Origin of the sequence: Nonomuraea coxensis DSM 45129 (assembly GCF_019397265.1) — a bacterium.
GTDB lineage: Bacteria > Actinomycetota > Actinomycetes > Streptosporangiales > Streptosporangiaceae > Nonomuraea > Nonomuraea coxensis.
In genome coordinates this window covers 7,745,001-8,197,309 of the sequence record NZ_CP068985.1, presented here as the reverse complement: position 1 = coordinate 8,197,309, position 452,309 = coordinate 7,745,001, and the positions used below count along the sequence as shown (strand labels likewise).

General features: G+C 71.5%; 435 protein-coding genes, 6 tRNA genes and 5 pseudogenes (2 of these 446 cut by a window edge). 247 read left to right on the top strand and 199 right to left on the bottom strand.

Annotation, left to right across the window (positions count from 1 at the left end; genetic code table 11):
* Window positions 1-798: the 3' portion of a Gfo/Idh/MocA family protein gene (locus Nocox_RS38450; protein ID WP_020544911.1), read on the top strand. 288 nt of this gene lie to the left of the window's left edge; only the last 798 of its 1,086 coding nucleotides appear in the window; the start codon falls outside the window, past its left edge; its stop codon occupies window positions 796-798.
* 48 nt (window positions 799-846) lie between these two features.
* Here Nocox_RS38450 and Nocox_RS38445 read toward each other — a convergent pair whose 3' ends face one another.
* The 3 genes from Nocox_RS38445 to Nocox_RS38435 form a co-directional block, all read right to left on the bottom strand.
* Window positions 847-1,203, bottom strand: coding sequence for a hypothetical protein (locus tag Nocox_RS38445; RefSeq protein ID WP_020544912.1), 357 nt, complete (start codon window positions 1,201-1,203; stop codon window positions 847-849).
* 18 nt (window positions 1,204-1,221) lie between these two features.
* Window positions 1,222-1,659: an anthrone oxygenase family protein gene (locus Nocox_RS38440; protein WP_020544913.1), complete on the bottom strand. Its 438-nt coding sequence runs from the start codon at window positions 1,657-1,659 to the stop codon at window positions 1,222-1,224.
* Between the two features lie 68 nt (window positions 1,660-1,727).
* Window positions 1,728-3,401 (bottom strand): HAL/PAL/TAL family ammonia-lyase, encoded by a 1,674-nt coding sequence (locus tag Nocox_RS38435; RefSeq protein WP_020544914.1) that lies wholly within the window; start codon window positions 3,399-3,401, stop codon window positions 1,728-1,730.
* A 157-nt stretch (window positions 3,402-3,558) separates the two neighbouring features.
* On the opposite strand from Nocox_RS38435, the gene Nocox_RS38430 reads away from it, so the two are divergent.
* Window positions 3,559-6,120 carry a polysaccharide lyase family 8 super-sandwich domain-containing protein gene (locus tag Nocox_RS38430; RefSeq protein WP_020544915.1) on the top strand — a complete coding sequence of 854 codons (2,562 nt, stop codon included), beginning with the start codon at window positions 3,559-3,561 and terminating at the stop codon, window positions 6,118-6,120.
* 13 nt (window positions 6,121-6,133) lie between these two features.
* On the opposite strand, the gene Nocox_RS38425 is transcribed toward Nocox_RS38430, so the two are convergent.
* Window positions 6,134-6,352, bottom strand: coding sequence for a hypothetical protein (locus Nocox_RS38425; RefSeq protein ID WP_020544916.1), 219 nt, complete (start codon window positions 6,350-6,352; stop codon window positions 6,134-6,136).
* Window positions 6,353-6,636: 284 nt separating this feature from the next.
* Here Nocox_RS38425 and Nocox_RS38420 point away from each other — a divergent pair, with 284 nt between their 5' ends.
* The 5 genes from Nocox_RS38420 to Nocox_RS38400 all read left to right on the top strand — a co-directional run bounded on the left by Nocox_RS38420 (window position 6,637) and on the right by Nocox_RS38400 (window position 14,523).
* The gene (locus Nocox_RS38420) at window positions 6,637-7,956 is read left to right on the top strand and encodes a cellulose binding domain-containing protein (protein ID WP_020544917.1); all 1,320 of its coding nucleotides are present in this window, start codon (window positions 6,637-6,639) and stop codon (window positions 7,954-7,956) included.
* 368 nt (window positions 7,957-8,324) lie between these two features.
* On the top strand, window positions 8,325-9,338 hold the full coding sequence (locus Nocox_RS38415; protein ID WP_246649679.1) for a ketoacyl-ACP synthase III family protein: 1,014 nt from the start codon (window positions 8,325-8,327) through the stop codon (window positions 9,336-9,338).
* Entirely contained in the window at window positions 9,335-9,601 is a 267-nt protein-coding gene (locus tag Nocox_RS38410; protein WP_020544919.1) for a phosphopantetheine-binding protein, read from the top strand. The genes Nocox_RS38415 and Nocox_RS38410 overlap by 4 nt, the downstream gene beginning before the upstream one ends.
* A gap of 27 nt (window positions 9,602-9,628) precedes the next feature.
* On the top strand, window positions 9,629-10,672 hold the full coding sequence (locus tag Nocox_RS38405; RefSeq protein WP_020544920.1) for a ketoacyl-ACP synthase III family protein: 1,044 nt from the start codon (window positions 9,629-9,631) through the stop codon (window positions 10,670-10,672).
* Between the two features lie 29 nt (window positions 10,673-10,701).
* Complete coding sequence (locus tag Nocox_RS38400; RefSeq protein ID WP_020544921.1) at window positions 10,702-14,523, top strand: type I polyketide synthase; 3,822 nt, start codon at window positions 10,702-10,704, stop codon at window positions 14,521-14,523.
* 31 nt (window positions 14,524-14,554) lie between these two features.
* Here Nocox_RS38400 and Nocox_RS38395 read toward each other — a convergent pair whose 3' ends face one another.
* The 5 genes from Nocox_RS38395 to Nocox_RS38375 all read right to left on the bottom strand — a co-directional run bounded on the left by Nocox_RS38395 (window position 14,555) and on the right by Nocox_RS38375 (window position 18,488).
* Window positions 14,555-15,406 (bottom strand): SDR family NAD(P)-dependent oxidoreductase, encoded by an 852-nt coding sequence (locus tag Nocox_RS38395; protein WP_020544922.1) that lies wholly within the window; start codon window positions 15,404-15,406, stop codon window positions 14,555-14,557.
* 4 nt (window positions 15,407-15,410) lie between these two features.
* A complete protein-coding gene (locus Nocox_RS38390; RefSeq protein WP_020544923.1) occupies window positions 15,411-16,196 on the bottom strand; it encodes a 2OG-Fe(II) oxygenase in 786 nt (261 codons plus the stop codon).
* Window positions 16,189-16,926 (bottom strand): HpcH/HpaI aldolase family protein, encoded by a 738-nt coding sequence (locus Nocox_RS38385; RefSeq protein WP_020544924.1) that lies wholly within the window; start codon window positions 16,924-16,926, stop codon window positions 16,189-16,191. Before Nocox_RS38385 ends, Nocox_RS38390 begins: the two co-directional genes overlap by 8 nt.
* A gap of 13 nt (window positions 16,927-16,939) precedes the next feature.
* A complete protein-coding gene (locus tag Nocox_RS38380; protein ID WP_020544925.1) occupies window positions 16,940-17,770 on the bottom strand; it encodes a hypothetical protein in 831 nt (276 codons plus the stop codon).
* Window positions 17,771-18,074: 304 nt separating this feature from the next.
* Window positions 18,075-18,488 carry an RNA-binding S4 domain-containing protein gene (locus Nocox_RS38375; protein ID WP_026214701.1) on the bottom strand — a complete coding sequence of 138 codons (414 nt, stop codon included), beginning with the start codon at window positions 18,486-18,488 and terminating at the stop codon, window positions 18,075-18,077.
* Between the two features lie 108 nt (window positions 18,489-18,596).
* On the opposite strand from Nocox_RS38375, the gene Nocox_RS38370 reads away from it, so the two are divergent.
* From Nocox_RS38370 to Nocox_RS38330, 9 genes are all read left to right on the top strand, one after another.
* Entirely contained in the window at window positions 18,597-19,412 is an 816-nt protein-coding gene (locus Nocox_RS38370; protein ID WP_020544927.1) for a S1C family serine protease, read from the top strand.
* A gap of 30 nt (window positions 19,413-19,442) precedes the next feature.
* Window positions 19,443-20,432 (top strand): AAA family ATPase, encoded by a 990-nt coding sequence (locus tag Nocox_RS38365; RefSeq protein ID WP_026214702.1) that lies wholly within the window; start codon window positions 19,443-19,445, stop codon window positions 20,430-20,432.
* Window positions 20,433-20,436: 4 nt separating this feature from the next.
* The gene (locus Nocox_RS38360; protein WP_020544929.1) at window positions 20,437-21,324 is read left to right on the top strand and encodes a DUF58 domain-containing protein; all 888 of its coding nucleotides are present in this window, start codon (window positions 20,437-20,439) and stop codon (window positions 21,322-21,324) included.
* Window positions 21,321-22,271, top strand: coding sequence for a VWA domain-containing protein (locus Nocox_RS38355; protein WP_020544930.1), 951 nt, complete (start codon window positions 21,321-21,323; stop codon window positions 22,269-22,271). The genes Nocox_RS38360 and Nocox_RS38355 overlap by 4 nt, the downstream gene beginning before the upstream one ends.
* Entirely contained in the window at window positions 22,272-23,342 is a 1,071-nt protein-coding gene (locus Nocox_RS38350; protein ID WP_020544931.1) for a VWA domain-containing protein, read from the top strand.
* Between the two features lie 19 nt (window positions 23,343-23,361).
* Complete coding sequence (locus tag Nocox_RS38345; RefSeq protein WP_020544932.1) at window positions 23,362-23,565, top strand: hypothetical protein; 204 nt, start codon at window positions 23,362-23,364, stop codon at window positions 23,563-23,565.
* Window positions 23,566-23,735: 170 nt separating this feature from the next.
* Window positions 23,736-26,039, top strand: a complete 2,304-nt coding sequence (locus Nocox_RS38340; protein WP_033410021.1) for a xanthine dehydrogenase family protein molybdopterin-binding subunit — start codon at window positions 23,736-23,738, stop codon at window positions 26,037-26,039.
* Window positions 26,029-26,496 carry a (2Fe-2S)-binding protein gene (locus tag Nocox_RS38335; protein ID WP_026214704.1) on the top strand — a complete coding sequence of 156 codons (468 nt, stop codon included), beginning with the start codon at window positions 26,029-26,031 and terminating at the stop codon, window positions 26,494-26,496. The genes Nocox_RS38340 and Nocox_RS38335 overlap by 11 nt, the downstream gene beginning before the upstream one ends.
* Window positions 26,493-27,314, top strand: coding sequence for an FAD binding domain-containing protein (locus Nocox_RS38330; protein ID WP_020544935.1), 822 nt, complete (start codon window positions 26,493-26,495; stop codon window positions 27,312-27,314). The genes Nocox_RS38335 and Nocox_RS38330 overlap by 4 nt, the downstream gene beginning before the upstream one ends.
* Window positions 27,315-27,408: 94 nt before the next feature.
* On the opposite strand, the gene Nocox_RS38325 is transcribed toward Nocox_RS38330, so the two are convergent.
* The 3 genes from Nocox_RS38325 to Nocox_RS38315 are packed head-to-tail and all read right to left on the bottom strand — an operon-like array spanning window position 27,409 to window position 29,499.
* Complete coding sequence (locus tag Nocox_RS38325) at window positions 27,409-27,879, bottom strand: Lrp/AsnC family transcriptional regulator (protein WP_020544936.1); 471 nt, start codon at window positions 27,877-27,879, stop codon at window positions 27,409-27,411.
* 7 nt (window positions 27,880-27,886) lie between these two features.
* Window positions 27,887-28,276, bottom strand: a complete 390-nt coding sequence (locus Nocox_RS38320) for a nuclear transport factor 2 family protein (protein ID WP_020544937.1) — start codon at window positions 28,274-28,276, stop codon at window positions 27,887-27,889.
* The gene (locus Nocox_RS38315) at window positions 28,273-29,499 is read right to left on the bottom strand and encodes a cytochrome P450 (RefSeq protein WP_020544938.1); all 1,227 of its coding nucleotides are present in this window, start codon (window positions 29,497-29,499) and stop codon (window positions 28,273-28,275) included. Before Nocox_RS38315 ends, Nocox_RS38320 begins: the two co-directional genes overlap by 4 nt.
* Before the next feature lie 205 nt (window positions 29,500-29,704).
* Between Nocox_RS38315 and Nocox_RS38310 the strand changes: the two genes are divergently transcribed.
* From Nocox_RS38310 to Nocox_RS38295, 4 genes are all read left to right on the top strand, one after another.
* On the top strand, window positions 29,705-30,928 hold the full coding sequence (locus Nocox_RS38310) for a cytochrome P450 (RefSeq protein ID WP_020544939.1): 1,224 nt from the start codon (window positions 29,705-29,707) through the stop codon (window positions 30,926-30,928).
* Window positions 30,925-31,143, top strand: coding sequence for a ferredoxin (locus Nocox_RS38305; protein ID WP_020544940.1), 219 nt, complete (start codon window positions 30,925-30,927; stop codon window positions 31,141-31,143). The genes Nocox_RS38310 and Nocox_RS38305 overlap by 4 nt, the downstream gene beginning before the upstream one ends.
* A 39-nt stretch (window positions 31,144-31,182) precedes the next feature.
* On the top strand, window positions 31,183-31,923 hold the full coding sequence (locus Nocox_RS38300; protein ID WP_020544941.1) for an SDR family oxidoreductase: 741 nt from the start codon (window positions 31,183-31,185) through the stop codon (window positions 31,921-31,923).
* Window positions 31,924-31,988: 65 nt separating this feature from the next.
* Window positions 31,989-32,768, top strand: coding sequence for an SDR family NAD(P)-dependent oxidoreductase (locus Nocox_RS38295; RefSeq protein ID WP_026214705.1), 780 nt, complete (start codon window positions 31,989-31,991; stop codon window positions 32,766-32,768).
* Window positions 32,769-32,814: 46 nt separating this feature from the next.
* On the opposite strand, the gene Nocox_RS38290 is transcribed toward Nocox_RS38295, so the two are convergent.
* From Nocox_RS38290 to Nocox_RS38280, 3 genes are read right to left on the bottom strand one after another with little or no spacing between them, the layout of a single operon-like run.
* Window positions 32,815-33,507, bottom strand: a complete 693-nt coding sequence (locus tag Nocox_RS38290; RefSeq protein WP_020544943.1) for a ThuA domain-containing protein — start codon at window positions 33,505-33,507, stop codon at window positions 32,815-32,817.
* A 31-nt stretch (window positions 33,508-33,538) separates the two neighbouring features.
* Window positions 33,539-34,537 (bottom strand): amidohydrolase family protein, encoded by a 999-nt coding sequence (locus Nocox_RS38285; RefSeq protein ID WP_020544944.1) that lies wholly within the window; start codon window positions 34,535-34,537, stop codon window positions 33,539-33,541.
* Window positions 34,530-35,891: a metal-dependent hydrolase family protein gene (locus Nocox_RS38280; protein WP_020544945.1), complete on the bottom strand. Its 1,362-nt coding sequence runs from the start codon at window positions 35,889-35,891 to the stop codon at window positions 34,530-34,532. The genes Nocox_RS38285 and Nocox_RS38280 overlap by 8 nt, the downstream gene beginning before the upstream one ends.
* Before the next feature lie 182 nt (window positions 35,892-36,073).
* Here Nocox_RS38280 and Nocox_RS38275 point away from each other — a divergent pair, with 182 nt between their 5' ends.
* The 6 genes from Nocox_RS38275 to Nocox_RS38250 all read left to right on the top strand — a co-directional run bounded on the left by Nocox_RS38275 (window position 36,074) and on the right by Nocox_RS38250 (window position 41,608).
* On the top strand, window positions 36,074-36,901 hold the full coding sequence (locus Nocox_RS38275; RefSeq protein WP_020544946.1) for a TrmB family transcriptional regulator: 828 nt from the start codon (window positions 36,074-36,076) through the stop codon (window positions 36,899-36,901).
* Between the two features lie 162 nt (window positions 36,902-37,063).
* On the top strand, window positions 37,064-37,924 hold the full coding sequence (locus Nocox_RS38270) for a branched-chain amino acid ABC transporter permease (protein ID WP_020544947.1): 861 nt from the start codon (window positions 37,064-37,066) through the stop codon (window positions 37,922-37,924).
* Window positions 37,924-38,904, top strand: a complete 981-nt coding sequence (locus Nocox_RS38265; protein WP_020544948.1) for a branched-chain amino acid ABC transporter permease — start codon at window positions 37,924-37,926, stop codon at window positions 38,902-38,904. The genes Nocox_RS38270 and Nocox_RS38265 overlap by 1 nt, the downstream gene beginning before the upstream one ends.
* The gene (locus tag Nocox_RS38260) at window positions 38,901-39,665 is read left to right on the top strand and encodes an ABC transporter ATP-binding protein (RefSeq protein ID WP_026214707.1); all 765 of its coding nucleotides are present in this window, start codon (window positions 38,901-38,903) and stop codon (window positions 39,663-39,665) included. The genes Nocox_RS38265 and Nocox_RS38260 overlap by 4 nt, the downstream gene beginning before the upstream one ends.
* Window positions 39,646-40,353: an ABC transporter ATP-binding protein gene (locus Nocox_RS38255; RefSeq protein WP_020544950.1), complete on the top strand. Its 708-nt coding sequence runs from the start codon at window positions 39,646-39,648 to the stop codon at window positions 40,351-40,353. Before Nocox_RS38260 ends, Nocox_RS38255 begins: the two co-directional genes overlap by 20 nt.
* Window positions 40,354-40,384: 31 nt before the next feature.
* A complete protein-coding gene (locus Nocox_RS38250) occupies window positions 40,385-41,608 on the top strand; it encodes an ABC transporter substrate-binding protein (protein WP_020544951.1) in 1,224 nt (407 codons plus the stop codon).
* Between the two features lie 12 nt (window positions 41,609-41,620).
* On the opposite strand, the gene Nocox_RS38245 is transcribed toward Nocox_RS38250, so the two are convergent.
* Window positions 41,621-42,385, bottom strand: coding sequence for an SDR family NAD(P)-dependent oxidoreductase (locus Nocox_RS38245; protein ID WP_211212736.1), 765 nt, complete (start codon window positions 42,383-42,385; stop codon window positions 41,621-41,623).
* Between the two features lie 198 nt (window positions 42,386-42,583).
* Between Nocox_RS38245 and Nocox_RS38240 the strand changes: the two genes are divergently transcribed.
* The 5 genes and pseudogenes from Nocox_RS38240 to Nocox_RS38225 all read left to right on the top strand — a co-directional run bounded on the left by Nocox_RS38240 (window position 42,584) and on the right by Nocox_RS38225 (window position 49,612).
* Window positions 42,584-46,051, top strand: coding sequence for an indolepyruvate ferredoxin oxidoreductase family protein (locus tag Nocox_RS38240; protein WP_020544953.1), 3,468 nt, complete (start codon window positions 42,584-42,586; stop codon window positions 46,049-46,051).
* Window positions 46,048-47,889, top strand: coding sequence for a 2-oxoacid:acceptor oxidoreductase subunit alpha (locus Nocox_RS38235; protein WP_219495542.1), 1,842 nt, complete (start codon window positions 46,048-46,050; stop codon window positions 47,887-47,889). Before Nocox_RS38240 ends, Nocox_RS38235 begins: the two co-directional genes overlap by 4 nt.
* Complete coding sequence (locus tag Nocox_RS38230; protein ID WP_219495540.1) at window positions 47,882-48,928, top strand: 2-oxoacid:ferredoxin oxidoreductase subunit beta; 1,047 nt, start codon at window positions 47,882-47,884, stop codon at window positions 48,926-48,928. The genes Nocox_RS38235 and Nocox_RS38230 overlap by 8 nt, the downstream gene beginning before the upstream one ends.
* Window positions 48,929-48,959: 31 nt before the next feature.
* A pseudogene (locus Nocox_RS44045) lies at window positions 48,960-49,058 on the top strand (phosphorothioated DNA-binding restriction endonuclease family protein); the annotation flags it as partial.
* A gap of 104 nt (window positions 49,059-49,162) precedes the next feature.
* Window positions 49,163-49,612, top strand: coding sequence for a group II truncated hemoglobin (locus Nocox_RS38225; protein ID WP_020547742.1), 450 nt, complete (start codon window positions 49,163-49,165; stop codon window positions 49,610-49,612).
* 6 nt (window positions 49,613-49,618) lie between these two features.
* On the opposite strand, the gene prfH is transcribed toward Nocox_RS38225, so the two are convergent.
* The 4 genes from prfH to Nocox_RS38205 all read right to left on the bottom strand — a co-directional run bounded on the left by prfH (window position 49,619) and on the right by Nocox_RS38205 (window position 53,399).
* On the bottom strand, window positions 49,619-50,239 hold the full coding sequence (gene prfH, locus Nocox_RS38220; RefSeq protein WP_020547741.1) for a peptide chain release factor H: 621 nt from the start codon (window positions 50,237-50,239) through the stop codon (window positions 49,619-49,621).
* Entirely contained in the window at window positions 50,236-51,375 is a 1,140-nt protein-coding gene (locus tag Nocox_RS38215; protein ID WP_026215277.1) for an RNA ligase RtcB family protein, read from the bottom strand. The genes prfH and Nocox_RS38215 overlap by 4 nt, the downstream gene beginning before the upstream one ends.
* 118 nt (window positions 51,376-51,493) lie before the next feature.
* On the bottom strand, window positions 51,494-52,756 hold the full coding sequence (locus tag Nocox_RS38210; RefSeq protein ID WP_157383525.1) for a glycoside hydrolase family protein: 1,263 nt from the start codon (window positions 52,754-52,756) through the stop codon (window positions 51,494-51,496).
* A gap of 100 nt (window positions 52,757-52,856) precedes the next feature.
* A complete protein-coding gene (locus Nocox_RS38205; RefSeq protein WP_219495538.1) occupies window positions 52,857-53,399 on the bottom strand; it encodes a helix-turn-helix domain-containing protein in 543 nt (180 codons plus the stop codon).
* Window positions 53,400-53,508: 109 nt separating this feature from the next.
* Between Nocox_RS38205 and Nocox_RS38200 the strand changes: the two genes are divergently transcribed.
* The 5 genes from Nocox_RS38200 (at window position 53,509) to Nocox_RS38180 (ending at window position 61,402) form a co-directional block, all read left to right on the top strand.
* Window positions 53,509-54,723 carry a benzoate/H(+) symporter BenE family transporter gene (locus Nocox_RS38200; protein WP_246649678.1) on the top strand — a complete coding sequence of 405 codons (1,215 nt, stop codon included), beginning with the start codon at window positions 53,509-53,511 and terminating at the stop codon, window positions 54,721-54,723.
* 85 nt (window positions 54,724-54,808) lie between these two features.
* Window positions 54,809-56,803, top strand: a complete 1,995-nt coding sequence (locus Nocox_RS38195) for a hypothetical protein (protein WP_020547050.1) — start codon at window positions 54,809-54,811, stop codon at window positions 56,801-56,803.
* Between the two features lie 141 nt (window positions 56,804-56,944).
* Window positions 56,945-58,264 (top strand): acyltransferase family protein, encoded by a 1,320-nt coding sequence (locus tag Nocox_RS38190; RefSeq protein WP_157383450.1) that lies wholly within the window; start codon window positions 56,945-56,947, stop codon window positions 58,262-58,264.
* A 118-nt stretch (window positions 58,265-58,382) separates the two neighbouring features.
* Complete coding sequence (locus tag Nocox_RS38185) at window positions 58,383-60,173, top strand: AMP-dependent synthetase/ligase (protein WP_026215139.1); 1,791 nt, start codon at window positions 58,383-58,385, stop codon at window positions 60,171-60,173.
* A 149-nt stretch (window positions 60,174-60,322) separates the two neighbouring features.
* Window positions 60,323-61,402 (top strand): acyltransferase family protein, encoded by a 1,080-nt coding sequence (locus Nocox_RS38180; protein WP_020547047.1) that lies wholly within the window; start codon window positions 60,323-60,325, stop codon window positions 61,400-61,402.
* Between the two features lie 16 nt (window positions 61,403-61,418).
* Here the strand turns inward: Nocox_RS38180 and Nocox_RS38175 are convergent, their stop codons facing one another.
* Complete coding sequence (locus tag Nocox_RS38175; RefSeq protein ID WP_020547046.1) at window positions 61,419-61,940, bottom strand: hypothetical protein; 522 nt, start codon at window positions 61,938-61,940, stop codon at window positions 61,419-61,421.
* Between Nocox_RS38175 and Nocox_RS38170 the strand changes: the two genes are divergently transcribed.
* Window positions 61,933-62,595 (top strand): hypothetical protein, encoded by a 663-nt coding sequence (locus tag Nocox_RS38170; protein WP_051112767.1) that lies wholly within the window; start codon window positions 61,933-61,935, stop codon window positions 62,593-62,595. The genes Nocox_RS38175 and Nocox_RS38170 overlap by 8 nt on opposite strands.
* A gap of 526 nt (window positions 62,596-63,121) precedes the next feature.
* Window positions 63,122-63,286 (top strand): hypothetical protein, encoded by a 165-nt coding sequence (locus Nocox_RS38165; protein WP_020547044.1) that lies wholly within the window; start codon window positions 63,122-63,124, stop codon window positions 63,284-63,286.
* A 148-nt stretch (window positions 63,287-63,434) separates the two neighbouring features.
* Here Nocox_RS38165 and Nocox_RS38160 read toward each other — a convergent pair whose 3' ends face one another.
* Complete coding sequence (locus Nocox_RS38160; protein ID WP_020547043.1) at window positions 63,435-63,839, bottom strand: hypothetical protein; 405 nt, start codon at window positions 63,837-63,839, stop codon at window positions 63,435-63,437.
* 233 nt (window positions 63,840-64,072) lie between these two features.
* On the opposite strand from Nocox_RS38160, the gene Nocox_RS38155 reads away from it, so the two are divergent.
* The gene (locus tag Nocox_RS38155; RefSeq protein WP_020547042.1) at window positions 64,073-64,630 is read left to right on the top strand and encodes a hypothetical protein; all 558 of its coding nucleotides are present in this window, start codon (window positions 64,073-64,075) and stop codon (window positions 64,628-64,630) included.
* A gap of 10 nt (window positions 64,631-64,640) precedes the next feature.
* Here Nocox_RS38155 and Nocox_RS38150 read toward each other — a convergent pair whose 3' ends face one another.
* The 6 genes from Nocox_RS38150 to Nocox_RS38125 all read right to left on the bottom strand — a co-directional run bounded on the left by Nocox_RS38150 (window position 64,641) and on the right by Nocox_RS38125 (window position 69,876).
* A complete protein-coding gene (locus Nocox_RS38150; RefSeq protein WP_020547041.1) occupies window positions 64,641-65,606 on the bottom strand; it encodes a GlxA family transcriptional regulator in 966 nt (321 codons plus the stop codon).
* Between the two features lie 257 nt (window positions 65,607-65,863).
* Window positions 65,864-66,697 (bottom strand): 2-keto-4-pentenoate hydratase, encoded by an 834-nt coding sequence (locus Nocox_RS38145; protein WP_020547039.1) that lies wholly within the window; start codon window positions 66,695-66,697, stop codon window positions 65,864-65,866.
* Window positions 66,694-67,701, bottom strand: coding sequence for a 4-hydroxy-2-oxovalerate aldolase (dmpG, locus tag Nocox_RS38140; RefSeq protein WP_020547038.1), 1,008 nt, complete (start codon window positions 67,699-67,701; stop codon window positions 66,694-66,696). The genes Nocox_RS38145 and dmpG overlap by 4 nt, the downstream gene beginning before the upstream one ends.
* Window positions 67,698-68,573: an acetaldehyde dehydrogenase (acetylating) gene (locus Nocox_RS38135; RefSeq protein ID WP_033411180.1), complete on the bottom strand. Its 876-nt coding sequence runs from the start codon at window positions 68,571-68,573 to the stop codon at window positions 67,698-67,700. The genes dmpG and Nocox_RS38135 overlap by 4 nt, the downstream gene beginning before the upstream one ends.
* Window positions 68,574-68,647: 74 nt before the next feature.
* Window positions 68,648-69,157 carry a RidA family protein gene (locus Nocox_RS38130; protein ID WP_051112766.1) on the bottom strand — a complete coding sequence of 170 codons (510 nt, stop codon included), beginning with the start codon at window positions 69,155-69,157 and terminating at the stop codon, window positions 68,648-68,650.
* Complete coding sequence (locus Nocox_RS38125; RefSeq protein ID WP_026215137.1) at window positions 69,154-69,876, bottom strand: aspartate/glutamate racemase family protein; 723 nt, start codon at window positions 69,874-69,876, stop codon at window positions 69,154-69,156. The genes Nocox_RS38130 and Nocox_RS38125 overlap by 4 nt, the downstream gene beginning before the upstream one ends.
* A gap of 110 nt (window positions 69,877-69,986) precedes the next feature.
* On the opposite strand from Nocox_RS38125, the gene Nocox_RS38120 reads away from it, so the two are divergent.
* Window positions 69,987-70,913, top strand: coding sequence for a LysR family transcriptional regulator (locus tag Nocox_RS38120; RefSeq protein ID WP_020547034.1), 927 nt, complete (start codon window positions 69,987-69,989; stop codon window positions 70,911-70,913).
* Window positions 70,914-71,129: 216 nt separating this feature from the next.
* Here the strand turns inward: Nocox_RS38120 and Nocox_RS38115 are convergent, their stop codons facing one another.
* Complete coding sequence (locus Nocox_RS38115; protein ID WP_020547033.1) at window positions 71,130-71,810, bottom strand: TetR/AcrR family transcriptional regulator; 681 nt, start codon at window positions 71,808-71,810, stop codon at window positions 71,130-71,132.
* Window positions 71,811-72,047: 237 nt separating this feature from the next.
* On the opposite strand from Nocox_RS38115, the gene Nocox_RS38110 reads away from it, so the two are divergent.
* Entirely contained in the window at window positions 72,048-73,271 is a 1,224-nt protein-coding gene (locus Nocox_RS38110; RefSeq protein WP_026215135.1) for an oxygenase MpaB family protein, read from the top strand.
* A 600-nt stretch (window positions 73,272-73,871) separates the two neighbouring features.
* Here Nocox_RS38110 and Nocox_RS38105 read toward each other — a convergent pair.
* Together Nocox_RS38105 and Nocox_RS38100 are read right to left on the bottom strand one after the other, a co-directional pair.
* Window positions 73,872-74,189 carry a transposase gene (locus Nocox_RS38105; protein ID WP_246649677.1) on the bottom strand — a complete coding sequence of 106 codons (318 nt, stop codon included), beginning with the start codon at window positions 74,187-74,189 and terminating at the stop codon, window positions 73,872-73,874.
* A 718-nt stretch (window positions 74,190-74,907) separates the two neighbouring features.
* A complete protein-coding gene (locus Nocox_RS38100; RefSeq protein WP_051112765.1) occupies window positions 74,908-75,753 on the bottom strand; it encodes a helix-turn-helix domain-containing protein in 846 nt (281 codons plus the stop codon).
* 109 nt (window positions 75,754-75,862) lie between these two features.
* On the opposite strand from Nocox_RS38100, the gene Nocox_RS38095 reads away from it, so the two are divergent.
* Window positions 75,863-76,663, top strand: coding sequence for a hypothetical protein (locus Nocox_RS38095; protein ID WP_157383448.1), 801 nt, complete (start codon window positions 75,863-75,865; stop codon window positions 76,661-76,663).
* Window positions 76,664-77,007: 344 nt separating this feature from the next.
* Here Nocox_RS38095 and Nocox_RS38090 read toward each other — a convergent pair whose 3' ends face one another.
* Entirely contained in the window at window positions 77,008-78,342 is a 1,335-nt protein-coding gene (locus tag Nocox_RS38090; RefSeq protein ID WP_020547993.1) for an ISL3 family transposase, read from the bottom strand.
* Window positions 78,343-79,281: 939 nt separating this feature from the next.
* Between Nocox_RS38090 and Nocox_RS38085 the strand changes: the two genes are divergently transcribed.
* Both Nocox_RS38085 and Nocox_RS38080 read left to right on the top strand, forming a co-directional pair.
* Window positions 79,282-80,508 carry an IS110 family RNA-guided transposase gene (locus Nocox_RS38085; protein ID WP_020547754.1) on the top strand — a complete coding sequence of 409 codons (1,227 nt, stop codon included), beginning with the start codon at window positions 79,282-79,284 and terminating at the stop codon, window positions 80,506-80,508.
* A gap of 375 nt (window positions 80,509-80,883) precedes the next feature.
* A complete protein-coding gene (locus tag Nocox_RS38080) occupies window positions 80,884-81,240 on the top strand; it encodes a hypothetical protein (protein ID WP_211212866.1) in 357 nt (118 codons plus the stop codon).
* 4 nt (window positions 81,241-81,244) lie between these two features.
* Here the strand turns inward: Nocox_RS38080 and Nocox_RS38075 are convergent, their stop codons facing one another.
* A complete protein-coding gene (locus Nocox_RS38075; protein ID WP_219495536.1) occupies window positions 81,245-82,252 on the bottom strand; it encodes an IS3 family transposase in 1,008 nt (335 codons plus the stop codon).
* A 29-nt stretch (window positions 82,253-82,281) separates the two neighbouring features.
* Window positions 82,282-82,740 carry a hypothetical protein gene (locus tag Nocox_RS38070; protein ID WP_219495483.1) on the bottom strand — a complete coding sequence of 153 codons (459 nt, stop codon included), beginning with the start codon at window positions 82,738-82,740 and terminating at the stop codon, window positions 82,282-82,284.
* An 82-nt stretch (window positions 82,741-82,822) separates the two neighbouring features.
* Between Nocox_RS38070 and Nocox_RS38065 the strand changes: the two genes are divergently transcribed.
* Window positions 82,823-83,995, top strand: coding sequence for a DNRLRE domain-containing protein (locus tag Nocox_RS38065; protein WP_020547995.1), 1,173 nt, complete (start codon window positions 82,823-82,825; stop codon window positions 83,993-83,995).
* On the opposite strand, the gene Nocox_RS38060 is transcribed toward Nocox_RS38065, so the two are convergent.
* Complete coding sequence (locus tag Nocox_RS38060; RefSeq protein ID WP_219495485.1) at window positions 83,974-84,981, bottom strand: IS3 family transposase; 1,008 nt, start codon at window positions 84,979-84,981, stop codon at window positions 83,974-83,976. The two genes, Nocox_RS38065 and Nocox_RS38060, sit on opposite strands and share 22 nt — an antisense overlap.
* A gap of 29 nt (window positions 84,982-85,010) precedes the next feature.
* A complete protein-coding gene (locus tag Nocox_RS38055) occupies window positions 85,011-85,469 on the bottom strand; it encodes a hypothetical protein (protein ID WP_219495483.1) in 459 nt (152 codons plus the stop codon).
* Between the two features lie 109 nt (window positions 85,470-85,578).
* Between Nocox_RS38055 and Nocox_RS38050 the strand changes: the two genes are divergently transcribed.
* Entirely contained in the window at window positions 85,579-88,800 is a 3,222-nt protein-coding gene (locus tag Nocox_RS38050; protein WP_084685790.1) for a LamG-like jellyroll fold domain-containing protein, read from the top strand.
* 112 nt (window positions 88,801-88,912) lie between these two features.
* The gene (locus tag Nocox_RS38045) at window positions 88,913-89,503 is read left to right on the top strand and encodes a hypothetical protein (protein ID WP_026214794.1); all 591 of its coding nucleotides are present in this window, start codon (window positions 88,913-88,915) and stop codon (window positions 89,501-89,503) included.
* Window positions 89,504-90,025: 522 nt separating this feature from the next.
* On the opposite strand, the gene Nocox_RS38040 is transcribed toward Nocox_RS38045, so the two are convergent.
* A tRNA-Arg gene (locus tag Nocox_RS38040) sits at window positions 90,026-90,098 on the bottom strand.
* Window positions 90,099-90,988: 890 nt separating this feature from the next.
* On the opposite strand from Nocox_RS38040, the gene Nocox_RS38035 reads away from it, so the two are divergent.
* On the top strand, window positions 90,989-92,104 hold the full coding sequence (locus Nocox_RS38035; RefSeq protein ID WP_033410077.1) for a M15 family metallopeptidase: 1,116 nt from the start codon (window positions 90,989-90,991) through the stop codon (window positions 92,102-92,104).
* Window positions 92,105-92,117: 13 nt separating this feature from the next.
* On the opposite strand, the gene mscL is transcribed toward Nocox_RS38035, so the two are convergent.
* The 3 genes from mscL to Nocox_RS38020 are packed head-to-tail and all read right to left on the bottom strand — an operon-like array spanning window position 92,118 to window position 93,975.
* A complete protein-coding gene (gene mscL, locus Nocox_RS38030; protein WP_026214793.1) occupies window positions 92,118-92,519 on the bottom strand; it encodes a large conductance mechanosensitive channel protein MscL in 402 nt (133 codons plus the stop codon).
* A gap of 32 nt (window positions 92,520-92,551) precedes the next feature.
* The gene (locus Nocox_RS38025; protein WP_020545289.1) at window positions 92,552-93,172 is read right to left on the bottom strand and encodes an RcpC/CpaB family pilus assembly protein; all 621 of its coding nucleotides are present in this window, start codon (window positions 93,170-93,172) and stop codon (window positions 92,552-92,554) included.
* On the bottom strand, window positions 93,169-93,975 hold the full coding sequence (locus Nocox_RS38020; RefSeq protein ID WP_020545288.1) for an S-methyl-5'-thioadenosine phosphorylase: 807 nt from the start codon (window positions 93,973-93,975) through the stop codon (window positions 93,169-93,171). The genes Nocox_RS38025 and Nocox_RS38020 overlap by 4 nt, the downstream gene beginning before the upstream one ends.
* 115 nt (window positions 93,976-94,090) lie before the next feature.
* Here Nocox_RS38020 and Nocox_RS38015 point away from each other — a divergent pair, with 115 nt between their 5' ends.
* Window positions 94,091-95,791 (top strand): MDR family MFS transporter, encoded by a 1,701-nt coding sequence (locus tag Nocox_RS38015; RefSeq protein WP_020545287.1) that lies wholly within the window; start codon window positions 94,091-94,093, stop codon window positions 95,789-95,791.
* Between the two features lie 1,574 nt (window positions 95,792-97,365).
* Window positions 97,366-97,644 (top strand): hypothetical protein, encoded by a 279-nt coding sequence (locus Nocox_RS44315; RefSeq protein WP_020545285.1) that lies wholly within the window; start codon window positions 97,366-97,368, stop codon window positions 97,642-97,644.
* Window positions 97,645-97,706: 62 nt separating this feature from the next.
* On the opposite strand, the pseudogene Nocox_RS44310 reads toward Nocox_RS44315, so the two are convergent.
* From Nocox_RS44310 to Nocox_RS38000, 3 genes and pseudogenes are all read right to left on the bottom strand, one after another.
* A pseudogene (locus tag Nocox_RS44310) lies at window positions 97,707-97,799 on the bottom strand (FmdB family zinc ribbon protein); the annotation flags it as partial.
* 69 nt (window positions 97,800-97,868) lie between these two features.
* A complete protein-coding gene (locus Nocox_RS38005) occupies window positions 97,869-99,374 on the bottom strand; it encodes a potassium/proton antiporter (protein WP_026214792.1) in 1,506 nt (501 codons plus the stop codon).
* Between the two features lie 25 nt (window positions 99,375-99,399).
* Entirely contained in the window at window positions 99,400-99,960 is a 561-nt protein-coding gene (locus Nocox_RS38000; RefSeq protein ID WP_246649924.1) for a 5-formyltetrahydrofolate cyclo-ligase, read from the bottom strand.
* 33 nt (window positions 99,961-99,993) lie between these two features.
* Between Nocox_RS38000 and galU the strand changes: the two genes are divergently transcribed.
* The 7 genes from galU (at window position 99,994) to Nocox_RS37965 (ending at window position 104,658) form a co-directional block, all read left to right on the top strand.
* A complete protein-coding gene (gene galU / locus Nocox_RS37995) occupies window positions 99,994-100,896 on the top strand; it encodes a UTP--glucose-1-phosphate uridylyltransferase GalU (RefSeq protein ID WP_026214791.1) in 903 nt (300 codons plus the stop codon).
* On the top strand, window positions 100,883-102,124 hold the full coding sequence (gene glp / locus Nocox_RS37990; RefSeq protein WP_020545281.1) for a molybdotransferase-like divisome protein Glp: 1,242 nt from the start codon (window positions 100,883-100,885) through the stop codon (window positions 102,122-102,124). Before galU ends, glp begins: the two co-directional genes overlap by 14 nt.
* A gap of 53 nt (window positions 102,125-102,177) precedes the next feature.
* The gene (gene moaC / locus Nocox_RS37985) at window positions 102,178-102,612 is read left to right on the top strand and encodes a cyclic pyranopterin monophosphate synthase MoaC (RefSeq protein ID WP_169577068.1); all 435 of its coding nucleotides are present in this window, start codon (window positions 102,178-102,180) and stop codon (window positions 102,610-102,612) included.
* A 2-nt stretch (window positions 102,613-102,614) separates the two neighbouring features.
* Entirely contained in the window at window positions 102,615-103,094 is a 480-nt protein-coding gene (locus Nocox_RS37980) for a MogA/MoaB family molybdenum cofactor biosynthesis protein (RefSeq protein WP_084685798.1), read from the top strand.
* A 48-nt stretch (window positions 103,095-103,142) separates the two neighbouring features.
* Entirely contained in the window at window positions 103,143-103,796 is a 654-nt protein-coding gene (locus tag Nocox_RS37975; RefSeq protein WP_026214788.1) for a GNAT family N-acetyltransferase, read from the top strand.
* A 124-nt stretch (window positions 103,797-103,920) separates the two neighbouring features.
* Complete coding sequence (sepX, locus tag Nocox_RS37970; protein WP_026214787.1) at window positions 103,921-104,535, top strand: divisome protein SepX/GlpR; 615 nt, start codon at window positions 103,921-103,923, stop codon at window positions 104,533-104,535.
* Window positions 104,536-104,584: 49 nt separating this feature from the next.
* Window positions 104,585-104,658 (top strand) — tRNA-Ala (locus Nocox_RS37965).
* Between the two features lie 340 nt (window positions 104,659-104,998).
* Here Nocox_RS37965 and Nocox_RS37960 read toward each other — a convergent pair.
* The 3 genes from Nocox_RS37960 to Nocox_RS37950 all read right to left on the bottom strand — a co-directional run bounded on the left by Nocox_RS37960 (window position 104,999) and on the right by Nocox_RS37950 (window position 108,299).
* Window positions 104,999-106,144, bottom strand: a complete 1,146-nt coding sequence (locus Nocox_RS37960; protein WP_246649676.1) for a winged helix DNA-binding domain-containing protein — start codon at window positions 106,142-106,144, stop codon at window positions 104,999-105,001.
* Between the two features lie 58 nt (window positions 106,145-106,202).
* Entirely contained in the window at window positions 106,203-107,045 is an 843-nt protein-coding gene (locus Nocox_RS37955) for an NAD(P)H-binding protein (RefSeq protein ID WP_020545275.1), read from the bottom strand.
* A gap of 63 nt (window positions 107,046-107,108) precedes the next feature.
* Window positions 107,109-108,299, bottom strand: a complete 1,191-nt coding sequence (locus Nocox_RS37950; protein WP_020545274.1) for an epoxide hydrolase family protein — start codon at window positions 108,297-108,299, stop codon at window positions 107,109-107,111.
* Between the two features lie 56 nt (window positions 108,300-108,355).
* Between Nocox_RS37950 and Nocox_RS37945 the strand changes: the two genes are divergently transcribed.
* Both Nocox_RS37945 and Nocox_RS44305 read left to right on the top strand, forming a co-directional pair.
* A complete protein-coding gene (locus Nocox_RS37945; RefSeq protein WP_020545273.1) occupies window positions 108,356-109,330 on the top strand; it encodes a helix-turn-helix transcriptional regulator in 975 nt (324 codons plus the stop codon).
* Between the two features lie 281 nt (window positions 109,331-109,611).
* Window positions 109,612-109,803, top strand: coding sequence for a dihydrofolate reductase family protein (locus Nocox_RS44305; protein WP_211212745.1), 192 nt, complete (start codon window positions 109,612-109,614; stop codon window positions 109,801-109,803).
* Window positions 109,804-109,868: 65 nt separating this feature from the next.
* On the opposite strand, the gene Nocox_RS37935 is transcribed toward Nocox_RS44305, so the two are convergent.
* Entirely contained in the window at window positions 109,869-110,000 is a 132-nt protein-coding gene (locus Nocox_RS37935) for a LuxR C-terminal-related transcriptional regulator (protein ID WP_020545272.1), read from the bottom strand.
* A gap of 526 nt (window positions 110,001-110,526) precedes the next feature.
* Between Nocox_RS37935 and Nocox_RS37930 the strand changes: the two genes are divergently transcribed.
* Window positions 110,527-111,033 (top strand): TetR/AcrR family transcriptional regulator, encoded by a 507-nt coding sequence (locus Nocox_RS37930; protein ID WP_020545270.1) that lies wholly within the window; start codon window positions 110,527-110,529, stop codon window positions 111,031-111,033.
* Between the two features lie 82 nt (window positions 111,034-111,115).
* Window positions 111,116-111,934 (top strand): FAD-dependent monooxygenase, encoded by an 819-nt coding sequence (locus Nocox_RS37925; protein WP_051112666.1) that lies wholly within the window; start codon window positions 111,116-111,118, stop codon window positions 111,932-111,934.
* Window positions 111,935-112,156: 222 nt separating this feature from the next.
* Here the strand turns inward: Nocox_RS37925 and Nocox_RS37920 are convergent, their stop codons facing one another.
* The 3 genes and pseudogenes from Nocox_RS37920 to Nocox_RS37915 all read right to left on the bottom strand — a co-directional run bounded on the left by Nocox_RS37920 (window position 112,157) and on the right by Nocox_RS37915 (window position 113,508).
* Window positions 112,157-112,435: a hypothetical protein gene (locus Nocox_RS37920; protein WP_020545269.1), complete on the bottom strand. Its 279-nt coding sequence runs from the start codon at window positions 112,433-112,435 to the stop codon at window positions 112,157-112,159.
* Window positions 112,432-112,686 (bottom strand): annotated as a pseudogene (locus tag Nocox_RS44300) (hypothetical protein); the annotation flags it as partial. The pseudogene Nocox_RS44300 and the gene Nocox_RS37920, both read right to left, overlap by 4 nt.
* Before the next feature lie 279 nt (window positions 112,687-112,965).
* Window positions 112,966-113,508 carry a hypothetical protein gene (locus Nocox_RS37915; RefSeq protein ID WP_157383252.1) on the bottom strand — a complete coding sequence of 181 codons (543 nt, stop codon included), beginning with the start codon at window positions 113,506-113,508 and terminating at the stop codon, window positions 112,966-112,968.
* Window positions 113,509-113,644: 136 nt separating this feature from the next.
* On the opposite strand from Nocox_RS37915, the gene Nocox_RS37910 reads away from it, so the two are divergent.
* The 3 genes from Nocox_RS37910 (at window position 113,645) to Nocox_RS37900 (ending at window position 116,093) form a co-directional block, all read left to right on the top strand.
* Window positions 113,645-114,136, top strand: coding sequence for a hypothetical protein (locus Nocox_RS37910; protein ID WP_020545267.1), 492 nt, complete (start codon window positions 113,645-113,647; stop codon window positions 114,134-114,136).
* 233 nt (window positions 114,137-114,369) lie between these two features.
* Window positions 114,370-114,891: a hypothetical protein gene (locus tag Nocox_RS37905; RefSeq protein ID WP_169577065.1), complete on the top strand. Its 522-nt coding sequence runs from the start codon at window positions 114,370-114,372 to the stop codon at window positions 114,889-114,891.
* Between the two features lie 24 nt (window positions 114,892-114,915).
* A protein-coding gene (locus Nocox_RS37900; RefSeq protein ID WP_085996038.1) for an IS3 family transposase occupies window positions 114,916-116,093 on the top strand; the annotation gives its coding sequence in 2 pieces (ribosomal slippage) (window positions 114,916-115,180 and window positions 115,180-116,093; 1,179 coding nt in all).
* Window positions 116,094-116,270: 177 nt separating this feature from the next.
* On the opposite strand, the gene Nocox_RS37895 is transcribed toward Nocox_RS37900, so the two are convergent.
* Complete coding sequence (locus tag Nocox_RS37895; RefSeq protein ID WP_020545263.1) at window positions 116,271-116,909, bottom strand: hypothetical protein; 639 nt, start codon at window positions 116,907-116,909, stop codon at window positions 116,271-116,273.
* A 168-nt stretch (window positions 116,910-117,077) separates the two neighbouring features.
* On the opposite strand from Nocox_RS37895, the gene Nocox_RS37890 reads away from it, so the two are divergent.
* From Nocox_RS37890 to Nocox_RS37880, 3 genes are all read left to right on the top strand, one after another.
* On the top strand, window positions 117,078-117,245 hold the full coding sequence (locus Nocox_RS37890) for a hypothetical protein (RefSeq protein WP_020545261.1): 168 nt from the start codon (window positions 117,078-117,080) through the stop codon (window positions 117,243-117,245).
* A 78-nt stretch (window positions 117,246-117,323) separates the two neighbouring features.
* The gene (locus Nocox_RS37885) at window positions 117,324-117,821 is read left to right on the top strand and encodes a hypothetical protein (RefSeq protein WP_020545260.1); all 498 of its coding nucleotides are present in this window, start codon (window positions 117,324-117,326) and stop codon (window positions 117,819-117,821) included.
* Window positions 117,821-118,138, top strand: coding sequence for a winged helix-turn-helix domain-containing protein (locus Nocox_RS37880; protein ID WP_020545259.1), 318 nt, complete (start codon window positions 117,821-117,823; stop codon window positions 118,136-118,138). Before Nocox_RS37885 ends, Nocox_RS37880 begins: the two co-directional genes overlap by 1 nt.
* A gap of 227 nt (window positions 118,139-118,365) precedes the next feature.
* On the opposite strand, the gene Nocox_RS37875 is transcribed toward Nocox_RS37880, so the two are convergent.
* The gene (locus tag Nocox_RS37875; protein WP_157383249.1) at window positions 118,366-119,004 is read right to left on the bottom strand and encodes a hypothetical protein; all 639 of its coding nucleotides are present in this window, start codon (window positions 119,002-119,004) and stop codon (window positions 118,366-118,368) included.
* A gap of 60 nt (window positions 119,005-119,064) precedes the next feature.
* The gene (locus Nocox_RS37870; protein WP_020545257.1) at window positions 119,065-119,460 is read right to left on the bottom strand and encodes a RidA family protein; all 396 of its coding nucleotides are present in this window, start codon (window positions 119,458-119,460) and stop codon (window positions 119,065-119,067) included.
* Between the two features lie 116 nt (window positions 119,461-119,576).
* Between Nocox_RS37870 and Nocox_RS37865 the strand changes: the two genes are divergently transcribed.
* A complete protein-coding gene (locus Nocox_RS37865; RefSeq protein ID WP_020545256.1) occupies window positions 119,577-120,560 on the top strand; it encodes a helix-turn-helix transcriptional regulator in 984 nt (327 codons plus the stop codon).
* A 16-nt stretch (window positions 120,561-120,576) separates the two neighbouring features.
* On the opposite strand, the gene Nocox_RS37860 is transcribed toward Nocox_RS37865, so the two are convergent.
* On the bottom strand, window positions 120,577-121,149 hold the full coding sequence (locus tag Nocox_RS37860) for a dihydrofolate reductase family protein (RefSeq protein ID WP_020545255.1): 573 nt from the start codon (window positions 121,147-121,149) through the stop codon (window positions 120,577-120,579).
* A gap of 72 nt (window positions 121,150-121,221) precedes the next feature.
* On the opposite strand from Nocox_RS37860, the gene Nocox_RS37855 reads away from it, so the two are divergent.
* On the top strand, window positions 121,222-121,794 hold the full coding sequence (locus tag Nocox_RS37855) for a TetR/AcrR family transcriptional regulator (RefSeq protein WP_026214783.1): 573 nt from the start codon (window positions 121,222-121,224) through the stop codon (window positions 121,792-121,794).
* Here the strand turns inward: Nocox_RS37855 and Nocox_RS37850 are convergent.
* The 7 genes from Nocox_RS37850 to Nocox_RS37820 all read right to left on the bottom strand — a co-directional run bounded on the left by Nocox_RS37850 (window position 121,784) and on the right by Nocox_RS37820 (window position 125,897).
* The gene (locus Nocox_RS37850; protein WP_020545253.1) at window positions 121,784-122,020 is read right to left on the bottom strand and encodes a hypothetical protein; all 237 of its coding nucleotides are present in this window, start codon (window positions 122,018-122,020) and stop codon (window positions 121,784-121,786) included. The two genes, Nocox_RS37855 and Nocox_RS37850, sit on opposite strands and share 11 nt — an antisense overlap.
* Window positions 122,002-122,319, bottom strand: coding sequence for a hypothetical protein (locus Nocox_RS37845; protein ID WP_157383248.1), 318 nt, complete (start codon window positions 122,317-122,319; stop codon window positions 122,002-122,004). The genes Nocox_RS37850 and Nocox_RS37845 overlap by 19 nt, the downstream gene beginning before the upstream one ends.
* A gap of 5 nt (window positions 122,320-122,324) precedes the next feature.
* Complete coding sequence (locus Nocox_RS37840; protein WP_020545252.1) at window positions 122,325-122,735, bottom strand: VOC family protein; 411 nt, start codon at window positions 122,733-122,735, stop codon at window positions 122,325-122,327.
* Between the two features lie 17 nt (window positions 122,736-122,752).
* Complete coding sequence (gene glsA / locus Nocox_RS37835; RefSeq protein ID WP_020545251.1) at window positions 122,753-123,658, bottom strand: glutaminase A; 906 nt, start codon at window positions 123,656-123,658, stop codon at window positions 122,753-122,755.
* Window positions 123,655-124,557: a polysaccharide deacetylase family protein gene (locus Nocox_RS37830; protein ID WP_020545250.1), complete on the bottom strand. Its 903-nt coding sequence runs from the start codon at window positions 124,555-124,557 to the stop codon at window positions 123,655-123,657. The genes glsA and Nocox_RS37830 overlap by 4 nt, the downstream gene beginning before the upstream one ends.
* A gap of 154 nt (window positions 124,558-124,711) precedes the next feature.
* Window positions 124,712-125,512: a polyprenol monophosphomannose synthase gene (locus Nocox_RS37825; protein ID WP_020545249.1), complete on the bottom strand. Its 801-nt coding sequence runs from the start codon at window positions 125,510-125,512 to the stop codon at window positions 124,712-124,714.
* Window positions 125,513-125,609: 97 nt separating this feature from the next.
* Window positions 125,610-125,897: a DUF4287 domain-containing protein gene (locus Nocox_RS37820; protein WP_020545248.1), complete on the bottom strand. Its 288-nt coding sequence runs from the start codon at window positions 125,895-125,897 to the stop codon at window positions 125,610-125,612.
* Between the two features lie 99 nt (window positions 125,898-125,996).
* On the opposite strand from Nocox_RS37820, the gene Nocox_RS37815 reads away from it, so the two are divergent.
* The gene (locus Nocox_RS37815; RefSeq protein ID WP_026214781.1) at window positions 125,997-126,644 is read left to right on the top strand and encodes a winged helix-turn-helix transcriptional regulator; all 648 of its coding nucleotides are present in this window, start codon (window positions 125,997-125,999) and stop codon (window positions 126,642-126,644) included.
* 1 nt (window position 126,645) lies between these two features.
* Here Nocox_RS37815 and Nocox_RS37810 read toward each other — a convergent pair whose 3' ends face one another.
* From Nocox_RS37810 to Nocox_RS37795, 4 genes are all read right to left on the bottom strand, one after another.
* Window positions 126,646-127,656 carry a polysaccharide deacetylase family protein gene (locus Nocox_RS37810; protein ID WP_020545246.1) on the bottom strand — a complete coding sequence of 337 codons (1,011 nt, stop codon included), beginning with the start codon at window positions 127,654-127,656 and terminating at the stop codon, window positions 126,646-126,648.
* Between the two features lie 161 nt (window positions 127,657-127,817).
* Window positions 127,818-128,189, bottom strand: a complete 372-nt coding sequence (locus tag Nocox_RS37805) for a bleomycin resistance protein (RefSeq protein WP_020545245.1) — start codon at window positions 128,187-128,189, stop codon at window positions 127,818-127,820.
* 34 nt (window positions 128,190-128,223) lie between these two features.
* Window positions 128,224-128,880, bottom strand: a complete 657-nt coding sequence (locus Nocox_RS37800; RefSeq protein ID WP_084685787.1) for a hypothetical protein — start codon at window positions 128,878-128,880, stop codon at window positions 128,224-128,226.
* A gap of 159 nt (window positions 128,881-129,039) precedes the next feature.
* Complete coding sequence (locus Nocox_RS37795) at window positions 129,040-129,780, bottom strand: hypothetical protein (protein ID WP_026214779.1); 741 nt, start codon at window positions 129,778-129,780, stop codon at window positions 129,040-129,042.
* A gap of 182 nt (window positions 129,781-129,962) precedes the next feature.
* On the opposite strand from Nocox_RS37795, the gene pip reads away from it, so the two are divergent.
* The gene (pip, locus tag Nocox_RS37790; protein ID WP_020545243.1) at window positions 129,963-130,925 is read left to right on the top strand and encodes a prolyl aminopeptidase; all 963 of its coding nucleotides are present in this window, start codon (window positions 129,963-129,965) and stop codon (window positions 130,923-130,925) included.
* A 42-nt stretch (window positions 130,926-130,967) separates the two neighbouring features.
* Here pip and Nocox_RS37785 read toward each other — a convergent pair whose 3' ends face one another.
* Window positions 130,968-131,753 carry an alpha/beta fold hydrolase gene (locus tag Nocox_RS37785; protein WP_020545242.1) on the bottom strand — a complete coding sequence of 262 codons (786 nt, stop codon included), beginning with the start codon at window positions 131,751-131,753 and terminating at the stop codon, window positions 130,968-130,970.
* A 76-nt stretch (window positions 131,754-131,829) separates the two neighbouring features.
* On the opposite strand from Nocox_RS37785, the gene Nocox_RS37780 reads away from it, so the two are divergent.
* Window positions 131,830-132,477 carry a TetR family transcriptional regulator gene (locus Nocox_RS37780; protein ID WP_246649675.1) on the top strand — a complete coding sequence of 216 codons (648 nt, stop codon included), beginning with the start codon at window positions 131,830-131,832 and terminating at the stop codon, window positions 132,475-132,477.
* Between the two features lie 231 nt (window positions 132,478-132,708).
* Here Nocox_RS37780 and Nocox_RS37775 read toward each other — a convergent pair whose 3' ends face one another.
* Together Nocox_RS37775 and Nocox_RS37770 are read right to left on the bottom strand one after the other, a co-directional pair.
* Window positions 132,709-133,917, bottom strand: coding sequence for a hypothetical protein (locus Nocox_RS37775; RefSeq protein ID WP_026214778.1), 1,209 nt, complete (start codon window positions 133,915-133,917; stop codon window positions 132,709-132,711).
* A 113-nt stretch (window positions 133,918-134,030) separates the two neighbouring features.
* Window positions 134,031-135,665, bottom strand: coding sequence for a dolichyl-phosphate-mannose--protein mannosyltransferase (locus tag Nocox_RS37770; RefSeq protein WP_020545239.1), 1,635 nt, complete (start codon window positions 135,663-135,665; stop codon window positions 134,031-134,033).
* 77 nt (window positions 135,666-135,742) lie between these two features.
* Between Nocox_RS37770 and rsmI the strand changes: the two genes are divergently transcribed.
* Window positions 135,743-136,582, top strand: coding sequence for a 16S rRNA (cytidine(1402)-2'-O)-methyltransferase (gene rsmI, locus Nocox_RS37765; RefSeq protein WP_246649674.1), 840 nt, complete (start codon window positions 135,743-135,745; stop codon window positions 136,580-136,582).
* 50 nt (window positions 136,583-136,632) lie between these two features.
* Window positions 136,633-138,177 (top strand): dolichyl-phosphate-mannose--protein mannosyltransferase, encoded by a 1,545-nt coding sequence (locus Nocox_RS37760; protein WP_020545237.1) that lies wholly within the window; start codon window positions 136,633-136,635, stop codon window positions 138,175-138,177.
* Here the strand turns inward: Nocox_RS37760 and Nocox_RS37755 are convergent.
* Window positions 138,113-139,660 carry a hypothetical protein gene (locus Nocox_RS37755; RefSeq protein WP_026214777.1) on the bottom strand — a complete coding sequence of 516 codons (1,548 nt, stop codon included), beginning with the start codon at window positions 139,658-139,660 and terminating at the stop codon, window positions 138,113-138,115. The genes Nocox_RS37760 and Nocox_RS37755 overlap by 65 nt on opposite strands.
* Window positions 139,661-139,760: 100 nt before the next feature.
* Here Nocox_RS37755 and Nocox_RS37750 point away from each other — a divergent pair, with 100 nt between their 5' ends.
* The 4 genes from Nocox_RS37750 (at window position 139,761) to Nocox_RS37735 (ending at window position 144,766) form a co-directional block, all read left to right on the top strand.
* Window positions 139,761-140,981: a glycosyltransferase family 2 protein gene (locus Nocox_RS37750; RefSeq protein WP_020545235.1), complete on the top strand. Its 1,221-nt coding sequence runs from the start codon at window positions 139,761-139,763 to the stop codon at window positions 140,979-140,981.
* Between the two features lie 104 nt (window positions 140,982-141,085).
* A complete protein-coding gene (gene metG / locus Nocox_RS37745) occupies window positions 141,086-142,867 on the top strand; it encodes a methionine--tRNA ligase (protein WP_020545234.1) in 1,782 nt (593 codons plus the stop codon).
* A 28-nt stretch (window positions 142,868-142,895) separates the two neighbouring features.
* Window positions 142,896-143,750 (top strand): TatD family hydrolase, encoded by an 855-nt coding sequence (locus Nocox_RS37740; protein ID WP_020545233.1) that lies wholly within the window; start codon window positions 142,896-142,898, stop codon window positions 143,748-143,750.
* A gap of 101 nt (window positions 143,751-143,851) precedes the next feature.
* On the top strand, window positions 143,852-144,766 hold the full coding sequence (locus tag Nocox_RS37735) for a resuscitation-promoting factor (RefSeq protein WP_157383246.1): 915 nt from the start codon (window positions 143,852-143,854) through the stop codon (window positions 144,764-144,766).
* Between the two features lie 51 nt (window positions 144,767-144,817).
* On the opposite strand, the gene Nocox_RS37730 is transcribed toward Nocox_RS37735, so the two are convergent.
* Window positions 144,818-146,038, bottom strand: a complete 1,221-nt coding sequence (locus tag Nocox_RS37730; RefSeq protein WP_020545231.1) for an FG-GAP repeat protein — start codon at window positions 146,036-146,038, stop codon at window positions 144,818-144,820.
* On the bottom strand, window positions 146,035-148,458 hold the full coding sequence (locus tag Nocox_RS43460; RefSeq protein WP_246649673.1) for a serine/threonine-protein kinase: 2,424 nt from the start codon (window positions 148,456-148,458) through the stop codon (window positions 146,035-146,037). Before Nocox_RS43460 ends, Nocox_RS37730 begins: the two co-directional genes overlap by 4 nt.
* A gap of 67 nt (window positions 148,459-148,525) precedes the next feature.
* Between Nocox_RS43460 and rsmA the strand changes: the two genes are divergently transcribed.
* Both rsmA and Nocox_RS37715 read left to right on the top strand, forming a co-directional pair.
* On the top strand, window positions 148,526-149,365 hold the full coding sequence (gene rsmA, locus Nocox_RS37720) for a 16S rRNA (adenine(1518)-N(6)/adenine(1519)-N(6))-dimethyltransferase RsmA (protein ID WP_425517810.1): 840 nt from the start codon (window positions 148,526-148,528) through the stop codon (window positions 149,363-149,365).
* A gap of 429 nt (window positions 149,366-149,794) precedes the next feature.
* Complete coding sequence (locus Nocox_RS37715; protein ID WP_157383245.1) at window positions 149,795-150,487, top strand: NlpC/P60 family protein; 693 nt, start codon at window positions 149,795-149,797, stop codon at window positions 150,485-150,487.
* Here Nocox_RS37715 and Nocox_RS37710 read toward each other — a convergent pair.
* Window positions 150,460-151,350, bottom strand: coding sequence for an arginase family protein (locus Nocox_RS37710; RefSeq protein ID WP_157383244.1), 891 nt, complete (start codon window positions 151,348-151,350; stop codon window positions 150,460-150,462). The two genes, Nocox_RS37715 and Nocox_RS37710, sit on opposite strands and share 28 nt — an antisense overlap.
* A gap of 216 nt (window positions 151,351-151,566) precedes the next feature.
* Between Nocox_RS37710 and Nocox_RS37705 the strand changes: the two genes are divergently transcribed.
* The gene (locus tag Nocox_RS37705) at window positions 151,567-152,469 is read left to right on the top strand and encodes a 4-(cytidine 5'-diphospho)-2-C-methyl-D-erythritol kinase (protein ID WP_033410069.1); all 903 of its coding nucleotides are present in this window, start codon (window positions 151,567-151,569) and stop codon (window positions 152,467-152,469) included.
* A gap of 201 nt (window positions 152,470-152,670) precedes the next feature.
* Here Nocox_RS37705 and Nocox_RS37700 read toward each other — a convergent pair whose 3' ends face one another.
* The 3 genes and pseudogenes from Nocox_RS37700 to Nocox_RS44290 all read right to left on the bottom strand — a co-directional run.
* Window positions 152,671-153,417, bottom strand: coding sequence for a phosphotransferase family protein (locus tag Nocox_RS37700; protein ID WP_020545225.1), 747 nt, complete (start codon window positions 153,415-153,417; stop codon window positions 152,671-152,673).
* Window positions 153,348-153,554, bottom strand: a complete 207-nt coding sequence (locus Nocox_RS44295) for a hypothetical protein (RefSeq protein WP_425517809.1) — start codon at window positions 153,552-153,554, stop codon at window positions 153,348-153,350. Before Nocox_RS44295 ends, Nocox_RS37700 begins: the two co-directional genes overlap by 70 nt.
* Window positions 153,555-153,718: 164 nt before the next feature.
* Window positions 153,719-153,778: pseudogene (locus Nocox_RS44290) on the bottom strand (hypothetical protein); the annotation flags it as partial.
* Window positions 153,779-154,087: 309 nt separating this feature from the next.
* On the opposite strand from Nocox_RS44290, the gene Nocox_RS37685 reads away from it, so the two are divergent.
* The gene (locus Nocox_RS37685; RefSeq protein WP_020545224.1) at window positions 154,088-155,917 is read left to right on the top strand and encodes an ABC-F family ATP-binding cassette domain-containing protein; all 1,830 of its coding nucleotides are present in this window, start codon (window positions 154,088-154,090) and stop codon (window positions 155,915-155,917) included.
* A gap of 78 nt (window positions 155,918-155,995) precedes the next feature.
* Here the strand turns inward: Nocox_RS37685 and Nocox_RS37680 are convergent, their stop codons facing one another.
* A complete protein-coding gene (locus Nocox_RS37680; protein ID WP_020545223.1) occupies window positions 155,996-156,502 on the bottom strand; it encodes a MarR family winged helix-turn-helix transcriptional regulator in 507 nt (168 codons plus the stop codon).
* Window positions 156,503-156,583: 81 nt separating this feature from the next.
* Between Nocox_RS37680 and Nocox_RS37675 the strand changes: the two genes are divergently transcribed.
* Both Nocox_RS37675 and Nocox_RS37670 read left to right on the top strand, forming a co-directional pair.
* On the top strand, window positions 156,584-157,330 hold the full coding sequence (locus tag Nocox_RS37675) for a trans-aconitate 2-methyltransferase (protein ID WP_246649672.1): 747 nt from the start codon (window positions 156,584-156,586) through the stop codon (window positions 157,328-157,330).
* A gap of 105 nt (window positions 157,331-157,435) precedes the next feature.
* Window positions 157,436-158,917 (top strand): CYTH and CHAD domain-containing protein, encoded by a 1,482-nt coding sequence (locus Nocox_RS37670; RefSeq protein ID WP_020545221.1) that lies wholly within the window; start codon window positions 157,436-157,438, stop codon window positions 158,915-158,917.
* Here the strand turns inward: Nocox_RS37670 and Nocox_RS37665 are convergent.
* The 4 genes from Nocox_RS37665 to Nocox_RS37650 form a co-directional block, all read right to left on the bottom strand.
* A complete protein-coding gene (locus tag Nocox_RS37665) occupies window positions 158,892-159,746 on the bottom strand; it encodes an NUDIX hydrolase (protein ID WP_026214775.1) in 855 nt (284 codons plus the stop codon). The genes Nocox_RS37670 and Nocox_RS37665 overlap by 26 nt on opposite strands.
* Complete coding sequence (locus Nocox_RS37660; RefSeq protein ID WP_020545219.1) at window positions 159,736-161,796, bottom strand: RNA degradosome polyphosphate kinase; 2,061 nt, start codon at window positions 161,794-161,796, stop codon at window positions 159,736-159,738. Before Nocox_RS37660 ends, Nocox_RS37665 begins: the two co-directional genes overlap by 11 nt.
* A 119-nt stretch (window positions 161,797-161,915) precedes the next feature.
* Entirely contained in the window at window positions 161,916-162,788 is an 873-nt protein-coding gene (locus Nocox_RS37655; RefSeq protein WP_020545218.1) for a TetR/AcrR family transcriptional regulator, read from the bottom strand.
* 79 nt (window positions 162,789-162,867) lie between these two features.
* Window positions 162,868-163,806: an acyl-CoA desaturase gene (locus Nocox_RS37650; RefSeq protein ID WP_020545217.1), complete on the bottom strand. Its 939-nt coding sequence runs from the start codon at window positions 163,804-163,806 to the stop codon at window positions 162,868-162,870.
* Window positions 163,807-164,073: 267 nt separating this feature from the next.
* On the opposite strand from Nocox_RS37650, the gene Nocox_RS37645 reads away from it, so the two are divergent.
* The 12 genes from Nocox_RS37645 to Nocox_RS37590 all read left to right on the top strand — a co-directional run bounded on the left by Nocox_RS37645 (window position 164,074) and on the right by Nocox_RS37590 (window position 175,318).
* Window positions 164,074-164,145, top strand: a tRNA-Gln gene (locus tag Nocox_RS37645).
* Between the two features lie 135 nt (window positions 164,146-164,280).
* Window positions 164,281-165,732, top strand: coding sequence for a bifunctional UDP-N-acetylglucosamine diphosphorylase/glucosamine-1-phosphate N-acetyltransferase GlmU (gene glmU, locus Nocox_RS37640; RefSeq protein WP_026214774.1), 1,452 nt, complete (start codon window positions 164,281-164,283; stop codon window positions 165,730-165,732).
* 32 nt (window positions 165,733-165,764) lie between these two features.
* Entirely contained in the window at window positions 165,765-166,706 is a 942-nt protein-coding gene (locus Nocox_RS37635; RefSeq protein WP_246649922.1) for a ribose-phosphate diphosphokinase, read from the top strand.
* A gap of 105 nt (window positions 166,707-166,811) precedes the next feature.
* The gene (locus tag Nocox_RS37630) at window positions 166,812-167,444 is read left to right on the top strand and encodes a 50S ribosomal protein L25/general stress protein Ctc (RefSeq protein WP_020545214.1); all 633 of its coding nucleotides are present in this window, start codon (window positions 166,812-166,814) and stop codon (window positions 167,442-167,444) included.
* Window positions 167,445-167,509: 65 nt separating this feature from the next.
* Window positions 167,510-168,094 carry an aminoacyl-tRNA hydrolase gene (gene pth, locus Nocox_RS37625; protein ID WP_020545213.1) on the top strand — a complete coding sequence of 195 codons (585 nt, stop codon included), beginning with the start codon at window positions 167,510-167,512 and terminating at the stop codon, window positions 168,092-168,094.
* A gap of 117 nt (window positions 168,095-168,211) precedes the next feature.
* Complete coding sequence (locus tag Nocox_RS37620; protein WP_020545212.1) at window positions 168,212-169,648, top strand: sugar transferase; 1,437 nt, start codon at window positions 168,212-168,214, stop codon at window positions 169,646-169,648.
* The gene (locus Nocox_RS37615) at window positions 169,648-170,412 is read left to right on the top strand and encodes a 3'(2'),5'-bisphosphate nucleotidase CysQ (RefSeq protein ID WP_020545211.1); all 765 of its coding nucleotides are present in this window, start codon (window positions 169,648-169,650) and stop codon (window positions 170,410-170,412) included. The genes Nocox_RS37620 and Nocox_RS37615 overlap by 1 nt, the downstream gene beginning before the upstream one ends.
* Before the next feature lie 19 nt (window positions 170,413-170,431).
* Complete coding sequence (gene cysD / locus Nocox_RS37610) at window positions 170,432-171,346, top strand: sulfate adenylyltransferase subunit CysD (protein ID WP_020545210.1); 915 nt, start codon at window positions 170,432-170,434, stop codon at window positions 171,344-171,346.
* A complete protein-coding gene (cysN, locus tag Nocox_RS37605) occupies window positions 171,347-172,609 on the top strand; it encodes a sulfate adenylyltransferase subunit CysN (RefSeq protein WP_020545209.1) in 1,263 nt (420 codons plus the stop codon).
* A gap of 113 nt (window positions 172,610-172,722) precedes the next feature.
* A complete protein-coding gene (locus tag Nocox_RS37600; RefSeq protein WP_020545208.1) occupies window positions 172,723-173,625 on the top strand; it encodes a sulfotransferase in 903 nt (300 codons plus the stop codon).
* Window positions 173,622-174,530 (top strand): glycosyltransferase family 2 protein, encoded by a 909-nt coding sequence (locus Nocox_RS37595; protein WP_020545207.1) that lies wholly within the window; start codon window positions 173,622-173,624, stop codon window positions 174,528-174,530. The genes Nocox_RS37600 and Nocox_RS37595 overlap by 4 nt, the downstream gene beginning before the upstream one ends.
* The gene (locus tag Nocox_RS37590; RefSeq protein WP_020545206.1) at window positions 174,527-175,318 is read left to right on the top strand and encodes a WecB/TagA/CpsF family glycosyltransferase; all 792 of its coding nucleotides are present in this window, start codon (window positions 174,527-174,529) and stop codon (window positions 175,316-175,318) included. The genes Nocox_RS37595 and Nocox_RS37590 overlap by 4 nt, the downstream gene beginning before the upstream one ends.
* Here Nocox_RS37590 and Nocox_RS37585 read toward each other — a convergent pair.
* The 6 genes from Nocox_RS37585 to Nocox_RS37560 are packed head-to-tail and all read right to left on the bottom strand — an operon-like array spanning window position 175,308 to window position 181,937.
* Window positions 175,308-176,192, bottom strand: coding sequence for a sulfotransferase (locus Nocox_RS37585; RefSeq protein ID WP_020545205.1), 885 nt, complete (start codon window positions 176,190-176,192; stop codon window positions 175,308-175,310). The genes Nocox_RS37590 and Nocox_RS37585 overlap by 11 nt on opposite strands.
* Window positions 176,193-176,199: 7 nt before the next feature.
* Window positions 176,200-177,546, bottom strand: coding sequence for a lipopolysaccharide biosynthesis protein (locus Nocox_RS37580; protein ID WP_020545204.1), 1,347 nt, complete (start codon window positions 177,544-177,546; stop codon window positions 176,200-176,202).
* Window positions 177,534-178,388 (bottom strand): sulfotransferase domain-containing protein, encoded by an 855-nt coding sequence (locus Nocox_RS37575; RefSeq protein ID WP_020545203.1) that lies wholly within the window; start codon window positions 178,386-178,388, stop codon window positions 177,534-177,536. Before Nocox_RS37575 ends, Nocox_RS37580 begins: the two co-directional genes overlap by 13 nt.
* Entirely contained in the window at window positions 178,385-179,287 is a 903-nt protein-coding gene (locus tag Nocox_RS37570) for a hypothetical protein (protein ID WP_020545202.1), read from the bottom strand. The genes Nocox_RS37575 and Nocox_RS37570 overlap by 4 nt, the downstream gene beginning before the upstream one ends.
* Window positions 179,284-180,564: a hypothetical protein gene (locus Nocox_RS37565; protein ID WP_020545201.1), complete on the bottom strand. Its 1,281-nt coding sequence runs from the start codon at window positions 180,562-180,564 to the stop codon at window positions 179,284-179,286. Before Nocox_RS37565 ends, Nocox_RS37570 begins: the two co-directional genes overlap by 4 nt.
* Window positions 180,561-181,937, bottom strand: coding sequence for a GumC domain-containing protein (locus Nocox_RS37560; RefSeq protein ID WP_051112665.1), 1,377 nt, complete (start codon window positions 181,935-181,937; stop codon window positions 180,561-180,563). The genes Nocox_RS37565 and Nocox_RS37560 overlap by 4 nt, the downstream gene beginning before the upstream one ends.
* Before the next feature lie 347 nt (window positions 181,938-182,284).
* On the opposite strand from Nocox_RS37560, the gene Nocox_RS37555 reads away from it, so the two are divergent.
* Window positions 182,285-183,385: a glycoside hydrolase family 26 protein gene (locus Nocox_RS37555; RefSeq protein WP_020545200.1), complete on the top strand. Its 1,101-nt coding sequence runs from the start codon at window positions 182,285-182,287 to the stop codon at window positions 183,383-183,385.
* Here Nocox_RS37555 and Nocox_RS37550 read toward each other — a convergent pair.
* From Nocox_RS37550 to Nocox_RS37540, 3 genes are all read right to left on the bottom strand, one after another.
* Entirely contained in the window at window positions 183,382-184,266 is an 885-nt protein-coding gene (locus tag Nocox_RS37550) for a sulfite exporter TauE/SafE family protein (RefSeq protein WP_020545199.1), read from the bottom strand. The two genes, Nocox_RS37555 and Nocox_RS37550, sit on opposite strands and share 4 nt — an antisense overlap.
* Complete coding sequence (cysC, locus tag Nocox_RS37545; protein WP_020545198.1) at window positions 184,263-185,477, bottom strand: adenylyl-sulfate kinase; 1,215 nt, start codon at window positions 185,475-185,477, stop codon at window positions 184,263-184,265. The genes Nocox_RS37550 and cysC overlap by 4 nt, the downstream gene beginning before the upstream one ends.
* 70 nt (window positions 185,478-185,547) lie before the next feature.
* Window positions 185,548-186,267 carry a class I SAM-dependent methyltransferase gene (locus Nocox_RS37540; protein ID WP_020545197.1) on the bottom strand — a complete coding sequence of 240 codons (720 nt, stop codon included), beginning with the start codon at window positions 186,265-186,267 and terminating at the stop codon, window positions 185,548-185,550.
* A gap of 208 nt (window positions 186,268-186,475) precedes the next feature.
* On the opposite strand from Nocox_RS37540, the gene mfd reads away from it, so the two are divergent.
* The 18 genes from mfd to Nocox_RS37450 all read left to right on the top strand — a co-directional run bounded on the left by mfd (window position 186,476) and on the right by Nocox_RS37450 (window position 202,694).
* On the top strand, window positions 186,476-189,964 hold the full coding sequence (gene mfd, locus Nocox_RS37535; RefSeq protein WP_026214771.1) for a transcription-repair coupling factor: 3,489 nt from the start codon (window positions 186,476-186,478) through the stop codon (window positions 189,962-189,964).
* 30 nt (window positions 189,965-189,994) lie between these two features.
* The gene (locus Nocox_RS37530; protein ID WP_157383242.1) at window positions 189,995-190,594 is read left to right on the top strand and encodes a SurA N-terminal domain-containing protein; all 600 of its coding nucleotides are present in this window, start codon (window positions 189,995-189,997) and stop codon (window positions 190,592-190,594) included.
* Between the two features lie 3 nt (window positions 190,595-190,597).
* Window positions 190,598-191,539: a nucleoside triphosphate pyrophosphohydrolase gene (locus tag Nocox_RS37525; RefSeq protein ID WP_020545194.1), complete on the top strand. Its 942-nt coding sequence runs from the start codon at window positions 190,598-190,600 to the stop codon at window positions 191,537-191,539.
* 93 nt (window positions 191,540-191,632) lie between these two features.
* Complete coding sequence (eno, locus tag Nocox_RS37520; RefSeq protein WP_020545193.1) at window positions 191,633-192,910, top strand: phosphopyruvate hydratase; 1,278 nt, start codon at window positions 191,633-191,635, stop codon at window positions 192,908-192,910.
* A 48-nt stretch (window positions 192,911-192,958) separates the two neighbouring features.
* The gene (locus tag Nocox_RS37515; RefSeq protein WP_020545192.1) at window positions 192,959-193,456 is read left to right on the top strand and encodes an FtsB family cell division protein; all 498 of its coding nucleotides are present in this window, start codon (window positions 192,959-192,961) and stop codon (window positions 193,454-193,456) included.
* Window positions 193,422-193,934 carry a DUF501 domain-containing protein gene (locus Nocox_RS37510; protein WP_033410157.1) on the top strand — a complete coding sequence of 171 codons (513 nt, stop codon included), beginning with the start codon at window positions 193,422-193,424 and terminating at the stop codon, window positions 193,932-193,934. Before Nocox_RS37515 ends, Nocox_RS37510 begins: the two co-directional genes overlap by 35 nt.
* Window positions 193,925-194,872 carry a Ppx/GppA phosphatase family protein gene (locus Nocox_RS37505; protein WP_020545190.1) on the top strand — a complete coding sequence of 316 codons (948 nt, stop codon included), beginning with the start codon at window positions 193,925-193,927 and terminating at the stop codon, window positions 194,870-194,872. Before Nocox_RS37510 ends, Nocox_RS37505 begins: the two co-directional genes overlap by 10 nt.
* 177 nt (window positions 194,873-195,049) lie before the next feature.
* Window positions 195,050-196,195 (top strand): hypothetical protein, encoded by a 1,146-nt coding sequence (locus tag Nocox_RS37500; protein ID WP_020545189.1) that lies wholly within the window; start codon window positions 195,050-195,052, stop codon window positions 196,193-196,195.
* Window positions 196,196-196,294: 99 nt separating this feature from the next.
* On the top strand, window positions 196,295-196,621 hold the full coding sequence (locus tag Nocox_RS37495) for a PadR family transcriptional regulator (protein WP_020545188.1): 327 nt from the start codon (window positions 196,295-196,297) through the stop codon (window positions 196,619-196,621).
* The gene (locus Nocox_RS37490) at window positions 196,618-197,529 is read left to right on the top strand and encodes a hypothetical protein (RefSeq protein ID WP_020545187.1); all 912 of its coding nucleotides are present in this window, start codon (window positions 196,618-196,620) and stop codon (window positions 197,527-197,529) included. The genes Nocox_RS37495 and Nocox_RS37490 overlap by 4 nt, the downstream gene beginning before the upstream one ends.
* Window positions 197,530-197,547: 18 nt before the next feature.
* On the top strand, window positions 197,548-198,342 hold the full coding sequence (locus Nocox_RS37485; RefSeq protein WP_020545186.1) for a uracil-DNA glycosylase: 795 nt from the start codon (window positions 197,548-197,550) through the stop codon (window positions 198,340-198,342).
* Window positions 198,343-198,435: 93 nt separating this feature from the next.
* Window positions 198,436-199,752, top strand: a complete 1,317-nt coding sequence (locus Nocox_RS37480; RefSeq protein WP_020545185.1) for an NAD(P)/FAD-dependent oxidoreductase — start codon at window positions 198,436-198,438, stop codon at window positions 199,750-199,752.
* Window positions 199,753-199,832: 80 nt separating this feature from the next.
* Complete coding sequence (locus Nocox_RS37475; protein WP_020545184.1) at window positions 199,833-200,345, top strand: glycine cleavage system transcriptional repressor; 513 nt, start codon at window positions 199,833-199,835, stop codon at window positions 200,343-200,345.
* A gap of 235 nt (window positions 200,346-200,580) precedes the next feature.
* Window positions 200,581-200,736, top strand: a complete 156-nt coding sequence (locus Nocox_RS44285; protein WP_084685783.1) for a peptide deformylase — start codon at window positions 200,581-200,583, stop codon at window positions 200,734-200,736.
* Between the two features lie 49 nt (window positions 200,737-200,785).
* Window positions 200,786-200,858 (top strand) — tRNA-Leu (locus tag Nocox_RS37465).
* Window positions 200,859-201,029: 171 nt separating this feature from the next.
* Entirely contained in the window at window positions 201,030-201,821 is a 792-nt protein-coding gene (locus Nocox_RS37460) for a Bax inhibitor-1/YccA family protein (protein WP_026214769.1), read from the top strand.
* Window positions 201,822-201,988: 167 nt separating this feature from the next.
* Window positions 201,989-202,222, top strand: coding sequence for a DUF4287 domain-containing protein (locus tag Nocox_RS37455; RefSeq protein ID WP_020545182.1), 234 nt, complete (start codon window positions 201,989-201,991; stop codon window positions 202,220-202,222).
* Window positions 202,223-202,286: 64 nt separating this feature from the next.
* Entirely contained in the window at window positions 202,287-202,694 is a 408-nt protein-coding gene (locus tag Nocox_RS37450) for a PPOX class F420-dependent oxidoreductase (RefSeq protein WP_020545181.1), read from the top strand.
* A 62-nt stretch (window positions 202,695-202,756) separates the two neighbouring features.
* On the opposite strand, the gene Nocox_RS37445 is transcribed toward Nocox_RS37450, so the two are convergent.
* The 3 genes from Nocox_RS37445 to Nocox_RS37435 all read right to left on the bottom strand — a co-directional run bounded on the left by Nocox_RS37445 (window position 202,757) and on the right by Nocox_RS37435 (window position 206,529).
* The gene (locus Nocox_RS37445; RefSeq protein ID WP_020545180.1) at window positions 202,757-203,974 is read right to left on the bottom strand and encodes an acetyl-CoA C-acetyltransferase; all 1,218 of its coding nucleotides are present in this window, start codon (window positions 203,972-203,974) and stop codon (window positions 202,757-202,759) included.
* Between the two features lie 79 nt (window positions 203,975-204,053).
* Window positions 204,054-205,403 (bottom strand): outer membrane protein assembly factor BamB family protein, encoded by a 1,350-nt coding sequence (locus tag Nocox_RS37440; RefSeq protein WP_020545179.1) that lies wholly within the window; start codon window positions 205,401-205,403, stop codon window positions 204,054-204,056.
* A gap of 142 nt (window positions 205,404-205,545) precedes the next feature.
* On the bottom strand, window positions 205,546-206,529 hold the full coding sequence (locus Nocox_RS37435) for an SGNH/GDSL hydrolase family protein (RefSeq protein ID WP_246649671.1): 984 nt from the start codon (window positions 206,527-206,529) through the stop codon (window positions 205,546-205,548).
* Between the two features lie 127 nt (window positions 206,530-206,656).
* On the opposite strand from Nocox_RS37435, the gene Nocox_RS37430 reads away from it, so the two are divergent.
* Window positions 206,657-208,027, top strand: coding sequence for a cystathionine beta-synthase (locus tag Nocox_RS37430; RefSeq protein ID WP_026214768.1), 1,371 nt, complete (start codon window positions 206,657-206,659; stop codon window positions 208,025-208,027).
* Window positions 208,028-208,054: 27 nt separating this feature from the next.
* Here the strand turns inward: Nocox_RS37430 and Nocox_RS37425 are convergent, their stop codons facing one another.
* The 6 genes from Nocox_RS37425 to Nocox_RS37400 form a co-directional block, all read right to left on the bottom strand.
* Window positions 208,055-209,110, bottom strand: a complete 1,056-nt coding sequence (locus Nocox_RS37425; RefSeq protein WP_020545176.1) for a protein-L-isoaspartate O-methyltransferase family protein — start codon at window positions 209,108-209,110, stop codon at window positions 208,055-208,057.
* A gap of 23 nt (window positions 209,111-209,133) precedes the next feature.
* A complete protein-coding gene (locus Nocox_RS37420) occupies window positions 209,134-209,550 on the bottom strand; it encodes a lasso peptide biosynthesis B2 protein (RefSeq protein ID WP_020545175.1) in 417 nt (138 codons plus the stop codon).
* Window positions 209,547-209,828, bottom strand: coding sequence for a PqqD family protein (locus Nocox_RS37415; protein ID WP_020545174.1), 282 nt, complete (start codon window positions 209,826-209,828; stop codon window positions 209,547-209,549). Before Nocox_RS37415 ends, Nocox_RS37420 begins: the two co-directional genes overlap by 4 nt.
* Complete coding sequence (locus tag Nocox_RS37410; RefSeq protein ID WP_084685795.1) at window positions 209,806-210,252, bottom strand: asparagine synthase-related protein; 447 nt, start codon at window positions 210,250-210,252, stop codon at window positions 209,806-209,808. The genes Nocox_RS37415 and Nocox_RS37410 overlap by 23 nt, the downstream gene beginning before the upstream one ends.
* Window positions 210,150-211,541, bottom strand: coding sequence for an asparagine synthase-related protein (locus Nocox_RS37405; RefSeq protein WP_026214766.1), 1,392 nt, complete (start codon window positions 211,539-211,541; stop codon window positions 210,150-210,152). Before Nocox_RS37405 ends, Nocox_RS37410 begins: the two co-directional genes overlap by 103 nt.
* A 214-nt stretch (window positions 211,542-211,755) precedes the next feature.
* Window positions 211,756-211,896: a lasso RiPP family leader peptide-containing protein gene (locus Nocox_RS37400; protein WP_020545172.1), complete on the bottom strand. Its 141-nt coding sequence runs from the start codon at window positions 211,894-211,896 to the stop codon at window positions 211,756-211,758.
* A 201-nt stretch (window positions 211,897-212,097) separates the two neighbouring features.
* Here Nocox_RS37400 and Nocox_RS37395 point away from each other — a divergent pair, with 201 nt between their 5' ends.
* Complete coding sequence (locus tag Nocox_RS37395; RefSeq protein WP_246649921.1) at window positions 212,098-213,480, top strand: helix-turn-helix domain-containing protein; 1,383 nt, start codon at window positions 212,098-212,100, stop codon at window positions 213,478-213,480.
* Between the two features lie 9 nt (window positions 213,481-213,489).
* Here Nocox_RS37395 and Nocox_RS37390 read toward each other — a convergent pair whose 3' ends face one another.
* Window positions 213,490-214,632 carry a sensor histidine kinase gene (locus Nocox_RS37390; RefSeq protein WP_020545170.1) on the bottom strand — a complete coding sequence of 381 codons (1,143 nt, stop codon included), beginning with the start codon at window positions 214,630-214,632 and terminating at the stop codon, window positions 213,490-213,492.
* A gap of 277 nt (window positions 214,633-214,909) precedes the next feature.
* Between Nocox_RS37390 and Nocox_RS37385 the strand changes: the two genes are divergently transcribed.
* Window positions 214,910-216,052 carry a cystathionine gamma-synthase gene (locus Nocox_RS37385; protein WP_026214765.1) on the top strand — a complete coding sequence of 381 codons (1,143 nt, stop codon included), beginning with the start codon at window positions 214,910-214,912 and terminating at the stop codon, window positions 216,050-216,052.
* Window positions 216,053-216,077: 25 nt separating this feature from the next.
* Here the strand turns inward: Nocox_RS37385 and Nocox_RS37380 are convergent, their stop codons facing one another.
* Together Nocox_RS37380 and Nocox_RS43835 are read right to left on the bottom strand one after the other, a co-directional pair.
* A complete protein-coding gene (locus Nocox_RS37380; protein WP_020545167.1) occupies window positions 216,078-216,509 on the bottom strand; it encodes a hypothetical protein in 432 nt (143 codons plus the stop codon).
* A gap of 10 nt (window positions 216,510-216,519) precedes the next feature.
* On the bottom strand, window positions 216,520-216,648 hold the full coding sequence (locus Nocox_RS43835; RefSeq protein WP_020545166.1) for a hypothetical protein: 129 nt from the start codon (window positions 216,646-216,648) through the stop codon (window positions 216,520-216,522).
* Between the two features lie 139 nt (window positions 216,649-216,787).
* Between Nocox_RS43835 and Nocox_RS37375 the strand changes: the two genes are divergently transcribed.
* Window positions 216,788-217,210: a DUF6292 family protein gene (locus Nocox_RS37375; RefSeq protein ID WP_157383241.1), complete on the top strand. Its 423-nt coding sequence runs from the start codon at window positions 216,788-216,790 to the stop codon at window positions 217,208-217,210.
* Between the two features lies 1 nt (window position 217,211).
* On the opposite strand, the gene Nocox_RS37370 is transcribed toward Nocox_RS37375, so the two are convergent.
* From Nocox_RS37370 to Nocox_RS37350, 5 genes are all read right to left on the bottom strand, one after another.
* Window positions 217,212-218,366, bottom strand: a complete 1,155-nt coding sequence (locus Nocox_RS37370) for an epoxide hydrolase family protein (RefSeq protein ID WP_020545164.1) — start codon at window positions 218,364-218,366, stop codon at window positions 217,212-217,214.
* A gap of 135 nt (window positions 218,367-218,501) precedes the next feature.
* Window positions 218,502-218,981, bottom strand: a complete 480-nt coding sequence (locus Nocox_RS37365; RefSeq protein ID WP_246649670.1) for a GNAT family N-acetyltransferase — start codon at window positions 218,979-218,981, stop codon at window positions 218,502-218,504.
* Between the two features lie 10 nt (window positions 218,982-218,991).
* Entirely contained in the window at window positions 218,992-220,956 is a 1,965-nt protein-coding gene (locus Nocox_RS37360; RefSeq protein ID WP_020545162.1) for a vWA domain-containing protein, read from the bottom strand.
* A gap of 55 nt (window positions 220,957-221,011) precedes the next feature.
* A complete protein-coding gene (locus tag Nocox_RS37355) occupies window positions 221,012-221,773 on the bottom strand; it encodes a hypothetical protein (protein ID WP_020545161.1) in 762 nt (253 codons plus the stop codon).
* Between the two features lie 85 nt (window positions 221,774-221,858).
* Window positions 221,859-223,256, bottom strand: a complete 1,398-nt coding sequence (locus Nocox_RS37350) for a sigma 54-interacting transcriptional regulator (protein ID WP_026214764.1) — start codon at window positions 223,254-223,256, stop codon at window positions 221,859-221,861.
* Between the two features lie 172 nt (window positions 223,257-223,428).
* Here Nocox_RS37350 and Nocox_RS37345 point away from each other — a divergent pair, with 172 nt between their 5' ends.
* Entirely contained in the window at window positions 223,429-224,604 is a 1,176-nt protein-coding gene (locus Nocox_RS37345; RefSeq protein WP_020545159.1) for an FIST signal transduction protein, read from the top strand.
* A gap of 25 nt (window positions 224,605-224,629) precedes the next feature.
* Window positions 224,630-225,787, top strand: coding sequence for an ROK family protein (locus tag Nocox_RS37340; protein ID WP_020545158.1), 1,158 nt, complete (start codon window positions 224,630-224,632; stop codon window positions 225,785-225,787).
* 117 nt (window positions 225,788-225,904) lie between these two features.
* On the opposite strand, the gene Nocox_RS37335 is transcribed toward Nocox_RS37340, so the two are convergent.
* The 4 genes from Nocox_RS37335 to hppD form a co-directional block, all read right to left on the bottom strand.
* Window positions 225,905-226,594: a hypothetical protein gene (locus tag Nocox_RS37335; RefSeq protein ID WP_020545157.1), complete on the bottom strand. Its 690-nt coding sequence runs from the start codon at window positions 226,592-226,594 to the stop codon at window positions 225,905-225,907.
* The gene (locus tag Nocox_RS37330; RefSeq protein WP_020545156.1) at window positions 226,591-227,136 is read right to left on the bottom strand and encodes an RNA polymerase sigma factor; all 546 of its coding nucleotides are present in this window, start codon (window positions 227,134-227,136) and stop codon (window positions 226,591-226,593) included. The genes Nocox_RS37335 and Nocox_RS37330 overlap by 4 nt, the downstream gene beginning before the upstream one ends.
* A 76-nt stretch (window positions 227,137-227,212) precedes the next feature.
* Window positions 227,213-228,631: a M1 family metallopeptidase gene (locus Nocox_RS37325; RefSeq protein ID WP_026214762.1), complete on the bottom strand. Its 1,419-nt coding sequence runs from the start codon at window positions 228,629-228,631 to the stop codon at window positions 227,213-227,215.
* 209 nt (window positions 228,632-228,840) lie between these two features.
* Window positions 228,841-229,950 carry a 4-hydroxyphenylpyruvate dioxygenase gene (gene hppD / locus Nocox_RS37320; protein WP_051112664.1) on the bottom strand — a complete coding sequence of 370 codons (1,110 nt, stop codon included), beginning with the start codon at window positions 229,948-229,950 and terminating at the stop codon, window positions 228,841-228,843.
* A gap of 103 nt (window positions 229,951-230,053) precedes the next feature.
* Between hppD and Nocox_RS37315 the strand changes: the two genes are divergently transcribed.
* A complete protein-coding gene (locus Nocox_RS37315) occupies window positions 230,054-230,542 on the top strand; it encodes an Lrp/AsnC family transcriptional regulator (protein WP_020545153.1) in 489 nt (162 codons plus the stop codon).
* Between the two features lie 198 nt (window positions 230,543-230,740).
* On the top strand, window positions 230,741-232,807 hold the full coding sequence (locus Nocox_RS37310) for a transglycosylase domain-containing protein (protein WP_246649669.1): 2,067 nt from the start codon (window positions 230,741-230,743) through the stop codon (window positions 232,805-232,807).
* 23 nt (window positions 232,808-232,830) lie between these two features.
* Here the strand turns inward: Nocox_RS37310 and Nocox_RS37305 are convergent, their stop codons facing one another.
* Window positions 232,831-234,831, bottom strand: a complete 2,001-nt coding sequence (locus tag Nocox_RS37305) for a thioredoxin domain-containing protein (RefSeq protein WP_020545151.1) — start codon at window positions 234,829-234,831, stop codon at window positions 232,831-232,833.
* Between the two features lie 89 nt (window positions 234,832-234,920).
* Here Nocox_RS37305 and Nocox_RS37300 point away from each other — a divergent pair, with 89 nt between their 5' ends.
* Window positions 234,921-236,078, top strand: a complete 1,158-nt coding sequence (locus Nocox_RS37300; protein ID WP_157383240.1) for a hypothetical protein — start codon at window positions 234,921-234,923, stop codon at window positions 236,076-236,078.
* A gap of 13 nt (window positions 236,079-236,091) precedes the next feature.
* Here the strand turns inward: Nocox_RS37300 and Nocox_RS37295 are convergent, their stop codons facing one another.
* The 3 genes from Nocox_RS37295 to mca all read right to left on the bottom strand — a co-directional run bounded on the left by Nocox_RS37295 (window position 236,092) and on the right by mca (window position 237,484).
* Entirely contained in the window at window positions 236,092-236,379 is a 288-nt protein-coding gene (locus tag Nocox_RS37295; RefSeq protein ID WP_020545149.1) for a GNAT family N-acetyltransferase, read from the bottom strand.
* Entirely contained in the window at window positions 236,380-236,529 is a 150-nt protein-coding gene (locus Nocox_RS37290) for a hypothetical protein (protein WP_020545148.1), read from the bottom strand.
* Window positions 236,530-236,599: 70 nt separating this feature from the next.
* On the bottom strand, window positions 236,600-237,484 hold the full coding sequence (gene mca / locus Nocox_RS37285; RefSeq protein ID WP_026214759.1) for a mycothiol conjugate amidase Mca: 885 nt from the start codon (window positions 237,482-237,484) through the stop codon (window positions 236,600-236,602).
* 135 nt (window positions 237,485-237,619) lie between these two features.
* On the opposite strand from mca, the gene Nocox_RS37280 reads away from it, so the two are divergent.
* From Nocox_RS37280 to phoH2, 12 genes are all read left to right on the top strand, one after another.
* A complete protein-coding gene (locus Nocox_RS37280; RefSeq protein WP_020545146.1) occupies window positions 237,620-238,039 on the top strand; it encodes a DUF4307 domain-containing protein in 420 nt (139 codons plus the stop codon).
* A 108-nt stretch (window positions 238,040-238,147) separates the two neighbouring features.
* Window positions 238,148-238,648: a transcription elongation factor GreA gene (gene greA / locus Nocox_RS37275; RefSeq protein WP_020545145.1), complete on the top strand. Its 501-nt coding sequence runs from the start codon at window positions 238,148-238,150 to the stop codon at window positions 238,646-238,648.
* Window positions 238,649-238,740: 92 nt separating this feature from the next.
* On the top strand, window positions 238,741-239,997 hold the full coding sequence (locus Nocox_RS37270) for a C40 family peptidase (RefSeq protein WP_051112663.1): 1,257 nt from the start codon (window positions 238,741-238,743) through the stop codon (window positions 239,995-239,997).
* 72 nt (window positions 239,998-240,069) lie between these two features.
* Complete coding sequence (locus Nocox_RS37265) at window positions 240,070-240,591, top strand: hypothetical protein (RefSeq protein WP_026214758.1); 522 nt, start codon at window positions 240,070-240,072, stop codon at window positions 240,589-240,591.
* A 247-nt stretch (window positions 240,592-240,838) separates the two neighbouring features.
* Window positions 240,839-242,632 (top strand): phosphoenolpyruvate carboxykinase (GTP), encoded by a 1,794-nt coding sequence (locus tag Nocox_RS37260; protein WP_026214757.1) that lies wholly within the window; start codon window positions 240,839-240,841, stop codon window positions 242,630-242,632.
* Window positions 242,633-242,703: 71 nt separating this feature from the next.
* Complete coding sequence (locus Nocox_RS37255) at window positions 242,704-243,669, top strand: TIGR04222 domain-containing membrane protein (RefSeq protein WP_020545142.1); 966 nt, start codon at window positions 242,704-242,706, stop codon at window positions 243,667-243,669.
* A gap of 28 nt (window positions 243,670-243,697) precedes the next feature.
* Window positions 243,698-244,555: an MbnB/TglH/ChrH family RiPP precursor modification enzyme gene (locus tag Nocox_RS37250; protein ID WP_211212742.1), complete on the top strand. Its 858-nt coding sequence runs from the start codon at window positions 243,698-243,700 to the stop codon at window positions 244,553-244,555.
* On the top strand, window positions 244,539-244,967 hold the full coding sequence (locus Nocox_RS37245) for an SCO6045 C-terminal-like domain-containing protein (RefSeq protein WP_211212741.1): 429 nt from the start codon (window positions 244,539-244,541) through the stop codon (window positions 244,965-244,967). The genes Nocox_RS37250 and Nocox_RS37245 overlap by 17 nt, the downstream gene beginning before the upstream one ends.
* A 19-nt stretch (window positions 244,968-244,986) precedes the next feature.
* Window positions 244,987-245,865, top strand: a complete 879-nt coding sequence (locus Nocox_RS37240) for a DUF7064 domain-containing protein (RefSeq protein WP_020545139.1) — start codon at window positions 244,987-244,989, stop codon at window positions 245,863-245,865.
* A 77-nt stretch (window positions 245,866-245,942) separates the two neighbouring features.
* Entirely contained in the window at window positions 245,943-246,434 is a 492-nt protein-coding gene (locus tag Nocox_RS37235) for a hypothetical protein (protein ID WP_157383239.1), read from the top strand.
* A gap of 51 nt (window positions 246,435-246,485) precedes the next feature.
* A complete protein-coding gene (locus Nocox_RS37230; RefSeq protein WP_020545137.1) occupies window positions 246,486-247,247 on the top strand; it encodes an isoprenyl transferase in 762 nt (253 codons plus the stop codon).
* Between the two features lie 207 nt (window positions 247,248-247,454).
* Window positions 247,455-248,780: an RNA 5'-3' helicase PhoH2 gene (gene phoH2, locus Nocox_RS37225; protein WP_026214756.1), complete on the top strand. Its 1,326-nt coding sequence runs from the start codon at window positions 247,455-247,457 to the stop codon at window positions 248,778-248,780.
* On the opposite strand, the gene Nocox_RS37220 is transcribed toward phoH2, so the two are convergent.
* From Nocox_RS37220 to Nocox_RS37210, 3 genes are read right to left on the bottom strand one after another with little or no spacing between them, the layout of a single operon-like run.
* Window positions 248,770-249,285, bottom strand: coding sequence for a hypothetical protein (locus Nocox_RS37220; RefSeq protein ID WP_020545135.1), 516 nt, complete (start codon window positions 249,283-249,285; stop codon window positions 248,770-248,772). The two genes, phoH2 and Nocox_RS37220, sit on opposite strands and share 11 nt — an antisense overlap.
* Complete coding sequence (locus Nocox_RS37215; protein ID WP_020545134.1) at window positions 249,282-250,694, bottom strand: sensor histidine kinase; 1,413 nt, start codon at window positions 250,692-250,694, stop codon at window positions 249,282-249,284. Before Nocox_RS37215 ends, Nocox_RS37220 begins: the two co-directional genes overlap by 4 nt.
* Window positions 250,695-250,707: 13 nt before the next feature.
* Window positions 250,708-251,382, bottom strand: a complete 675-nt coding sequence (locus Nocox_RS37210; protein ID WP_026214755.1) for a response regulator transcription factor — start codon at window positions 251,380-251,382, stop codon at window positions 250,708-250,710.
* Between the two features lie 283 nt (window positions 251,383-251,665).
* Between Nocox_RS37210 and Nocox_RS37205 the strand changes: the two genes are divergently transcribed.
* Window positions 251,666-252,370, top strand: coding sequence for an aggregation-promoting factor C-terminal-like domain-containing protein (locus Nocox_RS37205; protein WP_246649668.1), 705 nt, complete (start codon window positions 251,666-251,668; stop codon window positions 252,368-252,370).
* 93 nt (window positions 252,371-252,463) lie between these two features.
* Window positions 252,464-254,458: a glycosyltransferase family 2 protein gene (locus Nocox_RS43455; protein ID WP_084685778.1), complete on the top strand. Its 1,995-nt coding sequence runs from the start codon at window positions 252,464-252,466 to the stop codon at window positions 254,456-254,458.
* Here the strand turns inward: Nocox_RS43455 and Nocox_RS37195 are convergent.
* Genes Nocox_RS37195 through Nocox_RS37175 form a run of 5 tightly spaced genes read right to left on the bottom strand, consistent with a single transcriptional unit; the run spans window position 254,451 to window position 260,526 of the window.
* Window positions 254,451-255,605: an alpha/beta hydrolase family protein gene (locus Nocox_RS37195; protein WP_020545131.1), complete on the bottom strand. Its 1,155-nt coding sequence runs from the start codon at window positions 255,603-255,605 to the stop codon at window positions 254,451-254,453. The genes Nocox_RS43455 and Nocox_RS37195 overlap by 8 nt on opposite strands.
* Window positions 255,605-256,603, bottom strand: a complete 999-nt coding sequence (locus Nocox_RS37190; RefSeq protein WP_020545130.1) for an alpha/beta fold hydrolase — start codon at window positions 256,601-256,603, stop codon at window positions 255,605-255,607. The genes Nocox_RS37195 and Nocox_RS37190 overlap by 1 nt, the downstream gene beginning before the upstream one ends.
* Window positions 256,600-257,874: an MFS transporter gene (locus Nocox_RS37185; RefSeq protein WP_020545129.1), complete on the bottom strand. Its 1,275-nt coding sequence runs from the start codon at window positions 257,872-257,874 to the stop codon at window positions 256,600-256,602. The genes Nocox_RS37190 and Nocox_RS37185 overlap by 4 nt, the downstream gene beginning before the upstream one ends.
* Before the next feature lie 31 nt (window positions 257,875-257,905).
* Window positions 257,906-259,789 (bottom strand): helix-turn-helix domain-containing protein, encoded by a 1,884-nt coding sequence (locus Nocox_RS37180; protein ID WP_020545128.1) that lies wholly within the window; start codon window positions 259,787-259,789, stop codon window positions 257,906-257,908.
* A complete protein-coding gene (locus Nocox_RS37175; protein ID WP_020545127.1) occupies window positions 259,774-260,526 on the bottom strand; it encodes a 3-hydroxybutyrate dehydrogenase in 753 nt (250 codons plus the stop codon). The genes Nocox_RS37180 and Nocox_RS37175 overlap by 16 nt, the downstream gene beginning before the upstream one ends.
* Before the next feature lie 238 nt (window positions 260,527-260,764).
* On the opposite strand from Nocox_RS37175, the gene trpD reads away from it, so the two are divergent.
* Window positions 260,765-261,844: an anthranilate phosphoribosyltransferase gene (gene trpD / locus Nocox_RS37170; protein WP_020545125.1), complete on the top strand. Its 1,080-nt coding sequence runs from the start codon at window positions 260,765-260,767 to the stop codon at window positions 261,842-261,844.
* Here trpD and Nocox_RS37165 read toward each other — a convergent pair.
* The 3 genes from Nocox_RS37165 to Nocox_RS37155 are packed head-to-tail and all read right to left on the bottom strand — an operon-like array spanning window position 261,841 to window position 266,027.
* Window positions 261,841-263,229 (bottom strand): class II fumarate hydratase, encoded by a 1,389-nt coding sequence (locus Nocox_RS37165; protein ID WP_026214752.1) that lies wholly within the window; start codon window positions 263,227-263,229, stop codon window positions 261,841-261,843. The genes trpD and Nocox_RS37165 overlap by 4 nt on opposite strands.
* 30 nt (window positions 263,230-263,259) lie before the next feature.
* Window positions 263,260-264,870, bottom strand: coding sequence for a serine/threonine-protein kinase (locus Nocox_RS37160; protein WP_051112662.1), 1,611 nt, complete (start codon window positions 264,868-264,870; stop codon window positions 263,260-263,262).
* A 35-nt stretch (window positions 264,871-264,905) separates the two neighbouring features.
* Complete coding sequence (locus Nocox_RS37155) at window positions 264,906-266,027, bottom strand: serine/threonine-protein kinase (RefSeq protein WP_026214751.1); 1,122 nt, start codon at window positions 266,025-266,027, stop codon at window positions 264,906-264,908.
* Between the two features lie 561 nt (window positions 266,028-266,588).
* Here Nocox_RS37155 and Nocox_RS37150 point away from each other — a divergent pair.
* On the top strand, window positions 266,589-266,783 hold the full coding sequence (locus tag Nocox_RS37150; RefSeq protein ID WP_020545123.1) for a DUF5999 family protein: 195 nt from the start codon (window positions 266,589-266,591) through the stop codon (window positions 266,781-266,783).
* A gap of 63 nt (window positions 266,784-266,846) precedes the next feature.
* Here the strand turns inward: Nocox_RS37150 and Nocox_RS37145 are convergent, their stop codons facing one another.
* Window positions 266,847-268,499, bottom strand: coding sequence for a fumarate hydratase (locus tag Nocox_RS37145; RefSeq protein ID WP_020545122.1), 1,653 nt, complete (start codon window positions 268,497-268,499; stop codon window positions 266,847-266,849).
* A gap of 26 nt (window positions 268,500-268,525) precedes the next feature.
* Window positions 268,526-269,404: a DMT family transporter gene (locus tag Nocox_RS37140; protein ID WP_020545121.1), complete on the bottom strand. Its 879-nt coding sequence runs from the start codon at window positions 269,402-269,404 to the stop codon at window positions 268,526-268,528.
* 134 nt (window positions 269,405-269,538) lie between these two features.
* On the opposite strand from Nocox_RS37140, the gene pdxR reads away from it, so the two are divergent.
* Both pdxR and Nocox_RS37130 read left to right on the top strand, forming a co-directional pair.
* The gene (gene pdxR, locus Nocox_RS37135) at window positions 269,539-270,888 is read left to right on the top strand and encodes a MocR-like pyridoxine biosynthesis transcription factor PdxR (protein WP_020545120.1); all 1,350 of its coding nucleotides are present in this window, start codon (window positions 269,539-269,541) and stop codon (window positions 270,886-270,888) included.
* Window positions 270,889-270,931: 43 nt separating this feature from the next.
* Window positions 270,932-271,879: a Gfo/Idh/MocA family protein gene (locus tag Nocox_RS37130; protein ID WP_026214750.1), complete on the top strand. Its 948-nt coding sequence runs from the start codon at window positions 270,932-270,934 to the stop codon at window positions 271,877-271,879.
* Window positions 271,880-271,905: 26 nt separating this feature from the next.
* Here the strand turns inward: Nocox_RS37130 and Nocox_RS37125 are convergent, their stop codons facing one another.
* On the bottom strand, window positions 271,906-273,072 hold the full coding sequence (locus Nocox_RS37125) for an MFS transporter (RefSeq protein WP_020545118.1): 1,167 nt from the start codon (window positions 273,070-273,072) through the stop codon (window positions 271,906-271,908).
* Window positions 273,073-273,172: 100 nt separating this feature from the next.
* On the bottom strand, window positions 273,173-273,856 hold the full coding sequence (locus tag Nocox_RS37120; RefSeq protein ID WP_063711671.1) for a DUF998 domain-containing protein: 684 nt from the start codon (window positions 273,854-273,856) through the stop codon (window positions 273,173-273,175).
* A 121-nt stretch (window positions 273,857-273,977) separates the two neighbouring features.
* On the opposite strand from Nocox_RS37120, the gene Nocox_RS37115 reads away from it, so the two are divergent.
* Window positions 273,978-274,628 carry a DUF1707 SHOCT-like domain-containing protein gene (locus Nocox_RS37115; RefSeq protein ID WP_211212740.1) on the top strand — a complete coding sequence of 217 codons (651 nt, stop codon included), beginning with the start codon at window positions 273,978-273,980 and terminating at the stop codon, window positions 274,626-274,628.
* 32 nt (window positions 274,629-274,660) lie between these two features.
* Here Nocox_RS37115 and glpX read toward each other — a convergent pair whose 3' ends face one another.
* Complete coding sequence (gene glpX / locus Nocox_RS37110) at window positions 274,661-275,689, bottom strand: class II fructose-bisphosphatase (RefSeq protein WP_026214748.1); 1,029 nt, start codon at window positions 275,687-275,689, stop codon at window positions 274,661-274,663.
* Window positions 275,690-275,908: 219 nt separating this feature from the next.
* Here glpX and Nocox_RS37105 point away from each other — a divergent pair, with 219 nt between their 5' ends.
* The 3 genes from Nocox_RS37105 to Nocox_RS37095 are packed head-to-tail and all read left to right on the top strand — an operon-like array spanning window position 275,909 to window position 277,354.
* Entirely contained in the window at window positions 275,909-276,532 is a 624-nt protein-coding gene (locus Nocox_RS37105) for a TetR/AcrR family transcriptional regulator (RefSeq protein WP_020545114.1), read from the top strand.
* Between the two features lie 11 nt (window positions 276,533-276,543).
* Complete coding sequence (locus tag Nocox_RS37100; protein ID WP_020545113.1) at window positions 276,544-277,077, top strand: DUF4245 domain-containing protein; 534 nt, start codon at window positions 276,544-276,546, stop codon at window positions 277,075-277,077.
* A 40-nt stretch (window positions 277,078-277,117) separates the two neighbouring features.
* Window positions 277,118-277,354, top strand: a complete 237-nt coding sequence (locus tag Nocox_RS37095) for an exodeoxyribonuclease VII small subunit (protein ID WP_020545112.1) — start codon at window positions 277,118-277,120, stop codon at window positions 277,352-277,354.
* On the opposite strand, the gene Nocox_RS37090 is transcribed toward Nocox_RS37095, so the two are convergent.
* A complete protein-coding gene (locus Nocox_RS37090; RefSeq protein ID WP_020545111.1) occupies window positions 277,351-277,764 on the bottom strand; it encodes a nitroreductase family deazaflavin-dependent oxidoreductase in 414 nt (137 codons plus the stop codon). The two genes, Nocox_RS37095 and Nocox_RS37090, sit on opposite strands and share 4 nt — an antisense overlap.
* An 86-nt stretch (window positions 277,765-277,850) precedes the next feature.
* Here Nocox_RS37090 and Nocox_RS37085 point away from each other — a divergent pair, with 86 nt between their 5' ends.
* Window positions 277,851-278,450, top strand: coding sequence for a TetR/AcrR family transcriptional regulator (locus Nocox_RS37085; protein ID WP_020545110.1), 600 nt, complete (start codon window positions 277,851-277,853; stop codon window positions 278,448-278,450).
* Window positions 278,451-278,454: 4 nt separating this feature from the next.
* Here the strand turns inward: Nocox_RS37085 and xseA are convergent, their stop codons facing one another.
* A complete protein-coding gene (gene xseA / locus Nocox_RS37080) occupies window positions 278,455-279,657 on the bottom strand; it encodes an exodeoxyribonuclease VII large subunit (RefSeq protein ID WP_020545109.1) in 1,203 nt (400 codons plus the stop codon).
* Between the two features lie 27 nt (window positions 279,658-279,684).
* Complete coding sequence (locus Nocox_RS37075) at window positions 279,685-280,665, bottom strand: DUF8129 domain-containing protein (RefSeq protein WP_026214746.1); 981 nt, start codon at window positions 280,663-280,665, stop codon at window positions 279,685-279,687.
* Between the two features lie 100 nt (window positions 280,666-280,765).
* Between Nocox_RS37075 and Nocox_RS37070 the strand changes: the two genes are divergently transcribed.
* Entirely contained in the window at window positions 280,766-281,734 is a 969-nt protein-coding gene (locus tag Nocox_RS37070; RefSeq protein WP_026214745.1) for a 4-hydroxy-3-methylbut-2-enyl diphosphate reductase, read from the top strand.
* A gap of 28 nt (window positions 281,735-281,762) precedes the next feature.
* On the opposite strand, the gene Nocox_RS37065 is transcribed toward Nocox_RS37070, so the two are convergent.
* Window positions 281,763-282,272 carry a DUF6542 domain-containing protein gene (locus tag Nocox_RS37065; RefSeq protein WP_020545107.1) on the bottom strand — a complete coding sequence of 170 codons (510 nt, stop codon included), beginning with the start codon at window positions 282,270-282,272 and terminating at the stop codon, window positions 281,763-281,765.
* Between the two features lie 20 nt (window positions 282,273-282,292).
* On the bottom strand, window positions 282,293-283,546 hold the full coding sequence (locus Nocox_RS37060) for a DNA recombination protein RmuC (protein ID WP_020545106.1): 1,254 nt from the start codon (window positions 283,544-283,546) through the stop codon (window positions 282,293-282,295).
* Between the two features lie 91 nt (window positions 283,547-283,637).
* Between Nocox_RS37060 and ychF the strand changes: the two genes are divergently transcribed.
* Complete coding sequence (ychF, locus tag Nocox_RS37055) at window positions 283,638-284,714, top strand: redox-regulated ATPase YchF (protein ID WP_020545105.1); 1,077 nt, start codon at window positions 283,638-283,640, stop codon at window positions 284,712-284,714.
* Between the two features lie 13 nt (window positions 284,715-284,727).
* Here ychF and Nocox_RS37050 read toward each other — a convergent pair whose 3' ends face one another.
* Window positions 284,728-285,864 carry a tyrosine-type recombinase/integrase gene (locus Nocox_RS37050; protein WP_020545104.1) on the bottom strand — a complete coding sequence of 379 codons (1,137 nt, stop codon included), beginning with the start codon at window positions 285,862-285,864 and terminating at the stop codon, window positions 284,728-284,730.
* Window positions 285,864-286,406: a hypothetical protein gene (locus Nocox_RS37045; protein WP_020545103.1), complete on the bottom strand. Its 543-nt coding sequence runs from the start codon at window positions 286,404-286,406 to the stop codon at window positions 285,864-285,866. The genes Nocox_RS37050 and Nocox_RS37045 overlap by 1 nt, the downstream gene beginning before the upstream one ends.
* A gap of 144 nt (window positions 286,407-286,550) precedes the next feature.
* Here Nocox_RS37045 and Nocox_RS37040 point away from each other — a divergent pair, with 144 nt between their 5' ends.
* The 12 genes from Nocox_RS37040 to Nocox_RS36985 all read left to right on the top strand — a co-directional run bounded on the left by Nocox_RS37040 (window position 286,551) and on the right by Nocox_RS36985 (window position 295,789).
* Entirely contained in the window at window positions 286,551-286,745 is a 195-nt protein-coding gene (locus Nocox_RS37040) for a helix-turn-helix transcriptional regulator (RefSeq protein WP_020545102.1), read from the top strand.
* Entirely contained in the window at window positions 286,745-287,092 is a 348-nt protein-coding gene (locus Nocox_RS37035; RefSeq protein ID WP_020545101.1) for a hypothetical protein, read from the top strand. The genes Nocox_RS37040 and Nocox_RS37035 overlap by 1 nt, the downstream gene beginning before the upstream one ends.
* Window positions 287,093-287,115: 23 nt before the next feature.
* On the top strand, window positions 287,116-289,053 hold the full coding sequence (locus Nocox_RS37030) for an ATP-binding protein (RefSeq protein WP_211212739.1): 1,938 nt from the start codon (window positions 287,116-287,118) through the stop codon (window positions 289,051-289,053).
* A complete protein-coding gene (locus Nocox_RS37025; protein WP_020545100.1) occupies window positions 289,047-289,469 on the top strand; it encodes a hypothetical protein in 423 nt (140 codons plus the stop codon). The genes Nocox_RS37030 and Nocox_RS37025 overlap by 7 nt, the downstream gene beginning before the upstream one ends.
* 540 nt (window positions 289,470-290,009) lie before the next feature.
* Window positions 290,010-290,267, top strand: a complete 258-nt coding sequence (locus Nocox_RS37020) for a hypothetical protein (protein WP_020545099.1) — start codon at window positions 290,010-290,012, stop codon at window positions 290,265-290,267.
* On the top strand, window positions 290,264-290,965 hold the full coding sequence (locus Nocox_RS37015) for a hypothetical protein (protein ID WP_020545098.1): 702 nt from the start codon (window positions 290,264-290,266) through the stop codon (window positions 290,963-290,965). Before Nocox_RS37020 ends, Nocox_RS37015 begins: the two co-directional genes overlap by 4 nt.
* Complete coding sequence (locus Nocox_RS37010) at window positions 290,962-291,330, top strand: HK97-gp10 family putative phage morphogenesis protein (protein WP_020545097.1); 369 nt, start codon at window positions 290,962-290,964, stop codon at window positions 291,328-291,330. The genes Nocox_RS37015 and Nocox_RS37010 overlap by 4 nt, the downstream gene beginning before the upstream one ends.
* A 226-nt stretch (window positions 291,331-291,556) precedes the next feature.
* Window positions 291,557-291,820, top strand: a complete 264-nt coding sequence (locus tag Nocox_RS37005) for a hypothetical protein (RefSeq protein WP_020545096.1) — start codon at window positions 291,557-291,559, stop codon at window positions 291,818-291,820.
* Window positions 291,813-292,289: a hypothetical protein gene (locus tag Nocox_RS37000; protein ID WP_157383237.1), complete on the top strand. Its 477-nt coding sequence runs from the start codon at window positions 291,813-291,815 to the stop codon at window positions 292,287-292,289. Before Nocox_RS37005 ends, Nocox_RS37000 begins: the two co-directional genes overlap by 8 nt.
* Window positions 292,286-292,678: a DUF6093 family protein gene (locus Nocox_RS36995; RefSeq protein ID WP_157383236.1), complete on the top strand. Its 393-nt coding sequence runs from the start codon at window positions 292,286-292,288 to the stop codon at window positions 292,676-292,678. The genes Nocox_RS37000 and Nocox_RS36995 overlap by 4 nt, the downstream gene beginning before the upstream one ends.
* Window positions 292,678-292,923: a hypothetical protein gene (locus tag Nocox_RS36990; RefSeq protein ID WP_020545093.1), complete on the top strand. Its 246-nt coding sequence runs from the start codon at window positions 292,678-292,680 to the stop codon at window positions 292,921-292,923. The genes Nocox_RS36995 and Nocox_RS36990 overlap by 1 nt, the downstream gene beginning before the upstream one ends.
* On the top strand, window positions 292,916-295,789 hold the full coding sequence (locus Nocox_RS36985) for a hypothetical protein (RefSeq protein ID WP_157383235.1): 2,874 nt from the start codon (window positions 292,916-292,918) through the stop codon (window positions 295,787-295,789). The genes Nocox_RS36990 and Nocox_RS36985 overlap by 8 nt, the downstream gene beginning before the upstream one ends.
* A gap of 95 nt (window positions 295,790-295,884) precedes the next feature.
* Here the strand turns inward: Nocox_RS36985 and Nocox_RS36980 are convergent, their stop codons facing one another.
* Window positions 295,885-296,094 carry a hypothetical protein gene (locus Nocox_RS36980; protein WP_020545091.1) on the bottom strand — a complete coding sequence of 70 codons (210 nt, stop codon included), beginning with the start codon at window positions 296,092-296,094 and terminating at the stop codon, window positions 295,885-295,887.
* A complete protein-coding gene (locus Nocox_RS36975) occupies window positions 296,091-296,264 on the bottom strand; it encodes a hypothetical protein (protein ID WP_020545090.1) in 174 nt (57 codons plus the stop codon). Before Nocox_RS36975 ends, Nocox_RS36980 begins: the two co-directional genes overlap by 4 nt.
* Window positions 296,265-296,356: 92 nt before the next feature.
* Here Nocox_RS36975 and Nocox_RS36970 point away from each other — a divergent pair, with 92 nt between their 5' ends.
* Window positions 296,357-296,626 carry a winged helix-turn-helix domain-containing protein gene (locus Nocox_RS36970; RefSeq protein WP_033410050.1) on the top strand — a complete coding sequence of 90 codons (270 nt, stop codon included), beginning with the start codon at window positions 296,357-296,359 and terminating at the stop codon, window positions 296,624-296,626.
* Window positions 296,627-298,337: 1,711 nt separating this feature from the next.
* Here Nocox_RS36970 and Nocox_RS36965 read toward each other — a convergent pair.
* The 5 genes from Nocox_RS36965 to Nocox_RS36945 form a co-directional block, all read right to left on the bottom strand.
* Entirely contained in the window at window positions 298,338-298,649 is a 312-nt protein-coding gene (locus tag Nocox_RS36965; RefSeq protein WP_020545087.1) for a hypothetical protein, read from the bottom strand.
* Window positions 298,646-298,921 (bottom strand): hypothetical protein, encoded by a 276-nt coding sequence (locus tag Nocox_RS36960; protein ID WP_020545086.1) that lies wholly within the window; start codon window positions 298,919-298,921, stop codon window positions 298,646-298,648. Before Nocox_RS36960 ends, Nocox_RS36965 begins: the two co-directional genes overlap by 4 nt.
* A complete protein-coding gene (locus Nocox_RS36955; protein ID WP_020545085.1) occupies window positions 298,918-299,085 on the bottom strand; it encodes a hypothetical protein in 168 nt (55 codons plus the stop codon). Before Nocox_RS36955 ends, Nocox_RS36960 begins: the two co-directional genes overlap by 4 nt.
* Complete coding sequence (locus Nocox_RS36950; RefSeq protein WP_020545084.1) at window positions 299,085-299,576, bottom strand: hypothetical protein; 492 nt, start codon at window positions 299,574-299,576, stop codon at window positions 299,085-299,087. The genes Nocox_RS36955 and Nocox_RS36950 overlap by 1 nt, the downstream gene beginning before the upstream one ends.
* An 82-nt stretch (window positions 299,577-299,658) precedes the next feature.
* Window positions 299,659-299,802, bottom strand: coding sequence for a hypothetical protein (locus tag Nocox_RS36945; protein WP_020545083.1), 144 nt, complete (start codon window positions 299,800-299,802; stop codon window positions 299,659-299,661).
* Between the two features lie 166 nt (window positions 299,803-299,968).
* Here Nocox_RS36945 and Nocox_RS36940 point away from each other — a divergent pair, with 166 nt between their 5' ends.
* The 10 genes from Nocox_RS36940 (at window position 299,969) to Nocox_RS36895 (ending at window position 313,300) form a co-directional block, all read left to right on the top strand.
* Window positions 299,969-300,163 carry a hypothetical protein gene (locus Nocox_RS36940; protein ID WP_157383234.1) on the top strand — a complete coding sequence of 65 codons (195 nt, stop codon included), beginning with the start codon at window positions 299,969-299,971 and terminating at the stop codon, window positions 300,161-300,163.
* Between the two features lie 248 nt (window positions 300,164-300,411).
* A complete protein-coding gene (locus tag Nocox_RS36935) occupies window positions 300,412-300,798 on the top strand; it encodes a hypothetical protein (protein ID WP_020545082.1) in 387 nt (128 codons plus the stop codon).
* 597 nt (window positions 300,799-301,395) lie between these two features.
* Entirely contained in the window at window positions 301,396-302,148 is a 753-nt protein-coding gene (locus Nocox_RS36930; RefSeq protein ID WP_246649667.1) for a conjugal transfer protein, read from the top strand.
* Window positions 302,149-302,211: 63 nt separating this feature from the next.
* Entirely contained in the window at window positions 302,212-302,475 is a 264-nt protein-coding gene (locus Nocox_RS36925) for a hypothetical protein (protein ID WP_020545080.1), read from the top strand.
* Window positions 302,476-302,534: 59 nt separating this feature from the next.
* Window positions 302,535-306,275, top strand: coding sequence for a TcpE family conjugal transfer membrane protein (locus tag Nocox_RS36920; RefSeq protein ID WP_169577062.1), 3,741 nt, complete (start codon window positions 302,535-302,537; stop codon window positions 306,273-306,275).
* A 47-nt stretch (window positions 306,276-306,322) separates the two neighbouring features.
* Complete coding sequence (locus tag Nocox_RS36915) at window positions 306,323-308,800, top strand: ATP-binding protein (RefSeq protein ID WP_020545079.1); 2,478 nt, start codon at window positions 306,323-306,325, stop codon at window positions 308,798-308,800.
* A complete protein-coding gene (locus Nocox_RS36910) occupies window positions 308,797-311,166 on the top strand; it encodes a type IV secretion system protein (protein WP_026214741.1) in 2,370 nt (789 codons plus the stop codon). The genes Nocox_RS36915 and Nocox_RS36910 overlap by 4 nt, the downstream gene beginning before the upstream one ends.
* 13 nt (window positions 311,167-311,179) lie before the next feature.
* On the top strand, window positions 311,180-311,800 hold the full coding sequence (locus tag Nocox_RS36905; protein ID WP_020545078.1) for a hypothetical protein: 621 nt from the start codon (window positions 311,180-311,182) through the stop codon (window positions 311,798-311,800).
* On the top strand, window positions 311,797-312,891 hold the full coding sequence (locus Nocox_RS36900) for a C40 family peptidase (RefSeq protein ID WP_020545077.1): 1,095 nt from the start codon (window positions 311,797-311,799) through the stop codon (window positions 312,889-312,891). The genes Nocox_RS36905 and Nocox_RS36900 overlap by 4 nt, the downstream gene beginning before the upstream one ends.
* 13 nt (window positions 312,892-312,904) lie before the next feature.
* On the top strand, window positions 312,905-313,300 hold the full coding sequence (locus Nocox_RS36895; protein WP_020545076.1) for a (deoxy)nucleoside triphosphate pyrophosphohydrolase: 396 nt from the start codon (window positions 312,905-312,907) through the stop codon (window positions 313,298-313,300).
* Between the two features lie 38 nt (window positions 313,301-313,338).
* Here the strand turns inward: Nocox_RS36895 and Nocox_RS36890 are convergent, their stop codons facing one another.
* Window positions 313,339-313,743 carry a hypothetical protein gene (locus Nocox_RS36890; protein ID WP_157383233.1) on the bottom strand — a complete coding sequence of 135 codons (405 nt, stop codon included), beginning with the start codon at window positions 313,741-313,743 and terminating at the stop codon, window positions 313,339-313,341.
* 1,527 nt (window positions 313,744-315,270) lie between these two features.
* Between Nocox_RS36890 and Nocox_RS36885 the strand changes: the two genes are divergently transcribed.
* A complete protein-coding gene (locus Nocox_RS36885; RefSeq protein WP_026214739.1) occupies window positions 315,271-316,590 on the top strand; it encodes a hypothetical protein in 1,320 nt (439 codons plus the stop codon).
* A 58-nt stretch (window positions 316,591-316,648) separates the two neighbouring features.
* Here Nocox_RS36885 and Nocox_RS36880 read toward each other — a convergent pair whose 3' ends face one another.
* From Nocox_RS36880 to Nocox_RS36850, 7 genes are all read right to left on the bottom strand, one after another.
* Window positions 316,649-317,404 (bottom strand): succinate dehydrogenase/fumarate reductase iron-sulfur subunit, encoded by a 756-nt coding sequence (locus Nocox_RS36880; protein WP_020545075.1) that lies wholly within the window; start codon window positions 317,402-317,404, stop codon window positions 316,649-316,651.
* Entirely contained in the window at window positions 317,401-319,293 is a 1,893-nt protein-coding gene (locus Nocox_RS36875; protein WP_020545074.1) for a fumarate reductase/succinate dehydrogenase flavoprotein subunit, read from the bottom strand. The genes Nocox_RS36880 and Nocox_RS36875 overlap by 4 nt, the downstream gene beginning before the upstream one ends.
* A 12-nt stretch (window positions 319,294-319,305) precedes the next feature.
* Window positions 319,306-320,091, bottom strand: a complete 786-nt coding sequence (locus tag Nocox_RS36870; RefSeq protein ID WP_026214738.1) for a hypothetical protein — start codon at window positions 320,089-320,091, stop codon at window positions 319,306-319,308.
* A gap of 203 nt (window positions 320,092-320,294) precedes the next feature.
* Window positions 320,295-320,735, bottom strand: coding sequence for a response regulator (locus Nocox_RS36865; RefSeq protein ID WP_020545072.1), 441 nt, complete (start codon window positions 320,733-320,735; stop codon window positions 320,295-320,297).
* Window positions 320,728-321,873, bottom strand: a complete 1,146-nt coding sequence (locus tag Nocox_RS36860; protein ID WP_051112658.1) for a sensor histidine kinase — start codon at window positions 321,871-321,873, stop codon at window positions 320,728-320,730. The genes Nocox_RS36865 and Nocox_RS36860 overlap by 8 nt, the downstream gene beginning before the upstream one ends.
* Before the next feature lie 13 nt (window positions 321,874-321,886).
* A complete protein-coding gene (locus tag Nocox_RS36855; RefSeq protein WP_020545071.1) occupies window positions 321,887-323,020 on the bottom strand; it encodes a PP2C family protein-serine/threonine phosphatase in 1,134 nt (377 codons plus the stop codon).
* 36 nt (window positions 323,021-323,056) lie between these two features.
* On the bottom strand, window positions 323,057-323,986 hold the full coding sequence (locus Nocox_RS36850) for a LysR family transcriptional regulator (RefSeq protein ID WP_020545070.1): 930 nt from the start codon (window positions 323,984-323,986) through the stop codon (window positions 323,057-323,059).
* Window positions 323,987-324,119: 133 nt separating this feature from the next.
* Between Nocox_RS36850 and Nocox_RS36845 the strand changes: the two genes are divergently transcribed.
* From Nocox_RS36845 to Nocox_RS36815, 7 genes are all read left to right on the top strand, one after another.
* Window positions 324,120-324,869, top strand: a complete 750-nt coding sequence (locus Nocox_RS36845) for a succinate dehydrogenase cytochrome b subunit (RefSeq protein ID WP_084685776.1) — start codon at window positions 324,120-324,122, stop codon at window positions 324,867-324,869.
* The gene (locus Nocox_RS36840; RefSeq protein ID WP_020545068.1) at window positions 324,866-326,788 is read left to right on the top strand and encodes a fumarate reductase/succinate dehydrogenase flavoprotein subunit; all 1,923 of its coding nucleotides are present in this window, start codon (window positions 324,866-324,868) and stop codon (window positions 326,786-326,788) included. The genes Nocox_RS36845 and Nocox_RS36840 overlap by 4 nt, the downstream gene beginning before the upstream one ends.
* Window positions 326,785-327,525 (top strand): succinate dehydrogenase/fumarate reductase iron-sulfur subunit, encoded by a 741-nt coding sequence (locus Nocox_RS36835; RefSeq protein ID WP_020545067.1) that lies wholly within the window; start codon window positions 326,785-326,787, stop codon window positions 327,523-327,525. Before Nocox_RS36840 ends, Nocox_RS36835 begins: the two co-directional genes overlap by 4 nt.
* A gap of 73 nt (window positions 327,526-327,598) precedes the next feature.
* Window positions 327,599-329,068 (top strand): AAA family ATPase, encoded by a 1,470-nt coding sequence (locus tag Nocox_RS36830; RefSeq protein WP_020545066.1) that lies wholly within the window; start codon window positions 327,599-327,601, stop codon window positions 329,066-329,068.
* Between the two features lie 47 nt (window positions 329,069-329,115).
* Window positions 329,116-330,639 carry an ATP-binding protein gene (locus Nocox_RS36825; protein WP_033410046.1) on the top strand — a complete coding sequence of 508 codons (1,524 nt, stop codon included), beginning with the start codon at window positions 329,116-329,118 and terminating at the stop codon, window positions 330,637-330,639.
* A gap of 64 nt (window positions 330,640-330,703) precedes the next feature.
* The gene (locus tag Nocox_RS36820; RefSeq protein ID WP_033410045.1) at window positions 330,704-331,240 is read left to right on the top strand and encodes an RNA polymerase sigma factor; all 537 of its coding nucleotides are present in this window, start codon (window positions 330,704-330,706) and stop codon (window positions 331,238-331,240) included.
* The gene (locus Nocox_RS36815) at window positions 331,237-332,388 is read left to right on the top strand and encodes a CU044_5270 family protein (protein WP_020545063.1); all 1,152 of its coding nucleotides are present in this window, start codon (window positions 331,237-331,239) and stop codon (window positions 332,386-332,388) included. The genes Nocox_RS36820 and Nocox_RS36815 overlap by 4 nt, the downstream gene beginning before the upstream one ends.
* Window positions 332,389-332,391: 3 nt before the next feature.
* Here Nocox_RS36815 and Nocox_RS36810 read toward each other — a convergent pair whose 3' ends face one another.
* On the bottom strand, window positions 332,392-333,009 hold the full coding sequence (locus tag Nocox_RS36810; RefSeq protein WP_020545062.1) for a TetR/AcrR family transcriptional regulator: 618 nt from the start codon (window positions 333,007-333,009) through the stop codon (window positions 332,392-332,394).
* Window positions 333,010-333,088: 79 nt separating this feature from the next.
* On the opposite strand from Nocox_RS36810, the gene Nocox_RS36805 reads away from it, so the two are divergent.
* Window positions 333,089-334,501, top strand: a complete 1,413-nt coding sequence (locus Nocox_RS36805; RefSeq protein WP_020545061.1) for a DHA2 family efflux MFS transporter permease subunit — start codon at window positions 333,089-333,091, stop codon at window positions 334,499-334,501.
* On the opposite strand, the gene Nocox_RS36800 is transcribed toward Nocox_RS36805, so the two are convergent.
* Window positions 334,489-334,998 (bottom strand): peptidase inhibitor family I36 protein, encoded by a 510-nt coding sequence (locus Nocox_RS36800; RefSeq protein ID WP_020545060.1) that lies wholly within the window; start codon window positions 334,996-334,998, stop codon window positions 334,489-334,491. The genes Nocox_RS36805 and Nocox_RS36800 overlap by 13 nt on opposite strands.
* Window positions 334,999-335,161: 163 nt before the next feature.
* Between Nocox_RS36800 and Nocox_RS36795 the strand changes: the two genes are divergently transcribed.
* Complete coding sequence (locus Nocox_RS36795; RefSeq protein ID WP_020545059.1) at window positions 335,162-336,349, top strand: RtcB family protein; 1,188 nt, start codon at window positions 335,162-335,164, stop codon at window positions 336,347-336,349.
* A gap of 183 nt (window positions 336,350-336,532) precedes the next feature.
* On the opposite strand, the gene Nocox_RS36790 is transcribed toward Nocox_RS36795, so the two are convergent.
* From Nocox_RS36790 to Nocox_RS36770, 5 genes are read right to left on the bottom strand one after another with little or no spacing between them, the layout of a single operon-like run.
* Complete coding sequence (locus Nocox_RS36790; protein ID WP_020545058.1) at window positions 336,533-337,153, bottom strand: phosphotransferase; 621 nt, start codon at window positions 337,151-337,153, stop codon at window positions 336,533-336,535.
* A 48-nt stretch (window positions 337,154-337,201) separates the two neighbouring features.
* A complete protein-coding gene (narI, locus tag Nocox_RS36785) occupies window positions 337,202-337,882 on the bottom strand; it encodes a respiratory nitrate reductase subunit gamma (protein WP_020545057.1) in 681 nt (226 codons plus the stop codon).
* A complete protein-coding gene (gene narJ, locus Nocox_RS36780) occupies window positions 337,879-338,427 on the bottom strand; it encodes a nitrate reductase molybdenum cofactor assembly chaperone (RefSeq protein WP_020545056.1) in 549 nt (182 codons plus the stop codon). The genes narI and narJ overlap by 4 nt, the downstream gene beginning before the upstream one ends.
* Window positions 338,424-340,040, bottom strand: a complete 1,617-nt coding sequence (gene narH, locus Nocox_RS36775) for a nitrate reductase subunit beta (protein WP_020545055.1) — start codon at window positions 340,038-340,040, stop codon at window positions 338,424-338,426. Before narH ends, narJ begins: the two co-directional genes overlap by 4 nt.
* On the bottom strand, window positions 340,040-343,540 hold the full coding sequence (locus Nocox_RS36770) for a nitrate reductase subunit alpha (protein ID WP_020545054.1): 3,501 nt from the start codon (window positions 343,538-343,540) through the stop codon (window positions 340,040-340,042). Before Nocox_RS36770 ends, narH begins: the two co-directional genes overlap by 1 nt.
* A 45-nt stretch (window positions 343,541-343,585) precedes the next feature.
* Here Nocox_RS36770 and Nocox_RS36765 point away from each other — a divergent pair, with 45 nt between their 5' ends.
* From Nocox_RS36765 to Nocox_RS36755, 3 genes are read left to right on the top strand one after another with little or no spacing between them, the layout of a single operon-like run.
* Window positions 343,586-344,815 carry an MFS transporter gene (locus Nocox_RS36765; protein WP_020545053.1) on the top strand — a complete coding sequence of 410 codons (1,230 nt, stop codon included), beginning with the start codon at window positions 343,586-343,588 and terminating at the stop codon, window positions 344,813-344,815.
* A gap of 55 nt (window positions 344,816-344,870) precedes the next feature.
* The gene (locus Nocox_RS36760; RefSeq protein ID WP_026214735.1) at window positions 344,871-346,559 is read left to right on the top strand and encodes an ABC transporter transmembrane domain-containing protein; all 1,689 of its coding nucleotides are present in this window, start codon (window positions 344,871-344,873) and stop codon (window positions 346,557-346,559) included.
* Between the two features lie 3 nt (window positions 346,560-346,562).
* Window positions 346,563-348,314, top strand: coding sequence for an ABC transporter ATP-binding protein (locus Nocox_RS36755; protein ID WP_020545051.1), 1,752 nt, complete (start codon window positions 346,563-346,565; stop codon window positions 348,312-348,314).
* A gap of 16 nt (window positions 348,315-348,330) precedes the next feature.
* Here Nocox_RS36755 and Nocox_RS36750 read toward each other — a convergent pair whose 3' ends face one another.
* Complete coding sequence (locus Nocox_RS36750; protein WP_020545050.1) at window positions 348,331-350,406, bottom strand: S9 family peptidase; 2,076 nt, start codon at window positions 350,404-350,406, stop codon at window positions 348,331-348,333.
* 43 nt (window positions 350,407-350,449) lie between these two features.
* Between Nocox_RS36750 and mshB the strand changes: the two genes are divergently transcribed.
* The 5 genes from mshB to Nocox_RS36725 all read left to right on the top strand — a co-directional run bounded on the left by mshB (window position 350,450) and on the right by Nocox_RS36725 (window position 353,432).
* Window positions 350,450-351,355, top strand: a complete 906-nt coding sequence (mshB, locus tag Nocox_RS36745; protein ID WP_020545049.1) for an N-acetyl-1-D-myo-inositol-2-amino-2-deoxy-alpha-D-glucopyranoside deacetylase — start codon at window positions 350,450-350,452, stop codon at window positions 351,353-351,355.
* Window positions 351,356-351,366: 11 nt separating this feature from the next.
* The gene (locus Nocox_RS36740) at window positions 351,367-351,783 is read left to right on the top strand and encodes a DUF6113 family protein (protein ID WP_020545048.1); all 417 of its coding nucleotides are present in this window, start codon (window positions 351,367-351,369) and stop codon (window positions 351,781-351,783) included.
* A gap of 17 nt (window positions 351,784-351,800) precedes the next feature.
* Window positions 351,801-352,304: a flavin reductase family protein gene (locus tag Nocox_RS36735; protein ID WP_157383232.1), complete on the top strand. Its 504-nt coding sequence runs from the start codon at window positions 351,801-351,803 to the stop codon at window positions 352,302-352,304.
* Between the two features lie 79 nt (window positions 352,305-352,383).
* Complete coding sequence (locus tag Nocox_RS36730; protein WP_020545046.1) at window positions 352,384-352,947, top strand: dihydrofolate reductase family protein; 564 nt, start codon at window positions 352,384-352,386, stop codon at window positions 352,945-352,947.
* Window positions 352,948-353,006: 59 nt separating this feature from the next.
* The gene (locus tag Nocox_RS36725) at window positions 353,007-353,432 is read left to right on the top strand and encodes a hypothetical protein (RefSeq protein WP_020545045.1); all 426 of its coding nucleotides are present in this window, start codon (window positions 353,007-353,009) and stop codon (window positions 353,430-353,432) included.
* 4 nt (window positions 353,433-353,436) lie between these two features.
* On the opposite strand, the gene Nocox_RS36720 is transcribed toward Nocox_RS36725, so the two are convergent.
* The 8 genes from Nocox_RS36720 to Nocox_RS44280 form a co-directional block, all read right to left on the bottom strand.
* Window positions 353,437-355,899 carry a penicillin acylase family protein gene (locus Nocox_RS36720; protein ID WP_246649665.1) on the bottom strand — a complete coding sequence of 821 codons (2,463 nt, stop codon included), beginning with the start codon at window positions 355,897-355,899 and terminating at the stop codon, window positions 353,437-353,439.
* Between the two features lie 156 nt (window positions 355,900-356,055).
* Window positions 356,056-357,201, bottom strand: coding sequence for a cysteine--tRNA ligase (locus tag Nocox_RS36715; protein WP_020545043.1), 1,146 nt, complete (start codon window positions 357,199-357,201; stop codon window positions 356,056-356,058).
* A 21-nt stretch (window positions 357,202-357,222) separates the two neighbouring features.
* Entirely contained in the window at window positions 357,223-359,067 is a 1,845-nt protein-coding gene (locus Nocox_RS36710; RefSeq protein ID WP_026214733.1) for a sigma factor-like helix-turn-helix DNA-binding protein, read from the bottom strand.
* A 47-nt stretch (window positions 359,068-359,114) separates the two neighbouring features.
* On the bottom strand, window positions 359,115-360,932 hold the full coding sequence (locus tag Nocox_RS36705; protein WP_020545041.1) for a UvrD-helicase domain-containing protein: 1,818 nt from the start codon (window positions 360,930-360,932) through the stop codon (window positions 359,115-359,117).
* Between the two features lie 3 nt (window positions 360,933-360,935).
* Entirely contained in the window at window positions 360,936-363,212 is a 2,277-nt protein-coding gene (locus tag Nocox_RS36700) for a hypothetical protein (protein WP_157383231.1), read from the bottom strand.
* 174 nt (window positions 363,213-363,386) lie between these two features.
* On the bottom strand, window positions 363,387-364,163 hold the full coding sequence (locus Nocox_RS36695; protein ID WP_051112657.1) for a class I SAM-dependent methyltransferase: 777 nt from the start codon (window positions 364,161-364,163) through the stop codon (window positions 363,387-363,389).
* 102 nt (window positions 364,164-364,265) lie between these two features.
* Window positions 364,266-365,231, bottom strand: coding sequence for an ABC transporter substrate-binding protein (locus Nocox_RS36690; protein ID WP_020545038.1), 966 nt, complete (start codon window positions 365,229-365,231; stop codon window positions 364,266-364,268).
* A gap of 116 nt (window positions 365,232-365,347) precedes the next feature.
* Window positions 365,348-365,485, bottom strand: a complete 138-nt coding sequence (locus Nocox_RS44280; protein WP_425517808.1) for a hypothetical protein — start codon at window positions 365,483-365,485, stop codon at window positions 365,348-365,350.
* A 198-nt stretch (window positions 365,486-365,683) separates the two neighbouring features.
* Between Nocox_RS44280 and fdxA the strand changes: the two genes are divergently transcribed.
* From fdxA to Nocox_RS36675, 3 genes are all read left to right on the top strand, one after another.
* Window positions 365,684-366,010 carry a ferredoxin gene (gene fdxA / locus Nocox_RS36685; protein WP_020545037.1) on the top strand — a complete coding sequence of 109 codons (327 nt, stop codon included), beginning with the start codon at window positions 365,684-365,686 and terminating at the stop codon, window positions 366,008-366,010.
* Between the two features lie 104 nt (window positions 366,011-366,114).
* Complete coding sequence (dapC, locus tag Nocox_RS36680) at window positions 366,115-367,185, top strand: succinyldiaminopimelate transaminase (RefSeq protein WP_020545036.1); 1,071 nt, start codon at window positions 366,115-366,117, stop codon at window positions 367,183-367,185.
* A gap of 91 nt (window positions 367,186-367,276) precedes the next feature.
* A complete protein-coding gene (locus Nocox_RS36675; protein WP_063711663.1) occupies window positions 367,277-367,984 on the top strand; it encodes a DUF4178 domain-containing protein in 708 nt (235 codons plus the stop codon).
* A 145-nt stretch (window positions 367,985-368,129) separates the two neighbouring features.
* Here the strand turns inward: Nocox_RS36675 and Nocox_RS36670 are convergent, their stop codons facing one another.
* Window positions 368,130-368,942 (bottom strand): hypothetical protein, encoded by an 813-nt coding sequence (locus tag Nocox_RS36670; protein WP_020545033.1) that lies wholly within the window; start codon window positions 368,940-368,942, stop codon window positions 368,130-368,132.
* A gap of 43 nt (window positions 368,943-368,985) precedes the next feature.
* Here Nocox_RS36670 and Nocox_RS36665 point away from each other — a divergent pair, with 43 nt between their 5' ends.
* From Nocox_RS36665 to Nocox_RS36640, 6 genes are all read left to right on the top strand, one after another.
* Window positions 368,986-369,819: a 2,3,4,5-tetrahydropyridine-2,6-dicarboxylate N-succinyltransferase gene (locus Nocox_RS36665; protein ID WP_020545032.1), complete on the top strand. Its 834-nt coding sequence runs from the start codon at window positions 368,986-368,988 to the stop codon at window positions 369,817-369,819.
* The gene (gene dapE / locus Nocox_RS36660; RefSeq protein ID WP_020545031.1) at window positions 369,819-370,874 is read left to right on the top strand and encodes a succinyl-diaminopimelate desuccinylase; all 1,056 of its coding nucleotides are present in this window, start codon (window positions 369,819-369,821) and stop codon (window positions 370,872-370,874) included. The genes Nocox_RS36665 and dapE overlap by 1 nt, the downstream gene beginning before the upstream one ends.
* Before the next feature lie 216 nt (window positions 370,875-371,090).
* Window positions 371,091-371,888: an LOG family protein gene (locus Nocox_RS36655; protein WP_020545030.1), complete on the top strand. Its 798-nt coding sequence runs from the start codon at window positions 371,091-371,093 to the stop codon at window positions 371,886-371,888.
* A gap of 11 nt (window positions 371,889-371,899) precedes the next feature.
* Complete coding sequence (locus Nocox_RS36650) at window positions 371,900-372,484, top strand: LOG family protein (protein ID WP_020545029.1); 585 nt, start codon at window positions 371,900-371,902, stop codon at window positions 372,482-372,484.
* Between the two features lie 99 nt (window positions 372,485-372,583).
* The gene (locus Nocox_RS36645) at window positions 372,584-373,315 is read left to right on the top strand and encodes a hypothetical protein (protein ID WP_020545028.1); all 732 of its coding nucleotides are present in this window, start codon (window positions 372,584-372,586) and stop codon (window positions 373,313-373,315) included.
* Window positions 373,316-373,344: 29 nt separating this feature from the next.
* On the top strand, window positions 373,345-373,863 hold the full coding sequence (locus Nocox_RS36640; protein WP_051112669.1) for a DNA-3-methyladenine glycosylase I: 519 nt from the start codon (window positions 373,345-373,347) through the stop codon (window positions 373,861-373,863).
* Between the two features lie 11 nt (window positions 373,864-373,874).
* On the opposite strand, the gene Nocox_RS36635 is transcribed toward Nocox_RS36640, so the two are convergent.
* Entirely contained in the window at window positions 373,875-374,591 is a 717-nt protein-coding gene (locus Nocox_RS36635) for an enoyl-CoA hydratase-related protein (protein ID WP_157383258.1), read from the bottom strand.
* A 56-nt stretch (window positions 374,592-374,647) separates the two neighbouring features.
* A complete protein-coding gene (locus Nocox_RS36630; RefSeq protein ID WP_026214729.1) occupies window positions 374,648-375,424 on the bottom strand; it encodes a PaaX family transcriptional regulator in 777 nt (258 codons plus the stop codon).
* A 181-nt stretch (window positions 375,425-375,605) separates the two neighbouring features.
* On the opposite strand from Nocox_RS36630, the gene Nocox_RS36625 reads away from it, so the two are divergent.
* On the top strand, window positions 375,606-375,773 hold the full coding sequence (locus tag Nocox_RS36625) for a DUF3117 domain-containing protein (protein WP_020545024.1): 168 nt from the start codon (window positions 375,606-375,608) through the stop codon (window positions 375,771-375,773).
* 88 nt (window positions 375,774-375,861) lie between these two features.
* Window positions 375,862-377,271 (top strand): leucyl aminopeptidase, encoded by a 1,410-nt coding sequence (locus tag Nocox_RS36620; protein WP_157383230.1) that lies wholly within the window; start codon window positions 375,862-375,864, stop codon window positions 377,269-377,271.
* A 12-nt stretch (window positions 377,272-377,283) separates the two neighbouring features.
* Here the strand turns inward: Nocox_RS36620 and Nocox_RS36615 are convergent, their stop codons facing one another.
* The gene (locus Nocox_RS36615; RefSeq protein ID WP_020545022.1) at window positions 377,284-377,922 is read right to left on the bottom strand and encodes an O-methyltransferase; all 639 of its coding nucleotides are present in this window, start codon (window positions 377,920-377,922) and stop codon (window positions 377,284-377,286) included.
* Between the two features lie 173 nt (window positions 377,923-378,095).
* On the opposite strand from Nocox_RS36615, the gene sigE reads away from it, so the two are divergent.
* From sigE to Nocox_RS36590, 5 genes are all read left to right on the top strand, one after another.
* On the top strand, window positions 378,096-378,728 hold the full coding sequence (gene sigE / locus Nocox_RS36610) for an RNA polymerase sigma factor SigE (protein ID WP_033410039.1): 633 nt from the start codon (window positions 378,096-378,098) through the stop codon (window positions 378,726-378,728).
* A gap of 1 nt (window position 378,729) precedes the next feature.
* Complete coding sequence (locus tag Nocox_RS36605) at window positions 378,730-379,251, top strand: anti-sigma factor family protein (protein ID WP_020545020.1); 522 nt, start codon at window positions 378,730-378,732, stop codon at window positions 379,249-379,251.
* Between the two features lie 141 nt (window positions 379,252-379,392).
* Window positions 379,393-381,372: a trypsin-like peptidase domain-containing protein gene (locus Nocox_RS43830; protein WP_051112656.1), complete on the top strand. Its 1,980-nt coding sequence runs from the start codon at window positions 379,393-379,395 to the stop codon at window positions 381,370-381,372.
* Between the two features lie 123 nt (window positions 381,373-381,495).
* Window positions 381,496-381,858, top strand: coding sequence for a sec-independent translocase (locus Nocox_RS36595; protein ID WP_020545019.1), 363 nt, complete (start codon window positions 381,496-381,498; stop codon window positions 381,856-381,858).
* Entirely contained in the window at window positions 381,858-382,238 is a 381-nt protein-coding gene (locus Nocox_RS36590; protein WP_020545018.1) for a hypothetical protein, read from the top strand. The genes Nocox_RS36595 and Nocox_RS36590 overlap by 1 nt, the downstream gene beginning before the upstream one ends.
* On the opposite strand, the gene Nocox_RS36585 is transcribed toward Nocox_RS36590, so the two are convergent.
* Complete coding sequence (locus tag Nocox_RS36585) at window positions 382,222-383,199, bottom strand: EamA family transporter (protein WP_020545017.1); 978 nt, start codon at window positions 383,197-383,199, stop codon at window positions 382,222-382,224. The two genes, Nocox_RS36590 and Nocox_RS36585, sit on opposite strands and share 17 nt — an antisense overlap.
* A 97-nt stretch (window positions 383,200-383,296) precedes the next feature.
* On the opposite strand from Nocox_RS36585, the gene Nocox_RS36580 reads away from it, so the two are divergent.
* Window positions 383,297-384,499, top strand: coding sequence for a magnesium transporter MgtE N-terminal domain-containing protein (locus Nocox_RS36580; RefSeq protein WP_157383229.1), 1,203 nt, complete (start codon window positions 383,297-383,299; stop codon window positions 384,497-384,499).
* Window positions 384,496-384,990: a DUF1003 domain-containing protein gene (locus tag Nocox_RS36575; protein WP_020545015.1), complete on the top strand. Its 495-nt coding sequence runs from the start codon at window positions 384,496-384,498 to the stop codon at window positions 384,988-384,990. The genes Nocox_RS36580 and Nocox_RS36575 overlap by 4 nt, the downstream gene beginning before the upstream one ends.
* Here Nocox_RS36575 and Nocox_RS36570 read toward each other — a convergent pair.
* Window positions 384,962-385,438, bottom strand: a complete 477-nt coding sequence (locus tag Nocox_RS36570; protein WP_020545014.1) for a MarR family winged helix-turn-helix transcriptional regulator — start codon at window positions 385,436-385,438, stop codon at window positions 384,962-384,964. The two genes, Nocox_RS36575 and Nocox_RS36570, sit on opposite strands and share 29 nt — an antisense overlap.
* A 160-nt stretch (window positions 385,439-385,598) precedes the next feature.
* Between Nocox_RS36570 and Nocox_RS36565 the strand changes: the two genes are divergently transcribed.
* Window positions 385,599-386,735 carry an Mrp/NBP35 family ATP-binding protein gene (locus Nocox_RS36565; protein WP_026214727.1) on the top strand — a complete coding sequence of 379 codons (1,137 nt, stop codon included), beginning with the start codon at window positions 385,599-385,601 and terminating at the stop codon, window positions 386,733-386,735.
* Between the two features lie 61 nt (window positions 386,736-386,796).
* Window positions 386,797-387,729, top strand: coding sequence for an HpcH/HpaI aldolase/citrate lyase family protein (locus Nocox_RS36560; RefSeq protein WP_026214726.1), 933 nt, complete (start codon window positions 386,797-386,799; stop codon window positions 387,727-387,729).
* On the opposite strand, the gene Nocox_RS36555 is transcribed toward Nocox_RS36560, so the two are convergent.
* The gene (locus tag Nocox_RS36555; RefSeq protein ID WP_020545011.1) at window positions 387,719-388,264 is read right to left on the bottom strand and encodes a DUF6529 family protein; all 546 of its coding nucleotides are present in this window, start codon (window positions 388,262-388,264) and stop codon (window positions 387,719-387,721) included. The genes Nocox_RS36560 and Nocox_RS36555 overlap by 11 nt on opposite strands.
* Window positions 388,261-388,989, bottom strand: a complete 729-nt coding sequence (locus Nocox_RS36550; protein ID WP_063711661.1) for a hypothetical protein — start codon at window positions 388,987-388,989, stop codon at window positions 388,261-388,263. The genes Nocox_RS36555 and Nocox_RS36550 overlap by 4 nt, the downstream gene beginning before the upstream one ends.
* A 99-nt stretch (window positions 388,990-389,088) precedes the next feature.
* Here Nocox_RS36550 and Nocox_RS36545 point away from each other — a divergent pair, with 99 nt between their 5' ends.
* Complete coding sequence (locus Nocox_RS36545) at window positions 389,089-390,090, top strand: CPBP family intramembrane glutamic endopeptidase (protein WP_020545009.1); 1,002 nt, start codon at window positions 389,089-389,091, stop codon at window positions 390,088-390,090.
* Between the two features lie 260 nt (window positions 390,091-390,350).
* Window positions 390,351-393,518 carry a hypothetical protein gene (locus Nocox_RS36540; protein ID WP_157383228.1) on the top strand — a complete coding sequence of 1,056 codons (3,168 nt, stop codon included), beginning with the start codon at window positions 390,351-390,353 and terminating at the stop codon, window positions 393,516-393,518.
* Here the strand turns inward: Nocox_RS36540 and Nocox_RS36535 are convergent.
* Complete coding sequence (locus Nocox_RS36535) at window positions 393,507-393,902, bottom strand: NUDIX hydrolase (protein ID WP_026214724.1); 396 nt, start codon at window positions 393,900-393,902, stop codon at window positions 393,507-393,509. The genes Nocox_RS36540 and Nocox_RS36535 overlap by 12 nt on opposite strands.
* A 17-nt stretch (window positions 393,903-393,919) precedes the next feature.
* On the opposite strand from Nocox_RS36535, the gene Nocox_RS36530 reads away from it, so the two are divergent.
* Genes Nocox_RS36530 through Nocox_RS36520 form a run of 3 tightly spaced genes read left to right on the top strand, consistent with a single transcriptional unit; the run spans window position 393,920 to window position 396,329 of the window.
* Entirely contained in the window at window positions 393,920-394,603 is a 684-nt protein-coding gene (locus Nocox_RS36530; RefSeq protein WP_343224336.1) for a DUF6758 family protein, read from the top strand.
* Window positions 394,604-394,655: 52 nt separating this feature from the next.
* A complete protein-coding gene (locus Nocox_RS36525; RefSeq protein ID WP_026214722.1) occupies window positions 394,656-395,375 on the top strand; it encodes an MBL fold metallo-hydrolase in 720 nt (239 codons plus the stop codon).
* Between the two features lie 9 nt (window positions 395,376-395,384).
* The gene (locus tag Nocox_RS36520) at window positions 395,385-396,329 is read left to right on the top strand and encodes a RecB family exonuclease (RefSeq protein WP_020545004.1); all 945 of its coding nucleotides are present in this window, start codon (window positions 395,385-395,387) and stop codon (window positions 396,327-396,329) included.
* A 25-nt stretch (window positions 396,330-396,354) separates the two neighbouring features.
* Here the strand turns inward: Nocox_RS36520 and Nocox_RS36515 are convergent, their stop codons facing one another.
* The 3 genes from Nocox_RS36515 to Nocox_RS36505 form a co-directional block, all read right to left on the bottom strand.
* On the bottom strand, window positions 396,355-397,266 hold the full coding sequence (locus tag Nocox_RS36515) for an oxygenase MpaB family protein (RefSeq protein ID WP_020545003.1): 912 nt from the start codon (window positions 397,264-397,266) through the stop codon (window positions 396,355-396,357).
* Window positions 397,267-397,279: 13 nt separating this feature from the next.
* On the bottom strand, window positions 397,280-398,170 hold the full coding sequence (locus Nocox_RS36510) for an alpha/beta fold hydrolase (RefSeq protein WP_026214721.1): 891 nt from the start codon (window positions 398,168-398,170) through the stop codon (window positions 397,280-397,282).
* Window positions 398,171-398,507: 337 nt separating this feature from the next.
* Window positions 398,508-400,493 carry a DEAD/DEAH box helicase gene (locus Nocox_RS36505; protein ID WP_211212737.1) on the bottom strand — a complete coding sequence of 662 codons (1,986 nt, stop codon included), beginning with the start codon at window positions 400,491-400,493 and terminating at the stop codon, window positions 398,508-398,510.
* A gap of 349 nt (window positions 400,494-400,842) precedes the next feature.
* Here Nocox_RS36505 and Nocox_RS36500 point away from each other — a divergent pair, with 349 nt between their 5' ends.
* A complete protein-coding gene (locus Nocox_RS36500; RefSeq protein WP_051112655.1) occupies window positions 400,843-401,484 on the top strand; it encodes a ferritin-like fold-containing protein in 642 nt (213 codons plus the stop codon).
* A 405-nt stretch (window positions 401,485-401,889) separates the two neighbouring features.
* Here the strand turns inward: Nocox_RS36500 and Nocox_RS36495 are convergent, their stop codons facing one another.
* The 4 genes from Nocox_RS36495 to ligD form a co-directional block, all read right to left on the bottom strand.
* Window positions 401,890-402,120, bottom strand: a complete 231-nt coding sequence (locus Nocox_RS36495; RefSeq protein ID WP_020545000.1) for a DUF3107 domain-containing protein — start codon at window positions 402,118-402,120, stop codon at window positions 401,890-401,892.
* A gap of 87 nt (window positions 402,121-402,207) precedes the next feature.
* On the bottom strand, window positions 402,208-402,828 hold the full coding sequence (locus Nocox_RS36490) for a TetR/AcrR family transcriptional regulator (protein WP_026214719.1): 621 nt from the start codon (window positions 402,826-402,828) through the stop codon (window positions 402,208-402,210).
* A 133-nt stretch (window positions 402,829-402,961) separates the two neighbouring features.
* Window positions 402,962-403,171 (bottom strand): hypothetical protein, encoded by a 210-nt coding sequence (locus Nocox_RS36485; RefSeq protein ID WP_020544998.1) that lies wholly within the window; start codon window positions 403,169-403,171, stop codon window positions 402,962-402,964.
* 44 nt (window positions 403,172-403,215) lie between these two features.
* A complete protein-coding gene (gene ligD / locus Nocox_RS36480; protein ID WP_020544997.1) occupies window positions 403,216-404,094 on the bottom strand; it encodes a non-homologous end-joining DNA ligase in 879 nt (292 codons plus the stop codon).
* 129 nt (window positions 404,095-404,223) lie between these two features.
* Between ligD and ku the strand changes: the two genes are divergently transcribed.
* The gene (gene ku / locus Nocox_RS36475) at window positions 404,224-405,129 is read left to right on the top strand and encodes a non-homologous end joining protein Ku (RefSeq protein WP_020544996.1); all 906 of its coding nucleotides are present in this window, start codon (window positions 404,224-404,226) and stop codon (window positions 405,127-405,129) included.
* 18 nt (window positions 405,130-405,147) lie between these two features.
* On the opposite strand, the gene Nocox_RS36470 is transcribed toward ku, so the two are convergent.
* Window positions 405,148-406,032 carry a hypothetical protein gene (locus Nocox_RS36470; protein ID WP_020544995.1) on the bottom strand — a complete coding sequence of 295 codons (885 nt, stop codon included), beginning with the start codon at window positions 406,030-406,032 and terminating at the stop codon, window positions 405,148-405,150.
* A 1-nt stretch (window position 406,033) separates the two neighbouring features.
* Complete coding sequence (locus Nocox_RS36465) at window positions 406,034-406,534, bottom strand: SigE family RNA polymerase sigma factor (RefSeq protein ID WP_020544994.1); 501 nt, start codon at window positions 406,532-406,534, stop codon at window positions 406,034-406,036.
* A gap of 312 nt (window positions 406,535-406,846) precedes the next feature.
* On the opposite strand from Nocox_RS36465, the gene Nocox_RS36460 reads away from it, so the two are divergent.
* Window positions 406,847-407,233, top strand: coding sequence for a hypothetical protein (locus Nocox_RS36460; protein ID WP_157383226.1), 387 nt, complete (start codon window positions 406,847-406,849; stop codon window positions 407,231-407,233).
* Between the two features lie 872 nt (window positions 407,234-408,105).
* On the opposite strand, the gene Nocox_RS36455 is transcribed toward Nocox_RS36460, so the two are convergent.
* From Nocox_RS36455 to Nocox_RS36445, 3 genes are all read right to left on the bottom strand, one after another.
* The gene (locus Nocox_RS36455) at window positions 408,106-408,435 is read right to left on the bottom strand and encodes a hypothetical protein (RefSeq protein WP_157383225.1); all 330 of its coding nucleotides are present in this window, start codon (window positions 408,433-408,435) and stop codon (window positions 408,106-408,108) included.
* Between the two features lie 420 nt (window positions 408,436-408,855).
* The gene (locus Nocox_RS36450) at window positions 408,856-409,236 is read right to left on the bottom strand and encodes a hypothetical protein (protein WP_157383224.1); all 381 of its coding nucleotides are present in this window, start codon (window positions 409,234-409,236) and stop codon (window positions 408,856-408,858) included.
* A 565-nt stretch (window positions 409,237-409,801) separates the two neighbouring features.
* On the bottom strand, window positions 409,802-410,119 hold the full coding sequence (locus Nocox_RS36445) for a hypothetical protein (protein WP_020544991.1): 318 nt from the start codon (window positions 410,117-410,119) through the stop codon (window positions 409,802-409,804).
* Window positions 410,120-410,271: 152 nt separating this feature from the next.
* On the opposite strand from Nocox_RS36445, the gene Nocox_RS36440 reads away from it, so the two are divergent.
* The 11 genes from Nocox_RS36440 (at window position 410,272) to Nocox_RS36390 (ending at window position 426,794) form a co-directional block, all read left to right on the top strand.
* The gene (locus Nocox_RS36440; protein WP_020544990.1) at window positions 410,272-411,171 is read left to right on the top strand and encodes an alpha/beta fold hydrolase; all 900 of its coding nucleotides are present in this window, start codon (window positions 410,272-410,274) and stop codon (window positions 411,169-411,171) included.
* A gap of 42 nt (window positions 411,172-411,213) precedes the next feature.
* Window positions 411,214-412,395: an adenylyltransferase/sulfurtransferase MoeZ gene (gene moeZ / locus Nocox_RS36435; protein WP_026214717.1), complete on the top strand. Its 1,182-nt coding sequence runs from the start codon at window positions 411,214-411,216 to the stop codon at window positions 412,393-412,395.
* Between the two features lie 57 nt (window positions 412,396-412,452).
* Window positions 412,453-413,169, top strand: a complete 717-nt coding sequence (locus Nocox_RS36430) for a hypothetical protein (protein ID WP_157383223.1) — start codon at window positions 412,453-412,455, stop codon at window positions 413,167-413,169.
* A complete protein-coding gene (locus tag Nocox_RS36425; RefSeq protein ID WP_051112654.1) occupies window positions 413,157-414,413 on the top strand; it encodes a S8 family serine peptidase in 1,257 nt (418 codons plus the stop codon). The genes Nocox_RS36430 and Nocox_RS36425 overlap by 13 nt, the downstream gene beginning before the upstream one ends.
* Window positions 414,414-414,469: 56 nt before the next feature.
* Complete coding sequence (locus Nocox_RS36420; RefSeq protein ID WP_246649664.1) at window positions 414,470-415,375, top strand: hypothetical protein; 906 nt, start codon at window positions 414,470-414,472, stop codon at window positions 415,373-415,375.
* Window positions 415,369-416,535 carry a S8 family serine peptidase gene (locus Nocox_RS36415; RefSeq protein ID WP_020544986.1) on the top strand — a complete coding sequence of 389 codons (1,167 nt, stop codon included), beginning with the start codon at window positions 415,369-415,371 and terminating at the stop codon, window positions 416,533-416,535. Before Nocox_RS36420 ends, Nocox_RS36415 begins: the two co-directional genes overlap by 7 nt.
* 23 nt (window positions 416,536-416,558) lie before the next feature.
* Window positions 416,559-416,918, top strand: a complete 360-nt coding sequence (locus tag Nocox_RS36410) for a hypothetical protein (protein ID WP_020544985.1) — start codon at window positions 416,559-416,561, stop codon at window positions 416,916-416,918.
* A complete protein-coding gene (locus tag Nocox_RS36405) occupies window positions 416,906-417,232 on the top strand; it encodes an MGMT family protein (protein WP_020544984.1) in 327 nt (108 codons plus the stop codon). Before Nocox_RS36410 ends, Nocox_RS36405 begins: the two co-directional genes overlap by 13 nt.
* Window positions 417,233-417,439: 207 nt before the next feature.
* Window positions 417,440-420,187, top strand: a complete 2,748-nt coding sequence (locus tag Nocox_RS36400; protein WP_020544983.1) for a CDP-glycerol glycerophosphotransferase family protein — start codon at window positions 417,440-417,442, stop codon at window positions 420,185-420,187.
* A 218-nt stretch (window positions 420,188-420,405) separates the two neighbouring features.
* Complete coding sequence (locus Nocox_RS36395) at window positions 420,406-423,510, top strand: ATP-dependent helicase (protein WP_020544982.1); 3,105 nt, start codon at window positions 420,406-420,408, stop codon at window positions 423,508-423,510.
* Window positions 423,504-426,794, top strand: a complete 3,291-nt coding sequence (locus tag Nocox_RS36390) for an ATP-dependent helicase (protein ID WP_020544981.1) — start codon at window positions 423,504-423,506, stop codon at window positions 426,792-426,794. Before Nocox_RS36395 ends, Nocox_RS36390 begins: the two co-directional genes overlap by 7 nt.
* On the opposite strand, the gene Nocox_RS43825 is transcribed toward Nocox_RS36390, so the two are convergent.
* Complete coding sequence (locus Nocox_RS43825) at window positions 426,677-427,702, bottom strand: IucA/IucC family C-terminal-domain containing protein (RefSeq protein WP_026214715.1); 1,026 nt, start codon at window positions 427,700-427,702, stop codon at window positions 426,677-426,679. The two genes, Nocox_RS36390 and Nocox_RS43825, sit on opposite strands and share 118 nt — an antisense overlap.
* Window positions 427,703-427,898: 196 nt before the next feature.
* Window positions 427,899-428,264, bottom strand: a pseudogene (locus tag Nocox_RS36380) (IucA/IucC family protein); the annotation flags it as partial.
* Window positions 428,265-428,498: 234 nt separating this feature from the next.
* Between Nocox_RS36380 and nudC the strand changes: the two are divergent.
* Window positions 428,499-429,470: an NAD(+) diphosphatase gene (gene nudC, locus Nocox_RS36375; protein WP_020544978.1), complete on the top strand. Its 972-nt coding sequence runs from the start codon at window positions 428,499-428,501 to the stop codon at window positions 429,468-429,470.
* 10 nt (window positions 429,471-429,480) lie between these two features.
* Here nudC and Nocox_RS36370 read toward each other — a convergent pair whose 3' ends face one another.
* The gene (locus Nocox_RS36370; RefSeq protein ID WP_020544977.1) at window positions 429,481-429,729 is read right to left on the bottom strand and encodes a mycoredoxin; all 249 of its coding nucleotides are present in this window, start codon (window positions 429,727-429,729) and stop codon (window positions 429,481-429,483) included.
* An 84-nt stretch (window positions 429,730-429,813) separates the two neighbouring features.
* On the bottom strand, window positions 429,814-430,722 hold the full coding sequence (locus tag Nocox_RS36365) for an alpha/beta hydrolase (RefSeq protein WP_020544976.1): 909 nt from the start codon (window positions 430,720-430,722) through the stop codon (window positions 429,814-429,816).
* 171 nt (window positions 430,723-430,893) lie between these two features.
* On the opposite strand from Nocox_RS36365, the gene Nocox_RS36360 reads away from it, so the two are divergent.
* From Nocox_RS36360 to Nocox_RS36335, 6 genes are all read left to right on the top strand, one after another.
* The gene (locus Nocox_RS36360; protein ID WP_020544975.1) at window positions 430,894-432,933 is read left to right on the top strand and encodes an ATP-dependent DNA helicase UvrD2; all 2,040 of its coding nucleotides are present in this window, start codon (window positions 430,894-430,896) and stop codon (window positions 432,931-432,933) included.
* 200 nt (window positions 432,934-433,133) lie between these two features.
* Window positions 433,134-434,003, top strand: a complete 870-nt coding sequence (locus Nocox_RS36355) for an acyl-CoA thioesterase (RefSeq protein WP_020544974.1) — start codon at window positions 433,134-433,136, stop codon at window positions 434,001-434,003.
* 504 nt (window positions 434,004-434,507) lie between these two features.
* Window positions 434,508-434,777, top strand: coding sequence for a WhiB family transcriptional regulator (locus tag Nocox_RS36350; protein ID WP_020544973.1), 270 nt, complete (start codon window positions 434,508-434,510; stop codon window positions 434,775-434,777).
* Window positions 434,778-434,850: 73 nt separating this feature from the next.
* On the top strand, window positions 434,851-435,015 hold the full coding sequence (locus Nocox_RS36345; protein WP_020544972.1) for a hypothetical protein: 165 nt from the start codon (window positions 434,851-434,853) through the stop codon (window positions 435,013-435,015).
* A 145-nt stretch (window positions 435,016-435,160) separates the two neighbouring features.
* Window positions 435,161-435,754, top strand: a complete 594-nt coding sequence (locus Nocox_RS36340) for an RNA polymerase sigma factor (protein WP_033410033.1) — start codon at window positions 435,161-435,163, stop codon at window positions 435,752-435,754.
* Complete coding sequence (locus tag Nocox_RS36335) at window positions 435,751-436,359, top strand: hypothetical protein (protein ID WP_020544970.1); 609 nt, start codon at window positions 435,751-435,753, stop codon at window positions 436,357-436,359. Before Nocox_RS36340 ends, Nocox_RS36335 begins: the two co-directional genes overlap by 4 nt.
* Before the next feature lie 554 nt (window positions 436,360-436,913).
* Here Nocox_RS36335 and Nocox_RS36330 read toward each other — a convergent pair.
* Together Nocox_RS36330 and Nocox_RS43450 are read right to left on the bottom strand one after the other, a co-directional pair.
* Entirely contained in the window at window positions 436,914-438,260 is a 1,347-nt protein-coding gene (locus tag Nocox_RS36330) for an ABC1 kinase family protein (protein WP_020544969.1), read from the bottom strand.
* A gap of 62 nt (window positions 438,261-438,322) precedes the next feature.
* Window positions 438,323-439,810, bottom strand: coding sequence for a ThiF family adenylyltransferase (locus Nocox_RS43450; RefSeq protein ID WP_246649920.1), 1,488 nt, complete (start codon window positions 439,808-439,810; stop codon window positions 438,323-438,325).
* Between Nocox_RS43450 and Nocox_RS43445 the strand changes: the two genes are divergently transcribed.
* The 4 genes from Nocox_RS43445 (at window position 439,724) to Nocox_RS36305 (ending at window position 442,416) form a co-directional block, all read left to right on the top strand.
* Window positions 439,724-440,473, top strand: coding sequence for a hypothetical protein (locus tag Nocox_RS43445; protein WP_169577061.1), 750 nt, complete (start codon window positions 439,724-439,726; stop codon window positions 440,471-440,473). The two genes, Nocox_RS43450 and Nocox_RS43445, sit on opposite strands and share 87 nt — an antisense overlap.
* On the top strand, window positions 440,470-441,252 hold the full coding sequence (locus Nocox_RS36315; protein WP_026214713.1) for an enoyl-CoA hydratase/isomerase family protein: 783 nt from the start codon (window positions 440,470-440,472) through the stop codon (window positions 441,250-441,252). The genes Nocox_RS43445 and Nocox_RS36315 overlap by 4 nt, the downstream gene beginning before the upstream one ends.
* A gap of 205 nt (window positions 441,253-441,457) precedes the next feature.
* Window positions 441,458-441,835, top strand: a complete 378-nt coding sequence (locus Nocox_RS36310) for a M48 metallopeptidase family protein (RefSeq protein WP_343224335.1) — start codon at window positions 441,458-441,460, stop codon at window positions 441,833-441,835.
* 32 nt (window positions 441,836-441,867) lie between these two features.
* Window positions 441,868-442,416 carry a DUF2064 domain-containing protein gene (locus Nocox_RS36305; protein ID WP_033410080.1) on the top strand — a complete coding sequence of 183 codons (549 nt, stop codon included), beginning with the start codon at window positions 441,868-441,870 and terminating at the stop codon, window positions 442,414-442,416.
* Here the strand turns inward: Nocox_RS36305 and Nocox_RS36300 are convergent.
* The 3 genes from Nocox_RS36300 to Nocox_RS36290 are packed head-to-tail and all read right to left on the bottom strand — an operon-like array spanning window position 442,403 to window position 445,213.
* Window positions 442,403-443,398, bottom strand: a complete 996-nt coding sequence (locus Nocox_RS36300; RefSeq protein ID WP_246649663.1) for an endonuclease/exonuclease/phosphatase family protein — start codon at window positions 443,396-443,398, stop codon at window positions 442,403-442,405. The two genes, Nocox_RS36305 and Nocox_RS36300, sit on opposite strands and share 14 nt — an antisense overlap.
* A gap of 31 nt (window positions 443,399-443,429) precedes the next feature.
* The gene (locus tag Nocox_RS36295) at window positions 443,430-443,990 is read right to left on the bottom strand and encodes an NUDIX hydrolase (RefSeq protein WP_020544962.1); all 561 of its coding nucleotides are present in this window, start codon (window positions 443,988-443,990) and stop codon (window positions 443,430-443,432) included.
* Complete coding sequence (locus Nocox_RS36290) at window positions 443,987-445,213, bottom strand: zinc-dependent metalloprotease (RefSeq protein ID WP_020544961.1); 1,227 nt, start codon at window positions 445,211-445,213, stop codon at window positions 443,987-443,989. Before Nocox_RS36290 ends, Nocox_RS36295 begins: the two co-directional genes overlap by 4 nt.
* A 130-nt stretch (window positions 445,214-445,343) precedes the next feature.
* On the opposite strand from Nocox_RS36290, the gene Nocox_RS36285 reads away from it, so the two are divergent.
* From Nocox_RS36285 to Nocox_RS36255, 7 genes are all read left to right on the top strand, one after another.
* Window positions 445,344-446,417, top strand: a complete 1,074-nt coding sequence (locus Nocox_RS36285) for an NAD-dependent epimerase/dehydratase family protein (RefSeq protein ID WP_026214710.1) — start codon at window positions 445,344-445,346, stop codon at window positions 446,415-446,417.
* A gap of 29 nt (window positions 446,418-446,446) precedes the next feature.
* Entirely contained in the window at window positions 446,447-446,872 is a 426-nt protein-coding gene (locus Nocox_RS36280) for a molybdenum cofactor biosynthesis protein MoaE (protein WP_020544959.1), read from the top strand.
* 10 nt (window positions 446,873-446,882) lie between these two features.
* A complete protein-coding gene (locus Nocox_RS36275) occupies window positions 446,883-447,926 on the top strand; it encodes a YlbL family protein (protein ID WP_020544958.1) in 1,044 nt (347 codons plus the stop codon).
* 164 nt (window positions 447,927-448,090) lie between these two features.
* Window positions 448,091-451,039, top strand: coding sequence for a UPF0182 family membrane protein (locus Nocox_RS36270; protein WP_026214709.1), 2,949 nt, complete (start codon window positions 448,091-448,093; stop codon window positions 451,037-451,039).
* 57 nt (window positions 451,040-451,096) lie between these two features.
* Window positions 451,097-451,173, top strand: a tRNA-Met gene (locus tag Nocox_RS36265).
* Window positions 451,174-451,288: 115 nt separating this feature from the next.
* Window positions 451,289-451,362 (top strand) — tRNA-Met (locus Nocox_RS36260).
* Window positions 451,363-451,461: 99 nt separating this feature from the next.
* The gene (locus tag Nocox_RS36255) at window positions 451,462-452,277 is read left to right on the top strand and encodes a hypothetical protein (protein WP_020544956.1); all 816 of its coding nucleotides are present in this window, start codon (window positions 451,462-451,464) and stop codon (window positions 452,275-452,277) included.
* A 21-nt stretch (window positions 452,278-452,298) separates the two neighbouring features.
* On the opposite strand, the gene Nocox_RS36250 is transcribed toward Nocox_RS36255, so the two are convergent.
* On the bottom strand, window positions 452,299-452,309 hold the final stretch of the coding sequence (locus Nocox_RS36250) for a hypothetical protein (RefSeq protein ID WP_020544955.1). The gene runs 178 nt beyond the window's last position; only the last 11 of its 189 coding nucleotides appear in the window; its start codon lies beyond the right edge, outside the window; its stop codon occupies window positions 452,299-452,301.

Here is a 452,309-nt window from a genome sequence, read left to right as displayed (position 1 = left end):
CCCCTGGCTGCGAACTCGGCCGACGCGGCGCGGGTGCTGCGGGCCGCCGAGGCGGCCGGCGTACGGGTCGGCTGCGCGCCCGACACCGTGCTCGGCACCGGCACGCAGACCGCGCGCAAGGCCGTGGACGACGGCCTCGTCGGCCGTCCGGTCGCCGCCACCGCCACGATGGTCACCCCCGGCCACGAACGCTGGCACCCCAACCCCGACTTCTACTACGTCCCCGGCGGCGGGCCTCTTCTCGACATGGGGCCGTACTACGTCACCAGCCTGGTGACGCTCCTCGGCCCGGTGACGTCCGTGATCGGCGCGGCCTCCCGGCTGCGCGGCAAGCGCACGATCGGCTCGGGACCCCGGCGCGGCGAGGAGATCCCCGTGTCCGTGGACACGCACGTCACCGGCGTCCTGGTGCACGAATCGGGCGCGCTGTCCACGCTGGTGATGAGCTTCGACGCGGCGGCCACCAAGGCGCCGAACATCGAGGTGCACGGCGAGCGCGGCTCGCTGGTCGTCCCGGACCCGAACCACTTCGACGGCGTCGTCCGGCTCTCCGGCGTGGGCGACGAGGGCTGGCGTGACCTGCCGGAATCGGCCGGTTACGTGGCCGCGGGCCGCGGCGTCGGCCTGGCCGACCTCGCCACCACCCCGGCCGGTCAGGAGCCGCGCGCGGGCGGGACGCTGGCCTTCCACGTCCTCGACGTCATGGAGTCGCTGCTGGCCTCGGCCGCTTCGGGAGCGGCGGTCACGGTCGCCAGCACCTGCGAGCGTCCGCCGGCGGTGCCCCTGCTGACCCTCTGAGCGCATGGGTCATGGGCGCGGGGAGGTACGCGTCCATGACCCGGCAGGTCACCTCGAGCCGGGGAATCCGGCGTAGTAGCCGCCGATCTCGTCGTGGTAGCGGGTGTCCCGGTAGGTGTCCTCGTCGAACTCCGGGGCCTTCTTGATCTCCTCCTTCGTCCGCCCGACGTGGATCGTGCGGGCGGCCTCGTCGATGTGCTCCACCGCCCCGGCCGGGATGAGCACCTTCTTGCCGAAGATCCACGGGCCGGTGTCCACGATCAGGTAGCTGTCGCCGACGGCGTGGTTCGCCTCGTCCACCGAGCCGACCTTGCCGTCGGTGGCGTCCACCTCGAAGCCGGTGAGGTCGAGCGACTCGCGCAGCCCGAGCTCCGGCCGGTAATGCCACAGATTCTCGATAGCCATGCCTCGGCCCCTACCCCCTCACAGCGCGCCAATCGCCACCCCGACCAGCGCCAGGCTCACCACGGATGCGGCCGCGCGCAGCGTGTTCCACGCCGTCCACCTGCGCGAATAGTCCTTCCACGGCATCGTGCCGGCGTCGAGCGCGTTGTTCATCGGCACGTTGACCGCCACGGTGACGAGGAACGAGCCGGCGAAACCGACGCCGGCCGCGGCGAGGAACCACACCGCCGCCGCGCCGTCCGCGAGGAGCCCGGCCACGAGCGCCGCCACCGGCGAGCCCAGGAACACGAGGAACAGCCACGGGTTGAGGATCTTGCGGTTGACGCTGCGCATCGCCGCCTCGGCCCGCTCGGGCTCGACGGCGTTGAGGCCGGGCATGACGGACATCGAGAAGGCGTAGAAGAGGCCGGCGAGCAGCCCGTGCAGGACGAGCGTGAGCAGGGCGAGAATCAGCATGTCCCCATCGTGGAGCCGGGCGGGTGAGACGGTCCATGCACAGGACGCTCACCCGCATAAGCGACGCTCTACGACCCCGAAGGGACCAGCCCGCCCGCCCGCACCAGCGCGACGGCCCGCTCCAGGTCGGGCGTCTGGTAGCGGTCGTCCCCGAGCGCCGCGACGGAGCGGCGCAGCTCGGCGTGCAGCGCCCGCGTCCCCGCGCCGAGCGGCAGCCCGGCCATGCGCGCCGCGACGAGGTCCACGCCCTGCGCCGCCATCAGGTACTGGACCGCCAGCACGACCTCCAGCCGGTCGAGGTTCTCGTGCAGGTGCCGGAGCGAGGCCATCGCCATCGTGTTGTGGTCCTCCTGGCCGTCCTTCACCGGGCGCGACAGGGTGCCCGCCGGATGGGCCCTGACCTGCATCTCCGGCACCAGGGCGGCGGCCACGGTCTGCACCTGCACCAGCCCCGAGTTCAGCCCGGGGGTCCCGCCGGCCAGGTTCGCGGGCAGGCCGTAGCTCCAGCGCGGCGACAGCAGCCGTCCCGACAGCTCCTGCGACAGCACGCCGACGTCGGCGATCTCGGCGTTCAGGCTGTCGGCCGCATGACCCATGATCGAGGCGTCCCAGTTGCCGCCCATCACGAACTCGTACCCGTCGCCGCGCCGGAACACCAGGGGGTTCGAGGTCGAGGAGTTCGCCTCCCTGCGGAGCGCCCGGCGGGCGTCGCCGAGCTCGTGCCACAGACCGGCCAGGATGTGCGGGGCCGCGCGCACCGACACCGCGTCCTGCACCCGGGGCTCGTAGTTCGCCGGGTCGAGCCGCCGCCGCCCCTCCTCCGTCATCCAGCCCGACCCCGCGACCAGCGCCCGCAGCCGCGCCGCGACCGCGTTCTCCTCGGGGATGTGCCGCTCCGCGTGCGTACGCGCGTCCAGCGCTCCCTGCTCGGCCCTGGTCGCCTCCATGAACAGCGCGAACGCGCCCTCGGCCTGACCGGCGAGCACCCTCGCCCGGCGTACGGCGTCCAGGAACGAGGCGGCGACCACGGTGCTGCCGCTGACGATCGGCAGCGCCTCCCCGGCCTGGAGCGTGAACGTCGCCGCCAGCCCGGCCCGTGGCAGCAGCGTCGAGGCCGGCCCGACCGCGCCCCCGTATCTGACCGGCGCGTCCTCGCCGATCAGCGCCAGCCCGGCCGCCGCCTGCGGCTGGAGGTCGCCGGTGCCGAGCGAGCCGATCTGCGGCATGAGCGGCACCACCCCGGCGTTGACCAGGTCGAGCAGCCGCTGCGCCACCTCGGGGCGGACCCCGTAGTGGCCGCGGGCCATCTGGTTGGCCTTGATCACCATCGCCAGGCGCGCCACCCGGTCGGGGAACGGCTCCCCGACCCCGGCGGCGTGGGAGCGGAGCACGTTCCGCTGGAACGTCTCGGCCTGCGCCGGGTCCAGCGGGCGGTCCTTGAGCGGCCCGAGCGCCTGGTTCCACCCGTACACCCGCAGGCTGCCGTCCGCCAGCGCCGCGAGCGCGCCGGCGCGGGAGGCCCGCATGCGCTCGGCCGCGGAGGGAGCGATCCGGACGGTGACGGGCCGTCCTTCCAGGATCGCGAAGGCGTCCTGGACCGAGAAAGACCCGCCGTCGAGCACCAGCGCCGCCGGCCGCGGGACCGGGGCCGGCGGTTCGGCCACCGCCTGCCCCGGCACCACGCACAGCCCCGCCACCAGCCCCGCACCCGCGGCCAGCCGCCGCAGAGGAGTGAGATCCATACGGCTCCGTTGTAGCCGGGTCCGGCCGGTCGCCGCCGCGCGCCCCGGCGCCCCCGGCCGGACCCTGACCCGCTCTCGACCGGCCCCTTACGGGCAGGGGGCTCCCGTCGCACCTTGGTCAACTCGGTCCTGTGCGGGCTGAAAGAGATCATGTAAGGTGAGCGCGGCCCGTCCCCCCAACGGCCTGGAGCCCGCCGTGCCGCAGCCTTCCCGCCGCCAGGTTCTCTCCCTGCTTCCCGCCGCCGGTCTGCTGGCCGTGGCCGGCCCGCTGCGGGCCGCCGCCGCGGCGGGCGGGTTCGACCACGCGCGGCTGATCGCCAACACCGTCGCCATGCTCGCCGGCACCCCCGAGGTCAACGCCCGGCCGGAGGTCGCCGCGAAGCTGGCCGCCGTGCTCGCCACCGCCAGGCAGCGGCTCGCCGCGATGGACCGGGCGGGCGACGGCGAGCTGTTCGCCGGCCTCGCGCTCGGCTCCGACGACGTCAACCTGCGGCTCGCCTTCCAGTACCTGTACGAGATCGCGCTCGCCACCCGCGTCCCCGGCGGGCAGCTCGCGGACGACGCCGCCGCCCAGCGCCGGGTCGCCGACGGCCTGATGTGGCTGCACGAGCGCTACTACGGCGACCAGGCGAAGGGCTACTACGGCAACTGGCACACGTGGGAGATCGGCATCCCCACCCACGTCACCAGGACGCTCGCGCTGCTGGCCGACCGGCTGCGCGCGGAGCGGCCCGAGCTCACCGCCGCCTACGTGGCCGGCATGGACGCCTACCTCCGCAACGGCAGGAACGGCGACGTCGACCTCGACTCGCGCTTCCACACCGGCGCGAACCTGGCCGACATCACCGCCAACCGCATCCTCCAGGGCGCGGTGACCGGTGACGACGCCCGCGTCGCCAAGGCGGTCGCCGACCAGGCCACGGTCTTCGCGACCGTGGACCCGTACGCGCTCCAGCACGGCGTCACCGACGGCTACTACCGCGACGGCTCCTTCATCCAGCACGGCTCGGTGGCCTACACCGGCTCCTACGGCCGCGCCCTGCTGACGCGCGTCGTCCAGACGCTGAAGACGCTGGACGGCGCGACGGCGGCGGCCGGCTCGGCCGACCTGCCGGGCGTCGTCTACCGCTGGGTCGCCGACGGCTTCGCCCCGCTCATCTTCGAGGGCTGGATGATGGAGATCGTCAAGGGGCGGGCGGTGTCGCGCACCGGCACCGGCTACGCCGACGTCAACGTGGTCGTGGAGGCGGTCGCCGACCTCGCCGACCACGTGCCCGCCGAGCAGGCCCTCGCGCTGAAGAAGTACGTCAAGCACCTGCCGGCCGCCGACACCGCCGCCTTCGTCTCGCCGGTCAGCATCGCCCGCTACGCCGCCATCCGCGCGGACGCCTCGATCCCGGCCGCCGACCTCAACCCGCCGGAGCGCAGCGTCGCCTTCAACGCCATGGACCGCACCGTCCACCGCCGCCCCGGCTACGCCTTCGCCCTCGCGCGCAGCTCCGAGCGGATCAGCAAGTACGAGTACATGAGCGGCGAGAACCTCATGCCATGGTTCCAGGGCGACGGCGCCCACTACCTCTACCTGGCGGGGGAGGACCAGCGGGCGGTGTTCGGCGTCGACTACTTCACGACGGTCTCGCCGTACCGGCTGGCCGGGGTGACCGCGCCGGTGGAGGAGCGCCGCACGGTACCCGAGCTGTACGGCGGCCGCCTCTGGTACGACAACCCGGACCATCCGCTGAACTTCACCGCGTCGTCGGAGTCCCAGAACGCCTACGTGTACTTCCCGGTGGCGCGGAACGCCTTCTCGGGTGGCGCGACGCTCGGCGCGTACGGCGTGGCCGGCATGGTCCAGTCGGACGACGCCGCCTGGGCCGCCAAACAGGCGGGCCTCCTGCCGGACGACTTCGTCGCCTACCGCAACGCCCGCGCCGTCAAGTCGTGGTTCCTGCTCGACGACGAGATCGTGGTGCTGGCCGCGGACGTCTCCGGCCAGTCGGGGCGGGCCGCCGTGACCACGGTGGACAGCCGCATCGCCGCGCCCGCCGACGTGGTGGCGCTCACCGGCGAGACCTGGACCGGCTCGCCGTGGCAGCCGGGGCCGGCGGGCGTGCCGCGCTGGCTCCGTTACGCCAACGCCACCCGGGGCACCGCCGTCGGCTACGTCTTCCTCACCCGCCAGCCGGTCAGCGCCGGCCTGGAGACGGTGACCCGCAGCCGCCGCGTCGTCCGCACGTCCAATCCCGACACCCCGGTCACGAAGAACGTCTTCACCGCCTCGGTCACGCATCCCGCGTCGGGCGAGCTGCCGGCCCTCGCCTACGCCCTCGTCCCGAACGCCACCGAGGCCCGCCTGCGCGGCTACGCCGGGGGGCCGCTGACCGTGCTGGCCAACGACCGGCACGTGCAGGCGATCGAGCACAAGGGGCTGGGCCTGCTCGCCGCGAACGTCTTCACCGACGGGCCCCGCCACGCCGGCCGCCTGCTCGTGGACGGCCCGGCCTCGGTCGTCGTGCGCTCGTCCGGCTCGCGGGTGAGCGTCGCCGTCGCGGACCCGACGACCCGGCGCGACCGGGTCACTGTCGTGCTGCGCGGCCCGTCGCTCCGGCTCGACCGGGCCGACGAGGGGGTGACGGTCCGCCGCGTGCCCGGCGGCACGCTCGTCGAGGCCGTGACCCGCCACGCCTACGGGCGTACGCTCGCCGCCACCCTGCGGTGACCGGGAGCGGGGGTCAGGAGTAGAGGAAGTAGTAGGAGTAGGCGGCCTTCCACTCGCAGCGCCAGTCGTCCCACCAGCCCTGGCTCTCGCCGTAGGCGCCGACTCGCTGGCATTCCGCGTACGACCGGTAGACACCGGTGATTCTTTCCGCGTTCGCCGGCGCGGCGCCGAGCGACAACGACAATCCCACGGCCAGAACGACCGGGAAGAGAACCGCACGAACCTTTCGCATGAATCCTCCTGCGACGGGGCGGATCAACGGAGCGGATCATTACATTGGCAGTCATCGCGGCTGAGATCAACAGCAGCGGGACCGAAACTTTCCTCTCCGCTTTTCATGAGGGCGGCGCATGTTTCGCCGGTGATTCCCGGGCGTTTCCTGGACGGCTTTGACCACCGTCACATCCCTGGCATATCGTCGCCTCGCCCTGATCGACTGCGAGGGCGAATCCGTACGGGGGCGTGCGTTCTCACCTGCGCGACAGTGGCGATCATCCGAAACACCGGAGGCGCACCATGCACGTTCGTTCCCGCACGGCCGCGATCGCCGGCATGGTCATGACCATGCTGGCCGCTCTCGCGGTGCCGCTCGTCCTTCCGCCGCCGGCCCAGGCCGACCAGGTGATCAGCAACCTCGCGTACGCGCCCGCGCAACCGGCCGGCTCCAAAGGACACCTGCTCGACCTCTACCTGCCGGCCGGCGGCACCACGCCCCGGCCGCTGATCATCTGGCACAGCGGCTCGGCCTGGTCCAGCGACGACGGCAAGACCGGCGCGGCGGCCATCGCCGCCGTGTTCAACCCCAGAGGGTTCGCGGTGGCCGGCGTCAGCGTCAGGTCCAGCGCCCAGGCGGTCTTCCCCGCCCAGGTGCACGACGTCAAGGCCGCCATCCGGTGGCTGCGCGCCAACGCCGCCACCTACCAGCTCGACCCCGGCCGCTTCGCCATGATGGGTGACTCCTCCGGCGGCTGGCTGACCGAGATGGCCACGCTGACCGGCGGCGTCGCGTCGCTGGAGGGCACCGTCGGCACGACCGGCGTCTCCAGCGCGGTGCAGACGGGGCTCGCCTTCTTCAGCCCGACCGACTTCCTGCAGATGAACGCCCAGAACCTGCCCACCGGCGGGCTGGACCACGACTCCCCGGCCTCGCCGGAGTCGATGCTGATCGGCTGCCCCATCCAGACCTGCCCCGCCCAGGTGGCCCTCGCCAACCCGATCAACTACGTCGACGCCAACGACCCGCCGCTGCTGTTCCTGCACGGCCAAGCGGACTTCCTGGTGCCGCACGGGCAGAGCGTCCTGCTCTACAACAAGATCAAGGCGAGCTGCGGCCAGGGCCGGTTCATCTCCATCCCGGGCGCGGACCACGGCCTCGACTTCGTCATGGACCCCACCCGCTTCGGCACCCAGACCACCTACACCACGGCCAACTGCTCGGGGACCACCACGGCCGGCTCCCCCAACCCCACCTGGGACACCTTCGCCGACCACATCCGCGGCGGGCTCAAGATGGGCACCTCCTGCACGGTCGCGTACGTGCCCACCACCTGGGACGGCGCCTTCTCGGCCACCGTCACCATCACCAACACCGGCACGACGCCCGTGGACCGCTGGGCCGTGACCTGGGCGTGGCCGGGCAACCAGCAGGTCACGGACTCCTGGAACGCCACCCTGACGCAGTCGGGCGCCCAGGTGACCGCCCGCGACGCCGGCCACAACGCCTACATCGGGCCGGGCTCCGCCCAGAGTTTCGGTCTTTCGGCCACCTACAGCGGGACGAACGCCAGACCGTCCGAGTTCAGGCTGAACGGCGTGGTCTGCACCCCGGCGGCCTGAGCGCCGATCATTTCGGAAACGCGCTCTGGAACCGTCCAAAAGGATAAACCGCAGCTCGCCGGGGAAATGGGCATTTCCCAAATCCGCCACGTTCCGGCGGGTCCCGATCACGGAATGAAATCGTCCAGATCGCGGACAGTTATATTGATTTTCCCGGCGGGCTGCCCCTATCCTTTCGCTCTCGTGACGGCCGATCAAAGAGCGCCCCGAAATGTTTCGACGGCCGGCGGCCCGTCCCGCGTTATCGCCTGACCCGTTTACGGAAAGCTTCGCCGGCGTCCCTTGACGCCGTTCTTCGTGGTGCCCGCCGATCAGTTAGGGGACGTGTGCGTACATCTGACATGTTCGTCCGGAGCCTCGGTGTCTTCGTGCCGGACGTCGTGAGCGTCGAGCAGGCGGTGGAGGAGGGACTGTACCCGCCCGAGGAGGCCGAGCGCTTCCAGCAGCTCGGCGCGGCGGTCGCCGGCGACCTGCCCGCCCCCGAGATGGCGCGGCGCGCGGTCCTCGACGCCTACGAGCGCTGGGGCGAGTCGTCCCCGAAGGAGCTCGACCTGCTGCTCTACCCGTCGGTCTGGCACCAGGGCCCGAACGGCTGGCAGCCCCAGCACTACCTGCAGATGCACCTCCTCGGCGGCGCCGTCCCCGCGTACGAGATCCGCAGCGGCTGCGTCGGCATGATCAGCTCGCTGGAGCTGGCGGCGAGCTACCTGCGGGCCGACGCCGGCAGGGAGACCGCGCTGGTCGTCTCGGCCGACAACCACGGCACGCCGCTGGTGGACCGCTGGCGGATGACGCCCGGCGCGCTCATCGGCGACGCCGCGTGCGCGCTCGTCCTCGGCAAGGACTACGGCATGGCCGAACTCCTCGCGGTGAACGCGACCACCATCCCCGAGGCCGACGCGGTCAACGACGGCGCCTACCCGCTGTTCCCGCCGGACGCCACCGTCGGGCGCGGGCTGAGCTTCGGCGACCGGCACGAGGAGTTCCGCCAGCGCCTGCTCAAGGAGCGGGGCACCGGGATCCACCTGACGATCCAGAAGACGATGATGCAGCAGGTCGAGCAGACCCTTGACGAGGCCGGCATCGAGCTGTCCGACATCACCAGGGTCGCCTTCCCGCACGGCCGCCGCGAGGACCTGGACGGGCAGATGTCCTGGCTCGGCATCGAGCTGGACCAGACGACCTGGGACTACGGCCGGCGCGTCGGCCACTGCGGCGCGGTCGACCAGTTCATCGCCTTCGAGCACCTGCTGGCCACCGGCGGGCTCGTGCCCGGCGACCACCTGCTCATGGTCGGGTTCGGCTCGGGGACGTCCGTGGCCGCGGCCGCGTTCCGGGTGCTCGCCCCCTCTCCCGTGACGAGGGAAGGGGCGCGCGCGTGACCGCCGACGAGCTCAGCCGCCGGCTGGTGGCCTTCGTCCAGGAGAGCCTGGTCCCTGACGACGTCGAGCTGCAGGTCGACGAGACGACCCCGCTCCTGCTGTCGGGGCTGCTCGACTCCCTGCGCACGGCGCGGCTGCTGAACTTCATCCGGCGGGAGCTCGGCGTCCCCGTCCCGGCCGCCAAGCTCGACCCCGACAACTTCAAGGACGTCGCGACCATCGTCGCGCTGATCACGGAACTCGAAGCGGCATCGACCCGCTAGCCGTCCGGAGCGAACGAGGGCAGAGTCATGCAGTGGACGGACACCTACATCAGCGGAGTGGGCGCCTTCGTCCCCCGCACGGTCGTCAGCGTCGAGAAGGCCGTCCAGAAGGGCTGGTACCCGGCCGAGGAGGCCGAGCTGCACAACCTGGCCGGGGCGGCGGTCGCCGGTGACCTGCCGGCTCCCGAGATGGCCCTGCACGCGGCGCGCAGCGCGCTGAAGCGCAGCGGCCGGTCACCGGCCGACCTCGACCTCCTGCTGTACGCCTCCACCTGGCACCAGGGCCCGGACGGCTGGCCACCGCACGCCTACCTGCAACGCCACCTGGTCGGCGGCGACGTGCTCGCCACCGAGATCCGGCAGGGCTGCAACGGCATGTTCCTCGCCCTGGACCTCGCCGCGAGCCACCTCGCCGCCGCGCCCGCCCGGCAGGCCGCCCTGCTGGTGGCCGCCGACAACTACGGCACCCCGCTCATGGACCGGTGGCGGATGGGCCCCGGCTACATCGGCGGCGACGCCGCCGGCGCGCTCGTCCTCACCAAGGAGCCGGGGTTCGCCCGCCTCGCCTCGGTCTGCACGGTGACCGTGCCCGAGGCCGAGGAACTGCACCGGGGCAGCGAGCCGCTGTTCCCGCCCGGCGTCACCGTCGGCCGCCGGATGAGCTTCGCGGCGCGCAACGAGCAGTTCCGGCAGCAGGTCATGCCGAAGGGCGAGAGCTCGGCGGCGCTGTTCAAGATCCAGCGGGCGCTGATGGAGGTCGTCGAGCGCACGCTGGCCGAGAGCGGCGTCGAGGCCCGCGACCTCACGAGGGTGGCCTTCATGAACTACTCCGAGGAGATCGTCGAGCAGCGCTGCATGGCCGTGCTGGACCTGCCGATGTCCCGCTCGACCTGGGACTACGGCCGCACCATCGGCCACTGCGGCGCCAGCGACCAGGTCCTCGCCCTCGACCGGCTGCTCCTGACCGGGGAGCTGGGCCCCGGCGACCACCTGCTGATGCTCGGCACCGGTCCTGGCGTCACCGTCTCCAGCGCCGTAATCCAGATCCTCGGCAAGCCCTCATGGTCCTGATCCGCAGTCAGCGAAGGGAAACGAACGCGATGGCCGACAGTCCGAGCGGAGTCCAGGTCGAACCGGTGGCGGTCATCGGGATCGGCTGCCGCTTCCCCGGCGACGCCGACTCACCGGACGAGTTCTGGGACCTGCTGTCCGCCGGCCGCAACACCACCGGGCCGCTGCCCGCCGGGCGCTGGCGCCCGTACGAGGACCGCGGGCCCGAGCACGCCGCCGCGCTGCGGGACGCCGTACGGCACGGCAGTTTCCTGCGCGACGTCGAGGGCTTCGACGCGGAGTTCTTCGGCCTGTCGCCGCGCGAGGCCGAGCTGATGGACCCGCAGCAGCGCCTCCTCATGGAGACCGCCTGGGAGGCCCTGGAGCACGCGGGACTGCCGCCGCACCGCCTGGCCGGCACCGACGCCGGGGTGTTCGTCGGGGTCTGCACCGCCGACTACGGCAGCATGCTGCTCGAGGACGTGCCGCGGATCGAGGCGTGGACCGGGATCGGCGCCGCGACCTGCGCCGTCGCCAACCGCGTCTCCTACTCCCTCGACCTGCGCGGGCCCAGCATGGCGGTGGACACCGCGTGCTCGGCGTCGCTGGTCGCGCTCCACCTGGCCGCGCAGAGCCTGCGGCTCGGCGAGAGCGACGTCGCCCTCGCCGGCGGCGTCAACCTGCTGGTGACGCCGGGGCAGACCGTGACGCTCGGCGCGGCCGGAGCGCTGGCGCCCGACGGGCGGTCCAAGTCGTTCGACGCCACGGCCGACGGCTACGGGCGCGGCGAGGGCTGCGGCGTGATCGTGCTCAAGAGGCTCTCCGACGCGCGGCGGGCCGGCGACCGGATCCTCGCGCTGGTCATCGGCAGCGCCGTGAACCAGGACGGGCACACCAACGGCATCATGGCGCCGTGCGGGGAGGCACAGGAGCACGTCATGCGCCGCGCCTGCCGGCAGGCGGGCGTCGCGCCGGCCACGCTCGACTACATCGAGGCGCACGGCACCGGCACCCGGCTGGGCGACCCGCTGGAGGCGGCGGCGCTGAGCGCCGTCTACGGCGCGGGGCGGCCCGCCGACGATCCGTGCCTCATCGGCTCGGTCAAGTCCAACATCGGCCATCTCGAAGGGGCCGCGGGCATCGCCGGCGTCATCAAGGCGGTGCTCGCCCTCGACCGGCGGGAGATCCCCCCGAGCGTGCTGGCCACCCCGAACCCGGCCATCCCGTGGGAGACCTCGGGGCTCCAGGTGGTGACGAAACGGTCGGCCTGGCCCGATCGCGGCCACCCCAGCCGGGCGGGCGTCTCCAGCTTCGGCTACGGAGGCACGGTCGCGCACATCGTGCTCGAACAGGCGCCGCCCGCCCCCGAGACGCCCCGGAGCGAGGGGTCGGGGCTGCGCGGGTTCCCGCTGTCGGCCGCGTCGGGGGCCGCCCTGCGGCAGTACGCGGGCGCGCTCGCCGACCGGCTCGACGGCGACCCGCTCAACGGCGACGGGCTGGACCTCGCCTCGGCGGGGCACACGCTGGCGCTGCGCCGTACCCATCTGGGCCGCCGGGCCGTGGTGCTCGCGGCCGACCGGCACGAACTGGCGGACGGGCTGCGCAGGCTCGCCGGGGACCTGCCGGCCGAGGCCGTGCTGACCGGGGACGTGCTGCCCGAGCCCGGCCCTGGCCCGGTGTGGGTGTTCGCCGGGCAGGGCTGCCAGTGGCGCGGCATGGGACGGGAGCTGCTGGCGACCGAGCCGGAGTTCGCGGCCCTGGTGGACGAGGTCGAGCCGATCTTCGCCGAGGAGATCGGCTTCTCCCCCCGGAAGGTGCTGGCCGAGGGCGAGCTGGACGGCATCGACCGCGTCCAGACCATGATCTTCGTGATGCAGCTCGGCCTCGCCAGGCTGTGGAACGCGCACGGGGTGACCCCGGCCGCGGTCATCGGCCACTCCGTCGGCGAGATCGCGGCGGCGGTGACCGCCGGCGCGATGAGCGTCGCCGACGGCGCGCGGCTCATCTGCCGCCGCTCCCTGCTGCTGCGCCAGGCCGAGGGCAAGGGGGCCATGGCCATGGTGGGGCTGTCGTTCGAGGAGGCGGAGGATCGGCTCGCCGGGCGGAGCGACCTGGTGGCCGCGATCGCCTCCGCGCCCGGCTCCACCGTGCTGTCCGGCGACGTCGCCGCCGTCGAGGAGGTGCTGCAGGAGTGGCCGGCCGAGGGCATCATGGTCCGCCGGGTCGCCTCGGACGTCGCCTTCCACAGCCCGCAGATGGAGCCGCTGGCCGTCGAGCTGGCCGCGGCCACCGCCGGCCTGCCCTTCGGCGCGCCCCGGGTCCCGATGTACACGACCGCGCTGGCCGATCCCCGGTCCACGCCCGTGCTCGACTCCGCGTACTGGGCGGCGAACCTCCGCGACCCCGTGCGGCTCGCCGCCGCGGTCACGGCCGCCGCCGGGGACGGCCACCGCGCGTTCCTGGAGATCTCCCCGCACCCCGTGGTCGCGCACTCCCTGACGGAGACGCTCGCGGAGCACGGGTACGAGGACGTGTTCGCCGGCATCTCGCTGCGCAGGAACCAGCCGGAACGCGCGGCCTTCCTCGCCGCGCTGGGCAGCGCGCACTGCCACGGCGTCGAGGTGGACTGGAGCCGGCTGCAGCCGGACGGCGGCCTGGCCCCGCTGCCGCCGTACGCCTGGCAGCGCCGCCGCCACTGGCGGGACGCCGCCGCCGGGTCCGACGAGAACCGCGGCCACGACGCGCGCTCCCACGCCCTGCTCGGCGCCGGGACGAGCCTCGCGGGCAGCGAGGCCCGGATGTGGCGGACCACGCTGGAGGACGCCAACCGGCCCTACCCCGGCAGCCACGCCGTCGGCGGGGTCGAGATCGTGCCCGCCGCCGTGCTGGTCAACACGTTCATGAACGCGGCCGGCGACCTTCCCGTCCTCACCGACGTGGAGATGACGCACCCGCTGATGACCTCGGGGCGGCGGCAGGTCCAGGTCGTGCACGAGCCGCCCGCGATCAGGCTCGCCTCGCGCACGCCCGCAGGGCCCGGCGAGCCGGAGCCGAACTGGCTGGTCCACGTGACGGCGACCGTCGGCGCCCCCGCCGAGGCGCCCTCCGGCGCGCTGCCGGACGCGGCCGGTCTCGCCCCGATCGACCCCGGGTACGTCCACCGGCGGCTGGCCGCCGTCGGCGTCCCCTCCACGGGCTTCGACTGGACGATCGAGACGTTGCTGGGCGGGGACGGGGTGCTGCGGGCGACCGTACGGACGGTGGGTGAGGAAACCTGGGCGGCGGCGATGGACGCCGTGATGTCCGTCGCCCCGTGCGTGTTCCCCGGCGACCCGGTGCTGCGCATGGTCGTGCACATCGACGAGGTGGTCCTGAGCGGCCCGCCGCCGGAGACGGTGGTCATCGAGGCCGCCGTCGATCCGGCGGGCGAGGACACGGTAGGGGCGGTGATCGCCGACGCCGGCGGCCGGGTCGTGGGCCGCCTGTCCGGGCTCCGCTACCCGGTGATCGACGCGCCCACGGCGGCCGAGGACGAGCTGGGGGAGGCCGCCGAGTCGTTCGCCGGCCTGACCGCCGAGGACCTGCGCGAGCGCGTCCAGACCGAGGTCCGCGCGGAGATCGCGGCCGTGATGCGGCTCGGCCAGGAGGACCTGGCGGTCCGCCGGCCGCTCGTGGAGCAGGGGCTCGACTCGGTGATGACGGTCATGGTCCGGCGGCGCCTGGAGAAGCGGTTCGGCCGCCGCCTGCCCGCGACCCTCCTGTGGCAGCAGCCCACGATCGCGGCCATCGCCGGCCACCTGGCGGAACTCCTCGCCACCCCGGCCCCGGCCGCGGCGGCCACGCCGGAGCCCGTGCCCGTGATCGGCGGCTGAGCCGCTTCACCAAGTGCCGAGGGGTAGCTGGTCACGCTTTCCATGGGCTTCCCGCCAGGAGGCCCCCGTCAACCAGAACGCTGCTGCCGGAGATGAACGAACCGGCAGCGGATGCCAGCAATAGGCATGCCCCGATCAGTTCCGAAGGGACACCGGGCCGTCGCATGGGACAGCGGTCGAGGATCCATCGTGCCCGGTCGTCGTCCAGCCAGAGCGGTCGAGACAACGAGGTCATCAGGAATCCTGGAGCGATGCAGTTGACTCGTATGTTGTATTTCGCCCACTCGACGCACATCGTCTTGGTGACCTGCGCCAGGGCCGCTTTGTGCGCACCGTAGACCGAGACGTCCTCAAGCCCGATCTCGGAGTTGACGGAAGTGATGTTGATGATCGATCCGCCGCCGTTCGCGCGCATGGCGAGCATGGCTTCCCTCGCCAGGAAGTAGGCGGCGCGTAGATTGATGCTTGCTATCTCCGACCAGCTGTCGGGTTCGACGGTGGCGATGGGGCGTCGTTCGTTGACGGCGGCGACGTTGACCATCACATCCAGCCGCCCGAAATGTTCGACGGTGCCTCCGACTATCTCCGCGGGAGCTGACACGGTGCGCAGGTCGGCGGGGACGACGATGAAATCCGTGCCGGCCGAGCTGAGGAAGTCGCCGAGCTGCGCGCATTTCTGCCGGTCGATGTCGGAGAGCACCAGCTTGGCTCCTGCCGCGGCCAAGCCGACCGCCAGCCAGCTCCCCACACCGCCGCCCGCGCCGGTGACGGTCGCCACCTTTCCCTCCAGGGAGAACAAGCGGTTCGGCGTCACGGGCTCCACGTCCCAGCGGTTGTCGGGGCGGAGGTGATTCTCGTCGCTGTGAGCGTTTATCGTGCTCATGCGCTCAGCTCCACAATCTCGCCTCAGAAGCGTCGGTAGTGAGTCCGATGAAACCCGAGATGGTGACGCGCTCGCCGGCCGATGTCCGGGCGACGGAGTGTAAACGAGTGCTTCTTACGATGACGAGATCACCAGCGTTGGGCTTGAGCACGACGTCGGGAGGTGGAAGGGCGTGCGGAGGATATCCATAGGTTCCGTCGGAGCCGGTCAGGCCGGCGATGGAGAGATCATGCAACGTCACGTCCCAGACCAGCAGCTCGCCGCCGCTCCGAGGGGTGTGAAGATGGATGTTGATGCCGAACTGCTCACCGAACTGTAGGTGGGTGCCGAGGTCGGGATGCGCTTGCTGGATGATGTCGAAGTGCGGAAGCGCCTCCATCGAGGCGTCCCAGCTCCGCATCATCCCGAACACTGCCGGTTTGTCCCTGAGACGCAGCAACTGGGCTCCGCGCGGGGTCAGCTCATCGATCTCGGAGCGGAGCATGTCCGCCGGGTTCGCGTAGGGCAGGAAGGCATCGCGCAATTGTCTGAGGATGCCGTGCGCATGGTCGAAATAGTCGGTGACGTCGTTCTGGCCCCTGCGGAAGACATCGGTCAGGGCGGGCACCTGGCTCCGGTATATCTTCTTGCTCGACTTCTTCAGCACCTGAGGAATCACGTGTAGCCGGGCATGTTCGCACAGGTGGCTCGGCAGATAGCTGGGCACCTGCGCGGCGATCAGCTGGGGGTTCTGGAGCAAGGCCATGTAGGCGCTCGCCAGAGAACGATCGCGCAGCAGGACCTCACTCACTCGCTCTCACTCCTTCGAGCAAGGCGTTCGCGCCGGCCGCCGCGTAGCTCGCGTCGGACCCTATGGCGAGCAGGACGCCACCGTGCTCCATCTCTGCCCTGGCCGCGGTGCTGTTAGGACAGAATATCCCGAAAGGAACGCCCTTCTTCTGGCAGATCGTGCGAACCTTGTCGACGTTTCTCCGCAGGTCGGGATGGGTCAGCTCGCCCAGTATTCCCATGCTGCCGGAAAGGTCGTACGGGCCGATGAAAATCGCGTCTATGCCGTCCACCGAGAGGATCTGCTCGATGTTCTCGACGCCCTCGTGCTCTTCGATCTGAGCGATGATCGCGATGCTGTCGTTCGCGCTCCTCAGGTATTCCTGGAAGGAGGAGCCATAGCCGTGCGCTCGTGCGATCCCTACGCTTCTGCGGCCGACAGGAGGGTACTTCGCGTAGGTGACGGCCCGCTTCGCATCCTCGGCGGTGGCCACGTGCGGGATGATGATGCCGTCGCAGCCGGTGTCGAGCGCGTGTTTGATCCACGTCTCTGACGAGTCCGGAAGTCGCATGATGGCGTAGCTCTCCGGCTGCAGCACTTCGACGATGCGTTGCGCGCTCTTCAGATCCAGGACAGCCGAGTGCTCGAGATCGAGGAAGAACCACTCGAAACCGGCTTTCTGCAGCACGAGAGCCAACTCGGGGGAGTCGAGCGTGATCAACGTGCCGATCAGGGCGTTGGAACTGCTCATCCTACGTCGGAAGTCATTCATTCGTGAGGCCTCGGCGCAAGCTCTGGTAGTGGAAGTTGCTCTCGATGTCCGGGTACAAATGCAGCAGCCGGTCGAGACCAGGCCGCCGGACGTTTTTCCCCTCATTTATCTTGAGGGCATCGTGCCATAGCAGATCGAAGTAGCCAAGCATCACGCGCGCCAACGCGGCGTCGGAAATAAGGATGGAACTCATCGATCCCGTGAGGTTCACCGGGGGGAAGATGAAGACGTTCAGATTATCGTTTTTGGCCGTTATGTGTATGCTCAGCGGATGGAGGAGGGGCCGGAGCTCCTGCTGGTCGAAGACGGCGAACGAGACCCGCCCGGTGGACAGGAGCTCGGCGCTGCGCTGGACGAGCCACAGCGACTTCTGCGGAGTGTCCACGCTGGCGATGCTCCGGAAACTCTTCAGGGTCGCCTTCTTGCTCTTTATGTAGTTGTGAACCTCAGTGAAGTATCGGTCGAGCTCCGGATGCTCGCCTCGTGCGGGCGACAGGTTCAGGGTGCTGACCGACGTTGCTCCAACCGTTATGTCGATCAACTTCTGCAGGAACTCGTCGCTGCTGTGGAAGACCTCCACCCCTCGAGCCGGCTGGTGCAGGAGCCTCTCCTGCTGGCTCATCAGTTTCTCGGTGCGGTCGAACACATAGGTGATGAACGCTGCCAGTGTCCCCAACAGGTAGCCGAACGAAAGTTCGGCGGAAAGTTGTATCGGAGGTTCGACGAAAAGGTTGATCACTCCCATGATCAGCGCCGCGGCTGTGAACAGACTGGCAAGCCAGATCGCCAGTCTGCCGGCAAGGCGGGTGCTTCCGTGATCCACGTGCCCAATCCAAAGCCGTGCTGTCACGTGCAGTGAGTGCAGAGTACGACGATTCAAAGATCAACGGTACCCTTTGGTGTGCGTCTCTCATGGAGCCTGGAGGGGCATCGAGAAATATTTCGGGCATATCGTGCCGGTGAATAATGTCGGCCGAAGCGGGCGGACATACCTGTGTTCGGAAGGATCAACCACGCTATTGGCGCCGCGTTGTCCGCACCCATAGGTCCGTGAACACGTCAATAGTCGATAATCGAACCTGTGCTGCTTCAGAGGTGAGGTTTTCTCGCCTGTGACGGACGCTCGCTCATTCAGGGCGGGGCCGGCGGTCCCGCCCTTCGGTCGTTGGGCGGCCGAGCAGCTTCTCGATGCTGCGGCGTTCGCGCTTGGTGGGGCGGCCCGCGCCCCGGGCGCGGACGGCCACCGGCCCGGCCTGCTCGCGGGGCGGGGGCGGCGGGCTCTTGTCGACGTAGCACTCGGCGGCCACGGGGGCGCCGACGCGCTTGGTGATGATCTTCGAGACGACCACGACGCGCTCGCGCCCGTCGTGCCGCAGCCGGACCTCGTCGCCGGCCCGGACGACGTGCGCGGGCTTGACGCGCACCCCGTTGACCCGGACATGACCGCCCCGGCAGGCGTCGGACGCGACCGACCGGGTTCTGGTCAGGCGTACGGACCAGATCCAGCTGTCCACCCGAGCGCCGGCTTGCTCCCCTGCCACCCCGCCACTCTACTGAGGCCGCTGGTGGGGCGGGGGCGGCGGCGGTTCTCATGGAGTTCTCAGGTGAAGTTTGTGGCACTTTGAGCGGACTTTTATGACGATGGAGCGATGGAGCACGTGCCGCAGGAGGCCGGCGCGGCCGAGGCTCGGGGAGCCGGGGCCGGGAGAGCTCGGCGGTCCGCCGCCCTGGGCGGCCTGCTCGTCGTCGTGGCCGCGCTGGCGTACTGGCTGGGCGGCGGCGGGGGGAACGGCGAGCGGGCCGCGCCCCGGCCGAGCCCGACGCCGACGCCGAGCGCGACGCTCACGGTGCCCGACGTCTTCGAGCGCGTCGGGCCTTCCGTGGTGGTCGTCCGGTCAGGGAAGTCGCTCGGCACCGGCGTGATCGCCACCGAGGACGGCACGATCCTCACCGCGTACCACGTCGTCAAGGGCTCGGCGGGCGACGGCGCCGCCGACGTCAGCGTGACGTTCGCCGACGGCACCAAGGCGAAGGCCGCCATCGCGTCCTCGAACCCCAAGAGGGACGTCGCCACCCTCAAACCCACCGAACTGCCCGAGATCGTCGTCCCCGCCACGCTCGGCGGCGGCGTGGAGGTGGGCGCGCCCGTCGTGGCCATCGGCAACCCGCTCGGCCTCACCTACAGCGTCTCCACCGGCGTCGTGTCCGGCCTCGACCGCGCCACCGGCGGCACCGGCCAGGGCGGCGGGCTGAAGGGGCTCATCCAGTTCGACGCCTCCGTCAACCCGGGCAGCTCCGGCGGCCCCCTGCTGGACGCCCGCGGCCTGGTCATCGGCGTCGTCGTGTCCATCGCCGACCCGGGAGGCGACGAGGCGTTCGCCGGGATCGCGTTCGCGGTGCCGATCGGCGCGGCCCTGGGCGGCGGCGACGGCGACGGGGACGGCGACGGGCTGGGTGCCATCTGACCTGTGCAGCTCGACGAGAAGGAACACCGCATGACGAAACCCCCAGGACCGGGCCAGGGACATCCGCTCGAACAGGTGCTGTACGAGGTCAAACGCACGATCGTCGGACAGGACCTGCTCCTGGAGCGCATGGCGGTCGCGCTCATCGCCGACGGCCACCTGCTGGTCGAGGGCGTGCCCGGCCTGGCCAAGACGCTCGCGGTCCGGTCGCTGGCCGCCGCGATCGCCGGCAAGTTCCAGCGCGTGCAGTTCACCCCCGACCTGGTGCCCGCCGACCTCGTCGGCACGCGGGTCTACCACCAGCACTCGGGCGAGTTCAGGACGGAGCTCGGCCCGGTGTTCGCGAACCTGCTGCTCGCCGACGAGATCAACCGCGCCCCGGCCAAGGTGCAGAGCGCGCTGCTGGAGGTGATGCAGGAGCACCAGGTGACGATCGGGCGGGAGACGTTCCGGGTGCCGGAGCCGTTCCTCGTCATGGCGACGGAGAACCCGATCGAGTCCGAGGGGACGTACCCGCTGCCCGAGGCCCAGGTCGACCGGTTCATGATGAAGGTCGTCGTCGACTACCCGACGCAGCCCGAGGAGCAGGCGATCGTCCATCGGGCGCTGCGCCCGCCGGAGCCGCCGCAGCCGATGGTGACCACCGAGGACCTGATGGCGATGCGCGAGCGGGCCCGGCAGGTCTACGTCGATCCGGCCGTCGTCGACTACGCCGTCCGGCTGGTCACCGCGACCCGCTCCCCGGCCATGGCCGGGCTCGGCGAGCTGGAGCGCTACGTCACCCACGGGGCGAGCCCCCGGGCCTCGATCGCGCTCGTCACCGGCGCGCGGGCGCTGGCGTTCCTGCGCGGGCGCGACTACGCGCTGCCGCACGACCTGGCGGAGCTCGCGCTGGACGTGCTGCGCCACCGCCTCGTGCTGTCGTACGAGGCCCTGGCGGACGACGTGGACGCCGACACGATCATCACCAGGGTGCTCGGGGCCGTCCGCGCGCCCGACGTCGTCCTGCAGAACCGCTGACGTCATGGCCACCGCCCCCGAGAGACTCCTGCTCCGCCTGGAGTGGAAGGTCGTCCGCAGGCTGGACGGCCGGCTCCAGGGCGCCCACCGCACCGCGCACCGCGGCTCCGGCATCGACTTCACGGGGCTGCGGGCGTACACGGAGGGCGACGACGCCCGGCACATCGACTGGAACGTCACCGCGCGGCTGGACGAGCCGCACCTGCGGGTGTTCACCGAGGACCGCGAGCTGACGGTGTGGCTCGTGCTCGACCGGTCGGCGTCCATGGCGGCCGGCCGGCCGGGGCGCGGCAAGCACGACGTGCTCGCCGAGCTCGCGCTCGTCCTCGCCCGGCTGTTCGGCCGGGGCGGCAACCGGGTCGGCGCGCTGCTGTACGACACCGGGACGGTGCGCGTCGTGCCGCCCGGCACGTCCCGGCGGCACGCGCTGCGGATCGCCGCCGAGCTGGAGCGGACCGCCGCGGCGACCGGCGGGGGCGCGACCACGGACCTGGCCGCGATGCTGGACGCGGCCGGGCGGCTCGCCCGCCGCCGCGCGCTCGTCGTCGTGCTGTCGGACTTCATCGGCGAGGGCGACTGGGAACGTTCGCTCCAGCGCCTCGCCCGCCGGCACGAGGTGGTCGCCCTGCGGATCACGGACGCCGCCGACGACGTGCTGCCCGAGGCCGGGCTGATCGTGGTCGAGGACGCCGAGACCGGCGAGCAGCTCGTCGTCGACTCCGCCGACCCGCTGCTGCGGGCGCGCCTCGCGGCGGCCGTCGAGGCCCGCGAGGCCGGGCTCGCGGCGGGCATGCGCCGGGCCGGGGTGCCCGTCCACCGTGTCGGCACCGACCGCGACCTCGGCGAGGCCCTGGTCGAGGTCGTCGCCAGGACCGGAGGCCGCAGACCATGACGCTCTCCTCGCCCCTTCTGCTGGTCGCCGGGCTGATCGTCACGGCGGCGCTGGTCTGGGCGGCCGTCGTCCTGGGCCGCCGCAGGACGGCGGCGCTCGCCGCGGCCGGCGTCGCCCTGCCGGGCGGGCGGCGGGCGTCGCTCGGGACCGGGCTGACGATCGCCGGCGTCGGCGTGCTCGCGGTCGCCGCCGCCGGTCCCGTGGCCATGCTGCCGGTCCCGCGCACCGCGGGCACCGTCATCCTCGCCATGGACGTCTCCAGCAGCATGGGAGCCGACGACGTCGCGCCCAACCGGCTGGCCGCGGCGCAGCGGGCCGCCCGCGCCTTCATCGAAGCCCAGCCGGACAGCGTCGACATCGGCGTGGTCGCCTTCGAGCAGGGCGCGCGCACCACCGCCCGCCCCGACGCCGACCACACCGCCGCGCTCAAGGCCGTCGACCGGCTGAGGATCACCGGCGGCACCTCGCTCGCGAGCGGCATCATGTCCTCGCTCGCGGCGATCACCGGCAAGCCGGCGCCCCCCGACGCCGGCGGCGACGTACCCGACCTCGGCTACTGGCCGTCGGCGACGATCGTCATGTTCACCGACGGCCAGAACCGGCGCGGCGACATCGAACGCGCCGCCGAGACGGCCCAGAAGGCGGGTGTCCACATCCACACCGTCGGGGTCGGCACCACGGCCGGGGCGACGGTGAAGGTGGACGGCCTCCGCCTGCACACCGCGCTGGAGGAGGACGTTCTGACCGGGATCGCGGAGACGACGGGCGGGGCCTACCACCCCGTCTCCGACGCCGCGCGGCTCGGCGGGATCGCCGACACGATCGACCTGCGGGTCACCGTCTCGGACGAGCCGCTGCCGCTCGCCGGCGGGCTCATCGGGCTCGCCCTCGCGCTGCTCACGGCAGGAGCGGTGTTCACCGTGCTCAGGTCGGGGCGGGTGATCTGAGTGACGTTCTCGTGGCCGTGGGCGCTGCTGTCGGTCCTGGTGGTGCCGCTGATCCTCGCGATCCGCTGGTGGGCGCTGCGCCGCCGGCGGCGGGCCGCGGTGCGGGTCACCTCGATCGCGCTCGTACGGGCCGCGCTGCCCGGACGTACGCGCTGGACGCGGCGGATCCCGCCGGTGCTGTTCGTGGCCGGGCTCGTGCTGCTCGCGGTCGGGGCGGCGCGCCCGCAGGCGTCGGTCGCGGTGCCGATGAGGTCGGCGACGATCCTGCTCGCCCTGGACACCTCCGGCTCCATGTGCGCCACGGACGTCGACCCCAACCGGCTCACCGCCGCGCGGAAGGCCGCGGCGGACTTCATCGAGTCGCAGCGCGGCGGGCCGCGGATCGGCCTGGTCACCTTCGCCGGCTCGGCGGGCCTGCTCGTGCCGCCCACGGACGACACCGACGAGCTGATCGAGGCGCTGGACGGCCTCACCGTGGGCCGCGGCACCGCGATCGGCCAGGCCATGCTCGCCTCGATCGACGCGATCGCCGAGGTGGACCCGTCGGTCCCGCCCACGGGCGCGAACGCCGCCGCCGGCGGAGGGGAGAAGCAGGGCTACGCCGGCGCCGCGATCGTCGTGCTCACCGACGGCGCCAACACCCAGGGCGTCGACCCGGAGACCGCCGCCGAGGAGGCGGCGCTGCGCCGGGTGCGCGTCTTCACCATCGGCTTCGGCACCACGAACCCCGTCCCGCTGGTGTGCGAGAACTCCCAGTTCGACGGCCGCGGCTTCGGCGGCTGGGGCGGCGGCTTCGGCGGCCGGGGCGGTTTCGACCGGGGAGGCCGCAACATCCGCTCGATCGACGAGCCGACGCTCAAGGAGATCGCCAGGACGACCGGCGGCTCCTACCACCGCGCCGAGAACGCCGGCCAGCTCCAGGACGCCCTCGACTCGCTGCCGGGCTCCTTCCAGGTGATCCGCGAGCGGCTGGACACGGCCGCGTTCTTCGCGGGCGGCGGCGCCCTTCTCGTCGTCACCGCACTGTCCCTCTCCCTGTGGTGGAACCGCCCTCGTGCGCACATCCGTTGATGCCGGGAACAGGAGGGTCATGAAGTCCGAATTGGTGGAGGTATGCGACTTCGACCCCCGTCACCACACGGGAGGGGCGCGGGCGGTGCAGGGGAAATGCTCGTGGCACGGGAGCACGTGTGACAAGGAAGTGGTGGCCAGCGCGCTGGTCCGCGACGGAGGCGGGGAGACCTGGCACGCCGTGTGCCGGCGGGCGCTCCGGGCGCTCGAGGCGACGCGCTGACTGGACGCTTCACCCGTCGTAAGAGACCTGGCGACTAGCTCGGGCTGGTCAGGCGCAGTTTCACCTCGCCTCACATGGGTCTTGCCGCGCCTGTGGGCACACGCCAAGATAGGTAGCTATACGTCTAACGACGCTTGCCCCCCAAGCCTCGACGGAGGTGGCCTGTGACGATGATCGGCTCGGCTGTACCGCGCAAGGAGGACGCCGCGCTGCTGACCGGGCGCGGCACGTTCGTGGACGACATCCAACGCCCAGGGTTGCTGCACATGGTCTACGTGCAGAGCACCGAGGCCCACGCGCTCATCACCGGCATCGACACCTCGGCGGCCACCGCGCTGCCGGGCGTCGTCGGGGTGTGGACGGCGGAGGACTTCGCGGAGCTGCCGGCGAGACCGTCCGTCCCCGGGCTGGAGCGCCACTACCTGGCCGGGGAGAAGGTCCACTACGTCGGCGAGCCGGTGGCCGTGGTGGTCGCCGCCGACCGCTACACCGCCGCCGACGCGGCCCGAGCCGTGGAGGTGACGTACGAGCCGCTGCCCGTGATGGCGACGCTGGAGGCGGCGCTCGCGCCCGACGCCGTGCCGATCTTCGCGCCGCTGCCCGGCAACCTCGCGCTGGAGCAGCCCGTGACGCCGGACGACGTGGCGGCCGAGCTGGACGCCGCCCCGCGCCGGCTGCGCGCCCGGCTGGTCAACCAGCGCGTCGCCGGAGCTCCGATGGAGCCGTACGGCGTGCTCGCCGACTGGGTCGGGAACGGCGTCACCGTGTGGGCGACCGTGCAGGCGCCGCACCGGGTGCGGGCCGAGATCGCCCAGGTGTTCGGGCTGGCCAGGCACCTGATCCGGGTCGTCGCCCCCGACGTCGGCGGCGCGTTCGGCGTGAAGTCGTCGTTCATGCCGGAGCTGTTCCTCGCGCCCGAGCTGTCGCGCAGGCTCGGCCGGCCGGTCAAGTTCGTCGAGACCCGCCGCGAGCACATGACGCACACCTACCACGGCCGCGACCAGGTGCAGGAGGTCGAGGTCGGGTTCGACGAGAACGGCGCCATCCTCGCCCTCGACGTCACGATCACGGTCAACATCGGCGGCGTGCCCGACCCGGTGGGCATCGGGCTGCCCACGCTGACGTCGTACATGCTGGGCGGCTGCTACCGGATCCCGAAGATCGCCGCCCGCTACCGCAGCGTGCTCACCAACACCACGCCCACGGCGTCGTACCGGGGGGCGGGGCGGCCCGAGGCGAGCTTCCTCATCGAGCGGGTCGTCGATCTCGTCGCCCTTGAGCTGGGCAAGGATCCTGCCGAGGTCAGGAAGGTCAACCTGATCGGGCCGGAGCAGATGCCGTACCAGACGCCGTTCGAGGGCATCGTCTACGACGAGGCCGACTATCCGGCGGCGCTGGAGCTGCTGCTCGGCGAGCTGGACTACGACGCGCTGCGCGCGGAGCAGGAGCGGCGGCGCGCGGACCCCGGCGCGCGGCTGCTCGGGGTCGGGCTGTCGACGTTCGTGGAGATGGCCGGGTTCGGGCCGACGCCGCTGTTCGAGCAGTTCGGCTACCTCGGCGGCTGGGAGTCGGCGAACCTGCGGCTCCAGCCGGACGGCTCGGTGATCGTGCTGGTCGGCACCGCCCCGCACGGCCAGGGCCACCAGACCGCGATGGCGCAGATCGTCGCCGACGAGCTCGGCGTGCCGTTCGAGGCCGTCAGCGTGTTCTACGGCGACACGGCCGTGGTGCAGGAGGGCATCGGCACGATGGGCAGCCGCGGCATGCCGGTCGCCGGCAACGCCGTGCGCCAGGCCGCCGTCGAGGTCGCCGACCAGGCCCGCCGCATCGCCGCCCACCTGCTGGAGGCCGACCCCGACGACCTGGTGCGGGTCGGCGACGGCTTCCAGGTCAAGGGCGTGCCCGACGCCGCGGTGCCCCTGGCCGCCGTCGTCGAGCGCTCCTTCAAGCCGCACCTGCTGCCCGAGGGCACCCGGCTCGGCCTGGAGTCCACGGCCTACTACGAGCCGAAGAACCTCAGCTACCCGAGCGGCGCGCACGGCTGCGTGGTGGAGATCGAGCGGGACACCGGGCGGGTGCACGTCGTGCGCTACGTCTGCGTGGACGACTGCGGCACCGTCATCAACCCGATGAACGCCCGCGGCCAGGTGCACGGCGGGGTCGCGCAGGGCATCGCGCAGGCGCTGTTCGAGAAGGTGTCCTTCGACGCCGAGGGCCGGCCGCTCGCCGCCTCGCTGGAGGAGTACATGCTGCCCGGCATGCTCGACCTGCCCCGCTACGAGACCCACCACATCGAGACGAGGTCCAGCTTCAACCCCCTCGGCGTGAAGGGCATCGGCGAGGCCGGCGCCACCGCCGCGCCGCAGGCGGTGGTCAACGCGGTGGTGGACGCGCTCGCCCATCTCGGGGTGCGTGACGTCGAGATGCCCTGCACCCCCGAACGAGTCTGGAAGGCCATGCACCATGCGAGTTGAGATCACCGTGAACGGCCGGCCGCACGAGAGGGAGGTCGAGCCGCGGCTCCTCCTCGTGCACTTCCTGCGCGACCTGCTGTCCCTCACCGGTACCCACGTCGGCTGCGACACCACGAGCTGCGGCGCCTGCACGGTCCTGCTCGACGGCGTCGCGGTGAAGTCGTGCACCGTCCTCGCCGCGCAGGCCGACGGGTGCGAGGTGACCACGGTCGAGGGGCTGGGCGGTCCTGACGGGCTCTCGCCCGTGCAGGAGGGGTTCCGCCAGTGCCACGGACTGCAGTGCGGCTACTGCACGCCCGGCATGGTCATGGCCGCGACGGCGCTGCTCGCCGAGCGTCCCGACCCGTCGGAGCAGGAGATCCGCGACGGGCTGAAGGGCAACATGTGCCGGTGCACCGGCTACCAGATGATCGTCGAGTCGGTCCAGTGGGCGGCGGCCAACGGAGGTGCCCGATGATCCCCGCGGGCTTCACGTACGTGCGGGCCGGCTCGGTCGAGCAGGCGCTCGCCGAGCTCGCCTGGCACGGCAGGGACGTCCGGCTGCTGGCCGGCGGCCACTCGCTGCTGCCGGCGATGAAGCTGCGCCGGGTCGAGCCCGGCGTCCTGGTCGACATCGGCCGGCTGCGCGAGCTGGCGTACGTCAGGCTGGACGGCGAGCAGGTCGTGGTCGGCCCGCTCACCACCCACCGCACGCTGGAGCGGGACCCGCTGGTCGCCGAGCACGTGCCCCTGCTGGCCGCGGCCGCGCGCCGGATCGGCGACCCCCAGGTACGCAACCGGGGCACGATCGGCGGCTCGCTGGCACACGCCGATCCGGCCGCCGACCTGGCCGCCGCGGTGCTCGCCCTGGACGGCGTCCTGGTGGCGCGCGGCCCGTCGGGCGTCCGCGACATCCCGGCGGCCGAGTTCTTCACCGGGGTGCGGACGAGCGCGCTGGCCGCCGACGAGCTGCTGGTGGAGATCCGGCTGCGGGCCGCCACGGGCCTCGGGTACGCCTTCGAGAAGTTCAGCCGCCGCGCCCTGGACTGGGCGGTCGTCGGGGTGGCCGCCCAGGCGCGTCCCGAGGGGCGTACGGCGGTCGCGCTGATCGGCATGGGCCAGACCCCGTTGCGGGCGGGCGAGGTGGAGGAGGCGCTGGCGGCCGGCGTGCCGGCGGCCGAGGCGAGCGCGCTGGCCGCCCGCGGTTGCGCGCCCGCCGACAACGCGGTGGCGAGCGCCGCCTACCGTTCGCACCTCGCCGAGGTCCTGGTCGGCCGCGCCCTCGCGGCTCTGTGAGCGGGGGCGGCGGGGCCCGGTGTGCGCCCCGCCGCCCTCGACGCGGGGGGCAGGCGCCGGCGTTCGCCGTCGGCACGGAGGCTCCCGCCCGCCGTCAGCGCTCGCCGCGTACCTGCTGGAGGAGCGGCAGCACCCGGTAGGGGACCCGGCCGCGCAGCGCGATCTCGGTGCGGGTGCGCACCACGCCGGGCAGCGCCAGCAGCGTCTGGACGATCTGCTCCAGATGCGCGTTGCCGCGCGCGGCGATCCGGCACAGCACGTCGCCCTCGCCGGTCGTGGAGTGCGCCTCCAGCACCTCGGGGACGTGGGCGAGGCGGTTCGTCACGTCGTCGAGCATGCCCTGGGCGAGGTGCAGGTGCACGAACGCCTGGACGGTGTAGCCCAGGGCCTCGGGCGAGACCTGCGCGGCGTAGCCGGTGATCGCGCCGCGCCGCTCCAGCCGGGCGATGCGGGACTGCACGGTGCCGCGCGCCACGCCGAGCACCCGCGCGTACTCGCGGTGGCCGGCGCGCGGCTCCTCCAGCAGCAGCCTCAGGAGGGCGAGGTCCAGGTCGTCGAGGTCCACGGGACGCTCACCCCGCGAGCACGCCGGCGATCCGCGCCCGCCAGGGGGCGAGGTCCACGTAGTCGCGGAACGCGGTGATCAGCTCGCGGGCCGGGTCGACCTCGGCGACGCCGTTGCAGGCGACGTGGTGCTCGCGGCCGTCGATCCAGAACCGGTCGACGCGCTCCAGCCAGGCGCGCTCCTCGGTGTAGCTCGCGGTCACGACGTCCCAGCGCACCCGTTCCGAGCGGCGCAGGATCGGGCCGAGCAGCCCTTCGATCGCGGCGCGGCCGACGGCGGGCGGGTGGGGCACGTTGGCGTACGAGGCGTCCTCGGTGAAGCAGGCCGCCGCCGCGCGGGCGTCCCTGGCGCCCACCGCCGCCAGGAACCGGTCGGTCGCCCGGCGCGCGGCCGTCATCCGAACACCACGGGGTAGGAGGCGAAGTGGTCGCGGGAGGAGTGCGGGTCGCGCCGGGGCGGCAGCTCGGGGTCGGGGCGCGCGCCGGCGGCGAGCAGCGCGGACAGCATGAGCGTGACGGTGCCGAGCACCTGCTCGTGGGCCTCGTCGCCGGCCTTCTCGCCCGTCTTGTCGCTCGTCTTGTCGCTCGCGGGGACGCCGCCCGCCAGCTCCGTGCCGATGCAGGCGTGCATGCCGCCGCCGAAGGCGTGCCCCCACCGGGGCACGTCGGACGGCACCTCGCGCAGCGGGTCGAACACGTCGGGCCGGTCGAACACCCGCGGGTCCCGGTTGGCCGCCGCGATGTCCAGCACGACGAGCGCGCCCTCGGGGATCTCGGTGCCGCTGCGCAGCACGACGGGCGCGAGCGCGCGGCGCTGCGCGACGGGGCTCGCCGGATGCAGGCGCAGGGTCTCGTGCACGCACCGCTGGAGCAGGGCCGGGTCGTGGCGGGCGCGCTCGGCGGCCTCGGGGTCGCGGCGGACCCAGGCGAAGAACTCGTCGGCCGAGTGCGTGAAGGCGTCGGCGGTGCTGTGGGAGCCGGCCTGGAGGTAGAAGGCGCACTCGCGGAGCAGGACGTCCTCGTCGATGCCGAGCTCGTCCCAGTGACGCAGCAGGCCGGTGAGCACGTCGCGGGGCAGGTCCGCCTCGCCCAGCTCACCGGCCGCCTGGCGGGCCAGCAGGTCCCTGCGTCGGGCGAGCGACGGCTGCAGGAACCCGGCGTCGAACTCCTCCAGCGCGGCGGCCACCTCTGCCCGGACCACGTCCGGGTCGCGGGTGGTGTGCACCAGCGTCGCGCCTTCCGAGAACGTCTTGGCGTAGCGATAGAGCGCGTCGGCCTCGGCCGCGTCGCCGGTGGGCCGGTCGATGCCGGCGACCAGCGCGGTCAGGCTCATGATCGTGCGGTAGCCGAGCTCGACCAGGTCGGCGCGGCCGGCGGCGGCGAACGGCGCGAGCGTGTCGCGGACGACGTCGTGCAGGAACTCGCGCTCCCAGTGCCGGAACGTGCCGCGCCGGAACAGCCGGTTCTCCACCCTGCGCCGCACCCGGTGGTCGTCACCGTGCAGCACGAGCAGGCAGTCGGCCATCACCACGCCGCCCTCGTCGTACAGCGCCTGCTTCAGGTCGCGCTGCCGGAAGGCGTCACGGACGTCGGCATGGCCGTCAAGGGTGATCGTCGTCATCGTCACACTCCTTGGAGGGGCGCGGTGTTAGAACACTAACGACGCTAGCAGCGCACGCCTTTTCAGGGAAGATCCCGCACGGGTTCCGTGGAGCTTCTCGCTTGCGTCGTTAGGGTCTTGACGCCGCTCGGTGCGACGCGAGACGCTGAGCCGGAGAATCCCGGCAACCCCCCGATCCGGTGCGTCAACGGAGGAGCAAGTCCAGATGACAGCCGTCGCCGCCGAAGAGACAACCATCGTCCTCACCACGTTCGCCGACGCCAAGGACGCCTACCGCAGCAAGGACCTGCGCCAGTCGCTCTACGACGAGGGCGAGGTCGTGATGGCCGACGTCCTGGTGAACCTGCACGGTGAGGAGCACCGCTCCCGGCGTCGCGTGGAGAACCGGATGTTCCGCCGCGAGGTGTTCGAGCGCTACGAACGCGAGCTGTTCCCGCGGGTGATCGAGCGGACGCTGGCGCCGTACCAGGCCGAGGGCCGGGTCGACCTGGTGCGGCTCGGGCACGAGCTGATGCTCAACCTCGCCGCGCTCACCGCCGGCGTGGACCGGCCCGAGGGCACGGCCGAGGAGACCGGGCGGCTCTACGCCTACATGATGAAGTTCGTGGAGGGCGCCACGCTCGCGCACTCCACCAAGGACAAGGCCGAGCAGCGGAAGGTGATCGCCCAGGCGCTGGAGGACTGGGACGCGGAGTTCCTCGCCCCGTCGATCGCCCGCCGCCGCGACCTGCTGGCCCGCGAGGCCGCCGGCGAGGACGTCGAGGTGCCCAGCGACGTGCTGGCCACCCTGCTGCGCCACGCCGGCGAGCTGGAGCTGCCGCCCGAGGTGGTGCGCAGGGAGGTCGCGTTCTTCCTGCTGGCCGGCGCCCACACGAGCGCCACGGCGTTCGTCCGCGCGGTCGACCACATCCTCGGCTGGATCGAGGAGCACCCCGAGGACGCCGGGCTCGCCGCCACGGACCCGCTGTTCGTGCAGCGCTGCGTGCACGAGACCGTCCGGCTCAACCCGTCGAGCCCGATCGGCCGGCGGCGCGCGCTCGCCCCGGTCACCCTGCGCTCCGGCATCCAGATCCCGGAGGGCGCGATCGTGGTGATCGACCTGCAGTCGGTCAACCGCGACGCCGAGGTCTTCGGCGCCGACGCCGCCGCGTTCGACCCGCACCGCACGCTGCCGCCGAACGTGGCCCCGTTCGGGCTGAGCTTCGCCGCGGGCATGCACGTGTGCATCGGCCAGGACCTCGCCGCCGGCGTGGTGCCGAGGAGCGGGACGGACCTGGACGACCACCTGTTCGGCCTGGTCACCGCCGTGGTGCGGCGGATGTTCGCGGCCCGGGTGCGGCGCGACCCCGACGACCCGCCGCAGCGCGACGCCAACACCCAGCGGCCCTACTGGGGCTCCTACCCGGTGCTGTTCGGCGGTGAGGCGTGACCTACCGGATCGAGCTCAACCGGGACGTCTGCATCAGCTCGGGCAAGTGCGTCGCCGAGCGGCCAGACGTGTTCCGGTTCGACCAGGACGAGATCGTCGAGCGGGTGCCCGGCGGGCCCGCGCTCGGCGACGACGAGATCTTCGACCTGGCCCGCGACTGCCCCTCGGGCGCCATCAGGGTCTTCGAGGGCGACGAGGAGATCGATGTCTTCTGAGCAGTGCCCGGGACGCGCCGCCCGGCACCCCGACTAGCCGTGGACCTGGGGATCAAGGGCCGCCGTGCCGCCGTGGCGGCGGCCAGCGCCGGGCTGGGGTACGCGAGCGCGGCCGCGCTGGCCGCCGAGGGCGCGCTGGTCACCATCTGCGGCTCCGACAGCGGGCGGGCCGCCGCCGCGGCCGACCGGCTCGGGCCGGACGCGCGGTGGCTGCGCGCCGACGTCGCCGACCCGGACGGCGCGGCCGAGTTCGTGGAGAAGGCGGCGGCGCTGATGGGCGGGCTCGACATCCTCGTGGTGAACGGCCCGGGGCCGCCGCCCGGCACCGTCGCGCAGACGCCGCCCGAGGCGTACCAGGGGGCGATCGAGCGGAGCCTGCTCGCCGTCGTGCGGATGTCGCTGGCCGCGCTGCCGGCCATGCGGGAGGGCGGGTGGGGGCGGATCGTCGCGATCACCTCGCTCGGCGCGCGGCAGCCGTACCCGAACCTCGCCCTGTCCAACACCGCCCGCGCGGGCGCCACGGGCTTCCTGCGCACGCTCGCCCGCGAGGTGGCCGCCGACGGGATCACGGTGAACTCCGTGCAGCCCGGCCTGCACAGGACCGAACGCGTCACGCAGGTGTACGGCGAGCGCCCGCCGCTGGGCGACGTGCCGGCGGGGCGGCTCGGCGAGCCGGCCGAGCTCGGCGCGGTCGTCGCGTTCCTGTGCTCGGCCCACGCGGGCTACCTCACGGGCGCGGCGGTGCCGGTCGACGGCGGCGCCTACCAGGCGCTGCTGTAGTGAAGACGACGCCTGGAGCCGGGCGTTCGAGACCGCCCGGCCAGGCAGACCAGGGGAGAGACACAATGACAGAATGGGCCGTGGTCACGGGGGCGGCACAGGGCATCGGGGCCGTGATCGCCGAGTTCGCGGTGACGGCGGGCTACCGGGTGGCCGCGTGGGACATCGACGGCCCGGCCGTCGAGCGGACGGCGGCGGAGATCGGCGACGGGTGCGTGGCCTCGGCCGTGGACGTCGCCGACGAGGAGTCCGTCCGCGCCGCGGCGGCGCTGCTGCCTGAGCCGCCGCGACTGGTGGTGAACAACGCCGGGATCGTCCGGTTCGGGCCGCTGCTGGACCTGCCGCTCGCCGAATGGGAGAGCGCACTGCGGGTCAACCTGACCGGCACGTTCATCGTGGGGCGGACGCTGGCCGGGCCGATGGGCAAGGCCGGAGGGGGCGCGATCGTCAACCTCGCCTCCGTCAACGGGCTCGCCGCCGCGCCCCACGCGGGGGCGTACTCCGCCAGCAAGGCGGGCATCGTCCGGCTGACCGAACACATGGCGATGGAGTGGGCGAAACTCGGCATCCGGGTCAACTGCGTCGCCCCCGGCCTGATCCACGCGGGCATGTCGGACGCCATCTACGCCGACGCCGAGGTGCGGCGGGTCCGCGAGGGCGCGGTGCCGCTCGCCCGCCTGGGCTCCGCCGAGGACATCGCGGCCGCGGTGCTCTTCCTCGGCTCGGAGAAGGCCGGGTACGTCACCGGCCAGACCCTCGCGGTGGACGGCGGGCTGATCAAGAGCACCCTGGCCGCCCTGCCGCGCCCCCAGTCGGTGGACTCGGTCGGCCCCGGCGGAAGCTGACGACCGCAGGAGGGCGGGCGCGGGGGACTCCCGCGCCCGCCCCGGGTCAGCCGGTGGTGGTCCAGCGGATCGCCCGCCGGACGATCTCCCGGTGCTCCGGCACCTCGTACGACGCCGGATGGTGCCCCAGCGCGTCGTAGACCACCCGCCCGCCGCCGTGCTCACGGGCCCACAGCAGGGGATGCTCGGCGTCCGGACCGCCCGGCTGCCGCGCCGTCAGCAGGGGGACGAGCCCCGGCACGCGCTCCAGGTCGCCGTAGACCTCGTCCACGACGGTGAACGGCGCGATGCCCGCCACCAGTTCGTGCGCCGCCGACGCCGGCCGCACGCCGACGGCCGGGCCGAGCGGCGGGTGGTGCGAGCGGCCCCACACCCAGGAGCCGCCGAGCGTACGCCCCCACTCTGGCCAGTCGTCGAAGCAGATGGCCGCCGTGTGCATGCCGAGCACGCCGCCGCCCGCCGCGAGGTGGGCGGCCAGCGCCTCCCGCGCGTCCGGGGACGGGCTAGCCCCCTCGGCCCCGGCGAGCCGCCGGTAGCGGTCGGGGGTGCCGGGCCCGGTCATCGTCCAGCGCAGGGCGTTGACCACCAGCAGCGCCGCGCCGGGCAGGGCGCGCAGCGCCGCGTCCACGTCGGTGTGCACCTCGGCGGCGAGCCGCCGCTCGGCGAGCAGCTCCACCAGGCAGGCGGTGGTGGCGGGGAAGTCGTGGGTGAGCCCACCGGAGAGGACGACGGCACGCATGGTCGTCCTCACGCCGTCCGCGCGGATGCGGTCATGGGAGCCATTCCTTCCTGCGCAGCAGGCGGGCGGCGTTCGCGGCGAGCAGCGCGGGGTCGAGGTCAGGGGTCTCGTGCGCGCCGGAGTCCCAGCCGGCGAAGTTGGTGCCGAACACCAGCCGCCCGATGCCGGCCCGCGAGACGAGCAGGGCGAGGGCGTCAGCGTCGTGCACGTGGGTGTCGAACCACAGGCGGCGGTAGTAGTGCTCGAACCCGTTCTCCCGCAGCCGGTCGCCCGCCCAGGCGCGCTTGCCGACCGCGCGGGCGAAGCGCCCGGCCACGAACGGGGCGGCCCCGCCGCCGTGCGAGACGCACACGTCCAGCCCGGGGTGGCGGTCGAGTACGCCGCCGAAGACCAGCGCGGCCACCGCCAGCGTCTCGTCGCGGGCGAAGCCGAGCAGCAGGTCGAGGTCGAAGCGCCGCAGCCGGGGGTCCTCGGGCGGGCCGTCGGGGCCGAGCGGCGACGGGTGCACGAACAGCGGGACGTCCAGCTCGACCAGCGCCTCGTAGAGCGGGTCGAGGTCCGGGTCGTCCAGGGTGCGGCCGGCGGGGTCGGTGTCGAGGTAGACGGCGACCATGCCGAGCTCGCGGACGGCGCGGCGGGCTTCGGCGACCGACGCCGCGACGTCCTGGGCGGGGAGCTGGGCGGCGGCGAGCAGCCGGGCCGGATACCGGGCCGCCAGCGCGGCGAGCGCGTCGTTGTGCGCCCGCGCGTACGCCGCCGCCGCGCCCGGCTCCAGCCGGCCGAAGTAGGTGAGCGGGTTGGGCGAGAGCAGCTGCACGTCGATGCCCGCCTCGTCCATGGCCGCGACGCGCAGGTCCACGTCCATGAACGGGGTGCCCGCGTAGCGCACCCCGTGGAGCACGTAGTCGCCGACGCGGTAGTACGGCGTGCCGTCGGGCGACGTGCCCAGCTCCGCCCCGTGCCCGACCTCCAGGACGGCGTGGGCGTGCACGTCGATCACCGGCGGGCGGCCGGTGGGGCGGTCAGACACGGGCCAGCTTCTCCAGTTGCTCCTCCGTCAGCGCGAGGCCGCGGGTGAGCGGGCAGGAGGCGAGGAAGCGGACCTGGTCGGTGGAGCGCATGCGCCGCTCCGGGATCGGGGTGACGAGGTCGACGCGCCGCCCGCCCTTGATCACCTCGGCCAGGCGGGAGCGGTCCTGGAGGATCGTGACGTCCTGGAGCGGGTCGCCGTCCACGACGAGGATGTCGGCCAGCCGGCCCGTCTCCAGGGTGCCGACCTGGCCCTCCATCCGCAGGGCGAACGCGCCGTTGCGGGTGGCGGCGACGATCGCGTCCATGGGGCTCATCCCCATGTACTGGACGAACATCTCCAGCTCGCGCGCGTGCCACTCGCCGACGGGGGTGACCGCGAACCCGGTCTCGGAGCCGGCGAGGAACGGCACCCCGGCCGCGTGCGCCTTGGCCATCTGCGCGGCCGTGATCTCGATCTCGGCGCGGAAGACGTCGAGCAGCTCGGGTGCGCTGCCCACCTTCGCGCCGTAGTCGGCGAGGTTGCCGAGCAGTGTGAACGTCGGGCACAGCGCGCTGCCCGACTCGACGACCGCCTCCAGGGCCTCGTCGTCCATGTACGAGGCGTGGTAGATCAGGTCCACGCCGGCGCGGGCGGCGTCGCGGGTGCTCTCGGAGTTGCGGCAGTGCGCGACGACCTTGGTGTTCAGCTCGTGGGCGGTGTCGCACACGGCCCGCAGCTCGTCGAGGTTCCAGACCTTGACCTCGGGGCCCTTCATGGTCGGGATCTGGCCGGTGACCATGATTTTGATCCAGTCGACGCCGTGCTTGATCTGGCGGCGTACCTCTCTGACCATCATGTCGCGGTTGTGCACGACGGTCGCGTAGCCGGTGGTGCCGTCGTCGGCGATCATCCGGCCGGCCGTGCCGCCGAGCATCGTCATCAGCGCCTGGCCGCCCGCGCGCATGCGCGGGCCCTCCACGATGCCGGTCTCGATGGCGTCGCGCAGCTCGACGCCGATGGACCAGAGGCAGTCGGCGTCGAGCACGCCGGTGACGCCCGCGCGCAGCACCTTGCGGGCGTGGTACGCCGACAGCATGGAGCTGTAGCCCTGGGTCCGGTGGTGGAAGAGCTCGTCGTTGCCGGTCGGCTCGCCGAAGCTGAGATGGGTGTGGGCGTCGATCAGCCCGGGCATGACCGTGCGGCCGGTGGCGTCGACGCGCTCGTCCACGCCGTCCGACTCGGCCTGCGCGAGGGCGTCGGCGCCGAGGGCGGCGATGCGGTCGCCGCGCACCAGCACCGCCTCGTCCGCCCGTGGTGGCGCGCCGGTCCCGTCGAGGACGGCGCCTCCGGTGATCAGGATGCTGTCGGCCATGGGTACCCCCTTGAACCTCGGTATGCGTTGGAAGGTTAACGACTATCGGCGGCCTTGACTAGACTGGCGGTGCTGGCCCGCTCGCGGGGAGACGGTCCTCGCGATTCGTCCTGAGGCCGGGGGAGTGCGACGATGGCGAAGTGTCCCAGCAGAGAGTGATCGAAGAGCTTCAGCGTCTCGGCATGTCCGGCTACGAAGCCAAGGCCTACGTCGCGCTCGTGGCCGCCGGCACGCCGCTCAACGGCTACGAGGTGGCCAAGCGCTCGGGCGTGCCGCGCAGCACGGTCTACGAGACGCTGGGCAAGCTCGTCAGCAGGGGCGCCGCCTACGAGGTGCGGCTCGGCGAGGCGGGCGTCGGCTACATCTCGCTGCCGCCGATGTCGCTGCTCGACCGCATGCGCCGCGAGTTCGACCAGTCGATCACCACCCTGAGCGAGACGCTGCCCGAGGTGGCCGCGCCCGCCGAGGTGCGGCTGATCCACAACCTCGCCGACCGGTCCTCCCTGCTCACCAGGGCCGAGGACGTCGTCGCCGCCGCGCGCCGCGACCTGTTCCTGTCCGGCTGGCCGGCGGAGCTGGAGCCGCTCAAGCCGCTCGCCCGCCGCGCCCAGGCCGAGGGCGTCGACGTGTCGACCGTCGTCTTCGGCGAGGACCCCGACCCCGTCGGCCACACCACCAGGCACCGCTTCTCCAGCCCGCAGGTGGCGCTGGAGAACCTCGGCTGCCGGCTCCTCGTCGTCGTCGCCGACCGGCGGCAGGCGGTCATCGGCGGCGTGGTCAACGAGGACGCCTGGGGTGTCTACACCGACGATCCCGCCGTGGTGCTGGTGGCGGTCGAGTACGTCCGCCACGACATCGCGATGCACCTGATCGTGGAGCGGTTCGCGGCCGACGACTTCGAGTCCTTCTGGAAGTCGGACCCGGCGCTGCTGCGGCTGCGCGCCGACCACGGCGCGGCGGCCACGCTGCTCAGGAAGGCGGGCGCGCCGGGCGGGCGCGGCCAGAGCTGACGCCAGAGCTGACGGCGGCGGACGGCGGGCATCCCTCGGCGGGTGCCCGCCGTTCGCGTGTCCGGGGCCGCGCCGCGCCTGCCCTCATCGTCGGCAAATAGGGTCTGTTACCTCTCCGCTTTCGGCGTTAGCATCCTCACGACTAACGCTGGAGGCGCAACCGTGTGGCAACAGATCATCAGCGGGCTGCAGGCGGGCAGTTGGTACTCCCTCATGGCGCTCGCCATCGTCCTCGTGCTGAAGGCGACCGACGTGCCGAACTTCGCGATGGCGGAGCTGGGGCTGTTACCCGCGTTCTGCACCTGGGCGCTCATCGACGGGGCCGGCCTGTCCTGGTGGGCGGCGGTGCCCGCCGGGCTGCTCATCGGCGTCGTGCTCGCCGTCGTGGTGGAGCGCACCGCCATCCGCCCGATCCTGGCGGAGAACCACTTCGCCACGGTCCTGATGACGATCGCGGTGTTCGTGGTGATCAACGCGGTCGTCCAGCTCGTGTGGGGCTCCGAGCCCCGCAAGATCGACTCGCCGTTCGCGGGCTCGTTCACCGTCGCCGGCCAGATCGTGGCCTACGAGCAACTGCTCAGCATCGGCGCCGGGCTGGCCGTGACGGTCGCGCTCGTGCTGTTCTTCCGCACCCCGCTCGGCGTGCGGATGCAGGCCATCGCCGAGGACCGGGTGACGCCGCGGCTGCTCGGCGTCTCGGTCACCACGGTGTTCCGCACCTCGTGGGCGCTCGCGGGCGCGATCGCCACGATCGCGCTGCTGCTCCAGGGCCAGGCGTCGCTGCTCACCGACCAGAACGGGTCCGGGCTGCTCATCAAGGGCTTCGTCGCCGCGACGCTCGGCGGGTTCTCCAGCGTGATCGGCGCCTTCGTCGGCGGGCTCGCGCTCGGCGTCGCCGAGAACCTGGCCGGCGCGTACGTCTCGACGTCCAGCAAGACGGCGATCGCGCTGCTCGCCATCGTCGTCGTGCTCGCGGTCAAGCCGCAGGGCCTGTTCGGCCGCCATCAGGCGAGGGAGGTCTGATGCCGCCCACGTTCCCCGGCTCGCCGCGGCGGGCCGCCGGCTGGGCCGCCGCGCTGGCGGGCGGGCTCGTCCTGCTCGCGCTGCCCGGCCTGGTGAATCCGTACCTGCTCTTCCAGGCGTGCCTGGTCATGGTGACGGCGACCGCCGGGCTGGGGCTCGTCCTCATCATGGGCTGGTCGGGGCAGATCGCGCTGGCGCAGGCCGGGTTCCTCGGCGTCGGGGCGTACACGACGACGTACCTGGTCGCGCAGGGCTGGCCGTGGCCGCTCGCCACGGTCACCGCGGGCCTGGTCGCCGCCCTCGCCGGAGTGCTGATCGGCCTGCCCGCGACCCGGCTGCGCGGGTTCTACCTGGCCATCGCCACGCTCGCGTTCGCCGAGCTGATGATCCGGGTGTTCGTCGAGGCCGTCCCGGTCACCGGCGGCATCGCCGGCGTCGCCGTCGAGGCGGTCGTCCTGCCCGGCATCGACGTGGACGGCAGCCGCTGGTACCTGTGCCTCGCCGTCGCCGCCGTCACGACCGTCGCCGTCGTACGCGCCGGGCGGGCCGGGCTCGGCCGCCGCCTCCGGGTGGTGCGCGACGCCGAGATCGCCGCCCCGTCGCTCGGGATCAGCCCGATGCGCACCAAGCTGCTGGCGTTCGCCCTGTCCGCCTTCATCGGCGGCGTCGCCGGCGCGCTCTACGCGCAGTGCCTGTCGTACCTGACGCCGGAGATCTTCGACATGGGGCTGCTCATCGAGTTCCTGGTCCTCGCCTTCCTCGGCGGCGTCGGCTACGTCGTCGGCCCGTTCCTCGGCGCGATCGTCGTGGTCGTGCTCCGCGACCTGCTCCAGGACCTGGGGAGCTGGCAGCGCCTGGTCTACGGCCTCATCCTCGCCCTCGCGATCGCCTTCCTGCCGCGCGGGCTCGCGTCCCTGCCCGCCCGGCTGCGCGACCGGCGCCGGGCCCCCGAGCGGCCCGTCACGGCGGCGGCCTCATGAGCGGCGTGCTGGAGCTGTCCGGGATCGCGGTGCGTTTCGGCGGCAACGAGGTGCTGAAGGGCGTGGACCTCTCCGTCGGCCCCGGGTTCACCGGGCTCATCGGCCCCAACGGCGCGGGCAAGACGACGGTCTTCAACGTGGTCACCGGCTACGTCCGGCCCACCGGCGGGACCGTCACGATCGGCGGGGAGCGGATCCCGGCCGGCCGCCCCGCCGCCGTGGCCCGCAAGGGCGTGCGCCGCACGTTCCAGACGCCGCGGCTGGTCGCCGAGCTGTCCGTCGAGGCGAACGTCCTCGTCGGCCTGGACGCCGGGGCGTCCACGCTCGCCGACTACCTCGGGCTCTCCCGCGCCGCCCGCGAGGCCCGCGCGCGGGTGCGCGAGCTGCTGGAGGCGTTCGGCCTGGCCGAGCGGGCCGCCGAGCCCGTCGGCAACCTGCCGCTCGGCAGCCAGAAGATCGTCGAGGTGGCCCGCGCGCTCGCCCCGAGGCCGCGCGTGGTGCTGCTCGACGAGCCCGCCGCGGGCCTGTCGGCCGCCGACGTCACCAGGATGGTCGAGCCGCTGTCCAGGATCGGCGAGCGCGAGGAGCTGTCCATCCTCATCATCGAGCACGACCTGGAGCTGGTCGCGCGGCTCTGCCCGCGGATCGCCGCGCTGCACTTCGGACGCATCCTCGCCGAGGGGACCCCGGCCGAGGTCGTCGCCCACCCCGATGTCGTCGAGGCCTACCTGGGAGCCGGCGTTGCTGCTGTCGACACGTGACCTGACCTCCGGCTACGGCCGGGTGCCCGTGCTGCGCGGGGTCGACCTCGACGTGGCGGAGGGCGAGATCGTCGCGCTGCTCGGCGTCAACGGCGCCGGCAAGACCACCACGCTGCGGACCGTGTCCGGGGTGTTGCCCACCTGGTCGGGCACGGTGACCTTCGACGGCGTCACCCTGGGCGCGCGCACCCCGGAGGCGCGGGCCAGGCTCGGGCTCGGGCACGTCCCCGAGGGCCGCGGCATCCTGTCCTCGCTCACCGTGCGGCAGAACCTCCGCCTCGGCGCCACCGCCCGCGGGCGCGGCGCCCGCGACGTCGCCCAGGACGAGGAGCGGCTGCTCGACGTCTTCGGCGCGCTGCGCGACAAGCTCGCCGCCCCGGCCGGCTCGCTGTCCGGCGGCCAGCAGCAGATGCTCGCCGTCGCGCGGGCGCTGCTCGGCCGGCCCCGCCTGGTCATGGTCGACGAGATGTCCTTCGGGCTCGCGCCGATCCTCGTCACCCAGCTGCTCGGGCTGGTCGCGCGGCTGCGCGAGGAGTCCGGCACCGCGTTCCTGCTGGTCGAGCAGAACTCCGCCGTGCTCGACATCGCCGACCGCGCCTACGTGCTCGCGGGCGGCGCCGTGCACACGTCCGGCCCCGCCCGCGAGCTCGCGGGCTCGGAGAACCTCGTCCGCGCCTACCTCGGCTGAGAACCACGCACCACATCTGGAGGCACCCCCCATGAGCCGGCGACGATTTTCGCGTACCGCACTGCCCGCCCTGCTGACCGCTCTCGCCGTCGCCGGCTGCTCGTCCCAGGCGGCCGCCCCGCCCGGCGCGGGCGCGGCGGCGGTGCAGGGCGTCACCGACGACAGCATCGTCATCGGCACCACCCTGCCGCTCTCGGGCGGCGCCTCCACCTCGGGCAAGGGCTTCGAGGGCGGGCTGAACGCGGCGGTCAAGGAGATCAACGACAAGGGCGGCGTCAACGGCCGCAAGGTACGGCTCGTCGTCCTCGACGACGGCTTCGAGGCCGCGCGCAGCGTCGCCAACATCCGCAGGCTCGGCGACCAGGAGAAGGTGTACGCCGTGGTCTCCCCGGCCGGCTCGGCCAACATCCCGGGCAGCTACCCGTACCTGAAGCAGAAGGGCCTGCCGCTGTTCGCCCCGGTGCTGCCGCCCGACCCGAAGCAGGACTCCGTGTTCCTGCTCGGCACCAGCCAGCACGACCAGGCCCGGGTGATCGTGGACTTCCTCGCCGGCAAGGGCGTCAAGAAGCTCGCCGTCATCGGCCAGGACAACGAGCTCGGGCACGCCATCCGCGACGGCGTCAAGGCGGAGGCGGCGGCCACCGGGCTGGAGGTCGTCGCGAACGAGACCACCGAGCCCAACTCCACCGAGGTCAGCTCGGCGGTGCTCAAGGTGCGCGACGCGGGACCCGAGGCCATCGTGCTCGGCACCGACAACACCCAGTCGGCGCTGGTCATGAAGGCGGTCCGCGAGCTGGGCTGGCAGCCGCGGATCATGGGCACGTCCTCGACGGTGACCACCGGCAGCGCCGGGACGGTCGGCCCGGCGGGCGAGGCGGCGAAGGGCATCCACGGCACGCTCATCTCCGAGCTGCCGGTCTCCGACGCGCCCGAGGCTGCCGCCTGGCGCACCGCCCAGCAGGCCGCCGCGCCGTCCGAGGTGGGGAGCGCGTACGCGCTGCAGGCGTACGCCAACACCAAGATCTTCTTCGAGATCGTCTCCCGCATGGGCGACGACCTGAGCTGGGCGAACTTCACGAAGACCGCCGAGTCCCTCAAGGACCACAAGTCAGGGATCTACCCGCCGATCACGTTCGGTCCGGCGGCCGGCGGCGGGCACGTCGGCACCACCGGCGCGAAGGTGGCCGAGTGGGACGGCTCGGCCTGGAAGCTCGTCACCGACGACTGGGTGCTTCCCGGCCGGCCCGTCTCCTGACCCTCCCGGGCGTCACGCGTTCGTGACGCCCAGGCCGAGGCCGCCGTCGATGGTGAGGACGCTGCCGGTCGCCCACTCGGCGGCCAGCAGGTACTCGACCGCCTCGGCGACCTCGTCGGCGGTGCCCGACCGGCCCAGGGCGTGGGCGGGGCCGAGCGAGCGCATGCGTTCGGCGGCGGTGGCGTCGTCCATCAGCCCCGCCCGCTGGTTGATCTCGGTGAGCACCCCGCCCGGCCGTACGCAGCTCACCCGCACGCCCTGCGGGCCGAGCTCGGCGGCCAGCACCCCGGTCAGCGTCTCCAGCGCGCCCTTAGTGGCGGCGTAAGGGGACGCGCCCGGGAAGGCCCGCTGCGTGTGCACCGAGCCGAAGAACACCACGGCCCCTGAACGCTCCCGCAGGTACGGCACGGCGAGCGCGGTCAGCATCAGCGGGCCGATCGTGTTGGAGGCGAACACGTCGTGCAGCGCCTTCTCGTCGAGGTCCGTGACCGCGCTCCGGTACATGTTGCCCGCCGAGTGCACGACCGCCTCCAGCCCGCCGCCGTGCTCCACGGCGGCGGCCACCATGCGCTCGCGGTCCTCGGCGCGGGTGACGTCGCCGACGACGGCGCGCGCGCCGGGGCCGGCCTTCCTCGCGACCGCCTCGACGCGGTCCGCCCGCCGGCCGGAGAGCGTCACCTTCGCGCCCGCCTCGACCAGCCGGTGGACCACCGCCTCGCCGATGCCCGATCCCCCTCCGGTGACCAGCACCGGCATCCCTTCGATCGCACGTCCCATCGCCGCCTCCTGACCTTGACGCTGTCGGAACGCGATCGTAGAGCGAAGCGTCGTGAAAGAGCTAGCCACTAGTCATCCGGCCAGCGGTCGCGGCGGGGACGCGGCCGCTACTAGACCACTGGCCCACACCCCCTTGAGCGCCCCGGCCGCGCTCTGGCTCAATCTGGCCAGCGGCGGGCCCCTGGAAGGAACAGCGCGATGACGGAGATCTCGGAGCGGGTGACCCCGAAGGACCGCTACGCGGCCACGACCGGCCTGGTCCAGCTCACCGGCGTCCAGGCCCTGGCCCGGCTGCCGATCGAGCAGCACCGCAGGGACCTCGCCCGCGGCCGGCGGGTCGCCACGTTCGTCTCCGGCTACGAGGGCTCCCCGCTCGGCGGCTACGACCTGGAGCTCCACCGGCAGCGCCGGCTCCTCGAAGCCAGCGACGTCGTCTTCAGCCCCGGCCTGAACGAGGAGAGCGCCGCCACGGCCGTCCAGGGCAGCCAGCTCGCGGGCACCTTCGACGACGCCCGCTACGACGGCGTCCTCGGCATCTGGTACGGCAAGGCCCCCGGCCTCGACCGCGCCACCGACGCGCTCCGCCACGGCAACCTCATGGGCGCGCACCCGAACGGCGGCGCCCTCGTGCTCGTCGGCGACGACCCGGCCGCCAAGTCCTCCAGCGTGCCCTCCTCGTCGGAGCCCGCGCTGGCCGACCTGGCCATGCCGATCCTCTACCCGGCCGACTCCCAGGAGGTGCTCGACCTCGGCAGGCACGCCGTCGAGCTGTCCAGGGCCAGCGGCCTCTGGGTCGCGCTGAAGATCGTCACCGCCGTGGCCGACGGCTCCTCCACCGTGACGCTCGGCGACGACCGGCCCGAGCCGCTGCTGCCGCCCGGCGCGGGCCGCCACCGGCCCACCGCCCGCCTGCTCCAGCCCACGCTCGGGCCGCTCGAACGCGACCTCGTCACCGTACGGCTGCGGCTGGCCCGCGAGTACTCCCGGCTCAACCGGCTCAACCGCGTCGTGGGGGCCGGGGACCGGGACCGCGTCGGCGTGGTCGCGGCCGGGCGGACGTACCTCGACGTGGTCGAGGCGCTGCGCCGGCTCGGCATCGACGAGCAGGGGCTGGCCGACGGCCCGGTCCGGCTGCTGCGGGTCGGCATGCCCTTCCCGCTGGAGGCGGAGACCGTCCGCGAGTTCGCCGACGGGCTGGACGAGATCGTGGTCGTCGAGGAGAAGCGGTCGTTCCTGGAGTCGGCGGTCCGCGACCTCCTCTACGGCGGCCCGGCCGCGCCCCGCGTCACCGGCAAGCACGACGCCGACGGGAGCGAGCTGATCCCGGCCCACGGCGAGCTGGACGCCGACACCGTCCTTCCCCGGCTGCGCCGCAGGCTGGCGGCCAACGGCGTCCCGGTCACCCCCGAGGCCGCCGCGCCCGTACCGGCCGGCCGCCGGCTCCCGCTGCTGCGGCGGGCCCCGTACTTCTGCTCCGGCTGCCCGCACAACACCTCCACCAAGCCGGGCGGCGCGAGCCTGGTCGGCGGCGGCATCGGCTGCCACGCGATGGTCGTGCTCATGGACGAGAGCCAGGTGGGCGACGTCACCGGCCTCACCCAGATGGGCGGCGAAGGGCTGCAGTGGCTCGGCATGGCGCCGTTCGTGGAGCGCGGCCACTACGTGCAGAACCTCGGCGACGGCACCTTCGACCACTCCGGCTCCCTGGCGATCAGGGCGGCGGTCGCGGCGGGGGCGCACATCACGTACAAGCTGCTTTACAACGCGGCGGTCGCGATGACCGGCGGGCAGCGGCCGGTCGGCGGGATGAGCGTCGCCAGGATCGTGGACGTGCTGCTGGCCGAGGGCGTCTCCAGGATCATCGTCACCACCGAGGACCTCCGCAGGTACCGCCGGGTCCGGCTGCCGCGCGGCGTCGCCGTGTGGGACCGGTCGAGGATCGCCGAGGCCCAGCGGGTGCTCGCCGGGACGCCGGGCGTCACCGTCCTGCTGCACGACCAGGAGTGCGCGACCGAGATCCGGCGCAAACGCAGGCGGGGCCTGCTCGCCGAGCCCGCGACGCGGGTGCTGATCAACGAGCGCGTCTGCGAGGGCTGCGGCGACTGCGGCGCCAAGTCGAACTGCCTGTCCGTGCAGCCGGTCCCCACCGAGTACGGCCGCAAGACCCGCATCCACCAGACCTCCTGCAACGTGGACCGGAGCTGCCTGGACGGCGACTGCCCCGCCTTCATGACCGTCACGCCCGGTCGTCCCGTCACCCGGTCGGCGGCGACCCTGGAGGCGTCCGCCCTGCCCGAGCCCGAGCCCGTGGCGCACGGCGAGGTCTTCGGGATCCGGCTGCTCGGCATCGGCGGGACCGGCGTCGTCACCGTGTCGCAGGTCCTCGCCACCGCCGGGCTGCTCGCCGGATGGCACGTCCGTTCACTCGACCAGACCGGGCTCGCCCAGAAGGGCGGCGCGGTCGTGTCGGACGTGAAGCTCTCCCGCCGGCCGCTGCTCACCACCAACCGGCTCGGCGAGGGGGAGTGCGACCTCTACCTCGGCTGCGACCTGCTCGTCGCCGCCGACGCGGGGAACCTCGCCGTCGCCTCGCCCGAACGGACCGTCGCCGTGCTGTCCACGTCCGAGGTGCCCACCGGGCGGATGGTCGCCGACCACACGGTCACGTTCCCGTCGCCGGACGAGGTGACCGCACCCGTGCTCGACCGGGTACGCCCCGGCCACGCCCGGCTGCTCGACGCCCGCGCCGTGTCGGCCGCGCTGTTCGGGGACGACCAGTTCGCGAACGTGCTGCTGGTGGGGGTCGCCTACCAGCAGGGCGCGATCCCGCTGCCCGCCGAGGCGATCGAGGAGGCGATCCGGCTCAACGGCGTCGCCGTGGAGACCAACCTCCAGGCGTTCCGCCGCGGGCGGCAGCTCGTCAGCGACCCGGCCGCCGTGCCGGCCTCGTCCGGCCCGGAGCCGCGCGAGGCGGACCCGCCGGGCGGCGACGTGACCGGGACCGTGCGCGCCGAGCCGGGGTCCGAGCTGGCGCGGCTGGTGGCGCTCCGCTCGGCCGAGCTGGTCGCCTACCAGGACCTCGCCTACGCCCGCCGCTACACGGCCGTCGTCGAGCGGGTCCGCGAGCGGGAGGCGGCGACGGTGCCGGGATCGAGCGCGCTGGCCGAGGCGGTGGCCCGCCAGCTGTTCAAGCTGATGGCGTACAAGGACGAGTACGAGGTGGCCAGGCTCAGCCTCCTCCCCGAGGTGGGCCGGGCCGTGGAGGAGCAGTTCGGGGAGGGGGCCAGGGCGTCGTGGCGGCTCCACCCGCCGCTGCTGCGCGCCGCCGGGCTGCGCGGGAAGCTCACCCTCGGCCCGTGGTTCCGGCCGGCGCTCGCGCTGCTGCGCGCCGGCCGGCGGCTGCGCGGCACCCCGATCGACCCGTTCGGCAGGACCGAGGTCCGCAGGCTCGAACGCGAGCTGGCCCGCGAGTACGCCGGCCTGGCCGAGCACCTGGCCGACCGGCTCGGCCCGGACAACCTCGACCTGGCGGTCCGGATCGCCGGCCTGCCGGACATGGTGCGCGGCTACGAGGACGTCAAGCTGCGCAACGTCGCGAGATACCGCGAGGAGCTGGCCGCGCTGCGCGCCCGCTTCGACGCGCCCGACCAGGAGAGACCACGGTGAAACAGGTACAGCGACTCGACCGCGTGATCATCCGCTTCGCCGGCGACTCCGGCGACGGCATGCAGCTCACCGGCGACCGATTCACGGCGGGCACGGCGGAGTTCGGCAACGACCTGTCGACCCTGCCCAACTTCCCGGCCGAGATCCGCGCGCCCCAGGGGACGCTGCCCGGCGTGTCGAGCTTCCAGCTCCACTTCGCCGACCACGACATCCTGACCCCGGGCGACGCGCCGAACGTGCTGGTGGCCATGAACCCGGCGGCGCTGAAGGCCAACCTCGGCGACCTGCCGCGCGGGGCGGACATCATCGCCAACACCGACGAGTTCACCAAGCGCAACCTCCAGAAGGTCGGCTACGCCACCAACCCGCTGGAGGACGACTCGCTGGCCGAGTGGCGGGTGCACGCGGTCCCGCTGACCTCGCTCACGGTCAAGGCCCTCGAAGGCTTCGACCTGTCCAAGAAGGACGCCGAGCGCTCCAAGAACATGTTCGCCCTCGGCCTGCTGAGCTGGCTCTACCACCGGCCGACCGAGCACACGATCACGTTCCTCGAGAACAAGTTCGCCAAGAAGCCCGAGATCGCCAAGGCCAACATCGCGGCCTTCCAGGCGGGCTGGAACTACGGCGAGACCACCGAGTCGTTCTCGGTCTCCTACGAGGTCAAGCCGGCCCGCCTCGCGCCCGGCGTCTACCGCAACATCTCCGGCAACCAGGCCCTCGCCTACGGCCTGATCGCCGCGAGCGTGCAGGCGAAGCTGCCGCTGTTCCTGGGCTCCTACCCGATCACGCCGGCCTCCGACATCCTGCACGAGCTGTCCAAGCACAAGCGGTTCGGCATCCGCACCTTCCAGGCGGAGGACGAGATCGCCGGCGTCGGCGCGGCGCTCGGGGCCGCGTTCGGCGGCGCGCTCGGCGTCACCACCACCTCCGGCCCCGGCGTGGCACTGAAGGCCGAGACCGTCGGCCTGGCGGTCACCACCGAACTGCCGCTGATCATCGTGGACGTGCAGCGCGCCGGGCCGAGCACCGGCATGCCGACCAAGACCGAGCAGACCGACCTGCTGATGGCCATGTTCGGCCGCAACGGCGAGTCGCCGGTGCCGATCGTGGCGCCGATGTCGCCGAGCGACTGCTTCGACGCCGCCATCGAGGCGGCCAGGATCGCCGTCAAGTACCGCACGCCGGTCATGCTGCTCTCCGACGGCTATCTCGCCAACGGCTCCGAGCCGTGGCGGCTGCCGGAGGTGTCCGACCTGCCGGACATCTCCCAGGAGTTCACCACCGCCCCCAACGGCGAGAACGGCGCGTTCCTGCCGTTCAAGCGGGACACCGAGACCCTGGCCCGGCCGTGGGCGATCCCCGGCACCGCCGGGCTGGAGCACCGGATCGGCGGCATCGAGAAGGCCGACGGCACCGGCAACATCTCCTACGACCCCGACAACCACGACCTGATGGTCCGCACCCGCGCCGCCAAGATCGCCGGCATCGACGTCCCCGACCTGGTCGTGGACGACCCCGACGGCGACGCCAAGGTGCTGGTCGTCGGGTGGGGCTCGACCTACGGGCCGATCGCCGCGGCCGCGCGCCGCATCAGGGCGGGCGGCGGCAAGGTCGCCCAGGCCCATCTGCGCCACCTCAACCCCCTGCCGGCCAACACCGGTGAGGTGCTCAAGCGTTACGACAAGGTGCTGCTGCCCGAGATCAACCTGGGCCAGCTCGCGCTGCTGCTGCGCGCCCGCTACCTCGTCGACGTCATCAGCTACAACCGTGTGCGCGGGCTCCCGTTCAAGGCCGAGGAGCTGGCCGGAGTCATCCAGGACGTGATCGACAGTGACTGAGCTCGTCAACGGCCAGGGCCTCAGCCTGGTCCCCAAGACCGACGCCAAGCAGAGCCTGAAGGACTTCAAGTCCGACCAGGAAGTGCGCTGGTGCCCCGGCTGCGGCGACTACGCCATCCTCGCCGCCGTCCAGTCCTTCCTGCCCGAACTCGGCCTCAAGCGCGAGAACATCGTCTTCGTCTCCGGCATCGGCTGCTCCTCCCGCTTCCCCTACTACCTCAACACCTACGGCTTCCACTCCATCCACGGCCGCGCCCCCGCCATCGCCACCGGCCTGGCCGCCTCCCGCCCCGACCTCAGCGTCTGGGTCGTCACCGGCGACGGCGACGCCCTGTCCATCGGCGGCAACCACCTCATCCACGCCCTGCGCCGCAACGTCAACCTCAACATCCTGCTGTTCAACAACCGCATCTACGGGCTGACCAAGGGCCAGTACTCCCCCACCAGCGAAGTCGGCAAGATCACCAAATCGACGCCGATGGGCTCGCTGGACAAGCCGTTCAACCCGATCTCGCTGGCCATCGGCGCCGAAGCCTCCTTCGTCGCCCGCACCATCGACTCCGACCGCAAGCACCTGCAAGCCGTGCTGCGCGAGGCCACCGCCCACCGCGGCACCTCCCTGGTCGAGATCTACCAGAACTGCAACATCTTCAACGACAACGCCTTCGAACCGCTCAAGGACCCCGGCCTGCGTGAGGACATCACGCTGCGCCTGGAGCACGGGCAGCCGATCGCCAGCGCCACCAAGGCCGTCGTCCGCGCCGCCGGCGGCGGCATCGAGGTCGTGGCCCGCACCAGCGTGACCGAGGAGCAGATCCTCCTCCACGACGCGCACCACCCCGACCCCAGCCTCGCCTTCGCCCTGTCCCGCCTCGACGAGCCCGCCTTCGAGCACGTCCCGATCGGCATCTTCCGCAGCGTCGACCGGCCCTCCTACGAGACGCTGATGACCCAGCAGCTCGACCAGGCCATCGCCGCGGAAGGCCCCGGCGACCTGAACGCCCTGCTCACGGCAGGCGACACCTGGCGCATCCCCTGACAGGCGGGAAACCGCTCTACACTGGCCGACCGTGGACTGGATCGAGCGGATCGCCGAGATCCGGCGCTGGACCAGGGGCGGCGAGCGCGCCCCGCACAAGCCGCTCCTCCTGCTGTACGCCCTGGGCCGCCCGGGATCGCCAAGCCCACAGCCACCAGGTCTTCCGCCCGCCCGCTCGCACCTGACCGCGGCGCGGGGCGCGAATTGTCGGTGGGCCCTGGCATCCTCGGGGGCATGGAGACCGTGTACACGGCCGTGGGCGGCAGCGAGGGCCTGCTCCGCCTCGCCGAGGCGTGGCACGCCCGCGTGATGGTGGACGAGGTGGTGGGCCACGCCTTCAGCCGCGGCTTCCACCCTCGGCACAGCGAGCGGCTGGCCGCCTACTGGGCCGAGGCGCTCGGCGGGCCGGCCGCCTACTCGAAGGAGTGCGGCGACGAGACGTTCGTCGTGCGCCTGCACAGCGGCAACGGCAAGCACGAGGAGATGGACCGCCGCGCGATCGCCTGCTTCGACCAGGCTCTCGGCGACGTGGGGCTGGCCGAGGGGGAGCCGCTGCGTCAGGTGCTTCACGACTACTTCGCCTGGGCCACCACCACGAGCATGGCCCGCTACCCGGAGTCGGCGGCCGACGTGCCGGAGGGGTTGAGCATCCCCCGGTGGTCGTGGGACGGCCCGCAACGCTGAGTCGCCTCACGACGGGGTCTCGGGGCGTTCGACGCGGACGGGGTCGCCGCGTACGAGCTCGTCGTGGACGCGCCGGCGGGCGGCGGTGACGGCGCGCTCCGCCGCCTCGTCGCCGCGTTCGACGCGCTCGCGCAGCAGCCGCAGGGCGATGCGGCGGTTGAGGCTGAACTGCCGCTCGGTGTCGACCACGACGACGATCCCGGTGGGCCGGTGGGTGGCCCGCACCGCCGTGCTGGCCTTGTTGCGGTGCTGGCCGCCGGGGCCTCCGGTGCGGCAGGCGACGATGTCGACGTCCGCCTCCGCGAACGTCGTGCGCGGGACGTCGACCTGGCACGGCCGGGCGATGACATACCAGTTCTTGCGGCCGGCGCTGGGACGGTACGGGCTGGGGGCCTGCCAGCACAGCGTCCCGGTCCACGAGGCGGCGAACTCCTCGGCGCCCGCTCCGGCGATCCTGACGAGGACCGACCGGTAGGTGCCGGGCCGGTCGCCGGGGACGGTGTCGGCCCGGCGGGTCTCCAGGCCGTGCCGGGCGGCGTCGGTCTCCAGGCGGCGCAGCAGCCGGGCGAGGGCCCAGGCGCACTCCTGCGGGCCGCGCCCGGCCGACAGGAGCAGGTGCACGCTCACGGACGCCCCCGCTTGCGGCGTGTGGGCCCGAGCTCCGGCGTCTTGTACGTGACCAGCGGGACCGTGGTGGCCACGGGCGTGGCGAGGCCATGGGCGACGAGGTCGGCGATCACCTGCTCGATGCGCTTGTACGCCGTCGGCGCCTCTTCGAACAGCAACTGCCGGTCCCCGCACACCACCACCGACCCCACGGGGGTGCGGCGCAGCTCCTCGACCGTGTGCTTGGCCCGCCCACGGCGCAGCGCGTCCGCGCGCGACATCTTGCGGCCCGCGCCGTGCGCCACGGAATGGCCGGCGTCCGCACCGGCGTGCCCGGCCACGAGGTAGGACGGGGTGCCGCGCGTGCCGGCGATGAGCACGTCGCGGCCGTCGCCCGGCGCGGCGCCTTTGCGGTGCAGGTAGAGCCCGTCGCGGACCTCGACCAGGTTGTGGCACTGGTCGACGATCGGCTCGGTGGGGTCGGCCCCCAGGGCGTGGGCCACCCGGGCGGCCAGCAGCCGCCGGTTGAGCGACCCCCACCGTACGGCCTCGTCGTGGAGCGCCAGGTAGGAGCCGGGATCGGGGGCGGGGCCCGCGCCGTGCGCGTCGGTGTGCGCCCGCAGGATCCGCTCGCCCAGCCCCCGGGAGCCGCTGTGGACGACGAGCACCAGGTCACCGGCGTCGAGCCCGAGCCGGCTCGCGTGCTCGGGCTCGAAGACGGTGCCGATCCTGGCCAGCTCGACGAAGTGGTTGCCCCGTCCGACCGTGCCGAGACCCTCGACGTGACCGGCGGGAATGTCGCCCTTCAGCACGTCCCAGGCGGGGTCGTCGGCGTCCCGCTCGGGGTCGAGCGCCCGGTCGAGATCGGGGAACCGCGCGGCCAGCTTCTCGGGCACGACGCGCCTGAGCTCGATGGGGAACACGGCGATGCCGCAGCCGATGTCGGACCCCACCAGGAACGGGTAGAGCACGGCCGACGTCATGGCGGCCCCGATGGGGGCGCCCTTGCCGGGGTGCAGGTCGGGCATGGCGGCGACGTGCCTCATGCCGTCGAGCGCGGCCACCTGATGACACTGCGCGACGGCGTCGGACTCGATCCAGCTCGTGGGGGAGGCGAACACGGTGACCGTGGCCATGGCGGAGTGCTGCTCAGACAAGGACGCTCTCTTCGCTGAACGAAAGGGGGAGTGGGCCGGCCGGCATCACGGCGGCGGGTGCGCCTCCACGTTCCCCGACCCCCGCCGCACGGGGCAAACGATTTTCCGCCCTGGCCGGTCACAGGGGAGAGGCGCTGTGGAACATGCGGTACCTGAAGTAACCGTCCCAGGGCGGCGTGGTGCCGGCGGCCGGTCCTGGTTCGGTGGCGAAGTACACGTCGACGCCCGAGTAGTCCTGCGGGCGCTGATAGGCCAGACCACCGTAGGGGCCCCGGACCAGGCCGGAGTTGTGGTTCCACCGGTAGCCCGTCTGGGCGCTGGTGATCTGGCCGACGACGGTCCAGACGCCGCCGCCCGTCCAGATGCTCGATCCCGCTATCCGGTCGACCTCGACATTCGCCTGCACCTCGTTGCCGTCGAGCGCCCCGGTGTCCCGGGAGACGACGAACGACTTCCGCTCCGGGTCGTACGCCCAGGACGCGTTGTGCAGGAACCGCCCGGAGTTCGGCAGGAACGGCTCCGGCGTGAGACCGGCCGTGGTGACGAACGACCTCTCGCCGAGCACGGGCGCGTCGGCGTCGCTCAGGTCCAGCGTGCGCACGGCGGTGCCGCGGCTGGTGCCGTCGCAGGACGGGTCCGGCGCGTCCAGCGCGGCGCAGTCCAGCCCGCTGTAGAACAGCAGCAGCTTCCCCTGCTGGTCGACGCTGGTCGCGCTCGGCTGGCCGACGCCGTACCCGGCCGCGTTGTAGTCGGGCTCGGTGATGTCGATGACCGGGGACGCGACGATCGTCCACGGGCCGAGGGGTGAGGTCGCGAGGGCGACGCCGACCACGTTGAACCGCCCGTCCGCGCCGTGGTCGTTGTTGTCGGCGGCGGTGAAGAACATCGCCCACGTGTAGACCTGCTCCCCGGTCTGGGGCGTCGTGTAGGCGAACCGGCCCTTGACGACGTCCGGGTCGCAGATGTGGTACGCCGCCCAGCTCGGCACGCCCGGCTGGTGGTGCGGGTCCCCCGGCTGCAGGCGGGGCCGCAGCGCCACCTGGGTGGCGCCCCACGTGTACGACCCGTTCTGCTGCCGCGTGCCGACGTTGAACAGGACGTGATCGTGCGTGGCCGCGAGCGCGTTGCCGCTGCCCGGCACGTACTCGACCGTGTTGGCGCAGTAGTAGATGATCCGCTGGGTGGCGGACGTCTGCACGATGGACGGCGCGTACTGGTAGTACCCGGCACTGCTGTAACGGGACGAGCCCGGATATATCCCCCCAGGTAACGGCACACCCGAGGACTCGACAGACGGCGCCCAGGCATGTGCCGGCACCAGGCTGATCAGAGACGCGACGAGGGCGAGCACGGCGACGAGCGAAACGCGGCGAATGAGCATCGGACAGTCCTTCGCGGTGAGCCGGACGGCGACCGCCGACTCTACAGATCCCGGCCGCCGGTGTTGAGGGGGCGCGGAACCCGGCGGCGCCTGCGGCGGCTCAGGTCTGCCGGGGGGAGCGGATCAGCAGAGTGGCCAGCGCCTCGTCCGGGCCGATGGTGCCGTAGACGTGGGGGACGTCGGCCTGCCAGGAGATGTGCTCGCCCGGCGCGGCCACCAGAGGGGCGTCGGCAGGGCCGGCGCGCAGCACGCCCGCGTACACCGTGACGTGTTCGGTCACGCCGGGGGCGTGGGGCGGCGAGTGTTGCACGACGCCGGGCCGGACGCGCATGCGCAGCAGCTCGAACGTCGCGGTCGGCTCCTCGAAGACCTCCAGCAGCGTCGCCGTCACGGCGGACCCCGGCACGCGGACGGCCTCCGCGGCCGGTGCGCCGGCCTCCAGGACGAGGGCCGTCAACGGCACGCCCAAGGCTCCCGCCACCGCGTAGAGCGTCTCCAGCGTCGGATTGCGGGTGCCCAGCTCCAGGCCGGACAGGGTGGCCTTGCCGATGCCGGCGCTGCGGGCCAGCGCTGACAGGGAGATGCCGCGGGCCTCCCGCAGCCGCCGCAGCCGGCTCCCGATATCCGTCTCACGGCCGTCCACCCGGCAATCCTCGCATTCCGCCGCCGGACTTGTCCCACGGTGGCCACCTCGTTAGGGTTCGTTCCGTAAACGGAACGGTCATGGAAAGCCTGGCGAATCGAGGGTGGGCATGCGGGTGCAGGCCGTCATGGCGGGGCTGGTCAGCGCGATAGTCGGCTACGCCAGTTCGTTCACCGTCGTGCTCGCCGGGCTGCGCGCCGTCGGGGCGACGCCCGGGCAGGCCGCGTCCGGGCTGCTCGCCCTCTGCTGCGGCGTCGGCGCGGCGGCGCTCTTCCTCGGGCTGCGCCACCGCATGCCGATCAGCATCGCCTGGTCGACGCCCGGCGCGGCGCTGCTGGTGGCGACCGGTCCCGTGCCCGGCGGTTTCCCCGCCGCGGTCGGCGCGTTCATCGTCTGCGCCGGGCTCATCGTCCTGGCCGGCCTTTCGCCGTGGCCGGCCAGGGCGGTCGCCGCCATCCCGCGTCCGATCGCCGGCGCCATGCTGGCGGGCGTCATCCTCAGCCTGTGCACCGCACCGGTACGTGCCGTCGTCGACATCCCGCTGCTGGCCGTCCCCGTCGTCCTGACCTGGGCGGTGTTACAGCGGTACGTGCGGCAGTGGTCCGTTCCCGGCGCGCTCGTCGTGGCGGTCGTCGCCATCGCGGTCCAAGGGCCGGGCGACGGCCTGTCCGGCGCGGCGCTGGGGCCCGCGGTCGAACTGACCACCCCGACGCTGAACCCGTCCGTGGTGGTGAGCATCGCCATCCCGCTGTTCCTCGTCACCATGGCCGCGCAGAACGTCCCCGGCATGGCCGTCATGGCGACGTACGGGTACACGCCGCCCCTGCGCCCGGTCCTCGTCACGACCGGCCTGGCGAGCGCGGCGGCGGCGCCGTTCGGCGGCCACGCCGTCAACCTGGCCGCGATCACCGCGGCGCTGACCGCCGGCCCGGACACCCACCCCGACCCCGGCCGCCGATGGATCGCGACCGTGGCCCTCGGCGCCGGACAGCTGACGCTCGGCCTCGGCGCCGGCCTGGCCATGGCGTTGGTGCTGCTGTCCCCGCCCGTGCTGGTCACGGCGGTGGCCGGCCTCGCGCTGCTGTCGGCGCTCGGCTCGTCACTGGCCCAGGCGGTGACCGAACCGGAGGGGCGGGAGGCCGCGGTGGTCACGTTCGTGGTCACCGCGTCGGGGATGACGATCATGGGCATCGGCGCGGCGTTCTGGGGCCTGGTCGCGGGCGGCCTGACCGCGCTCCTGCTGCACCGGCGACGACCGCCGTCCACCGCACGAAGCGGGACGGAACGTCCCGAGAGCAGGGTGCCGGCCGACCAGCCGTCGTAGTGGACGTGGACGCTCCCCTCACCGACGCGTCCTCGACGGGAAGAACCACGCGACGGTGACCCCGGATCGGTGGGAGGCTGGGACCGTGCGTACCTGGTTCGAGCCCGAAGAGGCCGAGGAGTTCGAGTCCGCCAAGGACCTGCTGATCCGGCGATGCGTCACCTGGGCGCAGGAGCACGGGCATCCCGTCGATGACCTGCTGCTCTCCGCCGCCGTCGACGCCCGGCACGAGAGCCGTGACGGCCGGCTGGCGTATTGGGACGGTGCACGCATCAGGTTCTTCCTGCTGCGGTACATACCGTACAAGGTGACGGCCTCGCGGGAGGAGCTCGACCTCGCTCCGGAGGTGCTGCGCACGTACCTGCGCTATCTCGACGTCACCGGCCTTCGCGACCCGCGCGGCGCCACGCTCGAAGAGGCGGAGGAGATCATCGCCGGGGCGAAGGCGGAGTACGCGGCCGCGCTCGACGATCCCGCCCTGCGGGGGCTGGCGACGTTCTGGGCGCACACGGCTCTCGGCCAGGGATACGACCTCACCGTCCCGGGGGCGTTCGAACGGTTCAAGCGCGATCTCGACGCGGGTCGCGTCCCGTACGACGCGCAGGTGCTTGACAAGATCATGCAGCACCGCCTCGTGCACGGCGGCATCGACGAGGAACGCGCCTTCCCCCAACCGCCTGTCTCCCTGCCCCCCGCGTCCGAGCTGACGGAGGCCGCCGGGCGCAGCCGGACCGTCCAGCGTCTCATCACCCTGGCCGACTGGCTGGGCAAGGACGGCCGCGCCCTCACCGACGCGGGCAACCTCCGCGTCGCCGACGCCCTCGAGGTGTCGGCGCTGCTGGGCACCGGCGAGGACCAGTTGCGCGTCCGCAGCGCCGCCGATCTGCCGCAGCTCAACCTGCTGCTCGCCTGGGCCAGGAAGCTGCGGCTGACCCGCACCAGCAAGGGGCGGCTGCTCCGTGTGGCCAAGGCCGCGCCCCTGCTGCGCGACCCGGAGACGCTGTGGGGCCGCGCGTTCGAGGTCCTGCCGGAGCTGGGGCGTGCGGTCACCGTGCCTGTCGCGACATGGCGGCCCGAGCCCATCCTGGCCGAGATCTTCGACGAGATTCTCCCGGACGTGCTCAACTCCATGTACGGGCTGGACGAGATGCCTGTGGTCCGGCTCGAAGAGACGGTCTGGCTGGCCTGCCAGGAGTACTTCGTTCTCGACGAGGAGGAGCGCCGGCTCGGTCTCTTGCGCCGCGAGGTCGCCCGGGACCTGGGACGCATGTTCGACGTCCTGTCCGACCTCGGGGCCGTGGAGCTCACCCGCGGCCCCGCCGACCCCCTCTACGCGAGCGACCTCGACCACGACGACCAGCCCCTGCCGCCGGACGCGGTCGAACGCCTGCGCACCGCCCTCGCCGAACCCGACCTGGCGCTGGTCCGCCTCACCCCGCTCGGCGTGCGCGGCGTCCGCGCCCGCCTCCTCGCCGAGGGCCGCGACGCTCCCCTCGTCGGCGAACTCGCCACCGCCCCGCCGGCCGAACTGCTCGGAGTGCTCGCCCAGCACTATCCGCCGGAGGACGCCGTCGCGGAGCTCCAGGGGTGGCTGGCCCGGCCTGGGCAGGACGTCGAGACGTTGGTGCAGGCAGTACGGGACTGCCCGTTCCGTACGCGGGTGGCGGCGCTGCTGCGCGTGCTGGCCGACGCCCTTCCAGAAAGACGGCTGCTGCGGGACCTCCGGCACGACCCGATCCTCGGGCCCGCCGTGTGGACGCAGCTCATCGATGCGGGGGAGATGAAGCCCGGGTCGTTGAGTGAGCGGGAGAACCTGCTGATGGGGGCGGAGAACCTCCTGTCGGTGCTGGAACTCGCGGGACCTGAGGGGCTTGTCGAACAGCTCAGGAGAATGGGCGGCGGGGACGCGTACGACTTCCTGGAGGCGGTCCTGGCGTCGGGGCACCCCGATGCCGTCGGACTGCGGGAGCTGCGCGAGCTGGTGGCCGGCCCGCTCCGCAGGACCGCCCGCCACCCCCTCCGCCTCGTCCCCACCCGGCCGCCGGGAGCCCGAGGCCGCAGGAAGAAGCGCAAACACTGATCTTGACGGCCTTTCCGGCGAGCTGCGGCACGGATGCCTGCCGGGATTAGGAACCGCGGGTCAGGGGGACGGGGTCACCATTGCCTCCGCTTCGGTGGCGAAGTGTCGCGCGGTGATCCATGGTGAGCGGGGGTCGCAGTCATGCGGGGGTTGGCGGCGATGGTGCGCGACCTGGCGGCGCGTACGCCGGAAAGCCGTGAGCGCAGCGTCGACCTGTGGCGCGCGCTGGCCATCTGCCTGGTGGTGTTCGGGCACTGGTTCGTCGTCGCCGTGACCTACCGGGACGGCCGGCTGTCCGGGTACAACGCGCTGGACGTCCTGAGCTGGCTGGACCCGGTCACCTGGCTGTTCCAGGTGATGCCGATCTTCTTCCTGGTCGGCGGCTACGCCGGCAGCGCCTCAATGGCATCGCACCGCGCCTCCGGAGGCGACGGCATCGGCTGGGTGCTGAGGCGGACCGACCGGCTGCTGCGGCCGACGACGGCGCTGTTCGTGGTGCTGCCGCTGGCATCGGTGGCGGCAACGCCGGCCGGGGTGGGCAGCGAGCTGCTCGGCCACGCGGCGTGGCTTGCCTCCATCCCGCTGTGGTTCCTGCTGGCCTACTTCGTCCTGGTGGTGCTCACGCCGTGGCTGCACGCGCTGCACCGCCGCGCGGGGCTCGCCGCCCCGGTGGCGCTGGTGGTCGTCGTCGCCGTCGCCGACCTGCTGCGGAGGGGCCTGCACGTGCCGGTCGTCGGTCAGAGCACCTACCTGTTCGCCTGGATGGCGGTCTACCAGCTCGGCTTCTGCTGGCGGGACGGGCTCCTGCGGCTGAGCCGCGGCAAGGCGCTCGCGCTCGCGGCCGGCGGCCTGGCCGCCCTGATCGGACTGACCGTGGTGGGCCCGTACCCGGTCGCCATGGTCGGGTACAACACGGCTCCACCGACCCTGGCGCTGATGGCGCTCGCCGCCACGCAGGCCGGGCTGGTCCTGGCCCTCGCGCCCGCGGCCAACCGATGGCTTCGCCGGACCGGCCCGTGGAGTGTGGTGATCGCGGTCAACGCGGTCATCCTGACCGTGTTCCTCTGGCACATGACGGCGGCGGCGGTCGCGGCCGCTCTGCTGTTCCCGACCGGTGTGCTGCCGCAGCCCCCGCCGCACTCCACGGCGTGGCTGCTGTGGCGGGGGCCGTGGATCGCGGCCTGTGCCCTCGTCCTCGTCGTCCTGGTCGCCCTCTTCGCGCGGATCGAACTGCGTCGGCCGGCGCCGCGTTCCGGCGAGCGACGCGGTCCGTGGCGCGATGGCGCGACGGTGCTCGGCCTGGCCGCCGTGCTGGCCGGGCTGATCTTCGTCGCCTTCTCCGGCCCCGGCTACCACGGGCCGACCGGGCTCCCCTGGGCCGGGGTGCTCTCGTACCTGTGCGGCGCCGCTGTGCTGCGCGTGGCACGAACCCGGCCCGTCCCGCCGGGCTCCGATCGCTGATCGCCGCGGAGCACCCCGGCCGGCCGGGTGTGCGCTTGATGACCTGGGGAAACAGGGTGAAGGGCGGCTCGGCGCCCGGTGCCGACCGGTCGACCTTTTCTGCACAGGGAGATGGACGATGCGTGTATCTGCGATCCCCGCTCCGACAACCGTGGCCCCGGACACCCAGCTCGCCGACGTGGTGTTCGCCGACGACCGGGTCAACGGCGACCTGGTCCTGTTCAGGCGCCGGTCGGACGGCGGTTGGCGTCCGGTGACGGCCGGGCGGTTCGCGGCCGACGTCCGCGGTCTCGCGGCCGGCTTCATCGCCGCCGGGATCCAGCCCGGTGACCGGGTCGCACTGCTGGCCGCCACCAGCTACGAGTGGACGCTGGCGGACTACGCCCTGTGGACGGTGGCGGCGGTGCCGGTCCCGATCTACGAGACCTCCTCGGCCGAGCAGATCCGCTGGGTGCTGGAGGACGCCGGCCCGGTCGCGGTGGTGGTCGAGCACGAGACGCATCGCCGCCTGGTCGAGGACGCGAGCGAGGGCCTGCCCAGGCCGCCGCGGGTGTGGCAGATCGACGGCGGCGGCCTGGACCGTCTCCGCGAGGCAGGGCGGGGCGTGGACGACGTCCGGCTGCGTGAGCGCCGCCGGACGGTGTCGGCCGACGACCTGGCGACGATCGTCTACACCTCGGGCACCACCGGCCGCCCGAAGGGATGCATGCTGAGTCACGGCAATCTGCTGTACGAGGCGCGCGCGGCGATCGACAGCCTTGAGCACATCTTCGGCCGGGACGCCTCGACCCTGCTGTTCCTCCCGCTGGCACACGTGTTCGCGCGGGTGATCCAGGTGGCCTGCCTGGAGCGGGGCGTCTGCCTGGCGCACAGCGCCGACCGGGCCAGGCTGGCCGAGGACCTGGCCGCCCTGCGACCGTCGTTCCTGCTGGCGGCGCCCAGGGTGTTCGAGCGGGTCTACGACGACGCTCAGCGGCGGGCCCGCGCCCAGGGCAAGGGGAGGATCTTCGACTGGGCCGACCGGACCGCCGTGGCGTACAGCCAGGCGCTGGACGACGGGCGGCCAGGCCGGCGCCTGCGCCTGGCACACCGCCTGTCCGACCGGCTGGTGTACCGGCGGCTGCGGGCCGCGCTCGGCGGCCGGGTCGGCTACGCCATCTCCGGCGGGGCGCCGCTGGGCGTACGGCTGGGCCACTTCTTCCGCGGCATCGGCATCACCGTGCTGGAAGGCTACGGTCTGACCGAGACCAGTGCCGCCGCGACCGTGAACCTGCCCCACGCGCAGAAGGTCGGCTCGGTGGGGCCGCCCCTGCCCGGGGTCGAGATCCGGATCGCCGACGACGGCGAGATCCTGATCAAGGGCCCGATCCTGTTCCAGGGCTACTGGCGCGACGAGCAGAAGACCAGGGAGACCCTGACCGCGGACGGCTGGCTGCTCACCGGCGACCTTGGCGCCCTCGACGAGGACGGGTTCCTGACGATCTCGGGCCGCAAGAAGGAGATCATCGTGACCGCCGGCGGCAAGAACCTCGCCCCGGAACCGCTGGAGGACCGCCTGCGCACCCATCCGCTCATCAGCCAGGCGGTGGTCGTCGGCGATCGGCGGCCGTACACCGCCGCGCTGATCATCCTGGACACCGAGGCGCTGGCGTCATGGAAGCGGGCCGCCGGCAGGCCCGAGCGGGCCGGCCCGGCCGAACTCCGTGACGATCCGGAACTGCTGGCCAGCCTGCAGACGGCCGTGGACGAGGCCAACACGATGGTGAGCCGGGCCGAGTCGATCCGCAGGTTCCGGATCCTTCCCGCCGACCTGACCGAGCAGAACGGATATCTGACCCCGACCCTGAAGGTCAAGCGCGCCTTGGTTCACCAGGACTTCGCGGCCGACATCGAGGAGCTGTACCGCTGAGCGGAGGACGTCAAGACCGGCAGCCCCGGAGCGCCACGGACCGACGACCGACGCTGGACCGACGATCGACGCTGGACCGACGACCGACGCTGGACCGACGATCGGCGCTGGACCGGCTGGTCGAGGCCACGCCGGCGTCCCGCGACCGGGTGGTCGACGCCGCCCGCGCGCTGTGCATCGTGGTCGTCACCCTCTGGCACTGGACGTTGTCGGTCACCCACCGCACCGCCGCCGGCAACCTGACCATGCCGAACCCGATCCACGCCGTGCCCGGCGGCTGGCTCGCCACCTGGGTGCTGCAGATCATGCCGGTGTTCTTCCTGGTCGGCGGGTACGCCAACCTGGTCGGCCGGCAACGGGCCCAGGCACGTGGGACGACCGCCGGCCGGTTCGTCCGAACCCGGCTGCGCCGGCTGCTCCGGCCGACCGCCGCCTGGGCCCTGGTCTGGCTCGCCGGCGAGCTGATCGCGGCTGCCCTGCCGGGCTCCCACCGATGGATGTGGGAGTGGTTCCCCGGTTACCTGACGCCGCTGTGGTTCCTGGCCGTGTACGGCCTGCTGATCGCCACGGTGCCGATCACCGCGAGCCTGAACGACCGCTACGGAGCCAGGGTCCTGGCAGCGCTCGTCCTGCTGATCGCCCTCGGCAGCGTGGCGCACCGCGGCGCCGGCCTGACCTGGGCGGGCTGGGCGACCGCCGCCCTGGTGTGGCTGTTCTGCCACCAGCTCGGCTACGCCTGGCGCAGCTGGGAGCTGGGACGGCGGCCGCTGGCGCAACGGCTCGCGGTCGCCGGAACCGGACTGGCCGGTCTGGTCGGGCTGACAGCGGTAGCGGGCTACCCCGCCTCGATGGTGTCCACCGCCGGCGTCGCATCCAACATCTTCCCGACCAACGCCGCCATCGCCGCCCTGGCCGTCTTCCAGCTCGGGCTGCTGGTCCTGATCACGCCGGCCGCCGAACGCCTGCTGCGCCGCCCGGCCGTCTGGAAGCCGGTGGTGGCGCTCAACGTGGGCGCGCTGACCGTCTTCCTCTGGCACATGACCGCGTACCTGGTGGTGCTGTGGGTCTATGAGGGGCTGGGCGGCACCCTGCCGGCGGAGCCGACCGCCCGCTGGTGGGCCCAGCGCTGGCTGTGGCTCGTGGCCCCGTCGGTCGTGATGGCTGTGCTGGTGGTGCTGTTCCTCCGCGTCGAACTTGCCGCCCGCCGGCCCTCGTCTCCGAGGTCGTGAGCGCGCCGGACCAGGACTACGGAGTGGTGCTTCCCGGCGTGGTGTCGTCGTCCTCGCCGGCCGGGTGTTCGCCGGGCCGCCCGCGTACGGGGTCGTCCTCGGCAGGGGCGGGGCCGCCCGGCGGGGAGGCGGCTGCGGGGTCGGTGCCTGGATCGCGTCGCTGCGAGTTGAAGAACGACTCCAGGGGGCCAGGCGGGATGTAGGGCTCGACGGGCGGGGTCCAGGGGGCGGTCGCCTCAGGGTCCGCTCCGGAGCCGTGCGCGGGCGAATCGGTCCCGGGACGCTCCGGGTCGTGCGGCGCGCTTGGCCGGGCAGTGTCCCGTTCGTCGAGGGCGGTGACGTTCTCGATGGCTTCGAGGAGTTGCCGCGTCCACGGGTAGTCCTCGATGGGCTTGGCGAAGCCGTGCTGGGGGACCGGAGCCGCCTGTACGGGCTCGACGTGTCCGGCGGGGGCCGGTCGGGTCCTGCGGGACCTGGCCACGAGCACCGCGAGCACGGCCAGCAGGGCGACCACGAGCACCACGGCCGAGGTGACCATCGTCGTGGTGGAGGAGCTCGCCTGGTCGGTGGACACCGCGGCGTTGAGGTGCGGGGGGACGGTGGCGGAAGCCGTGGCGCTGGGGGGCGGCGGTGTGGCACCGGAGCCCCCGTCGGCCACGGTCTCGGGCGTGGAGGCGGGCGAGGTCGAAGGTGCCGTCGCCGCCGCAGAAGTGGAGGCGGCGGCGGCCGGTTCGGCTGCGCTGGCGGCCGAGGCGGACGGTGACTCCGAGGTCGTGGGGGTGTCCGACGGGGACTCGGAGGCGGAGGGCGTGGCCGACGGGGACTCGGAGGCGGAGGGCGTGGGGGAGGACGAATCCGACGCCGTGGGGGTGGGGGAGGACGAATCCGACGTCGTGGGAGTCGGGGTCGATGACGGGGTCCCGGTGGAGGTCGGCGTGTCCGGAGTGGGCTGCGGGATCACCGTGGGGGCAGGACCGCCTGACGTCGAGGTAGGCGTTGCCGTTGGTGTGCCGGACGGCGGTGCGCTCGTGTGCGGCGGCGTGCTCTCGTGCGGCAGTGTGCTCTCGTGCGGCGGCGTGTCGTCGGAGGCGTGGGTCGGCTCTGCCGCGGGACGGGTCGCCACGGATGACGAGCCGGCCCCCTCATGGTCGGAGCCGCCCTGCTGGGATCCGTCCTGGTCCAGGCCGTTCTGACTCGTGCTGTCCAGGCCGGGGCCCGAGGGGGTGTCCGGCCTCTCCGGAGAGTCGTGGCCCACCTCTGGGGAGTCCGGGCCCTTCCCGTGCGAGCTCTGGTGCTCCGCTTGGGTGTCCTGGCGGCCGTCCGCCGGTGGTCCCGCGTGGTCATCGAGCGTCTGGGCCGCGTCAATGAGCTGCTGGATATCTGACGTCATGGAAGTTGGGGACCTCCCGGACGAGACCGGATTTACCCCATACAGATCGCTGACAAAAATGATGACAAGTGACTGATGGGGACGAACCGGAAGCCTGTGGGTAGCGCGAGCGTACCGGATGTTCCCGCAGGTCAGGCGCTCCAGGAAGTGTGATCGACAGCTCTGACCGGAGGTGAAGCCCAGGCATAAGAGGCGCCGGCGGCATTTCGTTCGACCCGGAAAGGCAAAAAGATCTACCAAAGTCCGCCTTGGAAGCAGGAGTCTGCCACCCCGACCACATTTCCGGGCCGGCCGCCGTCCGCCCTTTCCATGAACAGGCCACAGTTGCCATGTGCACGGCCGTCGCCACCGCGATCGGCTACGCGGCGGCCGCGCTGCCGGCCATCGTGACCGCCTCCGGCGCGGCCGGGCGCGTCGTCCGGTTTGGTGGCAAGCATCGCCAACCGGCCAAGATCCCGGCCCTGCCCGAGCGCCGCATCGCCGGCGGCCGATGATCGAGAGCCCCCGCGGATCGCGGTTCAGTGAAACATCCCCAGGAGGTCCGGGCCGAAGGCTTCACGCAGGGCTTCCGGCCCGTCGCCGTGTCACGAGGTCCGGCGAGGACCCCGTGACGTGCCGGGGTGTTGGAGGATCGGGGCGTCATCAAGCGGCGTCGAGAGCTTCGGTGATCTTGCGGGCCATCTCGGTCATGGTGGGGCTGGGGGTGCCGTGCTGGGGGCGGGTGGTTGCTTCGACGGCGACGTTGACCGTACGGCGGAAGCTGTCGGCCTCGGCCGGGTCGTGCTGCTTGAGCAGGGTCATGGACGCCGTCAGAGCGGGGAGCACCTGGTCGGCCAGGGCGGCCACGGTCTTGCCGTACTTCACGCCCTTGGGGGCCTTGGCGAGGACGTGTCCGATGGAGCCGGTCGCGCTGGTCAGGGCGATGGAGCCTTCGGTGGCGGCCTTGTGGGCCGAGCCGGCGGCGCCGGCGGCGGACATCAGGAAGACGGCGCCCCAGGCGGCGGTGCGGAGGGTGAGCTGGTCCTGCTCGGCGAAGGTGATCGACATGGTGGTGTGCTCCTTTGAACTGTCAGGGGGTTCAGCCGTATGGGCAGGTGCTGAACCGTTCATGGATGAACCATCGCCGGTCGCGCTGACAGCGGGCCGTCGCCGCACTGACGCGGCTGCTGACACGCTGGATCGCGCCTGACAATGCGTACGACTCCACGCTTCCGGACATGAATTCCACGTCTCTGGTAATTCTGTTCACTGTCGCATCGCGCTCTCGTACTCTCCCCGTCATGAGCGCCACTTCGCCGACGGCCGGCCGCCGGCACTTCGTCCTGCATCGCTGGCCCACCGCACTGGGACTGGCGGTCGCCATCCTCTCCCTGGTGACCGGCAGCAACCAGGAGTCCCTGGCCATCACCCTGTCCGTCGCCGCCGTGTGCTATCTCGCCGCAGCGGCGCTGGGCGAACCCTGGACCGTGTGGCCGGCCGCCCTTGGCGCCAGCCTGGTCGTCGTCGTCAGCGAGCTGATCGGGATGTCTTGGTGGGCCGGCCTCGGCGGCACGGCCGTTGTCCTCGTCGTCGTCGGCCTTGCCCTGCGGGTGTCACGGTCCGCGCTCCTCGCCCAGACACTCGCCGTGGCCGGGTTCGGCGGTGCCGCCCTGATCGCGGTGTTCAGCACACCTCAGGTAGGCGTGGTCGTGGCCGGCCTCGCGCTCGCGAGCCACGCGATCTGGGACGTGATCCACCTCCGGCGCAAGCTGGTCGTGGCGCCGTCGCTGGCCGAGGCATGCATCTTCCTCGACGTGCCTCTGGGCCTCGGGCTCATCGTTCTCGCGTTCGTCAGCTGACCGCCGGTCGTCATGGTGCGGTTCTCTGCTTGGCGAGGCGGAAGCGGTGCCGGTAGGCCGACGGCGGGACGCCGAGCACGCGCAGGAACGCCCGCCGCATCGTCTCGCCCGAGCCGAAGCCGCAGGCGCGGGCGACGTCCGGGACCGCATCCTCGCCGGACTCCAGGAGGGCCTGCGCGGCTTCGACCCGGAGGCGTTCGACGAACTGGCCGCACGTCATCGCGAGTTCGCGGCGGAACAGGCGGCTCAGGTGGCGCTCGCTGACCGCGAGCGCGTCGGCCATCGTGGTGAGGCGATGGTCGCCGGACGGGTCGGCGGCCACGAGGTCCAGCGCCCGGCGCAGGGTCGCGGTGCGCGGACCGGCCACGGCGTCGCGGGCACGGAACTGCGACTGGCCGCCAGGACGTTGCAGGAACACGACCAGGTACTTCGCGACCGCACGGGCCCGTTCCTCGCCCCGGTCCTCGCCGACGAGCGCGAGGGCGACGTCGATCCCGGCGGTCACCCCCGCCGAGGTGATGATCGAACCGTCCCGCACATAGAGGGCGTCAGGTTCTACTCGCACCTCGGGAAATGTCTCCGCCAACGCTGCACAGGCCTCCCAGTGCGTCGTGGCCCGCCGACCGTCGAGCAGCCCCGCCCGCGCCAGGATGAACGCGCCCGTGCACACCGAGACCACCCGCCGGGCGCCGGCCGCCACCCGCCGCACGGCGTCCACCAGCTCCGGGGCAACGCCGGCGTACTCGTCCCGCGGGTATCCCGGCACCACCAAGGTGTCCACGTCGCCGTCCAACTCCGACAGCGCGAGGTCGACGCTCAGCGAGATGCCGACGTCGGTGCGAACGGGTCGCCCGTCCAACGAGGCCAGCCGGACCCGGTATCCACCGGCGCTGTCGAACACCTGAACAGGTCCGGCCACATCGAGCAGCAGAACACCGTCGAACACGGCGAAGACGACATCACCGGTCGCGCTCATCGCCTTCTCCCGGGCATCGAGGCGGTCCGGGCATGAGTGACCAGGAGCTGGGACAGCCTTGGCGAACGGAGCAGCAGTGCTTGGCAGCCCGCTCTCCCGACCAGCTCCATGCCACCGGCAAGGGCTTGATCCACAGGCCGGGCCACCAGTTCCCGGTCCGTCGAGTCCTCCGGCCTCTTGCGCGCCACCGCGGCGTCCTCCAGGTCGATCTCCGTCGATGCCTGGATCACAGTACTCGTCCGGTGTGTCCTAGATAATCAGGAGTTGCACCGTTGTTGTTCCTGCACTCCCGGCAAGGACGGGTCCTTCCCGGCCAGCATCGTCGTCACCTTCCCGATCCCGGGAAAGTCCGCCGTGATGCTGTCGCCCGGTGCGATCGCGATGGCCCTGGTGAAGGAGCCGGACAGCACGACATCGCCCGGCTCCAGCGACACCCCCAGCGCACCGACGGCGTTCGCCAGCCAGGCCAGCGCGTTGACCGGGGACCCCAGAACCGCGGCTCCCGTGCCGGTTTCGCTGACCGCGCCGTTCCTGAGCAAGGCGCAGTGCGCCGATCTCAGGTCGACGTCGGCCGGATCGATCGGTGAGCTTCCGAGGATCGCCACCCCGGAGGACGCGTTGTCGGCGATCGTGTCGACGATCGATATCCGCCAGTCCCGGATCCGGGAGTCGACGATCTCCAGTGCCGGCAGCAGGTGGCGCACCGCCCTACCGGCTTCGTCGGCCGTCACGCCGGGGCCTCGGAGCGGGGCGCCGAGCACGAAGGCGATCTCGGGCTCGATGCGAGGTTGCAGGAAGGCATCAGCGCGGATGGGCCGATGCTCCGTCCGGAACATGCTTGCGGTCAGGTGGCCGTAGTCCGGCTCATGGACGTCCATCTGCCGCTGGATCGCGGCCGAGACCAAGCCGATCTTGTGACCGCGGATCTGGTCTCCGGCCGCCGTCCAGGCACGTACCTGCTCCTGCTGAATGCGATAGGCGTCGGCGATCGTCGCACCGGGATAGGTCGTGCTCAAAGGAGGAATCGGCGTGCCCGACCGGTAGGCGCCGAGCAGTGCGGCAGCCGCCTCCCGGACCTCGGAGGTCCTCATCCACGCCCTCCGCCCCGGCGCGAAAGCTCGGCGGCGACGTCGATGATCATGTCCTCCTGGCCACCGATGACCTCCCGCCGTCCCAGTTCCAGGAGGAGCTCGCGAACGGCCACGCCGTACTTCCCCGCGGCACGCTTGGCCGGATGAAAGAAGGTGGAGTAGAGACCGGCGTAGCCGAGCAGGAGCGCTGTCTCGTCGATGATCTGTGGCTCGGCCATCAACGGTGCGATGACGTGTTCGGCCACCTCGATCAGTGCGAAGACGTCGACTCCCGGGTCGTGACCGGCTCGTTCCATCGCGGCCGCGAGAACCTCTGTCTGGGCGTTGCCCGCGCTGGCCCCCAAACCTCGCAGCGACCCGTCGATGTAGGTCGCCCCGTTCTCGACCGCGGCAAGCGCGTTGCCGATGCCCACACCCAGGTTGTTGTGGGCGTGGAACCCGATGTCGGCGCTGACCGCGTCGCGTAGCGCGGCGACGCGCGCGCCGGCGGAACCGGGCACGAGCGCGCCGGCGGAGTCGACCACGTAGATCACCTGTGCGCCGTAGGAATCCAGTTTGGCGGCCTGCTCGGCGAGTGCCGCCGGTTCCAGCTTGTGGCTCATCATCAGGAAACTCATCACCCGCATACCGTGATCGCGGGCGTGGCGGATCGGCTGTTCGGCGCAGTCCGCTTCGGTGCAGTGCGTGGCTACGCGTACCGTGTTCGCCCCCGCGTCGCGGACGGCGTCCAGGGCCGTGAGCGTGGAGATCCCCGGTACGTACAACACGGCGATGTCCGCCCTGTCCACGGCGGTGACAGCCGCCTCCACGTACTCGACATCCGTCGCGGCGGCGACTCCGTACTGGATCGAAGAGGCGCCGATGCCGATGCCGTGGGCGACCTCGATGACCCGGACGCCCGCCCGGTCGAGGCCTGCTGCCACCGCGGCGACCTGCTGCGGGGTGAACTGGTGAAAGACGCTGCTCATGCCGTCGCGCAGGCTTGTGTCCACAAGGGTGATCATCGGGCTGCTCCAAGGTTCTTCTCGGCGATCCGATCGGCGACGGCGACCGCGGCGGCGGTGATGATGTCGAGATTGCCGGCGTACGTGGGCAAGAAGTCGCCGGCGCCTTGCACCTGCACCATGACGGTGACCAGGTCGCCGTCGACTTCCACGAGTCGCAGCCGGTATCCGGGCACATAGCGTCGGACTTTCGTCACCATCTCCCGCACGGCGTGCTCGATCCGGCCGGCGTCCCGGCGGCGGACCCTCGCGTACACGGTGTCGCGCATGACCATGGGTGGCTCGGCCGGATTGATCAGTGAGAACGCCTTGGCATCGTCCACCCCGGCAACCGCGGCCAGGGCCTTTGCGGTCTTCTCGCTGAACTCGCTGAGATTCGACCGGGTGCCAGGACCGGCGCCGGCGCTCGCGATGGTGGCGACGATCTCGCCGTAGGAGACGTCGGCCACCTGGTTGATGGCGTAGAGCAAGGGGATGGTGGCCTGCCCCGCGCAACTGACCATGTTGAGGTTCGGCGCCTGAAGGTGGTCGTCGAGGTTGACGGCGGGGACGACCCAGGGGCCGACCGAGGCGGGGGTCAGGTCGATCGCGGTGATTCCCGCGGCCGCGTAGCGTGGCGCGGCCGCGGCGTGGACCTTCGCAGAAGTCGCCTCGAAAACCAGCGGGGGCGGATCTGACCGGCTGAGCAGCCAGTCGACGCCCTCGGCGGACACCTCGACGCCGAGTCCTTCCGCTCGCCGCAGGCCCTCGCTGCCAGGGTCGATGCCGATCATGAACCTGGGATCCACGAACTCGGACCGGCGGAGCTTGTAGAGCAGATCCGTTCCGATGTTGCCTGAACCGACGATCGCCGCCGGGACTTTCACAGGCATGCGCGCTCTCCTCACGACCAAGGTGGTGCCGGCCCCGCGGCCGGCGGCCCGGGGGTGATGGGATTTCGGGGGGCTCAGCCGCGTGTCTGCCGGCGAACCTCGACCAGGAGTTCCAGTTCGACGGGGGAGTTCAGCGGGAGCGCCGCCACCCCGACCGCCGAGCGGGCATGTCGTCCGGCGTCGCCGAACAACTCGCGGAGCAGGTCGGAGGCCCCGTCGCCGACCTGTGGGTGGCGGGTGAAATCGGCCGTCGACGCGACGAACACCAGAGCCTTGACCACCCGGCTCACCGCCGCCAGATCGCCTGTCTCCGCCTTCAGCGCCGCCAGTGCGTTCATCGCGCACTGGCGCGCGCACGCGTATCCCGCTTCCACGCTGACCGTGTCACCGAGCCCGCCGGTGGCCACCAGCCGCCCCTCCCGCCACGGCACCTGGCCCGACACGTGAACGTGGTCGCCGCTGCGGACAGCCGGCACGTAGGCCGCGACCGGAGGTACGACCTCGGGCAACGTCAGTCCCAGTTCACCGAGGCGTCGTTCGGGGTGTGACGTCGTGCGTCGCGAGTCGTGGATGCCGGAGTTCATCGAGGACCGCCGCGCCAGTCGGGCATCGGCCGCTCACCCACAGCGACCTCGTAGGCCGCGCGGGCCAGCAGACGGGTCGAATCCAACGTCGGCAGGGGAGAGACGTCGGACGTGATCAGCAAGGGGATCTCGGTGCAGACCAGGGCGACCGCGTCACAGCCCCGGTCGGCCAGGTGTTCGATGACGCGGAGGTATTCCCGGCGTGACTCGTCGCTGATCACCCCGTTCACCAGTTCCTTGAAGATGACCTCGTTGACGAGTTCGCGGTCATCGGCGTCCGGCAGTTCCGCGGCGATCCCGCGGGCGGCGAGAGCTCGCGGGTACAGCGGGCTGTCCATCGTGTACCTGGTGCCGAGTACGCCCACCCTGGTGCGCCCCTCGGCGACGGCCTGTTCCGCGACGACCTCGGCGATGTGCAGGCCCGGCAGCGGGAGATCCGGGCCGGGCACCTCCAAAGCCAGGTGCGCGGTGTTGTCAGGACAGGCGAAGAAGTCGGCGCCGGCCCGGGCGAGGCGCTGCGCGCTGGTGGTCAGCGTGGCCCGGACCGTCACATGATCTCCCGCGTCCCAGGCGGGCATGCTGTATCCGAAGGCGATGTAGTCCAGGGTGACGTCGGGATGTTCGTTCCTGCCCGTCCGATGGAAACCTTCCTCACAGAAGGCGAGGAAGCAGAGGGCTGCTCCTCCCGTGCTGTGGGCGAGAACTCCAAGGTGTTTCACGACGGCTCCGGCGTTCGGTGGGAAGCAGGTGCCTTCATTCTTTACGGGAGAGACCCATACCCCTAGTCTGAGGCATCGATTGATATGGAGCCCATGCTCTGGAGGTATGGATGGAGCTCCGGTTGCTGGGCTATGTAGTGGCGATCGCAGAAGAAGGTTCCATCAGCGGAGCCGCTCGCCGGCTGCAGCTGACTCAGCCGACTTTGAGCCGGCAACTGGGCGAGTTGGAACGACGCCTGGGGGTTGAGCTCTTCGCCCGCGCCGGCCGCGGACTCGTGCCGACCGCCGCCGGACAGGCACTGCTCCGGCGGGCCGTGCGCATGCTGGCCGACGCCGAAGCCGCTCTGGACGACGTACGGCTGGCCGCCGCGGGCAAGATCGGCCGTTTGACCGTGGGGTTCGCCGGATCAGGCATCAACGGCGTCCTGGGGGACGCCCTCGGTCGGCTGCGGGTGGACCTTCCCGACGTCGACCTCCGCTTGGTGGAGTTGTTCGACGACGCCGAGATGTCGGGCGGCATCCTGGACGGAACCCTCGATGTGGCGGTGCAGCGACTGCCGGCCCGTGATGCCCGTCTCGCCACCCGCGTCTGGGCCCGCGAGCCGCTGGCCCTTTTCCTCCCTGCCGGCCACCCTCTCGCCAGGAGCCGCGAGCCTGCGCCGGTGTCCGTGCTCGGGGAGATTCCCCTGGTGCTGTGGCCGCGTGAATCCGCGCCTCATGCACACGACGAGATCACCTCGTTGTGCCACCATGCCGGGATCGTGCCGCGCATCGGCGCACGAGGGCGGACTGTCCAGACGATCCTCGCGCTGGTCGCCGCCGGTTTCGGCGGGGCCGTGATGGCCTCCTCCTATCGCGTGCTGCACAGAGAGGGCGTGGTGCCTCGACGCCTCACGGGCACCGCCACCACCTTGCACCTGGTCTGGCGAGCGGGGGACGCGTCACCGCTCCTCGCCCGTTTCATCGCCGCAGTGAACAGCGTGAAGGCTCGGCACCGCGATGAACGTCCCAGCACTCCAGAGGGAGCATCGGCTTGACACGCGGGAGCGCCTCCGGCACGCGCTGGACGCGCCGGGGAGCGAAGGCTGGTAAGAACGCCTAGAGAATGATCTCTGTTGTGCTTTGATCTCTCGCTGTGGCCGAGCGAGAGGGGCGCGGGTGACGGGTACGACCGGCGTCGTCATCGACTGCGACAGGCCCCTGCTCGGTTGCGGACCATACCGCCTCCACCCTGATGGAACCGTACCTGGAGGTCAGGGTTCGAGCATGGGCACGAGGAAGCGTCTGGCCACCGTGACCAGTTGCTCGTCGTCGTCGAGGTCGATGACGGCGCTGGGGATCGCCAGGAACGAGGTGGAGACGCGCACCATCATCTCGGCCACGAGGTCGGCGTCGAGGTCGGCCGACACGTTGCCCGTGCGTTGCTCGCGGCGGAGCTGGCCGGCCACGAACTCCCGTACGGTGGCGAGGGTCTGACCCCCGTCGGTCATCATGGACGGGACGAGCAGGTCGGGCTCGGAGACGAGGAGGCCGCCGATCAGCGGGTTGCCGCGAATGGCGCGCAACGAGCTGACGAAGCCGAGGACCACCCTGTCGGCGGCGGTGCCGGCCTGCTCGATGTCGACGAGGAACCGGTCGAAGTAGCGGCGGAACTCCCGGCGCACCACGTGCTCGACCAGTGTGTCCTTGCTCTCGAAGCGCCGGTAGACGGTGATGCGCGACACCTTGGCCCGCCGGGCGACGTCCTCCATGGTGGAGCGCCTGATGCCCATCCTGCAGAACTGCTCGTACGCCGCGTCGAGGATGCGAGCCCGTAGCTCGTCGTTGTCGTCGACGCGTTCGACGGCGTCCACGTAGGCGCGCTCCAGCAACGACCCTGAGCCTGACGGCGCCATGAAGCCGGACAGCACGGATTCCACGCTCACCTTCTGCATCGAGTCTGTCTCAAGAACGGGTCTTGTGGCGTCCGTAACGACGTGTTCTCATGATGATACACAGACTCAAATTCTGTTGCTTAGTATCACCCACTTCTCGCCATCGTACGAGAAGGAGGAAACGGCGTGGGAGAACCCGGCAGGCGCGGCGACGGCGCGTTCCCTGCTGGATGGATCTCCGGCGAGCCGGTCAAGACTGCCCTGAGCGAGACCCCCCACCTCGAAGGAGTGCAGGCCATGGCAGAGTTGAGCAGGCGCGACATACTGATCTCAGGCACCGCGCTGGGAGCGCTCGGCGCATTGGGCATCGCCTCACCGGCCCAGGCGAACACCCTGGCGGACGGCTGGACCTGGCCGGCCAGCGGCTCGGTCGCGGGCTCCGGCAGCGGCGCCGACCCCCGGTGGGTGTGGGACGAGGCCGCCGATCCACTTCTCGCCTCGCTGTTCGACCGTGGCGTCATCCCCGAGGTCAACCGGCTCCTGTACGACTGGAACCACAATGACCAGCCCCTGCCCGCCGGGCTTCCTGAAGACCTCCGGGCCTTCATCGAGCAGGCACGCCAGCTCCCGCCGTGGGCCGACCAGGCCAAGCTCGAGGCCGCGGCCCGCTTCCACGTCCTCAAGGGGAACTACATCGTCGTCCTCACCATCGTCGGCGCCGGCATGCTGGCCACCGCCATTCCCAAGGAGGCCCGCGCGGTCTACTACTCGGCCGGTGGCGCCGACCTGAAGGACCGGGTCGCGAAGACGAACGTCCTGGCGTACGCGGTCCGGCCGCAGAACGCCTGGGGTCCCGGCGGCACGGCCGTCGTCGAGGCCGTCAAGACCCGGCTGGTGCACGCGGCCGTCCGGCACCTGCTCAAGTCGTCGCCCCACTGGTCCGGCCCCATCCCGATCAGCCAGGAGGACATGCTCGTCACCTGGCACACCCTGGCGACCTTCTCCATGCGCGGCATGCGCGCGTGGAAGGTGCGCATCTCCTCCGGCGAGTCCACGGCGTACCTGCACTCGTTGCAACTGCTCGCGCACATGCTCGGCATCAGGGACGAGTTCATCCCCGCCACCTGGGACACCTCCTACGCCCAGTCGGACATCGTCCTGCCCAGGAACATGGGGCCGACGGCGGAGGGCGTGGAGCTCAACAACATCCTGCGGAACATGCTCGCGGAGCTGACCAGCCCGGGCGGCATCGACAAGCCGCTCGTCAACGCGTTCTCCCGCTACCTCACCGGCGACCAGGTCGCCGAGTGGAACGGCATCCCGCGCGAGCCGCTGTGGGACCCGGTCATCAAGACCGCCTGGCCGCTGCTGGTCCAGTTCAGGGAGGGGGTGATCGGGCTGCCGCTGGTGCCGTCCGCCGCCTGGCTCCTCGACGAGATGATCAAGAAGTGGACCACGTACTACCTCACCAAGGGGGCGCAGACCAAGATCGTCATCCCGACCGGCAACCGGCCCGGCTGATCGCGTCCACGCAATGTCGGTGCGGTCGTATTGGTTGCCGGCGGCCGGGATCGCCGTAATCGGGGCCTGATCTGGGGAAACGCTATCAAGATCATCCCGCGTATCCCCTGATCATGGTCTCTCGGCTACACGCGGGCACTGTCGGTTGCCTGTCAAAGTTCGCGAAGCAAAGACCTGCGGCTGTGAAACCGCAGGTCAGGGGCTCCCCGCTCTTCAGATGCGGGTGCCTTCACGGGAGTACGTGCCGGTCACGATGAGATGTTCTTCGGGAACGTCTCCGACAGCGACAACTTCTTCGGGCCGGTCAATGGCGGCGAGGCGCATCACGGGGCTTCAGCCCACGGCGGTCGTGGAATGCTCCGCGTGTGATCGTTCCGCCGACCAGGAGGTTCGTCGTGTTCCGAGAGATCGTGCGAGCCCTCACCCGGACTGCCGCAGAATGCGGCAGGCAGCTGAGGACGATGCGTGCGCTTATGGAACACAGTTGCTCAGCCTCGATGACTCAGGCGCTGATCGGCCTCGCTGAGGCTTCGATCTCGACAGCATCGACGGGGCGGCTTCGGCTCCTTCCCGAAGGTTCGCAGGGATGAAATCGGCTGGTCAGGTAGGCGTCGGGAGAGCGCACAGGCGCTGCCAGCAGGTCAGGAATGCGGTCTTCCACGGCCAGGTGTTGCTGATCTTCAGGATCCGCCGGCGGGCGTGGGTGACCAGCTTGCCGGGCAGGTGCCGCAGGCAGTAGCGGAGGGTCTGGGGTTCGGCGCGAGCCAGCTCGGGGTCGTCGTGCAGGCCGAGCAGGCGGGTCCAGGCGTCCAAGTCGGCGGCGAGATCGGCCGCGAGGACCCAGCCGAGGTTGACATTCCACGTCTTGCTCGGCAGGTTGCGCAGACCCATCGCCTTGTCGCAGCGCACCCCCGGCATCCTCCGAAGGTGAGGGCATCCCGGGCCACGGGTGACCGCGGCCCACGAGGTGAACGCGTCGCGCCCTTTGCAGGGCACCCGCACATGGCATCCGCACCGGCGTGGATGTCGCTCTCATCGGCTGCCGGCCGATCCCGTGGGCCGGCTGGTGCTTACCGTCGCGGCGCTGGCCCAGCTCGCTCGGGCTCGCCGAGAGCCGCCGCGGTGCACGTCCGGCTCCTGCGCCGCCATCCCGAGCCGATGGCTCTCCTGCTCCTTAAGCAGCAGCAGGAGGTCGGGACGATCGGTGACGGTCAGGAGCCGTCGGGCTGCCGGCCGGCCCGTCGCGAGCTGGTGCATGACCCGGGTCAGGCACCTGATACTGGAGCCGTGGCTGTAGAGGTCGGGCAGGACCGCCGGCGTACCCGTGCTCGCCGAACAGCTCCGCCACCTCCAGCATGTCCGGGTTCGACGTGCACGACCACGACGCCGGGCCATACTGACGCGGGCGCGGCTCCTTCCGGCCAGCACCACCGCCGCCGCCAGCGAACCGCCGTACGCCAGCGGGATGCGCAGTTCCGCTTCATGACCGCTCCGTACGACCCTGGACAGCGAGCTGCTCGGCGCTGTGCAGCAGCCGCTCCCGCGCCTGCTGCAACGCCGTGACCCTAGCAGGAAGCGGGCGATCAGCTCCTTCTGGAACTGCTGCGAGAAGGACGTGACGGCGCTCATCGGCGGTTCAGGGCGTGGTGTCGATCTGTTGGCTCTGCGTTCCTGTGGCGCCGCGGCGCCACAGCGGCGGTTCGCTCTGGCGCGGGCCGAGCTCCACCGCGACCGCGGTGGTGTAGCGTCCGGGCGGCACTTCGTGTGAGAACGGTCCGCATGCGCGCGCCTGGCCTGCTGCCAGCGCACCGAGCTCGCACGTACGGAGGGTTTTCGCCAGCGGCGCGCGGGATTTGGCGTTGTGCAACCAGACATAGGCGACCGCGCCGTCGACCGCGCGGACCGCGCGCAGGTCGAGGGATGCGACCACGGCGCCGTCGGTCACCGCGACACACGGTTGCATCGATATCGGCACGCGCGCCGTCGCGAGCGGCGAGCGGCATCGCATGGGTACGTCCGGCACGGCGTCGCCCGAGGTCCAGATGAACGCCGCGTTGGCCGCGAGGAGTGCCAGCGCCGTACCGGCGACCGCCGCGACCTTCCAGAGAACGCGTGGCCGGCGCTCCTGGCCAAGGGCTTCGTCCGCTTCGTCCGCTTCGTCCGCCGCGTCCGGCTCGGTGCGCGCGGGTTCGCCGGCGGCCAGGGCATGCTGTTTGACCTGGTCGTTGATCTCGTGCCAGCGCCGCTCCCACTCGGCGGTGTCCGTCACGCCGCAGGCGCGTACGTAATCGAGGGTCGCCGACAGGCTGGGCAGCCGGAGCCCCTTCGCGGCTTCTGAGAGCCTGCTCGGCGAGCAGCCGACCCGCGAGCCCATGATTCGGTACGTCGGTTGTCCCGCCGCGACGCGCAACTGGCGTAAGTCGTGCGCGAAGCGTTCGATCAACCCGCCCTCGGGATCGAGTTTCCGTTCTGGCCTGCCCATTCGCCCTGCCTCGTTGATCAGACAGCTGATCGGTGGTGATCAATCAAAGCGTGACAAGGATGAGCCTTGCTGAACAAGTCGGCCAGCTGAGGAGGCATGAGTGAAGACGATGTTCGCGGCGGCGGTCGCGGTCGCCATGGGATGGTGCGGCGTCGCGGCGCCGGCGCACGCTGCGACGGGGGTGGCCTTCCGCGCGTACTCCGGCGCGAGCCAGAGCGCGCACCAGGCCCATTTCGAGAGCCTGCGCGGCCAGGGTTACCGGCCGATCACGGTGAGCGTCTCGGAAGGGCCGAGGTATGCGGCTGTCTGGGTCAAGGGCGGGGGTAGAGCCTGGATCTCTCGGAGCGGGTTGTCAGAAGCGGGGTTCAAGGCGCGGTTCGACGAGTACCTCGCGCAGGGATATCAGCCGATATCGGTGTCCGCGACGGGTCCGGCCGGCCGTGCGACGTTCGCCGCGCTGTGGGAGAAGCGCTCCGAACGGTTCTTCTCCCGCATGGGGCTCACCGGGGCCGAGTTCGCCGCTCACAACCGGAAGGCCCACGCGGACGGGTACGTACCGGTCTCGATTGATGTGTACGGTACGCCGTCGAATCCCCGGTACGTCGCGGTCTGGCGGCAGAGCCAGGGAGCCGGGTGGTACTACTCGTATGGAAAGTCGGCCGCCGGGCACAAAAGGTTCTTCAACGAGCGCACCGCCGAGGGATACCGCCCGACGGCGGTCGCGGTGGGCCCGGGAGGGACGCGGTTCGCCGCGGTGTACCGCAAGGACGGTGTCCGGCCCTGGTACCACTACATCGACACCTCCGCCTCCGCCTACCAGCGCAGGTTCGACAGCCTGGTGGCGCGCGGCCTGCGCCCGGTGCAGGTGAACGTCGAGGACGGCGTGTACGTCTCGGTCTGGATCAGCTGACCACCGGGGGGCGGGAGCCCGGCTGACGCCGGGACAGGAGAGGGCCCGCGGGAGCGCAGCGGAAGGACGGCGGTCCGGTCGCCGGGGCCTGAGCCCTGGCGACCGGCCGGTCCGGCCGACCGGCGGCCGGATCCAGTCCGTCGGCGCTCGGCTGAGTTGTCCGGGTTGCGCTGCCGCAGGCGCCGAGCTGACTTCACCGCCCGGAGCCACGGCCGGCACCCGGGCCCCGAAGCCCCGCGCCTGGTTCCGGATGACATGCCAGACATTGGGGAAGATGCTCCAGACCCTCACCGAGTCCGCAGATCGCATCGTCGTCAACACCTTGGTATCGCGGCTCTCGGAAGTTAAGCGGGAATGGCGCGGTTTCGACTCTCTCGTGTGGTTGCGCAGCGTGACCGGAGGCGTTGGTTGGCCGGGTTGCGGAAGCCGTATGCGCAGCGGGCTTCGAGCTTGATGACTCGGTTGGTGCCCTCGCTCTTGGCGTTGGTGATCCCGGTGAGCAGGAACGCCTCGATCTCCTTCCACCAGGAGGCGACGGTCTCGGCGAGGGTGACGAGTTCGGGCAGGTAGGGATGGTCGGCGCACCAGATGTAGAAGGCGTGCAGGCGGTGGGCGATCGTCGAGCGGGCAGGGTTGGTGCGGGCCAGTGCGAGCAGGTATCGCAGTTTCTCCTTGGCGTGCCAGCCGGCCAGGATGTGTCGGCCGTAGGTTCCGATCCTGGTCAGGTCGCGTTCCAGGATGGCGATCTGCTCGTCGGTGAGGTCTTCGCGGTTGGAGCGCAGCAGCCGCCGGTGGTCGTATTCGGGATCTCCCGTTCGGCCGCGACGGTCACGCATCTTCCAGGTCAGGCGGCGGCGCAGGTCGGCGAGCTTGCCGTTGGCCAGTTGCACGAGGTGGAAGTGGTCGACCACGATGATCGCGTGGGGCAGGGCGGCGCGGACCGCGCAGCGGAAGGTCTGGCACATGTCGATCGCCACGTGGGTGAGCGCCGTTCGCCATGCCTTTGGGCGGGCGTTCAACCAGGCCGCCACTGATGTGGAGAGGCGGCCTTCGACCTGGCCGAGCAGTCCCTGGCCGGTGGCCAGGTCGGTGAAGCCGACGTGCCAGCGGTCTGCGATCAGCCGGTATTTCCCGGTGTCGGGGTCTTGCTCCCAGCGGGGGCGGCCTCGGCGGATCTCGTCGATGCCGATCACGGGGGTGGGTTCGGGCTGGTCGGGCAGTACCTCGGTGGCGTAGGCGCGTAGTTCGCGCATCGCGATGGGCCAGGAGAGACGGTGGTCGCGGGCGGCTTGGGTGACGGTGCGGCCGCCGTCGGCGATCGCGCGTCCGCAGGCGCGGCGTAGCCGGGCGGTCGTCCGCATTCCGGCGCTGACCTGCGGGATCTGCTCGGTGAACGAGCCTCGAGGGCACAGCGGCTCGCGACAGCTCCACCGGAGTTTGTGCCACAGCAGGGTGTACGGGGAGTCGCCCGCGCGCAGGTCCCGTGGCCGGGTGGCCACCCGTTCCTTGACGGTGACGGAGAAGACGCCGCAGGCCGGGCAGGCACGGGCGGATTCGTCGGCGGTGACGACGTGGACGATCCGATGGCCGTCGTGGTCGCGCTCGACCTTGACCACGTGCAGGCCCTCCAGATCAAGCAGCAGTGTCGCCTCGGTGGAGGTCTCGATAGGATTGTGCACGCCCGTGGTTCCTTGGGGGTTGACTGCGTAGAGAACAGTCATGATCCACAAGAGCCACGGGTTTCGCATGTCCGGGTCCGACGCCCCCATCAACCGTCACGTACGGTGACCTTCGAGCGCGAGTCGGCCGGCCATTTCCCGATCAAGATCGGAGACCCGGTATCGCACTCCAACACCATGCGCGGCCCGTGTCTTGGGCAGGCGAGCGTGCGCCACAAGCCGGAGGCTACGCACATATTTGGCACGCTCAACGGCTGTATTTGTGCGGAGCTCGGGCGGTCGTGGCGGGTGGTCGGACGCGGGAATAGCGCAGAATCGCGGTTTCACCTGGGGAAACGACCTAAAGATCATCCCCCGCATGTCCCCTGATCATGGTCCTACGGCTGCGGGCGGGCACCGTCGGCTGCCTATCTAGGTCTACAAAGCAAAAGACCTGCGGCTGTGAAACCGCAGGTCAGGGGCCGAAAATGGCGATCTAGGTGAGTGCCCCCGGCAGGATTCGAACCTAATGACTGCGTACGACCCCGAGTTCGCTGACTCGGGTACTCGCCCTGAAGCCTAGATTCGAATCGGAGCTTGACTCCTGACCGCAGGCCGTGCGAACGGGGCGAGGGGCTGGCGGGTGGCGGTTGACGGGGACCGAGTGAATGCCTGAGTCGATATCGGACCTGGAGTTCTCTGCTAAGGCCGTGCACCTTGGTCCCTCTTGACCGCCATCCGTCAGTCGCTTCTTTTCGTCAAGATCGTGGCGTGAGCCAGCCGCAGGAGACACCGCTCGTATCTACCCGGGCGCTCGAGCCCTTGCGCAGAACGCGGACCTGCGGCCGGCTGGGGCCACGAACCGCTGATCGGATGTCGAGCCATCGAGCTCTCTCATTAGGGCGTGGCGTGCCCCTGCGCGGCTCACCTGGGCCCAAGGATCGAACCAAGGAGGCGCTGGTGACGGTGACATGCGGAATCGACTGGAGCGAAAGGCACCACGACGTCGCCCTGGTCGATGAAGGTGGCAAGCTGGTGGCCAAGCGGCGTATCAGCGACGATGCCCACGGCTGGCGGGCTCTGGTCGAGTTGCTGGCCGAGCACGGCGACCGTCCCGACAACCCGATCCCCGTCGCGATCGAGACCGGACGTGGCCTGCTGGTGTCCTGCCTGCGCGCCACCGGCCGCAAGGTCTATGCGATCAACCCGCTGGCCGTGGCCCGCTACCGTGAACGTCACACCGTCGCCCGCTCCAAGTCCGACCACGCCGACGCCATGACCTTGGCCAACATCCTGCGCGTCGACGCCGACCTCCACCGGCCGCTCCCGGAGGACTCCGAGCTGGTCCAGGCGATCGCCGTGCTGGCCCGTGCCCAGCAAGACGCGGTCTGGAACCGTCAGCAGCTGGCCAACCAGCTGCGGTCCCTCCTACGGGAGTACTTCCCCGCGGCGCTGACGGCCTTCCACGTCAAGAACATCGGCCTGACCTCCCGCGAAGCCCGCACCATCCTGCAGGCGGCGCCCACGCCCACCGCGGCCGCCAAGCTCACCGCCCGCCGATTGCACGCCCTGCTGCGCGCCTCGGGCCGGCAGCGCAACATCGCCACCTGGGCCGACCGGCTGCAGGCACTCTTCGGTGAAGAACACCTTCGCCAGCTCCCACTGGTCGAAGAAGCGCTCGGACGTCAGGCCCAAGCATTGCTGTTACAGCTGGATGCAGCATGCCGAGCCGCCGACGATCTTGCCGACGCCACCAACGAGGCCTTCCACCAGCACCCGGACGCTGCCGTCATCACCAGCTTCCCGGGTCTGGCCGACGTCACCGGCGCCCGCGTGCTCGCCGAACTCGGCGACGACCGCACCCGCTTCGCAGACGCACGCGCGCTGAAGGCCTATGCCGGCGCAGCTCCAATCACCCGAGCCTCGGGCAAAAGCCTGGTCGTCCACCACCGCAAAGTGAAGGATCAGCGCCTGGCCGCTGCCGGATACGTCTGGGCCTTCGCATCCCTACGAGCGCCGGGCCCCAGAGCCCACTACGACCGGCGACGCGCCGAAGGCGAGCGACACTCCAGCGCGCTACGCAACACCTTCAACCGCCTGCTCGGCTGCCTCCACCACTGCCTGCAAAAGGGCGTGACCTACAACGAAGATGTCGCCTTCCAGCCACCATCGAAGGCCATGGCTTGACAACTTACGCAGATCGGATGTCTGCGGCACCCGCTTTAGGAGAGCTCCAGCAACTACGAGCCCAGTTTGGCTACTTATGTGGGGATATGTGGGTGCTGCTCGACAAGTATTGGGCTCTTCGGTGTAGGCCTCCTACGGCTCGCTGCACGACAGGCGTTCGAGCTGGTCAGGGCCATATTGTAGCTGGCAGACCGTAAGACACTCCCGCTCTTCACATGTGGGTGCTGTCATGTCCGGCGATTGGACCGAGGCTGACATCACTGCAGTCGTTCAGCCGTATTGATTCGGCAGGCGGATCCACGTATCGGGCGGGCCGGTGACGGCTCGTGCGTCGGGAGGTCGTAGTCCTGTCGCGGCGTAGCAGTAGGCCGCGGCGTGGCCCTGGTAGAGGTATTCGGCGAGGATCTCTTCGGATGTCAGGTGGCCGCCGGCGTCGCCGCCGCCGAAGGTGGTGCCGGAGTCTTCGATGGCTCCATCCCGGGCGATGATGCCTCGGGTGCCGCTCTTGGGGTTGGCTGCCATGGCGTAGCAGACGCTTCCCGCATCCGTGACGTCACCTACCGCGAAGACGCCTCCCGGGTGCGGACCGGCACCGCACCCTGCATCATGGCCAGCCTCCGCAACCTGGCCATCGGCCTGGCCCACCTGATCGGCTGGACCAACATCGCCGCGGCCACCGACCACTACCGCAGCCACCCCGCCGACGGACTCGGTGCCTGTCAAACCGAATGAGACATCAGGCTACTTGTGTGGTTTGAGGTGAAGCGTCGCTCTGGAGGGTCGTAGGTGGCCTGTTGATCCACACTCTGGCCGGCAGCGACGGCGGGTTGGGGCGCCGGCCGCGGAACCGCTCGGGGCGGGCCAGGAAGGCCGCGTTCAGCGTGGCGACCCGCTGGGCGTGGATCTTGACGGCGGTGCCGTCGTGCACGGACGCGGGAGTGTGCATCGCGATACCCGAATGACGATGCTCGTTGTTGTAATAATCAAAGAACTGCTCACAGAAGATACGGGCGTCTTCGATCGAGCCGAACCTCCCGGGAAACGCCGGGCAATATTTGAGTGTCTTGAACTGCGCCTCCGAGTAGGGGTTGTCGTTGGACACGCGCGGCCGTGAATGCGACTGATCGATCCCGAGCTGCGCGAGCAGGCCAGTGACGGTGTTCGACGTCATCGACGTGCCGCGATCGGCGTGGATCGCGTCAGGTGCGATCCCGCCGTTGCGCTCGATGGCGCGCTCGATGAACTCCTTGGCCAGAGTGCCGTTCTCGGTCGGCCAGATCTCCCACCAGATGACCTTGCGGGAGAAAATGTCGAGGATGACGTAGAGAAGGTAGTGGACGCCGCGCGCCGGGCCTTTCAGTTTCGTGATATCCCAGCTCCATACTTGATTCGGTCCGTCGGCCTCCAGTTCGGGCTTCTTCTTCGCCGGATGGGTGGCCTGCGCGCGCCGCTCGCCGGACTGGCCGCGCTCGCGCAGCAACCGGTACATGGTGGCCTGCGAGCACAGGTAGGTGCCCTCATCCAGCAGGATCGCCCATACCTGGCCCGCCGACTTGTCGGCGAACCGGGACGAGTCCAGCACCGCCAGCACCTGCGCCCGTTCCTCCTCGGACAACTCCGCCGGGTGATGAAACGGCCGGCGCGGACCTTGCCTGCGCGGCTTCGGATTTCGCTGCCGGTACAGGCTGGCGCGGGCCTTGCCGAGTACCTCGCACGCCTTGGTCGTGCCGACGGCCGTCTCCATGCCCGGGAAATGCTCGTCGATGATGCGGTTCAGGTCTCGTCGGAGTCCGCGCTGCGTGAGATGTCGTCCAGCAGCGCGAATGCTTTTCCCGCGATATTCAGCGCGGTCTTCGTCTTCCCCAGTTCGCTGGTGAGCTTTTCGTTCTTGGCCTCAAGCTTGGCCGCGTCGGCTTTGAGCTTCTTGTTCTCGGCCCGCAGCCGGGCCAGTTCCTCAGATTCCGTGTCCTTCTTCGGTTTACCTGTCGAGGAGGCCAGCGTCCCGTTCTCCTGCTGCTTTCGCCAGTGTTCGATGTGCGAGTGATACAGCCTTTCCCGGCGCATCAGGGCGCCACGCTCGGAGCTGCCCTCGGGCAGAGCGTCGAAGGCCGCCAGGATCCGTGCCTTGTAGGCCGCGGTGAACGTCCGGCGCGTCGGCCGGCTCACCTGCTTGTCGGTCGCCTGACCGTTCTGCCCGCTCATGGCGGCCTGGTCGGCGAGGGTCATCGTCACTGTCTCGATCGTCCTGTCTCGCCCTGCTTCGTATCAAAAGGACTCGTTCATCCCATGTCTCACAGCAGTCTGACAGAGAGGGGTGCGCCCGGACGGAGCCGTCAACGCCACGCTGCAATGGCTGCTGGCCGGCCGCTCGCACAGCGGCGAGCAGACCCACCGCACCTACATCCGCTTCAACATCCACGACACGCCGCTGATGGGCGGCACGGTCAGGAACGCCGACCTGCGGCTGCACAACTACAACTCCCACACCTGCAGCGACACCGACAGCCCCGGCATCGTTGCCCACCGCATCACCACCCCGTGGACCGTGAATACGCTCACCTGGAGCAACCAGCCGTCGGTCACCACCAGCGGGCAGGTCGGCAACAAGGGCGCCTACAGCGCGACCATCCCCTGCCCCGAAGGCGAGGACGAGCTCTACTACTCCATCGAGCAAATGGTCCAGGCGTGGATGAACGGCGAACCCGACGAGGGCGTCCGGCTCACCTCACCCACCGAGACCGTTGCGCAGAACTGGCGCTACTACCGCTCCGACGAGTACGGCGGCTACGACACCTATCCCTTCACCCCTCGCGGCCCTGTCCTCTTCATCGAGTACGAGCCCGTTCCCACTGTGGAAGTAGGCACGTTTCAGTATGGCGATTGGGGGGTCACGCCAGAAGACCTGGCAGACCAGCGGACCCGGCAAACACAAGACGACATCCCACCTGGCGTCGCCCCGAGCGATGAAGAAGTGCGCCAAGCGGCTCTGAACTCCACCGAGTACATCCCCGTCAACCCCAATGATCTGCCGCAACCGGAGGGCTTGACCGAGGAGGAACTGGAGGAGTTCGCCCGGGAGGAAGGCGGCGGCGTCGATGCCCCGGATGATCCTCCCACCCCGGACACGCTGGCACCCGAGGTGATGACGAACCCAGCCGATGGTGACACCGACGTCGCCCTCGACGCAGAGATCCGCGTCGCGTTCACGGAATCGGTGACGGGCCAGACGTTCGCCTTAAAGGATGCGGCAGGAACCGGCATCGCCTTCAGCGTCACGCCCATCGGAGATGATCCCGATACAGAGGAAGTCGAACCGAGCGATCAGGGATGGGTGCTCAAGCCCGAGCAATCCCTGAAAGAAGGCCAGCGTTACCGCATTGAGGTCAAGGCAGCCAGGGACGCCGCCGGAAATGTAATGACCGACTACTCCGCAACGTTTCGGTGCCTGTCAAACCGAATGAGACATCAGGCTACTTGTGTGGTTTGAGGTGAAGCGTCGCTCTGGAGGGTCGTAGGTGGCCTGTTGATCCACACTCTGGCCGGCAGCGACGGCGGGTAGGGGCGCCGGCCGCGGAACCGCTCGGGGCGGGCCAGGAAGGCCGCGTTCAGCGTGGCGACCCGCTGGGCGTGGATCTTGACGGCGGTGCCGTCGTGCACGGACGCGGGAGTGTGCATCGCGATACCCGAATGACGATGCTCGTTGTTGTAATAATCAAAGAACTGCTCACAGAAGATACGGGCGTCTTCGATCGAGCCGAACCTCCCGGGAAACGCCGGGCAATATTTGAGTGTCTTGAACTGCGCCTCCGAGTAGGGGTTGTCGTTGGACACGCGCGGCCGTGAATGCGACTGATCGATCCCGAGCTGCGCGAGCAGGCCAGTGACGGTGTTCGACGTCATCGACGTGCCGCGATCGGCGTGGATCGCGTCAGGTGCGATCCCGCCGTTGCGCTCGATGGCGCGCTCGATGAACTCCTTGGCCAGAGTGCCGTTCTCGGTCGGCCAGATCTCCCACCAGATGACCTTGCGGGAGAAAATGTCGAGGATGACGTAGAGAAGGTAGTGGACGCCGCGCGCCGGGCCTTTCAGTTTCGTGATATCCCAGCTCCATACTTGATTCGGTCCGTCGGCCTCCAGTTCGGGCTTCTTCTTCGCCGGATGGGTGGCCTGCGCGCGCCGCTCGCCGGACTGGCCGCGCTCGCGCAGCAACCGGTACATGGTGGCCTGCGAGCACAGGTAGGTGCCCTCATCCAGCAGGATCGCCCATACCTGGCCCGCCGACTTGTCGGCGAACCGGGACGAGTCCAGCACCGCCAGCACCTGCGCCCGTTCCTCCTCGGACAACTCCGCCGGGTGATGAAACGGCCGGCGCGGACCTTGCCTGCGCGGCTTCGGATTTCGCTGCCGGTACAGGCTGGCGCGGGCCTTGCCGAGTACCTCGCACGCCTTGGTCGTGCCGACGGCCGTCTCCATGCCCGGGAAATGCTCGTCGATGATGCGGTTCAGGTCTCGTCGGAGTCCGCGCTGCGTGAGATGTCGTCCAGCAGCGCGAATGCTTTTCCCGCGATATTCAGCGCGGTCTTCGTCTTCCCCAGTTCGCTGGTGAGCTTTTCGTTCTTGGCCTCAAGCTTGGCCGCGTCGGCTTTGAGCTTCTTGTTCTCGGCCCGCAGCCGGGCCAGTTCCTCAGATTCCGTGTCCTTCTTCGGTTTACCTGTCGAGGAGGCCAGCGTCCCGTTCTCCTGCTGCTTTCGCCAGTGTTCGATGTGCGAGTGATACAGCCTTTCCCGGCGCATCAGGGCGCCACGCTCGGAGCTGCCCTCGGGCAGAGCGTCGAAGGCCGCCAGGATCCGTGCCTTGTAGGCCGCGGTGAACGTCCGGCGCGTCGGCCGGCTCACCTGCTTGTCGGTCGCCTGACCGTTCTGCCCGCTCATGGCGGCCTGGTCGGCGAGGGTCATCGTCACTGTCTCGATCGTCCTGTCTCGCCCTGCTTCGTATCAAAAGGACTCGTTCATCCCATGTCTCACAGCAGTCTGACAGAGAGGGTTTACGGCGGCGGGCGGAACCTCCCATGTGCCGGGCCTGGTAGCGGCCTACGGCATGAATGATGGCTCAGGCACCAACGTGGCCGACTCCTCCGGCCAGAACAACACCGGAGCAGGCACCGGCACTACCAGCTGGGTGAACGGCAAGTACGGCAAGGCGCTGTCGTTCAACGGTTCCTCCAGCATGGTCACGGTCGCGCACGCCGCGTCGCTGCGCCTGACGACCGGGATGACGCTGTCTGCCTGGGTCAATCCGACCACGGTGACCGGCACCCCGTGGAAGAGTGTGGTGACCAAGGAACTGAGTGCCGACGGGGCCTCCTACGCCCTGTACGCCGCCAACGGCAGTACGCTGCCGTCCGGCTGGGTGCAGACCGCTCCTGAGACCTCGACGACGGCGGAGGGGCTCTCACCGTTGCCGGTGAACACCTGGAGCCACCTGGCGCTCACCTACGACGGCGCCGCGCTGCGGTTGTTCGTCAACGGCCAGCAGATCGACCAGACCGCGCTGAGCGGCAGCCTCTACGACGACGGCAACCCGCTGCGGATCGGCGGCAACGTCGTCTGGAACGAGTACTTCAGCGGCCTGATCGACGAGGTGCGCATCTACAACCGCGCCCAGACCGCCGCCGAGATCCAGACCGACATGACCACTCCGATCGGCCAGGCGGCGCCGCCGGACACGCAGGCGCCGACCGCGCCCGGCTCGCTCGCCGCGACCGGCGGTCCCGGTAGCGCCCAGCTCACCTGGACGGCCTCGACGGACAACGTCGGCGTGACCGGCTACCGTGTCCACCGCTCCACGACGCCGGGGTTCACTCCGTCGGCTGCCAACCAGGTCGGCTCGGTCACCGCCACCACCACCTTCGCCGACGGAGGCCTCGCGGCGGGCACGTACTACTACCGGGTGCGTGCCGCCGACGCGGCGGGCAACCTCAGCGCGTCCTCGAACGAGGTCTCGGCCGCCGTCACGGCTCCGCCGGCGACCCCGGGTCTGGTGGCCGCGTACGGCATGAATGAGGGCTCGGGCACCACCGTCGGCGACTCCTCCGGGCAGCACAACACCGGAGTGGCCACCGACACCACCTGGAGCACCACCGGCAAGTACGGCAAGGCCCTGTCCTTCAACGGCACCTCCAGCTGGGTCACCATCCCGCACGCCCCGTCGTTGCGCATGACCGACACACTGACGGTGTCGGCCTGGGTGCGGCCTACCGCAGCGGGCGGCTACCGCACCGTGCTGATGAAGGAGAACTACTTCGACGGCTCCTACACCCTGTACTCCTCCTCCGAGAGTTCCCTCCCCATAGGCGCGTTGGAACTCGCCGATGGAGGGCGTGCGGTGGTGGGCGACGATCCGCTACCGCTGAACCAGTGGAGTCACCTGGCGCTCACTTACGACGGCAGCATCGCCATCCTGTATGTCAACGGTGCCCCGGTCGGCCAATACCCGTTTGTCGGTGACCTTGTTGACGACGGCGGTGTGCTGCGCCTGGGCGGCAACGAGGCGTGGGGCGGCGAGTTTTACAGCGGCCTCATCGACGAGGTGCGCGTCTACAACCGCGTCCGGACCGCCGCCGAGATTCAGACCGACATGAACACCCCCGTTGGTGCCGCCCCATCCGGGGTGGCGGCTCAACAGCGGCGCGTGGACGCCGCCACGGAGGCTGCTCCCGCCATCGAGAAGCTGACAGTCGAAGGCGCCCGCAACGTGGACGGCATCTCTGTCGCCTCCACCCTCACCCCCCGCCTGACCAGCTGGTTGTCCACTGGGCGCGACGACGAGGCGAAGGTGGAAGTGGAGATCGCCGACAAGCCCACAAAGTCCATCAAAACGGACAAGGTGTCCACGGACAAGCGGCTGATCTGGTCGGGCAACGTCACCGCCAAGCCAGACGACAGCCAGGTATCTCTGCAGGTCCCCAAGGGCAAATTGCGGGACGACGCAAACGTGAGATGGCGGGCCCGCGTCACCGGCTCCGAGAACCCAGGCACCTGGACCAACTGGCAGTCGCTCACCATCAAGCGACCGGAGACGGAGACCACGGCACCAACAACATCTGCGGCACGCATTCTGGCTGACGATGACCCGCGTGTCCAAGAGTGCCGGAGGAATTCGTCGAAGGCGAGCCAGCGCCCCGGCTATACAATCAATCGTCAGGCCTGGTGCGCCATCCACAGTGTTGCAGCGGGTGATGTCCAATATGGCACTCGTACAGTTATCAACGGTCTCACGGCTTCCGCGACGATCATCGGATACACCTATAACAACGGAAAAAACGCGCCCACGAAACAACGCAAGACCAATTACCGAGTATCCCTGGAAAATGTCACCCCAATCGGGCAAGCCTGGAGGCTGTGGGCCTACATAGGCATCGGCGCGAAAATGGCTAGGAACAGTGAACACTGCACGGTCGATGGAAGCTACGTCGAGGGCAGCTGGGAGCAGTGGAGCGCCGGCAAGGTCGCCGAGTTCACCGTCGTGTCCGATGAGAAGAACGGCGACGGCGGGGACCTGATTGATAACTGCGCCCCTCAATTCGTCCTCAAGACCTGGTTCCCGGAAGTACCATCGGAGAAAGTGAGACGCTTCTGGTCGCAAGCCATCCCCATCTCCCGATGCGACTCCGCACCGTACATCGTGCGGTATTACGGCAGCGGCTGCGTCTTTCCCTGGGCGCAACTGGTCTACGAGGCCACCGAGACTCGTCCCGGGGTTCCGTATGCGCACATGGGGGACCCGGACAACGTCAACATGGCCTACCGCAGCGTCCCGGCCCACATATGGACAGCGCAAAACAAGCCCGAACTGACCACCCCGGCGCTTCTCGGCAAAAGCATCCCCGGAACCAATACCACCGGACATCTCACTCGGAATGTCAACGATACCTGGAAGGACAATAATAACGGGAAGTCCGCCCGGCTCTGTCGTGCTCTATTCCCAGACTATGATCGCAAGGATGCGGTGCTGGGAGACAAGAAAAATCACAAGGTATATAACTGTGACGAGTTTCCGTTCCAGTCGACCATGCAAGGGTCATGGACGGGGGCCAACAATGGCAAGATGAAGGACTTCAAGAGGTTCTCGATCAGGCCTGTCTGGCACGTGCACAACAACGAGGACGGCAACAACCTCGCGAAGTTTTACAGCACACAACGCATCCTCGGTGAAGACGGAGACCTCCGCAATGAGACATACGACCGCTTCCTGGTGAGAGCAATCGTCCCAGGCTATCCTAACGCCTGGTAGGTAGACGCAAATCTGACTGCCGTCTACAGCAGTCCTAAATTGTTGACTGCCCCCGGGGTGAACAGCGTTTAGTTCACCCCGGGGGCAGGACAATTGAAGTCAGGAGATGAACATGCTAGATCAATTGATCGAAAAATATGAAGAGATACTTCCAGCCCTGGCCCTCGACACGTACGCTTATACGGTGACCATCCCCGACTCCGACCAAATGACGCCGGCCGCAGCCATTCACCGCATGGCCTTGGACCCAGCAATGCTCCGCAGCCCCGGTTTGGCTCAACCCGAAGACCTCGATGTCATCGCAGTCGACAACGGTATCGTCACACTTGACGGCGTCAACCCCTGCCCGGAGCGCAAGAAAGTGACCGATCGACTGGCCGGTTCAGGGTTCAAGCATTGGTACCTAGCCATCGATATCGAAGGCAATAAAACTCTGTATGCCCGCTACGGAGAGACTGAAGGGGAAGTGCATTTTCCGGAACCTCTCGCCATCCCTTTCACGCCTTGGACAGAGTTCCTCGGCCCTCTGGCGCCCTACGAGACACTCCTTGCGCCACTCTATGACGACATTCAGCCGGAAAGAAGCGTCAGCGCCATATTCTTGGCCATCATTGAAAACGAGAGCGGCATTCATTTCAACGGAACGCTACTCGAAAGACCGCGTCTAAGCATACCCATCCACTATGACCGCCCTTCCGCCTAGCGACCGAGCCCCTCGTTAACGCCGGATTCCATTCCAGATCTCTCTGACCCCCGAGCCGCGTGGACGGGCGGCGGGCGGACGGTTGTGTCCACGGGAGTGGGGTGCGAGCCCGTCCTGCCGGCGGCATCGCCGGGTTGGCTGAGCCCCAGCCCTCCAGCGGGAAGGGTCTGGCGTGCTGGCTGCCTGATCGCAATGGTCTGCGGCCGGGGCGTAGCCCAGGGAGCGACAACGCCCTCACTGGCGATGGCCGGTCGCCGTTCCGGTTGTACGCACGTATTGGGCACGATCGACGGCTGCGTCGCCCGCGGGTGGAGGCGGTCGTAGCGGGTTGTCGCTGCGTGGATGACGCGGAATCAGGGGTTGACCTGGGGAAACGTCTTCAAGATCATCCCCTGTATGTCCCCTGATCATGGTCGTACGGCTGCGTACGGGCACTGTCCGCTGCCTATCGAGGGTGGCGAAACAAAAGACCTACGGCTGTGAAACCGCAGGTCAGGGGCCTGAAAGGCCAATCTATGTGAGTGCCCCCGGCAGGATTCGAACCTGCGGCACCCGCTTTAGGAGAGCGGTGCTCTATCCCCTGAGCTACGGAGGCGGACTCTCGTAAGCCTAGCGAAAGTATGGCAGTGCGTGGGACATGGAGCCGGGAGTAGTTCGGCGGGGTTGGTTATGGGTGGTCTGAGCTGCGGTAAAGGCCTGACAAGTGGTCGGGGGGCGGCTCGTTCGGCGTGGCTAGCTTCTGCGGGTGACCATGAGGCGGTGTAGGCAGGCGCGGCGGCGGCCTGTGGTGTTGTTCGGGGCGTTGTTGGCGCCGGGGATCCTGGCTGGTGGGCTGCTGGCGGGGCAGGCGCGGGGGTTCGGGGAGCGTTCGGATGGGGGCGGAGCGGTCGGGGGCGGGGGAGCGGTCGCGGTGATGGCGTTCGAGCCGAGGTTCGTGTCTGCGCCGGATCGGCCGCAGTGGATGTACGGGGGGTTCGTGCCTGGGGTGCGGCGTGCCGTGGTGCGGGCGGAGGCCGTGGTGGTCGGTGGCGGGGAGAAGGACCTGGTGGCCGGAGGGCGTGACGCGAGCGGTGCTGGGCGGGGGCGGGCTGGGGCTGAGGGTGGGAAGGCTTCGGATTCGGCGGGGCGCGGGGGAGGCGGCGAGCGTTCGCGGGCGGAGGTGGAGGAGCCCTATACGCCGGTGCCGGTTCGGCCCGGTGAGGGGTGTCCGGGGGAGTGGGAGGAGACGTGGTTGTGGGAGGTGTGCCGGGCTGGGGAGCGGCAGGACGTGCAGGGGTTCGCTGATGGGCTGTTGCCTCGGATCTGAGTGGGTGCGCCTGTGCCTCGTCGGGGGGCGGGGCTTCGGGGCTGGTGGGGGAGGGTGGATGAGCAAAGTGGGCTTTATGTCTCATAACAGCTCTCTGGAGTTCGGTCCGGACACTCGGAGGGCTGTAGTAACGTGCGTGCCTGACCCGGGTAACGAGTTTGCATACGGAGGAGTCGAACGTGCCAGCCCCTCGATCAGCGGGTCTGATCGCGGTTGTCGCGGCGATGGTGGCTTCTCTGACGGTGTCGTCGGCGCAGGTGGCGGCGGCTTCGGCGCAGACTGATCGGCGGGGGCAGGCGCGGCCGGTTCGGGTGCTGGAGCGGCAGGATCCGGGCAATCTGACCGAGCTGAGGAAAGAGGCGGAGCGGTCGGCCAAGGAGCTGGAAGAGGCCACCAAGGCGCTGGAGAAGCGGCGCAGTACGATCGCCGCCTCCGAGAAGCAGCTCAAGGGCAAGCTCACGACGTTGCAGGAGCTGGAACGGCGGCTCATCGTGATGCGGCAGCCCGTTTCGCAGATGGCTGAGTTGTTGTACGTGCAGCCGCTCAACGGCGGCGGAGTGCTGCCCTTCCTGGCCGGGGGCGCTGACGAGACCACCCTGCGGGCACTCAGCGACGCCAACCAGATCGTGGCGACGAGGCAGCAGGCCGTACAGCAGACGAGTGCGCTGTACGCGCAGGCCGAGCAGCTGGCGAGCGAGGCGCAGGAGTTGCGGGCGGGCAACCTGCTGGCGGAGGCGCAGCTCGCGGCCGAGATCGACACGTTGCGGCAGCGGTCGGAGAAGATCGTGAAGTCGTTGACCGCGGCGCTGGTGAAGCTGGGCATCAAGATCGACAAGGTGGGACGGGCGGCGCTCGGTTGCGACCCGTTGCGGGCCGCCACCGCCGGCGAGTATCCCAACGGGCTCATCCCCAAGGGCATGCTCTGCCCGTTGCAGCAGAAGGGGTTCAGCCTGCGGGCGGACGCCACGATCGCGTTCGTCAGTCTGAACGAGGCTTTCAAGCAGCGGTTCGGCAAGCAGATGTGTGTGACCGACGCCTATCGGAGCCTGGCCGAGCAGCAGGCCGTCTACTATCGGCGGCCTGGGTTCGCGGCGGTGCCGGGGCGGAGCAACCATGGCCTCGGGCTGGCCGTGGACCTGTGCGGCGGCGTGGAACGGTCAGGGTCCGTGGAGTTCGTGTGGATGGAGAGGAACTCCAAGAAGTACGGGTGGTTCCATCCTTCGTGGGCCTACAGCAGCCCGTTCGAGCCGTGGCACTGGGAGTACGACCCCCAGTTGGGGTCGCTGCTCGATTAGGCGCCGGCCGGGCTCAGGCCGCCGCCGTCAGCTCGCTGGTGCAGAAGGCGCAGCGGGAGGCGTTCTTCGGGATCTCCGACAGGCACTCCGGGCAGTCGCGGGTGGTCGACTCGATCTTGGCCGCGGCGCGTTCCTTGACGTGGGTGTAGGGCTTCACGACGAAGAAGTAGACGACCGCGGCGATCATCAGGAACGAGTTGATCGCGTTGATGAAGTTGCCGTACATGAAGTTCGAGCGGCCGACGGTGACCTTGAGGGTGGAGAAGTCGGGGAGGCCGCCGAACGCCGATATCAGCGGGGTCAGCAGATCGGCCACGAAGGACTGCACGATCGAGTTGAAGGCCGCGCCGATGACGACCGCGACGGCCAGGTCGATGACGTTGCCCTGCATGAGGAACTTCTTGAAACCACTCATGGAGCAGATCGTAGTCAGACGATTACTCTTCGCTAGATGGCGGGTGGGGGCATGGTGATCGACAGGTGGGCGGTCGCCTGGGCCGCTGCCAGCTCTGCCGCCTGGGTGGTGGTCGTCGCCAGTAGGAGGAGGGTGCCGCGTGGCGTGGTCGACGTGAGGTCCCGCTCCTTGCGTGGCGGGGGGATCGTGATGACGGTCACGGCTTCGGCGATGGCGCGGGCCGGGGTGTGGGCGGTGGCCTGCGGCCAGGTGGCCAGGACGTTGACGGTCGAGCCTGGGGACAGCAGGGCCGCGGCGTCGGGGTCGTTGACGCGCACGGGGGTGGCGACCATGCCCGGTGGGAGGCGGGTGTAGGCCGTTTTCAGGAGGCGGGCGTCGGTCAAGGGCTCGCCGCGGCGCATGGGAGACGTCAGATGGTGGGTGGTCCCGGGGGTGAGGTGCCGGATCACACCGGTCGGCGGGTGGTTGAGGGGGACGGAGGTCAGGTCGGCGGCCGTCAAGGGGCCTGCGGGGAGGTCGTGGGCGGCCACCAGGACTGTTGCGGGCGGGGTGGGACGGGTCGCCGCGTAGGCGGACAGGACGGCAAGGGCGGCGAGCGCCGCCGCGACGAGGCGGCGGCGACGGCCGTAGCGGAGGAGCCAGCCCTTGGTCATGGCAGGTCGAACGGGAGCTTGAGGCCGTCGAGCGCGCTGCCGCACGGGCAGGTGCGCTCCTCGGGAAGGGCCTGGACGGTGGCGGAGACCAGGGAGCGCATGCGGGTGACGTTCTGGGCGAAGAACTCGAGGACCTCGTCGTGGGTCACGCCCTGCCCCGCCTCGACGCCCGCGTCGAGATCGGTGACCAGGCAGAGGGACGTGTAGCAGAGGGCCAGCTCGCGGGCCAGGATCGCCTCGGGGAAGCCGGTCATGCCGACGATGGACCAGCCGTTGGCGGCGAACCACTGGGACTCGGCGCGGGTCGAGAACCGGGGCCCCTCGATGACGACGAGGGTGCCGGCGTCGGCGGTGTGCCAGTCGGTGGCGAGGGCGGTGTCCACAGCCGTCAAACGGCCGGACGGGCAGTAGGGGTCGGCGAAGGAGACGTGGACGGCGCCGCCGGTGTCGTAATACGTCTGGACGCGCCCTGAGGTGCGATCGATGAGCTGGTCGGGGATGACCATGGTGCCGGGGCCGTAATCGGCCCGTAGGGACCCTACGGCGCTCGGCGCGAGCACTTGGCGGACGCCGAGGGAGCGCAGTGCCCAGAGGTTGGCGCGGTAGGGGATGCGGTGGGGTGGGAACCGGTGATCGCGGCCGTGCCGGGGGATGAACGCCACCGAACGGGAGCCGATGCGCCCGACGGTGACGACGTCGCTCGGAGGGCCGTAGGGGGTGGCGAGCTCGATCTCCTCCGCGTCGTCGAGGAGGGAGTAGAAGCCGGAGCCGCCGATGACGCCGATGTCTGCGCGAGTGACCATGGCGCAGAGAGTAGCCGGATCGGTGCGGGGCCCGGTTCGGCCGAGCGGCGTTCTGTGGATAACCTGGCGTCGTCGCGGTGCGTAAGAACATCAGTACGAAGAGTAGTATCGCCGCATGCGGCAACAGGGTCTCGGTCTCATCATCGTCGCGCTCATGCTCGGCATGTTGCTGGCGGCGCTCGACCAGACGATCGTGTCCACGGCCCTGCCGACGATCGTGAGCGACCTGGGCGGGCTGGAGCAACTGTCCTGGGTGGTGACGGGATACATGCTCGCCTCCACCGTCTCCACGCCGCTCTGGGGCAAACTCGGCGACCAGTACGGGCGTAAGCGCCTGTTCATCGCGGCCGTCGTCATCTTCCTGGTGGGGTCGGTGCTCTGCGGGCTCAGCCGGGACATGGGGGAGCTCATCGCGTTCCGGGCGGTCCAGGGGCTCGGGGGCGGCGGGCTCATGGTGCTCGCCCAGGCGATCGTGGGCGACGTGGTGTCGGTCCGCGAACGGGGGCGTTACCAGGGGTTCTTCGGGGCGGTGTTCGCCGTTGCGAGCATCGTGGGGCCGCTGCTTGGCGGGGTGTTCGTGGACCGGCTCTCCTGGCACTGGGTCTTCTACGTGAACCTGCCGCTGGGCGCGGTCGCGCTGTTCGTGATCGCGACGGTGCTGCCCAGGGACGGCGCTCGGGCCAGGCACACGATCGACTACGCGGGCGTCGTGCTGCTCGGCGCGGCCACGTCGTGCCTGGTGCTGGTCACCACGTGGGGCGGGACGACGTACGCCTGGACGTCGCCCGTGGTGGTGGGGCTGGGCGCGGCGGCGGTCGCGTTACTGGTCTTGTGGGTGTTCGCGGAGCGGCGGGCGGCCGAGCCGGTGCTGCCGCTCGGGATGTTCGGGCTGCGGGCGTTCTCCATGGCGTCGGCCGTGGGGTTCGTGGTGGGGTTCGGGATGTTCGGGGCGCTCACGTACCTGCCGCTCTACCTCCAGGTGGTGCACGGGGCCAGCCCCACGCTGTCGGGGGTCTACCTGCTGCCGATGATGGCCGGGATGCTGACCATGTCCATCGTGAGCGGGCAGATCATCTCCCGGACGGGGAAATACCGGTTCCTGCCCATCGCGGGCACGTTCCTCGCGTCGGCCGGGCTGGTCCTGCTGTCGACGATGACGGAGCACAGCAGCCTGCTGACGATGGGGGGCTACCTGCTGGTCCTCGGGGTCGGGCTCGGGATGACCATGCAGGTGCTGGTGATCGTGGTGCAGAACGCGGTCGACTTCGAGGATCTGGGGGTGGCGACGTCCGGGGCTACGTTCTTCCGGTCGATCGGGGGGTCGTTCGGGGTGGCGGCGCTGGGGGCGGTGTTCGCGGCGACGCTGAACAGCGACCTGCGGGAGGTGCTGCAGGGGGCACGGCTGCCGGCGGGGTTCGAGGCGCGCCGGGTGCAGGAGGATCCGACCGTCATCCAGCGGCTGCCTCGAGAGCTTGCCGCGGACTTCCTGCACGTGTACGCGGACGCGATCGCGGCGGTGTTCCGGACGGCGGCGCCGGTCGTGTTCGGGGCGTTCGTGCTGAGCTGGTTCATTCCGCAGACGCGGCTGCGGGAGACGACCAAGGCGGCGGACCTGGGGGAGGGGCTGGGGGCGACGTCGGCGGAGCGGTCGTCGCTGGCGGAGGTGGAGCGAGGGCTGATGCGGCTGGCGGACACCGAGTTGCGGCGGGGATATTACGAGCGGCTCGGGGCGGCGGCGGGACTCGACGCGATCTCGCCGCAGGGGGTGTGGGTGCTGGCGCGGCTGGCGGGGGGGAGGGTGGGTGCGGAGGGGTGAACTGGCGGAACGCGCTCAGAAGAGCAAGGAGTGGGAGCGTCCCTACGTCGATCAGCTCGTCGCGGTGGGGTTGGTGATGAGGTCGGAGGATGAGGAGGCGCTGCGGCTGACGGAGGAGGGGCAGCGGGCGGTGACGCGGTTGGTGCGGTGTTCGAGGGAGGGGCTGCGGCGGCTTGTCGAGGATTGGGGGGGAGGATCCGCAGCTTGAGCGGATGGTGGATCGGGTGGCGCCGGAGTTGTTGGGGGCGCGGGGTGATCGGCCCGATCCTTGAGGAGTCCGATGCTTGAGGAGTCCGATGCTTGAGGAGTCCGATGCTTGAGGAGTCCGATGCTTGAGGAACCCGATGCTTGAGGAACCCGATGCTTGAGGAACCCCGATCTCTGAGGAGGGAGGCGTGGGGTCTGGCCTGGTGTACGGAGGCATGCCTGTGGAGTACGGGGTAGGCCGGCGCGGTGGGTGCGGGGTGGGTGCGAGTAGGCGGCGCAGGACGGGCTGGCGCGGGTTGGGGCAAGTGCGGGCTGGCGATGGTCGGGGACGCCGAGCGCCAAGTGGTGGACGCCGAGCGCGGGCGGCGGGGGCCGGGCGTCGAGCGGCGGCGGGGGCCGAGTGTCGAGCGGCGGCGGGGGCGGGTGTGTGGCGAGACATGGTGACGGCCATCGCGTGGCCCTTCAAGGCGCAAACCAAATCGAAGGTGGGCACGTGATGGCCGCGTCAACAGTGTGATGGACGGGGGGTGGCCGGCAAAGCGGATCCCGGATTGGTGACCCCGACTTTGTTCGCGAGCCAAAGGGGGTCGCCCGAGCGGCGTGTGGTTATGGGACGGATTGCCCTGTCGTGTGGGAGGCCTAGGGCGAGCGTCCTCCAAGGCTGGGTGGTCGCGGCGACGGTCGGTCTGGGGCATGCCTCCGGTGGTGGTGCGACCGGTGGTGGTGCGACCGGTGGTGGTGCGACCGGTGGTGGTGCGACCAGTGGTGGTGCGACCGGTGGTGGTGCGACCGTGGGGGCTGGGCTGTGGTTGACGGTCAGGCTGGGGACGCGACTGGTGTGGAGGTGAGCGTTGGAAGGCAGCTGCGGAGATGCTCAACTTCGTGGACGGCCGGGGTGGCAGCCAAGTGGTAGGTGGCTGCGGTGATAGCGAAGCATGGCGACGGCCAGGTTGCCGATTGGCCGTGTGGATGCGGCGCGGGTGGAGCTACCCAGCCGCTGTGACCATGGCTAGACCTGAGGTGGGAGCTGAGCAGCGGCTGTGGTGATGGCGTGGTGTGGGAGCTGGCGAGCGGCGGAGGTGATGGCAAAGCGCGAGTGGCACCGAAGCTGAGATGGAAGCTGCTCGGCGGCTGTGGTGATGGCGTGGTGGCGGAACTGCCGAGCGGCGGCGGTGATGGCAAGGCCGGGAGTGGCATCAAAGCTGCCGAGCGACTGTGGCGATCACTACGGTGCCGGAGGCGGTGTAGGAACCAGCGCCTGCCGGTATGCGGTCATGCGGCTGCCGGGCCGCTTGTCCGTGCGTGGCTGATGCCGTCGCCCGTTCGTACGTGGCCAGGGACGGGGTGCGGCAGGTGGCCCGCTTCGGGTGGCCGGGGATGTCGGAGGCCGGTACGTACGCCGGGGGCGGCCGGCCGGTACGGCCAGGGGCCGTCCGGCGGGCGCGCGTCAGTTGGAGGCGGCGGCCGGGGCCGGGGCGGAGGAGGACGACGAGCTGGAGGAGCCCGAGGAGGACTTGCTCTCCGAGGACTTCGACGCCCCGTCCGAGGACGACCCGTTGGAAGACCCGCCGGACGACCCGTTGGACGATCCGTTCGACGAGGAGGTCGACGAAGACGAGGACGACGTGCGGTTGTCGGTCCGGTAGAAGCCGGAGCCCTTGAACACGATGCCCACCGCGGAGAAAACCTTCCGCAGGTTGCCTTCGCACTCCGGGCACACCGTCAACGCGTCGTCCGTGAACTTCTGGACGACCTCGAGCTGCTCACCGCAGTCGTTACAGGCGTACTGGTAAGTCGGCACGCGGCTCCTCCTACAGACTCTGGCACTCGAGCGTTGCGACTGCTAATGGTAACCGATTCGGTCAAACGGCTATTCCAAACCTCGTTCCCCGTACCAGCCGGCCAGCTTGCCGCTGCGGCTGACGGCGCGCAGGCGGCGTTCGACCTGGTCACGGCAGGCGGCCGTGGTGACGATGAGGAGCTGGTCGTCGGATCTGAGGCGGGTGGAGCTGCCGGGCACGAACGATTTGCCCTCCCGTACGATCAGGGTCACCTGGGCGTCGGAGGGCAGGCGCAGCTCGAAGATCTCCACGCCGTGCAGGCGGGAGCCGGTTGGCACCTTGACCTGCAGCAGGTCGGCCTTGAGCTCCTCCAGCGGCGCGGACTCCACCGACAGGTCCTGCGCCTCCCCGGGGGCGGTCACCCTGAGCAGGCGGGCGGCGAAGGGCAGCGTCGGCCCCTGGACCAGCGTGAACACGATGACGATCACGAAGACCTGGTTGAAGATCTCCTTGGAGCCCGTGACGCCGGCCGCCCAGGGGATCGTGGCGAGCACGATGGGGATCGCGCCCCGCAGCCCCGCCCAGGACAGGAACGCCTGGTCGCGCCAGTTCACCCAGCCGAGCCGTAGCGCCCACGCGAACGCCGAGCTGACCAGCACGGACAGCGGCCGGGCGAGGAGCACGAGGACGGTCCCGGTGATCAGTCCGGGGACGACCGCGGACGGCATCTCCTCGTGGCTGGCCATCATGCCGAGCATGACGAACAGCCCGATCTGCGCCAGCCAGGCCGCGCCCTCCGCGAACCCGCGGGTGGCCGCGCGGTGCGGCAGGCGCGAGTTGCCGAGGATCAGCGCCGTCAGGTAGACGGCCAGGAAGCCCGAGCCGTGCAGCAGCACGGCTCCGCCGTACGAGATGAAGGTGAGCGCGAGCACCGCGAGCGGGTAGAGGCCGGAGGCGGGGAGGGCGACGCGGCGGAGGGCGTAGGCGCCGGCGGGTCCCACGGCGAGGCCGATGGCGGCGCCGATGACGAGTTCGAGCCCGGTCTCGAGGAGGAACGTGCCGACGTCCGGGGACTCGCGGGCGGCGCTGCTGAGCAGGGTCACGGCGATGACGGTCGGGGCGTCGTTGAACCCGGACTCGGCCTCCAGGATGCCGGCCAGCCGTGGCGGCAGCGGCAGGCGGCGCAGGACGGAGAAGACCGCGGCCGCGTCCGTGGAGGCCAGGACCGCGCCGAGGAGCAGCGCGGTGTTGACGTCGAGGCCGAGGATGCCCTGCACGGCGAACGCGACCACGACGATGCTGACCGTCACGCCGACCAGCGCCATGATCAACGCCATGGGCACGGACCGGCGTACGTGTGACCAGGTCGTGGTCAGGCCGCCCTCGGCCAGGATCAGCGCGAGGGCGGTGAGCCCGATCTGCTGGGCGAGCATCGGGTACTCGAACGACAGCCCGAGCCCGAAGTCGCCCAGCACGAGGCCGAACCCGAGGAAGATGAGGAGGCTGGGCAGACCGCTGAAGTGCGCCACCCGTACGGAGACGATGGCCGCGATGACGATGGCGGCGCCGGCCAGCAGCCACACATCATGCGTCATCCGGCCCCCTTCCCGCCCCCAGCCGTCACATAAGACTAGTGAGTCCCTCCGGTGTCATCGCGAAGCGGACCTGCTGGTCATGGGGCTCGGCGGGCACGTCGTCTATCAGCTCGCCGGTGTGCAGCAGGGCCACGGTGGGGACGTTCGGGCCGACGCGGGCGAGGGCGCGGTCGTAGGACCCGCCGCCGCGGCCGAGACGTACGCCGGTCTTGCGGTCGACGGCGAGCGCGGGCACGATCACCAGCGCCGCGGTGCGGATGGCGTCGACGCCGCGGCGGGTGTCGACCGGCTCCATGATTCCGTGGCGGCCGGGCGCGAGGGTGTCGGGCCCGTCGTAGACCGCCCAGTCGAGATCGTTGTCGTCGCGCAGCACCGGCAGCATGACGGTGGCTCCATGTTTCCAGAGAGCGAACACGAGCCCGTGCGTCTCCGGCTCCACCCCCGCTGACCAGTAGCAGGCCACCAATCCGGCCATTTGGACCCACGGCTGGTCGAGCAGCGTTTCGCGGGTCTTGATGGCGTTTGCGCGTAGTTGGTCCGGGGAGAGAGAGGCGCGCGCCGCGTTCAGCTGACGACGGAGGTTCATCTTGTCCACAGGTCCCTCCATTAGGGTCTACTCATGGCTGACTTCGACCCTGTGACGAAAGCCGTCGTGCCCGCCGCGGGTCTGGGCACCCGGTTCCTTCCGGCGACCAAGGCGACACCCAAGGAGATGTTGCCCATCGTCGACAAGCCCGCGATCCAGTATGTCGTTGAGGAGGCCGCCTCCGCCGGTCTCCTCGACCTTCTGATGGTCACCGGCAAGAACAAGCGATCGATCGAGGACCACTTCGACCGCGCGTTCGAGCTGGAGGAGGTCCTTGAGGCCAAGGGCGACGAGCACCGGCTGTCCCAGGTTCGCGAGCCCGCGTCCCTTGCCACGCTGCACTACGTGCGGCAGGGCGAGCCCAAGGGACTCGGCCACGCCGTGCTCTGTGCCAAGCAGCACGTGGGCGACCATCCGTTCGCCTGCCTGCTCGGTGACGACCTCATCGACCGCCGTGACGCGCTGCTCAAGCGCATGATCGAGGTGCGCGACACCTACGGCGGCAGTGTGATCGCCCTGATGGAGGTGCCCAAGGAGCAGGTCTCGCTGTACGGCGTGGCGACGATCGAGGCCACGGCCGAGGACGACGTGGTCAAGGTGACCGACCTCGTGGAGAAGCCGCCGGCCGACGAGGCGCCGTCCAACTGGGCCATCATCGGGCGCTACGTGATCGACCCGGCCGTGTTCGAGGTGCTGGAGAACACCCCGCCAGGGCGTGGCGGCGAGATCCAGCTCACCGACGCGCTGCGCACGCTGGCCGGGCGCGGTTCCGAGGAGGGCGGCCCCGTGCACGGGGTGCTGTTCCGCGGGCGGCGCTACGACACCGGCGACAAACTCGACTATCTGCGCACGGTGGTGAAGTTCGCGGCGGATCGGGAGGATCTGGCGGGCGAGTTCGTGCCGTGGCTGCGGGAGTTCCTCGATGAGGTCGGCTGACCAGGCCGGACCGGCCGGATCGGCCGGATCGGAGAGCTTGCTGAAGCCGGTCGAGGCGCACCTGTCCGACATCCTGGCCACCGTGCGCCCGCTCGCGCCCATCGAGCTCGACCTGGAGCAGTCGCTGGGCGCGACGCTGGCAGAAGAGGTGTCCGCGCCGGTGCCGCTGCCGCCGTTCGACAACTCGGCCATGGACGGCTATGCCGTACGCGCCGACGACATATCCGAGGTGCCGGTGACCCTGCCGGTGATCGACGACGTCGCGGCCGGCTCCGACGAGCTGCGCGCCGTCGGGCCCGGCCATGCCGTCCGCATCATGACCGGCGCGCCGCTGCCGGCCGGGGCCGACACCGTGGTGCCGGTGGAGTGGACGGACGGTGGGACGGTCTCCGTACGCATCAACCGCTCCGCCGAGCCGGGCAACGCGATCCGCCGGGCCGGCGAGGACGTCCAGGCCGGTGAGGTCGTGCTCAAACCGGGCACCCTGATCGGGGCCGCGCAGCTCGGCATCATGGCCGGGGTGGGGCGGCGGCGGGTGCTCGCGCGGCCGCGGCCCCGGGTCGTCGTCATCGCCACGGGCGCCGAGCTCGTGGAGCCGGGCGGGCAGCTCGGTCCCGGCCAGATCTGGGACTCCAACAGCTTCACGCTGACGGCCGCGGTGCGGGAGGCGGGCGGGGAGGCGTTCCGGGCCGGGGCGGTGGGGGACGATCCGGCCGTGCTGCTCGACCGGCTCGACACCGACCTCGTACGCGCCGACGCCATCATCACCAGCGGCGGCGTGTCGATGGGCGCGTACGAGCCGGTCAAGGAGGCTCTGTCCCCGCTCGGGACCGTGCGCTTCGAGAAGGTGGCCATGCAGCCCGGGATGCCGCAGGGGTTCGGCGTGCTGGGGGACGACCAGGTGCCGATCTTCGCGCTGCCCGGCAATCCGGTGTCGTCGTTCGTGTCGTTCGTGCTGTTCGTCCGGCCGGCGCTGGACAAGATGCGCGGGCTGCCGGCCGGCATGCCGGAGTCCGTCACCGCCTGCGTCACCGGGTCGTTGCGCTCGCCCGCGGGGCGGCGGTCCTACCTGCGGGGCGTGCTCGCCGCCGACGGCACGGTGTCGCCGGTGCACGGGCAGGGCTCCCACCAGCTCGCCGCGCTGGCCTCGGCGAACGCGCTGATCATGGTTCCCGAGGACGTGACCGAGGTCCCGGCCGGGGCGGAGGTGGAGGTGATCCGGCTGTGACCGGACCTGAGACGGGCGGGCTCACGCATCTCGACGAGACCGGAGCCGCCCGGATGGTGGACGTCTCCGCCAAGGACGTCTCGGCGCGCAGCGCCGTCGCCACCGGGCGGGTGCTGCTGTCGGCGGAGACCGTCGCGCTGCTGCGTACGGGCGAGGTGCCCAAGGGCGACGCGCTGGGGGTGGCGCGGATCGCCGGCATCATGGGTGCGAAACGTACGCCGGACCTGATCCCGCTCTGCCATCCGATCGCGTTGCACGGCGTCAAGGTGACGCTGGACGTCGAGGACTGGGGCGTGGCGATCACCTGCCGGGTGAAGACGGCCGATCGCACCGGCGTGGAGATGGAGGCGCTGACGGCGGTGTCGGTGGCGGCGCTCGCGCTCATCGACATGGTCAAGGCGGTCGATCCTGGCGCGGTGATCACGGACGTGCGCGTCGAGGAGAAGCTGGGCGGCAAGACCGGACGCTGGACGCGGGAGTCGTCATGATCATGCGGGCACTGGTGATCACGGTGTCGAACCGGGCGTCAGCCGGGATTTATGAGGATAAATCCGGGCCGTTGCTCGTACGGCTGCTCCGCGACGAGGCCGGCTGCGAGGTCGTCGACGGCCCCGTGGTCGTCCCCGACGGCGAGGCGGTGGAGCTGGCGCTGCGCGACGGCGTCCTCGGCGGCTACGAGCTCGTCGTCACCACCGGGGGCACCGGGCTGACGCCGATGGACCTCACGCCGGAGATGACCGCCCGCGTGATCTCCCGGGAGATCCCGGGCATCGCGGAGGCGATCCGGCAGGCCAATCGCGAGAAGGTCCCGACGTCCATCCTGTCCCGGGGGCTCGCGGGGCAGGCCGGCGACACTCTGATCGTCAATCTGCCCGGTTCGTCCGGCGGCGTACGCGACGGCGTCGCCGTGCTCGCCCCCATCCTGCGGCACGCCGTCGAACAGATCCGCGGCGGCGATCACCCCCGCTGAGCACTACTTCGACCCGCGCGTGGCGACATCGTGCCCGTTCGGGGGATGATGAGATCTGTGGATCGACTTCGCGGCTGGCCGGTGAGCCTCAACGAAGGGCCGGTCGGCCTCCGGCCGCTGCGGTTGGGCGACGTACGCGTGTGGCGCGAGACCCGGCTGCGCAATGCCGACTGGCTGCGCCCCTGGGAGCCGAGCAACCCCGAGACGCCCCTGTTCAGGACCGGGCTCGGCCCCTACGTGTCCATGGTCGGCACCCTGCGGCGGGAGGCCAGGCAGGGGCTCGCGCTGCCGTGGGTGGTCACGTACGAGGGGCGCTTCGCCGGACAGCTCACCGTCGGCGCCATCGTGTGGGGATCCGCCCGTTCCGCCCAGGTCGGCTACTGGATCGACGGCAAACTGGCCGGCCGCGGCATCACCCCCACCGCCCTCGCCATGGCCGTCGACCACTGCTTCTTCACCACCGGTTTGCATCGTCTGGAGGCGAACATCCGCCCCGAGAACTCCGCCAGTCGTAGGGTGGTTGAGAAGCTCGGATTCAGGGAAGAAGGCATTCGGCGTCGCCAACTCCACATCGACGGAGCCTGGCGCGACCACATCTGCTACGCGCTGACCGTCGAGGACGTCCCCGGCGGGCTGCTCGTGCAGTGGCGTCGCGCCCGCGAGTCAGCGGCTCGCGGGGGGTCTTCTGTCGAAGAGGTTTGACGATCTCGCGACACACCGCACCGAATGCTCGTCAATCAGTGACACGCGGTCTTACGGTGCGTGACGTGAGCAGATTGAAGACGCGACGAACCGACCCGCGTCTTCATGCTGCCCGGAGGTGGTCGTGAGCAGCGTCCTCCTCTACCTCGCCATCGTCGTGATGTGGCTGTGCGTCCTCATCCCGATGTGGCTGCGCAAGGACAAGACCAACCTCGCCGAGCTGGCCGAGCTCGAGGAGTACTACACCGGCGAGCACCAGCTCCCCGACCTCGACAACCTGGCCGCCGCCGCGGCGGCCGAGGGCTACGAGGACGACGGCATCGGGCTGCTCACCGGACCGCCCACCGGCGAGTTCGAGAAGGTCGACGTCCGGCAGTTCCGGCTGCGGCGCCGGGCGATCATCGTGGCCCGGCGGCGCCGGCTGCTGTTCTTCTGCGCGCTGCTGGTGGTGGCGTCCGTGGTCACGGCGGCGGTCGAGATGATCCCGTGGTGGGGCGTGGCGCCGTCCGTGCTGGTCACGGTGGGATACCTGTGCTTCCTGCGGGTCGCCGTCCACGTGGACAAGGAACGCCGCGAACGCGCCCACCAGGCCCGCGCCGAACGCCGCCGCCGCGCCCGCCAGCGCCGCCAGGCCCTCGCCGAGGAGCAGGCGGCCGAGGTGATCGAGCTGACGGCAGTGCACGAGGACGTGCTGTTCGACCAGTACGCGGAGCCGCCCAGACGCGCGGTGGGGGACTGAAAGGGTGGCGCGAGAACCCTCGGGGGGATGCTAACCTAAACGAGTCCTTGGGGATGTAGCGCAGTCCGGTAGCGCACTTCGTTCGCATCGAAGGGGTCAGGGGTTCGAATCCCCTCATCTCCACCCAGGGCCGTTCTTGAAACGGCTGAACTGAGGTTGACGGGATCCCGTCTGATCATTGCGATCAGGCGGGATCTCGGCGTTTCAGGGGTTTCCGAATCGGGTTCGTCCTGTTTTGGGGGCCGCGGAGCAGGTGTCCGGGAAGGCCCGGGTGGTGTCAGGGCGCTGGTGGAGGTCGGAGTTCGCGTCGCTGGGCATGCCGATGCCTGCTCCGGGCTGGGTGCTGCGACAAGGTGATCTGAAGTGCGCGTTATGGGATGGGTGGTGGCCGGCTCCCGGTATCGCCGAGCTGCGAGCCTGCCACGCCCCGGGCTGCGGCTGTACTTCCTCAAGCGGGGCTTGATCACTGCCGATCGGTTTCCTCGCCGGTCACCGCATCCTCGCGGCCGATGAACGTGGCCCTGCCGCTGCGGACGTCGTGGTCGGTGCCGGGCGCGGCGAACTCCAGCAGCCGGGCGCCCTCGGCCTCGACCTCGGCGCGCTCGGTGGTGGCCAGCGGCCGGAACGGGTCGATCTCCAGAGTCGCTGATGCCTTGCCCAGATGGAGCTTCCAGGCGCCCGTCACCTGCCCGTCCACCAGGAAGGTGGCGCGCATCCCGTTGCGCGTCATGACCCGTTTGCGGTCCTGCTCCGAGATCACGCGGGTGCGGTCGGCGTGGGAGGCCAGCAGGTTGTCGTATTCGGGCAAAAAGCGAACCGGTGCGTGGGCGTCGGCGCCGGGGCGTGGCGCATCCGGCAGGTCGAACAGCTCGATCCCGCGCTCGTCGTGGAAGACCGCCAGCTGCGGCCGCAGCCTCTCCAGGACGGGACGCAGCCGGGTTCGGCCGGCCCATGTCTGCACGTCGGTGACCGAGGCCGGGCCGAACGCGGCAAGGTAGCGCAGCACGATGTGTTCGGAGTCGGCGGCGGGGGCGGGCTCGGCTCCGGTCCAGTCGGCCGCCGTCGCGTACCGGGTGGTGCCACCGACGCCCCAGACGGCGCGTGGTGGCACCTGCACCAGCGGTACCAGGTTGCGCACGACGGTGGCGAGCGCACGGGGCTCGCGATCGGGCCACCGCTCGTGCAGCGCCGCCCTGAGCTCCTTGGGGGTGAGGTGCCGTGCGCCGAGCAGCGCCCGGCCCGACTCCGCCACGGCCGCACGGTCCAGACCGGTCAGGATCGTCTTGAACGCGGTGTCCAGCTCACGGTCGAGCGCAGGCTGCGCCCATGGCCGCAACGAGCGGTAGTCCGCCGTGGTGACCAGGTGGATGGTGCTGCGCATCAGCGCGACCCGCACCAGGCGGCGCTCGGTCAGCGCGTCCGCCAGGTCGGCGGTGCCGAACTTCCGTAACCTGCTCCAGAGCCCGAAGTAGGGCGCGTACGGCGCCTGCGCCTGCATGCCGACCAGCCGGGTGACCGTCTCCTCGGCGGTCGCCTCGGCCCGTTCCAGCAGCCACTGTCGGGCCAGCAGAGCTCGTCCCAACTCCCGTCGCCTCAGCACCTGTGCCACCGTGCCGTCCTTTCCGTCCATCCGGCAGGGGCGGCGGATGCCGCCCCTGCCTCGTTGATCATCCGCCGAAGTCGGCCCGGTGATCCGCGGCCCACCGGGTGTAGGCGCGCGCGGGGTGCCCTGTGATCTGCTCGATGACGTCGTTGACCGGCGCGGGCTTGCCGACCGCCTGCGCCATGAGACCGAACAGCGCCGCCAGAAACTCAGGGTCCATGAACCGGCTCATCTGCTCCAGCACCGCCTCCGGGTCGAGGTCCTCGACGGTGAGCGGGCGCCCCAGCATCTCGCCGAGGATGCCGACCTGCTGTGCCTGGGTCAGCGACTCGGGGCCGGTCAGGTCGTAGGCCCGCCCCGCGTGCCCGCCGCCGATCAACGTCCGCGCGACCACCTCGGCGACGTCCCTCTCGTGCACGGCGCTGAAGGCCGCTTCGGCGTACGGCGCGCGAATGACGTCACCGCCCTGGAGCTGCATCGCGAACGTCAACGAGTTGATGGCGGGGAACAGGAGCCGCAGGAACGTCCACTCGATCCCGGACGCCTCGATGGCCCGCTCGACATCGCGGTGGTACTGGGCGATCACGTCGGGCTGCTGCTCGGCGCCTGGGACGACCGCCCCGGAGGACAGGAACACCAGCCGCCGTACCCCGGCCTGGCCCGCGGCCGCCAGCAGCGGAGCGACATCCATCCCGTACTGCAGAACCAGGAAGGCGGCCTCGACGCCGGCCAGCGCCGCCGGCAGCGTCTCGGGCTTGGTCAGATCGCCCCGGACGACGTCGACTTCCTCCGGAAGCTCCGCCCGCTCCGGAGTACGGGTCAGCGCCCGCACCGGCGCACCCGCGGCGACCAGCTCCTCTACCGCCTGACGTCCGAAGTGAGCCGTGGCACCGATGACGAGATACATGAGTGTTTCCTTTCGCGCGAAGACATGGGGGCTGAGGGGGGTCCGCCGAAAAACCGGCGGCGGTCAGCGAACCTTGCGGAAGAACTGCCGGATGTCGTGGACGAGCAGATCGGGGGCGTCGTGAGCGGCGAAGTGGCTGCCCCGGTCATGAACGTTCCAGGAGAAGATATTTTTGTGGTCGCGGTCGGCGAACGTCCGGATCGACTGAAAGTCCCAGGCGAAATTGGCCAGGCCGAGGGGCACGGTGGTCGGCTCGGGCACGGAGGTGCCCCGGCCGTTCGACTTCTGCTGTACAGGGGCCGCCGCCGCGTCCTCGTAGTAGAACCGGGCGGCTGAAGCGGCCGTGTTGGTCAGCCAGTAGATCATCACGTTCGTGAGCACGAAATCCGGGTCGAGCGAAGCGCCGAGCAGCTGCGCGTGCCAGCCCAGCAGGCCGGCCGGTGAGTCGGCCAGTGCGTGCGCCAGATTCTGCGGCTCGGTGGACTGGAGCTTGTCATACGCGCCCCGGTTCTGGGTGAACCACTCGGCGAACGCGAGCTTTCCGCGCTCCTCCTCAGACAGACCGGCCGACTCGGCGGGGTCGCCCGACGGGAACGAGAAGACCTGCGTCACGTGCACTCCACAGACGTGCCCAGGGTCAACCCGGCCCACCTCGGGCGAGATCAGCGATCCGCCGTCGTTGCCAGCCGCGCCGTACCGGTCGTACCCGAGCCGGCGCATCAGCTCGGCCCAGGCCCGGGCCACCCGGTACCGATTCCAGCCGCGCTCCCGGGTCGGCCCGGAGAAGCCGAAGCCCGGCACCGACGGAATGACCAGATGGAACGCGTCCGCCGGGTCGCCGCCGTGCGCACGCGGGTCGGTGAGCGGGCCGATCACGTCCAGCCACTCGACCACCGAGGTCGGCCAGCCGTGGGTCAGGATCAGCGGCGTCGCGTCCGGCTCCGGCGACAGCACGTGCAGGAAGTGGATGTTCTGGCCGTCGATCTCAGTGGTGAACTGCGGGTACGCGTTCAGCTTCGCCTCCCAGGCCCGCCAGTCGTACCCCGTGCGCCACCGCTCGACCAGTTGCTTGACGTAGCCCACCGGGACGCCGTACTCCCAACCCGGCGGCACCGGGCCGACCGGCGCCGACTCGCTCGCGGGCAGCTCCTCCGCCCACCGAGTCCGGGCCAGCCTCTGCTGTAGATCGTCGAGCTCGGCCTGAGGGATGTCGATCCGGAACGGGGCGATCGTGCTGTCGTTCGTCATGGTCATCAGCGTAGGAACCAATTAGGTAAGAACCGTTCCTAATGAACGGGCAGACTCGAAGAATGTTGGAAACCTCGGCGCGGCTGCTGCGCCTGCTCTCGCTGCTCCAGACGCCCCGCGAGTGGACCGGCGCCGAACTGGCCGAACGGCTGTCGGTCAGCACCCGCACCATCCGCAACGACGTGGAACGCCTGCGAAACCTCGGCTATCCGGTGCACGGCAACCGAGGCGCGGTGGGCGGCTACCGGCTCGGTGCCGGGGCCGCGCTGCCGCCGCTGCTGCTCGACGATGAAGAGGCGGTCGCGGTGGCGATCGGACTGCGCACCGCCGCCGGGGGCACGATCACCGGAGTCGAGGAGACCTCGCTGCGCGCGCTGGCCAAACTGGAGCAGGTGCTACCGACCCGGCTCCGGCGCCGTGTCAACGCCCTCCAGCGGTACGCCGTCGCGGTACCCCGGGACGACCTGGGCCCACGGGTGGACGCGGACACGCTGAGCGCCCTCGCCGCCGCCTGCCGGGATCACGAGCGCCTGCGATTCGGCTACCGAAGCCACGACGGCTCCGAGAGCCGGCGCGAGGTGGAACCATACCGACTGGTCAACTGGGGACGACGGTGGTACCTCGTCGGGTTCGACGTCGAGCGGGTCGGCTGGCGGACGTTCCGGGTGGACCGGCTCCACCCACGCACCCCGACGGGTCCCCGATTCACCCCCCGCGATCTCCCCGAGGAGGCCATCGACCAGGTACGCCGGGGCGTGTCGTCGGCTGCCTGGCGATACCGGGCCCAGGTCGTCGTGCACGTACCAGCCGAACAGCTCGCCGAACGAATCAACGCCGCCATCGGCACGATCACGCCGGTCGACGACACCCGCTGCCTGCTGGACACCGGCGCGGACAGCATCGAGGCGCTCGCCGTTCACCTCGGCCTGCTCGGCGTCGATTTCACCGTGACGGAGCCCGCGGAACTCGTCGAACTCGTGCGTGCACTCGCCGACCGCTATCACCGCGCCACCGAGCCACAGCCGCAGCACACCTGATATGGCGGGCGTCCTTGTCAAGTGGGCCTGCGGTTATCTGGGGTAGTCAAGCGAACTGGCTGGTCAGCCGCCTGAGGGTCGTTCAGACACGTAAGGCAAGTAGGTTGCTCGCGTTCGGCGCGTAGATGGATGGTCGAGAGGTCTATCAGCCGCGTGAAAGGACCCCCACCGGGCGCTCGAGGACGTGCCCGAGGGCGGCGTCCACACCTTTGTGACGGACGGGATCGAAAGCGCCCTGCGGCAAGGCCAGGGAGGTCGCCGGCGGCAAGAACGTCGCCGTGATGGGCGGCGCGGACCTCGGGCGGCAGTTCATGAGGGCGGGGCTGGTCGACCAGATCGGGATCCATCTGGTGCCTGTGCTGTTCGGCGGGGGCCAGCGGCTCTTCGACCACCTGGGGGCGACCACATCCAGCTTGAGGTGGTCAACGTGGTCGACACCCCGCTGGCCACCCATCTGCTCTACCGCATCGTGAAATGACCCGTCATCGCTGAGCGGGCCTGTCCGGAATCGCCTTGGCCGGGGCATGGAGCTGGACGCTCATCTCTCGGTCGTCGCGGAGCCGCCGAGCCCGGCCTGGCGGGCTTTGACGATGGCTTCGGCACGATCGGTGGTGTGGAGCTTGGCGAAGATGTTGGAGATGTTGTTGCGAATGGTCTTCTCGCTGAGCACAAGTCGTTCGGCGATGGCGGTGTTGGACTTCCCGCGGGGCCATGAGGTCGAGGATGTCGCGCTCCCGGGACCTGGCCGACAACCCGCAGGCCTGGCCCCACGCGAACCTCGCCGGCCATCCCGCCGCCGCGGCGGCAATGCCGTAGGACTGGACCCCATGGCTCCGTCATGCCAGCGGACAGTCGGCCTGTTTCCCTGCCGATCAGATTGCCGCGGTAGGCGCGCGGAGTGTGCCCGGAGGCACCGGCGTGGACCAGATCGGTGAGGAAGTCATCGAGGTGCCGGGCGAGCGAGTGCGCGCGGCCGAGTCGCTCGACTTGGCGGCGGCGAGGAGGAGGCGTCGAGCAAAGGCCACCGCATACATGCGAGCCACGCATATTTGCGTGACTCGCATCTTTGCGTGGTTCGCAACTTTGGGTAGAGTGTTGGCATAGGGCTGAGAGAGCGCAAGAAGGAAGAAACCCGGATCGCGCTGAGCTGGGCGGCGATCAAGCTGACCGTCGAGCGTGGCTTCGACAACGTCAAGGTGGAGGACATCGCCGCCGAGGCGGGTGTCTCGCACCGCACGTTCAACAACTACTTCTCCAGCAAGGGCGAGGCGATCGCGGCCAGGCACTTCGACCGAGCGGTCCAGATCGCTGAGGAGCTGCGGTCGAGGCCGGACGGCGAGCCCCTGTGGGAGGCCATCACCAACGCCGTGTTCGCCCGGTTCGCGCTTGGCATGCAAGAGGCCGAGCGCCCGGCCGACGAGCGCTGGATTGCCGGGGTCAAGCTGATGACCCAGCATCCGGAGCACCGGGGCGAGTTCCTCAAAGCCCACACGGCCGCGCTGGATGCGCTGGCCGCGGCGGTCGCCGAGCGCACCGGCACCGATGCCGATCGTGATCTGTATCCGCACCTGGTCGCCGGCGCGGTCGGCGCCGCCATACTCGCGGCCATCCATCTGTGGCTCCACGGCGATGCGCCGGCACCGTTCGAGGAGCTGCTGCGCGACGCCCTCGGCCAGGTCGCCGCCGGCCTGCCCACGCCCTGACCTTTCCCAGACCTTCCCCGTCTTCCCTATCGAGGATCAGCCGGCCTGTCGCCGGTCGATCCGTCATGCCCGAAGGAGCGCCATGATCGCCGATGTCGTCATAGCCGGAGCCGGGCCCAACGGCCTGATGCTGGCCTGTGAGCTCAGCCTGGCCGGAGTCCGCTCCCTGGTCCTGGAGCGTCTGCCGGAGCGCACCGAGGAGAACCGCGCCAATGGCCTGGTCGGCCAGGTGGTACGGACGCTCGACCGGCGAGGCCTGTACAAGCGGCTCACTGGAAACCCGGACCCACCCCGGCCCGCTCCCGGATTCGTCTTCGGCGCGTTGCCGATCGACCTGAGTGTGCTGGACGACAACCCGCTCTATACCCTCCTGGTCCCGCAGCGCAGGATCGAGCAGATGCTGGAGGAACGGGCTGTCGAGCTCCATCTCGAGATCCGGCGCGGTCACGAGCTCACCGGATTCACCCAGGACGCGGATGGCGTGACCCTCCAGGTCAGCGGGCCGGCCGGGCCGTACACGATCGAAACGCGCTACCTGATCGGCGCCGACGGCGGGCACAGCATCGTACGCAAGCTGGCCGGGATCGCCTTCCCCGGCGTGACGACCGACGAGACGATCGCGCGCACCGCGCACGCCGTCGTGCCGGCCGAGCTCGTCGATCCGGTCACCGGCCGGCTCGACATTCCCGGGTACGGACCCATCCCGCCGTTCCTGCACCACCGGACCGAGCGCGGGTTGTTCGTGTACGCGGCCCTCCCGGGCGCCCCCGCACCGTTGATGTATTTGCTCGGAAAGGTGGCCGGAATGCGGCGAAACCCACATGCAGGACCCGCCGATGACGCCCGGCCGTACCCGACAGCCCGGGAAACGATCAACTCCTGTCCGGGAAGTGATCTCTGACGACGCCACTGCTCCGCAGGTCAGCTGTACTCGTGAACACCCCACCCAGGGCCGTTCTTGAGACGGCCGGACTGAAGTTGACGGGATCCCGTCTGATCTTCGAGATCAGACGGGATCTTGTCGTTTCAGGGGTTTCCGAATCGGGTTCGTCCTGGTTTGGGGGCCGGGGAGCGGGTATCCGGGAAGGCCCGGGTGGTGCGACAAGGTGATCTGAATTGCCGGTTATGGGATAGGTGGTGGCCGGCCTCGGCCCGTGAGTGGCGAGCGGTCGAGGTGCTCTGCTGGGATCTCGAAGGTCTCGGCGGATGCGTCGGGCTCGTCTGGGGGTTGGTGGGTGTGGCGCCAGGCGTCGAGGAAGTGGTCGTTGGCGACGGTGACGAGCAAGGCGACCAGGATGGTCTGGGCGACGCGGCCGTGGGCGAGCCGACTCTTCGGGTCACTCAGGTCGAGGTCGTGGCCCTTGAGACGGCCGTTCAGTCCCTCCGTCATCAGCCAGGTCATGGCGGAACTTGTCGAGGTGGCCGAGGTCGTCGGGGTGCAGGGTGATGGTCTGCTGGTGGCAGATCTTCGGCAGATCGCGGGTTTTGTGGTCGGGTGCCGGGGGCAGCACGCGGGGTTTGGCTGCGACGTGGGCGGCTCTCTGCCGGGCGTCGGTCAGGTCGACCGCGGTGGCGCGGATAGGCCCGCGCTCGTGGAGGCGGTCGAAGCTTGGGGGTGCTCCACTCGACGCCGAAGTCGTTGATGTAGAGCTTGGCAGAGGGGTCGGCGGCCCTGGTCCACCGGAAGGCGGCACGGCGAAGGCATTCGCGGGCGCGACTTCACCGTACCGGCTGCCACCCGCGGGAAGTCCGGTACCCCTTCGAGATCGCGGAGCACCAGGATCGCGCGGCGCTCGGGGGAGTGGCGCTCCGGCACATCCGCGCGCTCCACGTCCTGGCGCGACGGCAGTTCGTGCTGATCACCACTGCCGCCACGGCCGTTCTCGCACCTGCTCTGTTTCGCCGTGGTCGCGAGCATCGTGATCGGCGGGCTCAGCTCCAGGTCGCCCGCCTGAGAATCGCACCGAGCCGGCTGTCGCTCCACTGGTCGAAGATGAGGATCTTCGACTTGGGCAGGTGCCAGATCCGCTCCTGATAGGAGACGCCGGTCCGCTTACCCGACTGCGTCGAGCAGCCGACGCGCCAGACGCGGTAGGTGGCCTTGTGTCCCGCGCCGACCGGGCGGAGACCACGGTCGACGAGCTTGCCGGGGAAGTCCTCCACGTAGCGCTTGTCGGGTGCGCAGGCCGCGAGCCCGTTGCCCGGGTGGTACGGCTTCTCGGGGTCGTAAGGGTTGCCGTGGCGGGCCAGGGAGATGCCCTCCGGCCCGACGAGGTAGAACCCGCGGCACTCGACGGCGAGCCGGTCGCAGCCGCCGGTCTTGACGTGGATGCCCCACATGTCTTCTTTCCCGACTTTCCAGGTCTTGGGGATCTGGAGCGTCATGCCGCGGAAAGACAGCGGCTTGGTCGCCACGCTCTGCGCGGGTGCGCCGGTGAACAGGAGGGAGGCGGTCACAACCAGGGTCGTCAACATGATCTCGAGGCTAGGGAAGCCCGCTTGTGGTTCGGCTGCAACGCTCTTGTAGCGCGCTCGAACGGCCACGCTGGGCTCCCAGCACCGTTCCGGGCCCTCCGGTCATTCGCCGGAGGTGAGCGCGTTTCGAGGAGCCTTGAAGAGCCTGCGCATCGAGCTGACCGGCCCCGACCTGTTCGCCGTCCTCGGCTCGCTGCCCGACTGGCTGGTGCCGCCCGGGCTGCCGAGCGAGCTCTCGGTGGACGACCAGCCCGGCGAGATGCGTGAGCGGTGGCCGGCGGACATGCGCCGCTGCGACCTGTCGGCCATGGCTCGCCGACCAGGCTCTGCGCACCACCAGGACGGGTCGTTCCTGTCGCTGGACAAGGGCGAGCCGGTCCGTCTCGACTCCGTCCACGAGCTCGGCCCCGTGGACATGCTGCGGTCGCTCGCCGGCACACGCTTCAGGCCGGCGTCCTTCGCCGGCGTGCACCGCGAGTGGGGGGTATCGCGCGGAGCCCTACCGGGCGCGCTCCTTCGGCGGCGGGCACTACCCGCACGGCTGGGCGTGCGCCTTCCGTCCGAAGGGGCACCTGACGCTGGTGTCGAGGCGCTGGCTGGAGCACGGGCCGTGGCGGTTACCGCATAGCTGCAACTCCACACTGTAGGTGGCAATGACATTGCTGACCCCAAAGACTGCAAGATCCATTCAATGCCTCCGCCGCGACGTTGGCGATCAACCAGACCCGCGCCGTCTCTGAGAGGATCTCGGAGATCCGTTCCGGCGAGCGAAGGAGCGATGGTGCCTTCGGCAGCGCTCGCCCTTGATTGCCGGGCGTGCTGACCGGCAGCATGGTCGATTGGTTGCGGAGGTGCAGTGGCATGACATTGTCGTACGGACGTAATCGCCTGAAGAGCGTCGTGGTACCGCTGGTGGCTTCGTTCGCTGTTTTGCTCGTGGTGATGGGCCTGGTGGGCGCCGCGCTGTACTTCTTCTTCGGCCCCCGTATATCGCGCATAGACCCGGCCATGCTCTCGCAGTTACGGGCCATCGGCCGGGTTGTCGGCGAAGAGAGCATCGTGGGGCACCAGTGGGAGAACAACTACGTCGAAATAGACGACCTCGTGATCTATCTCGATGGAAACGCGAAGGAGGACGTGGTCACCGAGGCCGGACATCGGCTGAAGCAGCATGGCTGGCACGTATCGGACAGGCAGCCGCCCGAGATCTGGCTGGAATCGGCCAGATGGCCGTCCGCTCTCGTTACGGTTGAGCGGCTCGAAGAGACACACCTGAGCAGCGAACTGCGCAGGCAGGTTATGAGCACAGGACTGTCCATGAGCAACATGGCGTACATAAGTGAGGTGCCTAGAAGTTTCCGGACAGCCAGCTACATAAGCTGACAGCAGTCTGGAAGAGGTAGGTACGTGACGAGGCGTCGCAGGCAGTTCTCGCCGGAGTTCAAGGAAGAAGCCGTCCGCATGGTACTGGAGGGCGAGCGGACGGTCGCGTCGGTGGCGCGGGAGTTCGACATCAACGCCAGCACTCTGGGCAGCTGGGTGAACCGGCATCGGATCGTGAGCGCGCAGGAGGAGCAGCTGCGGCCGGTCTCCGGGCCGGACCGGGCCCGGATTCGGGAGCTGGAGCGGGAGAACGCCGAGCTGCGGGAGAAGTTGATCTTCCTGAAAAAAGCGGCCGCCTTCTTCGCCTCCGAGACTCGATGACCCTCGCCAAGTACGAGCTCATCGACGCGGAGAAGGCCCGTCACTCCATCGTGAAAATGTGCGCCTGGCTGAGCGTGTCCCGCTCGGGCTACTACGAGTGGCGCGAGCGGCCGGCCTCGGCCACCGCGCAACGCCGGACCATGCTGGCCGCGCTGGTCGTCGAGGTCTTCGCCGGCTCGCACGAGACCTACGGCTACCGGCGCGTGCACGCCGCCCTGGCCCGTCGTGGCGAGCGCTGTTCCCCTGAACTGGTGCGTGCTCTGATGCGCGAGCAGGGCCTCGTCCCGGCCCAGGTGAGGGCATTCCGGCCGGCCACCACCGTCCAGGGCGACTACCGTGGCATCCCCGACCTGGTGGGCCGCGACTTCACCGCCGCCCGTCCGGGCGTCAAGCTGGTCGGCGACATCACCTACATCCGCACGTGGGAGGGCTTCCTCTACCTGGCCACGGTGATCGACTGTCACAGCAAGGCGGTGCTGGGCTGGGCGATGGCCGATCACTACCGCACCGAGCTGATCAAGGACGCGATCCGGATGGCCACCGGCACCGGCCTGCTCCAGCCCAATGCGGTGTTCCACGCCGACCGCGGCTCGAACTACACCTCGGACGAGTTCGGCCGCTTCCTGACCGGCCTGGGCATCCGCCGATCGGTTGGCCGCACCGGGGTCTGCTGGGACAACGCCATGGCCGAATCGTTCTTCTCCGCGCTCAAGAACGAATGGCTGCACCGCTTCGTCTTCACCACCCGAGCCAAGGCAAGACGGCAGGTCATCCGCTACATCGAAGGGTTCTACAACCACCGGCGCCTGCATTCGGCGCTCGGCTACCGGCCTCCCTTGGAGGTCCTCAACGAGTCCCTCTCAGCGCAAACGGCCGCATAGGCTACGCCCATAAGACGGCTGTCCGGAATCACCGTGGCCCCTCAGTTGGGCGAGCTACGGCTTCGGCGTACAGCCCGGATCGGGTGCCGGATCCCGTGGAGGGCGACTATGAGCACCTCAAGGGCCCCTGGTACATCTGGTTCGAAGGAGTCTGAACGATATTCGGGCAGATGGGGGTCACGGGTCCACTCCGGGGATCAGCACAACGGCCGGGATCAGGAAATGGGCGACAGGTGCGAGTGCGAGAGATACCAGGATGAGCAAGGCTTTGTTGACTGGTCTCGCCTGAGCGACGGCGGACCCGAGGGCGGCGACGATCAGGAGCGTCGCGAAGACGGCGGCCATGGCGGCCGGGATGCTGCCATGGTGCTGGAGGCCGGGGTCGACGATCAGTCTGCCGTCGTTGTCCGTCAGGGCGGGTGAGGCTGCGAGGTCGCGTAGGCGAGGAGCGGCCGTCCACGATGCCGCCGCCAGGTCTGCCAGGCCCAGTCCGGCGCCGGCGAGGACCGCCGCGGCGAGGCCCGTCCGTCGAGTGTTATCCCTGGCCCAGTGGGCGGCGAGCAGGCCGGCCACCAGGGCGCACACGTGGCCGACCGCGCTGCCGGAGGTGTAGGCCAGGGCGGCGGCGGTACGCCACTTCGCCATCACTTGGTCATCAGGTTGCGCGTCGGGCCACATGCTCTGCCCCACATCGAGGTTGAGCGCCACGAGCAGGACGGCGGCGCTGCCGGTCACCGCGACCAAGGTCACGTACGCGGCGACGTACCGGAGCTTGTCCCACGGGCTGGTCGGCGACGTCCAGGGCACGTCGCCCATCGTGCCCGATCACGGGGTGTTTCTCCGCGTTTTCGGCGAAAGCGGCGGCGGGCGCGGCGGGTGGTCGTGTCTTCCTTGCTCGGCTCGGCCGACCTGGCGTGTGCCTTGACGAAGAATCAGGACGGATCAATCAACCTCAAGGTCTACGACTTCCGGGACGTCGAGTAGTTGGGGAAGGAACTGGTCGACTGGGGTGCCGGCGGAGTCAAGGCGGGTCGGATCCTGATGATCGAGGTCATGGAGAATCCGGTCGCGCCGACGGTGGAGCGTCCCGGGGTCGCGTGGCGGTTCGGCGTCGTGGCGGATCCCTCGGCCCACGACATCGGCGGCGGATGACGTGCGCGAGGGGTAGGGGCTCCATGACGACTTTCCTCTGAGGAAAGCACGTGCTACTTTCCTTATGGGAAAGTAGTCATGCCGACCATGGAGGTGGCCTTCTTGAACCCGCGCGACGCCCAGTCGTCACTCGACGACATCCGCCGGCTCCAGGAAACGACCAGGAACGAGATCGTCCGGCGCAGCTTCGCGATGCCTCGTGTGATCATCGTCGCGTTCGGTCTGTTCATCAGCTTCGCCGCGATCGACCTGGGGGCGCCGTGGCAGTACATCGGCGGCGCGCTCGGATTCGCCCTGTTCGTGGCCGTGGGCGTCGTCTACGAATATCGGTCCGCGGTCCGGAGGCAGCCCACCGTCCAGGAGGCGCTGTACCACAGCGTGGTGCTCATCGGGGTCTGCATGGTCTTCGCTGTGGGGCGCATCCTCGCGTTCGCGCTCCTTGGCGCGCCCGCGCACGGCCTGATGTCGCAGGCCATGGCCGGCGCCGTCCTGGGGGCTCTCGCGTACGTCGCGGCCGTGCCACTCAACCGCCTGGTCATGAGGTCGCTCGTCCAGCAGGGCCGCGGGCGGCGCTGATGGATCCGCAGTTCGACGAGTTCCTGCACGTACCGGCCAGGCTGTCGATCGTGGCGGTGCTGGCGCCGGCCGACTGGGTGGACTTCGGCTTCCTCCGGGACTCGATCGGCACCAGCGACTCGGCCCTGTCCAAGCAGGTCTCCGCGCTGGCCGGCGCCGGATACGTCGTCGTGCGCAAGAGCCAGGACAAGCGTGCGCGGCGTACGTACGTGCAGCTCACCCCCCAGGGCCGGGAGGCCTTCGTGCGGCACGCGGCGGCGCTGGAGCGGATCGTGGCGCTCGCCCGGACGTCCGGCGAGCGGCCCGCCGCCGAGTAGCGGCGCTCGTCGTCCAGGGTGAGGGGGGTCTCGGACGCTACGTACGCCGGCTTGTCGGGGTTGCGGGCGTAGGAGATGCCGGTGACGCGGGCGTCCTCGGTCCGGATCGCCAGGATGCCGTCGACCTTTCGCCGACGTCACGGCCCGTCCGGCCGCGTCGATCCCGGTTACGGTGTTTCGGATGCGCTCGACGAAGCTCGGACGCCGCCTTCATGAGGGTTGTGACATCACGGGCACACGCCGGGAAGGCCGCACACCTTCTTCGCCATTTTTCCGGCCTGGGCGGTGATCTCCTTCTTCGCTCCTCGGCCCCTGGCGTTGGCGGTGTAGAGGAACAGGGCGGCGCCCCGGCGCGCGACCACCGCCAGGTCGTCGGACGGGGACAGACGCCTGCCGGTCGGGCCGTACTCGTGACCCGCCACCGAGAGAGCCTCGTCGCCGACGCGCAACGGCTTGGTCACGTAGCCGAACCGGTCGCGTTTCACCACTGCCGGCTTCGAGCACCTGGCCAGGTCCGCCCGGAGCTTACGGAAGGCTGCCTGGGCGGATCTGGCGTTCGCGTACAGGACGAGCTGTTCGCTGGAGCCCGACGGTGCGCTGGAGAGGTAGGTGATGGTGCGCATGGCCACCCGGCCGTCGCGGGGTTTCCCCTTCGCCTTCGAGCGGCAGGGGTTGAACTCGAGCGGGCGGGACAGGCTGTCGCTGATCTTCCACCACTCCTCGCCCTCGACGACCGCTCCCGCGGCGGCCGCGCGCTCGGTCAGCAGGAAGTACTTCGGAATCCTGGTGGCGGTGGCGTGGGCGGCGCTCGTTCCTGCCAGGACCGTGCCGATCGCCAACGCCACGGTCACCGTCTTTTTGATCATGAATTATGAGATGCGCGGCCATGACCGGAAGTTCGCAGGATTGTCGCGCCGCCCCGCGGGTCACGCGACGGCGGTGCCCTCAAGCTCGACCATCAGGCCGGGGATCGCCAGCCGGGTCACGCCGAGCATCGTGGTGGCCGGGGCCACCCCGGCGGCGCCCAGCCGGGACGCCAGCGCGCCGTAATGCTCGAAGAGCCGGTCGACGTCGGTCGTGTAGACGTTGAGCCGGACGAGGTTCGCCAGGGTCATGCCGGCCTCGGCGAGCACGGCCTCCAGGTTGTCGAGGCTCAGCGTCAGCTGCGCCGCCATGTCATCGGCGTGCTGGGGCTTGCCGTCGCCGCTCATCGCGGTCTGCCCGGAGCAGTACAGGGTCCGGGTGTCGCCGGAGACGACCTCGCCCTGGTTGTAGCCCAGCTCCAGGGACCACGGCCACGGGTTGATCGCCGTTCGTTCCATCGCCACATCAGCTCCATACGGTTCGTCGACATCGCGCCGTCACCTTTCGGGCGCGTCGAAGAGCCTGGCAAACAAAGCACGACATCCTGTGTCGTGTATTTCGCTAATGTTCTTGGATGCGTGCCGACCGGTTGGTCTCGCTGGTGCTGCTGCTGCGGCAGCACGGCCGGCTGTCCGCGACCGCGCTCGCCCGCGAGCTGGAGGTGTCCACCCGTACGGTGCTGCGCGACATCGAGGCGCTGTCCGCGGCCGGCGTCCCGGTCTACGCCGAACGCGGACGGCACGGCGGGTTCGCGTTGCTGCCCGGTTTCCGTACCGAGCTGACCGGGTTGAACCACGACGAGGCTCTCGCCCTGCTGGTCGCCGGGTCGCGGCGCGGCGCGCAGGCGTTCGGGCTCGGCTCGGCGCTCGCCTCGGCGATGCTCAAGGTGGTCGACGCCCTGCCCGAGAGTTATCGGGACACCGCGGCAGGGGCGGCCGGGCGCCTGCTCATCGAGCCGGAGATCGACCTCCTCTCGCGCCGGCTCGCCGAGGAGGAGGTGCCGGGCGCCGTGGCGGCCGAGGTCCTGCGGGCGGTGTTCGCCGGGCACAAGCTGGACATTCACTACGCGGCCGAGGGCCAGGACCCGCAGTGGCGCACGGTGGACCCGGTCGGCCTGGTCACCGTACGGGACCGGGGTTACCTGCTGGCCACGCGGTCGGGCGAGGACCGTACCTACCGGCTGTCCCGGATCCTGGCCGCCAGGGAGCTCGCCGAACCCGCCCAGCGGGCCGACCGGGTCGATCTCGGCCGGGCCTGGCAGGAGCGCAGCACCCGGTTCAGGACCGGCGGCGACCAGGTCACCGTCCTGGTACGGGTGGACCAGGCGCGGCGGGAGGGCCTGGTCGGCACCGCGCTGGCCGTCCTCGCCGAAGAGGTCGAAGAGGCCGAAGAGGCCGACGCGGACGGCCGGCTGCGGATGGAGGTGTCCTTCCAGGACCACCGGCACGCCCGATGGGCGTTGTGGCAGCTCGCGACGTACGCGGAGGTCCTGGCTCCGCAGTGGTTGCGTGACTACCTGCACGACCGCGCCGTCAGGATGGCCGGCCGCTACGAGTGACGTGGCGGTGCGGGGGTCAGGTCCTGGTGAGCCAGGTGACCTGGGCGCCGTTGTCGAAGGACTCGCGCCGGGTGGGGGTGAACAGGGTGGGGCGGAACGTCCCGGAGAACATGGGGATGCCGGCGCCGGCCACCACGGGGTAGCTCTTGAGGATGATCTCGTCGATCTCCGGGAGCAGGGCGGCGGCCAGCCTGCCGCCGCCGCAGAGGTAGATGTCCATGCCGGTGTCCTCGGCCTTCAGTCGCCGGACGAGCTCGACCGGGTCGCCCTTCTCGACCCGCACGGCGGGGTCGTCGATCGTCAGGGTGGTGGAGACGACGTACTGGCGCAGGTGGGCGTACGGGCTGGTGATGGCGGCGTGCAGGGCGGGCTCGTAGGTGCCGCGGCCCATCACCAGGGTGTCGAAGACCTTGTTCGGCACGTCGCCGAGGCCGGCGGGCCCGCGGACATGGGTGGGGACGGTCTCGGGGTAACGCTCGTTGATCCAGGCGGCCATCTGGTCGGACACGGGGTAGAAGTCGAACTCGGCGCCGGGGCCGGCGATGTAGCCGTCGAGCGAGACGCCGATGTAGTAGACAAGCTTGCGCATACTCAGCAACTCCCGATGTAGTACTCTGTCTGTAGTGGTCAGAACGTAGTACTACAGACGGAGTGGTGTCAAGTGCGGAGGAATCCCGAGCGGCGGCAGGCGTTGATCGACGCGGCCATCGAGGTGCTGGCCAAGGAGGGAGCGCGAGGGCTGACCTTCCGCGCCGTCGACGCGGAGGCGGCCGTGCCCCCGGGGACGGCCTCCAACTACTTCGCCAACCGCGACGACCTGTTCACGCAGGTCGGCGGGCGGATCTATGAGCGGTTGCTACCCGACGAGGCCACGATGTCCCGCGGCAGGGAGGGCGTGCAGGACGAGACCCGCTACGCCGAGCTCATGCACGAGCTGGTGGACCGCATCTCCGCCTTCAACTCCGGCTACCTGGCCCTGCTGGAGCTCCGGCTGGAGTCCACCCGGCGTCCCGAACTGCGGGCGGTGCTGACCAAGCGCATCCGCGAGGACATCGACGCCAACATCGCCTACCACGCCGCTTCGGGCCTGCCGGGCGACTCGACCTCTGTGCTGCTGCTGTACCTGGCGCTCAACTGGCTCATCGTGGAGCGGCTGACGCTGCCGGACATCTTCACCGAGCAGGAGGTGCGCGAGTTGGTGGAGACAGCCGTGCGAAGGGCCCTCAACGCCTGACCCGGACGCAGGGGGCGGTGAACGCCGTGCAGTGGGTGATGGTGGCGTCGTCCGAGGGGACGCCGCCGGACGCCTCGGCCTGGCGGACACGGTCGATGACGCCGGCCGGGCCGGTGGACGCCAGGGCGGACATGACCTCGGGCCAGCCGGCGAGCCTGAAGCGCTCGACCACGCGGGCCGCCCCGTTGCTGAGCAGGGCGGCGGCGGTCAGCCCGGCGATCGGCACGCTGCCGGTGACGGCCTCGTCCGCCGCCCGCGGGTCGTCCTTGGCCAGCCAGAAGCCGCCGGGCGCGTTGCGGTGGGCGCGCAGGTCGCGCAGGATCCGCCCGTACGCGGCGGCGTCCCGGCGGCGGCCTCCAGCGCGGGCTCGTACGAGCCGCTGATGACCACCTCCCGTGGATCGGTGACGACGAGCGGGGCGTCGGCCCGGTCAAGGTCGAGGACGGCGGCGCCCGGCACGGCGCCCGTGAAGTCCTCGTTCGGGCGGCCGGGATGTCCGGCTGAGCTGACCGCGGTCACCCGCATGGCGGTCAGCGCAGCTCCTGGACGCGCACCAGGTTGCCTGAGGGGTCGCGGAAGGCGCAGTCGCGGGTCCCGTACGGCTGCTCGACCGGCTCCTGGACGACCTCCGCGCCGGCCGCCCGCACCTTGGCGAAGGTGTCGTCGAGGTCGGGAGTGGCGAGCAGGATCCAGCCGTAGGTGCCCTTGGCCATCATCTCGGCGATGGTCCGGCGCTCGTCGTCGGTGATGCCGGGGTCGGCGTCGGGCGGCGCCAGCAGGATGGACGTCTCGGGCCGGCCGGCGGGGCCGACCGTGATCCAGCGCATCCTGCCCTGCCCGACGTCGTTGCGCACCTCGAAGCCGAGGACGTCGCGCCAGAAGGCCAGGGAGGCGTCCGGGTCGTCGTGCGGGAGGACGGTCGTGTGAATGGTGAGGTCCATACGGCCACGGTAGTCAATCAGGGGACGTCGAGCAGGTGGAGGCCGAGCCGCTGAGTCAGGTACGCGCAGGCGGCCATCGCCCGCACGCTGTTGCCGTGCTCGTCCACCGGCGGGCTGTAGGCGGCGATGCCGATCCGCCCCGGGAGCGCGGCGACCAGGCAGCCGGACACGCCGCTCTTCGCCGGCAGCCCGGCGTGCACCAGCCAGCTCCCCGACGCCTGGTACATCCCGCAGGTCGTCATCACGGCCAGCACGGTACGGACCACCCGCGCCTCGATCAGCCGCTCCCCGGTGCCCGGCAGGGTCCCCCCGCCGGCCAGCGTCGCGGCCATCCGGGCCAGGTCCGTCACCGTCACGCGGGTGGCGCACTGCGTGAAGTAGCGGTCCACGGCCTCGGCAGGGTCGCCGACCAGGGAGCTGTGTCCGTGCGCCAGGTAGGCGAGGGCCTTGTTGCGGTCACCGGCGCGGCGCTGGCTGTCGAGCACGGCGGCGTCCACCTCCAGGGAACGCCCGGCGCAGCGGCTCAGGAACTCCAGCACCCCGCCCCGCACGAGCGAGGTCGTGACGATGGCGCCGATGTTGGTCATCGCGTTGAACGGGGTGCCCGACCCGCTCCGCACCACCGTCGCGTCGAACGGGGCTCCGCTGGGCTCGGTCCCCACGTGCTCGTGCACCTTCGCGAAGCCGTGCTCGGCCAGCGCGAGCGCGTACACGAACGGCTTGGCCGCCGACATCAGCGGGAAGACGGCCTCCCGGTCGCCTGCGGCGCCGGCCTCGCCGTCCGGGGCGACCATCGCCACGGCCAGCAGGCGAGGGTCGGCGCCGGCCAGCGCGGGGATGTACGTGACGACCCGCCCGCCCCGCACCGTGGCCGCCTCGGCGAGCGCGCCGTCGAGCAGCGGCCGCCAGCGCTCGGAGGTCACCGCACGTCCGCGGGCCGGGCCTCGCCGTCGAAGGGGTAGCGGGCGCGGAAGTCGTCCTCGGCCTCGGCCAGCGACATGAACCGCACGCCTTCGTGGCCCCGGATGTGGCCGATCAGCCGTTCCAGCATCAGCAGCACCTGGGGCCGGCCGCTGACGTCGGGGTGCAGCGTGATGGGGAAGACCGCGTAGTCGAGCTCGCGGTGGACCCAGTCGAACTGGTCGCGCCACTGCTGTTCGAGGTCGCGCGGGTTGACGAAGCCGTGGCTGTTCGGCGAGGCCTTGATGAACATCATCGGCGGCAGGTCGTCGAGATACCAGCTCGCCGAGAACTCCACCAGGTTCACCTCCTGGCCGTGGACGAGCGGCCGCATCCACGTCGAGGCGTCCCGCTCGTAGTCGATGCGGGTCCACTGCTCGCCCTTGCGCGCGTAGAAGGGCAGGAAGTCGTGGTACGACTGCGAATGGTCGTAGCTGAAGCCGTAGCGCAGCAGCAGGTCGATCGTCCGCTCCGACATCTCCCACCAGGGCGCGACGTAGCCGCGGGGCCGTACGCCGAGCACCCGGTCGAGCACCTCCAGGCTGCGGGCCAGCACGTCCTCCTCCTGCTGTGCCGACATCGCCACCGGGTTCTCGTGCATGTAGCCGTGCGCGCCGACGTCGTGCCCGGCCTCGACGATCCTGCTCATCTGCTCGGGGAACGACTCCGCCGAGTGGCCAGGCACGAACCAGCTCGTCGTGATGCCCTCCCGCTCGAACAGCCGCAGCAGGCGCGGGGTGCCCACCTCGGCGGCGAACACGCCGCGCTGGATGTCGTTCGGGGACTCCTGGCCGCCGTACGAGCCGATCCAGCCGGCGACGGCGTCCACGTCGACGCCGAAGCAGACGTTGATGGTCTTCATGCCTCAGGACGTACCCGCGGGCCCTCCACAGGCGGGTATAGCGCGTGTCACCATACGGAGATGATCACCAAGCGCGTCGTTTTAGCCTGCGGGGTCGGGATCATCCTGCCTCTCGCCCTGGCCAGCGGGCTGATCGCGTACCCGGTCGCGGTGCTCATCGTCGGCCGGCTCGGCCGAAGCGCAGGGCGAGCGGGGTGAGCATGGACTCCAGCTGCACGGCGAAGCTGATCTTGCTGGAGCCGGCGGCGCGTTCCTCGAAGTGGATGGGCAGCTCGACGATCGCGTGGCCGAGCTGCTTGCAGCGGTAGTTCATCTCGACCTGGAAGCTGTACCCGTCGCTGCGGATCGCGTCGAGGCCGATGCCTTCGAGCACGTCGCGGCGCCAGATCTTGAAGCCGCCGGTCGGGTCGCGCACGGACAGGTGGAGTATGGCGTTGACGTAGCGGCCGGCGAAGCGGCTCAGCAGGCGCCGGTGGCGGCCCCAGTGCGTGGACAGGGAGCCGCCGACGACGTACCTGCTGCCGATCACCAGGCCCGCCCGGGTGGCGAGGATGGTGCCGAGCAGGTGGGGGATGTACTCGGGGCGGTGGCTGAGGTCGCCGTCCATCTGCACGACGTACTCGTCGCCGCGGGCGAGGGCCTCCTTCATGCCGGCGATGTGGGCCCGGCCGATGCCCTCCTTGACCGTGCGGTGCAGCACCACCATGCGGTCGCGGCCGTCCTCGTTCGCGTGCTTGGCGAGGTCGTCGGCGAGCAGGCCGGTGCCGTCGGGGGAGTCGTCGTCGGCGATGACGAGGCGCAGGTTGGGCAGGCCGAGGGCGAGGACGCGCGCCGTGAGGTCGCCGATGTTGCCGGCCTCGTTGTACGTCGGCACCACGACGGCGACGCGCGCGTCCCGCCACGGCGACGGCAGCGCCCACGGGACGTCAGCGTCCGTTTCGGTCACGTCGTCCAAATTGCTCTCCTTATACCCGTTTCGGCAACTGTCGATTATGGCGATGCGGGCGGAGTGAGCAAGATCGACGCGACTGATCAGGGGTGATCGTCCTGTTTTAGGGGCGTTTGTCCTTGCCATCCAGCCAGAGGGTGTCGCTCTCGTCACGGTGCGAACCCGAGCTGCCGACGTGCTTGGCGTCGATCTTCGGGCCCTTCTTGATGACGTGCACGAGCGCCATCGCGTGGCCGCGGCCGAGGCCGTGGTCCTGCTTCAGCCACTCGACGATCACGCCGGCCTTGGTGGACGGGTCGTCGAAGCCGCGCTCCTTCGCCAGGGCGATGAACGCGCGCGGGGTCAGGCCGGTCTTCTCCTCGATGTTGTCGAGGTACGCCTGGAACGACATGGGAGCCTCCGTTCTGCCGGAACGGACCGCCCCGGCGAGCAGAAGCTTGTTATTTGCAAGCACGGTTTGTCAACTGCATCATGGGCTACGATCTGCACCGTGACTTCTCGTGAGTACGGTCAGTTCTGCGGCCTGGCCCGCGCCATGGAGATCGTCGGCGAACGGTGGACCGTGCTGATCGTCCGCAACCTGCTGGCCGGACCCCAGCGCTTCACCGACCTGCGCAACGGCCTGCCCGCCATCCCGACCAACATCCTGTCGGCCCGGCTCAAGCAGCTTGAGCAGGAGGGCGTGGCCACCCGGCGGGCGCTGGCGCATCCCGAGCGGGCGGTCGTCTACGAGCTGACCGAGCACGGCCGCGACCTCGAACCGGCGCTGGTCGCCCTGGGCCGCTGGGGCGCTCGGACGATGGGCGGGCCGCGCCCCGGCGAGCTGGTCACGGCCGAGGGGGTTGCGATGTCCTTCCGCACGGCGTTCCGGCCGGAGGCGGCGTCGGGGGTCAGCGTGGGCTACGAGGTTCGCCTGGCGGACTTCACCCTCCACGCGCAGGTCGACGACGGCCGGCTGACGGTCGGCCGCGGGCCGCACCCGGCGCCCGATCTGGTGATCGAGCGCCTGGCGGGCCGGCCGGTCCGCGACCTGATGAGCGGCGCGAGGACCGTGGACGACGTGCTGCGCGACGGGAGCGTACGGGTGGAGGGCGATCGGGCGCTGTTCGAGAGGTTCGCCGAGATGTTCCGCTTCTGAGTCAGCTCGTCCGGCAGGAGACCGACGGCCAGGTCCAGTTGCCGTTGTGCTGGATCGTGAAGCCGAAGGTGTTGCCGCTGCCGTTCGGGCGCATCGTCATCACGTTCCCGCTGGAGTCCCAGGACGGGGTGCCGTTCCAGGTGTTGATGACCTTCTGGGGCGGCGTCACGGTGACCGTGACGATCCAGGAGGTCGAGCCGGAGACGGTGACCGACAGGTTGAAGCGGTCGCTCCACTGCTGGCCCTGCTGGATGGTGGCGGTGCAGGTGCCGCCGGGCGGCGGGGTGGTCGGCCCGCCCGTGGGGCCCGCGCCGTCGGGGGCGACCGCCCGGCCGGTGGTGGGGGAGATCATGCCGGCGCACAGGTTGCGGCTGCGCAGGTTCGCGGCGATCTGGGGGATGGCGGCCACGGTCGCGGCGTACTGGTCGTGCATGAGGATGACCTGGCCGTTCTGCAGGCGGCCGGCGGCCTGGACGATCTGCGCGGTGCTTGCGCCGTTCCAGTCCTGGGAGTCGACGTCCCAGAGGACCTCGGTGAGGCCGAGCTGCTGCTCGACGGACCTCAGAGTGGCGTTGGTCTCCCCGTACGGCGGCCGGAACAGGCGGGGCGCGGTGCCCGTGGCCCCCTGGATGGCCTGCTGGGTGCGCTGCAGCTCGGAGAGGATCTGGGCGCTGCCGAGCTGGGTGAGGTGCGGGTGGGTGTAGCTGTGGTTGCCGATCCACATGCCGGCGTCGCGCTGCGCGCGGACCAGGGCCTGGTTGTTCTGGGCGTTCTGGCCGGTGTTGAACATCGTGGCGCGCAGGCCGTTCGCGCGCAGTGTGTTGAGCAGGTTCGTGGTGTTGGCGGGGTTGGGGCCGTCGTCGTAGGTCAGGCCGACGTAGCCCGCGCCGCAGTCGGCGGCGAGGCGGCGGGCGGCGGCCAGCGCGGTGGTGGCGGTGGCGGCCAGGCAGACGGCGAGGGCCGCGCCCAGGAGCGCGGCCAGGAGGGTGGGGCGGCGTTTCCGGTCGATCATGTCGTGTCCTTGATCGTTGGGGGGGCGGACTCACCTCCGGTCATTGTGGGGACGGGTCAGAAATGTGTCAACGAGAGCAAGAAATATTTCGGTCGGATAGCGACTACTTGTCGGCTATCCGCTGGTAGTGAGAGTGAAATGTTTCGGCGGCCGGGAAGCTTTCATGCGGTGAGGCGAGAGCCGGCGCGGTGCAGGGTGCCGTCGGGATCGACGTAGGCGAACTCGCGGAGCCCGTAGTCGGTGTCCTGCGGCGGGTGGAAGCGCCCCGGGAGGCCGGTCGCCGTCCACTCGGCGTGCAGGGCGTCGGCGTCCGAGACGTACAGGTAGACCGCCCCGCCGGTGCGCGCCGGGTCGTGCTCGTCCCACTCGGTCAGGTGCAGCGAGACCTCGCCGCGGTCGGCGTACCCGTAGCGGGCGGGACCGGCGTAGGCGCGGACGGCGAACCCGAGCCGGCGGTACCGGTCGAGCGCCGCGTCCAGGTCACGCACCGGCAGTACGGGCGCGACTCCCTCGAACCTCACCTCGTCGGACATGGGACCTCCTCCTGGGGCGTCGGAGGGTCCAGTGTCACTCGTCGGCCTCGAAGGCGAAAGCGGCGGGCGGGCGGAAGGACGGGTCCGGCGTCCCGTACACCAGGGCGATCTGCTGATGGGGCCGCAGCACGATGGCGGCGGGGTCGCCGGTGACCGGCCTGCCGTCGACCTCGGCGGTCAGCGTCCTGCCGCCGCCCGCGCCGAGCGCGCCGATCCGGCTCGCGGACAGGGCCACGCCCCACTGCGTGAAGATCTGGCCGAGGGTGAAGACGTCCCCCTTGGTGTGCGACTCGATGTGGATGACGCCGCGGTCGTCGTGGGTGTGCACCGGGGACATCTCGTCGCCGGCGATGCCGATGTCGGCGGGCACCTCCACCTCCTCGCCGTCCACGAAGACGTCGAGGTGGGCGTGGTAGTGCTCGGCGTGACCCATGGGGCCGGGGGCGAGACCGGCGGCCCGGATGCCGGGCAGCGGATCGGCGGGGACCGGCCAGGGCGGGGTGCCGCCGTCCGCGGGACGGGGGGCGTGCGCGCGGGCGTACTGGAAGGCGGTGAGGCCGGCGGCGGCGACCGCGACGGCGGTGAGGCCGGCGACCAGCGCCCGGCGGCGACGGCCGCCGCGGCGCTCCCGCGGGTCCTCGGCGGTGGGCTCGACGGGTTCCGTGTTCTGGTGAATCACCTCTTGGGACATGCCGTCATGATGAGCGAGGAACCCGGCCGTGAGGCGGGGCCGCCACAGGCAGGATGTGGCCGTGTTTACCGGTCACCGGCCGCCCGCCGGGCGGCCCGCTCCGCTTTGGGGTCCGATGCCGTCATGGCGGTCATTGTGCCAACCCTCGGCAGGGCGCGCTCAGTCGCGCAGGATGCGGTCGAGCGCGTCCCTGAGCCCGAGCCGGTCCATGAGCGAGGGCTGGTCCGTCGCCTCCGGCACCTCCGGGACCTCCGGCACGGCGGGCGCGTCGAGGAGGAGGGCGGGCATCGTGCCGGGGGCGCAGGCGACCGGCCCCGCGAGTACGGCGTCCACGAGCTCCCGCAGGCCGATCGCGTCGAGCAGCGACGCCGGAGCGGCCGCGGGGTCCTCGGCCGCGGGCTGCGCCTGCGTGGCCGGCCGGCAGGCCAGCGGCCCCGAGACCAGGGCTTCGAGCGTCGTCACGACGTCGGGCGTGCCGAGCGTACCGGGCGCCGGGGTCGGTGTGCCGTCGCCGGCCGCGACGGCGGCGTCCTGCGGGGCGTTCAGGCAGGCGCGCATTCTGTCCAGCAGGATCTGGTAGATCGACCTGCCGGGCGAGACCTGCCCCTCGGCCGGGGCGGGAGCGGGGGCGGGCGTGGGAACGGGGACCGGGATCGTGGGCGGCGGGAACGGCGGCACGCGCGGCGCCCGGTTCCCCGCCGACATCGCCTCCAGCAGCTCACGGAGCTCCGTGACGGTCACGTCGCCCGCCGGCGGCGGAGGCGGGGACACGTTGATCTTGATCAGGTCCTGGTCGCTGCAGGACGGGGCCTCGACGGGCCGGCTCCCGGCTGAGGCCGGTCCGGCGGGCGCGAGGAGGCCCAAGGCGGCGGCGAGTGCCACGATGACGTGCTTGCGCATGATGCTCCCTGCGAGTGCTGGTCTGGCCCTCCACCCTGATCGTTACCCTTGGTGATGTTTGAATTACTTCATGGTTGGATCTAACGCTCTTTACCCCTGGTGGCGAAAACGGCTGGAGGGTGAAGTCGCAGGCTGATAGACAAACGCGGTCATATTTCGTGAATGATCGGAAGGAGCGGGTCTTGTATCCCCCGATAGAGCCGTACGACCACGGCATGCTGGACGTCGGTGACGGCAACCTCGTCTACTGGGAGGTCTGCGGAAACCCCGACGGCAAACCCGCTCTCGTGGTCCACGGCGGCCCCGGCTCCGGCTGCTCGGTCGGCGCGCGGCGCACCTTCGACCCGGAGCGTTACCGGATCATCCTGTTCGACCAGCGCAACTGCGGTCGCAGCCGCCCGCACGCCGCCGACCCGGCGACCGACCTGAGCACCAACACCACCCACCACCTGATCGCCGACATGGAGCGGCTGCGCGAGCACCTGGGCGTGGACAAGTGGCTGCTGTACGGCGGCTCGTGGGGCTCGACGCTGATGCTGGCCTACGCCGAGGCGTACCCGGAGCGGGTGTCGGAGATGATCATCATCGCGGTGACCACCACCCGCCGCTACGAGATCGACTGGCTCTACCGGGGCGCCGGCCGGTTCTTCCCCGAGGCGCTGGAGCGCTTCCGCGAGGGCGTCCCGGAGAGCGAGCGCGGCGGCGACACCTTCGACCTGCTGGCGGCGTACGCGCGGCTGACCTCCGACCCCGACCCCGAGGTGCGGGCGAAGGCCACCCTCGACTGGTGCGCCTGGGAGGACGCGGTCATCTCCGCCGAGCCCAACGGCAAGCGCAACGCCTACAGCGACCGCCCCGACGACGCCAGGCTGGCGCTCGTGCGCATCTGCTCCCACTACTTCTCCAACGCGGCCTGGCTGGAGGAGGGCGTGCTGCTGCGCGAGGCGCACCGGCTGGCCGGCATCCCCGCCGTGCTCATCCACGGTCGGCTCGACCTCGGTGGCCCGCCCGACACCGCCTGGGAGCTGGCCAAGGCGTGGCCCGACGCCCGCCTCGTCGTGGTAGAGGACTCCGGCCACACCGGCAGCGAGACGCTGCGCAAGGAACTGTTCGCCGCCCAGGACGCGTTCGCCTCCCGCCGCTGAGCGGGCCGGAGCCCGCCGGGCGGCTGCCGCTCCTGCGCTGAGTCACAGCGGCCCGGCGGCCAGGAACTCCAGCACCATCGGGCTCGCGACCTCGCGGAACTCCTCGAAGTAGGCGTGCCTGGCCCCCTCGATCAGCCGCAGCCCGGCGCCCGGGATGCGCCCGGCCAGCAGCGGCGCGTTGGCCGCCGGGTTGAACACGTCGTCGGTGCCGTGCACGACGAGCGTGGGCGCGCCGATCGCGGGCAGCGCGTCCCAGGCGTCGTGCCCGGCGCTCGCGGCCAGGTGGCGGCGGCGGGCGTACGCGGGCATGCCGGGGTCGCCGGTCGTGCGGTGGGGGCCGGGATGCGCCGCCAGCCAGGCCGGGGTGTACATGAGGTCGAGCAGGGCCCGCTCCGCCGCCGCGCGGTCCCGCTGGGCGAGCGACCTGCGGACGTCGTCGCTCCGCTCGAAGCCGTGCGCGCCGCCGGGCGAGCTGCAGCCGAGCACCAGCGCGCCCACCCGTCCGGGATGGTCGGCCGCCAGCCACTGGGCCACCCGCCCGCCCATCGACGTGCCGTACACGTGGGCCCGGTCCACCCCGAGCGCGTCCAGCACGGCCACGACGTCGGCGGCGAAACCGCGCGTGGTGTACGGCTCGTCGGGCTTGTCGCTGTCGCCGGTGCCCCGCCAGTCGAAGGTGATCGTGAGGTGGGCGGAGGCGAAGTCGTCGCGGACCGGGTCCCACCACCGGTGGTCGTTCGCCTGGCCCTGGAGCAGCACGAGCGCCGGTCCGTCGCCTCTGACCTGGTAGGACAGCTTCACTCCGCCGTCGGTCGTCGCGTATGGCACGCCTTCGATGGTAGCTGTGGAGTGAGCACTCATTCCCTCTTGACGGAGTGAGTGCTCACTCCGTACTGTCGTAGGCATGATGAACCAGACGGGTCGGCGGCGAGCGCCGGCGATGACCCCCGAACAGCGCCGCGAGATGATCGTCCGCGCGGCCCTCCCCCTCGTCGTGGAGTACGGCACCTCCGTCACCACCGCGCAGGTCGCCCGCGCGGCCGGCATCGGCGAGGGCACCGTCTTCCGCGCCTTCGGCGACAAGGACGCGCTGCTCGACGCCTGCATGGCCGAGGCGCTGCGCCCCGACGACACCCTCGCCCACATCGCGTCCGTCTCGATGGAGCTGCCGCTCGCCGAGCGCCTGATCGAGGCGGCCGAGGCCATGCGCGGCTACCTGTCCAGGATGGGCGCGGTCGCCGGGGCGCTGGCCGCCTCCGGCGGGCTCCGGCGCCGCGACCCGAGCGCCCCCGAGGGCCGGGAGGACGAGAGCCCGGAGGAGCGCCTGCGCCGGGGCGGCGACGCCCGGCGGGCCTCGATGGCCGCGCACCAGGAGGTGCTGGCCGGCCTGTTCGAGCCGGAGCGCGACGCGCTCAAGCTGCCCCCGGACCGGCTCGCGCAGGCGTTCCAGATGCTGGTCATGTCGGCCGGCCGCCACCCCGGCACGCTCACCTCCGCCGAGCTGGTGGACCTGTTCCTGCACGGCGCGCTCACGACCGGCGAGCCCGGCTGAGTCCTGGAGAAAAATGGGGGCGCCGGTGGGGAATGGACAGGGGGCAGGTGTGGTTACATAGATCGTGGCCGGTGTGTCCAGTGTCCCCGGGCCTCACCTATCGCCTTCACGGAATACCGTTCGGCTGGAGCCGTGTTGTGCCTTTCGCCGAGAGGCGACCTGCACACCGGTACACAATCGCGTCGAGCGCCCGCCCTCACCGAGGGCGGGCGTTCGCGCGTTCACGGGCGCTCAGCCGGGGCGGCCGGAGCTGACGTACTTGCGCGGGCGCAGGGCGTGGGCCCGCAGCGCGGCCAGGGCCGCGAGCTGGCCGGGCCGGTCCATGCGCACGACCAGTTCGTCGCTGTAGGCCAGGCCCAGCGCGGTGAGCTGGGCGACCAGGTCGCTCACCGGGCCGGCGACGTTGTCCACGCCCGCGGCCGGATGCCACCCCTCGCCGCCGACCACCTCGGCGACCCGCTCGTGCAGCTTGGCGGGCGACATCAGGGTGCCGTCGGCCAGCAGCATGAGCGCCGCCTCCCTGGCCGACACCTCGAACTCGTGCTCGCCCTTCGCCAGCAGCAGCCGGGTCACCGCCGTCCACATGCTCTCGGGCGAGGCCAGCAGCCGCCGGCCGTGGTCGGTGATCGCCAGGCGCGCGCCGTCGCGCCGGATCGCGCCCAGCTCGCGCTCGGCCAGCTCCCGCAGGCGCAGCGCCGCCGGCGACGGGGCGAGCCGCAGCGGCAGCGTGCCCTCCCTGGCGGCCAGCGAGAGCAGCTTGTGCAGCGCGGGCAGCGGCTGCGGCGACACGGGCGCGTGCAGCCGCACCTCGAACGGCTGGGCCAGCTCCCGCCGGGCCGGGCCGCGCCCGAGCACCCACCGGTTGAGCCGCTCGCCGTGCACCCGGTTGAGCCAGCTGTCACCGCCGAGGTCGGCCCGCGCCTGGGTGAGCCAGCGGCGGGTGAGCGCGACCCGGTCGACCTGCTCGCCGGCCACGATGGCCAGCTCCAGCGCGGCGGAGCAGGCGAGGTGCGCGCCCAGCTCCTCCGGCCCCATGATCATGCTCCACTGCAGCTCCGGCACGTCGGGCGGGAGCACGCCCGTGGCTTCGAGCGCCTTCTGGTAGGCGCTGGTGCCGGCGTCCTCGCCGTCCCGCGCGTACGTGCGCAGGATCTGGGCCGTCGTCGGCGACACGCACAGTGCCGCGTATCGTTCCAGGCCGCCGAGCTGGAGCAGCCGGCCGAGGGAGCGGGCCAGCCGCTCGTGGTCGCCGTCGGCGCGCAGCGGCCCCACCTTGAGCGGCAACGTGTACCAGAGGAACTCGCAGACGTCGAGCTGGGTCACGCTCTCCAGCGGCTCGCCGCCGGTCAGCCATTCGACGGCGGTCCTGGCCTCTTCGGCGATCTCCGGCTCAGAGCGCTCCAACTCGGCGAGCAGGGCGGTGACATCCGGTGCACTCATGCCTCGAAGTTTGCCGTATCGACCCCTGGCCTGACGATGACCGAATCCGGTGCGTATTGGGTCTTGCACAGTGACTACCCTAAGAAAGCGCTATTGACCGGACTGTGATCGGATCAGATCCATCGCTTCTCGAACAACATACGGGCCTTCCACTCGGTGTACGGGACCAGCTCGGCGGACAGAATCGGATGCAGCCACCAGAAGTTGATCAACGCTAGCAGGGCGAAGGCCCCCACGACGGCGGCCCCCACGGTCCGGCGCACCGGCGTCGAGCCGGTGGCGGTCGGCCGGGCGGGGCCGATGAGCAGCCCGGCGCACAGCGTGATCGCCAGCACCATGAACGGCACCATCGGGATCGCGTAGAACAGGAACATCGTGCGGTTGTCGGTGATGGCGAAGTAGAACCACGGCAGCCAGCCCATCGCGTAGGCCAGCAGCACCGCCCCGGCCCGCCAGTCGCGGCTGGAGACGTAGTAGGCGATGAGCGCCACCAGCGCCGCCAGCGCGCCGAACCAGATCACCGGCGTGCCGACGCCGAGCACCGCCTCCGAGCAGTCCTTGACGCCGCAGGTGTTCTGCCGTCCCTCGTAGTAGAAGGCGACCGGGCGCAGCAGCAGCGGCCACGACCACGGCTCCGACATGTAGGGGTGCGTGCTCTCCAGCCCGCTGTGGAAGGTGAACACCTGCCACTGGTACTTGATCCACGACCGCATCGAGTCGAACAGGAAGAACAGCGGATTGCCCGCCGAGGTGGCCTGCGCCCAGTTGCGCCCGTAGCCGTTGGCCGAGGCGAACCACCCGGTCCAGGTCAGCATGTAGGCCACGAACGGCACCACCGCGAAGGACAGGAACCCCTGCGGCACGTCCTTGTTGAACGCCCCCACGTAGGGGTGCCGCAGCCCCACCGCCCGCCGCGCCCCGAAGTCCCACAGCAGCGACAGCACCGCGAACGCGGCCAGGAAGAAGATCCCCGACCACTTGACCGACATCGCGAAGGCCAGGCACAGCCCGGCCGCGAGCCGCCACGGCCGCGCCCCGAGCCGCGGCCCGTACGGGGACACCGGCGAGCTCTCGTACCAGGCGACCAGCCGCTCCCGCGCCCGGTCGCGGTCGACCACCAGGCAGGCGAACGCGGCGAGCACCCAGAACATGAGGAAGATGTCGAGCAGCGCCGTGCGCGACAGCACGTAGTGCAGGCCGTCCAGCGCCAGCAGCAGCCCGGCGAAGCAGCCGAGCAGCGTGGATCGGGTCATCCGGCGCGCGACCCGGGCCAGCACCAGGATCGACAGCGTGCCGACGACCGCGGCGCTGAAGCGCCAGCCGAACGGCGTGAGCCCGAACAGCCACTCGCCGACGCCGATCATCCACTTGCCGAGCGGCGGGTGCACGACGTAGGAGGCGCACTTGTCGAGCGCGTCGGCGGCGCAGCTCTCCCAGATGTCGGTCTTGCCGGCCAGGATGGCCTTGTCGGCGTCCTTGACGGCGACCCGCTCGACTCCCCAGGTGATGAGCGAGAAGGAGTCCTTCATGTAGTAGGTCTCGTCGAAGACCACGGCCTTGGGATGCGCGAGGTTCCAGAACCGCAGGATCCCGCCGAAGAGAGTGATCAGCAGCGGGCCGACCCATCCCCACATGACGCTGCCGCGCATGGGAGGGATCATCCGATCGCGCACGGACCGCGTCCGGGGAAGGCTCTCGCCGGCCTCCCGCTCGTCGAAGGCCTGATACGGGGAATCGGTCACCGCCATTCGGACATCGTACGGGGCTCAAGCCGGTAGGTACGTAGAAACACGGTCTAATGCGGATGCCCTGCCACAATGGTCGAGTGACTGAAGAGGGCAGGCTGGTGCTGGCGGGCGCTCCCATCGGCCGGGCGGGTGACGTGTCGCCCCGGCTGCGCGACCTGCTCGGCGAGGCCGACGTCGTGGCGGCCGAGGACACCCGGCGGCTGCGCCGGCTGGCGGCCGAGCTGGAGGTGGAGATCACCGGCCGGGTGGTCTCCTACTACGACCAGAACGAGGCCGGCCGCGCCCAGGAGCTGCTGGAGAGCCTGAAGGAGGGCCGCACGGTCGTCGTCATCACCGATGCCGGCATGCCGGGCGTCTCCGATCCCGGCTACCGCCTGACGAGCCTCGCCGTCGAGGCCGGCATCACGGTCACCGCGCTGCCTGGGCCGAGCGCCGTCACGACCGCCCTGGCCGTGTCCGGGCTGCCCAGCGACCGGTTCTGCTTCGAGGGCTTCCCGCCGCGCAAGACGGGCGAGCGCTCCCGCCGGCTCGGCGCGCTGGCCCGCGAGGAGCGCACGATGGTCTTCTTCGAGGCGCCGCACCGGCTGGCGGAGTCGCTGGGGGCGATGGCGGAGGCGTTCGGCGCCGACCGGCCGGCCGCCGTGTGCCGTGAGCTGACCAAGACCTACGAGGAGGTCCGCCGGGGCGGGCTCGGCGAGCTGGCCGCGTGGGCGGCGGGCGGCGTCAAGGGCGAGATCACCGTCGTGGTGGCCGGGCACGTGCCCGGCGCGGTCGAGCCCGACCCTGACGAGCTGGTCGCCGAGGTGGAGCGCAGGGTCGCCGGGGGCGCGCAGCGCAAGCTCGCCGTCGCCGAGGTCGCCAAGGAGGCGGGCGTCCAGAAGCGCGAGCTGTATGACCTGGTTCACAAACGCCTATAGTGCGCTTCGTGGGCAATTGGGGTGTCTCGCGGCAACGTCTGGTCCCGCCGATGCAGGGCTCCCCGCTGGCAGGATGGCTCGGCCCGCTCCTCGTCGCCGTCTTCGGCGGCGTCCTGCGGTTCTGGAACCTCGCGCATCCCAAGGCCGTCGTCTTCGACGAGACCTACTACGCCAAGGACGCCTACTCGCTGCTCAGGTTCGGGGTCGAGCGGGCCACGCTGGGTGACGCCAAGGACCCCGTCGCCGACCGCAAGCTGATCGCGGGCGACCTCGACATCTTCCGCCAGTGCGGCGAGCCGGCCGACTGTGCCTCGTTCGTCGCCCACCCGCCGCTCGGCAAGTGGATGATCGCCGCCGGCGAGTGGCTGTTCGGGATGAACCCCTTCGGCTGGCGGTTCGCCGCGGCGCTGACCGGCACGCTGACGATCCTGGTGCTCGCCAGGGCCGCGCGCCGGATGACCCGCTCCACCCTGCTCGGCTGCCTCGCCGGGCTGCTGCTCGCGCTCGACGGCCTGCACCTGGTCTTCTCCCGTACGGCGCTGCTCGACGTCTTCCTCACCTTCTGGGTGCTCGCCGGGTTCGCCTGCCTGGTCGTGGACCGCGACCGCACGCGGGGGCTGCTGGCCGGCCACGCCGGGCGCGGGCCGCTCGGCGAGCTCGGCCCCCGGCTCGGCGCGCGCCCGTGGCGGCTCGCGGCCGGGGCCTGCCTGGGCGCGGCGTGCGCGGTCAAGTGGTCGGGGATCTTCTTCCTCATCGCGTTCGCGGTGCTGTCGCTCGTGTGGGACGCCGGGGCCAGGCGGGCGACGGGGGCGCGGCGGGCGTACCGGGGGACGCTGGCGCACGACCTGCCGGGCGGGCTGGCCGCGATGGGGCTGCTGCCCGCCGCGGTGTTCCTGGCGAGCTGGACCGGCTGGTTCGCCTCCCCGCTCGGCTGGGGGCGCGACTGGGAGGGGGCCACCTCGTCGGGGGCGGTCCACTTCGTCGTCGCGTCGTTACGGTCCTGGTTCGGCTACCAGAGCCAGGTGCTCGGCTTCCACAGCGGGCTGGACGACTACCACCCGTACATGTCGGAGCCGTGGTCGTGGCCGCTGCTGCTGCGCCCGGTCTCGTTCCACTACCTGCCAGGGCTGCCGCCGTCGGCCTGCGGCGCGAGCGCCTGCTCGCAGGCCGTGCTCGGCGTCGGCACCCCCGCCCTCTGGTACGGCGCGATCCTCGCGGTCCTCGCCCTGGTCGTCCGCTACGCCGCCGTCCGCGACTGGCGGGCCGGGGCGGTGCTGCTCGCCGTGGCGGCCGGCTGGCTGCCGTGGTTCTACTACGCCGTCGCCGACAACCGCACGATGTACCTGTTCTACCTGCTGCCCGTGGTGCCGTTCATGGTGCTGGCGGCCACGCTCGCCGCGGGGCTCGTGATCGGCAGGGAGAGCGACCCGCCCGCGCGCCGGGCCGTCGGGGCCGCCGTCGCCGGGGCGTTCGCGCTCGTCGTGCTCATCAACCTCTGGTGGCTCCACCCCGTGCTGACCGCCGAGACGATCACACACGCAGAGTGGTGGGCTCGGATGCTGATGCGCTCCTGGGCGACCTCCGCCCCCAGGTGACGCCCTTGCGCAGCGTGATCGCCGCCGCCACGCAGGCCAGCGGGACGGCCGGCAGCACGTAGCGGTAGTCGAACTCGGCCGTCGCCGCCGGGGCCAGCAGCAGGCCGACCGCGCCCAGCCACGGCAGCACCACCGGGCCGCCGAACGTGCGCCAGCGCACCACGACGCCGTACAGGCCGACCAGCAGGACGCCGCCGAGCACGATGCCGGGCAGGTAGAACACCTTCTGGTAGCCGGCCATGATGTCGGCCCACGGGTGCGTGATCCTGGTCTCCGGCGGGCCCTGCTCGTAGCTGAAGGCGTCGGTGTCGGTGCGCCCGCCCGCGTACGACGACCACTTCGGCAGCCGCTTCGGCTGGCCGTTCTCGTCGAGCTCGACGTACGGCTTGAACTCGTACATGTTGTAGGTCGACTCGTCGGGGAAGCGCGGGCGCGACCAGTGGAAGGAGCGGAAGAAGTCGCGCGTCACGACCTTGAGGTAGTCGCCGGGCTGCGACAGGATCGCCCGGGTGGCGAACGCGCTGGCCGCGTCGTTGGTGATCTCGCTCCACTTCTTGCTGACGCCCCAGCGGTGCAGCACCTCGCCGGTGCCCTGGCCGTCGCCGTTGCCCTGGCCCCAGAGGTACCACTGGGCGTAGTCCTTGCGCTGGTCGACCGGGTCGTTGATGCACAGCAGCAGGAGCTGGACCTCTTTGTACTTGTCGAAGGTCATCTTCTCGCAGTCGGCGAAGATCGCCGTGCGCATGTAGAGGATGAGGCCGTCGCTGTTGGTCATCGCGAACTTGCCGTACGCCGAGGCGAACCACCCCATGTACGCCAGCACCGGGATCGCGCACGCGGTGACCAGCGCCGTGATCGGCCGCCAGCCCGTCCGCTTGACCAGCAGGTAGAGCACGACCAGCGCCAGGATCGGCAGCCCGATCGAGCGCGTCAGCCAGGTCAGCGCGAGCAGGAACCCGATCACCGCACCGGTCCGCCACGTCAGCCGCCGCTTCCACAGCACCAGCGTGATGACGCCCACCACGAGCAGCGTGAACTGCGTGTCGGACATCACGAGCTGTTCGAGCTGGATCTGGTAGGCGTCGAACAGCACGGGCGCGGCGGCCAGCGTCGCCCCCCACTTCGGCAGCCGGAACTTGATCCGCAGCAGGGCGTAGATCAGGCAGGCGGTGGCCAGCCCCATCAGGTGCTGCGCGAACGTCACCAGCGTGAAGCTGTGGAACGGCTTGAGCAGCATCAGCCAGAAGCTGTAGCCGTCGGGCCTGATCGGGTGCGGGCGCGGGTGCAGCGCCACCGAGACGTACTCGTAGGAGTCGTTGAACCACATGGCCGGCCCGTAGCCGAGCATGGTGATGAGCCGCAGCACGGCACCGACGCCGAAGGCCGCGGCGAACACCCGATGCCGGCGCACGAAGGACAGCAGGCGCGCTGCCCTGCCAGGAGCGGAGTGGTCCACAGGGGTAATCTCCGCGACGCTCACCATGCTGTAAAGAATGCCAGTCGTTTCTCGGTCTTGACCCGAGCATGCTCGGGCAGAGTGCATGATGGTGCACTGGAAAAGCCTTATCTTGAAGGGTAGACACGTGGAACTGACGGTGGTCATGCCCTGCCTCAACGAGGCGGAGACCGTGGAAGTCTGTGTGCGCAAAGCCCTGGCGTGCATGGAGCAGCACGGCATCGAGGGCGAGGTGCTGATCGCCGACAACGGCAGCACGGACGGCTCGCAGCAGCTTGCCCGCGATGCCGGCGCGAGGGTGGTGCACGTCGACGCCAAGGGTTATGGCAACGCCCTCATGGGCGGCATCAGGGCAGCCCGCGGCAAATTCGTCATCATGGGTGACGCCGACGACTCCTACGACTTCACGGCCCTTCTGCCGTTCGTGGAGCAGCTTCGCGACGGCGCCGATCTGGTCATGGGCAACCGGTTCAAGGGCGGCATCGCCCCCGGGGCCATGCCTCCGCTCCACCGCTACCTGGGCAACCCGGTGCTGTCGTTCATCGGGCGGCTGTTCTTCCCGTCCGCCATCGGCGACTTCCACTGCGGGCTGCGCGGCTTCCGCCGCGACTCGATCCTGAAGCTGCACCTGCAGACGGGCGGCATGGAGTTCGCCTCCGAGATGGTGGTGCGCTCCACGCTGTCGGGGCTCGACGTGCGCGAGGTGCCGACGACGCTCTCGCCCGACGGCCGCTCCCGCCCGCCGCACCTGCGCTCCTGGCGCGACGGCTGGCGTCACCTGCGCTTCCTGCTGCTCTACAGCCCCAAGTGGCTGTTCTTCTACCCCGGCGTCGCGATGATGATCATCGGCCTGGTGGCGGGCACGCTGCTGACCTTCGGGCCGGTCGAGATCGGCGAGCTGGCCTTCGACGTCGACACCCTCGTCGGATCGTCGGCGCTGGTGGTCATCGGCTTCCAGGCGGCGCTGTTCGCGCTGTTCACCAAGGTCTACGCGGCCGAGGAGGGCTTCCTGCCCGAGTCGCCACGCATCCGGAAGATCATCGACATCGTGACCCTGGAGAAGGGCCTCGTGGTCGGCGGCCTGCTGGCGCTCGCCGGTGTGGTCGGCCTCGTCATGTCGCTGGTCCACTGGCAGGTGCGCAGCTTCGGCGAGCTCGACCCGCGCGAGTCGCTGCGCCTGGTGGTGCCGTCCGCCACCGCGCTGATCATGAGCTTCCAGACGATCTTCGCGGCGCTGTTCGTCAGCATCCTCGGCATCCGCCGCACCCGCGAGACGCCGGTCGACCACGTCGCCGCCGTCGCAGAGGAGGCTGCCCAAGCCGTCACCCGCGAGGAAAGCCCGGCCTAGTTTTTCTTTGCCGTACGACGCGCCGGGGCAGGCCGCCCCGGCGCGTCGCGCTGTAAGGGGGGAACGGGTCCGAGCCGGACAGGGATCGCCGTAGGCTTAGGAACATGTCCCAGCACATCTTGACCGCCGTCGCGTGGCCCTACGCGAACGGCCCCCGCCACATCGGGCACGTCTCCGGGTTCGGCGTGCCGTCCGACGTCTTCAGCCGCTACCAGCGGATGGCGGGCAACAAGGTGCTGATGGTGTCAGGCACCGACGAGCACGGCACGCCCATCCAGGTGCAGGCCGACAAGGAAGGCGTGACCGCCAGGGAGCTGGCCGACCGCTACAACCGCGTCATCGCCGAGGACCTGACCGGCCTCGGCCTGTCCTACGACCTGTTCACCAGGACCACCACGAACAACCACTACGCGATCACGCAGGAGATCTTCAAGGGCCTGCACGCCAACGGCTACATCTTCCCGAAGACCACGATGGGCGCCATCTCGCCCTCGACCGGCCGCACCCTGCCCGACCGCTACATCGAGGGCACCTGCCCCATCTGCGGCTACGACGGGGCGCGCGGCGACCAGTGCGACAACTGCGGCAACCAGCTCGACCCGATCCAGCTCGTCAACCCCAAGAGCCGCATCAACGGCGAGACGCCGGCCTTCGTCGAGACCGAGCACTTCATGCTCGACCTGCCCGCCTTCGCCGACGTGCTCGGCACCTACCTGCAGTCCAAGCAGGGCGAGTGGCGGCCCAACGTGCTGAAGTTCGCCCTCAACCTGCTCGGCGACCTGCAGCCGCGGGCGATCAGCCGCGACCTCGACTGGGGCGTGCCCATCCCGCTCGACGGCTGGCGCGACCAGCCCAACAAGCGCCTCTACGTGTGGTTCGACGCGGTGATCGGCTACCTGTCGGCCTCCATCGAGTGGGCCCGCCGCTCCGGCGACCCCGACGCCTGGCGCCAGTGGTGGCAGAACCCCGACGCCCGCGGCTACTACTTCATGGGCAAGGACAACATCGTCTTCCACGCCGAGATCTGGCCGGCGATGCTGTTCGGCTACAACGGCCAGGGCGCCCGCGACGGCAAGCCCGGCTCGCTGGGCGCGCTCGACGTGCCGTCCGAGGTGGTCTCCAGCGAGTTCCTGACGATGGAGGGCCGCAAGTTCTCCTCCTCCCGGCAGGTCGTCATCTACGTGCGCGACTTCCTGGCCCGCTACGACGCCGACGCGCTGCGCTACTACATCGCCGTGGCCGGCCCGGAGAACCAGGACACCGACTTCACCTGGCAGGAGTTCGTCAACCGCAACAACGGCGAGCTGGTCGCGGCCTGGGGCAACCTGGTCAACCGGTCCATCTCGATGGCGGCTAAAAACTTCGGCGCCGTCCCCGAGCCCGGCGAGCTGACCGACGCCGACCGGGCGCTGCTGGAGCGCTCGCGCGCCGCGTTCGGTCCCGTGGGCCAGGAGCTCGGCAGGTCCCGCTTCAAGAACGCCATCACCGAGGCGTTCGACGTCGTCCGCGAGGCCAACCGCTACCTCGCCGACCAGGAGCCGTGGAAGCTCAAGGACGACCCGGAGCGGCAGAAGTCGATCCTGCACGTCGCCCTCCAGGTCGTCGACGACGCCAAGACCATGCTCACGCCGTTCCTGCCCACCTCCTCCAACAAGGTCCACGCCATGCTGGGCGGCGAGGGCGTCTGGTCCGGCATGCCGGAGATCCACGAGGTCGACGAGGACGGCGGCCGGCCCTACCCGGTCATCACCGGCGACTACACCGGCGCGGCCCGCTGGGAGCACCGCCCGATCAAGCCGGGCACGCCGCTCACCGCGCCGGTGCCGCTGTTCAAGAAGCTCGACCCGAAGGTCGTGGACGAGGAGCTGGCCCGGCTGGAGGGCTGACCTCGCGGGGCGCACTAGTTTAGGAGGCGTGAGCAAGCTTCCCGCCCCGCCCGAGCCGCTGCCGGAGCCCGTCTTCGACAGCCACTGCCATCTCGACGTCATGGTGGGCACCCGGCAGGCGTCCTCAGGAGATCCCGTCGCCCAGGCCGCTCAGGCGGCCTCGGCGAGCGTGCGGAGCATCCTGGAGGACGCCCGGTCGGTCGGCGTCACCGGGCTCGTCACGATCGGCTACGACCTCGCCTCCTCCCGCTGGTGCGCCCGGACGGCCGCCGAGCACGATCGCGTGCTCGCCGGCGTGGCCATCCACCCCAACGAGGCGCACGCCGCGACGCCCGAGGCGCTGGCCGAGATCGAGGCGCTGGCCGGGCGGCCCGAGGTGCGGGCCGTGGGGGAGACCGGGCTCGACTACTTCCGCGACTGGGCGAGCAAGGACGACCAGCACGCGAGCTTCCGCGCGCACATCGAGATCGCCAAGCGCACCGGCAAGGCCCTGGTGATCCACGACCGCGACGCGCACGACGACGTGCTCACGGTGCTGGCGGACGAGGGCGCGCCGGACAAGGTGGTCTTCCACAGCTACTCCGGTGACGCCGAGATGGCGAAGAAGTGCGCCGAGGCCGGATATTTCATGTCGTTCTCCGGGCCGGTGACGTACAAGAACGCCGGTCACCTGCGCGCGGCCGCCGCCGTCGCGCCGCTGGAGCTGCTGCTCGTCGAGACCGACGCGCCCTACCTGCCGCCGGTGCCGCACCGCGGCAAGCCCAACGCCCCCTACCTCATCCCGCTCACCCTCCGCTGCCTGGCCGAGGTCAAGGGAATCCAGGCCGCCGACCTCTGCGCGGCGATCAGCGCCAACGGAGTCAAGGTCTTCGGAGACTGGTGACCATTTTTCGGTGAAGCGGTGGAGACCGGCGCGGCGCCGCCGTTAGCGTTCGGGCGGTCACTCTCCGTCAGACGGAGGTGGCGCGTGACCGGAGGTGGTACGTGCGTGGCAGGAGACGCAAGCCGCGCCCGCCGATCCCGTGGCGCTCCCCCTGGACGTCAGTGGTGTGCCTGGCGGGCGGCGCGGCGGTGGCGGCGATCGTCGTCGCCTCGGCCATGGCCAAGGACGTGGTCGTGGTCGTGGACGGCAAGCGGACCGAGGTGCGGAGCTTCGCCGCGTCCGTACGTGACGCGCTCGGCGACGCCGGCGTGGCCCTCGGCTACGGCGACGTGGTGCGCCCGCCCGCCCACCAGCCGCTCGCCGACGGGGCCACGATCGAGGTGCGCCGCGCCCGCCCCATCACGCTGACGCTCGACGGCCGCACCAGCGAACACCTCGTCACCAGCACCGACGTCGCCGGCGCCCTCGCCGAGCTGGCCATCCCCGCCGCCGCCGGCCAGGTCTCCGCGCCACCCGACGAGGCCGTGCCGCTGTCCGGGATGGCGCTGACCGTCTACACCCGGCGCAAGGTGTACGTCGTCGCCGGAGCCACCCGCCTGGCCGCCCGCACCACCGCCAGGACCGTGCGCGAGGTGCTGCGGCAGGAGCGCGTCGGCGTCGGCCGCGGCTACCTGGTGGAGCCGCCGCTCTCCAGCTTCCCCAAGGACGGAACCGTCATCACGGTCACGCCGCCGCGTACCGATCCGGTCGAGCCGGAGGTCGCCGCGCTCAACTGGCGGGCGCTGGCGGCGTGCGTGTCGAAGGGCGATCCGCGGGCGTACAACGCGGAAGGGCCCTACTACGGGATGTACCAGTTCAGCGTGCCGATGTGGAAGGTCGTCGGCGGGCCGGGGCTGCCGTCGGACTGGCCGGAGGAGGAGCAGACGTACCGGGCGCAACTGCTCTACCAGCATGTGGCGGGGCGCTGGCAGGGCCAGTGGCCGACCTGCGGCGCCCGCCTGTTCACCCGCCCCTGAGCCCCGCCTGCTGCACCCGCCTGCATCCCCCGCCCCCGATTTGGCGCGGTCTCAGCCGGAGACGGACACTCCGAACTGGGCGCCCTTCGGGGGTCTCACCGTCTCCAGGCTCTCGGCGTTGCGCCCGGCCACGGCCACCTGCCCGCCCGGCCGCGCGTCCGGCCGCCCCACGAACAGCTTGTTGCCGCTGAAGGCCACCGACCAGCCGAACAGCCCCTCGGCGTCCGCCAGCCTGCGGTCCTCTGCGGCGTCCCGCCACGACACGACGCGCACGCCGCCCCCGTACGGGGCGCCGATCGCCAGCCTGCCGTCGGCCGAGGCCGCCAGCGCGAAGCCGAACCCGTCCCCGCCGCCCTGCTTGACCGTCCTGATGACCTTCCTGGCCGGGTTGAGCAGCTGCACGCTGCCGCCGCCCGGCGAGCTGATCGCGTACCCGGAGCCCTCGGAGTAGGCGACCGCGTAGCCGTAGCGGTCGCCGCTGCGGGCGGCGGGGGAGTCGAGCTTGAGACTGGTCAGCTTCGCCGCGAACACGTCGTCGAGGAACACCGCGGAACCCGAATTGATCTTGCCGGCCTCGATCTGGCGGCCCGCGCCGTCGTCGTTCTCGTACGGCACGCCGACGAGCAGCGCGTTGCCCAGCCCCCACGCCATCGACCAGCCGAACTGGTCGCCGACCTCGCTGTTGCCGCGTACGTCCACGCTCTCCTGGCTGATCCTGCGCAGCTCGCCCTCGCCCCTGCGCACGTAGACGGCGCCGGCGTCGGTGAACTGCTTGTCGTCCTCGTACGGGGCGCCGATCGCCAGCAGGTCGTCCCGCGCCGCCAGCGACCAGCCGAAGTGCGCGGACCGCTGCGGCTGCGCGGCCGTCAGCCGCACCGGCGGACGGCCCCCGCCGCCGTGGATCACGTACACGGCCCCCGCGTCCTGCTCGCCGCCCACGTCCGCGTACGGCGCCCCGACCACCAGATCGGCGCAGGCGTCGCCGTCCACCTTCGCCAGCCGTACGGACCAGCCGAAGCCGTCGCCCGCCGCCAGGCCGGGAACGGGCACCGGCACCACCTTGCCGCCGGACACCACGTGCACCGCGCCCTTGTCGTCGTCGCCGAACGGGTCGCCCACCGCCACGTCGTCCACGCCGTCGCCGTCGAAGTCGGCGGGCGTGGCGCAGGCCGCCGCGCGTACGGCCGTCACCGGCACGACCGTCGTCACCGTGGCCAGCAGCAACGCCCCCAGGGCGAGCAGCGGCGCCGCCGGTGGGCCCCCGAGTCTCACAACGTCACCTCGATCTGCTTGCCGTTCTCCAGCATCGTCGCCGTCAGCTTCACCGGCCTGCGGTACGTCGCCAGGTCGAACACGAACGCGCTGTCCACCCGCGCGCCCGGCAGGATCGCCGGAGGCAGGGTGACGGCGGCCGGATCGTGCTCGCCGCCCCGGTCGTCCACCAGGGTGACCACCGGCTGGACCAGCGCCCTGCGCTCGCCGCCCGGGTTGAGCATCGTCCAGCGGATCACGCAGAGCTGGCCCTGGGTGGCGACCTTGCCCTCGTACTCCTTCAGCCCGCACCGGGGCGCGGACGAGACGATCGCGATCGGGTCGTCGAGCTCGGCGCCCAGCGGGAACCTGCGGCCCACGTCGTTCGGCCGGGCGCTGGTGGTGGCCGCCGCGGTCCGCGACGGGTCGCCGCCGCCCGCCGTCGAGGGGCCGAGGTCACGGCCGGACGTCACGATCAGCACCGCCGCCGTCACCACGATCGCCACCACGGCCGCCGCGGCGGCGATCAGCCAGCGGGTGCCCGGCGTACGGTCGCCGCCGAGGGTGTCGGGCTCGTTCGGCAGCAGTTCGGGGGAGACGGCGGTGTGCCGGTCGCCCGGCTGGGTGTCGGCGGCGCGCTGCTCGGAATGCGCCATCCGCTGCAACTGCTCCCGCCCCGGCACACCCCCGGCCCCCCACGCCTCACCCGCGCGCCCCGGAGCCCCGTGGGACGACCGGCCCGCCGCGTCCTGCGCCGCCCGGCCGGATTCCTGCATCGTCGGACCTGAAGGCCCCTGGGCCGACCTGCCGGGTTCCTGTGCCGTCCGACCTGAAGGCTCCCGAGTCGCCCAGCCTGAGGACTCCTGGGCCGTCCGATCCGGCTCCTGGGTTGTCCAGCCTGGCCGTTCCTGTGCTGCCCGGCCTAAGGGCTCCTGTGCTGCCGGGCCTAAGGGCTCCTGTGCTGCCGGGCCTAAGGGCTCCTGTGCTGCCGGGCCTAAGGGCTCCTGGGCTGCCCGGCCTAAGGGCTCCTGGGCGGTGTGGCCGGGGGGCCCGGCGGCCGTGGCCGCGCCTGCTGAGCCGGTCGGCGGGATGTTCGGCCCGCCGCCTGTCCGCTCGCCCTCGCCGCCGTCCCCTTCGCCTCCGCGCCCGCCGCCCCGACCCGCGCCATCGCCGTCGCTCCTGCGCTTGAACAGACCGCGTACGCGCCCGGGACCACCGCCGCCGTCCTCATGCCCTGAGCCTTGGGAGGCGGGCCAGCGGGCCAGCTCTTCCTTGGCCGCCAGCTCCTCCCGCCGCGCCAGCTCCTCGAACGCCGCCTGCCCCCGCCCCGAAGCCCCACCCGCAGCCCCACCCGGAGCTCCGGCCGAGGGCCCGGCGGAGGCGCCGGACGGCAACGCCCCGGCATGGGAGACATGGGAGGCATTGGAGACACCGCCAGGCCCTCCGCCCGAGCCTCTACCGGCCGCGTCCCCCGGCGGCGGCGTCGTGAACGTGGCCGTGATGTCCGGCTCGTCCACCACGTTCCTCGGCGGCTGCCAGTCGCTCAGCATCTCGGTGGCGACCAGCGTCGGCGGGTTGATCGACGGTGCCGGCGTGTTCCCGCCCACGAGCGCGATCAGCAGGTCCTGCGCGGTGGGCCGTACCGCCGGATCCATCGAGGTGGCGAGGCGTACCAGCTCGTTGAGCGGAGCGGGCAGCGCGCCCAGGTCCGGCGGCGTGTTGAGCACGCGATGCGCCATGGTGATGGGGTCGCCACGCCCGAACGGGTGCCGTCCGTTGCCCGCGTACGCGATGAGGCATCCCCAGGCGAAGATGTCGACAGCCGGGCTGATCGCCTCCCCGCGTACCTGTTCGGGCGCCCACCACCCCGGACTGCCCAGCAGTTCGCCCGACATCGTGAACCCGGTCTCCCGGTCGAGCGCCCGCGCGATCCCGAAGTCGATCACACGGGGCCCGGACAGGGAGAGGATGACGTTGGCCGGCTTGAGGTCGCGGTGCACCAGCCCGGCCACGTGGATCGCGGCCAGCGCCGCCGCCACGCCCAGGCCGACGCCGTGTAACGGCCCCGGGTCCAGAGCCCCGAACTTGGAGATCTGCTCCGACAGCGGCGTGCCCGCGATGTACTCGGTCACCATGAAGGGGCGGCCGTCGCCGGTGTTGCCGTTGTCCAGGACCTGCGCAGTGCAGAACGACGCCACGCGGCGCGCGTTCTCCACCTCCGCGTGGAACCGGGCCGCGAACCCCTCCTGGTTGGCGAACTCCGCCTTCACGACCTTGAGCGCGACGAAGCGGCCCGTCGGCGCGCGGGCGAGGAAGACGGTCCCCATGCCGCCTTCGCCGAGTCGCCCCAGCAGGCGGTACGGGCCGATCTCCCGCAGGTCTGTTGGGCGGAGCGGCGCGGCGCCCGTTGGCTCCATGAGGGACGTCCCTTCCTGTTCCACGCCATCCTCTCCTTTGGCCTCCCCATCCGCCATCTCAAGTTCTTCGATGCGGGAGACTGGTTGGATGATGAGCCTGTTGGGCCCTGCAGAAATACGTATTTTGGCGGACAAGCTGAATCTTCGTCCGACAAAAAAGCTCGGCCAGAACTTCGTGATCGACGCGGGGACCGTCCGCCGGATCGTCCGTGTGGCCGAGCTGTCGGCCGACGACGTGGTCATAGAGGTCGGCCCCGGGCTCGGCTCGCTCACCCTGGCCCTGCTGCCGTCGGCCGCGCACGTGGTGGCCGTCGAGATCGACCCGGTGCTCGCGACCCAGCTCCCCCTCACGGTCGCCGAACGCGGCCTGGCCGACCGCCTCACGGTCGTCAACGCCGACGCCATGAAGATCACGCCCGACGACCTCGGCGGTCACGTGCCGACGGCTCTGGTGGCGAACCTGCCGTACAACGTGGCCGTCCCCGTCGTCCTCCACCTCCTGGAGGCACTTCCCTCCCTGCGCAAGGGGCTGGTCATGGTGCAGTCCGAGGTGGCCGACCGCCTCGCCGCCGGTCCCGGCTCCAAGGTGTACGGGGTGCCGTCGGTCAAGGCCGCCTGGTACGCGGACGTGCGGCGGGCCGGTCCGGTCGGCCGTACCGTCTTCTGGCCCGTCCCCAACGTCGACAGCGGCCTGGTCTCCCTCACCCGCCGCGAACCGCCGTCCACGACGGCCACCCGCGAGCAGGTCTTCGCCGTCGTGGACGCCGCCTTCGCCCAGCGCCGCAAGACCCTGCGCGCCGCTCTGGCGTCCTGGGCGGGCAGCGCCCCCGAGGCGGAGACCATCCTGCGCGCGGCCGGGGTGGACCCGTCGGCCCGCGGCGAACAACTCGACATCACCGCCTTCACCCGCATAGCCGAACTCAAGCCCTGACGACCCACCGCGTACGCACCCCGCTCCAACGCCCCGCCGAACGAATGCCCCGGCTCACCGGCGCCCGCACCCCCCGCCCACCACCAGAACCTGTAGCCCGGCCCTCGTGCTGGGCTTGTCTCCGCGGCAGCAGCCCGACCCACGCGCCACCCGCCGCAACCTCCGCCCGCTAAGCACCCGCCGCAACCGCACACCTCCGCCCGCTGACCACCCGCCGCAACCGCCACCCGCCGCAACCTCCGCTCCCTGACCGCCCGCCGCAACCGCCACCCGCCGCAACCTCCGCTCCCTGACCGCCCGTCGCTTATCCACAGGCACTCACCCCACCCCGCCCGCTCATCCACAGAATCCCGTTCGGCCCCTCGGCCGCCCGCTGTGTCGCAGGACCCTGGCCTCACCTCGTTCTCGTTCACGACCACGGAGGCCCGAATGTCCCGCCACAGCACAGCAGCGTCTCCCTCCGCCCCCTCGCATGCCGCCCCCTCGCATGCCGCCGCCCGTGATGCCGCCACCCCTGATGCGCGCGTCACCGCCGCCGGCCCGCTGGCCCGCACCGCCGCCCTCGCCTGCGCCATCTTCACCGCCACCACGGCCCTGGCCACCCCCGCCGAAGCCACGGCGACCACGACGATGGCGGCGGCGACGGCAGCAGAAGCCATCCGCCCCACCAAGAAACGCCTCACCCTGAAGAAGCTCACCAGGAGAAAGCTCACGAGCGGCCAGATCGCCGCCTCCGCGGCCCTGACCCAACTCGGCGTCTCCTTCTCCTGGGGCGGAGGCTCGGCGAAAGGCCCCACTCTCGGCATCGGCAGAGGCGCGGGCACCCGCGGCTTCGACTGCAGCGGCCTCACCCTCTACGCCTGGTCCAGAGCGGGCGTACGACTGAGCCACTACACCGGCGCCCAGTTCCGCCAGGGCCGCAGGATCACCCGCGCCGCCCGCCGCGCCGGGGACCTCCTCTTCTTCGGCGGCGGCCGAGGCGACCCCACTCATGTGGCCCTCTACCTGGGCGGCGGCTTGATGGTCCACGCCCCCAAGACCGGCGACGTGGTCCGCACCACGAGCTTCGCCAAGTCCTCCTACTTCCGCGCGGTCTACCGCGGCACCGTACGCCCGGGATGACCGGCGACGGCGGCCACGACCCCGCCCACCACCTCCGCGAGCACGTCCCGATCCCCTCCAGAGCCGCTCCCGGGGTCGCCGGCCTCGTACTCCATGAGCCCGAGGCCGGCCACCTCGAACCGCCCGCCGATCGCCGTCACCAACGAAAGCAGCCGCTCGGGATGCATGCCGCCAGGCGTAGGACACCCCACGCTCAGGAAGACGTCCGGGTCGAGCACGTCGAGGTCGATGTGCACGTACACGGCGGCGTCCGGACCGCCCGCCGCCTCGATCGCGGCGAGAAGAGCTTCCGCCGTTCCCGTCTCCGCCATCGTCACCCACCGGATGCCGGCGTCCGTCACGAAGGCCGACTCGGGCGGATCGAGATCCCGCACCCCGGCCAGCACGATCCGCCGCGGGTCCAGCGGCTCCTCGGCCGTCAGCCCTTCCGGCCCCTCGCCGGTGAGCGCCCGCAGCACCATCCCGTGATAGGCGCCCGACGGCGACGACTCCGGTGTGTTCAGATCGCCGTGGGCGTCGAACCACACCACCACCAGCCGATCGCCGTACCGCCTGCGCGCCGCCGACACAGGCTCCAGCTCCACCCCGCAGTCCCCGCCCACGGCGACGACCAGCGTGCCATCGGCGCCATCAGCGTCATCGGCGACCTTGTCGACCGCGGCCCGCACCCGAGCGGCCGTGACGCCAAGATCACTGTCCTCGACCGCCACCCGCACCCTCTGCGCGGCGCCGCCCACCGCGCGAGCCGTCGCCGCCTCGACGAGCTCCGCGACGACCCGCGCCCCTTCGCGCAGCCGCTCCGCCGTACGCGCGCCAGACCCCCGCCACTGCGGTACCTCAACAACCGCAACCTTCCGCAACAACGCCACAAACCCTCCCTTGGTCTCACGAGACCCCAGGTCTGCCATCACTCGTCGTAACTACGCAGCATGGGGGCAAATGGTCATCAACCTGACTGTACGTGTCGAGGATCCGGCCGTTCCGCGGCTCATCTTCCGAGAACCGCATGTCAGGGCTCCGGGCACCGATAACATCGAGTGTTCTTGACCCCGGCAAGCGATGAGAGTGGCAGAAAATCGATGAGTTCGGTGACCGTACGTGTGCCTGCGAAGGTCAACGTGCAGCTTTCTGTCGGCCCGCTCAGGGATGATGGCTACCACGACCTGGTCAACGTCTTTCACGCCGTGTCGATCTTCGACGAGGTGGTGGCCAAGGAGTCCGAGTCCATCACCGTGTCGGTCAACGGCAAGTGGGCCGACCAGGTGCCGGTGGACGACAGCAACCTGGCGATCCGCGCCGCCCGCGCCCTCGCCAAGCACGCCGGACGCACCTACGGGGCAGACCTCATCATCAACAAGGACATCCCGGTGGCGGGCGGCATGGCGGGCGGCAGCGCCGACGCCGCCGGAGCCCTGGTGGCGTGCAACGAGCTCTGGGGGCTCGGGCTGCCGTTCGACGATCTGATGGAGATCGCCGGAGATCTCGGCAGCGACGTCCCGTTCTCCCTGCTCGGCGGCACCGCCGTCGGCACCGGCCGGGGCGAGCAGCTGAGCGAGCTGCCCACGGGCGGCACGTTCCACTGGGTGTTCGCGCTCGCCGACGGCGGCCTCTCCACGGCCAGCGTCTACGCCGAATGCGACCGGCTGCGGGCCGCCGAGGCGGCGGAAGTGCCCTGGCCGCAGCTCAACGACTCCCTCCTGGAGGCGCTGGGCACCGGCGACGCCTACGCCCTCGGCTCCCACCTCAGCAACGACCTCCAGCCCGCCGCCCTCAACCTGCGTCCGGAGCTCGCTCCTACGCTGGAGGCCGGTCGCCAGCACGGCGCGCTGGGCGCCATCGTCTCCGGCTCCGGCCCCACCTGCGCGTTCCTCGCCATCGACGCCCTTCACGCCCGCGACCTGGCCGGCAGCCTCACGGCCACAGGCGCCGCGCACACCGCCGTCCCGGCCCACGGCCCCGTCCACGGCGCCACCCTGGTCTGATCCGCCCTCTCGCCGCCTCGCCCCCTGAGCTTGAAACGGTCGAGGCGACGGGCGATCGCCGTGCGACAGTGTCCTCCACAGGAGAGCCCACCAGCGCCCAAGGCGGCGAAGGCGGCGAAGGCGGCGGCATGGCGGCGGCATGGCGACGGCATGGCGACGGCATGGCCACGGGGGCTGCTGAGAAGCCCCGACCGCGCAGCCTCACAGCCGGGATCTCAGCACGTCGACCTCACAGCCTGGCGCGAACGGATCGAAGCCGTGCTCGACCAGCCAGCGAACATTCAGCAGGCTTCGCAACGACCACCACGCGCGGATCACGTCGAGGTCGACGTCGGTGCCGTAGCCGGTGACGACGTCGCCGAGGTGCTCCTCGTGTCCGAGCGTCAAGGTGGCGAGGTCGTACAGGGCATCACCTTGGCCCGCCTCGGACCAGTCGATGATGCCCGTGATCCCGTCGCCGTCGACGAATACGTGATCGATCTGCAGGTCGCCGTGTGTGAACACCGGTGTCCACGGCCGGAGCGCGACCTCGGCGACCTGGCGGTTGCGGGTGACCAGGTCGGCGGGCAGGACGCCGTTCGTCACGAGCCACTCGCACTCGCGATGGAGATCCGCCGCCAACTCGTCGAGACCTCGGCTGGCCTGGCCGGGCCAGGGCGGCAACGGCGCGTCGTGCAACCTCCGGATGGTGGCGCCCGCCGCGGCCCACGCTGCCGGAGACGCGGCCGACGGCTCGCCGAGGCGGCCGAGCGCCGTCCCCGGGACCGCGGCGATCGCGAGCACCGGCGGCTTGTGCCACAGGACCTCCGGGGTCGGGACCGGCGCCAGGGTCATCGCCTTGACCTCGACGTCGATGCGCGCCTGATCGGCGTCGACCTTCAGGAACACGTCGCCGATGCGCAGGGTCGCGCGCTCGGAGTGGGCGACGACCATCTTGACCTCGTCCATGGGCGACCAGTATCCCGGGGGCGATCGCCGGCGTCGCCGGGGTTTTCGCCAGCCGGCGATCCCAGCTCGGTGACCGAGATGGACAGGTCGGTGCGCAGCAACCGCTCGCCGTAGAAGTCGAAGAACGCCCGCCCCACCGGCGACTTGAGAAACGCCACGCCACCGGGGTGTGCCAGGAGTAACGGTGGTGGTCCTGGAGTCGGCGCAGGGCGCCGAAGAAGGGCGGGAGGAGCTTCCTGGCGTAGTGGTCGGCGGCGTGGGCGATGCGCCCGGCGATGAACTGCGGGGTGTCCTCCAGCGGGTGGACGTAACCCTGGATGACCTCGTAGACCCAGAGCGGAAGCTCCTGCTCCTGGGTCATGAGGAAGACGGGCAGCCCGCGGAACCGCTTGGCGACCGCGCCGAGCAGCTCCTCGGCCCCGGGCGCGTCCCACGGGACTTCGGTGACGGCGGCCAGGACCGTTCGCTCCATGGGGCACTCCGTGGTCGGGGGAGGGCCCGAAGGTCATGCCGGCCACTCATCACGGAAACGGTGAGCGATGACAAAGCGACTCAGTGTCATGGAAGGGTCGGCGGGTCCGTTCCGGGGATCGCGGCCGCCGGCCGGCCGGAGGCGTGGGCCGGGAAGACGGCGAGGAGCTGGGCGGGGAGCCGATACCCTGAGTACGTCATGAATCTGGTCAATCTTGAGTCGGTCTCCCACGCCTACGGGCCCAAGCCTCTCCTCAGCGACGTCTCCCTGGGCATCGAGGCCGGGGAGCGCATCGGCGTCGTCGGGCGCAACGGAGGCGGCAAGACGACCCTGATGTCGGTGATCGCGGGGGAGGTGCGGCCCGACAGCGGACGGGTCACGCACACCCGCAACCTCCGGATCGGGTTCCTGTCGCAGCACGACGCGCTCGACCCGGCCGCCACCGTACGCGAGATCGTGCTGGGCGAGCTGGCCGAGCACGAGTGGGCGGGCGACCAGGCGATCCGCGAGATCCTGACCAACCTGATCGGCGACCTCGACCTCGGCTCCAGGGCGGCGGACCTGTCGGGCGGCGAGCGCAGGCGCACGGCGCTGGCCAAGCTGCTCATCGACGACCACGACCTGATCATGCTGGACGAGCCCACCAACCACCTCGACATCGAGGCCATCGCCTGGCTCGCCGCGCACCTGTCGGGCCGCAAGAGCGCCCTGCTCGTGGTGACGCACGACCGGTGGTTCCTCGACGCGGTCTCCACCCGCACGTGGGAGGTCGTGGACGGGCGCGTCGAGCGCTACGAGGGCGGCTATGCGGCGTACGTGCTGGCCAAGGCCGAGCGGGCGCGCATCGCCCAGGCCGCCGAGGAACGCCGTCAGAACCTCATGCGCAAGGAGATCGCCTGGCTGCGGCGCGGCCCGCCCGCCCGTACGTCCAAGCCGAAGTTCCGCATCGACGCCGCCCAGGCCCTCATCGCGAACGAGCCCCCTGCGCGCGAGACGGTCGAGCTGATGCGCTTCGCCGCGGCCCGGCTCGGCAAGACGGTCTACGACCTGGAGGATGTCACCCTGCACGCGGGCGGTCCCGGCAGCGGGCCGCTGGTGCTGGACCGGTGCACGTGGCAGTTCGGCCCCGGCGACCGCGTCGGGCTGGTCGGCGTCAACGGCTCCGGCAAGTCGTCGGTGCTGCGGCTGCTCGCCGACACGGTCAAGCCCGACTCGGGCCGCGTCGTCAGGGGCCGCACCGTACGCCTCGCGCACCTGTCGCAGGAGCTCACGGAGCTGGACCCGACGCGACGGGTGCTGGAGTCGGTCGAGGAGATCCGTAAATACCTCCAGCTCGGCAAGAAGGAGTGGTCGGCGTCCCAGCTGCTCGAACGCCTCGGCTTCAAGGGCGACGCGCAGTGGAAGGTGATCGGCGACCTGTCCGGCGGCGAGCGGCGGCGGCTGCAGCTCCTCCGGCTGCTCATGGACGACCCCAACGTGCTGCTGCTCGACGAGCCCACCAACGACCTCGACATCGAGACGCTCAACGAGCTGGAAGACCTGCTCGACGGCTGGCCGGGCACGCTCGTCCTGGTCAGCCACGACCGCTACTTCCTGGAGCGGGTCACCGACCGGTGCGTGGCGCTGCTGGGCGACGGGCGGCTGTCGCTGCTGCCCGGAGGGGTGGACGAATACCTCGAACGGCGGGCCGCGGGCACCGCGCTGACCGCCCGGGTGGCGGGCGGGGCCTCGTCGTCAGGCGCCGGCAACGCGGCGGCTTCCCCCTCGGCGAACGCAGGCGGTGGCGCCACGGCGACCGGTGAGCTGTCGGCCAAGGAGGAGCGCGAGCTGCGCAAGGAGCTCAACCGCCTGGAGCGCCAGCTCGACAAGCTGACCGGCCAGGAGGAGCGGCTGCACGCGGCCATGGCGGAGGCGGCCAGCGACTACGCCAGGCTCGGCGCGCTGGACGGCGAGCTCCGCGAGATCACGGCGCAGAAGGACGCGATCGAGTCGGAGTGGCTGGAGCTCGCCGACCGCCTCGGCGACTGACGGCCCCCGCCGCCGCAGGCAAGGCGGGGCCGGGGTAAGGGCCGCTTGGGGGTGAGCGGTGCGGGTGTCCCTGGCGGGTCAGCTGGGGGAGTCGAACGGGGCCAGCAGGGTGCGGAGCTGCGAGGCGAGCGTCCGCTGGTCATCGGCGTCGAGCCCCGACAGCAGCTCGTGCTCCCGCCGCAGCAGGTCGGCGAAGGCCGCGTCCACCCGGGAGCGCCCCGTGTCCGTCAGGGACACCAGGACGCCGCGCCGGTCCTCGGGGTCCGGCCGGCGGCGTACGAGCCCGGCCTGGGCGAGGCGGTCGATGCGGTTGGTCATGGTCCCAGAGGTGACCAGGGTGGCCCGGAGCAGGGTGCCCGGGCTCAGCTCGTACGGTTTGCCGGCCCGGCGCAGTGCGGTGAGCACGTCGAACTCCCACGGTTCGAGGTCGTGCTCGGCGAAGGCCGCCCGCCGCGCCCGATCGAGATGCTTGGCGAGGCGTGACACTCTGGAGAGCACCTGGAGCGGCTCGACGTCGAGGTCGGGGCGTTCCGTCCGCCAAGCGGCGACGAGGCGATCGACCTCGTCCCTAGCTTCCTCCGTCATGACACCCAAGTGTACTGTCTTGACATCGAGATATCTCTCTCGATATCAATTATCTTTATGTCAAGAGATATGTGGGATCCGGTGTCCTACGCGGTGTACGCCGACGAGCGTTCCCGGCCGTTCATCGAGCTCGTCTCCAGGGTGGGGGCCGTCGATCCCGATTATGTCGTGGACGTCGGCTGCGGCAGCGGCGAACTCACCGCCGAGCTGGCCACCCGCTGGCCGCGGGCGACCGTCGAGGGCTTCGACTCCTCGCCCGCCATGATCAGCAAGGCGCGCGCCCTCGGCACGTCCGTACGGTTCGCCGTCGCCGACGCCGAGACCTGGCGGCCCGACCGGCCCGTGGACGTGATCGTCTCGAACGCCGTCCTCCAGTGGGTGCCCGGCCACCGCGCGGTGCTCGAACGCTGGATGGAGGCGCTGGCCGCGGGCGGCTGGCTGGCGTTCCAGGTGCCGGGCAACTTCGACGCCCCGAGCCACGTCGCCATCCGGGAACTGTGCGCCTCGCGGACCTGGTCCGACAAGCTGTCCGGTTACCGGCGGCCCACCGAGGTGGACGACGCCCTCGGCTACTGCGACCTGCTCAACCAGGGCGGCACGCAGGTGGACGCCTGGGAGACGACGTACGTGCACGTGCTGAAGGGCGAGAACCCCGTGCTGGACTGGGTGTCGGGGACGGCCCTGCGCCCCATCCTCGACCGGCTGGACCACGGGGACCAGCGGCGCTTCAAGGCCGACCTCGGCGAGCTGCTGGCGCGGGCGTATCCGGCGAGGAGCTATGGCACGCCGTTCCCGTTCCGCCGCGTCTTCGTGGTGGCGCAGAAATGATCACGGTCCGCGAGCGGGGCGCATCCCGCCTTCCCGCTGCCGCGACCTCGGTGATGTTCACCTAACGGTGGCAGAATTGTCCGAAATCGGACTTTGTGAGGTGCAGTGGGCATCGAGATCGAGGACAAGTTCGACGTTCCGCGGGACTACGCGCTTCCCGACCTGACCGACCTCGCCACCGACGTCGCCGGGCCGAAGAGCCACCGGCTCGTCGCGCTCTACTACGACACGCCCGACCTGCGGCTGGCCGCCAGAGGCGTGACGCTCAGGCGGCGAAGGGGCGGCGACGACGCCGGCTGGCACCTCAAGCTGCCCAAGGCCAAGGGCGTCCGGCAGGAGATCGCCGTGCCGCTCACCCGGAGCACCACGCTCGTCCCCCCGGAGCTGGCCGAGCTGGTCCGCGCCTACACCCGCGGCGCCGAGCTGGAGGTGGTCGCCGAACTGGACACCCGCAGGAGCGTCACCGTCCTGCGCGACGGCGGGGCCAGGCTGCTGGAGGTCGCCGACGACGACGTCAAGGCCACCGACCGCCGCGAGGGCGGCCGGGTCCTACGCTGGCGCGAGGTCGAGGCCGAGCTGATCGACGAGAGCCGGCGGGCGCTGCTGGCCAAGGTGGGCAAGCGCCTCAGGAAGGCCGGCGCCAAGCCGTCCGGATCCGCCAGCAAGCTCGCGAAAGTGCTCCGACCGGCCCCGCCGCCCCTGGCCGCCTGCGACCCGGGCTCGGCGGGCGAGGCCGTGCTCGCCTACCTCGCGAGCCAGGTGGACGCCCTCCTCTCCCAGGACCCCCGGGTACGCCGCGCCGAGGAGGACGCCGTCCACCAGATGCGCGTGGCCTCCCGGCGGCTGCGCAGCGCGCTGAAGGCGTTCAGGACCGTGGTGACCGGCACCGAGCAGCTCCAGGACGAGCTGCGCCGGCTCGGCACCGTGCTCGGCGAGGCGCGCGACCTGGAGGTCATGAGGGCCAGGTTCGCCGAGAGGCTGGCCGGGCTGCCGCCCGAGCTGGTCGTCGGCCCGATCGAGGACCGCCTCGGCGCCGACCTGCTCGCCCGCGAGCGGGACGCCTACGAACGGATCAAGGACGCCCTCAGCGACGAGCGCTACTACACGCTGCTGAACGACCTCGACGCGCTGCTCGCCGGCCCGAGCCTCGGCAAGGCCGCGCCGAAGCCGGCGAAGGAGCGGCTCGCCGCCATCGCGGCGGACAACTGGAACCGGGTGACCAAGGCGTACGACAGGGCTCAGGCCGTCGAGGACCCGGGCCGCCACGAGACCGCCATGCACGACGTGCGCAAGGCGGCCAAACGCGCTCGTTACACCGCGGAAGCGCTCCAGCCCACCCTTGGCAAGGACATGGCCAAGCTCGCCAGGCGGGCCGAGGAGATCCAGGAGGTGCTGGGGGCGCACCAGGACGGCGTGGTCGCGCAGGACACGCTGACGAAGGAGGCGGACAGCGCCAGGCGGGCGGGCGAGGACACCTTCACGTACGGGCTGCTCGTGGGGATCGAGCGGGACCTCGCCGCGCGGGCGCACGCGGACTTCCCGGGGGTGTGGGCGGAGACGGTCAAGGCGGTGGAGAAGCTGCTGTGACCGGGTGACGCTCGACGGCGACGACCCGGTCGCCCACGCGGTGCACCACGGCGAACGCGCCCTTGCGCAGGCTGATCTCCTTGCCGGTGAGGGCCTGGATCAGCCCGGGCAGCACCTTGCCGTGGCTGCACACGGCCGCGGGGACGGTGAGCTCGCGCACCAGGACGGGCGTCTTGCGCGGGTCCTGGCCCTCCTCGCTGAGCAGCGGGTCCAGCAGGATCTCGCCCCCGTACGGCTCCAGCGTCTGCACGCAGCGCGCGCTCGGTGAGCTCATCAGCAGCTCGGGCCGGTAGGCGGGCAGCGCGGTGGCCAGGACGGCGGCCTGGGCCCGCCCGCCGGCGTCGAGCGGGCGGCGCTCGTCGTCGCCGTCCCACTCGGCGCGGGAGCCGGCCGTGGCGTGCCGGACGAGCACGAGGGGCACGGTCTCCAGCGGGGCGGCGGTCAGGTGGCGCAGCAGCTCGGCGTCCCACCCGTACGTCAGCAGCGCCCCGGCCTCCTCCAGCGGCAGCCAGCGCAGCTCGTCGACCTCCTCGCCGGGGGTGAAGCCGTCGTCGGCGGTCACCCGCGCGGCCCAGTAGTCGACCCGCTTGAGCCGGCCCCGCACGAGGTAGTGGGCGGGCGGCAGAGGGCGGCCGAGCGTGACCATGAGGCCGGTCTCCTCGCGCACCTCGCGCAGCGCGGCGGCGACCACGTGCTCGCCGGGTTCGAGCTTGCCCTTGGGGAGGGTCCAGTCGCCATATGCGGGGCGGTGGATGACGACCACCTCGGGACGGCTCGCCGGCCCCCGCCAGACCACGGCTCCGGCGGCCCGGAGCACTTCAGTCGTCAACGGTCCTCCATCGGCGGGTGCTGATGAGATGGGTCTGGAGGTCCTCGCCGGGGTGGCGGGCCCAGGAGCCGTCGGGGCCCAGCCACCACGTGCTCGTCGTCTCGGCCATGGCGAGGTCCATCAGCTCGACGAGGTAGGCCTTGTGCTGCTGCGAGGTGACCTTGACCAGGGCCTCGACGCGGCGGTCGAGGTTGCGGCGCATGAGGTCGGCGCTGCCGATCCAGATCTCGGGCCGCCGCCCGAGGCCGAACTCGTAGACGCGGGAGTGCTCCAGGAACCGCCCCAGGACCGACCGGACGCGGATGTTGTCCGACAGGCCGGGCACGCCTGGACGGAGCAGGCAGATGCCGCGTACCCACAGGTCGACCGGCACCCCGGCCCGCGAGGCGCGGTAGAGGGCGTCGATGATCGGTTCGTCGACCAGCGAGTTGGTCTTGATGCGGATGCGGGCGGGACGCCCGGCCTGCTGGTGGGCGATCTCCCGCTCGATCCTGGCCACCAGGCCGCTGCGCATCGAGTGGGGGGCGACGAGCAGGCGGCGGTAGGCGGAGTGGTTGGAGTAGCCGGTCAGGTGGATGAACAGGTCGGTGACGTCCTCGCCGACCAGCGGGTCGGCGGTGAGCAGGCCGAAGTCCTCGTACTGGCGGGCGGTCTTGGGGTTGTAGTTGCCGGTGCCGATGTGGCAGTAGCGGCGCAGCTCGCCCGAGGGCTCCTGGCGGACGACGAGCGCCAGCTTGCAGTGGGTCTTCAGGCCGACCACGCCGTAGACGACGTGGCAGCCGGCCCGCTCCAGCTTGCGCGCCCAGGAGATGTTGGCGTGCTCGTCGAACCTGGCCTTGATCTCCACGACCACGACGACCTGCTTGCCCGCCTCGGCCGCGTCGATGAGCGCGTCGACGATGGGGGACTGGCCGCTGGTGCGGTAGAGGGTCTGCTTGATCGCCAGGACGCGCGGGTCGGCGGCGGCGATCTCGATGAAGCGCTGCACGCTCGTGGCGAAGGAGTCGTACGGGTGGTGCAGCAGGACGTCGCGCTCGCGCAGCGTGGTGAAGATGTCGTCCTCGGCGCTGATGGCCTCGGCCGGCACGAACGGGCGGTAACTGAGCTCCCCGCGCTCCAGGTCGGCGATGGCGTGCAGGCCCGACAGGTCGAGCGGCCCCGGCAGCCGGTAGATCTCGTGCGGGGCCAGCTCCAGCTCCTCCACGAGCGGGGCCAGCACCTCCGGCGTCATCGTCTCCTCGACCTCCAGCCGCACCGGCGGGCCGAAGCGCCGCTTGAGCAGCTCCTTCTCCAGGGCCTGCATGAGGTTCTCGGTGACGTCCTCGTCGACGTCGAGGTCCTCGTTCCTGGTGACGCGGAAGACGTGGTGCTGGAGGATCTCCATGCCCTTGAAGAGCTGGCCCAGGTGGGCCGCGATGACGTCCTCCAGCGGGACGAAGCGGTCCTTCGACGCCAGGATGAACCGGGGGAGCTGCGAGGGCACCTTGACCCGGGCGAAGACGGTGTGGTCCGTGGCCGGGTTGCGGACGAGGACGGCCAGGTTGAGGCTGAGGCCCGAGATGTACGGGAACGGGTGCGCGGGGTCCACCGCCAGCGGCGTGAGCACCGGCCGGATGCGCTCCCTGAACAGCTTGCGCAGCTCGGTGCGCTCCTCGCGGTCGAGGTCCTCCCAGCGGACGATCTCGATGCCCTCGGAGGCGAGCTGCGGGCAGATCTTGTCGTGGAAGACGGCGGCGTGCCGCCGGGCCAGCGCGTCGGCGACGCCGGCGAGGCGGATCAGCTCCTCGCGGGGCTTGAGTCCGCTCTTGGTCCGCAGCAGCAGCCCGGTGGCCATCCGCCGTTTGAGCCCGGCGACCCGGACCCGGAAGAACTCGTCGAGGTTGCTCGCGAAGATCGCCAGGAAACGCACCCGCTCCAGCAGGGGGAGAGCGGAGTCCTCGGCCAGTTCGAGCACGCGCTCGTTGAACTGGAGCCAGCTCTCCTCCCGGTTGAGGAAGCGCTCCTGCGGCAGCGGCAGATCATTGGCAGGAGGCACCGGTTCTGCGGACATATGGCGTATATTGCCCCGTTCGGTTGAACATCACGTTAACGGCGCCGCAACGCTCGTTTCCGCTGATCAGCGCCCTCTTCCTTCTATGGTCACGCATGGGCGCCGTTCTGTTCAACCCGTCACTCCGACTGATCTACCTGTTCGAGACGCGCGGCGCGCTCGGCGAGCTTGGCCTCCCGCTGCCGGATCTTGTCCTCGCGCTCGCGGGCCTTCTCCGCCTCCTTGAGCAGCCGCTCGCGCTCCTTCAGCTCGCGGACCCGGGCCTTCTCCGCCTCCTTCAGCTCGCGCTGGCGGACCTTCTCGGCCTCCTTCAGCTCGCGCTCGCGGGCCTTCTCCAGCTCGCGCAGTTCCTTCTCGCTGCTCGGGCGTGGCTTGGGCGGGGCGGCGGCGCGCGCCCGGGTGGCGGCGCTGAGGGCCGGGTCGGGGTTGAGGCCCCTCAGGCCGTTCCACGCCAGGTTGACCAGGTGGGCCGCGACCTCCTCGCGGCCCGGCTTGCGCACGTCGAGCCACCACTGCCCGGTCAGCGCGACCATGCCGACCAGCATCTGGGCGTACATGGGGGCGGACTTGGGGTCGTAGCCCCTGGCCGCGAACTCGTCGGCGAGGACGTCCTCGACCTGGCTGGCGATCTCGCTGATCAGGCTCGCGAAGGTGCCGGTGCCCGAGGCGGCGTGCGAGTCGCGGACCAGGATGCGGAAGCCCTCGCTGCTCTCCTCGATGTACTGGAGCAGCGCGAGGGCGGCCCGCTCCACCTTGATCAGGGAGTGGGAGGCCGCCAGCGCCTCGGTGATCATCGTGAGCAGCTTCTGCATCTCGCGGTCGACGACCACCGCGTAGACGCCCTCCTTGCCGCCGAAGTGCTCGTACACCACGGGCTTGGACACCTGCGCGGTGGCCGCGATCTCCTCGATAGAGGTCCCGTCGAACCCCTTCTCCGCGAAGAGGGTGCGGCTGATGCGGATCAGCTGCTCTCGGCGCTCGCTACCGGACATGCGCCTGCGAGATCGGGGTTCGGTCACAGGATCCATAATGACGGCCACGCTCCCGTGGCCGCTCGCCGGATCTGTCTGGTCAGGCAATCCGCTTCGCCGCCAGGCGCTCGGGGGTCGGCCAGCGCACGTCGTGCACCCAGCCCAGCCGCTCGAAGATCCTGATCAGGCCGGCGCTCAGGTCGATCTGGCCCTTGAGCACGCCGTGGCGGGCGCAGGTCGGGTCGGAGTGGTGCAGGTTGTGCCAGGACTCGCCGAAGGACGGGATGGCCAGCCACCACACGTTGCGGGACTTGTCACGCACCTGGAAGTCCTCCTCGCCGAAGACGTGGCAGATGGAGTTGATGGACCAGGTCACGTGGTGCAGCAGGCCGATGCGGATCAGGGAGCCCCAGAAGAACGCGGTCACCGCGCCCTGCCAGGACCAGGTGATGAGGCCGCCCAGCACCGCGGGGAGCAGGATCGAGGTGAGGGCGAGCGCGCCGAACCACTTGTGCAGCTTCATCACGTCCTGGTCCTTGCACAGGTCCGGGGCGTACTTCTCGCGGTTGGTGCGCTCGCTCTCGAACAGCCAGCCCATGTGGGCGTAGAGCAGGCCCTTGGCCATGTTCTTGAAGCCCGGGCCGAAGCGCCACGGCGAGTGTGGGTCGCCCTCCTTGTCGGAGAACTTGTGGTGCTTGCGGTGGGTGGCCACCCAGTCGAGCACGGACATCTCCAGCGACAGGCTGCCGGCGATGCCCAGCGCGATCTTCATCGGGCGCTTGGCCTTGAACGAGCCGTGCGTGAAGTAGCGGTGCAGGCCCACGGTGACGCCGAGGCCGGACACGACGTAGAAGACGAAGGCGATGGCGATGTCCGTCCAGCCGAGACCCCATCCCCAGGCGAACGGCACGGCCGCGGCGACCGCGACGAGGGGAAGCCCGACGACCAGGCCGAAGGTGACGAGTTCTGCGCGGGATTTCGGCTCGGGCTCGAAGTCGGGCTTGGGTGCGGGGGCGGGACGCTCGGCGAGAACGGTCATGGGCGACCTCCAACAGCATGTTTGAGGATGAATGTCCGGGCTACGCAACCGTAACCTACGCCATCGTAGGTTAGGAAGTCCTGTGCCACGGATGGCGGAGAAGTGACGCTCTTCCCCGTAAGGTGGGTGGGAATCACCGCTTGTGGTGGTTGGCGCGGTCTGTTATAAGAAGCGGCGCTGCTACCTGCGCGGATGGTTATTTGCGGCGCGAGGTCGGGCCAGGGCTCGCTATCGTAGGAGTGTGTCGGACGCCACGTGTCCGATCTGTCCCGGATCGTCTAATCGGCAGGACAAGTGGTTTTGGTCCACTTTGTAGGGGTTCGAGTCCTCTTCCGGGAGCTTTGAGGTCAGACCCGGCGGGATCGTCCGGGGGGCGGGCAGGTATCCTCACGGTGTCGGGAGGGTAGCGGTGCGGTAGTCGTACAAGAGCCGTACCAATGGCCCTGATCGTCCAGTCACAGGGAGCCTCAGTCCGTGAGTGTGCCGCGCCCGGCAGCCGTGATCGTCCTCGCCGCCGGCGAGGGCACCCGGATGAAGAGCCAGACCCCGAAAGTCCTGCACGAGCTGTGCGGCCGCGCGCTGGTCGACCACATGCTCGCCGCCGCCCGCGAGCTCGGTCCCGAGCAGCTCATCGTCGTCATCGGCCACGCGCTCGAGCAGGTCGGCGGCCATCTGGCCGCCACCAGCCCCGACGCCCGCGCCGTCGTGCAACGCGAGCAGCGCGGCACCGGCCACGCGGTCCGCACCGTGCTGGAGGAGGTGGGCACGATCTCCGGCACGGTCCTCGTCACCTACGGCGACGTGCCGCTCCTGCGCACCCAGACCCTCGCCGCGCTGCTCGACCGGCACGCCGCCGACGGCAACGCGGTCACCGTGCTGACCGCCGAGGTGCCCGACCCGACCGGCTACGGCCGGATCGTCCGCGACGAGTCCGGGGCGGTCCTGGAGATCGTCGAGGAGAAGGACGCCACGCCCGGGCAGCGGGCGATCAAGGAGATGAACTCCGGCATCTACGCCTTCGACGGCGAGCTGCTCGCCGACGCCGTCAAGCGCGTGTCCACGAACAACGCCCAGGGCGAGGAATACCTCACCGACGTCCTCGCCATCCTGCGCGGCGACGGCCACCGGGTCGGCGCCTGCGCCGCCGGCGACCACGTCGAGGTCGAGGGCGTCAACGACCGCGTGCAGCTCGCCGCCGCCCGCAAGGTGCTCAACAGGCGCCTGCTGGAGGGCCACATGCGCGCCGGGGTCACCATCGTCGACCCCGACAGCACCTGGATCGACGTCGGCGTGCGGATCGCCGCCGACGCCGTCGTCCACCCCGGCACCCAGCTCCACGGGGAGACCGTCATCGAGGCCGGCGCCGAGGTCGGGCCCGCCACCACGCTCACCGGCACCCGCGTCGGCGAGCGGGCGGTCGTCCGCAACGCCGTCTGCGACCACGCCGACATCGGCCCCGAGGCCAGCGTCGGCCCCTACGCCTATCTGCGGCCCGGCACCGTGCTCAAGCACAAGGCCAAGGCCGGCACCTTCGTCGAGATGAAGAACGCCACCGTCGGCGAACGCTCCAAGGTGCCGCACCTCACCTACGCCGGCGACGCCACGATCGGCGACGACGCCAACATCGGGGCGTCCACCGTCTTCGTCAACTACGACGGGGTCAACAAGAGCCACACCACCGTGCGCGACGGGGCCTTCGTCGGTTGTGACACGATGCTCGTCGCCCCGGTGACCGTCGGCGACGGCGCCTACACCGCGGCGGGCTCGGTGATCATCGACGACGTTCCCCCCGGCGCCATCGGGGTGGCGCGAGCGCGTCAGCGCAACATCGAGAAATGGGTCTTGCGCAGGCGCGCGGGCACCAAGTCGGCCGCAGCCGCCGAACGCGCGGTGGCGGAGCGAGAGCAGCAGGAGAATCAGCAGTGACCAGCATCAAATCGCCCGGCGAGAAGAACCTCATGCTCTTCTCCGGCCGGGCCCACCCGGAGCTGGCCGAGGAGATCGCCCGGCACGTGGGCGTCTCCCTCACCCCCACCAAACTCATCGACTTCGCCAACGGCGAGATCTACGCCCGCTACCTGGAGTCGGTGCGCGGCTGCGACGCCTTCGTGATCCAGAGCCACACCGTCCCGATCAACCAGTGGATCATGGAGCAGCTGATCATGGTGGACGCGCTCAAGCGCGCCTCCGCCAAGCGCATCACCGTGGTCATGCCCTTCTACGGCTACGCCCGCCAGGACAAGAAGGGCCGCGGGCGCGAGCCGATCACCGCCCGCCTCATCGCCGACATGTTCAAGACCGCGGGCGCCGACCGGCTCATGTCGATCGACCTGCACACCTCGCAGATCCAGGGCTTCTTCGACGGACCGGTCGACCACCTGTTCGCCATGCCGGTCCTGGAGAACTACCTCAAGAACAAGCTCGACCTGGCCAACACCACCATCGTCTCGCCCGACACCGGCCGCGTGCGCCTGTCGGAGCGCTGGGCCGACACGCTCGGCACGCCGCTCGCGTTCATCCACAAGCGCCGCGACCTCGACGTGGCCAACCAGGTCAAGGTCAGCGAGGTCGTCGGCCGCGTACGCGGGCGCACCTGCGTGCTCATCGATGACATGATCGACACCGCGGGCACCATCTGCAAGGCCGCCGACGCCCTCTACGAGCAGGGCGCCACCAACGTGATCGTGGCCGCCACCCACGCGGTCTTCTCCGACCCGGCCGTCGACCGGCTGAAGAACTCGCGCATCAGCGAGGTCATCGTCACCAACACGCTGCCGTTGTCGCAGGCCGGCAGGTTCGACAAACTGACCGTGCTGTCCATCGCGCCGCTGATCGCGAGGGCCATCACGGAGGTCTTCAAGGACGGCTCGGTCACGAGTCTGTTCGAGGGCGACACCTGAGCCCTATAAACTGAACAGGTTGCGCTCGTAACGCCTTCCGCTAGGGCGGGTGAGGGAGAGCGCCGACGACCTGTTCGATTCCCCGCCGCATCCCTAGGAGATGTCGTGTCCGAAGTACGTATCGCAGCCGAGCCGCGCACCGTGTTCGGCAAGGGCGCAGCCCGCAAGATCCGCCGTTCCGACAAGGTGCCCGCCGTCCTCTACGGGCACGGCATCGACCCCAAGCACCTCACCCTGCCGGGCCACGAGGTCCTGCTCGCGCTCCGCACGCCCAACGTGCTCATCCGGCTCAAGGGCGAGGGCGTCGACGAGCTGGCGCTGCCCAAGGGCGTCCAGCGTGACCCGATCAAGGGCTTCATCGAGCACGTCGACCTGCTGCTGGTCAAGCGCGGCGAGAAGGTGACCGTCGAGATCCCGGTCACCACCGTCGGCGACGTCAACAGCGAGGGCCTGCTCGACCTGCAGCTCACCGCCGTCCCGGTCGAGGCCGAGGCCACGCACATCCCGTCCGGCGTCGAGGTCGACGTCGAGGGCCTGGCGGTCGGCGCCTCCGTCACCGCCGGCGACCTCAAGCTGCCGGAGGGCTCGTCCCTCGCCACCGACGCCGAGACGGTCGTCGTCCAGGTCATCGCCAAGCCGACCGAGGCCGTCGAGGAGGCCGAGGGCGAGGCCGCCGAGGGTGAGACGGCCGAGGCCGCCGCCGAGGGCGAGAGTGCCGAGGCCCCCGCCGCCGAGTGACGCGTTCCCTTCGTGAACGGGGCGGCCGGATCCGAGCCGTCCCGTTCCGCCGGTAAGAGGTGCATATGGACCGCTGGCTGATCGCCGGCCTGGGCAACCCGGGGCCCGAATACGCGGGCAACCGGCACAACGCCGGCTTCATGGTGCTCGACGAGCTGGCCGCCCGGGCGGGCGGGCGGTTCAAGGCGCACAAGAGCCGGGCCGAGGTGTGCGAGACCCGCGCCGCCGTCCTGGCCAGGCCGCTGACGTACATGAACCTGTCCGGCGGGCCGGTCAAGGCGCTGTCCGACTTCTACAAGATCGGCCCCGAGCGGCTGATCGTCGTCCACGACGAGCTGGACGTCCCCTACGGCGCGCTGCGCGCCAAGCTGGGCGGCGGCGACAACGGCCACAACGGGCTCAAGTCGATCACCAAGGTGCTCGGCACCCGCGACTACCTGCGCGTGCGCTTCGGCATCGGGCGCCCGCCCGGCCGCATGGACCCGGCCGCCTTCGTGCTGAAGGATTTCGCCACCGTCGAGCGCAAGGACCTCCCCTTCCTGGTGGACCGGGCGGCCGACGTCGTGGAGTCGCTCATGGCCCGCGGCCTCGAGGTCACCCAGAACGAGTTCCATCGGGCTGATCTGCACATTTCCGGCCCTCCTCGCTGATGCCCGCATAAGGCCGTTCGCCGGTCAGGCGTCCTCCGCGCCGCTACAGTCTGTGACTGTCCGTTCCAGAATGGTCACCCGGAGGAAAGTGCCTTGCGCGGCCATGGTGAGAGTCTCATGACCGTCGGCTCCGGTCACGTCGTCTCGCGGCGGGGCAACCCGCGCGCGCCGGGCTGGGTGCACGCCTACCGGATCAAGGCCGTGGCCGCCGATCTGTGCGGTGCCGGCATCGGGTCCGCGGTGGCCTTCGAGGTGCGTTTCGGTGGGTTCACGCCTTATGTGGTGCCGTACGTGCTGGTGAGCCTGGCGCTGCCGATCGTCTGGACGCTCGCGGTGGCGCTGCACCGGGCGTACGAGCCGCGCATGATCGGCGTCGGTTCCGAGGAGTTCCGCCGCGTCCTGCAGTCCGGCCTCGCCCTCACCGCCGGCACCGCCATCGGCTCCTACGCCACCAAGACCGACATCGCCCGCGGTTACGTGGTGCTCGCGCTGCCCCTGGTCACCCTGCTCTCCCTCGTCTTCCGCTACGCCCTGCGCCGCGGCCTGCACCGGCGCCGCGCGGGCGGCGGCTGCATGCGCAAGGTGGTCGCCGTCGGGCACGCCGCGTCGGTCGCCGAGCTGGTCGCGCTGTTCCGCGCCGAGCCGCACCACGGCCTCCACGTGGTGGCCGCCTGCCTGCCCGAGAGGGTGCCGGGCGACGTGGTGGCCGACGTGCCGGTGGCCGGCGACCTCAGCGACGTGCCGATCGCGGTCGACCAGTTCGACGCCGACACCGTGGCCGTGCTGGCCTGCCCCGAGATGGACGGCCAGGCGCTGCGCAGGCTGGCCTGGCGGCTGGAGAGCACCCGCACCGAGCTGGTCGTCGCCCCCGCCCTCATGGACGTCGCGGGGCCGCGCACCACGATCCGCCCGGCCGCCGGGCTGCCGCTGCTGCACGTGGAGCATCCCGAGCTGACCGGGGTGCGGCAACTGCTGAAGAACGTCTTCGACCGCCTGGTGGCCGTGGTGCTGCTGGTGCTGCTCGCCCCGCTGCTGGCGGGCCTCGCCATCGCGGTCCGGGCCACGAGCCCCGGTCCCGCGCTGTTCCGGCAGACCCGGGTGGGCCGCGGCGGGCGGCTGTTCACGATCCTGAAGTTCCGCACCATGCGGCGGGGGTCGGACCAGCAGAAGGTCACGCTGGTGAGCGACCGCGGCGGGCTGCTGTTCAAGATGCGCAACGACCCGCGGGTGACGCCGCTCGGCGTCCGCATGCGCCGCCACTCGCTCGACGAGCTGCCGCAGCTCATCAACATCGTGCTCGGCCACATGTCGCTCGTCGGGCCGCGCCCTCCGCTGCCGGAGGAGGTGGCGCGTTATGGTGACGACGTGCGGCGGCGGCTGCTCGTCCGGCCCGGGCTGACGGGGCTGTGGCAGGTAAGTGGTAGATCTGACCTATCGTGGGAGGAATCGGTCCGGCTGGACCTGCGTTACGTGGAGAACTGGTCCCTCACCCTGGACCTGCAGATCCTGTGGAAAACCTGGTCGGCCGTCGCCCGCGGGCAAGGAGCATATTGATGACGATTCGCGACGACCACGCCGTCGCCGCCGACCTGGCGAACGAAGCAGGCGAGAGACTGCTGCAGGTCCGCCGGCGCCTGGGGTTCGACGACGCGGCCGCGCTGAAGGCCGAGGGCGACCGGAGCTCCCACGTCTTCCTCATGGAGTCGCTGGCCCGGCTGCGGCCGAGCGACAGCGTGCTGTCGGAGGAGGCCACCCGCGAGGAGCGGCTCGACCCGCGCCGCCTGGCCGCCGAGCGGGTGTGGATCGTCGACCCGCTCGACGGCACCCGCGAGTTCTCCGAGGAGGGGCGCGCCGACTGGGCCGTGCACGTGGCGCTGTGGGAGCGCGGGCGGCTGACGGCGGGCGCCGTGGCGCTGCCCGCGCAGGGCCGTACGCTCACCACCGCCGAGCCGCCCAAGCTGCCCGCGTTCAGCGGCGGGCGCTTCCGCATCGCGGTGAGCCGCACCCGCCCGCCGGAGTTCGTCCAGAAGCTCGCCTACCTCGCCGGCGCCGACCTGGTGCCGATCGGCTCGGCCGGGGCCAAGATCTCCGCCGTGCTGACCGGCGAGGTGGAGGCGTACGTGCACGCCGGCGGCCAGTACGAATGGGACTCCGCCGCCCCGGTCGCCGTCGCGCAGGCCGCGGGAGCCCACGCGAGCCGCGTGGACGGCGCCGCGCTGGCCTACAACCAAGCCGACCCGTCACTACCCGATATTCTGGTTTCCCTACCGGAGCTGGCGACATCTCTGCTCGCCGGGATTCGGGACCTGCACCGCTAAACCGCCGGAGGAAGCTCCCATGCTGCAGCGCGACTACACAACGTCGCAGCTCGACGTGCTCGAAGCCGAAGCGATCCACATCATGCGCGAGGTGGCGGCCGAGTTCGAGCGCCCCTGTCTGCTCTTCTCCGGCGGGAAGGACTCCATCGTCATGCTCCGCATCGCGGAGAAGGCGTTCTGGCCCGCGGCCATCCCGTTCCCGCTCATGCACGTCGACACGGGCCACAACTTCGACGAGGTCATCGACTTCCGCGACCGCCGCGCCGGCGAGCTCGGCGCGCGGCTCATCGTGGCCAGCGTCCAGGACTCCATCGACCAGGGCAGGGTCGTGGAGGACACCGGGCGGCGCGCCTCGCGCAACCGCCTGCAGACCACCACGCTGCTCGACGCGATCGAGGAGCACGAGTTCGACGCGGTCTTCGGCGGCGCCCGCCGCGACGAGGAGAAGGCCCGCGCCAAGGAGCGGGTGTTCTCCTTCCGCGACGACTTCGGCCAGTGGGACCCGAAGAACCAGCGCCCCGAGCTGTGGAACCTCTACAACGCGCGCATCCGCAAGGGCGAGCACATCCGCGTCTTCCCGCTGTCCAACTGGACCGAGCTGGACGTCTGGGACTACATCCGGCGCGAGGGCATCGAGATCCCCTCCATCTACTTCGCTCACACGCGCAAGGTGTTCGAGCGTGACGGCATGCTGCTGCCCGACTCCGAGGTGGTCCAGCGCGGCGAGGACGAGCCGCTGTTCGAGGCGGTGGTGCGCTACCGCACCGTGGGCGACATGACCTGCACCGGCGCCGTGCAGTCCCAGGCCGCCACGGTCGAGGAGATCATCGAGGAGATCGCGGCGACCCGGATCACCGAGCGCGGGGCCACCAGGGCCGACGACCGCTCGTCCGAGGCCGCCATGGAGGACCGCAAGCGAGAGGGCTACTTCTAAATGGACATTCTGCGCTTTGCCACGGCGGGAAGCGTCGACGACGGCAAGTCCACCCTCATCGGACGCCTGCTCTTCGACTCCAAGGCGATCTTCGAGGACCAGCTCGAAGCCGTCGAACGCACCTCCCGCGACCGGGGCACCGAATACACCGACCTGTCGCTGCTCACCGACGGCCTGCGCGCCGAGCGGGAGCAGGGCATCACCATCGACGTCGCCTACCGCTACTTCGCCACGCCGCGGCGCAAGTTCATCATCGCCGATACCCCGGGCCACATCCAGTACACCCGCAACATGGTCACCGGTGCCTCCACGGCCGACCTGGCGATCATCCTCATCGACGCCCGCAAGGGCGTGCTGGAGCAGTCGCGGCGGCACGCGTTCCTGACCTCGCTGCTGCGGGTGCCCCACCTGGTGCTGGCGGTCAACAAGATGGACCTCGTGGACTACGCGCAGGAGCGCTTCGAGGAGATCAGGGAGGAGTTCACGGCGTTCGCCTCCAAGCTCAACGTCTCCGACCTGACCTTCATCCCGATCTCCGCGCTCAACGGCGACAACGTCGTCTCACGCAGCGAGAACATGCCCTGGTATCTCGGCACCTCGCTGCTGCACCACCTGGAGAACGTGCACATCGCCTCCGACCGCAACCTGACCGACGTGCGCTTCCCCGTCCAGTACGTCATCCGCCCCCAGCGGGCCACCGACCACGCCTTCCACGACTACCGGGGCTACGCCGGCCAGGTCGCGGGCGGCGTGCTCAAGCCCGGCGACGAGGTCGTGCACCTGCCCTCCGGGCTGAGCACCCGCATCGCCTCCATCGACACCTTCGACGGGCCGGTGGAGGAGGCGTTCCCGCCCATGTCGGTGACGCTGCGCTTCGAGGACGACCTCGACATCTCGCGCGGCGACATGATCGCCCGGCCCAACAACCAGCCGAACGCGGCGCAGGAGCTGGAGGCGATGGTCTGCTGGATGGCCGACGGCGTCAAGCTGTCGCCACGGTCCAAGCTGACGATCAAGCACACCACCCGTACGGCGCGGGCGCTCGTCCGCGACCTGCACTACCGGCTCGACGTCAACACCCTGCACCGCGACGAGGAGGCCACCTCGCTCGGCCTCAACGAGATCGGCCGGGTGTCGCTGCGGGTCACGCAGCCGCTGTTCGTTGACGACTACGCGCGCAACCGGCTCACCGGCGGCTTCATCCTCATCGACGAGGCCACCAATGGCACGGTCGGCGCGGGCATGGTGCTCGACGCGCGCTGAAGGTAGATCTTTTGTGCGTTCCGTGACCGGTTGATTACAGGAAGCGATAGGGTCTTCGCAGTTCGCGCTCATAGTCCACGGTGAGCGCGAGTTTCTGATGCGAGGCCACTCCGTTGACCGATCACGAGCACACCACCCAGGTGATCTACCTGGGTGGTCTGGGCCGCAGCGGCAGCACGCTGCTCGAACGCCTCCTCGGCGAGCTGCCCGGCGTGATCGCCCTCGGCGAGGTCGTGCATCTCTGGGAAAGGGGAGTGCTCGCAGGCCAGCCCTGCGGGTGCGGGGTGCCCTTCCCCGCCTGCCCCTTCTGGCGGCAGGTGGGGGAGCGCGCCTTCGGAGGATGGTCGGCCCGGCTGGCGGAGCGGGTGCTCACGCTGCGCCGGCGGGTCGACCGCACGCGCCGCGTCCCGCGCATCGCCCATCCCGACCTCGCCGACTACGTCCAGGTCTACCGCCAGCTCTACGCGGCTACCGGGGCCCGCGTGGTCGTCGACTCCAGCAAGCACGCCTCCCTGGCCTGCTGCCTGGCGACCGGCGGCGTCGACGTCCGGGTCGTCCAGGTGGTGCGCGATCCGCGCGCCGTCGCCCACTCCTGGGGCCGCGCCGTCGAGCGTCCCGAGGACGGCCTGCCGATGACCCGGTGGGGCCCCGCCCGCACGGCCCTGCACTGGACCGCCCAGAACGCCGCGCTTGAGCTGCTCGCGCGGCGCGGCGTGCCGGTCACCACCGTCCGCTACGAGGACCTGCTGGCGGCCCCCGGGCCCGCGTTCGGCGCGCTCCAGCACGAGCTGGGCCTCGGGGAGGCGGCGGCCGAGCTGCCGTTCATCGACGGGCGCACCGCCTGGCTCGGGCCGTCCCACACCGTCTCGGGCAACCCCATGCGCTTCCACGTCGGCCGGGTCGAGCTGCGGCGCGACGACTCGTGGGCGACCGCGATGGCCGAGGGCGACCGGCGCGTGGTCAACCTGCTCACCTGGCCGCTGCGCGTGCGCTACGGCTACTGGGGCACGGCGTGACCTCCGTCGGCGTGGTCGTCCCGACGCGCGGCGACCGGGCCGTCCTGCTGCGCCAGGCCGTCGCGAGCGTGCTCGGGCAGGCGCACTGGGGCACGCTGACGGTGGCCGTCGTGGTGGACGGCGGCGCCCCCGTCCCCGAGATCGCCGAAGGGCTCGCCGGGCTGGGCGACGGCCCGCGGCGGCGGGTGCTGGTGCTGCCCAACACGCGCACGCCCGGCCTGCCGGGAGCCCGCAACACCGGCCTCGACGCCCTCGACGCCGACCTCGCCGCCTTCTGCGACGACGACGACATGTGGCTGCCCGGCAAGCTCGCCGCCCAGCTCCGCGCGCTGCGCCGCGGCGGGGCCGAGTTCGCGAGCTGCGGCATCGAGGTCGAGCACGGCGGCCACCGGGTGCCGCGCCTCGCGGGCGCGTCCACGGTGACCGCGGCCGACCTCGTACGCTCCCGCATGGTCATGGTCCACTCCTCGACGTTCCTGTTCGAGCGCGGCGCCCCGCGGCCCGACGAGAGCGCGCCCGGCGGCCAGAACGAGGACTGGGACCTCGCCCTGCGCGCCGCCAAGCGCCACCCGATCGCCCACGTCGACCGGCCGCTCGTCCGGGTCCGCTGGGGCTCCTCCCACTACGTCGGCCGCTGGGCCGACCGCATCGCCGGGCTCGACTGGATGCTCGCCCGCCACCCCGAGCTGGCCGGAGACCCACGCGGCGCGGCCCGGGTCTACGGGCAGCTCGCCTTCGGGCACGCCGCGCTGGGCCACCGGCGCGCGGCCCTGCGCTGGGCCGCCCGCGCCCTCGCCTCCCGCCCCGCCGAGCCGCGCGCCCCGATCGCGCTCGCGGTGGCGGCCGGGCTGGTCTCCGCGCCGGCGGTGCTGTCCCGGCTGCACGACCGGGGGCACGGCATATGACCCTGACCGTGGGCGCCGGACGGATCCAGGTCGGCGGGCTGGGGCTGGACCCGGTGCGCGAGCACGACGTCGTCGAGCGGGTGACGGCCGGGCTGGCCGCCGGGCGGGGCGGCCGGATCGTCACCCCCAACGTGGACATCTGCCGCCTCGCCGGCGCCGACCCCGCGCTCGGCCGGCTCGTGGCCTCGGCCGACCTCGTGGTGGCCGACGGGATGCCGCTGATCTGGGCGGCGCGGCTGCTGGGCACGCCGCTGCCCGAGCGGGTCACGGGCGCCGACCTGCTGCGGGCGCTCAGCGCGCGGGCCGCCCGGCACGGCTGGCCGGTCTACCTGCTCGGCGGCCCTTCCGGCGCCCCCGAGCGGGCCGCCCGCGCGCTCACCGGAGCCTTCCCCGGGCTGCGGGTCTGCGGCGCGCACGCCCCCGCCCACGGCTTCGACTCCAGCCAGGAGGGGCGGGACGCCGTGCGGCGCAGGGTCGCCGCCGCCCGTCCCCGGCTGGTCTTCGTCGGCCTCGGCTTCCCCCGGCAGGACCTCCTCATCGCCGAGCTGCGGCGCGACCTGCCGGGGGCGTGGTTCCTGGGGTGCGGGGCGGCGCTCGCCTTCGCCGCCGGCATGGTGCCGAGGGCGCCGTGGTGGATGCGGCGGGCGGGCCTGGAGTGGGCGTTCCGCCTCGCCACCGAGCCGCGCCGGCTGGCCCGCCGCTACCTCGTCGACGACCTGCCGTTCGCGGCCCGCCTGCTCGGCCGGTGCCTGGCCGCCCGCCTGGCCGCCCGCCTGGTCAGGCGGTGAGGGCGCGGACGCGGGCGGCGTCCTGCTCCGTGAGGCCACGGGCGGCGGTGGCGAGCGCCTGGCGGGAGTCCATGCGGCGGTAGGCCGTACGCGACAGGCCGGACCAGCGGAACGCGCCGTTCGCCGACGACGGGCCGGTGCAGGCGCGGTGGACGCGGCGGGCGGCGGACGGCGTCCAGGGCAGACCGGCGTGGCCGTACAGACCGCGGAAACCCGTGAGGGGGTCGGCGGCCAGGGACTCGTAGGAGACGAGGAGGATCCCGGGCGTGCGGTCCAGGATCGTCCGGGTGACCCGCCAGAGGGCGGCGATCGCGGCGAGGCGGTCGAGCGAGGGGTCGAGCGCCGCCACCTCGGGATGGTCGCGGACGAGCAGCGGCTGGTCCAGCAGGTCGCGGAGGTCGGCGCGCCAGCCGAGCCGCTGCCAGCTCGCCGCGAACGACACCGGATCACGCACGAGCGCGATCACCCGGCAGCCCAGCCGCCGGGCGAACCAGCCCGCGCTCAGCACCGCGAACGGGTCGTCCAGCAGCGCCCGTCGCCCCGCCAGCCGGCCGTGGGCGAAGGCGGTGCCGTAGCGGAGCAGGCGGGCCAGATCGTACGGGCGGTGGTTCGCGCGCAGCTCGGCCCCCCAGCGGTAGCGCAGCGCGACCGTGTCGCGGAAGGCGGGCAGCCACACCTCGTCGTTGTCGTCGCAGATGTACTGGAAGCGGTGGGTGACCTCGGCGGCCAGCACGCCGGGGCAGCGGCCGGGCGGGTGCTGGGGGTTGAGCGGCTCGTTGACGTAGACCAGCCCGCCGCCGGCCGCCAGCATCTTGCCCGCCCAGCTCGTGCCGCTCCTGGGCAGCCCCGTGACCAGCACGGGCGCGGCGCTCATGCGGCCCTCACGCGGCGGCCCAGGTGCGCAGGCGCAGCGCCGCCGGCGTGTGCCGGCCGAACGGGCGCAGCCCGTAGCGCCGGTGGAGCTGCCACAGCGGCAGCAGGTTCTTCACCAGCACCCCGCCCGACCAGCCGGCCACCGCGCCGAGCGCCCCGTGCGCGGGCACCAGCGCCACGTCCAGGGCCAGGGTGCAGGCCACGGCCGCCAGCAGGTTGAGCAGGCTCAGTCCGGTGTGCCCGGCGGCGGTGAGCACGACGTCCACCATCCCGCAGGCCGTGGCCACCATCATCGTGGCCGCGAGCACCAGCGCGACCGGCGCCGCCGTGCCGTACGCGGGCCCGAACACCGCCAGCAGCCACGGGGCCAGCGCCGCGTACGCGAGCCACACCGGCCAGGTCAGCAGCACCAGCCAGATGGTCGCCGCCTGGTAGAGCTCCCTGGCCCGCGCCAGCTCGCCCCGCGCGAGCGCGCTCACCAGCCGGGCATGGACGGCCTGGGTCAGCCCTTGGTTCGCGAGCTGGCCCACGACCTTGAACCGGGTGGCGGCGGTGTAGACGGCGGCCTGCGCGGGCCCGGCGAGCAGCGCGACGACCACCACGTCCAGCCGCTGGAAGACGGCCTGGATCGCGCCCGCGAACGAGCGGGGAGCGGTGTAGCGCCACAGGTCCCGCCCGGCGCCCGGCACGCGGGGGCCGCGCGGGACCCGCCCCCGCACCGCCACGGCCGCGAGGACCAGCACCGGCACGTACGGGAGCCCCCACGCGAGCGGCAGCCACTCCGGCGGCCCGGCCAGGGCCACGACGGTGACCAGCGCGAGCTGCGCGGCGGGCAGCGCCATGCCGTCCAGGAGCACGGTGGGCCGCAGTGTGCCGAGCCCGCGGGTCGCGGCCAGCAGCACGTCGCCGAGGGCGACGACCGGCACGACCGCCGCCACCGGCCCCACCCGCGGCCACAGCACCACGGCGGCCACGGCAGCCGCCACCACGCAAGGAACGGTCGCTGCCCGGACATATCCGGCCGCGCCGTAAGGTCCGGCGGCTCCGGCATGCCCGGCGGCCCCCGCGTGCCCCGCCGCCTTCCCGTGCCCGGCTGCCCGCGCGCGGGCGAGGAAGAACACCAGCCCGTTCCCCGCGTCCAGCTTCGCCACGCCGGCCGCCATGAGCACCACGGCGGTGGCCGCGAAGAACGCCCCGGCCTCGGCCGCGCTCACCGCCCGCGTCACCACCACGACCAGCGCGAACTGCGCCGCCGCCGACACCCCGGCCGCCGCCAGCCCCGCCGCCCCGCCCCGCGCCACGCCGCCCGGCCGCCGCAGCCCTGCGACCAGGCGGGCCGGGGTCACCGTCGCCACGACGGCTCCGCTCCCAGCCAGCGCACCAGCCGGGCGTCGTACGGCTCGAACCGCTCGCGCAGCGTCCGCCCCAGCGCGGCGGGCAGCGGGTGCGGCCGGGGACGCCCGTTGTGGCGCTCGAACTCCGGATAGCCCAGGTGCGGCGCTCCCAGGAACTCCAGCACCCGGTCGTAGACGTGCTCGGGCTGCTGGAAGAACAGATGGCTGTCCAGCACGAGGATGCGGTCCTGGCCGAACAGCGGCTCCAGCCGGTCGAGCTGGTCGGCGTACCGGCCGCGGGCGAGGTAGGCGTGGTGGCGGTGGGAGTGGTGCCGGGCGTGCGGCGAGGCGCGCAGCAGCTCCTCGGCTCCGGCGAGCCGGGTCTCCTCCAGCTCGACGGCCCGCTCGAAGCGCGGCTCCGTCTCGTACCCCCTGGCCAGCTCGTGCGCATGGGCCGAGCAGGCCCGCTCGACCGGGTCGCGGACGAGCACGACGAGCTTGACCCCGGGCAGGTCGGCGGCGATCCGCTCCCCGGCCAGGGGGTGGAACAGGTAGTAGGGGGACGACTCGAAGGCCAGCGCCCGGCCGCCGTAGCGGTGGGTGAGCAGCGCCGCCCCCGCGCGCAGCGGGAAATGCGCCTGGTACCAGGCGGGCCCGCGCCAGTAGGCCGCGTCGAAGTAGTGCACGCCCTTGTGCAGCACCGGCTTGAGCAGCAGCGGGTGCCTCGCCAGCGCCCGGTAGAGCGACGTCGTGCCGCACCGCTGGCCGCCCGCGATGAGGAACGCCGGCAGCAGCCGCGCCCCGGCGGTCAACCGGCCCGCGGTCCGCGACAACGACAGGACCGACCGCTTCACGGTCCTCATAGGAGTGACTCCTCGTGGTCGACGGCCGGGTTGAGCCAGGTGTGCGGCGGGCCGAGCGGTTCGTGGCCGTCGGCGGCGTGCCGGTCGGCCAGGGCGATGAGGTAACGCGCGGCGCTCTGCCGGGCGGTCGCCGCCGGCACGCCGAGCGGGGCCAGCTCGCGCGCCGCTCGCGTCACGCAGGCGCGGGCGGCGTCGGGAGGCGGCAGCCGGCGCAGGGCGCGGTGGAAGAAGTGGTGGAGGGCGTCGAAGCCGTAGGGGACGCCGGTCGCGTAGCGCTCCCAGTCCCAGACCAGCAGCCGGCCGCCGGGCGCGGGGCAGACGTTCCAGGGCGCGAAGTCGCCGTGCCAGGCGGCTCCCTCCTCCTGGCCGGTGGCGGCGATCTCCGCGACGGCGGCCAGCAGCAGCGGGCGGGGCGTCCGGCGGCGGCGTCGTACGGGCAACGGCGAGACCGCCAGCACCGTGAGGCCGCGCCAGTCGCCGAGGTGCAGCACCTCGGGCGCGACCACCGTGCGCAGGCCGAGCCCGGCGATCCTGCGCAGGGCCGCCGCCTCGGCGGCGACCAGCACGCGGGCGCGGGCGCTGTCGCCCACCTTCACGTACGCCAGCAGCCGCCCGCCCGCGCGCACCTCCAGCACCGGCTTGCGGTTGGCCCGCCGGGCCGGCCGGACGTGCAGGACGGTCTCGACCGGCCGCCCGAAGACCTCTCCCAGGTAGGCCGCGATCGACCCTTCGCCGGGCACCATGACCGGCGACCCGACGTGCCACCAGCGCCGGGGCGCGAGCCGGCGGGGCACGGCGGCGTGCGGCAGCACGGTGTAGGCCCGCGGCGACCCCGGCCCGGGATAGAGCAGCCGGACGGTGTCGGCCAGGTAGCTCAGACGTACGGCGGCGTCGTTCATGCGGCACCTCGCCTGGCGTTGCGCCACAGGAGGGCGAAGGAGATCAGGTAGAGGATGAGCGGGGTGACCAGGCCGTCGTAGACGAACATGTAGAGCAGCACGAGGCCCATCACCAGCACCCCGCCGAGACCGACGGGGCTGCGGTCGGCCCAGTGGCGGCGGATCGCGGTCGCGAAGAAGGCCACGTAGAGCGCGGCCCCGGTGAGCCCCTGCGTCATCAGCAGCAGCCAGAGCTGGCCGTCGCTGCCGAGCGGCGGATGACCGCAGCCGGGGCACCACTCGGTGCGGCCGGTGGTGATGCTGCGGTGGTTGCCCGTGGCGTTGCGGGTGTTGCCGTAGCCGATCACCGGCGAGTGCGCGGCGGCGGCGAGCGTGGCGGTGACGGTGAAGGCCCTGATGTCGTTGGAGTGCGGCCGGTCGAGCCGCTGCGCGACCAGCGGGGCCAGCGGGCTGAGCGCGAACGCCAGCGCCGCCGCCGCCACCGCCCCGCACAGCGCGAGCCTGGTGCGCCCGCCCACCCGGACGATCAGGTAGACGACGGCGAGGCCGAGCCCGATCCACAGGCCCCGGTTGAGGGAGTAGACGATGGGGACCGCGGCCAGCGCGGCCAGCACGGCGAGCAGGGCGCGCTGCCGCCGGCTCCCGTGCGCCCACCACCCGACCACCGCCCAGACCAGCAGCACCGACACGTTGCTGCCCCAGGCGTTGGCCCACTCGAAGGGCGCCTCGGGGCGCGGCATGGCGTAGCCGAGCACCTTCTGGGTCTGCGCGGCGGTCGGGTGGATGAGGTTCTGGACGAACGCGTTGCCGCTCAGCCAGTCGGGCAGCAGCAGCTCCACCGGGGAGGTGAACGCGAAGCCGGGCACCAGCACGCCGAGCAGCCCGCCGGCCACCGTCGTGACGAACAGCACTCCCAGCATGCGTACCAGCCGGAGCTGCGGCAGCTCGTGCTCGGTCAGGTTGCCCAGGTAGAGCACCATGATCAGGACGCTGGCGTAGAGCGCGAGCCGCATCGCCCAGCCGACGAGCCGGCCGGGGCCGAGGTCGCCGTAGGTGCCGGGCGGCGACTCGGCCAGCATCAGCGCGCTCACGAGGTAGCCGGCCAGCAGCAGCATCCACAGCCAGAACCCGGGCGGCACCAGGATCGGCCTGCGCCGCCAGAGCAGCACCGCCATGGGCCCCGCCAGGACGATCACCGACAGGCCGCCGAAGCCGAGCGCCCACCAGAGCGGGTAGCCGACCAGCAGCGCGGCGATCGGCCAGGCGGCCCGGCTCACGAGTGGCCCTGCCAGGGCCGGCGCAGCGGCGGCAGGGGAGTCGTCTCGGCGGAGGTGCTGACGCCCCGCTCGGCGGAGGCCGACGCGGTGGGGAACTCGCCGGTGGCCACCAGTTTGCCGAGCGGCGTGTGCGGGCGCGACTCCAGCAGCGGCACGAACACCGGCACCACGTCGGTGACGGCGACCACGCCGATGATCGGGACGTCCTGGCGGCCGAGCCGGCGGGCGGTGGCGGCGACCTCCGGCGCGGTGACGCGGCCGAGGCCGACGAGCAGCAGGGCGGCGTCGGCCCGCGCGAGGTCGCGTACGTCGGTGCCGTCGAGCACGGTGAGCGGGGCGCTGACGGCGAGCGGTTCGACGGGCGAGGAGACACAGAGGTCGGTGGGCAGGGCGCAGACCAGCAGCCGCTTGCCCGGGCAGGCGGCGACGACGGCGGAGGCCAGCTCGCGCAGCGCGTCCAGCTCGGCGGCGCCGGCCAGTTCGTGCAGCGCGTCCGGATCGGCGGCGGTGGAGAGGTCGGCCAGCACCGGCAGGCCGGTCAGGCGCTCGATGTCGGCGGCGCTGCGCAGCCGGGTGTCGAGCCGGTCGCGGATCAGGGCGGCGGCGGCGCCGGCCAGCAGCCCCGCCATCAGCCCGGTGCCGAGGTACAGCGGCAGGCTGGGGGAGCTGGGCGCGGCGGGCGGCGCGGCGGGGCTGATGACGGTGCCGGGCGTGACCGCGACGGTGCGGAGGGCGTCGTACTTGAGCGCGAGGCTCGCGGCCTGCCTGTTGAGCACGCTCTGCCGCTGGAGCGCGATGGTGTGGTCGGGCGTGCCCCTGACGAGCAGGGCGAGCCTGCGGATGGTCGCGTCGAGCCCGGCGTTGACCTGCCTGAGCTTGCCCAGCACGGCCTGCTGCTGGTCGGCCAGCGCGGCGAGTGCGCTGTCGCGGCGGTGGGCGAGGTAGGCGTCGGCGTACGCGGCGGACTGCGTGGCGGCGGTCTGCGGGTCGGCGGCGGTGACCGCGATGGCGAGGACCGAGGAGTTGGGCGGCACGGTGACCTCGGCCGGCTCGGGCACGGTGAGGCCGAGCGTCTGGGCGGCCCGGCGGGCGACCACGGCGGACGCGGCGACCTTGGCCTCGGTGTCGAGGTTGAGCGACTCGCGCTGGCGGGCGGTGACCTGGTTGCCGGGCTCCTGGGCGCCGATGGGCATGACCTGGACCTCGGTGACGGCGGTGTAGGCCGAGGGGGTGAGCCGCATGAGCCCGAGCCCGGCGGTGCCGCCGACCACGACGCAGCCCACGAGGACCAGCCACCGCCGGCGCAGCAGCGCGAGGTGGTCCTCCAGCTCGACCCCGGGGCGGCGGGCGTGGACGTCCGGCGGCTGGGTCATGGGAGCGGCCTCCTGGATGATGTGCGCGTCGTCGCCGCCCGGCGACGCAGCGTCACGGGCCGAGGCGTGCGCCCACTATAGGGCGGACGATCAGCGCCCGACTCGCATCCGCGGAGATTTCTCTGGCGTGGCGGGAAAGAATGGCCTTTATAGATCGATATTCCGTGAAAAATCGGGCACGGCTTTACCCTTGCCGACCTGCGAATACTCTCCACACCGGCTGAAGTTCGGGGAATGGCATGGCAAGGTTCAGGTGTGACATCACGGGGGTCCTTCGACCAGGAGGGTGGACAATTTTGCAACTACGGGGAATTACTTCCAGAACGGTCACGGCGTTCGCCGCGATCGTGACGCTCAGCTCCTGCTCCGGCACGGCCGGCACGGCCGAGTCGGCCGCCGGCTACGCGGCGGGCTCCACGGCGGGATCCGCGGCGGAGGCCAGGGGAGGCTCCACGGCGGGCTCCACGGGCGACGCCGGCGATCCGGCCAGACGGGCCGCCGGATCGCCGGCCTGCACGGCCACCGCCCGGCTCATCCCGTCCTGCGGCGCCTGGTGGGGGCTGGCGCCCGAGATCTTCACCGGAGTGCCGGTCGAGCAGGCCCTGCGGGGGGCGGAGGACCGCATGGGGGCGGCGGCCGACGTGCTGCACGTCTACCACCGGGGCGGCGAGGTCTTCCCGACCCAGGCCGAGATCCGGCTGGCCCGCGATCCGGCCAGGCCGCGGCTGCTCATGATCAACTGGAAGCCGTCGCTCGACCACACCTGGGCCGAGGTCGCCCGCGGCAGGATCGACCGCCGCATCGACCGGCTGGCCGCCCACCTGCGGCGCACCTTCCCCGAGCGGTTCTTCCTCACGCTGCACCACGAGCCGGAGAACGACGTGGACGTCGCGCCGGGCTCCGGCATGGGGGCCGCCGACTACGCGGCGATGTACCGGCACGTCGTGCTGCGGCTGCGCGAGAGGGGCGTCAGGAACGCGGTCTTCGTGATGACGTACATGGGGGCGCCCAACTGGGCGGCCCAGCCGTGGTTCGAGCAGCTCTACCCCGGTGACGACGTGGTCGACTGGGTCGCCATGGACCCCTACGCGGACGACCGGGTGAAGGACTTCGACGGGCTGGTCAACAAGACCCGGGAGGAGAAGGAGTTCGCCCAGTGGCCGGGCTTCTACCGGTGGATGCAGCTCCGCTTCCCCGGCAAGCCGGTGATGGTGGCCGAGTGGGGGGTGTTCGAGCGGCCGCGCGACCCCTCGTTCAAGCGCCGCTTCTTCGAGTCGGTGGGGCGGCAGATCAAGCGTTATCCGCAGATCAAGGCGCTGATCTACTTCGACTCGCCGCAGGCGCCGCGCGGCGACACCACCTTCGACTCCGACCCGGGGGCCGACCGGGCCTTCACCCGGCTCGCGCGCGACCCCTACTTCCGCTCGACGCCGGTGCCGCGTCCCTAGCGGACGGCCGGGCTCATGGCCGCGTCCGGCTCGGCCGGTCCGGCCGCCGTACGCCGCCGCACCCGCCAGCCGACGACCACGACCGCGGTGGCGGCGGCCAGGGCCGCGACGGTGACGCCGTTGCTCACCTCCAGCAGCTTGAGCGCCGAGGCCAGCAGCACGATGGCCAGCAGGGCGCGGATCAGGCCGCCGGGGGCGCGCGAGGAGATCCTGGCGCCGAGGTAGACGCCGGGGAGCGAGCCGACGAGCAGCGAGAGCGTGAGATGGAGCTGGAAGTCGCCGAACAGGAGGTGGCCGAGCGCGGCGGCGGCGACCAGCGGCACGGCCTGCACCAGGTCGGTGCCGACGAGCTGGTTGGCCTTGAGCGCCGGATAGAGCGCGAGCAGGGCCACGATGATCAGCGAGCCTGAGCCGACGGAGGAGACCCCGACGACCACACCGCCTACCATACCGACCAGTAGGGTAGGGATCGGGCGCACGACGATGTCGTGCGCGCTCGCCGTACCGCCCCGCCCGCCGAGCAGGGTCTTGACCGCCATGCCCGCCACGGCCAGCAGCAGCGCCACGCCCAGCGCGTACGTCACCGCGTCGCTGACGGCGAACGCGCGCGCCAGGAACACCCCGCAGAACGCCGCCGGCACCGACCCCGCGCACAGCCAGCCCACCAGGCGCAGGTTGACCGTGCCCCGGCGCAGGTGCACGAAGCCGCCGACCGGCTTCATCACGGCCGAGGCCACGAGGTCGCTGGAGACCGCGGCGAGCGGCGGCACGTTGAAGAACAACATCATCATCGGCGTCATGAGCGCACCGCCGCCCATGCCGGTCAGCCCGACGACGACGGCGACGAGGAAGGAACCGCCGACCAGAGCGAGATCGATCAACGTACCCAGCCTCCGGACCGCAGCGTCCCCAGCACCTGGGAGACCGCCGCCTCGATCGACAGATGTGTGGTGTCGATGACCAGCTCGGCGTCGTCCGGCTCCTCGTAGGGGTCGGAGACGCCGGTGAACTCGGGGATGAGCCCGGCGCGGGCCTTGGCGTACAGGCCCTTGCGGTCGCGCCGCTCGCACTCCTCCAGCGGCGTGGCCACGTGCACCAGCAGGAAGTCCGCGCCGACCGCCTCGACCATCGCGCGCACCTCGGCGCGCGTGGCGGCGTAGGGGGCGATGGGCGCGCAGATGGCCAGGCCGCCGTGCCTGGCGACCTCGGCGGCCACGAAGCCGATGCGCCGGATGTTGAGGTCGCGGTCGGCCTTGGAGAAGGTCAGGCCCTTCGACAGCAGGTGGCGCACCACGTCGCCGTCGAGGTAGGTGAGCGTCCTGCCGCCCAGCTCCAGCAGCTCGTCGCGCAGGCCGCGGGCGATGGTCGACTTGCCCGAGCCCGACAGGCCGGTGAAGAAGACGACGAGGCCGCGCCGGTGCGGCGGCCCCGGGATGGTGACGGGCTCGGGGCCGGGGAAGTGCTCGACGGCGCCGTACGCGGCCGCGACGCGCTCGCACAGCTCCAGGTCGAGCTCCGGCTCGGCGCGCGGGGCCAGCGGCACGGGGACCACGAGCGTGCCGGGGGGAAGCTGCTCCTTGGCGCGCAGCGCGGCGCGGACGACGGCCGGGCCGCCCTCGCCGTACGCGAGGGGGAGGAGCAGGATCAGCGCGTCCAGGTCCTTGGCGGTGGCGACGATCTCGGAGAGGTCGTCGAGCGGCCCGCGCATGGTGACGGCGAGCGCCGCGCGCCCGCCGAGCTCCTCTCTGACCTGGGCCGGGGTGCGCCGCAGGCGGGCGAAGGGGCCGTGCTCCGGCGCCCCGAGGCCCTTGACCGGGCCCGAGACCAGGCCGTCGGCCTCCCGGGCGGTCACCGTCAGGGTCGCGAGCGGCAGGCCCTCGGGGTCCAGCAGGGTCACCTCGTCGCCGGGGGAGACCTCGGCGGGCAGGTGGAGGGTGACCGGCGCGGGCCACGGAGTGCCGTCGGCGAGCCTGCCGCGCTCGTGCACCGCGTGCAGGTCGTCGTGGCCCAGGAACCCCGTCAGGGGCGCGAACGCGCCGGAGAGCAGCAGCTCCAGGTCGGCCAGCTCGTGCGGTTCGGGGGTCCACTCCACGGTTCCTACATCCCAACTAATCCGACTGACTTGGTAGGGAAGGAGTGTACCGACTCATTCAAGCAGGCCGCTAGAGCACCCTGGCGAAGTGATGCTGGGGCTTCCTGATGACCATGGTGATCTCGTCGTGCCCGGCGGGACAGCGTCCGCTGGTCAGCCGGGAGACCGCGGCGATCGCGGCCCGGCCCAGCCGGCTCGACCGGGCGGGGCCGCTCGCCCGCCGCTCCTCGTCGGTGACCATGAGCCCCCGGCTGAGGCAGAACGCGTGCATGCCGTCGGCGGAGGTCAGCGGCTCGTACACGGCCGGGAGCGGCCCCGGCGTGCCCGGCCGCACCACCGCGCGCCACAGCATCCGGCGCAGCCACCTCGGCGTGAGGCGGTCCAGCAGCCCGTACGCCGACCCGCGGTCACGCATGCGCAGCAGCACCAGCCCGCCCGGCCGCAGCGCCTGCAGCAGCCGGTCGAGCACCAGCTCGGCGTGCCTGACGCGCTCCAGCAGGAACGAGAGCTGGATCAGGTCGTAGGACCTGGGCGGCAGCGGCACGCCGCGCAGGTCGCCGAGCGACCAGGCCACCAGGTCGGCCCGCTCCTCCACCACCCCGCGGATCGCCGGATGGTCCTCGTCGACTCCCGTGCACCTGGTCTCGACCCGCTCCGGCGCCAGCGGCTCGCCGTGGGCGCACCCTGCGACCAGCACGTCGAGCCGTCTGCCGAGCTGGCCGGTCCAGTGCTCGCGGACCCGCTGATCGAAGAGATCGCCCCGCTGGGCGACCGATCGCACCTCAGACATGTGACCTACAGTAGTCATCCGATCGGTATTGGTAACGCATATCGCCGCTAGCGTCCTGGCCCATGAGCGGCCAAATCTCCGTCGGCGACGCCTTCGCGGAGGGCGCGCCGGCTGAGGTCTGGCGGCGAGTAGTCTGGGAAGCACACCCCCGGGACCTGGCATGGCCGGGGGTGATCGTGATGCCGTCGTGGGGCTGTGGGCGTATCTGATGAGTCTTTCCGGACTGCTTGACCTTGTTCGCGCCGACCCGAAGCTGACCGCCGCCCTTGAGGAGGGCGGCGACGTCGCGCTGATCGCGCCGTCCGCGCTTCGGCCGTTCGGCGTGGCCGCGCTCGCCGCGCACGACCAGCGGACCGTGCTCGCGGTCACGGCGACCGGCCGCGAGGCCGAGGACCTCGCCGCCGCGCTGACCAGCCTTGTCGAGCCCGCCTCCGTGGCGGTCTTCCCGGCCTGGGAGACCCTGCCGCACGAGCGCCTGTCGCCGCGCAGCGACACCGTGGGGCAGCGGCTGGCCGTGCTGCGCCGGCTCGCCCACCCGGTCAAGGGCGACTCCGCCGCCGGGCCGCTCAGCGTGATCGTCACCCCGGTCCGCGCGCTGCTGCAGCCCATCGTCAAGGGACTCGGCGACCTGGAGCCGATCCGGCTGCGCGCCGGCGACGACGCCGACCTCGACGAGGTCGTGGCCCAGCTCGTCGGCAACGGCTACCACCGGGTCGACATGGTGGAGCGGCGCGGCGAGGTGGCCGTGCGCGGCGGCCTGCTCGACGTCTTCCCGCCCACCGAGGAGCATCCGCTGCGGCTGGAGTTCTGGGGTGACACCGTCGAGGAGATCCGCTGGTTCAAGGTGGCCGACCAGCGCTCGCTGGAGGCGGCCGAGGACGGCCTGTTCGCGCCGCCCTGCCGCGAGCTGCTGCTGACCGACGACGTACGCCGCCGCGCCCGCGAGCTGGCCGAGCGGCACCCGGCGCTCGCCGAGGTGCTCGACCAGCTCGCCGAGGGCTCCCCGGTGGAGGGCATGGAGGCGTTCGCGCCGGCGCTGGCGGGGGAGATGGACCTGCTGCTCGACCACCTGCCGGTGCGTTCTGCGGTGTTCGTGTGCGACCCCGAGCGGATCAGGGGCCGGGCCGAGGAGCTCGTCCGCACCTCGCAGGAGTTCCTGGAGGCGTCCTGGATCAACGCCGCGGCCGGCGGCGAGGCGCCCATCGACCTCGACGCGGCCGCGTTCCGCACGCTGGAGGAGATCCGGCAGCACGCCGACGTGCTCGGGCAGCCGTGGTGGACGATGGCCCCGTTCGGCAACGGCGTGGAGCTGGACGCCCACGACAGCGAGGCCTACCGCGGCGACACCGCCAAGGCGCTGGCCGACATCAAGGGCTGGCTGGCGGAGGAGAAGGCGGTCGTGCTGCTCAGCGAGGGCCACGGCCCGGCCGAGCGCATGGTCGAGCTGCTCAAGGGCGTGGACGTGCCCGCCCGGCTGCGCCCCTACCTCGACAAGGCGCCCGAGCCCAAGGTCGTGCACGTCAGCACCGGCCTGATCGAGCACGGCTTCGTCACGCCGTCGCTGGCCGTGCTCACCCACCTCGACCTGGTCGGCCAGAAGGCGTCCACCAAGGACATGCGCCGGCTGCCCTCGCGCCGCCGCAACATGGTGGACCCGCTGCAGCTCAAGCTCGGCGACCACGTCGTGCACGAGCAGCACGGCGTCGGCCGCTACGTCGAGATGGTGCAGCGCACGGTCCAGGGCGCGACCCGCGAATACCTCGTCATCGAGTACGCCAAGGGCGACCGCCTCTACGTCCCCACCGACCAGCTCGACGAGGTCACCCGCTACGTCGGCGGCGAGGCGCCCACGCTCAACCGCATGGGCGGCGCCGACTGGGCCAAGGCCAAGTCGCGGGCGAAGAAGGCGGTCAAGGAGATCGCCGGCGAGCTGATCAGGCTCTACTCCGCCCGCATGGCCTCGCCAGGCCACGCCTTCGGCGGCGACACGCCCTGGCAGCGCGAGATGGAGGACGCCTTCCCCTACGCCGAGACCGGCGACCAGCTCGCCGCCATCGACGAGGTCAAGCGCGACATGGAGCGCGGCGTCCCGATGGACCGGCTGATCTGCGGCGACGTCGGCTACGGCAAGACCGAGATCGCGGTGCGGGCGGCGTTCAAGGCGGTCCAGGACGGCAAGCAGGTGGCGGTGCTGGTGCCGACCACGCTGCTGGTGCAGCAGCACATGTCCACCTTCGCCGAGCGGTTCTCCAGCTTTCCCGTCACGGTCAAGCCGATCTCCCGCTTCCAGACCGACGGCGAGGTCAAGGCCACCCTCGACGGCCTGCGGACGGGCGCGGTCGACGTCGTGATCGGCACCCACCGGCTGCTCAGCCCCGAGGTGCGCTTCAAGGACCTCGGCCTCATCATCATCGACGAGGAGCAGCGCTTCGGCGTCGAGCACAAGGAGGCGATGAAGCACCTGCGCACGCAGGTGGACGTGCTCGCCATGTCGGCCACGCCGATCCCGCGCACGCTGGAGATGGGCCTGACCGGCATCCGTGAGATGTCGACCATCCTCACGCCGCCGGAGGAGCGGCACCCGATCCTCACGTTCGTGGGGCCGTACGAGGAGAAGCAGATCGCCGCCGCGGTGCGGCGCGAGCTGATGCGCGACGGCCAGGTGTTCTTCGTCCACAACCGGGTCGCCTCGATCAACCGGGTGGCGACGCGGCTGCGCGAGCTGGTGCCCGAGGCGCGCGTCGCGGTCGCCCACGGCCAGATGAACGAGAACCAGCTCGAAAAGATCATGGTGGGCTTCTGGGAACGCGAGTACGACGTGCTCGTCTCCACCACGATCGTCGAGTCCGGCCTCGACGTGCCCAACGCCAACACCCTCATCGTCGACCGGGCGGACAACTACGGCCTGTCTCAGCTCCACCAGCTCCGCGGCCGGGTCGGGCGGGGCCGCGAGCGCGGCTACGCCTACTTCCTCTATCCGCCGGAGAAGCCGCTCACCGAGACCGCGCACGAGCGCCTGGCCACCATCTCGCAGCACACGGAGATGGGCGCCGGCATGTACGTCGCCATGAAGGACCTGGAGATCCGCGGCGCGGGCAACGTGCTGGGCGCCGAGCAGTCCGGTTTCATCGCCGGCGTCGGCTTCGACCTCTATGTCCGCCTGATGGCCGAGGCCGTGCAGGAGCAGAAGGCCAAGCTCGACGGCGGCGAGGCGCGCGAGGAGACGCCGGACGTCAAGGTCGAGCTGCCGATCAACGCCCACATCCCGCACGACTACGTCACCTCCGAGCGGCTGCGGCTGGAGGCGTACAAACGGATCGCCGGCATCGCCGAGGAGAGCCACATCGCCGAGGTGCGCGACGAGCTGACCGACCGCTACGGCAAGCCGCCGGTGGAGGTGGGCAACCTCCTGGAGGTCGCCGCGTTCCGGATCAAGGCGCGCAGGGCGGGCCTCACCGACGTCACGCTGCAGGGCCAGAACATCAAGTTCGGCCCGGCGAGGCTGCGCGAGTCGCAGCAGGTCCGGCTCGACCGGCTCTACAAGAAGGCCGTCTACAAGCAGGCCGCGGAGACGCTGCTGGTGCCGATCCCGAAGACGAAGCCGCTCGGCGGGCAGCCTCTGCGCGACCTCGACCTGCTCAAATGGTGCGGGGACCTGGTCGAGGCGCTGTTCCTTGAGCCCGCACGGGTAAGCTAGCGGCGGTTTTTCGGTCGGAAAGGGACGCATGTGAAGTCGATACGAGTGGCGATGGCCGCCGCCGCGGCGGGCCTGGCCCTGACCGCCTGCTCTTCCCCCTCCTCAGTCGGGGCCGCGGCCGTGGTCGGCGACGACCGCATCACGGTGAGCGAGGTCAACGCGGACGCGCAGGCGTACAAGGCGGCGCTCCAGCGCAACAACCTCAGCGAGGCGGACCTCGGAGGCATCCCGGTCAGCCATGTCGTGCTCCAGCGCCTGGTCAACGTGGCCGTCACCGAGCAGCTGCTGACCCGCTACAACGTGCAGGTCAGCGAGACCGAGGTCGACGCGGCGATCAAGGATCCCGGCCAGTTCCAGTCGGCCGAGATCAACCTGCTGTCGCAGGGCGTGGTCCCGTCCGACGCCCGCGACTACGGCCGGGCGATGGTCGGGCTGGCCAAGCTGCAGCAGCAGTTCGGCGGTGAGAGCGGGCAGCAGCGGCTGGCCCAGGAGTTCAACGCGATCAAGCCGGTGGTCAACCCCCGCTACGGCACCCTCAACCCGCAGCGCTCGCAGGCGAACCCCGGGCCGTTCGTGGACGCGGGCCGCTTCGGCAAGCCGTCGGACGCCGCCCAGGCCCCGCAGGGCTAGCCCGTGCCGCTCGTCGTCGTCACCACCTCGCCCAGGGTCGCACCCGGGCTGCTGAGCCATCAGGCGTGGCAGGCGCTGCGCTCCGGTCCCGTGCTCACCGGGGACGCGGCGCATCCGCAGCTCCCCTACCTCGCCGAGGCCGGCGTCGAGGTCGAGGTCGTCGAGCCCGATCCGCGGGCGCTGGCCGCGCGGGCGGTCGCCGAGACCGTGGTGTGGCTGGCCGGGTCGGGCTCGGAGCGCGGCGACGAGGAGTTCATGCGGGCGGTCGGGCACGCCGCCGTGGCGATGGCCGACCCGCCGCTGATCGAGGTCGTGCCCGGCTCGTACGACCTGCCGGGCGCGCGGGTGCTCGACCTCGTCGCGGTCATGGACCGGCTGCGCACCGAGTGCCCGTGGGACCGGGGGCAGACGCACGAGTCGCTGGTGCCGTACCTGCTCGAAGAGGCGTACGAGGTGCTGGAGACGATCGAGCAGGGCGACCACCAGGCGCTCCGCGAGGAGCTGGGCGACCTGCTGCTGCAGGTCGTCTTCCACGCCAGGGTGGCCGAGGACTTCGACGTCGACGACGTGGCCGCCGGCATCGTCGACAAGCTCGTACGCCGCCACCCGCACGTGTTCGGCTCGGTCCGCGCCGAGAGCGCCGACCAGGTCAACGACAACTGGGAGGCGATCAAGGCGGCCGAGCGGGCGGCCAAGGGGCGCGAGTCGGCGCTCGACGGCGTCCCGATGGGCCAGCCGGCGCTGTCGCTGGCCGCCCAGCTCATCCGCAGGGCCGAACGGGCGGGCGCGCCGGGGTCGCTGGCGGCGGGGGTCGGCCAGGGCGTGGCGCGCGAGCTGTTCGACCTGGTCCGCCGGGCCGGGGAGGCCGGGCTCGACGCCGAGGCGGAGCTGCGCGGCGCGGCCCGCGCCTACCGCGACCGCGTCCGCGCCTGGGAGAGCCGCTGACCCCGCCGCGCGCGCGTGACCGGCGACCTGTCTCGCCGGGCCGGACCGATAGGCTCTGAAGGCATATCGTCTTCCGATTTAGGAGCGCATCCCGTGGCTACCATCGAGGTCGTATACGCTCGCGAGATCCTCGACTCCCGGGGCAACCCCACCGTCGAGGTCGAGGTGGTGCTCGACGACGGCAGCACCGGCCGTGCGGCCGTGCCGAGCGGGGCGTCCACCGGTCAGTTCGAGGCGGTCGAGCTGCGCGACGGCGGCAAGCGTTACGGCGGCAAGGGCGTGGAGAAGGCCGTTCTCGCCGTCACCGACGAGATCTTCGAGGAGATCGGCGGCATCGAGGCCGAGGACCAGCGCATCATCGACCAGATCATGATGGACCTGGACGGCACGCCCAACAAGTCGAAGCTCGGCGCCAACGCCATCCTGGGCGTGTCGCTGGCCGTGGCCAAGGCCGCCGCCGACAGCGGCGAGCTGCCGCTCTTCCGCTACCTCGGCGGCCCCAACGCCCACGTGCTGCCGGTGCCGATGATGAACATCCTCAACGGCGGCGCGCACGCCGACACCAACGTGGACATCCAGGAGTTCATGATCGCGCCGATCGGCGCGGAGACGTTCCGCGAGGCCGTGCGCATGGGCGCCGAGGTCTACCACACGCTGAAGGGCGTGCTCAAGGAGAAGGGCTACGCCACGGGCCTGGGCGACGAGGGCGGCTTCGCCCCCAACCTGCCCTCCAACCGCGACGCGCTCGACCTGATCCTCGTCGCCGTCGAGCGGGCCGGCTACACCCCGGGCGAGGACATCGCGCTCGCCCTCGACGTGGCCGCCACCGAGTTCCACAAGGACGGCGTCTACACGATCGACGGCAAGGGCCTGTCGGCGCAGGAGCTCATCGCCTTCTACGAGGACCTGGTCGCCAACTACCCGCTCGTGTCCATCGAGGACCCGCTCGACGAGGAGGACTGGGAGGGCTGGAAGGCCATCACCGCCTCGCTCGGCGACAAGGTGCAGCTCGTCGGCGACGACCTGTTCGTCACCAACCCCGAGCGGCTGGAGCGCGGCATCGCCGAGGGCGCGGCCAACGCCCTGCTGGTCAAGGTCAACCAGATCGGCACGCTGTCGGAGACGCTCGACGCCGTCGACCTCGCCCACCGCAGCGGCTACCGCTGCATGATGAGCCACCGCTCCGGCGAGACCGAGGACACGACGATCGCCGACCTCGCGGTGGCGGTCAACTGCGGGCAGATCAAGACCGGCGCCCCCGCCCGTTCCGACCGCGTGGCCAAGTACAACCAGCTGCTGCGCATCGAGGAGCTCCTCGACGACGCCGCCCGTTACGCGGGTCGTTCGGCGTTTCCGCGTTTCCGGCGCTAGTTTCGGGTAACCGGCTCGGGGTCGTACGCGGAGGGGGGTGTGGCAGCGGTGGCGAAGAGGCCGCAGCTCACCGGGCGGGCAGCCATCCTGGCCGTCGTGGTGTGCGCGATCGCGATGAGCCTGGCCTACCCGGTGCGCGAATACGTCAGCCTGCGCCGCAGCATCTCCGAGCTGCGCGCGGAGAAGGCCAGGGTCGAGGCGGAGAAGCAGGCGCTGCTGGCCCGGGACCAGCAGGCCAACGATCCCAACTGGATCAAGAAGACGGCCAAGGAGCGGCTGCACTACTGCGGTCCTGGCGAGAAGTGCTTCGTCGTGATGGAGCCCGGCCAGGACGAGCGGCGCACCACGGCCAAGCAGCCGGCGACGGCGCCTCCGTGGTACGAGACGTTGTGGGAGTCCGTGGAGGCCGCCGACGCGGGCACCGGACGCCGGGCCGTCACGGGCCCGGCCGCCCGGCCGAGCACGACCCCGAGCACCCAGCCCAGTGGGAAGGCCACTCCTGAGCCCACCACTGGGCCGACGAAGAAGGAAAGCGTTGGACAGTAAAGACGTCGAGGTCGTCCGGCAGCAGCTCGGCCGCCCGCCCCGAGGGCTGCGCGGGGTGGCGCACCGCTGCCCGTGCGGCAATCCCGACGTGGTGGAGACCGCGCCGCGGCTGCCCGACGGCTCGCCGTTCCCGACCCTCTACTACCTGACCTGCCCGAAGGCGGCCTCGGCCATCGGCACGCTGGAGGGCTCCGGCCTGATGCGCGAGATGCAGGCGAGGCTCGCCACGGACCCTGAGCTGGCCGCCGCCTACCAGGCCGCGCACGACGACTACGTGGCCAGGCGGGACGCGGCCGCCGAGGAGGAGGGCCTGGAGCCGCTCCCGCGCGACATGCAGAGCACCGGAGGCATGCCGAAGCGGGTCAAGTGCCTGCACGCGCTCGTCGCGCACGAGCTGGCGGCGCCCGGTGCCAACCCGATCGGCAGGGAGGCGCTGGACGCACTCCCCGAGTGGTGGAGTGACGGACCATGCGTGTAGCCGCCGTCGACTGCGGCACCAACTCCGTACGCCTGCTCATCGCGGACGTCGGCGACGACCTCATCGACGACGTCGAGCGGCGGATGGAGATCGTCCGCCTCGGGCAGGGCGTCGACCGGACCGGCCGGCTGGCCCCCGACGCCCTGGAGCGCACGTTCAAGGCCATGCGCGGCTACCAGGAGCTCATCGAGCGCCACGACGCGAGCGCCACCCGCGTCGTGGCGACCAGCGCGACCAGGGACGCGGCCAACCGCGAGGACTTCGTGGCCGGGGTGCGCGAGATCTTCGGGGTCGAGCCCGAGGTCGTGTCCGGGGCCGAGGAGGCCGAGCTGTCGTTCACCGGGGCGACGAGGGGCCTGGTGCGGCTGTCGCCGGAGACCGGGGTGCCCCAGGGCCCGCTGCCTCCCTACCTGGTGGTGGACATCGGCGGGGGGTCCACCGAATTCGTGGTGGGCGAGTCGCACGCCGAGGCGGCGCTGTCGGTGGACATCGGTTGCGTGCGGCTGACCGAGCGGCATCTCAAGGACGCGGGCGACCCGCCGTCCGCGCCGGCGCTGGAGGCCGTGGTGGCCGACATCGAGGCGGCGCTGGACCGGGTGGAGGCGGAGGTCCCGGTGCGCCGGGCGCACACGCTCGTGGGCCTGGCCGGCTCGGTGACGACGGTCGCGGGCATCGCGCTCGCGCTGCCCGCGTACGAGCCGGAGCGCATCCACCACGCGCGCCTGTCGGCCGAGCAGGTGCACGAGGTGACGCGGCGGCTGCTCGGGATGACGCACGGTGAGCGGGCCGCGCTGCCGGTGATGCATCCGGGCCGCGTCGATGTCATCGGGGCGGGCGCGCTCATTCTGGACCGAATCGTCCGCCGTTTTGCGTTTTCGCAGGTCGTCGTGAGCGAGCACGACATCCTGGACGGTATTGCCTGGTCGCTTGCCCGGTAGGTGTCGCGAAATACGGACATTCCGGATCTTCGTCCGTGTTGAGTGTGCAATCATATTTGTGCTTAGGTAAAGGAGCATTACGGGGGCTTTGCCATATTGCCGTGCACGGAAAGTGTCGGCGTGGCGACCGTTCCCGAGCGCGTCCTTTTCCCTCATACGGAATGGAGCACTCTCACCATGAAGTTCTCTGGGTTAGCCGCACGCAGGGCGGCGGCGTTCGGCGCGTCGGCCGCGGTGCTCGCCACCCTGACCGCCGGGCTCGTCGCGGGTCCCGCGCAGGCGGCCACGGCCGGCAAGACCGGTGTCAAGGTCTCGGCGACCGCGCCCAAGGCCAAGCCGGGCACGTACGAAGGCGACTGTCCCGTCAAGGTCAACTTCTCGGCGAAGATCAAGGTGTCCGTCAAGGGCAAGACCGAGCTGGCCTACCGCTGGCTGCACGGCGACGGGTCCAAGAGCAAGGTCAGCGTGGTCAAGCTCAAGGGCAAGGGCACCAAGACGGTCACCGTCCGGCAGTCGGTCACCTTCAAGGAGGACGTGAAGGGCTGGGAGGCCATTCAGGTCCTCTCCCCGAAGAAGTACGTCACCAAGAAGGGCTACTTCTCCGTCTCCTGCGCCCAGCCGGAGAGGGAGCCGAAGGTAGACATCCACCTCCCGGGCACCCCGTCGGTGTCCGCGAGCGCCTGGGCCAACCCCGACTCCTACGTCGGTGTCTGCAGCCCCGGCAACAAGATCGGCTTCACCGGCCTGATCAAGGCGAACCGCCCGACCTGGGTCAAGTACCGCTGGGTGCTCAACGGTGACGTCGTCGACTACGGCAAGGTGAAGGTCCGCCACGCCGCCAAGGTCGGCTTCGGCTTCTCGCCGCGCGAGAGCCACCGTGGCTGGGCGCAGCTCCAGATCCTCGGCCCCGACCGCGCCTGGTCCAACCGGGCCTCGTACTCGGTCTGGTGCAAGGACCCGGCTCCCGCTCCGGTGAGCAAGGTCGCGGTGTCCGGTCTGGTGACCGCCACCAACCACGACGGGTGCAAGCTGGGCGCGCACGCCACGGTCAGCACCACCGGCTCGGCCAAGGTCTCCTGGACCTGGCGGGTGAACGGTGTCTCCGTGTCCTCCGGCGAGTCGTTCTTCCGCGGCTCCGAGTCGCGGACGGTCACGCTGCCCGAGAGCGCGCTGATCGGTGAGGCGACCAAGGGCGGCAAGGTCAGCCTGACGGTGAGCGGCCCGCACAACACCGAGTCGATCTTCCAGTCGTACGCGGCCTGCAAGGTCGTGACGACGCAGGCGCCCGCGACGGACGCTCCGGCTCCGTCCACCGCCGCCTGATCGAAGGGTTCGACAGGAACGTACGGACCGGGTGGCGCCTCGTGCGCCACCCGGTTTCTCGTTTGCCACTACTACGCTTTGCGCAGTAGTGTGCATGGCGTGGACAGCAGCCAGCTCCTCAAGGGTGTGCTCGACCTGGCCGTCCTGGCGGTGCTCGACGAGCGCGACGGCTACGGCTACGACGTCGTGCGCAGGCTCAGGGAGGCGGGCCTCGTGGAGGTCGGCGACGCCTCCGTGTACGGCACCCTGCGCCGCCTCTACAAGGCCGGCGCCCTGACCTCCTACGTGATGGCCTCCGACGAGGGGCCGCACCGCAAGTACTACGGGCTCAACGAGGCCGGCAGAGACATGTACGCCGCCCAGTCCAGGACCTGGCACTCGTTCGTGGCCACCATGGCATCCCTGCTGAAGGAGGGACGAGAATGACTCCCGCCCAGTACGCCCGGGCCGTACGCGAGGCCGTGGGCGACCACCCCGACCGCGAGGAACTGCTGGAGGACCTGGACGACCATCTGGCCGAGATCGCGGCCGAGTCGCCCGGCCTGCCGCTGGAGGACCGGCTGGGTCCGCCCGCCCGCTACGCCGAGGAGCTGATGGCCGCCTACGGGGGCCGCGCGCAGAGCCGGCGGACCCGCGGGTTCCGGCCGCGTGCCTGGGCGGCGCGGGCGCACGCGGCCCTGCTGCGCCACGGGCCGTACCGGACCGTCGCGGACTTCCTGCCGGAGCTGCGGCCCGGCTGGTGGGTGCTGCGCGGCTACCTGCTGGCGATGCTGCTGGTGTCGCTCTACGGCTACCGGCGCGCCGTGCCCGAGAACCCGGCCGACTGGGCGGTGGTGGCGGCGCTGGTGTGGGCGTCGGTGTGGCTCGGCCGGCGGCGCGGGGGCCGGCCGGCCGTCCTGCTCGCCGGCGGGGTCAACGCGCTCGCCGCGCTCGCGCTGTTCGCGGGACTGGTCGCGGTCAAGCCGCTCGACCACGAGCCGGCGCCCGTCGCCCACGACGCCCCCATCAGCAGGAGCGTGGTCCTCGTGGACTCGCAGTCCTCCGGCCTGGCCAACATCCGGCCGTACGCCAAGGACGGCACCCCGCTCACCGACGTCTACCTCTACGACCAGGACGGCAACCCCGTCATCACCGACCCGGCGAGCCAGGGCTACACCGTCGACCGCTCGTGCGGCGAGCCGGTGCTCAACCGCTATCCGCTGCCGCTCAAGAAGGAGAGCTTCGAGGCGGAGCCCACGCCCTCGGAGACCCCCGCCGCCTGCCCCACCGCGAACCCGACAGTGAGCCCGACAGTGAGCCCGGCCGTCACGCCGGGTGCGGAGCGCGCCAAGTGATCGGGCACCATCGGTGTCATGAGCTTCGTACCACCGGGCACCGGCTGGCCGGGCGATCCGGCCACCGCTGACACCCCCGTCGCCCACGACCCCGCCGACGTACGCCGCCTCGCCGCGGGCAGCGACGACCTCGCGGAGCTCACCGCAAGGCAGTCGGTGTGCCGGGCCTGCCCCCGCCTGGTGGAGTGGCGGGAGGAGGTGGCCACGGTGAAGCGGCGCGCGTTCGCCGGCGAGACGTACTGGGGCCGTCCCGTTCCCGGATGGGGAGCGGAGCGGCCGCGCGTCCTGCTGGTCGGCCTGGCCCCGGCCGCGCACGGCGGCAACCGCACCGGCCGGATCTTCACCGGCGACCGCAGCGGCGACTGGCTGTTCGCCTCGCTGTACCGCGCCGGGCTGGCGGAGCGGGAGACCAGCACGTACGCGGGCGACGGCCAGCGGCTCATCGACACGCGCGTGGTGGCCTCGGTCCGCTGCGCGCCCCCCGCGAACAAGCCCACGCCGGAGGAGAAGGCCGCCTGCTTCCCGTGGATGGCGCGGGAGCTGGCGCTGGTGGCGCCGTACGTGCGGGTGGTGGTGGCGCTCGGCGGCTACGCCTGGCAGGCCATGTGGCCGGCGCTCAGGGAGGCGGGCTACGAGCTGCCGCGCAGCCGTCCGCCGTTCGGGCACGGCGCGGAGGTGGAGGTCCGGCACGGTGGCGCGCCGGTCACCCTGCTCGGCTGCTACCACCCGAGCCAGCAGAACACCTTCACCGGCCGGGTCACCGCCCAGATGCTGGACTCGATCTTCGAGAAGGCCAGGTCGATGGCAGTGTGATACGTCCCACCACGCCGGGATTGGCTTCTTCTGAAGCCCTTGACGTAGCCTTGTGAATGCTTTCACAAGCATCACGAGGGATGGGGCCTCAAGATGGACAAGCACATTCTCATCGTCGGCGGCGGCTACGTCGGCCTCTACACAGCGCTCCGGCTGCAGCGCAAGCTCGCTCGCGAGCTGCGCGGCGGCGACGTGCGCATCACGATCATCGATCCCCAGTCCTACATGACGTACCAGCCGTTCCTCCCGGAGGCGGCGGCCGGCAACCTCTCGCCCCGGCACCTGGTGGCGCCGCTGCGGAGGGTCCTGCCGAAGGTGCGCATCCTCAACGGCATCGTCACCACCGTCAAGCACGGCGACCGCGTGGTGACCTTCCAGCCGGCCGAGGGCGAGCCGCGCCAGATCGCCTACGACGTGCTCGTCATGGCCGCCGGCTCCATCTCCCGCACGCTGCCCATCCCCGGCCTGACCGACATCGGCATCGGCTTCAAGACCGTCGGCGAGGCCATCGCGCTGCGCAACCGGGTGCTGCACCTGCTGGACGTGGCCGAGTCGACCGAGGACCCCGAGGTGCGGCACAGGGCGCTGACGTTCGTGGTGGTCGGCGCGGGCTTCGCGGGCGTGGAGGCGCTGGCCGAGCTGGAGGACATGGCCAAGGACTCCGTGCGCTACTACCGCAACATCAAGCCCTCGGACATCCGCTGGGTGCTCGTCGAGGCGACCGACCGGGTGCTGCCCGAGGTGGGCCCCGAGATGGGCAGATGGACGCTGGAGCAGCTTCGCGAGCGCGGCATCGACGTCCGGCTGGAGACCCGCCTGATGTCCTGCGAGGGCGGGCACGTGGTGCTCTCCGACGGCGCCGAGTTCGACGCCGAGACCCTCGTGTGGACGGCGGGCGTCAAGCCCAGCCCGGTCGTCAACGACAGTGACCTGCCGCTCGACGAGCGCGGCCGGATCAAGACCACCTCGCTGCTGACCGTCCACGCCAGCCCGGGCGCCTTCGCGGCCGGCGACGCGGCGGGCGTGCCGGACGTCACCAACCCCGGGCAGTACTGCGCGCCGAACGCCCAGCACGCGGTGCGCCAGGCCAAGGTGCTGGCCGACAACATCGTCCGCCACCTACGCGGGCACGAACTGGTTGAATACCGTCACAAGTATGTCGGATCGGTCGCCGGTCTCGGCCTGCATCAGGGCGTCGCCAACGTCTATGGCGTCAAGCTTCGCGGATTCCCTGCGTGGTTCATGCACCGCACCTACCATCTGTCGCGGGTGCCGACGCTGAACCGCAAGGTCCGCGTCGTCGTCGATTGGACCCTGGCCCTGTTCTTCAAGCGCGAGACGATCTCCCTCGGTGAGATGGAGCACCCGCGCGAGGGCTTCAGGGCAGCCGTCGCGACGATGCGCCGCTAGCCCGGGAGAACGGCAGACGCCCCGGCCCGCATGGCCGGGGCGTTCCGGCACCCCTGGCGCAAGCGGAAGGGGTGGCACCAGTGGGGCTCTCGGCGGTGACCGTGCTCGGCGTGGACAGGCCCGGCGTGATCGCCGCCGTCACGGGTTCGCTCGCCGACTGCGGAGCGAACATCCAGGACTCCACCATGACGCTGCTCGGCGGGCACGTGGCCATGATGCTCCTGGTCTCCGGCGACCTCGACGGCGACGAGCTGCTCAAGCGGCTGCGGACCTCCGACCTGGTGGTGACCGCCTCCGCCATCGAGGCCCGCCGGCACTTCTGCGAGGAAGGCGACGGGCTCGGCTACGTCCTCACCGTCCACGGGCCGGACCGGACCGGGATCGTCTCGGCCGTCAGCGCCGTGCTCGCCGCCGACGGCGGCAACATCACCGGCATGAGCACGCGGCTCACCGGGCGCCTCTACGTGCTCATCGCCGACGTCGAACTGCCGAAGGAGGTGGACGTGGCGGCCCTCATGCGCAGGCTCGCGGCCGTCGGGGCCGGGCTCGACGCCGAGATCACCTTCCGCCCGGTCAAACCGGACCTGTCGTGACCGGCCTGACGGCTGCGTCAGGGCTCGCGGCCCCTCAGATCGGCCTCAGCCGCCGTCCCGTCGCCTCCGGCACCAGGATCGACCCCCGGAGCCGTTCGTACGCCGGAGAAGGCGTTCTGGCCGATCCGCGCCTCGTCGGGGCCGCGCGTTGAGATCATGGGCGTGAGGGGCGCGCCTCGATCGCCGGCCTCACGGCGGACGTCCTGCGCGCCACGCGAATCATCCACATGCGCATTTGCCAGGCACCGGGGAGGCCGCCACCATCGAAGCCGATGCCTTCGAAGCTTGCTGCATTCGCCACCAACTGGACCATCTGGACGGTCTACTCTTCTTGGACAGAGTGCCAGGAGCGCTATCACTTCACATCGAACTTCACAGTTGTGACGCTTGATGCGAAGTTGTGCTCCTCGGAAGCATGGTCCGTTTCGTATGATTGCGGCGCCCCCGTAGCCCAATGGCAGAGGCAAACCCCTTAAAAGGGTTGACGTGCGGGTTCGAATCCCGCCGGGGGCACCTGCTTCTACCATTGGAAATACGTTTTTCGGCACGTGGGATGACCTTGGGAACTCCGGGCGGGCCACGTTCGTTGTCAACGCTGCCGAAGTCCCCCACGAACCCCGATCTGAGCGCGAGTTGACCAAGGTGCCGCCAGGCCCCGTAGGCTCGGCGACACAGGAGGCATCGATGGAGAGCAAGAACCCCGTTTTCAGCAGGACCCGCCGCCAGGCGGGAGCATGGTCAGGGCCGGCCCCGTCTCCTGACATGCTGCAGAACATGTACGACTCCCCGTCGTACGCACCCCCGAGCCGGCCCGCGTTCCGCACCATGACCCTCGACGACGTGGTGGTGCGCGGGTTCCTGACCCTGGGCACGCTGATCCTCGCCGCGGCGGCGGCCTGGGTGCTCAACGTGCCGCCCGTGTTCGCGATCGTCGGCGCGGTCGTGGCGCTGGTCCTTGGCCTGATCGCCTCGTTCACGCAGAGCACCAACCCGGCGCTCATCCTGGGCTACGCCTTCTTCGAGGGCATCTTCCTGGGCAAGATCAGCCAGCTTTTCGAGGGCGCCATCAGCGGCATCGTGCTGCAGGCGGTGCTCGGCACGGCCTTCGCCTTCGGCGCCGTGCTGACCGTCTACGCGCTGCGGGTCGTGCGGGTGACGCCCAAGCTGGTGAAGTTCACGATCGCGGCCGCCATGGCGGCCCTGGGCCTCGTGCTGGTCAACCTGCTGGTCGGCATCTTCAACGGCGTCGGCCTCGGGCTGCGCACCGACAGCCCCATCGGCTGGGCGTTCAGCATCGTCATGATCCTGATCGGCTGCTTCTTCCTGCTGCTCGACTTCGACTCGGTCGAGCAGGGCGTCCGCCAGGGCGCGCCGGAGAAGTTCGCCTGGCAGTGCGCGTTCGGCCTGACGCTGAGCCTCGTCTGGATCTACCTGGAGGTTCTGCGCTTCGTCAGCTATTTCAGCGACGGTGACTGAGCGTAGACATCCGCGTCACCTCCGAGGGCTCCGCGTTCACGCGGGGCCCTCTCTTTGTGCGACCGAAAATCTACGTGCCGTCACGGATTCCAGGCAGCCAGGGGGCTTGCCTTTCGCAGGATGGTGTTGCAGTGTCAAGCAAAGGACCTTAATCCGCGGAGGTGCCCATGTCCTTGAACCACTCACCGGAGACGCAGACGAAGCTGATCGCAAGGGTCCCCACGATAACGGGACGCGAACTCCCCGAGTGGTTCCAAGCCATCGACAACGGCCCGGCCTTCCTCAGGTGTGCCGAGCGGGCCAACTGGCTCGCCGACGAGCACGGGCTGACCCACGGCTACGCCGCCGCGATCGTCCACGAGCACGAGCGGCACCGCCGTAACCGGATGGGCTTCATCTAGGCCCGCCACCGACCCGCGCCCGTGCCGCAAGCGCGGGCGCGTCGTCATGCGTCACCATGAGGTCATGGACCTCGACAAGGCAGTGGCCTTCCTCCGCGGCAATCACAACGCCGTCCTGCTCACCCGGCATCGCGATGGGCGCCCGCAGATGTCGCCGGTGACGGTCGGCGTGCAGGGGCCGTACATCGTCGTCAGCACGCGCGAGACGGCGTTCAAGACCCGCAACGTGCGGCACGACCCCAACGTGTCGCTGTGCGCCTTCACGAGCGCCTTCTACGGCCAGTGGATCCAGGTCGACGGCACCGCCGAGGTCATCTCCCTGCCCGAGGCCATGGAGCCGCTGGTCGACTACTACCGCGACATCTCGGGCGAGCATCCCGACTGGGAGGACTACCGCGCCGCCATGGTCCGCGAGCGGCGCGTCCTGCTGCGCATCACGCCGGTCCACGCCGGCCCCGACCGGTCGGGCTGACCGGCCCCGGCCGCCGCGGCCCGGCGCCCGGCCCGCCGGGGCCGGGCGCCGGGGTCCGCGCGTCAGCTCAGGCGCTCCAGGAGCATGGCCATGCCCTGGCCGCCGCCCACGCACATCGTCTCCAGGCCGATGGTCTTGTCGCGGTGCTGGAGGCCGTTGATGAGCGTGGAGGTGATGCGGGCGCCGGTCATGCCGAACGGGTGACCGACCGCGATGGCCCCGCCGTTGACGTTGAGCCGGTCGAGGTCGATGCCCAGCTCCTGGTAGGACGGGATGACCTGCGCGGCGAACGCCTCGTTGATCTCGACCAGGTCGACGTCCTCGATGGCCATCCCGGCCCGCGCCAGCGCCTGCCGCGAGGCGTCCACCGGGCCGAGGCCCATGATCTCCGGCGACAGCCCCGAGACGCCGGTGGAGATGATGCGGGCCAGCGGCGTGATGCCCAGCTCGGCCGCCTTGACGTCACTCATGATCACCACGGCGGCGGCGCCGTCGTTGAGCGGGCAGCAGTTGCCCGCCGTGACCGTGCCGTCCGGGCGGAAGACCGGCTGGAGGCCGGCGACCTTCTCGTACGTGGTGCCAGGCCGGGGCCCGTCGTCCTGGCTCACCACGGTGCCGTCGGGCAGCGTGACGGGCGTGATGTCCTTGGCCCAGAAACCGTCGGCCAGCGCCTTCTCGGCGAGGTTCTGGGAGCGCACGCCGAACTCGTCCTGCTCCTGGCGGCTGACCCCGCGGAGCTGGGCGACGTTCTCGGCGGTCTGGCCCATCGCGATGTAGACGTCGGGCACGTCGCCGTCCTCGCGCGGGTCGTGCCAGGTCTTGCCGCCCTCGGTGTAGGACTTGGTGCGGGCCAGCGCGTCCAGGAAGAGCGGGTTGTGCGTGTCGGGCAGCGAGTCGGAGTTGCCCTTGACGAAGCGCGAGACGGTCTCCACGCCCGCGGAGACGAACACGTCGCCCTCGCCCGCCTTGATGGCGTGGAAGGCCATGCGGGTGGTCTGGAGCGACGAGGAGCAGTAGCGGGTCACGGTGGTGCCCGGCACGTCGTCGAGCCCGAGCAGCACCGCCACCACCCGGGCCAGGTTGAAGCCCTGCTCGCCGCCGGGCAGGCCGCAGCCCAGCATGATGTCGTCGATGGTGTGCGGATCGAGCTGGGGCACCTTGGCCAGGGCCGCCTGGATCATCTGCACGGTCAGGTCGTCGGGCCTGATGTCCTTGAGCGACCCCTTGAAGGCTCGTCCGATGGGCGAACGCGCGGTTGCGACGATGACTGCCTCGGGCATGGCCCCTCCTCTGTCGGCGGCTAATAGTAGAACTATATTCCAGTTCTTCGCGCAAGCCTCGCCGCCCCCGGAGAAGGACTTACCCGTACATGCCCGGCGCGCTCTCGGTGTTGTCGTTCACCGCGTGCAGGGCCCCCTTCTCGTCGCGCCACAGCCGCCAGCCCGCCATGCTGCCGGTGAACCACGCCGGGGGCGGGCCCGCCGGGGTGACCCGCCTGCCGGTGGCGAGGTCGTACTCGCAGACGGCCGCCGTCGCGTAGAAGCCGGGCGGCTGGCCCTTCAACGGCAGCGGCTTGGGGTCGGTGACGCAGAAGGACCAGCTCCGCTCCTCCTCCACCGGAGCCGACCGGCCCGAGGCCAGGTCATAGACCGAGCCCTTGGCGCCGTGGGTGAGGAAGCCCAGTTTGTCCATGCGGTCGGGGAAGGCCAGCCACCAGCCGGAGCCGGGCACGTCGGCGGCGCCGACCTGCCCCATCACCCGCCCCGACGTCGGGTCGAGCCGGGCGAAGCCGCCGTAGGCGCCCTGGCGGTCCACCGGCCGCACGACGGGGGCGTAGCCGGGGTTGCCGCTCGGGTAGACGCGCACGACCGACGGGCGGATCCAGTTGATCGTGCCGTCGGCCCTCCGCAGCGAGAACAGGCCGAACGTGGACAGCCGCCTGGTCTCTGGGTCGGTGTAGGGGGCGACGTAGCCGACCAGGTCGTCGCCCGCCGCGCCGAACGCCCAGCCGCCCGACAGGTCGACGCCCGGCCCGAGCGCCTGCTCGATCGGCTGCTGCCACTGCAGCTTGCCGGTCTTGAGCTCGTACGACTCCACCATCGGGTCGTCCGACAGCCGCAGCAGCAGCACCCGCGTCCGGTCGGACCACTCGACCTCCGAGATGCCCGGCAGCTTCCACAGTGGCTTGCCGCTGGCCGGGTCGAGCACCACCGTGCGGGCCGTGGCCAGCGCGGTGTGCTCCGACAGGCAGACGTAGGGCCCGCAGCGCTGCGGCCCGAACGAGGAGTGCACCGGCCGGGTCCACTTCTGCACGCCGGAGTGCGCGTCGCGGGCCACCAGAGTGGCGTTCCACCGGCCCTTGCGCGCCGGGTCGAGCGCCACCACCACGCCCTCGCCGCCGCCGGTCTCGACGATCGCGGGAGCCGAGACGCCCATGCCGGGCAGGCGGCCGGCCATCGTGGCCGGATAGCCCCACAGCCGCCGGCCGTCGCGCAGCCGGACGGCCACCGTCTCCAGGGAGCCGTCGGGCTTCATCGAGGTCGTGGTCACCACCCCGGCCGCCTCGGCCAGCCGGCTGACGACGTTGACCTGCGTGTTGTGCCAGGTGGGGAAGGCGGGGGTGGTGGCCGCGTCGCTGCCGGCGCACCCGGCGACGGCGAAAGTTCCTGCCAACAGGGCGACGGACGGCTTCCAGAGGGGCCGGAGCACGGGCGATACCCTCCAAGGGGACGAGGAGTGACGGCTCGGGCGCGGAAGGTCACCGGTGCGGGGCGCGGTCGAGGACACGCCACGCCGGAACGGGGGCGGACCGGCCGCGGGCCGAGCCGCTCGACGGGCCTGAACCGGGGGGTCAGGCGTCGTTGAGCTGCTCGCCGAGCCTCCGGCGGAACAACGCGGCCCACTTGCCGTGCAGCCCCGTCGCCCGCCCGTCGACCCGGGTCGCGGTGACCTCGGTGCCGGGCTCCTCCGCGGCCGTGGCCGCCGCGAGGTAGATCGGTTGCAGTTCTTCGCGGCGCGCGGGGCGCGGCTCAGGCCACAACCCCAACGCAGCGCACACCGACGGTAGCACCACGTAAGCGGCCTGCGCGTAACCTCGGGCAGATGGATGGAAACGATCCGGTCCGAACATCTCTGTCGGATTTGTAGCGAACTCGGGGCCGAGCGTGTCGGCGAAGGCCACCGTACGGCCGCCCGCGTCCACCACCGCCACCGTCTGGGCCGCCGCGAGCTGCCGGCTCCACCGCCGGGTCACCCAGCGCAGCGGCTGCGCGATGGGCCGTACCGTGCCCAGGTCGGGGCAGGTGCCCACGATCACCTCGACGCCCGCCTCGCGCAGCCGGCGCACCGACTTGGTCAGGTGGCGCACGGCGACCGCCGGAGGCGTCTGGGTGATGATGTCGTTGGCCCCCACGAAGATCACCGCCAGGTGCGGCTCCATGGCGAGCGCCCGGTCCACCTGCTCGCCCAGCTCCGCCGACGACGCGCCCGAGCGGCCCGCCACGAGCAGCCGCACCGGGCGCTCGGACACCGCGGCCAGGCCGTTGGCGAGCAGCACGCCGGGCGTCTGGGCCGGATCCGTCATGCCGAGGCCCACCGACGTGGAGTCGCCCAGCATCGCCAGCTTGATCGCCTCGCCGGGGAACATGCCGTACGTGCCGTCGGAAGGGGGCCCGTCCATGCCGTGCGGGCGGCCGATGGCCTTGCGCGCCAGCAGTCCCTCGGCGACCAGCAGCCCGTACGCCGTCGCACCCAAGGCCGTCAGCCCGCCCCCTCCGAGCGCCGCCGCGGTGGCGATCCTACGTGCGGCGCGCGCCATCCCAGCTGCCCAGACCACGTACGTCCCTCCCTGGTCGAACTCGGCGGTAGCGTTTGCTAGGAAACTAGCCGAGGGCCTGCCATCCCGACCGGATCTCGGCCTTTCGATAGCTGATCAAGCTTTGGCAAAGAAGGTGAACACCTCGGTGCGCGTTTACGATTCCCTGGTCGACCTCATAGGGAACACCCCGCTCGTCCGCCTGCACAAGGTGAGCGCGGGCCTGCCGGCCCAGGTGCTCGCCAAAGTCGAGTACTTCAACCCGGGCGGATCCGTGAAGGACCGCATCGCGGTCCGCATGATCGAGGCCGCCGAGAAGTCGGGCGCCCTGCGCCCCGGCGGGGTCATCGTCGAGCCGACCTCCGGCAACACCGGGGTGGGGCTCGCCATCGTGGCCCAGCAGAGGGGTTACCGGTGCCTGTTCGTGGTGCCGGACAAGGTCGCCCAGGACAAGATCGCGGTGCTGCGGGCGTACGGGGCCGAGGTCGTGGTCTGCCCGACCGCCGTCCCGCCCGACCACCCCGACTCCTACTACTCGGTCTCCGACCGGCTGGCCCGCGAGGTGCCCAACGCCTGGAAGCCCGACCAGTACTCCAACCCCGAGAACCGGGAGTCCCACTTCCACTCCACGGGCCCCGAGATCTGGGCCGACACCGAGGGCGGCATCACCCACTTCGTCGCCGGCATCGGCACCGGCGGCACGATCAGCGGCACGGGCCGCTACCTCAAGGAGATATCCGGCGGCCGGGTGCGCGTCGTCGGGGCCGACCCCGAGGGCTCGGTCTACTCCGGCGGCAGCGGGCGCCCCTACCTCGTGGAGGGCGTCGGCGAGGACATCTGGCCGGCCACGTACGACACCACGATCTGCGACGAGATCATCGCGGTCTCCGACAAGGACTCCTTCACCATGACCCGCCGCCTCGCCCGGGAGGAAGGGCTGCTGGTCGGCGGGTCGTGCGGCATGGCCGTCGTCGCGGCGCTCCAGGTGGCGGCGCGGGCCAAGGAGGGCGACACGGTCGTCGTGCTGCTGCCCGACGGCGGCCGCGGCTACCTGTCGAAGATCTTCAACGACGACTGGATGGCCGACTACGGCTTCCTCACGACCAGCTCCGACGAGGGCCTGGTCGGCGACGTGCTGGCGCGCAAGGGGCCGGGCCTGCCGGAGTTCGTGCACGCCCACCCGCACGAGACGGTCGGCACGGCCATCTCGATCATGCGCGAGTACAGCGTGTCCCAGCTCCCGGTCATGAAGGAGGAGCCGCCGGTCATGGCGGCCGAGGTCGTCGGCTCCATCGTCGAGCGCGACCTCCTCGAAGCCCTCTACCACGGCAGGCTCTCCTCCGACGACCCGATCGCCGACCACATGTCCGCGCCGCTACCCACGATCGGCAGTGGTGAACCTGTGGCGCGTGCGGTGGAAGCGCTGGAGAAGGCGGACGCGGCGGTCGTGCTGGAGGACGGCAAGCCGTCCGGGCTGATCACCCGGCAGGACCTGCTCGCCTTCCTGGCCAACCACTGATCCCGCTCCCTGACGGCCCGGCGCCGGCTAGGCGTGCGCGCCGGTGGCCGGCGTGAGACGGACCGTCCAGCCGTCGCCGACATGGTGCAGCACGGCGGACAGCCGGTCGAGACCTGGGCTGCCCTGGGTCCGCCACTGGGCGGCCCAGGCGGCGAGGAGGTCGATGGCGCTGTCGTCTCCGGCGGCGGTCTGCCGTTCGGCGTCGGAGGGCGTGATGAGAGCGATCCCGGTGGGGGTGGAGGCGCCGATGCGCCACAGCGGGTCGCCGAGCGCGGCCGTGGTCAGGGCGTCGGGCCTGGTGGCCAACAGGAAGGCGTAGAAGCCGGCCGGGTCCTCCCCCCTGTCCAGTGGGCCGCCGGCCTGGCGGCCGTCTGTCCGGAGCTGCCGGAGCAGCCGCCGCCCGGTGTCGCCGCCCCCGTTGCGCAGCCAGGTCGCCGACAGCCACCGCGGCCGTCCGTCTTCGTCGTGGACCAGGGCGTCGACGTCGCGGGGCGGCACGAGCCACTGGTCCAGGACGTACGGGGTGGCCTCGACGAACCCGGCCCGCAGCAGCCGGTCGGTGGTGAGCGTTGGGTCCTGCGCGCCGCGGCGGCACCGTACCACGAGGACAGTCTTGGCCAGGTCCGTCACCTGGACCGGCGTGACCACGATCGCCCCGGGCGCAGCGTGGCGCGTCCACGCTCCGGGGATGCGTTCCGGGCTGGTCCAGGCGATGACGCGGTCGACCTGCCCGCCGCCGGTGGTCGTGCCGTCGGTGGCGTGCAGGGTGACGTTGGTGCGGCCGTCAGCGCGCAGCCGACGCCCGGCGCGGCCGGTGAGGGCCGGGTCGATGTCGACGGAGATGACGCTGCCGGTCTCGCCGACCAGGCGGGACAGCAGCGCGGTGGAGTAGCCGGACCCCGTGCCGATCTCCAGGACGCGCTGGCCGGGCTCCACCTGGAGCAGGTCCAGCATGGTGGCGATGATGCCGCGGTCGGAGGTCTGCGGCAGCAGGGAGCCGTCGTCCTCCATCGTGTAGTGGGTTTCGGAGATCTGGTCGAGCGCGTTCTGGACGGCTGGGCTGATGGTCGTCGCGGTGGCCACGGCGGTTCCCCCTCGTTGGCAAGTCATATGCGGAGCAACAGGTGATAGGGCCGGTCGGGGTGGTACGGCTCGCCTGAGGCTCCGGAGGTGGTCTCGATCCAGGCGTGCGCGGCGTAGGGCTGCGTGCGCGCCCCGATGCACACGTGCACGCGCCGGCCCCGGACCGCCGCGGTCAGCATGGCGGCCACGGCGTTCTCCAGGCAGGCGGCCCGCCCTGGCATCCAGTGTCCTGCCCAGCGGGCCGCCTCGGCGGCGATCCGTGCTTGTGTCGGAGTGGCGGCGTGCCGGCACCACCGGCCGACCATGCCGAGCACCCGGGACAGGAGACGGAACGGGAGCCGGATCAGGGCGGCGGCGAGCAGGTGCGCGATCACCGCCGAGAGCCGGTGGGCGAGAGTGAGCCGATGCTCAAGCGGGGGAAGGGCCATATGGCTGGTCATGGCCGCTCCTGCAGCAGCCCGTGCCCGGTGAGCACGGCGAGGTGGGATTCGGCGTCTCGCTGGGCGGTGGCAGGGTCGATGGAGAAGGCCGCGAGCAGGGCCCTGGCCGCGATGGCCGCGGCTGCGGTGACCTCGGTGCCGTCGGCCACGGCATGCCAGATTACGGCGGCGGCGGGATTGAGACCGTAGAAGCGGTCCCGATGGGCGTCCATCAGGACCGCTCCCTGATCGTCGGCGGGGGTGCGGCGGATGCCTTCACGGGCGTGCAGGACGGGCATGTTCAGGCTCCTGACGTTCGAGCGAGGAGGCGGGGCCCCACAGGCGGGGGCGCGGCTGGGCGAGCTGGCGTAGCCAGAGCTCCGCGGCGAGCACGTCGCACACCGCGGCCATCGGGCCGTCGGCGCCGTCCAGCAGACGGCCGACCGCATGGCGGGCGGGCGCGGCTTCGATCAGGCCGAGCGCGGCTAACCGGGGTTCCTCCAGCAGGTCACGCACGTCCGGCGCGGCATGGCGAAGACCGGAATACAGGCAGGCGGTGAAGGACGCCTTGGTCCGGCGGGACAACAGTTGTGCCGGCACCAGCCCCGCCAGCGCGGCCCTCAGCAGTGGTTTAGGGGTCTGGGCGGTGGTCCGTTCGGTGACGGAAACGGCGGAGCAGGCGGCGATGACCTGGTTGTCGAGGTACGGAGTGTGTACGTCCACCCCGAAACCTCGCCAACCTGCTTGTACGGCCTGGAGTCCGCGCCTGCCGCGCGCACCAGCCGGAGTGCTTCGGCATCGGCTCCGGCCTCAGGGAACAGATGCTCAGGCTGATGGCCAAGACCGTCGGCGATCAGCGACTCGATGCCGGCGGCGAGATCCACGCGGGCCTCCCGGGTCGCCCAGGCTGCAGCGGGGCTGAGACCGCACCAGCGCAGCGTGTCCTCCACGCCTCGCCGTGTCGGCAGGTCTCCGCCGCGCAGTTGCTCGGCGACGCCGGCCAGCGCCTGAGGGTAGCTGGTGCGGGCCATACGCAGCGCGGCCCTGATGACGGCGTAGGCGGGGCGGTGACGCAGCCGCGCCCATGCCGCCGCTTCTGTCAGGAAGCGCCCCGCGGTCGGCGGCCGGGCCAGGTCGGCCAGGTAGGCAAGGGAACCGGCAAGAACGCAGTCGCCGCCGTCGCCGGTCATGTGCAGCCCACCGGCCGCGGGTGCGAGCACGGCCTCATCGCGGGCCCACAGCAGTACGTCCTGGGCGGGCTCGTCCAGGAGCGGCGCCCGGTCCAGTGCGGTGAGCGGGAGCGCGTCCGGACCGGGTCTGATGACGATGTGCTTCAAGGCGGGTTCCGCCCGCACGCACAGCAGGGCATGGGTCAAGTCGTCCTCGCCGCCACCGACGGGGTCCACGTAGGTGATTGCGGGCAGAGGCGAGGTCCGGTAGCGCGCGGCCAGCAGAGCGAGGCTGGAAGAGTCGAGCCCTCCTGACAGGTCGCTGGACAGGCGCTCGGCCTGGTGCGCGCGCCTGCTGACCGCGGTCAGCAGCGCGTGCCGGAGTTGTTCGGCGCCTTCGGCGAAGGGCAGTCCGCCAAGGCGCACGTCCAGAGGTCGGTGGCACGGTTTCTGGCCCCTGAGCAGCACCATGTGGCCGGGCCGTGACCGGTTGATCGTGGCGAACGGCGACCGGTCGCCGGTGGCGTGCGTGAGGTCGGCGCCTATCAGGCGTGCTGCCAGCCAGCGCGGGTCGGGGTCGGCTCCGATGAGGTCGCCCAGTGGCAGCGGCGAGGAGCAGTAGGCGATGCCGCCCGCCCAGGGAGTGAAGAACAGTGGCCATGCTCCGGCGAGGTCCGGGACGACCAGGACGCCGTCGGCGCCGGTCCGTACGGTCACGAAGCTGCCGGGCAGGGCGGCCAACTGAGCCCAGTCGCCGGTGCGCGCCGCGCGCCTCAGCGTGCCGGTGAGTTCGGCGTCGTCGGCCAGGCAGGCGCCGAAAACTGCGATCTGCCAGTGCTCCATGGTCAGGGTGCGTAGCTCCCGGCCCCATTCTCCTGTTGCCCACAACGGTGGCCGGTTTGACAAGACGCGGCTTCCACGTGGGCGAGATGGTGCAGCGGCGTCCTGACCGGCGTGTGAATGAGAGAACCATCCGGCGTACCAGCGCATGATCTGTTCCTCCTCAAACCCGGCCTGCTACTGGCTGCACAGTGCGGCCGGCAGCAGGCCAAGGCGGTCAGTTGTAGTACTTCTTCTTGTCGGCGGTGTCGTGGCGGGCGCTGCCCAGGGTGATGGCGCGGACGCTGCCGAGGTCGACCAGGGTGGGCGTGGCGTAGGGCTGAGCGTGGTCGGGGTGGGAGGTGGTCTCGTCGTACATGGGATCTCCTTTCGGCCGGACCGGTGCGGCCCGTCACCTGCTACGACAGCCGATTCCCGGGAGTGCGGCGAGGATGTGCGCGCACCTCGCAAGATCGTTTGCATACCTCGCAAGTTACGCATCGTCATATCGCGATCACCTAGGGCGGCCAGGTGTCTCTGGGCTACGCTGAGGGTCCTCAGTTCAGGGCCGGTGACCTCGATGCTGGACACGCCGCACAGCCCCGCCCGTATCCCCGCCGCGCTGCTCGCCGCGGTGAGGGCCGCGGATTATCCCCTCGTCGTCCGACTGGCCCGCCGGCAGGCGGGCCTCACGCAGGAGCAGCTCGGGTCCGCGACCGGCTACTCGGCCGCGACCATCTCTCGCCTGGAGACCGGACGGCAGCCTTTGAACGACATCGCCACGTTGCGCCGCCTGGCTCAGTCCCTGGACATCCCCTGCCGGTGGCTGGGTCTGGCCGAGGAACAACTCTCCGGTCACCCGCTGCAGGGACGCACCGTCCGCGCGTTCACGAGCGCTGTCGTAGGACCAGAGCTTAGGGTGGTGCCTTCAGCGGCAGGGGAGGAACGAAACGTGAAGCGCCGCCACTTCCTCGGCGTGGCCGGACCCGCGCTGTTGAGTGCCACTGCCTCCAACACGGTCAGCGACACCATCTCCGACCGCCTGGAACGTCTTTTGACCGATGCCGGTACGGCCGCGCCGGCCAGCCTGGCCGCTCTAACCGCCGAGCTCGGAAAAGCCCGCGAGGCGTTCGCCGCCACCAGCTACGGCGCACTGTCGATCACGTTGCCGCCCCTCGTCCAAGCCGCCGAGACCACCGTCGCCGAAGTCGGCGGCCTTATGCGGGATCAGGCTCACGTGCTGCTCGCCGACGCCTACGTCCTGACGGCCATGCTCGCCACCAAGGTCCACACCGACGCCGTGGCGTGTGTCGCCGCCGACCGCGCCCTGCGGGCCGCCCGTGCCTCAGGAAACCTGTCCGCCGTAGCGGGGGCAGCGCGTCAGGTGGCTATCGCGATGCGACGGCAGGGCCGCCACGCCAGCGCCACTTCCCTGCTGGCCGACACCGCAGCCCGCCTGGGTGCCGGCACAGACCGGACGAACCCGACCGTGCTCGCCCGCTACATCGACCTGTTGTGCACCGCCGCTTACGCCAGCGCCCAGGGCGGTGAACAGCACGACGCCGAGGACTTCATCGGTGAGGCCGAACTCGCGGCCCGGCGGCTCGTCGTGACGCCTGCGATGCCCGGAGCCTCTATGCCGGCCACGGTAGCGGCCTACCGGATAAGCATCCACAACGCCTTGGGCGACCCGGCCATGTCCCTGACGGTGGCGCAGAAGGTGGACCCTCGGCGGCTGCCGTCGTCCGAACGGTACGCGCGCTACTGCATCGACACCGCCCGCGCCTGGCATGCCTTCGGTGATCGTGGCCGCGCTGTTCACGCGCTGCTCGCGGCCGAACGCGCCGGTCCGGAGGAGGTGCGCCGGCCATCGGTCATCGCGCTCATCTCGGCCATGCGGCACCAGCCCGGACGTGTCCCGCCCCTGCTGCATGAGCTGGCGGCGCGTACGCGGGCCGTCTAGCGCGTCGGGTCATGCCAGGGGGAACTCGGCGACGACCTCCCAGGCGCCCTCCCTGGAGGGGCCCGCGTGGAGCCTGCCGCCGAGGGCCTCCACCCGTTCGGCCATCCCGACCAGGCCGAAGCCGCCGCCCAGGCGGGACACCCGCGGGTCCGGGGCCGAGCCGAAGTTGCGCACCCGCAGCACCGCCGACCTTTCGTGGCGGCGCAGGTCCGCCTCCACCCAGGAGGTCCGCGTGGCGTGCTTGCGCACGTTGGTCAGCGCCTCCTGGAGCACCCGGTGCAGGGTCGTCATGACCTCGGGCTGCAGCGTGCGGTCGTCCAGGCCGGGGCCGATCTCGAAGGCGACCTTCGGCCCGTCGGCCGAGAAGCGGTCGGTCAGCATCCGCAGGTCGGCCAGGGTCGTGCCGGGCCGCCGGCCCGCCTCCTCCTCGGCGCGCAGCACGGTCACCATGCGCCGCATCGAGGTCAGCGCCTCCGTCCCGGCCTCGGCGATCGCGTCCAGCGCGGGCAGCACCGCCTCCGGGCTGGCCTCGGCCACCGTACGGGCGGCCTGCGCCTGGACCACGATCCCGGTGACGTGGTGGGCGACCAGGTCGTGGAGCTCCCTGGCCAGCTCCAGGCGTTCGGCCCTGCGTACCGAGTGGACGGCCTCCGTCCGCCGCTCCTGCTGGAAACGCAGGTAGCCGCCCACCCCCGCGGCCATCGACCAGCCGGCGAACAGCAGGAACGAGAACGCGAGCCCCGCCCCGTGGTAGTCGCGGCCCAGGGCCTCGGCCATGAGCACGATGAGCCCGGCGCAGGCCAGGGCGGCCGCCCGGCGTACCGGCTGGACGTGCCGCAGCACGCCGATGACGAGGATGAGCAGCGACCCGGTCTCCGCCATGCCGGGCACGCCGGCGAGATCCACGCTCCCGATGGCCACGGACGTGCAGAAGGACACGGCCAGCATGACGGCGAAGCCGTCGGGCCGGTGCCCGCGCCGCAGCGCCACCGCCGCGATGCCCACCACGCCGCACACCGGCACCAGCCACTGCAGGCCCCCGGTGGAGGCGGCGATCACCAGGTCGAGCATGAGCATCAGGCCGAGCCAGCCGAGCATCGCGAACTCGCTCAGCCGCCGCACCCAGTACAGGAGGCGTTTCGTCTCACCCACGCTCAGAGCCTAGGTCTCAAGTCGGACATTCCGTATCAACCGTTCGGCCGAGCGCGGCAGGGGCGGACCAGCCCTTCAGCGGAGGCGGCCGTCCGGGGGCGGAGCCGATGCTGGAGAGGTCGAAAGGGGACGGACATGGCCGTCATCGGATTCGCGTTGCTGGGGGCCGGGCTGGTCGTCGCGCTGCTGCTGGCGCTGGCGGACCCCGTGCTGATCTCCCGGTTCGAGGGGGAACCGGACGAGGCAGCCTGACCCCGGAGTCCGTTACCGTTGGCGTATGAGCAACGGTTTTGAAACTCTGGCCATCCACGCAGGTCAGGAGCCCGACCCGCTGACCGGCGCGGTCGTGCCGCCGATATATGCCACGTCCACCTACAAGCAGGACGGCGTGGGCGGCCTGCGTTCCGGATACGAGTACAGCCGCTCGGCCAACCCCACCCGCACCGCGCTGGAGGAGGCGCTGGCGGCCGTGGAGGGCGGGGCTCGCGGGCTGGCGTTCGCGTCGGGGCTGGCCGCGGAGGACACCTTCCTGCGTACGGTCTGCAAGCCGCAGGACCACGTGGTCATCCCCAACGACGCCTACGGCGGCACCTACCGGCTCTTCGCGAAGGTCCACCAGCGCTGGGACCTCCACTACGACCCGGTCCCGCTGCACGACCTCGACGCGGTGGCCGCCGCCATGACGCAGAAGACGCGGGTCGTCTGGGTCGAGACGCCGACCAACCCGCTGCTCGGCGTCGCCGACATCGCGGCGCTCGCGCAGCTCGCCCACGACAACGGGGCGCTGCTGGTGGTGGACAACACCTTCGCCTCGCCCTACCTGCAGCAGCCGCTCGCCCTCGGCGCCGACGTCGTCGTGCACTCCACGACCAAATACGTCGGCGGCCACTCCGACGTGGTCGGCGGCGCGCTGATCGCGGCCGACGCCGGGCTCGGCGAGGAGCTCGCCTACCACCAGAACGCCATCGGCGGGGTGGCCGGGCCGTTCGACGCCTGGCTGACGCTCCGCGGGCTCAAGACCCTCGGGGTCCGCATGGACCGCCACTGCGACAACGCCGAGCGCGTGGTCGACCTGCTGCTCGCGCACCCGCGCGTGACCGAGGTGCTCTACCCGGGGCTGCCCGAGCACCCCGGGCACGAGGTCGCGGCCAAGCAGATGCGGCGCTTCGGCGGCATGGTGTCGTTCCGCGTCGCCGGGGGCGAGGCCGAGGCCGTGGCGGTGTGCGACCGGGCCAAGCTGTTCACGCTGGGGGAGTCGCTCGGCGGCGTCGAGTCGCTGATCGAGCACCCGGGGCGGATGACGCACGCGTCGGCGGCGGGCTCGCCGCTGGAGGTGCCCGCCGACCTGGTGAGGCTGTCGGTCGGCATCGAGACGATCGACGACCTGCTCGCCGACCTCACGCGGGCGCTCGCCGGCTGAGCGGCGCGCGTCCCCGTCAGGCCCGTCAGGTGGGGACGATCATCAGGAAGAGGATCACCAGCCAGATCACGGACACCACTCCGCTGATGGCGGCGATCCGTCCGTTCTGCACCTTCGCGTCGTCGACGGGGTCCTCGCTCGAAAGGGCGTGCACGGCGGCGCGGAGGTCACGGTCGATCAGCACCAGCAGCGCCGCCGCCACGATGAACAGCGTCATCGAGGCCGTCATGTACCACTTGCCGAGCACACCTCCGCCCATCACGATGCCGAGCACCAGCCCGAACACGAACACTCCGAGTGAGCCGATGCTGTAGATCCGCGTCAGGCGCGCGATGTTCTGCAGCGCGGGCACGTTCTTGGTGCGGATGAGGCGGGGCGCGGCCATCGTCGCGGCGGTCACCGGGCCGATGGTGAAGATCGCGAACCCGACGTGGAGCCAGAGAAGCAGGGTGGACATGCCGCAGAGACTAGTCGCCGACGATCTCGCCGTGTGACTCGACACTCTCTTTGCCGGCGACGACGGAACAGCGCATGATGAGCTCCATGGCCGCTACCGCCACGGCCATCATGACGATGAGAAGAATCGTGGCAATCATGGGCTCGCCTCCTTCCCCGTGGGGGACGTGAATATCGTCCGGAATGACTAGACGGGTGTGCAACGGAATAAGTTCAGTCCGGGTAGGGTTGGTAACCGTTCCTTTTTCCTTACCGTCTGGGCACAAGGGGGTGCCGTCCGTGGCCATCAGGCACGTCGAGCCGTACACCGACGAGTGGCTGCAGCAGCCGATCAGCTACGTGCGCCAAGTCGTCGACCAGCTCGGCGCCGAGGTGGCCGACTGGTGGGAGGGTCCCTGCGACCCGCGTGACGCCACGGTCAAGCTGGCCGACGGCAGCGCGCTGGTGTGGGACGAGGAGAGCGGCTGGCGCCTCGGCGCCTTCGTGGCCGGCGGCCGTGGCTCCCACACCGAGCTGACGGGCGTTCGTTACCTCGGCAACGGTCTGTTGCCGCGCCCCGAGCGGGTGCCCGAGGCGCTGACCGACGCGCGCGCCGGGGTGGGCGCCAGCACGGCCTGGCGCCCCTGCTACCGCTCCCACCGCAACTGCCGTGACGGCTTCGACCTCGCCCTGGCCTTCTACACGCGCCTCGTGGACGCCTGACCTATCGCCGGCTGTTCGTCTTCGCGAAGAACGTACGGATGTCCTCGACCAGCAGGTCGGGGGCCTGCACCGAGGCGAAGTGGCCGCCGCGCGGCGGCGTGGACCAGTGCACGATCGCGTGCGACAGCTCGGCCAGACCCCGCAGCGCCTTGTCGCCGGGGAAGTTGGCCACTCCCGTCGGCACCCCTGACGGGGCCGGGCGCTTGCCCCACCCCTCGTCGCCGCCCTCGTAGTAGAGGCGGGCCGCCGAGCCCGTCGTCCGGGTCAGCCAGAAGATCGTCACGTCCGTGAGGAGGACGTCGCGGTCCACCGGGGTCTGCACCGTGTTCGCCGGGTCCCAGTCCACGTACCACTCCAGGTTCCAGGCGAGCTGCCCGGCGGGGGAGTCGTTGAGCGCGTACGCCAGCGTCTGCGGCCGGGTCGACATCTGGGTGGCGTAGCCGGAGTGCTTGTACCACCACGCCTCCTGCTCGCGAGCGAGCTCCCGCTCGCCCCCCGACAGCCGGTCCAGGTCGTCGGGGTCGGTCGGCGTCGAGGCGTTGGCCAGCGCGTTCACGTGCGCGCCGATGACCTTGTCCGGGGCGACGCGGCCGAGCTCGGGCGAGACCATGCTGCCGAAGTCGCCGCCCTGCGCCCCGTAGCGCTCGTAGCCGAGGCGGCGCATCAGCTCCGCCCACGCCCGCGCGACCCGGTTCACGCCCCAGCCGGTCTCCCCGGTCGGGCCGGAGAACGCGAACCCGGGCACCGATGGGATGACGACGTGGAAGGCGGGCGCGCCGTCCGCGCCGTGCCCGCGCGGGTCGGTGAGCGGGCCGATGAGGTCGAGGAACTCGTACACGGTGCTGGGCCAGCCGTGCGTGATGATCAGCGGGATCGCGTCCGGCTCGGGGGAGCGGACGTGCAGGAAGTGGACGTTCTGGCCGTCGATCGTGGTCGTGAACTGGGGGAAGGAGTTGAGCCGGGCCTCGTGGCGGCGCCAGTCGTACCCGGTGCGCCAGTAGCGCACCAGCTCTTCGAGGTGGCCCTGGGCCACGCCGTACGACCAGCCGACGCCGGGCAGCTCGCCGGGCCACCGGGTGCTCGCCAGGCGGGCGGCGAGGTCGTCGAGCTCGGCCTGCGGAATGTCGACCCGGAACGGGAGAATCGCATCGTTCATGCCTTCAGACTCTCCCCGAACGAGGACGAGAGGCTTCCTCGTTCGCGGTCTCAGGGCGGCGGTTCGCCCGGCCGGACGAGGCCCGTCCCGTAGGCGTGGCGCGCCGCCTGGGCGCGGTCGCGGAGCCCGCCGCGGTCACCCCGAGCGCAGCACGAGCATGACGTGCTCGTCGCCGTCGTGCCGGACCGTGCCCTCCCGCTGGAAGCCGTGCCGTTCGAGCAGGCGCACCGAGGCGGTGTTGCCCGCGTGCGGGTCGGCGTAGAGCGGGCGGACCGGCTCCTCGGCGAGGAAGAGGCCGAGCGCGCGGGTGCCGATGCCGCGCCCCCAGAACCCGCGCCCCATCCAGTAGCCGATGAAGCGCCGGTCCTCCTCCCACCAGGCCACCAGGTTGCCGGCGACCTGGCCGTCGACCTCGATCGCGCGCACGCGGTTGGCCGGGTCGCCGAGGACCCGGGTGCGCCAGTGGGTGAGGAAGCGCTCCCGGGGCCGGGCGGGGAACCGGGACCGCCGGACGGCCTCCGGATCGTGCTCCTGCTCCAGGAACACCTCCAGGTCGGCCTCCACCACGTCTCTGAGCACCACGTCGTCCATGACCGGCAGTCTGGCAGCCGGCACCGACAGAAAGTCAGCGGGCGCGGCGCAGCCGGAGGAAGTCGCTGACGACGTACTCGCCGAGCCGCTCGGCGCTCGGCGAGAACACCCGGCCGCCGTTGCGGCGCGCCACCTCGTCCACGAACTCCTTCAGCCGGTCGTCGGCGGCCAGCATGAAGACGTTGATCGTGGCCCGCCGCCGGGTCATCTTGTCGATCTCGGCGAGGGTGAGCTCCAGCGTCTCGTGCGACGGCGGCCACTCGAAGGCCGAGCGGCCGTTGCGCATGAGGTGCGCGGTCGGCTCGCCGTCGGTGACGACCAGCACCACCGGCTCGAAGTCGGGATGGCGGTCGAGGTGGCGGCCGGCGATCAGCAGGGCGTGGTGCAGGTTGGTGCCCTGGACCATGTCCCAGTCGAGCCCGGCCAGCTCGTCCGGCTGCAGCACCCGCGCGTAGTTGGAGAAGCCGATGATCTGCACGGCGTCCTGCGGGAACTTCGAGGCCACCAGCGCCTGCAGGGCGAGGGCGGTCTGCTTGGCGGCGGCCCAGGTGCCGCGCAGGGCCATCGAGTACGACAGGTCCACCAGCAGGCACACCGCCGCGGCCGTCCGGCGTTCGGTCTCGGCCACCTCGAAGTCGTCCACGGACAGGCGAACCGCCGCGCCCGCGCCGCCCCCTGGCCCGACCCCGCCCCGCCGCACGCCGTTGACCAGCGTGCGGACCACGTCGATCGGCTGCTCGTCGCCGAACCGCCACGGCCGCGACGAGCCCGTGAGCTCCCCCGCCGAGCCGGCGTCGTGCTGGTCGTGGTCGCCGCGCCGGCCCGCGTCCAGGGAGGAGAACACCCGGCGCAGCGCGGTCTCGCCGAGCCTGCGCACCGCCTTCGGGGTCAGCTCCAGCTTGCCGCGGCGGCGCAGCAGGTAGCCCTGCTCCTCCAGTTCGCGTTCGATGCGCTTGAGCGCCTCCAGGTCGTCCACGGCGGAGCGGCCGAGCGCCCGGCGTACGGCGGCCTCGTCGACGTCGTCGAGCCGCGCGCCGGGATAGTCCTGGCGCAGCGCCGTTTCGAGCTGGGTCAGGTCGGCCAGCTCCTCCAGCGCGGTCACCGCGTCGCCCATGCCGAGCGGCTCCTCGCCGGTGAGGCGTTCGGGGGCGTTCCACGCCAGGTCGGGGCGGCGGGCGTACAGGGCCTCGCCGAGGCGGCGCATCTGGTCCGACAGCCCGGCCTGCTCCAGCGTCTGGTTGATGAGGTTGCTCAGCTCCTCGCGCTGGCGCGGCGTCATCGAGGCCAGCATGCGCTGCGTGGCGGCGGCGCGGCGGGCCAGGATGTCGACCAGCTCTTCGAGGTTGCGGGGCTTCTCCGGGAACAGGTCGCCGTACTTGTCCATGAACGCGGCGAAGTCGGCCGGGGTGTGCCGGCCCTGGGCGTCCCTGTCCAGCATGTCGTTGAGGTCCGCCATCATCTGGCGGACCCGCTCCATGGCCTCCGGGTCGGGGTTGGCCAGGGCGTCACGGAGCCCGCGGAACTGGGCGTCCAGGACCTCGCGGCGCAGCAGGCCGCGCAGCTCCTCGAAGGTCTGGCGGGCGGCTCCTGAGCGCCAGTCGTACGTGCTCAGCTCCTGGATGGCGCTCGCCGTGTCGTCGGGGAGGGCGTCGAGCCCCGCCTCCCGCATCCGCGCCTCGTCGGAAGGGTCGGGGAACAGCTCGGCCCGCTCCTGCCCGATGGCCTTGTCGAGCAGCGCCCGCGCCTTCTCCAGCGTGCCGTCCAGCCGGCCGCGCTCGCGCAGGTCGCGGCGGCGCCGCCGGACCTCCCTGAGCATGTCGTCGAGGCCGCGGCGGTCCTGGGCGCCGGGCAGGCCGCGCTTGAGCAGGTCGCGCAGGGCGTGGACCGGCGTCGAGCCCGACAGGATCGCGTCGCCCATCTCGTCCAGCGCCGCCCGTACGTCGTAGGGGGGAGCGAGGGGGTCGGGGCCGTCGTGGTACTCGCCATAGCGGTAGGCCATCACCCCACCACGCTAACCCGGAATGCCCGTTTCCCGCGCCCCCGTGCCGTCCCTCCTAGGCGTCCCCGTAGACCTCCCAGACCTCGTCGATGCCGCCGGTCTCGGGCGAGTAGCGCAGCTTCGCGAGCACGGGATGCTCGACCGACCGCAGGGCCCTGGCCAGGTCGCGGGAGTCGCACGCCTGCGTGCCGAGACCGTTGCGGTCGGCGTGGACCGGCCGGCCCGCCAGCCAGCCGTCCTTGCAGCGGGCGGTGGTCCGGTAGAAGTACGTCAGGTAGGAATAGCCCAGCTTGTACGTCTTCCCGCCCGTGACGAACAGCACCGTACGGTCGTCCACCCGCGCGATCGTCCCCCGGGCGGTGCGCGGGTTCGGCCAGTTGGAGACCAGGATCTCGTTGACCCGCACGGCCCGCCCGCCCCGGAACTCCACGCGCAGCGGCCTCGCCCCGGACTCCAGCGAAGCGGCCAGGTCGGCGGGCTTGCACCGGGTGCGGCCGAGCCCCTTCGCGTCGAGCGCGACCTGCCCCTCGGTCTCCTTCAGGCCGCAGGCCACGGTGACCCGGCCGACGGCGGCCTTCGTGTAGTCGAGCCGGACCTCCTTGGCTCCCGCGATCGGCGTGAGCCGGTAGCCGAGGGGGCCCTTCTTCTTCACGAGCGTGGCCGACTTCGGCACGACCCGGAGGTGTCCCTTGCCGTCGGGCCAGGCGTAGCCGTACACGACCTTGGCCGGGGTGGCGGGAGTGGCGGCCCGCGCGGGCACGGCGAAGGCGCCCGCGGCGAGGACCGTGGCGGTGGCGCAGGCAAGCGAACGGCGCATGGGTGGCTCCCCCGTCAAAAAACGATCAGTCACCCACTTTGACGCGGAAAGACGCGCCCGCGTTCACGTGCGGCAGCGTCCGCGTTCACGTGCGATAGACGGCCGTCCCGTCGAGGTCCTCCTTCGACAGGCGCCGCATGAGGTAGAGCCCCTCCAGCGCGAACTCCAGCGCCGCCGCCGCGTGCCCGGGAGACTCCTCGCCCGCGCCCATGCCCAGCCTCGACATGATCTTGGCGAGGCCGGTCACCGGGCCCATGCGGTGCAGCAGCTCGCCGGCCGCGACCAGCTCGCCGGACTCCACCTGGCCGCCCTCGGCGAACTTGTCGGTCACCGCCGCGAGGTCCGCGCCGCCCAGCCGGTTGCGGAACGTCTCCGCCGTCGCCCGCCGCAGCAGGTGGGCCAGGATCTCGGTCTCCCTGCCCTCCTCGCTGACCTCGAACTCCACCTTCCCGCGCAGGCTGTGGACCACGCAGGCCAGGTCGACCACGCGGGTGACGGCCTGCTCCTCGCCCGCGATGGCGGCCCGGCGCACCGCGGAGGCGGCGGCCGTCTCGGCGGCGGCGATCGAGAAGCGCGCGGAGACGCCGGAGCGGGCGTCCACGGCGGTGGACTCGCGTACCAGGCGGGTGAAGCGGGCGATCACCTCGACGAGGTGCTCGGGGATGTCGGCCCCGATGTCGGGGACGGACTCCTGGCGGATGAGCGTGAGCTCGTCCTCGACGGTCAGCGGGTAGTGGGTGCGGATCTCGGCGCCGAAGCGGTCCTTCAGCGGGGTGATGATCCGGCCGCGGTTGGTGTAGTCCTCGGGGTTGGCGCTGGCGATGAGCAGGATGTCGAGCGGCAGGCGCAGGTTGTAACCGCGGACCTGGATGTCGCGCTCCTCCAGCACGTTGAGCAGCGACACCTGGATGCGTTCGGCCAGGTCGGGCAGCTCGTTGACGGAGAAGACGCCCCGGTTGGTGCGCGGCACGAGGCCGTAGTGGACGGTCTCGGGGTCGCCGAGGGTCCGCCCTTCGGCGATCTTGATGGGGTCGATGTCGCCGATCAGGTCGCCCACGCTGGTGTCGGGCGTGGCCAGCTTCTCGCCGTAGCGCTCGTCGCGGTGCTTCCAGGCGACCGGCAGCTCCTCGCCCAGCTCCCGCGCCAGCGTCCGGCAGCGCGTGCAGACCGGCGCGTACGGGTGGTCGTTGATCTCGCACCCCTCGACGACCGGCGTCCATTCGTCGAGCAGCCCGGTGACGGTGCGGATGAGCCGGGTCTTGCCCTGGCCGCGCTCGCCCAGGAGGACCAGGTCGTGCCCGGCGAGAAGGGCCCGCTCCAGATGCGGCAGGACCGTTTCGTCGAAGCCGACGATGCCGGGGAACCGTGGCTCGCCCGCCCGCAGCTTGGCCAGCAGGTTCGCCCTGACCTCGGCTTTCACGGTGCGGTGGACGTGTCCGCTCTCCCGCAGCTCGCGGAGAATTCGTGGCTGTGGCTGATGCACGGGTTCGAGACTACGTCCCCTGAGGGGAATGTGGCAGGGCCTTCCACAAGCAGGGGAGATTTCGGATCTTGACTATTGAGTGACGGTTCGTGTGCGTGCTTGTCCCTTTAGTGGGGAGAATCCGGACCTAGGGAACTTGGACATGTCGAGGGAGGCGAGACCCGTGGCACTGATGACGAGTCGCTTCGCCGACGGCCTCGCCGTGGGTTCCGACCTGGTGGTGGCCGCGCAGAACGCCGTCGGCCGGGCCCTGTCGAGGCTCAGCGGCCAAGCCGACCTGGTCTGCTTCTTCATCTGCGGCGAAGATCCCGACGACGTCGCGAGGGCCGGACAGGCCGCGATGGAGCTCGCGCCCGGTGCGCACGTGATCGGTTGCAGCGCCACAGGGGTGATCGGTGACGGGCAGGGGGTGGAGCTGACGCCCGCCGTGAGCGCCTGGGCGGCGACCTTGGAAGGGGCGAGACTCACCACGTTCGCGCTGGACACGCTTGCGGCCGAGGACAAGTTCGTGGTCGTGGGGGTGCCCGAGCGCGCCGCCGACGATCACGTGGCGATCCTGCTGGCCGACCCTTACAGCTTTCCGACCGACGCCTTCGTCGAACGCTCGGTGGACGTGCTCGGCGACCTCCCGCTCATCGGCGGGCTGGCGAACGGCCTGCAGGGCCGGGGCTCGGTACGGCTGTTCGCCGACGGCAAGGTCTACCTGGAAGGCGCGATCGGCGTCCTGCTCGGCGGTCCGCTGCACGTCAGCACCGTCGTCAGCCAGGGCTGCCGGCCGATCGGCCCCAGCATGGTGGTGACCGCGTCCGAGGAGAACCTGCTGCTGGAGCTGGCCGGGCAGCCCGCGCTGGCCCGGCTGGAGGACATCGTCAGCGACCTCGACGAGGACGACCGCGAGCTCGTCGCCGCCGGGCTCCAGATCGGCATCGCCATGGACGAGTACGCGGAACGCCACGAACGCGGCGACTTCCTCATCCGCGGCGTGATCGGCATCGACCCCGAACGCGAGGCCGTCGCCATCGGCGACATCGTGGAGGTCGGCAGGACCGTCCGCTTCCAGGTACGCGACGCCGCCACCGCCGACGAGGACCTGTACGACGTCCTCGACGCCCACCGCGAGCAGCTCGGCCACGTGGACGGGGCGCTGCTGTTCTCCTGCAACGGGCGCGGCTCGGCCATGTTCGGCACCGCCGACCACGACCCGGTCGCGCTGCGCGACACGCTCGGGCCGATCGGGGTGGCGGGCTTCTTCGCCGCCGGCGAGGTCGGGCCGGTCGCCGGGCACAACCACGTCCACGGGTTCACCGCGTCCGTCCTGGTCTTCTCCAGTACGTCGGGCCCGTCGTGACCGCTCGCGGCGCGGCGGAGCGGCGGTGATCCTCGCGATCGACGTCGGCGGCACCAAGATGGCCGCCGGCCTGGTCTCCGGGGACGGCACGGTGGTGCGCGCGGCGCGGGCCGCCACCCCGCTGGGCGCCCCGGCCGAGGTCCTGTGGCGGACGCTCGCCGACCTCGTCGCACCCTTCTCCGCCGGTCCCCTGGAGGGCGTGGGGGTCGGCTGCGGCGGGCCGATGTCCTGGCCCGACGGGGAGGTCTCGCCGCTCAACATCCCCGGCTGGCGCGGCTTCCCGCTGCGCGCCCGGCTCGCCCACCACTTCCCCGGCCTGCCGGTACGCCTCCACAACGACGCCATCTGCCTGGCCGTGGCCGAACACTGGAAGGGCGCGGGGCAGGGGAGCGCGGACATGCTCGGCATGGTCGTCTCGACCGGTGTCGGCGGCGGGCTCATCCTGAACGGCCGCCTCGTCAACGGCGGCACCGGCAACGCGGGCCACATCGGGCACGTCGTCGTCGAGCCCGACGGCGGGCCCCGCTGCGAGTGCGGCGGCCACGGCTGCCTGGAGGCCGTAGCCCGCGGCCCCGCCCTCACCACCTGGGCCCTCACCAACGGCTGGCACCCCCGTCCACCCACCCCCACCGCAGGACCTCCCACCCCCACTCAAGGGTCCTCCACTCCCACTCACGGGTCCTCCAGCCCCGCACAAGGGGCCGCCACCTCCACGGGCGGGCCCACCAGCCCCGTTCAAGGGGCCGACACGTCCGGCGAAGGGGCCGTTCCCCTCGCTCAAGGGGTGGCGGGGTTCTACGCCGATGCTTCGGAGGAGGGCGTGAGGCCGGCGTATCGGGAGGATCGGGTGGTGACGGCGCGGCAGCTGGCCGCGGATGCCCGGGCCGGGGATGTGGCGGCGGTGCGGGCCATGCGGCGGGCGGGGCGGGCGCTGGGCATCGCCATCGCCTCCGCCACGCACCTGTGCGACCTCGACGTCGTCACCATCGGCGGCGGCCTGTCCCAGGCGGGGGAGCCGTTGTTCGGCCCGCTGGAGGAGGCGCTGCGCGAGCACGCCCGCATGGGGTTCGCCCGCCGCGTCAAGGTCATGCCCGCCGCCCTGGGCCAGGAGGCGGGGCTGATCGGCGCCGCCGCCCTCCTCCTGGCGGGCGAGAGCTACTGGATCCCGCCTACTGGCGCGTGAGCCGGAGGCCCGGAGGCCCGGCGGCCCGCTGCCCGGGAGGGCAGGGAGGCCGCCGGACCGGTCCGCTCCGGCTCCGGCCCGGGGTTCAGGGCCGGGCCGGGGCGGACGCGGAGGGTGTCACTCGCCGCTCCGGGACGTCCCCGGGCCGTCTTCCTCGCGCGTCGTGAGGCCGGGACCGTCGTCCTTCCGCCCTTCACCCGTGCCGCCGGTGCCGGATGACGGCAGCGGCAGGGAGGTGGCCGCGCAGGGCGCCACCGCACCCTCCACCACCTGGAGCGAGGTCGCGGACGGCATCCCGCGGTCGCCGTCAGGGCCCTTGGTCACGGCCAGGACGAGCGTCGCTCCGGCCGGCACCTGCCCGGCCGTGAGGGAGAAGGCGATCCCGTCGCCGTCCCGCCTGATCTCGCTGCCGAACCGGCCGACCGCGCCGCCCGCGCGGGCCGGCCGGCCGCGCTCCGGCCGGCACGTCTGCCCCTCGGGCAGGTAGTCCACGACCGCCTTGACCCCGTTGCGTCCCAGCTCGGTCACCAGCCCGCCGGGGTCGGTGAACGCGCTGATCCGGACGCTGACCGTCCCGTCCGCCGCCTTGGTGACCGCGTACGCGGGGCCCTGGAGCACGGTCGCGTTCAGCGCCACGACCGCCGCGGCGGCGGCCGCCACGCCCGCGACGGCCACCCCCAGCCGCCGTCCGCGCCGCCGCCGTCCGTCCAGAACCGGGGGATTGCTCGTCGTCGTCATGTCGTCCGCCGTTCTTGTGGTGATCTCCGACTTGAGTGCACTGAGAAGGCGCTCCTCGAAGCTGCTCATGCCTGTCCTTCCAGGTACACGGATGCCGGCGAAGCGACGTCTTCCAGGGCTCGTCTGGCCCGGTGCAACCTGACCCGGGCGGTCACCTGACGTATCCCCAGGGCCTCGGCGGCCTCCTTGACGCTGAGCTGGTCGATCGCGACGAGCTCCAGCACCGCGCGCTCGCCCTCGGGCAGCCCGGCGAGGGCCTCCCAGGCGTGGCGCATCCGGCGCCCGGCGTCGATCCGCTCCTCCATCCGGGTGAGGTCGTCGTCGTCGAGCAGCCGCCTGCCGGCCAGCCGGCCGCCGGCCCGGGCCTCCCGGGCCGCCCGCCGGTGCTGGGCCGACACGACGTTGCGCGCGATGCCGTACAGCCAGGCGACCTCGCTGCCGCGGCCGGGGACGTAGGTGTGCGCGGAGTCCAGCACCGCCACGAAGATGTCGGCCGTGAGGTCGGCGGCCAGGTGCGGGTCGCTCACCCGCCTGGTCACGAACCTCAGCACCGCGTCGACATGGCGGCGGTAGAAGGCCTCGAAGGCCGCGGGGTCCTCGTTGAGGCGCATGGCCCGCCACTTCCTTTTCCGTCGTTCGCCTTACACCTTTACTTGGGCCGGGCGACGGAAAGCGTTGCGGCCCTGGTCAGGCGGGGCGGCGCGGCTCGTGGAGCCAGGCGTCGAAGAGCGGGCCGAGGTCCTTGCCCGACATCTTCTCGGCGAGGGCGACGAACTGCTCGGTGGTGACGTTGCTGTAGCGGTGCTCGGCGGTCCAGGCGCGCAGCAGCTTGAAGAACGTGTCGTCGCCGACGGCCTTGCGCAGGGCGTGCAGGGCCATCGCGCCGCGCGTGTAGACGGACTGGTTGAACAGGTCGTCGGGCTTGGCGCGTCCGGGCGGGTAGGCCCAGATGGGGTCGTCGGCGGGGCGGGCGAGGTTGCGCTGGAAGGTGGCCTCGGCGGTGCCCTTGCCCTTGTGCTCGGCCCACAGCCACTCGGCGTAGGTGGCGAAGCCCTCGTTGAGCCAGAGGTCCTTCCAGCGCCGGATGCTGAGGCTGTCGCCGAACCACTGGTGGGCCAGCTCGTGGGCGATGATGGCCTCGTCGGGGGCGAAGCCGCCGTACATCGGCTTGGTCTGGTTCTCCAGGGCGTAGCCGGTGGCGAAGTCGTCGACGACGCCGCCGGTGGAGCCGAACGGGTAGGGGCCGAAGACGGTGGCCCAGTAGTCGGTGACCTCGCCGGAGACGGTGTAGACCTTGTCGAGCGAACTCCTGAACGCCGGGTCGACGGCGGCCAGCAGCGGGATGCCCGCGGCGGTGCGGCCCTCGCGCAGCTCGAACGTGCCGAGCGTGGCCGTGGCGAGGTAGGTCGCCATCGGCTGCTTCTCGCGCCAGCGCCACGTGGTCCTGCCGCTCGCGGTGGTGGGCCGGCCGGCCAGCTCGCCGTTGGCCAGGGCGGTGAGCCCGGCGGGCACGGTGATCGCGAAGTCGAAGGTGGCCTTGTCGGCGGGGTGGTCGTTGGACGGGAACCAGGTCTTGGCGCCGTTGGGCTCGGCGGTGACGAACGCGCCGTCGCGGGTCGGGATGAAGCCGTAGGTGCCGAGGTTGGCGGAGTTTCTGACCGGCTGGGGGGTGCCGGCGTAGGACACCCGGACGGTGAAGCGGTCGTCGTCGGCGATCGGGCGCGCCGGCCGGACGGTGAGCTCCTGGCCCTGCCGGGAGAAGGTGGCGGCCTCGTCGTCGACGGTGACGCCGCTGACGTCGTAGCCGGTCAGGTCGAGGTTGAAGCTGGAGAGGTCCTGGGTGGCGGCGGCGGTGATGGTGGTGATGCCGCTCAGGCGCTTGTCGGCGGGCGTGTAGTCGATGGAGATGCCGTAGTGGGCGACGTCGTAGCCGCCGTTGCCGTCGTTGGGGAAGTCGGCGTCGCCGATGCCCGCCGCGCCCGCGCGGGCGTCGGAGAGCGCGGCGGCCGTGGGGCCGGTGGACGGAGGCGGCTGGTCGGCCGGTGTGCAGGCGAGCGCGCTGACCAGCGCCACCAAGAGCGCGACTGAGCGCCTTTCGTAACGCATCCCCGAATCAGCCCCCTTCGATCCGTGACCAAGATATTACGCTGGGTCAGGCCGTGGCCGCGACGTGGCCTGGTCGGCGGTTCTCGTACACGGGGGTTGACGGGGTGCGGGACGAGGACGCCGGCGCACGTCGATGCGGCGGCGTCCTCGTGCCTAACGGTGACGACGGTCCCATGATGGTCTGATCACCCGGGACAAGTCGGGACAAACTAAAGGTTGCCCCTGCGTTCCTGCTCGCGCTCGATGGCCTCGAACAGGGCCTTGAAGTTGCCCTTGCCGAACCCGAGCGAGCCGTGCCGCTCGATCAGCTCGAAGAACACGGTGGGCCGGTCCTGCACCGGCTGGGTGAAGATCTGCAGCAGGTAGCCGTCCTCGTCGCGGTCCACCAGGATGCGGCGCTTCTTCAGCTCCTCGATCGGCGCCCGCACCTGCCCGATGCGCTCGCGCAGCTCGGGGTCGTCGTAGTACGAGTCCGGCGTGTCGAGGAAGCGCACCCCGGCGGCCCTCATGTGGTCGACCGTGGCGATGATGTCGTTGGTGGCGAGCGCGATGTGCTGCACGCCGGGGCCGCCGTAGAACTCCAGGTATTCGTCGATCTGCGACTTCTTGCGGCTGACGGCCGGCTCGTTGAGCGGGAACTTGACCTTGCGGGTGCCGTCGGCCACGACCTTCGACATGAGCGCGGAGTACTCGGTGGCGATGTCGTCGCCGATGAACTCGGCCATGTTGGTGAAGCCCATCACCTTGCGGTAGAACTCCACCCACTCGTCCATCTTGCCCAGCTCGACGTTGCCGACGCAGTGGTCCACCGCCTGGAAGAGCCGGCCGGTTTTGGTCGCCGGCGGGGCGACCAGCGGCTCGGCGGGGGCGTAGCCGGGCAGGTAGCGGCCGCTGTAGTTGGCGCGGTCGACGAGCGTGTGCCGCGTCTCGCCGTACGTCGCGATGGCCGCGAGCACCACCTTGCCGTGCTCGTCCTCCAGCGTGTACGGCTCCTCAAGCCCCTTCGCCCCCTGTTCGACGGCGTGCCGGTAGGCGGCCTCCACGTCCGGCACCTGGATGGCCAGGTCGATCACCCCGTCGCCGTGCTCGGCCACGTGCCGCGCCAGATCGGTGCCAGGACGGATCGAGGCACGGAACTCGAAGGTGGCGCCGCCCGAGGTGAGCACGTACGCCGCCGTCTCGGGGCTGCCGTTCTCCGGCCCCCGATAGGCCACCAGCTTCATCCCGAACGCGGTGGAGTAGTAGTGGGCCGCCTGGCGGGCGTTGCCGACCGCGAACACGACGGCGTCCATGCCGTTGACCGGAAAGACATCACTCATGCCCTCAACTCTCGATATTCCTAGACGAGTTGCGCAAGAGTTACTTGAAAGAGTGGACAATCTGCCTAGCCATGAGCGGATCCATCCGCTATTTCTGTACAGCATGACGACGATCGACGATCTCGACGCCCGGCTCATCGCCCTGCTGACCGCCGAGCCCCGCCTCGGCGTGCTGGAGTGCTCGCGCCGGCTCGGCGTGGCCCGCGGCACCGTGCAGGCGAGGCTCGACCGGCTGACCGCCCGCGGGGTGATCACCGGGTTCGGCCCCGACGTGTCGCCGGCCGCGCTCGGCTACGGCGTCACCGCCTTCGTCACGATGGAGATCCGCCAGGTCTCCGGGCACGATCCGGTGGCCGACCGGCTGGCGCGCATCCCCGAGGTGCTGGAGGTGCACACGATCACCGGCGCCAGCGATCTGCTCTGCCGGGTGGTCGCTCGGACAAATGCGGATCTGCAGCGAGTTATCGATCAAATAGTTGATGTCCAAGGCGTGTTGCGGACTAATTCGATCATTGCCCTGGACACCCCGGTTCCCTACCGAGTGCTGCCCTTGGTCGCCGATGTTCCGCGTCGTGAGAGCCGTTCGACGTAGTATCGCTCTGGGACGGGGCACTGATATCGATCGTTTACCCTTGGCGTTCGCCCAGCTTGCAGGCTTACGACTAGGGGGTCGAAGGTGCGGAGCGGTGGAGGGGACGGAATGCCGAAACGGCGGATTCTCCGGCTTCTGCTGATTTGTTCGGGAGCGGGAATCCTCGTACTCGTCGGCCTTTTCGCGGTCGCGTGGGCGATGACTCCTATTCCCGACACCACCCAGAAACAGGCCACCGCGCAGGGCTCGGTGATCTATTATCGCGACGGCAAGAGCGTCCTCGCCCGGCAGGGCGTCGACCGCAAGGTCGTCGAGCTGGACAAGGTGCCGGGACACGTCCGCGAGGCCGTCATCGCGGCCGAGAACCGCTCCTTCTACGAGGACGCCGGCGTCTCGGCCAAGGGCACCGCGCGGGCCCTGTGGTCCACCATGACCGGGCAGCAGCTCCAGGGCGGCTCGACCATCACCCAGCAGCTCGTCCGCAACTACTACAGCGGCCTCAGCCAGGAGCGCTCGGTCACCCGCAAGTTCAAGGAGATCCTGATCGCGATGAAGGTCGACCAGTCCAAGTCCAAAGACTGGGTGCTGGAGCAGTACCTCAACACGATCTACTTCGGCCGCGGCGCCAACGGCGTCCAGTCGGCCGCCCGCGCCTACTTCGGCAAGGACGTCGAGGACCTCGGCGTGGCCGAGGGCGCCTACCTCGCCGCCGTGATCCAGCAGCCCAGCCGCTTCGCGGACCCCGAGGGCGCCGACCTCCAGGCGGCGCGCTACCGCTGGAAGTCCGTGATCGACGCCATGCGCGAGACCGGCGCGCTGAGCGCCGAGGAGGCGTCCGCCCAGAAGTTCCCCGAGCTGGTCGCGCCGAAGAAGCCGTTCGAGCTCAAGGGCCAGGCCCGCTACATGCTCCAGCAGGTCACCGACGAGCTCAACCGGCGCGGCTACACCGACGAGGAGATCAACAGCGGCGGGCTGAAGATCGTCTCGACCTTCGACAAGAAGCTCATGACGGCGGCCGAGCGGGCGGTCAAGGAGACCCTGCCCGACGGCACGCCGCAGAAGGTGCGCACCGGGCTGGCCGCCGTCGATCCCGCGACCGGCGAGGTGGTCGCCTTCTACGGCGGCGACCCCGAGCGCTACGCCTACGACAACGCCTTCTCCGCCAAGGTCATGGCGGGCTCGACGTTCAAGCCGTACACGCTGGCCACCGCGCTCGACAACGGCTTCGACCTGTCCACGCGGGTCGACGGCAACTCGCCGCTCCGGGTCGCCTCCGCCGACAAGCCCATCCCCAACGACAGCGGACGCTCCTACGGGCACATCGACCTGGTCCAGGCCACCCAGAACTCCGTCAACACCGCGTTCGTGGACCTCGGGCAGAAGGTCGGGCTGGACAAGGTGGCGCAGACCGCCGAGAAGGCCGGCATCCCGGCCGCCCAGCTCACCCAGAAGGACGCGGCCTCCTTCCCGCTCGGCGTCTCCTCGGTCAGCGCCGTCCAGAACGCCTCCGGCTTCGCCACGTTCGCCAACAAGGGCGTGCACGTGGAGGCGCACGTGCTCAGGTCGGTCACCGACGGCGAAGGGCGCAAGCAGGTCGTCGAGCCGGTCGCGACGAAGGTGGTCGGCGAGCAGGCCGCGGCCGACACGACGTACGCGATGGAGCAGGTCGTCAAGTACGGCACCGGCACCGCCGCCCGCCTCTACGACCGGCCGGTGGCCGGCAAGACCGGCACCACCGACGACTCACGCTCGGTCTGGTTCAACGGGTTCACGCCGCAGCTCGCGGTGGCGGTCAACATGTTCCGTGACGACAACAAGACCGTGACCGTCCCCGGCTACGGCACCCAGTTCGGCGGGCAGCTTCCCGCGCAGATCTGGCGGGCGTTCATGACCGAGGCCATGGCGGGCAAGCCGGTCGAGGAGTTCCCCGAGCCGTCCGACTACGGCTGGGACGGCTACTCACCCTTCCGCGACCGCGGCGACGAGCCCCGGCAGGACTCCTCGCCGCCGTCCGACGACGGCTGGAGCACGCCGCCGGCCGAGCCGAGCGAGCCGTCCGAGGATGGCCGGCCGTTCAGCGAGGGCCCGGCCGACGACGCCCAGGACAGCGTCGACGACCAGAACGGCCCGAACGACGCGAACAACAGGCGCGGCGACCAGCCCGACCAGTCGGACCCGCCGTCCTCCCAGGAGGCCGACCAGCCCTTCGCCCGCAACGACCAGAGCCCCGCCGGCGGCTTCGACCGCGGCACGCCCGACGGCTGAGCCGCCCCGCGGTTCCGCGCCGGTCAGCCGCGCGTCAGCTCCGCGCGTAGTGCGTCCACCGTGGTCACCGGCAGGCGGCAGGTGAAGCCGCGGCACACGTACGCCGCGGGGGCCTCGTCGATCGGGCCGCGTCCCTCCAGCAAGGCCGGGAACACGCTCTCGGTGGGGGCGAGCGGCTCGCCCGTGCCGCCCCGCATGGGGGCGTCGCCGTCGCCGAGCGCGACCACCAGCCCCGGCACGTCGGCCAGCAGCGCCGCGCGGTGCAGCGCCGCCCGCCGGGGGTCGTCGGGCGCGCCCACGATCGCCACCTCCACCGGCCCGTCCAGCGCCGCCCGCGCCACGGCGAGGCCCCAGCCCGCGAAGCGCGCGTGCCCGGGCGCCAGCACCGACACCGTGCCGAGCGCCGCCTCGGCGGCCTCCCGGTGCCGGGCCGAGCCGGTCAGCGCCGCGTACGACAGCAGGGCGCCGGCCGCCGCGAACTGCCCGGACGGCGTGGCGTTGTCGGTCGGGTCCTGGGGCCGCTGGAACAGCCGCTCGGCGTCGTCGGCCGTGTCGTAGAAGCCGCCCCTGCCGTCGGCGAAGCGGTCGAGCACGACGTCGAGCAGCGTGCCCGCCAGCCGCAGCCAGCGGGCCTCGCCGGTGACGCCGTAGAGGGCGATCAGGCCCTCGGCCAGGTTGGCGTGGTCCTCCAGCACGCCGGCGTTGGCCCCCGCCCGGCCGTCCATGGACGTGCGCAGCAGCCGGCCGTCCACCATGTGGACGCGGGCCAGCAGCTCCGCCGCGCGTCCGGCGGCGGCCACCAGCTCGGGCCGCTCGAACACCACGCCCGCCTCGGCGAGCGCCGCCACGGCGAGGCCGTTCCACGAGGCCACGACCTTGTCGTCGCGGCCCGGCCGCACGCGGCGCTCCCTGGCCGCCAGCAGCCGCTCGCGTACGCGCTCGAAGCGCGAGGGGTCGTCGGGGTCGCGCGGGAGCTGCAGCACCGACGTGCCGTGCTCGAAGGTGCCGGTGACCTCGAACAGGCCGGTCGCCCACCGCCCGTCGTCCTCGCCCAGGACCTCGGCGAGCTGCTCGGGCGTCCAGACGTAGAACTTGCCCTCGACGCCCTCGCTGTCGGCGTCGAGCGCCGAGGCGAAGCCGCCCTCGGGGGTGGTCATCTCGCGCAGCAGCCAGCCGGCCGTCTCCAGCGCCACCCGCCTGGCGAGGTCGCCGCCGCCCGCCTTCCACCAGTGGGTGTAGACGCGCAGCAGGAGCGCGTTGTCGTAGAGCATCTTCTCGAAGTGCGGGACGACCCAGCCGGCGTCCACGCTGTAGCGGGCGAAGCCGCCGCCGAGCTGGTCGTGGATGCCGCCGCGGGCCATCGCCTCCAGGGTCCGCGCGCTCATCTCGCGCTCGCCCGAGCGCAGCAGGAACTCCAGCACCATGGACGGCGGGAACTTCGGCGCGCCGCCGAAACCTCCACGGACCGGGTCGAACGACTCCCGCAGGTTGTCCATCGCCCGCGCGAGCGTGTCCGCGCCGGGCAGCGGGCCCGGGGGCAGGGCGGTGTTGTCGTTGAGCGCTTCGACGACCTTCGCCCCCTGGCTGAGCACCGACTCCCTGTCGCCCGTCCACACCCTGTGAACCTCCTGCAGCAGGCGCTGGAAGTGGGGGCGCGGGAAGTAGGTGCCGCAGTAGAACGGATGGCCGTCCGGCGTGGCGAACACCGTCATCGGCCAGCCGCCCTGGCGGGTCATGGCCTGCGTGGCGCCCATGTAGACGGCGTCGACGTCGGGCCGCTCCTCGCGGTCGACCTTGACGTTGACGAAGTGCTCGTTCATGAGCCGCGCCGTGCCGGCGTCCTCGAAGCTCTCGTGGGCCATCACGTGACACCAGTGGCAGGCCGAGTAGCCCACGCTGATGAGCAGCGGCACGTCCCGTCGCCGGGCCTCCGCGAACGCCTCCTCCCCCCACGGCCACCAGTCGACCGGGTTGCCGGCGTGCTGGAGCAGGTAGGGGCTGGTGGAGCCTGCCAAGTGGTTCATCACGACCTCCTCGGCCCACCCTAAACCGCGGGCCCGCGGACTCCCGCGACCGCCAGCGCCGTGGCCCCGGGCGGCGTAGGTTACGGAGGGTGGATGTGGATTTCGTCTGCGCGCTCGCCACGCGGCCCGCGGGCCGCCTGACGCGCAGGGACGTGGCCAGGGCGCTGCTCGCCGTACCCTCGGGCGTGGCGCTGGTGGCGCTGCCCGACCTGCGGCGGGCGCTCCTCGCGGCCGGCAACCCGCTGTCACGGGCCTTCTGGGAGTCCGCCAAGGCGACGCTCGGCGCGATCGAGGCGGGCGTCGCCACGGTCGGTGACGTGCAGCGCTGGCTGGAGTCCACGGGCACCGAGCCGATCCTGATGACGCAGGGCTACTTCGTCTGGCCCGAGGAGGACGAACGCGGTCCGGTGACGGCCGAGATGCACGGGCTGCTGGTCGCCCACCTGGAGGAGCGGGTCGCGGCCGGCGAGATCGACCCCGACGCGCTGGCCGGCGGCGATCCGGAGGCGCGGGCGGCGTACGAGGAGCTGCAGGAGCGCTGGCTGACCAGGCCGCTGCCCGACGGCCGGGTGCCCGAGCGGGCGGTCCACGACGAGCAGGACGAGGAGCTGTTCGCCGCCTGGGACGAGGAGGAGGCGTTCGCGCTGGCGGAGCTGCGCCGCATCCTCGGCGGCCTGCCGGGCCGGCCGGAGCCGCCGGTCGCCGAGCTGGACGCGGCGGGGGCGCGCCTGCGCGAGCTGCTGGCCGAGCCGGGCTATCCGGCGAACGTGCTGCGCGCCTGCGCGGGGCTCGACGACCGGCCGATGCCGCGCGACGACCGCGAGCTGTGGCTGGAGGTGGCGGCGGGCATCGCGGGCCCGGTCGCGGACCTGCCGGAGAGCGGGGACGAGCTGCTGGAGTTCGCCGACCTCGAACGGCGGCTCAGCGAGGAGGACCTCACCCTCGCCAACCTGTGCGCCATCCAGCACGCCGACTGGCTGGCGGCCGTGACGGCGCTGGCCCGGCTGGGGCCGGGGGTGCTCGCCTCTCCGGAGCGGATCGCCCGCCTCATCGCCGAGTCGGAGGACATCGAGAGCGAGGAGCAGGACCAGGACGAGGACGAGCTGGAGGCGACCGAGGGCTTCTTCAGGTCCGTGGTGCCGCTGTGGGCGTGTCTCGGCATCGTCGACGCCGGAGGGGTGCTCACGCCGCTCGGCTGGTGGGGGCTGCCGGAGGCGCTGGAGCGGGCCTGGACGCCCGCCGAGTGAGCGTCACACCCGGTCAGCCGGCCGCCTCGACGAGGTCCTTGAACTCCGGGTGGCGCTCGATGTACTTGGCGACGTACGGGCACAGCGGCACGACCCGCAGGCCGGTGTCGGCGCTCATGCGCAGGGCGTGGTCGACGAGCCGGCCGGCCAGGCCCTGGCCCTCGTAGAGGGGGGAGACCTCGGTGTGCGTGAAGACGACCTTGGTGGGCAGCAGGCGGTAGTCGGCGAACCCGGCGACCTTGCCGTCCACCAGGATCTCGAAACGGCTCTCCGACGAGTTGTCGACGACCTCGATCGGCATCTACTCGGCCTTCTTGTCGTCCGTGTCGTCCGGGTCGCCCGCCCGCGGCACCTCGATCTTCGCCATCTGCTTGTTCATGGACTTGATCAGGAAATAGAGGGCGAAGCCGATGAGTGCCACGACGACGAAGCCGAGCAGACCCGGACTCACATCACCTGTTGCTAGATAGGTCACACTTCCAGTATGCCGCCGGGACCTCGTGGTCCGGCCGTCGGCGGGGTCAGTGGCAGGCGGGCGAGACGTCGTCGGCGTGGATGCCGGCGAACAGGTCGTCCTCGGGCAGTTCGGTGTCGACCAGCGAGCGCGCCAGGTGGTAGTCCTCGGTCGGCCAGATCTCCTGCTGCAGCTCGCGCGGGCAGACGAACCAGAAGCCGTCGGGGTCGACCTGCGTGGCGTGGGCGAGCAGCGCCGCGTCGCGGAGGTCGAAGTAGTCGCCGCACGGAACCCGGGTGGTGACCGGCCACTTGGCGGGGCGGTCCTCCCAGCGGGCGATCCAGTCGGAGTAGGGGGAGCCGAGCCCGCGCGAGGTCATGGCCTCGTGCAGCGCCTCGAAGCGCTCCTTGGTGAAGCCCATCTGGTAGTAGAGCTTGAGCGGCTGCCACGGGTCGCCGGTGCCCGGGTAGCGGTCGGGGTCGCCGGCCGCCTCGAACGCCTCCACCGACACGCGGTTGGTCATGATGTGGTCGGGGTGCGGGTAGCCGCCGTCGTCGTCGTACGTGATGATCACGTGCGGCCGGAAGTCGCGCACGGCCGCCACCAGCGGCAGGGAGGCGTCCTCCAGCTTCTGCACGGCGAAGCAGCCCTCGGGCAGCGGCTCGTCCTCGTTCTCGGGCAGCCCGGAGTCCACGAAGCCCATGAAGCGCTGCTCCACGCCGAGGATCGCGCGGGCGCGCTCCATCTCGGCCCTGCGCACCTCGCCGATGTTGGCCACGACCTCGGGGAGGTCCATCTTGGGGTTGAGCACGGATCCGCGTTCACCACCCGTCAGGGTGCACACCAGGACTTCCACACCTTCGCGCACATAGCGCGCCATCGTCGCGGCGCCCTTGCTCGACTCGTCATCGGGGTGGGCGTGGACGGCCATCAGCCTCAGCGGTGCACTCACGGGCTCGATGTCTCCTCAGTCGGACCGGTCACTTAGTTTGTCTGCAGGCGGTCGTGAGGGTCAGGTCGTGTACCGGGACCCCCGCGGGCGACAATTGTCTCGGATAACGCTCAGGGAGTGCAGGGAGATTCCACCATGGTCACCAGAGATGTCGGGAACGGACCCGTTCTCGGCACCCCCGACGAGCTGCCCGACGGCCCCAGGCGCCGGGGCAGGCTGGTCGTCCACGTCGTCATCGGCGTCCTGGTGGCCATCATCGCGGGCGGGTGGGGCTACGTCATGTGGTCGATGACCGCGGGCGGGTCGGAGGCGCCGGCGCAGGTGATCATGTTCGACGTGGTCGGGCCGACGCGGGCGGAGATCACCTTCCAGGTCTACAAGCCGGACGACAGGGAGGCCGTCTGCCGGATCAGGGCGCTGGACGTGAACCACGGGGAAGTCGGGAGCAAGGAAGTAAGAATCCGGGCTGGTGAGGGTAGTAAGCAGCTCAAGGAAAGCCTGGACACCAGTGCCCAGGCGACTTCCGTCCACGTCCAGTACTGCAATCTCGTATAGTGAGACATTTGGGGAAGCGAACCGACGGTTGACTTGTTAGCCTTTCGCAATTCAACCGTTGGAAACCTCAAGTGATCTCAGGGCCCCCTAGGCAAGCAAGGAGAACCCGTGGCCGACTCTCGCGATGAGAACGTCACATGGCTGACGCAGGAGGCGTACGACCGCCTGAAGGCGGAGTACGAATATCTCTCCGGCCCCGGGCGCGTCGACATCGCCAAGAAGATCGAGGCCGCCCGTGAGGAGGGCGACCTGCGCGAGAACGGCGGCTACCACGCCGCCAAGGACGAGCAGGGCAAGATGGAGGCCCGGATCTTCCACCTCCGCCAGATCCTCGACAACGCCCAGGTGGGCGAGGCCCCCAAGGCCGAAGGCGTGGTCGGGCCCGGCATGACGGTGACCATCCGGTTCGTCGGTGACGACGACGAGGTCACCTTCCTGCTCGCCTCGCGCGAGGAGAGCGGTGCGCCGATCGACGTCTATTCGCCGAAGTCTCCCCTCGGAGCGGCGATCAACGGTAAGAAGATCGGTGAGAAGGCGACGTACTCCATGCCCAACGGGCGCCAGAACACCGTCGAGATCCTGGAGGCAGTGCCGTACGTCGGCAACTGACGCCACCTGAGACGAACCGCCGGGCCCCCGCTGGTCCGGCGGATTTCGTGCGTGGACCCGTGATGCACCCCCCTGTCCTGCCCGGACCCCCCATGCAGGGGTATCCGGGGTATCCCGGGCAGGGGCCGGGGCCGGGAGGGATCCGGCAGGATCTCACCTTCCTCGTCCGGTCCCGTAAGCGCCGCGACCCGGTCAAGCTGGTGCCGTTCATCGTGGTGGCGCTGGTCGCGGTGCTGACCGCCGACGTGCTGCTGCTGGCCCAGCCGCCGCGGGACGAGCCGGAGGCCGCCGCGGCCGGCCATCCGACGCCCAGGCAGACGCTGCTCGCCGAGCGCCGGCCGCAGAAGCAGCCGCCGGTCCGCACGGTCCAGCCGGTGGCGCCGCTGCGCAAGCTGCACAAGCCCAACCTGTTCGTGCTCACCCGCAAGCCGTTCACCGAGGCGCAGTTACGCAAGGTGGGCCGGCTGCGCGGGGTGCGGGCGCTGGAGCTGGCCGACGCCGCCTCGATCACGCTCGACGGCAAGCGGGTGCAGACCCTCGCCGTCGATCCGTCCACGTTCCGCGCCTACACCCCCAAGGTGACCGCCTCCTCCGACGCGTTGTGGCAGAACGTCGCGGCGGGCGACGTCGCGGTGTCGTTCGTGCTCGGCAACGACGGCGGGCTCACGCTGCACCGGCAGGTCCGCGGGCCGGCCGGGACGATGCGCATCGGCGCGTACGCGACCACCGGCTTCGGCGCGGTCGACGCGGTGGTCTCCAAGCAGGTCGGGCGGACGCTCGGCCTGCCGCGCGACAACGCGCTCATCGTCAGCGCGCCCACCGCCAGCTCGGCCGCCTTACGGAGCAAGATCCTCAAGGTGTTGCCCAAGGGCACCCAGGTCGCCAGCGTCAACCCGGTGCTGCCGCAGCCGCGGCAGCAGACCACGCGCAACTGGCCGGCGGGCTCGTTCATGACGGTCGAGCAGGTCCACGTGGCGCTCAGGGCGGCGGCGTCCAAGCTGGGGCGGCCGTACGTGTGGGGCGCGGAGGGGCCGAACACCTTCGACTGCTCCGGCCTGGTCCAGTGGGCCTTCGCCCAGGCGGGCGTGCGGATGCCGCGCGTGACCCACCAGCAGTGGGTGACCGGGCCGCAGGTGCCGCTCTCGCAGGCGCAGCCGGGTGACCTCATCTTCTGGCGGTCCGATCCCACGAACCCCGACTACATCTCCCATGTGGCGATCTATTGGGGCAACGGGCAGATGATCCAGGCGCCGCGCACCGGCGACGTCGTCAAGATCTCGAAGGTCTACACCAAGAACCTCGCCGGCGTCGTACGGGTCAGCCCGGTCGCCGCCGCCCGGGTCCGCTGACCGATACTCCCCTGAGGCGACACCCTCCTTCCCTCACGTGCCTGCGGCGTGCAAATGTGTAATGGTGATTACATGAGTGCAGAAGACATGACGGCGGAGGTCCGGGGCTGGTTCACCGGGCGGCTCCCCGAAGGCTGGTTCACCGGCGCCCCCGAGATCGTCAGGGACCGCGAGGAGATCGCGGTCATCGGCACGCTCCCCGACCCGCCGGAGGACACCCCGGAGGCCGAGCGCGCGGCCCTGGTCGAGGGCCTGGCCCGCCGGTTCAGGGAGGAGACCCGCGAGCGGCGCATCGAGATCGCCCGCGAGGCCGAGCTGAGGTTCCGGCAGAAGGTGTCCTGGGGCGTGTCCTGCGGCGGATTCACTGTGATGTTCACCACACTGTCCGTGCCGGTCATGACCCGGCTGCGCCAGTCGGAGCGACAGGTCCTCGACACGCTCGTCGCCGCCGGGGTGGCCCGCAGCCGCAGCGACGCGCTCGCCTGGTGCGTACGCCTCGTCGGCAGGAACGCCGACACCTGGCTGGCCGATCTTCGCGACGCCCTCCAGCACGTCGACCGCGTTCGCGCCGCGGGCCCCGACGTCCATTCGTGAAGCGGTCCAGGGGAAACAGCGAGAGGAATGGACTAAACCACTGCGGGAATTGGTTTAGACCATTGGCATTGGACTGGACCAGTCAATGTTAATTCTCTTTTAAGTCTGCCGCGCCTGGGTAGGCTCCCCCAATCGCCAGGGCCTCTGCCTGCGACGACGGCCCCGCCAACAGGTCTATGCCAATTGGCCTTCCGGTCGTTCCGTCGTTAATGATGACTGGGCCCTGAGAGAGTGGAGGAGCGCAGTCGTGTCCGTGACCGTGGAAGTGCCCACGCCGACGAGCAATAGCGAATTGGCAGCGTGGGTGAAAGAGATAGCAGTCCTTACCGAGCCCGATCGGATCGAGTGGTGCGACGGCTCCGAGGAGGAGTGGACCCGTCTCACCAACCTGCTCGTGGAGCAGGGCACGCTCATCCGGCTCGCCGCCCGTCCCAACAGCTTCTACGCCAAGTCCGACCCGAGCGACGTCGCCAGGGTCGAGGACCGTACCTTCATCTGCTCCGAGCGTCCCGAGGACGCCGGGCCCACCAACAACTGGATCCCGCCCGCGGAGATGCGGCAGACCTTCGGCAAGCTCTTCAAGGGCTGCATGCGCGGCCGGACCATGTACGTGGTCCCGTTCTGCATGGGCCCGCTCGGCGGCGAGATCTCTCAGGTCGGCGTCGAGATCACGGACTCGCCGTACGTCGCCGTCTCCATGCGCGTCATGACCCGCATGGGCGAGCGGGCGCTGCGCCTCATCGAGGAGCGCGGCGACTTCGTCAAGTGCGTGCACTCCGTGGGCGCCCCGCTGCGGCCCGGCCAGGCCGACGTGCCGTGGCCGTGCAGCTCCACCAAGTACATCAGCCACTTCCCCGAGACCCGCGAGATCTGGTCCTACGGCTCCGGCTACGGCGGCAACGCGCTGCTCGGCAAGAAGTGCTACGCGCTGCGCATCGCCAGCGTCATGGCCCGCGACGAGGGCTGGCTGGCCGAGCACATGCTCATCCTCAAGCTCACCCCGCCGTCCGGCGAGACCCGCTACATCGCCGCCGCCTTCCCGAGCGCGTGCGGCAAGACCAACCTCGCCATGCTCCAGCCCACCATCCCGGGCTGGAAGGTCGAGACCGTCGGCGACGACATCGCCTGGATGCGCTTCGGCGAGGACGGCCGCCTCTACGCCATCAACCCGGAGGCCGGCTTCTTCGGCGTCGCCCCGGGCACCGGCGAGATCACCAACGCCAACGCGGTCAAGACGCTCTGGGGCAACAGCATCTTCACCAACGTCGCGCTCACCGACGACGGCGACGTGTGGTGGGAGGGCCTGACCGACGAGCCGCCCGCGCACCTCACCGACTGGAAGGGCCGCGACTGGACGCCCGACAGCGACGAGCCGGCCGCCCACCCGAACGCCCGCTTCACCACACCCGCCGCCCAGTGCCCGACCATCGCACCCGAGTGGCAGGACCCCAAGGGCGTGCCCATCTCCGCGATCCTGTTCGGCGGTCGCCGCGCCACCGCCGTGCCACTGGTCACGGAATCGCTGAGCTGGGAGCACGGCGTCTTCCTCGGAGCCAACGTCGCCTCCGAGAAGACCGCCGCGGCCGAGGGCAAGGTCGGCGAGCTGCGCCACGACCCGTTCGCCATGCTGCCGTTCTGCGGCTACAACATGGGCGACTACTTCGGCCACTGGCTGAACGTCGGCCGGCGTGAGGGCGCCGTGCTCCCGCGCATCTACTACGTCAACTGGTTCCGCAAGGACGCCGACGGCCGCTACATCTGGCCCGGCTACGGCGAGAACAGCCGCGTGCTCAAGTGGATCGTCGACCGCCTCAACGGCGAGGCCGACGCCGTGCCGACGCCGATCGGCCTGCTGCCCGCCGAGCTCGACACCGAGGGCCTCGACCTCTCCGAGGACGCCCTGCGCACGCTGCTGAGCGTGGACCGCGAGGTCTGGCGCGAGGAGGCGGCGCTCATCCCGGCGCACTTCGAGAAGTTCGGCGACCACCTGCCGAAGGAGCTGTGGAAGGAGTACGACGCCCTGCTCGACCGGCTCGGGTAGGCGCCCTTGTGCGGTGCGGCGGCACGGTCGTACGTTGGTGGCGCCGCCGTACCGATCACAGGGGGGCAAACGTGGGCTACGTCCTGCTCGTCGCCGCTCTAGGCATGCTGATCACGGTCCAGGCCGCCAGCGGCTGGGTCGAGGCCGAGATCCGGCGGGTCGCCGAGGCCGAGCCCGGCGGGCGCGGGCATCCTCTGGGGCCGTACGAGCTGGCCTACCTCACGGGCGGGCCCCGGAGAGCCCTGAACACGGCGCTGACCGTCCTCGCGACGGCCGGCGCCGTCCGCGTCTCCAGGGGCTCCCAGGTCACCGCCGTGGACGGCGCGGCGCCCTCACCGGTGCCGATCGAGCAGGCCGTGCTCGACGCGCTCGCGTCCAGGCCGGGCGGCTACCGGGCCGCCGAGCTGCGGCGGGAGCTGGAGACGCATCCCGCGCTGGTCGCGCTCGCCGCCGGGCTGGAGGCGCGCGGCCTCCTCGTGCCGCAGGAGGCGTTCAAGGAGGCGTGGCGGCGCAGGACGCGGCTGGTGGCCGTCACCTGGGCGGCGGCGGTCTTCGGGGTGGCGGTGCTCGTGCTGGAGTCCTCCGACGCGCTCGGCCCCGACGCCGTCTTCGTCCCCACGATCCTCATCGGGGTGGCCGCCCCCGTGCTCGGGCTCGTGCACTGCGCCAAGCACGGCAGGCGGCTCAGGAACGTCGTCACCAGGGAAGGGCGCACGGTGCTGAACGCGGCGAGGGCCCGGCATCCGAGAGGCGTACGCGACCAGGGGGCGGCCGCACTGGCCGTCGGGGTGCTGGTGGCGCTCTACGGGCTGGAGGAGGCGGGGGATCCGGCGCTGGGCAAGGAGCTGATGACCAGCTTCCCCGGCGGTGACAGCTCCGGGTCCTGCGGGGCGCACAGCGGCGGTGACGGCGTGTCCTTCGGCGGCTCCGATTTCGGCTCCTCCGGCGGCGGCGACGGCGGCGGCGGGTCGAGCTGCGGCGGCGGCGGAGGATGCGGCGGCGGTGGCGGGTGCGGGGGCGGCGGTGGCGGCGGCTGACAAGCGCGCCGGGGAGAGGAAGGACGGCATGGCGGGGGACCGGGACAGGACCGCGGAGCTGGGGGTGGGGATCGGCTGGCGGGCCGAGCTGGATCTCACCATCGAGCGCATGGAAGGCGTCGACTTCGTCGAGGCGATCGCCGAGAACCTGAGGCCCGGCGCGCTGCCGGAGTCGCTGCGCCTGTTACGGGCCAGGGACGTGCCGGTGATCCCGCACGGGGTGTCGCTCGGCGTCGGCGGGGCCGAGCCGCCCGCCGCCGGCCGGCTCGCGCACCTGGCCGCGTGCGCGGAGGCGCTGGACGCGCCGCTCGTCAGCGAGCATCTGGCGTTCGTCCGCGGCGACGGGGTCGAGGCGGGGCATCTACTGCCGATCCCGCGGACGCGGGAGTCGCTGCGGGTCGTCACGGAGAACGTACGCCGGGCGCAGGACGCGCTGCCCGTCCCGCTGGCGCTGGAGAACGTGGCCGCGATCTTCGGCTGGCCGGACGACGAGCTGACCGAGGGGCACTTCCTCGCCGAGCTGGTGGAGCGGACCGGGGTGCTGCTGCTCGTCGACGTCGCCAACCTCTACACCAACCAGGTCAACCTGGGCCTGTCGGCGGTGGCCGCGCTCGACGCCCTGCCACTGGAGCACCTGGCGTACGTGCACGTCGCCGGCGGCTACGAGCACCAGGGCATCTGGCACGACACCCACACCACGGCCGTGCCGGCGCCGGTGCTGGACCTGCTCACCGAGCTGTGCTCCCGTACCCGCCCGCCCGGGGTGCTGCTGGAGTGGGACGACCACTTCCCGAGCGACGCCGCGCTGGCGGGGGAGCTGGAGCGGATCAGGGCCGCGACGGCGGCCGGCGCGGCGAGGGGGAGCCTCGATGGCGCCACGACCTGAGCCTGTGCAACAGGCGGAGGGTCGGGCGGGCTCGGGGGAGAACCTGGCGGGGCCGGGGGAGGATCTGGCGGTGGCGCGGGGGCGGCTGGCGGAGGCGCAGGGGCGGGTGGTGCGGGCGCTGGTCGCGGGCGGTGAGGTGCCCGACGGCTTCGACGCGGCCCGCCTGCGCGCCCAGGCCGCGAGCCTGGTCGCCAAGCGGCGCTCCATCGTGGCGCGGCTCCGCCCCGACGCGGCCGTGGCCGCCGGGGCCGACCTGGCGGCCGAGTTCGCCGCGTACGCGCGGGCCCGCGGCGAGCCGCCTCCCGGCTACCGCGCCGACGCCGACGGCTTCGCCGCCTGGCTGCGCGAGCGCGGCCGGCTGCCGGATCCGCCCCGCCGCCGCACGCCGTGGTGGCGGCGGCGGGTGCCGTAGCATGCGCTTGGGAGGCGGCATGCGCGTGGTCAACATGGGCGACTGGCCCCTGGACGAGCGGGACGAGCGGCTCCACGAGCCCGGCGGCGAGCCACTGTGGAACGAGTCCTACTACTTCGACTTCGTGGCGGACGACGGCGAGCTGGGCGGCTACGTGCGGCTCGGCCTCTACCCCAACTGGAGGCGCGCCTGGTACTGGGCCTGCCTGGTCACCCCCGGCGGCCTGGTCGCGTCCGTGATCGACCACGACGCGCCCCTGCCGGACGATCCCGGCCTGACCGTCCGCGGCGCGGGCTACGAGGCGTCCCAGCGGATCGCCGACCCGTTCCGCGCGGCCGGGGTCCGGCTGGTCTCCGACGCGCTCGCGCTCGACCTGGAGTGGCGCACCGAGGGCGGCGTGTACGGCTACGCCCTCACCCCGCGCTACGAGGTCCCCTGCGTGGTGACCGGCACGGTCGGCGGCCGGCCCTTCCACGGCCACGGCGAGCGCGACCACAGCTGGGGCGTGCGCGACTGGTGGTCGATCTCCTGGATGTGGAGCAGCGGCCGGCTGACGGACGGCACGTACGTGCACGGCATGCGCGCCAACCTGGGCCTCGACCTGCCCTGGCCGGCGTTCACCGTGCCGCCGGGCGGCGAGCCCGCGCACGCGGAGGGCTTCGCGGCGGCGACCTCCTTCGACGGCGACCGCCCCGCCGGCACGGTGCTGCGGCTGCCGGGGATGGCGGTGACCGCGCGGCCGGTCGCGTTCGCGCCGGTGACGCTGACCTCGCCGGAGGGGGCGACGGCGGTCTTCCCGCGGGCGATGTGCCGTTTCGAGGCCGAGGACGGGCGTTCGGGCCACGGCTGGACGGAGTGGCACCAGCCGCCGGAATGGCGCTCCCACGTCTGGGTTTAGGGGTCATCGGCCGGGAAACGCAGGGGTGCATGGGGGGACTGCGCTGCGTCGACGGATCCTATCTGACCGTCACGCCCGTGGCGTGCCGTGACAGCGTCGGCAAGCCGTACGAGGTCACCCTTGAGCTGCACCGCGACGGCGCCCCGTACGGCAGCGTGGGGGAGCGCTGCGGCTGGCTGCTGACCCGGCTGGCGCGCGGCGTGGACGAGGCCCGTACGGGCCGGGGCCCGGCCAGGCGGTGGGCCGATCCCGACGACAGGTTCCCCGGCGGCGAGCCGGAAGGCGAGCTGTTCTCCTTCCGCTACCGCAGCAGGTCGGGTCCGTCCGGCGGCGAGCTGAGCTGCCGCTTGCGCACGATCCCGCTGTGGGAGGGGAGCCGCTGGCGGGTGACGCGGCGGGCGTACGTGGAGGCGTGGGGCGCCACGGGCGTCGGCATGCGGGCCGTGCTGACCTCGGCGGAGCTGTCGTCGTTCGTCCGAGGTCTCCTGGAGGAGGCCGAAGGATGTCTGGAAGGCAGAGATATGGCAAGGAATGCCAGAGAGGGAGCAGGCACAGGCGAAACGCGGTGATAATTGCCTGTTGGGTCATTGACCGAGGGCAACCGCTGGGGAGGACACTCCGTGGGCCTGCGCGACCTGGTCTACCGGCTGTACGAGCGCCGGCTGGAGGCCGAGCTGTCGAAGGACAGCATTCCCCGGCACGTCGGGGTCATCATCGACGGCAACCGCCGCTGGGCGCGCTCCATGGGGATGCGCGACGTCTCCACGGGCCACCGCAAGGGCGCGGACAAGATCTCCGAGCTGCTCTGCTGGTGCCGCGAGACCGGCGTCGAGGTCGTCACCGTCTGGATGCTCTCCAACGACAACCTCAACCGGCCGCGGGAGGAGCTGGAGCCGCTCCTCCGCATCATCGAGGACGTGACGCGGGAGCTGGTGGACCAGGGCTGGCGGATCATCCCCGTCGGGGCACTGGACCTGCTGCCGGACCGTACGGCGAATGTCCTCAAAAACGCGAAAGAAGCGTCATCACACCGTCCGGGCCTGATTGTGAACGTTGCAGTTGGGTATGGAGGAAGACGTGAGATTGCCGATGCGGTGCGCTCACTGCTCCAGGAGCAAGCGAGCAAGGGAGCGAGCATCGAGGACCTCGTCGAGGTGCTCGATGTGGAGCACATCGCGGAGCATCTCTACACTCGCGGCCAGCCGGATCCGGATCTTCTCATCCGGACCTCGGGCGAGCAGCGCCTGTCGGGCTTCATGCTCTGGCAGAGCGCTCACTCCGAGTTCTACTTCCACGAGGCCTACTGGCCCGACTTCCGCAGGGTCGACTTCCTGCGGGCGCTGCGCGATTACGCTGCGAGACATCGACGTTACGGTTCTTGACACGACATTCGGGTATCGAGGACGTAACGTTGAAAGTGTCCGACCACAGGTCGAACACTCCGGAGAGGTCCCGCCTTTGCACCACGATTCGCCGAGGGGGGCCGGAACCCGGCGCCGACGGCGTCTCGCGGTCGGGGAACGCGGGTCCGGTCCGATTCCCGCCTCGTCTGCAGGGCGCCCGCACGTGGGGCGCCCGGGGGAGAACGTGTGGCAGTGTCCTCGAGCAACCCTACGACCCAGCCGGCCAAGCGTACCTACGTGCTCGACACCTCGGTGCTGCTGGCCGACCCGGCGGCCCTGACCCGCTTCGCCGAGCACGACGTGGTCCTGCCGATCGTCGTGATCACCGAGCTGGAAGCCAAGCGGCATCACCCAGAGCTCGGCTATTTCGCGAGGCAGGCCCTGCGCTACCTCGACGATCTGCGGATCAGGCACGGCAGGCTCGACGAGCCCATGCCGACGCCGACTGGGGACGGCACACTCAGGGTTGAGCTCAATCACAGCGACCCGTCCATCTTGCCGGTCGGATTCCGCCTGGGCGACAACGACACGCGCATCCTGACGGTGGCCCGTCATCTGGCCGCCGAGGGCTGTGACGTCGTGCTGGTCTCCAAGGACCTGCCCATGCGGGTCAAGGCGGCCTCGATCGGCCTTACCGCGGAGGAATACCGCGCCGAGCTGGTGCACGAGTCGGGCTGGACCGGGATGGCCGAGATCCAGGTCACCGCCGAGGACGTCGAGACGCTCTTCGAGCACGGCACCGCCGACATCGAGGAGGCCAGGGAACTGCCGACGCACACCGGGCTGCGGCTGCTGTCGGCCAAGGGCTCGGCGCTCGGCCGGGTGCTGCCCGACAAGTCGGTGCGCCTGGTGCGCGGCGACCGCGAGGTGTTCGGACTGCACGGCCGCTCCGCCGAGCAGCGCATCGCGCTCGACCTGCTGATGGACCCGGAGATCGGCATCATCTCGCTGGGCGGCCGGGCCGGCACCGGCAAGTCGGCGCTGGCGCTGTGCGCGGGCCTGGAGGCCGTGCTGGAGCGCCGCCAGCACCGCAAGGTGGTCGTCTTCCGTCCGCTCTACGCGGTCGGCGGCCAGGAGCTCGGCTATCTGCCGGGCACCGAGGGCGAGAAGATGGGCCCGTGGGCGCAGGCGGTCTACGACACGCTGGGCGCGGTCACCACGCCCGAGGTGATCGACGAGGTGCTGGACCGGGGCATGCTGGAGGTGCTCCCGCTCACGCACATCCGCGGCCGTTCGCTGCACGACGCGTTCGTGATCGTGGACGAGGCGCAGTCGCTGGAGCGCGGGGTGCTGCTCACGGTGCTGAGCCGGATCGGCGCCAACTCCCGCGTGGTGCTCACCCACGACATCGCCCAGCGCGACAACCTGCGGGTCGGGCGGCACGACGGTGTGGTGGCGGTGGTGGAGAAGCTCAAGGGCCATCCGCTGTTCGCCCACGTCACGCTGACCCGCTCCGAGCGCTCGCCGATCGCCGCGCTGGTCACCGAGATGCTGGAGGACATCACGATGTAGCGCCGCGGAGATCGCCGCACGTGTACCGCCCCTCGTCCTTCGGGGGGCGGTTCTCGTTGTCCCGGACGATCTTGACCTGCTCGTACGCCGCGTCCTGCTGCGCCGTGCAGACGATCTGCGCCTTGCCGAGGTCGCTCAGCGATGCCGAGCCCCTGATGTAGACGGTCAGCGTCAGCGTGCGCGGGAGCTGCATCTCGTCGCGCTGCACGGGGTTGAGCGAGTCCTTGGTCCGCAGGTACGTGAACCCGCGCAGCGCCGTGTCCCGGTCGCCGAGCGGCTGCCCGGACGCCGCGAACAGTGCGCCGAGCAGGCTCTCCACCGTGTCGTCCCCGACGTCGGCCGGCTCCCGCGCGAGCTTGCCGTTCCTGATCAGGTAGATCGTCTTGGACGGCGGCGGGATGCTCACGGTGGGGGCGTTGCCGCGTTCCTGCACGTCGGTGGGGGAGATGCCGCAGGCGGCCAGCAGGACGCAGGCGAGCAGCGCGAGGGAGGTCCTGGCTCTCACGAGTGGGGCAGCCAGACGGTGAAGAGGGTGCCGGGCTCCTGCGCCCGGACCGAGATGGTGCCGCCGTGCAGGTGCACGTTCGCGCGGGCGATGGCGAGGCCGAGGCCGCTGCCGTGGCTGCGCGCCCGGCCCGCGCCGGCCTTGAAGAAGCGGTCGAAGACGTGCGGCAGCGCCTCGCGCGGGATGCCCTTGCCGTGGTCGCGCACCTTCACCTCCAGCCCGTTCTCGGTGCTGCGGGCGTTGACCACCACAGGGGGGCCGCCGTGCTTGAGCGCGTTGCCGACGAGGTTGGCCACGATCACGTCGAACCTCCTCGGGTCGAGGTTGGCGGTCAGCCCCTGGGAGGCGTTGACCCTGACCTGCTCGTTCCAGCCGCGGGTCTCCAGGCAGTCGCCGATGGCGTCGGCCACGTTGACCGGCTCCAGGTTGAGCGTGGCGGTGCCCGCGTCGAAGCGGCTGATCTCGATGAGGTGCTCGACCAGCTCGCGCAGCCGCTCGATCTCCCTGAGCACCAGCCGGACGGCCTCGGCGGGCGCCTCGGGCAGCCGGCCGGCCTCCTCGGACAGCACGTCGGCCACGGCCGTCATGGCGGTCAGCGGCGTACGCAGCTCGTGCGAGACGTCGGCCACGAACCGGCGGGACATGGCCTCCAGCGAGCGCAGCTCGGACACGCTCAGCTCCAGCGCCGCGGCGGCGTCGTTGAACCTGGCGGTCAGCCCGGCCAGCTCGTCCTGGCCGTGGACCGGCAGGCGGGTGTCGAGCCGGCCCTCGCCGAGCGCCTGGGCGGCCGCGCTCAGCCGGCGCACCGGCAGCAGCACCTGCCGGGCCGAGAACAGCGCCACGACCAGCGCGATGATCACGATCGCGATGCCGCCCTGGAACAGCCTGGCGCGGAGGGTGTCGAGCTGGCTGACGTCGGCGCGCATGGGGAAGAAGACGAAGGCGCGCAGGCCGGTGGCCTCGGGGACGCCGTTCGTGGCGCGGTGGACCTCGGTGCCGACGATGAGCCACAGCTCGCCCCTGAGCACCCGGCGCTGGGTCACGACGCTCTGCTTGGCCCGGCCGTAGAGCTCGTTGGGGACGTCGCGGAGGGTCATCGGGCCGGTGACGGAGACCAGGTCGCCGTACTCGATCACGACGCTCCTGCCGGGGGCGCTCAGGGTCTGGGCCAGGTGGTTGAGCTCCTTGCTGGTGGGCGCGGCCTCGCCCGGCCGCAGCCGGCCGACGGGGAAGTCGAGCCCGCCGAGCTCCCGTACGACGAGGTCCATGGAGGTCCGCTCGGTCCTGGTCACCAGGGCGGTCTTGGCCAGCTCGAAGCCGATCGTGGCCACGAGCATGGACGCGGTGACGGCGACGAGCGTGAACGTGATGACGAGCCGGGCGCGCAGTCCGGTGGGAAGAGGGATCACGGAAGCATCACGGTCACGGAGGGCTGAAGCGGTAGCCGAACCCGCGCACGGTGTGGATGAACACCGGCTCGGCGGGCTTCGGCTCGATCTTGGCGCGGATGCGCTGCACACAGGCGTCCACGAGCCGGGAGTCGGCGATGTGCGTGTGGTCCCAGACCGCCCGCAGCAGGTAGCGGCGGTTGAGCACCTGGCCGGGATGGCGGACGAGCTCCAGCAGCAGCCGCAGCTCGGTGGGCGTCAGGTGGATCTCCTTGCCGGCCAGCGTGACCTTGAGCGCGCCCCGGTCGATGACGAGGTCGCCGAAGGTGATGCGGTCGGAGGCGGCGGACTCGGCGCGGCGCAGGATGGCCCTGATGCGCGCGTCCAGCACGCGGGGCTCGACGGGCTTGACCACGTAGTCGTCGGCGCCGGCCTCCAGGCCGACCACGATGTCCAGGTCGTCGCCGCGGGCCGTGAGCAGGATGACGGGGAGCTGGTCGAGCTTGCGCACCCGGCGGCAGACCTCGATGCCGTCGATGCCGGGGAGCATGACGTCGAGGATGGCGATCTCGGGGCGGCGGGCCCTGATGTGGTCGAGTGCCTCCTCGCCGGTCGCGTACGACGTCACCGAGTGCCCCTGACGGGTCAGCGCCAGCTCAAGAGCGGTGCGGACCGAGGGGTCGTCTTCGACGAGGAGAATGCCTGCCACGCGCACATTATCGTTCCATGTCCTGTATAGCCGGGTTGTGTCACCAAACTGTGACGTCGTGTTGAAGGCATCGGGAAGAAGGACAGAAACCCTGAAAGTGGCTTCCCTTCGGTCAACGGGGGCACGAAGGGGAGTCTCCATAGTGTGACTAATCTCACAGTATCCGGAAATAGCACGCTAACGTGCTGCTTAGCCAAGGGGACACCAAGCGATTACCGCGTTTCGGTTGCGCGGCACCCCCCAGGACAGGGCAAGCTCATGGATCGTGAGCCCCGGTCCGCGTTTGAGTGAGCGCCCCCCGACAACCGATGTCCCCTCGGCACGCCGGTCGTCGCGGCGCGTCAGACCCAAGACCATCGTCATCGCCGTCGTCTCCGTGGCGGTCGTGGGCGGCGGCGGCGCCTTCGTCGCCCTGCGCGCGATCGACAACGCGAACAAGCCGGTCACCCCCGCGTTCACCATCGAGGACATGGGCAAGCTGGCCAGCGGCGACCTCTCGGCGCCCGACCCCGAGACCGACGCGCTCAAGGCCGCGGCCGAGCAGGCGTTCCGGGCCGCGCAGCTCAAGAAGAACCGCGACGGCGCCGACGACCACAAGGACGAGCTGTCCTGGGTGGTGCCCAAGCAGGCCCCCGGCGGCGACGGCTTCCCCGCCCAGAACTTCCCGCCCGGCACCAACCCCTCGCCCGGCAGCAACAAGGCCACCGCCAAGGCCATGCTCGCCTCGTTCGGCTTCGGCGCCGACCAGTGGGGCTGCCTGGAGGCGCTCTGGCACAAGGAGAGCGGCTGGAACGAGCGGGCCATGAACCGCTACTCCGGCGCGTACGGCATCCCGCAGTCGCTGCCCGGCAGCAAGATGGCGAGCGCGGGCTCCGACTGGCAGACCAACGCCGCCACCCAGATCAAGTGGGGCCTCGGCTACATCAAGGGCCGCTACGGCACGCCCTGCGGCGCCTGGGGCCACTCCCAGCGGGTCGGCTGGTACTAGACCTCCAGAAGAGCCGCCCGGACAGGTCAACTTTCCTTCTGCAATCGGCAAGCCGCCGCGCCCCCACCGTGAGCCGGGGCGGAGGCTGGCCGCATGGGTGTGAAGGTCAGCGTGATCGTCAATGTCCACAACCCGGGTGACACCGCGGACGCGGCCATCCGCTCCGCCATGGAGCAGACGATGCCCGCGGGCGACGTCGAGGTGCTGCTCGTGGACGACGGGTCCACGGACGGGACCGCGGAGCGCCTGGACGCCATCGCCGCGGCCCGTCCTCATGTGCGGGCGTTCCACCTGCCCTGCACCGGCTCGCCCGCCCGTGGCCGCAACGTGGGGCTGGCCGACGCCCGCGGCGACTACGTCTTCTTCCTCGACCAGGGCGACCGCCTGGAGCGCGACGCCCTCGCCCGCATGTACGAGCGGGCCGTCGAGACCGACGCGGACGTGCTGATCGGCCGCCTGGTGCGCGCCTCGGGCCCGCCGATGGTCGCCTTCGCCCGCAGCACCGCCCGCGCCGACATCCTGCGCGACCGCCTCCTCAGCGTGCTCGGCCCGCAGCAGCTCTACCGCCGGGCCTACCTGGAGGAGCACCAGCTCGGCTTCTCGGTGACCGGCGGACGGCTGGCCGAGCAGGCGTTCGTCATGCGCGCCTACCTGCACGCCAAGGTGATCGCGGTGCTCGCCGAGCACGTCTGCTGCCACCTCGGCGAGCGGCCCCGGCTGGAGGAGGAGCCGCACGCGATGGCGCAGGAGCTGCGGTCGCTGCTCGACGACATCGACACCTACGTCGGCGAGGGCCGCCAGCGCGACCGCATGTACGCCTACTGGTACCGCTACGCCGTCCTGCGGCCCCTGCTGACCAGCAGGTTCGCCGACTCCTCCGTGGACCGGGGGCGGCACTTCCGCCTCGTCCAGCAGCTCATGGAGGAGCGCTTCCCCGAGAAGCTGGACCGCCACCTGCCCGTCCAGCTCCGGGCCGTGGCCGCGTTCGTCCGGCTGGGCCGCCTGGACCAGATCGTGCTGCTGGCCACCTCGGCCCGCCGCGGCGGCCTGATCTCGGAGCTGACGGAGGTGCGCTGGGACGCCCACGTCCTGGTGCTCGGGCTCACCGTCGAGGTCAAGGGCGTCGACGGCGGGCCCGACCGCTACCGCGTGGACGGCCCCCGCCTGCACTGGGTGCCGCCGCGTTCCATCGACGCCAAGCTGCTGAACCCCAGCGTCACCAACGTGAGCGACGCCGTCGAACGGGCCCGCATCGAGGTCTACGTACGCCACGCCGCGACCGGCGTCATCCACTTCCTGCCGCTGGCCCAGCGCGTCGAGGTGGTCCAGGAGGGCCGCCGCAGGGCCCGCGTGCAGATCAAGGCCGAGGCCAGGGTCGACGTGAGCAGCGCCGCGTACGGCGAGCCGCTGCTGCCCGGCCAGTGGGAGCTGCACGTCCGCATGTACGGCGGCGCCAACCAGGCGAGAAGCCGGGTGCGCCGGCCCGAGGGCCCGCTCAACTGCCTCGGCGTGCTCGCCCAGCGGCCCCGCATGCGGCTCGTCGTGCCCTGCTGGTCCGACCAGGGGGAGCTGGGGCTCGCCGTCGAGCCACGCTCGTTCGCCGAGTCGATCGCGCTCGTGTCCGCGGCGGCCGAGGTCAAGCAGCTCGACGGGCACGCCTACGTCGTGCTGCCGGTGCCGTACGTGCCGCCGAGCGGCGGCCCGCCCCTGGAGCTGGTGCTGCACAGCACCGGACACGGCCGCGAGCGCGAGGTGAGCGCCCCGGCGCTGGCCGAGGCCGGGCTGCCGGGGAAGCTCGCCGGGCAGCTCGTGGCCAAGCTGCCGGTGCGGCGCTGGCCGGCCGCCGACCACCTCGGCCCCGGCACCTGGCTGGCGTCGCTGCGCTCGGCCGAGGAGGAGCTGGGGCTGCGCTTCGCCCTGACCGTACGGCGGGGACGGGTGGAGGTGCGCCCGTCCGCCGCCGTGGACCCGGGCCGGCCCTCGCCGCTCGGCAGGGACACCGCGCTGCACCGGCTCGGCCGCCGGCTGCCCGGCGTCCGGCACGTGGTGCGCCTGGCGCGCGCGGGCCGGCACCGCTACCTCACCTGACCCACGCCTCCAGCTCCTCGAACGCGCTCCTGAAGGCGGGCAGCATCGGCTTGAGCCGGTCGGGGTAGAGATCCACCAGGCTGTCCAGGTGGTTGCCGCCCTCGATCCGGTGGTAGCGGAACGGCCGGTGCGGCCCGACCATCCGGGCGTAGACGTCGGAGTCGCGGGAGATCGGCAGCAGCGTGTCCAGCGTCCCGTGGATCGTGATGAGCGGCTTGGTGATCCGGCCGGTCAGCGCGATCTTGGCGACGGCCGCGTACGGCCTGCGCGCGTCGTAGTCGTAGTCGGCAGGGGCGCCCTGGTAGGACGGATCCAGCTCCTTCTGGTAGAGCTCCTGGGTGAGCTCCCAGTAGTACTGCCGGTGGAAGGGCCACAGGAACTCCGACCCGGCCGCGAACCCGGCCGCCCGCACCCCGGCCTCGTCCGGGTACGCCTTCAGCGCGGCCGGCAGGACGTTCAGCAGGTTGTCGCCCTTGAGCCGCCAGAGCGTGCCCTCCCAGTCGACGCCGCCGTCGTAGAGGTGGCCCCGGTTCTCCAGCTGCCATCTGACGAGGTAGCCGCCGTTGGAGATGCCGGCCGCGTACGTGCGGGCGGGCTGCCTGCCGTACCGCTGGCGGACCACGGCCTTGGCGGCCACGGCGAGCTGGGTGACGCGGTCGTTCCACTCGGCGATGGCGTCGCCTGGCGCGCGGCCGTCCTCGTGGAAGGCGGTGCCGACGTTGCCCTTGTCGGTGGCGGCGAAGGCGTAGCCCTTGGCCAGCACCCAGTCGGAGATCGTGTAGTCGTTGGCGTACTGCTCCCTGTTGCCCGGGGTGCCGCTGACGACCAGGCCGCCGTTCCAGCGGTCGGGCAGCCTGATCACGAACTGGGCGTCGTGGTTCCAGCCGTGCGTGGCGTTGCCGGTGGAGGTGTCGGGGAAGTAGCCGTCGATCTGCGTGCCCGGCACCCCGGTCGGGTTGACCGTGGCGGCCGAGTGCAGCCCGGCCCAGTCGGCCGGGTCGGTGTGGCCGGTGGCCACGGTGCCCGCGGTCGTGAGGTCGGCCAGGCGGGCGACCACCTGCTTCTCCGCGCCCGGCACGGCGAGCTGCTGGTGCGGCTGCTGGACGGGCGTCAGCAGGCTCGCGACGAGGGTGAGGGCGACCAGCATCACGCCTCCTCCAGGTGGGCGGCCAGCAGCCGGCCGAACTCGGCGGGGTGCTCCAGGTGCGGGCTGTGTCCGCACTCGGCGATGACCACCTCGCGGTAGGGGCCGTAGCGCTCCAGCACCGCCCGCGTCTGCGTCACCATCGGCTGGGCGGGCGTGCCGGGGGAGCCGGGCACGACGCCGAGCGCGCCGAGGTGCGCCAGGTCGAACAGGGACGTGTCGGAGACGATGACGTCGTCGGCGCCCCTGATCCACAGGACGGGCGGCTTGGGGTCGATCTCCGGCAGGTCGTCCAGCCGGAAGTAGGTCGGGGACATGGTGTTGAGCACGCCGCTCTTGCCGGGAGCCAGGTGGGGCCAGGCGTCGGACGGCACCGCGTCGCCCGGGTAGTGGGCCTCGCCCACGCGGGTGGTCAGCATGGCGCGGACGTAGAAGTCCTCGTCGGGGACCGGGTGCTTCACGTAGGAGGAGCGGAAGACGCTGCGCGGCGAGGTGGGCGACTCCTCCGACAGGTCGCCGGCCTGGAGGCGGGCCACGAAGTCGGGGTTCGCGCCGCCCGCTCCCGCGCCCGCGCCGTCGGGGTGCGTGATCCGGCCGTCCGCGCCCTCGGTGCCGCCGAAGCCGTACGGCGAGACCGGGTTGACCAGCGTGACACTCCGCACCGCCGCGGGCCGGTCGCGCAGGGCCTGCAGCACCACGCCGCCGCCCATGCTCCAGCCGACCAGGTGGACGGGCGCCAGGCCCAGGGTCTCGACCAGCTCCAGCACGTCGTCGGAGTAGTCGCGCAGGCCGCGCGTGGCGTCCACCGGGGCAGGATCGGTGTCGCCGAAGCCGCGCAGGTCCACGGCCAGCGGGCGGTAGCGGTCCGGCAGCGCCGCCATCGTGTCGCGCCAGAACGCGGCCGAGGAGACGTTGCCGTGGACGAACAGCACGGGCTCGCCGCCGTCCCTGCCCTCGACGGTCAGGACGTTCTGGGTGAGCCGGGGAGTGGTGACCTTCATCGCGTGTGGATCCTTTCGGCCAGGTCGCGGCCCTGGGTCTCCCGGGCGGCGTAGACCGCGCCCAGCGTGAGGACCGCGGCCAGCCCGAGGTAGAGAGAGATGGGAAGGCTACTGGAGTACGCGCGCAGCAGGGCGACCGCGATGATGGGCGCGAGCGCGCCCGCCACGATGGCCGAGAGCTGAGCGCCGATCGACACGCCGGTGTAGCGCATCCGGGTGCCGAACAGCTCGGAGAAGAAGGCCGCCTGGGGTCCGTACATCATGCCGTGGAACAGCAGGCCGACGATGACCGCGACGGTGATCGCCAGGAAGTTGCCGGTGTCCACCAGCGGGAAGAACGCGAAGATCCACACGCCGATGCCGGCCGCTCCGGCCAGGTAGATCGGGCGGCGGCCGACCCGGTCCGACAGCGCGCCCCACATCGGGATCGTCACGAAGTGCACCGCCGAGGCGATGAGCACCGCGGTCAGCACGGTCGAGTTCTCGACGCCGGCGGTCTTGGCATAGGTGATGACGAAGACGGTGAGCAGGTAGAAGGAGATGTTCTCGGCCAGGCGGGCGCCGATGGCGACGAGCACGTCCTTCCAGTGGTGGCGCAGCACGCCCACGATGGGCGCCCGCTCCTCCGGCGCCGACTCCTGGAAGACCGGCGACTCCGTGATCGTCAGCCGGATCCACAGGCCGATCAGCACCAGCACCCCCGACAGCAGGAACGGCACCCGCCACCCCCACGCCAGGAACGTCTCCTCCGGCTGCCAGGCGGCCAGCGCCGCCAGCACGCCCGTGGCCAGCAGGTTGCCGCCCGGCGCCCCGGCCTGCGGCCAGGAGGCCCAGAAGCCGCGGCGGGCGTCGTCGCCATGCTCGGAGACGATGAGCACCGCGCCGCCCCACTCGCCGCCGAGCGCGAAGCCCTGCACCAGGCGGAGCCCCGTCAGCACCAGCGCGGCGGCCGGGCCGAGGGTCTCGTACGTCGGCAGGCAGCCGATGAGGAACGTCGCCGTCCCCATCATCACCAGGCTGACGACCAGCAGGGTCTTGCGGCCCACCCGGTCGCCGAAGTGGCCGAAGACCAGGCCGCCGAGCGGGCGGGCGACGAACCCGACGGCGTAGGTGAGGAACGACAGCAGCGTGCCGGTCAGCGGATCGGACTCGGGGAAGAAGAGCTGGTTGAACACGAGGGCGGCGGCGGAGCCGTACAGGAAGAAGTCGTACCACTCGATGGTCGTGCCGATCAGGCTGGCGGCGACGATCTTCTTGATGGAGGTGGCCATGCCGGTCACGGTAGGGAGTGACCGGCGTCACTCATATGGAGTCGGGGCCCACACTCTGCCGGGTGGATGTGTGGCCGAGGCGGTGCAGCCGGAGGGCGAGCTGGAGCTCCAGTGCCCGCTCCGGCTCCTGCCAGCCGTCGCCGAGCAGCCGGCCGACCCGGTCCAGCCGCTGCGTCACCGTGTTGACGTGGATGTGCAGGGCCTCGGCCGTACGCGACGGCGAGCCGCCCGTGCCGAAGTAGGCCGCGAGGGTGTCGGTCAGCGCGGTGCCGCGCCGGGCGTCGTAGCCGATCACCGCGCCCAGCACCCGGTCCACGAAGCCGCGCACGTCGCGGCCGTCGCCGACGAGCAGCCCGACGAAGCCCAGCTCGGCCGCGCTCGCGCCCTCCCCGGCCCGGCCCAGCGCGATCAGCGCCTCGGCGCACCGCCGCGCCTCCTGGTAGGCGTAGGGGACGACGCCCTCCGCGGCCGCGAGGGCCGCGCCGGCCGTGGCCTGCCGGCCCAGGGACGCGCTCAGCTCGGCGGCCGCCCGCGCGGCGAGCGCGCCGGGACGCTCGCCCGGCAGCAGCAGCACCACCTCGTCGCCCCGCCCCGCCGCGAGCCCGTGCCGGATCGCCGCCTGCGAGGACGCCCAGAACGCCGCCCGCTCCCGCTGCCCGCCGTGCTTGACCACCACGACGACGTGCGGCGCCCCCAGATCCACCCCGAGCCGCCTGGCCCGGTCGGCGAGGCCGGGGGAGTCCGGCCGGGCGATCAGGTCGTCGAGCAGCTCGCCGCGCACCCGGCCCTCCGCCTCGGCCACGCTCCGCCTGAACAGCAGCAGCAGCGCGCACACCAGCGCCGCCCGCTCCAGGATGCGCTCGTCGGCGTCGTCGCTGCGCAGCACCAGCGTGCACAGCGGCTCGCCGCCGACGTCCACGGACGCCACCAGCAGCTCACCGCGCCGCACCGTCCGGCCGAGCGCCCGCGACGCCTGCGCGGCCTCGAACACCCCCGCGTCCAGCTCGCCCACGTCGCCCGTGAGCGGGCGCCCCAGGTCGTCCAGGACCGCGAGGGCGCCGCCCAGTACGTCCGTCACCACGGCCGCCACGTCCTCGATGCCGCCGCCGCGCAGCACCAGCGAGGTCATCCGGTCGTGCGCCAGCGCCGCCCGCTCCACCGCCTCGCCGCGCGCCCGCGATGTGCGGTGGGCCCGCGACAGCTCCTCCAGCGCGTTCCTGGTCTCCTGGAGCAGCCGCGCGTTGTCGATCGCCACCGCCGCGTGCGCCGCGAGGCTCGCCAGCAGCGCCACCTCCTCCTGCTGGAACGGCCGCGCGCTGCGGTTGGCCGCCATCAGCACGCCGATCACCCGCTGCCCCAGCCGCAGCGGCACGCCGAGGATCGCGACCAGGCCCTCCTCCTCGACGGCCTCGTCGATGTGGCCCTCGTGGCGGAAGCGCGGGTCGGCGAAGTAGTCGGCGGTCGCGTACGGCGTCGCCGTCTGCGCCACCAGCCCGCCGAGGCCCGCCCCCATCGCCAGGCGCAGCGCCCGGAACTTGGCCGAGATCGACCCGTCGGTGACCCGCATGTACGTGTCGCCCCGCTCGGGGTCGTGCAGCGTCATGTACGCGATGTCCGTCGCGAGGAGCTGCCTCGCCCGGTGCACGATCGCCTCCAGGACGGCGTCCAGGTCGCGCAGGGCGGCGAGGTCGCCGGCGGTGTCGTAGAGAGCGGACAGCTCGGCCTCGCGCCGGGCCCGCCGCCTGAGCAGCGCGCGCACCCTCAGCGCCTCGATCTTGGCCTGCTCCAGCTCCTCGATCTCGGCCGCGTCGGCCCCCCGGGCCCGCGCCTCGACGATCGGCCCCTCGAACTCCACCGCCGACGCCTCACGCGCCAGCAGCTCCAGATAACGGCGGGACATCAGCGGGCCGTCCACCCCCCGTCCATGGGAAGGGAGACTCCCGTGATGAAGGAGCCGCTGGGGCCGCACAGGTAGGCGACCAGCTCGGCCACCTCCTCCGGCTCGATCAGCCGCTTGACCGCCGCAGGCCGCAGCATGACGCTCTCCACGACCTCCTCGGGCGCGATCCCGTGCACCCGCGCCTGGTCGGCGATCTGCGCCTCCACCAGCGGCGTCCGCACGTACGCCGGGCAGACGCAGGTCGAGGTCACCCCGTGGGCCGCCCCCTCCAGCGCCACGACCTTGGAGAAGCCCTCCAGCGCGTGCTTGGCCGTGACGTACGCCGACTTGTACGGCGACGCCCGCAGCCCGTGCACCGACGAGATGTTGACGAACCGGCCCCAGCCGCGCTCGTACATGCCGGGCAGCACCCGCCGCGCGATGAGGAACGGCGCCTCCACCATGACCCGCAGGATGGCCGAGAAGACCTCCGGCGGGAACTCCTCGATCGGCGCCACGTGCTGGAACCCGGCGTTGTTCACCACGATGTCGACCGGCTCGTCCGGCAGCGCCGCGACGAACCCGGGATCGGACAGGTCGGCCACCACGGCCACGCCGCCCACCTCGGCGGCCACTTTCCCCGCGGACTCGGCCCGCAGGTCCGCGACCAGCACCCGGGCGCCGCCGGCGGCCAGCCTGCGGGCGCACGCCGCCCCGATGCCGCTGCCCGCCCCCGTCACCAGCGCGGTGCGCCCCGTCAGCTCCTTCGCCATACTCCGCACCCTAGGCGCTTCCCGGACCGGCCCGCATGGGGGCGGACGACATAGATGAGCGCTCCGGTATGTGGATCATCCCGTCTGATACGGTGGGCGACATGATCGCGTATGCGCAGCAGTGGTGGCCCGCCTCCTAGGCGGACCTCCAGCGCACACGCACCCGGCCGCCTCGACGAGGCGGCCGCCGGCATCCGTACGCGCCCCCGTCGAGCACTTCACGAAAGGGGCGCCTCGCGTGACCAGCACCGCCACCTCCGCCGCCACCTCGGCCAAGGCCGTCAGGAAGACCTGGGCCGAACTGCTGTCCCTGCTCCTCGACGGGGTGTCGCTCACCTCGCGCCAAACCGCCTGGGTGATGGAGCAGATCATGTCGGACCAGGCCACGGACGCCCAGATCGCCGCGTTCGCGGTCGCGCTGCGCGCCAAGGGCGAGAGCGTGGAGGAGGTCTCCGGGCTGGCCGACGGCATGCTGACCAGATCGGCGGCGATCCGCGTCTCCGGCGACCCCGTCGACCTCGTCGGCACCGGCGGCGACCGGGCCGACACCGTCAACGTCTCCACCATGGCCGCCATCGTGGCCGCCGCGGCGGGCGTCAAGGTCGTCAAGCACGGCGGCAGGGCCGCGAGCTCCAGGTCCGGCGCCGCCGACGTGCTGGAGGAGCTGGGCGTGGTCATCGACCTGCCGCCCGCCGCCGTCGTCCACATCGCCGAGGAGCTCGGCATCACGTTCTGCTTCGCCCCTGTGTTCAACCCGGCGCTGCGGCGCACCTCCAGGCCGCGCCGCGAGCTGGGCGTGCCCACCGTGTTCAACTTCCTGGGCCCGCTCACCAACCCCGCCCTGCCGCCCGCGCAGGCGGTCGGGGTGTTCCACCAGCGGATGGCGCCCGTCATCGCCGGCGTGCTGGCCGCGCGGGGCGGCTCGGCGCTGGTCTTCCGCGGCCACGACGGGCTCGACGAGCTCACCACCTGCGGCCCCTCGACCATCTGGGTCGTCCGGCTCGGCTCCGTCACCCGCACCGCCTTCGACCCCGCCGAACTGGGCATCGCCCGCGCCCGTCCCGAGGACCTGCGGGGCGGCGACGCCCGGCACAACGCCGCCGTCGCGCGGACCGTGCTCGCCGGCGAGCGCGGCCCGGTGCGCGACATCGTCCTGCTGAACGCCGCCGCCGCCGTGGTGGCCGCCGAGGGCGCGCCGCGCGCCAACGAGCTCGTGCCCGCCCTCGCCGGCGCCTACAAGCGGGCCGCCGACGCCGTCGACTCCGGCGCGGCGCTCTCCCTGCTCACCCGCTGGGGCCACGCCACCCGTACGGCCTAGCCGGGCCGGGTCATCGACAGCACGTCGAGCGCGGCGTCGAGCTGCTCCTCGGTCAGGGTGCCGTCGGCCACGTGGCCGCGCTCGACGACGACCTCGCGGATCGTCCTGCGCTCCGCCAGGGCCTGCTTGGCGATCCGCGCGGCCTCCTCGTAGCCGACGTACTTGTTGAGCGGGGTGACGATCGACGGGGACGACTCGGCGTACTCGCGCAGGCGCTCGACGTTCGCCGTGATGCCGGTGACGCAGCGGTCGGCGAGCAGGCGGGAGACGTTCGCCAGCAGCCGGATCGACTCCAGGACGTTGCGGGCGATCACCGGGAGCTGCACGTTCAGCTCGAAGGAGCCGGACGCCCCCGCGAACGTGATCGCCGCGTCGTTGCCGATCACCTGGGCCGCGACCATGGCCGTGGCCTCGGGGATCACCGGGTTGACCTTGCCCGGCATGATCGACGAGCCGGGCTGCAGGTCGGGCAGGTTGATCTCGCCCAGCCCCGCGCGCGGGCCCGAGCCCATCCAGCGGAGATCGTTGGCGATCTTGTTGAGCGACACCGCCACCACCTTGAGCTGCCCGGACAGCTCCACCATGGAGTCCTGCGCGCCCTGCGCCTCGAAATGGTCCGCCGCCTCGGTGAACGGGATGCCGGTCGCCTCGCGCAGCTTGGCGATGGCCGCCTTCGCGAACCCCGGCGGCGTGTTGATGCCCGTGCCCACGGCGGTGCCGCCCAGGGGCAGCTCCAGCACGCGGTCCATGGCGGCGGTCACCCGTACGACGCCGTGCTCGACCTGCGTCGCATAGCCGCCGAACTCCTGGCCCAGCGTCACCGGCGTGGCGTCCATCAGGTGGGTGCGCCCCGCCTTCACCACGCCCGCGAACTCGGCCGCCTTCGCCCGCAGCGCCTCCGCCAGGTGCCGCAGCGACGGGATCAGGTGGAAGGTCACCTCGGTGGCCGCCGCCACGTGGATCGAGGTCGGGAAGACGTCGTTGGACGACTGGGAGGCGTTCACGTGGTCGTTCGGATGGACCGGGCGGCCCAGCCGCTCCTCGGCCAGCGCGGCGATCACCTCGTTGGCGTTCATGTTGGACGAGGTACCGGAACCGGTCTGGAAGACGTCGATCGGGAAATGGTCGTCGTGCTCGTTGTCGGCCACGTCGGCCGCCGCCTGCGCGATCGCCTCCGCCAGGTCTGCGGCGAGCACGCCCAGCTCGCCGTTGACCTCGGCGGCGACCGCCTTGACCAGGCCCAGCGCGGCGATGTGGGACGGCTCGAGAAGCCGCCCAGAGATCGGGAAGTTCTCCACCGCCCGCTGGGTCTGCGCGCGCCACCTGGCCCCGGCCGGCACGCGCACCTCGCCCATCGAGTCATGTTCAACGCGAAACTCGCTCATGACTCCCAGTCTTACCCGCGACGGGCGGGGTCAGCTGCTGAAGAGGGCCACGATGAGGACGGCGATGACGACGGCGGCCGCGGCGGCCACCGCCATGAGGACGAGCATCCCGTTGCGGTTGCCCGTCTGCTGCTCCTCAGGGCCCGCGATGGAGAACAGGTCCGTGCCGAGGCCCTGGCCCTCGAAGGGGACCTGCGGCCCGCCCTGCTGGGGGCCGAACTGCGGGCCGCCGGGCTGCGGCGGCTGCTGCGGGGGAGCCTGGTTCGGCGCCGGGCCGGGCCGCCCGCCGGACGGGGGGCCGGCCGGCGGGTAGACCTGCTGGCCGGGCGAGCCGATCGGCGACTGGATGCGCATCGTGTTGATCGAGCCCTCGTCGGCCGGCGGCTGCTGAGGCGGCGTGGGGAACGGGCCCTTCGGACGGGCCACGCTGACCGTACGGTCGGGGTCGTAGCCCTCCCCGGAGGACCCGAAGGCGTTGCCCGGCGCCTGCTGCGGGCCCGTCGGAGCTCCCGCGCGAGGCCCCTGCGAGGGGCCGCCCTGGGGACCACCCTGCGGCTGACCCGGTGGCCGGCCCTGCGGCCGGCCCTGCGGGCGGCCCTGTGGCTGGCCCTGGGCGGCGCTCTGCGGTGCCGTGGGCGCCTTGGGGCCGGGGGCCGGCGCCCCTGGGCCGCGCGGGCCCTGCGGCGCCGCCGTGGGCGGCTGCGGCTGCCCGGCAGGCCCCGCCGGGGAACTCGCCGGGGAGTTCTTGGCGAACGGGTCGGGCAACGCGACCTCCTGAGCCATCAGAGCCTCGGCCGTGATCACCGGCATCTCGCTCGTCGGGGTGTCGGCGACCATGCGGAGCAGGGTCTCCGCCTTGGCGGCGTTGAGCCGCTGCCGGTAGTCCTTGTTGAGCAGGCCGTTCAGCACGGGACGCAGCTGCCCCGCCTGCGTGGGCGGGTCGGCGCTCTCGGTGAGCAGCGCCGCCAGCGTCTCGGCGATCGTGGAGCGCTCGTAGGCCGGCCGCCCCTCCACCGCGAAGTACAGCGTGGCCCCGAGCGACCAGACGTCGGACTCGGGCCCGGTGTACTCGCCCCTGGCACGTTCCGGGGCGGTGTAGCCCGGCGAGCCGATCACCATGCCCGTCTTGGTGAGCCGCGAGTCGCCCTCGGCCTTGGCGATGCCGAAGTCGGTCAGCACCACCCGCCCGTTCTCGGTGATGAGCACGTTGCCCGGCTTGACGTCGCGGTGCGTGATGCCCTGGCCGTGCGCGGCCCGCAGCGCGCCGAGCAGGTCGACGCCGATCTCGGCCACCAGGCGCGGGGGCAGCGGCCCCTCCTCCTCGATGACCTGCTCCAGCGAGCGGCCCTCGACGAGCTCCATGATGATCCACGGACTGCCGTCGTCGATGAGGACGTCGTGGATCGCGGCCACGGCGGGGTGGTTGATCCGGGAGGCGATGCGGCCTTCGCGGACCATGCGCTCGCGCAGCTCGGTCCGCTGTTCTTCGGTGAGCCCCGGGTCATGGCGGATCTCCTTGACCGCCACCTCGCGCCCGAGCGCGCGGTCGCGCGCGCGCCACACCGTGCCCATGGTGCCCCGGCCCAGCGGGGCGATGAGCTCGTAACGCTCCGCGAGCAGGCGTGTCTGCTGTTCCGGCATACGAAGAAGATATCGATTCTCGCTTGGGAAGTGCTTTACCCTCGCTTGCGAAGTTCTCTTGGCCAGAACCGCCGAGGAAGGCACAACTTTATCACCGTGGCTTTCAGACGGGCATAAGCAGACGGGGTTTCCCGCTGCTCCACGCGCTTGCGGTGGACGCCCTCGCCGGGGCGGCGTTCCTGCCGGGGAACGCTCACCGGGGCGGAGTTCGTGACGTCGGCCCGGTGCATCCCCCGGTGCGCGGGCCGGCGGGCGAAGGCGGGCGGCGTGACGCCCTGCCCCGAGCGCCCCTGAGCGGCACGCGGCGGCCTGCGCGGGGCCAGCGGCTCCTCCGCCGAGCCTCCGGCCGCGACCCTGGCCAGCATGAGCGAGGCGCGCACCGAGTCGAGCCGGGTGTGTGGATCGATCCTGAGCAGGGCGTCGAGCACCGGCGCGAGCGGGCCCGCCTTGGTCATCGGGATCGGCTCGCCGCTCGTCAGCGCGGCCAGCGCCGCCGCGGCCGTGCGGCGGCCGTGCAGGCCACGGCCCTCGACCGCGGTGTAGAGCGTCGCGCCGAGCGACCACAGGTCGGCCGCCGGGCTGGCCTTCGAGCCGAGCACCCGTTCTGGAGCGATGTAACCCGCGGACCCGAGAACGATGCCCGCCTGGGTGATGGAGACGTCACCTTCGAGTGCGGCCAGCCCGAAGTCGGTCAGCACCGCGCGGTCCTCGGTGACGAGCACGTTGCTGGGCTTCACGTCGCGGTGCAGGATGCCCTTGGCGTGCACGGCGCGCAGCGCGCCCAGGATCTGCCGGCCGATCTCGGCGGCCCGGCGCGGCTCCAGCGGGCCCTCCTCCTGGATGAGCTGCTCCAGCGACTTGGCGCGCAGCAGCTCCATGACGATCCAGGGCCGGTCGTCCTCGGTGACGACGTCGAAGACCGTGATGACGGACGGGTGCGCCACCATCGCGGTGGCCCGGCCCTCGCGCTCGGTGCGCGCGCACAGCTCGGCGCGCAGCTCCTCGTCGAGGACGGAGGGCAGCCGCACCTCCTTGACCGCGACGTAGCGGTTGAGCAGCTCGTCGTGTGCCCGCCAGACGGTGCCCATGCCGCCGCGACCGACCGGCTCCACAAGCCGATAGCGCGCGGCGAGAAGGTAACCGGAGGGCGCACGCATGCCTGGCAGCTTACCTATTTGTGTAAACCGACCAGTAGAGGCGCGGCCGATAAATTGTTGCGAACTTAAGTCAACCTGCCTGACTCGTCACGTCAGCAAACCTGTGCCGGGCCTCTGTCCGAAGGTAGTACGAGTGTCCCTCTGGCGTCGAGACCGCGCGGCCACGGTCTGTGCCGGCCGGCACACTCATCCGTCCAGAAAACGGGCATGATGCCTTGTAGGGGACGTTCAGCTCAACCGACGGCCGGCCAGCAGGGGAAACAGGGGTCGGTCAGCGAGTTGTAAGGGTGCCGTAAGGGGGCGGGCGCATGGTAAAGCCGAAAACAGCGGGCCATCGCCGGAACGAACCGGAGCGACGGGTCCGCGACGCACCGCAGACGGCCACGCGAAGGACGTGATGAAGATGCGCCAGATCCAGGTCCGCCGCCGGCCGAGGAAGCCGAGCGCCCCGGCGCTCGACCTTCGCACGCCGTCAGGCCGCCCGCTCCCGTTCTGAAGCTGTCACCCACGACTCATGCCCACCCACGACACATCGTCGGAGCGCAATCAGAGAGGTGCGCGATGTGCAGTCATTATCCGGCCTGTCCCAGTGCCGACGCGCCTGACCGTGAGGCGTCGCACGTCATCTCGGCCCACCCCGACCAGGGGTGGAGCCTGCTCTGCAACGGAGTCGTCCTGTTCGACGACACCGGCCTGCTGCTGCCCGACGGCACCGTGGTGCCGCCGCACCGGGAGCCCATGCAGCTCGCCGCCTGACAACCCCTCGCCCGCCGGTGCCGAGCGGCGAAACCCCCCACCCGGCACCTCCTCCGCCGTTCCTCAGCGACGGCCGATCGACAGCACGGGTCCCGTGCGGTCGGTGAAGAAGTCGTCGCCCTTGTCGTCAACGACGATGAAGGCGGGGAAGTCGACCACCTCGATCTTCCACACCGCCTCCATGCCCAGCTCCGGGTACTCCAGGACCTCCACCTTCTTGATGCAGTCCTGGGCCAGCCGGGCCGCCGGGCCGCCGATGGAGCCCAGGTAGAAGCCGCCGTACTTCTGGCACGCCTCGGTCACCTGCTTCGACCTGTTGCCCTTGGCCAGCATCACCATCGAGCCGCCGGCCGCCTGGAAGCGCTCGACGTAGGAGTCCATCCGGCCGGCCGTCGTCGGGCCGAACGAGCCGGAGGCGTACCCCTCGGGCGTCTTCGCCGGGCCCGCGTAGTAGACGGCGTGGTCCTTCAGGTACTGCGGCATCTCGCCGCCCTCGTCCAGCAGTTCGGCGATCTTGGCGTGCGCGATGTCGCGGGCCACGACGAGCGGGCCGGTCAGCGACAGCCGGGTCTTGACCGGATATTTCGTCAGCTCGGCGAGGATCTCGGGCATCGGGCGGTTGAGGTCGATCCGTACGACGTCGTCTGACAGGTGCTCGTCGGTCGTCTCCGGCAGGAACCGCGCCGGGTCGGTCTCCAGCTGCTCCAGGAACACGCCCTCCGGCGTGATCTTGGCGAGGGCCTGGCGGTCGGCGGAGCACGACACCGCGATGGCGACCGGGCAGGACGCCCCGTGCCGCGGCAGGCGGATGACGCGCACGTCGTGGCAGAAGTACTTGCCGCCGAACTGCGCGCCGATGCCCAGCTTCTGCGTCAGCTCGAAGACCTTCGCCTCCATCTCCAGGTCGCGGAAGCCGTGCCCGGCGGGCGAGCCCTCGGTGGGGATCGAGTCGAGGTAGCGGGCGCTCGCGTACTTGGCGGTCTTCAGCGCGTACTCGGCCGAGGTGCCGCCCACCACGATCGCCAGGTGGTACGGCGGGCACGCGGCGGTGCCCAGCGAGCGGATCTTCTCCTCCAGGAAGGCCATCATGCGCTTCTCGTTGAGCACGGCCTTGGTCTCCTGGTAGAGGAACGACTTGTTCGCCGAGCCGCCGCCCTTGGCCATGAACAGCAGCTTGTACTCGTCGGGGTGGCCGTGCGGGTCCTCGGCGTACAGCTCGATCTGGGCCGGCAGGTTGGTGCCGGTGTTCTTCTCCTCCCACATGGTCAGCGGGGCCATCTGGGAGTAGCGCAGGTTGAGCCTGGTGTAGGCGTCGTACACGCCGCGGGCGACGTGCTCGGCGTCGCGCCCGTCGGTCAGGACGTGCCGGCCGCGCTTGCCCATGACGATGGCGGTGCCGGTGTCCTGGCACATCGGCAGGACGCCGCCGGCCGAGATGGAGGCGTTCTTCAGCAGGTCGAGCGCCACGAAGCGGTCGTTGCCGCTGGACTCGGGGTCCTCGATGATCTTCCTGAGCTGGGCGAGGTGGGAGGCCCGCAGGTAGTGGGAGATGTCGTGCACGGCCGTCTCGGTGAGCAGCCGCAGGGCCTCCGGCTCGACCTCCAGGAACGTCCGCCCGGCCGCCTCGACCTTCCGCACCCCCTCCGTCGTGATCAGCCGATATTCGGTCTCATCGGCTCCCAGCGGCAGCAGGTCGGTGTAGTCGAACTCGCCCATGTCCATCCTTTCGTCCGGCCTGTAGATTACGCGCCTCCCGCGGCGGCCCGTACGGGCTCCCCTGCCGGGGCCGGGGCCGTGAGCCCGACGAGGATGCCGGCGATCACGAGCGCGGCGCCCATCAGGTCGTACGCGGAGGGCACGGCGACGCCCAGCACCGCTCCCGTCACGATCGCCCCCACCGGGATGAGCCCGGCGAACAGGCCCGCCGTCCCGGGGCCGAGCCGGGGGAGCGCGGTGTACCAGAGGAAGAAGGCGAGCACCGTGATGACGACCGACATGTAGGCGAAGCCGAGCGTCTCCGGCATCGTCGGCACCCGGAACATCGCCGTGCCCTCGGCCACGAGCCCGACGGCGAGCAGCATCGGGACGGCCAGCGCCGTCGAGTACGCCGACACCCGGATCGCCCCCAGCCTGGGCAGCAGCGGGATGGCCAGCAGCGAGAAGGCGACCTCGCCGGCCAGGGCGCCGAGCGACCAGAGGAGTGCGGGCAGGTTGCCGGTGCCGAGCCCGGTGGCGAGGGTGGCGCCGGCCACCACGACCGCCGCGCCGGCCAGCAGCCGTGGCGCGGGACGGCCGCCGGCCAGGGCGAGCCACAGCGGCACGGTGCCGAGGACGGTGCCGACCAGGACGGGGCCGGCGGCGCGGGTGGCCTCGATGACGCACACGTTGAACACGACCAGGCCGAGCAGCGTGAGCAGGCCGAGGTACCCGCTCTCGCGGCCGGTCAGGCGGACGAACCGCAGGCCGAGCAGGCGGGTGAGGAGGAGCAGGATGGCGGCCGCGACGAGGTACCGGACCGCCTGGCCGCCGTACAGCGGGTACGCGCCGACGAGACCGGAGACGCCGGCCAGCGTGCCGACCAGGAACATGGCGGACGAGGCGCCGAGGATGCCGTGCTTCATGCGAAGGATGCTAGAAAGACATTGGTTCGCGTAAACAGTCCAATCCAGCGCCGGAAGACAGGACCAATGTGGCCGACTTACACATCCGGATAAATCGGGAAAAAGGTGGAATTGCGGGGCAAATTGCCTCCGAGTTGCGGAACTCCATCCGGGGCGGGCGGCTCGCGCCCGGCACCCGGCTGCCCGCCACCCGCGACCTCGCCGCCGACCTCCAGGTGTCCAGGGGAGTGGTGGTGGAGGCGTACGAGCAGCTCGTCGCCGAAGGGTTCCTGGCCTCGCGCGTCGGCACGGGCACCCACGTCACCCCGAGAACCCCCGCCACCCCCGACCTCGCCCCGGCCCCCGACCGCCCTCCCGTCCCCCGTCCCCCGGCGCCCGCGCGCGACGTTCGCCGGGGGAGCTACTACGGGCATCGGCCCACCTCGCCCGATCTCGCCCATTTCCCCCGGCAGCGCTGGCTCGCCGCCGTCCGCCACGTCCTGACCGCCGTGCCGTCCGACGCCCTCGACTACGGCGACCCCGGCGGCGTGCCCGAGCTGCGCGAGGAGCTGGCCGGCTACCTGCGCCGGGTCCGGGCGGCCGACGTGCGCCCGGAGAACCTGGTCGTCGTCGGCGGCGTCGCCCAGGGCCTCAGCCTGGTGGTGCACGTCCTGAGCCGGGAACGCGGCCTGCGCCTCGCCGTGGAGGACCCGACGAGCCTCGGCCAGGTCCCGCTGCTGCGGCGGGCGGGCGCCCGGCTCGTGCCGGTGCCCGTGGACGAGGAGGGCCTCGACGTACGGCGGCTGACGGGCGAGGCGGCCCTGGTCACCCCGGCGCACCAGTTCCCGACGGGCGTGGTCCTGTCCCCGCCGCGCCGCGCGGCGCTCGTGGAGTGGGCGCACGCGGGCGGCCGGTACGTCCTGGAGGACGACTACGACGCCGAGTTCCGTTTCGACCGCGACCCCGTCGGCTGCCTCCAGGGCCTCGCCCCGGACCGGGTGGTCCTGTCCGGCAGCGTGAGCAAGGCGCTGGCCCCCGGGCTGCGCCTCGGCTGGGTGGCCGCGCCGCCGGAGCTGGCCGAGGAGGTCCGCCGGGCGCGCGGCGAGCTGGACCTCGGCTCCCCGGTCGTCGACCAGTACGCCCTCGCGCACTTCCTGCGCACCGGCGGCTACGACAGGCATCTGCGGCGCATGCGGAGGGAGTACCGCCGCCGCAGGGACGCCCTGGTCGCGGCGCTGTCCGAGGAGCTGCCACAGGTGCGGGTCAAGGGCATCGAGGCGGGGCTGCACGTATACCTGGAGCTCCCGGACGGCTGGGCCGAGCGGGACGTGGTGCGCGCGGCGCGCGAGCTCGGACTGTCGGCCGAGCCGGTGGGTCCGATGCGCGAGCTCGCCGGTCCGCCCGCCGTGGTCGTCGGGTTCGCCCGGCTGCCGGCGCGCCAGGCGCCCGAGGTCGTCCACGGATTGAAGGTCCGAATGTCAGGACAAATGGTTGACCCAGGCTGACGCCTCGCCTAGAAAGGAGGCACGTCGCGTCACTGGAGCCGCCATGCGTGTGGGACTGCTGGGTCTCGGCCGGATCGGAGCCTTTCACGCCGCCACCCTGGCAGCGCACCCGCTGGTGGACGAGCTGGTCGTGGCCGACCCCGTGCGCAGCACCCCGTACGGCGAGCCCGGCGACCCGTTCGACGTGGACGCCGTCGTCATCGCCACCCCCACCAGCACGCACGCCGACCTGATACTCAAGGCGTGCGCCCGGGGCATCCCCGTCTTCTGCGAGAAGCCGGCGGCCGGCACGGTGGCCGAGACGCTGAAGGTGCTGGAGGCGACCGAGGGGCACCGGGTGCAGATCGGCTTCCAGCGCAGGTTCGACCCTGGATACGCGGCGGCGCGGGCGGCGCTGCGCGCGGGGGAGCTGGGCGAGCTGCACCGCGTCCACCTGGTGACGGCCGATCCCGCGCCGCCGCCGGCGTCGTACCTGCCGCTGTCCGGGGGGATCTTCCGCGACTGCCACGTCCACGACTTCGACGCGCTGCGCTGGGTCACCGGCCGCGAGGTGGTCTCGGTGTTCGCGCGCGGGGCCAACCGGGGGGCGGCGTTCTTCGCCGAGGCCGGCGACGTCGACACCAGCACGGCGCTGCTCACGCTGGACGACGGCACGCTCGCCACCCTCCAGGGCTCCCGCTACAACGGCGCCGGCTACGACGTGCGCATGGAGCTGGCAGGCACCCGCCGCACCCAGGCGGTCGGCCTCGGCCCGCGCGCGCCGCTCCGCAGCGTCGAGGGCCTGCCGGAGCCGGATGAGCCCTGGCCGGACTTCGTCACCCGGTTCGAGCACGCCTACCGCAGCGAGATCGACGCCTTCCTGACCGGCGCCGAGAACCCCTGCACCATTCTCGACGCCCTGTCCGCCCTGTACGTCGCCGAGGCCGCCGACCTGTCGCTGCGCGAGAACCGTCCTGTCGAGCTGGCCGAGGTCGTCCGTCCCGGCCGCTGACCAGGGCAGGTGATCAGGGCAGGTGATCAGGCGGCGGCCGGAGCGGCCGGGGTCCTGGGCTGGAAGGCGGGCGCCAGCACGAAGATCGCGGCCGCCAGCACCAGCGGCGCCGCGTACGCCACCCGGTAGTTCGCCGCCTCCGCGATGCCGCCGATCAGGGCCGCGCCGAGGATGAAGCCGATGTAGTTGAAGAGGTTGACCCGGGCGATGGCCACGCCGGTGCCTGCCGGGTCGAGCTTGCCCGCCGCCGAGAACGACTGCGGCCCGACGACCGCGAGCCCCACCCCGGTCAGGCCGAACGCGACGATGCCGAGCACCTGGTTGGGCGCGAGGACCACGCCGAGGAAGCCGGCCGTGGCGATCACCGCGCCGATGCGCACGATGGCGGCGGGCCCGTACCGGCGGGCCGCGACGTCGCCGCCGAGCCGGACGGCGAGCGTCGTCGCCTGGTAGGCGGCGTACGCCAGCGGGATGACGCCCGCGCTCGCGTGCAGCTCGTTCTTCATGAGGACGGTGTTGAAGTTGGAGACGGCGGCGTCGCCGATGTAGAGGAAGGCCATGGCCAGGCAGAGCGGGATGAGCGGCCGCCAGGGGAGCGAGCCGCCGATGGGCGAGACCTCGCTCTCCGGCTGCTCCTCCTCCTTCGCGCAGAGGCGGGGCCCGGCGTAGAGCGAGCCGGCCACGACGACGACCATGGGGATCGCCATGATCCAGTGGAGCGGCAGCCCGGAGGCGGCCGACGCCCACAGCGCCCCGGCCAGGCTGAGCACGCTCCACACGCAGTGGAACCCGTTGAGCACCTGGATGCCGTAGCGGCGTTCGACCGCGACGCCCTGCATGTTCATGCCCGCGTCCACGGCGCCGACCGACACCCCGAACACCAGCAGCACCGGGATCAGCAGCGGCACGTTCGGCGCGAGCCCGGCGAGCACCACGGCGGCGGCGACCACCGGCTGGGCGGCGCGCAGCAGCGGCCTGCTGCCGTGGCGGGCGGCGTACGTGCCGGCCGCCACGCTGCCGACGCCCGCGAACACCGGCACGATGAGCAGCAGCAGCGTGAGCGTGCCGTCGTCGATGCCGTGCTTGGCCTGCAGGTTCGCGACCTGGACCAGCAGTGAGGCGAAGGACAGCCCTTGGAGGGCGAAGACGGCGGACGTGGCCACACGGGCCTGGCGGTCGCGCGGGGACGGCACGGCGGCCTCCTGATTGGGGGGAGATCAAACGTGAGGCGGAGTCAGGTTAGCCGCACGCCAGGCCGTCGCGCCAGCAGCGGAGCAGGGGCATCGCGACGGGCTACGCGGACGACCTCATCGCCCCGCCGGGCTCCGGCGCCGTCCCGGCAGGGGCGGCGTCGAGCCGCCTTGCCGCCGCCCACACGCCGAGCGCGAGCAGCGCGGCCACCTCGGTGACCGCCAGCCCCCTCTCCACCAGCCCGAGCGGCATCACCCGATACCAGGGCAGCCCCGCCCGCGCCCCTATGAGGATCATCGTCGCGATGCCCGCCACCCACAGCACCGAGCAGACGCCGAGACAGAAGGCGACCAGCGTGGCCCGCGACCGCTCCCGCCGCCACGCCCGCGAACGCGGCCTGGCGATCACCAGGACCGCCAGCGGCAGGCACAGGAACGCCACGAAGCTGCCCACCCGGTGAATGCTGCCGCTCATGCTGGGCCCCACCGACCAGTCGTGCTTCTCGAACCAGGCCGTCAGGAACAGGCCCACGCTCCAGCCCAGCAGCGCGACCGTGCCGACGATCCCGGCGAGCCGCCTGCGGGCCAGCGACACCGCGATGGCCGCCGACCCGGCCGCCAGCAGGCCCACGCCGAGGCCGAAGACCCAGCCGCCGGGACCGAGACCGTGCTCGCTGATGGTCCGCCTGAACGGGTTGATCTCGTCCACGCTGGTCAGGTCCAGGCCGAGGACCAGGAGGACGCCCGCCCCGGCCGCGCCCAGTCCCCATCGTGCCGGTTGATGCACGCCCACCTCCGTCTGCGCGGCCTTTGCCCGGCCTTTTGACGGGATCAACGGAGCGAATCGCGCGATGATTCCGGCGTAGCGCGCCGAGCGAAACCGCCCGTCGGGGGATATCGTCGGAGATGTGAACGAACGCGCAGGGTCCTGGTTGCCGAAGCTGCAGGAAGTCGGTGAACGGCTGGCCGAGGAGTTCGTGTCCGCGCGGCGTCCGCCCGCCGCGGCCGACCTGCCGGCTCCGTCCGAGCTGCGGGCCTCCGACGCCGACCGCGAACGCATCGCGCAGGTGCTCCAGGACGCCCACGCCGACGGCCGGATCACGCTGGAGGAGCTGGAGGAACGCCTCGGCGTGCTCTACTCGGCGCGCACCCTCGGCGACCTCGCCGGGCTCACCGCCGACCTGCTCCCCGCCGACCAGCAGCCGCTCAACCTCGACGGCCGGCCGGTCTCGGCCATCTTCAAGCAGGAACGGCGGGGCGGGCGCTGGGTCGTGCCCGCCGAGCTCGCGGTGACGGCCATGTTCGGCACCACCAAGCTGGACCTGCGCGACGCCATCCTGCAGAACCGGCGGGTGGTCATCAACGCCACGCTGGTCTTCGGCGGGCTGGAGATCCAGGTGCCCGAGGACCTCGAGGTCATCAGGGTCGCCAAGGGCAAGACCGTCCGCCTCACCAAGCAGCCCACCGAGCCCGGCGCGCCCGTGGTGGAGGTCCGCACGACGAACTTCGCCGGCGAGGTCAAGGTCAAGGAACCCCCCCGCCGCAAACGCCGCCGCTGACCCCACCCACGGGCCTCAACCACCGCCAGGTCTCAGCCGGCCGTGTCGAAGTTGATGGCGCTGTAAGCCCGCAACTTCCAGAGCTGGTGCTCGCTCTCGATCTTCCTGATGGTCCCCGACCGCCCGCGCATCACCAGCGACTGCGTCATCGCCGAGCCGGCCCGGAACCGTACGCCCTGCATGAGCTCGCCCTGCGTGATGCCGGTCGCGGCGAAGAACACGTCGTCGGAGCGGACCAGGTCGTTGGTGGTGAGCACCTGCCCGAGGTCGTGCCCGGCGTCGATGGCCCGCTGCCGTTCGGCGTCGTCCCGCGGCCACAGCTTGCCCTGGATCACGCCCCCCAGGCACTTGAGCGCGCACGCCGCCACGATGCCCTCGGGCGTGCCGCCGATGCCGAGCATGAGGTCGATGCCGGTGCCGGTGCGCGCCGCCATGATGGCGCCCGCCACGTCGCCGTCGGTGATGAACTTGATCCGCGCCCCGGTCTCCCTGATCTCCTTGACCAGCCGTTCGTGCCGGGGCCGGTCGAGCACGACCACCGTCACGTCGGAGGGCGAGCAGTGCTTGGCCCGCGCCACGGCCTGGATGTTGGCCGACACGGGGGCGTCGATGTCCACGACGTCGGCCGCCTCTGGGCCGGTGACCAGCTTCTCCATGTAGAAAACGGCCGACGGGTCGTACATCGAGCCGCGCTCGCTCACCGCGATCACCGACACCGCGTCGGGCATGCCGAGCGCCGTCAGCCGGGTGCCGTCGATCGGGTCCACGGCCACGTCGCAGTCGGGGCCGCTGCCGTCGCCGACGTGCTCGCCGTTGAACAGCATGGGGGCGTGGTCCTTCTCGCCCTCGCCGATGACCACCACGCCGTTCATGGAGACGGTGTTGATGAGCTGGCGCATGGCGTTCACGGCCGCGCCGTCGGCGCCGTTCTTGTCACCTCTGCCGACCCAGCGGGCGGCGGCCATGGCGGCGGCCTCGGTGACGCGGACAAGCTCCAGCGCCAGGTTGCGATCAGGGGCGTGCTCGCTCGTGGCGAGCGGCGCGGGGACCGACTCGGACATCATTGGCCTCCTCGAAGACGACTTACTCGATGGTAGATGCCGTACTTTTCCCGGCTTGAGGCGGATGATGTGCTGCCTTCGGATCTCGGCCCGGCCGTACCCGGTCGGTAAGCTTCGAGCTGCGCCTGCGGGGCGGAGAACGGATTTTGCGCCATTCACGTGCGCGGCAGACATCTCGCCTTCACCATGGAGCAGGGCGTCGTGCGTGGAGGAGAGCGTATGAGCGAAGTGGAACCCGTCGTGACCCAGCCGCGCACGTCGGAACGGGGCGCGGCGACGCGCAGCGCGCTGCTCACCGCGGCGAGGGAGATCTTCGTCTCCAAGGGCTTCGCCGAGGCCGGCGTGACCGATGTGGTGTCCCGGGCGGAGGCCAGCGTCGGCAGCCTCTACCACCATTTCTCCGGCAAGGCCGACCTCTATCTCACGCTCTTCGAGGAGTGGCAGGCCCGCCAGTCGCAGCGCACCAAGCAGGCGGCCAGGGAGGCCCGCGCGGCCGGCGAGAGCGACCGCATGCGGGTGTTCGTGAGCGCCGCCCGCGCCTACCTCGACGGCTGCCTGGAGGAGCGCGAGCTGGCCGCGCTGTTCCTGCGCGGCGACGGCCCGCCCGGCTTCGAGGTGGTCATGCGCGACCGGCTGCGCAAGTGGGCGCAGCTCAACGCGGCGCTGTTCGAGGACGAGTCGGCGCTGGTGGTGGTGATCACGGGCGCCTTGGCGGCGGCGGTCTCGGAGGTCGTACGCACCGGCGACCGGGCGCTGGCCGAGGAGGTTCTCGCCATCATCGGGCAGATCCGCCCGGTCGTCTCGGGGACCACCACTGGGGCGACCGCCTCCTCCAGCGGGTAACCTCGGGCGATGTGCGACGGTTCACGGACGGCTTCTACGGTTACGCGGTAGCGCTCTTCATCTGCCTGGCGGGGGCGGTGGCCTTCGTGCTGATCGCGCCGCAGGGCCGGGAGGAGCACATCCCGCGGCGCGACTACTCCATCACCGTCGCCAACTTCTCCCACGACGTGCCCTACCAGGTATGGTCGCCGCGTCAGGACCCCGCGGGCTGGGTGCCCAACAGCAACCGCATCGCCCAGGGCAAGAACGGCGCCCAGGTCCTCTACCTCGGCTTCGCCACCGCCAAGCGCGAGCACGCGATGTTCGCGCAGAGCGACGAGCGGCCCGCGGCCGAGTTCGCCAACCGCATGGCCAACTCCGACAAGGCCGTCGGCACGCAGGAGATCGGCGGCGAGACCTGGGAGCGGCGCTTCCGCGAGGACAAGAACCAGCGCACGCTGGTGCGCGTCCTGCCCGACGTGACGCTCGTGGTCACCGGCACGGCCGACTGGCCGGAGCTGGCCGAGCTGGCGGGCCTGCTCCAGCAGCGCCCCAAGACGTCGTAGCCGTCCGCCGGGGCGCGTCCGGGCGTCTAGGGTGGTTCCCGTGGCAGCAGCAGACGAGAAGACGCCCTCCTACGAGCAGGCCCGCGAGGAGCTGACCGAGGTCGTACGGCGCCTGGAGACCGGCGGGCTCACCCTGGAGCAGTCGATCGAGCTCTGGGAGCGCGGCGAGCGGCTGGCGGCCGTCTGCGAGGAGTGGCTCCAGGGGGCCCGGGTCAAGCTCGCCGCCGCCATGGCCCGCCGGGCCGAGCCCGGCCACGGTGACGACACGCCCTTCTAGGCGCTCTCGGGGTTCAGCGCCAGCACCGGGATGCGGCGGCTGGTCTTGCGCTCGTACTCGGCGAAGCCGGGGGCGACGGCGACCATGCGGGCGTAGAGCTGGTCGCGCTCCTCGCCCTCGACGGGCACGGCCTTGGCCTGGAACGTGTCCGTGCCGACCTCGACGGTGGCGACCGGGTGGGCCCGGAGGTTGTGGTACCAGGCCGGGTGCTGGTCGGCGCCGGCGTTCGAGGCGATGATCACATAGCGGTCGCCGTCCGGCAGGTACATCACCGGTGTGGTGGTCTGCCGGCCGCTCCGCGCGCCGGTGGTGGTGAGCAGCAGCAGCGGCGAGCCCTCGAACATGCCGCCGACCCGCCCCTCGTTGGCGCGGAACTCGTCGATGATCTGCTGGTTGAAGTCGTTGGCCATGCTTGGCTCCCTTTTCAATCGGAGAGTTCTCCGGTTCGGCAGCCTAACCGGAGGGGTCTCCGGTTACAACCTTGTATGCTCCGACCATGCGCGGCCGTCCCTCCCTTCCCGTCCTCGGGCAACCCCAGCCCGAACGGGCCGACGCCGCGCGGAACCGGCAGAAGATCATCGACGTGACGGCCAGGATCATCGCCGAGCGCGGCGCCGCCGGGCTCTCCCTCGACGAGGTGGCGAGAACGGCGGGCGTCGGCGTCGGCACCGTCTACCGGCGCTTCGGCGACCGCAGCGGGCTCATCCTCGCGCTGCTGGACGAGCAGGAGCGGCGCCTGCAGACGGAGTTCCTCTCCGGGCCGCCGCCGCTCGGGCCCGGCGCGCCCGCCGAGGAGCGGATCGTGGCCTTCCTCGGCGCGCTGGTCGATCGCGTCCTGGCGCAGCGGGAGCTGTTCCTGCTGCTGGAGAAGGGCGGGCAGCCCTGGCGCGGCAGGCCGTACCGGGTGCACCACATCCACCTGGCCACGCTCATCGGGCAGGTCCGGCCGGACGCGGACGCCGCCTACCTCGCCGACGCGCTGCTCGCGCCGGTCAACGCCGGGCTGATCGCGTACCAGCGGGAGGAGCGGGGGATGAGCGTCGGGCAGATCAAGGCCGGGCTCGCCGCGCTCGCCGCGGCGGCCGTCCGCGCCTGACAGGTCACTCCTCGGTACGCACCGACAGGCGGTCGTCGGACAGGCGGACCGTCAGCGGCGAACCCGGCGGGACGTCCCTCGCCAGGCGGACGACCTCGCCCGACGGGTGCTGCACGATGGCGTAGCCGCGCTCCAGGGTGGCCGCCGGCGACAGCGCGACCAGGCGGGCCCGCAGGTGCACCAGATCGTCGGCGGCGCGGTCCAGGGAGCCGGACAGCGAGCGCCTGGCCCGCTCGCGCAGCGCGTCCACCTGCTCGGCGCGGCGCTCCAGCTCGCGTACCGGATCGGCGAGCGCGGGTCGCGAGCGCACCGACGTCAGCCAGGACATCTCCCTGTCGAGCCAGCCGGTCACCACCCGGCGGCCCCGGTCGCGGAGCTGGCGGACCAGCGCGAGCTGCTCGCCCACGTCGGGCACGACCTTCTTGGCGGCGTCGGTGGGCGTGGACGCGCGTACGTCGGCCACCAGGTCGAGCAGCGGGCTGTCCTGCTCGTGCCCGATCGCGCTCACGACCGGCGTGCGGCACGCGGCCACCGCGCGGACCAGCGTCTCGTCCGAGAACGGCAGCAGGTCCTCCAGCGAGCCGCCGCCTCGGGCGACGACGATGACCTCGATCTCGGCGTCCGCGTCCAGCTTGCGCAGCGCCTCGGTGACCTCGCCCACCGCGTACGGGCCCTGGACCGCCACCTCCTCGACCTTGAAGCGCACGGCGGGCCAGCGCCGGCGGGCGTTCTCCAGCACGTCGCGCTCGGCCGCCGACTCGCGGCCGCAGATGAGCCCGATCGTGCCCGGCAGGAACGGCAGCCGCCGCTTCCTGTCGGCGTTGAACAGCCCCTCGGCCGCCAGGAGCTGCCTGAGCCGCTCCAGCCTGACCAGCAGCTCGCCCACGCCGACCGGGCGGATCTCCAGCGCCGTGAAGGCGAACGTGCCCTTGTTGACCCAGAAATCCGGTTTCACCTGCAGCACCACCCGGGCGCCGTCGGCCGGCCGGGGCACGGCCGCCTCGTAGACGCCCCGGGGAGCGGTGACCCTGGCGGAGACGTTGGCGACCGGGTCGCGCAGGGTCAGGAACACCGTGCCGCCGCGCGTGCTCAGATCGGTGATCTGGCCCTCGACCCACACCGTGCCGAGCCTGCCGATCCAGCCGCCCACCATCTGCAGGACCGTGCGGATCGGCAGCGGGGACTCCGGTGTGGTCTTCGAGGTCATGGCGGAAGACTACGGGCTCGGTGCGGTCTACTCGCCGGCCTGCAGCTTGGTGAGGCGGTTCTCGAACATGCGCACCACCTCGGGGCGGTCCTGGGTGGCGCGCTCGTAGGCGAGGTAGTCGCTGATCTGGGCGGCGGACTTGCCGCGCATGCGGGCGCGCAGGGACGCGACGGTCAGGTCGCCGTACCCGGGGAGCGGCTCCACCAGCCCGGCCGGGGGCACCCCGACGACCGGCTCCTCGGCGGCGGGGTCCCCGGCGGCCGCCTCGGCGGCGGCGGGCTCCCCGACGACGGCCTCGGCGGCGGCGGGCTCCTCGATGACGGCCTCGGCGGCGGCGGGCTTCTCGACGGCGGCCTCGGCCGGGGCGACGGACACCGGCTCGACCTTGGCGGCGGGCTCGGGCGCGACGGGCGGCTCAGGGGCCGCGACCGGCTCAGGGGCGGCGACCGGCTCGGCGGCCGCGGTGGGCTCAGGCGCAGCGACCGGCTCGACCTTGGCGGCGGGCTCGTCCGCGGCCTTCGGTGTGTCCGTGGCCTTCGGCTCGTCCGCGATCTTCGGCTCGGTCTGGGCCGTCGTCTTGGGGTCGGTCTTCGGCTCGGCCTTGGCCGCGGGCTCGGCGGCGGGCTCGGGCTGGGCTGCGGGCTTGGACGGGGCGAAGATGACCGGGTCCGGCTTGCCCTTGGCGGTGCCGTTCGTCTCGCCGGCGGCGGGCCGCGGCGCGAAGATGACGGGCTCCTTGCGCGCCGGCTTGTCCTCCTCGCTGACGGCCGGCGCCGCGGCGATCTGGTCGGCGGCGGAGGGACGCGACTCGTCCGTCTCCTCGCGCTCCGCCTTGCCGCCGATGCCCTTGATCGAGTTCTTCACCCGGTCGACGACCAGCAGCGCCTGCCCGGCGGCGCTGAGCGTGCTCTGGATGACGAGCAGCGGAAGGTCTTTCGCCTTCTCCTTCAGCTCGTCCTTGTTGGTGACGGTTTTGGCGATGTTGCGTATCACGTCGCTGAGGGACATGACGTCTCCCTGGGAGGTCAGTATTGGACGGCCAGTCTGGCAAGCCGCGGGCTACCACGCACGGGCGGGCCAGATGGTCGCTCCACGTAGCATAAGAAGTATGGAGCCCCAGACCCCCTCTTCCCGCCGAGTCCTCGTAGCCAAGCCACGGGGCTACTGTGCCGGAGTCGATCGAGCCGTGGTCGCGGTCGAGAAGGCGCTGGAGCAGTACGGCGCCCCGATCTACGTCCGCAAGCAGATCGTCCACAACACGCACGTCGTCAAGACGCTTGAGGCCAGGGGCGCCATCTTCGTCGAGGAGACCGAGGAGGTGCCCGAGGGCTCGATCGTGGTGTTCTCGGCCCACGGCGTGTCGCCCGCGGTGCACCAGGAGGCCGATCAGCGCGGCCTGCGCACCATCGACGCCACCTGCCCGCTGGTCACCAAGGTGCACAACGAGGCCAAGCGGTTCGCCGGCCAGGACTACGAGATCCTGCTGATCGGGCACGAGGGCCACGAGGAGGTCGAGGGCACCTCCGGCGAGGCGCCTCGGCACATCCAGCTCGTCGACGGCCTCGACGCGGTCGACCGGGTCGAGGTGAAGGACCCCGACCGGCTGGTGTGGCTGTCGCAGACCACGCTCTCGGTCGACGAGACCACCGAGACCGTGGCCCGGCTCAAGCAGCGCTTCCCCAACCTGCTCGACCCGCCGAGCGACGACATCTGCTACGCCACCCAGAACCGCCAGATCGCGGTGAAGGAGATCGCCGCCGAGTCGCAGCTCGTCATCGTGGTCGGCTCCGAGAACTCCTCCAACTCCAAGCGCCTGGTCGAGGTGGCGAAGGACTACGGCGCCGACGCCTCCTACCTCGTCGACAACGCCGACTTCATCCGCGACGAGTGGCTGGAGGGCGTCACCACGGTCGGCGTCACGAGCGGCGCGTCGGTGCCCGAGGAGCTGGTCGAGGAGGTGCTGGCGCGGCTGGCCAAGCACGGCTTCGGCGACGTCACCGAGGTCGAGCCGGTGCAGGAGAGCATGCGTTTCGCCCTGCCCCACGAGCTGCGCAAGGACCTGCGCGCCCGCTCCTGAGATCCGGACCCCGAGGCGGCGGGGGCGGTCAGTCCTCGCCGCGCGGCGTCCCGTAGACCTTGGGCTCGAAGTAGCCCTCGGGCTCGGGCACGAACGTCGGCTGCCGCGGGCGCGGCGTCTCCGCGCCCGCCTTCAGCTCCGCCCGCAGGTCGCGTACGTTGTCCCACAGGCCGCGCCGGAGCGCCACGCCGAGCACGACGGCCGAGCCGGCGAACAGCCACGGCGCGCCGCGGGTGAGCGACGTGTAGAGGCCGAGCGCCAGCGACTGCACGATCGACACGGAGCCGAGCGCCCGCCCGAGCTCGACGACGAGCGTGGCGCAGAAGAACACCAGCGGGGGCGCCACCACCAGCGACAGCAGCTCGCGCCGGTTGACCAGCAGCACGCCCAGCAGGCTCGACACCAGGAAGGCCGCGCCGACGACCTGCTGGATGCCGAGCAGCGCCGCCAGCACGTAGCCGGCCAGGGTGGCGACCAGGGCGAGCGCGATGGCGCCCCGAGCGGTCAGCCTGACGGCGGGTTTTCTGCCCTTCTCCACGACCGGTCCACCCCCGTTCACTACGTCCCGTTGGCCAACTTACCGTTGGAGTGGGAGAACAGTGACGGGGTTTCCAGCAGTTCGGGGGAGGCGAGGGGTCTCGGCAGGCCGTCGAGCATCTCCGGAGGGTCCAGGTCTCCGTCCACGACGCCCAGGTCGTTGAGTTTGCGTGCGGTGACCAGCACGCGGCTTTCGAGCGATCCGACCGACTTGTTGTACGCCTCCACCGCCCGGCTCAGCGCCCGGCCCAGCGCGTCGACGTTCCTGCCGAGGGACGACAGCCGCTCGTACAGCTCCTTGCCCAGCTCGAACACTGCCCGCGCGTTCTCGCTCAGCGCGGCCTGCTGCCAGGCGTAGTGCGCGGTGCGCAGCATCGTGATCAGCGTCGTCGGCGTGGCGATGTGCACCCGGCGCGTCATCGCGTACTCCAGCAGGCCAGGGTCGCGTTCGAGCGCGGGCGCGAGGAACGCCTCGCCGGGGATGAACAGCACCACGAACTCCGGCGACGGGTTGAACGCCTGCCAGTAGGACTTGGCGGCCAGCCGGTCGATGTGCTCGCGTACGTGCCTGGCGTGGGCGTCGAGGCGGACCGTGGCGAGCGACTCGTCGGACGCCTCCGCGGCCTCCAGATAGGCCGCCAGCGAGACCTTGGAGTCGACCACGATGTTCTTGCCGCCGGCCAGCCGTACGACCATGTCGGGCCGCATGGCGCCCTCGGCGACCTGCTCGTCGAAGTCGCAGTGGCGCTGCATGCCCGCGATCTCGGCGACCCGGCGGAGCTGGAGCTCGCCCCAGCGGCCCCGGGCCTCCGGCCGCTGCAGGGCGCGCACCAGGGCGGTCGTCTGGGAGCGGAGCTGCTCGCTGCTCTCGCGGACGAACTCCATCTGCTTGGCCAGCTCGGCCCGCGCCGCGCGCTGGCCGGACTCGGTGTCGCGGAGCTGCGCCTCGACCCGCGTCAGCGCGTCCTTCAGCGGCTCGACCAGGTGCTCGACGGCCTGCCTGCGCTGCTCCAGGTCGCCGGCGGCCTCGGCCCTGGTGGCGGCGAGCCTGGTCTCCGCGAGCTCCAGGAAACGCAGGTTGTTGACGTCGAGCGCGCGGGTGGACAGTGCCTGGAACCGCTCGGCGAGCTGCTCCTCGACGTAGACCAGCTTGTCGGCGGACGCCTTGGCGCGGGCGTCGGCCTCGGCCACCCGCACCGCCGCGCGGGTCCTCGCCACGAGGAAACCGACGAGCAGCCCGACGGCCAGACCGATGACAAGCGCGACGACGTCCACTTGATCGATGATTGCAGGACTCCGCGCCCGGTTCCGCCCGACACGCTACGGGCGAACCGCCCGGGTGCGGCGGCAAGTAAACTCGCTGTCCGTGAGTCTCTCCATCGGCATCGTCGGCCTGCCCAACGTCGGTAAGTCCACGCTGTTCAACGCGCTGACCAAGACCGGCAACGCGCTCGCGGCCAACTACCCGTTCGCCACGATCGAGCCCAACGTGGGCATCGTGGGCGTGCCGGACGACCGCCTGCCCGTGCTGGCCGGGATCTTCGGCTCGGCGCGCATCCTGCCCGCCAAGGTCGAGTTCGTCGACATCGCGGGCCTGGTCAAGGGCGCCTCGGAGGGGCAGGGGCGGGGCAACCAGTTCCTCGCCAACATCCGCGACACCGACGCGATCTGCCAGGTGATCCGGGTCTTCGGCGACCCCGACGTCACGCACGTGGACGGCGAGATCTCCCCCAAGCGGGACATCGAGACGATCAACACCGAGCTGATCATGGCCGACCTGCAGACGGTCGAGAAGGCCGTGCCGCGCCTGCAGAAGGAGGCGCGCAACAACAAGGACAAGAAGGCCGCGCTGGAGGCCGCGGAGGCCGCGCTGGCCGTCCTGGAGACCGGCAAGACCATCTTCGAGAGCGGCCTCGACCGCGAGGAGCTGCGCGAGCTCCACCTGCTGACGGCCAAGCCGTTCCTCTACGTGTTCAACCTCGACGCCGACGAGCTCACCGACACCGCGCTCAGGGAGCAGCTCTCGACGCTGGTCGCCCCGGCCGAGGCCGTCTTCCTCGACGCCAAGATCGAGTCCGAGCTGGTCGAGCTCGACGAGGAGGAGGCGCTGGAGCTGCTGCAGTCGGTCGGCCAGGAGGAGTCCGGCCTGCGCCAGCTCGCCCGGGTCGGCTTCGAGACGCTCGGCCTGCAGACCTACCTCACGGCGGGGCCCAAGGAGACGAGGGCCTGGACCATCCGCAAGGGCGCCACGGCTCCCGAGGCGGCCGGCGTGATCCACACCGACTTCCAGCGGGGCTTCATCAAGGCCGAGGTGGTCTCGTTCGACGACCTGGTCGAGGCCGGCTCGATCGCCAACGCCCGCGCGGCGGGTAAGGCGCGCATCGAGGGCAAGGACTACGTGATGCGCGACGGCGACGTGGTGGAGTTCCGTTTCAACGTCTAGATGATCTACTGATTCACGGCCTGAGCTGGGAGGGGGCGACCGTAGGTGTCGCCTCAGTCCGCACAGAGTCCGCATGATCTTGAAATGCGGCGTCGATCGCTCGCCTCGTACGGTCCTCCGAATCCGGGAACAAGTGGCTGTAGACGTTCAGCGTCATGGCCGCGTTCTTGTGCCCCAGGCGCTCAGAGACCGCCTTCACTGACTCGCCGGCGGCGATCAGCGTCGAGGCGTAGGCATGCCTCAGGGCGTGAGGTCCCGTGCCGGCCGGGAGGTCCGCCGCCTTCACCGCCCGACGCCAGACGTTGTCCATGAAGTGGTTGTAGACGATCGGTCCGCCCTCGGGCGCGGTGAACACGAACCCGTCCAGCTCGGCGGGGAACGCTTGCAGGTGAGCGGCCAGAGCGTCGATGGCTATCTGTGGGAGCGGGATCGTCCGGTACGAGGTGGGCGTCTTCAGCTCGCACACCCGCACGCCGTGGCCGGCGGTCTGCTGCACCTGCTGCTCGACGTCGAGTGTGCGCTTGAAGAAGTTGATGTGCCGCACCTCTACCCCGAACAGCTCGCCAGGCCGTAACCCGGTGCTCGCCCCGAAGATGACGAGAGCGCGGTACTGGTCAGGCATCTGATCGGCTAGCCGTAGAACCTGCTCGATCGTCAGCGGCACGATCTTCTTGCGAGGTACCGGCGGAAGGTCGATGTCCTCGCACGGCGTACGGGCGATCTTCCGGTCCTTCGCTGCGGCGCGGAACACCGCGGCGACCGTGTTGAAGACCGTGCGCACCGTCGAGGGTGCGAGCTTGTGTGTCTTCGTCAGCCCGGTCGCCCAGCTCTGCACCTCAGACGTGGTGATCGACGACAGGCGCCGCTTGCCGAACACCGGGTAGGCGTACCGGGTGAGATGCTGCTTGACCGCTTTCGCTGTGCTCGGCCGGTGCGGCTTAGCCTCCCGCCACTGCTCGGCGTAAGCGTCGAACGTCTCACGACCCGCCCGAGGGTCAACGTACTGACCCGTGAGGACGCTCGCGGTGACCTCATCGAGCCACCGCCGAGCGTCCAGCTTCTTGCCGAAGTGGCGGGCGTGCTCCTTGCCGTCAGCATCCCGATACCGAGCCCGCCACTTGCCATTCGGGCGCTTCTTGATGCTGGCCACTACATCGCCTTCCCTCTCTTGGCGGGCGGGAGGAGCTTGAGGAGCCGCGCCTCCCGAATCCAGTTGTGTACGGTCCCAACGCTCACCCCTGCGTCAGCGGCCATTGCGCCGGCGGGGTGCGGCACCGCCTTGTTCCAAGTGCGGTAATGCTCGGCCACCAGGCGCGCAAAGTCGGCGGGGTCCATGCCGGGCTCACGCCTCAGCGGCGGAAGCTTGTCGACCTCTTCGCGAACCTGTGTCGCGCTGATGTTGATCGAGTTTTCGAGGGCGGCAACAGGCACCTTGCGCAGCACATCGGCAGTGATGGCGTCGCCCACCAGCATCACAGCGGACAGCACGTACCGGCCTGCGGCGTTCTTGGTGTAGCCAGCGGCCAGGCCGGCGCCCGGCACGCTCACGTCAGCATCCCAGACCCGCCAAAGGTCGCCGCCGAAGTCCTGCTTGAGTTTCGCCTCCAACTGCTGGAGGTCGTAGTTACCCGTCTCCGGGTCCTCCTCCGGGTCGCCAGGGTGCCAATCGCCGATGAGCCAACGGTGCTTCATGGGATCGACCGTATGGCATTCAGCCGTTGGTTCTGCATAGGGCGCGGCCATTGTCGTTTAACCTCCGCAGAAGTTGCATCCTCATGTGGGTTACGCTTAGCTTGCCATGAAACACATGCGGAAGTCTCACTGAAAGGTCCGCTCATGGATGACGACCCCTGGCGTACCACCGAAGAGGTTGCGGACTGGTTCCGCACTGAAGCCTCCACGGTGCGGTATTGGCGTCACGCTGGGATCGGCCCGCGTGGCGTGAAGATCGGAAGGCGAGTGCTCTACCGCGACTCGGAAGTAAAGCGGTGGGAGCGCGAGCGCGAAGCGGCGGAGAGCGGTGCCGCCTGATGAGCCCTGAAAAGACGAAAGCCGCCCTGGCGGGGGCGGCTCTCGGAAGCGGCCAGAAGGCCACAGAAGACTTCGCCAGCGTACAGCCCAGCGGCGACAAGCGGAACGACTTCCCGCGACAGGCTTCCCTGCCGATCGTGGCCGGCCTGCTGTTCGTCGGCGGGCCCAGCCGTAAGACCGCGGACATACAGGTGCCCGACTGCGAGCAGTGCGGCCAGGACCATCGCCACACGTGCCCGCTCCCGCCGCCCGCCCTCACGAGGACGAAGACGGCCGAGTGCGGCGCGCGCTACCAGATCGTCCCTAAGCGCTTCCGCGCGACCAGGCGTGGAAGGAAGGCCGCTTAGTGGGCGCCGCTCTTGAAAGGGTCATGGCCGCACTCAACGAGCGCGGCCTGGCCGTACGCAATAGGCGTGGCTACTTCATGGCGCAGTGCCCCACGCATCCGGACCGCGAGCCGTCGCTGAGCATCCGTCCGGTCGTCGGCAAGGTGTGGCTGCACTGCTGGGCAGGCTGCGACAAGGCGGACGTGCGCGAGGCGCTGAACCTCTCTCTGGCCGATCTGTTCGACGACGAGCTGGACAAGTCGCGGCTGCCCACGCCGGTCGTGGTCGCCGAGTACGACTACCTCGACGAGCACGGCGAGTTGCTGTTCCGCGTCGAACGCCGGTTCCCGAAGGGCTTCCGCCAGAAGAGGCCGGACGGCAAGGGCGGATGGGTCTACAACACCGAGGGTGTCCGCCGAGTGCTGTACCGCCTGCCCGCCGTCCTCGCCGCCGTCGCCGAAGGCCGCACCGTATGGGTCGCGGAAGGAGAGAAGGACGTCGCCGCGATCGAGCGCGCGGGCGAGGTAGCCACCTGCAACCCTGGCGGCGTCGGCATGGGGTGGCATCCGTCGTACGGTGACGCGCTCAAGGGTGCAGACGTGGTGATCGTGGCCGACCGCGACGACAAGGGCCGCGAGCATGCTCGGAGGGTGCTTGCCGACCTCGAAGGCAAGGCCAAGTCCGTGGTGGTGGTCGAGGCGGCTGCCGGGAAGGACGCCACCGACCACTTCTTCGCAGGGCACACCCTGGTGGACTTCCTGCCGGCGGGTGAAGCGCCCACCCCACCGCCCGTCGTCACAGAGCAGGAGGCGCCGCGTCGAGTCCGCCTCACGAAGGCGTCCACTATCAAGCCGCGGCCTGTGCGATGGGTCTGGGAAGACCGGATGCCCTCAGGGTCGATCACGCTCATTCCCGGACGCGAGGGCATCGGCAAGTCGCTGACGCTGGTCTGGCTGACTGCCCAGCTCACCCGCGGAACGCTCCCTGGCGTCCATTTCGGCGCGCCACGGCCGGTCATCTACGCCGCCACCGAGGACAGTTGGGCGCACACCATCGTGCCCCGGCTCATGGTCGCTGGTGCCGACCTGGAGATGGTGTACCGCGTCGATGTGGTCACGCAGGCCGGGCGCGAGGCGCCGCTGACGCTGCCCGACGACTGCGAAGGGCTCGTTGCCGAGATCAGAGCCGAAGGCGTGGCAATGCTCGCCCTCGACCCGCTGATGAGCGTCATCGGGCACGGCATCGACACTCACAGGGATCGCGAACTGCGAACCGCGCTCGACCCCTTGGCGAAGCTCGCCGACGAGACGGGCTGCGCCATCGGCGCCCTGGCGCACTTCAACAAGTCGAGCAGCAACGACGCCCTCAACCTCATCACGGGCAGTCGAGCGTTCTCCGCCGTGGCACGGGCTGTCGTCGCCGTTGCCCGGGACGATGAGGCGGAAGACGGCAGTTGCGTCCTGTCGCAGGCCAAGAACAACCTCGGCCGGTTGAGCGTGCCGCACCTCCGGTACGTCGTCGATGAAGTCACCCTCGACACCGAGGAGGGGCCGGCCAAGGTCGGCAAGCTCAGGTTCATCGGCGAGTCCGACCGTGGCGTGACCGACATCCTCGGCAACAGCGACGGGGACGACAAGAGCAGCCGGGCGGAAGCCGCCGAGTGGCTGAAGAACTACATCGGCGCGAAGGCCAACAAGGAAGCCGCTGCGACCGATGTCATGCGGGACGGTACAGCGGCCGGATTCTCACGCGATCAGCTCAAGCGAGCAAAGGCTAAAGCCAAGATCGAGTCCCGCAAAGCCGCCTTCGGAGAGGGATGGGTCTGGGCGCTCAGCGACCCCGAAGAGAGCGCCAAGGGAGCGAAGGGCGCAGGACACGGAGACATGCACCCTTCGCACTCTTCGGCGCTCCCTTCGCCGGAGACGGCCGAAGTTGTCCAACTCTTCCCCGGCACGGAAACCCCTCAGGAGACCTCATGCTGATCCCCGCAACCATCCCGTTCGTCGCTCTCTTCAAGCACGACCGCACCGACGCGAAGGGCGAGACCAGGACGGCCTACAGCCGCATGCCCGTCGTCGCATGGGACGAAGGCGGCTACCCGTACGTCCCCGGCAAGCACTCCCTTGTTCCCGCCAACAGCTACAGCAACTTCGAGGGCATCCACCAGGACGACGCGCCCGTCGTCGCCGCGATCCCCGGTGGTGACTGGCAGGTCAAGTGGAGCAACGAGGACGGCAGCGCCTACGTGGAACCGGTGCTCGCCTGGATCATCGATTCGGACGGCGGCGCGAAGCCGATCAGCTCAGACAGCGACGGCATCGTTGATGTGGTCAGGACCAGCAACACCGTGGAGCTGATCTGCCCCGGTCGGCCTATCCCTGCCGAGGAGACCTCATGACCTCCATCACGCTCATCGTGACGCAGCTCATGCTTCCCGACGCCGGGAAGCTTCCCGAGTAACCACCGACATGGCGTCAAATCCACTCCGCGCAACGCGGGGAGACATGGCAGCGAGGGAAAACGACCCCGTTGCGCCCACAGACCTGCCAGCGCCACACCGGGCGGCGGCCGCACCGCAGTCAGGTACGGCCGCCGCCTCACCCCTCGCCCAATGGCTGCTCCGCCACGCGCGGGCCGACGTCGAGCACGGCCGGCCACTCCCGCCCGGCCTGCCCGCCCTCCTACAGCAAGCCCTCGAAACGGACAAAGCGGCAAACCGTCTTGCCGCTTTTGGACCAGCCGCAACCACCGACCCCAGCATGAACACGAGTGACAGGCACTCACTGACAGCGGTGGCGCAGCGGTACGGCCTTGCGAAACGCACCCTGCGCCACCTCTGCCAGACAGGCCGAATCGACGGCTGGCAGGCAGGACCAGGCGCACACTGGCACGTCAGCCCCGAATCGGTCGAGCACTACCTGACCGACAAGAGGGGCACATGGACAGACCAGCAGGCATCGGGGACGCCGTAGTCCGCCACTACGCCAGCAAGACCACAGACGGGCGCGTCGAGACGAACAAGCGCTACGGCCACCTCGCCGGCCTCGACTACCTCCGCGACATGGCCGCGCTCGCCAAGGACAACCCCGCGCTGATGGCCGGCCTGTCCCCGCAGGACAGGTACAAGCTCGCCCAGCTCCAGCTCACCGACGCCAACCGCGCCCGCAAGGCCGAGCAGGAAGGCGACGCCGCGTGACCCCCATCAGCATGGACCCCGACGTGCGGCAGGCCGAGAAGGACGCCGCCGACGCCCGCGCCCTCCTCGACGACCTCAAGCGCCGCGTAGTCGAGGGCGACACCAGCATCACCCCACGCGACCTCGCCGAGCACAACGAGCTCGTCGACTTCGCCGAACTCCTCGTCGAACAGACCAAGACCCGCGTAGCCGAAACCCGCAAAGCCGACCGGCAGCGCCGCTACACCGCGTTCGCCAACGAGCTGGCCCACTTCACCAGCAACAGCGCCGCACTCCTCGACGCCTACCGCGCCGCCGAACACGCCCTCGCCCACCTGTACGAGACCACGCGGCAGCGACACGAACGCCTCCTCGACATCAGCAACCGCGGCCAAACCCTCCAGATCGAAGCCCAGCAGCACGGAGAAGAAGGCGACCTCAAGGCCGCCGGCGTCTGGTCCGCCGACCCCATGAACGGCATCACCTACCGGCGGCGGTGCGAAGACGGCAGCCTCGACTTCCGGCGCCGCGCCGACATCCAACCCCACGAAGCCGTCGAACTCGCCATCCGCAACGCCATCGTCAAGAACGCGCTCCAGCACCGGCCCCGCTACCTCGCCTGGCCCAAGCCCAGCGAGGTAGCCGGGCAGAAGATGGCGCGCGAGTTCCCCGACATCGCAGGCCCCAGCATGCCCGGACACGGGACCTGGCCGGCATGACCGGACTCGACGACCTCGCCGACCAGCTCGACCAGGCCGCGGCCGAACTCCGCCGCAAGACCTACGACACCGTCAAGGACCAGGCCGCCCAGCTACAGCGGGCATGGCGAGACAACGCCCGACGCACCGCAGGCCGACACGGCAAGCACTACCCCAACAGCATCACCAGCGAGCAGATCCCCTCGACCAGCGCCGCCATCTGGGAGATCGGCCCAGAGATCGGACGCAAGCAGGGATCAATGGGACGCGGATTCGAGTTCGGCAGCGTCAACCAGCCGCCCCACCTCGACGGCACACGAGCCCTGACCCAGCAGGAACCCAAGCTCGACCAGGCGATCAAAGACCTACTCGGGAAGCTCCTATGACCCGCACCCCCCCTGGGGACCAATCCCTTGATCATTTCGCCGATCCGGGACCGCGGGAGAGACGTCCGGGGGGTCGCTCAAGCAACCAGGGTCAACGGAAGGGGCGTGGAGGGTGGCCGGAGGGCCTAAGAGGGACCCGTCAAAGCCGTACAGCCGCTATCGGCCGTCAGGTGGCGGGCGGGCGCTGATTGTGCTTCCTGGCGTGTGTGAGCTGCCGGTGCCTGCGATGCCTGGCGGGCGCAAATGGTCGCAGGAGGAGCGGACGCTGTGGCACGAGCTGTGGACAGCGCCGCAGGCGTCGCAGTGGGACGACTCGTTCATCCCGTCCGTGGCCGCGTACGTCTGCCACTTCACGGCGGTGCTGTCGGGGGACGCATCGGCGTGGGCGGCGCAGGAGATGCGGCATCTCGGCGAACAGCTCGGGCTCACGCCGAAGGGGATGCTCAGCCTCGGGTGGGCGCTGCCGACGCCGGGGGGTGGCAGTGAGTGAGCGGCGGCGGGCGCGCATGGATGCGGGCAGGCCGAAGGGCGATGCCTCGGACCCGCCGGCGTGGCTGTTCCGGTTCGACTACGCGGCCTGGCTTCCGGGGTGCTCGCCGGAGCGTCCGGATCCGGATCAGTCGGGGTGGTTCACCGGCGATCCGGAGGTGTGGCTGGCGGCTAAGGAGCGCTGGCACGCCGCGGCGCGTGACTGGCTTGCCGGGCGCGGCCTGTATATGGAGCGTCACCGGCAGCCTGATTCGCGGGTCCGGGAGTGGTGCGAGTTCAAGAGGGCGAACCCGAATCTGGTGATCGATGGCCGGGACGCGCTGCGCGGCATCTGGCGGGCGCAGCAGGACAGTCTCCGCATCCGCATGGGGTGGCGGCCACCCTCTGACCAGGGCGGGCGTAAGACCGCGGGGGAGGCGGATTTTCCTGTGTACGGGTCTGGGGCTTTTTCGATCGGGGAGGACGTGTGAGCGTGTCGGGTGTGCTCGGTCGTGGCCGTGTGGCGGCGTTGCAGTTGATGCGCGACACGTGCGTGATCGAGCGGAAGGACGGCGAACCGGTGCTCGACGAGGAGACCGGGCAGCTTGAGCAGCCGTGGACGACGGTCTACACGGGCGTCTGCCGGGTCAAGCCGCGGTCGTCGTCGGAGACGGAGTGGGGCGAGCGCGAGGTGACGCTGGCGCAGCTCGTGGTGTCGCTGCCGTGGGACACGGCGCCGCAGATCCAGCGCGAGGACCGGGTGCGGGTGATGGAGTCGGAAGACGGGTGGCTGATCGGCCGGCATCTGGACGTGGTGGGCGTGTCCCTGTCGGGCACGGCCACGGCCCGGCGCCTGCTGGTCGAGGACCGGGAGGGCTGATGAGCGCGCTTGATGAGGCGCTGGCCGACGCCAGGCGGGCGTGTGAGGCGGCGACGGATGAGCAACTGATGGCGTTCGGCCGTGCGATCAACTCAGTGGTGTGGACGGACGACACGATGGCGGGCGCGCTGCTCGGCGAGGCGCTGTTCAAGGTGCCCCTCGCGACGTACGTCGCGAGGGCGATTCCTGGGGCGAGCCTGGAGCAGGTGCTCGCCGCGGCGCAGGCGGTGATGGGCGATGGCTGACCGGTCGGTGTCGATCCGGCTCCAGGCGGAGACTGCCGCGGCTGTCCGGAACATGAAGGGGATGGCGGCGGAGTCGCGGTCGCTGTCGGTGCGGCTGTCGGAGACGGGCGCGTCGGCGGACCGGATGCGGTCGCGGCTGGAGGCGGCTACCAGAGCGCTGCCGAAGGTGAAGATCGACGCCGACTCGACGGCGGCGGAGTTGAAGTTCGCGGAGGTGCGGCGCCGGCTTGAGTCGCTGTCGTCCAAGCGGATCGGGATCGACGTCGACTCGGCGGCGGCGCTGGCGGAGTTGCGGGATTTGGAGTTCGAGCTCAACGAGCTGGCGACGAAGGATTTCGATCCTCAGGTTCAGGTCGATATCGACGACGCGCTGTCAGCGCTGCGGAAGGTCGATCTTGAGTTGGACCGCATCGGGAGCCGCCGCGTTCAGACGGAGGTGGACGTCGACACGCGACCGGCGATCACCGCGGCTGACCTGATGGGGTCGGCGTTCAACTCGGCGATCGGCGTTATCGGCAACGCGGGGCCGGCGGGGGTGGCGGCGTTGTCGGCGGCGGTGGCGGCGCTGCCGGCGGTGGCGGGTCTGGCGGCGTCGGGCCTGGTGTTCTCGATCGGGTCGGCGCTGGCGACGGTGGGGTTCACGGCGGCGGCGACGTCGGACGACGTCAAGCATGCTTGGTCGGAGACCGCCGACGCGATCAAGGGCGATTTGGCGGACGCTGCTCAGCCGTTCGCCGTGAGCGCGGTACGGGCGTCCGATGTGGCGCTGCGCTCGTTCGAGCGGCTGAAGCCGACGCTGGCGCGGATCTTCGCCGACTTGGCCCCGGACGTCGATCAGTTCGTAAAGGCGGTCGGTGACGGGCTGGTGCGGCTCGGGCCGGGCCTGGAGAAGATCGGCGACTCCTTCGGGACGCTGCTGTCGAGCCTGTCCGCTCAGATGCCGTCGATCATGGGCAACCTGTCGGACACGTTCACGACGTTCGGGCAGATCATGGACGAGAACCCGACGATGCTGGCCGACCTGCTCAACGACGCCACGTCGCTGCTGAGCACGGGCGCGGAGGTGCTGTCCTGGGCTGATGAGATCAAGCTGGCGTTCTCGGCGCCGCTGGGGCCGGCGGGCAGCGAGATGGGCCGGGACTACTTCTTCGAGCAGATGTTCGGCGCGAGCCTGGATGAGATCACGTCGGGGATGGAGGAGTTCCCGCGGCTCATGGGCCGGTTCGAGGCCGACATGGCGGCGGGCGTGTCCGCGCTGCGCGGGCTGTCCGGCGGCGGCGACGCGGCCACGGTCAGCATGCGCAACCTGAAGGACTCCCTCGAAGGGGTGTTCGACCCTGCGTCGAAAGCGTTGGATGCGGAGATCCGGCTGAAGGAAGCAATCCAGCGGGCGACGGAAGCGGCCAGCAAGGACAAGCTGACCGGCCTGGAACGGCTGCAGACGCTCCAGCAGGTGACGGGCGCCATCGCGGACGCTGCTCGGGCGGAGTCGGAGCGGACCGGGAAGACGGAGAAGTCGGGGCAGGCGTTCCTCGACCAGCTCCCGAAGCTGCAGGAGTGGGCGGGCGGCAACAAGGCCGCTCAGGACACGGTCGCGGCGCTCGGCGAGAGCTTGGGCATCACGACGATGAAGACGAAGGACGGCATCGTCGCAGTGGACTCCCTCGGCAACGCGATCAAGCTGTTGCCGAACGGGAAGAAGGTCCCGATCGACGCAGACACGGCGAAGGGCAAGGCCGAGCTGGCGGACTTCCTTCTGTACGTGGCCAGGCAGAAGGGCACGATCGACGTCCACGTCCGCACGATCTACGACACCCCTTCGGGCCGGGCGGCGCTGGAACGCAAGCAGAACTATGCCCGCGGCGGCATAGCCCAGAACGGTGTGCGGTTGATGGCGTCGGGCGGCGTACTCCAGCCGATGATCACGGATCAGGCGACGTACTCGCCCACGAACAACGCCATCTTCGCTGAGGCCGGCCGGGAGGCGTTCATCCCGTACGCCTCGCAGCATCGCGAAAGGGCGTCGGAAGTGCTCGCCCGCGTGGCCGACGACTTCGGCTATCTGCTGATCAACAAGGCGGCTTCGCAGACGATCTCCGGTTTCGCCGAGTCGGTACAGCTCACCGCTGACCAGTACGAGATTCACCTAGGCGGCGCGATCAACACACTCGACGCGGCGCTCGGCCAGTCCGGAAGCCTGACATCGGCGATCGGCCAGGTCGGCACGGTCGGTCAGTCGCTCGTGAACGGCTGGGAGACCGGATCGGGGGTGATCGGCGGCGCGGTCGCCGAGATGGGCAGCCTGGTACAGGTCAGCGTCACGGGCATGGCCGACACGATGGCCGGCAGCATCAACGGCCTGACCGGCGCCGTCGAGCAACTGCAGGCCGCCGTAGGGGCGTCGCTCAAGGCCGCGACCGTGACCAAGGCCGGCAAGAGCGGGGTGGGGGCGACGCTCACCGCAGGGACGATCAAGCGCGGGTCGTCGTCCGGCGTCGGTGCGACGCTGACGAGCGGTTCGCTCAAGCTGCCGAAGGTCGGCGCCACCTTGACCTCCGGCTCCGTTCCGCTGCAGCCGGAGAAGGTCGTCCTCAACCCGTCACAGTACGGGCTCAGCCTGGGTGGCGGCGGCGTGTCGCTGGCCAACACAGCGCGCGTGTCCGCGCCGCAACAGGCGCCGTCGTCGTACACGCCGGCGTCCAGTTCGTCGCCGGGCGGGCTGAGTACGGCGCAGGCGGGCGCGGCAGCCGCGGGCGGGTCATCGTCGCCCGCCGTGGTGATCCAGGAGCAGCACATCTACCAGGACGCCGACGCCGACCGGTTCGCCGAGTCCGCGGCGATGCGGGTCCGCGGCCGGGGTCGCTGACCAGGACACAAGTCAGCCCGCCGTTACCAGCTTGACGGCGGGCTGACGTTTGTGGCCCCGCCCGGAAGCCCTCCGGTGTACTTCCGGGCGGGGGGTCATGGGGTGGGGTCGGCCGGCCTCGCCCGGCTGAGGACGCTCAGGTCGTCCAGCGGGCCGAATTGGGCGGCGACCCATTGCAGGCTGCCTCGCGCCTGGCCGTTCAACAGCTCGATGATCGGCTGCTTGGTGGCGGCGTCGGTGGCGCCCGTGTCGAGCCATACGCGGCCCTGATTGTCGCTCCAGGCGGAGATGATGTGGCGGGTCACGGCAGGTCGCCGGTCGTGAAGCCGGTCTCCGCCGGCGGCTGGCGGACCGCCTCGATACGGCGCATCTCGGCGAGACGGCGGCGAAGGGTCGCATCGCGTTCGAGGCGGATCAGTTCGTCCTCGGGCGCCGCGTGGGCTAGGTGCTCGTCTTCCGGAGGGTCAGAGGGCATGTACTCACCGTATGACGCGGTGTGACGCGGTGTAAAGCGTCATGCCGCTACCTACATGTTTGTGCAGCTCAGAGCCGCTTTAGGCTGCTAGCGTGAGCGATGACCAGGAGTTCGACCCAGAAGCCGTACAGGGCGAGTACGTGTACCGCGCCGCCGCCGACTACCTCGAAGCCCGCATCCGTGACGGGCGTATCCCGCCCGGGTCGAGGCTGCCCGGTGAGCGTGCCCTGGTCGAGCAGATGCACATCGCGTTGGGAACCGTCCGCAGGACGACGCGGGAGCTGGTCGAGCGCGGCCTGGTCAGGGTGCTGCCGGGCAAGGGCGTGTACGTGCTGCCGGCCGACGAGTGGCCGCAGGAGTAGCAGGCCGGGAAGGGCGCCCCCCGTACGCGCGGGGGCGGCAACCCATTACTTGAGTAATGGGTTTCTGCTACCGAGCGCCCCCCGTACGCGCGGGGGCGGCAACTGCCGGAATTCAGGCAGTTAACGCGAGTGAAGGTGCCGCCCGCACGCCCTCTACAGCGTCTACCGGAGCGTTTCTCCAGGGTGCGAGCCTCTACCTCAGTAGGCCCCCCGTCTGCCGCGTAGAGGCGAAACGCCTACCTGTAGACCCTCCGTAGAGGTGCCCCTAGGCCCCCTAGAATCGCGTCTTCCCAGGTTGCGAGCCCCTAGATTCCTAGACACCCCCTCTAGGTCCTAGGGCCCGCCTGCCTAGTCCTAGGGGCGTCCTAGACCCGTTCCTAGACCCTGCCGCGCCATACCGCGTCACGGCGCTGAGAGCCACGGAGACGCGCGTTCCCGGCGTCGCCGGTGTGACAGGACCGGACGGCGGCTCCTGTGGCGCTCACGGCGTTCTGGCGACTCAAGAACAGACTCAAGACCGCCTCAAGAGCTGCCGTCCGTGCCTCAAGTTCTTGAGGCCGCGGGTCCCGTTCTTGACCCGCTCTTGAGGCTCTATACGCAGCCGGGTTACGTAACGCGCACGCCGTCGCGTAACGCGCGCGAGGGTACCTCAGCAGTCCGAAGTCACAGGCCCAACCAGCTAACACACCTAACCTTTCGCAGGTCAGACGGGTTCCCGGCGCCGGGAACCCGGATGTGAGATCACTAACCTTGTTACCTGCGACCTGACCCGCCAGCTAACACGGAAACTTCCCCGCGAGCGGGAGAGTTTCGACCTGACCGGAAGGTGGCGAGGAACAGCCCCTCGCGCGCGTCCGCGCGTCCGCGTCCGCGCGTCCGCATAATGCGCGCGAGGCCGCGCCACATGAACATGAAGATGAAGATGAACTTCAGCGACGACCGCGGTTGGTCGCCTTCACCACGACGATGGCGATCAGGGCGACGAAGCCGGCGAGAGCTATCAGGGCCAGGAGGATGAGCAGCAGTTCGGGTCCGCCGAGGTTCACGGCATCTCCATTCCGTTGATGCGGTCATGAGTCCCCGAGGTGCGCCAGCATCCCACACCGCGCCGTTGTACCGCCGCTGATCCGAGGGTGTACCGCCACCCGGAGCGCTACCTCCCGGCGGGTGGCGGTCGAGGTAGCGGAGCAGGTAGCGGAATGCCCTTCGGTTTGCTCCTCGACCTGCTCCTCGGACGTGATGCTGTGACGGTCTCCGGGCACCGTCGCAGCGCTGGTTGAGGCCGACTTTTCGTCGCCTTGTCCGGGCGGTGCTGTGACGGTCCTGCGCGGTCTTGTCGTCGGGCTCGGCGACCGTCACAGCCGCGCGCATCGGGTCACGTCGAGGGTCAACAACCGGTCGCCAACTTGGTCGCGACCGGCGACCGGTTCGGCGACCAGGACGCGACCAGAAAAAGCGGCTCGACCTGCGCTGACACGAACCCGGTGTGTCGGTGTTGTTGAGTGCCGAGTTGACCTCGGAGTTGACCGCGACCGGTCGCCGGAATGGACGCAACTTGGTCGCGGCCGGCGACTGTGGACGCGACCGGTTCGGCGACCAACGGGAACCGGCCGGGAACCGTGAAGGAACCGCTTCGGAACCGGTCCGGGAACGAGAGAACCCCCGCCACCAGGGAAGGTGACGGGGGCTCTCGGCGAGGACGAACGGCAGTCTAGCCGCGGTCCACCGCGCTCGCGTCGATGTCGAGCTTCAGCAGGTGCAGCGCCACGAGCTTCGCCTGGTCGCGGGTCAGGTAGACGGAGCTCTCCCGCACGTCGAGCGAGATCATCGTCTGCACCTTGCCGTCGTGCTCCACCTGCTCGATGCCGACGCTCAGCATCTCCGGACTCGGGCCCCTGGTCAGGAGCGGGGTCGCGAGGACCAGGAAGTCAGCGCCGCCGCCGAAGTGCATCGGGTCGCCGTCGTCGTGGTTGCTTACACACCACCCGATCAGGCAGTGATCCTGCGTCGTCTTGCTGGTCATTCGTCCCCCTCGTTGCTGATCTCGTGTACGCCCTCGTGAAGCAGGGCCGCGAACTCGGCGACCGCCCGCCGGTCGAACGCGGTGAGGATGAACCAGACCGCGCCGGCCTGCTCGGCGTCGAGGCGCACGCGGTGGTTCTGGCCGTCCCGGTCGGTGTAGTTGACCTCGATGTGCGGGTCCTCGCCCGTCTGGACGTTGATCTCGAACAGCACCTCGTCGTGGTCGAGGTGGACGATCGTGTCGAGGTTCCGGCGGCGGCGCAGACTGCTCATGCGTCCTCCCGCCCCTCGAACACGGCGGCGAGGCGCGTCACCGCCAGCAGGGTCTCTCCGAGCGCGATGTGCCGCTCCCGCTCGCCCTCGGGCAGCTTGAAGCCGTGCTTCTCCAGTACGGCCTGCACGTCGAACAGCAGGCCGTACGTGACCTTGCCCGCCATCAGGCCGACGCCTGCGCGCCGTGGCAGGACAGGCACGACGGGTCGCCGCACCGGCCGTCGCTGTCGAACGGCATCGGGGCGGGCTTCCACCCGTCCACCCGCACGCCGTCGCGGGCGTCGAGCACGTCGTTGAGCGCGGACACGAGGTGCTGGCGCTCGGCGGCGGTGAAGACGCCCTTGTCGATCTGGCTGCGCGCGGCCCGCGCGATGCCGCCGGCGTCCAGGCCGAGCTCGTCGGCGAGCGACCACGCGGCGTCGCTGCCCCATTTGAACGCCATGAGGATGTGCTCCTGCTGCGCCTTGGCCTGCTTCTGCAGGGCGTCCATCTCGGAGCGGGTCGCCTCGATCTCGGCGAGGAACGCGATCAGGAACGGCTCGCTGACGCTCGACGCGACGCCGGACGCCATGAGGTTCCTGAGCGCGGCCAGGGCGGCGTCGGTGTTGGCGCGAGCCTGCGCGAGGTCGCGCACGGTGGCCGTAGTCTTGGCCATTGGGTCTCCTCCAGGTCTGAGCTGGTTGGGGATCAAGGGCGGGCCGGGTGGTTGGACACCTGGCCCGCCCGTCTTTCTGGGGTTAGAAGCCCTCCGCCTCCTGCTCGCATCCGGAGCAGGCGCAGTTGGGGCACTTCGGGGTGAGCGGGTGGGAGAGGCACGCGCCCGTCTCCATGACCACGTCGCAGTACTCGCAGATCTCGCGGCCTTCGGGCGTCTCGTTCATCTCGGCTGCTCCGTTCGTCGTGCTGTGTACACAGCTAAGCATGAGCTGTGTACACAGCACAAGGGGTTGGTGCATGATTCCTCTAGGCTCACTGTGTAGACAGCTAGGAGGAGACATGGCAGCGGCTCGTACGGGGCGAGGAGAGACCCCTATCCAGCACATCCGCATGGCGGATGACCTCTGGAAGGCGTTCCAGGCTCGCGCGAAGGACGTTGACGGCATCAGTGGTCCGGAGGCCATTCGCCGGCTGGCGGTCCGCTACGTCCTGGGAGAGGTGAAGGCTGGACCGAAGAAGGAATGGGGCCCAGTCCGCGCCGAGTCCGCAGAACGTTCGGACACGCCCGATAACGATCAACGCTAGCCAACGCATAAAAGTGCAGGTCAGCCGCAATATGGGAGCGTCCTTGCAGGTCATGGCGTCGCGTCAAAACTTCCGCTTCAACGTCTGACGGCCGTTCCCGCGCGCCTCCGGCGGCGGTGCGTGACACTTCGCTACGCTGTGTTGCCGACACAGTCATGGTGACGTGCCGAACGTGTTTAAGTGTCAACCACTTTGGGCCCCCGCGCGTCGAATCGTCACGGCGTTCACGCTGACTCGGGAGGCCCCTCATGATCCGTCGCATCATCCGGAAACGACGCCCCGCTCCGACGCTCGCGGGGATCAGCCTGGAGGAGGAGCTGGCCCTGATCAGGGTCGAGCTCATGTACGGCCTGCGCGTCAACAGGGAGGCCTACCTGCGCAGGAAGGTGGACGAGCGCAACGAGATGGTCAGCCGGATGCGCGAGCGCGACGCCGCGGAGATGCTGGCCGACCTGCGCGGCTCGCTGGAGCGGTCGGTCCGCCCGACGGTCGTCGACCTCCAGAGCAGGACCGCCGTCGAGAGCGGGGCCGCCGCCGTCCAGAGCATGGCTTCCGAGCCGCAGAGCCGCACCGGCGTCGTCGACCTGCAGAGCCGGCGACGGGGCCGTTCCCTGCAGGATCCCGAGCCCGCCTGACCCGGCCTCCGCGTCCCCGGCCCATACCGAATGCGCAGGTCGTGAGAGGTCCATGCCTATTTTGGACAGGAATCCGTGGCCGTCGCGCTAGGCGGTTTTAGGCGTTTGTCCTGGTCAAAAGCCGTTTCTACCGGGAACTCACAGGAATCGGCACTGGGGCCTGCCGTGGGGCCCCGGTTTGCCGTGAGGGCGGTCGTGCCTGCAGCATGGGCGTGGCTTTCCTGGAACAATGGCGGAGACCGGATAGGGTGACTACTTCACCGCGGATGATGGGGATCGGCAACGGACGACACCGCGCCAGCCGGGGGGATCGGCGCGAGCGGAGGCGTGATGGCTCGTAGGTCTACCGTCCAGCACGATCCTCGGATCGCTGACGGGCCCGGGCTTTCCGCGACCCTGGACCCAGCCGACTACGACGTGCCGCCGCCCCGCAGGCCGCGGCGCGGTGGCTGGTCCGGCGGTGGCGGACGGTGGCTCGTCTGGGTGGGCCGCATCATTCTCTGGGCGCTTATTGTGGTTATCGTGGTGAATGGGATTCGTGCCCCATTTGAGCGATTTACCCAGCAAGAGGGCCCAACGTCCAATGCGGGTGCTCCGGTGGCGGAGACAGGTTTCCCCACGCAGCGGGGGATGGCGTTCGCTGCCCAGTTCGCGGGCGTCTATCTCAATTTCGGTCCCGACGACGCGGACAGCAGGTCGCGCAAGCTCGCGGCCTTCCTGCCCGACGCCTCCGACCCGCAGATGGGCTGGGACGGCTTCGGCAAGCTGGCCGCCGTCGCGATCCAGGCGTACGACATCGAGGTCGGCGACGACCAGAACGCCGTGGTCAGCGTGGCCTTCCAGTCCGGACCGCGGCGGATGATGCTGTCGGTGCCGATCTACTACTCGGGCGACGAGGGCGGCAGGCGGTTCGTGGTGTCAGGGCGGCCGGCGATCCTGCCCGCCCCCGCTCCCGCCGAGCTGCCCCAGATCGCGCCCCCGGAGACCGACGACGCGGCCGCCGCCGAGCTGAAGCCGCAGTTGGAAGGCTTCTTCAAGGACTACGCCTCCGGCGACGCCGCCGGGCTGCAGCGTTACGTCGCCGCCGGCAAGAGCCTGCCCAGCTTCGGCGGCGCGTTCACCTTCGCCGAGCTCAAGAAGGTCGTGGTGCCTGTGGGGGGTGCCACAAGAGAGATCCAGGCGGTGGTCGTGTGGGTCGTCCCGAACGGCGACGCCCCGCCCACCCCGAACACCACCGACCCCGCGGCGGTCGGCGCGCGTTTGGAACAGGCCTACCGGCTCACCGTCGAGAAGCAGGGCGACAAATGGTTCGTCGCCGACATACGTGGCGCCGGGCGGGTCGTTGACTAAAGGCCCGTCCGCGCCGCCGAACGGTACCCCCCGGGAGGACGAGAAGTGACCTTGAAGACCATAGTGCTCTCCTTGCTGCAGCTGACGCCGGCGCCCACGTCGACCGGCATCGACACCGGAGGGCTCGCCGACTTCCTACGGGCGTTCTTCGCCCCGTTGTTCCTGGTGGTGGTGTCGGTGGTCGCGCTCTTCTTCCTCTTCACCCGGGAGATCACCCGGTTCGTCCAGTTCCTGATCCTGGCGGTGGCCATCGGGGTGATCTTCTACGTTCCCAACATCATCGAGGTGACGGCGAAGGCGATCGCCGGCGCACTGGGCATCAAGTAAAGGGTTGAGACCGTCCGGCGGCGGTCATACACGAGCGGGTGGAGAGGAGGAGGGACCGGGTGGACCTGCCCACGTACACGAACATCTGGCGCATCGAGAAGCGGCTCTACAAGCTGTACGACCTACGCCTGCCGATGCCGCTTCCCATCGTCTGGATCGGCGTCTTCGTCGGGGTGTTCGTCCCGTGGTCCCTCCTGCTGATCCTGGTGGGCGTGCCGGTCGCGATGCCGTGGCACGTGCTGTTCCTGGTGCCGCCGGGCATCGTGACGTGGCTGTCGACCCGTCCCGTCATCGAGGGCAAGCGGCTCAACGAGCTGCTGGAGTCCCAGATGCGCTACCTGGGCGAGCCGAAGGCCTGGTACCGCCTCGCGCCCGGGGCCGAGCCGGAAACGGTCACCTTCTCCGCCCGCGTGTGGCGTACCACGCCGGTCCGGGTCAAGGCGCGGCGCCCCGCCAAGGCGCGGCAGGCCCAGCGGCGCGCCGAGGCGCAGCGGGCGGCGGGCCCGAGGCAGGTCCGGCCGGCGGTCGCCGCCGCTGCCGCCGCGGCCGGGCAGGCGCCGGTCGCCGCCGAGCCGGCGACCGGGCGTACGGGCTGGGGCACCCGCCGCGGCACGGCACCCGCCCTGCGCGGCCGGGTCCGGCAGGGCACCGCCGAAGCCCTCCCCGCCGGCCGCGACCGCTCCCCAGGCCGCACCCCCGGCAACGAGCCACCCACCCCGGACCGGCCTTCGGCCGCGGCCCGCGAACAGGCCCGGCAGGAGGACGGCGCGCAGACCGCGCGCAGGCAGGCCCGGCAGGTGGACGGCGCGCAGACCGCGCGCAGGCAGGCCCGGCGGGAACACGGCGCGCAGGTCGTGCGCGGGCAGGTCCGGCAGGAAGACGGCGCGCAGGCCATGCCCGGGCAGGGGCGGCAGGAGGACGGCGGGCGCCGTAAGGGCGGCAAGCGGCGGATCTTCGGCCGGGAGGACGCGGTCCAGGAGGCCGCCAGCCAGCAGAGTGCCCTTCGAGAGGCCGCGCTGCGCGAGGCCGCCCTCCGTGAGGCGACCCTGCGCGAGGCGACCCTCAGCGAGGCCGCCCTTCGCGAGGCCGCGCAGGGAGCAGGCCAGGAGCCGGTGAGCCGGCTCGCGAACCCGCCGCATCCCACGCAGGAGCCCGCCGCTCCCGAGCAGCCCGAGCCGAGGACCCGCGAGCGCGGCGAGGCGCAGGCCCGTGAGCTGGGCGAGCTGGGTGACCGCGAGCGTGAGGATGTCCCAGGTCAGGGGCAAGGCGCTGCGTCCGCTCGGGGGCGCTCAGCAGAGGCGCAGCTCCCGACCGAGGCCGAGACCGAGACCGAGGTTGAGGCGCAGGTCCCTGACGAAGCCGCCGAGACCCAGAGCCGGGACGTCCGTGGTGGGACGGTCGTGCCGATTCGCTCGGGTCAGGGCCGTAAGTCCGCCGCCGCGAAGCCGATCGACACCGAGGCGCTGCGGCGGCTGAGGAGACTGGCGGCGAGCGCCGACGCCCCGTCGTCCGACGCCACGGCCCGTGCGGATGCCCGTACGGACACCGGTGACCGGGTGGACAGCGAACGGCACGAGGACGAGATCGCCCGCGACCAGCACCGGAAGGGGCAGCCGCCGAGGCTGGGCCCGGCCCTGGTGCTCTCGGGCCCGCACCGGGCCTGGCCACCGCTCGACCCCAACGCCAAGCCCTTGCCCCGCCCCCCGGCCCCCCGCCCCGAGCGGTCAGCCGGCGACGCGGCCACTGATGCGCGGGCGGGCAGCGGCGACGGCACACCCGCGACCACGTCCAGCGCCCCCGGCGGCACGACTCTTGGCCGTCCCGCTGCCGGCGCGGACGCGGAGTCGGCGCGTACTCGGGGGGACGACCACCTCGCACCGAGGGAATCGGCGACACCGGGCACCGACCCCGCCGACAGCACCCCTGAGGCCAGCGGCACGCCTGTCGGCACCGACGACGGCCACGGCGCCGGAGCAGACGGCGGGACGGCGAGCGACGTTTCGGCGGGCGGCAAGGTAGCGAACGCTCCCTCCGCCGGCGACACCAAGGACATCAGCCTCGCTGAGAGTGGCGGTGCCGAGGGGCAGGTGGTTTCCAGAAGCACCGGCGGCACCGAGGCCACCGGCGGCGCCCAAGCCACCGGCAGCGCCGAGGCCACCGGCAGCACTGAGACCACCGAGGATGACGGCAGTGCCGGGCGTACGGGCAGTGGCGAGCCCGGTCGGAGCAGCGTGCTCGCCCCGGGCGGTGAGCTCATCCAGAGTGCTGAGCCTGGCCAGAGCGATGAGCTCACTCGGAGTGGCGAGCCTGGCCAGGGCGCTGAATCCACTGGGAGTGGCGAGGCCGCACGGAGTGCCGAGCCCTCTGGGGGTGCCGAGCCCATCGAGAGCGGTGAGTCCGCGCAGGGCGGTGAGGCTGCCGGTGCTGGTGGGGTTGAGGGTGGCGGAGCTGCCGGAGGGGAGCGGGGTCGGCGGGCCGGAGGGTGGCCGCGGTTGGCACCTGTGCCGTCCGACGCGCCTGCACCCGCAGCGCCCCGCGGCCCTGAGCGGCCGGTTGCTCCTGAGCGGCCCGCTGCCTCCGAGCGGCCCGCTGCCTCCGAGCGGCCGGTTGCCTCTGAACGGCCCGCTGCCTCTGAGCGGCCGGTTGCTTCTGAACAGCCTGCTGCCTCCGAGCGGCCGGCTGCCTCCGAGCAGCGCGTTGCTTCTGAGCGGCCGGTTGCGCCGCTGAGGGGGCGGGCCGGCGGGGCGGGGGATGGGCGGACCGGTGAGTACGTGGCGCCTGTGCCGGGGCCGAGGCCCGGGGAGGGGCGGGTGAGGCGGGTCGAGTCCGTCGTCGGCCGGGACTCCGGCGGGTGGCGGCGCATCGCGCAGGTCGTGGTCGGTGGCTCCTCGGTACGCACCGACGGCTCCGAGATCGACGAGGCCCGCGCCAGGGCGGTGTTCAGCGGGAGCCGCAGGATCCTGGTCCTCGGCTGCACGGGCGGCGCCGGTCAGAGCACCACGGCTCTCATGCTGGGCCACACCTTCGCCCTGTACCGTGACGACAGGGTCGTCGCCGTCGACGCCAACACCGGCGGCAGCACCCTGACCAGCAGGATCGAACCCGAGACTCCTGAGACGCTCACCTCGCTGCTGTCCGGTCTCGACCGGGTCAGCGGCTATCTGACGATGCGCGGCTACACCACGAGGACGGCCACCGGCCTTGAGGTGATCAGCGCCGACACCGACGCGGGCGCCGAGCAGCGCCTGGCGGACCGGTCGCTCTTCTCCGACCACCGCCTGGGCGAGTCCATGAGGCTGCTCGACCGCCACTACAAGCTGGCCGTCATCGACCCGGCCGCCGCGCTGGCGGCCCGCCTCCTGCCGTACGCCGACCAGCTCGTCCTGGTGGTCCCGGCGAGCGAGGAGGCGTCGGAGGCGGTGGCGATGACGTACGAGTGGCTCGACGGGCACGGCTGCGCGGAGCTGCGCAGGCGTGCGGTGATGGTCGTGAACGGCGTGAGCAGGCGTTCGATGGCCGATGTCGAGCAGGCGGAGTCGGTGGCCAGGGGCAGGTGCCGGGCCATCGTCAGGGTCCCCTGGGAGGACGATCTCGCCCCGGGCGGGGCGGAGGTCGTCGATCCCGGGCAGTTGCGCGCGGCCGGGCGGCGGGCCTACCTCGCCCTCGCGGGCGTGGTGGTCGCGGGCTTCGCCGCCCAGTCGGCCCAGACGGCGCGGACAGCGCAGTCGGCGCAGAGCGTACGACCGAGCGATGAGGAGTTGGCGAGTGACCCCCCGGGCACGAGAATCGGTGAGCGTTAAGTGAACAAGCGAGCAGGTCTGGCCCGTTCATGCGCCGAGGGGGCGGCATGAGCAGGGCGTCCCGAGCGCACCAGCGCCTCGCGGTCCGCTACTTCGACGACCGCATCCTGCTCACAGACTCCTGCGCATGGGCGTATTTCCGCCTTCCGACGGTCAGCTACGAGTTCGTCACTCCTGAGGAACGGGAGGCGCTGGCCACCAACATCACGATCGCGCTGGCCGCGATCAGGATGCCCGACGCCGAGGTCCATCTGCGGGTGGCGCACCGCACCTACCCGGCCGCCGAGTGGGCGATGGCGCTCAACGCCACCTCCGACGAGGGTCCCGGCTGGCGCGACTACCTGGAGGAGATGTACCGCCACGTCTGGGCGAAGGACTTCTGGACCAAGGAGGTCTATCTCGGCGTACGCCTGGGGCCGCGCGGCAAGCAGCTCGGCAGCGGCGTGCTCGCCCAGCTCCTCGGCTTCTACCAGAAGACGGAGAAGTCGCTCGGCATGACGGACGACCACGTTCCCGACAGCGAGATCGGCCGCTGGACCGAGCAGGCGGAGCGGCTCGGCCGGGCACTCGCGTCGAGCGCCCTCTACGCCCGCCACGCCACCTCCGTCGAGGTGGCGTGGTTGTTCCAGCACGCGGCGGCGGGCGCGTCGGGCGATCCCGCGCCGTCGGCGAGCCCGCGCAGGCGGTGGGGAAGGGGCGAGATCGAGACGCTGGTCGAGGGCGAGATCCACAACGGCAGGAGCCTGCTGCGGATCGTGCAGCCGCAGGGCGACTCGTACGTGGCCCACCTGTCGTTCGCCCGTTTCCCCGACCTGATGCCGTTCCCCGACGGCGAGCCGTGGATGCACTTCGCCGACCAGCTCCCGTTCCCGGTGGAGATCTCCTCCAGGATGCGGCTGATCCCGCCGGTGAAGGCGTCGAAGGACGTGGCGCGCAAGCTGGCGCACGCCCGCGACATGGACCACCACATCCGTGAGGCGGGCGCGGAGGCGCCGCTGGCGCTGGCCGAGCAGATCGACGCGGCCCGGATGCTGGAGCACGGCATCACCAAGGAGCGCCTGCCCTTCGTGTACGGCTGGCACCGGCTGATCGTCTCGGCCCCGACCGAGGACATCTGCGTGCAGCGGGTGGAGGCGGTGGTCGAGCACTACAGGGACATGGGCATCGACGTGGTCAACTCGACCGGTGACCAGTTCTCGCTGTTCTGCGAGGCGCTGCCGGGCGAGAAGGTGCGGGTCAACGCCTACGCCCAGCGTCAGCCGCTGCGTACGATCGCGGGCGGCATGGCCACGGCCACCGTCGATCTCGGCGACCGGCTGGGCGAGGGCAGCGAGGGCTGGCTGGGGCCGTACATCGGGGAGACCGTCGGCAGGGCTCGCAGCATCGTGCACTTCGACCCGCTGGTGGCGGCCACCCGCAACCGGCCGACGGCCATCGCGATCACCGGTGAGCCGGGCGGCGGCAAGACCACGCTCGCGCTGCTGATGATCTACCAGATGGCGTTGCGCGGCGTCACGGTCGCGGTGATCGACCCGAAGGGCGACGCCGAGTCGCTGGTGCGGCTGCTGGACAAGCGCGGGCGCAAGGCCAGGACCATCCCGCTGGGCTCGGCGGCACCGGGTCTGCTGGACCCGTTCTCGTTCGGCGACGACATCGCGGCGAAGAAGACCATGGCCACCGAGACGCTGCGGCTGCTGCTGCCGCGCATGTCGGAGGAGCGCGAGTCGGCGATGATCCAGGCGGTCGCCGCGGTCTCCAACCAGCCCGACCCGTCGCTCGGCAAGGTCGTCGACCACCTGGAGCAGGCCGACGACCCGGCGTCGAAGAACCTCGGCGCGGTGCTGCGCTCGATGTCGGAGATGCACCTCGCCCGGCTCTGCTTCGATCCCTCCGGCGGCGACCAGATCGACACCGAGGGGTGGACGACCGTCTTCACGCTGGGCGGCCTCACCCTCCCCGACGTGGCCACGACCAGGGAGGACTACTCCTACGAGCAGCGGCTGTCGGTGGCCCTGCTCTACCTGGTGTCGCAGTTCGCGCGCAGGCTGATGAACGGCCTCGACCGGCGCGCCCCCAAGGCGATCTTCCTGGACGAGGCGTGGGCGATCACCTCGACGCCCGAGGGCGCCAAGCTGGTGCCCGAGGTCAGCCGGATGGGCCGTTCCCGCAACACCGCGCTCGTGCTGGTCTCGCAGAACGCGGGGGACCTGCTGAACGAGCAGGTGACCAACTGCCTGTCGTCGGTGTTCGCGTTCAGGTCCACCGAGCGGGTGGAGGTGAACCACGTGATGTCCCTCCTGGGGGTGGAGGCGTCGGAGGAGCACAAGGCCGTGCTGCGCTCGCTCGGCAACGGCGAGTGCATTTTCCGCGATCTGGACGGCAGGGCCGGCCGCATCGGAGTGGACCTGGTCTCCGACGAGCTGCTCCGCTGGCTCGACACGAACCCGACACACGACAAACCCGATCGCGACGGGCATGATGATCTTCAAGGGGGCGTGGGCAGGCCGCAGGAGGTACGGTCATGAAGATCCGGCTATCCCGACGACTGGCGCTGGCACTCGCGCTGGTCACCGGCATCATCGTGGTGCCGCTGGTCGTGGGCGGGCTGTCCGCGCCGGCCGCGGCGGCACCGTGCGACCTTTCCGGTCCGCTCACGCCTGAGGTGGTGGGCGGCGGCACCGACGGGCTCATCCAGGCCCCCACCCCGGCCGGCGCCCAGGCGAGCGCCCCGGTCACCAACTACGGCCAGTTCGGCATGAGCGGCCAGTTCTGGCACACGCACGAGCTGGGCTGCAGCGACTACGTCGCGGTGCTCGGCAACATGTGGGCCAACGGCATCTTCACGGCGGCCAAGGCCATCGACCGGCTGACGATCACCACGTACCAGGCGGCCGCCACCGAGGGGCCGCTCCAGGCGATCAAGGACGTCGTCGACGACATCGTCACGAACCTGGCCAACGCCATGTACTGGCCGTTCCTGCGGCCGATCGTGATCCTCGGCGCGATCTGGCTCGCCTGGTACGGCCTGATCCGCAAGCGCGCCACCACGACCGCCGAGGGCGTCATCTGGATGGTGCTCGCGGTCACCGTCGCGACCTGGTTCTTCAGCCGTCCCGGCGACTTCACCGGCCTCGGCAAGGTCGTCACGGACAAGACCGGCGAGGTCGTCAACTCGGCCTTCTCCGGCCTGCCCGGCGCGGGCGGCGCGTCCTGCCTGCCGCCGCCCGGCCAGACGAACGCCGAGCTCAAGCCCGGCGGCTACGGCCAGGTCGGCACGCCAGGCGTCGAGCAGAACGCCGACGCGCTGTGGTCCACGCTGGTCTGCAAGCCGTGGCTGGTGGGCCTGTTCGGCACCGCCGACCCGCAGCAGCCGATCGTGCGCGACTGGGGCCGCAAGGTCCTGGAGATGCAGTCGATCCCGCCCGCCGTGGCCGGGCAGGCGGCCCCCGACGTGGGGGCGCGCCAGCAGGAGTACGCCTCCCTGGCCGACAAGCTCAGGAACGACCCCCGCTACACGGTCTTCTCCGGCCGCGACTGGTCCAACCGGCTCGGCGTGGCGGTCGGCGCGTTCATCGCCGCCATCGTGGCCGGCCTGCTCATCTTCCTGGTGGCGGTCTCGCTGCTGGTGCTCAAGGTGGGCTTCCTGCTGCTGCTGATCCTCGGGCCGGTGTTCCTGCTCATCGGCGTGCATCCGGGCAGCGGCAGGATCGTCGCCATGCGCTGGGTGGAGATGCTCGTCGGCACGCTGCTCCGGCAGGCGGTGCTGACGCTGGTGCTCGGCGTGCTCGTGTACGGGTACGCGCTGATCATCTCCACCACCATGCCGTGGGGCATGCAGGTGCTGTTCATGGCCCTGCTGACGATCGCGGTGTTCTTCTACCGGCGTCCGTTCCAGCACCTGTTCGCCTCACTCAACGGTCACACGGTCGCCACCCGGATGCTCGGCGAGGCCGCCAGCTCGTCGGTGCTGGAGCGTTCGGCGGCGGTGCTGCCGCCGGTCGCCTCGGCCCGCATCGGGCGCTGGGGGCTGCGCAAGGCCGAGCCCGTCATCCGCGCGGCCGCCGCGGCGAGCGGCGCGGGCGCGGGCGCGGCTGCCGTGGCCTCGACGGCGGGGCAGGCGCGCGTACGGGCCGAGGACGGCGACGCCGCGGCGGCGGGCACCCGCATCCCGGCCACGGCCGCGCCGCTCGACACCGACGCCCAGGGCGGCAAGGCGGGCGCGCGGGCGCCGCTGGAGCCGCGCCGGGGCACCGCGCCGCCGCTCAACCTGGGCGGCGCGGCCCGCTCCGGCGGAGGGGCCGCCGGGCCGCGCGTGAGCGGCGCGGGCGGGCCCCGGGTGGGCGGCGCGGGCGGCTCGCCCAGAGCGGCCTCCGGCGCGTCCCCGGGCGGCTCGGGTGGTTCTTCCGGCGGCTCGGGCGGTTCGGGCGGCTCCGGCGGTGGCGGCGGTGGCGGTGGTGGCGGTTGGTTCGGCGGCGGGTCGGGCGGGGGCTGGGCCTCGCGTGGCGGCTCGTCCGGCGTGCGCAACGGCTCCGCCCGCAGCTCCAGGTTCGGCGGCTCGGGCGGCACCCGGTCGCGCGGCTCCGGCGGGTCGGGCGGCGGCTCGAACGGCAGGTCCGGCGGCGGATCCAGCGGCAGGTCCGGCGGCGGCGGTGGCGGCAGCCTGTTCGGCGGCGGCTCGCGCAACGGAGCCCGGCCGAGCGGCGGCGCACGCGGCAACGGCGGCCCCGCCCGCTCCTCCGGCGGCTCGCGGATCTTCGGCGGCTCCGACGAGCCCGCCTCGCGCGCCTCCGAGGCCCCGCCTCTGTGGCTGCGTGGCAGCGGCAGGAACGGCGGCTCCGAGGAGACGTCCGTACCGTTCTGGCTCAAGCCGAACACCCCCGACAAGGACTGAACAGGGACGTAACATGGCGCAGCCAGGTGACAGGCGGGGGGCCGCCTTCGCCGTCATCGTCGTGATCATCGCCGCGGTCGGCATCTACCTCATGTGGGCGGACTGGGAGGATCCTCCCGAGCAGCAGCCGCAGGCCGCGCCGCCCACACGGGTGGCCATCGTCACCCCGACGCCGCTGGCGACCGCGAGCAACGCGCCGTTCGACGTCTACGACTACCTGCCGATGCGGAAGGAACAGCTCGCCGCGGCGGCGGACCTCGCCGAGCGGTTCACCGCCGTGTACGGCACCTTCCGCTACGACGAGGACCCGGCGGACTACGCCGGCCGGCTGAAGGCGTACACGACGCCCGAGCTCGGCGCCCTGCTGACCCGCACGGTCACGTCGGCGGGCGCCGTCGAGCAGAACCGCGCCGACGAGCTCGTCTCGCAGGCCACGGCCAAGCTCAAGGAGATCAGACAGGTCGGCAAGGGCTCCATCATCTTCGTCGTGACCGGCAACCGCCAGGTCACGGCGAAGAGCGGCGACAAACTGCTCACCGAGGAGTACGCGGTGACCGTGAGCGAGTCCGGCAGCGACTGGCGGATCTTCGACATCATGCCCGCCGACGAGGGCCAGGACGGTGACACCGGGTGAACGTCTCGCGCACGCGCCTCGCCCTCCTGGTCGGGCTGGCCGGGGCGCTCCTGCTGGTGCTGGTCATCGTCTCGCCGATGCTGCTGATGTCGATGCCCTCGTTCATCAGCGACGGCCGCACCTCGTTCGACTGCACCGACGACGCCCAGGTGGAGGAGGTCTCCGACACCGCCACCTCGGACATCCCCGACGACTACCTGAAGCTCTACAAGGAGTACGGCAAGAGGATCGGCGTCCAGTGGAACATCCTGGCCGCCGTGGGCAAGCGCGAGACCGACCACGGCCGCTCCACGCTGCCCGGCGTGCGCAGCGGCACCAACTCGGCCGGCGCGGCCGGGCCGATGCAGTTCCTCATCTCGACCTGGGGCGGCAAGGCCAGGGTGCCCGTGGAGACGCCGTTCACCGGGTACGCCTCCGACGGCGACGGCGACGGCATCGGCGACGTCTACAACCCGGCCGACGCGATCCTCGGCGCGGCCCGCATGCTGAAGCGCAACGGCGCGCCGGAGAACGTGCGGCAGGCGCTGTTCGTCTACAACCGCGCCTGGTGGTACGTCGACCAGGTCGAGGAGATCGCCAGGAAGTACGCCAAGTCCGGCGACGTGAAGGTGCCGCCGCAGGCGGAGGAGGAGTGCGACGAGCCGCTGATCGAGGCCGCGCCGACGACCGTGGTCGCCAAGATCCTGGCGTACGCGCTGGCGCAGCGCGGCAAGCCGTACCTGTGGGGCGGCACGGGGCCGGACGCCTTCGACTGCTCGGGGGTGATCTACGCGGCGTACCGGTCGGCGGGGCTGCAGATCCCGCGTACGACGTTCGGGCAGTGGCCGTTCGGCGTGCGCGTGTTAGAAGGTCAGGAGCAGCCCGGCGACCTGGTCTTCTTCAACGCCGGGCCGGGCACCTCGGCGAACAACCCGGGACACGTCGGGCTGGTCGTCTCCAAGGGAAAGATGCTGGAGGCCCGGTGCACGCTGTGCGGTCCCATCAAGGTGACCAGCTACTCCGCCCGCGGCAACCGCATCGGCTTCACCCGTCCGCTGCAGAACCCGGCTGTTCTCGACCAGCTCCAGAAGCTGCAGAATCCTGCCCTGTGAGGAAACTCGACGCATGAGCGTGATCGTGGTCGTGGCCGCCGTGATCGTCGACCCGGACGGCCGGGTCCTGGCCGCGCAGCGGGCCGAGCCGCCGGCGCTCGCCGGCGGATGGGAGTTCCCCGGCGGGAAGGTGGACCCCGGCGAGGGCGAGGAGGAGGCGCTGGTCCGGGAGTGCCGCGAGGAACTGGGCGTCGAGATCGCGGTCGGCGAACGCGTCGGCGGCGACTGGCCGCTCTCCCCGGGGTACGTGATGCGCGTCTGGCTGGCCGCCCTCGCCTCGGGCACCCCCGAGGCGCGGGAGCACATGGCGTTGCGGTGGCTGGCGCCGGACGAGTACTACGACGTCGACTGGCTCGGGGCGGACCTGCCCGTCATGAAGACCGTGGAGAGCATCCTCCTGGCTGATTGAGTCCTCCCGCTCTGTGACACAATGGTTACTAGGCGTGATTACGGGTTTGTGTCACAGCGGGGGAGTTTGGCGATGCGTCGTGGCTGGATGCTGGCCGGGGTGGTGATCCTGGCCGCCGTGCCCGCCGTGCCGGTGGCGGCGAGCGGGGTGTCGCTGGTGCTGGAGCGGGTCGAACCGGCCGAGGACGGCGTGGGCAAGTGGCTCCGTACGGGGGACATGCAGCGGTTCCGGGTCCGCGTCAACGGGATGTCCGCCGGCGGCGGGCGGGTCGTCGTGGCGGCCGCCCCGGCGGCGGCGCTGTCGGCGGTGACCTGCGAACGTCCGAGCCCTGCCGCTCCGGCCCCGGGCTTCCAGACGCCGGTTACGGAGCGTAAGGCGCTCGCCGTGCAGCCGGGCGTGGCGGCGCGGCTCGCCGACCGCGCGCTGACCCTGGCGGGGGTCACCGAACGGGGTGACGCGGCCACGGTGTCCGGGGCGCGGATGTGCCGGCTCGGGAGCGAGGCGGGGGCGCGTTCCGTCGACGTGACGGTGACCGCTCCGGAGGGGACCGGTGAGGTGGTGCTGGCCGCCGTCGCCAAGGTGCGTCACGAGGCGGACGGCGCGGCGGAGACGGTGGAGGAGACCGTCACCACGCCCGTCGTGAGCGGCGGTCCGGTGCTTGCTGGGGCGGCGGTCGAGTCCGCCGCGCCGGCCGCGGTGAACGGGGGCCGCCAGCCTCTGCCGGCCCCTGTGGAGCCGGATCGCGTGGGCGGCGCCCCTACCACCCACCACTGCTTCCCGGCGCACCGCTGCCCCGTGCCGGTCCTCGACCAGGCCCCGCCCCCGTACACCGACACCGCCACAGGCAACGCCCAGCCCGCCCAGCCGAGTGTGGCGCACCAGGACCGGGCGGGAGCCGGGTGGCTGCAGGGCTCCGAGGATGTGCTTGTCGCACCCCAGGGAGTGGGACAGGCGCAGGCGCCGGGGCAAGGACAGGGCCAGGGGCAAGCGCAGGGGCAGGGGCAGGTGACCGGTGGGGGGCAGCCCTCGGCGCCGCAAGTCCTTCCCCAGGGGCCCTTCGCCCGTGCGCCCGAGCAGAGAGGGCAGGCGGGGCAGATCAGGCGTGCCAGGCAGGCTAGGCGAGTGGGGCACGGGGAGCGGCGGGGTCACAGGGAGCAGGCCGGGCCGCAAGCCCGCACTGCCCCGTCCGCGCAGGACGTTCCGCCCGCGGCGACCGCGCCACAGGCCCGGGTCGCGCCACAGACGCACACGGCTCCAAGAGCCCAAGCCGCGTCTCCCGCGCACGTGGGTCGAAGAGTGTCGGCCGTGCCTCAGGTGCCGGGGTTGGCTGGTTCTCAGGTGCCCCAGGGGGTCGGGGCTGTGGGGCAGGGGCTTTCCGGGGTTCGGTCGCCGGAGGTGGCGGGGGAGGCTGGGGCTCTGGCGGTTCCGCCGGCTGGGGTCGGTGGGTTGCTGGGGGCTGGGCCGGTTGTGCCGTCGGCCGGGGTCGGCGGGTTCCCCGCGGATGGTGGGTCGGGGGTCGGTGGGTCCCCTGCGGACGGTGGGTCCGGGGTCGGTGGGGCGTCCGGCGGTGGGGCGTCCGGCGGCGGGGCGTCCGGCGGTGGGGCGTCCGGCGGCGGGGCGGCCGGGGGTGGGTCGCTGGCGGGTTCGTCCTTGGCGGGTGGGGTGCTCCCGGGTGGGCCGGGTGTGCCGCCGGGTGGTGAGGGCGGGTTCGGGGTGCCTCTGCCGGTCGAGTTGCGGATGGCGCACGAGAAGCCGCGGCCGGTGGCCGCTGTGGTCAATCCGTTGAAGGGAAGCCTCGGCCACGTGCTCGCCGCGGCCGCTGTTGCTACGCTTCTTGCAGGGCTCTGGGGAATTGTCACGGTACAAAAGCGCAGCAAACGTAAGATGGTGCGGTAAAACGGGCTTTACTGTTACTTTGACCCGACTAGTATTCCCTTGACCATGGTTCCGGGACTACGCGGAGGGCACTGGTGGCACGCACGCGAGCGACAGCCGTCTCCGCCATCGTCCTGGCGCTCGGCCTGGCCGGCGTCGGCGCGACGCCGTTCATCGTGCAGAGCGCCAGCGCCTCCGTGGCGCTCGACCCGGTCGAGCCCTGCGACGCCGGCGACACCACGTGCCAGAACGACCCCCAGACCACGGTCACGGTGACCACCACGTTAGGCACGCCCGAGCCGACCGACGTGCCGGAGACGACGATCACCAGGACGGTGACGGCGACCCCGACGAAGAAGACCACCGCCCCCACCAAGAGGCCCACCACGGCCCCCGCGACCACGCAGGCGCCGGAGCCGCCCACCCAGAACGTCGCGCCGCCGACCACCCAGGCCGAAGAGCCCCCGGTGCTGCCCACCGCGTCCCCCACGTCGGAGGAGCCGGATGTCCTGGTTCCCTCCGTCGCCCAGGACACGCCGACGACCGTGCCGAGCGAGACGCAGGTCGCCTCCTCCGAGGAGGTGCCGCTGGAGTTGCGGGCCGCGGCGCCGGAGTTCGACGAGAAGACGCTGACGCAGAAGCTCAGCATCCCTGCGCTGGTGCTGGTGCTGCTCGCGCTGTTCGCGGTGCTGATCTTCGAGGGAAGGCTGCGGCGGATGGCCCACGCGGCCGCCGTGCGCAAGGCGGGCCCGGCTGCGGGCTACCCGCCGGCGGGCGCTCCCGGCTATCCGCCCCCGCCGGGTGGCCCCGGTTATCCGGCCGGCCCCGGGTACGCGAGCGCGGGCTTCGCCGCTCCCGGCTATCCGGGCGGCACGGCGTACGCGCCGATCATCAGTTTCGTGCCGGTGCAGACGTACGCGAGCGGCCCGGTGCAGTACGCCCCGATGTACCAGGATCCCGGCCATCCGTACCCGCCGCAGGGCTACGAGCAGGAGCCGCCCGCGGCGCCGCCCGAGCCACCGCCCGTGGTGCTGCACCCCGACGACTACAGCCACGAGCCCGTCCAGGAGGCTCAGGAGAAGGACTACCGCGACCCGTTCGAGCCGCTGGTCCCGCCCGCTCCGCCGGCGGACATCCCGCCGGGCGGGGGCGCGCCGGTGGACGACGGGCACGAGCACCCGCTCGGCCCGGCCGCGGCGGCCGAGCCCGGCGACTCCGAGCCGTGGCAGCAGGCGCCCGCCGGGTCGCTGTTCCAGCCCGCGCAGCCGTACGACCGGCCTCAGGAGGAGCAGGGACAGTACGATCCGCCGCCGTACGTGCCGGCCGACGGGGAGGCGACGATGGTCCAGCCTGAGCCGACCAGGGAGCTGCCGGAGGAGAAGCGCAGGCGCTTCCGCCGCCACGCCAAGGACTGAGCGCGAACATGAAGGAAGGGGGCCGGTGTCCGTACCGGCCCCCTTCCTCATGCGCGGGTCACGACTTGGCGCGACGGAAGATCTTGTTGCCCAGCCACACCAGCGGGTCGTACTTGCGGTCCACGACGCGCTCCTTCATCGGGATGAGCGCGTTGTCGGTGATCTTGATGTGCTCGGGGCAGACCTCGGTGCAGCACTTGGTGATGTTGCAGTAGCCGAGCCCGTGCTCGGACTGCGCCGCCTCCTGCCGGTCGGCCACGTCGTACGGGTGCATGTCCAGCTCGGCGATCCGCATGAGGAAGCGCGGCCCGGAGAAGTTGGCCTTGTTCTCCTCATGGTCGCGGATCACGTGGCAGACGTTGTTGCACATGAAGCACTCGATGCACTTGCGGAACTCCTGGGACCGCTCGACGTCGACCTGCTTCATGCGGTACTCGCCGGGCCGCACGTCGGCGGGCGGCGTGAAGGAGGGGACCTCCCTGGCCTTCTGGTAGTTGAAGGACACGTCGGTCACGAGGTCCTTGATGACCGGGAACGTCCGCATCGGCGTGACCGTGATGGTCTCGTCCTCCGAGAAGGTGGACATCCGGGTCATGCAGCCCAGCCGTGGCTTGCCGTTGATCTCCATGCTGCACGAGCCGCACTTGCCGGCCTTGCAGTTCCACCGTACGGCCAGGTCGGGCGCCTGCGTCGCCTGGAGCCGGTGGATGATGTCGAGGACGACCTCGCCCTCGTTGACCTCGACGGTGAAGTCCTCGAGTTTGCCTTCGCCGCCCTCACCGCGCCAGACCTTGAACTTTGCCTTGTAGCTCATGACTTCTTCGCTATCCCGTCGAACTCGGCCATCTCTTCGTCGGTGAGATACTTCTGCAGCTCGTCCCGGTCGAACAGGGTGATCAGGTCGTCCCGCATGGGGGGCTGTTCCTTCTCGACCACCTGCACCGAGGAGCCGTCCTCGCTGGAGCAGACGAGCAGCTTGCGCCGCCACTCCGGGTTCATGCCGGGGAAGTCGTCGCGGGTGTGCCCGCCGCGGCTCTCCTCGCGCAGCAGCGCGGCCCTCGCCACGCACTCCGACACCAGCACCATGTTGCGCAGGTCGAGCGCGAGGTGCCAGCCGGGGTTGTAGATGCGGGACCCGCCCGCCCCGACCATGCGCACGCGCTCCTTGAGCTTCTCCACGGTCTGCAGCGCCTCGGCGACCTCCTCGGCCTTGCGGATGATGCCGACCAGGTCGTTCATGGTCCGCTGCAGCTCGTGGTGCACCTCGTACGGGTTCTCGCCGCTGCGGCCGAGCGGGGCGAGCGCCTCCTCGCGGGCCGACTCGACGGACTCGGGGCTGACCTTGGGCCGGGCGGGGAGCCCGTCCACGTACGCGGCCGCGCCCGCGCCCGCCCGGCGCCCGAACACCAGCAGGTCGGACAGCGAGTTGCCGCCCAGCCGGTTGGAGCCGTGCATGCCGCCGGACACCTCGCCGGCCGCGAACAGACCGGGGACGTCGGCCGCGCCGGTGTCGGCGTCCACCTCGACGCCGCCCATGATGTAGTGGCAGGTCGGGCCCACCTGCATGGGCTCGGCGGTGATGTCGACGTCGGCCAGCTCCTTGAACTGGTGGTGCATCGACGGCAGCCGCTTCTTGATCTCCTCGGCGGGCAGCCGGGTGGACACGTCGAGGAACACGCCGCCCTGCGGTGATCCGCGACCGGCCTTGACCTCGGCGTTGATCGCGCGGGCCACCTCGTCACGGGGCAGCAGCTCGGGCGGGCGCCGGTTGTTGGCCTGGTCGGTGTACCAGCGGTCGCCCTCCTCCTCGGTGGTCGCGTACTTGTCCTTGAAGACGTCGGGGATGTAGTCGAACATGAAGCGCTTGCCCTCGGAGTTGCGCAGCACCCCGCCGTCGCCGCGGACGGACTCGGTGACGAGGATGCCGCGCACGGACGGCGGCCAGACCATCCCCGTGGGGTGGAACTGGATGAACTCCATGTTGATGAGCTTCGCGCCGGCCAGCAGGGCCAGGGCGTGCCCGTCGCCGGTGTACTCCCAGGAGTTGGAGGTGACGACGTACGACTTGCCGATGCCGCCGGTGGCGAGGACCACGGCCGGGGTGTCGAAGAGGACGAGGTTGCCGGTCTCGCGCCAGTAGCCGAACGCGCCGGAGATGCGCTCGCCGTCCTTGAGCAGCCGGGTGACCGTGCACTCGGCGAAGACCTTGATGTAGGCCTCGTAGTCGCCGTGGTTCTCGTAGTCCTCCTGCTGCAGCGCGACCACGCGCTGCTGGAGGGTGCGGATCAGCTCCAGGCCGGTACGGTCGCCCACGTGTGCGAGCCGCGGGTACTCGTGACCGCCGAAGTTCCGCTGGCTGATCTTGCCGTCCTTGGTGCGGTCGAACAGCGCGCCCCAGGCCTCCAGCTCCCAGACCCGGTCGGGCGCCTCCTTGGCGTGCAGCTCGGCCATGCGCCAGTTGTTGAGGAACTTGCCGCCGCGCATGGTGTCGCGGAAGTGCACCATCCAGTTGTCGTCGGGGTTGACGTTGCCCATCGCGGCGGCGGCGCCACCCTCGGCCATGACGGTGTGCGCCTTGCCGAACAGCGACTTGCAGACGATCGCCGTCCTCTTGCCCTGCTGCCGGGCCTCGATCGCGGCGCGCAGGCCGGCTCCGCCCGCGCCGATGACGACGACGTCGTATTCGTGACGTTCGATTTCCACTGGTTGATCCTTTTAGGCGAACGGGAAGGCGATGATGCCCTTGGCGACCATGCGGACGTAGAAGTCGGCGATCATGACCGAGAACATCGAGGCCCAGGCGAGCTGCTGGTGCTTGGCGTTGAGCTTGGAGATGAACGTCCAGGCCCGGTAGCGCAGCGGATGGCGGGAGAAGTGGTTGAGCCTGCCCGCGGTGATGTGCCGGCACGAGTGGCACGACAGCGTGTACATGTTGATGAGGACGGCGTTGATGACCAGGATCCAGGTGCCGAGGCCGAGGGGCTTGTGGACGAGCGCCAGGACGGCGTCGTAGGCCAGGACGAGGCCGATCAGGATGGCCGCGTAGAAGAAGTAGCGGTGGATGTTCTGCAGGATCAGCGGGAAGCGGCGCTCACCGGTGTACTTGCCGTGCGGCTCCTGCACCGCGCACGCGGGCGGCGACAACCAGAACGAGCGGTAGTACGACTTGCGGTAGTAGTAGCAGGTGAGCCGGAACCCGCCGGGCAGCCCGAGGATGAGCAGGCCGGGCGGCAGGGTGTACCAGTCACCGAACGGCGCCCACCCGAACAACCGCGCGCCCTCGGGACAGGAGGACGCCAGGCAGGGTGAGGCGAACGGTGCGATGTACGGATCGACGAAGTAGCTGTTGTCGATGATCGCCCATACACCGTAGACAAGGAACGAGCTGAGCCCGAGGAATGTGACCAGTGGGGCCAGCCACCATCTGTCGGTGCGCAGGGTGCGCACCTTGACTTGCGCACGCTGCCTTCTGACCGGTGCTTCGGGCGTCGTCTGGGTCATCGCGGACCTCTCCACCTCCCACGGACCCGTCGCGCAGGGGGTCCGAGGTTCGTTTCACTGGGCGCGCGTGCCGGCGGTGCTCGCCGCTCCAGGCGCGCATTGGTGGGGGATACGTTACGACGGTCGCATCTCGATTTGTGAGCGGGGTCACTCACTTTTTCGATGACCGGCTGTGATTCCTGTCACGTAGCCCGTCAGGGGCGCTACCCATGGGCCGGCAACTTAACCACGGTCACGAAAAAATCGTCTATTTGGCGCACAACCCGGATGAACTGCTCAAAATCGACAGGCTTGGTGACGTACGCGTTGGCGTGCAGCCGGTAGCTGTGCAGGATGTCCTCCTCCGCCTCCGACGTCGTCAGGACCACCACCGGGATCGTGGCCAGCGCCGGGTCCGCCTTGATCTCGCTCAGCACCTCCAGCCCGCTCATCCGCGGCAGGTTGAGGTCGAGCAGGATCAGGTCGGGGCACGGCACGCCCGCGTAGCTCCCCTCCCGGCGCAGGAACGCCACCGCCTGCTCGCCGTCGTTGACCACGTGCAGCCGGTTGCGCACCTTGTTGAGGTCGAACGCCTCGCGGGTGAGCAGGATGTCGCCCTGGTCGTCCTCGACCAGCAGCACCTCGATCGGCCGTCCCTCACTCATCGGCGCCTCCCGCCGGCGGCAGCGTCCAGCGGAACGTCGCGCCCCGGCCCTCGCCGGTGTCGTCCAGCCAGAGCTGCCCGCCGTGAAACTCGACGATCTTGCGGCACAGCGCCAGCCCGATGCCGGTGCCCGGATAGACGTCGCGGGCGTGCAGGCGCTGGAAGATCAGGAAGATGCGGTCGGCGTACTTGGGCTCGACGCCGATGCCGTTGTCGGCGCAGCTGAACTCCCACATCTCGCCCTCCCGCCGGGCCTCGACGTGCACGCGCGGGGGCTCCTCCGAGCGGAACTTCACCGCGTTCTCGACGAGGTTCTGGAAGAGCTGGGTGAGCTGCACCCGGTTGCCGTGGATCGCGGGCAGCTCGCCCCTCGTCACCGTGGCCCCGGTGTCCTCGATCGTCGCCGAGAGGTTGTCCAGCGCCTGGTCGAGGGCCGCGCCGGAGTCGACCGTGGTGCGCGCGCCGGTGACCCGGCCGACCCTGGAGAAGTCCAGCAGGTCGTTGATCAGGAGCTGCATGCGCTTGGCGCCGTCCACCGCGTAGTGGATGTACTGGCGGGCCCGGTCGTCGAGCTGCGGGCCGTAGCGCTGCTCCAGCATCTGCGTGAAGCTCGCGACCTTGCGCAGCGGCTCCTGGAGGTCGTGGCTGGCCACGTACGCGAACTGCTCCAGCTCGCCGTTGGAGCGGCGCAGCTCCTCGGCCTGGTCGCTGGCCGTCCGCCAGGCCGACACGATGCGGTCGCGCATGGCGTCGACGTGGCTGGACAGCTCCGCCAGCTCGGCCGGACGGTCGACGTGCAGGGCGTGGTCGAAGTCGCCGGCCGCCACCGTGCGCACCTGCTCGGTGAGCTGGCGGATGGGCTTCAGCACGGCGTAGCGCACGATGAACGCGAGCCCCACGCCGCAGGCCAGCAGCACCGCGAACAGCACGGTCAGCGCCCCGTTGAGCCGCGCGACCTGCGCGTCCACCTCGGGGCGGGGGGACAGGGCCTGGGTGTCGGCGATCATCATCATCGTGGTCACGGCGCCGGCGGCGAAGGCCGTGCCCGCCACCGCGCCGATGAACAGGAACCAGCGGGCGAGCGGCAGCCGGCCGAGCCCGGTCGGCTCCCTCGGGGGCGGCAGGGGATGGATGATCACGGGGTCCTCCTGCTCACGCCGTCCTCCTGCTCACCACGACGACGGCGAGGTCGTCGCTCAGCGTGCCCGCGTGCCGGATCAGCCGGTCGAGGTCGACCGCGCCGTGCTCGCGGACGAGGCCGACCAGGCCGTCCACGCCCAGCAGCTCGTCGCGGTCGCCCACGGCCGCCTCGATCAGCCCGTCGGTGTAGAACATGATCGACCACTTGTCGCCCAGCGGCACGTCGATCACCGACCACTCGGCGTCGGGGAAGATGCCGAGCGGCGGCCCGGACGGCCCGCCCTCCAGCACCTCGACCGTGCCGTCGCGCACCAGCACCGGCGGCGGGTGCCCGACCACCCGCATCCGCGCGCTCCGCAGGTCGGGGGCGATCGTCGCCGTGCACAGCGTGGTGAAGATCTCCGGCGCCTTGCGCTCGGCCCGCAGCAGGGTGTCGAGCGTGCGCAGCAGCGTGCCGCCGGTCTGGCCGGCGAGCACCAGCGTGCGCCAGGCGATGCGCAGGGCCACGCCCAGCGCCGCCTCGTCCGGACCGTGCCCGCACACGTCGCCCACCACCACGTGGAACGCGCCGTCCGGCGTCTGCACCGCGTCGAGGAAGTCGCCCGCCAGCGTGCCGCCGCTGCCCGGCAGATAGCGGGTCAGATGCTCGATCGCGTCGGACGTCAGCAGGGGACTGGGCAGCAGGCCGCGCTGGGTGCGCGCGTTCTCCTTGGCGATCAGCTCCGCCTGCACCAGCCTGAGCTGGGTCTGGTCGGCGCGCTTGCGCTCCATCGCGTAGCGGATGGCGCGGGTCAGCAGGGGCGCGTCGATGTCCTGCTTGACCAGGTAGTCCTGGGCGCCCGCCGAGACGGCGGCGACGCCGACGTGCGCGTCGCGTAACCCGGTGAGCACCAGCACGGCGGCGTGCGGCGCCATGGCCAGGACCTCCTCAAGCGCCTCCAGCCTGGTGGCGTCGGGGAGCGACAGGTCGACCAGCACGCACTGGATCCCGGGTGTGAGCTTCGTCCGCGCCTCCTGGAGGCTGCGCGCCCGGAAGATCCGCGGCGGCGCCGCGGCCTCCTGGAGCAGCTCCTCGACGAGGAAGGCGTCGCCGTCGTCGTCCTCCACGAGGAGCAGCGTCAGCGTCTCGCTGAGATGTGCCGTCAACCTTCCGCCTCACCGCGCGCTCGGGATCGTTGCTGCTCATTCTGCGATGAGTTCGACCCCTTGCGGAAGCGTGCCCTCCACCCCGGCCTCCACGACGAAGGACAGCAGCACGCCGCGGAACGCCTGCGCCGCCGTGGTCGGCTCGACGTCCTTGCGGTGCGCGAGCGCGATGGTCCGGCTGAGCCCCGGGGGCGCGAGCGGGGTGCCCGCCAGCCCCGGCCGGCCGTCGAGCACCATGGACGGCACCACGGCCACCCCCAGCCCGGCCTCCACGAACCGCAGCACGGCGTCCATCTCGCCGCCCTGCACCGCGAAGCGCGGCTCGAAGCCCGCGTGCCGGCAGGCGGCCAGCGTCGCCTCGCGCAGGTCGTAGCCGCGCCGGAACATCACCATCGGCCGCCCGCGCAGCTCGCCGATCTCCATGTACGGCCGCCGCGACCGCTCGTGCGAGGGCGAGACGACCACGAGGTTCTCCCGCAGGATCTCCTCGGTGACGAGGGCCGGGTCGTCGCTCTGCAACGGCATGATGATCAGCGACAGGTCGAGCTGCCCACGGGCCAGCGCCCGCACCAGGTCGCGCGAGCCGCCCTCCTCGACCAGCAGTTCGATCCCGGGATAGGCCCGGTGGAAGCGGGCGAGCGCGTCGGCGAGCAGCCCGGCGCAGAGCGACGGCGTGGCCCCGAGCCGGACCCGGCCCCGGCGCAGCCCGGCGAGCTGGGCGACCTCCTGCCGGGCGGTGTCGGCGTCGGCGAGCATGCGGCGGGCGAGCGGCAGCAGCGCCTCGCCGGCGGGCGTGAGCGTGACGTTGCCCCGGGCGCGCGAGAACAGCGGCGCGCCGAGGTCGGACTCCAGGGCCTTGATCTGCTTGCTCAGGGAGGGCTGGGCGACCCGCATGCGCTCGGCGGCCTGGGTGAAGTGCCTGGTCTCTGCGACGGCCACGAAGTAGGCGAGCTGTTGCAGCTGCATGTGATTTTCCTCGCACCGGCCGGCCGTATGGTGAGGAAAAGACCGGTCGTACCAGCATCATAGCCGACGGCTATCGAAACCAGGCCGTTGATGACTTGGACGGATCGTACCTGCGTACATAGCGTTCGAAAACGTGACTGCCACGATTGAGCGCGGCGCCGCCACCGCGCCAGTTCCCGCTCCCAAGAGCACTCCAACGCGCAAGCGGCCCGGCGGGTTCCTCCGCTCGTCGAACGGCAAGAAGGTCGTGATGGCCGTCACGGGCGCCGTGATGGTGCTGTTCCTCATCACCCACATGCTGGGGAACCTCAAGATCTTCCTCGGCAAGGACTCCTTCAACGAGTACGCGCACGCGCTGCGCACGCTGTTCGAGCCGCTGCTGCCGTACCGGGCCGCGCTGACCATCCTGGAGATCGTGCTGGTCGTGTCGGTCGTCGCGCACATGTGGGCGGCGATCTCGCTGGCCCGCCGCGCCGGCCACGCGAGGCCCGTCAAGTACGTCGCCAAGAAGTCGCAGGCGAACGGCTACGCCACGCACATCATGCGCTTCGGCGGCCTGACCATCGCGCTCTTCGTCGTCTGGCACCTGCTCGACCTCACCTTCGGCGTCGTCAACCCCAAGGGCTTCGGCTCCGAGCCGGCCGACCGCATGGTGGCTGGGTTCGACCCGTCGCGCTGGTGGGTGACGCTCCTCTACGTCGTCGCCGTCGTCATGGTCGGCCTGCACCTGCGGCACGGCATCTGGAGCGCCGTGCAGACGCTCGGCTGGGCCAACCGCGACCGCTACAAGGCGCTCAAGGGGATCGCCGCGCTGGTCTCCGTCGCCTTGGTGATCGGCTTCCTGGCCCCGCCCCTCGCGATCACGTTCGGAGTTGTGAAGTGAAGTACACCGAAGGCTCGCCGATCCGGGACACCAAGGCGCCCGCCGGGCCCATCGAGGAGCGGTGGGAGAAGCGCAAGTTCTCCGCCCGCCTGGTCAACCCGGCCAACAAGCGCAAGCTCAACGTGATCGTGGTCGGCACCGGCCTGGCCGGCGGCTCGGCCGCCGCGACACTGGGCGAGCTCGGCTACAACGTCACGTCCTTCTGCTACCAGGACTCCCCGCGCCGCGCCCACTCCATCGCCGCCCAGGGCGGCATCAACGCGGCCAAGAACTACCGCGGCGACGGCGACTCGATCTACCGGCTCTTCTACGACACGGTGAAGGGCGGCGACTTCCGCGCCCGCGAGTCCAACGTCTACCGCCTCGCCCAGGTCTCGGTGAACATCATCGACCAGGCCGTGGCGCAGGGCGTGCCGTTCGCCCGCGAGTACGGCGGCCTGCTCGACACCCGCTCGTTCGGCGGCGCGCAGGTCTCGCGCACCTTCTACGCCCGCGGCCAGACGGGACAGCAGCTCCTGCTCGGCGCCTACCAGGCGCTGGAGCGGCAGATCGCGGCCGGCACGGTGAAGATGCACACCCGGCACGAGATGCTCGACGTGATCGTCTCCGGCGGGCGGGCGCGTGGCGTCATCGTGCGCGACATGGTGACCGGCGAGATCGAGCGGCACCTGGCCGACGCCGTGGTGCTCGCCACCGGTGGCTACGGCAACGTGTTCTTCCTGTCCACGAACGCCAAGGGCTGCAACACGACCGCCATCTGGCGGGCGCACGAGCGGGGCGCGTACTTCGCCAACCCGTGCTACACCCAGATCCACCCGACCTGCATCCCGGTCTCCGGCGACTACCAGTCGAAGCTGACCCTGATGTCGGAGTCGCTGCGCAACGACGGCCGCGTCTGGGTGCCGCTGCGCAAGAACGACGAGCGCGCCCCCGGCGCCATCCCCGAGGACGAGCGCGACTACTACCTGGAGCGCATCTACCCGGCGTTCGGCAACCTGGTGCCCCGCGACATCGCCTCCCGGGCCGCCAAGAACGTCTGCGACGAGGGCCGCGGCGTCGGCCCCGGCGGCCTCGGCGTCTACCTGGACTTCAGGGACGCCATCGCCCGCCTCGGCCGCGACGCCGTCGAGAAGAAGTACGGCAACCTCTTCGACATGTACGAGCGCATCACCGGCGAGAACCCGTACGAGGTGCCGATGCGCATCTACCCCGCCGTGCACTACACGATGGGCGGCCTGTGGGTGGACTACGACCTGCAGTCCACGATCCCCGGCCTGTTCGTCATCGGCGAGGCCAACTTCTCCGACCACGGCGCGAACCGCCTCGGCGCCTCCGCCCTCATGCAGGGCCTGGCCGACGGCTACTTCGTGCTGCCGACCACCATCGGCGACTATCTGGCCGACGGCCCGTTCGGCGAGGTGGACGAGGAGGCGGTCGCCGAGGCGGAGATCAAGGTCCGCTCCAGGATCGAGCGGCTGCTGTCCGTGAACGGCACCCGCACGCCCGACTCCTTCCACCGCGAGCTCGGCAAGCTCATGTGGGACTACTGCGGCATGGAGCGCACCGAGGAGTCGCTGCGCAAGGCCCTGGAGCGCATCCCCGAGCTGCGTCAGGAGTTCTGGGAGAACGTCAAGGTCAGCGGCACCGCCGAGGAGCTGAACCAGGTGCTGGAGCGGGCCGGCCGGGTGGCCGACTTCTTCGACCTGGCCGAGCTCATGTGCCTGGACGCCCTGGTCCGCACCGAGTCCTGCGGCGGCCACTTCCGCGCCGAGTCGCAGGACGCCGACGGCGAGGCCCTGCGCGACGACGAGAACTTCGCGCACGTCTCGGCGTGGGAGCGCACCCCCGACGGCCCGGTGCTGCACAAGGAACCGCTCGAGTACGAGTACGTCAAGATGACCCAGCGGAGCTACAAGTGAACCTGACCCTCAAGGTCTGGCGTCAGAGCGGTCCCAAGGACAAGGGACGGATGGTGACGTACCGGGTGGAGGACATCTCCCCGGACATGTCCTTCCTGGAGATGCTCGACGTCCTCAACGAGCGCCTGATCCTGGAGGGCGACGACCCGATCGCCTTCGACCACGACTGCCGCGAGGGCATCTGCGGCATGTGCGGCATGGTGATCAACGGCGTCGCCCACGGCGAGCAGCGCGCGACCACCACGTGCCAGCTCCACATGCGCCACTTCGAGGACGGCGCGGAGATCACCATCGAGCCGTGGCGGGCGGCCCCGTTCCCGGTCGTCAAGGACCTGGTCGTGGACCGCAGCGCCTTCGACCGCATCATCCAGGCGGGCGGCTTCGTCTCGGTGCCGGCCGGCTCGGCCCCGGACGCGCACAGCGTGCCGGTGCGCAAGGAGGACGCCGACTCCGCCTTCGACGCGGCCACCTGCATCGGCTGCGGCGCCTGCGTGGCGGCCTGCCCGAACGGCTCGGCCTCCCTCTTCACCGCCGCCAAGATCACCCACCTGAGCCTCCTGCCCCAGGGCCAGCCCGAGCGGCTGACCCGCGCCAAGGCGATGGTGGACCAGATGGACGGCGAGGGCTTCGGCGGCTGCACGAACACCGGCGAGTGCACCGCGGTCTGCCCCAAGGGCATCCCGCTGGACACGATCGCCCGCATGAACGCCGACTACCTGAAGGCCAACTCCAAGTAGGAGCCGGGCAACGAATGATAGCTGTAACTATGATAGTCGCAGCTATCATTCTCGTCCGTCCTTTGGGGGGCGCGTGCTACCGAAGCCTGACCGTCTCTTCCGTCGGGACTCCGAGTGGGAAGAGCTCGCCGACTTCGCCACCAGCCCGGCGAACGGCGCCACACTGGGGCTCGTCTACGGGCGCCGGCGCCAGGGCAAGACCCTCATGCTCGAACTGCTCGCCGAGGCGACCGGTGGCATGGTGTTCGCGGCCACCCAGCAGAGCGAGGCCCAGAACCTGGCCGACCTCGGCTCCGCGTACGCCGCCTACCGCGGGCTGCGGCAGCCGGTGACGTTCCGGGACTGGCGCGAAGGACTCGAGGAGCTGCTGCGGCTGGGCGAGGAACGGGCGACACCGGTCATCATCGATGAGTTCCCCTACCTGGTCTCCTCGACCCCCGCGCTACCGTCCTACCTGCAGCACGCGCTCAGCCCGAGGGGACACGCGAAGGAGCGCACCCGTACCCGGCTGATTCTCTGCGGCAGTGCCCTGACCACGATGGCTCAGCTGCTCGGCGGCGGCGCGCCCCTGCGCGGCCGGGCCGTGCTCGAACTGGTCGTACGGCCCTTCGGTTTCCGTGACGCCGCGTCCTTCTGGGGTCTGACGGACGATCCGGAGTTGGCCTTCCGAGTTCACGCCCTGGTCGGCGGCACCCCTGCCTATCTTGAGATGTGCGGCGGATCACGTCCCGCCGCCCGCGAAGACTTCGACCGCTGGGTGCGGCGGCGGCTGCTCAACCCTGCCTCGGCGATGTTCCGGGAGGGTGGCCTTCTCCTGCGGGAAGAGCCGTCGATCTCCGACCCCACGTCCTACACCGCCGTGCTGAGCGCCATCAGTGCGGGCAGTCACCGGCGTTCCGAGATAGCCGCCGCCCTCGGCCGCCCCTCCGGCGGGCTGGCGCATCTGTTGCAGGGTCTTCGCGACATCGGTCTGGTCGAGCAGGTCGATGACGCGCTACGGGACAAGCGGAGCGTCTTCCGGATCGCCGAGCCGGTCGTCCGCCTTCACCAGCTGATCATTCAGCGTCGTGAGCCGGAGCTCGTCGCCGGTCGGGCGGAGCGGGTCTGGTGGACCAGCGCCGACACGGTGGCCTCCAGGATCTATGGCCCGCACTTCGAGGATCTGGCCCGCGAGTGGTGCTTCCTGCACGCCTCCAGCGAGACGCTGGGCGGCATCGCCACCGCCGTACGTCCCAGCGACATCCCATGCCGCGCCCATCGCCAGGGCCATGAGCTGGACCTGGTGATCACCGAGTCGGACTCCTTCGCTGCCGACCGGATCATCGCGATCGGCGAGGCCAAGGCGACGTCCGGGCCCATGGACGCCGGGCAGCTCCACCGGCTGGAACACCTGCGGGCGCTGCTTCCCGACGCCAGGATCGAACGGCAGCCCAAGCTGCTGCTGTTCGCCCGCTCGGGCTTCACTGCTGAATTGACGGAGCTGGCCCGCGGGCGGCCGGACGTGGAACTGGTCGACCTGGCCCGCATGTACACAGGGGAGTAGGCGGCGAACTGGTGCCTAATTAGTATGCTGCCCTGCATACTAATTAGGTGACTCTCATCCACAAGCCGGCGCGAGTGCTGGCGCGCGACGCCGAGTGGGCGGCTCTCACCCAGTTCGTCCAGCATCGGGATCCCCGCCTGCGCCTCGGGGTGGTCTCCGGACGGCGGCGGGTGGGCAAGAGCTTCCTGCTGCGCGCGCTGGCGGAGGCCACCGGCGGTCTCTACGTCGCGGCCGTCGCGGAGGAAGGGGTCGTCGCCGCTCGCCGGCGCCTGGCCGCCGCCATCGCGCGGTACGCGGGAATCGGCCCCGAACTCGTGTCCGACGCGAACTGGGAGTCACTGCTGTCCGCCGCCATCGAGCTGTCCTCCCGGCGGAGCGGCGGCGCGGGGCCCGGCGTGCTCGTGATCGACGAGCTGCCGTACTGGATGGCCCACTCGCCGGAGCTGCCCGGCCTGCTCCAGCTCCTCTACGACCGTTCCCAGACCGGCGAGGGTGCGCCCGGTGGCCGGGTGATCGTCTGCGGATCGGCCATGTCGGTGATGAACGAACTGCTGTCCGGGACGAAGGCGCTGCGCGGACGGGCGGCCATCGACCTTCGCCTGCACCCGTTCGACCTGACCACGACGGCGCGGCACTGGGGGATCGGCGACCCGGCGGCGGCCCTGCGCGTGCACGCCATCCTCGGCGGGGCGCCGGGCTACCGCAATCTCGCCAACGTCGATCCGCCGCAGAGCGCGGCCGAGGTGGACGTATGGGCTCCGGCCACTGTGCTGGACCCGCGGCAGGCGCTGTTCTCCGGCAGCGAGGCGGAGTATCTCCTGCGGGAGGACCCCAAGTTCACCGGCAGCGCTCTGCACTACGCCATCATCAACGCGGTGGCGAACGGCGCCACCAGCCCCTCGAAGATCGGCGGATTGCTGGAGCAGCAGCGCTCGTCACTGACACGTCCGCTTGAGGCGCTGACAAGTGCCGGCTACCTGCGCTACGACACCGACCCCCTGTGGGAACGGCGACCGGTGATCACGGTGGCCGACCCCGTCATCCGGTTCCACAACCTCATCACCGTGGCGCAGCGCGATCTCGTCGAGATCGGGCAGTCGGCTGAGGCCTGGCGCCGGTCCCGGCCCACGTTCGTCGCCCGCGTCCTGGGGCCGCACTTCGAGAGCTGCGCCAGAGCCTGGCTCAGGGCGCGGGCCGATCCCGCGTTGCGAGGGCACGCCGGTCTGGTGACCTCGACCGTCGTGAACGACCGTAAGGGGCAGGCCAAACACGAGATCGACGTCGTCGCCCTCGACAAGCGGGCGGGGCGGGCCGAGATCGCCCTCGTGGGGGAGGCGAAGGCCACGCTGCTCCGGCGGAGCGTCGCGGACCTCGACCGGCTCGACCGGCTGAAGGCGTTGCTGGCCGAGCAGGGGCATGCTGCGGGGAAGGCGGTGCTGGCGCTGTTCTCGATGGAGGGATTCCAGCCGGACCTCGTGGACCTGGCGCGGCGCAGAGGAGATGTCCTGCTGGTCGATCTGGCCGCCGTCGCGGGCTGCGGCGAGCCGGCCGTCGTGCCGGACGGGGTGTAACAAAGGGGTCGTCCGGACCACTTCGTGGTGTCAGTTGCACACATCCGAACGAAGGGGCTGGGCGGTGTCCGATGATGCGGACCGGTTCACCGGCATGTACGACGACTGCCGGCAACGCGTCTGGGCCTACGTGGTCAGCCGCGCGGGCCGGCAGGTGGCCGACGAGGTGGTGAGCGAGACGTTCGCGATCGCCTGGCGGCGGTTCGGCGACGTGCCGGAGCCGGCGTTGCCGTGGCTGCTCGGCGTGGCGAGGAACGTCCTGCGCGACAACGTGCGGGCCGAGGCGCGCAGGGAGGCGCTGGCGGCGGAGCTGCGCTCCTGGGCGGAAGGGGACGTGGCCGAGCAGGTGACCGAGCGCCTGGGTGTGCTGCGGGCGCTGGCCGGGCTGTCCGACGACGACCGGGAGATCCTGCTGCTGGTGGCCTGGCAGGGGTTGTCGCCGAAGGAGGCGGCCCGGGTCGTGGGCTGCTCGTCGGCGGCCTTCCGCGTGCGCCTGCACCGGGCCCGCAAGCGGCTGGAACGGGCCCTGGAGAATCCCCCGCCGCCGTCCCCGTCCCCGTCCCCGTCCCCCGTACGGAGCCTCAGTGAGGAGTGGTCATGAATCCGATCGACGAGCTCAGGGCCGCCCGGCCCGCCCACCTCGGCGACCGTCCTGTGGACGAGCGCACGCGGGCGGCCGAGCTGGCGTACGCGATGTCCCGGCCGCGTGAGGCGGAGCCGCGGCGGCGGCGCCCGGCCTTCCGCCGCCCGGCGTGGGGACTCGCGCTGGCCGGGGCAGCGGCGGCGGCCGTCACCGCGGCGGCGGTCGTCCTGCCGGGCGGCGGCGCGGCTCCGCCGCCGCGAGCGCCCGCCGTCGCGGCGAACGCGCCGGACGCCACGGAGAAGACGCGCCTGTCGGCGCGGGAGGTGCTGCTCGCCGCCGCCGCGAACGCCGGCCGGCAGGCCGAGGCCACGGGCGACTGGTGGCACACCGCGACCGTGTCCCGCACCCTGTTCACCGCGGCCGGCGGCGGCTACCTGGTCGAGTCGCGCGGCCGTGACGAGATGTGGACGCCCCGCGCCCCGGGTGGCGAGCAGTGGAGCCGCGGCCAGTCCCTCGGCGCGGCCCCCGCCACCGAGGCGGACCGCCGGGCGTGGGAGGCGGCCGGGTCGCCGGCCGAGTTCGAGATCAAGGTGCCGGGCAAGCGGGGGACGCTCACGATGCCGGCCGCGCCGGGGAAGGTCAGGACCGGCCACAGCCCGCTCGTGGACGGGGACAAGGTGTTCTGGCTGGGCCGCAACGTCACGATGAAGGACCTGCGCGGGCTGCCGGACGAGCCGGAGGCGCTGCGGAGGTGGCTGCTGCGCTCGTACGAGGGCCACGACACCGAGTCGGACGGCGTGCCGATGGCCTCGGACGTCTGGCTGTTCAAGGTGAGCGCTGGTTTGATCACCGACATGCCGGTGACGCCGCAGGTGCGCGGGGCGGCGTTCCGGATGCTGGCGGGGCTCGACACGGTCGAGGTCACCGAGGACGTCACGGACGCGGAGGGCCGCACCGGCACCGCCGTCTCGGTCGAGGAGCGGGTCAAGGGCGGCGCGCTGCTGCGCAACCGGCTGGTCTTCGACGAGGAGACCGGCCGCGGGCTCGCCAACGAGAACATCGTGGTCGAGCCAGGCGGCCTCCAGGCCGGTCTGGAGCCCGGCTCGGTGTTCAGCTCGGTCGCCGTGCTGGAGGCCGGCTGGACGGACAGCGGGCCGCGCCGCTGACCCTCACCCCCAAGCGGCGAGGAACGTCCGTACGGCCGCCTCGGCCAGCTCGCGCAGCTCGGTGTCCTCCAGGGTGCGGGTGCCGAGCCTGGTCCTGGCCTCCAGGGGCCCGAGCAGCAGGGACGTGAACTGCTCGGCGGCCAGGTCGGGATCGGCGGCGCGCAGCCGGCCGGCGAGCGCGAGCCTGGCCAGCCGGTCGGCGAGCGCCTGGTCGAGCCGGTCGGGGCCGTACCGGTCGATGATCTCCAGCAGGTCGGGGAAGTGGGCGATCTCGGCGTGGAGGAGGCGGCGCAGCGCGCACCAGCGGCCGCCGGTGTGCAGGCGCAGCAGCGCGTGCCCGACGTCCGTGAGCGTGGCGGCGAGGTCGTCGCCGGGACGCGCCAGCGGCTCCAGCGCGGCCAGCCGCTCCTCCAGCGCCGTGCGGGCGCTCTCCTCCATCGCGTGCCTGAACAGCGTGGCCTTGTCGGTGAGGTGGTTGTAGACCGTCGGCTTGGCCACGCCCGCCTCGGCGGCGATCTCCTGGACGCACGCCTGCGCGTAGCCCTGACGGGCGAACACCGTGAACGCCCCCTCCAGGATCGCCTGGCGTTTGTCGATCCGGCCTCGCGTGGTGCTGCCCATGGCGCTGATTGTACTGCCCGGTTCAGCTTCATGGACCGGGCTGTTGCATGCATACGCATGAGATCACTATGTTGAACCCATGAGTTCAAATCCTGTCGATCGCCTCGACGGCCGGCTGCTCGCCCTGATCGGCGTCGTGCTGCTCGGCGGCCTGCTGGGCATCCTCAACAGCACGATGGCCGCCGTCGCCACCGGCACCCTCGCACGTATCTTCGGCACGTCGCTCAGCACGGCCGGCTGGACGTCCACCGGGTTCCTGCTGGCGGTGACCGCGACGATCCCGTTCGCCACCTGGGCCGTCGACCGGTTCGGCGGCCGGCGGCTGTGGCTGGCCGGGCTGGCGCTGTTCGCGGCCGGCTCGCTCGGGGCCGGGCTCGCCTGGGACGTCGGCGCGCTGATCGGCTTCCGCGTGCTCCAGGGGTTCGGCGCCGGGCTGCTCGACCCCCTCGTGCTGATTCTGCTGGCCCGCGCCGCCGGGCCGCACCGGGCCGGGCGGGTGATGGGGCTGATGGGCGTCGTCCTGTCCCTCGGGCCCGTCCTGGGGCCGATCGCGGGCGGCGTGGTGCTGAACGCGCTGTCGTGGCGGTGGATGTTCCTGCTCAGCGTGCTGCTTGCCGCGGTCGCGTACGTGCTGGCGCGGCGCGTGGTCCCCGCCGACGCCGGCGCCGCCACGGCGGGTGAGGCGGCGGGGCGGCTCGACGTGCTCGGGCTGGCTCTGCTCGGCCCCGGCTTCGCCGCGGTCGTGCTGGCGCTGTCACAGACGGCGGAGCAGGGCGGCTTCGCGACCTGGCAGGCGCTGCTGCCGCTCACGCTCGGGGCCGGGCTGCTGCTCGGCTACGGGCGGCACGCCCGGCGGGCCGCCGCGCCGCTGATCGAGCTGCGGCTGTTCGCCGGGCGGGGGTTCAGCGCCAGCGTCGCGATCATGGGAATCGGCGGCCTCGGCCTGTACGCCGCCCTGTTCGCCCTGCCCCTGTACTACCAGCAGGCCCACGGCCACGGCGTGCTCGCCGCCGGGCTGCTCATGGCCCCCATCGGGCTCGGCGGCTCGCTCGCCATGCCGCTGGCCGGGCGGCTGTCCGACCGCATCGGCGCCCGCGGCCTGGCCACGGCCGGCGCGATCGGGGCCGTGCTCAGCGCGTTCGCCCTCACCCGGATCGGGGCGGACACGCCCGAGGCGTGGCCGGCGCTCGCGGCCTTCGCGTTCGGGCTCGGGAGCGGCTGCTTCAGCGCGCCGACGATGGGCTCCCTCTACCGGACGCTGCCGGCGCCGCTGGTGGCGCAGGGCAGCTCCGTGCTCTACATGCTCAACCAGCTCGGCGCGGCCCTCGGCGTCGCCCTCGTCACGCTCGTCCTGCAGACCGCCGGCGACGCGATGACCGGCTTCCACCGCGTCGCCTGGCTGTCCGTCGTCATGGTCGCGCTCGTCCTGGCCGCCGTACCGCTCCTGCCCGGCCGCCCCTCCGCCGTGCCCGCCGGCGGTCAGCCCGTGTAGCCGCGCGCCGCGTAGTCGTAGGCGTCGTTGAAGCGGACGTACGCCTTCTTGCCGACCAGCGGCTCGAACGGGTCGGGCTGGAACTTCTTCTTGTTCTTCAGGAAGTAGTTGTCGGACGGGCAGGAGCCGCGCGCCCAGAACGACGAGACCCGGTCCCGCCACCCCTTCGTGAAGTCGAACTTCTTGCAGTTCTTGGCCGAGGCGCGCCACGCCCCCATGGCGCCGCGCCAGTACTGGTGCTCGTACACGCAGTAATAGCCCTTCGGGCAGGCCTTGGCGGTGGCGGCGAGGACCACCCGCACGTCGCCGCCGTTCCAGACGATCTCGTTGCTGCTCACCCGCGTCCCGCCGGGGAACGCGGCCAGGTACGCCTGGACCGTGGCGCTGTCGGCGGTGGCCGCCTGGGCGGGAAGCGCGCCGAAGACGATGATCGCGGCGCCGGCGGCGACGCCGGCCGTTCTGAGTGCGTTGGCCAGGTGGCGGCGGTTCTTGTTCAAGGCGGTTCCTCTCGGCGTGGTGGACGAGAGGAACGTAGGCGGTCGGGTGTTGAGCCGGTGTTGAGTCCGTGTTGACAGCGCCTAATTCGGTTGCGGCGGGTATGGGATGTCTGGCCTTATAGATCGCGTTCCACGGTGGACCCGCGAGAGGAGGCAAGACGCGATGACGTACCACGAGGTGACCGGGACCAAGCACCCGATCAGGATGTGGGCGCGGCCGGAGACCGTCGATCCCCAGGCGATGCAGCAGCTACGCAACGTCGCGAACCTCCCCTGGGTCCACGGCGTCGCAGTCATGCCCGACGTCCACCACGGCAAGGGCGCGACGGTCGGGTCGGTCATCGCCATGCGAGAGGCCGTCTCGCCGGCCGCCGTCGGCGTGGACATCGGCTGCGGGATGAGCGCGGTCAAGACCTCGTACACGGCGGCCCGGCTCCCGGACAACCTCGCCTACCTGCGCGGGAAGCTGGAGCAGGCGGTGCCGGTCGGCTTCGCGCACCACAAGCGCCCGGTCGACCCCGGCAAGATCTTCGGGATGCGCACGGCCGGCTGGGCCGAGTTCTGGAAGAGCTTCGACGACCTCGCCCCGGCCGTACGGGACCGCCGCGAGCGGGCCGAGGCGCAGATGGGCACCCTCGGCGGCGGCAACCACTTCCTGGAGATCTGCGCCGACGACGAGGGCGCCGTCTGGGTCGTCCTCCACTCCGGCTCGCGCAACATCGGCAAGGAACTGGCCGAGCACCACATCGGCGTCGCCCGCGGCCTGTCGCACAACCAGGGGCTGGTGGACCGCGACCTCGCCGTCTTCCTCGGCGGGACGCCCGAGATGGACGCCTACCGCCGCGACCTCTACTGGGCCCAGGACTACGCGCGCCGCAACCGGGCGCTCATGATGGGCCTGGTCTGCGACGTCCTCCGCCGCCACCTGCCGGACATCACCTTCGAGCAGCCCATCTCCTGCCACCACAACTACGTGGCGGAGGAGCGCTACGAGGGCGTGGACGTGCTCGTCACCCGCAAGGGCGCGATCCGGGCCGGCTCCGGCGACCTCGGCATCATCCCGGGCTCCATGGCCACCGGGACGTACATCGTCAAGGGGCTGGGGAACGGGCTGGCGTACAACTCGGCCTCGCACGGCGCCGGCCGCAAGATGAGCCGGAACAAGGCGAAGAAGACGTTCACCCTGAAGGACCTGCAGGAGCAGACGTTCGGGGTGGAGTGCAGGAAGGACGCGGGGGTGCTGGACGAGATTCCGGGGGCGTACAAGGACCTGGAGTCGGTCATGGCCGCCCAGACCGACCTGGTCCAGGTCGTCGCCCACCTGCGCCAGCTCGTCTGCATCAAGGGCTGACGTCGAGGGACAGATCTCAGAGAGCGCTTCCTCAGGCGGGTGAACCCGTCGGGGGGAGCGCTCTTCGCGTGGAGCGGGGAGCCAGTAGGGGTTGACGAGGTTCTTGACAAGGGTCAAGCGGGCGAGCAGTGTTCCCATGCAAGGGAGTGCCCGGCTGGCCGAGGCGGCTCCGTAAAGGGGCGGTCACTCCGACCAGGCGGTGGTGGTGTCGAGGCGGCGGAGCCACAGTTTCTCGCCGTCGCCGCCCGGCTCCCACCGCGCGCAGAACTCGAGCAGCGCCCGGCAGCGCGCCAGCATGGCCGCCTGCCGCTCCGCCCAGTCGGGGACGAGTCCGTCGTAGGCGGCGAAGAAGTGCTCCAGCAGCGGCACGTGCTCGGGGTGGTGGCTGCGGATGATCCACTCGCACCAGGCGAGGTCCTCGACGGGCCGGCCGGGGTGGGCCCACTCCCAGTCGAGGATCGCGGTGGTGCGGAAGGTGGCCGGGTCGAAGAGCATGTTCTGGGGGCCGTAGTCGCCGTGCACGATCCCCAGGCGGTGGATGCCGCCGAGGACGCGACCGCACTCGGTGAGCACCTCCACGGCGTGGCCGTCGTCCATGAGGTCCTGGCCGTGCTCGCCGGAGACGAAGCGGGTGGTCAGGCTGGTGGAGGTGATCTGGTGAACGCGCGGGACGGGGATGCGGCCGCGCAGGCGGCGCAGGTATCTGCTCTCCGTGCTCAGCCTGAACGCCGCCTCGGGGCCCTGGTAGCACTTCACGACCAGGGCGCCGTCGCCGAATGTGCTGTTGGTGTACCCGTGCTTCACAAGGGACGATTCTGGCGCACCCGGACCCCTCCCGGGACCCGCGCCACGCTACCTCGCCCGCCTCCGATACACGATGTAAGGACGGAACAAATACCCCACAGGGGCGGAAAGTGCGTGGACCAAGCGGCTGAACGGGAAGAGTACGACCAGCCCCATCCCCACCACCGTGTGCAGTTTGTAAAGACCGTTCGCCCTACTCATCGCCATCACGTCGGGACGCAGGGTGAGCACCCCCCGGAACCACGGCGCGACCGTCGTCCGGTAGCTCTCCTCGCTCGGCGCGAACCCCGCCGCCGTCGTCACCACGCCGGTGATGATCGCCGCCGCCAGCACCGCGTACATCGTCTTGTCGTTGGCCGTCGTCGCGAGGAACACCGGCCCCCGCGTACGCCGGCGGTAGATCAGCAGGGCCAGCCCCGCGAGCGCGGCCACCCCGGCGATCCCTCCCCAGAAGAGGGCGTTCGCGTGGTAGGTGTCGTTGCTCACGCCGATCGCGTCGGTCCAGGCCGGCGGGACGAGCAGGCCGGTGACGTGGCCGGCGATCACGACGATCAGCGCGTAGTGGAACAGCGGGCTCGCCACCCGCAGCAGCCGCCGCTCGTAGAACTGGGACGAGCGGGTGGTCCAGCCGAACTGGTCGTAGCGGTAGCGCCAGATCAGGCCGCCCACGAAGATCACCAGGGTGACGTAGGGCGCGGCGACCCACAGCAGGCTCTCGCCCCCGCTCACGCCTGCCTCCCGACGCTCTCGGCCGGCGGCCCGCCGGCCGCCAGCCGCCGCACCGCCGCCCGCTGCTCGGCGGTCGCGGGCGGCAGCGTGCCGCACACCGCGCCGACCACCAGCGCGTACGGCGACCCGCGCCCCTCCAGCGCCGCCCGCAGCAGCTCCAGCCCCACCCGGTGCTCCCGCAGCACCTCGGCCCCCGCCGGGTCGAGCGCGGCGAACTCCAGCACCACCGGCAGGAAGTCGGGCAGCTCGTCCTCCATCAGCTCCCACCCGGCGGCCCGGTAGCGGCGCTTCAGCGCGGCCAGCGACGCGCCCCGCCGTCGGGTGTCGCCGTCGGCGTAGTACGTCAGGTAGAGGCAGCAGCGCCGGTCCAGATCGAACGTCTCCACATAGTGCGCGGCCAGCTCACCCGCCCCCAGCTCGGCGGCCCGGTCGAGGAACGCGGCGAAGTGCGGCTCGGCCGCCTCCCTGATCAGCGGCAGCCGCCGCCAGAACCGCTCGTCCGGATAGGCCAGCAGGTGGGCCGCGGCCTGCCAGAGCACCTTCACGGCCGGTTCCTCCTCGGCGGGAACAGCCCGGCGGGGACGCCCCGGCCGTCCCAGTTGAGCAGGTTGACCCGCTGATGGGTGACGTCCTCGCCGGTCTGGCGCTCCCTCAGCCCGTGGAAGCTCTCGACCGACACCGGCTGCGGGCGGCCCGACGCCTCGCCGAACGGCCCCTGCATGCCCGGCCCGCCGTCGTAGTCGAGGCTGCAGCCGGCCTCCTCCACGACGCCGGGCTGGTTGCCGTACGCGGTCGGGATGACGTAGCGCTCGTCGTACTTGGCGAGGGCGAGCAGCCGGTACATCGCCGCCAGGTCCTCCTCCTCCAGGCCCGCCTCCGGCGGCAGGACCGGCGGGAGGCCCAGGTTGACCGCCCGCATGTACGACCGCATCGCGGCGAGCCGGCGCAGCGCCGCGGTCACCGGCGCGGGGTCGCCCGCCGTGAACAGCTCCGCCAGGTAGCCGACCGGGATGCGCAGCGCGTCGATGGCGGCGAACAGGTTGACCGCGTCCTCGCCGTCGTGGCCGGTGCCGGCGAGCGCGTCCACGACCGGCGAGAGCGGCGGGACGTACCAGACCATGGGCAGCGTCCGGTACTCGGGATGCAGGGGGAGCGCGATCCGGTACCGCTTGACCAGGTCGTACACCGGCGAGCGGCGCGCGGCCTCCAGCCATTCGGCGGGCAGGCCGGCGGCCTGGGCGGCGGACGCCACGACCGGGTCGTGCGGGTCGGCGAACAGGTCGAGCTGGGCCTCGTACAGGTCGCGCTCGTCCGGCACCGCGGCGGCCTCGGCGACCCGGTCGGCGTCGTACAGCAGGACGCCGAGATAGCGCAGGCGGCCGACGCACGTCTCCGAGCAGACCGTCGGCAGCCCGACCTCGACCCGCGGGAAGCAGAACGTGCACTTCTCCGCCTTGCCGGTGCGGTGGTTGAAGTAGATCTTCTTGTACGGGCAGCCGGTCACGCACATGCGCCACCCCCGGCACCGGTCCTGGTCCACGAGCACGATGCCGTCCTCCTCGCGCTTGTACAGCGCGCCGGAGGGGCAGGAGGCCACGCACGACGGGTTGATGCAGTGCTCGCAGATGCGCGGCAGGTAGAACATGTACGCCTCTTCGAACGACAGCCTGACCTGCTCCGACAGGCGCGCCAGCACCGGGTCGGGCGACGGGTCGCCGCCGAGGTTGTCGTCCCAGTTGGCGCTCCACCGGATCGCGGCCGGCTCGTTGCTCAGCAGCGACCTCGGTGGCGCGACGGGCACGTCGGCCGACAGCGGGGCCCGCGTGAGGTTCCCGTAGTCGTAGGTCCAGGGCTCGTAGTAGTCCTGGATGGAGGGCATGAGCGGGTTGGCGAAGATGGTGAGGAGCTTGCGCAGCCGGCCGCCCGCCCGGAGCTTGAGCCTGCCCTTGCGGTCCAGCGTCCAGCCGCCCCGCCAGCGGTCCTGGTCCTCGTAGCGGCGCGGGTAGCCCTGGCCGGGGCGGGTCTCGACGTTGTTGAACCAGACGTACTCGACGCCGGGACGGTTCGTCCACGTCTGCTTGCAGGTGACGGAGCAGGTGTGGCAGCCGATGCACTTGTCCAGGTTCATCACCATGGCGATCTGGGCCATGATCCGCATCAGTAGCGCACCTCCTGGGAGCGGCGGCGAATGGTCGTGAGCTCGTCGCGCTGGTTGCCGGTCGGGCCGAAGTAGTTGAAGCCGTACGAGAGCTGGGCGTGGCCGCCGATCAGGTGCGTCGGCTTGATCAGCACCTGGGTCAGCGCGTTGTGGATGCCGCCCCGGCGCCCGGTCGCCTCCGACAGGGGCACGTCGACCAGGCGGTCCTGGGCGTGGTGCATGTAGACCGTGCCCGGCGGCATCCGGTGGGAGACGACGGCGCGGGCCACGACCACGCCGTTGCGGTTGACGGCCTCCACCCAGTCGTTGTCGGCCACGCCGAGCCGGGCGGCGTCCTCGTCCGACATCCAGATCGTCGGGCCGCCGCGCGACAGCGACAGCATGAGCAGGTTGTCCTGGTACTCCGAGTGGATCGACCACTTGCTGTGCGGCGTCAGGTAGCGCAGCCGGCCGCTCTCGCCGAGCAGCGCGGCGAGGTCCAGCGGCGGGCGGTAGACCGGCAGCGACTCGCCGTACTCGTGCATCCAGTCGTGGTCGAGGAAGAAGTGCATCCGGCCGGTCAGGGTGTGCCACGGCTTGCCGTGCTCGACGTTGACCGTGAACGGCGCGTAGCGGCGGCCCGACGACTCCTTGCCCGACCACTCGGGGCTCGTGGCGACGTGCGCCGGCCGCGCCTGCGTGTCGGAGAAGACGATCCTGTGGCCCTCGTCGGCCAGCCCCGACAGGTCGGTCCCGGTGCGTTCGGCCAGCTCGCGGAAGCCCTGCGCGGCCAGGCGGCCGTTGCTCGCGCCCGACAGCGCGAGGATCGCCTCGCACGCCTTGGCGGCGGTGTCCAGCTCGGGACGTCCCTTCGCCACGCCGCGCGGCACCAGGCCGCAGCGCGCGCCGAGCCAGGCCACCTCCTCCTCCGGCCGGAACGTCACCCCCTTCACCGGCAGGCCGAGCCGCTCCGTGAGCGGGCCGAGGGCGGCGAGCTGGTCGGCGAGCGCGCCGTAGTCACGCTCGACGACGTGCAGGGCGGGCTCGCGGTCGTGGCTCAGCTCGGTCGGCGTGTCGTGCTGGTGGGCGGTCGCCACCACGTCCCTGCGCACGCCGAGCCGTTCGCGGGCGAGGTCGCTGAAGGCGCGGGCGATCGTGTGGAAGGCGGCGAAGTCCGTCCGGGTCTCCCAGGGCGGGCTGATCGCCGGGTTGAAGGCGTGGACGAACGGGTGCATGTCGGTCGAGGAGAGGTCGTGCTTCTCGTACCAGGTGGCGGCCGGCAGCACCACGTCGGAGAAGACCGTCGAGGACGTCATGCGGAAGTCGAGCGTGACCAGCAGGTCCAGCTTGCCGCTCGCCGCCCCGGGATCGGGGTGCTCCAGGTTCGAGGCCGCGCCGAGGAGGTGGTGCAGGAAGTACTCGTTGCCCTTGGCGCTGGAGCCGAACAGGTTGGAGCGCCAGAGCGTGAGCACCCGCGGCCAGTTGCGCGGGTCGTCCGGGTCCTCGGCGGCGTAGCGGAGCCGGCCCGAGCGCAGCTCCTCCCGCGTGTACGCGACCGGATCGGGTGCGTCCCCGAGCTCCAGCGGATTGCGGTCGAACGCCGGGGCCATCGGCACCCAGCCGTTGCGCACCGCCTCGGCCACCAGGTCGGCCGTGCGCCTGCCGCGGAACGCGCCGCGCCCCAGCGGCGAGGCCAGCTCGCCCGCGTCGAAGCGGTCGTAGCGCCACTGGCCGGTGTGCAGGTACCAGAACGGCGTGCCGGGGACCAGCCTGGCCGGCCGCGCCCAGTCGGCGGCGCTCGCGAGCACCTGCCAGCCCGCCAGCGGACGGCACTTCTCCTGGCCCACGTAGTGCGCCCAGCCGCCGCCGTTGCGGCCCTGGCAGCCGGTCAGCAGCAGCAACGACAGGAACGCCCGGTAGATCGTGTCGCCGTGGAACCACTGCGCCACGCCGGCGCCCATCACGATCATGCAGCGTCCCTCGGTGGCCTCGGCGGTCCGCGCGAACTCGCGGGCCAGGCGGGCGGCCCGCTCGGCGGGCACGCCGGTGATGGGCTCCTGCCACGCCGGCGTGTACGGCCGCGCCGCGTCCTCGTAGCCCTCCGGCCAGTCGCCGGGCAGGCCGGGGCGGCGGACGCCGTACTGGGCGAGCAGCAGGTCGTAGACCGTCGTGACGAGATGCCCGTTGACCCTGGTCACCGGAACGCCCCTGACCAGCGGGCCGCCGCCGTCGAAGCGGGGCAGCAGCACCTCGGCGGCCTGGCTCCACTCGTCCATCACGGTGAGCCTGGGGTCGGTGCCGAGGTTCAGGTTCCAGCGGCCCTTGCCCGACTCGCTCCAGCGGAAGCCGGCCGAGCCGTTCGGCACCACCGGGCGGCCGTTGCGCGACAGCAGGACCGTCTTCCACTCCGCCGCCTCCTCCCGCAGGCCGAGGTCGCGGGCCGTGAGGAACCTGTCCGGCACGTGCCCGCCGTCCCGCCGCTCCAGGCGGACGAGGAAGGGCAGGTCCGTGAAACGCTTGACGTAGCCGGTGAAGAACGGCGTCGCGCGCTCCACGAAGAACTCCTTCAGCAGGACGTGGCCCATCGCCATGGCGAGGGCGCCGTCCGTGCCGGGGCGCACGCTCAGGAACTCGTCGGCGAACTTGGCGGCGTCGCTGTAGTCGGGGCTGACGACCACGACCTTCTGGCCCCGGTAGCGGGCCTCGGCCATCCAGTGGGCGTCCGGCGTGCGCGTCACCGGCACGTTGGAGCCCCACATCATCAGGTACGCGGCGTCCCACCAGTCGGCCGACTCCGGCACGTCCGTCTGGTCGCCGAACACCTGCGGGGAGGCGATCGGCAGGTCGGCGTACCAGTCGTAGAAGGAGAGCATGGTGCCGCCGAGCAGCGACACGAAACGCGAGCCGATCGCCTGCGAGACCATCGACATGGCCGGGATCGGCGAGAAACCGGCGATCCTGTCGGGGCCGTAGGCGGCGATCGTGTGGACGTGCGCGGCGGCGACCAGCTCGGCCGCCAGGTCCCAGCCGATCCTGACCAGCCCGCCCCGGCCGCGGGCCCGCTGGTAGGCGCGCCGCTTCTCCGGGTCGCCGGTGATCTCGGCCCAGGCCGCGACGGGGTCGCCGAGGCGCTCGCGGGCCTCGGCGTACATCTCGACCAGCACGCCCCGCGCGTACGGGTAGCGGATCCGGGTCGGGGAGTAGGTGTACCAGGAGAAGGCGGCGCCGCGCGGGCAGCCGCGGGGCTCGTACTCGGGGCGGTCGGGGCCCACGCTCGGGTAGTCGGTCTCCTGGGTCTCCCAGGTGATGATGCCGTCCTTGACGTAGACCTTCCACGAGCACGAACCCGTGCAGTTCACCCCGTGCGTGGACCGGACGATCTTGTCGTGGCTCCACCGGTCCCGGTAGAAGGCGTCGCCCTCGGTGCCGCCGACCAGGTGCAGGCTGTGCAGGTCACCGCTGGTGGCCGCGGATCTGCGCAGGAAACGGCCGGTCTTGAGAAGGACGTCCTCGGCGCTCATACCCCCACTTCATCACGGATAGTGACTCTCTGTTACACAGGGTGTATGTCTGAGCTTCGTAAAGGTTCCCGGTCGCCCGGCCCCCCGGACCCCGACGCGGCGGTCCTGCGCGCCGGTCAGGGCCGCAACCTGGTCCTCGCGACCTTCGCCTTCGCCGTCACCTTCTGGGCCTGGAACCTCATCGGCCCGCTCGCCGCCACCTACAACAGGCAGCTCGGCCTCACGCCCACCCAGACCTCGCTCCTCGTCGCGATCCCCGTCCTGGTCGGGGCCCTCGGCCGGATCCCGGTCGGGGTGCTGGCCGACCGGTTCGGCGGGCGGCGCATGTTCGCCGCCGTCTGCTTCGTCTCGATCATCCCCGTGCTGTTCGTCGGCTGGTCCGACTCGTACGGCTGGCTGCTCTTCTGGGGCTTCCTCCTCGGCATCCCCGGGACGTCGTTCGCCATCGGCATCCCCTTCGTCAACGCCTGGTACGAGCCCGCCCGCCGCGGCTTCGCCACCGGCGTCTTCGGCGCGGGGATGGGCGGGACCGCGCTGTCGGCCTTCTTCACCCCGCGCCTGGTCGAGGCGTTCGGCCGGCCGGCCACGCACGTGCTGATGGCGGCCGTGCTGGCGCTGACCGGGGTGCTCATGCTGGGCGCCAGCCGTAACTCGCCCCGGTGGTCCCCGGCGACCGCGCCCGCCCTGCCGCGCATGCGCGACGCCATGAGGATCAAGGCCACCTGGCAGTGCTCGTTCCTCTACGCGGTCACGTTCGGCGGGTTCGTGGCCTTCTCGACGTACCTGCCGGCGCTGCTGGAGAACGCCTACCGCTTCGCCCAGACCGAGGCGGGCCTCCGCACGGCCGGCTTCTCGATCGCGGCCGTCCTGTCCCGGCCGCTGGGCGGCACGCTGTCCGACCGGCTGGGGGCCGTGCGGGTGCTGCTCATCTCGTTCGGCGGGGTGGCGCTCATGGCGATCGTCCTGATCTTCCACCCGCCCGTGGAGGTGCCGGCCGGGCTGAGCTTCGTCCTCATGGCCTTCTTCCTCGGGCTGGGGACGGGCGGCGTGTTCGCGCTGGTCGCCAAGCTCGTGGAGCCGGCCAAGGTGGGGACGGTCACCGGCCTGGTGGGCGCCGCCGGCGGACTCGGCGGCTACTTCCCGCCCCTCGTCATGGGCGCCGTCTACTCGGCGACCGGCACGTACGCGATCGGGTACGTGCTGCTGGCGATCACCGCGGCGGCGGCCCTGCTGTACACGTGGCGCGCGTTCCGCCAGGTGACGGGCGGGACGTAGGCGCCGGGAAAATGGTTTGCCGCGCGGACTGACGCTCCGTCAAGGTTGTCAGGCTATGCGCTCCCTTCCTGATGCCGATCCCGGCGTGCCCGACCTCCGCAGCCCGCTGCGCTACCTGTGGTGGAACGCCCGGCGGCAGTCATCTGCCCTGCTCGCGGGCATCGGCTACGCGACCCTCTGGTGGCTGGTGCAGGCGCTGATGCCTGCCGTGCTCGGGAAGGGCGTCGAAGCGGTCACCGCCAAGGACACCGACGCGCTGCTGACCTGGGCGGCCGTCCTGTTCGGGCTGGGGCTGGTGCAGGCGTTCAGCGGGATCATGCGCCACCGGATGGCCGTCTACAACTGGCTGGCCGCCGCCTACCGCACCGTGCAGCTCACCAGCCGCCACGCCGCCAGGCTGGGCGCGACGCTGCCGAAGCGGCTCTCCACCGGCGAGGTCGTCAGCGTCGGCAACTCCGACATCGCCCATATCGGCAGCTCCATGGACATCCTGCTGCGCGGCACCGGCTCGGTGGTGGCGATCATCACCGTCACCGTGATCCTCATCTCGACGTCGCTGCCGCTCGGCCTGCTCGTGCTGTTCGGCGTCCCGCTGATGGCCGTCGCCGTCGGGCCGCTGCTCAAACCCCTGCACCGGCGGCAGGCCAGGCAGCGCGAGCTGACCGGCGACCTGTCCACCAGGGCCGCCGACATCGTCGCGGGGCTGCGGGTGCTGCGCGGGATCGGCGGCGAGCAGGTGTTCGCCAGGCGCTACCGCGAGGAGTCGCAGCGGGTGCGGCACGCCGGGGTGCGGGTCGCGCGCGTCGAGTCGGTGCTCGAAGGCGCGCAGATCCTGCTGCCCGGCCTGCTCATCGCGACCGTCACCGGCGTCGGCGCATCCTTCGCCGTCGCCGGCCAGATCCCCACCGGTCAGCTCGTCGCGTTCTACCTGTACGCGGTGTTCCTGATCGGCCCCATGCGGACGCTGACCGAGGCCGCCGACAAGCTCACCAAGGGCCACGTGGCGGCCGGCCGGGTGATCAGGATCCTGTCCATCGAGCCCGAGATCAAAGGCGGCAAGGGCGGCAGCGGGGGCGGGGTGCTGCGTGACTGCTACAGCGGCGTGACCGTCCAGCCGGGCGTCCTGACGGCGGTGGCCGCGAGCGCTCCCGAGGACGCCGTCGCCATCGCCGACCGCCTCGGCCGCTACGCCGACGGCGACGTGACGTTCGGCTCCGCCGACCTGAGCCTGCTGCCCGTCGACGAGGTCCGCCGCCGGATCCTGGTCGCCGACAACGGCGCCCGCCTCTTCACCGGCCGGCTGCGGGACGAGCTCGACGTGCGGGCCGCCGGCGACGAGGAGCGGTTGCGTGAGGCGCTGCGCGTCGCCTGCGCGGAGGACATCGTGGAGGCGCTGCCCGACGGGCTCGACACCTGGGTGGCCGAGGCGGGGCGGGAGTTCTCCGGCGGGCAGCAGCAGCGGTTGCGCCTCGCCCGCGCGTTGCTGGCCGACCCCGAGGTGCTGGTCCTGGTCGAGCCGACCAGCGCCGTGGACGCCCACAGCGAGGCGCGGATCGCCCAGCGGCTGGCGGAGAGCCGGGCAGGGAGGACGACGCTGGTCTGCACGACCAGCCCGCTCGTGCTCGACCGCACCGATCACGTGATCTACGTCGAGGGCGGACGGGTGCTGGCGGAGGGGACGCACCGGCAGTTGCTGGACACCTCGCCCGAGTACGCGGCGACCGTCACCCGAGGAGAGGGCTGAACCATGGCCAGGGAGATCCTGCCGGTCGCCGACCGGAAGCAGGTGCGGGCCTACGCGAGGCGGCTGACGCTCAAATATCCGCGGCAGCTCGGCTCGGCGCTGGCGCTGCACGCGCTGGCCGCCGTGTCGGGGCTCGTGGTGCCGTGGCAGCTCGGCGGGCTGGTGGACGACATCGAGCGCGGCGTCGCGGTCGACGTCGTCGTCGTGGCGGTCGCCATCGGCGGGTTCCTGCTGGTGCAGGGGCTGCTCATGCGGTGGGCGGTGCTCGCCTCGGCCAAGCTGGGCGAGAAGGTGCTGGCCGAGCTGCGCGAGGAGTTCGTGGACCAGGTGCTCGCGCTGCCGCTGTCGACGGTCGAGCGGGCCGGGGCCGGCGACCTGATCACCCGCACGTCCCGCGACGTGGACTCGCTGTCGCGGACCGTGCGGCACGCGGTGCCGGAGACGCTGATCGCGATGGTCACGTTCTTCATCACCATGGGCGCGCTGGTGCTGGTCAGCCCGCTGCTCATGCTGCCGATGCTGCTCGCGGGGCCGGTCATCGTCGTGGCCACCCGCTGGTACCTCCGGCGGGCCAGGGACGGCTACCTGCGCGAGAACGCCGCCTACGCCGACATGACCGAAGGGCTCGCCGAGACCGTCGAGGGGGCCAGGGCCGTCGAGGCGCTCGGGCTGCAGGAGCGCCGCCGGGCGCGCGCCGACACCGACATCGCCCGCTCCTACGCCGCCGAGCGCTACACCCTCGGGCTGCGGGTCGTCTGGTACCCAGCGGTCGAGCTGGGCTACGTCATCCCCGTGGTGAGCGCGCTGCTGGTCGGCGGGCTGTTCTACACCAAGGGCTGGGTGACGCTTGAGCAGGTCACCGCCGCCGCGCTCTACGCCCAGCAGCTCATCGACCCGCTCGACAGGTTCCTCATGTGGATCGACGAGCTGCAGGTGGGCGGTGCCGCCATGGCCCGGCTGCTCGGCGTGGCGAACGTGCCCGACGACCGCGCGCCCGCCGGCGAGCGCCCGGCGGGCGAACGGCTGGAGGCCCGAGACGTCCGCTACGCCTACCGGGAGGGCCGCGACGTGCTGCACGGCGTCTCGCTGACCGTGCGGCCCGGTGAGCGGCTGGCGATGGTGGGGCCGTCCGGGGCGGGGAAGTCCACGCTGGGACGGCTGCTCGCGGGCATCCACGGTCCGCGCGACGGGTCGGTGACGGTGGGCGGGGTGCCGCTCGTGGACCTGCCGCTGGACGAGCTGCGCGGCCACGTCGCCCTGGTCACCCAGGAGCACCACGTGTTCAAGGGCACCGTGCGCGACAACCTCCTCATCGCCCGGCCGGACGCCGGCGACGAGGCCGTGCGCGCGGCGCTGGAGGCCGTGGACGCGCTGGACTGGGTGCTCGGCCTGCCGGAGGGGCTGGAGACCCAGGTGGGGTCCGGCGGGTCGCCCGTCCCGGCGGCCCAGGCCCAGCAGCTCGCCCTCGCGCGGCTGGTGCTGGCCGACCCGCACACCCTGGTGCTGGACGAGGCCACCTCCCTCATCGACCCGCGGGCGGCCAGGCACCTGGAACGGTCTCTGGCCGCCGTGCTGGACGGCCGCACGGTCATCGCGATCGCGCACCGGCTGCACACCGCCCACGACGCGGACCGGGTGGCCGTGGTGGAGGACGGGCGGATCAGCGAGCTGGGGTCGCACGAGGAGCTGGTGGCCGAGGGAGGGTCGTACGCGGCGCTGTGGGCGAGCTGGCACGGCACCCCCGTCCCCCGGTGACCCTCGCGGCCGCGGGTCAGGTGGTGATGCCCAGCGACTTCTTCAGGAAGTCCACCTGGAGCAGCAGCAGGTTCTCCGCCACCACCTCCTGCGGCGTCATGTGCGTGACACCCGACAGCGGCAGCACCGTGTGCGGGCGACCGGCGGCCAGCAGCGCCGACGACAGGCGCAGCGTGTGGGCCGCCACCACGTTGTCGTCCGCGAGACCATGGATGATCATGAGCGGGCGCTCCAGCTTGGCGGCGTCCGCGAGGAGCGAGGAGTTCTCGTACACCTCGGGCTGTTCGTCCGGGTGGCCCAGATAGCGCTCGGTGTAGCACGTGTCGTACAGCCGCCAGTCGATCACCGGCGCGCCGGCCACGGCCGCGTGGAACACGTCCGGCCGCCGCAGCACCGCCAGCGCCGCCAGGAAGCCGCCGAACGACCAGCCCCGGATGGCCACCCGCGACAGGTCGAGGTCGTCGCCGTACTGCTCGGCCACGCCCTGGAGGGCGTCGACCTGGTCCTCCAGCGCCGGGGTGGCGAGGTCGCCCCGCACCGCCCGCTCGAACGCCGTGCCCCGCCCCGGCGTGCCCCGGCCGTCGGCCACGACCACGGCGAAGCCCTGCTCGGCGAACCACTGGCTCTCCAGGAACGCGCCCCGCCGGTTGAGCACCCGCTGCGCGTGCGGCCCGCCGTACGGGTCCATGAGCACGGGCAGCTTGCCCGAGCCCTGCTGGTGCCATGAGGGCAGCACCACGGCGGTGGCCAGCTCGCGCCGCCCGGCCCGGCCGATGGACACCCGCAGGTCGAGGCCGGGCCGCTCGGCGTACGACGGGATCGGCACCGCCATGCCGTCGCGCCGCACGACCGTCACCGACACGCCCTCGGTGTCGAGGCTCTGCTCGGCGAGCACGCCCACCCCGCCGGCCATCCGCCCGGAGAACACCCCGGACCGCGTGGAGACCGGCAGCAGCGAGTGCCCGTCCCAGGTCCAGAGCTGGATCTCGGTCGGGTCGCCGCTCGCGCTGAACAGCACGCTGTCGTGGTCGACGTCCAGCACCGCCCGCACCTGGAGCGTCGGCGGCGTCACCACTTTGTCACCGACGTGCAGCCGGTGGCCGCCCTCGCCGTTGGCCACCCAGACGAGGGAGCCGTCGTCGAGGTGCGCCGGCACGCCGGTGACGATGTCGACCCAGGCCGGGTCGGTGTCCTCGCGCACGAGCGTGGCGGCGCCGGTCACCGGGTCGACCGTGGACAGCCGCATGGTCCGCTGGTCGCGGGTCAGGGTCACGATGGACAGCGCGTGATCGTCCCAGGCGGCCGTGGTGAGGTATTCCTCGTCGTACGGCACCGCGACCCGCGACCCGTCGAGCCCGAGCACGTAGAGCTCGGTGCGGGCGTTGGGCGTGCCGGCGGCCGGATAGCGGTGGGCCACCGGGGTGCGGTCGGGGTGGGCGGGGTCGGCGATGTGCCAGATCCGCACCGGGGCCTCGTCGGCCCGCTCGACCAGCAGCGCGTCGCTCGACGGCGCCCACCAGTAGCCGCGCAGGCGGTCCATCTCCTCGGCGGCGATGAACTCGGCCAGCCCGTACGTCACCGTCTCCGACTCCGGCGTGGCGAGCGCGCGGTCCTCGCCCGAGACGAGGTCGTGGACGCGGAGCGCGCCGCCGGTGACGTAGGCGACGTGCCGCCCGTCGGGCGACAGCCGGGGGTCGATGACCGCGCCGGGCGTCTCCAGCCTGCGGGCCTCGCCGGAGGCGAGCTCGGCCACGTAGAGGCCGCCGGACAGCGCGAAGCAGGCCCGCGTCACCGCCGCGTCGGTCGCGTAGGCGACGATGCCGCTCGCGGCCTCCCTGCTGCGCTCGCGCCTCGCCCGCTCCTCGGGCGGGAGGTTCTCCTCGTCGTCGCCGTGCAGCAGCCGCGGATCGACGACCAGCCGCTCGACGTGCGTGGCGGTGTCGAGCTCCCACAGGCAGGTCACGGCGTCGGTGCCGGACCGGGTGCGCAGGAAGACCACCCGGCCGCCGTCGGGGGAGATGGTGAAGCCCCTGGGCACCCCGAGGGTGAACCGGCGGGTCCTGGCAGACAGACGCGGGAAGCTCTCACTCATGGGGCCAATCCTGCCAGGAATGCGGCCTTGTTACGCTCCTGGCATGACGGACCGACGCCTGCTGCTCGTGCACGCCCATCCGGACGACGAGTCGATCGGCACCGGCGCCACGATGGCCAAGTACGCCGCGGAAGGCGCCCACGTCACCCTGGTCACCTGCACGCTGGGCGAGGAGGGCGAGGTCATCCCCGCCGAGCTGGCGCACCTGGCCGCCGACAGGGAGGACCGGCTGGGCCCCTACCGGGTCGGCGAGCTCGCCGCCGCCTGCGCGGCGCTCGGCGTCGAGGACCACCGCTTCCTCGGCGGGCCGGGACGCTGGCGCGACTCGGGCATGATGGGCGCGGCCACCAACGACCACCCCAGGGCGTTCTGGCGCGCCGACCTCGACGAGGCGGCGGGCGAGCTGGTCGGCGTCATCCGCGAGGTACGCCCCCAGGTCCTCGTCACCTACGACGCCAACGGCTTCTACGGCCATCCCGACCACATCCAGGCCCACCGGGTGGCGCGCAGGGCGGTCGAGCTGGCCGCGAAGACGGGTTTCTGCGACGGCGAGCCCTGGCAGGTCGCGAAGTTCTACCACACGGCCCTGCCCAGGTCGGTGATGCGGCGCTCGGCGGAGGCGCTGCACGAGGCGGGCACCGGTTTCCTGCTGGAGGACGTGGACGACATGCCCTTCGGCAACCACGACGCGGACGTCACCACCGAGATCGACGCGCGGCCGTGGCTCGGCCACAAGGTCGAGGCGATGCGGGCGCACGTCACCCAGATCACCGTCCGGGAGCCGTGGTTCGCGCTGTCCAACAACATCGGGCAGGAGGTGCTGGGCGTCGAGCACTTCGTGCTGGCCTCCGGCGTGCCCGGACGGCCGGTGCCGGGGCCGCCGGTCGAGGCGGGCGGGCTCGGCGAGCCGCACGACCGCGAGAACGATCTTTTCGCGGGCATCCACTAACCTCGGTCGGCATGGAACATCGCAGCCAGGCCGAGTCGGCCCTGGGCGGAGCGGCGTACGGCATGCTGTTCGTGCTGGGGGTCGTCATGGGGGTCGTGGGCGGGTTCACGCATCCCGTGTGGCAGGAGGGGCCGCTGCCGGGGGCGGCCGTGGTGTGGGTGCTGATGTTGTTCCTGGTGTGCCTGGGGGCGGGCAAGCTGCTGGGGTCGCGGCTGGGGGCGGCGGTGCCGGGGGCCGGCTGGCTGCTGGTGACGATGCCGTTCACGGTGCAGCTGGCGTCGGGTGACCTGGTGATCGCCAGTGGTTTGCCGGGATATGTCTATCTGTACGGCGGTTTGGTGGCACTTGTGGTGGCTTATCTGCTTTCGCCGTCGTCTAGCAGGGGATCGTGGCTTTTGAGAGGGTACTCACCGAAGAACCCTACTTAAGGGCATAAAGTAACTTCGTGCATTCGACAGAGCGGCACGTGGACCCGGAAACCTACCGCAAGGTCGTCGGCCGCTTCGCCACCGGAGTCGCGATCGTGACGACCAGGGTGGGCGACCTCGATCACGCCATGACCGTCAACTCGTTCACGTCCGTCTCGCTCGACCCCCTCCTCGTGCTGTTCTGCGCCGAGAAGGTGGCCCGCTTCCACGACGCGGTGCTGGAGGCCGGGGCGTGGGGCGTGTCGGTGCTGCCCGCCGCCATGGAGGACGCCTCGCGCTTCTTCGCCCATCGCGGCCGGCCGCTGGACGGGCAGCTCGCGCGGTGGCCGCACCGCCGGGGCGAGTCCGGGGTGGCGCTGTTCGACGGGGCCATCGCCACGGTGGAGGCGGCCACGAGCGCGGTGCACGACGCCGGCGACCACTCGATCGTGGTGGGCGGGGTGACGTCCCTGGGGATGCCGTCGGACGGGCCGCCGCTGCTGTTCCACGAAGGCCGCTACAAGCTCCTGCAGCGCCGATGACTTCCGCGCCGATGACTTCCGCGCGGCGCGGGCGTCTCAACCGCCGACAAAGGCCCACAGACGCCACGGAGATCCGGCCATGCGCACGCTGATCGCGACAGTGTTCAACTACTCCCTCGACGGCCTTCTCGCCGACGAGGACACCGACTTCTGGAAGTTCTGCTTCGACCTGCCGGAGAACCAGCAGCCCGACGACCCGGCGTACCTCGACTTCCTCCGGAGCGCCGACGCGCACGTCATGGGCCGCAGCGCCTACGAGTCCATCTCCCGGGCCATGACGACCTCCACCGGCCACCCGTTCGCCGGCATCCTGAACCCCGCGCGCAAGGTCGTCTTCTCCCGCACGCTGAAGACGGCCGGCTGGGCCAACACCACCATCGCCTCCGGCGACACCGAAGAGGAGGTCGACCGGATCCGGACGGGCGGCGACGGCCACGTCCTGGTCTGGGGCGGCGTCCGGCTCTGGCGCTCGCTCATGCGGCTCGACCTGATCGACGAGCTCCGGGTGAGCATGTTCCCCTACGTCGCGGGCGAGGGCACCCGGCTGTTCGACGGCGTCCCCAGCTCATACCGCCTCGACCTGGTCTCCAGCGCCGCCTCCGCCAACGGGATACTGGAGCTGCGGTATCGCCGGCACCGCTGACGCGGCCCGTCCTTGACCACCGCCGAGGACACGGCATAGTCGGCGGTGGGAGGGGTTTCATGGAGAGGCGCTATCGGATCCGGCGGGCGGCCAACTACGTCAACCTGGCCACGCCGTTCGGCCTGCTGATCTCGGTCGTCGGCGGAGCCGCCCGCCGGCCCGGCCCCGACGGGCTCATCCTCGCCTTCGGCTACCGCTACCGCTTCCCCGTCGCGGGCGCCTTCACGGTCGGGAACGTGGTCCTGACCAGGCGTGACTCGCTCGACGAGCGGCTCATCCTGCACGAGGGGCGGCACGCCACGCAGTGGGCCTGGTGCGTCGGGCTGCCCATGCTGCCGCTCTACCTGCTCGCCATGCTGGCCTCGGTGATGGTCTGCGGGCACCAGGCGGCGTACAACGTCTTCGAGCGGCTGGCGGACCTGGAGGACGGCGGCTATCCCCGCGTGCCCCTCCGGTGGCGGAGGGGCGGCGGGGCAACGTCCTGACCGCTCAGGGGCTCAGCTTCAGGGTGTGCACGGCGGCCTTGCGTACCGAGCCGGGACTGGAGCGCATCGGCAGCAGCCCGCCGCCGGCCCAGATCTCGGCCTGGTCCCAGTAGTTCTCGTGGAAGGCGTGCCCGGACGCGCCCGTCAGGTTGATCCACTGGGACTTGTCCAGGTCGGACAGGTCCACCACCATCCGCATCGACGGCACCGCCGTCACCGCGTAGCCCTTCTGGGCGTTCCAGCCGGTGGCGTTCACCGCGTCCTTGCCGCCCGGCACCGCGATCGGCCCCCGGTTGAACAGCGCCTCCACGGGCGCGATGCCGGACGTGCCGAGGGAGCCGTTGACCAGGTCGAGCCGGTGGAGGTCGCCCCACCGCCAGTCGGCGGCCTTCTCGCCGAACCGGTCGGCCAGCTCCTGGTACGCCGACGCCATCGCCTGCCGCAGCACGTCGTCACGCCGCTCGGTGACGTTCTCGGTGGTGACGTCGTCCCAGAAGGGGTCGTCGGGGATGTCGAGCAGCCGCCTCACGACCTCGTACCAGCGGTCGCCGCCCGCGGGCCTGGCCTGCTCGGGCAGCTCGTCGTGGAAGGTCAGGGCGAGCAGGTGCCGCCACACGGCGTTGAAGTACGCCGCCGGCGCCGAGTCGAGCCCCTGCGTGCCGTCCCATGACGTCAGCAGCTCCCTGGCCTGCCGCGCGGGGCCGGCCAGGTCCACCTCCGCCAGCGCGGGCACCAGGGTCGCGGCGAAGCCGTTGCGGGTGTCGGCCTGGACGGCGGACATGGCCGCCGCGTCCACCTTGCCCTTGCCGACGGCCTCCTCGACGAGGGAGCGGATGCGCTCGGAGCGGTAGCCGTAGGCCCAGTCCTCGGTCAGCAGCGGCTTGTAGCGGGTGGGGTCGATGACCGCGTTGTTCGCGGTCACCACGAACCCCTCGGCGGGGTCCTCGACGGACGGGAGCTGCTCGAACGGGATCGGGTCGGGCAGCCAGTCGTACTCGCCGGTCCAGCCGGGCGCCGGCCACCTGCCGTCGCCCTTCGCGCGTACGGGGATGCGGCCGGGCGCCTGGTAGCCGATCTTGCCGGAGGTGTCGGCGTACACGAGGTTCTGGGCGGGCACCTCGAACAGCGAGGCCGCCGAGCGGAACTGCGCCCAGTCGCCCGCCTTGTTGAGCGCGAAGATCGCGTCGGCGGTGTGGCCGGGCGTCAGCGCCGTCCACTGGAGGGCGACCGCGTTCGCCTCGCCCGAGGGCTTGGCGTCGGGCATGACCTCGTTGATCAGCGGGCCGTGCACGGTGCTGCGCACGGTGATCGTGACGGTGGCGCCGCCGGCGACCTTGATCTGCTCCTTGCGGGTCTCCAGCCTGCGCCGCTCGCCCCGGTACAGGTACGTCTCGCCGTCCACCTTCTCCAGGAACAGGTCGGCGACGTCGGGCCCCAGGTTCGTGAAGCCCCACGCGATCTTCGCGTTGTGCCCGATGACGACGCCGGGCACGCCGGAGAAGGTGAACCCGGTCACGTCGTACGGGCACTGCGCGCTGACCTGCCGGCAGTGCAGTCCCGCCTGGTACCAGACGGACGGGAGCTGCGGCGACAGGTGCGGGTCGTTGGCGAGCAGCGGCTTGCCGCTCTTGGTGTGCGCGCCGGAGATCACCCACGAGTTGGAGCCGATGCCCTCGCGGTCGGCGGTGCCCATGGTGCTCGGCACGGCGTCCAGGGTCCGCGCCGCCGCCTGGATGACGGCGCCGGTGCCGAGGCGCAGGCGCGGCTCGGCCTTCTGGTCGAAGCGTTCGCGGTCGATGGCGCCCGTGGTGACGATGGGGGAGTGCCGGTCGAACGGGTAGCCGGGGTAGAGCTGCTCGACGCGGTCGCGGGGCAGCTTCGCCGCGATCAGCGCCCGGTCGATCTCGTCCTCCATGTTGGAGCGCAGGTCCCAGGCCATGGCCTTGAGCCAGGCGAGGGAGTCGGCGGGGCCCCACGGCTCGGGGTGGTAGGCGCCGTTCTGGATCTTCAGGATGGAGTATTCGAGGCTGCGGTCGGAGGCGTTGGGGTGGGCGCTGAGCCAGGCGTTGACGCCCTTGGCGTAGGCGTCCAGGTAGGCGCGGGTGTCCTCGGACAGCAGGGGCAGCTCCTGCTCGGCGACGCGGCGCCAGCCCATGGTCCGCAGGGCCTTGTCGGTCTCCAGGGTGGATCTGCCGTAGAGCTCGGAGAGGCGGCCGGCGGTCATGTGCCGGCGGAAGTCCATCTCGTAGAAGCGGTCCTGGGCGTGGACGTAGCCCTGGGCCATGAAGAGGTCGCCCGGGTTGGAGGCGTAGATGTGCGGGATTCCTGATTTATCGCGATAAATCTCCACACTCCCCGACAGGCCGGAGAGCCGTACCGACCCGTCCACCTGCGGGAACGACTGCCGCACGATGAAGACGAGCACACCGGTCAGCACCAGCGCCAGCACGAGAAGAACGGTCGCCACCCGAGCGAACCACCGCAAAGGCCGCGGCAACCACGCATAGGGCCTCACCGGCCGACACCTCCAACTTCGCGGAACTGGCACCAAGTCTGGCAGCCCATGATCACTACTCCGGACACCTTCGTCCGCCTTCGCAGCCGATTGGCGGGATCTGCCGGTTCATGCCCAGGTCTGATCGCCCGCGGGCAGCGTCGGCGCCCTGCCGATGTCGATCGACAGGTCGAGCCCGAGCACCTGGTCGACGTGCAGGAACGCCTCCAGCTTCGCCCCGGGAGGCAGCGACTCGTCGCGTTCGAGCTCGCCCAGCACGCGCAGCGCCGCCGGGGTGTCGAGGTCGTCGCCGAGCGCCGCCTCCACCCGCTCCACGTACCCGGACGCCATCGGCGCGCTGGGCGACTCGGCCCACGCGGCGACCCGCGAGCGCCAGCGCCGCAGCGTGCGGTCGGCGGCCCGCAGGAGGTCCCAGGTGAGGTCGAGCCGCCGGCGGTAGTGGTGCTCCAGGAACGCCGTCCGCAGCGCCAGCGGGTCGAGGCCGGCCGCCGTCACGTCCGGCAGCAGCACCGCGCCGCCCGCGGACCCGTCCGGCTCGCGTCCGTCGAACAGCAGGCGCTCACCGTGCACCCAGTGCCGGACCACCTCGTGCCCGGTCGCCGCCTCGGACTGCGCCCGCTCGGCCTCGTCATGGGGGAAGCACCGGTCGATGCCGCCGAGGTGCAGGTCGACGGCCGGGCCGAGGAAGCGCAGCGACAGGGCCGAGCACGCGACGTGCCTGCCGGGGAGCCCGCGCCCCCACGGCGAGTCCCAGGGGCCGTCGCCGGGCTCCCACAGGGCCCAGTCGGCGGGGAAGCGCCCGCGCGGATCGGCGTCCCCGGGCTCCGCCGGCCCGTCGCCGGAGAGCTCGCCGTAGGCAGGGAACGTGCGCGCGTCGAAGAAGACCGAGCCGTCCGGCAGCGCGTAGGCGTGGCCGCGCTCGACCAGCTTCGCGATCAGCTCGACCACGCTCCCGGCGTTCTCGCTCGCCTGCGGCGCGTGCTCCGGCGGCCGGATGTTGAGCGCGGTGGCGTCGGCGCGGAAGGCGTCCTCGTGGGCGCGGGCCGCGCCGACGTCCATGATCGGCCGGCAGGCCAGCACGCGCGCCCGCCCCCGCTCCAGGACCCGCCGCACCAGGTCGGCCAGCACGTACGCGCGCAGGTCGCCGACATGGGCCCGCCGGTCGGCCGCGGGCCCGCAGACGTGGATCCGCACCAGCCTGCCGAGCCGGAGCGGGACGACCTGACCGGCGCGCGTGTCGTGGATCCGCAGCATTCTCCCGAGCCTAGCCGGGCGTCATCCGCCCAGGAAACCGAGGATGTCGCGGTCGCCGCGCTCGCGCAGCCGCCCGAGGATCTCCTCGCGCGCCGCCGTGTCGGGCAGCCCGATCCTGGCCCCGATCAGCCGCAGGCCCTCCATCTCCGAGCTGACGGGAGCGGTGTAGCCGAGCAGGTAGAGGGCCCGGTTGACGGGCGGCATCCCGACCGGCGCGGCCGGCAGGTAGCGGGTCAGCAGCTCGCCGCCGTCGGAGACGGTCAGGAAGACGTGGTCGCCCTCGCTCGCCTTGTACTCGGCCAGCACGTTGCGGATCGACCCCATGGTGGGCTGGTTGTGCCAGCTGATCACCACGTCGCCGGACGTCGCCGAGGCCGTGAGCTGCCCGCCGGGCGCCATCCCCAGGTACGCCGCGAACCCCGTCGGCAGCGGCGAGCCCGACCCGCGCAGATGCTCGGCGTTGACGTCCACCCGGTGCCACCAGCGCCCGTCGCGGGAGCGGAAGCTGCGCCGGGTCAGCGAGACGTCCTTGCGCGGCTGGTACGGCTCGGACTCCCCGCTCGGCGAGGTGCCCGCCACCCGGATCCAGCCCCGCTGCGTCCGCTCGAACCCCGGGCCGCCCGAGTAGGCGCGCACCGAGCTCTCGCTGACGTCGTAGCGGGAGGTCAGGTTCGTCACGATCGTGGAGACCGACGCCTCGCCGCCCGCCCGCTCGATCTCGCGGGCGATCATCTCCCTGATGCCGAGGTACTCGTCGCCGCCCCAGCGGGTCAGGCCGTACTTGTTGCGGTCGACCCGCAGGAAGCGGTCGTCGGCGGTGAGCTGGTTGCGGATGCCGACCAGGCTGTAGTCCTCGCCGATGCGCTCCTGGATCTCCTCGGGCGACAGCGGCGTGCCGGCCACCGCGAGCACCGCCTCGGCCTTCTCGTTGATGCTGCGCGGCCACGGCACCACGTGCTGCCCCAGCACGCGCAGGTGCGGCACGTCCAGGATCCACCGCTCGGCGACGTCCTCGCGCACGCCGAGCTGGGACACCATGGCCACGGCCTCGCCGATCGGGCGCGGGCCGTCGGTGAAGAGCTGGCGGGTCTTCTCGCGCAGCTCGTCGGCCCCGCCCGCGACCAGCCAGCCGTCGGACTGCTCGTAGCCGGTCAGCAGCGTGCGCACGAAACGCCAGGCGGGAATGCCCAGGGAACGCAGCTCGGTACGGTGCCAGGGCACGGTGGCCTGGAGGTCGTCGGCGGGCGCGGCCGAGCCGAGCCGGCCGCGCAGCCACGTCACGTGCGCCACGAGCGGCGCGGCGTCCTGGCCGGCCAGCCAGCTCTCGACGTGGTCGCGCAGGTCGCGCTCGATCTGCCTGATGCGTTCGCGCGTCACCGAGAACCGCTGCGCCAGCTCGTCCAGCGTGGCGCGCTGCGCGGCGTACAGGCGGTCGCGGGCGATGGCGCGCTGCCGGTCGTCGAGCGTGGCGAACAGCTCGTCGATCACCTCGGGGAGCGGCCGGTCCGGGCGGGCGGGGGCCGGGGCCGCCTCGGGGACGGGTTCGAGCAGCCGCTCGAACACGCCGGTGAACAGTTTCTGCACCACGTCCTTGCCCAGCGTCTCCGGCGTCCGCTCGGCCTCGGCGGGGTCGGAGAAGCGCAGCAGCGGCAGGACGTCGCCCAGTTGCAGGTGCCCCCAGAAGGCCACGGCGAGGTCGGCCAGGTGGCCGGCCACGGTCTGCGTGCCGACGACGGCGCAGGCACGGTCGAGGGGGAGCGCCTGCCACCAGGCCTCGGGCAGCTGTGGCTCCTCCAGGACAGGCGCGACCTGCCCAGGGGAGGTCCAGCGCACGGGTGGCGCGAGGTCGCTCAGGCTGAGGTTCATTGAGGTCCAACCGGCAATGGGAAGTATCCGCAGTTCAGACTATGTGATCAGAGTGGTAAAAAGGGGCTGCCTCTTCCGTAATGGGAGATATAGAGCATGGCACGGGCGCGGGTGCAGGCGACGAACAGTATGCTCCGCTCGCGCCCCAAAAATCTGGCCCGCGCGCCGGGATCCTCGGGAGGCGGCTCGGGCACCACGCCCTCCGCCACGCCGACGAGCGCCACCCGCTCGAACTCCAGCCCCTTCAGATGCTGGAAGGTCGCGGCCCGCACGTCCAGGCCCTCCAGCGCCTTCCTGGCCTGCCTCACCAGCCGCGTCGTCCGCGCGCCGACCGCGATCTCGCCCGGCGGCACCCCGTCGGCCAGCCACGACTCGACCATGGCGCGCAGCCCGGCCAGCTCCTCCTCGGCCGACTCGTACGCCCGGACGAGCGGCCGCTCGCCGTTGCGCGTGGCGCGGTAGCCGTACATGCCGGTCGCGCTCCTCGCCAGCCCCGTCGCGAGGCCACCGCCGCGCAGCCGGACCACGAACGACAGCAGCTCCTGCGGCAGCCGGTAGGTGACCTTCAGCGTGTGCTGCTCGGCCGGGATCCCCACCGCGCCGAGCGCCACCCGCGTGTCGGTGACCCGCTGGTGCGGATCGCCCACCACGAACAGGTCGTCCGGCGCGTGCGGCGCGACCGCCCGCAGCAGCCGCCACTGCGCCGGGCTGACGTCCTGCGCCTCGTCCACCACCACGTGCCGGTACGGCTTGCGCCCCGGCTCCACGTCGTCCAGCAGGTCACCGGTGGACAACGACAGCAGCCGCAGCGCCTCGTCGGTGAGCTGGGCGAGGGTCCGCGCCCCCGGCCCGACCAGCGCGGGACGGCGGCCCTCCGCGTCGGCCACGATGCGCAGCGCCAGCCGTTCGGGATTGTCCACCTCGATCCGCTTGCGCACGATCTCGTCCTCGATGAGCGTGTCGAGCCGCGCCGACAGCTCCTCGGCCAGGCCCTGCGAGAACGTGACCAGCAGGACGGGGCCGCTGCCGTGCGCGGCGAGGTACGCGGCGCGGTGCAGGGCGACCACGGTCTTGCCGGTGCCCGCGCCGCCGACGACCAGCACGGGACGATCGTAGCGGGGCGCCTTGGCCAGCCGGTGCTGCGCCGGATGCAGGAACGTGCACCACTCCGGCGCCCCCAGCACCCGGTCCAGTGCCACCTTGTCGGCCGCGAACGCGGCCTGGTCGGGGGTGCGGCGCAGGGCCGCGTAGAGGTCGTCGGGATCGATCGGGCCCGCCTCGTCGGCGGCCCGCCAGGAGTCCAGCTCGCGCCACGCCTCCGCCAGCGAGCCGCCCCTGGCCAGCACCGCGAGCGGCAGGTGCTGGGTGGGCGGCAGCAGCGGTTCGAGCGCGGCCACGTCGGCCTCGGTCGTGATCAGGCGGAACAACGGCAGAGCGCGCACGTCCAGGCCGAGCGAGAGCAGGTCGCCGTCGCACACCGGCGCGAACAGCCCGGCCGAGCGCGCCGAGCGGCGTAAGGCGGGCTCGACACGTTCCAGGGCCTCGGCGTCCCACTCCTCGACCACCCCGAGGACGGGGTTGACGCTGTAGCGGTGGCGGCGGGCGTACGACCAGGCCGAGGCGTCCGGCAGCACCGTACGCAGCCAGTAGACGTCCCGCCTGCGCACCACCACCCCCCGGTGCCCGTCGGCCAGCCGGAGCGTGGCCACCCGCGGGTCCCGGGCGCCCCGCACCCGCTCGGGATGCGGGGCCCCGGCCACGTTGAGCAGGAACCGGCGCAGCGCGACCACGGCGTCCCTGCGCACCGGCTGGGCCAGTGCGCTGAGCTCCCTGGGAAACTCAGGGCCGATCGCGAGCCGCGGCACGGCTCAGTCCAGCAGGGCGAGCAGGTCGCGGTCCCCGCGCTCGCGGAGCCTGGTGAGCAGGTCCGGCAGACTGACCGGGCCCGTCATGCCGATCCTCGTCGCGATCACCCGCGCCGCCTGGTCACGGGTGCCGCCCGGGGCGGTGTAGCCGACCAGGCGCAGCGCCTTGGTGATCTTCTCGGCGCCCTGCGCGGCCACCGGCAGGTGCCTGGCCCGCAGCACGCCCTCGTCCGACAGCGTGAGGAACAGGTGCCCGCCCTCGCGCGCGCCCACGTCCCCGAGCAGGTGCTCGATCGACTCCAGCACCGGGCGGCCGTGCCAGGTCATGGTCAGCTCGCCCGCGGCGCTCCTGACCGTCCTCGTCTCACCCGGCGACAGCCCCAGGTACGCCGCGAAGCCCGTCGGCAGCGCGCACTCGCCGCCCGCCATCTGCTCGGCGGTCACGTCCACGCGCAACCACCAGCGGCCGTCCGGCTGGCGGAAGCAGCGCCTGGTCTGCGAGACGTCCTTCAGCGGCTGGTACGGCTTCTGCTCGCCCGAGCCGCCGTTCTGCTCGTGGGACGCCACCGGCTTGAACGCCTGGAACTGCGGCGGCCCGGGAGGCGGCGACGGCGGCAGCGGCACCGGCCCGAACGCCGACTGCGGCGGCATGTCCATCGGCGGCTGCCGCGGCGCGTCGAAGTGCAGCACCGGGTCGAGCCTCGGGGGAGGAGGGGGCGGCAGGTCGACCGGGGGCGGCGGGGCCGCCTGGACGGCCGGCGCGGCCAGCACCGCCTGCTTGCCGGGGAGGGTCGCCAGCACGACCTGCCAGGCGGGGACCTCCAGGGCGCGGATCTCCGTCCTGTGCCAGTCGGCCGCGCCGATCACCCGCTCCTTCGGGGCCTCCGGACCGAGCGTTCTGCGCAGCTCGTCCAGGTGCGCCCGGAAGGGGGCGGCCTCGTCGCTGTCCAGCCACTCGCCGAGGCGGACGCGGAAGTCCTCCTCTGTGGCCGTGATCTCCGACGGGGGGACGGCGAACAGCTTGGCGAGCTGGTCCACCGCCGACGGCTCGTCGGTGAAGACCCGGTTCTGGGCCACGGCCCAGCTCTTGTCGTCCAGGCCGGCGAAAGCGGCCTCGATCAGCTCGGGCAGTTCCTGGGCTCCCTGGTCCTCCTGGCTCTCCACCTCGTCGTCCTCGGTGGGAGCGCCGGACGCCGGGCCGTCCGCCTCCAGGGCCTCGGCCTCGGCGGCGGCGGGCTCAGGAGCGGGCTCCTCGACGGAGTCCGGCGTGGGCTCGGGCCCGTCACCGGCGTCGGCGGCGGGCTCGGCGTCCGCGTCCAGCACCGGCCGCCCGGCCTCCTCCGCGGCGGCGGCGAAGGCGTGCGCCGGCGCCCCGTCCTCGGAGGAACGCGAGGCGGCGAAGGCGTGCGCCGGCGCCTGCCCCACAGCGGCGAAGGCGTGCGCCGCCGGCTCTCCCTCCTCACCGCCGCCCACGTCGTCCCCAGGTGCTTCGCCGCCCTCGGCGCCGGATGCGGCACCCTCAGGGGTTCCGCCGTCCTCCGCACGAGCCGCGTCCGCGGGAGCTTCGTCCTCCTCGGCGCCGGATACGGCCTCCTCAAGGACTTCGCCGTCCTCGGCGCGAGCTGCGTCCGCGGGGGCGTCGCCCGGCTCGGCCGGAGCGGCGTGCCCGGGGGCCTCGTGTTCCTCGGCGCGGTCGGCCTCCTCCGTGGGGGCCTCCTCCGCGGGGGCCTCCTCTGCGGGGGCCTCCTCTGCGGGGGCCACGGAGGCGAGTCCCTGGACGGGGGCCTGTTCCGACGCCACCCGCTCGGAGTCCTCGGCCGGCGCCGCGGGGGGCTGAGGGCCCGTGGAGGCCCGCGCGGATGCGGTGTGCGCGGCCGCGGGCTCGTCCGCCTCGGGAGTCTCGGGGACTGCCGGGGCTTCGGGAGCCGCGGGGAGGGGCAGCGGCTGCGCCAGCCGCGTGAACACCGCCGCGAACAACGTGCTCAGCACCGGCCGCGCCCTGATGAACGGCTGGTCGGCCAGCTCTCGCCCGGTCAGCGCGAGCAGCCCCGTCCACGATCCGGCACGGTCCAGCGCGATGGCGACCGGCGGCTCGTCGGCCTCCTCGGGGTCGAGGACGTGCAACGCGGGCAGCACGTCGCCCACCGCCGCCGCGGGCCAGTGCTCAAGGGCGATCTCCGTGAGCAGCTCGGCCAGGGCCTCGGGGCCGATCGCGGCGAGGACGTGCGGCACGGGCAGGGTGCGCCACCACGCGTCCGGCAGATCCGGCTGCCCGGTCAACAGCGTGATCGTCGACGCGTCGCTCCACCTCAACGGTGGAACGAGGTCGCTCAGGCAGAAATTCATCCCGTTCCGTTCACCCCTCACGCCGCCGCGGCGGTGCAGCCGTCATCTCGCCGCCCACGGAACAGACCATAGTCCGGCAAATTAGCCCTACGCATCATGCACTACGCATCAGCGCCGTACGGCGGCGAAGCGTAGACGCACGTAGTCGGCCATCCAGCCAGTTTCCCTGCGAAGCGCGGGCGCCGCCAGTTCGTTGACGCGATGGAGCAGGGGCTCCACGATCTCCGGGGGCAGCCCTTCGAGGACCGACGAGGCGAACATCCGCACCCAGTCGGCGGCTCCGCCAGGGCATTCGTCGAGCGGGGTCGGCCGGTCGAAGTACTCCAGCAGCCGGACGACGAAACCCTCTTTCTCCAGGCGGCGGGCGTACTCCGCGGGAGAGGGGAAATACCACGGCAGCTCGGGCTCGCGCAGGCCGTACTCGCGCCAGGCGGTCAGCATCGCGGCGGTCAGCTCGGCGCAGTTGCCGGCCCCGCCCATCTCGGCGACGAAGCGCCCGCCGGGCGTCAGCGCCTCGCGCACGTTGGCGATCACGGTGCCGGGGTCGCGGCTCATCCAGTGCAGCGCCGCGTTGGAGAAGACCGCGTCGTACGGGTCCACCACGGAGAAGTCGTGCCCGTCGCCGACGATGAAGTTGATGCCAGGGTACTGCGCCAGCGCCTTCTCGATCATGGCGGAGGAGCCGTCGATGCCGAGGACCTCGGCGCCGCGGAAGGCGATCTGCGCGGTGAGCACGCCGGTGCCGCAGCCGAGGTCGAGCACCCGCTCGCCGGGCCGCGGATCCAGCAGGTCGACCAGTGGCGCGCCCTGGGTGGAGACGTAGCCGAAGCTGCTGTCGTAGGCGCGACTGTTCCACCGCTCCAAGCTCGGTGTGTCGTATCGCAAGACGATCAGCTCACATTTCCTCAGACATCGGGCCCCCGTGGCCGTGCTGTCTGTTCACTTTAGAGCCTGATCGTCCCTACGACATATCAAGTCACTACCGACTCATCCCACGCTCTTGGCCCATTCCTTACGCAGGTACGCCTTCCCGGCATCCTCCTGCGGGATCGTGAGCAGGATCGGCGGGCCGGGCGCCTTGGGCAGTTTGGCGGCCTGCTCGGCGTCCAGGGTGCCCTTCATGGCCATGGCCTCGCCGCGCGTCGGACGGGCCCAGCCCTTCTGCAGCAGGTTCTGGCCCTCGTCGGAGAACAGGAACTCCTGCCACAGCCGGGCGGCGGCCGGATGCGGCGCGGCCTTGTTGATCGCCTGGACGTGGTAGTCGCCGAGCGCCCCGTCCCTCGGGATCACGACCTTCCAGCGGTCGGAGTGGGCGGCGCCGCGGGCGGCGTTGAGGTGGTCCCAGGCGACGATGGTGTTGGCCTTGGCCAGGTCGGTGAGCCGCCCGGCCTGCTTGAGCCTGGCGAACAGGTTCACGCCCTGGTCGGGCCTCGGCACGCCGCCGCGCATGGAGGCCGCCATCACGCCGCCGAAGGCGGCGGCCGAGCGGAGCGGGTCGCCGTCGAGCGCCACCTGGTAGCCGGGGTTGAGCAGGTCGGCGAAGGAGGCGGGGGCCTTGACCGCGCGGGGGTCGTACCCGATGGACATGTAGCCGCCGTAGGCGGCGTACCAGGCGCCGGACGGGTCCTTGACGCGGTCGGGCACGTCCAGCCAGCCCTGCACCTTGTACGGCGCGAACCGGGCCGCCTCCTTGACCGCCACGTCCAGCGTGAGGTCGAACACGTCGGGCTTGAGCTGGGCGGCGGCCTCGATCTGCCGCCTGCTGCTGGCGTTGGGCTCCAGCTCGTTGACCTTGATGCCGTACTTGTCGGCGAAGGCGTCGATGACCTCGCCGTAGTTGACCCATTCGCGGGGCAGCGCGATGACGTTGAGCTGCCCCTCGCGCTTGGCCGCCTCGGCGAGGCGGTCGATGGTGGAGAATCCGGCCTTGAGCGAGCCGGCCTGCACGTTCACCGGCGGCAGGTTCTTGGCCGAAGTGGGCTCTGTGGACGACGCGCCGCATCCGGCGCTGGCGAGGATTGCGGCTGCGGCGGCGCAGGTACGTACGGTCACATGACGAATACTGACCGTTATCGCGGCCCAGGTCGAGGAGGCGCGGCGGGAACGACCCTGGCCGCGACCAGCGTCTCTTCCGAGATCTCCACGAGAGTGCCGTCTTTTTTACGCACGCTCAGAACCCCGTGTTCCCACGACTCCAGAATCCCCACGGCGTCCCGGAATCCGCCGGGAACCCTGCGGCGCGTGGTGATCCGGGCCCCTATGTCCTGACTTGTGATCGAGATGACGAGGCGTGCGGCCACGAGTTTGCCACCCTCCGTTTCGGCCAGCTGGCAAGCACGGCAATACTAGGGCGTAGCAAACCGCGGTCAGAGTCATGCCATGGTGCGGAGAAGAAGGAGCTCGAGGTGACCTACGTCATCGCGCAGCCTTGCGTGGACGTCCTGGACAAGGCGTGCATCGAGGAGTGCCCCGTCGATTGCATCTACGAGGGCGAGCGCATGCTTTACATCCACCCCGACGAGTGCGTGGACTGCGGCGCGTGTGAGCCTGTATGCCCCGTCGAGGCCATTTTCTATGAGGACGACCTTCCCGAGCAGTGGAAGGACTACTACAAGGCCAACGTCGACTTCTTCGAGGAGCTCGGCTCGCCGGGCGGCGCCTCGAAGGTCGGCAAGATCGAGAGGGATCACCCCCTGGTGGCGGCGCTGCCGCCGCAGGGCGAGGATCACTGACGGTCCCGCCACGTCGTGCACGGGGGCATCCGCGCCTGGATGCGCCCCGTCCGCGTGGCGTGCCCGCGCACGCGCCGTACGGCAACGCAACACCCTGGAGCACCGTGAACAACCTGCCTGACTTCCCTTGGGACCGGCTGGAGCCGTACAAGGAGCGCGCGCTCGCTCATCCCGGCGGCATCGTGGACCTCTCGGTCGGCACGCCGGTCGATCCCGTGCCCGAGATCGTCCGGCAGGCGCTGACCGGGGCCGCGAACAGCCCCGGCTATCCCTTCACGCACGGCACCAAGGCGCTGCGCGAGGCCGCGGCCGGCTGGCTGCGCCGCCGCCACGGCGTCGAGGTCGACCAGCGGGACGTGCTCCCGCTGATCGGTTCCAAGGAGTTCGTCGCCTGGCTGCCCACCTATCTCGGGGCGCGCCGGGTGGTCTTCCCCGAGCTGGCCTATCCCACCTACGACGTGGGCGCCCGGCTCGCGGGGGCCGAGGGCACGGCCTCCGACAGCACGCTCGCGCTCGGCCCCGAACGGGTCGACCTCGTCTGGGTCAACTCGCCCGGCAACCCGACGGGCCGGGTGCTGCCCGCCGAGCACCTGCGCAAGGTGGTGGACTGGGCGCGCGAGCGCGGCGCGGTCGTCGCCTCCGACGAGTGCTACATCGAGCTCGGCTGGGAGGAGGAGCCGATCTCCGTCCTCCATCCCGACGTCTGCGGCGGCTCCCACGAGGGGCTGCTCGCCGTCCACTCGCTCTCCAAGCGCTCCAACCTGGCGGGCTATCGCGCCGGGTTCGTGACCGGCGACCCCGCCCTGGTCAAGCGGCTGCTGGAGATCCGCAAGCACGCCGGCATGCTGATGCCGGACCCGGTCCAGGCCGCGATGACGGCCGCGCTGAAGGACGACGCCCACGCCGACGCCCAGCGCGAGCGCTACGCCGCCCGCCGCGCCCTGCTCCGCCCCGCGCTGGAGAAGGCCGGCTGGCAGATCGACCATTCGACCGCAGGGCTGTACTTCTGGGCGTCCAATGGACAGAACGCCTGGGACCAAGTGAGAAAGCTTTCCGAAATCGGCATTTTGGTCGCGCCCGGCGAGTTCTACGGATCGGCAGGTGAGCGGCACATCCGCATCGCCGTCACCGCCACTGACGAACGCATCAGTGCGGCGGTGCGCCGCCTCCAGTAGGATCGCGCGTCAGAGCAAACCGTGAGGTTTGGCACGCATAAATCGATAAGGGCTTATGCCGAGGCAGACCGCGAGTGGAGCGAGCTGATCGATGAGCATGACCTCCATGGTCGTTCTCGGGCTGAGCATCGCCCTCGTCCTGCTCCTGCTCATAGCCTTCTGGGCGACGTTGCGGCAAGACAGGAGAGGCCGCGCGGGCACGCCGCCGCCGGCGGTCGAGGTCGCGCCCGCGGAGAGCCCGATGCCGGCCCCGACGAGCGGGCCCATGGGCGCCCCCGTGGCCGCGCCCACCGTGCCTCCGAACCTGCCCGGCCGGGCCAGCACCGACTACACCGACCCCCGCACCCTCCACGTGGGTGACAAGATCGAGGTGCACGGCTCGCCCGCGCGGGTGCTCGGCGCCATGCACATCTCGTGGCAGGGCCAGCAGTGGACCGAGTTCCTGCTGCGCGACGGCGCCCGGCGCCGGCAGTGGCTGTCGGTCGAGGTGCAGCCCGGCGACCCGCCCCACCTGGTGGTGCTGCTCTGGACCGAGGTGCCCACCCAGGGCATGGTGCCCGCCAAGAGCATGCTCATCATGGAGGGCGTGGAGTTCTTCCCTGTCGACCGGGGCACGGCCGCCTTCCGCAGCGAGGGTGACACCGGCAACCCCGACCGGGGCCTGCTCGACTTCGCCGACTACCGCGCGGGCGACGGCCGGCTGCTCTCCTTCGAACGCATCCAGGGCCGGTCATGGACCGCCAGCTACGCCCAGCCCCTCCCGCCCGGCTCCATCTCCGTCATCCGCCGCGCCTCCTGAGCCCGCGTTGCGGCAGGGCCCGCAACGCGGCGCGGATTGCGCGCAATCGGCTTTGCGCGGGGGTTCAGGACAACGCGACCCCGGCAGTGGTTCAGGACAACGCGACCCCGGCAGTGGTTCAGGACAACGTGACCCCGGCAGTGGTTCAGGACAGCTCGACCTTGGCGGTGCCCGAGCCGTCGCCGGTGCGCCAGCCCTTGGCCTGCGCATCGTTGGACCAGGCGGCGCCCGCGTAGCGCACCCGGCTGAGGCCGTACTTCTCGGCGTGCGCCACCGACCAGGCGGCCACCAGCCAGCCCCGCTTGCGCGAGGTGATCGCCGTGCTGCCGAGCGCGCGGGCGAGCTGCCTGCTCGCCTCCTCCGTGCGGGGCGCCGGGGCCGGAGTCCGGTGCTCCGGCGGATACCAGCAGTGCACCGACCGCGGCACGCGCCCGGTGAACGCCGCCGCCAGCACCTTGGCCTGCTCCTCGTGCGGCGCGTAGGCGTAGCCGCCCGCCGAGCGCTGCACCGCCTGCGCCGCCTCGGCCAGCGGGAGCTTCCGGTAGTTCCTGACCTTGACCAGCGCGGCGAAGAACCTGTTGGTGGCGTAGACGGGATCCATGATCTGCTTCTTCGTGCCCCACCCCTGTGACTCGCGCTGCTGGAACACGCCCACCGAGTCGCGGTCGCCGTAGTCGAGGTTGTAGAGCTTCGACTCCTGGATCGCGGTCGCGTACGCGATGACCACGGCCCGCTCGGGCAGCTTCCTGCGCGCCGCGACGGCGGCGATCGTGGCGGCGATCTGCGCCTGCTCGGGATCGAGGGTGATCTTGGACTCGCCGGTGCCCACGGTGCAGTGGGCCTCGGGCTCGGCCAGGCGGGGTGTCCTCTTCAGCAGGTGGAAGAGCCCCACGGAGATGCCGACGGCGAGGACGATCACGATGATCGCGATGGTGATGACCCCACGGGAGAAGCGCATGCGCACCCTGAAGAACCTACCCGGACGGATAAGCTCCGTGCCCATGAGTGACGCGAGCACCTCCTCACCGATAGCGCCGGTCATCGACGAGCTCTGGGAGCGTCGCGCGGAGCTGTCACCCAAGGACGACGAGGCCCGCCACCTGGTGATCGGCGCGGTGGACCTGCTCGACGCCGGGGTCGCCCGCACCGCCCGGCTCGTGGACGGCGAGCTGGAGGTCGACGAGCGGGCGAGGAGGGCGATCCTGCTCGCCTTCAAGCTGCTCGGCATGGCCCGCTCGCAGGTGGGCGACTTCCACCACCAGGACCGCGTGCCGCTGAAGAACTCCTTCGAGGGCGTGCGCGTGGTGCCCGGCGCGATCGCCCGCTGGGGGTCCTACCTGGCGCCCGGCGTGGTGCTGATGCCGTCGTTCACGAACATCGGCGCGTACGTCGACGAGAACACCATGGTCGACACCTGGGCCACCGTCGGCTCCTGCGCCCAGATCGGCAAGAACGTGCACCTGTCCGGCGGGGTCGGCGTCGGCGGCGTGCTGGAGCCGCCCAACGCCGTGCCGGTCGTGGTCGAGGACGACGCGCTCGTCGGCAGCAGGGCGATGATCGTGGAGGGCGCGAGGGTCGGCAGGGGCGCGGTGGTGGGCGCCGGGGTGATCCTGTCCGCCTCGATCCCGGTGATCGACGCCGAGACCGGCGAGGAGCTGGCGCGGGGCCGGATCCCCGACTGGTGTGTGGCCGTGAGCGGCACGCGGCAGAGGGAGTTCCCCGGAGGCACGTTCGGGCTGCCGTGCGTGCTGGTGATCAAGCGGCTGGAGCCGGGGCAGCGGCACGACAAGGCGGCGCTCAACGAGGTGCTGCGGGAACACGGGGTGAACACCTGATGCTGGACCTGACCCAGGACGTGCGCGCGCTCACCGCCGCGATCGTCGACATCGAGTCCGTGAGCGGCGCCGAGCGCGCCCTGGCCGACGCGGTCGAGCGGGCGCTCGCCGCGCTGCCGCACCTGAAGGTGGAGCGGTCCGGCGAGACCGTCGTCGCCCGCACCGAGCTCGGCCATGCCGAGCGCGTGCTGATCGCCGGCCACCTCGACACCGTCCCGGTCGCGGGCAACCTGCCGAGCCGGGTCGAGGGCGACCTGCTGTACGGGTGCGGCACCTCCGACATGAAGGCCGGCGTGGCGGTCGCGCTCCGGCTGGCCGCCACCGTGCCCGCGCCCAACCGGGACGTCACCTACGTCTTCTACGACTGCGAGGAGATCGAGGCCGAGCGCAACGGCCTCACCCGGGTCGCGAGGGAGCACCCCGACTGGCTGCTCGCCGACTTCGCGGTGCTGATGGAGCCGACCGACGGCGTGATCGAGGGCGGCTGCCAGGGCACGCTGCGCGCCGAGGTCGCGGTGACCGGCAAGCGCGCCCACAGCGCCCGCTCGTGGTTCGGGGTCAACGCCATTCACGGGATCGAGCCGGTGCTCGCCCGGCTGAACGCCTACGAGGCGCGCCGGCCGGTGGTCGACGGGCTGGAGTACCACGAAGGGCTCAACGCGGTCGGCGTCTCCGGTGGCGTGGCCGGCAACGTCATCCCCGACCGGTGCGTGGTCACCGTCAACTACCGCTTCGCCCCCGACCTGACGATCGAGCAGGCCCGCGAGCACGTACGCGAGGTGTTCGACGGCTTCGAGGTGACCTTCACCGACGGGGCGCCGGCGGCCCGGCCGGGGCTGACGCATCCGGTGGCGGCGGCGTTCGCGGCGGCCGTGGGCGGCACGCCGCGGGCCAAGCTCGGCTGGACGGACGTCGCCCGCTTCTCCGCGTTCGGCGTCCCCGCCGTGAACTACGGGCCCGGCGACCCCAACCTGGCGCACCAGCAGGGGGAGTACGTGTCGCTGCCGAGGATCGTGGAGGGCGAGCGCGCGATGCGCGACTGGCTCACCGGGTGAGAACCTGCCTACATATGAAAGTGGCCTTCCTCGCCGGCCATTTGGCGGGGAAGACCACTTTCAGTCCCGAGCAGCACCCTCGCCAGTTAGACGTGAGGGAGCGGAAATCCGGTTCCCCGCCTCCCAAGTTTTTTTCCGATTCCCGTAACCACCCCGCCACCTGGGCTTTCGCCGCCAGGCCGCGACCTCTCGCGAGAAAGGGCTAGCGTGATCCGCATGGAACAGAACCGCCGGGAGCGCCGTCAGGGCCAGTCCGTCGTGCGCGGCAGTATGGTGCCCAGCTCCACCCACGACCAGCGGCTGCTGGCCCGCCAGGGCTCCTCCGACTGGGTGCACATGGACCCGTGGCGGGTCATGCGCATCCAGGCCGAGTTCGTGGAGGGCTTCGGCCAGCTCGCCGAGCTGCCGCCCGCGGTCACCGTGTTCGGCTCGGCCCGCACGCGCGGTGACTCCCCCGACTACCGTACGGGCCTGGCGCTCGGCCGGGCGCTGGCCGAGGCCGGCTACGCCGTCATCACCGGCGGCGGGCCCGGCGTGATGGAGGCGGCCAACCGCGGCGCGCGCGAGGTGGACGGCGCGATCTCGGTCGGGCTCGGCATCGAGCTGCCGTTCGAGCAGCGCATGAACGACTTCGTGGACCTCGGCATCGAGTTCCGCTACTTCTTCGTGCGCAAGACGATGTTCGTGAAGTACTCCTGCGGCTTCATCGCCCTGCCCGGCGGCTTCGGCACGCTGGACGAGCTGTTCGAGGCGCTGACGCTGGTGCAGACGCGCAAGGTCACCTCGTTCCCGGTGGTGCTGGTGGGCAGCGACTTCTGGGGCGGCCTGCTCGACTGGGTCAAGAGCAGCCTGCTCGGCACCGGCAAGATCGCCTCGCACGACCTCGAGCTCATCACCGTCACCGACGACGTCGACGAGGCCGTGCGCATCATCGTGGAGTCCGACCGGGCCCGCAGCAGGCAGCGCCAGGAGGAGATCGAGGCCGCCGCGGGCCACAGCGCCGAGCCGCAATAGGCTTCCGCCACGTGAACATCTGCGTCTTCTGCGCCTCCAGCCTGCGCATCGACAGGAAATACCTCGACCTGGCCGCCCGCGTCGGCACCGAACTCGGCCGGCGCGGGCACACCCTCGTCAGCGGCGGCGGATCGATCTCCTGCATGGGCGCGGTCACCTCGGCGGCCCGCGCGGCGGGCGGGCGCACGATCGGCGTGATCCCTCAGGTGCTGGTCGACATGGAGGTGGCCGACGAGGAGTCGCACGAGCTGATCGTCACCGGCGACATGCGGGAGCGCAAGGGCGTCATGGACGCCCGCTCCGACGCCTTCCTGGTGCTGCCGGGCGGCATCGGCACGCTGGAGGAGCTGTTCGAGATCTGGACCGCGCGGGTGCTGGGCATGCACGACAAGCCCCTCGTGGTGCTCGACCCCTGGAGCCTGTACGAACCGCTCAGGCGGCTCATGAGCCACCTCTACGACGAGGGCTTCACCCGGCCCGAGGTGTTCGACGCGATCTCGTGGACGACGACCGTCGAGGAGGCGTTCGCCCGGCTGGAGGCCCGCTCCCAGCCGGTCCGGCCGAGCGTCGCCGAGCTGGGCGAGGCCACCCCCTGACCCGGTCCGGCCCCGCTGACCAGGACGGTCTTGCCCGAAGGCGCACCTGGCGCGGCAAGTGCGGACCTCATGCCCCGATGGTATGAGTACGATGCCAATGTGCTGCTGGTCATACTCGCCGTCGCCGCCATCGCCATCCTGGCCTGCGTGGTCGTGGTCTCCCTCGGTCGGGGCGGTGAGCTGACCGAGTTCCCGCCGGACGTGCCGCCGCTCGACCTGCCCGAGCCGGGACAGCTCACGGCGGTCGACTTCATGGCGCTCCAACTGCCGGTCAACCTGGTCGGATACCACACGGCGAGCGTCGATGAGACCCTGCGCCGGGCGGCCACCGCGCTCAGCGAGCGCGACACCAGGATCGCCGTGCTGGAGCAGCGCGTCTCCGAGCTGCTGTCCAGCCGGCTGTACGCGCGCCAGGAGGTCTACGCCGCGCCGGGGGCCGGCCTGCGGACCGACCACGAGCCCGAGGCGCCGGCCGTCGACAGGGAGCTGCCGGAGTCCGGCGACCCCGTGACGTCGAGCGGCGTGTCGGTGTCGTGGGACGGCGGGGCCGAGCTCCAGCACCTGCCCGAGGAGCCCGAGTGGCGCCTGCCCGCCGACGCCACCTCAAAGCCCGGCCCCGAGCCCGGCCCTGAGTCCGGCCCCGAGCCGGAGCAACCCGCCGCCGCCGCTGACCAGCCCGCCGCCCCCACCGACGAGAAGGCCGGCGAGAAGGCCGACGACAAGGCCGACGAGGCGGAGGCCGAGAGCGAGAAGGACGAGCAGGACAAGGGCGGGGAGCCGGCGCGCACCGCGCGGGCGGCCAAGGACGCCGACGGGGACGAGCGGGCGTGACCGAGCTGATCCGCTGCACCTGGGCGGGCATGTCCGACCCGATGTACCTCGCCTACCACGACGAGGAGTGGGGCCGCCCGGTCAGGGGCGACGACGCGGTCTTCGAGCGCGTCGCGCTGGAGGCGTTCCAGTCCGGCCTGTCCTGGCTGACGATCCTGCGCAAGCGCGAGAACTTCCGCGCCGCCTTCGACGGCTTCTCCATCCCCAAGGTCGCCGCCTACATGGAGCAGGACGTCGAACGGCTGCTCGGCGACGCCGGCATCGTCCGCAACCGCGCCAAGATCGAGGCGGCCGTCAGCAACGCCAGAGCCGCCCAGGCTCTCCCGGGCGGCCTGTCCGAGCTGGTGTGGCGGCACGCCGACCCCGACTCCCCGGTGCCGAGGACGATGGCCGACGTCCCCGCCGTCACGCCCGGCTCCAAGGCGCTGGCCAAGGAGCTGAAGCGGCACGGCTTCAGGTTCGTCGGCCCGACCACGGCCTACGCGCTCATGCAGGCGATCGGCCTGGTCAACGACCATCTCGCGGACTGCGTGGCCCGCACCCGCTGAGCCCGGCCGCGTCACTCACCGGTGAAGGCCGGACGCTGCTTGGCGAGGAAGGCCCTGGTCGCCTCGCGGTGGTCGCGGGTGGCCGCGCACTCGTCCTGAAGGTCGGCCTCCAGGGCGAGCGCGTCGGGCAGCGCGTGCGTGGCGGCGTGGGCGAGGGCCCGCTTGGTGGCCGCGTACGCGAGCGTCGGCCCCTGCGCCAGCCGCGCCGCCAGCTCGTACGCGGTCTTCATCACGTCGTCGGCGGGCACCACCCGCGTGACCAGCCCCAGCTCCAGGGCGCGGGAGGCGTCCAGCGGCTCGCCGAGCAGCATCAGCTCGGCGGCCCGGCCGAGCCCGACGAGGCGCTGCAGCGTCCACGACGCGCCGGAGTCGGGGGCGAGGCCGATGCCGGTGAAGGCGAGCGCGAACTTCGCCTTCTCCGAGGCCACCCGCAGGTCGCAGGCGAAGGCGAGGGACGCCCCCGCGCCCGCCGCGACCCCGTTGACCGCGGCCACCACCGGTTTCGGCATCGTGGTCAGCAGCTCGACGACGGGGTTGTAGTGGAGACGCACGGTGTCGTCGAGGCCGCGTCCCGCCTCCAGGTTGTCGGCGTGCTCGCGCAGGTCCTGGCCCGCGCAGAAGGCCCGGCCCGCGCCGGTCAGCAGCACGGCCCGGATCGCGCGGTCGTCCGCGGCGCGCCGCAGCGCGTCGAGGAGGGCCCGTTTGAGCTCGGTGGTGAGCGAGTTCATCGCGTCGGGGCGGTCGAGGGTGATGGTGGCGACGGCGTCGGCCACGTCGTAGCGGATCAAGGCAACTCCCTGTCGACGAACGCGGTGGCTGCGGGCAGCAGCCTGGCGGCCTCCTGCTCGAAGTAGGCCCTGGCCTTCTCACCCGGCCAGCCGGCCGGCAGCAGCTCGCCCGGCAGGCCGGGGTCGCGGAACAGGAAGTTCCGCCAGCCGTGGACGAGCCTGCTGCGGGCGGCGAAGACCTGGTCGTCCGGGGCCGACCCGGGCAGCGTGCTGATCAGCGTGACAGCCTCGGCGAGCCACTGCTCGTACGCCTCGCCGATGGCGTCCAGATCCCAGGCCCGCGCCACCAGCTCGCGCGGGTCGCCGTCGAGCGCGGAGTCGAACCGGTCGGCCCGCACGCCCTCGCCCTCCAGCAGGGCGTCCAGCTCGGCGGAGGAGTGTGGACCGATCCAGGTCGTCTCGGACAGCGCGGCGTAGCCGAGGAAGGTGAGATCGGCCCGCAGCCGCTCCCTGCGCGGGCGCTCCTTGACCGGCTCCAGCACGACGACATGCCAGCGGCCCGGCCACGGAGGGGTCCCGGCTCGGTAAATTCTCAGCGCCGCCTCATCGAGCCGGCGCACGCACTTGGGCGTCAGCCCGTAGCCGGGCCCCTGCGGCAGCCTGACCGGCCGCAGCCAGCCCTGGCGCACCATGCGGGAGACCGCCGTACGGACGGCCGGGGCCGCGATTTCCAGGGGTTTCATGAGCCGCACGAGCGCGGCGACGGACGCCTGCCCGCCACGCTGGCGCAGGTGGTCCCCGTAGAGATCGAACAGAGCGGCGCGAGCGTGCACGCAGTCCAGTTTGGCCGTCTTCGCACGCCCCGACAACGCATTCTGGGAGGAGATCGTTACCCATGAGCGCTCTCGATGCGGGAGAATAGGACATCACAGAAGACGTGAATGCGCCGACCACCCCTCCTGGGAGGTCGGAAATCGCGGGCCGCGGGAGCCCAAGGCAGGAAGGGATGCACGCATGGCGGCGATGAAGCCGCGGACCGGCGATGGTCCGCTCGAGGTCACCAAGGAAGGGCGCGGCATTGTCATGCGGGTCCCTCTCGAAGGCGGCGGCCGGCTCGTCGTGGAGATCTCCGCCGACGAGGCCAAGGCCCTCGGTGAGGCGTTGAAGAACGTCGTCGGCTGAGCGCTCCCGAGAGACAACCTGTTCCACGACCCTGGCGCGTACCCGGCTGCACCGGCGCCAGGGTCGCTGACGTTGGAGGAGATTTCCCGTGCCCATTGAGACCACTGCCGTGGTGGTCGCCGAGGTGCCCGCCGACGCCGAGTTGCTGGCGATCCCGTACGCCTCCGACCTCGTCCCGGCGCGCGAGGTGGAGCTGCACCTGCCGGTGCGCGACCTGCTGGCCCACTACGAGGCCAAGGGAGAGGCCGGGGAGGTCGTGGAGGTGCCCGTGGCCCGTGCCGGGGGCGTGGGCCGGGTGCTGTTCTACGGCGTCGGCGACGGCTCGCCGGCCGCGCTGCGCAAGGCGGGCGCGGCCCTCGTGCGCCGGGCCAAGGGCAGGGACACCCTGACCGTGGTGCCGCCGGACGGTGACCTCACCGCGTTCGCCGAGGCCGCCCTGCTGGCCGCCTACACGTTCCGCATCGGCGACGCGGGGCGCCGGGCGGTGGCGAGGCTGGCGCTCGCGGGGGCCGACCCCGCCGCCCTGGAGCGGGCCGGGATCACGGCGCGGGCGGTGGCTCTGGCGCGCGACCTCGCCAACACGCCCTCCTCGGTCAAGAACCCCGCCTGGCTCGCCGAGCGGGCCGCCGAGACCGGGCTGCCGGTGCGGGTGTGGGACGAGGAGCGGCTGCGGGCCGAGGGCTTCGGCGGCATCCTCGCCGTCGGGCAGGGCTCGGCCAGCCCGCCCCGCCTCATCCAGCTCTCCTACACCCCAGAGCGGCCCGCGGAGCGGCACGTGGTGCTGGTGGGCAAGGGCATCACGTTCGACTCGGGCGGCCTGTCGCTCAAGCCGACCGAGAACATGAAGACCCAGAAGACCGACATGGCGGGCGGGGCGGTCGTCATCGCGGTGCTGCGCGCCCTCGCCGAGCTGAAGGCGCCGGTGCGGGTCACCGGGCTGGTCGCCGCCGCAGAGAACATGCCCTCGGGCACCGCGCAGCGGCCCAGCGACGTCATCACCCACTACGGCGGCCGCACGGTCGAGGTGCTCAACACCGACGCCGAGGGGCGGCTCGTGCTGGCCGACGCCCTCGCCTACGCCGACGCCGAGCTCGACCCCGACGCGGTGGTGGACGTCGCCACGCTCACCGGGGCCATCAGCGTGGCGCTCGGCCGCAGCGTGGGCGCCGTCTACGCCTCCGACGACGACCTGGCGGAGCGGCTCGTCGCGGCCGGTCAGGCGAGCGACGACCGGCTGTGGCGGATGCCGCTCATCGACGAGTACGCGCCCGCGCTGGAGTCGTCCGTCGCCGACCTCGCCAACGTCGAGGCGGGCTCGCGCTTCGGGGCGGGCTCGATCACGGCGGCGCTGTTCCTGCGGGAGTTCGCGGGCGAGCGGCCGTGGGCGCACCTCGACATCGCCGGGGTCGGCCGCAGCACCGTGGACGAGGGCACGCTCAGCAAGGGCGCCACCGGGTTCGGCGTGCGCGTCCTGCTGGAGTGGCTCACCCGGGGATGAGCCCGGCCGGGGTCAGGCCGACACCTTGACGGCGGCCAGCAGGCCGTCGCCGAGGGGCATGAGCACCGAGCGCAGCCGCTCGTCCGACTGCACCAGCTTGCCGAGCTCGCGCAGCGCGACCGTGTCGGGGTCGCGCTGCGCCGGGTCGGCCACGCGGTTGTGCCACAACATGTTGTCGAAGGCCACGATGCCGCCCACGCGCAGCAGGCGGACGGCCTCGGCCAGATAGTCGGCGTACTCCTGCTTGGCGCCGTCGGCGAAGACCATGTCGTAGCCGCCGTCGGACAGGCGGGGCAGCACGTCGAGCGCCCGCCCGGAGATCAGCCGCACCCGCGCGCCGGAGAACCCGGCCTCCGCGTACGCCTGCCGGGCCAGGCGCTGGTGCTCGGGCTCGACGTCCACGCTGGTCAGCGTGCCGTCGGCGCGCATGCCGCGCAGCAGCCACAGCCCCGAGACGCCGCAGCCCGTGCCGATCTCCACCACCGCCTTGGCGTTGACCGCGGTGGCGAGGAAGCACAGCGCGGCGCCCGCGCCGGGAAGGACGGGCACGGCCCCCATCTCCAGCCCGCGCTGCCGCGCCGCGTGCAGGATCTCATCCTCCTGATGAAACTGCTCCGCATAGGCCAGAGTGGCCTCCACCTGATCGGTCATCGGCCGCCTCCCCCCACTTTCTTGCGATGTGTCCGCGTGATTGGCACCGATCGCAGCCTAGGGGAGACACGCCGGGACGGGAACTCAGGAGGGCTCCGAGGCGTTGCAGGTTTAAACGGGCTTTGCCGGTCCGGAAGGCAGGCAGTGCGCACGAAGGGACGAAACCAGGCACTATGGCGATAGCGGTGGTCCCAGAGAGAGGAGTTCTGGTGGACGAGAGCGACCACCAGACGGATGCTCCCGTGTCGTCTGACTGGACGCCTCCCACGTGGGAGGAAGTCGTGCGGACGCACTCCGCGCGCGTGTACCGGCTCGCGTACCGGCTGACCGGCAACGTTCACGACGCCGAGGACCTCACTCAGGAGGTCTTCGTCCGGGTCTTCAGGTCGTTGTCCAGCTACACCCCCGGAACGTTCGAGGGGTGGCTGCACCGGATCACGACCAACCTGTTCCTCGACATGGCGCGGCGCAAGCAGCGCATCAGGTTCGAGGGGCTGGCCGACGACGCCGCCGAGCGGCTGCGCGGCCGGGAGCCGTCGCCGGCGCAGGCGTTCGACGACGCCCACCTGGAGCCCGACATCCAGGCCGCCCTCGACGCGCTCGCACCCGAGTTCCGGGCCGCGATCGTGCTCTGTGACATCGAGGGTCTGTCCTACGAGGAGATCGCGAAAACGCTCGGCGTGAAGCTGGGCACGGTCCGCAGCCGCATTCATCGTGGTCGGGCGCAGTTGCGGGAGGCTCTCGACCACCGGGCCCCCCGTGCCAACCAACTCCCCCCGTCCGTTATCCGTGGGGAGGAAGTCTGATATGGCCCATCTTGGAGAACGCGTTTCGGCGCTGGTCGACGGCGAGCTCGGTCATCACGAGCGAGAGCGCGCGCTGGCGCACCTGACCTTCTGCGCCGACTGCAGGGCGGAGGTCGAGTCCGTACGCGCGCTGAAGGCGCGTCTGCGCTCGCTGGAGACGCCGGTGATGCCGGCGGACCTCACGATGTCCCTGCTCCGCATGGCGGAGCCGGGCGGGCCGCTGCCGCCGAGGGAGCGCCCTTTTCCCACCCGTACTTTCGGGGGTGTGCCCATCCCCGGCCCGCACAGCATCGCCCCGCTGGACAACCGGCCCCGCAGGGACTCCACTGGAGGGGCTTCGGGCCCCGGCCGTGGCGGTAGGCGGCGCTCGGCGTACGTCGCGGTGAGCGTGGTGTCGGCCGCCGTGGCGCTCGGCACGTTCTTCGCCGTCTCCGGCACGGGTCAGGAGAGCCAGAGGCCGCCGGTCGAGCTGTACAAGTTGCAGCACTCGCCGACGGGCGCTCCGACGGTCCCCACTCCCTGACGTCCCGATATGCCGGAGATGGCCAAGGTTGGCGTAGCCGCGCACGGTACGGGCATACGATCTGGGTTCGGGTCCTTATAACCCTCGTATGCCGCAATGGCGACGATTGCGGCGGCCGAGCCAAGGAGTGGTGAGACTTAGATGACCGACGAGACGCGCCCCACCGAAGGACGCACGCCGTCGGACTACCCCGAGTCACAGGGGCGGCCGGAGTTCCTGCCCGCCGACCACCCGGCCGAGTCGCCGGGCGGGCGCGCGGAGCCTCCCGCCTCCTTCGGCGGCACCTCCTGGGGCGATCCGTCGGGCCGCGCCGCCGAGCCCGCGGGGCCGCCGCCGTACCAGCCCTCCTACGCGCCCTACGGCGGCTCGCCCGACGCTTCGGGGGAGCAGCGGGGCGGGAGCGGGCCGGCGTACGCGCCGGCCTTCGCCGCTCCGGGCACCGGCCAGGACCACGGCACCCGCCAGTACGACAGCCCCGCGTTCGGGCGGCCCGACGGCGGCCCGGCGTCCGGCGACGACACCTTCGGCGACGGGCCGACCGGCGACCGCCCGCTCGCCGACACGGTGAGCGGCCCGTCCTTCGGCGGCCCGGCCTCCACAGCCCCGCCCTACGCCGGCCCACCGTTCGGCACCCCGTCCTCCAGCGGCACCTCCTTCGGCGGCCCGTCCTCCGGGGGCGCCTCCTACGGGGGGCCGTCGTCCGGGGAGCCCTCCTTCGGCGGCCCATCCTCCGGGGGCACCTCCTACGGCAGTCCGCCTCCGGACGGAGAGCCCTCCTTCGGCGGCTCTCCGTCCGGAGGCGCCTCCTACGGGGGGCCCTCGTTCGGGGGGCCGTCCTCCGGGGGCGCCTCGTTCGGGGGGCCGTCGTTCGGCGGGCCGTCCTTCGGGACGCCTCCGCCGCCGCCTCCCGGGCAGGCGCTCGGCATGGGGGCAGGCTGGGCCCCGCCGCCCCCGGTGCACGGCGGGCCGGCGGGTGACCGGCGGCGCGGACCCGGCACGGGCGGGCTGATCGCCCTCGCCCTCGCCATCGCGCTGGTGGCCTCCGGCCTCGGCAGCGTCGGCACCTACCTGCTGACCAGGCCCAGCGGCTCCGCCGTCACCGACCCCTCCTACAGCCTCGGCCCGGTGCCCACCGGCGCCGCCAGCCGCGACCCCGGCTCCATCGCGGGCGTGGCCGCGCGGGTGCTGCCCAGCGTGGTCTCCCTGGAGGTCGGCAACGGCTCCAACACCGAGGGCGCCTCCGGCTCCGGCTTCCTGATCAAGAACGGCTACGTGGTGACCAACAACCACGTGGTCGCCATGGCGGCCAACGGCGGCGAGATCCAGATCCAGTTCAACAACCGCAAGACCACCTCGGCCCGCATCGTCGGCCGCGACCCCGGCTCCGACCTGGCCGTGGTCAAGCCGGAGGAGACGTTCGGCACGCCGGAGATCACCCTCGGCAACTCCGACCAGGTGGTCGTGGGCGACCCGGTCATCGCGATCGGCTCGCCGCTCGGGCTGACGGGCACGGTCACGACGGGCATCGTCAGCTCGCTCAACCGCCCCGTCATCGCCGGCGACGAGACCGGCGCGGGCACCGAGGAGACGGCGTACATCAGCGCCATCCAGACCGACGCCGCGATCAACCCCGGCAACTCGGGCGGCCCGCTGGTCAACAGCCGCGGCGAGGTCGTCGGGGTCAACTCGGCCATCGCCACCCTCAGCCGGTCGATCAACGGCCAGAGCGGCAGCATCGGCCTCGGCTTCGCGATCCCGGTGAACCAGACGCGGCGGGTGGCCGAGGAGCTGATCAGCACCGGCCGGGCCAAGCGGCCGAAGATCGGCATCGTGCTGGAGAAGGACTACCGCGGCCAGGGCGTGAAGATCGCCACCGCGAACGTGAGCGGCCAGCAGCCGGTGACCCCCGGCGGCCCCGCCGACAAGGCCGGGCTGCGGGCCGGCGACGTGATCCTGGAGATGGACGGTCTCGCCCTCCAGGACGGCAACGAGCTGATCGCGCTGATCCGCAGCAAGACCCCCGGCTCGAAGATCACCATCAAGTACCAGCGCGCCGGGCAGGAACGCACCGCGACGCTGACGGTGGTGGCCGAGGACGGCCCGTCGCCGACGCCGTCCTGACGCCGATCCGGGGCCGTCCAGGAGCTGTCCCGAGGCCGGGCATCGTAGCGGTGCCCGGGAGCCCTTAGTCTGTGGATAGGCCGGGGTTGTCCTCGGAGGCGTTGACTGCGGTAGGAGCTCACGGTGTTCGGACTCGGGTGGGGGGAGATAGCGGCGCTGGTCGTCCTCGCGCTGCTGGTCTTCGGCCCCGACAAGCTGCCCCAGGCCGCCGCGCAGGCCGGGCGGACGCTGCGCAACCTGCGCCGCATGGCCAACAACGCGCGTGACGACCTGCGGGCCGGGCTGGGTCCGGAGTTCCAGAACTTCGACCCGGCCGACCTCAACCCGCGCACGTTCGTCCGCAAGCATCTCCTCGACGACATCGAGGACAACTGGAACGACAAGCCGAAGGAGCTGGAGTCCGTCGCGTCCACCTACGCGACGGAGCCGGTCGTCGACGAGCTGGGCTACGGCGAGATCCCGCCGTACGACTCCGAGGCCACCTGATGCCTCTGGAGCCCGGCCTGGCGCCCGCCGTCGAGGAGGGCGCGAAGAAGTCGGGCGTCCTCTGGCTCGGCCTGGCCGGCGGCCCGCGGCTGGCCTGGCACACCTGGCACGACGGCGCGATCTACCTCGTGACGGGCGGCGAGGAGCAGAGCCTCCCTGGGCTCGACGCGCTCGACCGGGTCCGCGTGACGCTGCGCAGCAAGGACAACGGCGCCCGGCTGGTGGAGTTCGACGCCGCGGTGTCGGTCGTCGACCAGGAGCGGGCCCCCGAGGCGGTGGCCGCGCTCGCCAAGGAGCGGCTCAACGCCCGCGACGCCGAGCACCTCGCCGAGCGGTGGGCGCGGGACTGCGTCGTCGTCCGGCTCAGCCCCGGGAGCTGACCCCGTCCAGCGCCACCAGCCCCGGCTCCCCGGACTCGCCGGGGTCCCGCGCCGGCGTCGCGGACGCGGTCGCGGTCTGCGCGAGCAGCGCGCCGGCCAGCACGAGCAGCCCGCCGGTGATCTGGAACACGCCGAGGGTCTCGCCGACCAGCCCCCAGGCCACCATGGCGCCGCCGATGACCTCCAGCGACGCGACCGTGGCCCCGACCGCGGCCGACAGCCGCCGCACCGCGTTGACCCCCAGGATGTACGCCACCACGGTCGCGACCAGCACCATCCACCCGTACGCCCCCAACACCGGCAGGCTCACCCCGCCGCCGGCCGGCGTGGTGGTGAGGGTGAAGGCGCTCCAAGGGATGTCCCAGGGCCGGGAGAAGGGCACGAGCACGACGGCCGCGCCCGCCATGCCCCAGGCGATGAGCCCGAGCGGGTCCACGTCGTCGCCGAAGCTGTCGCTCATGATGAAGTAGCCCGCGCAGCAGGCGCCGGCCGCCAGCCCGAGCAGCAGGCCGAGCGCGTCCAGCCGCATGCCCTGCCACGCCTCGACCACGACGGCGAGCCCGAGGACGGCCGCGACGGCGCCGACGTAGGCGGCGGGCGCCAGCCGGACCCGGCGGACCAGCCGCACCCACGCCACGACCATCACCGGGGCCATGAACTCCAGCAGCAGCGCGATGCCCACCGGCAGCCGCGTGATGGCCACGAAGTAGAGCGACTGGACCCCGGCCACCGCCATGATCGCGTACAGGGCGAAGAACGGCATCCGGGAGCGGGGGATGCGCAGTGCCCGGGGCCGTACGATGGCCAGCACGGCGATGAGCAGCAGCCCCGCGCCCGCCATCCGCGTCCAGACCGCCTCGATCGGGGCCAGTCCGGCCGCGATCAGATATTTGGCCATGGGCCCGGAGAACGCGAAACAACACGAGGACACGAAGGCGAGCGCCAGCCCCGCGTATCTCATCGCACCACCATCCTGATCGTAATCACCGTCAAGCAGGTTTGATCCTGACATGTCGCCCTCACCTGGCGCAATGGGACGGCGCTGTTAGCCTGGCCACGTGAGGATCTTCGTGGCACGGCTCCCTGGGACCCCGGTCTTCGACCCGGCGGGCGACCAGATCGGCCGCGTCCGCGACCTGGTGGCGGGCCTGCGCGCCGGCCACCGCCCCACCATCCACGGGCTCGTCGTGGAGGTGCAGCCGCGCCGCCGCGTCTTCCTGCCCATCACCCGCGTCCGCCGCATCGAGGCCGGGGCCGTCGTCTTCAGCGGCCGGCTCAACATGCGCAGGTTCGAGCAGCGCGCGACCGAGACGCTGGTCGTCGGCCAGCTGCTCGACCTGTCCGTACGCGTCGGCGGCGAGCAGGTCACCGTCTACGACGTCGCCATGGAGGAGGTCAAGCCGTCCATCTGGGAGATCACCAAGGTCGCCGTCTACCGGCGCAGGCGGCGCGACCCCCGCGTGGTCGACTGGAGCGAGGTCACCGGCTTCGACACCGTCCAGCAGGACCAGGGCGCGGCCGGGCTGATCGAGGCGTTCGCGTCCATGCGGGCCGCCGACGTGGCGAGCGCCCTGCACCACCTGCCGCCCAAGCGGCGCGTCGAGATCGCCCGCGCGCTCGACGACGAGCGCCTCGCCGACGTGCTGGAGGAGCTGCCGCCGGACGACCAGGTCGGCATCCTCGGCAGGCTGGGGCCCGAGCGGTCGGCCCGCGTCCTGGAGGAGATGGGCCCCGACGACGCCGCCGACCTCCTGCACGAGCTGCCCGACGAGCAGGCGACCGAGCTGCTGGCGCTGATGGAGCCGGGGGAGGCGGCGCCGGTGCGGCGGCTGCTCACCTATCCGGAGGACAGCGCGGGCGGCGTCATGACCAGCGAGCCGGTCATCCTGCCGCCCTCGTCCACGGTGGCCGAGGCGCTGGCGCACATCCGCCAGCAGGACCTCTCGCCCGCCGTCGCGGCCCAGGTGTTCGTGTCGAGGCCGCCGACCGAGACCCCCACCGGCATCTTCCTGGGGGTGGCGCACTTCCAGCGCCTGCTGCGCGAGCCGCCCTCCACGCTGCTCGGCGCGGCGCTGGACCCGTCGATCGACCCCATCAGGCCGGACTTCACGCTGATCGAGGTCACCTCCTACCTCGCGAACTACAACCTCGTCGCGGCGCCCGTCGTGGACGAGCTGGGCCGGCTCGTCGGCGCCGTGACCGTCGACGACGTCCTGGACCACCTGCTGCCCGAGGACTGGCGCGAGAGGGACGACACGTGACCACCGAACGACTCGACCAGCCGCGCGAGCTGCGCCGCACGCTGCGCCCGCACTACGACCCGGAGGCGTTCGGCCGGCTGTCCGAGCAGATCGCGCGCTTCCTCGGCACCGGCAGGTTCATCGTCTACATGACGGTGTTCGTCACGGTCTGGGTGACCTGGAACGTCGCCGCGCCGCCCTCGCTGAAGTTCGACCCCTACCCGTTCATCTTCCTGACGCTCATGCTGTCGCTGCAGGCCAGCTACGCCGCGCCGCTCATCCTGCTGGCGCAGAACCGCCAGGGCGACCGCGACCGCATCCAGTACGAGCAGGACCGCGAGGCCGCCGACCGCAACCAGGCCGAGATCGAGTATCTGACGCGCGAGATCGCCGGGCTGCGCCTGGCGGTCAACGAGGTGGCCACCCGCGACTACCTGCGCGCCGAGCTGGGCCGGCTGCTGGAGGAGCTCCAGGAGCCCGAGGTCAGGGAGCGCCGCCGCCAGCCGCGCTAGCGCCGTCGAGCCGGCCGAGCATGGCCCTGATCTGCCCGATCTCGCCGCTGCCCAGCATGTCGAGGAACTGCGTCCTGATGCCGCGCAGGTAGGTGGGCGTGGCCTCGGCCAGCCGGCCGGCGCCGGCGTCGGTCAGCACCGCGAACAGGCCGCGGGCGTCGTCGGCGCACGCCTCGCGGGTCACCAGGCCGTCACGCTGCAGCCGGTCGATGAGGCGGGTCAGGCCGCTGCGCGACAGCAGCACCCGGTCGGCCAGGTCGTTCATCCGCAGCCGCCGCCCGTCCGCCTCGGCGAGCTGCATGAGCACGTCGTACGACGCCAGCGGCAGATCGTGGGCGACGAGCAGCTCGGACTCCAGCCGGCGGGTGATGCGCACCTGGGCGCGCTGCAACATCCGCCAGACCACCAGCTCCTCGGCGGTGAGGCCCTCGTCGCGCAGAAGAGTCACGGAGTAACCTTAGGACGTTGTTGCACAGACATCTAACAGCACGGATTAACTCAGCGAGGCCGCCAGTTCATACCATGGAGGGGCATCCTCGCTGGCGTCCAGCGCCTGTCACACATATACCGACAAAGGAGGGACGGCACTCCCTCGTGCCGAGACTTCGATGGCACCTACCCAGGAACTGGTGACGGCGGCTCTTTCCACCGTCATCGACCCCGAGATCCGCCGTCCGATCACGGACCTCGGCATGGTCAAGAGCATCGATATCGCTCCCGGCGGTGCGGTGCGCGTGGGCGTCTACCTCACCGTGGCCGGCTGCCCGATGCGGGACACCATCACCCGCGACGTCACCACCGCCGTCTCCAAGGTCGAAGGCGTGACCGGCGTCCAGATCGAGCTGGACGTGATGAGCGCCGAGCAGCGCAAGGAGCTCCAGACCAAGCTCCGCGGCAACCGCGGGCCGGAGAAGGAGATCCCCTTCAACCAGCCGGGCTCGCTGACCCGCGTGTTCGCGGTGGCGAGCGGCAAGGGCGGCGTCGGCAAGTCGTCGGTGACCGTCAACCTGGCCGCCGCCATGGCCGCGAGCGGCCTCAAGGTGGGCATCGTCGACGCCGACATCTACGGCCACAGCATCCCGCGCATGCTGGGCGCGGCCGAGAAGCCCACCAAGGTCGAAGACATGATCATGCCGCCGGTGGCCCACGACATCAAGGTCATCTCGGTCGGCATGTTCAAGCCCGAGGGCAACACGCCGGTCGTCTGGCGCGGGCCGATGCTCGACCGGGCGCTCCACCAGTTCCTCGCCGACGTCTACTGGGGCGACCTCGACGTCCTGCTGCTCGACCTGCCGCCCGGCACCGGCGACATCGCCATCTCCGTGGCGCAGCGGCTCCCCGGCGCCGAGATCCTGGTCGTGACCACGCCGCAGATGGCCGCGGCGGAGGTGGCCGAGCGCGCCGGCTCCATCGCCGCGCAGACCCACCAGCAGATCGCCGGCGTCATCGAGAACATGTCCTGGCTGCCCTGCCCCCACTGCGACGAGCGCATCTCCGTGTTCGGCGAGGGCGGCGGCCAGACCGTCGCCGACGCGCTGACCCGCATCCTCGGCGCGCGGGTGCCGCTGCTCGGGCAGGTCCCGATCGACATGCGGCTGCGCGAGGGCGGCGACGAGGGCAAGCCGCTGGTCATCACCGACCCCGACTCGCCCGCCGCGGCCGAGCTGCGCTCGATCGCGGGCGCCCTCAGCAAGCGTTCCTCCAGCCTGAAGGGCCTCCAGCTCGGCCTGGCCCCCCGCCGCTGAGCCGATGCGCACGGGTGGGTCCGCCGCCGAGGGGTGGCGGGCCCACCAGTAGCGTGTGCGCATGCGTTCACGTCGTTCCGTACTCGCGGTGCCGGGGAGCAGCCCGCGCTTCCTGGAGAAGGCCCAGACCCTGCCCGTCGACGAGGTCTTCCTCGACCTCGAGGACTCCGTCGCGCCGGCCGCCAAGGAGGACGCGCGGCGCAACGTCGTCGCCGCGCTGCGCGAGGGCGACTGGTCGGGGAAGACGCGCGTGGTGCGGGTCAACGACCTCGCCACGCAGTGGACGTACCGCGACGTCATCGAGGTCGTGGAGGGCGCCGGCGAGTTCCTCGACTGCGTGATGCTGCCCAAGGTCCAGGACCCGACCGAGGTGGTCTGGCTCGACACGCTGCTCACGCAGATCGAGAAGGCCATGGGCCACGAGCCCGGCCGCATCGGCATCGAGGCGCAGATCGAGAACGCCCGCGGCCTGGTCAACGTCGACATGATCGCCGGCTCCTCCCGGCGGCTGGAGACGCTCGTGTTCGGGCCCGCCGACTTCATGGCCTCGATCAACATGCGCACGCTCGTCGTCGGCGAGCAGCCGCCCGGCTACACCGAGGGCGACGCCTACCACTACATCCTCATGCGCCTGCTCATGGCGGCCCGCAGCCACGACCTCCAGGTCATCGACGGCCCCTACCTCCAGATCAGGGACGTCGACGGCTTCCGCCGGGTCGCGCGGCGCTCGGCGGCGCTGGGCTTCGACGGCAAGTGGGTGCTGCACCCCTCCCAGGTGGACGCGGCCAACGAGGTGTTCTCGCCGGAGCAGGAGGACTACGACCACGCCGAGCTCATCCTGGAGGCGTACGAGTACTACACCACCGTGGAGAAGCGCGGCGCGGTCATGCTGGGCGACGAGATGATCGACGAGGCCTCGCGCAAGATGGCGCTCGTCGTGGCCGCCAAGGGGCGGGCGGCCGGGCTGAGCAGGACCAGGACGTTCACACCTTGACGCCCACCGCGGTGAAGAACCAGAACGACGAGGTCAGCCAGAGCCCCACCAGCGCGGTGAACGCCAGCCCGCCGAGCACCGGCAGCGTCCAGTCCGGCGTGTCCCGTTTGGGCAGGGCCAGCATCTTCGCGGTGAACACCCCGTAGAAGAAGCAGCCGAGCAGGGAGTGCGCGAGCACCCTGGGCACGTCGTACTGCAGGCCGAGCGCGTACAGGCAGTGGAAGGCGACCGGGATCGTCAGCAGGAACGCCAGCCGCCCCGACCAGCGGTGCACGGCGGGCGGGATCGCGATCCCGAGCCTGCCCCACATCGACAGGGCCGAGACGACCTGCACGAACGCCAGCACGAACGCGCCCGTGGTCAGCCACGCCTTCATCGGCAGGGCGCCGGAGAAGCCCGCCACGCCGACGGCGTGGCCGGTGGGGGTGTGCGCGCGGCCGTACACGCCGAGCGCGAGCACGACGAGCCCGCCGATCAGCAGCGGCACCAGCAACGAGGCCAGGCCGCGCGAGGGCGTCCGGTGGATGGCGGTCATGACATCTCCTCGATGAAGCCGTCGACGTCCTTGGGTTGGACCGTGGTGCCGTCGACCGTCAGCGGCGCGGTCGGCTGGTCGGGATTCAGGGCGGGCACGGGCACCGGGCTGTCGTTCGAGGTGGCGGCGCCGACCGAGGTGTAGCTGCCGTCCGGGTTCTTGATCCGGATCCAGCCGGCGCGGTACTGGGCGCCGCGCACGAGGGCGGTGGCCCGGTACAGGCCCGACGGCTTGCGCACGGCCGGGGCGACGAAGCTCCACTTCCTGCCGCCGAGCGACAACTGGCCGGTGGCCCTGCCGGCGCCCAGGTCGGCGGTCACCTTGCCGTTCTTGACCCCCGTGAGGCTGACCGAGTCGCCGGACTGGGTGCCCTTGAACCAGGCCTCGGCGCGGCCGTCGCAGAAGTAGCCCACGGCCTTGCCGTTCCTGATCGAGATGGCGATGAGGCCGCCGTTGCCGGTGACGCGGCCGCCGTAGTCGGCCTTGGCGATCTTCTTGGCCTCCGTCCGCTCGGGGGTGGGAGCGGGCTGCGCCGGCTCCTCGGCGGGCTCCTCGGCGGGCTCCTCCGCCGGCTCCTCCGCCGTCCGCTCCTCGTCGGGGACGGTGTTCTCCACGGTGGGGGCGGCGACGTTCGCCGCAGGTGTCGCGTTGACGCTGGCGACACCGAGCCCCGCGGCGAGCACGGCTCCCGCTGCGAGGGTGATGACAGGTCCCAGCCTTGACATGGACTGCTCCCAGGGTTGAAGTGCCTACGTCTGAGAGCATCCGCCCAAAAGCGCGATCCGTCTGTGAACTATTGCGCATCAGATGGACAGAATGAAGGAATGCAGGAGAACCCTGGTCCGCCGCGCCACCCGTACGGGGCCGCGTACCCGCAGCCGCAATATCCCTATCCGCCGGTGCCGCCGCAGAGATCCTGGTTCCTGCCGATGCCCCACGGCGCCCGCTTCGACCACCTGGCGCGGAACGAGGCCACCAGGGCATGGCGCTCGATCGTCGGCACGCTGGTGATCGCGCTCGGGTTCTTCCTCATCGGGTTCATCGTGATCACCGCGGCCATGCTGTTCGCCGCCGTGTTCGGCCTGCCCTCGCCGGTGGACGTGAACACCGGGCTGCCGACGGGCACCCCGTTCGGGCTGGGGACGACGCTGATGTCGATCGCGCCCGTGCTGCTCCTCGTGGTGGGCGTGACGGCGCTGGTGCAGCGGCGCAGGCCGGGGACGCTGTCGTCCGTGGCCGGACGGCTGCGCTGGGGCTGGATGGCCAGGTGCGCGGGGCTGGCGGTGCTGGCGATGGTGCTCGGGCAGGCCGCGCAGTGGCTGGCGCTGACGCTGTCGGGCGCGGAGGCCGGCATGGGCGGCTGGGTGGGCTGGGAGGCGTTCCTGCCGGTGTTCGTGGTGATCCTCGTGCTGGTGCCGTTCCAGGCCGCCGCCGAGGAGTACGTCTTCCGCGGCTGGTTCCTCCAGGCGGTCGGGGCGCACGTGCGCAATCCCGTGCCCGGCATCGTCATCGGGGCGGCGCTGTTCGCCTCGCTGCACGGCTACTCGTGGACGGGGCTGGCCGACGTGTTCGCCTTCGGCGTGGTGATGGGCTGGCTGTCGGTGCGTACCGGGGGGCTGGAGGCGGCGGTCGCGCTGCACGTGCTCAACAACCTGGTGGCGTTCGGGCTGAGCGCGGCGGCGGGGCAGTTGCAGGAGTCGCTGAACCAGGCGGCGGTGGCGGTGCCGTGGCAGGCGCTGACGGGGACGGCGGTGCAGTTCCTGGTGTTCTCGGTCGGGGTTTTGTACCTGGCCAAAAAGCGGTCAATCGCCACGATTTCACAATAAATCGGGCTATCGGTTGGGGGAATCTCGCTAGAGAGGTCTCGCCATTCCCTCTTATTCATGCTGCTCTGGATCCTGTGAGACGGCGAGGGCCTTCCGGAGGTGATCGTTTCGGCCCGGCGGGGTAGGGGTTGGCGCGTGTGATACTTCGTCGGGTGAGACAGAGAAGCTCGAAATAAGCGCAAAAGGACGGACATCCTTCCTGGAACGGTCCCGGATGGTGACCGTTCCCGTACGACTAGTTCGACTAGGAGGTACGGCGCGTGGCCTCCGGCCCCAGCGAACCGCCACGGCGACCGCCCGGTGACGACGACCCCCGCCCCGAGGGCGCGTCCGAGCCGCCATCCACCCCGGAGCCGAGGATCAGCCATTCCCCGCCCGGACCCACCGACGACCGGGCCAGGGGCTTACCCCTGACGTCCCCGTGGGGCCTGCCGCCCTTCGCGGCGCCCGTCCCCGGCGAGGCGCCGCAGGAGCCGCCCAAGGGGCGCCGGCCCTACAGCTCGCCGACGGCCGAGCCCGAGACCGAGCCCCGCCGCCGGCCGCGCCGCGTGGTCGACCGGCCGGACAAGCTCGTCGCCACCGGCCCCCCCAGAAAACCCCCGCCCCCACCACAGGACCCGCCGATCTCCCAAGATCCGCGGACTCCTCAGGGCCCGCCCACTCCTCAAGACCCACCGACCCTCCAGGGCCCGCCGGCCGCCGGCCAGGCCGTGGAGACCCCGCCCGCCGACCACCCGGCGGCGCCCGCGTCCCCGCCGCCCGACTCCTGGACGCCCGCGTCCGCAGCAGGGCAGCCGTCGGGAGCCGAGCCGCCGAGGGGGCAGGAGGGCGCTCAGGAGGCCGTACAGGGGCCTCGGGAGGAGCCGCGGCACAGGAAGGCGCAGGAGGGCCAGGAGGCCGGCTCCGGGCCGCGCGAGGCCGCGGGGGAGGGGATGCCGCGCCGGGACCCGCGGACGGCCCCGTACCGGCTGGTGTTTCCCGCCGACGCAGCGGGAGCCCCGGCGGAGCAGCCCGGGGACGGCGAGCCCGAGGTGCGGCGCGTCGGCCGCCCCCCGGCAGGCCGGCCGACCAGGCCCGACCTGCTCGTGGCCAGCGGCCCGGCACGCCCGCAAGGGGCGAGCGGACGCCACCACAGAGGCCCGGCCCCCGCCGCCGTCCGCAGGTCCAGCCCGGTGCGCCGGGGCAGCCGCGCCACCCCCGTCGTCCTCACCGTCGCCGCCGCCCTCCTGGTGGCGACCGGGGTGCTCGTCTGGCAGTGGGCCGGCGAGGAGCCCCAGGGCCTGAGCCTGGCCACCGGGACCGGCCGCTCGGGCGACGACCTGTTCACCGTCCCCGCCGCTGGCGAGGGCGTCAACCAGAAGCTCAACGACATGGCCTCGGCCGGCCGCGCGGTCGTCGCCGTCGGCAGCGACACCACCGGCCCCACCCCGCGCCCGCTGTTCCTGTTCTCCCCGGACGGTGGCAAGACCTGGCAGCTCGGCCAGGTCAACGGCGCCTCCGCCCCCACCGTCCAGCGCGTCGTCGGCGGCGGCGGGCGCTGGCTGGCCAGCGGCGAGGACGCGGGCACCGGCGAGCGCGGCCTGTGGACCAGCGCCGACGGCTTCGTCTGGGACGCCGTGCCCGCCTCCGCCCTGACCGCGTTCCGCGCCGGCGACCGGATCGCCGACATCGCCCGCACGTCCTCGGGCTTCGTCGCGGTCGGCACCGTCACCGGCGACGACGGCGCGCCAGGCCCGGCGGCCTGGTGGTCGGCGGACGGCCGCGCCTGGGAGCGGGCCGAGGTCACGGGCCTGCAGGTCCGCGAGATCAACGCGGTGGTCGCCAAGGGCGGCACCGTCGTGGCCATCGGACGACCCGCGGAGGGCGAGGGTTCGCGGGTCGTCCGGTCGGCCGACGGCGGTCGCACCTGGCAGGCCACGGACTTCCTCCTGCCGGAGGCCATGCCGCGCGCGGGAACGCTGGCGGTGCTGCCCAAGCGGTTCGTGCTGGTGCCGACGCGCCAGCGCACGATCACGGGCGACGTACGGGTCTACTGCTCCCCGCGCGGCGACGACTGGGCGCAGTGCGGCTCGATCGCGGGCCTCGGCGGCGAGAGCGTCGGCGTGGAGTCGCTGGTCTCGTACGCGACGGGCGTGGCGGCCGTCGCGCAGGCCGGCCTCGGCAGGTACGCCGTGCTGACCACGTCCGACGGCCGCGGCTGGACCAAGCGGGCCGACCTCGGCAACCTGCGCAACGCCACGCTGCGCGGCTTCACCATCGCCGACGGCGGCACCCTGTTCGCGGGCGGCGACCAGGCGGCCTCCGACGTGGACAACCAGCTCGTGCTGATGTCCGCGCCGCCGCGCGGGCAGGCCGCCCGCGTGCCGCTCGGCGACGTGGCGGGCCTGACCCGCATGGCCCGCGAGACCAGCGCCCTGACCAGCTTCGGCGGCCGGTACGTGGCCGTCGGCTCGGCCTCGGGCGACGCCGGCCTGTGGACGATCAGGAACTGGCAGAGCTGGAAGTCCATGAGCCTCGGCGGCTCCGGCCTCCAGCGGCTGGACGACGTGGCCCACGGTTCGCGCGGCTGGCTCGCGGTCGGCGGCACCGAGACCAACGTCGGCGTCACCGACCCGCTGCTCGTGACCTCGTCCGACGGCGAGACCTGGAAGCGGGTGAACGCCTCGGGCGACCTGGCCAGGCGGCCCGACCACGTCGGCCTGGAGCCGCAGGTCGTCGCCGCGGGCAAGAAGGGCTACGTGCTGGCCGGTCAGGACACCGTCCAGGCGAACACGGCGGGCGCGGCCCTGTGGTTCACCTCCGACCTGCGCACGTTCACCAGGTCGGACAAGCTGCCGCAGGGCGGCTCGGGCGCGCGCGTCCATGACGTGGCGGCGACGGCGGACGGGTTCGTGGCGGTGGGCGGCTCCGGCCCTGCCGGCCGGGAGAGCACCCTCGTCTGGTGGTCGGAGGACGGGCTCAACTGGAGCGCCCGCCCCCGCGTGGCGCCGCCGGACGCCACCTCCGCCGGGCTGCGCAGGATCGTCGAGCACCAGGGCAGGCTGGTGGCGATGGGCACCGCGATCACCGGCGGCTCCCGCCGCGCCTTCGCCGCGGTCTCCGCCGACGACGGCGAGAGCTGGGAGACCTCGTGGCTGCCCGCCGAGCGGGCGGCGGCGGTCTACGACCTCGCGGCGGCGGCCGAGGGCCTGGTCGCGGTCGGCTGGCACGGCGTGCCGGGCGAGGGCGACAGCGCCGCATGGACCTCCCAGGACGGCCTGAGCTGGAACCGCGTGGCGCTCACCAAGGACCGGCTGGCCGGCCCCGGGATGCAGTGGCTCACCGCCGTGGCGGTGTCGGGGTCGGAGGTGGTGGCGCTCGGGCGGTCCACGACGTACGACGCCGACCATCTCATCCTGTGGACCTCCAGCCTCACCTCAAGCCGGTAGCACTCCCCAGCCGGTGAGCGTCTCCAGCAGGCCCTCGGTGAGCGGCAGCCGGGCGAGGTCGGCCGGCGTGCACCAGCGGACGTCGGCGGCGTCGTCACCGGCCGCCGCCGTCCCGCCGGTCACGGTGGCGAGGTAGTCGCGGATCACGTACGTGACGCCGCCGGGGCCGGGGCGCTCCACCACGCCCGCCCGCGGGCCGACCTCGACGCGCAGGCCGGTCTCCTCCAGGACCTCGCGCCGCAGGCCCGTCTCGTCGTCCTCGTCCGGCTCCAGCCGGCCGCCGGGCACGGACCAGAGCCCTCTGCCCGGGGGACGGCCCCGCTGGACGAGCAGGATTCGTCCGGTGGCGTCGAGAATGACGGCGCCGACACAATTTACGCGCACATGACCAAGATTACGACGTGATAACGAGGAGCGGTCTTGACGGGGCCGTACCCGAGAAAGCACCGTGGGTAGATGTGAGAGCGGCTCCAACCTGCCCACGGTGTTTTGGCCCGCTTCACGGGCCGGGCGCCTGGTCCAGCGCGTACCGATGTGACACGCACGGCGATGTGTTGCCGTATCAGCCTCCGTGGCCGCCGACCGGCGAGGCCCTGGACGCGATGCGCAAGAGTTCCGTCGTGCCCGTATGGCTGCCGTGGCCGTTGCCCGCCCGATGGGTGGTGACCGGTTTCGCGGAGGTGGGCGACCAGCGCACCGGCGCCCGCGCCAGCGTCGTCGCGCTCACCGGGCCGTCCCTGGTGGAAGGGCCGGCCGACATGCTGCTCATCGCGGAGGAGCCGGGCATCGGGCTCGGTGCGGCGTTCGCGGGGCTGGACGGCCCCGACCCCGGCACGGGGTTCGACGAGGGCCCGCCCAACGCCAAGATCGAGGTGCTCGGGCATCCCGCCCCGCTGTGGTGCGTCGACGGCGAGGACGACCGCGCGGTCTACGCGGGCGAGGCCCTCGGCAACTGGCTGTGGGCGATCTGCTGGCCGGCCGACGCCGGATGCATGATCGCGCTGGCCGAGCTGTCCCTGGTCGACGCCCGTGACCACGATCTGGACGTGCCGTTCGGCGCTTTCTCGCCCCGGCTCGAGGACTAGGACACGCTGTCGCGATTCGCGCTGTCAGGGAGACGGGCTAGAGTTCGGAGGCGTGACAGCGCGTATCGAGCGAGTGGTGACCGAGGGCGTCGTCGACCTCGACGGCACCGAGCACAAGGTCGAGAACAACACCTGGGTCATAGGCGACGACGACGAGGTGATCGTCATCGACCCGTCCCGTGACGCCGAGAAGATCATGGAGCAGGTGGGCGAGCGCGAGGTGCTGGCCGTCATCTGCACCGCCGGGCTGCCCGACCACGTCTCCGCGGCCATCGAGGTGGCCAACAGGGACGAGGCGGTCGTGGCACTCCACCCCAAGGACAAGCCCCTGTGGCGGGAGACCTGGTCCGAGACCTGGCCCGACATCGACATGGAGGACGACGGCATCTTCGAGGTCGCCGACGTCCAGCTCGACGTCATGGAGACGCCGGGCGTCACCCCGGGCGGCGTGTCGCTCTACTGCGAGGCGCTCGGGGCCGTGTTCACCGGCAAGGCGCTCCAGGCCGACGGCCCCGGCAAGCTGGGCGGCGAATACCCGGCGCTGGCCGACCAGCTCACCTCGATCGGCGGGCGGCTGTTCACGCTGCCGCCGGAGACGCGGGTGCTGCCGGTCCACGGCGACGAGGTCACGGTCGGCGACCTGGAGCCGCACTTCGACGACTGGGTGTCGGGCTCGCTGACCAGGGTCGCCACCGACGGCGAGGAGTCCGAGGGCCCGCTCACCGACGGCACCAGGATCTCCGGGATCAAGCTCGGCCCGGGCGACGAGTAGGCCGGCCGGGTGAGCGCGGTGCAGGGCCAGCTTCCGCTGGACGACATGCCGCGGCGGCTCTACTCGTGCACGCCGTCGCGGTTGAACGCCTGGCTCGACTGCCGGCGCCGCTACCGGTTCAGCTATCTCGACCGGCCCCAGCCGTCCAAGGGGCCCGCGTGGGCGCACAACAGCGTCGGCGCGAGCGTGCACAACGCGCTGGCGGGGTGGTGGCGGGAGCCGTACGAGCGGCGCACGCCGCTGACGGCGGCCGTCCTGCTCACCAACGGGTGGATCACCGAGGGGTTCAGGGACGCCGAGCAGTCGCAGCGCTGGCTGGCGCGCGCCCGCGACCTCGTGTCCGGATATGTCGCGACTTTAGATCCGGCCGATGATCCGGTCGGCGTCGAACGCACGGTCGCCACGCGCACCAAGGTCATCGCCCTGTCGGGCCGCATCGACCGGCTCGACCGGCGCGGCGACGAGCTGGTCGTGGTCGACTACAAGACCGGCCGCCGCCCGCTCACCCAGGACGACGCGCGCGGCTCGCTCGCCCTCGCCGCCTACGCCGTGGCCGCCTCCAGCATGCTGCGCACCCCGTGCCACGAGGTCGAGCTGCACCACCTGCCCACCGGCGAGATCGTCCAGTGGCGGCACACCGACGAGTCCCTGGCCCGTCACCTGAGGCGGGCCGAAGAGCTGGCGAGCGAGGCGGCCGAGGCCGACGATCGCTACCGCGCGGCCGTCGCCGCCCCCGCGAGAGGCCGCGCCGCGCCTCGCGGCCAGGCGTCGCGCGCCTCCGCCGGGGCGTCCGCCCGGCCGTCCGTGGGGCCCGCGGCGGTGCCGCCGGAGATCGACGAGCTGTTCGCGCCCAGCCCGGGGCCGATCTGCTCCTGGTGCGACTTCCGCCGCCACTGTCCCGAGGGCCAGGCCGTGGGCCCCGGCCGCGACCCCTGGGACGGCCTCGCCGAGTGAGCGCCGCCGCCGCTCTCCGGGGCGGTCAGGCCGCCGCCCCGCCGGGCCAGCGGCGGGGGTCCGTGAGGCCCTTGAGCCCCTTGCGGACGTCGTAGCCGGCCGCGCCCAGGCGCTCCCTGGTCGCCTGCAGCATGGCGCGGGTGGCGGGCATGAAGGCCCGGTCGTGGACGGGCTCGGGGACGGAGTTCATCGCCAGCCTGAACGCCCGCAGCGCCGCCGTGACCGTCGCGCGGGGCACCTCGGGCAGCACGCCGTACATCCGCCTGGCCCAGTCGGGGAGCGTGTAGTAGCAGAGCGCCCCGAACGGGAAGTAGGCCGGCTTGCCCGGCGACAGCACCCGCAGTTCCTCCGGCAGCCGCGGCCACATGAGGAACCGCACGGTGGCGGCGGCCTCCTCGGTCACCCGGAGCACGGGCCGCACCCGCTTGAAGTACGCCTCCATCTCGGCGCACGTGCCCGGCACGTCCTCGGGATGGAGGCCGACGCAGGCCGCGGCGGCGCGCTGCTCGGTCAGGTAGCGGTCGGCCTGGCGCTCGCTCAGCCCCAGCCCGCCGCGCCTGGCCACCTCCAGGTAGGACGACACCTCCGCGCAGTGCACCCACAGCAGCAGCTCGGGATCGTCCACCCGGTGCGTGCGGCCGGTGTCGGGGTCCTTGACGCGCAGCGCCTTGTGGATCGCCCGCACCCGCCGCCCGGCCTCGGCCGCCTCCTCGGGGCTGCCGAAGGTGACCCGCCCCACGAAGTCGGCGGTGCGCCGCAGCCGTCCGAACGGGTCCTCCTGGAAGGAGGAGTTCTGCCAGACGCCGCGCATGGCCAGGGGGTGCAGCGCCTGCAGCATGAGCCCGCGGACGCCGCCCACCCACATCGTGCGGTCGATGTGCACGCGCCAGGTCGCGCTGTGCGGGGGCTGGACGACGAGGTCTTCGATGCCCTTCATAGTAAGTACATGATTACAGGCTATTGGACCGTATGTCCAAGTAGTGCTTTTCTGCGGCGTTCCAGAACCTGACCAGCGCCGCCGCCGTCGTCTCCGGCGCCTCGACGGCGGGGGAGTGCGCGGCGCCCGGCACCACCACGCACTCGGCGCCCAGCCTGGCCGCCATCTCCGACTGCGTCTCGGGGGGCCAGCCGTCGTCGTCCTCGCCGTACAGGACGAGCGTGGGCACCTCGATCTGGCGCAGCTCGTCGGTGCGGTCGCGCATGGTGAGCACCTGCTCCGCCATCCGTGACAGGCCGGTCGGCGAGTTGGCCAGCAGGCGCCGGCGCAGGAAGGCCACGACCTCGTCGGGGACGTCGCCGGCCAGCGCCTCCGGCTCGAACCTGTGGTGCCACACGTGCTCCAGGCCGAGCGCCGGCACCTCTTCCATGATCTTCCTGCCGTGGCGGGCCCGCCGGCCCTCGATCGCCCCCGGGCCCGAGCCCATGAGCGTGAACGAGGCGAACTTCGTGCGCCCGTCGATGACCGCCTCCCGGGCCACCAGGCCGCCGAAGGAGTGGCCCACCAGGTGCATGGGCTCGCCGCCGCCGATCACCTGGGCGAGCGCGTCGAGGTCGGCGCCGAGGGCCGCGCAGGTGTACGCGGCGGGGTCGTCGGGGCCCGGGGTCTCGTACTGGCCGCGCAGGTCGACCGCCACCACCCGGCGGCCGGACTGCGCGAGCGTCATCAGGACCGCGATGAAGTCCTCCTTGCTGCCGGTCAGGCCGGGGACGAGGAGCGCGGGCCAGCGCTCAACCACACCACTGACCGGAAGGGCCTCCAGGGCCGCGAACGTGCCCTGTGGCGTCTCGATCTTCTGTGGGGTGACGCCAGGAGGCAGGTCGAGGAATCGCGGCGTACTCACGTGGGGCAACAATACCCAGAGGTCAGCGCCTCGACACCGGCATGCCCGTTACGCTGGTGCGACTTCGGCACAGATGTCGCGAATGCCGGATCTTGCCACTTGGGCCGGCCGCGGCTCCGGGCCGAAGGGCCGTACGCGGCCCCAGAGGCTCGTGGAGGGGCTGGGATGGCGCCGGGGCTGTTGGGGGTCGTCTTGGGGCGTCGCGGCCGGGTGACGCACTGTGAGGCCGTGCCACGCCCCCTGCTCCGGCACCGGGCCCCTGGATGCCGGAAGGCGCGCCTCCCGTACGACGTGGGTTGTCGTGCGGGAGACGCGCCTTCGCGGTGATGCCGGGACGTCAGCCGGCGCGGCGGCGGTTGCCGCCGCCACCCCGGGACTGGCGTCGCTGCTGCTTGCGCTCGCTGGCGGCGGACGGCGCGATGTCGTCGTCGTCCGTGGCCAGGTCCGGTGACTGGAAGATCACCGCGAACGGGCTCGGCGGGATGATCCGCTCCGGCTGGCGAACCGGCGCGGGCGGCGGCGGAGCGAGGAAACTCGGCTCAGGCTCGGCCTGCATCCGCATCTCCTGACGCTCGGCCACGCCCCCCGCCCGCTCGGCGACGGGCGCCCGCTCGACGACCGGCGCCTGCTCGGCGACCGGCGCTCGCTTGGCTACTGGTGCCTGCTCGGCGGCGGCCTGGGCCTGCTCGGCCACCGGCGGCGCCTGCTCGGCGCCCGTGGTGACCGGTGCGCTCGCCTTGGCGGCGGTGCGGCGGGACCGGGTGGCCCGCGCCGGCGCCTCCACCGGGAACGACTCCGGCGGCGCCTCCGCGACCGCCCCGTCCGCCGGAGCACCGGCGGGGGCGAGGGCGGGCTCGGGCGCGACGGAGAGCGCCTGCTCGATCGCCGTCGAGGCCGCCCCCCTCCGCGTACGGACCCGCTTCGGCTGCGCGCTCACGGCGCCGACCTCGTCGGGGGTGAAGATCGCGGGAGTCTCCTCCGCCTGGGCATCCACGAGCTCGACCTCCGAGGTCTCGACGGGTGCGGTCTCGGCCAGCTCCTTGCCGCCGCGGGTGCGGCGACGCTGGCGCTGCGTCCGGGCAGGACGTTCACGGTCGCGCTCACGGTCGCGGTCGTGGTCGCGCTCGTCGCGGCGACGGCCGCCACGCCCGCGTCCCCGGCCGGTCTCGCCGAGGTCCTCGAGGTGCTCCGCGGAGAGCCCGGCGCGCGAGCGGTTCGCGTGCGGCAGGACGCCCTTGGTGCCCTCGGGGATGTTGAGCTCGGTGTAGACGTGCGGCGAGGTGGAGTAGGTCTCCTCAGGCTCGGCGAAGTCGAGCCCGAGCATGTTGTTGATCATCTTCCACCGGGTCAGCTCCTCCCACTCCACGAAGGTGACCGCGATGCCCGTGCGCCCGGCCCGGCCGGTGCGGCCGATGCGGTGCACGTACGTCTTGTCGTCCGTCGGGCAGTCGTAGTTGACCACGTGCGTGACGTCGTCGATGTCGATGCCGCGCGCGGCCACGTCGGTGGCCACGAGCACGTCGATCTTGCCGTTGCGGAACGCCCGCAGCGCCTGCTCGCGCTGGCCCTGGCCGAGGTCGCCGTGGACGGCCGCGACCGCGAAGCCGCGGGTGTCGAGCTGCTCGGCGACCATGTCGCAGGCCCGCTTGGTCTCGCAGAAGACCATGGTGAGCCCGCGGCCGTCGGCCTGGAGCAGCCGCGACACGATCTCGATCTTGTCCATGCGGTGGGTGCGCCACACGAGCTGGCGCACCTGCGGCGTCGCCTCGCCCTCGCCGCTCTCGTGCTCGGCGCGGATGTGCGTCGGGCGGTTGAGGTATTTGCGCGACAGCCCGACGACCTCGCCCGGCATGGTCGCGGAGAACAGCATCGTCTGCCGCTCTGCCGGGACCAGCTTGAAGATGCGCTCGACGTCGGGCAGGAAGCCCAGGTCGAGCATGCGGTCGGCCTCGTCGAGGACGAGTGAGGTGACCTGGCTCAGGTCGAGGTGCTTCTGCTTGACCAGGTCGAGCAGCCGGCCGGGGGTGCCGACGACGACGTCGACCCCCGCCTTGAGCGCTTCGACCTGGGGCTCGTACGCCCGACCGCCATAGACGGTCAGCACCCGGGAGCCGAGCTTGCCCGCGGCGGTCACGAGGTCCTCACTGACCTGGACGGCCAGCTCTCTCGTCGGTACGACGACCAGCCCGCGGGGCTTCTTGCGGTTCTTGCGCGGCTTGCCGATGCCTTGCAGCATGGCGATGCCGAACGCGTAGGTCTTGCCCGTGCCGGTGCGTGCCTGACCGATGAGGTCCTGGCCGCTCAGCGCGAGCGGGAGCGCCATTTCCTGAATGGGGAACGGCGACACGATGCCCTCGGTCTCGAGGGCGTCGGCGATCTCTGGTGTGACTCCGAGGTCTCGGAAAGTCGTCAGCGTGGCCTGCCTCAGTCTCAAATGAAGGCGGGCCTGCCGGGACCGACGGGTGCATGATCACCCCGTGCTTGGGTCCTCGCGGTAGAGCCAGCCCTCTCGCGTCATCAGCGACCGCGGCCTCCTGGGAGCGGAGGTATCCGGGAGAAACCCCCGAATTTACACAGTGCGGTCGCACTTTCACAGAGCAGTGTACTCGATAGCACAACGCTGGCCGAGCTCGCGTATGTTCCCGAAGATTTCCCGAAGTACGCTGCCTTGCATGAAGGAGTCTCCAGGAGTCGTCGACCTGCTCGGTGTGCTGGCGTACGCGGAACTCAGCGCCTACGCCCGGATGACCGAGGACGCGGCCACGCTGGCGCCCTCGCTGGCCGACCGCGCGGCGCTGAGCGAACTGGCGGTCGCCGAGTACGCCCACTTCAGCCTGCTGCGCGACCACCTCGCCGGGCTGGGCGCCGATCCTGACGCGGCGATGACGCCGTTCGTCGCGGCGCTGGACGCCTGGCACGCCCAGACCCGCCCGGCCGACTGGCTGCAGGCGCTGGTCAAGACGTACGTGGGGGACGGCATCGCCAACGACTTCTACCGGGAGGTGGCCAGGCACCTCGACCCGTCGGTCGCCAAGCTGGTGGACGAGGTGCTGGTGGACGAGGTGCGCTCGCAGTTCGCGGTGGAGCGGGTGCGCGCCGAGGTCGAGGCGGACCCGGCGGCCGGGGCGCGGCTGGCGCTGTGGGCGCGCCGGCTCGTGGGGGAGGCGCTCAGCCAGGCCCAGCAGGTGGCGGCGGCGCGGCCGGAGCTGGCGCTGTCGCTGGTGGAGGCGAGCGGCGGGCAGGCCGACATCTCCCGGCTCTTCGCGACGCTGACCGAGGAGCACAACAAGCGGATGGCGGCGCTGGGCATCTGAAAGGCCCCTGGCATTGCGAAAGTAGGCACGTTGGGCGACGCGGAGTCGCGGAACGGTTGTACCGTGCCAGCATGAGGGCCTTGCGCCGCGACGGCGGTTCCTTGACGAGATGCGGGCCTAACCGCTGGACCTCACGCGCCGTGCTGTGGCGGGAAAGCTCGCGCTGCCCGGCCACCGCGCAGCCCCGGCATCCCGCGCCGGGCGCCCGCCGCTCGCCGCCCGGGTGCCGCCTCGCCTCCTGCCGCCTCCCCCGCTGACCCGGCTTCCCGCAGAGCCCCGGCTTCCCGCCGCGTGACCTGCATCCGCGCATCCGCCGGTGTGACCGAGGGACGCCGTGGCTGGACGAACGCCGGGGGCACGGCGGATCATGAACCGTCCCCCCGACGCCGGGGTCGCCGCGGGTGGCTACAGCGTGCCGCCGAAGCCCACCGGCCTGGACGCGTCCTCGCCGATCTCGATGAACCCGAGCGAGGCCACCGGCACGACCACCCGGCGCCCCTTCACGTCGGTGATGGCGAAGACGCCTCTCTCGACGGAGAGCGCGTTCCTGATCTCCTCCTCGACCTGCTCGGCGGACAGGTCGGTCTCGACAACGAGCTCGCGGTGCACGGAACGTACGCCGATCTTGACTTCCATCGTGGCTCCCTAGTGGACGGGCTGGCTCACTTCATCGTCGCCTCTGCCGCACGACGGACACGCGAATGATCGCGCCCAGCGAACGGGTTATGCCGTACGCGGAAAACCGCTGATGCCGCGCCAGGCGAGGCGGGCCATCATCTGCTCGGCCGCGTCCTTCGGGATGGACCCGTGCGTCGTCACCCAGTAGCGGGCGCTCACCTCGGCCATGCCGACCAGGCCGACCCCCAGCAGATGTGCCTCGTCGCTGGTGCAGCCGGTGTCCTCCTGGATGAGCGCGCTGACCATCTCGGCGCACTCGCGCAGGGACCGCTCGACGCGCTGCCGCACCGGGGCGACGTTGCGCAGGTCGGACTCGAAGACGAGCCGGAAGGCCTCGCCCTGGGTGGAGACGAAGTCGAAGAACGCCTGGAAGGTGGCCTGGACGCGCAGTTTGTTCTCGTTGGTGGAGGCCAGGGCGTCCCTGCAGCGGTTGACCATGTCGTCGACGTGCAGGTCGAGCAGCGCGAGGTAGAGCTCCAGCTTGCCCGGGAAGTGCTGGTAGAGCACGGGCTTGCTGACCCCTGCCCGGTCGGCGATCTCGTCCATGGCGGCCGCGTGGTAGCCGTTCTCGACGAACACTTCCTGCGCGGCGCTCAGGAGCTGCCGGCGGCGGGCGAGTCGGGGCAGCCGGGTGCCCCGGGGCTTGGCGTCCGGGGTTGCGGTCACGCGGGTCTCCATTGGTCTCTCAGCGCTCGTAGCGGGTCGTTCGGACATCCTACGGGCGAGTAGGCACGCCGTCCTACGGGCGAGCAGGCATATCGTGCCGCGCGCGAGCGGGCGACGCACCCGGCGGCGGGTGTCACCGGTATTCGTCGTCGTCGAGCTCGACCTCGCGGTCCTGCTCGGCCGCGTCGGCGGGGTTGACGTCCAGCGGCAGCTCGCGGCGCGGCCCACCGGCCGCCTGACCCATCTCGCGCTGCTGCTCGGCCGCGTCGGCCTCGGGCGTCTCGATCGACAACTCCTCGACCTCCTCCTCTTCGTAGGGCCCCTCGTCCCCGCGAACGTCCATCTCTGACATCTCGTGGTCCCCCTCCAGGTGTGGACGGCTCCAGACTACGCCCGCGCGAAAAGGTCGCCGCGGTTCTCGGCCCTCGCGAGTACGTCGGGCGCCGTGAACACCAGATCCTCCGGATGCTCACAGCTTTCCACCTCTTTCCACGTCAGGGGCGTCGACACGGTCGGCCGCTCGCGAGCCCGCAGCGAGTAGGGGGCCACGGTGGTCTTCGCCGGGTTGTTCTGGCTCCAGTCGATGAAGACCTTGCCGGGCCGCGCGGCCTTGGCCATGACGCTGACGACCTGCTTCGGGTGCTCCTTCTCCAGGAGCCTGGCCAGCTTCCTGGCGTACGCGGAGGGCTCCTCCCCGCAGTCCCAGTCCGCGCAGAGCTGCATGCCCTTGCTGCCGCTCGTCTTCGGCCTGGCGGCCAGCCCCTCGGCCTTCAGCGCCTCGCGCAGCATGAGCGCGACCTCGGCGCACTGGACGATCGTCGCCGGCGCCCCGGGATCGAGGTCGAAGACGATCGTGTCAGGGGGCAGTGCCTCGCCGTCGTCGTCCACGCGCCACTGCGGCACGTGCAGTTCCAGGGCGGCGAGGTTCGCGTAGTAGACGAGCGTCGGCAGGTCCTCGACCAGCGCGAAGTCGATGCTCTCGCGGTTCTTGGTGCTGCCGGGCGCGGGGAGGTTGACCCGGCGTACCCAGTCGGGGGTGTGCTCGGGGGCGTTCTTCTCGAAGAAGAACTGGCCGGTCACGCCGTTGGGGTAGCGCTTGACGGTCAGTGGGCGGCCCGCGAGGTGCGGCAGCAGGACGGGGGCGATCCTGGTGTAGTAGTCGATGACCTCGGCCTTGGTGAAGCCGCAGTCCGGATAGAGCACCTTGTCCAGGTTGCTGAGGGTCAGCTCGCGTCCGTCCACCTTGACGGGGACCTTCTTGGCCACGGGGGCATCTCCCTTCCGGTCCGTGGTGTATCCACCTCCCCGGTCAGATCTGACCTAACCCACCGCATTGGTTGCGCCATGCCGGGTATGTGCCCATAGGCGACCTGTTGAGAGCTTGAGGAGTGACCCATGCGCAGCATCTGGAAGGGCGCGATCTCCTTCGGCCTGGTCACGATCCCCGTCAAGCTCTACTCCGCGACCGAGCAGAAGGACGTGTCGTTCCACCAGGTCCACCGCGAGGACGGCGGGCGCATCCGCTACAAGCGCGTGTGCCAGCTCGACGGCGAGGAGATCCCCTACGCCGACATCGCCAAGGGCTACGAGCTGGCCACCGGCGAGATGGTCGTGCTCACCGACGAGGACTTCGAGGACCTGCCCCTGAGCACGTCCCGCAGGATCGACGTGCTGCAGTTCACCCCGGCCGAGCAGATCGACCCCATCTACTTCGCCAAGTCGTACTATCTGGAGCCCGACGCGCAGGGGGCGAAGCCGTACGTGCTGCTGCGCGACGCACTGGAGAGCTCCGGCCAGGTCGCCGTGGTCAAGGTGGCGCTGCGCCAGCGGGAGTCGCTGGCCACGCTGCGCGTCCGCGACGGCGTCTTCGTCCTGGAGACCATGCTCTGGCCGGACGAGATCCGCGCGCCCGACTTCGAGTTCCTGGAGGAGGACATCGAGGTACGCGCCCAGGAGCTCAAGATGGCCGAGTCGCTCATCAGCACGATGGAGTCCGACTTCGACCCGGGCGAGTACCACGACACCTACCGCGAGGCGCTCCAGCACGTGATCGAGGCGAAGGTGGAGGGCAGGGAGGTCGTCGCGGCCCCCGAGGAGGAGGAGGCCGGGCCGGCCGTGGACCTGATGGCGGCGCTGCGCGCGAGCGTCGAGGCGGCCAAGCGGGAACGCGAGGGCGCTCCCGCCGCCAAGCGCGGGAAGGCCGCCTCGGGGAAGGCGAAGGAGACGAAGACGGGCTCCAAGGCCGACGCCGCGAAGGAGGAGAAGGCCCCCGCCAGGCGCAAGGCCCGCAAGTCCGCCTGACCCCTCCTCCCGGCCCGGTCAGTACCCTGTTCCCCGGCCCAACGGGCCGAACGCCTCGTCCTTGACCTGCTCCAGGACCTGGTTCCGCGCGCCGTAGGCGGTGACCGTCACCGGTGGCGTGTCCAGGACGGTGATGGGCCTGCCGACCGCGTCCTTGCCACCGCCGGGGCGGGGGACCGACTTTCCGAGCGCCCGGGCGATGAAGAAGCCGTCGGCCACGCGCGCGTCGGTACGCCGCCCGTCCGCCCAGTCGATCTCGACCCGTCGTACGTCCGCCCCCACCCGGCCGGCCACGACCCGGTAGGTCCTGGTCGTCATCGCCGGCGCCGGCCCCTCCTCGTCGTAGTCCGATTGCACGGTGTAGGCGTCCACCTGGAGGGCGCCGGGGAAGCCCCTCATGTTCCCCGGAGCCTCGAACCCCCAGTAAGTGAAGACCGCCCGCTCCGCGAGATCCTCCCGCGTGCTCGGCGTGCACAGGACGAAGCCGGACCGGCTGCCGACCAGGGCGGTCGACCCGTCCTCGTCCCGGTACTCCACCAGCATCCGGAAGTCCTCCACCGAGCCGTGCTCGGGGATGCGCCGGCGTCCGTCCATGCTGTGCACCGGGCCTCCCTGGGGCATGCACGCGCGTACGGCCCGCGCCTGCTCAGGGGTGTTGTCCGGCAGCCGGTCCACCTCCGCCGCGGTGACCTGGCCGGGTCCTCCGCCGGTCACGCCGGTCACGACGGTCACCGCGGTGATCACCGACGCGGCCGCGGCGAGCCCGGCGACCGACAAGGAGAGGCGGCGGCGCCGCGTGGAACCGGCCCGCGCCCGCCGGGCGTGGACGAGCGGGTCGACGGGCCTCGCCTCGTCCGCCATCCGCCGCAGCTCGGCGGAGATCCGCTGTTCGTCGAGGGTCATCTCAGGCCTCCAGGGTGATGGTCTCGCCGATCAGCTCGCGCAACCGGGCGACGGCTTGGTGGGTCTGGCTGCGTACGGTCCCCACCGAGCAGCCCATGATCCTGGCGACCTCCGACTCCGGGAGGTCCTCGTAGTAACGCAGCACCAGGACCGCTCTCTTGCGCGGCGGCAGGGTCCGGAGCGCCTGGGCCAGGGTGAGCCGGGTCTCGACCTCGTCGGTCCGGTCGCCGGCGGCCCGGTCGGGCGGTGACAGGACCGGCTGCTCGCGTCCCCAGCGCGGGCTTCGCCAGCGGCCGGCCTGTTCGTGGTACATGACCTTGCGCACGTACGCCTCCGGGCTGTCGCGGATCCGCCGCCAGTGCCCGGCGGTCTTGGCGAGCGCGGTCTGGAGCAGGTCCTCGGCGGCGTGCTGGTCGCCGGTCAGGAGGTACGCGAGCCTGATCAGCCGGTCGGAACGGGTGATGACGAACTCGGTGAAGTCGCGCTGTTGATCGGGGTGCAAGTGCTCTCCTCGGGTCTCACTCATCTGGATGCGGGCGGACCCGTGGATCTATGGTGCGGTGCCCGAGGTCCTCATGACCGACTATCCAAATAGGACATTTCGGATAATTCATGTGGTATCAATGCATAAACGTGTAATGCAAGCAATGCCGCTCCTAATGTGTGGCAAAATGGGACGATTTCTGTTTGTGTACCCCTGGTGTCGGAAATGACATTTACTGGATGACTCAACGGCGGTCGTCCGGAACGTTTTTTCCGGCAATGCCGGAAAGATCGAGTACGGGGCAAATCGATCCTTTAGGGGGAAAACGCAATGCCCAAGCTCAGGAGTGTTATCGCGGGCCTCGCTATCAGCACCGCCATGACCGGTGGCGCGGTCGTCGCGAGCGCCGCCACCTCTGCCGCCAACGCCAGCGCCGCCACCCAGGCCGGTGTGGGCACCAATGTCACGGTCGGCTGGGGCTGCGGCCGCCGCTGCGGCTGGGGCGGCTGGGGTGGCTGGCGCCGCCACCACAAGCAGAGGGTGCGGGTGAACGTGCACAACGACAACTTCAACCGCAACTTCTTCCACCGCCGGGATCACGAATTCCGCCGGCACCACCACCACGAGGTCCCGGGCAGCATCTGGCTCAACGGCAACCGCGAGCTCGCCCAGAACCGTGGTGACCTCGCCACCAACCGCGAGGCCACCACCAACTGATCCAGTTGCGTGACGACGGAAAGGAAATGCCGGCTGACGGTTAATCCCTTTTTCTCGTCTCCATAGCGATCCTGCTGAGGGTCCCCTGGCACCAGCCGGGGGGCCCTCGCTGCGTTCCCCTATGGAGGGACGGTCCGGAGCCGCCCGGCCGCCCGCGCGACACTTCTGCTGTGACGGCGGCACAGGCATCAGCCGCGTGAGACGCGCCATTCCTCCACAGGCGTCCCCCGCTGAAGCATGGCGTCACAGCCGCCGCTGACCGACACCGTCGTCGTGCGCGCGCCGAGCCGCGTCTCAGGGGTGAGGGGACGCGCCGGGGCCGACGGGGGTGTGCGCGGCTCGGAGCGTACGTCAGCGTCGCTGCGGCCCGCCGGCCCGCCGGTCTGCCGGTCTGCCGGTCTGCCGGTCTGCCACGCCAGGCCGCACAGCGCCGCCCAGCCTCGAAACGCCATTCAGGGTGCCCCAGCATGGCGAGCACGTTGGCGAGCTGCGCGGTAGAGGGGAGGACGGTGGCGGGGGCGTGGCGGCCGGGAGCGCGGCTGTGGGCCGCGCGGTTGCGGGGAGCGTGGTGGCCGGGAGCATGACATCGGGCGCGGGCGGTGGCGGTGGCGAGGTGTGGCGTGGTGGTGGGGGAGGGGGCCTGGGGCAGTTGTCGTGGCCGACAGTCGGTTGTCGTGGTCGACGGTCAGCTGTCGTGGTGGGGAAGTGCCGGGGCGGGGACGCCTAGGTGGCGGTGGCGCCGCACGGACCGCCGGTGCGGCATGAAGAAGTGCCCGTGTTCACCGGGTGAACACGGGCACTCGCGGCTTCGTCGGCCGGAGCCCACTGCCTGGGGAGGTTCCCTCAGGAGACGTCAGGCTCCGGACGGTCCGCTACTCCCAGTCGCCGTCGCGGTCGAAGTTCCGGAAGTGGCGGTGGCCGTTGGTGTTGACGTTGGTGTTCCGGTTGACGACGACGACCTTGATGCGGCCGTGGCCGTGCCGGCGGCCCCAGCCGCCCCAGCCGGCCCGGCGCCAGCCCCAGCCGCCCCAGCCGCAGCGGCGGCGGGCGTGGCAGCCCCATCCGGTCTGGATGCCGGTCTGGGTGGTGAGCTGGGCGGTGCTGGCGCTTGCGGACGTGGTGGCCGCGCCCGCGGCGACCACGCCTCCGGTCATCGCCGTGCTGAGAGCGAGGCCCGCGACAATACTCTTGAGCTTGGGCATTTTGTCTTCCCCCTAAAGGATCGATTGCCCCGTACCGCCCTTTCCTGACAGCCTGGTTGCTGCCGTCTTGTGGTCCGGGCGGGGGATGTTCGGAACGAGTCCGTTCATCCGCACTCTTCATATAACCGGCCACCAACCCACACAAACCGGAATTGTCCACTTTTGCCGGTTTGTGACATAGGGAAAGGCCCGGGAAAACACGACGAGGGCCCCGCCGGCTGTCAGCCGGCGGGGCCCTCGAAGATGATTCGCCGTGGCGGGCGTGGAGAAAAGGGAATCCCGGCACGAACCCGCGCGCCATCGCGCGGGCCCGGCCCGGGAAATCCATTCCTCACGGCGCCTTCATCCGTTTCATGGACGGATTTCCGGCGGTCGCGAAGAATGGATCCCTACCCCTTGCGCCGTTGTTTCACGGTCGCGTCACGACGACTCCAGCTCCAGGCCGTCGTGGTGGTGGTGGCGGCGGCGGTTCTCGAACTGGCCGTTGATGTTGCGGTTGTGGTTGCGGACGACGATGCAGATCCTGTTCGCACCGCGGCGTCCCCAGCCCCAGCCGCCGCCGCCCCAGTGGCCGCGACCGCAGCGCTGGTGACGACGGTTGTGGTGACCCCAGCCACCGCCCCAGCCGCCGTTCCAGTCGCCGTCCCAGTTCTCGCCGCCGTCCCAGTCGCCCGTGGCGACGGAGGCGCGGGAGGGGACCGGGGTGGTGGCGCTGGCGGCCGCGGCCCCCATGGTGACCGCGGCACCGGTCATCGCCGTGCTGATGGCGAGGCCGGCCATAAGGCTCTTGAGCTTGGGCATTGCTTTTCCCCCTAAAGGATCGAGTGCCCCGTTCTAGACGTTTCCGGGTACCTGAAAAAGGTCTTGGACGGCTGCTTAAGAGTCATCCGGTGAATGTCATTTCCGGAGGAGAGGCCGGGCAAACTGGGATCACCCTATTTTGCTGTGTATTAAGAATCCTATTGCTTGCATTACACATCTATCCCATGAAATGACATGAAATGTCCGAATTGGCCTGCTCCACGGAAGACGGCAGCACAAAGTGGCGCGACTCCGCGCGGTACGAATGCCCGCGAACATTCCGGCCCGCCGTCGGATCCGAATGGCGTCCGCGGGCGCATTCCGGCGGACGACGTATTCGCATCGCCTTCGGCGGGCGGTCGGTCGTCATTTCGCGCAAGGAAATAGCTGCACGCCCGGACGGTGCTTCCGTGCCGGCCTGTCCCGTATGAATACGGTCAGTGCCGGATGGGTCACCGTGCGTGGCGTCGCCTGACATGTTTCCGCCGGTGACCCCCATAAACGACGTCCGTCAGCTTTTTACCGGTCTCTTGGACATGTCGGGACGACTCGGGCCGGTCGCCCGCTACCGCCTGCCGATCTTCTTGAGGTGGCGGGCGAAGGAGAACCCCCGGCGTCCGATCTCGGTCCCGTGGATCCTGCGCCACCCGTCGAACGTCCTGCAGCTTCCCCAAGTGACGTCCCCCGGGTAGAGCCTGTCGATGATCCTTCCGCGCGGCGCCGCCCGCACGTTCAGCCAGGTCTTGACGTGCTTGATCCGGTATCTGCAGCCCGGCAGCTCCAGTACGGCGACGGCGCTCGCCGGCGTGGCGGCGGCGGCGACGAGCGCGCTCCCCGTGAGGGCCGCTGCCGCGAGGATCGCGGCGACGCGGTGAGTGACCATCTCGTAGCCCCCTGTCACTGTTCGGGATATATGCACGATGTGTCCTGAGAAGAGGGGTAAAAACCGTTCTGACCCTTTCCATGCCGCCTCTAGGCGCGATGGTTATCGTGGAGGGAACGCACCCCGCGTTCCGCGAACGACAAGGAGGACGCATGGTCGCGGAGCCGATCCCGCACTGGCCGGGACGCACGATCGGCTCGTTGCACGTCCGGTCCACCCCTGAGGGCCCGGCCGAGCAGGCCGTCTTCGTCCACGGTCTGGCCGGGTCCGCCACCAACTGGACCGACCTCATGGACGAGCTCAAGGACACCGTCAGGGGCCACGCCCTCGACCTGCCGGGCGCGGGCTTCTCCCCGGCCCCCGCCGACGGCGACTACACGGTGGCCGGGCACGCCAGGTCCGTGATCGGCCTGCTGGAGCACACCGGGCCGGCCCATCTGTTCGGCAACTCGCTGGGCGGCGCGGTCTCCGTACGGGTCGCCGCGAGCCGCCCCGATCTGGTCCGCTCGCTGACGCTGGTCTCCCCGGCGCTGCCCGACCTGGTCCCGCGCTACGGGCCCGCCCGGGTGGCCGCCGCCGCGATCCCCGTGCTGGGGGAGTGGGTGGCGGGCAAGCTGCAGCTCATCCCCGCCGAGCAGCGCGTCAGCGCCTCCATGGCGATGGTTTGGGCCGACGTCCAGGCGGTCCACCCCGTACGGCTGCGCGACGCCATCGACGAGCTGCGCCGCCGCGACGACCTCCCGTACGCCGGCCAGGCCATGATCGCCTCGGCCCGCGGCATCGTGGCCGAATACTTCCGCCGCGGCGAGGACAACCTGTGGCGCCAGGCGGCCAGGGTCGAGGCGCCCACGCTGATCCTGCACGGCCGGCACGACCGGCTCGTCCGCCCGGCGATGGCGCGCAGGGCGTGGCGCACCTTCCGCAACGCGCGGATCGTGCTGCTGCCGACCGCCGGCCATGTCGCCATGATGGAGATGCCGCAGGTCGTGGCCGCTGAGGCGGGCCGTCTGATCCGTGAGACGCGATTGGGGAATGCCCCACTGCCCAGCTAGGTTTCACAGTGAGATGAGTGCCTGAAAACGGGAGCGTATGAAGTGTCGTTGCCACCCCTGGTCGAGCCGGCAGACGAGCTGACCGTCGACGAAGTGCGCCGCTACTCGCGCCACCTGATCATCCCCGATGTGGGCATGGCCGGGCAGAAGCGGCTGAAGAACGCCAAGGTGCTGTGCGTCGGCGCCGGGGGCCTGGGCTCGCCCGGACTGCTGTATCTCGCGGCGGCGGGTGTCGGCACCCTCGGCATCATCGACTTCGACGTGGTCGATGAGTCCAACCTGCAGCGCCAGGTCATCCACGGCCAGTCCGACGTGGGCCGGCCGAAGGCCAAGAGCGCCGCGGCCTCGGTCCGCGAGATCAACCCCTACGTCGAGGTCGTGATCCACAACACGGCCCTGACCACCGAGAACGTGATGGAGATCTTCTCCGGCTACGACCTCATCGTCGACGGCACGGACAACTTCGCCACGCGCTACATGGTGAACGACGCCGCGGTGCTGCTCGGCAAGCCGTACGTCTGGGGCTCCATCTACCGCTTCGACGGCCAGGCGAGCGTCTTCTGGGCCGAGCACGGGCCGTGCTACCGCTGCCTCTACCCGGAGCCCCCGCCTCCCGGAATGGTGCCGTCGTGCGCCGAGGGCGGCGTGCTCGGCGTGCTGTGCGCCTCCATCGGCTCCATCCAGGTCAACGAGGCCATCAAGCTGCTGACCGGCATCGGCGAGCCGCTGGTCGGGCGGCTGATGATCTACGACGCCCTGGAGATGAAGTACCGCGACCTCAAGGTCCGCAAGGACCCCGAGTGCGTGCTGTGCGGCAAGAACCCGACGCTCACCGCGCTCCTCGACGACTACGAGGCGTTCTGCGGCGCGATCTCCGACGAGGCCGCCGAGGCCGCGACGGGCTCCACCATCACGGCCCTGGAGCTCAAGGGCATGCAGGAGCGCGGCGAGGACATCTTCCTCGTGGACGTCCGCGAGCCCAACGAGTACGAGATCGTCTCCATCCCCGGCGCGACGCTGATCCCGAAGGGCGAGTTCCTCAACGGCTCTGCCCTGGAGAAGCTGCCGCAGGACAAGCGCATCGTGCTCCACTGCAAGTCGGGCGCGCGCTCGGCCGAGGCGCTGGCGGTCGTCAAGAACGCCGGCTTCTCCGACGCCGTGCACGTGGGCGGAGGCGTGCTGAGCTGGGTCAAGACGGTGGATCCGAGCCTGCCCAGCTATTAGGCATATCGCGGCATTTTTGCGGGGTGTTCCGGTGACGCCCTGGTTAAGGTCGATGACGTGAGAACGTCCCGGCCCTGGCCGACCCTCGTGGCGGCCTCCGCGCTGACCCTGGTCTGCGCGGTGGCCGCCGGGGTCGCCGGCGGTTCGGCGGGCACCGAGCTCACGCGCGGTCCCACGGCCGCCGAGCTGCGCGCCGCCGCCGTCCGGGAGGTCGCCGAGCGCTGGCGCACCTGGCCCGCGGGGCGCGTGTTCCCCGCCACGCTGGCCTACTCCGCCGAGCAGGGCGGCGAGGAGCGCGCCCGCCGGGTCGGCATCTCGCCCGACACCTCCTGCGCGCACGCCGACGCCCCGGCCGCCGAGGAGCTGCGCCTGGCCGGGTGCCGGGGGCTGCTGCGGGCCACGTACATCGACGCGCTGCAGGGCGTGCTCGTCACCGTCGGCGTGGCGGCGCTGCCGGACGAGCCGCGCGCCGTCCGCGCGCGGGCGGCCTTCGCCGAGGGCGGCGAGCCCGTGCCCGGCCTCCTCCCGCTGGCCTTCCCCGGCACCGTCGCCGAGCGGTTCACGCCCGCCGTCCGCCAGGCCGGATCGGTCGGGCAGGCGGGTCCTTACCTCGTGCTCACCACGGCCGGGGAGGTGGACGGGCGGCCGGGGAGCGCCGTCGGCGAGCCGCGGCCGGCCGTGTTCGCCTTCGCCACCGAGATCTCCGAGCGGATCCTCACCGCGCTCAGCACCCCCGCCATGCCCGACTGCCGCGGCGAGGCATGGCAGTGCTGAGCCGGGGCAGTGCCTCAGGCGTGCTGACAGGCGTGCCGCGGCCGGCGCTCGCCGCCGGGGCGGCGGCCGGAGCGCTGCTGCTGGCCGCCCCGGCCGCGTACGCCGACGACGTGCGCGGCGGGCAGCGTCAGGTGATCGAGACGCTGGAGCTCCGGCAGGCGTGGCGGGTGACCAAGGGCGCGGGCGCGACCGTGGCCGTGCTCGACTCCGGCGTGGACCCGGGCCACCGCGACCTGACCGGCTCGGTGCGCACGGGCAAGGACTTCACGGTGGGCGCGAACCCGCCGGGCGTGTCCCCGCGCAGGCTGCACGGCACGTACATGGCCTCGCTGATCGCCGGGCACGGGCACGGGTCTGACGGAAAACGGGGGATCATCGGCGTCGCGCCCGAGGCGGACGTACTGTCGGTGAGGGTCATCCTCGAGGACGAGGAGCCCGGTTTCCGGGAGTTCAACACCGCCGAGCGCTTCGAGGACGTCGTGGCACGCGGCATCAGGTACGCGGTCGACGAAGGGGCGGACGTGATCAACCTGTCGATCTCCAAGGAGCTCGCCACCGCCAAGGAGCGCGCCGCCGTCCGGTACGCGATCTCCAAGGGCGTCGTGCTCGTGGCCGCCGCCGGCAACGACGGCGACAGGAAGATCGGCCGCGACTACGCGCCCTACTCCTACCCGGCGGCCTTCCCCGGCGTGGTCGCGGTGGGGGCGACCGACCGGCGGCTGCGCCGGGCCACGTTCTCGAACTGGAACCCCTCCGTGCAGGTGGCCGCGCCGGGCGTGGACATCATGGGGGCGGGCCCCGGCGACGAGTACTGGGTGGGACGGGGCACGTCGCAGGCGACCGCGCTGGTGTCCGGCATCGCCGCGCTCATCAAGGCGAGGCATCCGCGGATGTCGCCGCCGCTCGTCGCGCAGGCCCTCACCGCCGGCGCGCTCGACCGTCCTCCCGGCGGCTACGACACCTCGACGGGTTTCGGGGTCGTGAACGCCGCCAGGGCCCTCGCCGCCGCCGACCGCCTGGCCGGGCACACCGCGGTCGCCACCGGCGCCGCGGTCCAGGACCCCGGCCGCCCCCTCGCCGGGGGCGGGGCGGGCCCGGTCAAGGTCGTCGTACGCGACGACCGGCGCGTGGCCGTCTCCGCGGCCATCGCCACGGCGGCGGGCGCGGGCGCGCTCGTCTCACTGGGGGTCATGTTCACCCTGGTCAGGCGGGTACGCCGGGAGCACAGCCCCCAAGACGCATGATCTGTCCTCTTAGGGGGACGAAATAGACACGGGACCGAACCGGGAACGAGGCGGTGGTGAAGGCACGTAGGACGACGTCAGGGTTGCCGCGCGCCGGAGAGGAAGCCACGCAGGGCCGGAGAAATCCGCTCGGCTCCGCCACCGGCCGCGGGTCGCGGGTGCGCGCCTGGCCGGGCGGCGACGGCCGCAGGCGGGCGAGCGCCGCGAAGCAGCGGGCCGAACTGCTGGAGCTCCAGCAGGGCATCCACTATCGGCGCGTCTTCGTGACGCTGCTCGGCGTCATCGTCGCCGTGTCCGCGGTCGTGGTGCTCCTCGGCACGATCGGGCTGCTCAACGAGACCCGGTCGCGGCCGCTCACCTCCGCCGAGCAGAACCAGTACAAACAGGAGGAGATCGCCCGGCGCTGGCAGGCGTGGCCGACCACCGGCGTCTTCCCCGACGAGGTCAAGTACCTCGGGCTGGACCGCGCCCAGCAGTACGCCCGCCGGATCGGCATCGCCCCCGAGACCGAGTGCGCCAAGGGCGTCGACGCCCCCGTGGCCGACGTGCTGCGCAGCCACGGCTGCGTCACCATGCTGCGGGCCACGTACATGGACCAGACGGCGTCGTTCGTCTTCACGGTCGGCGTGGCCGTGCTCAAGGACGAGGAGGCCCGGGTGTCGGCCGGCGAGGAGCTCACCCAGGACGACCGCGTGGGCGTGCTGCCCGTGGCCTTCCCCGGCACGGTGAGCGAGCGCTTCGGGCCCGAGCAGCGGCAGCGTACGAGCTGGGTCGGCGCGGGACCGTACCTCGTCTTCTCCACCGGCGGCTACGCCGACGGCCGCACCAGGGCCGCGATCCCGCCCGAGGAGATCCTGCACCCCGAGCTGTGGCCGGCCGGCAAGTCCATCGGCAACCAGATCGCCTACTTCCTCGCGGACCCGCCCAAGGTCCCGCCCTGCACGCAGGGGAACGTGTGCTGACCGCCGCCCGCGCCGTCGCCGCGGTGCTGCTCGCCCTCACCGGGCAGACCGGCGCCGCCGCGGTCCCCGTCAGGGACCAGCAGCAGTGGGTGCTGGACGCACTCAACGTCGAGCAGGCGTGGACCGTCACCAAGGGCGCGGGCGTCACCGTCGCCGTCGTGGACAGCGGCGTGGACGACGGCGTCAAGGAGCTGAAGGGCCGCGTCACCAAGGGCCCCGACATGACCTCGGGCACCGCCGTGCACGACGTGCCGCCCGGCCGGCACGGCACCGCCATGGCGGCCCTGATCGCCGGCTCCGGCACCGGCGACGGGCTCATCGGCATCGCGCCCGAGTCGCGCATCCTGTCGCTGCCGATGGCGACCGACGATGAGCCGGTGATCGGCATCCCGCCCGCGCCGGACGCCGAGACCGCCGCCGAGAGCCCGCTCGCGCGCGCCCTGCGGTACGCGGCCAACCACGGGGCGCAGGTCGTCAGCATGTCGATCGGCTCGTACGGCCCGGTCAAGTCCGAACGGGAGGCGGTGTCGTACGCGCTGGGCAAGGGCGTCGTGCTGGTCGCCGCCGCGGGCAACGACGGCCTGACCCAGTACGCCCAGGACAAGGGCACCTCCTACTGGAGCTTCCCGGCCGGCTACCCGGGCGTCATCGGCGTGGCCGCCACCGACAAGCAGGGCAGGCGGGCCTCGTTCAGCAGCGACAACCTGTCGGTGCTGGTGTCCGCGCCGGGCGTCGGCGTCCCGGTGGTCAAGCGCGGGAGCGGCTACGAGCTGTCGGAGGGCACGAGTTCGGCCGCCGCGCTGATCTCCGGCGTGGCCGCGCTCGTCAAGTCCCGCCATCCCGCCCTGCGTCCCGACCAGGTGGCGCAGGCCCTCGCGGCCGGCGCCCGCGGCCGGCCCGCCGCCGGCTACGACGACCAGATCGGCTTCGGCGTGGTGGACGCCGCCGCCGCGCTCAACGCCGCCGCCGCGCTGGCGGGCCGGCCGAGCGGCGTCGTCGATCCGAGCGGCAAGGAGCACTTCGGCAGCGGCGAGGCCCCCGTGCCCCAGCGGCCCGGGCCCGATCCGCTGCGGCTCTGGCTGTACGGAGGGGGCACGCTTGTGGCGCTCATCACGTTCTGCGGCGCGATCGTCGTCCTGAATCAGCGCAGAGAGTCGTGAAAGATCCGCTATGGTCCCCCGTCATGGGATACGAGCTGCGAGTGGTACGCGAGTCGCCACTCGCCTTCGCGGACTTGGCGAAGGCCATCGCGCCGGCCGGATTCGAGCTGCGCGGATCTGACGAGATCGTGATCGGCCATGACGGGCGTGCCCACCAGGTCGCCCGCTGGACCGGCAGCGTGGTCGGCGAGCCCGGCTCCGACTGGCAGGTGGCCCAGCTCCTGAGACTGTCGGCCGCGCTCGGCGCCCGGCTCGTGGGCGAGGACGGCGAGGTCTACCGGCTGCGCGACGGCGTCATGGAGGTCGAGAGCGGCGGCAGCGTGGCCGAGCTCGGCAAGTTCGAGGAGATCATCGACGCGGGACCGGCGGCGTGGACCCCCTGAACCCCTTCGCCGAGCGGGTGCTCGACCTGGTCGAGCGCATCCCTCCCGGCAAGGTGATGGCCTACGGGGACATCGCCGAATATCTCGGCGAGGGCGGTCCCCGCCAGGTCGGCAAGGTGATGTCCACCTGGGGAGGCGGCGTGCCCTGGTGGCGGGTCGTGCACGCCGACGGCAGCGGCGCCGCGCCCGACCACCTGCGCGAATGCCTGGCCCACTGGCGTGCGGAGGGCACGCCGCTGCGCGGCGAGCGGGTGGACATGCGCGGCGCCCGCTGGGACGGCCGCCAGGCGGACCCTTCAGCGGATTTTCAGTAAGGGTTCTGACCTGCGGATTCCTTGATCGGGCGATTCTGTGACATGTGACGCCCATTACCATGGGCAGAACACTGATGGCGGCCCGAAAGGCGGTGCCTCCCTATGGCCACCGGCGTCACAGCCCAGAGCCAGGGCGGCGAACCTCTCGCCGACCGCCTCAAGGCTGTCCAGGATCTCTGCGATCGTGGCGAGCCTCTCGAAGCGGTCATGCGAGCGGTCGGCCCCGGCGGACGCGACGCGGCGTTCGACACCGAGGTGCTCAGCGGTCCCCTCGGGGGCCGGATCGACCTCGCGGTCAAACGTGGTCCCGCGCGGCGGCGCGAGATGCTGGCACTCGTGCGCCCCTATCTCGCGGGCGTGGACGCGGGCGTCAAGCGCGACCTGCCGGTCGCCCGGCGGGTGATCGTCCACCTGATCGAGACCCGCCCCGACGACGAGCTGATCGACGGCGAGACGCTGGTCAAGGTCGTCGAGGCCGCGGCCGAGCCGTCCAGGCGCATCCGCAAGGGCCTGCGCTGGTACGCCGACCTGCCGTTGCAGGACGAGCTGGCGCCCGACCTCTACCGGCTGCGCCGCGCCGACATGGTGCCCGTCACGCACATCGACGACATCGCCTGGGTCGACGGCAAGCTGCGCGTCACCGGCTTCGCCTACCTGGCGGGGCTGTCGGTGCGCAGCCGGCGCTTCAACTGGGCGACCGTGGTGCTGCGCGGGCCGCGCTGGCTGCCGCCGATCCGCATGCGGACGCGGCGGACGTACGAGCCTGAGGCCACCCACGGGGCGCGCGAGCCCGGCTGCAACTACGACTGGTCCGGCTTCTCGGCCGAGCTGCGTCCCTGGCCGCTGCGCTGGCGCGGCGCGGTGCGCAACGTCGTGTCGGCGGTGCGCCGCCGCATGCGGCACCGGCCGTCGGTGCCCGACACCACGACGTGGCGGGCCGAGATCGTGTTCTGGAGCCGTGGCGCCCGCGCCACCGGCCTGCTGCGCGGCTCCTCGCTGGGCCGTCCCGAGCGGCCCGCGGGGCTCAAGCTCAAGCCCGGCTGGTGGGTGCGCCCGGTCTGGACCTCCGACCGCGCGCTCCAGGTCGTGCTCCAGCCCAACCGGGCCGAGCTGACCGGCGTCACCCTCGACGGCGACCGCCTGGAGCTGCGGATCTCCCTGCCCGGCCGCACCGTCACCAAGGGTCACGCCCGGCTGGGCGGCCACCGCATCGCGGCCGAGTTCACGCCCGTCGCCGGCGGCACCGAGGTCGTCGTCGGGCTGGCCGTGCCCGCCCTGCTCCAGGAGAAGGACGGGCGGCGGCTCTGGGTCGAGCCCAAGGGCGACCCGGCGGCCTCCGTCATGTTGGCCGACCTGCCCGAGGCCCGCGAGGTCGTGGGCGACCGCGAGATCACGGTGCTCGGCGACCGGCGCGACCGCGTCGTGCTCTCCGCCCACCGCATCAGGCCGGTCATCACCTCGGCCGTGTGGGAGGGCCAGACGCTCGTGCTGAGCGGCCGCTACCCCGACGCGGCGGGCCCCCGCACGCTCACGCTGCGGCACCGGTCGGGGCTGTCCTACCAGCTGCCGATGGAGCGGTCCGGCGAGGGCTTCTCCGTCCGGGTCTCGCCCTCGGCGATGGACCGCTTCGGCGAGCCCGTGCCGCTGGCCTCCGGCACCTGGAACCTGTCGCTGCGCCACCCGTCGGGCGAGATCGTCCCGCTGCGCATGGACCACGCCGCCCTGCCCGGGCTGGACGAGGAGCCGCGCACGCTCGACGGCCGCGTCTACCGCATGCTCTCCACCCGCTTCGACGTGCCGGTCGTCACGGTCGAGGAGGCCCGGCCCGCCGACGAGCGCGGCGTGGCGGGCACCCACGTGCTGCGCCGCGTCTTCTATCCGGCGCAGCGCACCGAGCCGATCAACGACGCCACCGTCTACGTCGTCAACGACGGCCGCCTCTATGCCGACAGCGTCCGCGCGATCTACGAGGAGCGGCTGCGTCGCGGCGACGACCGCGAGCACATCTGGATCGTCAAGGACGGCGCCTTCGTGCCGCCGGGCCCGGCCACGGTCGTGCGGGCCGGCAGCCGCGAGCACCACGCCGCCCTCGCGCGCTCCCGGCACGTCATCACCAACGCGTTCCTGCCCACCTGGTTCCGGGCGCGCGAGGACCAGGTGGTGGTGCAGACCTGGAACGGCACCCCGGCCAAGCACGTCGGCAACGACCTGCCGCACATGCAGCGCGACCCGAGGCCGCCGATCTGGCACCGCCAGGCCGCCGAGGTGCGCGGCTGGGACCTGCTGCTGTCGCAGTCGCCGTGGGCCACGCCGGTGCTGCGCAAGGCGTTCGGCTACAAGGGCGAGGTGCTGGAGAGCGGGCTGCCGCGCAACGACGTGCTCAACTCGCCCGACCGCGAGGCGCTCGCCGCGGCGGTGCGCGAACGGCTGGGGCTGGCGGAGGGCAAGCGGGTCGTCCTCTACGCGCCGACCTACCGCGACTACGACCGCAAGAACGCGATGGTCAAGCTCGACCTCGCCAAGGCCCGCGAGGCGCTGGGGGCCGACCACGAGATCCTGGTCCGGGCGCACCCGATGCAGGCCGTCCCCGCGGTCCCCGAGATCGCGCGTGACGTCACCACATATCCGGACATCGCCGAGCTGCTGCTGATCGCGGACGTCCTGGTCACCGACTACTCCTCGGTGATGTTCGACTTCGCCGCCACCGGCCGCCCGATCGTCCTCTACGCCTACGACCAGGCGAAATACGCCGCCAAGCGCGGCCTCTACCTCGACCTCGCCCAACAGGCCCCCGGCCCGGTGCTGTCCACCTCGGCGCAGGTCGTCGAGGCGCTGCGCTCGATCGACGAGGTCGCCGCCGCCCACGCCGACCGCTACGACGCCTTCCGCGCCACCTTCGCCCCCCGGGACGACGGCAAGGCGACGGCCCGCGTCGTGGACCACCTCTTCTCCTAGCGGGGCGTCCGCCGAGGTCCCGGGTCCCTTCGACGGACCCGGGACCTCGGCGTGTCGTCGCGATTTCCGGGATTTCCCCCGCTAACGTAGGCGGTCCGCGCGAGAAGACCGGGCAACTCGGCACGATCTACCCCTGTGGTCTGGTGGAATCTAGTGCTGTGAGTGGTCAGACCTGGCGCCTGGTACGACGTGGCAACACCGCCCCTGATGTGCCCCCTGTGCTGGACGAGCACCAGCGTGCCGTGGTCGGGCATCCCGGCGGCCCGCTCCTCGTCCTCGCGGGCCCCGGCACCGGCAAGACCACCACCATCGTCGAGAGCGTCGTCGACCGGATCGAGCGGCGCGGCCTCGACCCGGAGCGGGTGCTCGTCCTCACCTTCAGCCGCAAGGCCGCCGAGGAGCTGCGCCGGCGCGTCACCGCCCGCCTGCGCCGCACCACCCGCACCCCGCTCGCCATGACCTTCCACTCCTACGCCTACGCCCTCCTGCGCCGCGAGGCGGTCCTGGCCGGCAAGGCCCCGCCCCGCCTGCTGACCGGCCCCGAGCAACTGCTGGAGATCCGCCGCCTGCTCCACGGCGAGCTGGAGAACGGCGCGCCCGACTGGCCGGCGTCGCTGCGTGAGCCGCTGCGCACCCGTGGTTTCGCCGAGGAGCTGCGCGACTTCCTGTCCAGGGCCGGCGAACGCGGACTGGACGGCCCCCGCCTGGTCGAGCTGGGCCGCCGCCACGGCCGCCGCGACTGGGTGGCGGCCGGCCGCTTCGCCGAGCGCTACCAGGACCGCTTCGACCTCGACCCGGAGGAGACGTTCGACTACGCGGAGCTGGTCGGCGCCGCCTCGGCGCTGCTGGCCAGGCCGGAGGTGCGGGCGCGCGAGCGGGCCGCGCACGAGGCGATCTTCGTGGACGAGTACCAGGACTCCGACCCCGGGCAGGAGCTGCTGCTCACCCACCTCGCCGGCGACGGCCGCGACCTGGTCGCGGTGGGCGACCCCGACCAGTCGATCTACGGCTTCCGCGGCGCCGACGTCCACGGCATCATGGGTTTCCCGCAGCGCTTCCGCACCCTCGACGGCCGCGACGCGCCCGTGCTCGCGTTGCGCGTGTGCCGCAGGAGCGGCGCGGGCCTGCTGCGGGCGAGCCGCCGCCTGGCCGCCAAGCTGCCCGTCGCCCCCGGCTTCGACCACCGGCACGACCACCGCGACCTGGTGCCGCTGCCCGGCCTGCCCGAGGGCGAGGTGCGCGTGCTGCTGGCCGACAGCACCAGCCAGGAGGCCGCGATCGTGGCCGACACGCTGCGCCGCGCCCACCTCGTCGAGGGTGTGCCGTGGCATCGGATGGCGATCCTCGTGCGTTCGGCCAAGCGCCAGGTGCCGCTGCTGCGCCGCGCGCTGACCAACGCCGGTGTGCCCACGATGATCGCCGGCGACGAGGTGCCGATCGCGCAGGAGCCGGGCGTGCGCCCGCTGCTCACCGTGCTCAAGGTCGCCCTCGATCCGGCCCTGCTGGACGAGAACGTGGCCGAGGAGCTGCTGACCGGCCCGCTCGGCGGCACCGACATGATCGGCGTGCGCCGCCTGCGCCGCGCGCTCAAGATCGCCGAGAACGAGGCGTCCGAGCAGGGCGAGGCCCGCTCGTCCGGCGAGCTGCTGGTCGCGGCCGTGCGGGACGCCCGTGAGCTGACCAGGATCGAGCCGCACGTGGCGCTGCCCGCCGAGCGGGTGGCCCGCCTCCTCGGCGTGGCGAGGGAGTCGGTCCACTCCGGCGGCACCGCCGAGGACCTGCTGTGGGCCGTCTGGGACGCGGCCGGCCTCGCCCGCCGCTGGAGCGACCTCAGCATGTCGGGCGGCCCCCGCGGCGCGCAGGCCGACCGCGACCTCGACGCCGTGGTGGCCCTGTTCGACCAGGCGGCCAAGTTCGTGGACCGCATGCCGAAGGCCGGTCCCGAGGTCTTCGTCGACGACCTGGCCGCCCAGGAGATCCCCGGCGACACCCTGGCCGACCGCGCCCCCGACGGCGACGCCGTGCGCGTCCTGACCGCCCACCGCGCCAAGGGCCTGGAGTGGGACGTCGTCGTGGTGGCGGGCGTGCAGGAGGGCGTCTGGCCGGACCTGAGGCTGCGCGGCTCGCTGCTGGGCGTGGAGGACCTCGTCGAGACCGTCGAGGGCGCCGAGCCCAACGCCGCGTCCCTGATGTCCAAGCTGCTGGCCGAGGAGCGCCGGCTGTTCTACGTCGCCGCCACCCGGGCCAGGCGCAGACTGGTCGTCACCGCCGTCGGCGGCGAGGACACCGACGAGCGCCCCTCGCGGTTCCTGTCCGAGCTGGCCCCCGGCGACGTGGAGACCGCCACCGTGGACGACCGCGCCCGCTGGCTGAACATGTCCGCGCTGGTGGCCGACCTGCGCAGCGCCGTGACGGACCCGACGAAGCCGGCGAAGGTCCGCAGGAACGCCGCCCGGCAGCTCGCCCGGCTGGCCGCGGCCGGCGTCCAGGGCGCCCATCCCAACGACTGGTACGCCCTCACCCCCATGACCGACGACCGCCCTCTGAGCTGGCCCGAGGGCGTCGTCAGCATCTCACCGTCGGCGGTCGAGAGCTTCACCAAGTGCGGCCTGCGCTGGCTGCTGGAGACCGCCGTCGGCGCGGCCGGCACCAGCACCGCCCAGGGCCTCGGCAACGTCATCCACGCCCTTGCCGTGCTGGCCGCCACCGACCTGCCGAGCGAGGACCTGCTCGGCGAACGCCTCGACCAGGTCTGGCACGAGCTGGACTTCGGCGGCGCCTGGTACAACCGCAAGCAGCGCCAGGTCGCCGAGCAGATGATCGGCAAGTTCCTGCGCTGGCACAAGGACAACCCGCGTGAGCTGGTCGCGCTGGAGGAGTCGTTCACCGCCATGATCTCCGAGGGCGTGCAGATCAAGGGCCGGGTCGACCGCGTCGAGCGCGACTCCGACAACCGGGCGGTGATCATCGACCTCAAGACCGGCGGCTCCAAGCCGAAGGCCGGCGAGCTGGACCGGCATCCGCAGCTCGGCGTCTACCAGCTCGCCGCGCTGCTCGGCGCCTTCGCCAGGCACGGCATGACCGAGCCGGGCGGAGCCGCCCTCGTGCAGCTCGGCAAGGCGGGCGGCAAGAACGACGCCCTGGAACAGCGCCAGGGCGCGCTGGCCGACGACGCCAACCCCGGCTGGGCCGCCGACCTGGTCGACACCGTGGCCACCGGCATGTCGGGGCCGTTCTTCCAGGCCAAGGTCAACGACGGCTGCCGCACCTGCGCGGCCCGGTCGAGCTGCCCGGTCAACGACAACGGGGGACAGGTGTGCTGACCCCCGCCGAACTCGCCGGCAAGCTCGGCGTCCTTCCCCCCACGACCGAGCAGGCGGCGGTCATCGAGGCGCCCCTGGAGCCGATGGTCGTCATGGCCGGCGCCGGCTCCGGCAAGAGCGAGACCATGGCGGGACGGGTGGTCTGGCTGGTCGCCAACGGCCTGGTCAAGCCCGCGAACGTGCTGGGCCTGACGTTCACCCGCAAGGCCGCCGCCGAGCTCGCCACCCGCGTGCGCGAGCGCCTGACCGGCCTGGCCGAGGCGGGCCTGGTCGAGCCCGGCGCGCTCGACGACGAGCCGACGGTCTCCACCTACCACGCCTACGCCGCCCGCCTCGTCACCGACCACGCGCTGCGCGAGGGCCTGGAGCCGACCATGCGCCTGGTCACCCCGGCGGTGTCGTGGCAGCTCGCCTCGCGCGTGGTCGCCTCCTACGACGGGCCGATGGACCGCGTCGAGCTGGGCCCGCCCTCGGTCACGGCGGCCCTGCTGGAGCTGGCGGGCGAGCTGTCGGAGCACCTGCGCGGCCCCGACGACGTGCGCCGGGTGGGGGAGTGGCTGCGCGAGCGGCTGGCCCGCGTCCCCGGCCGCACCACGCTCGCGCAGCGCCGGCCGCTCGCCGTCCAGGCGGCCAGGGAGCAGCTGCTGCCGCTGGTGGAGGCGTACGAGCGGCTCAAGCGCCGCCGGGAGGTCATCGACTACGGCGACCAGATGGCCCTCGCCGCCCGGATCGCGGCCCGCCACAAGGAGGTCGGCGAGATCGAGCGCGAGCGCTACGCGGTCGTGCTGCTCGACGAGTACCAGGACACCAGCCACGCCCAGCTCGTCCTGCTGCGCTCGCTGTTCGGCGACGGGCATCCGGTGACGGCCGTCGGCGACCCCTGCCAGTCCATCTACGGCTGGCGCGGCGCGTCCGCGGGCAACCTGCGCCGCTTCTCCCGCGACTTCCGCACCGGTACGGGAGACCCGGCCCCCGTGCGCCAGCTCAGCGTCAGCTTCCGCAACGGCGACCGGGTGCTCGACGTGGCCGCCCGCGTCCAGCTCCCGCTGCGCATGGAGGCGCGCGAGGTGCCGGTCCTGGTGCCCGGCCCCAACCGGGTCGAACGCGGCCGGGTGACCTGCGCCTTCCACGAGACCGCCGAGGACGAGGCCCGATGGGTCGCCGACGGCATCGCGAAGATCCTCGGCCAGGAGGTCGCCCCCGACGGCCTGCCCTGGGGCGACAAGGAGCGCAAGAAGACCCTCGCGCTCCAGCCCCAGGACGTCGCCATCCTGGCCCGCCGCCGCTCCCAGTTCCCCGCGCTGCGCCGGGCGCTGGAGGAGCGCGACATCCCGGTCGAGGTGGTCGGACTCGGCGGCCTGCTGACCGTGCCCGAGGTCAACGACATCGTGGCCACCCTCCGCGTGCTCTACGACGCCACCGCGGGCGACGCCCTCGCCCGGCTGCTGGCCGGGCCGCGCTGGCGGATCGGCCCCGCCGACCTGCGGGCGCTCGGCGAGTGCGCCCGCGAGCTGGCCCGCGAGCTGAGCGAGAGCGAACGCGCCACCGACCCGCTCGACCAGGTGGTGGCCGACCTCGCCGAGGAGCGCGGCAGCCTGGTGGACGCCCTCGACGAGCTGCCCGACCGCGAGGAGTGGCTGGCGGCGTTCTCCCCGCTGGCCCGTACCCGGCTGGTCGCGCTCGCGCAGGAGCTGCGCCAGCTCCGCGCGCACGCCGCGCAGCCGCTGCCCGACCTGATCACCGAGGTGGAGCGCAGGCTCGGCCTCGACATCGAGGTGGCGGCCCGCAGCGGCACGGCGGGCGCGTTCGCGGCGCGGGCCGACCTCGACGCCTTCATCGACGCGGCCTCCCGCTTCGCCGGCGACGCCGAGGACCCGACGCTCGGGGCGTTCCTCGCCTATCTGCAGGCGGCCGAGAGCGAGGAGTTCGGGCTGGAGGCCGGGCGGGTCGGCGAGAGCAACAGCGTCAAGCTCATGACCGTGCACGCCTCCAAGGGCCTGGAGTGGCCGGTCGTGGTGGTGCCGGGGCTGTCGCAGCTCGTCAGCTCCAAGGGGCACGTCGCGACCGGCAGCGTCTTCCCCGCCTCGCCGGTCATGAACAGCCGGTGGACGGAGAACCCGCGCAAGCTGCCGTACCCGCTGCGCGGCGACGCCGCCGACCTGCCGCGTCTCGGCGGCCTCGGCAAGGACGACCTCGCGGTCTTCGACGAGCTGTGCCGCGAGCGGGACCTGACGGAGGAACGCAGGCTCGCCTACGTCGCCGTCACCCGCGCCCACTACCACCTCATCGCCTCCGGCTACCGCTGGGGCAGCGCCACCAAGCCGCTGGAGCCCTCGGAGTTCCTGCTGGAGATCCGCGACACCGCCGACCGGGTCGCGGTCTGGGCCGGCGACGTCGCCGAGGGCGTGGCCAACCCGCTGCTCGCCGAGCCCGCCGAGGCCGTCTGGCCGGTCACGCCCGAGGGCCTGCGCTACGAGTCCGTGCTCGACGGCGCCCGGCTCGTCGAGGACGTCCTGTCAGGGGCGCTCGGCGAGGACGACGACGAGGACGACGAGCCCGTACGCGCCTACGAGCAGGAGCGCATGCGGGCCTGGGAACGCGACACCGACCTGCTGCTGCGCGAGCGCGAGCGGCACCTGCGCCGCCCGCCCACGATCGTCGAGCTGCCCGCCAAGCTGACCGTCTCGTCGCTGGTCACGCTGGCCGCCGACCCGCGCGAGCTGGCCCGCAGGATCCGCCGCCCGGTGCCGGTCAAGCCGGCGCCGCTGGCCCGGCGCGGCACCTCCTTCCACCGGTGGCTGGAGACGCGCTGGGACCAGCAGCGGCTCATCGACGACTTCGAGCTCTACGACGAGCTGGAGCCGGAGGAGGCCGACGTGCGCCTGGCCGAGCTGCAGGAGCGCTTCGAGCGCAGCGAGTGGGCCGACCGGCGGCCGGTGGACCTGGAGATCCCGTTCGAGACCATGATCGGCGACCGGGTGGTGCGGGGGCGCATGGACGCGGTCTTCGCCACGCCGGACGGCGGCTACGAGGTCGTCGACTGGAAGACCGGGCAGCCGCCGCGGGGGAAGGCGGCGAAGGCGGCGTCGGTGCAGCTCGCGGCGTACCGGATGGCCTGGTCGCACCTGGCGGGGGTGCCGCTGGAGCGGGTGGGCGCGGCCTTCCACTACGTGCGCGCCGGCCGCACCGTCCGGCCGGTGGACCTGCTGGACGAGGCCGGGCTGGTCGCGCTCGTGGAGAGCGTCAGGAGCGAAGATGATGAAACGCCGGCTTCGGGTGCATGAGGAAGTCGTGGTGTGAGATATTCCAGGCGTAGGCGCCGGCCATCGCGAACACCACCGTGTCGCGGCAGCCGCAGCTCGGCGTCGGGGTTGGCCTTGACGGCGTAGTACAGCTCGACGCCCGCGAGCGCCCGCCGCACCGCCGCCGCGTGCGCGTCCAGGCCCGGCAGGTCGTAGACGTAGGCCGGGGCCGTGAGCGCGGCGGCCTGCCCGGCGATCAGCTCGCGGGCCGCCTCCCACAGAGCGCGCAGCAGCGCGACGTCGCGCCCGGCGACGGCCGCCGCGATCTCGGTCAGATGGTTGACCAGCAGGCAGTAGACGACGCGGGCCCAGCCGTGCCCGGCGTCGTACGTCAGCGCCGCCGCCATCTCGGGCCGCAGCCCGGACAGGTCGTGCCGGCCCGCGACGAGCTTGGCGCCCTCCAGATCGCGGAAGACGGCCTGGGCGGGCATCCCGTCGCCGTCCAGGCCGACCAGGACGTTCTGCAGATGGGGTTCCAGGACGACGCCGTGCGCGAAGAACAGCTCCAGCACCGGCAGCGCGACCTTCGCCACGTACGATCGCCACCAGACGACCGGCTCAGCAGGGGTCTCGGCGGGCCGCATGCCCAGGGCGAGTGCGGCGGCCAGCACCGGCGTCACCCCGGGATCGCACACCTCCCACGGGCTCCGCCTGACGATCACCCCCAGCCCTTCCGGGTGCCGGGCCGCCGTGCGGTAGCCGGGCTCGGGCAGCCACCGGGTGGCCGGATGCGCCGCCGCGACCCGCTCGAAGACCGGGCCCAGGCGCGCGCTCAGCTCCACCGCGCCGGCCAGCTCGTACCAGACGTTCCTGCGCACGCAGTTGGTGATCCGCACGTCGAGGGAGAACTTCAGGCAGACCCTCGCGTCCGGGACGTAGACCGTCCGCACCGACGACGTCGGCGCCGCCTCGGGGCCGGGGCCCAGGTCGATCAGCTCGGCCGCCGTCAGCGGGCGCCAGGACCCGGCGTCCAGGCGTTCGGCGGGGCCGTCGCGCAGCAGCGCGGCGGCGCGGGCCGGCGGGCGCGGTGAGCGCGGCCACCGGCACGATCGTGCCCTCGGGCAGCCGCCGCACCATCCAGGCCAGGTGCTCGTCCTCGGTGGCGGCGTAGGGCTGCTCGTCGGCCAGCAGCACGTCCGGGCCGGCCAGCCGCCGCAGCAGCGTCTCGGCCCGCGCGCCGTCGGCCAGCGTGCCCGGCCTGATCGAGCGCCGGTTGCGCAGGCCGAGCGTGCTGATCGGCAGCGGCAGCTTGAGATGCGTACGCGGATCGACCTCCACCGTGCGCATCGACAGCGTCGGCCGCACCGCGAGCGCCCGCTCCTCCAGCACCCGCACACCGTCGATCTTGCGTACGTGCTCGACGGCCAGCGGATGCACCGGGAACAGCACCCCCTCAGGACGGACGCCAGGCGGCACGAGCCCGGCGGCCAGGTACGCCTCCCGCCCGCTCATCCGCACCTCGCAGCCCAGGGCACGCGCCGCGGCAGGAAGCCGCGGGTCACCGAGTCGGTCGGCTTGAGCGCGGTGAGGTAGAGCCGCAACGTCGAGGCACCCCCGAGGATCAGGTAAGGCTAACCTAACTCGATGATCTTAGCCGGAGCGCGAACGACCGGGGGCCCGAATCCGCGATCGGCGGCCGACCGCGAGGTCATAGGATGACATCGAAATTCTGGAGGGGGCGGGCCTGTGGAGACCACGGCGGAAGAACAACTGATCGGACCCCTGCTTCTCGCGCGCGGCACCATCGACCGCTCCGCGGCGTTGCGTGCCGACGAGCGGTGGCTGGAGCGGGCCTGGTCCGACCCGGCGACCAGGGTGCTGGTCATCGACGACGGCCACACGCTGGTGCGCAGGGAGGGCGACCAGGTGCGGGCGGTGCTGTTCAGCCCCGCCGAGGCGCCGCAGGGGCCGCGCTACCTCCTCGGCGTCGAGAGCGAGGTCACCTACTTCGCGGTCGCCGCGCCGCTGCCCGGCGTGCCGAAGCGCGAGGTCAACGGGCGGGTCACGTTCGCGATGAAGCTGGCCGACGCCCCCGCGGGCGATCCGGCGGCGGCCGGGCTGCGCCAGGTCGGCGGCCTGCTCGGCGCCCGCGACGCGGGCCTGCTGGTCTACGCCGTCGCGCTGGAGGCGTGGCACACCACCCACGAGTTCTGCCCGCGCTGCGGCAGCCGCACCGAGATCCAGGCGGGCGGCCACGTCCGCGTCTGCCCCCAGGACGGCAGCCAGCACTTCCCGCGCGTCGACCCGGCCGTCATCATGCTGATCCGCGACGAGAACGACCGCTGCCTGCTGGCCCGCGGCCCCCAGTGGCCGGAGGGCCGCATGTCGGTCCTGGCCGGGTTCGTCGAGCCCGGCGAGTCGCTGGAGCACGCCGTGGTGCGCGAGGTCGCCGAGGAGGTCGGCGTCAGCGTGGTCAGGCCGCGCTACCTCGGCAGCCAGCCCTGGCCGTTCCCGCGCAGCCTCATGCTGGGCTTCTTCGCCGAGGCCGTCACCACCGAGCTGCGGCCCGACCGCGAGGAGATCGCCGAGGCGCGCTGGTTCTCCCGCGAGGAGCTGACCGCGGCCCTCGACTCCGGCGAGCTGCGCCTGCCGCCCGCCGTGTCGATCGCCCGCCGCCTCATCGAGACGTGGTACGGCGGGCAGCTCGACTACGAGTGATCCACCCCGGTCAGGCGGCGCCGAGGATCGCCTTGACCTCCCGGGCCGACGGATTGGTCCGCACCACCCGGCCGCCAGGCGTGTCGATCACCACGGTCGGCACCGTCTGGTTGCCGTTGTTGACGCTCATCACGAACTCCGCCGCCGACGGGTCGCGCTCGATGTCGACCTCGTCGAAGCTGATGCCCTCACGGGCAAGCTGAGCCTTGAGCCGCTTGCAGGGGCCGCACCAGCTCGTGCTGTAGACGGTGAGCGCCATGTCGGATGATCCCTCCCAGGTCAGAAGTCAGGCGTCGGGTGCAACAACCCGGCCTGCCCGCTTAATCCCTTGACGGGAGCGTGCTCAGCCGATGCGCTCGGCGATCCAGGTCTGCACCCGCTCGGCCACGCCCGGCTCCCGGTAGAGCGGCGCGCTGTGGTTGATGCCCGGCTGCGTCAGCACGGTCACCGGCACCCCCACCTTGGCCAGCATCTCCCGCAGCAGGATGCCCTGCGACGGCGGCACGAACTCGTCCTGCGAGTGGATCGTCAGCATCGGGGCGTCGTGCCTGCTCGCGTGCCAGGCGACCTCCATGCTGGCCCACACGCGCGCGCACTTGCCCTTGGGCACGCAGCCGCCGGCCAGCTTGATCGCGGCCTTGCGCAGCCTGCGCTTGTTGAGGTCGGTGGTCTTCCTGGCGTCGCCGTCGGCGTACGCCTGCAGCGGGGAGGTGATCGGCGACAGGCCGACCACGCCCTTCAGCCCGCCCACGCCGTCACCGTAGGTGCCGACCGCCGCCGCGAGGTGCCCGCCCGCCGAGAAGCCGACCACCACGTAGTTGCCCGGGTCGAACGACCACCGCTCGGCGAACTTGCGGGCGGTCGCGATCGCCGTGAGCGCGTCGGTGCGCTGCGCCGGCCAGGCCGCGTCGCCGGACAGCCGGTAGTTGAGGTTGAAGACCGTGTAGCCGAGCTCGGCGTAGCTGCGGGTGATCTCCTTCATGTACCGCTTGTCGCCGCTGGACCACCAGCCGCCGTGGATGAGGAACACGCCGGGCCGCTGCTGGCCGTCGGGGGTCCACCACACGTCCATCTGCTGGCGCTTGTGCGAGCCGTACGCGATGGTCTCCGTGCTCAGCCCGTAGACGTCGTCCGTGGTCGCCGAGGCGGCGACGCTCGGCGAGGGGGTGGGCTGCGCCGCGGTCGCGCCCGCGCTGACCGCATCGGCGCTGACGGGCGTGAGCACGACGGCAGCGAGCGCCAGAGCACCCACGTGAACCGCTATCCGCACGGCCTTCCTTTCCCCCAGGGTCAATGGTCGGCCCCATTGTGGGGGTAGAGACCAGTTCTTCGCATCTCGCGGACCGAGAACATACGACGGCCCGCATGTTGCCAGAATAAAGCCCCTGGCCGCCAGTGCTGGGAAGATGAAGGGGTGACACACGTGGATGACGTCCTGATCGGCCTCGACCCCGAGCAGCGCGCCGTCGCCGAGGCGGTGCGCGGCCCCGTCTGCGTGCTGGCCGGGGCAGGGACGGGCAAGACCAGGGCGATCACCCACCGGATCGCGCACGCGGTGCGGAGCGGGGTCACCGACGCCCAGAGCGTGCTCGCTGTGACTTTCACCACGCGCGCCGCCGGGGAGCTGCGCCAGCGGCTGCGCGCGCTCGGCGCGCCCGGCGTCCAGGCCCGCACGTTCCACGCCGCGGCGCTGCGCCAGCTCACCTACTTCTGGCCGCGCGTGATCGGCGGCGAGGCGCCCTCGGTCATCGAGTCGAAGCTGCCGGTGCTCGCCGAGGCGTGCCGGCTGATCCGCAGGACCCCCGACCGGTCCGAGCTGCGCGACATCGCCGCCGAGATCGAGTGGGCCAAGGTCACCCAGATCGGCCCCGAGGACTACGCCGCCGCCGCGGCCAAGCACCACCGCACGCCGCCCGTGGCCGCCGACGAGGTCTCCCGCCTGTACGAGGCGTACGAGCGGCTCCGGCGCGAACGCCACCTGGTCGACTTCGAGACCATCCTGGAGCTGACCGCGGCGGTGATGACCGAGCACCAGGAGGTCGCGGCGCAGATCCGCCAGCAATACCGCTACTTCGTCGTCGACGAGTACCAGGACGTCAACCCGCTGCAGAAGCTCCTGCTCGACACCTGGCTCGGCGGGCGCGACGACATCTGCGTGGTCGGCGACCCCAACCAGACCATCTACTCCTTCACCGGTGCCAGCCCGCGCTACCTCACCGGCTTCGCGGTCGAGCATCCGCAGGCCGCCGTCATCAAGCTCGTCCGCGACTACCGCTCCACCCCCCAGGTCGTCGACCTGGCCAACCGGGTCATCGCCCGCGGCCGGTCTCCCCACCGGCTGGAGCTGGTCGCCCAGCGGCCCGACGGCCCGCGGCCCGCCTTCGCCGACTACGACGACGAGCCGGCCGAGGCCGCCGGGGTGGCGAGGGCCATCAGGAAGCTGCTCGACAAGGGCGTGCCGGCCCGCGAGATCGCGGTGCTGTTCCGGGTCAACTCCCAGTCGGAGGCGTACGAGGAGGCGCTCGCCAAGGCCGACATCCCCTACCTGCTGCGGGGCGCGGAGCGCTTCTTCGAGCGCCCCGAGGTCCGCCAGGCGGTCGTGCTGCTGCGCGGCGCGGCCCGGTCGGCGGCCGGCGAGCCGCTGGCCGCCGAGGTGCACCACATCCTCGCGGGCGTCGGCCTCACCCCCGCGCCGCCCGGCGGCGGCAAGGCCAGGGAGCGGTGGGAGTCGCTGAAGGCGCTGGCCGACCTGGCCGAGGACCTCGCGGCCGAGGGCGCCGACCTGCCGGCGTTCGTCGCCGAGCTGGAGCGCCGCGCGGCCGAGCAGCACGCGCCGCCCGTCGAGGGCGTCACGCTGGCCTCCCTGCACGCCGCCAAGGGCCTGGAGTGGGACGCCGTGTTCCTCGTCGGGCTCACCGACGGCATGCTGCCCATCGTCTACGCCGAGACCCCCGAGCAGATCGAGGAGGAGCGCCGCCTCCTCTACGTCGGCGTCACCCGCGCCCGCGAGCACCTGACGCTCTCCTGGGCGCTGGCCCGCGCGCCCGGCGGGCGCAAGAGCCGCCGGCCGTCCCGTTTCCTCGACGGCCTCACCGGCCGCGCCGCCCCGCCGCGCCCGATCCCGGGCGCGACCCGCGAGCGGCGCACCGTGGCCGCGCCGGTGAGCTGCCGGGTCTGCGCCAAGACGCTCACCGCCGCGGCCGAGCAGAAGCTGGGCCGCTGCGCCACCTGCCCCGCCGACTACGACGAGGAGCTGCTGGAGCGGCTCAAGGCGTGGCGCACCGCCACGGCCAAGGACAACAAGATCCCGCCGTACGTCGTCTTCACCGACGTCACCCTCCAGGCCATCGCCGAGCGCGCGCCGGCGACCGAGCAGGAGCTGTTGTCGATCCCCGGCGTCGGCCGTGTCAAGATCGACCGATATGGTGAGGCCGTCCTCGCGCTGTGCCGCGGCACCGGCTGAGCAGCGGCGCCGGGTGAGGGGCACCGCGTAACAGCGGTGAAACGCCGACCGGTCATCATCGGACCGCCGGGCCGGATACGGGCCGGCTCCGGCCGCACGTCAAACTTGTGTCAGGACCGGATACCTTTTCGAGAAGAAGACCTGCCCCGCCGCCCCTGAGCACCGACCGGCGCGCCGGGGCGCGCGAGGGGGACCGACACGTGAACGAGGCGCTCAAGGAGCTGCTCGACCTGCTCGACCTGGAGCAGATCGAGCTCGACATCTTCCGGGGGAGGAGCCCCGAGGAGCGCATCCAACGCGTCTTCGGCGGCCAGGTGGCGGCCCAGGCCCTCGTCGCGGCGGGGCGCACGGTCACCGCGGACCGCTTCGTCCACTCGCTGCACGCCTACTTCATCAGGCCCGGCGACCCGTCGATCCCGATCGTCTACAACGTGGAGCGGGTGCGCGACGGGCGCTCGTTCAGCACCCGGCGGGTCCAGGCGATCCAGCACGGCAAGGCGATCTTCACGATGTCGGTGTCGTTCCACATCGCGGAGGAGGGGGTCGAGCACCAGGCGTCGGTGATGCCGGTCGTGCCGGCGCCCGAGACGCTGCCCACGTTCCAGGACCGCATGTTCGACCTGGTGGGCGACCATCCCGAGTTCCGCGACTGGATATCGCGGCCCCGGCCCGTCGACGCCCGCTACGCCTCGCCGCTGACGTGGGAGGCGCACAACGACCCGTCGCTGCGCAGCGCCGAGACCAACGTCTGGTTCCGCTACGACGCCGAGCTGCCCGACGACCCGCTGCTGCACGTCGTGCTGGCCGCCTACGCCTCCGACTTCACGCTCGTGGACACCATCCTGCTGGCGCACGGCATGGCGTGGGGCGTGTCCAACGTCATGGGCGCCTCGCTGGACCACGCCATGTGGTTCCACGGCCCCTTCAGGGCCGACGACTGGTTGCTCTATGCTCAGGAGTCGCCGTGGTCGGCGGGGGCGCGGGGGTTGGCGCGCGGTGAGATGTTCACCGCGTCGGGTGACCTCGTCGTCTCGGTCGTACAGGAGGCCATGATCCGGCCGCTGCGATAGCGAAATCGCAGGTAGAAAATATGTTGCCGGGTCCCGGCCTTCCGGTTTAGGGTCATGGGCAAGCGAGTCGGACACGACTGTTTCCGACGATCAGCAAAGTGGAGGTGAGCCCCGTGATGAGCATTCAGACTGCAGCCACGCCGTGGCTCGCTTCCGCGTGCCGTGATTCGGTGCTGCTCGCCAATGGGCCGGCCAAGCCACGGCAGGAGAAGTCTGTCCGTAGCCAGTCCGCCGTCTTCGGCGCGCGCGCCCACGCCGGCGCCGCGGCTCCGCAGGTGGCTCCTGTCTACGCAGGACGTATCGAACTGCCGGCCAACCAGCTCACCAACGGTGGACTGTGCGGTCCGCAGCCCTGGAGGGATACACCGGTCATAACCTGACCGGCGACAGTAGCCCCCAGGCCGCGGATCCACAGACGGATCCGCGGCCCTTTTGTTGTCCGCGATCCGACCACCTATGAGGTGTCCAACCAAGAACAAAAGGATCGATCGAAGGAGAAAGAAGATGGGGGCGAAGACGATCATGGACCTGATCGACGAAGCCAAGATCCCCTGTCGTACCGACCCTGACCTGTGGTTCGCCGAGTCGCCGGATGACGTGGAGTTCGCGAAGGCGCTCTGCGGCGGCTGCCCGATCCAGAAGGCCTGCCTCGACCGCGCGCTCGAGCGTGAGGAGCCGTGGGGCGTCTGGGGCGGCGAGCTGATCCTCAGGGGGACCGTCGTTCCCCGCAAGCGTCCGCGCGGGCGTCCCCGCAAGCACCCGGTCGCTGCCTGATCCACCCGCACGTACGCACCACATCGAAAGGAAACCGAACCAGATGAACACTCACCCGACGAGGAGCACCGCAATGTCCCATCTCATCCATGACCTCGTGAACGACCGAATACAAACCCTCCACCGCGAAGCGGAGGAGGAGCGTCTCGCGCTGCGCCTGCAGCGCGTGCGCCGGGCGCAGCGCAAGGCCCAGAAGGCCAACGACCGCCTCCGCCGCGCCCTGCTCCTGCAGTGGTGATCGAGGAGATCCTGCCGCCGGCGCAGGATCTCCTCTCCTGAAGACGGATGGTCAGCCTCATGAACGCGAGAGCCGGGCGCCGACGGGCGCCCGGCTCTCGCGCTGTCCGGGGGAACTCGCCCGCGCCCCGCGGACAGTACCGCTTGTGGATGTGAACCTGCGTGCCCGCGTACGCGACGGCGACCAACGGGCCTTCGAGCAGCTTTTCGACCAGTACGCCAGAAGCGTCTACAACCACGCCTGGCGGCTGACCGGCGACTGGTCGGCGGCCGAGGACGTGGTGTCGCTGACGTTCCTGGAGGCGTGGCGGCTGCGGGAACGGCTCGCCCCGGACGGCGGCTCGCTCCGCCCCTGGCTGCTCGGGGTCGCCACGAACGTGGCCCGCAACCTGCGACGGGCCCGGCGGCGGCACGAGGACGTCATGGCCAGGATGCCCCGCGACGACGCCGTACCCGACTTCGCCGACGACCTCGTCGGGCAGCTCGCCGACCAGGAACGCTTAGCCGAGGTGCGCACGGCCCTCGGCCGGCTGCGCAAAGCCGAACAGGACGTGCTGCTGCTGTGCGCCGGGGCCGGGCTCGACTACGCCGAGGCCGCCGAGGCGCTCGGCATCCCGATCGGCACCGTCAGGTCCCGGTTGTCACGGGCCAGGAAAAAGCTGGAACTGGCCGTGGCCCGGCGACAGAGAGATGGTGACCGCGGCACCGCGGTCCGGTCCATGAAGGAGTCCACCTCATGAACATCTTCCCGCCGGAACGGGATCTCCCTGAGGGCCGCCACCAACTGCTCAAGGAGCTCGTGATGACCGCCCTCGAGAACACCCCGGCCCCCGCGTCCGAGCCGTCCCGTCCGCGCCGCAAGCTGCTGCGCACCGGCGTATTGGCCCCGGCGCTTGGCCTGGCCGCCGCAGCCGCGGTGGCCCTCCCGCTGCTGTTCGGCGGCACCCCCGCCCACGCCGTCGCCAAGAACCCGGACGGCACCATCTCCATCACCCTCAACGAGGCCAAGGACCCCAAGGCGCTGGAGTCCGACCTGAGGCGAATGGGCTACAACATCGTCGTCGACTACCTCCCCGAGGGCAAGAAGTGCGCCACCCGCCCGCGCGGCACGACCTGGGTGCCGAAGGAGGAGGCCCCGCTCTCCGTCTTCCCGCCCACCGTGGACACGGAGGGCTTCCAGATCGACCCTCAGCAGATCAAGCCCGGCCAGACCGGCGTCCTTGAGTTCGCCGTGAACGAGAACCCGGAGCTGGGCAGTGTGGTGGCGGGCATCTGGGCCCGAGTCTCCAACGGCCCGGTAGCCCCGTGCGACCTGATCGACGGCTCCGCCCCCCTCGGCGACTGACCCGGCCGCCTCCTCCCGGGGCGTAGGCCCGCAACAATCCCCTCCGCGCCTCGCAAGCCCTCGGCAGAAGCGCCGAAGATGTACCCGCATTCGATGCCATGTGGCGACGGCGGGTCGCCGGTTGCACTGGAGCCGACGACCCGCCGTCACCCGTAACCTCACCGATCCACGAACCGCCCGCCCGCCGCTACCTGACGACCCCGCCACGCAAAAGGGACGAACCCTGGACGAAGCCCTCGCAGACAAACAACTCCACTGAATCGCTGAGGCACGCGCGATAACCCTCAGGAAATCGGGCGAGCGGCGACGAGCAGACGCGCGAACCGATGCATGATCTTCCTCTCGCCCTGATGACGAACTGCCCGCCCATCATCACACAGAGTAATGATGGGTAGTGGTCGATCCCAAGAATCACCCCACCCATCCCCCCAGCTCACACCACCCACCAGAGCGGACAGCAACCGGACCGACCCAACAGACGGCACCCGGTGTGACATGCAGTGCTCGCACGCTGGGTGATGAGTGGGGGGTGGTGAGACCCGAGGAGGGCGGAGTCAGCTGATGGCCAGGGCCTTGCCGTCGGGCTGGTCGTCCGGGTCGTCGGAGAAGCCGGGCACCCAGCGGATCACCTCGTCCCGGAACCGGGCCGTGGTGTTGAGCTGGCAGAGGACGCCCACGCCCGCCGCGTGCACCCGGTGGATGAGCACGTACGACGCCGGCAGGTTGAGCTGGCGCACCACGTTGCCGGGACGCAGGTCGGCGACGCTGGCGGCCTGGGTCTGGAGCCATTCGCGGCTGAAGGTGAACTCCTCGACCGCCGTCGGCTCCACGTACGGCGCCAGAAAGGCCCGCAGCGCGTCGGGATCGATCTCGATCTCGGGCCGGATGAACCCCTCCTGGCGCAGCCCCGTGACGACGCTCTCCATGTCGCCATGGTTGAAGATCCGCATCAGCTGCCCGAACACCCTCGGATAGCCGTCCGGCAGCCGGTTGACCGCGCCGAAGTCGAGCACCCCGAGCCTGCCGTCGGGCAGCATGCGGAAGTTGCCCGGGTGCGGATCGGCGTGCAGCAGCCCGACCCGCGCCGGCGAGCAGAACAGGAACCGTACGAAGAGCAGCCCCGCCCGGTCGCGCTCCTCCTTGGTGCCCTCGGTGATGATGCGCGACAGCGGCACGCCGTCCATCCACTCGGTGACCAGCACCATCTCGTTGGCCGCGACCACGTCGGGGACCAGGAAGTCGGGGTCGCCGTGGAACTCGCCGGCGAAGGCGTGCTGGGCGTGGGCCTCGCGGAGGTAGTCGAGCTCCTCCTCGATGCGTTCGCGCAGCTCCGACAGGACGGACTTCATGTCGAGACCGGGCAGCAGCACCCCGAACAGCTTGCCGAGCCGCGCGAGCTGCGTGAAGTCGCCGAGCAGGGCCTTGCCCGCACCCGGGTACTGGATCTTGACGGCCACCTCGCGGCCGTCGTGCCAGACGGCCTTGTGGACCTGGCCGATGGAGGCGGCGGCGGTGGGCTGGTCGTCGAAGGAGCGGAAGTTCTCCCGCCAGTCGTCGCCGAGCTGCTCGGCCAGCACCTTGTGAACGGTGGCGACCGGCAGCGGGGGAGCGGCGTCCTGGAGCTTGGTCAGCGTGGCGCGATAGGGTCCGACGATCTCCGGCGGCAGTGCCGCCTCGAAGATCGACAGGGCCTGCCCGAGCTTCATGGCGCCGCCCTTGAGCTCGCCGAGCACCTTGAAGACCTGGTCGGCGGTGCGCTGCTGAACCTCCTGCGCCACGATCTCGGCGGACTTGCCGCCCAGCCGCTTGCCCAGCCCGATCGCGGTACGCCCGGCGAAACCGAGGGGAAGCGTGGCCAGCTTGGCGGAGCGCGTGACAGCACGGCGTGGAAGATCGCTCACACTGATGCGCGGAACCTCGGCGGAGATCCGCTTCCCCCCTTCGTGGTCGTCCTCTGAGCACGTCAGTCGCGGTGGGGCGACATGACCATTGTTAGCGGATATGGATTGTTTCGCATACAACGACATTGCGGATGTTGCTGCCAGGAGCTTCTTTTCCAGCGCCAATCAGGCGTTACGTCCATTGTGCCGTTGGTCACAGCGGAATCCTTGCCGTCGAGATGAGCAAGCGCATGTCCGGTCGCCTCCGCCGCGACCAGCGTCGCCAGGGTCGCGTCACAGGCGATCTCGCCCGGCGGGTAGCCGCCCACCGTCGCGGTCACGATGGGCCAGGCGGGGTCGCGGTCGCGTCGCGCGAGGTCGAGGCAGTGCAGGCACGCGGTCCTTCCCGGCAGGACCAGTGGCCCGACCATCCCGTGCCCTTCGAAGGCGGCCGCCAGCAGGTGGGGGATGCCCAGTGCGGTCAGCTCGTTGGCCAGCACCCCGTCCAGGGGCGTGACCGGCGCGATGACCACCAGGTCCGGCCTATCCGATTGATCCCCAAGATATGTCCCCCCGGCAAGTACCTCGACCGCCGGTCTGACCAGGTCATGGCCGTCGACGTACCGGCCGTGGGGGCGTTTCCTGGGCGGCGCGAGGGCCTCCTGCCGCGCGGCCAGTTCGGCGGCCCGCTGACTCGGCGGCCTGCCGAGATACCGCATATCGGTGTCCGCGCCCCGTCCCGCGCCCGTGCCCCGTCCCGCGCCCGTGCCCGTCCGGGAGCCCGTGCCCGTCCGGGAGCCCGTGCCCGTCCGGGAGCCCGTGCCCTGCCACGCCTGCGGCCGGGCACGCCCCGACGATCGACCGCCGTTGGGAGGAGACGCCGCATCACGGTGCCGACCGACAGAAGAACCACCAGAGGGAGCAGCCTGCGGAACAGCGGGAGAAGCCGTCCGACCGGCGCCCCCCGATCCCGGCGCCCCGGCGCCCCCTGATCCCGGCGCCCCGGCGCCGGCACCTGTACGCGCAGTCGCGCCGCCCGCGGGACCCGTACGGGCCGTCGCGCCGGTGGCGCCACCTGTAGGCGGAGCCGCACCACCGCCGGCACCCGCACGCGCAACTGCACTACGGCCGCCACCCGTATGTGCCGACGTCGGCGGCGCCTGGCTCGGGATGGCATCGCGCGACGGCCGAGCCGCGGAGGAGGAGGCGTCGTCCGAACCACGAGCAGGGCGGGAACCAGCGGAAGCAGGGGAGGGCGAGGACCCAGGGGAAGGCGAGAACCGGGGGGAACCCGAGGACCCAGGGGAATCCAAGGACCTGGAGGAACCAGGGGAGCCAGGTGTGGCGGTGCCGCAGGCGGGGACGCCGTCCGGGAGGTCGGGGGCGGGTGGGCGACCGCCTGAGGTGAGGCGGCGGGCCACGGCCGCCGCGCCTTCTTCCCGCGTCATCCCCACCTCCGCCCACGACAGCCCTCCCGGAGTGATGTGGCTCGGCCGCGCGATGCCGGGATCGATCACCCGGATGTGCCCCACGCCGGCCGCCGCGAGCAGGGCGACGATCTGGGCCCCCACCCGACCGGCCCCGTAGACCCGCACCCGGGCGGCGCGGCGCCGGGCCAGCAGTCCCAGGCCGCCGTCCGGGGAGGTGGAGGCGAGGTCGAGCGCGTCGAGGTCGGGTCTCAGGCGGTCGCGCTCGGCCAGGCTGAGATCGCGCAGGACGCCTGGGCGGGCGTCGGCGTCGTGCAGCGCGCCCTGGGCGGTGAGCTGGTCGAGAAGGGCACGGGCGCGGCACTCGTCGAGACCGGCGGCGGTCGCGGCGTCCAGGACGCGATCCAGGTCGCGGGTGCCGTCGAGACATTCCAGCCATTGCCGGATCGGCCGGGCAAGGCCGGACATCACGACGGCGCGAAGGGGGTGCACGCCGTACTGAAGGGTCTGCTCGTCGCGGAGGACGCGCCGGAGGGCGGGCTTCACTCGGGGCCTCATGGCGGGAAGGTTGGCACGCCGGAGCATGATCCCGAGAGCGTTCCGCTCCGCCTGTGGATAACTTCCCCTCGCCGCTCACTGCCTGTGGACAACTCACCCGACCGCCGACACCCGACTCCCGACCGCCGACTCCCGGCCGCCGACTCCCGGCCGCCGACTCCCGGCCGCCGACTCCCGGCCGCCGTGGCCTCGCCGCCGCCCGCCGCGATCGAAGCCGCGAAAGCGCCCCCGAGTACGCTCTCCGCATGAACGAGCTCTTGGTTGATCGCGACGACGACGGTGTGGTGCTCATCACCCTCAACGTCCCGGAACGCCGCAACGCCATGACCGACGCCATGACCGACCGCTGGCGCGAGACGATGACCGCGCTCGCCACCGACCCCGACGCCCGCTGCGTCGTCGTGACCGGCGCGGGCACCGCCTTCTCCGCCGGCGGCGACCTGTCCTGGCTCGGCGAGCGCGGCGCCGAGGCCGTCCCCGAGCTGCGCGAGCGCATGCTCGCCTTCTACCGCACGTGGCTGCTGGTCAACCGGCTGGAGATCCCCACGATCGCCGCCGTCAACGGCCCGGCGGTCGGCGCGGGCCTGTGCGTGGCGCTGGCCTGCGACCTCGTCTACGCCGCCGACGAGGCGAAGCTCCTGGTCCCGTTCACCTCGCTGGGGCTGCACCCGGGGATGGCGGCGACGTACCTGCTGCCCCGCAGAGCGGGCGTCGGGCTGGCCCGCGAGATGCTGCTGACCGGCCGCACGCTGACCGGAAGGGAAGCGGCGGATAAAGGTTTGGTAAATCGATCTTTCCCGAACAATGACCTGATCCCCGAAGTCAGAGCCCTCGCCCAGAAGGTCGCGCGCAACGCTCCCATTGCCACAAGGCTCACCAAACTGGCTCTCAACCAAGACCATCAAGACCTGGAAGCCGCGCTGAGGTGGGAATCCTTGGCCCAGCCGGTCACCATGGCCACGTCGGACCTGTTCGAGGGCCTGGCCGCGCATCGGGAAAGGCGCCTGCCCAAATTCACCGGCTCTTAATCATCTGACCAGCAGAAACAGCGTCCACCCTCTGTGGAATTTCCGTCAACTCGGCTAACGTGCATATGTGCCCCCCGAGACAGTCGAGGTTCGTCGAAGTTCTCGTCGCCGACGCACGGTCTCCGCATACCGCGACGGCGACAAGACGATCGTGCTCCTGCCCGCCTGGCTGAGCGGCGAAGACGCGGATGAATGGGTGAGCCGCATGCTGGATCGGCTGGCCGCCAAGGAACGCCGCCGCAGACCGACGGACGAGGCGCTGCTGGAGAGAGCCAGGGAGCTGTCGGCGAAGTATCTCGGCGGCGATGCCGAGCCGGTGAGCGTCCGCTGGGTCGACAACCAGCAGCACCGCTGGGGCTCCTGCACCCCGGAGAGCGGCACGATCCGCATCTCGACGCGGCTGAAGGGCCTGCCCGAGTGGGTCATCAACTACGTGATCATCCACGAGCTGGTGCACCTGCTGGTGCCGAGCCACGGCGCCGCGTTCTGGGCTCTGGTCGAACAGTACCCCAAGGCGGAGCGGGCCCGCGGCTTCCTCGAAGGATTCTCCGCCGCGGCCGCCTCGGCCCCGGAGGAATGTTGATCCGCGTCGTCGCGGTCCTCGTCCGTCAGCGTATGGCGAACGCGGCGCCCGCGGGCGTCGACCCCAGGGCGTTCCTGGAGGCGATGGCCGAGGACACCTACGAGATGGTGGCCGGGCTCGACCTCGTCACCCCGGTCCTCGTCACCAGCGTTCCCGGCCTGGACGAGATCGTCTGGCCCGGCACCGAGATCGTCGCCGTGGACGAGGACGAGCCGCTGAGATCCGTGCTGGCCCGGCTCCCTGGCGACCAGGCCGCGGTCATCGGCGCCGACGCGCCCGACCTGCCGCCGCTGCTGGTGGGCAAGCTGTTCCGCGAGCTCGGCCGCGCGGAGATCACGCTCTGCCCGGCGGAGGGCGGCGGCGCCGTGGCCCTGGCCTGCGCGCTGCCCGCTCCGGCCTGGGCCGATCCCGATCTCGACGATCCCGCCGTCGTGGCCACGCTCCGGGCGCAGGCCCCCGGCCCCCGGAGGGTCGCGACCACCCCGGGCTGGCACCGCCTGCGCGCCCCTGAGGACGTCCACCGCCTGGACCCCGGTCTCGAAGGCTGGGACAACACCCGGGCCCTGCTCAAGGAAGCGTGAGCTCGGCCAGCACGGCCCGGTGATCGGTGCCCGGCACCGTCCGTACGTCCACCGCCCGCACCGCCACCCGCCGGTCCACCAGCACGTGGTCGATGGTGATGATCGGCGGCACCTTCTTGTTGGCCGGCCACGTCGGGATCAGCCCGGCGCCCACCTGGTCGGCCGCGTCCTTGTAGCCCCGTGCCAGCAGCGCGCGCAGCGCAGCGTGGTCGAGCGAGGCGTTGAAGTCGCCGGCCAGGACGCGCACCCGGTCACGGGAGGCGGACGGCAGCGCCCGCAGTGCCTGGTTCCAGTTGACGACGTTCGGGCCGAGCGGCGGGTACGGATGGACGTCCACGAACTCGATCGGCTCCCCGCCAGGCACCGACACGACCGCGGACGGCATCTTGTGCCCGACGTCCGGCACCACGTCCGGCAGCTCGCGCAGCTCGTGCTTGGAGTAGATCCCGCTGCCGCCGGCGCTCCACTCGGCCTGCAGCACGCGGTGGGGCAGCAGCTCCTTGAGCCCGGCCACGTCCAGGTCGGACACCGCGCCGGGCGTCAGCTCCTGCGTGCTCAGCACGTCGGGGTCGAACTCGCGCACCAGCCGCACGATCGTCGCGGCGTCGGCCCGCCCGAACAGCATGTTGATCGTCATGACCTTGAACGGCCGGCCGGCGGCCGCCTCGGCCTTGCCGAGCGCCCGGGGCAGCACGGCGAGACCGAGCGCCGTGGTCGCCACCAGCGCCACCGCGGTGGCCGCGCGCCGCCGCCCGAGGGCCGCCACCAGCAGCGGGAGCAGCGATCCCGCAGCCGCGTACGGGGTCGCGGTCATGATCTGCGTCGGCAGCGAGCCCCGCTCCAGCCCCGCCACCCTGACGGCGGCCCAGGCCGCGAAAGGGGTCACCGCCATCCAGGTCAGGACGGACCCGGGGATTCTCCGGCGTCTGCGGACGGGCGTGACGATCGTGCCGCCCACGGGCGACTCAGCCGGAGCGCTCACCAAACCCCCCTTTGGAACGACGCAATGGACTCTAGCCAACCTGGCCGGACCGCAGGCCGAGCACCGCCTGTCCACGTCTGGCCAACCGGCGCGTCGCCTCGTCGGAAAGCTCGGGGATCTCCTCGACCGGGAACCAGCGCAGGTCGAGCGACTCCTCGCTGATCACCGCCTCGGCGCCGGGCGGGGCCACGGCGGCGTACTCGACGTCGAGGTGCCAGCTCGTCGGCGGATGGCACCACACCTCGTGCTTGTCGAGGGCCAGCGGCCCCGGCAGCAGCTCCAGGCCCGGGATGCCGGACTCCTCCCACGCCTCCCGCAGGGCCACCTCGGCGAGCGAGGCGTCGGAAGGCTCGCAGTGCCCGCCCATGGGCAGCCACATGCCGGCCTTGGGATGCAGCGTGAGCAGCACCAGCGCGCCGTCGTGCGAGAGCACCGCGGTGGTCGCCGTCAGGTGCCCGGGCACGCAGGCGCGCAGCATCGCGTCGTCATGGTCCCGCAGGTGGCCGAGGAACTCCGCGCGCAGCGCCTCCTCCTCGGGCGTGGGCGCGGTCCAGGCCGACAGCACCGAGACCGCGTCGCCGTGCAGGCTCAACTCGCGCCGCCCTCGCCGTCCCCCTCGCCCTTGCCGTCGTCCGGCTTGCGCTCCAGCTCGGAGATGTCCCACGCCTGTTCGCCGCGGACGAACGCCTCGGGGTCGTCGAGGTCGTCGGCCGTCGGCATCAGGTCGGGGTGGCCCCACAGCGCGTCGCGGCCGTCGACGCCGCGCGCCTCCTCCAGGGCCCGCCACAGCGCCGCCGCCTCACGCAGCCGCCGGGGCCGCAGCTCCAGCCCCACCAGCGTGCCGAAGGTCAGCTCGGCGGGACCGCCGGTGGCCCGGCGCCGGCGTACGGTCTCGGCCAGCGCGACCGCCGAGGGCAGCTTGCCCGAGGCGCTGCGGTCGACCACGGTGGCGACCCACCCCTCGACCAGCGCGAGCGTCGTCTCCAGGCGGGCCAGGGCGGCCTTCTGCCGCTCGGTCTCCTCGGGCTTGAGCAGGTTGCCGCCGCTCAGCGCCTCCTGGATGGCCTCGGGGTTGTTGATGTCGAGCCCGCGGATCTGCTCCTCCAGCTTGGAGGTGTCGACCGTGATGCCCCTGGCGTATTCCTCGACCGCGCCCAGCAGATGCGAACGCAGCCACGGCACGTGCTGGAACAGCCGGTGGTGCGCGGCCTCGCGCAGCGCCAGATAGATCCTGATCTCCTCGGAGGGGATCTCCAGGCCCTCGCTGAAGCTGGCGATGCCGCCGGGCAGCAGCGCCGCCGTGTCGGACAGCGGCAGGCCGATGTCGGTCGTGCCGACCACCTCGCGGGCGAGCGAGGCGATGGCCTGGCCGATCTGCTGGCCGACCATCATGCCGCCCATCTGCTTCAGCATGCCCATCAGCGGGCCGGCCATCTGCTGCGCCTCGGGCGGCAGGCCGGCGCCGCCGAGCGCGCCGCCCATCGTGTCGACCATGCGCTGGGCAATGGGTTCACAAAGCTTTCGCCACACCGGGACGGTGTTCTCGATCCATTCGGACCGGCTCCAGGCCTGCGGATTCGCCACGCCGCTGGGCAGCGTGGTCGCCTCGTTCAGCCAGAGGTCGGCCAGGCTCAGCGCCTCCACGATCTGGCGGCGCTCGCCTTCCATGACGCTGGGGTCGCCCTGGGCGACCACGGCGTGCCTGGCGATGTTCTTCGCCATGTCCCAGTTGACAGGACCGGAGCCCTGCGGCGCCGACAGCATGTCGGCGAACTGGCGCATCGCCTGAGCCATCTGCTCAGGGTTGCCGAACATCGCGAACGGGTTTTCGTTGGGGTCGTTTTCACGACCTGGCAGGTCAGTCACCGCTCTACCTCGTGCAGGATGGAGGAGTCCACATCCGCCACGTTAGTCGTCCTGCGGCGGATCAGTGCAAAGTGAGGACCTGGTGCCTACCTCGAAACGCCCGCGCCAACCCGTCGTCGCCGTTACGGGCGCGGCCTCCGGCATAGGCCGGGAGCTGTGCGCGAAGCTCGTGTCCTCCGCGGATTTCCGCAGGGTGGTCGCCATCGACGAGGAACGCGGCGACATCCGGGAGGCCACCTGGAGAGTGATCGACGTACGAGATCCGCTCTTGGCGAACCGCATCTCCGACATCGACGTCCTGGTCCACCTGGCGGGCGACTACGCGCTGGACTCCGACCCGGTCGAGCGGCGCGCCTACAACCTGCGCGCGGCCCAGACCGTGCTCACCGCCTGCGCCGCGGCGCGCGTGCGGCGTGTGGTGCTGGTCACGAGCGCCATGGTGTACGGCGCCGCGCCCGACAACGAGGTGCCCCTGCCCGAGGACGCGCCGGTCGCGGCCGAGCCCGACACCGGCGTCGTGGGCGACCACCTGGAGATCGAGTCCCTCGTACGCCGCTCGCTGCGCAGCCACCCCGGCCTGGAGGTGACCGTGGTCCGCCCGGCCGCGATCGTCGGTCCTGGCATCGACACGGTGATCACCCGCCACTTCGAGTCGCCCCGGCTGCTGACCGTCAAGGGCTGCACGCCGCGCTGGCAGTTCTGCCACCTCGACGACCTGATCTCGGCGCTCGAACTGGCCGCGCGCGGCGCCGTCACCGGTGTGGTGGCCGTCGGCTGCGACGGCTGGCTGGAACAGGAGCAGGTCGAGGAGCTGTCCGCGATCCGCAGGTTCGAGCTGCCCGCGGGGCTGACGTTCGGCACCGCGCAGCGCCTGCACCGCCTCGGCATCACCCCGGCTCCGGCCACCGACCTGCACTACGTCGTCTACCCGTGGGTGGTCGACTGCGCGTCGCTGCGCGAGGCCGGCTGGAAGCCCGCGTGGACCAACGAGGCGGCCTTCCGCCAGCTCCTGGAGCTGCGCGAGGACGCCACCACCGTGGTCGGCAGGCGGCTGCCGGTCAAGGAGGCGACGCTCACGGCGGCCGGCGCGACCGTCGCGGTCATCGGCACCGCCGCGATCGTCCGCCAGGTGCGCAAGAAGCGCCGCCAATAGCGGCGACGGCGGAAAGGTAGTCTTGCGGCGTGGACGTCATCCGGCTGCTCGCCATTCGCGACACCCCGCTGTCCGTCGACGAGGTGCTGGCCGCCGTGGGCGACCACGCCGCGGGCGGCACCACCCTGTTCGTGGGCACCGTGCGTGAGCAGGACCACGGCAAGCCCGTGACCAGGCTCTCCTACTCGGCCCACCCCACGGCGGAGGCCGAGCTGCGCGCGGTGGCCGAGAAGGTCGCCGGCGACTTCCCCGTGACGGCCATGGCCGCCGTCCACCGGGTGGGCGACCTGGAGCTGGGCGACATCGCCGTGGTCGTGGCGGTCGCCGCGCCCCACCGCGACGAGGCGTTCCGCGCCTCGCGCAGGCTGATCGACGACCTCAAGGCGCAGGTGCCGATCTGGAAACACCAGGAGTTCACCGACGGCGCGACCGAGTGGGTCGGCGCCGGCGAATAAGCTCTTGACCATGTCTCGACGCGCCCTGACGCTGCTGCTCGCGGGATTCCTCGTGCTCGCGTTCGGGGTGGCGGGCGCCTTCCGCCCGGTCCCTTATGTCGTGCTGAGTCCCGGTCCGACCGAGAACACCCTCGGCGAGGTCGAGAAGAAGCCGGTGATCTCCATCTCCGGACGGCAGACCTATCCCACGAGCGGCGCGCTCAGCCTGGTGACCGTCGCCTACCAGGGCGGCCCCGCCGCCCAGATCGACCTGCTGACGGCGCTGCGCGGCTGGATCGATCCCGACGTGGCCGTGGTCCCGCAGGAGACCATCTTCGCTCCCGACCGCGACCCGAAGGAGGTCGAGGAGGAGAACACCGTGGAGATGACCAACTCCCAGGACTCCGCGACCGCCGCCGCGCTCAACGAGCTCAAGATCCCCTACAGCATGGTCGTGACCGTCGTCTCCACGGAGAAGGGCAAGCCCGCCGACGGCAAGCTGCTGAAGGGCGACGAGCTCACCACGATCGACGGCAAGGACGCCAAGGACGTCGACGTCGTCAGCAGCACGGTCAAGGCGCACAAACCCGGCGAAGAGGTGGTCTTCGGCGTCCTGCGGGGCGGGCAGAAGATCGAGGTGCCGCTCAGGCCGATCGCGGGGCCGAAGGGGCAGCCGCAGGTCGGCGTGCTCATGCAGACCAAGTACAAGTTCCCGTTCGACGTCGACATCAACGTCGGCGACGTGGGCGGGCCGAGCGCCGGGCTGATGTTCTCGCTGGGCATACTCGACAAGCTCACGCCCGGCCAGCTCACCGGCGGCAAGAAGATCGCCGGCACCGGCACCATCGAGCCCACGGGCGAGGTGGGCCCGATCGGCGGCATCCAGCAGAAGATGATCGGCGCGAAGAAGGCCGGCGCGACGGTGTTCCTGACTCCGGCCGACAACTGCGGCGAGGCGGTGCAGGCCGCGCCCGAGGGGCTGCGGCTGGTCCGCGCCGACACGCTGCACGCCGCCGTACAGGCGCTCGACGCGCTGCGCACCGGCGCCGGAGCCGTCCCCGCCTGCCCGTCCTGATCTGTGAAGTGGCTGACAAACCGGTGGGACGAGGAAACTTTCGCCGAACGCCGTGCGTTAGCCGTACGGCTGGCCTAGCGGTGTAGGTTGCCAGACACGGACCGTTTCTTCATTACGACGAGGGGTTGGCCTTGAGCTTCCGGACCCCAGGAGCCGGCAGGGCGATGCGCTTGCCCCGCCGACCGCGACTGCTTCTACCTGTGGGGATCGCCCTTGTGGCGATCGTCGCGTTGTTCTTCCTCTTCAGCGGCATCTATACCGACTACCTGTGGTTCGACGCAGTTGACTACACGTCGGTGTTCACCGGCGTGGTGCTGACCCAGATCGTGTTGTTCCTGGTCGGCGCCCTGCTGATGGTCGCGATCGCGGGCGGCAACATGCTGCTGGCCTTCCGCACGCGGCCGATGTTCGGCCCCGCGATGTTCGGCGGAGCCAGCGGGGCCGACCGCTACCGCATGGCGCTCGACCCGCACCGCAAGCTGATCTTCATCATCGGCATGGGGCTGCTCGCGCTGTTCTCCGGCTCGTCCTTCGCCGGGCAGTGGCAGACGTGGCTGCAGTTCGTCAACGGCGCCTCGTTCGGCAAGAAGGACCAGCTGTTCGAGTTCGACATCTCGTTCTACATGTTCGACTATCCGTTCATCCGGATGGTCCTGAACTTCCTGTTCACCGCGATCATCATCTCGATCCTGCTGGCCGCGATCACGCACTACCTGTACGGCGGCTTCCGCCTGCAGTCGCCCGGCCTGCACGCCTCCCGGGCCGCCCGCGTCCACCTGTCGGTGCTGCTCGGCATCTTCGTGCTGCTCAAGGCCATCGCCTACTGGATCGACCGCTACGGCCTGGTCTTCTCCGACCGGGGCTTCGTGCACGGCGCGTCCTACACCGATGTCAACGCGGTCCTGCCGGCCAAGACCATCCTCGCGATCATCGCGCTGATCTGCGCCGCGCTCTTCTTCGCCGGCGTGGTGCGGCCCGGCGGCATGCTGCCCGGCGTGTCCTTCGGCCTGCTCGTGCTCTCGGCCATCCTGATCGGCGGCGTCTACCCGGCGCTGGTCGAGCAGTTCCAGGTCAAGCCCAACCAGCAGGGCAAGGAGGCGCTGTACATCCAGCGCAACATCGACGCCACACGCGAGGCGTACGACGTCGACAAGACAGAGGTCGAGACGTACAACGCCCAGGCCGACCCCGCCAAGGTCCAGCCGGGCGGCGACACCTCCGTCTCCGGCGTGCGGCTGCTCGACCCGGCGCTGGTCTCCTCGACGTACGAGCAGACCCAGCGCATCCGAGGCTTCTACAACTTCGCCGAGCCGCTCGACGTCGACCGCTACCGCGACGCCAGCGGCAAGATGATCGACCACGTCGTCGGCGTCCGTGAGCTGACCGGCCCGCCCGAGGGCCAGAACAACTGGATCAACCGCCACCTCGTCTACACCCACGGCTACGGCTTCGTCGCCGCGCCCGGCAACAAGGTCGACAGCAGTGGCCTGCCCGACTACGACGCCAAGGACATGCCGGTCTCCGGCCCGCTGGCGACCAGCACGGGCCTGAAGGAGCCGCGCGTCTACTTCGGCGAGGAGCCGGCCTCGGCCGAGTACGTCATCGCCGGCGGCAACACCGACCGGCCGCAGGAGCTCGACTACCCGCAGACCGGCGGCACCGGCCAGAAGAACACCACCTACACGGGCGGCGGCGTCGCCCTCGGCTCATTCTTCAACCGCATGCTCTACGCCGCCAAGTACAGCGAGGCGAACATCCTGCTGTCCGGCGACGTCAACGCCGACTCGAAGATCCTCTACGAGCGCCACCCCCGTGACCGCGTCCAGAAGGTCGCGCCGTTCCTGACGCTCGACGGCAACCCCTACCCGGCGGTCGTGGACGGCCGCATCACGTGGATCGTGGACGGCTACACCACGTCCAACGACTACCCGTACTCGCAGAGCGAGAGCCTCGGCGACATGACGCGCGACACCTCCAGCGACCGCCGCGTCATCGCCCAGCAGCCGACCGACCGCATCAACTACATCCGCAACTCGGTCAAGGCCACCGTCGACGCCTACGACGGCACGGTCAAGCTGTACGCCTGGGACACCAACGACCCGGTGCTGCGCACCTGGAGCTCCGCGTTCCCCGGCGTCATCCGCCCGGCCACCGAGATGAGCGCCGACCTGAAGGCGCACGTCCGCTACCCCGAGGACCTGTTCAAGGTGCAGCGCTACACCCTGTCGCGCTACCACATCACCGACCCGTCCGCCTTCTACAGCGGCCAGGACTTCTGGAACGTCCCGGGCGACCCCACGCAGGGCGACAAGAACACCAAGCAGCCGCCCTACTACCTGACCACCACGATGCCGGGTGAGCAGCCGACGTTCTCGCTGACCACCACGTTCGTGCCACGTCAGGGTCCCAACCTGGCGGCGTTCATGGCGGTCAACTCCTCGGCCGAGTCCGGCTACGGGCGCATCCGCATCCTGCGGATGCCGTCCAGCACCCCGATCCCAGGCCCCGGTCAGGCACAGAACGCCTTCCAGAGCCGCTTCGCCGGCGAGCTCAACCTCCTCGGCGTCGGCGCCTCGTCGGTCCGGTACGGAAACCTGCTCACGCTCCCGTACGCGGGCGGCCTGGTCTACATCGAACCGGTGTACATCCAGGTGACCGCGGGCGGCGGGCAGGAGCCGTACCCGATCCTGCAGCGCGTCCTGGTGTCGTTCGGCAGCAAGATCGGCGTGGGGCGCACCCTGACCGAGGCCCTGAAGGAGGTCTTCGGCGAGCAGGAGCAGCAGCAGGAACAGCAGCAGGAACAGAACACCCAGCAACAGGAGCAGGGCGAGGCCAATCAGGCCGACGCCGCGCTCACCTCGGCGATCACCAACGCGCAGAAGGCCTACGACGACGCCCAGAAGGCGCTGCAGGCCAGCCCGCCCGACTGGGACGCCTACGGTGCGGCGCAGAAGCGGCTGCAGGACGCCCTGAAGGCGCTGGAGGGCGCGAACCGGCAGCAGCAGCCGGACGCCTCCGCCAGCCCGTCACCGTCCGCGTCGCCGTCGGCCTCACCCTCGGCCTCACCACCCGCCACGCCGTCGCCATCGGCGTCACCGGCGGAGGGCACGTAGCCATCCGGTTTGCATCCACCCCTCGTCGCCGTCTAGTCTTGAGACGCAACACAGCGACGCGGGGTGGAGCAGTTCGGTAGCTCGCTGGGCTCATAACCCAGAGGTCGCAGGTTCAAATCCTGCCCCCGCTACCAAGAAGTCGAAGGCCCGGGAAACCGGGCCTTCACTCATTTCCCGGCAGGTTCGTTCCGTGTACGAAGCACTCTCTCGGGCCTGTATAGTTGAGAAAGCAAGACAGCAACACAGCGACGCGGGGTGGAGCAGTTCGGTAGCTCGCTGGGCTCATAACCCAGAGGTCGCAGGTTCAAATCCTGTCCCCGCTACTGACAAGGCCCTGGTCACCGAGAAATCGGCGACCAGGGCCTTACTCGTTTCCCCGGCATGACCGCGCGGCGGCAGGGCTTTTCCGTAAGGATGGGCCCATGGGACTTTCGACGCCCAGGCGGTGGGCCATCCTTACGGTCGCCGTGCTGGTCGCCTCCACGCCGGTTCCGGCTCAGGCCGACGCGGACCCGGTAGGCGCGCTCAAACGGCATCTCCGCGCCGACCACGGCGTACGGATCTCCGAGGCCACCCGCATCGTGCTCGGCAAGCGGGCAACGGAGACCAGGATCAGCGGCCGGCTCCGGCTCGCGCCCTCCGGCCCCGCGGCGGCGGACCTCACCTGGTGGACCCTCCCCAAGCGGGAGACCTACCGCATGATCCGCGTCGGCTCCACCGTGTACGACGGCAGCAACGTCCATCCCGGGCCGATCCCCGACGGCAAGAAGTGGATCCGGTTCCCCAACAAGCACCGGGGACTCACGGCGCGCGACATGGCGGCCGACGCGAGCCAGCAGCCGATCAACGTGTACGACCCGACCACGCTCAAGGCCGTGCTCAAGCGTTCGGCCCGCAAGCCCGGCTTCCTCTACCAGGGCACCATGAGCTACCGGGACCTGGACAAGATCACCGAGGCCCCGCTGGTCCATTGGACGAGCGGCCGCCCCTTCGGCCCGAAGAGCAAGGGAAAGATCACCTGGAAGCTCTGGACCGGTCGTGACGGGATGCTCAAGCGCCTGCTCACCACCGACACCGAGGGAACCCTCGTCAAACGGACCGACACCCGCTACTCCGCCTGGGGCTCCCGCGTCGCCATCACCGCACCCCCCGCCGAGGACGTGATCGACGAGGCCGACCTGCTGGAGTACATCCGCAACGAGAACGAGCCCATCCCCGAGGACGAGGGCAACACGTAAAAGGGGCACCGGCCCGGGAGCTCAGAGACGCT

Bases quoted from the DNA above. Each gene is read 5' to 3' on its own strand.
- Nocox_RS38445 (WP_020544912.1), bottom strand. From the start codon at position 1,203: ATGGCTATCGAGAATCTGTGGCATTACCGGCCGGAGCTCGGGCTGCGC.
- Nocox_RS38440 (WP_020544913.1), bottom strand. From the start codon at position 1,659: ATGCTGATTCTCGCCCTGCTCACGCTCGTCCTGCACGGGCTGCTCGCC.
- Nocox_RS38435 (WP_020544914.1), bottom strand. From the start codon at position 3,401: ATGGATCTCACTCCTCTGCGGCGGCTGGCCGCGGGTGCGGGGCTGGTG.
- Nocox_RS38425 (WP_020544916.1), bottom strand. From the start codon at position 6,352: ATGCGAAAGGTTCGTGCGGTTCTCTTCCCGGTCGTTCTGGCCGTGGGA.
- Nocox_RS38420 (WP_020544917.1), top strand. From the start codon at position 6,637: ATGCACGTTCGTTCCCGCACGGCCGCGATCGCCGGCATGGTCATGACC.
- Nocox_RS38405 (WP_020544920.1), top strand. From the start codon at position 9,629: ATGCAGTGGACGGACACCTACATCAGCGGAGTGGGCGCCTTCGTCCCC.
- Nocox_RS38400 (WP_020544921.1), top strand. From the start codon at position 10,702: ATGGCCGACAGTCCGAGCGGAGTCCAGGTCGAACCGGTGGCGGTCATC.
- Nocox_RS38395 (WP_020544922.1), bottom strand. From the start codon at position 15,406: ATGAGCACGATAAACGCTCACAGCGACGAGAATCACCTCCGCCCCGAC.
- Nocox_RS38385 (WP_020544924.1), bottom strand. From the start codon at position 16,926: ATGAGCAGTTCCAACGCCCTGATCGGCACGTTGATCACGCTCGACTCC.
- Nocox_RS38370 (WP_020544927.1), top strand. From the start codon at position 18,597: ATGGAGCACGTGCCGCAGGAGGCCGGCGCGGCCGAGGCTCGGGGAGCC.
- Nocox_RS38365 (WP_026214702.1), top strand. From the start codon at position 19,443: ATGACGAAACCCCCAGGACCGGGCCAGGGACATCCGCTCGAACAGGTG.
- Nocox_RS38360 (WP_020544929.1), top strand. From the start codon at position 20,437: ATGGCCACCGCCCCCGAGAGACTCCTGCTCCGCCTGGAGTGGAAGGTC.
- Nocox_RS38355 (WP_020544930.1), top strand. From the start codon at position 21,321: ATGACGCTCTCCTCGCCCCTTCTGCTGGTCGCCGGGCTGATCGTCACG.
- Nocox_RS38345 (WP_020544932.1), top strand. From the start codon at position 23,362: ATGAAGTCCGAATTGGTGGAGGTATGCGACTTCGACCCCCGTCACCAC.
- Nocox_RS38340 (WP_033410021.1), top strand. From the start codon at position 23,736: ATGATCGGCTCGGCTGTACCGCGCAAGGAGGACGCCGCGCTGCTGACC.
- Nocox_RS38335 (WP_026214704.1), top strand. From the start codon at position 26,029: ATGCGAGTTGAGATCACCGTGAACGGCCGGCCGCACGAGAGGGAGGTC.
- Nocox_RS38330 (WP_020544935.1), top strand. From the start codon at position 26,493: ATGATCCCCGCGGGCTTCACGTACGTGCGGGCCGGCTCGGTCGAGCAG.
- Nocox_RS38320 (WP_020544937.1), bottom strand. From the start codon at position 28,276: ATGACGGCCGCGCGCCGGGCGACCGACCGGTTCCTGGCGGCGGTGGGC.
- Nocox_RS38315 (WP_020544938.1), bottom strand. From the start codon at position 29,499: ATGACGACGATCACCCTTGACGGCCATGCCGACGTCCGTGACGCCTTC.
- Nocox_RS38310 (WP_020544939.1), top strand. From the start codon at position 29,705: ATGACAGCCGTCGCCGCCGAAGAGACAACCATCGTCCTCACCACGTTC.
- Nocox_RS38295 (WP_026214705.1), top strand. From the start codon at position 31,989: ATGACAGAATGGGCCGTGGTCACGGGGGCGGCACAGGGCATCGGGGCC.
- Nocox_RS38290 (WP_020544943.1), bottom strand. From the start codon at position 33,507: ATGCGTGCCGTCGTCCTCTCCGGTGGGCTCACCCACGACTTCCCCGCC.
- Nocox_RS38280 (WP_020544945.1), bottom strand. From the start codon at position 35,891: ATGGCCGACAGCATCCTGATCACCGGAGGCGCCGTCCTCGACGGGACC.
- Nocox_RS38275 (WP_020544946.1), top strand. From the start codon at position 36,074: ATGTCCGGCTACGAAGCCAAGGCCTACGTCGCGCTCGTGGCCGCCGGC.
- Nocox_RS38265 (WP_020544948.1), top strand. From the start codon at position 37,924: ATGCCGCCCACGTTCCCCGGCTCGCCGCGGCGGGCCGCCGGCTGGGCC.
- Nocox_RS38260 (WP_026214707.1), top strand. From the start codon at position 38,901: ATGAGCGGCGTGCTGGAGCTGTCCGGGATCGCGGTGCGTTTCGGCGGC.
- Nocox_RS38250 (WP_020544951.1), top strand. From the start codon at position 40,385: ATGAGCCGGCGACGATTTTCGCGTACCGCACTGCCCGCCCTGCTGACC.
- Nocox_RS38245 (WP_211212736.1), bottom strand. From the start codon at position 42,385: ATGGGACGTGCGATCGAAGGGATGCCGGTGCTGGTCACCGGAGGGGGA.
- Nocox_RS38240 (WP_020544953.1), top strand. From the start codon at position 42,584: ATGACGGAGATCTCGGAGCGGGTGACCCCGAAGGACCGCTACGCGGCC.
- Nocox_RS38225 (WP_020547742.1), top strand. From the start codon at position 49,163: ATGGAGACCGTGTACACGGCCGTGGGCGGCAGCGAGGGCCTGCTCCGC.
- Nocox_RS38210 (WP_157383525.1), bottom strand. From the start codon at position 52,756: ATGCTCATTCGCCGCGTTTCGCTCGTCGCCGTGCTCGCCCTCGTCGCG.
- Nocox_RS38200 (WP_246649678.1), top strand. From the start codon at position 53,509: ATGCGGGTGCAGGCCGTCATGGCGGGGCTGGTCAGCGCGATAGTCGGC.
- Nocox_RS38190 (WP_157383450.1), top strand. From the start codon at position 56,945: ATGCGGGGGTTGGCGGCGATGGTGCGCGACCTGGCGGCGCGTACGCCG.
- Nocox_RS38185 (WP_026215139.1), top strand. From the start codon at position 58,383: ATGCGTGTATCTGCGATCCCCGCTCCGACAACCGTGGCCCCGGACACC.
- Nocox_RS38175 (WP_020547046.1), bottom strand. From the start codon at position 61,940: ATGGTCACCTCGGCCGTGGTGCTCGTGGTCGCCCTGCTGGCCGTGCTC.
- Nocox_RS38165 (WP_020547044.1), top strand. From the start codon at position 63,122: ATGTGCACGGCCGTCGCCACCGCGATCGGCTACGCGGCGGCCGCGCTG.
- Nocox_RS38160 (WP_020547043.1), bottom strand. From the start codon at position 63,839: ATGTCGATCACCTTCGCCGAGCAGGACCAGCTCACCCTCCGCACCGCC.
- Nocox_RS38155 (WP_020547042.1), top strand. From the start codon at position 64,073: ATGAGCGCCACTTCGCCGACGGCCGGCCGCCGGCACTTCGTCCTGCAT.
- Nocox_RS38150 (WP_020547041.1), bottom strand. From the start codon at position 65,606: ATGAGCGCGACCGGTGATGTCGTCTTCGCCGTGTTCGACGGTGTTCTG.
- Nocox_RS38145 (WP_020547039.1), bottom strand. From the start codon at position 66,697: ATGAGGACCTCCGAGGTCCGGGAGGCGGCTGCCGCACTGCTCGGCGCC.
- dmpG (WP_020547038.1), bottom strand. From the start codon at position 67,701: ATGATCACCCTTGTGGACACAAGCCTGCGCGACGGCATGAGCAGCGTC.
- Nocox_RS38135 (WP_033411180.1), bottom strand. From the start codon at position 68,573: ATGCCTGTGAAAGTCCCGGCGGCGATCGTCGGTTCAGGCAACATCGGA.
- Nocox_RS38130 (WP_051112766.1), bottom strand. From the start codon at position 69,157: ATGAACTCCGGCATCCACGACTCGCGACGCACGACGTCACACCCCGAA.
- Nocox_RS38120 (WP_020547034.1), top strand. From the start codon at position 69,987: ATGGAGCTCCGGTTGCTGGGCTATGTAGTGGCGATCGCAGAAGAAGGT.
- Nocox_RS38115 (WP_020547033.1), bottom strand. From the start codon at position 71,810: ATGCAGAAGGTGAGCGTGGAATCCGTGCTGTCCGGCTTCATGGCGCCG.
- Nocox_RS38110 (WP_026215135.1), top strand. From the start codon at position 72,048: ATGGCAGAGTTGAGCAGGCGCGACATACTGATCTCAGGCACCGCGCTG.
- Nocox_RS38105 (WP_246649677.1), bottom strand. From the start codon at position 74,189: ATGCCGGGGGTGCGCTGCGACAAGGCGATGGGTCTGCGCAACCTGCCG.
- Nocox_RS38100 (WP_051112765.1), bottom strand. From the start codon at position 75,753: ATGGGCAGGCCAGAACGGAAACTCGATCCCGAGGGCGGGTTGATCGAA.
- Nocox_RS38095 (WP_157383448.1), top strand. From the start codon at position 75,863: ATGTTCGCGGCGGCGGTCGCGGTCGCCATGGGATGGTGCGGCGTCGCG.
- Nocox_RS38075 (WP_219495536.1), bottom strand. From the start codon at position 82,252: ATGGAGACGGCCGTCGGCACGACCAAGGCGTGCGAGGTACTCGGCAAG.
- Nocox_RS38060 (WP_219495485.1), bottom strand. From the start codon at position 84,981: ATGGAGACGGCCGTCGGCACGACCAAGGCGTGCGAGGTACTCGGCAAG.
- Nocox_RS38045 (WP_026214794.1), top strand. From the start codon at position 88,913: ATGCTAGATCAATTGATCGAAAAATATGAAGAGATACTTCCAGCCCTG.
- mscL (WP_026214793.1), bottom strand. From the start codon at position 92,519: ATGAGTGGTTTCAAGAAGTTCCTCATGCAGGGCAACGTCATCGACCTG.
- Nocox_RS38025 (WP_020545289.1), bottom strand. From the start codon at position 93,172: ATGACCAAGGGCTGGCTCCTCCGCTACGGCCGTCGCCGCCGCCTCGTC.
- Nocox_RS38020 (WP_020545288.1), bottom strand. From the start codon at position 93,975: ATGGTCACTCGCGCAGACATCGGCGTCATCGGCGGCTCCGGCTTCTAC.
- Nocox_RS38015 (WP_020545287.1), top strand. From the start codon at position 94,091: ATGCGGCAACAGGGTCTCGGTCTCATCATCGTCGCGCTCATGCTCGGC.
- Nocox_RS38005 (WP_026214792.1), bottom strand. From the start codon at position 99,374: ATGACGCATGATGTGTGGCTGCTGGCCGGCGCCGCCATCGTCATCGCG.
- Nocox_RS38000 (WP_246649924.1), bottom strand. From the start codon at position 99,960: ATGAACCTCCGTCGTCAGCTGAACGCGGCGCGCGCCTCTCTCTCCCCG.
- galU (WP_026214791.1), top strand. From the start codon at position 99,994: ATGGCTGACTTCGACCCTGTGACGAAAGCCGTCGTGCCCGCCGCGGGT.
- glp (WP_020545281.1), top strand. From the start codon at position 100,883: ATGAGGTCGGCTGACCAGGCCGGACCGGCCGGATCGGCCGGATCGGAG.
- moaC (WP_169577068.1), top strand. From the start codon at position 102,178: ATGGTGGACGTCTCCGCCAAGGACGTCTCGGCGCGCAGCGCCGTCGCC.
- Nocox_RS37980 (WP_084685798.1), top strand. From the start codon at position 102,615: ATGCGGGCACTGGTGATCACGGTGTCGAACCGGGCGTCAGCCGGGATT.
- Nocox_RS37975 (WP_026214788.1), top strand. From the start codon at position 103,143: ATGAGATCTGTGGATCGACTTCGCGGCTGGCCGGTGAGCCTCAACGAA.
- Nocox_RS37955 (WP_020545275.1), bottom strand. From the start codon at position 107,045: ATGTATCTCGTCATCGGTGCCACGGCTCACTTCGGACGTCAGGCGGTA.
- Nocox_RS37950 (WP_020545274.1), bottom strand. From the start codon at position 108,299: ATGACCATGACGAACGACAGCACGATCGCCCCGTTCCGGATCGACATC.
- Nocox_RS37945 (WP_020545273.1), top strand. From the start codon at position 108,356: ATGTTGGAAACCTCGGCGCGGCTGCTGCGCCTGCTCTCGCTGCTCCAG.
- Nocox_RS44305 (WP_211212745.1), top strand. From the start codon at position 109,612: ATGGGCGGCGCGGACCTCGGGCGGCAGTTCATGAGGGCGGGGCTGGTC.
- Nocox_RS37925 (WP_051112666.1), top strand. From the start codon at position 111,116: ATGATCGCCGATGTCGTCATAGCCGGAGCCGGGCCCAACGGCCTGATG.
- Nocox_RS37920 (WP_020545269.1), bottom strand. From the start codon at position 112,435: ATGACCTGGCTGATGACGGAGGGACTGAACGGCCGTCTCAAGGGCCAC.
- Nocox_RS37915 (WP_157383252.1), bottom strand. From the start codon at position 113,508: ATGTTGACGACCCTGGTTGTGACCGCCTCCCTCCTGTTCACCGGCGCA.
- Nocox_RS37905 (WP_169577065.1), top strand. From the start codon at position 114,370: ATGACATTGTCGTACGGACGTAATCGCCTGAAGAGCGTCGTGGTACCG.
- Nocox_RS37895 (WP_020545263.1), bottom strand. From the start codon at position 116,909: ATGGGCGACGTGCCCTGGACGTCGCCGACCAGCCCGTGGGACAAGCTC.
- Nocox_RS37885 (WP_020545260.1), top strand. From the start codon at position 117,324: ATGCCGACCATGGAGGTGGCCTTCTTGAACCCGCGCGACGCCCAGTCG.
- Nocox_RS37880 (WP_020545259.1), top strand. From the start codon at position 117,821: ATGGATCCGCAGTTCGACGAGTTCCTGCACGTACCGGCCAGGCTGTCG.
- Nocox_RS37875 (WP_157383249.1), bottom strand. From the start codon at position 119,004: ATGATCAAAAAGACGGTGACCGTGGCGTTGGCGATCGGCACGGTCCTG.
- Nocox_RS37870 (WP_020545257.1), bottom strand. From the start codon at position 119,460: ATGGAACGAACGGCGATCAACCCGTGGCCGTGGTCCCTGGAGCTGGGC.
- Nocox_RS37865 (WP_020545256.1), top strand. From the start codon at position 119,577: ATGCGTGCCGACCGGTTGGTCTCGCTGGTGCTGCTGCTGCGGCAGCAC.
- Nocox_RS37860 (WP_020545255.1), bottom strand. From the start codon at position 121,149: ATGCGCAAGCTTGTCTACTACATCGGCGTCTCGCTCGACGGCTACATC.
- Nocox_RS37845 (WP_157383248.1), bottom strand. From the start codon at position 122,319: ATGCGGGTGACCGCGGTCAGCTCAGCCGGACATCCCGGCCGCCCGAAC.
- Nocox_RS37840 (WP_020545252.1), bottom strand. From the start codon at position 122,735: ATGGACCTCACCATTCACACGACCGTCCTCCCGCACGACGACCCGGAC.
- Nocox_RS37830 (WP_020545250.1), bottom strand. From the start codon at position 124,557: ATGAAGACCATCAACGTCTGCTTCGGCGTCGACGTGGACGCCGTCGCC.
- Nocox_RS37820 (WP_020545248.1), bottom strand. From the start codon at position 125,897: ATGTCGTTCCAGGCGTACCTCGACAACATCGAGGAGAAGACCGGCCTG.
- Nocox_RS37810 (WP_020545246.1), bottom strand. From the start codon at position 127,656: ATGATCGACCGGAAACGCCGCCCCACCCTCCTGGCCGCGCTCCTGGGC.
- Nocox_RS37805 (WP_020545245.1), bottom strand. From the start codon at position 128,189: ATGTCCGACGAGGTGAGGTTCGAGGGAGTCGCGCCCGTACTGCCGGTG.
- Nocox_RS37800 (WP_084685787.1), bottom strand. From the start codon at position 128,880: ATGTCCCAAGAGGTGATTCACCAGAACACGGAACCCGTCGAGCCCACC.
- Nocox_RS37795 (WP_026214779.1), bottom strand. From the start codon at position 129,780: ATGCGCAAGCACGTCATCGTGGCACTCGCCGCCGCCTTGGGCCTCCTC.
- Nocox_RS37780 (WP_246649675.1), top strand. From the start codon at position 131,830: ATGATGAACCAGACGGGTCGGCGGCGAGCGCCGGCGATGACCCCCGAA.
- Nocox_RS37775 (WP_026214778.1), bottom strand. From the start codon at position 133,917: ATGAGTGCACCGGATGTCACCGCCCTGCTCGCCGAGTTGGAGCGCTCT.
- Nocox_RS37770 (WP_020545239.1), bottom strand. From the start codon at position 135,665: ATGGCGGTGACCGATTCCCCGTATCAGGCCTTCGACGAGCGGGAGGCC.
- Nocox_RS37760 (WP_020545237.1), top strand. From the start codon at position 136,633: ATGCAGGGCTCCCCGCTGGCAGGATGGCTCGGCCCGCTCCTCGTCGCC.
- Nocox_RS37755 (WP_026214777.1), bottom strand. From the start codon at position 139,660: ATGGTGAGCGTCGCGGAGATTACCCCTGTGGACCACTCCGCTCCTGGC.
- metG (WP_020545234.1), top strand. From the start codon at position 141,086: ATGTCCCAGCACATCTTGACCGCCGTCGCGTGGCCCTACGCGAACGGC.
- rsmA (WP_425517810.1), top strand. From the start codon at position 148,526: ATGAGCCTGTTGGGCCCTGCAGAAATACGTATTTTGGCGGACAAGCTG.
- Nocox_RS37715 (WP_157383245.1), top strand. From the start codon at position 149,795: ATGTCCCGCCACAGCACAGCAGCGTCTCCCTCCGCCCCCTCGCATGCC.
- Nocox_RS37705 (WP_033410069.1), top strand. From the start codon at position 151,567: ATGAGTTCGGTGACCGTACGTGTGCCTGCGAAGGTCAACGTGCAGCTT.
- Nocox_RS37700 (WP_020545225.1), bottom strand. From the start codon at position 153,417: ATGGACGAGGTCAAGATGGTCGTCGCCCACTCCGAGCGCGCGACCCTG.
- Nocox_RS37685 (WP_020545224.1), top strand. From the start codon at position 154,088: ATGAATCTGGTCAATCTTGAGTCGGTCTCCCACGCCTACGGGCCCAAG.
- Nocox_RS37680 (WP_020545223.1), bottom strand. From the start codon at position 156,502: ATGACGGAGGAAGCTAGGGACGAGGTCGATCGCCTCGTCGCCGCTTGG.
- Nocox_RS37660 (WP_020545219.1), bottom strand. From the start codon at position 161,796: ATGTCCGCAGAACCGGTGCCTCCTGCCAATGATCTGCCGCTGCCGCAG.
- Nocox_RS37655 (WP_020545218.1), bottom strand. From the start codon at position 162,788: ATGTCCGGTAGCGAGCGCCGAGAGCAGCTGATCCGCATCAGCCGCACC.
- Nocox_RS37650 (WP_020545217.1), bottom strand. From the start codon at position 163,806: ATGACCGTTCTCGCCGAGCGTCCCGCCCCCGCACCCAAGCCCGACTTC.
- Nocox_RS37635 (WP_246649922.1), top strand. From the start codon at position 165,765: ATGCTCTTCTCCGGCCGGGCCCACCCGGAGCTGGCCGAGGAGATCGCC.
- pth (WP_020545213.1), top strand. From the start codon at position 167,510: ATGGACCGCTGGCTGATCGCCGGCCTGGGCAACCCGGGGCCCGAATAC.
- Nocox_RS37620 (WP_020545212.1), top strand. From the start codon at position 168,212: ATGACCGTCGGCTCCGGTCACGTCGTCTCGCGGCGGGGCAACCCGCGC.
- Nocox_RS37615 (WP_020545211.1), top strand. From the start codon at position 169,648: ATGACGATTCGCGACGACCACGCCGTCGCCGCCGACCTGGCGAACGAA.
- cysD (WP_020545210.1), top strand. From the start codon at position 170,432: ATGCTGCAGCGCGACTACACAACGTCGCAGCTCGACGTGCTCGAAGCC.
- cysN (WP_020545209.1), top strand. From the start codon at position 171,347: ATGGACATTCTGCGCTTTGCCACGGCGGGAAGCGTCGACGACGGCAAG.
- Nocox_RS37590 (WP_020545206.1), top strand. From the start codon at position 174,527: ATGACCCTGACCGTGGGCGCCGGACGGATCCAGGTCGGCGGGCTGGGG.
- Nocox_RS37585 (WP_020545205.1), bottom strand. From the start codon at position 176,192: ATGAGCGCCGCGCCCGTGCTGGTCACGGGGCTGCCCAGGAGCGGCACG.
- Nocox_RS37575 (WP_020545203.1), bottom strand. From the start codon at position 178,388: ATGAGGACCGTGAAGCGGTCGGTCCTGTCGTTGTCGCGGACCGCGGGC.
- Nocox_RS37570 (WP_020545202.1), bottom strand. From the start codon at position 179,287: ATGAACGACGCCGCCGTACGTCTGAGCTACCTGGCCGACACCGTCCGG.
- Nocox_RS37560 (WP_051112665.1), bottom strand. From the start codon at position 181,937: ATGACCCAGCCGCCGGACGTCCACGCCCGCCGCCCCGGGGTCGAGCTG.
- Nocox_RS37540 (WP_020545197.1), bottom strand. From the start codon at position 186,267: ATGTCTGAGGTGCGATCGGTCGCCCAGCGGGGCGATCTCTTCGATCAG.
- mfd (WP_026214771.1), top strand. From the start codon at position 186,476: ATGAGTCTTTCCGGACTGCTTGACCTTGTTCGCGCCGACCCGAAGCTG.
- Nocox_RS37505 (WP_020545190.1), top strand. From the start codon at position 193,925: ATGCGTGTAGCCGCCGTCGACTGCGGCACCAACTCCGTACGCCTGCTC.
- Nocox_RS37500 (WP_020545189.1), top strand. From the start codon at position 195,050: ATGAAGTTCTCTGGGTTAGCCGCACGCAGGGCGGCGGCGTTCGGCGCG.
- Nocox_RS37490 (WP_020545187.1), top strand. From the start codon at position 196,618: ATGACTCCCGCCCAGTACGCCCGGGCCGTACGCGAGGCCGTGGGCGAC.
- Nocox_RS37485 (WP_020545186.1), top strand. From the start codon at position 197,548: ATGAGCTTCGTACCACCGGGCACCGGCTGGCCGGGCGATCCGGCCACC.
- Nocox_RS37480 (WP_020545185.1), top strand. From the start codon at position 198,436: ATGGACAAGCACATTCTCATCGTCGGCGGCGGCTACGTCGGCCTCTAC.
- Nocox_RS37460 (WP_026214769.1), top strand. From the start codon at position 201,030: ATGGAGAGCAAGAACCCCGTTTTCAGCAGGACCCGCCGCCAGGCGGGA.
- Nocox_RS37455 (WP_020545182.1), top strand. From the start codon at position 201,989: ATGTCCTTGAACCACTCACCGGAGACGCAGACGAAGCTGATCGCAAGG.
- Nocox_RS37450 (WP_020545181.1), top strand. From the start codon at position 202,287: ATGGACCTCGACAAGGCAGTGGCCTTCCTCCGCGGCAATCACAACGCC.
- Nocox_RS37445 (WP_020545180.1), bottom strand. From the start codon at position 203,974: ATGCCCGAGGCAGTCATCGTCGCAACCGCGCGTTCGCCCATCGGACGA.
- Nocox_RS37420 (WP_020545175.1), bottom strand. From the start codon at position 209,550: ATGACCAGCCATATGGCCCTTCCCCCGCTTGAGCATCGGCTCACTCTC.
- Nocox_RS37415 (WP_020545174.1), bottom strand. From the start codon at position 209,828: ATGCCCGTCCTGCACGCCCGTGAAGGCATCCGCCGCACCCCCGCCGAC.
- Nocox_RS37405 (WP_026214766.1), bottom strand. From the start codon at position 211,541: ATGGAGCACTGGCAGATCGCAGTTTTCGGCGCCTGCCTGGCCGACGAC.
- Nocox_RS37400 (WP_020545172.1), bottom strand. From the start codon at position 211,896: ATGTACGACGAGACCACCTCCCACCCCGACCACGCTCAGCCCTACGCC.
- Nocox_RS37395 (WP_246649921.1), top strand. From the start codon at position 212,098: ATGCTGGACACGCCGCACAGCCCCGCCCGTATCCCCGCCGCGCTGCTC.
- Nocox_RS37385 (WP_026214765.1), top strand. From the start codon at position 214,910: ATGAGCAACGGTTTTGAAACTCTGGCCATCCACGCAGGTCAGGAGCCC.
- Nocox_RS37380 (WP_020545167.1), bottom strand. From the start codon at position 216,509: ATGTCCACCCTGCTTCTCTGGCTCCACGTCGGGTTCGCGATCTTCACC.
- Nocox_RS43835 (WP_020545166.1), bottom strand. From the start codon at position 216,648: ATGATTGCCACGATTCTTCTCATCGTCATGATGGCCGTGGCGGTAGCG.
- Nocox_RS37370 (WP_020545164.1), bottom strand. From the start codon at position 218,366: ATGAACGATGCGATTCTCCCGTTCCGGGTCGACATTCCGCAGGCCGAG.
- Nocox_RS37360 (WP_020545162.1), bottom strand. From the start codon at position 220,956: ATGGCCTACCGCTATGGCGAGTACCACGACGGCCCCGACCCCCTCGCT.
- Nocox_RS37355 (WP_020545161.1), bottom strand. From the start codon at position 221,773: ATGCGCCGTTCGCTTGCCTGCGCCACCGCCACGGTCCTCGCCGCGGGC.
- Nocox_RS37345 (WP_020545159.1), top strand. From the start codon at position 223,429: ATGACGAGTCGCTTCGCCGACGGCCTCGCCGTGGGTTCCGACCTGGTG.
- Nocox_RS37335 (WP_020545157.1), bottom strand. From the start codon at position 226,594: ATGAGCAGCTTCGAGGAGCGCCTTCTCAGTGCACTCAAGTCGGAGATC.
- Nocox_RS37330 (WP_020545156.1), bottom strand. From the start codon at position 227,136: ATGCGCCTCAACGAGGACCCCGCGGCCTTCGAGGCCTTCTACCGCCGC.
- Nocox_RS37325 (WP_026214762.1), bottom strand. From the start codon at position 228,631: ATGCGTTACGAAAGGCGCTCAGTCGCGCTCTTGGTGGCGCTGGTCAGC.
- hppD (WP_051112664.1), bottom strand. From the start codon at position 229,950: ATGAGTGATGTCTTTCCGGTCAACGGCATGGACGCCGTCGTGTTCGCG.
- Nocox_RS37315 (WP_020545153.1), top strand. From the start codon at position 230,054: ATGACGACGATCGACGATCTCGACGCCCGGCTCATCGCCCTGCTGACC.
- Nocox_RS37310 (WP_246649669.1), top strand. From the start codon at position 230,741: ATGACTCCTATTCCCGACACCACCCAGAAACAGGCCACCGCGCAGGGC.
- Nocox_RS37305 (WP_020545151.1), bottom strand. From the start codon at position 234,831: ATGAACCACTTGGCAGGCTCCACCAGCCCCTACCTGCTCCAGCACGCC.
- Nocox_RS37295 (WP_020545149.1), bottom strand. From the start codon at position 236,379: ATGCCGATCGAGGTCGTCGACAACTCGTCGGAGAGCCGTTTCGAGATC.
- Nocox_RS37280 (WP_020545146.1), top strand. From the start codon at position 237,620: ATGGTCACCAGAGATGTCGGGAACGGACCCGTTCTCGGCACCCCCGAC.
- Nocox_RS37270 (WP_051112663.1), top strand. From the start codon at position 238,741: ATGCAGGGGTATCCGGGGTATCCCGGGCAGGGGCCGGGGCCGGGAGGG.
- Nocox_RS37265 (WP_026214758.1), top strand. From the start codon at position 240,070: ATGAGTGCAGAAGACATGACGGCGGAGGTCCGGGGCTGGTTCACCGGG.
- Nocox_RS37250 (WP_211212742.1), top strand. From the start codon at position 243,698: ATGGCGGGGGACCGGGACAGGACCGCGGAGCTGGGGGTGGGGATCGGC.
- Nocox_RS37245 (WP_211212741.1), top strand. From the start codon at position 244,539: ATGGCGCCACGACCTGAGCCTGTGCAACAGGCGGAGGGTCGGGCGGGC.
- Nocox_RS37240 (WP_020545139.1), top strand. From the start codon at position 244,987: ATGCGCGTGGTCAACATGGGCGACTGGCCCCTGGACGAGCGGGACGAG.
- Nocox_RS43455 (WP_084685778.1), top strand. From the start codon at position 252,464: ATGGGTGTGAAGGTCAGCGTGATCGTCAATGTCCACAACCCGGGTGAC.
- Nocox_RS37195 (WP_020545131.1), bottom strand. From the start codon at position 255,605: ATGCTGGTCGCCCTCACCCTCGTCGCGAGCCTGCTGACGCCCGTCCAG.
- Nocox_RS37190 (WP_020545130.1), bottom strand. From the start codon at position 256,603: ATGAAGGTCACCACTCCCCGGCTCACCCAGAACGTCCTGACCGTCGAG.
- Nocox_RS37185 (WP_020545129.1), bottom strand. From the start codon at position 257,874: ATGGCCACCTCCATCAAGAAGATCGTCGCCGCCAGCCTGATCGGCACG.
- Nocox_RS37175 (WP_020545127.1), bottom strand. From the start codon at position 260,526: ATGGCGAAGGAGCTGACGGGGCGCACCGCGCTGGTGACGGGGGCGGGC.
- Nocox_RS37165 (WP_026214752.1), bottom strand. From the start codon at position 263,229: ATGAGCGAGTTTCGCGTTGAACATGACTCGATGGGCGAGGTGCGCGTG.
- Nocox_RS37160 (WP_051112662.1), bottom strand. From the start codon at position 264,870: ATGCCGGAACAGCAGACACGCCTGCTCGCGGAGCGTTACGAGCTCATC.
- Nocox_RS37155 (WP_026214751.1), bottom strand. From the start codon at position 266,027: ATGCGTGCGCCCTCCGGTTACCTTCTCGCCGCGCGCTATCGGCTTGTG.
- Nocox_RS37150 (WP_020545123.1), top strand. From the start codon at position 266,589: ATGTGCAGTCATTATCCGGCCTGTCCCAGTGCCGACGCGCCTGACCGT.
- Nocox_RS37145 (WP_020545122.1), bottom strand. From the start codon at position 268,499: ATGGGCGAGTTCGACTACACCGACCTGCTGCCGCTGGGAGCCGATGAG.
- Nocox_RS37140 (WP_020545121.1), bottom strand. From the start codon at position 269,404: ATGAAGCACGGCATCCTCGGCGCCTCGTCCGCCATGTTCCTGGTCGGC.
- Nocox_RS37130 (WP_026214750.1), top strand. From the start codon at position 270,932: ATGCGTGTGGGACTGCTGGGTCTCGGCCGGATCGGAGCCTTTCACGCC.
- glpX (WP_026214748.1), bottom strand. From the start codon at position 275,689: ATGTCCGAGTCGGTCCCCGCGCCGCTCGCCACGAGCGAGCACGCCCCT.
- Nocox_RS37105 (WP_020545114.1), top strand. From the start codon at position 275,909: ATGAGCGAAGTGGAACCCGTCGTGACCCAGCCGCGCACGTCGGAACGG.
- Nocox_RS37090 (WP_020545111.1), bottom strand. From the start codon at position 277,764: ATGGCCAACGACTTCAACCAGCAGATCATCGACGAGTTCCGCGCCAAC.
- Nocox_RS37085 (WP_020545110.1), top strand. From the start codon at position 277,851: ATGCGCGGCCGTCCCTCCCTTCCCGTCCTCGGGCAACCCCAGCCCGAA.
- xseA (WP_020545109.1), bottom strand. From the start codon at position 279,657: ATGACCTCGAAGACCACACCGGAGTCCCCGCTGCCGATCCGCACGGTC.
- Nocox_RS37075 (WP_026214746.1), bottom strand. From the start codon at position 280,665: ATGTCCCTCAGCGACGTGATACGCAACATCGCCAAAACCGTCACCAAC.
- Nocox_RS37070 (WP_026214745.1), top strand. From the start codon at position 280,766: ATGGAGCCCCAGACCCCCTCTTCCCGCCGAGTCCTCGTAGCCAAGCCA.
- Nocox_RS37045 (WP_020545103.1), bottom strand. From the start codon at position 286,406: ATGAAGCACCGTTGGCTCATCGGCGATTGGCACCCTGGCGACCCGGAG.
- Nocox_RS37040 (WP_020545102.1), top strand. From the start codon at position 286,551: ATGGATGACGACCCCTGGCGTACCACCGAAGAGGTTGCGGACTGGTTC.
- Nocox_RS37035 (WP_020545101.1), top strand. From the start codon at position 286,745: ATGAGCCCTGAAAAGACGAAAGCCGCCCTGGCGGGGGCGGCTCTCGGA.
- Nocox_RS37030 (WP_211212739.1), top strand. From the start codon at position 287,116: ATGGCCGCACTCAACGAGCGCGGCCTGGCCGTACGCAATAGGCGTGGC.
- Nocox_RS37025 (WP_020545100.1), top strand. From the start codon at position 289,047: ATGCTGATCCCCGCAACCATCCCGTTCGTCGCTCTCTTCAAGCACGAC.
- Nocox_RS37020 (WP_020545099.1), top strand. From the start codon at position 290,010: ATGGACAGACCAGCAGGCATCGGGGACGCCGTAGTCCGCCACTACGCC.
- Nocox_RS37010 (WP_020545097.1), top strand. From the start codon at position 290,962: ATGACCGGACTCGACGACCTCGCCGACCAGCTCGACCAGGCCGCGGCC.
- Nocox_RS37005 (WP_020545096.1), top strand. From the start codon at position 291,557: ATGCCTGGCGGGCGCAAATGGTCGCAGGAGGAGCGGACGCTGTGGCAC.
- Nocox_RS36990 (WP_020545093.1), top strand. From the start codon at position 292,678: ATGAGCGCGCTTGATGAGGCGCTGGCCGACGCCAGGCGGGCGTGTGAG.
- Nocox_RS36985 (WP_157383235.1), top strand. From the start codon at position 292,916: ATGGCTGACCGGTCGGTGTCGATCCGGCTCCAGGCGGAGACTGCCGCG.
- Nocox_RS36975 (WP_020545090.1), bottom strand. From the start codon at position 296,264: ATGCCCTCTGACCCTCCGGAAGACGAGCACCTAGCCCACGCGGCGCCC.
- Nocox_RS36965 (WP_020545087.1), bottom strand. From the start codon at position 298,649: ATGACCAGCAAGACGACGCAGGATCACTGCCTGATCGGGTGGTGTGTA.
- Nocox_RS36960 (WP_020545086.1), bottom strand. From the start codon at position 298,921: ATGAGCAGTCTGCGCCGCCGCCGGAACCTCGACACGATCGTCCACCTC.
- Nocox_RS36955 (WP_020545085.1), bottom strand. From the start codon at position 299,085: ATGGCGGGCAAGGTCACGTACGGCCTGCTGTTCGACGTGCAGGCCGTA.
- Nocox_RS36950 (WP_020545084.1), bottom strand. From the start codon at position 299,576: ATGGCCAAGACTACGGCCACCGTGCGCGACCTCGCGCAGGCTCGCGCC.
- Nocox_RS36945 (WP_020545083.1), bottom strand. From the start codon at position 299,802: ATGAACGAGACGCCCGAAGGCCGCGAGATCTGCGAGTACTGCGACGTG.
- Nocox_RS36940 (WP_157383234.1), top strand. From the start codon at position 299,969: ATGGCGGATGACCTCTGGAAGGCGTTCCAGGCTCGCGCGAAGGACGTT.
- Nocox_RS36935 (WP_020545082.1), top strand. From the start codon at position 300,412: ATGATCCGTCGCATCATCCGGAAACGACGCCCCGCTCCGACGCTCGCG.
- Nocox_RS36915 (WP_020545079.1), top strand. From the start codon at position 306,323: ATGAGCAGGGCGTCCCGAGCGCACCAGCGCCTCGCGGTCCGCTACTTC.
- Nocox_RS36910 (WP_026214741.1), top strand. From the start codon at position 308,797: ATGAAGATCCGGCTATCCCGACGACTGGCGCTGGCACTCGCGCTGGTC.
- Nocox_RS36905 (WP_020545078.1), top strand. From the start codon at position 311,180: ATGGCGCAGCCAGGTGACAGGCGGGGGGCCGCCTTCGCCGTCATCGTC.
- Nocox_RS36895 (WP_020545076.1), top strand. From the start codon at position 312,905: ATGAGCGTGATCGTGGTCGTGGCCGCCGTGATCGTCGACCCGGACGGC.
- Nocox_RS36880 (WP_020545075.1), bottom strand. From the start codon at position 317,404: ATGAGCTACAAGGCAAAGTTCAAGGTCTGGCGCGGTGAGGGCGGCGAA.
- Nocox_RS36870 (WP_026214738.1), bottom strand. From the start codon at position 320,091: ATGACCCAGACGACGCCCGAAGCACCGGTCAGAAGGCAGCGTGCGCAA.
- Nocox_RS36865 (WP_020545072.1), bottom strand. From the start codon at position 320,735: ATGAGTGAGGGACGGCCGATCGAGGTGCTGCTGGTCGAGGACGACCAG.
- Nocox_RS36850 (WP_020545070.1), bottom strand. From the start codon at position 323,986: ATGCAGCTGCAACAGCTCGCCTACTTCGTGGCCGTCGCAGAGACCAGG.
- Nocox_RS36815 (WP_020545063.1), top strand. From the start codon at position 331,237: ATGAATCCGATCGACGAGCTCAGGGCCGCCCGGCCCGCCCACCTCGGC.
- Nocox_RS36810 (WP_020545062.1), bottom strand. From the start codon at position 333,009: ATGGGCAGCACCACGCGAGGCCGGATCGACAAACGCCAGGCGATCCTG.
- Nocox_RS36805 (WP_020545061.1), top strand. From the start codon at position 333,089: ATGAGTTCAAATCCTGTCGATCGCCTCGACGGCCGGCTGCTCGCCCTG.
- Nocox_RS36795 (WP_020545059.1), top strand. From the start codon at position 335,162: ATGACGTACCACGAGGTGACCGGGACCAAGCACCCGATCAGGATGTGG.
- narH (WP_020545055.1), bottom strand. From the start codon at position 340,040: ATGCGGATCATGGCCCAGATCGCCATGGTGATGAACCTGGACAAGTGC.
- Nocox_RS36770 (WP_020545054.1), bottom strand. From the start codon at position 343,540: ATGAGCGCCGAGGACGTCCTTCTCAAGACCGGCCGTTTCCTGCGCAGA.
- Nocox_RS36765 (WP_020545053.1), top strand. From the start codon at position 343,586: ATGTCTGAGCTTCGTAAAGGTTCCCGGTCGCCCGGCCCCCCGGACCCC.
- Nocox_RS36760 (WP_026214735.1), top strand. From the start codon at position 344,871: ATGCGCTCCCTTCCTGATGCCGATCCCGGCGTGCCCGACCTCCGCAGC.
- Nocox_RS36755 (WP_020545051.1), top strand. From the start codon at position 346,563: ATGGCCAGGGAGATCCTGCCGGTCGCCGACCGGAAGCAGGTGCGGGCC.
- Nocox_RS36750 (WP_020545050.1), bottom strand. From the start codon at position 350,406: ATGAGTGAGAGCTTCCCGCGTCTGTCTGCCAGGACCCGCCGGTTCACC.
- mshB (WP_020545049.1), top strand. From the start codon at position 350,450: ATGACGGACCGACGCCTGCTGCTCGTGCACGCCCATCCGGACGACGAG.
- Nocox_RS36740 (WP_020545048.1), top strand. From the start codon at position 351,367: ATGGAACATCGCAGCCAGGCCGAGTCGGCCCTGGGCGGAGCGGCGTAC.
- Nocox_RS36730 (WP_020545046.1), top strand. From the start codon at position 352,384: ATGCGCACGCTGATCGCGACAGTGTTCAACTACTCCCTCGACGGCCTT.
- Nocox_RS36725 (WP_020545045.1), top strand. From the start codon at position 353,007: ATGGAGAGGCGCTATCGGATCCGGCGGGCGGCCAACTACGTCAACCTG.
- Nocox_RS36715 (WP_020545043.1), bottom strand. From the start codon at position 357,201: ATGCTGCGGATCCACGACACGCGCGCCGGTCAGGTCGTCCCGCTCCGG.
- Nocox_RS36710 (WP_026214733.1), bottom strand. From the start codon at position 359,067: ATGAACCTCAGCCTGAGCGACCTCGCGCCACCCGTGCGCTGGACCTCC.
- Nocox_RS36675 (WP_063711663.1), top strand. From the start codon at position 367,277: ATGAGCATGACCTCCATGGTCGTTCTCGGGCTGAGCATCGCCCTCGTC.
- Nocox_RS36670 (WP_020545033.1), bottom strand. From the start codon at position 368,942: ATGCGCTTCTCCCGTGGGGTCATCACCATCGCGATCATCGTGATCGTC.
- Nocox_RS36665 (WP_020545032.1), top strand. From the start codon at position 368,986: ATGAGTGACGCGAGCACCTCCTCACCGATAGCGCCGGTCATCGACGAG.
- dapE (WP_020545031.1), top strand. From the start codon at position 369,819: ATGCTGGACCTGACCCAGGACGTGCGCGCGCTCACCGCCGCGATCGTC.
- Nocox_RS36655 (WP_020545030.1), top strand. From the start codon at position 371,091: ATGGAACAGAACCGCCGGGAGCGCCGTCAGGGCCAGTCCGTCGTGCGC.
- Nocox_RS36640 (WP_051112669.1), top strand. From the start codon at position 373,345: ATGTCCGACCCGATGTACCTCGCCTACCACGACGAGGAGTGGGGCCGC.
- Nocox_RS36635 (WP_157383258.1), bottom strand. From the start codon at position 374,591: ATGAACTCGCTCACCACCGAGCTCAAACGGGCCCTCCTCGACGCGCTG.
- Nocox_RS36625 (WP_020545024.1), top strand. From the start codon at position 375,606: ATGGCGGCGATGAAGCCGCGGACCGGCGATGGTCCGCTCGAGGTCACC.
- Nocox_RS36615 (WP_020545022.1), bottom strand. From the start codon at position 377,922: ATGACCGATCAGGTGGAGGCCACTCTGGCCTATGCGGAGCAGTTTCAT.
- sigE (WP_033410039.1), top strand. From the start codon at position 378,096: ATGGCGATAGCGGTGGTCCCAGAGAGAGGAGTTCTGGTGGACGAGAGC.
- Nocox_RS36605 (WP_020545020.1), top strand. From the start codon at position 378,730: ATGGCCCATCTTGGAGAACGCGTTTCGGCGCTGGTCGACGGCGAGCTC.
- Nocox_RS43830 (WP_051112656.1), top strand. From the start codon at position 379,393: ATGACCGACGAGACGCGCCCCACCGAAGGACGCACGCCGTCGGACTAC.
- Nocox_RS36590 (WP_020545018.1), top strand. From the start codon at position 381,858: ATGCCTCTGGAGCCCGGCCTGGCGCCCGCCGTCGAGGAGGGCGCGAAG.
- Nocox_RS36585 (WP_020545017.1), bottom strand. From the start codon at position 383,199: ATGAGATACGCGGGGCTGGCGCTCGCCTTCGTGTCCTCGTGTTGTTTC.
- Nocox_RS36565 (WP_026214727.1), top strand. From the start codon at position 385,599: ATGGCACCTACCCAGGAACTGGTGACGGCGGCTCTTTCCACCGTCATC.
- Nocox_RS36560 (WP_026214726.1), top strand. From the start codon at position 386,797: ATGCGTTCACGTCGTTCCGTACTCGCGGTGCCGGGGAGCAGCCCGCGC.
- Nocox_RS36555 (WP_020545011.1), bottom strand. From the start codon at position 388,264: ATGACCGCCATCCACCGGACGCCCTCGCGCGGCCTGGCCTCGTTGCTG.
- Nocox_RS36550 (WP_063711661.1), bottom strand. From the start codon at position 388,989: ATGTCAAGGCTGGGACCTGTCATCACCCTCGCAGCGGGAGCCGTGCTC.
- Nocox_RS36545 (WP_020545009.1), top strand. From the start codon at position 389,089: ATGCAGGAGAACCCTGGTCCGCCGCGCCACCCGTACGGGGCCGCGTAC.
- Nocox_RS36515 (WP_020545003.1), bottom strand. From the start codon at position 397,266: ATGAAGGGCATCGAAGACCTCGTCGTCCAGCCCCCGCACAGCGCGACC.
- Nocox_RS36505 (WP_211212737.1), bottom strand. From the start codon at position 400,493: ATGGCGCTCCCGCTCGCGCTGAGCGGCCAGGACCTCATCGGTCAGGCA.
- Nocox_RS36500 (WP_051112655.1), top strand. From the start codon at position 400,843: ATGAAGGAGTCTCCAGGAGTCGTCGACCTGCTCGGTGTGCTGGCGTAC.
- Nocox_RS36495 (WP_020545000.1), bottom strand. From the start codon at position 402,120: ATGGAAGTCAAGATCGGCGTACGTTCCGTGCACCGCGAGCTCGTTGTC.
- Nocox_RS36485 (WP_020544998.1), bottom strand. From the start codon at position 403,171: ATGGACGTTCGCGGGGACGAGGGGCCCTACGAAGAGGAGGAGGTCGAG.
- ku (WP_020544996.1), top strand. From the start codon at position 404,224: ATGCGCAGCATCTGGAAGGGCGCGATCTCCTTCGGCCTGGTCACGATC.
- Nocox_RS36470 (WP_020544995.1), bottom strand. From the start codon at position 406,032: ATGACCCTCGACGAACAGCGGATCTCCGCCGAGCTGCGGCGGATGGCG.
- Nocox_RS36460 (WP_157383226.1), top strand. From the start codon at position 406,847: ATGCCCAAGCTCAGGAGTGTTATCGCGGGCCTCGCTATCAGCACCGCC.
- Nocox_RS36455 (WP_157383225.1), bottom strand. From the start codon at position 408,435: ATGCCCAAGCTCAAGAGTATTGTCGCGGGCCTCGCTCTCAGCACGGCG.
- Nocox_RS36450 (WP_157383224.1), bottom strand. From the start codon at position 409,236: ATGCCCAAGCTCAAGAGCCTTATGGCCGGCCTCGCCATCAGCACGGCG.
- Nocox_RS36445 (WP_020544991.1), bottom strand. From the start codon at position 410,119: ATGGTCACTCACCGCGTCGCCGCGATCCTCGCGGCAGCGGCCCTCACG.
- Nocox_RS36440 (WP_020544990.1), top strand. From the start codon at position 410,272: ATGGTCGCGGAGCCGATCCCGCACTGGCCGGGACGCACGATCGGCTCG.
- Nocox_RS36425 (WP_051112654.1), top strand. From the start codon at position 413,157: ATGGCAGTGCTGAGCCGGGGCAGTGCCTCAGGCGTGCTGACAGGCGTG.
- Nocox_RS36410 (WP_020544985.1), top strand. From the start codon at position 416,559: ATGGGATACGAGCTGCGAGTGGTACGCGAGTCGCCACTCGCCTTCGCG.
- Nocox_RS36400 (WP_020544983.1), top strand. From the start codon at position 417,440: ATGCGAGCGGTCGGCCCCGGCGGACGCGACGCGGCGTTCGACACCGAG.
- Nocox_RS36370 (WP_020544977.1), bottom strand. From the start codon at position 429,729: ATGGCGCTCACCGTCTACAGCACGAGCTGGTGCGGCCCCTGCAAGCGG.
- Nocox_RS36350 (WP_020544973.1), top strand. From the start codon at position 434,508: ATGGGGGCGAAGACGATCATGGACCTGATCGACGAAGCCAAGATCCCC.
- Nocox_RS36345 (WP_020544972.1), top strand. From the start codon at position 434,851: ATGTCCCATCTCATCCATGACCTCGTGAACGACCGAATACAAACCCTC.
- Nocox_RS36335 (WP_020544970.1), top strand. From the start codon at position 435,751: ATGAACATCTTCCCGCCGGAACGGGATCTCCCTGAGGGCCGCCACCAA.
- Nocox_RS36315 (WP_026214713.1), top strand. From the start codon at position 440,470: ATGAACGAGCTCTTGGTTGATCGCGACGACGACGGTGTGGTGCTCATC.
- Nocox_RS36310 (WP_343224335.1), top strand. From the start codon at position 441,458: ATGCTGGATCGGCTGGCCGCCAAGGAACGCCGCCGCAGACCGACGGAC.
- Nocox_RS36305 (WP_033410080.1), top strand. From the start codon at position 441,868: ATGGCGAACGCGGCGCCCGCGGGCGTCGACCCCAGGGCGTTCCTGGAG.
- Nocox_RS36290 (WP_020544961.1), bottom strand. From the start codon at position 445,213: ATGTTCGGCAACCCTGAGCAGATGGCTCAGGCGATGCGCCAGTTCGCC.
- Nocox_RS36275 (WP_020544958.1), top strand. From the start codon at position 446,883: ATGTCTCGACGCGCCCTGACGCTGCTGCTCGCGGGATTCCTCGTGCTC.
- Nocox_RS36270 (WP_026214709.1), top strand. From the start codon at position 448,091: ATGCGCTTGCCCCGCCGACCGCGACTGCTTCTACCTGTGGGGATCGCC.
- Nocox_RS36255 (WP_020544956.1), top strand. From the start codon at position 451,462: ATGGGACTTTCGACGCCCAGGCGGTGGGCCATCCTTACGGTCGCCGTG.